This window comes from Methylobacterium sp. TK26 (genome assembly GCF_055361565.1).
In genome coordinates, this window is sequence record NZ_CM143965.1 from 723,864 (window position 1) to 1,127,500 (window position 403,637).

General features: G+C 70.5%; 379 protein-coding genes, 4 tRNA genes and 2 pseudogenes (2 of these 385 cut by a window edge). 210 read left to right on the plus strand and 175 right to left on the minus strand.

Going from position 1 to position 403,637, the window contains the following annotated elements:
• From ACXJ1Y_RS03645 to ACXJ1Y_RS03720, 16 genes are all read left to right on the plus strand, one after another.
• On the plus strand, positions 1 to 1,135 hold the 3' portion of the coding sequence (locus ACXJ1Y_RS03645) for a branched-chain amino acid ABC transporter ATP-binding protein/permease (RefSeq protein WP_463848801.1). It extends 674 nt beyond the left edge of the window; only the last 1,135 of its 1,809 coding nucleotides appear in the window; its start codon lies off the left edge, out of view; its stop codon occupies positions 1,133 to 1,135.
• The gene (locus tag ACXJ1Y_RS03650; protein ID WP_463848802.1) at positions 1,128 to 1,859 is read left to right on the plus strand and encodes an ABC transporter ATP-binding protein; all 732 of its coding nucleotides are present in this window, start codon (positions 1,128 to 1,130) and stop codon (positions 1,857 to 1,859) included. The genes ACXJ1Y_RS03645 and ACXJ1Y_RS03650 overlap by 8 nt, the downstream gene beginning before the upstream one ends.
• Positions 1,860 to 2,376: 517 nt before the next feature.
• The gene (locus ACXJ1Y_RS03655; protein WP_463850025.1) at positions 2,377 to 4,068 is read left to right on the plus strand and encodes a methyl-accepting chemotaxis protein; all 1,692 of its coding nucleotides are present in this window, start codon (positions 2,377 to 2,379) and stop codon (positions 4,066 to 4,068) included.
• A 79-nt stretch (positions 4,069 to 4,147) separates the two neighbouring features.
• The gene (locus tag ACXJ1Y_RS03660; RefSeq protein ID WP_463848803.1) at positions 4,148 to 6,265 is read left to right on the plus strand and encodes a helicase-related protein; all 2,118 of its coding nucleotides are present in this window, start codon (positions 4,148 to 4,150) and stop codon (positions 6,263 to 6,265) included.
• Positions 6,266 to 6,321: 56 nt separating this feature from the next.
• Positions 6,322 to 7,404: a molybdopterin-dependent oxidoreductase gene (locus ACXJ1Y_RS03665; RefSeq protein ID WP_463848804.1), complete on the plus strand. Its 1,083-nt coding sequence runs from the start codon at positions 6,322 to 6,324 to the stop codon at positions 7,402 to 7,404.
• Between the two features lie 108 nt (positions 7,405 to 7,512).
• Positions 7,513 to 8,499 (plus strand): SPFH domain-containing protein, encoded by a 987-nt coding sequence (locus tag ACXJ1Y_RS03670; RefSeq protein ID WP_463848805.1) that lies wholly within the window; start codon positions 7,513 to 7,515, stop codon positions 8,497 to 8,499.
• An 11-nt stretch (positions 8,500 to 8,510) separates the two neighbouring features.
• Positions 8,511 to 9,404 carry an NAD(+)/NADH kinase gene (locus ACXJ1Y_RS03675; RefSeq protein WP_463848806.1) on the plus strand — a complete coding sequence of 298 codons (894 nt, stop codon included), beginning with the start codon at positions 8,511 to 8,513 and terminating at the stop codon, positions 9,402 to 9,404.
• Between the two features lie 415 nt (positions 9,405 to 9,819).
• Positions 9,820 to 10,902 (plus strand): efflux RND transporter periplasmic adaptor subunit, encoded by a 1,083-nt coding sequence (locus ACXJ1Y_RS03680; protein ID WP_463848807.1) that lies wholly within the window; start codon positions 9,820 to 9,822, stop codon positions 10,900 to 10,902.
• Positions 10,899 to 14,006, plus strand: a complete 3,108-nt coding sequence (locus ACXJ1Y_RS03685) for an efflux RND transporter permease subunit (RefSeq protein ID WP_463848808.1) — start codon at positions 10,899 to 10,901, stop codon at positions 14,004 to 14,006. The genes ACXJ1Y_RS03680 and ACXJ1Y_RS03685 overlap by 4 nt, the downstream gene beginning before the upstream one ends.
• Positions 14,007 to 14,055: 49 nt before the next feature.
• Positions 14,056 to 14,598, plus strand: coding sequence for a TetR family transcriptional regulator (locus ACXJ1Y_RS03690; protein WP_463848809.1), 543 nt, complete (start codon positions 14,056 to 14,058; stop codon positions 14,596 to 14,598).
• Positions 14,599 to 14,725: 127 nt separating this feature from the next.
• The gene (locus ACXJ1Y_RS03695) at positions 14,726 to 15,883 is read left to right on the plus strand and encodes a DUF3095 domain-containing protein (RefSeq protein WP_463848810.1); all 1,158 of its coding nucleotides are present in this window, start codon (positions 14,726 to 14,728) and stop codon (positions 15,881 to 15,883) included.
• Positions 15,880 to 17,607 (plus strand): patatin-like phospholipase family protein, encoded by a 1,728-nt coding sequence (locus ACXJ1Y_RS03700; RefSeq protein ID WP_463848811.1) that lies wholly within the window; start codon positions 15,880 to 15,882, stop codon positions 17,605 to 17,607. Before ACXJ1Y_RS03695 ends, ACXJ1Y_RS03700 begins: the two co-directional genes overlap by 4 nt.
• A gap of 106 nt (positions 17,608 to 17,713) precedes the next feature.
• Positions 17,714 to 17,899, plus strand: a complete 186-nt coding sequence (locus ACXJ1Y_RS03705) for a hypothetical protein (protein WP_463848812.1) — start codon at positions 17,714 to 17,716, stop codon at positions 17,897 to 17,899.
• Between the two features lie 33 nt (positions 17,900 to 17,932).
• Positions 17,933 to 18,148, plus strand: a complete 216-nt coding sequence (locus tag ACXJ1Y_RS03710) for a ferredoxin (RefSeq protein ID WP_342166855.1) — start codon at positions 17,933 to 17,935, stop codon at positions 18,146 to 18,148.
• Complete coding sequence (locus ACXJ1Y_RS03715) at positions 18,145 to 19,461, plus strand: NAD(P)/FAD-dependent oxidoreductase (protein ID WP_463848813.1); 1,317 nt, start codon at positions 18,145 to 18,147, stop codon at positions 19,459 to 19,461. Before ACXJ1Y_RS03710 ends, ACXJ1Y_RS03715 begins: the two co-directional genes overlap by 4 nt.
• Complete coding sequence (locus ACXJ1Y_RS03720; protein WP_463848814.1) at positions 19,454 to 20,695, plus strand: cytochrome P450; 1,242 nt, start codon at positions 19,454 to 19,456, stop codon at positions 20,693 to 20,695. Before ACXJ1Y_RS03715 ends, ACXJ1Y_RS03720 begins: the two co-directional genes overlap by 8 nt.
• On the opposite strand, the gene ACXJ1Y_RS03725 is transcribed toward ACXJ1Y_RS03720, so the two are convergent.
• From ACXJ1Y_RS03725 to ACXJ1Y_RS03740, 4 genes are all read right to left on the minus strand, one after another.
• Entirely contained in the window at positions 20,629 to 23,817 is a 3,189-nt protein-coding gene (locus ACXJ1Y_RS03725; protein WP_463848815.1) for an efflux RND transporter permease subunit, read from the minus strand. The genes ACXJ1Y_RS03720 and ACXJ1Y_RS03725 overlap by 67 nt on opposite strands.
• Positions 23,814 to 25,202, minus strand: coding sequence for an efflux RND transporter periplasmic adaptor subunit (locus tag ACXJ1Y_RS03730; protein WP_463848816.1), 1,389 nt, complete (start codon positions 25,200 to 25,202; stop codon positions 23,814 to 23,816). The genes ACXJ1Y_RS03725 and ACXJ1Y_RS03730 overlap by 4 nt, the downstream gene beginning before the upstream one ends.
• Positions 25,199 to 25,597 (minus strand): FixH family protein, encoded by a 399-nt coding sequence (locus ACXJ1Y_RS03735; protein WP_463848817.1) that lies wholly within the window; start codon positions 25,595 to 25,597, stop codon positions 25,199 to 25,201. Before ACXJ1Y_RS03735 ends, ACXJ1Y_RS03730 begins: the two co-directional genes overlap by 4 nt.
• A gap of 81 nt (positions 25,598 to 25,678) precedes the next feature.
• Positions 25,679 to 26,059 carry a hypothetical protein gene (locus tag ACXJ1Y_RS03740; protein WP_463848818.1) on the minus strand — a complete coding sequence of 127 codons (381 nt, stop codon included), beginning with the start codon at positions 26,057 to 26,059 and terminating at the stop codon, positions 25,679 to 25,681.
• A gap of 178 nt (positions 26,060 to 26,237) precedes the next feature.
• Here ACXJ1Y_RS03740 and ACXJ1Y_RS03745 point away from each other — a divergent pair, with 178 nt between their 5' ends.
• Complete coding sequence (locus tag ACXJ1Y_RS03745) at positions 26,238 to 27,401, plus strand: MFS transporter (RefSeq protein ID WP_463850026.1); 1,164 nt, start codon at positions 26,238 to 26,240, stop codon at positions 27,399 to 27,401.
• Positions 27,402 to 27,414: 13 nt separating this feature from the next.
• On the opposite strand, the gene ACXJ1Y_RS03750 is transcribed toward ACXJ1Y_RS03745, so the two are convergent.
• Positions 27,415 to 27,690 (minus strand): YiaA/YiaB family inner membrane protein, encoded by a 276-nt coding sequence (locus ACXJ1Y_RS03750; RefSeq protein ID WP_463848819.1) that lies wholly within the window; start codon positions 27,688 to 27,690, stop codon positions 27,415 to 27,417.
• Between the two features lie 40 nt (positions 27,691 to 27,730).
• Positions 27,731 to 28,408: a PspA/IM30 family protein gene (locus ACXJ1Y_RS03755; RefSeq protein WP_463848820.1), complete on the minus strand. Its 678-nt coding sequence runs from the start codon at positions 28,406 to 28,408 to the stop codon at positions 27,731 to 27,733.
• A gap of 104 nt (positions 28,409 to 28,512) precedes the next feature.
• Here ACXJ1Y_RS03755 and ACXJ1Y_RS03760 point away from each other — a divergent pair, with 104 nt between their 5' ends.
• Together ACXJ1Y_RS03760 and ACXJ1Y_RS03765 are read left to right on the plus strand one after the other, a co-directional pair.
• Positions 28,513 to 29,145 (plus strand): TetR/AcrR family transcriptional regulator, encoded by a 633-nt coding sequence (locus tag ACXJ1Y_RS03760; RefSeq protein ID WP_463848821.1) that lies wholly within the window; start codon positions 28,513 to 28,515, stop codon positions 29,143 to 29,145.
• Positions 29,146 to 29,287: 142 nt separating this feature from the next.
• Complete coding sequence (locus tag ACXJ1Y_RS03765; RefSeq protein ID WP_463848822.1) at positions 29,288 to 30,127, plus strand: bifunctional allantoicase/(S)-ureidoglycine aminohydrolase; 840 nt, start codon at positions 29,288 to 29,290, stop codon at positions 30,125 to 30,127.
• Positions 30,128 to 30,139: 12 nt separating this feature from the next.
• Here the strand turns inward: ACXJ1Y_RS03765 and ACXJ1Y_RS03770 are convergent, their stop codons facing one another.
• Entirely contained in the window at positions 30,140 to 31,558 is a 1,419-nt protein-coding gene (locus ACXJ1Y_RS03770; RefSeq protein ID WP_463848823.1) for a M20 family metallopeptidase, read from the minus strand.
• Between the two features lie 138 nt (positions 31,559 to 31,696).
• On the opposite strand from ACXJ1Y_RS03770, the gene ACXJ1Y_RS03775 reads away from it, so the two are divergent.
• From ACXJ1Y_RS03775 to ACXJ1Y_RS03800, 6 genes are all read left to right on the plus strand, one after another.
• Positions 31,697 to 33,487, plus strand: coding sequence for a peptide ABC transporter substrate-binding protein (locus ACXJ1Y_RS03775; RefSeq protein ID WP_463848824.1), 1,791 nt, complete (start codon positions 31,697 to 31,699; stop codon positions 33,485 to 33,487).
• A gap of 15 nt (positions 33,488 to 33,502) precedes the next feature.
• Positions 33,503 to 34,462: an ABC transporter permease gene (locus ACXJ1Y_RS03780; RefSeq protein ID WP_463848825.1), complete on the plus strand. Its 960-nt coding sequence runs from the start codon at positions 33,503 to 33,505 to the stop codon at positions 34,460 to 34,462.
• Positions 34,428 to 35,354 carry an ABC transporter permease gene (locus ACXJ1Y_RS03785; RefSeq protein WP_463848826.1) on the plus strand — a complete coding sequence of 309 codons (927 nt, stop codon included), beginning with the start codon at positions 34,428 to 34,430 and terminating at the stop codon, positions 35,352 to 35,354. Before ACXJ1Y_RS03780 ends, ACXJ1Y_RS03785 begins: the two co-directional genes overlap by 35 nt.
• Positions 35,326 to 37,215, plus strand: coding sequence for an ABC transporter ATP-binding protein (locus tag ACXJ1Y_RS03790; protein ID WP_463848827.1), 1,890 nt, complete (start codon positions 35,326 to 35,328; stop codon positions 37,213 to 37,215). Before ACXJ1Y_RS03785 ends, ACXJ1Y_RS03790 begins: the two co-directional genes overlap by 29 nt.
• A gap of 172 nt (positions 37,216 to 37,387) precedes the next feature.
• Positions 37,388 to 38,512 carry an NHL repeat-containing protein gene (locus tag ACXJ1Y_RS03795; protein ID WP_463848828.1) on the plus strand — a complete coding sequence of 375 codons (1,125 nt, stop codon included), beginning with the start codon at positions 37,388 to 37,390 and terminating at the stop codon, positions 38,510 to 38,512.
• Positions 38,512 to 39,690, plus strand: coding sequence for an amidohydrolase family protein (locus ACXJ1Y_RS03800; RefSeq protein WP_463850027.1), 1,179 nt, complete (start codon positions 38,512 to 38,514; stop codon positions 39,688 to 39,690). The genes ACXJ1Y_RS03795 and ACXJ1Y_RS03800 overlap by 1 nt, the downstream gene beginning before the upstream one ends.
• A 17-nt stretch (positions 39,691 to 39,707) precedes the next feature.
• Here the strand turns inward: ACXJ1Y_RS03800 and ACXJ1Y_RS03805 are convergent, their stop codons facing one another.
• The 5 genes from ACXJ1Y_RS03805 to guaD form a co-directional block, all read right to left on the minus strand.
• The gene (locus tag ACXJ1Y_RS03805; protein ID WP_463848829.1) at positions 39,708 to 41,453 is read right to left on the minus strand and encodes an ABC transporter ATP-binding protein; all 1,746 of its coding nucleotides are present in this window, start codon (positions 41,451 to 41,453) and stop codon (positions 39,708 to 39,710) included.
• Positions 41,447 to 42,151: a siderophore-iron reductase FhuF gene (gene fhuF, locus ACXJ1Y_RS03810; protein WP_463848830.1), complete on the minus strand. Its 705-nt coding sequence runs from the start codon at positions 42,149 to 42,151 to the stop codon at positions 41,447 to 41,449. The genes ACXJ1Y_RS03805 and fhuF overlap by 7 nt, the downstream gene beginning before the upstream one ends.
• Positions 42,148 to 43,395, minus strand: coding sequence for an MFS transporter (locus ACXJ1Y_RS03815; protein WP_463848831.1), 1,248 nt, complete (start codon positions 43,393 to 43,395; stop codon positions 42,148 to 42,150). Before ACXJ1Y_RS03815 ends, fhuF begins: the two co-directional genes overlap by 4 nt.
• A 137-nt stretch (positions 43,396 to 43,532) precedes the next feature.
• Positions 43,533 to 43,775 (minus strand): hypothetical protein, encoded by a 243-nt coding sequence (locus tag ACXJ1Y_RS03820; protein WP_463848832.1) that lies wholly within the window; start codon positions 43,773 to 43,775, stop codon positions 43,533 to 43,535.
• A 48-nt stretch (positions 43,776 to 43,823) separates the two neighbouring features.
• Positions 43,824 to 45,194 (minus strand): guanine deaminase, encoded by a 1,371-nt coding sequence (guaD, locus tag ACXJ1Y_RS03825; RefSeq protein ID WP_463848833.1) that lies wholly within the window; start codon positions 45,192 to 45,194, stop codon positions 43,824 to 43,826.
• Positions 45,195 to 45,488: 294 nt separating this feature from the next.
• Between guaD and ACXJ1Y_RS03830 the strand changes: the two genes are divergently transcribed.
• Genes ACXJ1Y_RS03830 through ACXJ1Y_RS03850 form a run of 5 tightly spaced genes read left to right on the plus strand, consistent with a single transcriptional unit; the run spans position 45,489 to position 51,119 of the window.
• Entirely contained in the window at positions 45,489 to 46,493 is a 1,005-nt protein-coding gene (locus ACXJ1Y_RS03830) for a hypothetical protein (RefSeq protein WP_463848834.1), read from the plus strand.
• Positions 46,420 to 48,039, plus strand: coding sequence for an ABC transporter ATP-binding protein (locus tag ACXJ1Y_RS03835; protein WP_463848835.1), 1,620 nt, complete (start codon positions 46,420 to 46,422; stop codon positions 48,037 to 48,039). Before ACXJ1Y_RS03830 ends, ACXJ1Y_RS03835 begins: the two co-directional genes overlap by 74 nt.
• Positions 48,029 to 49,105 (plus strand): ABC transporter permease, encoded by a 1,077-nt coding sequence (locus ACXJ1Y_RS03840; protein ID WP_463848836.1) that lies wholly within the window; start codon positions 48,029 to 48,031, stop codon positions 49,103 to 49,105. Before ACXJ1Y_RS03835 ends, ACXJ1Y_RS03840 begins: the two co-directional genes overlap by 11 nt.
• Entirely contained in the window at positions 49,102 to 50,028 is a 927-nt protein-coding gene (locus tag ACXJ1Y_RS03845) for an ABC transporter permease (RefSeq protein WP_463848837.1), read from the plus strand. Before ACXJ1Y_RS03840 ends, ACXJ1Y_RS03845 begins: the two co-directional genes overlap by 4 nt.
• Positions 50,029 to 50,054: 26 nt before the next feature.
• The gene (locus ACXJ1Y_RS03850; protein WP_463848838.1) at positions 50,055 to 51,119 is read left to right on the plus strand and encodes a BMP family ABC transporter substrate-binding protein; all 1,065 of its coding nucleotides are present in this window, start codon (positions 50,055 to 50,057) and stop codon (positions 51,117 to 51,119) included.
• Positions 51,120 to 51,126: 7 nt separating this feature from the next.
• Here ACXJ1Y_RS03850 and ACXJ1Y_RS03855 read toward each other — a convergent pair whose 3' ends face one another.
• Positions 51,127 to 51,381 (minus strand): hypothetical protein, encoded by a 255-nt coding sequence (locus ACXJ1Y_RS03855; RefSeq protein ID WP_463848839.1) that lies wholly within the window; start codon positions 51,379 to 51,381, stop codon positions 51,127 to 51,129.
• A 275-nt stretch (positions 51,382 to 51,656) separates the two neighbouring features.
• Here ACXJ1Y_RS03855 and ACXJ1Y_RS03860 point away from each other — a divergent pair, with 275 nt between their 5' ends.
• From ACXJ1Y_RS03860 to ACXJ1Y_RS03885, 6 genes are all read left to right on the plus strand, one after another.
• On the plus strand, positions 51,657 to 52,763 hold the full coding sequence (locus tag ACXJ1Y_RS03860; protein WP_463848840.1) for a BMP family ABC transporter substrate-binding protein: 1,107 nt from the start codon (positions 51,657 to 51,659) through the stop codon (positions 52,761 to 52,763).
• 244 nt (positions 52,764 to 53,007) lie between these two features.
• The gene (locus tag ACXJ1Y_RS03865; RefSeq protein WP_463848841.1) at positions 53,008 to 54,150 is read left to right on the plus strand and encodes an ABC transporter permease; all 1,143 of its coding nucleotides are present in this window, start codon (positions 53,008 to 53,010) and stop codon (positions 54,148 to 54,150) included.
• On the plus strand, positions 54,147 to 55,070 hold the full coding sequence (locus ACXJ1Y_RS03870; protein ID WP_463848842.1) for an ABC transporter permease: 924 nt from the start codon (positions 54,147 to 54,149) through the stop codon (positions 55,068 to 55,070). Before ACXJ1Y_RS03865 ends, ACXJ1Y_RS03870 begins: the two co-directional genes overlap by 4 nt.
• An 11-nt stretch (positions 55,071 to 55,081) precedes the next feature.
• Positions 55,082 to 56,101 (plus strand): formamidase, encoded by a 1,020-nt coding sequence (locus ACXJ1Y_RS03875; RefSeq protein ID WP_463848843.1) that lies wholly within the window; start codon positions 55,082 to 55,084, stop codon positions 56,099 to 56,101.
• Entirely contained in the window at positions 56,098 to 56,799 is a 702-nt protein-coding gene (gene biuH / locus ACXJ1Y_RS03880) for a biuret amidohydrolase (protein WP_463848844.1), read from the plus strand. Before ACXJ1Y_RS03875 ends, biuH begins: the two co-directional genes overlap by 4 nt.
• Positions 56,796 to 58,349, plus strand: a complete 1,554-nt coding sequence (locus ACXJ1Y_RS03885) for an ABC transporter ATP-binding protein (protein ID WP_463848845.1) — start codon at positions 56,796 to 56,798, stop codon at positions 58,347 to 58,349. Before biuH ends, ACXJ1Y_RS03885 begins: the two co-directional genes overlap by 4 nt.
• Before the next feature lie 6 nt (positions 58,350 to 58,355).
• Here ACXJ1Y_RS03885 and hpxZ read toward each other — a convergent pair whose 3' ends face one another.
• Genes hpxZ through ACXJ1Y_RS03900 form a run of 3 tightly spaced genes read right to left on the minus strand, consistent with a single transcriptional unit; the run spans position 58,356 to position 60,347 of the window.
• Positions 58,356 to 58,736, minus strand: a complete 381-nt coding sequence (gene hpxZ, locus ACXJ1Y_RS03890; RefSeq protein WP_463848846.1) for an oxalurate catabolism protein HpxZ — start codon at positions 58,734 to 58,736, stop codon at positions 58,356 to 58,358.
• Positions 58,736 to 60,139, minus strand: coding sequence for an AtzE family amidohydrolase (locus tag ACXJ1Y_RS03895; protein ID WP_463848847.1), 1,404 nt, complete (start codon positions 60,137 to 60,139; stop codon positions 58,736 to 58,738). The genes hpxZ and ACXJ1Y_RS03895 overlap by 1 nt, the downstream gene beginning before the upstream one ends.
• A 4-nt stretch (positions 60,140 to 60,143) precedes the next feature.
• Positions 60,144 to 60,347, minus strand: coding sequence for a DUF4089 domain-containing protein (locus tag ACXJ1Y_RS03900; RefSeq protein WP_463848848.1), 204 nt, complete (start codon positions 60,345 to 60,347; stop codon positions 60,144 to 60,146).
• A 111-nt stretch (positions 60,348 to 60,458) separates the two neighbouring features.
• Between ACXJ1Y_RS03900 and ACXJ1Y_RS03905 the strand changes: the two genes are divergently transcribed.
• Complete coding sequence (locus ACXJ1Y_RS03905) at positions 60,459 to 61,922, plus strand: acetamidase/formamidase family protein (protein ID WP_463848849.1); 1,464 nt, start codon at positions 60,459 to 60,461, stop codon at positions 61,920 to 61,922.
• On the opposite strand, the gene ACXJ1Y_RS03910 is transcribed toward ACXJ1Y_RS03905, so the two are convergent.
• Positions 61,903 to 62,799 (minus strand): LysR family transcriptional regulator, encoded by an 897-nt coding sequence (locus ACXJ1Y_RS03910; protein WP_463848850.1) that lies wholly within the window; start codon positions 62,797 to 62,799, stop codon positions 61,903 to 61,905. The two genes, ACXJ1Y_RS03905 and ACXJ1Y_RS03910, sit on opposite strands and share 20 nt — an antisense overlap.
• Before the next feature lie 117 nt (positions 62,800 to 62,916).
• On the opposite strand from ACXJ1Y_RS03910, the gene ACXJ1Y_RS03915 reads away from it, so the two are divergent.
• The 13 genes from ACXJ1Y_RS03915 (at position 62,917) to ACXJ1Y_RS03975 (ending at position 77,352) form a co-directional block, all read left to right on the plus strand.
• Complete coding sequence (locus ACXJ1Y_RS03915; protein WP_463848851.1) at positions 62,917 to 63,873, plus strand: ABC transporter substrate-binding protein; 957 nt, start codon at positions 62,917 to 62,919, stop codon at positions 63,871 to 63,873.
• Positions 63,870 to 64,727: an ABC transporter permease gene (locus tag ACXJ1Y_RS03920; protein ID WP_463848852.1), complete on the plus strand. Its 858-nt coding sequence runs from the start codon at positions 63,870 to 63,872 to the stop codon at positions 64,725 to 64,727. Before ACXJ1Y_RS03915 ends, ACXJ1Y_RS03920 begins: the two co-directional genes overlap by 4 nt.
• Positions 64,720 to 65,511, plus strand: coding sequence for an ABC transporter ATP-binding protein (locus ACXJ1Y_RS03925; protein WP_463848853.1), 792 nt, complete (start codon positions 64,720 to 64,722; stop codon positions 65,509 to 65,511). The genes ACXJ1Y_RS03920 and ACXJ1Y_RS03925 overlap by 8 nt, the downstream gene beginning before the upstream one ends.
• Positions 65,511 to 67,322, plus strand: a complete 1,812-nt coding sequence (gene atzF, locus ACXJ1Y_RS03930; RefSeq protein ID WP_463848854.1) for an allophanate hydrolase — start codon at positions 65,511 to 65,513, stop codon at positions 67,320 to 67,322. The genes ACXJ1Y_RS03925 and atzF overlap by 1 nt, the downstream gene beginning before the upstream one ends.
• A 14-nt stretch (positions 67,323 to 67,336) precedes the next feature.
• Positions 67,337 to 68,212 carry an alpha/beta hydrolase gene (locus ACXJ1Y_RS03935; protein ID WP_463848855.1) on the plus strand — a complete coding sequence of 292 codons (876 nt, stop codon included), beginning with the start codon at positions 67,337 to 67,339 and terminating at the stop codon, positions 68,210 to 68,212.
• Positions 68,213 to 68,294: 82 nt separating this feature from the next.
• The gene (locus tag ACXJ1Y_RS03940; protein WP_463848856.1) at positions 68,295 to 68,759 is read left to right on the plus strand and encodes a YaiI/YqxD family protein; all 465 of its coding nucleotides are present in this window, start codon (positions 68,295 to 68,297) and stop codon (positions 68,757 to 68,759) included.
• An 83-nt stretch (positions 68,760 to 68,842) separates the two neighbouring features.
• Positions 68,843 to 71,116 (plus strand): catalase/peroxidase HPI, encoded by a 2,274-nt coding sequence (gene katG / locus ACXJ1Y_RS03945; RefSeq protein WP_463848857.1) that lies wholly within the window; start codon positions 68,843 to 68,845, stop codon positions 71,114 to 71,116.
• A 109-nt stretch (positions 71,117 to 71,225) separates the two neighbouring features.
• Positions 71,226 to 72,050, plus strand: coding sequence for an FAD binding domain-containing protein (locus ACXJ1Y_RS03950; RefSeq protein ID WP_463848858.1), 825 nt, complete (start codon positions 71,226 to 71,228; stop codon positions 72,048 to 72,050).
• On the plus strand, positions 72,047 to 74,773 hold the full coding sequence (locus ACXJ1Y_RS03955; protein ID WP_463848859.1) for a molybdopterin-dependent oxidoreductase: 2,727 nt from the start codon (positions 72,047 to 72,049) through the stop codon (positions 74,771 to 74,773). The genes ACXJ1Y_RS03950 and ACXJ1Y_RS03955 overlap by 4 nt, the downstream gene beginning before the upstream one ends.
• A gap of 177 nt (positions 74,774 to 74,950) precedes the next feature.
• Positions 74,951 to 75,175 (plus strand): hypothetical protein, encoded by a 225-nt coding sequence (locus tag ACXJ1Y_RS03960; protein ID WP_463848860.1) that lies wholly within the window; start codon positions 74,951 to 74,953, stop codon positions 75,173 to 75,175.
• A gap of 156 nt (positions 75,176 to 75,331) precedes the next feature.
• Positions 75,332 to 75,514, plus strand: a complete 183-nt coding sequence (locus ACXJ1Y_RS03965) for a hypothetical protein (protein ID WP_463848861.1) — start codon at positions 75,332 to 75,334, stop codon at positions 75,512 to 75,514.
• A gap of 75 nt (positions 75,515 to 75,589) precedes the next feature.
• Complete coding sequence (locus ACXJ1Y_RS03970; RefSeq protein WP_463848862.1) at positions 75,590 to 76,081, plus strand: DUF2721 domain-containing protein; 492 nt, start codon at positions 75,590 to 75,592, stop codon at positions 76,079 to 76,081.
• Positions 76,082 to 76,197: 116 nt separating this feature from the next.
• Positions 76,198 to 77,352, plus strand: a complete 1,155-nt coding sequence (locus ACXJ1Y_RS03975; RefSeq protein WP_463848863.1) for an alpha-hydroxy acid oxidase — start codon at positions 76,198 to 76,200, stop codon at positions 77,350 to 77,352.
• Positions 77,353 to 77,356: 4 nt separating this feature from the next.
• Here ACXJ1Y_RS03975 and ACXJ1Y_RS03980 read toward each other — a convergent pair whose 3' ends face one another.
• Entirely contained in the window at positions 77,357 to 78,031 is a 675-nt protein-coding gene (locus ACXJ1Y_RS03980; RefSeq protein ID WP_463848864.1) for a DUF2490 domain-containing protein, read from the minus strand.
• A 155-nt stretch (positions 78,032 to 78,186) separates the two neighbouring features.
• On the opposite strand from ACXJ1Y_RS03980, the gene ACXJ1Y_RS03985 reads away from it, so the two are divergent.
• The 7 genes from ACXJ1Y_RS03985 (at position 78,187) to ACXJ1Y_RS04015 (ending at position 85,104) form a co-directional block, all read left to right on the plus strand.
• Complete coding sequence (locus tag ACXJ1Y_RS03985; protein WP_463848865.1) at positions 78,187 to 79,107, plus strand: LysR family transcriptional regulator; 921 nt, start codon at positions 78,187 to 78,189, stop codon at positions 79,105 to 79,107.
• A gap of 121 nt (positions 79,108 to 79,228) precedes the next feature.
• Entirely contained in the window at positions 79,229 to 80,446 is a 1,218-nt protein-coding gene (locus ACXJ1Y_RS03990; RefSeq protein WP_463848866.1) for a CaiB/BaiF CoA transferase family protein, read from the plus strand.
• Positions 80,443 to 81,366 carry a hydroxymethylglutaryl-CoA lyase gene (locus tag ACXJ1Y_RS03995; RefSeq protein ID WP_463848867.1) on the plus strand — a complete coding sequence of 308 codons (924 nt, stop codon included), beginning with the start codon at positions 80,443 to 80,445 and terminating at the stop codon, positions 81,364 to 81,366. The genes ACXJ1Y_RS03990 and ACXJ1Y_RS03995 overlap by 4 nt, the downstream gene beginning before the upstream one ends.
• Positions 81,367 to 81,479: 113 nt before the next feature.
• Complete coding sequence (locus ACXJ1Y_RS04000) at positions 81,480 to 82,802, plus strand: MFS transporter (protein WP_463848868.1); 1,323 nt, start codon at positions 81,480 to 81,482, stop codon at positions 82,800 to 82,802.
• Between the two features lie 74 nt (positions 82,803 to 82,876).
• Positions 82,877 to 83,377: a DUF427 domain-containing protein gene (locus tag ACXJ1Y_RS04005; RefSeq protein WP_463848869.1), complete on the plus strand. Its 501-nt coding sequence runs from the start codon at positions 82,877 to 82,879 to the stop codon at positions 83,375 to 83,377.
• Positions 83,378 to 83,533: 156 nt separating this feature from the next.
• Positions 83,534 to 84,835, plus strand: coding sequence for an alpha/beta fold hydrolase (locus tag ACXJ1Y_RS04010; RefSeq protein ID WP_463848870.1), 1,302 nt, complete (start codon positions 83,534 to 83,536; stop codon positions 84,833 to 84,835).
• 110 nt (positions 84,836 to 84,945) lie between these two features.
• On the plus strand, positions 84,946 to 85,104 hold the full coding sequence (locus tag ACXJ1Y_RS04015; RefSeq protein ID WP_463848871.1) for a CsbD family protein: 159 nt from the start codon (positions 84,946 to 84,948) through the stop codon (positions 85,102 to 85,104).
• On the opposite strand, the gene ACXJ1Y_RS04020 is transcribed toward ACXJ1Y_RS04015, so the two are convergent.
• Entirely contained in the window at positions 85,101 to 88,355 is a 3,255-nt protein-coding gene (locus ACXJ1Y_RS04020; protein ID WP_463848872.1) for a rhamnosyltransferase WsaF family glycosyltransferase, read from the minus strand. The genes ACXJ1Y_RS04015 and ACXJ1Y_RS04020 overlap by 4 nt on opposite strands.
• A gap of 621 nt (positions 88,356 to 88,976) precedes the next feature.
• On the opposite strand from ACXJ1Y_RS04020, the gene ACXJ1Y_RS04025 reads away from it, so the two are divergent.
• Positions 88,977 to 89,549 (plus strand): cell wall hydrolase, encoded by a 573-nt coding sequence (locus ACXJ1Y_RS04025; RefSeq protein ID WP_463848873.1) that lies wholly within the window; start codon positions 88,977 to 88,979, stop codon positions 89,547 to 89,549.
• Between the two features lie 28 nt (positions 89,550 to 89,577).
• On the opposite strand, the gene ACXJ1Y_RS04030 is transcribed toward ACXJ1Y_RS04025, so the two are convergent.
• Positions 89,578 to 89,958 carry a VOC family protein gene (locus tag ACXJ1Y_RS04030; protein WP_463848874.1) on the minus strand — a complete coding sequence of 127 codons (381 nt, stop codon included), beginning with the start codon at positions 89,956 to 89,958 and terminating at the stop codon, positions 89,578 to 89,580.
• A gap of 260 nt (positions 89,959 to 90,218) precedes the next feature.
• Between ACXJ1Y_RS04030 and ACXJ1Y_RS04035 the strand changes: the two genes are divergently transcribed.
• A complete protein-coding gene (locus tag ACXJ1Y_RS04035) occupies positions 90,219 to 93,203 on the plus strand; it encodes a PAS domain-containing protein (protein WP_463848875.1) in 2,985 nt (994 codons plus the stop codon).
• Between the two features lie 24 nt (positions 93,204 to 93,227).
• Here the strand turns inward: ACXJ1Y_RS04035 and ACXJ1Y_RS04040 are convergent, their stop codons facing one another.
• The gene (locus tag ACXJ1Y_RS04040) at positions 93,228 to 95,018 is read right to left on the minus strand and encodes a thiamine pyrophosphate-requiring protein (protein WP_463848876.1); all 1,791 of its coding nucleotides are present in this window, start codon (positions 95,016 to 95,018) and stop codon (positions 93,228 to 93,230) included.
• A 154-nt stretch (positions 95,019 to 95,172) separates the two neighbouring features.
• Between ACXJ1Y_RS04040 and ACXJ1Y_RS04045 the strand changes: the two genes are divergently transcribed.
• Complete coding sequence (locus ACXJ1Y_RS04045; RefSeq protein WP_463848877.1) at positions 95,173 to 96,159, plus strand: DUF808 domain-containing protein; 987 nt, start codon at positions 95,173 to 95,175, stop codon at positions 96,157 to 96,159.
• A 533-nt stretch (positions 96,160 to 96,692) separates the two neighbouring features.
• Positions 96,693 to 97,394, plus strand: coding sequence for a sugar transferase (locus ACXJ1Y_RS04050; RefSeq protein WP_463848878.1), 702 nt, complete (start codon positions 96,693 to 96,695; stop codon positions 97,392 to 97,394).
• 23 nt (positions 97,395 to 97,417) lie between these two features.
• Here ACXJ1Y_RS04050 and ACXJ1Y_RS04055 read toward each other — a convergent pair whose 3' ends face one another.
• Positions 97,418 to 98,359, minus strand: a complete 942-nt coding sequence (locus ACXJ1Y_RS04055; RefSeq protein WP_463848879.1) for a helix-turn-helix domain-containing protein — start codon at positions 98,357 to 98,359, stop codon at positions 97,418 to 97,420.
• Positions 98,360 to 98,612: 253 nt separating this feature from the next.
• Here ACXJ1Y_RS04055 and ACXJ1Y_RS04060 point away from each other — a divergent pair, with 253 nt between their 5' ends.
• Positions 98,613 to 98,966, plus strand: a complete 354-nt coding sequence (locus ACXJ1Y_RS04060) for a transposase (RefSeq protein ID WP_463848880.1) — start codon at positions 98,613 to 98,615, stop codon at positions 98,964 to 98,966.
• 19 nt (positions 98,967 to 98,985) lie between these two features.
• Here the strand turns inward: ACXJ1Y_RS04060 and ACXJ1Y_RS04065 are convergent, their stop codons facing one another.
• From ACXJ1Y_RS04065 to urtA, 14 genes are all read right to left on the minus strand, one after another.
• The gene (locus ACXJ1Y_RS04065) at positions 98,986 to 99,933 is read right to left on the minus strand and encodes an acetamidase/formamidase family protein (protein ID WP_463848881.1); all 948 of its coding nucleotides are present in this window, start codon (positions 99,931 to 99,933) and stop codon (positions 98,986 to 98,988) included.
• Positions 99,934 to 99,951: 18 nt separating this feature from the next.
• Positions 99,952 to 100,665 carry an urea ABC transporter ATP-binding subunit UrtE gene (urtE, locus tag ACXJ1Y_RS04070; protein ID WP_463848882.1) on the minus strand — a complete coding sequence of 238 codons (714 nt, stop codon included), beginning with the start codon at positions 100,663 to 100,665 and terminating at the stop codon, positions 99,952 to 99,954.
• The gene (locus tag ACXJ1Y_RS04075) at positions 100,662 to 101,372 is read right to left on the minus strand and encodes an ATP-binding cassette domain-containing protein (RefSeq protein WP_463848883.1); all 711 of its coding nucleotides are present in this window, start codon (positions 101,370 to 101,372) and stop codon (positions 100,662 to 100,664) included. The genes urtE (ACXJ1Y_RS04070) and ACXJ1Y_RS04075 overlap by 4 nt, the downstream gene beginning before the upstream one ends.
• On the minus strand, positions 101,369 to 102,469 hold the full coding sequence (gene urtC / locus ACXJ1Y_RS04080; protein WP_463848884.1) for an urea ABC transporter permease subunit UrtC: 1,101 nt from the start codon (positions 102,467 to 102,469) through the stop codon (positions 101,369 to 101,371). Before urtC (ACXJ1Y_RS04080) ends, ACXJ1Y_RS04075 begins: the two co-directional genes overlap by 4 nt.
• Positions 102,466 to 104,076: an urea ABC transporter permease subunit UrtB gene (gene urtB / locus ACXJ1Y_RS04085; RefSeq protein WP_463848885.1), complete on the minus strand. Its 1,611-nt coding sequence runs from the start codon at positions 104,074 to 104,076 to the stop codon at positions 102,466 to 102,468. Before urtB (ACXJ1Y_RS04085) ends, urtC (ACXJ1Y_RS04080) begins: the two co-directional genes overlap by 4 nt.
• 13 nt (positions 104,077 to 104,089) lie before the next feature.
• The gene (locus tag ACXJ1Y_RS04090) at positions 104,090 to 105,316 is read right to left on the minus strand and encodes a transporter substrate-binding protein (RefSeq protein WP_463848886.1); all 1,227 of its coding nucleotides are present in this window, start codon (positions 105,314 to 105,316) and stop codon (positions 104,090 to 104,092) included.
• A 197-nt stretch (positions 105,317 to 105,513) separates the two neighbouring features.
• The gene (locus ACXJ1Y_RS04095) at positions 105,514 to 106,563 is read right to left on the minus strand and encodes an aliphatic amidase (RefSeq protein ID WP_463848887.1); all 1,050 of its coding nucleotides are present in this window, start codon (positions 106,561 to 106,563) and stop codon (positions 105,514 to 105,516) included.
• Between the two features lie 35 nt (positions 106,564 to 106,598).
• A complete protein-coding gene (locus ACXJ1Y_RS04100; protein ID WP_463848888.1) occupies positions 106,599 to 106,916 on the minus strand; it encodes an FmdB family zinc ribbon protein in 318 nt (105 codons plus the stop codon).
• 1 nt (position 106,917) lies between these two features.
• Entirely contained in the window at positions 106,918 to 108,147 is a 1,230-nt protein-coding gene (fmdA, locus tag ACXJ1Y_RS04105; RefSeq protein ID WP_463848889.1) for a formamidase, read from the minus strand.
• A gap of 265 nt (positions 108,148 to 108,412) precedes the next feature.
• Entirely contained in the window at positions 108,413 to 109,120 is a 708-nt protein-coding gene (gene urtE / locus ACXJ1Y_RS04110) for an urea ABC transporter ATP-binding subunit UrtE (protein ID WP_463850028.1), read from the minus strand.
• Positions 109,121 to 109,176: 56 nt separating this feature from the next.
• Positions 109,177 to 109,962, minus strand: coding sequence for an urea ABC transporter ATP-binding protein UrtD (urtD, locus tag ACXJ1Y_RS04115; RefSeq protein ID WP_342164411.1), 786 nt, complete (start codon positions 109,960 to 109,962; stop codon positions 109,177 to 109,179).
• A gap of 7 nt (positions 109,963 to 109,969) precedes the next feature.
• Positions 109,970 to 111,154, minus strand: coding sequence for an urea ABC transporter permease subunit UrtC (gene urtC, locus ACXJ1Y_RS04120; RefSeq protein ID WP_463848890.1), 1,185 nt, complete (start codon positions 111,152 to 111,154; stop codon positions 109,970 to 109,972).
• Positions 111,155 to 111,167: 13 nt separating this feature from the next.
• Positions 111,168 to 112,094 (minus strand): urea ABC transporter permease subunit UrtB, encoded by a 927-nt coding sequence (gene urtB, locus ACXJ1Y_RS04125; RefSeq protein ID WP_463848891.1) that lies wholly within the window; start codon positions 112,092 to 112,094, stop codon positions 111,168 to 111,170.
• A 71-nt stretch (positions 112,095 to 112,165) separates the two neighbouring features.
• Complete coding sequence (gene urtA / locus ACXJ1Y_RS04130) at positions 112,166 to 113,434, minus strand: urea ABC transporter substrate-binding protein (RefSeq protein ID WP_463848892.1); 1,269 nt, start codon at positions 113,432 to 113,434, stop codon at positions 112,166 to 112,168.
• A 252-nt stretch (positions 113,435 to 113,686) separates the two neighbouring features.
• Between urtA and ACXJ1Y_RS04135 the strand changes: the two genes are divergently transcribed.
• Together ACXJ1Y_RS04135 and ACXJ1Y_RS04140 are read left to right on the plus strand one after the other, a co-directional pair.
• Positions 113,687 to 117,076, plus strand: a complete 3,390-nt coding sequence (locus tag ACXJ1Y_RS04135) for a hybrid sensor histidine kinase/response regulator (protein WP_463848893.1) — start codon at positions 113,687 to 113,689, stop codon at positions 117,074 to 117,076.
• Positions 117,069 to 117,980 carry a response regulator gene (locus ACXJ1Y_RS04140; RefSeq protein ID WP_463848894.1) on the plus strand — a complete coding sequence of 304 codons (912 nt, stop codon included), beginning with the start codon at positions 117,069 to 117,071 and terminating at the stop codon, positions 117,978 to 117,980. The genes ACXJ1Y_RS04135 and ACXJ1Y_RS04140 overlap by 8 nt, the downstream gene beginning before the upstream one ends.
• An 89-nt stretch (positions 117,981 to 118,069) precedes the next feature.
• On the opposite strand, the gene ACXJ1Y_RS04145 is transcribed toward ACXJ1Y_RS04140, so the two are convergent.
• The 8 genes from ACXJ1Y_RS04145 to ACXJ1Y_RS04180 form a co-directional block, all read right to left on the minus strand.
• Positions 118,070 to 118,144: transfer RNA gene (locus ACXJ1Y_RS04145), tRNA-Thr, on the minus strand.
• Positions 118,145 to 118,246: 102 nt separating this feature from the next.
• A complete protein-coding gene (locus ACXJ1Y_RS04150) occupies positions 118,247 to 118,708 on the minus strand; it encodes an NUDIX hydrolase (RefSeq protein ID WP_463850029.1) in 462 nt (153 codons plus the stop codon).
• 102 nt (positions 118,709 to 118,810) lie between these two features.
• Positions 118,811 to 120,367 carry a heme biosynthesis protein HemY gene (locus tag ACXJ1Y_RS04155; RefSeq protein ID WP_463848895.1) on the minus strand — a complete coding sequence of 519 codons (1,557 nt, stop codon included), beginning with the start codon at positions 120,365 to 120,367 and terminating at the stop codon, positions 118,811 to 118,813.
• A gap of 111 nt (positions 120,368 to 120,478) precedes the next feature.
• Complete coding sequence (locus tag ACXJ1Y_RS04160) at positions 120,479 to 122,440, minus strand: COG4223 family protein (protein ID WP_463848896.1); 1,962 nt, start codon at positions 122,438 to 122,440, stop codon at positions 120,479 to 120,481.
• Between the two features lie 116 nt (positions 122,441 to 122,556).
• Positions 122,557 to 123,249, minus strand: coding sequence for a uroporphyrinogen-III synthase (locus ACXJ1Y_RS04165; RefSeq protein ID WP_463848897.1), 693 nt, complete (start codon positions 123,247 to 123,249; stop codon positions 122,557 to 122,559).
• A gap of 5 nt (positions 123,250 to 123,254) precedes the next feature.
• Positions 123,255 to 124,133 carry an aldose 1-epimerase family protein gene (locus tag ACXJ1Y_RS04170; protein WP_463848898.1) on the minus strand — a complete coding sequence of 293 codons (879 nt, stop codon included), beginning with the start codon at positions 124,131 to 124,133 and terminating at the stop codon, positions 123,255 to 123,257.
• A 60-nt stretch (positions 124,134 to 124,193) separates the two neighbouring features.
• Complete coding sequence (locus ACXJ1Y_RS04175) at positions 124,194 to 124,502, minus strand: hypothetical protein (RefSeq protein WP_243952827.1); 309 nt, start codon at positions 124,500 to 124,502, stop codon at positions 124,194 to 124,196.
• A gap of 74 nt (positions 124,503 to 124,576) precedes the next feature.
• The gene (locus tag ACXJ1Y_RS04180) at positions 124,577 to 125,242 is read right to left on the minus strand and encodes a DNA-binding protein (RefSeq protein ID WP_463848899.1); all 666 of its coding nucleotides are present in this window, start codon (positions 125,240 to 125,242) and stop codon (positions 124,577 to 124,579) included.
• Positions 125,243 to 125,377: 135 nt separating this feature from the next.
• Here ACXJ1Y_RS04180 and ACXJ1Y_RS04185 point away from each other — a divergent pair, with 135 nt between their 5' ends.
• A complete protein-coding gene (locus ACXJ1Y_RS04185) occupies positions 125,378 to 126,043 on the plus strand; it encodes a response regulator (RefSeq protein ID WP_463848900.1) in 666 nt (221 codons plus the stop codon).
• Positions 126,043 to 127,299, plus strand: coding sequence for a sensor histidine kinase (locus ACXJ1Y_RS04190; protein ID WP_463848901.1), 1,257 nt, complete (start codon positions 126,043 to 126,045; stop codon positions 127,297 to 127,299). Before ACXJ1Y_RS04185 ends, ACXJ1Y_RS04190 begins: the two co-directional genes overlap by 1 nt.
• A 51-nt stretch (positions 127,300 to 127,350) precedes the next feature.
• On the opposite strand, the gene ACXJ1Y_RS04195 is transcribed toward ACXJ1Y_RS04190, so the two are convergent.
• Positions 127,351 to 128,088, minus strand: coding sequence for a sigma-70 family RNA polymerase sigma factor (locus tag ACXJ1Y_RS04195; RefSeq protein WP_463848902.1), 738 nt, complete (start codon positions 128,086 to 128,088; stop codon positions 127,351 to 127,353).
• Between the two features lie 185 nt (positions 128,089 to 128,273).
• Positions 128,274 to 128,350, minus strand: a tRNA-Asp gene (locus tag ACXJ1Y_RS04200).
• Between the two features lie 364 nt (positions 128,351 to 128,714).
• Between ACXJ1Y_RS04200 and ACXJ1Y_RS04205 the strand changes: the two genes are divergently transcribed.
• The 19 genes from ACXJ1Y_RS04205 to ACXJ1Y_RS04295 all read left to right on the plus strand — a co-directional run bounded on the left by ACXJ1Y_RS04205 (position 128,715) and on the right by ACXJ1Y_RS04295 (position 148,823).
• Positions 128,715 to 129,080 carry an NADH-quinone oxidoreductase subunit A gene (locus tag ACXJ1Y_RS04205; protein WP_243952832.1) on the plus strand — a complete coding sequence of 122 codons (366 nt, stop codon included), beginning with the start codon at positions 128,715 to 128,717 and terminating at the stop codon, positions 129,078 to 129,080.
• Between the two features lie 42 nt (positions 129,081 to 129,122).
• Positions 129,123 to 129,713: a NuoB/complex I 20 kDa subunit family protein gene (locus ACXJ1Y_RS04210; protein WP_243952833.1), complete on the plus strand. Its 591-nt coding sequence runs from the start codon at positions 129,123 to 129,125 to the stop codon at positions 129,711 to 129,713.
• Position 129,714: 1 nt separating this feature from the next.
• Positions 129,715 to 130,362, plus strand: coding sequence for an NADH-quinone oxidoreductase subunit C (locus ACXJ1Y_RS04215; RefSeq protein ID WP_463848903.1), 648 nt, complete (start codon positions 129,715 to 129,717; stop codon positions 130,360 to 130,362).
• 15 nt (positions 130,363 to 130,377) lie between these two features.
• Entirely contained in the window at positions 130,378 to 131,568 is a 1,191-nt protein-coding gene (locus ACXJ1Y_RS04220) for an NADH-quinone oxidoreductase subunit D (RefSeq protein WP_463848904.1), read from the plus strand.
• A 10-nt stretch (positions 131,569 to 131,578) separates the two neighbouring features.
• Positions 131,579 to 132,655 (plus strand): NADH-quinone oxidoreductase subunit NuoE, encoded by a 1,077-nt coding sequence (gene nuoE / locus ACXJ1Y_RS04225; RefSeq protein ID WP_463848905.1) that lies wholly within the window; start codon positions 131,579 to 131,581, stop codon positions 132,653 to 132,655.
• A gap of 9 nt (positions 132,656 to 132,664) precedes the next feature.
• Positions 132,665 to 133,966, plus strand: coding sequence for an NADH-quinone oxidoreductase subunit NuoF (nuoF, locus tag ACXJ1Y_RS04230; RefSeq protein ID WP_463848906.1), 1,302 nt, complete (start codon positions 132,665 to 132,667; stop codon positions 133,964 to 133,966).
• A 190-nt stretch (positions 133,967 to 134,156) separates the two neighbouring features.
• Complete coding sequence (nuoG, locus tag ACXJ1Y_RS04235; protein WP_463848907.1) at positions 134,157 to 136,238, plus strand: NADH-quinone oxidoreductase subunit NuoG; 2,082 nt, start codon at positions 134,157 to 134,159, stop codon at positions 136,236 to 136,238.
• Between the two features lie 9 nt (positions 136,239 to 136,247).
• Positions 136,248 to 137,270, plus strand: a complete 1,023-nt coding sequence (nuoH, locus tag ACXJ1Y_RS04240; RefSeq protein WP_463848908.1) for an NADH-quinone oxidoreductase subunit NuoH — start codon at positions 136,248 to 136,250, stop codon at positions 137,268 to 137,270.
• A 25-nt stretch (positions 137,271 to 137,295) separates the two neighbouring features.
• Positions 137,296 to 137,784 (plus strand): NADH-quinone oxidoreductase subunit NuoI, encoded by a 489-nt coding sequence (gene nuoI / locus ACXJ1Y_RS04245; protein WP_243952840.1) that lies wholly within the window; start codon positions 137,296 to 137,298, stop codon positions 137,782 to 137,784.
• Positions 137,785 to 137,924: 140 nt separating this feature from the next.
• Complete coding sequence (locus tag ACXJ1Y_RS04250) at positions 137,925 to 138,545, plus strand: NADH-quinone oxidoreductase subunit J (RefSeq protein WP_342164434.1); 621 nt, start codon at positions 137,925 to 137,927, stop codon at positions 138,543 to 138,545.
• A gap of 22 nt (positions 138,546 to 138,567) precedes the next feature.
• The gene (nuoK, locus tag ACXJ1Y_RS04255; RefSeq protein WP_243952842.1) at positions 138,568 to 138,873 is read left to right on the plus strand and encodes an NADH-quinone oxidoreductase subunit NuoK; all 306 of its coding nucleotides are present in this window, start codon (positions 138,568 to 138,570) and stop codon (positions 138,871 to 138,873) included.
• Positions 138,874 to 138,935: 62 nt separating this feature from the next.
• Positions 138,936 to 141,044: an NADH-quinone oxidoreductase subunit L gene (nuoL, locus tag ACXJ1Y_RS04260; protein WP_463848909.1), complete on the plus strand. Its 2,109-nt coding sequence runs from the start codon at positions 138,936 to 138,938 to the stop codon at positions 141,042 to 141,044.
• A gap of 44 nt (positions 141,045 to 141,088) precedes the next feature.
• A complete protein-coding gene (locus ACXJ1Y_RS04265; RefSeq protein WP_463848910.1) occupies positions 141,089 to 142,609 on the plus strand; it encodes an NADH-quinone oxidoreductase subunit M in 1,521 nt (506 codons plus the stop codon).
• 10 nt (positions 142,610 to 142,619) lie between these two features.
• Positions 142,620 to 144,065 (plus strand): NADH-quinone oxidoreductase subunit NuoN, encoded by a 1,446-nt coding sequence (gene nuoN, locus ACXJ1Y_RS04270; protein WP_463848911.1) that lies wholly within the window; start codon positions 142,620 to 142,622, stop codon positions 144,063 to 144,065.
• Between the two features lie 2 nt (positions 144,066 to 144,067).
• Positions 144,068 to 144,871 carry a biotin--[acetyl-CoA-carboxylase] ligase gene (locus tag ACXJ1Y_RS04275; protein ID WP_463848912.1) on the plus strand — a complete coding sequence of 268 codons (804 nt, stop codon included), beginning with the start codon at positions 144,068 to 144,070 and terminating at the stop codon, positions 144,869 to 144,871.
• A gap of 16 nt (positions 144,872 to 144,887) precedes the next feature.
• Entirely contained in the window at positions 144,888 to 146,561 is a 1,674-nt protein-coding gene (locus ACXJ1Y_RS04280; RefSeq protein ID WP_463848913.1) for a ribonuclease J, read from the plus strand.
• A gap of 204 nt (positions 146,562 to 146,765) precedes the next feature.
• A complete protein-coding gene (gene mce, locus ACXJ1Y_RS04285) occupies positions 146,766 to 147,170 on the plus strand; it encodes a methylmalonyl-CoA epimerase (RefSeq protein WP_463848914.1) in 405 nt (134 codons plus the stop codon).
• A complete protein-coding gene (locus ACXJ1Y_RS04290) occupies positions 147,167 to 147,502 on the plus strand; it encodes a DUF1467 family protein (RefSeq protein ID WP_463848915.1) in 336 nt (111 codons plus the stop codon). Before mce ends, ACXJ1Y_RS04290 begins: the two co-directional genes overlap by 4 nt.
• Position 147,503: 1 nt before the next feature.
• The gene (locus ACXJ1Y_RS04295; protein ID WP_463848916.1) at positions 147,504 to 148,823 is read left to right on the plus strand and encodes a sugar MFS transporter; all 1,320 of its coding nucleotides are present in this window, start codon (positions 147,504 to 147,506) and stop codon (positions 148,821 to 148,823) included.
• A 6-nt stretch (positions 148,824 to 148,829) separates the two neighbouring features.
• On the opposite strand, the gene nudC is transcribed toward ACXJ1Y_RS04295, so the two are convergent.
• From nudC to ACXJ1Y_RS04320, 5 genes are all read right to left on the minus strand, one after another.
• Complete coding sequence (gene nudC / locus ACXJ1Y_RS04300; RefSeq protein WP_463848917.1) at positions 148,830 to 149,732, minus strand: NAD(+) diphosphatase; 903 nt, start codon at positions 149,730 to 149,732, stop codon at positions 148,830 to 148,832.
• Positions 149,733 to 149,737: 5 nt separating this feature from the next.
• Positions 149,738 to 150,157, minus strand: coding sequence for an HIT domain-containing protein (locus ACXJ1Y_RS04305; protein ID WP_463848918.1), 420 nt, complete (start codon positions 150,155 to 150,157; stop codon positions 149,738 to 149,740).
• Between the two features lie 63 nt (positions 150,158 to 150,220).
• Entirely contained in the window at positions 150,221 to 150,820 is a 600-nt protein-coding gene (locus ACXJ1Y_RS04310; protein WP_463848919.1) for a hypothetical protein, read from the minus strand.
• A gap of 64 nt (positions 150,821 to 150,884) precedes the next feature.
• Positions 150,885 to 151,748, minus strand: coding sequence for a universal stress protein (locus ACXJ1Y_RS04315; RefSeq protein ID WP_463850030.1), 864 nt, complete (start codon positions 151,746 to 151,748; stop codon positions 150,885 to 150,887).
• 40 nt (positions 151,749 to 151,788) lie between these two features.
• The gene (locus ACXJ1Y_RS04320; RefSeq protein ID WP_463848920.1) at positions 151,789 to 152,919 is read right to left on the minus strand and encodes an acyltransferase family protein; all 1,131 of its coding nucleotides are present in this window, start codon (positions 152,917 to 152,919) and stop codon (positions 151,789 to 151,791) included.
• 204 nt (positions 152,920 to 153,123) lie between these two features.
• On the opposite strand from ACXJ1Y_RS04320, the gene ACXJ1Y_RS04325 reads away from it, so the two are divergent.
• The gene (locus ACXJ1Y_RS04325; RefSeq protein ID WP_463848921.1) at positions 153,124 to 153,834 is read left to right on the plus strand and encodes a DUF4142 domain-containing protein; all 711 of its coding nucleotides are present in this window, start codon (positions 153,124 to 153,126) and stop codon (positions 153,832 to 153,834) included.
• Between the two features lie 114 nt (positions 153,835 to 153,948).
• Here ACXJ1Y_RS04325 and ACXJ1Y_RS04330 read toward each other — a convergent pair whose 3' ends face one another.
• Genes ACXJ1Y_RS04330 through ACXJ1Y_RS04340 form a run of 3 tightly spaced genes read right to left on the minus strand, consistent with a single transcriptional unit; the run spans position 153,949 to position 155,925 of the window.
• A complete protein-coding gene (locus ACXJ1Y_RS04330) occupies positions 153,949 to 154,614 on the minus strand; it encodes a carbonic anhydrase (RefSeq protein WP_463848922.1) in 666 nt (221 codons plus the stop codon).
• A 43-nt stretch (positions 154,615 to 154,657) separates the two neighbouring features.
• Positions 154,658 to 155,161, minus strand: coding sequence for an NUDIX hydrolase (locus ACXJ1Y_RS04335; RefSeq protein WP_463848923.1), 504 nt, complete (start codon positions 155,159 to 155,161; stop codon positions 154,658 to 154,660).
• Complete coding sequence (locus ACXJ1Y_RS04340; RefSeq protein WP_463848924.1) at positions 155,158 to 155,925, minus strand: DUF429 domain-containing protein; 768 nt, start codon at positions 155,923 to 155,925, stop codon at positions 155,158 to 155,160. Before ACXJ1Y_RS04340 ends, ACXJ1Y_RS04335 begins: the two co-directional genes overlap by 4 nt.
• Positions 155,926 to 156,007: 82 nt before the next feature.
• On the opposite strand from ACXJ1Y_RS04340, the gene ACXJ1Y_RS04345 reads away from it, so the two are divergent.
• From ACXJ1Y_RS04345 to ACXJ1Y_RS04360, 4 genes are all read left to right on the plus strand, one after another.
• The gene (locus ACXJ1Y_RS04345; RefSeq protein ID WP_463848925.1) at positions 156,008 to 156,889 is read left to right on the plus strand and encodes an HpcH/HpaI aldolase/citrate lyase family protein; all 882 of its coding nucleotides are present in this window, start codon (positions 156,008 to 156,010) and stop codon (positions 156,887 to 156,889) included.
• A 4-nt stretch (positions 156,890 to 156,893) separates the two neighbouring features.
• Positions 156,894 to 157,361 (plus strand): dUTP diphosphatase, encoded by a 468-nt coding sequence (gene dut, locus ACXJ1Y_RS04350; RefSeq protein WP_463848926.1) that lies wholly within the window; start codon positions 156,894 to 156,896, stop codon positions 157,359 to 157,361.
• Positions 157,362 to 157,365: 4 nt separating this feature from the next.
• Positions 157,366 to 157,821 (plus strand): hypothetical protein, encoded by a 456-nt coding sequence (locus ACXJ1Y_RS04355; RefSeq protein ID WP_463848927.1) that lies wholly within the window; start codon positions 157,366 to 157,368, stop codon positions 157,819 to 157,821.
• 609 nt (positions 157,822 to 158,430) lie between these two features.
• A complete protein-coding gene (locus ACXJ1Y_RS04360; protein WP_463848928.1) occupies positions 158,431 to 160,578 on the plus strand; it encodes a TonB-dependent receptor in 2,148 nt (715 codons plus the stop codon).
• A 40-nt stretch (positions 160,579 to 160,618) separates the two neighbouring features.
• On the opposite strand, the gene ACXJ1Y_RS04365 is transcribed toward ACXJ1Y_RS04360, so the two are convergent.
• On the minus strand, positions 160,619 to 161,494 hold the full coding sequence (locus ACXJ1Y_RS04365) for an ATP-binding protein (RefSeq protein ID WP_463848929.1): 876 nt from the start codon (positions 161,492 to 161,494) through the stop codon (positions 160,619 to 160,621).
• A 143-nt stretch (positions 161,495 to 161,637) separates the two neighbouring features.
• On the opposite strand from ACXJ1Y_RS04365, the gene serS reads away from it, so the two are divergent.
• Genes serS through ACXJ1Y_RS04380 form a run of 3 tightly spaced genes read left to right on the plus strand, consistent with a single transcriptional unit; the run spans position 161,638 to position 164,362 of the window.
• Positions 161,638 to 162,957 (plus strand): serine--tRNA ligase, encoded by a 1,320-nt coding sequence (gene serS, locus ACXJ1Y_RS04370; RefSeq protein ID WP_463848930.1) that lies wholly within the window; start codon positions 161,638 to 161,640, stop codon positions 162,955 to 162,957.
• Positions 162,957 to 163,721 (plus strand): 5'/3'-nucleotidase SurE, encoded by a 765-nt coding sequence (gene surE, locus ACXJ1Y_RS04375; protein WP_463848931.1) that lies wholly within the window; start codon positions 162,957 to 162,959, stop codon positions 163,719 to 163,721. The genes serS and surE overlap by 1 nt, the downstream gene beginning before the upstream one ends.
• Positions 163,718 to 164,362, plus strand: coding sequence for a protein-L-isoaspartate O-methyltransferase family protein (locus ACXJ1Y_RS04380; RefSeq protein WP_463848932.1), 645 nt, complete (start codon positions 163,718 to 163,720; stop codon positions 164,360 to 164,362). The genes surE and ACXJ1Y_RS04380 overlap by 4 nt, the downstream gene beginning before the upstream one ends.
• 62 nt (positions 164,363 to 164,424) lie before the next feature.
• Here ACXJ1Y_RS04380 and ACXJ1Y_RS04385 read toward each other — a convergent pair whose 3' ends face one another.
• From ACXJ1Y_RS04385 to mfd, 12 genes are all read right to left on the minus strand, one after another.
• Complete coding sequence (locus ACXJ1Y_RS04385; protein ID WP_463848933.1) at positions 164,425 to 165,312, minus strand: phytoene/squalene synthase family protein; 888 nt, start codon at positions 165,310 to 165,312, stop codon at positions 164,425 to 164,427.
• Entirely contained in the window at positions 165,312 to 165,710 is a 399-nt protein-coding gene (locus ACXJ1Y_RS04390; protein ID WP_463848934.1) for an Mth938-like domain-containing protein, read from the minus strand. Before ACXJ1Y_RS04390 ends, ACXJ1Y_RS04385 begins: the two co-directional genes overlap by 1 nt.
• A 12-nt stretch (positions 165,711 to 165,722) precedes the next feature.
• Positions 165,723 to 166,664 carry a protein translocase subunit SecF gene (secF, locus tag ACXJ1Y_RS04395; protein ID WP_463848935.1) on the minus strand — a complete coding sequence of 314 codons (942 nt, stop codon included), beginning with the start codon at positions 166,662 to 166,664 and terminating at the stop codon, positions 165,723 to 165,725.
• A 79-nt stretch (positions 166,665 to 166,743) separates the two neighbouring features.
• Complete coding sequence (gene secD, locus ACXJ1Y_RS04400) at positions 166,744 to 168,348, minus strand: protein translocase subunit SecD (protein WP_342164469.1); 1,605 nt, start codon at positions 168,346 to 168,348, stop codon at positions 166,744 to 166,746.
• A gap of 89 nt (positions 168,349 to 168,437) precedes the next feature.
• Positions 168,438 to 168,776, minus strand: a complete 339-nt coding sequence (gene yajC / locus ACXJ1Y_RS04405) for a preprotein translocase subunit YajC (RefSeq protein WP_463848936.1) — start codon at positions 168,774 to 168,776, stop codon at positions 168,438 to 168,440.
• A gap of 213 nt (positions 168,777 to 168,989) precedes the next feature.
• Positions 168,990 to 169,490 carry a cupin domain-containing protein gene (locus ACXJ1Y_RS04410; protein WP_463848937.1) on the minus strand — a complete coding sequence of 167 codons (501 nt, stop codon included), beginning with the start codon at positions 169,488 to 169,490 and terminating at the stop codon, positions 168,990 to 168,992.
• A gap of 172 nt (positions 169,491 to 169,662) precedes the next feature.
• Positions 169,663 to 170,790, minus strand: a complete 1,128-nt coding sequence (locus ACXJ1Y_RS04415; RefSeq protein WP_463848938.1) for a DUF2778 domain-containing protein — start codon at positions 170,788 to 170,790, stop codon at positions 169,663 to 169,665.
• A gap of 168 nt (positions 170,791 to 170,958) precedes the next feature.
• Positions 170,959 to 172,260: an AmpG family muropeptide MFS transporter gene (locus tag ACXJ1Y_RS04420; protein WP_463848939.1), complete on the minus strand. Its 1,302-nt coding sequence runs from the start codon at positions 172,258 to 172,260 to the stop codon at positions 170,959 to 170,961.
• Between the two features lie 59 nt (positions 172,261 to 172,319).
• The gene (locus ACXJ1Y_RS04425; protein ID WP_463848940.1) at positions 172,320 to 172,685 is read right to left on the minus strand and encodes a metal-sensitive transcriptional regulator; all 366 of its coding nucleotides are present in this window, start codon (positions 172,683 to 172,685) and stop codon (positions 172,320 to 172,322) included.
• Positions 172,686 to 172,780: 95 nt separating this feature from the next.
• Positions 172,781 to 173,632, minus strand: a complete 852-nt coding sequence (locus tag ACXJ1Y_RS04430; RefSeq protein WP_463848941.1) for a manganese catalase family protein — start codon at positions 173,630 to 173,632, stop codon at positions 172,781 to 172,783.
• 147 nt (positions 173,633 to 173,779) lie between these two features.
• Positions 173,780 to 174,100 (minus strand): GIY-YIG nuclease family protein, encoded by a 321-nt coding sequence (locus ACXJ1Y_RS04435; RefSeq protein WP_463848942.1) that lies wholly within the window; start codon positions 174,098 to 174,100, stop codon positions 173,780 to 173,782.
• A 213-nt stretch (positions 174,101 to 174,313) separates the two neighbouring features.
• Complete coding sequence (mfd, locus tag ACXJ1Y_RS04440; RefSeq protein WP_463848943.1) at positions 174,314 to 177,910, minus strand: transcription-repair coupling factor; 3,597 nt, start codon at positions 177,908 to 177,910, stop codon at positions 174,314 to 174,316.
• Positions 177,911 to 178,071: 161 nt separating this feature from the next.
• Here mfd and ACXJ1Y_RS04445 point away from each other — a divergent pair, with 161 nt between their 5' ends.
• Entirely contained in the window at positions 178,072 to 178,350 is a 279-nt protein-coding gene (locus tag ACXJ1Y_RS04445; protein ID WP_243952877.1) for a BrnT family toxin, read from the plus strand.
• Positions 178,334 to 178,681 (plus strand): BrnA antitoxin family protein, encoded by a 348-nt coding sequence (locus tag ACXJ1Y_RS04450; RefSeq protein WP_463848944.1) that lies wholly within the window; start codon positions 178,334 to 178,336, stop codon positions 178,679 to 178,681. Before ACXJ1Y_RS04445 ends, ACXJ1Y_RS04450 begins: the two co-directional genes overlap by 17 nt.
• 6 nt (positions 178,682 to 178,687) lie before the next feature.
• On the opposite strand, the gene ACXJ1Y_RS04455 is transcribed toward ACXJ1Y_RS04450, so the two are convergent.
• The 4 genes and pseudogenes from ACXJ1Y_RS04455 to ACXJ1Y_RS04470 all read right to left on the minus strand — a co-directional run bounded on the left by ACXJ1Y_RS04455 (position 178,688) and on the right by ACXJ1Y_RS04470 (position 182,810).
• Positions 178,688 to 178,927 (minus strand): hypothetical protein, encoded by a 240-nt coding sequence (locus ACXJ1Y_RS04455; protein WP_463848945.1) that lies wholly within the window; start codon positions 178,925 to 178,927, stop codon positions 178,688 to 178,690.
• Positions 178,928 to 178,938: 11 nt separating this feature from the next.
• A complete protein-coding gene (locus tag ACXJ1Y_RS04460) occupies positions 178,939 to 179,235 on the minus strand; it encodes an FAD assembly factor SdhE (protein ID WP_243952880.1) in 297 nt (98 codons plus the stop codon).
• A 72-nt stretch (positions 179,236 to 179,307) separates the two neighbouring features.
• On the minus strand, positions 179,308 to 181,242 hold the full coding sequence (gene selB, locus ACXJ1Y_RS04465) for a selenocysteine-specific translation elongation factor (RefSeq protein ID WP_463848946.1): 1,935 nt from the start codon (positions 181,240 to 181,242) through the stop codon (positions 179,308 to 179,310).
• A gap of 62 nt (positions 181,243 to 181,304) precedes the next feature.
• Positions 181,305 to 182,810: pseudogene (locus tag ACXJ1Y_RS04470) on the minus strand (ABC transporter substrate-binding protein).
• Positions 182,811 to 183,027: 217 nt separating this feature from the next.
• On the opposite strand from ACXJ1Y_RS04470, the gene thiE reads away from it, so the two are divergent.
• The 3 genes from thiE to ACXJ1Y_RS04485 all read left to right on the plus strand — a co-directional run bounded on the left by thiE (position 183,028) and on the right by ACXJ1Y_RS04485 (position 185,302).
• Positions 183,028 to 183,744, plus strand: a complete 717-nt coding sequence (gene thiE / locus ACXJ1Y_RS04475; RefSeq protein ID WP_463848947.1) for a thiamine phosphate synthase — start codon at positions 183,028 to 183,030, stop codon at positions 183,742 to 183,744.
• Entirely contained in the window at positions 183,741 to 184,547 is an 807-nt protein-coding gene (thiD, locus tag ACXJ1Y_RS04480; protein WP_463848948.1) for a bifunctional hydroxymethylpyrimidine kinase/phosphomethylpyrimidine kinase, read from the plus strand. Before thiE ends, thiD begins: the two co-directional genes overlap by 4 nt.
• 101 nt (positions 184,548 to 184,648) lie before the next feature.
• Positions 184,649 to 185,302 carry a helix-turn-helix domain-containing protein gene (locus tag ACXJ1Y_RS04485; protein ID WP_463848949.1) on the plus strand — a complete coding sequence of 218 codons (654 nt, stop codon included), beginning with the start codon at positions 184,649 to 184,651 and terminating at the stop codon, positions 185,300 to 185,302.
• A gap of 55 nt (positions 185,303 to 185,357) precedes the next feature.
• On the opposite strand, the gene ACXJ1Y_RS04490 is transcribed toward ACXJ1Y_RS04485, so the two are convergent.
• The 5 genes from ACXJ1Y_RS04490 to ACXJ1Y_RS04510 form a co-directional block, all read right to left on the minus strand.
• On the minus strand, positions 185,358 to 185,939 hold the full coding sequence (locus ACXJ1Y_RS04490) for an ABC-type transport auxiliary lipoprotein family protein (RefSeq protein ID WP_463848950.1): 582 nt from the start codon (positions 185,937 to 185,939) through the stop codon (positions 185,358 to 185,360).
• A 123-nt stretch (positions 185,940 to 186,062) separates the two neighbouring features.
• The gene (locus ACXJ1Y_RS04495; protein ID WP_463848951.1) at positions 186,063 to 187,145 is read right to left on the minus strand and encodes an MlaD family protein; all 1,083 of its coding nucleotides are present in this window, start codon (positions 187,143 to 187,145) and stop codon (positions 186,063 to 186,065) included.
• Between the two features lie 4 nt (positions 187,146 to 187,149).
• A complete protein-coding gene (locus ACXJ1Y_RS04500) occupies positions 187,150 to 187,944 on the minus strand; it encodes an ABC transporter ATP-binding protein (protein WP_463850031.1) in 795 nt (264 codons plus the stop codon).
• Positions 187,945 to 187,978: 34 nt separating this feature from the next.
• On the minus strand, positions 187,979 to 189,118 hold the full coding sequence (locus ACXJ1Y_RS04505) for an ABC transporter permease (protein WP_463850032.1): 1,140 nt from the start codon (positions 189,116 to 189,118) through the stop codon (positions 187,979 to 187,981).
• A gap of 144 nt (positions 189,119 to 189,262) precedes the next feature.
• On the minus strand, positions 189,263 to 190,420 hold the full coding sequence (locus tag ACXJ1Y_RS04510) for an MFS transporter (protein ID WP_463848952.1): 1,158 nt from the start codon (positions 190,418 to 190,420) through the stop codon (positions 189,263 to 189,265).
• Between the two features lie 132 nt (positions 190,421 to 190,552).
• Here ACXJ1Y_RS04510 and ACXJ1Y_RS04515 point away from each other — a divergent pair, with 132 nt between their 5' ends.
• Positions 190,553 to 191,506 carry a hypothetical protein gene (locus ACXJ1Y_RS04515; RefSeq protein ID WP_463848953.1) on the plus strand — a complete coding sequence of 318 codons (954 nt, stop codon included), beginning with the start codon at positions 190,553 to 190,555 and terminating at the stop codon, positions 191,504 to 191,506.
• 68 nt (positions 191,507 to 191,574) lie between these two features.
• A complete protein-coding gene (locus tag ACXJ1Y_RS04520; RefSeq protein WP_463848954.1) occupies positions 191,575 to 191,988 on the plus strand; it encodes a DUF1489 family protein in 414 nt (137 codons plus the stop codon).
• A 38-nt stretch (positions 191,989 to 192,026) separates the two neighbouring features.
• Here ACXJ1Y_RS04520 and ACXJ1Y_RS04525 read toward each other — a convergent pair whose 3' ends face one another.
• Entirely contained in the window at positions 192,027 to 199,061 is a 7,035-nt protein-coding gene (locus ACXJ1Y_RS04525; RefSeq protein ID WP_463848955.1) for an apolipoprotein A-IV repeat region-like domain-containing protein, read from the minus strand.
• A 245-nt stretch (positions 199,062 to 199,306) separates the two neighbouring features.
• Between ACXJ1Y_RS04525 and ACXJ1Y_RS04530 the strand changes: the two genes are divergently transcribed.
• Together ACXJ1Y_RS04530 and ACXJ1Y_RS04535 are read left to right on the plus strand one after the other, a co-directional pair.
• Positions 199,307 to 199,627, plus strand: coding sequence for an Hpt domain-containing protein (locus tag ACXJ1Y_RS04530; protein ID WP_463848956.1), 321 nt, complete (start codon positions 199,307 to 199,309; stop codon positions 199,625 to 199,627).
• A 138-nt stretch (positions 199,628 to 199,765) separates the two neighbouring features.
• A complete protein-coding gene (locus ACXJ1Y_RS04535; protein ID WP_463848957.1) occupies positions 199,766 to 200,086 on the plus strand; it encodes a 2Fe-2S iron-sulfur cluster-binding protein in 321 nt (106 codons plus the stop codon).
• 9 nt (positions 200,087 to 200,095) lie between these two features.
• Here ACXJ1Y_RS04535 and ACXJ1Y_RS04540 read toward each other — a convergent pair whose 3' ends face one another.
• Complete coding sequence (locus tag ACXJ1Y_RS04540; protein ID WP_463848958.1) at positions 200,096 to 201,271, minus strand: vWA domain-containing protein; 1,176 nt, start codon at positions 201,269 to 201,271, stop codon at positions 200,096 to 200,098.
• Positions 201,272 to 201,619: 348 nt separating this feature from the next.
• On the opposite strand from ACXJ1Y_RS04540, the gene ACXJ1Y_RS04545 reads away from it, so the two are divergent.
• On the plus strand, positions 201,620 to 202,030 hold the full coding sequence (locus ACXJ1Y_RS04545; RefSeq protein ID WP_463848959.1) for a hypothetical protein: 411 nt from the start codon (positions 201,620 to 201,622) through the stop codon (positions 202,028 to 202,030).
• 10 nt (positions 202,031 to 202,040) lie between these two features.
• Here the strand turns inward: ACXJ1Y_RS04545 and ACXJ1Y_RS04550 are convergent, their stop codons facing one another.
• Positions 202,041 to 203,888, minus strand: a complete 1,848-nt coding sequence (locus ACXJ1Y_RS04550) for a cation:proton antiporter domain-containing protein (RefSeq protein WP_463848960.1) — start codon at positions 203,886 to 203,888, stop codon at positions 202,041 to 202,043.
• A 266-nt stretch (positions 203,889 to 204,154) separates the two neighbouring features.
• On the opposite strand from ACXJ1Y_RS04550, the gene ACXJ1Y_RS04555 reads away from it, so the two are divergent.
• The 4 genes from ACXJ1Y_RS04555 (at position 204,155) to ACXJ1Y_RS04570 (ending at position 207,519) form a co-directional block, all read left to right on the plus strand.
• On the plus strand, positions 204,155 to 205,426 hold the full coding sequence (locus tag ACXJ1Y_RS04555; protein ID WP_463848961.1) for an ATPase: 1,272 nt from the start codon (positions 204,155 to 204,157) through the stop codon (positions 205,424 to 205,426).
• The gene (locus ACXJ1Y_RS04560; protein ID WP_463848962.1) at positions 205,423 to 206,067 is read left to right on the plus strand and encodes a hypothetical protein; all 645 of its coding nucleotides are present in this window, start codon (positions 205,423 to 205,425) and stop codon (positions 206,065 to 206,067) included. Before ACXJ1Y_RS04555 ends, ACXJ1Y_RS04560 begins: the two co-directional genes overlap by 4 nt.
• A 61-nt stretch (positions 206,068 to 206,128) precedes the next feature.
• Positions 206,129 to 206,980 carry an AAA family ATPase gene (locus ACXJ1Y_RS04565; RefSeq protein WP_463848963.1) on the plus strand — a complete coding sequence of 284 codons (852 nt, stop codon included), beginning with the start codon at positions 206,129 to 206,131 and terminating at the stop codon, positions 206,978 to 206,980.
• A gap of 14 nt (positions 206,981 to 206,994) precedes the next feature.
• The gene (locus ACXJ1Y_RS04570; RefSeq protein WP_463850033.1) at positions 206,995 to 207,519 is read left to right on the plus strand and encodes a SixA phosphatase family protein; all 525 of its coding nucleotides are present in this window, start codon (positions 206,995 to 206,997) and stop codon (positions 207,517 to 207,519) included.
• 235 nt (positions 207,520 to 207,754) lie between these two features.
• On the opposite strand, the gene ACXJ1Y_RS04575 is transcribed toward ACXJ1Y_RS04570, so the two are convergent.
• Positions 207,755 to 208,744, minus strand: coding sequence for an alpha/beta fold hydrolase (locus tag ACXJ1Y_RS04575; RefSeq protein WP_463850034.1), 990 nt, complete (start codon positions 208,742 to 208,744; stop codon positions 207,755 to 207,757).
• A 241-nt stretch (positions 208,745 to 208,985) separates the two neighbouring features.
• On the opposite strand from ACXJ1Y_RS04575, the gene ACXJ1Y_RS04580 reads away from it, so the two are divergent.
• The 3 genes from ACXJ1Y_RS04580 to ACXJ1Y_RS04590 all read left to right on the plus strand — a co-directional run bounded on the left by ACXJ1Y_RS04580 (position 208,986) and on the right by ACXJ1Y_RS04590 (position 212,658).
• Positions 208,986 to 209,471, plus strand: coding sequence for an Hsp20 family protein (locus tag ACXJ1Y_RS04580; RefSeq protein ID WP_243952901.1), 486 nt, complete (start codon positions 208,986 to 208,988; stop codon positions 209,469 to 209,471).
• Positions 209,472 to 209,616: 145 nt separating this feature from the next.
• A complete protein-coding gene (gene olsB / locus ACXJ1Y_RS04585) occupies positions 209,617 to 210,609 on the plus strand; it encodes a l-ornithine N(alpha)-acyltransferase (RefSeq protein WP_463848964.1) in 993 nt (330 codons plus the stop codon).
• A 66-nt stretch (positions 210,610 to 210,675) separates the two neighbouring features.
• Positions 210,676 to 212,658 carry an SDR family NAD(P)-dependent oxidoreductase gene (locus tag ACXJ1Y_RS04590; RefSeq protein ID WP_463848965.1) on the plus strand — a complete coding sequence of 661 codons (1,983 nt, stop codon included), beginning with the start codon at positions 210,676 to 210,678 and terminating at the stop codon, positions 212,656 to 212,658.
• On the opposite strand, the gene ACXJ1Y_RS04595 is transcribed toward ACXJ1Y_RS04590, so the two are convergent.
• Positions 212,650 to 213,567 carry an NAD-dependent epimerase/dehydratase family protein gene (locus tag ACXJ1Y_RS04595; protein WP_463848966.1) on the minus strand — a complete coding sequence of 306 codons (918 nt, stop codon included), beginning with the start codon at positions 213,565 to 213,567 and terminating at the stop codon, positions 212,650 to 212,652. The two genes, ACXJ1Y_RS04590 and ACXJ1Y_RS04595, sit on opposite strands and share 9 nt — an antisense overlap.
• Positions 213,564 to 214,565, minus strand: coding sequence for an MraY family glycosyltransferase (locus ACXJ1Y_RS04600; protein WP_463848967.1), 1,002 nt, complete (start codon positions 214,563 to 214,565; stop codon positions 213,564 to 213,566). Before ACXJ1Y_RS04600 ends, ACXJ1Y_RS04595 begins: the two co-directional genes overlap by 4 nt.
• Positions 214,566 to 214,708: 143 nt before the next feature.
• Between ACXJ1Y_RS04600 and ACXJ1Y_RS04605 the strand changes: the two genes are divergently transcribed.
• The 3 genes from ACXJ1Y_RS04605 to ACXJ1Y_RS04615 all read left to right on the plus strand — a co-directional run bounded on the left by ACXJ1Y_RS04605 (position 214,709) and on the right by ACXJ1Y_RS04615 (position 217,065).
• Complete coding sequence (locus tag ACXJ1Y_RS04605; RefSeq protein WP_463848968.1) at positions 214,709 to 215,152, plus strand: RNA polymerase subunit sigma-70; 444 nt, start codon at positions 214,709 to 214,711, stop codon at positions 215,150 to 215,152.
• Between the two features lie 67 nt (positions 215,153 to 215,219).
• Positions 215,220 to 216,152 (plus strand): ring-cleaving dioxygenase, encoded by a 933-nt coding sequence (locus ACXJ1Y_RS04610; protein ID WP_463848969.1) that lies wholly within the window; start codon positions 215,220 to 215,222, stop codon positions 216,150 to 216,152.
• 139 nt (positions 216,153 to 216,291) lie between these two features.
• On the plus strand, positions 216,292 to 217,065 hold the full coding sequence (locus ACXJ1Y_RS04615; protein WP_342164517.1) for a ferredoxin--NADP reductase: 774 nt from the start codon (positions 216,292 to 216,294) through the stop codon (positions 217,063 to 217,065).
• Between the two features lie 58 nt (positions 217,066 to 217,123).
• Here the strand turns inward: ACXJ1Y_RS04615 and ACXJ1Y_RS04620 are convergent, their stop codons facing one another.
• Positions 217,124 to 220,510 carry a hypothetical protein gene (locus ACXJ1Y_RS04620; protein WP_463848970.1) on the minus strand — a complete coding sequence of 1,129 codons (3,387 nt, stop codon included), beginning with the start codon at positions 220,508 to 220,510 and terminating at the stop codon, positions 217,124 to 217,126.
• Between the two features lie 253 nt (positions 220,511 to 220,763).
• Here ACXJ1Y_RS04620 and ACXJ1Y_RS04625 point away from each other — a divergent pair, with 253 nt between their 5' ends.
• The 6 genes from ACXJ1Y_RS04625 to ACXJ1Y_RS04650 all read left to right on the plus strand — a co-directional run bounded on the left by ACXJ1Y_RS04625 (position 220,764) and on the right by ACXJ1Y_RS04650 (position 224,600).
• Positions 220,764 to 221,231, plus strand: coding sequence for a peroxiredoxin (locus ACXJ1Y_RS04625; protein ID WP_463848971.1), 468 nt, complete (start codon positions 220,764 to 220,766; stop codon positions 221,229 to 221,231).
• Between the two features lie 71 nt (positions 221,232 to 221,302).
• Positions 221,303 to 222,532, plus strand: a complete 1,230-nt coding sequence (locus tag ACXJ1Y_RS04630) for a peptidoglycan DD-metalloendopeptidase family protein (RefSeq protein ID WP_463848972.1) — start codon at positions 221,303 to 221,305, stop codon at positions 222,530 to 222,532.
• A 93-nt stretch (positions 222,533 to 222,625) separates the two neighbouring features.
• The gene (locus tag ACXJ1Y_RS04635) at positions 222,626 to 222,967 is read left to right on the plus strand and encodes a hypothetical protein (RefSeq protein WP_243952912.1); all 342 of its coding nucleotides are present in this window, start codon (positions 222,626 to 222,628) and stop codon (positions 222,965 to 222,967) included.
• Between the two features lie 50 nt (positions 222,968 to 223,017).
• Positions 223,018 to 223,884 (plus strand): DUF1206 domain-containing protein, encoded by an 867-nt coding sequence (locus ACXJ1Y_RS04640; RefSeq protein ID WP_463848973.1) that lies wholly within the window; start codon positions 223,018 to 223,020, stop codon positions 223,882 to 223,884.
• A 76-nt stretch (positions 223,885 to 223,960) separates the two neighbouring features.
• Positions 223,961 to 224,245 carry a type II toxin-antitoxin system RelE/ParE family toxin gene (locus ACXJ1Y_RS04645; RefSeq protein ID WP_463848974.1) on the plus strand — a complete coding sequence of 95 codons (285 nt, stop codon included), beginning with the start codon at positions 223,961 to 223,963 and terminating at the stop codon, positions 224,243 to 224,245.
• Positions 224,246 to 224,279: 34 nt separating this feature from the next.
• Positions 224,280 to 224,600, plus strand: a complete 321-nt coding sequence (locus tag ACXJ1Y_RS04650) for a HigA family addiction module antitoxin (protein WP_463848975.1) — start codon at positions 224,280 to 224,282, stop codon at positions 224,598 to 224,600.
• Positions 224,601 to 224,607: 7 nt separating this feature from the next.
• On the opposite strand, the gene ACXJ1Y_RS04655 is transcribed toward ACXJ1Y_RS04650, so the two are convergent.
• The 5 genes from ACXJ1Y_RS04655 to ileS all read right to left on the minus strand — a co-directional run bounded on the left by ACXJ1Y_RS04655 (position 224,608) and on the right by ileS (position 231,839).
• A complete protein-coding gene (locus ACXJ1Y_RS04655) occupies positions 224,608 to 225,891 on the minus strand; it encodes a M16 family metallopeptidase (RefSeq protein WP_463848976.1) in 1,284 nt (427 codons plus the stop codon).
• A 54-nt stretch (positions 225,892 to 225,945) separates the two neighbouring features.
• Complete coding sequence (locus tag ACXJ1Y_RS04660; RefSeq protein WP_463848977.1) at positions 225,946 to 227,355, minus strand: M16 family metallopeptidase; 1,410 nt, start codon at positions 227,353 to 227,355, stop codon at positions 225,946 to 225,948.
• 173 nt (positions 227,356 to 227,528) lie between these two features.
• The gene (locus ACXJ1Y_RS04665; protein ID WP_463848978.1) at positions 227,529 to 228,188 is read right to left on the minus strand and encodes a hypothetical protein; all 660 of its coding nucleotides are present in this window, start codon (positions 228,186 to 228,188) and stop codon (positions 227,529 to 227,531) included.
• 160 nt (positions 228,189 to 228,348) lie between these two features.
• On the minus strand, positions 228,349 to 228,891 hold the full coding sequence (gene lspA, locus ACXJ1Y_RS04670) for a signal peptidase II (protein WP_463848979.1): 543 nt from the start codon (positions 228,889 to 228,891) through the stop codon (positions 228,349 to 228,351).
• Positions 228,855 to 231,839: an isoleucine--tRNA ligase gene (gene ileS, locus ACXJ1Y_RS04675; RefSeq protein WP_463848980.1), complete on the minus strand. Its 2,985-nt coding sequence runs from the start codon at positions 231,837 to 231,839 to the stop codon at positions 228,855 to 228,857. Before ileS ends, lspA begins: the two co-directional genes overlap by 37 nt.
• Positions 231,840 to 232,133: 294 nt before the next feature.
• On the opposite strand from ileS, the gene ACXJ1Y_RS04680 reads away from it, so the two are divergent.
• Entirely contained in the window at positions 232,134 to 232,430 is a 297-nt protein-coding gene (locus tag ACXJ1Y_RS04680) for a hypothetical protein (protein ID WP_409564624.1), read from the plus strand.
• Between the two features lie 37 nt (positions 232,431 to 232,467).
• Here the strand turns inward: ACXJ1Y_RS04680 and ACXJ1Y_RS04685 are convergent, their stop codons facing one another.
• The 3 genes from ACXJ1Y_RS04685 to ACXJ1Y_RS04695 form a co-directional block, all read right to left on the minus strand.
• Entirely contained in the window at positions 232,468 to 233,403 is a 936-nt protein-coding gene (locus tag ACXJ1Y_RS04685; protein WP_463848981.1) for a DMT family transporter, read from the minus strand.
• A gap of 154 nt (positions 233,404 to 233,557) precedes the next feature.
• Complete coding sequence (locus ACXJ1Y_RS04690) at positions 233,558 to 233,905, minus strand: hypothetical protein (protein ID WP_463848982.1); 348 nt, start codon at positions 233,903 to 233,905, stop codon at positions 233,558 to 233,560.
• A 433-nt stretch (positions 233,906 to 234,338) separates the two neighbouring features.
• Complete coding sequence (locus ACXJ1Y_RS04695; RefSeq protein ID WP_463848983.1) at positions 234,339 to 235,541, minus strand: pyridoxal phosphate-dependent aminotransferase; 1,203 nt, start codon at positions 235,539 to 235,541, stop codon at positions 234,339 to 234,341.
• 117 nt (positions 235,542 to 235,658) lie between these two features.
• Between ACXJ1Y_RS04695 and ACXJ1Y_RS04700 the strand changes: the two genes are divergently transcribed.
• The 3 genes from ACXJ1Y_RS04700 to ACXJ1Y_RS04710 are packed head-to-tail and all read left to right on the plus strand — an operon-like array spanning position 235,659 to position 237,309.
• Positions 235,659 to 235,943, plus strand: a complete 285-nt coding sequence (locus tag ACXJ1Y_RS04700; protein WP_463848984.1) for a ribbon-helix-helix domain-containing protein — start codon at positions 235,659 to 235,661, stop codon at positions 235,941 to 235,943.
• Between the two features lies 1 nt (position 235,944).
• Positions 235,945 to 236,271, plus strand: coding sequence for a type II toxin-antitoxin system RelE/ParE family toxin (locus ACXJ1Y_RS04705; RefSeq protein WP_463848985.1), 327 nt, complete (start codon positions 235,945 to 235,947; stop codon positions 236,269 to 236,271).
• Between the two features lie 45 nt (positions 236,272 to 236,316).
• Complete coding sequence (locus ACXJ1Y_RS04710) at positions 236,317 to 237,309, plus strand: LLM class flavin-dependent oxidoreductase (RefSeq protein WP_463848986.1); 993 nt, start codon at positions 236,317 to 236,319, stop codon at positions 237,307 to 237,309.
• Between the two features lie 97 nt (positions 237,310 to 237,406).
• Here the strand turns inward: ACXJ1Y_RS04710 and cysN are convergent, their stop codons facing one another.
• From cysN to ACXJ1Y_RS04725, 3 genes are read right to left on the minus strand one after another with little or no spacing between them, the layout of a single operon-like run.
• Complete coding sequence (gene cysN / locus ACXJ1Y_RS04715; protein ID WP_463848987.1) at positions 237,407 to 238,819, minus strand: sulfate adenylyltransferase subunit CysN; 1,413 nt, start codon at positions 238,817 to 238,819, stop codon at positions 237,407 to 237,409.
• A complete protein-coding gene (cysD, locus tag ACXJ1Y_RS04720) occupies positions 238,819 to 239,772 on the minus strand; it encodes a sulfate adenylyltransferase subunit CysD (protein ID WP_463848988.1) in 954 nt (317 codons plus the stop codon). Before cysD ends, cysN begins: the two co-directional genes overlap by 1 nt.
• Positions 239,769 to 240,602 carry a phosphoadenylyl-sulfate reductase gene (locus ACXJ1Y_RS04725; RefSeq protein WP_463848989.1) on the minus strand — a complete coding sequence of 278 codons (834 nt, stop codon included), beginning with the start codon at positions 240,600 to 240,602 and terminating at the stop codon, positions 239,769 to 239,771. The genes cysD and ACXJ1Y_RS04725 overlap by 4 nt, the downstream gene beginning before the upstream one ends.
• A gap of 266 nt (positions 240,603 to 240,868) precedes the next feature.
• Here ACXJ1Y_RS04725 and ACXJ1Y_RS04730 point away from each other — a divergent pair, with 266 nt between their 5' ends.
• The 3 genes from ACXJ1Y_RS04730 to ACXJ1Y_RS04740 all read left to right on the plus strand — a co-directional run bounded on the left by ACXJ1Y_RS04730 (position 240,869) and on the right by ACXJ1Y_RS04740 (position 245,274).
• On the plus strand, positions 240,869 to 241,384 hold the full coding sequence (locus ACXJ1Y_RS04730) for an Lrp/AsnC family transcriptional regulator (protein WP_463848990.1): 516 nt from the start codon (positions 240,869 to 240,871) through the stop codon (positions 241,382 to 241,384).
• Positions 241,385 to 241,494: 110 nt separating this feature from the next.
• The gene (locus tag ACXJ1Y_RS04735) at positions 241,495 to 243,258 is read left to right on the plus strand and encodes a diflavin oxidoreductase (protein ID WP_463848991.1); all 1,764 of its coding nucleotides are present in this window, start codon (positions 241,495 to 241,497) and stop codon (positions 243,256 to 243,258) included.
• A 201-nt stretch (positions 243,259 to 243,459) separates the two neighbouring features.
• The gene (locus ACXJ1Y_RS04740; protein WP_463848992.1) at positions 243,460 to 245,274 is read left to right on the plus strand and encodes an NADPH-dependent assimilatory sulfite reductase hemoprotein subunit; all 1,815 of its coding nucleotides are present in this window, start codon (positions 243,460 to 243,462) and stop codon (positions 245,272 to 245,274) included.
• Positions 245,275 to 245,283: 9 nt separating this feature from the next.
• On the opposite strand, the gene ACXJ1Y_RS04745 is transcribed toward ACXJ1Y_RS04740, so the two are convergent.
• From ACXJ1Y_RS04745 to ACXJ1Y_RS04755, 3 genes are all read right to left on the minus strand, one after another.
• Positions 245,284 to 245,505 (minus strand): hypothetical protein, encoded by a 222-nt coding sequence (locus ACXJ1Y_RS04745; RefSeq protein WP_463848993.1) that lies wholly within the window; start codon positions 245,503 to 245,505, stop codon positions 245,284 to 245,286.
• A gap of 117 nt (positions 245,506 to 245,622) precedes the next feature.
• Positions 245,623 to 245,955, minus strand: a complete 333-nt coding sequence (locus tag ACXJ1Y_RS04750) for a DUF6883 domain-containing protein (RefSeq protein ID WP_463848994.1) — start codon at positions 245,953 to 245,955, stop codon at positions 245,623 to 245,625.
• The gene (locus tag ACXJ1Y_RS04755) at positions 245,952 to 246,203 is read right to left on the minus strand and encodes a DUF4926 domain-containing protein (RefSeq protein ID WP_463848995.1); all 252 of its coding nucleotides are present in this window, start codon (positions 246,201 to 246,203) and stop codon (positions 245,952 to 245,954) included. The genes ACXJ1Y_RS04750 and ACXJ1Y_RS04755 overlap by 4 nt, the downstream gene beginning before the upstream one ends.
• Positions 246,204 to 246,227: 24 nt before the next feature.
• On the opposite strand from ACXJ1Y_RS04755, the gene ACXJ1Y_RS04760 reads away from it, so the two are divergent.
• The 3 genes from ACXJ1Y_RS04760 to ACXJ1Y_RS04770 all read left to right on the plus strand — a co-directional run bounded on the left by ACXJ1Y_RS04760 (position 246,228) and on the right by ACXJ1Y_RS04770 (position 248,503).
• Positions 246,228 to 247,412, plus strand: coding sequence for a Gfo/Idh/MocA family protein (locus ACXJ1Y_RS04760; RefSeq protein WP_463848996.1), 1,185 nt, complete (start codon positions 246,228 to 246,230; stop codon positions 247,410 to 247,412).
• 135 nt (positions 247,413 to 247,547) lie between these two features.
• Positions 247,548 to 247,745, plus strand: coding sequence for a hypothetical protein (locus ACXJ1Y_RS04765; RefSeq protein ID WP_463848997.1), 198 nt, complete (start codon positions 247,548 to 247,550; stop codon positions 247,743 to 247,745).
• Positions 247,746 to 247,819: 74 nt separating this feature from the next.
• Positions 247,820 to 248,503, plus strand: coding sequence for a TetR/AcrR family transcriptional regulator (locus tag ACXJ1Y_RS04770; protein ID WP_463848998.1), 684 nt, complete (start codon positions 247,820 to 247,822; stop codon positions 248,501 to 248,503).
• Here ACXJ1Y_RS04770 and ACXJ1Y_RS04775 read toward each other — a convergent pair.
• From ACXJ1Y_RS04775 to ACXJ1Y_RS04800, 6 genes are all read right to left on the minus strand, one after another.
• Complete coding sequence (locus tag ACXJ1Y_RS04775; protein WP_463848999.1) at positions 248,440 to 248,784, minus strand: DUF1330 domain-containing protein; 345 nt, start codon at positions 248,782 to 248,784, stop codon at positions 248,440 to 248,442. The genes ACXJ1Y_RS04770 and ACXJ1Y_RS04775 overlap by 64 nt on opposite strands.
• Before the next feature lie 11 nt (positions 248,785 to 248,795).
• On the minus strand, positions 248,796 to 249,485 hold the full coding sequence (gene pyrF, locus ACXJ1Y_RS04780) for an orotidine-5'-phosphate decarboxylase (RefSeq protein WP_463850035.1): 690 nt from the start codon (positions 249,483 to 249,485) through the stop codon (positions 248,796 to 248,798).
• A gap of 48 nt (positions 249,486 to 249,533) precedes the next feature.
• On the minus strand, positions 249,534 to 250,322 hold the full coding sequence (locus ACXJ1Y_RS04785) for a glutathione S-transferase family protein (protein WP_463849000.1): 789 nt from the start codon (positions 250,320 to 250,322) through the stop codon (positions 249,534 to 249,536).
• Positions 250,323 to 250,363: 41 nt separating this feature from the next.
• On the minus strand, positions 250,364 to 250,981 hold the full coding sequence (locus ACXJ1Y_RS04790; RefSeq protein ID WP_463849001.1) for a uracil-DNA glycosylase family protein: 618 nt from the start codon (positions 250,979 to 250,981) through the stop codon (positions 250,364 to 250,366).
• Between the two features lie 138 nt (positions 250,982 to 251,119).
• Positions 251,120 to 253,315, minus strand: a complete 2,196-nt coding sequence (locus tag ACXJ1Y_RS04795) for a xanthine dehydrogenase family protein molybdopterin-binding subunit (protein ID WP_463849002.1) — start codon at positions 253,313 to 253,315, stop codon at positions 251,120 to 251,122.
• 59 nt (positions 253,316 to 253,374) lie between these two features.
• Positions 253,375 to 253,833 (minus strand): (2Fe-2S)-binding protein, encoded by a 459-nt coding sequence (locus tag ACXJ1Y_RS04800; protein WP_463849003.1) that lies wholly within the window; start codon positions 253,831 to 253,833, stop codon positions 253,375 to 253,377.
• Between the two features lie 226 nt (positions 253,834 to 254,059).
• Between ACXJ1Y_RS04800 and ACXJ1Y_RS04805 the strand changes: the two genes are divergently transcribed.
• The 3 genes from ACXJ1Y_RS04805 to ACXJ1Y_RS04815 all read left to right on the plus strand — a co-directional run bounded on the left by ACXJ1Y_RS04805 (position 254,060) and on the right by ACXJ1Y_RS04815 (position 256,527).
• Positions 254,060 to 255,616 carry a sensor histidine kinase gene (locus ACXJ1Y_RS04805; protein WP_463849004.1) on the plus strand — a complete coding sequence of 519 codons (1,557 nt, stop codon included), beginning with the start codon at positions 254,060 to 254,062 and terminating at the stop codon, positions 255,614 to 255,616.
• Between the two features lie 230 nt (positions 255,617 to 255,846).
• Positions 255,847 to 256,056 (plus strand): cold-shock protein, encoded by a 210-nt coding sequence (locus ACXJ1Y_RS04810; protein ID WP_243952937.1) that lies wholly within the window; start codon positions 255,847 to 255,849, stop codon positions 256,054 to 256,056.
• A gap of 102 nt (positions 256,057 to 256,158) precedes the next feature.
• Positions 256,159 to 256,527, plus strand: coding sequence for a DUF6481 family protein (locus ACXJ1Y_RS04815; protein WP_463849005.1), 369 nt, complete (start codon positions 256,159 to 256,161; stop codon positions 256,525 to 256,527).
• Between the two features lie 18 nt (positions 256,528 to 256,545).
• Here ACXJ1Y_RS04815 and ACXJ1Y_RS04820 read toward each other — a convergent pair whose 3' ends face one another.
• From ACXJ1Y_RS04820 to ACXJ1Y_RS04855, 8 genes and pseudogenes are all read right to left on the minus strand, one after another.
• Entirely contained in the window at positions 256,546 to 256,836 is a 291-nt protein-coding gene (locus tag ACXJ1Y_RS04820; protein ID WP_463849006.1) for a type II toxin-antitoxin system RelE family toxin, read from the minus strand.
• The gene (locus ACXJ1Y_RS04825; protein ID WP_463849007.1) at positions 256,826 to 257,074 is read right to left on the minus strand and encodes a type II toxin-antitoxin system Phd/YefM family antitoxin; all 249 of its coding nucleotides are present in this window, start codon (positions 257,072 to 257,074) and stop codon (positions 256,826 to 256,828) included. The genes ACXJ1Y_RS04820 and ACXJ1Y_RS04825 overlap by 11 nt, the downstream gene beginning before the upstream one ends.
• A 50-nt stretch (positions 257,075 to 257,124) precedes the next feature.
• Positions 257,125 to 257,541 (minus strand): EVE domain-containing protein, encoded by a 417-nt coding sequence (locus tag ACXJ1Y_RS04830; RefSeq protein ID WP_463849008.1) that lies wholly within the window; start codon positions 257,539 to 257,541, stop codon positions 257,125 to 257,127.
• A gap of 27 nt (positions 257,542 to 257,568) precedes the next feature.
• Positions 257,569 to 258,561, minus strand: coding sequence for an NAD(P)H-dependent glycerol-3-phosphate dehydrogenase (locus ACXJ1Y_RS04835; RefSeq protein WP_463849009.1), 993 nt, complete (start codon positions 258,559 to 258,561; stop codon positions 257,569 to 257,571).
• Positions 258,562 to 258,572: 11 nt separating this feature from the next.
• Positions 258,573 to 258,863: pseudogene (locus ACXJ1Y_RS04840) on the minus strand (GNAT family N-acetyltransferase); the annotation flags it as partial.
• Complete coding sequence (gene tsaD, locus ACXJ1Y_RS04845; protein ID WP_463849010.1) at positions 258,860 to 259,915, minus strand: tRNA (adenosine(37)-N6)-threonylcarbamoyltransferase complex transferase subunit TsaD; 1,056 nt, start codon at positions 259,913 to 259,915, stop codon at positions 258,860 to 258,862. The pseudogene ACXJ1Y_RS04840 and the gene tsaD, both read right to left, overlap by 4 nt.
• Before the next feature lie 82 nt (positions 259,916 to 259,997).
• Entirely contained in the window at positions 259,998 to 260,207 is a 210-nt protein-coding gene (locus ACXJ1Y_RS04850) for a TOBE domain-containing protein (RefSeq protein WP_243952944.1), read from the minus strand.
• 76 nt (positions 260,208 to 260,283) lie between these two features.
• Positions 260,284 to 260,637 (minus strand): DUF2293 domain-containing protein, encoded by a 354-nt coding sequence (locus tag ACXJ1Y_RS04855; RefSeq protein WP_463849011.1) that lies wholly within the window; start codon positions 260,635 to 260,637, stop codon positions 260,284 to 260,286.
• Positions 260,638 to 260,717: 80 nt separating this feature from the next.
• Between ACXJ1Y_RS04855 and ACXJ1Y_RS04860 the strand changes: the two genes are divergently transcribed.
• A complete protein-coding gene (locus ACXJ1Y_RS04860; protein ID WP_463849012.1) occupies positions 260,718 to 261,017 on the plus strand; it encodes a hypothetical protein in 300 nt (99 codons plus the stop codon).
• An 84-nt stretch (positions 261,018 to 261,101) separates the two neighbouring features.
• Here ACXJ1Y_RS04860 and rpsD read toward each other — a convergent pair whose 3' ends face one another.
• The 3 genes from rpsD to ACXJ1Y_RS04875 all read right to left on the minus strand — a co-directional run bounded on the left by rpsD (position 261,102) and on the right by ACXJ1Y_RS04875 (position 264,889).
• Positions 261,102 to 261,719: a 30S ribosomal protein S4 gene (gene rpsD, locus ACXJ1Y_RS04865; RefSeq protein WP_238249136.1), complete on the minus strand. Its 618-nt coding sequence runs from the start codon at positions 261,717 to 261,719 to the stop codon at positions 261,102 to 261,104.
• Between the two features lie 201 nt (positions 261,720 to 261,920).
• On the minus strand, positions 261,921 to 263,129 hold the full coding sequence (locus ACXJ1Y_RS04870; protein ID WP_463849013.1) for a DUF2252 family protein: 1,209 nt from the start codon (positions 263,127 to 263,129) through the stop codon (positions 261,921 to 261,923).
• Between the two features lie 128 nt (positions 263,130 to 263,257).
• Positions 263,258 to 264,889: an alpha-D-glucose phosphate-specific phosphoglucomutase gene (locus tag ACXJ1Y_RS04875; protein WP_463849014.1), complete on the minus strand. Its 1,632-nt coding sequence runs from the start codon at positions 264,887 to 264,889 to the stop codon at positions 263,258 to 263,260.
• A 195-nt stretch (positions 264,890 to 265,084) separates the two neighbouring features.
• On the opposite strand from ACXJ1Y_RS04875, the gene ACXJ1Y_RS04880 reads away from it, so the two are divergent.
• Positions 265,085 to 266,185 carry an alpha/beta hydrolase gene (locus ACXJ1Y_RS04880; protein ID WP_463849015.1) on the plus strand — a complete coding sequence of 367 codons (1,101 nt, stop codon included), beginning with the start codon at positions 265,085 to 265,087 and terminating at the stop codon, positions 266,183 to 266,185.
• Between the two features lie 42 nt (positions 266,186 to 266,227).
• Here ACXJ1Y_RS04880 and scpA read toward each other — a convergent pair whose 3' ends face one another.
• The 7 genes from scpA to ACXJ1Y_RS04915 form a co-directional block, all read right to left on the minus strand.
• Positions 266,228 to 268,405 carry a methylmalonyl-CoA mutase gene (scpA, locus tag ACXJ1Y_RS04885; protein WP_463849016.1) on the minus strand — a complete coding sequence of 726 codons (2,178 nt, stop codon included), beginning with the start codon at positions 268,403 to 268,405 and terminating at the stop codon, positions 266,228 to 266,230.
• A 55-nt stretch (positions 268,406 to 268,460) separates the two neighbouring features.
• On the minus strand, positions 268,461 to 269,225 hold the full coding sequence (locus ACXJ1Y_RS04890) for an SURF1 family protein (protein ID WP_463849017.1): 765 nt from the start codon (positions 269,223 to 269,225) through the stop codon (positions 268,461 to 268,463).
• Positions 269,226 to 269,233: 8 nt separating this feature from the next.
• On the minus strand, positions 269,234 to 269,629 hold the full coding sequence (gene cyoD, locus ACXJ1Y_RS04895) for a cytochrome o ubiquinol oxidase subunit IV (RefSeq protein ID WP_463849018.1): 396 nt from the start codon (positions 269,627 to 269,629) through the stop codon (positions 269,234 to 269,236).
• Entirely contained in the window at positions 269,626 to 270,258 is a 633-nt protein-coding gene (gene cyoC / locus ACXJ1Y_RS04900) for a cytochrome o ubiquinol oxidase subunit III (RefSeq protein WP_463849019.1), read from the minus strand. Before cyoC ends, cyoD begins: the two co-directional genes overlap by 4 nt.
• A gap of 4 nt (positions 270,259 to 270,262) precedes the next feature.
• The gene (cyoB, locus tag ACXJ1Y_RS04905; protein ID WP_463849020.1) at positions 270,263 to 272,263 is read right to left on the minus strand and encodes a cytochrome o ubiquinol oxidase subunit I; all 2,001 of its coding nucleotides are present in this window, start codon (positions 272,261 to 272,263) and stop codon (positions 270,263 to 270,265) included.
• A gap of 106 nt (positions 272,264 to 272,369) precedes the next feature.
• Positions 272,370 to 273,500: a ubiquinol oxidase subunit II gene (cyoA, locus tag ACXJ1Y_RS04910; RefSeq protein ID WP_463850036.1), complete on the minus strand. Its 1,131-nt coding sequence runs from the start codon at positions 273,498 to 273,500 to the stop codon at positions 272,370 to 272,372.
• A gap of 210 nt (positions 273,501 to 273,710) precedes the next feature.
• Positions 273,711 to 275,048 carry an MFS transporter gene (locus tag ACXJ1Y_RS04915; RefSeq protein WP_463849021.1) on the minus strand — a complete coding sequence of 446 codons (1,338 nt, stop codon included), beginning with the start codon at positions 275,046 to 275,048 and terminating at the stop codon, positions 273,711 to 273,713.
• Between the two features lie 376 nt (positions 275,049 to 275,424).
• Between ACXJ1Y_RS04915 and ACXJ1Y_RS04920 the strand changes: the two genes are divergently transcribed.
• Complete coding sequence (locus tag ACXJ1Y_RS04920) at positions 275,425 to 277,644, plus strand: glycosyltransferase family 2 protein (RefSeq protein WP_463849022.1); 2,220 nt, start codon at positions 275,425 to 275,427, stop codon at positions 277,642 to 277,644.
• A 128-nt stretch (positions 277,645 to 277,772) separates the two neighbouring features.
• On the plus strand, positions 277,773 to 279,605 hold the full coding sequence (locus ACXJ1Y_RS04925) for an HAD family hydrolase (RefSeq protein ID WP_463849023.1): 1,833 nt from the start codon (positions 277,773 to 277,775) through the stop codon (positions 279,603 to 279,605).
• Here the strand turns inward: ACXJ1Y_RS04925 and ACXJ1Y_RS04930 are convergent.
• Positions 279,568 to 281,667, minus strand: coding sequence for a glycosyltransferase family 2 protein (locus ACXJ1Y_RS04930; protein WP_463850037.1), 2,100 nt, complete (start codon positions 281,665 to 281,667; stop codon positions 279,568 to 279,570). The two genes, ACXJ1Y_RS04925 and ACXJ1Y_RS04930, sit on opposite strands and share 38 nt — an antisense overlap.
• A 2-nt stretch (positions 281,668 to 281,669) precedes the next feature.
• Entirely contained in the window at positions 281,670 to 282,716 is a 1,047-nt protein-coding gene (locus ACXJ1Y_RS04935) for a hypothetical protein (protein ID WP_463849024.1), read from the minus strand.
• Between the two features lie 305 nt (positions 282,717 to 283,021).
• Between ACXJ1Y_RS04935 and ACXJ1Y_RS04940 the strand changes: the two genes are divergently transcribed.
• Positions 283,022 to 283,096: transfer RNA gene (locus ACXJ1Y_RS04940), tRNA-Val, on the plus strand.
• An 11-nt stretch (positions 283,097 to 283,107) separates the two neighbouring features.
• On the opposite strand, the gene ACXJ1Y_RS04945 is transcribed toward ACXJ1Y_RS04940, so the two are convergent.
• The 10 genes from ACXJ1Y_RS04945 to ACXJ1Y_RS04990 form a co-directional block, all read right to left on the minus strand.
• Positions 283,108 to 283,650 (minus strand): hypothetical protein, encoded by a 543-nt coding sequence (locus tag ACXJ1Y_RS04945; RefSeq protein ID WP_463849025.1) that lies wholly within the window; start codon positions 283,648 to 283,650, stop codon positions 283,108 to 283,110.
• Positions 283,626 to 284,453: a hypothetical protein gene (locus tag ACXJ1Y_RS04950; protein ID WP_463849026.1), complete on the minus strand. Its 828-nt coding sequence runs from the start codon at positions 284,451 to 284,453 to the stop codon at positions 283,626 to 283,628. Before ACXJ1Y_RS04950 ends, ACXJ1Y_RS04945 begins: the two co-directional genes overlap by 25 nt.
• Positions 284,450 to 284,641 carry a hypothetical protein gene (locus tag ACXJ1Y_RS04955; RefSeq protein WP_463849027.1) on the minus strand — a complete coding sequence of 64 codons (192 nt, stop codon included), beginning with the start codon at positions 284,639 to 284,641 and terminating at the stop codon, positions 284,450 to 284,452. The genes ACXJ1Y_RS04950 and ACXJ1Y_RS04955 overlap by 4 nt, the downstream gene beginning before the upstream one ends.
• Positions 284,642 to 285,149: 508 nt before the next feature.
• Entirely contained in the window at positions 285,150 to 285,284 is a 135-nt protein-coding gene (locus ACXJ1Y_RS04960) for a hypothetical protein (RefSeq protein WP_279597657.1), read from the minus strand.
• A gap of 63 nt (positions 285,285 to 285,347) precedes the next feature.
• Entirely contained in the window at positions 285,348 to 288,452 is a 3,105-nt protein-coding gene (locus tag ACXJ1Y_RS04965) for an efflux RND transporter permease subunit (protein ID WP_463850038.1), read from the minus strand.
• 56 nt (positions 288,453 to 288,508) lie between these two features.
• Positions 288,509 to 289,777 (minus strand): efflux RND transporter periplasmic adaptor subunit, encoded by a 1,269-nt coding sequence (locus ACXJ1Y_RS04970; protein ID WP_463849028.1) that lies wholly within the window; start codon positions 289,775 to 289,777, stop codon positions 288,509 to 288,511.
• A gap of 112 nt (positions 289,778 to 289,889) precedes the next feature.
• The gene (locus ACXJ1Y_RS04975) at positions 289,890 to 290,111 is read right to left on the minus strand and encodes a hypothetical protein (protein WP_463849029.1); all 222 of its coding nucleotides are present in this window, start codon (positions 290,109 to 290,111) and stop codon (positions 289,890 to 289,892) included.
• A 100-nt stretch (positions 290,112 to 290,211) separates the two neighbouring features.
• Positions 290,212 to 290,910, minus strand: a complete 699-nt coding sequence (locus ACXJ1Y_RS04980; RefSeq protein ID WP_463849030.1) for a L,D-transpeptidase — start codon at positions 290,908 to 290,910, stop codon at positions 290,212 to 290,214.
• A 32-nt stretch (positions 290,911 to 290,942) separates the two neighbouring features.
• Positions 290,943 to 292,307 carry an adenylate/guanylate cyclase domain-containing protein gene (locus ACXJ1Y_RS04985; RefSeq protein ID WP_463849031.1) on the minus strand — a complete coding sequence of 455 codons (1,365 nt, stop codon included), beginning with the start codon at positions 292,305 to 292,307 and terminating at the stop codon, positions 290,943 to 290,945.
• Positions 292,308 to 292,372: 65 nt separating this feature from the next.
• Positions 292,373 to 292,738 carry a hypothetical protein gene (locus ACXJ1Y_RS04990; protein ID WP_463849032.1) on the minus strand — a complete coding sequence of 122 codons (366 nt, stop codon included), beginning with the start codon at positions 292,736 to 292,738 and terminating at the stop codon, positions 292,373 to 292,375.
• A gap of 203 nt (positions 292,739 to 292,941) precedes the next feature.
• Between ACXJ1Y_RS04990 and ACXJ1Y_RS04995 the strand changes: the two genes are divergently transcribed.
• Positions 292,942 to 294,561 (plus strand): methyl-accepting chemotaxis protein, encoded by a 1,620-nt coding sequence (locus ACXJ1Y_RS04995; protein ID WP_463849033.1) that lies wholly within the window; start codon positions 292,942 to 292,944, stop codon positions 294,559 to 294,561.
• A 16-nt stretch (positions 294,562 to 294,577) separates the two neighbouring features.
• On the opposite strand, the gene ACXJ1Y_RS05000 is transcribed toward ACXJ1Y_RS04995, so the two are convergent.
• Genes ACXJ1Y_RS05000 through ACXJ1Y_RS05010 form a run of 3 tightly spaced genes read right to left on the minus strand, consistent with a single transcriptional unit; the run spans position 294,578 to position 297,040 of the window.
• The gene (locus tag ACXJ1Y_RS05000; protein ID WP_463849034.1) at positions 294,578 to 295,414 is read right to left on the minus strand and encodes an alpha/beta fold hydrolase; all 837 of its coding nucleotides are present in this window, start codon (positions 295,412 to 295,414) and stop codon (positions 294,578 to 294,580) included.
• Positions 295,415 to 295,451: 37 nt separating this feature from the next.
• On the minus strand, positions 295,452 to 296,084 hold the full coding sequence (locus tag ACXJ1Y_RS05005) for an alpha/beta hydrolase (protein WP_463849035.1): 633 nt from the start codon (positions 296,082 to 296,084) through the stop codon (positions 295,452 to 295,454).
• 26 nt (positions 296,085 to 296,110) lie between these two features.
• The gene (locus ACXJ1Y_RS05010; protein WP_463849036.1) at positions 296,111 to 297,040 is read right to left on the minus strand and encodes a VOC family protein; all 930 of its coding nucleotides are present in this window, start codon (positions 297,038 to 297,040) and stop codon (positions 296,111 to 296,113) included.
• 113 nt (positions 297,041 to 297,153) lie between these two features.
• Between ACXJ1Y_RS05010 and ACXJ1Y_RS05015 the strand changes: the two genes are divergently transcribed.
• Positions 297,154 to 298,071 carry a LysR family transcriptional regulator gene (locus ACXJ1Y_RS05015; RefSeq protein ID WP_463849037.1) on the plus strand — a complete coding sequence of 306 codons (918 nt, stop codon included), beginning with the start codon at positions 297,154 to 297,156 and terminating at the stop codon, positions 298,069 to 298,071.
• A gap of 3 nt (positions 298,072 to 298,074) precedes the next feature.
• On the opposite strand, the gene ACXJ1Y_RS05020 is transcribed toward ACXJ1Y_RS05015, so the two are convergent.
• Positions 298,075 to 298,440 carry a PAS domain-containing protein gene (locus ACXJ1Y_RS05020; protein ID WP_463849038.1) on the minus strand — a complete coding sequence of 122 codons (366 nt, stop codon included), beginning with the start codon at positions 298,438 to 298,440 and terminating at the stop codon, positions 298,075 to 298,077.
• A gap of 710 nt (positions 298,441 to 299,150) precedes the next feature.
• Here ACXJ1Y_RS05020 and ACXJ1Y_RS05025 point away from each other — a divergent pair.
• The 5 genes from ACXJ1Y_RS05025 (at position 299,151) to rpsI (ending at position 302,558) form a co-directional block, all read left to right on the plus strand.
• Positions 299,151 to 300,245 carry a PAS domain-containing protein gene (locus ACXJ1Y_RS05025; RefSeq protein WP_463849039.1) on the plus strand — a complete coding sequence of 365 codons (1,095 nt, stop codon included), beginning with the start codon at positions 299,151 to 299,153 and terminating at the stop codon, positions 300,243 to 300,245.
• An 85-nt stretch (positions 300,246 to 300,330) separates the two neighbouring features.
• Positions 300,331 to 300,843 carry a cupin domain-containing protein gene (locus ACXJ1Y_RS05030; RefSeq protein WP_463849040.1) on the plus strand — a complete coding sequence of 171 codons (513 nt, stop codon included), beginning with the start codon at positions 300,331 to 300,333 and terminating at the stop codon, positions 300,841 to 300,843.
• A 33-nt stretch (positions 300,844 to 300,876) separates the two neighbouring features.
• On the plus strand, positions 300,877 to 301,434 hold the full coding sequence (locus tag ACXJ1Y_RS05035) for a CoA-binding protein (RefSeq protein ID WP_463849041.1): 558 nt from the start codon (positions 300,877 to 300,879) through the stop codon (positions 301,432 to 301,434).
• A 174-nt stretch (positions 301,435 to 301,608) separates the two neighbouring features.
• Positions 301,609 to 302,070 carry a 50S ribosomal protein L13 gene (gene rplM / locus ACXJ1Y_RS05040; protein WP_463849042.1) on the plus strand — a complete coding sequence of 154 codons (462 nt, stop codon included), beginning with the start codon at positions 301,609 to 301,611 and terminating at the stop codon, positions 302,068 to 302,070.
• Positions 302,071 to 302,072: 2 nt separating this feature from the next.
• On the plus strand, positions 302,073 to 302,558 hold the full coding sequence (rpsI, locus tag ACXJ1Y_RS05045) for a 30S ribosomal protein S9 (RefSeq protein WP_463849043.1): 486 nt from the start codon (positions 302,073 to 302,075) through the stop codon (positions 302,556 to 302,558).
• A 68-nt stretch (positions 302,559 to 302,626) separates the two neighbouring features.
• Here rpsI and ACXJ1Y_RS05050 read toward each other — a convergent pair whose 3' ends face one another.
• From ACXJ1Y_RS05050 to ACXJ1Y_RS05060, 3 genes are all read right to left on the minus strand, one after another.
• Positions 302,627 to 303,061, minus strand: coding sequence for a hypothetical protein (locus ACXJ1Y_RS05050; RefSeq protein ID WP_463849044.1), 435 nt, complete (start codon positions 303,059 to 303,061; stop codon positions 302,627 to 302,629).
• 9 nt (positions 303,062 to 303,070) lie between these two features.
• Positions 303,071 to 303,325 (minus strand): type II toxin-antitoxin system prevent-host-death family antitoxin, encoded by a 255-nt coding sequence (locus ACXJ1Y_RS05055; protein WP_463849045.1) that lies wholly within the window; start codon positions 303,323 to 303,325, stop codon positions 303,071 to 303,073.
• Between the two features lie 80 nt (positions 303,326 to 303,405).
• Positions 303,406 to 303,924, minus strand: a complete 519-nt coding sequence (locus ACXJ1Y_RS05060; protein WP_463850039.1) for a hypothetical protein — start codon at positions 303,922 to 303,924, stop codon at positions 303,406 to 303,408.
• Positions 303,925 to 304,087: 163 nt separating this feature from the next.
• Here ACXJ1Y_RS05060 and argC point away from each other — a divergent pair, with 163 nt between their 5' ends.
• The 4 genes from argC to ACXJ1Y_RS05080 all read left to right on the plus strand — a co-directional run bounded on the left by argC (position 304,088) and on the right by ACXJ1Y_RS05080 (position 307,008).
• Positions 304,088 to 305,023 carry an N-acetyl-gamma-glutamyl-phosphate reductase gene (gene argC, locus ACXJ1Y_RS05065; protein ID WP_463849046.1) on the plus strand — a complete coding sequence of 312 codons (936 nt, stop codon included), beginning with the start codon at positions 304,088 to 304,090 and terminating at the stop codon, positions 305,021 to 305,023.
• A gap of 100 nt (positions 305,024 to 305,123) precedes the next feature.
• Positions 305,124 to 306,101 carry a quinone oxidoreductase family protein gene (locus ACXJ1Y_RS05070; RefSeq protein WP_463849047.1) on the plus strand — a complete coding sequence of 326 codons (978 nt, stop codon included), beginning with the start codon at positions 305,124 to 305,126 and terminating at the stop codon, positions 306,099 to 306,101.
• Entirely contained in the window at positions 306,098 to 306,736 is a 639-nt protein-coding gene (locus ACXJ1Y_RS05075; protein WP_463849048.1) for a nicotinamidase, read from the plus strand. Before ACXJ1Y_RS05070 ends, ACXJ1Y_RS05075 begins: the two co-directional genes overlap by 4 nt.
• Positions 306,737 to 306,807: 71 nt before the next feature.
• Complete coding sequence (locus ACXJ1Y_RS05080; RefSeq protein ID WP_243953175.1) at positions 306,808 to 307,008, plus strand: hypothetical protein; 201 nt, start codon at positions 306,808 to 306,810, stop codon at positions 307,006 to 307,008.
• A gap of 11 nt (positions 307,009 to 307,019) precedes the next feature.
• Here ACXJ1Y_RS05080 and dinB read toward each other — a convergent pair whose 3' ends face one another.
• The 5 genes from dinB to pabB all read right to left on the minus strand — a co-directional run bounded on the left by dinB (position 307,020) and on the right by pabB (position 311,638).
• Positions 307,020 to 308,102, minus strand: a complete 1,083-nt coding sequence (gene dinB / locus ACXJ1Y_RS05085) for a DNA polymerase IV (protein WP_463849049.1) — start codon at positions 308,100 to 308,102, stop codon at positions 307,020 to 307,022.
• A 321-nt stretch (positions 308,103 to 308,423) separates the two neighbouring features.
• On the minus strand, positions 308,424 to 308,801 hold the full coding sequence (locus ACXJ1Y_RS05090; protein WP_463850040.1) for a DoxX family protein: 378 nt from the start codon (positions 308,799 to 308,801) through the stop codon (positions 308,424 to 308,426).
• Positions 308,802 to 308,824: 23 nt separating this feature from the next.
• On the minus strand, positions 308,825 to 309,679 hold the full coding sequence (locus ACXJ1Y_RS05095; RefSeq protein ID WP_463849050.1) for an aminotransferase class IV: 855 nt from the start codon (positions 309,677 to 309,679) through the stop codon (positions 308,825 to 308,827).
• Entirely contained in the window at positions 309,666 to 310,271 is a 606-nt protein-coding gene (locus ACXJ1Y_RS05100; protein WP_463849051.1) for an anthranilate synthase component II, read from the minus strand. The genes ACXJ1Y_RS05095 and ACXJ1Y_RS05100 overlap by 14 nt, the downstream gene beginning before the upstream one ends.
• Positions 310,268 to 311,638: an aminodeoxychorismate synthase component I gene (gene pabB / locus ACXJ1Y_RS05105; protein ID WP_463849052.1), complete on the minus strand. Its 1,371-nt coding sequence runs from the start codon at positions 311,636 to 311,638 to the stop codon at positions 310,268 to 310,270. Before pabB ends, ACXJ1Y_RS05100 begins: the two co-directional genes overlap by 4 nt.
• Positions 311,639 to 311,823: 185 nt before the next feature.
• Here pabB and rimO point away from each other — a divergent pair, with 185 nt between their 5' ends.
• From rimO to ACXJ1Y_RS05125, 4 genes are all read left to right on the plus strand, one after another.
• Positions 311,824 to 313,173, plus strand: coding sequence for a 30S ribosomal protein S12 methylthiotransferase RimO (gene rimO, locus ACXJ1Y_RS05110; RefSeq protein ID WP_463849053.1), 1,350 nt, complete (start codon positions 311,824 to 311,826; stop codon positions 313,171 to 313,173).
• Between the two features lie 205 nt (positions 313,174 to 313,378).
• Positions 313,379 to 313,570, plus strand: coding sequence for a hypothetical protein (locus ACXJ1Y_RS05115; protein ID WP_463849054.1), 192 nt, complete (start codon positions 313,379 to 313,381; stop codon positions 313,568 to 313,570).
• On the plus strand, positions 313,551 to 314,222 hold the full coding sequence (locus tag ACXJ1Y_RS05120) for a Fic family protein (protein ID WP_463849055.1): 672 nt from the start codon (positions 313,551 to 313,553) through the stop codon (positions 314,220 to 314,222). Before ACXJ1Y_RS05115 ends, ACXJ1Y_RS05120 begins: the two co-directional genes overlap by 20 nt.
• A gap of 107 nt (positions 314,223 to 314,329) precedes the next feature.
• Positions 314,330 to 315,259, plus strand: coding sequence for an AEC family transporter (locus ACXJ1Y_RS05125; protein WP_463849056.1), 930 nt, complete (start codon positions 314,330 to 314,332; stop codon positions 315,257 to 315,259).
• 7 nt (positions 315,260 to 315,266) lie between these two features.
• Here the strand turns inward: ACXJ1Y_RS05125 and ACXJ1Y_RS05130 are convergent, their stop codons facing one another.
• From ACXJ1Y_RS05130 to ACXJ1Y_RS05150, 5 genes are all read right to left on the minus strand, one after another.
• Positions 315,267 to 315,401 (minus strand): hypothetical protein, encoded by a 135-nt coding sequence (locus tag ACXJ1Y_RS05130; protein WP_463849057.1) that lies wholly within the window; start codon positions 315,399 to 315,401, stop codon positions 315,267 to 315,269.
• Positions 315,398 to 315,667, minus strand: a complete 270-nt coding sequence (locus tag ACXJ1Y_RS05135; RefSeq protein ID WP_463849058.1) for a hypothetical protein — start codon at positions 315,665 to 315,667, stop codon at positions 315,398 to 315,400. Before ACXJ1Y_RS05135 ends, ACXJ1Y_RS05130 begins: the two co-directional genes overlap by 4 nt.
• 139 nt (positions 315,668 to 315,806) lie before the next feature.
• Complete coding sequence (gene mazG / locus ACXJ1Y_RS05140; RefSeq protein ID WP_463849059.1) at positions 315,807 to 316,634, minus strand: nucleoside triphosphate pyrophosphohydrolase; 828 nt, start codon at positions 316,632 to 316,634, stop codon at positions 315,807 to 315,809.
• 58 nt (positions 316,635 to 316,692) lie between these two features.
• Positions 316,693 to 316,950 (minus strand): hypothetical protein, encoded by a 258-nt coding sequence (locus ACXJ1Y_RS05145; protein WP_463849060.1) that lies wholly within the window; start codon positions 316,948 to 316,950, stop codon positions 316,693 to 316,695.
• On the minus strand, positions 316,947 to 317,696 hold the full coding sequence (locus ACXJ1Y_RS05150; protein ID WP_463849061.1) for a glycosyltransferase family 2 protein: 750 nt from the start codon (positions 317,694 to 317,696) through the stop codon (positions 316,947 to 316,949). The genes ACXJ1Y_RS05145 and ACXJ1Y_RS05150 overlap by 4 nt, the downstream gene beginning before the upstream one ends.
• Before the next feature lie 78 nt (positions 317,697 to 317,774).
• Between ACXJ1Y_RS05150 and ACXJ1Y_RS05155 the strand changes: the two genes are divergently transcribed.
• The 14 genes from ACXJ1Y_RS05155 (at position 317,775) to ACXJ1Y_RS05220 (ending at position 329,674) form a co-directional block, all read left to right on the plus strand.
• The gene (locus tag ACXJ1Y_RS05155; RefSeq protein WP_463849062.1) at positions 317,775 to 319,106 is read left to right on the plus strand and encodes a tyrosine-type recombinase/integrase; all 1,332 of its coding nucleotides are present in this window, start codon (positions 317,775 to 317,777) and stop codon (positions 319,104 to 319,106) included.
• Positions 319,103 to 319,822, plus strand: a complete 720-nt coding sequence (locus tag ACXJ1Y_RS05160) for a hypothetical protein (protein WP_463849063.1) — start codon at positions 319,103 to 319,105, stop codon at positions 319,820 to 319,822. The genes ACXJ1Y_RS05155 and ACXJ1Y_RS05160 overlap by 4 nt, the downstream gene beginning before the upstream one ends.
• A 610-nt stretch (positions 319,823 to 320,432) precedes the next feature.
• Positions 320,433 to 321,131, plus strand: coding sequence for a hypothetical protein (locus ACXJ1Y_RS05165; protein ID WP_463849064.1), 699 nt, complete (start codon positions 320,433 to 320,435; stop codon positions 321,129 to 321,131).
• Entirely contained in the window at positions 321,128 to 321,622 is a 495-nt protein-coding gene (locus ACXJ1Y_RS05170; protein WP_463849065.1) for a RuvC family protein, read from the plus strand. Before ACXJ1Y_RS05165 ends, ACXJ1Y_RS05170 begins: the two co-directional genes overlap by 4 nt.
• Complete coding sequence (locus ACXJ1Y_RS05175; RefSeq protein ID WP_243951784.1) at positions 321,619 to 321,855, plus strand: hypothetical protein; 237 nt, start codon at positions 321,619 to 321,621, stop codon at positions 321,853 to 321,855. Before ACXJ1Y_RS05170 ends, ACXJ1Y_RS05175 begins: the two co-directional genes overlap by 4 nt.
• Complete coding sequence (locus ACXJ1Y_RS05180) at positions 321,855 to 323,129, plus strand: ATP-binding protein (protein WP_463849066.1); 1,275 nt, start codon at positions 321,855 to 321,857, stop codon at positions 323,127 to 323,129. The genes ACXJ1Y_RS05175 and ACXJ1Y_RS05180 overlap by 1 nt, the downstream gene beginning before the upstream one ends.
• A 428-nt stretch (positions 323,130 to 323,557) precedes the next feature.
• Positions 323,558 to 323,842, plus strand: coding sequence for a hypothetical protein (locus ACXJ1Y_RS05185; protein ID WP_463849067.1), 285 nt, complete (start codon positions 323,558 to 323,560; stop codon positions 323,840 to 323,842).
• Complete coding sequence (locus tag ACXJ1Y_RS05190; protein ID WP_463849068.1) at positions 323,839 to 325,302, plus strand: terminase large subunit domain-containing protein; 1,464 nt, start codon at positions 323,839 to 323,841, stop codon at positions 325,300 to 325,302. Before ACXJ1Y_RS05185 ends, ACXJ1Y_RS05190 begins: the two co-directional genes overlap by 4 nt.
• 2 nt (positions 325,303 to 325,304) lie before the next feature.
• Entirely contained in the window at positions 325,305 to 325,574 is a 270-nt protein-coding gene (locus ACXJ1Y_RS05195; protein WP_463849069.1) for a hypothetical protein, read from the plus strand.
• A 25-nt stretch (positions 325,575 to 325,599) separates the two neighbouring features.
• A complete protein-coding gene (locus tag ACXJ1Y_RS05200; RefSeq protein ID WP_463849070.1) occupies positions 325,600 to 325,992 on the plus strand; it encodes a hypothetical protein in 393 nt (130 codons plus the stop codon).
• 4 nt (positions 325,993 to 325,996) lie between these two features.
• Complete coding sequence (locus ACXJ1Y_RS05205; RefSeq protein WP_463849071.1) at positions 325,997 to 326,689, plus strand: hypothetical protein; 693 nt, start codon at positions 325,997 to 325,999, stop codon at positions 326,687 to 326,689.
• 218 nt (positions 326,690 to 326,907) lie between these two features.
• Positions 326,908 to 327,246 carry a hypothetical protein gene (locus tag ACXJ1Y_RS05210; protein ID WP_463849072.1) on the plus strand — a complete coding sequence of 113 codons (339 nt, stop codon included), beginning with the start codon at positions 326,908 to 326,910 and terminating at the stop codon, positions 327,244 to 327,246.
• Positions 327,246 to 327,761 carry a phage virion morphogenesis protein gene (locus ACXJ1Y_RS05215; protein WP_463849073.1) on the plus strand — a complete coding sequence of 172 codons (516 nt, stop codon included), beginning with the start codon at positions 327,246 to 327,248 and terminating at the stop codon, positions 327,759 to 327,761. The genes ACXJ1Y_RS05210 and ACXJ1Y_RS05215 overlap by 1 nt, the downstream gene beginning before the upstream one ends.
• A gap of 17 nt (positions 327,762 to 327,778) precedes the next feature.
• On the plus strand, positions 327,779 to 329,674 hold the full coding sequence (locus tag ACXJ1Y_RS05220) for a hypothetical protein (protein WP_463849074.1): 1,896 nt from the start codon (positions 327,779 to 327,781) through the stop codon (positions 329,672 to 329,674).
• Positions 329,675 to 329,719: 45 nt separating this feature from the next.
• Here ACXJ1Y_RS05220 and ACXJ1Y_RS05225 read toward each other — a convergent pair whose 3' ends face one another.
• The 4 genes from ACXJ1Y_RS05225 to ACXJ1Y_RS05240 all read right to left on the minus strand — a co-directional run bounded on the left by ACXJ1Y_RS05225 (position 329,720) and on the right by ACXJ1Y_RS05240 (position 333,394).
• Positions 329,720 to 331,921 carry an autotransporter outer membrane beta-barrel domain-containing protein gene (locus ACXJ1Y_RS05225; protein WP_463849075.1) on the minus strand — a complete coding sequence of 734 codons (2,202 nt, stop codon included), beginning with the start codon at positions 331,919 to 331,921 and terminating at the stop codon, positions 329,720 to 329,722.
• 406 nt (positions 331,922 to 332,327) lie between these two features.
• A complete protein-coding gene (locus ACXJ1Y_RS05230; protein WP_463849076.1) occupies positions 332,328 to 332,561 on the minus strand; it encodes a hypothetical protein in 234 nt (77 codons plus the stop codon).
• A 68-nt stretch (positions 332,562 to 332,629) separates the two neighbouring features.
• Positions 332,630 to 332,914 carry a hypothetical protein gene (locus tag ACXJ1Y_RS05235; RefSeq protein ID WP_463849077.1) on the minus strand — a complete coding sequence of 95 codons (285 nt, stop codon included), beginning with the start codon at positions 332,912 to 332,914 and terminating at the stop codon, positions 332,630 to 332,632.
• Positions 332,915 to 333,223: 309 nt separating this feature from the next.
• Complete coding sequence (locus ACXJ1Y_RS05240; RefSeq protein WP_463849078.1) at positions 333,224 to 333,394, minus strand: hypothetical protein; 171 nt, start codon at positions 333,392 to 333,394, stop codon at positions 333,224 to 333,226.
• A gap of 119 nt (positions 333,395 to 333,513) precedes the next feature.
• Here ACXJ1Y_RS05240 and ACXJ1Y_RS05245 point away from each other — a divergent pair, with 119 nt between their 5' ends.
• The 4 genes from ACXJ1Y_RS05245 to ACXJ1Y_RS05260 are packed head-to-tail and all read left to right on the plus strand — an operon-like array spanning position 333,514 to position 334,494.
• Entirely contained in the window at positions 333,514 to 333,750 is a 237-nt protein-coding gene (locus ACXJ1Y_RS05245; protein WP_463847193.1) for a hypothetical protein, read from the plus strand.
• Positions 333,747 to 333,962: a hypothetical protein gene (locus ACXJ1Y_RS05250; RefSeq protein WP_463847192.1), complete on the plus strand. Its 216-nt coding sequence runs from the start codon at positions 333,747 to 333,749 to the stop codon at positions 333,960 to 333,962. Before ACXJ1Y_RS05245 ends, ACXJ1Y_RS05250 begins: the two co-directional genes overlap by 4 nt.
• Positions 333,959 to 334,333: a hypothetical protein gene (locus tag ACXJ1Y_RS05255; protein WP_463849079.1), complete on the plus strand. Its 375-nt coding sequence runs from the start codon at positions 333,959 to 333,961 to the stop codon at positions 334,331 to 334,333. The genes ACXJ1Y_RS05250 and ACXJ1Y_RS05255 overlap by 4 nt, the downstream gene beginning before the upstream one ends.
• Positions 334,324 to 334,494 carry a hypothetical protein gene (locus ACXJ1Y_RS05260; RefSeq protein ID WP_463849080.1) on the plus strand — a complete coding sequence of 57 codons (171 nt, stop codon included), beginning with the start codon at positions 334,324 to 334,326 and terminating at the stop codon, positions 334,492 to 334,494. The genes ACXJ1Y_RS05255 and ACXJ1Y_RS05260 overlap by 10 nt, the downstream gene beginning before the upstream one ends.
• A gap of 117 nt (positions 334,495 to 334,611) precedes the next feature.
• Here the strand turns inward: ACXJ1Y_RS05260 and ACXJ1Y_RS05265 are convergent, their stop codons facing one another.
• Positions 334,612 to 335,946: a glycosyltransferase gene (locus tag ACXJ1Y_RS05265; protein WP_463849081.1), complete on the minus strand. Its 1,335-nt coding sequence runs from the start codon at positions 335,944 to 335,946 to the stop codon at positions 334,612 to 334,614.
• Positions 335,947 to 336,111: 165 nt separating this feature from the next.
• On the opposite strand from ACXJ1Y_RS05265, the gene ACXJ1Y_RS05270 reads away from it, so the two are divergent.
• The 5 genes from ACXJ1Y_RS05270 to ACXJ1Y_RS05290 all read left to right on the plus strand — a co-directional run bounded on the left by ACXJ1Y_RS05270 (position 336,112) and on the right by ACXJ1Y_RS05290 (position 343,827).
• The gene (locus ACXJ1Y_RS05270) at positions 336,112 to 336,915 is read left to right on the plus strand and encodes a transporter substrate-binding domain-containing protein (RefSeq protein WP_463850041.1); all 804 of its coding nucleotides are present in this window, start codon (positions 336,112 to 336,114) and stop codon (positions 336,913 to 336,915) included.
• Between the two features lie 164 nt (positions 336,916 to 337,079).
• Complete coding sequence (locus tag ACXJ1Y_RS05275) at positions 337,080 to 338,768, plus strand: methyl-accepting chemotaxis protein (protein WP_463849082.1); 1,689 nt, start codon at positions 337,080 to 337,082, stop codon at positions 338,766 to 338,768.
• A gap of 85 nt (positions 338,769 to 338,853) precedes the next feature.
• On the plus strand, positions 338,854 to 339,738 hold the full coding sequence (locus tag ACXJ1Y_RS05280) for a LysR substrate-binding domain-containing protein (RefSeq protein WP_463849083.1): 885 nt from the start codon (positions 338,854 to 338,856) through the stop codon (positions 339,736 to 339,738).
• A gap of 145 nt (positions 339,739 to 339,883) precedes the next feature.
• Positions 339,884 to 341,572 carry a thiamine pyrophosphate-binding protein gene (locus ACXJ1Y_RS05285; RefSeq protein ID WP_463849084.1) on the plus strand — a complete coding sequence of 563 codons (1,689 nt, stop codon included), beginning with the start codon at positions 339,884 to 339,886 and terminating at the stop codon, positions 341,570 to 341,572.
• A gap of 272 nt (positions 341,573 to 341,844) precedes the next feature.
• Positions 341,845 to 343,827 carry an acyl CoA:acetate/3-ketoacid CoA transferase gene (locus ACXJ1Y_RS05290; protein ID WP_463849085.1) on the plus strand — a complete coding sequence of 661 codons (1,983 nt, stop codon included), beginning with the start codon at positions 341,845 to 341,847 and terminating at the stop codon, positions 343,825 to 343,827.
• On the opposite strand, the gene ACXJ1Y_RS05295 is transcribed toward ACXJ1Y_RS05290, so the two are convergent.
• Entirely contained in the window at positions 343,824 to 345,152 is a 1,329-nt protein-coding gene (locus ACXJ1Y_RS05295) for an Nramp family divalent metal transporter (protein ID WP_463849086.1), read from the minus strand. The two genes, ACXJ1Y_RS05290 and ACXJ1Y_RS05295, sit on opposite strands and share 4 nt — an antisense overlap.
• 140 nt (positions 345,153 to 345,292) lie before the next feature.
• On the opposite strand from ACXJ1Y_RS05295, the gene mntR reads away from it, so the two are divergent.
• From mntR to ACXJ1Y_RS05310, 3 genes are read left to right on the plus strand one after another with little or no spacing between them, the layout of a single operon-like run.
• Complete coding sequence (gene mntR / locus ACXJ1Y_RS05300; RefSeq protein ID WP_463849087.1) at positions 345,293 to 345,751, plus strand: manganese-binding transcriptional regulator MntR; 459 nt, start codon at positions 345,293 to 345,295, stop codon at positions 345,749 to 345,751.
• Positions 345,752 to 345,790: 39 nt separating this feature from the next.
• Positions 345,791 to 346,054 (plus strand): DUF4926 domain-containing protein, encoded by a 264-nt coding sequence (locus ACXJ1Y_RS05305; protein WP_463849088.1) that lies wholly within the window; start codon positions 345,791 to 345,793, stop codon positions 346,052 to 346,054.
• Complete coding sequence (locus ACXJ1Y_RS05310; RefSeq protein ID WP_463849089.1) at positions 346,051 to 346,410, plus strand: DUF6883 domain-containing protein; 360 nt, start codon at positions 346,051 to 346,053, stop codon at positions 346,408 to 346,410. Before ACXJ1Y_RS05305 ends, ACXJ1Y_RS05310 begins: the two co-directional genes overlap by 4 nt.
• A gap of 6 nt (positions 346,411 to 346,416) precedes the next feature.
• Here the strand turns inward: ACXJ1Y_RS05310 and ACXJ1Y_RS05315 are convergent, their stop codons facing one another.
• Positions 346,417 to 347,601, minus strand: a complete 1,185-nt coding sequence (locus ACXJ1Y_RS05315; protein WP_463849090.1) for a zinc-binding metallopeptidase family protein — start codon at positions 347,599 to 347,601, stop codon at positions 346,417 to 346,419.
• Positions 347,602 to 347,807: 206 nt separating this feature from the next.
• Here ACXJ1Y_RS05315 and ACXJ1Y_RS05320 point away from each other — a divergent pair, with 206 nt between their 5' ends.
• The 3 genes from ACXJ1Y_RS05320 to ACXJ1Y_RS05330 are packed head-to-tail and all read left to right on the plus strand — an operon-like array spanning position 347,808 to position 354,533.
• The gene (locus tag ACXJ1Y_RS05320) at positions 347,808 to 351,074 is read left to right on the plus strand and encodes a transglutaminase family protein (protein WP_463849091.1); all 3,267 of its coding nucleotides are present in this window, start codon (positions 347,808 to 347,810) and stop codon (positions 351,072 to 351,074) included.
• Positions 351,071 to 353,599, plus strand: coding sequence for a circularly permuted type 2 ATP-grasp protein (locus ACXJ1Y_RS05325; protein WP_463849092.1), 2,529 nt, complete (start codon positions 351,071 to 351,073; stop codon positions 353,597 to 353,599). The genes ACXJ1Y_RS05320 and ACXJ1Y_RS05325 overlap by 4 nt, the downstream gene beginning before the upstream one ends.
• 34 nt (positions 353,600 to 353,633) lie before the next feature.
• Positions 353,634 to 354,533, plus strand: a complete 900-nt coding sequence (locus tag ACXJ1Y_RS05330) for a transglutaminase family protein (RefSeq protein WP_463849093.1) — start codon at positions 353,634 to 353,636, stop codon at positions 354,531 to 354,533.
• Between the two features lie 155 nt (positions 354,534 to 354,688).
• On the opposite strand, the gene ACXJ1Y_RS05335 is transcribed toward ACXJ1Y_RS05330, so the two are convergent.
• Together ACXJ1Y_RS05335 and ACXJ1Y_RS05340 are read right to left on the minus strand one after the other, a co-directional pair.
• Positions 354,689 to 355,237, minus strand: a complete 549-nt coding sequence (locus ACXJ1Y_RS05335) for a c-type cytochrome, methanol metabolism-related (RefSeq protein ID WP_243951967.1) — start codon at positions 355,235 to 355,237, stop codon at positions 354,689 to 354,691.
• Between the two features lie 84 nt (positions 355,238 to 355,321).
• On the minus strand, positions 355,322 to 357,025 hold the full coding sequence (locus tag ACXJ1Y_RS05340; protein ID WP_463849094.1) for a lysine--tRNA ligase: 1,704 nt from the start codon (positions 357,023 to 357,025) through the stop codon (positions 355,322 to 355,324).
• Positions 357,026 to 357,214: 189 nt separating this feature from the next.
• Here ACXJ1Y_RS05340 and ACXJ1Y_RS05345 point away from each other — a divergent pair, with 189 nt between their 5' ends.
• Both ACXJ1Y_RS05345 and ACXJ1Y_RS05350 read left to right on the plus strand, forming a co-directional pair.
• A complete protein-coding gene (locus tag ACXJ1Y_RS05345; RefSeq protein WP_463849095.1) occupies positions 357,215 to 357,697 on the plus strand; it encodes an SRPBCC family protein in 483 nt (160 codons plus the stop codon).
• Between the two features lie 98 nt (positions 357,698 to 357,795).
• Positions 357,796 to 358,122, plus strand: coding sequence for a hypothetical protein (locus tag ACXJ1Y_RS05350; protein ID WP_463849096.1), 327 nt, complete (start codon positions 357,796 to 357,798; stop codon positions 358,120 to 358,122).
• A gap of 7 nt (positions 358,123 to 358,129) precedes the next feature.
• On the opposite strand, the gene fdhE is transcribed toward ACXJ1Y_RS05350, so the two are convergent.
• The 5 genes from fdhE to ACXJ1Y_RS05375 form a co-directional block, all read right to left on the minus strand.
• Complete coding sequence (gene fdhE, locus ACXJ1Y_RS05355) at positions 358,130 to 359,116, minus strand: formate dehydrogenase accessory protein FdhE (RefSeq protein WP_463849097.1); 987 nt, start codon at positions 359,114 to 359,116, stop codon at positions 358,130 to 358,132.
• A 193-nt stretch (positions 359,117 to 359,309) separates the two neighbouring features.
• Positions 359,310 to 360,032, minus strand: a complete 723-nt coding sequence (locus ACXJ1Y_RS05360; RefSeq protein ID WP_463849098.1) for a formate dehydrogenase subunit gamma — start codon at positions 360,030 to 360,032, stop codon at positions 359,310 to 359,312.
• 131 nt (positions 360,033 to 360,163) lie between these two features.
• Positions 360,164 to 361,096 carry a formate dehydrogenase subunit beta gene (fdxH, locus tag ACXJ1Y_RS05365; protein WP_463849099.1) on the minus strand — a complete coding sequence of 311 codons (933 nt, stop codon included), beginning with the start codon at positions 361,094 to 361,096 and terminating at the stop codon, positions 360,164 to 360,166.
• A gap of 15 nt (positions 361,097 to 361,111) precedes the next feature.
• Entirely contained in the window at positions 361,112 to 364,192 is a 3,081-nt protein-coding gene (gene fdnG / locus ACXJ1Y_RS05370; protein WP_463849100.1) for a formate dehydrogenase-N subunit alpha, read from the minus strand.
• A 151-nt stretch (positions 364,193 to 364,343) separates the two neighbouring features.
• Entirely contained in the window at positions 364,344 to 364,676 is a 333-nt protein-coding gene (locus tag ACXJ1Y_RS05375; RefSeq protein ID WP_463849101.1) for a hypothetical protein, read from the minus strand.
• Positions 364,677 to 364,875: 199 nt separating this feature from the next.
• Between ACXJ1Y_RS05375 and ACXJ1Y_RS05380 the strand changes: the two genes are divergently transcribed.
• The 7 genes from ACXJ1Y_RS05380 (at position 364,876) to ACXJ1Y_RS05410 (ending at position 370,641) form a co-directional block, all read left to right on the plus strand.
• Entirely contained in the window at positions 364,876 to 365,079 is a 204-nt protein-coding gene (locus ACXJ1Y_RS05380) for a NepR family anti-sigma factor (RefSeq protein ID WP_463849102.1), read from the plus strand.
• A 284-nt stretch (positions 365,080 to 365,363) separates the two neighbouring features.
• Positions 365,364 to 366,377 (plus strand): sulfate ABC transporter substrate-binding protein, encoded by a 1,014-nt coding sequence (locus ACXJ1Y_RS05385; protein ID WP_463850042.1) that lies wholly within the window; start codon positions 365,364 to 365,366, stop codon positions 366,375 to 366,377.
• 119 nt (positions 366,378 to 366,496) lie between these two features.
• A complete protein-coding gene (gene cysT / locus ACXJ1Y_RS05390) occupies positions 366,497 to 367,378 on the plus strand; it encodes a sulfate ABC transporter permease subunit CysT (protein WP_463849103.1) in 882 nt (293 codons plus the stop codon).
• Entirely contained in the window at positions 367,371 to 368,252 is an 882-nt protein-coding gene (gene cysW / locus ACXJ1Y_RS05395; protein WP_463849104.1) for a sulfate ABC transporter permease subunit CysW, read from the plus strand. Before cysT ends, cysW begins: the two co-directional genes overlap by 8 nt.
• A 16-nt stretch (positions 368,253 to 368,268) precedes the next feature.
• Entirely contained in the window at positions 368,269 to 369,294 is a 1,026-nt protein-coding gene (locus ACXJ1Y_RS05400; RefSeq protein WP_463850043.1) for a sulfate/molybdate ABC transporter ATP-binding protein, read from the plus strand.
• Positions 369,281 to 370,363 (plus strand): cysteine synthase A, encoded by a 1,083-nt coding sequence (locus ACXJ1Y_RS05405; protein WP_463849105.1) that lies wholly within the window; start codon positions 369,281 to 369,283, stop codon positions 370,361 to 370,363. Before ACXJ1Y_RS05400 ends, ACXJ1Y_RS05405 begins: the two co-directional genes overlap by 14 nt.
• Before the next feature lie 122 nt (positions 370,364 to 370,485).
• A complete protein-coding gene (locus tag ACXJ1Y_RS05410) occupies positions 370,486 to 370,641 on the plus strand; it encodes a hypothetical protein (protein ID WP_007563230.1) in 156 nt (51 codons plus the stop codon).
• An 11-nt stretch (positions 370,642 to 370,652) separates the two neighbouring features.
• Here ACXJ1Y_RS05410 and ACXJ1Y_RS05415 read toward each other — a convergent pair whose 3' ends face one another.
• Positions 370,653 to 371,921: a serine protease gene (locus ACXJ1Y_RS05415; RefSeq protein WP_463849106.1), complete on the minus strand. Its 1,269-nt coding sequence runs from the start codon at positions 371,919 to 371,921 to the stop codon at positions 370,653 to 370,655.
• Between the two features lie 249 nt (positions 371,922 to 372,170).
• Here ACXJ1Y_RS05415 and ACXJ1Y_RS05420 point away from each other — a divergent pair, with 249 nt between their 5' ends.
• On the plus strand, positions 372,171 to 374,144 hold the full coding sequence (locus ACXJ1Y_RS05420) for an aconitate hydratase (protein WP_463849107.1): 1,974 nt from the start codon (positions 372,171 to 372,173) through the stop codon (positions 374,142 to 374,144).
• Between the two features lie 33 nt (positions 374,145 to 374,177).
• Complete coding sequence (locus tag ACXJ1Y_RS05425; RefSeq protein WP_463849108.1) at positions 374,178 to 375,527, plus strand: MFS transporter; 1,350 nt, start codon at positions 374,178 to 374,180, stop codon at positions 375,525 to 375,527.
• 148 nt (positions 375,528 to 375,675) lie between these two features.
• Here the strand turns inward: ACXJ1Y_RS05425 and ACXJ1Y_RS05430 are convergent, their stop codons facing one another.
• From ACXJ1Y_RS05430 to ACXJ1Y_RS05445, 4 genes are all read right to left on the minus strand, one after another.
• The gene (locus ACXJ1Y_RS05430) at positions 375,676 to 376,383 is read right to left on the minus strand and encodes a DUF1013 domain-containing protein (protein WP_463849109.1); all 708 of its coding nucleotides are present in this window, start codon (positions 376,381 to 376,383) and stop codon (positions 375,676 to 375,678) included.
• Positions 376,384 to 376,575: 192 nt separating this feature from the next.
• Positions 376,576 to 377,223, minus strand: coding sequence for an esterase/lipase family protein (locus ACXJ1Y_RS05435; protein WP_463849110.1), 648 nt, complete (start codon positions 377,221 to 377,223; stop codon positions 376,576 to 376,578).
• Between the two features lie 285 nt (positions 377,224 to 377,508).
• Positions 377,509 to 378,453 carry a ribose-phosphate pyrophosphokinase gene (locus ACXJ1Y_RS05440; RefSeq protein WP_243951948.1) on the minus strand — a complete coding sequence of 315 codons (945 nt, stop codon included), beginning with the start codon at positions 378,451 to 378,453 and terminating at the stop codon, positions 377,509 to 377,511.
• 110 nt (positions 378,454 to 378,563) lie between these two features.
• Entirely contained in the window at positions 378,564 to 378,824 is a 261-nt protein-coding gene (locus ACXJ1Y_RS05445; protein WP_463849111.1) for a DUF4170 domain-containing protein, read from the minus strand.
• A gap of 133 nt (positions 378,825 to 378,957) precedes the next feature.
• Between ACXJ1Y_RS05445 and ACXJ1Y_RS05450 the strand changes: the two genes are divergently transcribed.
• On the plus strand, positions 378,958 to 379,368 hold the full coding sequence (locus tag ACXJ1Y_RS05450) for a hypothetical protein (RefSeq protein WP_463849112.1): 411 nt from the start codon (positions 378,958 to 378,960) through the stop codon (positions 379,366 to 379,368).
• A gap of 20 nt (positions 379,369 to 379,388) precedes the next feature.
• Here ACXJ1Y_RS05450 and ACXJ1Y_RS05455 read toward each other — a convergent pair.
• A tRNA-Sec gene (locus ACXJ1Y_RS05455) sits at positions 379,389 to 379,481 on the minus strand.
• Positions 379,482 to 379,643: 162 nt separating this feature from the next.
• Between ACXJ1Y_RS05455 and ACXJ1Y_RS05460 the strand changes: the two genes are divergently transcribed.
• The 5 genes from ACXJ1Y_RS05460 (at position 379,644) to ACXJ1Y_RS05480 (ending at position 386,584) form a co-directional block, all read left to right on the plus strand.
• The gene (locus ACXJ1Y_RS05460) at positions 379,644 to 382,013 is read left to right on the plus strand and encodes a sensor histidine kinase NtrY-like (RefSeq protein WP_463849113.1); all 2,370 of its coding nucleotides are present in this window, start codon (positions 379,644 to 379,646) and stop codon (positions 382,011 to 382,013) included.
• Positions 382,010 to 383,374 (plus strand): nitrogen assimilation response regulator NtrX, encoded by a 1,365-nt coding sequence (gene ntrX, locus ACXJ1Y_RS05465; protein ID WP_463849114.1) that lies wholly within the window; start codon positions 382,010 to 382,012, stop codon positions 383,372 to 383,374. Before ACXJ1Y_RS05460 ends, ntrX begins: the two co-directional genes overlap by 4 nt.
• Positions 383,375 to 383,561: 187 nt before the next feature.
• On the plus strand, positions 383,562 to 383,813 hold the full coding sequence (gene hfq, locus ACXJ1Y_RS05470; RefSeq protein WP_238249876.1) for an RNA chaperone Hfq: 252 nt from the start codon (positions 383,562 to 383,564) through the stop codon (positions 383,811 to 383,813).
• Between the two features lie 114 nt (positions 383,814 to 383,927).
• The gene (gene hflX / locus ACXJ1Y_RS05475; protein WP_463849115.1) at positions 383,928 to 385,337 is read left to right on the plus strand and encodes a GTPase HflX; all 1,410 of its coding nucleotides are present in this window, start codon (positions 383,928 to 383,930) and stop codon (positions 385,335 to 385,337) included.
• Complete coding sequence (locus tag ACXJ1Y_RS05480) at positions 385,334 to 386,584, plus strand: adenylate/guanylate cyclase domain-containing protein (protein WP_463849116.1); 1,251 nt, start codon at positions 385,334 to 385,336, stop codon at positions 386,582 to 386,584. The genes hflX and ACXJ1Y_RS05480 overlap by 4 nt, the downstream gene beginning before the upstream one ends.
• A 100-nt stretch (positions 386,585 to 386,684) precedes the next feature.
• Here ACXJ1Y_RS05480 and ACXJ1Y_RS05485 read toward each other — a convergent pair whose 3' ends face one another.
• On the minus strand, positions 386,685 to 386,936 hold the full coding sequence (locus ACXJ1Y_RS05485) for an AbrB/MazE/SpoVT family DNA-binding domain-containing protein (RefSeq protein ID WP_463849117.1): 252 nt from the start codon (positions 386,934 to 386,936) through the stop codon (positions 386,685 to 386,687).
• A gap of 169 nt (positions 386,937 to 387,105) precedes the next feature.
• Between ACXJ1Y_RS05485 and ACXJ1Y_RS05490 the strand changes: the two genes are divergently transcribed.
• The 4 genes from ACXJ1Y_RS05490 (at position 387,106) to ACXJ1Y_RS05505 (ending at position 390,500) form a co-directional block, all read left to right on the plus strand.
• Entirely contained in the window at positions 387,106 to 387,336 is a 231-nt protein-coding gene (locus ACXJ1Y_RS05490) for a hypothetical protein (RefSeq protein ID WP_463849118.1), read from the plus strand.
• Between the two features lie 97 nt (positions 387,337 to 387,433).
• Positions 387,434 to 388,321, plus strand: coding sequence for a putative selenate ABC transporter substrate-binding protein (locus ACXJ1Y_RS05495; protein ID WP_463849119.1), 888 nt, complete (start codon positions 387,434 to 387,436; stop codon positions 388,319 to 388,321).
• A 14-nt stretch (positions 388,322 to 388,335) separates the two neighbouring features.
• On the plus strand, positions 388,336 to 389,001 hold the full coding sequence (locus ACXJ1Y_RS05500; protein WP_463849120.1) for an ATP-binding cassette domain-containing protein: 666 nt from the start codon (positions 388,336 to 388,338) through the stop codon (positions 388,999 to 389,001).
• Positions 389,001 to 390,500: a PhnE/PtxC family ABC transporter permease gene (locus tag ACXJ1Y_RS05505; RefSeq protein ID WP_463849121.1), complete on the plus strand. Its 1,500-nt coding sequence runs from the start codon at positions 389,001 to 389,003 to the stop codon at positions 390,498 to 390,500. The genes ACXJ1Y_RS05500 and ACXJ1Y_RS05505 overlap by 1 nt, the downstream gene beginning before the upstream one ends.
• On the opposite strand, the gene ACXJ1Y_RS05510 is transcribed toward ACXJ1Y_RS05505, so the two are convergent.
• Together ACXJ1Y_RS05510 and ACXJ1Y_RS05515 are read right to left on the minus strand one after the other, a co-directional pair.
• Positions 390,501 to 392,765, minus strand: a complete 2,265-nt coding sequence (locus tag ACXJ1Y_RS05510; protein WP_463849122.1) for a TonB-dependent siderophore receptor — start codon at positions 392,763 to 392,765, stop codon at positions 390,501 to 390,503.
• A gap of 174 nt (positions 392,766 to 392,939) precedes the next feature.
• Positions 392,940 to 394,172, minus strand: coding sequence for an alpha/beta hydrolase (locus ACXJ1Y_RS05515; protein WP_463849123.1), 1,233 nt, complete (start codon positions 394,170 to 394,172; stop codon positions 392,940 to 392,942).
• A gap of 239 nt (positions 394,173 to 394,411) precedes the next feature.
• On the opposite strand from ACXJ1Y_RS05515, the gene ACXJ1Y_RS05520 reads away from it, so the two are divergent.
• Positions 394,412 to 394,552: a hypothetical protein gene (locus ACXJ1Y_RS05520; RefSeq protein WP_243951935.1), complete on the plus strand. Its 141-nt coding sequence runs from the start codon at positions 394,412 to 394,414 to the stop codon at positions 394,550 to 394,552.
• Between the two features lie 4 nt (positions 394,553 to 394,556).
• Here the strand turns inward: ACXJ1Y_RS05520 and ACXJ1Y_RS05525 are convergent, their stop codons facing one another.
• Positions 394,557 to 396,197 (minus strand): acyl-CoA synthetase, encoded by a 1,641-nt coding sequence (locus ACXJ1Y_RS05525; protein ID WP_463849124.1) that lies wholly within the window; start codon positions 396,195 to 396,197, stop codon positions 394,557 to 394,559.
• A gap of 69 nt (positions 396,198 to 396,266) precedes the next feature.
• On the minus strand, positions 396,267 to 396,824 hold the full coding sequence (locus ACXJ1Y_RS05530) for a PAS domain-containing protein (RefSeq protein ID WP_463849125.1): 558 nt from the start codon (positions 396,822 to 396,824) through the stop codon (positions 396,267 to 396,269).
• 339 nt (positions 396,825 to 397,163) lie between these two features.
• Here ACXJ1Y_RS05530 and ACXJ1Y_RS05535 point away from each other — a divergent pair, with 339 nt between their 5' ends.
• From ACXJ1Y_RS05535 to metG, 7 genes are all read left to right on the plus strand, one after another.
• Complete coding sequence (locus ACXJ1Y_RS05535) at positions 397,164 to 397,811, plus strand: division plane positioning ATPase MipZ (protein WP_243951932.1); 648 nt, start codon at positions 397,164 to 397,166, stop codon at positions 397,809 to 397,811.
• Complete coding sequence (locus ACXJ1Y_RS05540) at positions 397,795 to 398,136, plus strand: ribbon-helix-helix domain-containing protein (RefSeq protein WP_463849126.1); 342 nt, start codon at positions 397,795 to 397,797, stop codon at positions 398,134 to 398,136. The genes ACXJ1Y_RS05535 and ACXJ1Y_RS05540 overlap by 17 nt, the downstream gene beginning before the upstream one ends.
• 273 nt (positions 398,137 to 398,409) lie before the next feature.
• Entirely contained in the window at positions 398,410 to 399,621 is a 1,212-nt protein-coding gene (locus ACXJ1Y_RS05545) for a septal ring lytic transglycosylase RlpA family protein (RefSeq protein ID WP_463849127.1), read from the plus strand.
• A gap of 135 nt (positions 399,622 to 399,756) precedes the next feature.
• Positions 399,757 to 400,977 carry a D-alanyl-D-alanine carboxypeptidase family protein gene (locus ACXJ1Y_RS05550; protein ID WP_463849128.1) on the plus strand — a complete coding sequence of 407 codons (1,221 nt, stop codon included), beginning with the start codon at positions 399,757 to 399,759 and terminating at the stop codon, positions 400,975 to 400,977.
• 16 nt (positions 400,978 to 400,993) lie between these two features.
• Positions 400,994 to 401,683 carry a dTMP kinase gene (gene tmk, locus ACXJ1Y_RS05555; protein WP_463850044.1) on the plus strand — a complete coding sequence of 230 codons (690 nt, stop codon included), beginning with the start codon at positions 400,994 to 400,996 and terminating at the stop codon, positions 401,681 to 401,683.
• Complete coding sequence (locus tag ACXJ1Y_RS05560) at positions 401,676 to 402,716, plus strand: DNA polymerase III subunit delta' (protein ID WP_463849129.1); 1,041 nt, start codon at positions 401,676 to 401,678, stop codon at positions 402,714 to 402,716. The genes tmk and ACXJ1Y_RS05560 overlap by 8 nt, the downstream gene beginning before the upstream one ends.
• Positions 402,716 to 403,637: the 5' portion of a methionine--tRNA ligase gene (gene metG, locus ACXJ1Y_RS05565; RefSeq protein WP_463849130.1), read on the plus strand. 692 nt of this gene lie beyond the right edge of the window; only the first 922 of its 1,614 coding nucleotides appear in the window; its start codon is at positions 402,716 to 402,718; the stop codon falls past the right edge of the window. Before ACXJ1Y_RS05560 ends, metG begins: the two co-directional genes overlap by 1 nt.

Genomic DNA, 403,637 nt, shown 5'->3' on the forward strand with positions numbered 1-403,637 from the left:
GATCCTGCTCACCGCCGCGCTCGCCGCCGTCGCCGGCATCGCGGGCTTCCTGTTCGCCAACGCGTCGGGGGTCGTGGCGCCGGAGAATGCCGGCTTCCTGTTCGGCACCGAACTGGTGATCTGGGTGGCGCTCGGCGGGCGCGGCACGCTGCTCGGCCCCGTCCTCGGGACGGTGGCCATCGACTACCTCGCGGCGAACCTCTCCGGCGACCTGCCGTTCCTCTGGCAGCTCCTGCTCGGCACCGCCTTCGTGGCGATCATCATCCTGCTGCCCGGCGGCCTCGCCGACCCGGTCGGCCGGCTGTGGCGGGCTCTGCCCTTCGGCCGCGCGGGGCGCACCGCCCCCGCCCTGGCGGTGCGGGAGGCCGGAGCGGACACAGCGGCCGCGCAGGAACCGATCCTCAAGGTCCAGGGCCTCGCCAAGAGCTACGGCAGCCTCACCGTGCTGGAAGGGATCGACCTGGAGATCCGGGCGGGGGAACTCGTGAGCCTCGTCGGGCCCAACGGCGCCGGCAAGACCACACTGATGCGCTGCCTCAGCGACGGCACCGAACCCTATCGCGGCACCATCGCCATCGGCGGCACGGCCACCGACGGCCTCACGCCGAACCGGATCGTCGGCCTCGGGGTCGGGCGCAAGTTCCAAATCGCGAGCGTCTTCGAGAGCCTGTCGGTGGCCGATTGCCTGCGGCTCGCCCGGGCCTCGCACGATGGCCTGAGCCCCCTCGGCCAGGCGACGACGCTCTTCCTGCCCCAGGCCGCCCTCGACGTGCTGCGGATGACGGGCCTCGACCGCCTGCTGAGCCAGCCGACGCGGCTCCTCTCCCACGGGCAGAAGCAGGCGCTGGAACTCGCCATGGTGGTCGCGCTGGAGCCCCGGCTGATCCTCCTCGACGAGCCGACCGCCGGCCTGACCAAGGGGGAGCGCACCACCATCGGCAGCGTCCTGAAGGCGCTGACGGCCGGGGGGCGGATCGCCGCCGTGCTGGTGGAGCACGACCTCGACTTCGTGCGGGAGATCTCCTCGCGGATCGTCGTGCTGCATCAGGGCCGTCTCGTCCTCGACGGCACGGTGGAGGAGGTCGTCGGCTCCGAACTGGTCCGGACCATCTATTCGGGAGGCGCCCATGGCTGAGGCAGCGCGGCGGGAAGAGCCGGCCGGGGCGGCTCTGGCCCTCAAAGATGTGTCGAGCGGCTACAGCGCGGTCTCCATCGTGAAGGGCGTGTCCCTCACGGTGGGGCAGGGGGAGATCGTCGCCCTCCTCGGCAAGAACGGGATGGGCAAGACCACCCTGCTCAAGACGATCCTCGGCATGGTGGCCCTGCGCGGGGGCGGGATCACCATCGGCGGGCAGGCCCTCGCCGGCCTGTCCCCCGCCAAGCTCGTGGCGCTCGGCGTCGGCTACGCCCCGCAGGAGCAGCCCCTGTTCCAGGATCTGTCGATCCGGGACAACCTGCGCCTCGCGCTCCCCTCCGACCGGCACCTGCCCCAGGCCCTGGAGCGGCTGTTCGGCCATTTCGCCTTCCTGAAGGACCGCCTCGCCCAGCGGGCCGGGACGCTCTCGGGGGGCGAGCAGAAGATGCTGATCCTCGGGCGCGCCCTGATGCTGCGCCCGCGCCTCCTCCTGATCGACGAGATCTCCGAAGGGATCCAGCCCTCGATGGTCGAACGGCTGCGCCAAGTGCTCCTCGCAGAGCGGGAGGAGGGCCTGTCCATGCTGGTGGTCGAGCAGCACGTCGCCTTCGCCCTCGGGCTCGCCGACCGCTACGCCGTGTTGAAGCTCGGTGAGATCGTGGACAGCGGCTCGGCCAAGGCGCCCGACGCCGCCGCGCGCGTCATCGACCATCTGGCGGTGTGAGACAGGCTCGGCGGATCGGCCCGGCCGGCCTCGAAGCCACGCCTCACATCAGCACGAACGCGATCGACGCGCTCAGGCAGCCGATGCTGAGGGCCATGAAGATCGTGGAGGCGCTGAGAGGGGATCGGTCGACGGGACGGAATATCCGGAGCATGGGTCCGCAAACGCGAAGCTTGGCGTTTGGTTCCCGATGCCGATGGGTCCGCCGGAAGCCGCGCTCGAAGCGGCACGGAAGCCGCCACGGTGCGCGACACGACGCCGACGCGGAATTGCGCCGAATAGGGCTCCCCGCCCCGATTTCGAATCACCTTTATTTGACGGGAAGCACCTCTGCTTCATTTAGAAACAATAGATTTATTAATATACAGGCACGACGATGGCGTTGCTTGGACGAGCGGCGGCTGTTTCCTGCGTCGCGCGATCCATGTCCCCCCATTCTGCCCGTGCGGCCGCGTCGACGCCTGCCCACCGGCAGGGGGCGCGCGTCCATCCGGGCTCGAACTCCCGGGATGGAATGATGCGCCTCGCCCTCACCGTGAAATCCTCGCTCTTCGCCGCCTTCGGCCTCCTCACGCTGTTCTGCGTCGGGCAGGGCGTCCTCTCGATCACACGCCTCGCCGACATCCGGGCCAACGTCACCGATGTCGCCACGAATTGGCTTCCCTCGGTGGTCGCCGTCACCAATGTCCGCGCGGCCGCCGCCGAAGTGCGCATCAAGGAGTTGCGCCTGCTGGGCCTCACGGACGGCGCGCAGGGGCGCACCACCATCGTGCGACAGATGGACGAGGTGAACGCCGCGCTGGACCGGGCTCGCCGGACCTATGAACCGCTGATCTCCTCCGCCGAGGAACGCACCCTGTACGAGGCGTTCTCGTCCGCGTGGAGCCGCTACGACGTGATCGGCCACGAAGCCATGACGTTGGCGGAAGCCGGGCGGGTGGCAGAGGGCGCCCGGTTGATGGCGGATCCGGCCAACATCGATCTCTACAACGCGGCCCGCGTCACCCTCGGCAAGGACATCGAGCTGAATGAGCGCAGGGCCCATGAGGATGCCGACCGCGCCATCGGCGCCACCGACGCGGCGAGCACGACGGCCTACATCGCCGTCGCCCTCAGCCTGCTCACCGCGCTGGGTGCCGCCATCTTCGTTCTGGTCCGTGTGTCCCGCCCGATCCAGGCGATGACGGCGTCCATGACCGTTCTGGCCGGCGGCGACACGCAGGCCGAGGTGCCCCACCGCGCGCGCCGGGACGAGGTGGGCGCGATGGCGTCGGCCGTCCAGGTGTTCAAGGACAACCTGATCCGCACCCGGCAGCTCGAAGCCGACACCGCGCAGGCCCGGCTCGCGGCCGAGGAGCAGCGCAAGGCCGGCATGCGGCAGATGGCCGACGGCTTCGAGGCGGCGGTGGGCGGGATCATCGGGATGGTCTCGTCCTCGGCCACCGAGTTGCAGGCCACGGCCGGCGCCATGAGCGGCACCGCCGCCGAGACCGCCGCCCAGTCCACCGCCGTCGCGGCGGCCGCCGAGGAAGCCGGCAGCAACGTCGCCACGGTCGCGGCGGCGGCCGAGGAGCTGGGCTCGTCGGTCCAGGAGATCGGGCGGCAGGTGGACGGGTCCGCCAGCATCGCGCGGGAGGCGGTGATCGCGGCCGATCAGACGGGGGCGCTGGTGCAGGACCTCAGCGGCGCGGTGGAACGCATCGGCGACGTGGTCGGGCTGATCTCCTCCATCGCCGGCCAGACGAACCTGCTGGCGCTCAACGCCACGATCGAGGCGGCGCGGGCCGGCGAGGCCGGCAAGGGCTTCGCCGTGGTGGCCGCCGAGGTGAAGGAGCTGGCCAGCCAGACGGCGCGGGCGACGCAGGAGATCGCCGGGCAGATCGGCCGGATCCAGGGCTCGACGGGCCAGGCGGTGGCGGCCATCGGCGGCATCACCCAGCGGATCCGCGACATCAGCGCCACGGCGACCTCGATTGCGGCGGCGGTGGAGCAGCAGGGCGCGGCGACGCAGGAGATCGTCCGGAACGTGTCTCAGGCGGCCGCCGGGACGGGGGAGGTCACGGGCAACATCACCGGCGTCGCGCAGGCCGCCGAGGAGACGGGGGCCGCCGCCACGCAGGTGCTCGGCGCGGCCTCGGAACTCTCGCGGCAATCCGAGCACCTGACGGCCGAAGTCGCCCGCTTCCTGGCGACCGTGCGCGCGGCCTAGCCGTTCGCGAGGGCCGTCACCGACGCCCTCCGCGTGAGCCGCCGCTTGATCTGCGGCCACGCGACCGGAAAGGTGGGGCATGGCTCGCAAGCGCACCCACCTGACGACCGACATCCTGGCCGATGTCCTGCATCGGCTCGGCATCGGAGCCGCCGCCATCGACCGCGAGGCGTTGCGCCTTCGCATGGACCTCCCCGAGTATGACGGCTTCGTCGAGGACGATGCGGTCGCCGCCGCCCTGCGCCACGGGGAGGCCCGACGGGCCTTCGCCGAGACGGGCGTGGCACTCCTCCGGTCCGCGCTCCCGGCGCTGCGGGCCGAACCCGGCCGCGACGGCGACCTCGTCTGGACGCTTCGGGTGAATCTCCCGCTGCTGGACGACGGCCGGCTCGATCTCCGCATCGACGTTCCGCCGGGCGAGGCAGCGGCGGAGATCCTGGAGGAGATGGCGCTGGGCGACGACCCGGCCCGCCACCTCGACGGCCTGCGCGCGGCGCTCGCCGGGACGGCCGCGGACATCACGGCCGCGTTGGGCTCGACAATCGCCCGGCTGCGCGTCCAGATCAGCGAGGACCTGCACGAGACCGGGGCGGACGCGCCGACCTACATCGCCCATCTCGACCGCTCGCTCCGCTCCCGCATCTTCACGCCGGCGCCGAACCTGCCCCGCACCATCGGCGACACGCTCAAGACCGTCCGCACCCGGGCGAAGGTGGTGGCGCGGGAGGAATCCGGCCGGCGGCGCCTGCGCGACCGGATCGGCTTCGGCGGCTACATCGACAAGTTCGTGCCCGCCCGCCGGCTGAACCGGCGGATCATCTTCCACATGGGGCCGACCAATTCCGGCAAGACCTACGCGGCGCTCGAGGCGCTGACGCAGGCGCAGACCGGCACCTATCTCGCCCCGCTGCGGCTGCTCGCGCTGGAGAATTACGAAGCGCTGCTGGAGCGCGGGCTGCGCGCCGGCATGGTCACGGGCGAGGAGATCCTGGGCGAGCCCGATCCCAGCCACACCGCGCGGACCATCGAGACGGCGGATCTGCGCCGCCCGGTCGATGTCGCGGTGATCGATGAGATCCAGATGCTGTCCGATCCCGATCGCGGCTGGGCCTGGACCAACGCGCTGTTCGGAATCCCGGCGAAGACCGTCATCGTCTGCGGCTCGGACGACGCCTTGTCGCATGTCCGCCGCGCGGCGGAGGCGGCCGGGGAATCCCTCGACGTGGTGACATTCGCACGCAAGACGCCGCTGGTCGCGCTGGACACGCCCGTCCCCCTCGAAGCCGTGCAACCGGGCGATGCCGTGGTCGCCTTCTCGCGCCGGGCCGTCCACGAGATCCGCGAGACCCTGGTGGCGGAAGGGCGAAGCGTCTCCACGATCTACGGCGCCCTGTCGCCGGAGGTGCGCCGCGCCGAGGCGCGACGGTTCCGCGACGGCGAGGCCGAGGTGCTGGTCACGACCGACGCGATCGGCATGGGCCTCAACCTCGGGCCGCTCAAGCGCGTGATCTTCTCGGCGGTCACGAAATGGGACGGGACGGCGACGCGCACCCTCACCAACCCGGAGATCCGGCAGATCGCCGGCCGGGCCGGCCGCTTCGGCCATCAGGACGAGGGCCACGTCTCGGCGACGGACGCGGCGAGCCTCGGGCCGATCCGCGACGCGCTCGCCGGCGCCCCGACGGCCCCCGCCGCCGACACCCGGTTCTATGTCCGGCCGGACCTGATCGCGATCGAGGCGGCGGCCCTGGAACTCGGCACCGCCTCCCTCGCCGAGGTGCTGACCCACTTCGCCCGCGCGACCTTCTACGACGGCTCGCCGTTCCAGCCCTCCGCGATGGAGGAGGCCCTGGAGGCCGCCCGCGCGGTGGACAGGGCCGGGCTCCCGATCCGAGAGGCCTTCGCCTTCGCGGTCGCCCCGATCGACCGCCGCGACGCGGTGTCCACGGGCGTGCTCGACCGCTGGGTCCAGGCCCGCGCGGCCGGCTCGTTCGTCCCCGCCTTGCGGGCCAGCCTCGACGGCGACCTCGGCGAGCTGGAACGCACGGTCAAACTCGCCGCCGCCTATCTGTGGCTGGCGCGCCGCTTCCCCGACACGTTCGACGAGGGCGAGGCGACGAAGGCCCTGCGCAGCCGTGCCAACGCCGCCATCGAGGCGCAATTGCGGGAAACCGCATCGGGCAAAGTCGCCGCATAGGCCATGGGTCGGTCTCGCGCGTTCACCGCCGTGTCCTCACCCGAACGGAAGCCGCGATGCCGAGCCTTGCCGAGCGAAAGGCCCGCCTGATCGTCCACGGCGACCGGCCCTACAACGCCGAACCGCCCCTCGGCCGGCTGCGGGTCGCCTACCGCACCCCGGCGGCGGACTTCTATGTCCGCTCGCACGGCGATCTCCCGGATCTCGACGCGGAAAGCTGGCGCCTTGCCGTCGCGGGGGGAGCCGGGACCGCGCGGGATTTCTCCCTGCACGACCTGCGGACGGGCTTCCCGGAAGCCACGGTGACGGCGACGATGCAATGCGCCGGCAATCGCCGCGCCGACATGCGCGCGGTGGCCCCGGTCTCCGGCGATCCGTGGGATGCCGGCGCCATCGGGACGGCCGCGTGGACAGGGGTGCGCCTCGGCGACGTCCTGCGCGCCCTGGGCGTCGCGGAGGGCGCGGATCGCCATGTGGCCTTCGAGAGCCACGACAGGGTGGAGGGACACCCGTACGGGGTCTCGATCCCCCTCGCCAAGGCGATGGCCCCCGAGACCCTGCTCGCCTACGCGATGAACGGGGAACCCCTTCTGCCCGAGCACGGCTTTCCCGTCCGCGCGGTCGTGCCGGGCTATGCCGGCGTGCGCAGCCCGAAATGGCTCCGGCGCCTCGCCGTGCAGGACCACCCGTCCGACAACCCGATCCAGGCCGGCGATTACAAGCTCTACCCGCCCGACGTGACCGCCGAGACGGCCGACCCGGCCCTGGGGCACACCATCGAGACGATGCCCCTGAACGCCGCGATCTGCGAGCCGCCGCGCGGCGCCGTCCTCGATGCCGGGACGAACCGGATCCGCGGCTACGCGGTGAGCGGGGACCGGGCCATCGTCCGGGTCGATGTCTCCGGGAACGGCGGCCGGTCCTGGGCGCAGGCCGCTTTGGAGCACGAATCCGGCGCGCCCTTCGCCTGGACGTTCTGGGCGGTGGATCTCGATCTGCCGCCGGGCGAGCACGACCTCGCCGTCCGTGCCTGGGATGCCGCCGGACAGACGCAGCCGGCGCTGCCGGACGACACCTGGAACCACAAGGGCTACCTCTGCGCCTGCTGGCACCGGGTACGGGTGAGCGTCGCCGCGTAACCCCTCGACCGGCGGATCGCGGCCCGGCCGCGATCCCGGCTTCCATTATGCTCATTATGAGTATAAGTTGGCGCATGTCCGGTTCCGGTCGGTTCTGAGGAGACCATCATGGCCACGGTGCGCAATGTCGGTGTGATCGCCCAGCTCCGCAGCGAGGCGAGCAGCCACGTCATCCGCTTCCGCAACGGCCGCATCCGGCAGAGCGGGCGGGGGCTGGTCTTCTGGTTCAGGCCGGAGACCGCCAGCATCAGCGAAGTGCCGGTGGACGACCGCGAGATGACCTTGTTCGTCCGCGGCCGCAGCCGGGATTTCCAGACGGTGGTGATCCAGGGGACGATCGGCTGGCACGTCGTCGATCCGGAACTGCTGGCGAGCCGGGTCGACTTCTCCATCGACCTGCGCACCGGGCGCCTGCAGGGCGAGCCGATCGAGCGGATCGAGGCTCGTCTCGGCGGCATCGCCGGTCAGGCGGCGCTGCACTATCTCGGCGCGAGCCCGATCGGCGCCCTCCTCGATGCGGGGCCGGAGCCCCTGCGCGCCGTGCTGGAACGGGCCCTCTTCGCAGCTCCGGCGCTGGCCGAGATCGGCATCGCCGCCGTGTCGGTGCGGCTCACCAACCTCGCGCCGAGCAGCGAGTTGGAGCGCGCCCTGCAGACGCCGACCTTCGAGGCCCTGCAGCAGAAGGCCGACGAGGCGACCTTCGCGCGGCGTGCGCTCGCGGTGGAGAAGGAACGCGCCATCGCGGAGAACGAGCTCGCGACGAAGACCGAACTGGCCCGGCGGGAGACGGTGCTGATCGCCCAGGAGGCCGAAAACGCCCGCGACCGCGCCGCCGGCGTCGCGCAGGCACGGGGCCTGGAGGCGGCGGCGGAGGCCGAGCGCATCCGGCTCGTCGAGGGCGCCCGCGTCGAGACGGAGCAGCGCCGCGCCGCTGTCTACCGAGACATGCCGCCCGCCATCCTGCTCGGGCTGGCGGCGCAGGAACTCGCCGGCAAGCTGGAGACGATCGAGCACGTCAACGTCACGCCCGACCTGCTGGCGGCGGTTCTCGGCGAGGTCCGGGGCGCTCTCCCGTCGCGGATCGCACCGCGCTGAGGAGGCGGACCATGCCGAGCATCACCCCACGGGTGGTCTTCGTGATCCGCGACACGGATTACGAACAACTCATCGCCCGGCACGCGACCCGAGGCCAGGTCCGGTTCTTCCTGGAGAGCCGGGGCCAGACGCTCGCCGACGTCGAGGCGCGCCACGCCGGGTTCCAATCGGTCCTCGCCGAGGCGCGGGCCTGCGTGCCGCCGGATTGGCGGCAGGCCCTGGTACGGCGCCCCGATCTCGACCGCTTCCTCTTCGCCCCGGAGGACGTGGTCGTGGCGGTGGGGCAGGACGGGCTGGTGGCCAACGTCGCCAAATATCTTGACGGACAGCCGGTCGTCGGCGTCAACCCGGCACCCGATCTCTACGACGGCGTGCTGGCCCGGCTCCGGGTGGAGGCCCTGCGCGAACTCCTGCCCGCCGGTGCGGCCGGCGCCGCTCCGGTGGAACGGCGGACCATGGTGCAGGCGACGTTCGACGGCGGCGAGCGGCTACTCGCGTTGAACGAGATCTTCGTCGGCCACCGCAGCCACCAATCCGCCCGCTACCGGATCGATGACGGGGTTCGGGCGGAGGACCAGTCATCGAGCGGGCTGATCGTCGCCTCGGGCACCGGCCTGACCGGCTGGGCGCGCTCGATCAGCGAGGCGACGCACCTGACCGTGGAGGTCGGCATCGGAGAGGCGGCCTTCGGCTACTGGGTGCGCGAGCCGTTCCCGAGCGTCGCCACCGGCACCGACCTGCGCGGAGGCAAGTTCGCCGGATCGCCCCTCACCGTGGTGTCGCGGATGAACGAGGGCGGCGTCGTCTTCTCCGATGGGATCGAGCAGGATTTCGTCGCCTTCGACTGGGGGCGGCAGGTGGTGATCACGCCGGCCTCCCGATCACTGAACCTCGTGATCGCCTAGCGCCGCAGGACGCCGGGGGAGGGGGGCGCCGTCGCTACCGCGCGGTGGTGGCCGCGCCCCCGATGAGCGGCGCGCCGATCGCGAGCGCCTTGCCCGTCACAGGCGAATTCGCCATCTGGCCGGTCATCATCACCGCGAGCACTGCCAGCATCAGGCCGACGCTCCCAATGGATGCGAAATAGACCGGCAGTCGTCCCGAGTCGTGGTGCCCATTCTGGGTGGAATGTCTCTCAGCCAATTCAGTGCCTCGTCGGTCCGGTCGATGGATATACGAGAGCAACAGGTCGCAGAGACCAAAGGTCCATCCCTGTGGCGCTATCGACGCGATCCCTCGGCAGGGCCATTGACCCCACCGCCGCGCCACAATAGATTATGTTCATAATCTTTACGGGCCGGGCGGCGGCGGGAGTGGGCGATGGACGCGAGATGGGTGATCGGGCTCGCCGGCTTGGCCCTGGCGTCATGCTCCCCGGCCGAGACCGCCGTGACGCCCGAGCCGCCCCTGGTGCAGACCGTCGCGGTCGCCCCCGCCACGGGGGCGCTCGCGCGCTACACCGGGGTGATCCGGGCCCGCACCGAGAGCAATCTCGGCTTCCGGGTCGGCGGCAAGATCGCCGAGCGCCTCGTCGATCCGGGCGATCACGTCCGCCTCGGGCAGCCGCTGATGCGCCTCGACCCGACGGATTTCAGCCTCGCCCTCAACGCCGCCCGCGCCTCCGTCGAGGCGGCCCGCGCGCAGATGGTCAAGGCGAGGGCCGACGAGGAGCGCAGCCGCAAGCTCGTGGGCGACGGCTGGACCTCCAAGCAGACCTACGACCAGAACAAGGCCGCCGCCGACGCGGCCATCGCCCAGTTCGCCAATGCCGAGGCGCAAGCGAGCCAGATCGCCAACCAAGCGGGCTATTCCGAGCTGCAGGCCGATGCCGACGGCGTCGTGATGGAGGTGCCGAGCGAGCCGGGCCAGGTCGTCGCCGCCGGGCAGACCGTGGTGAAGCTCGCCCGCGACGGCGCCCGCGAGGCGGAGGTGTTCCTGCCCGAGGCGAGCCGGCACCTCGCGAAGGGCACGGCCTCGGCGGCCCTCTACGCCGAGGGTGAGGCCACCTATCCCGCGAGGCTGCGCGAATTGTCCGCCACCGCCGACCCGGCGACCCGCACCTACCGCGCCCGCTACATCCTTTCCGGCGGGGGCGAGGCCGCGCCGCTGGGGGCGACCGTCACCCTCCGGCTGAAGCCGGCGCAGGGACAGGCGGCGGCGGTCTCGGTGCCGCTGGGCGCCCTGTTCGACCAGGGCGGCGGCTCGGCCGTCTGGCGCTACGACGCCGACACCCAGACCGTCGCGGCGCAGCCCGTCACCGTGGCCCGCCTGTCGGAGGAGAGCGCGGAGGTCGCCGCCGGCCTGAACCCCGGCGACCGGATCGTGTCGCTCGGCGCCCATCTGCTTAAGGCCGGGCAGCCGGTCCGGCAGGCCGCCACGGGCATGACGGGGGCCGTCCGATGAACGCCTCGGCCTTCAACCTCTCGGCCCTGGCGGTGCGCGAGCGCGCCGTCACGCTGTTCCTCCTGCTCGCCGTCACGGCGGCGGGGATCTTCGCCTTCGAGCGGCTCGGGCGGGCGGAGGATCCGACCTTCACGGTGAAGACCATGGCGGTCTCGGCGGCGTGGCCCGGCGCGACCACCGACGAGATGCAGCGGCAGGTCGCCGACCCGCTGGAGAAGCGCCTGCAGGAACTGGTCTATTACGACCGGGTCGAGACGACGCTCCGCCCCGGCCTGATGCTGATGAAGGTGTTCTTCCGGGATTCGATGCCCCCGGCAAAGCTCGCATCGGAGTTCTATCAGGCGCGCAAGAAGCTTTCGGATCAGGCCTCCACCCTGCCGCGCGGGGTGCTCGGGCCGCTGTTCAACGACGAGTTCTCGGACGTCTACTTCGCCCTCTACGCGCTCCAGGCGCGGGGCCTGCCGCACCGGGCCCTCGTGCTCCGCGCCGAGGACCTGCGCCAGCGTCTCCTGCGCGTGCCCGGCGTCGAGAAGATCAACATCCTCGGCGAGCAGGCGCAGAAGATCTTCGTGGAGGTCTCCTACCAGCGCCTCGCGACCCTCGGCATCACCGGGCAGCAGCTGCTGGCGGCGCTCGCCAACCAGAACGACGTGACGCCGGCCGGCTTCGTGGAGGCCGAGGGCCCGCGCGTGTATCTGCGCCTCGACGGCGCCCTCGACGGGCTCGACGCGATCCGCAACCTGCCGGTGGCGGCGGGCGAGCGCAGCCTCAAGCTCGGCGACATCGCGCAGGTGACGCGCGGCTACGAGGACCCGAAGACCTTCGCGATCCGCAATGACGGCGAGCCGGCCCTGATGCTCGGCCTCGTGATGAAGCCCGGCTTCAACGGCCTCAGCCTCGGCGAGGCTTTGAACGAGGAGGAGGTCGCGATCCATCAAGACCTGCCGGTCGGCGTGACCTTCACCAAGATCACCGATCAGGCGAAGGTCATCGACGAAGCGATCCACGAGTTCATGGTGAAGTTCTTCACCGCCCTCTCGGTGGTCATCTTCGTGAGCCTCGTGGCCCTGGGCTTCCGCGTCGGCCTCGTGGTGGCGCTCGCCGTGCCGCTCACCCTCTCGGCGGTGTTCGTGGTGATGATGATCACCGGCCGGGACTTCGACCGCATCACGCTGGGCGCGCTCATCATCTCGCTCGGCCTCCTCGTGGACGACGCGATCATCGCCATCGAGATGATGGTGGTGCGCATGGAGGAGGGCGCCGACCGGATCTCGGCGGCGACCTACGCCTGGAGCGCCACCGCCGCGCCGATGCTCACCGGCACCCTCGTCACCATCGCGGGCTTCCTGCCCGTGGGCTTCGCCGCCTCCACGGCGGGCGAGTATGCCGGCAACATCTTCTGGGTGGTGGCCTTCTCGCTGATCGTCTCGTGGATCGTGGCCGTGACCTTCACGCCCTATCTCGGCGTGAAGCTCCTGCCCGCCATCAAGCGAGTCGAGGGCGGGCACGAGGCGATCTACGCCACGCGGAACTACCAGCGCCTGCGCCGGGTCGTGCGGCTGTCCGTCGATCACAAGTGGATGGCGGCCGGCATCACCGTGGCGCTGTTCGCGGCGGCCATCGTCGGCATGGGCCGGGTCGAGAAGCAGTTCTTCCCGAACTCGGAGCGCTCCGAACTCATCGTGGAGGTGACGCTGCCGACCGGCTCCGCCTTCGCCACCACCGAGGCCAGCGTGAAGCGGGTCGAGGCGGCCGTGCGCGAACTGCCGGAGGCGCGCGAGATCACGAGCTACATCGGCCAGGGGATGCCGCGCTTCGTGCTCTCCTTCGATCCCGAACTGCCGGATCCCGCCTTCGCGCAGATCGTCGTGCAGACCGCCGATTCCCACGCCCGCGACGTGCTGCGCGGCAAGGTGCGCCACCTCGTGGACGAGGGGCGCTTCCCCGAGGCGCGGGTGCGCGTCCTGCAGATCGTGTTCGGGCCGCCGGTGCGCTTTCCCGTGGCCTTCCGGGTGGTCGGCCCCGACCTCGACGTCATCCGCGGCATCGCGACGGAGGTGCGCGACGTCATGATGGCCAACCCCAACATGCGACTCGTCCACCTCGACTGGGGGAACCGGACGCCGACCCTGCACCTCGCCCTCGACCAGGAGCGCCTGCGCCTGATCGGCCTGACGCCGAAGGAGGCGGGCCAGCAATTGCAGAGCTACCTCAACGGCACCCCCGCCACCCAGGTCCGGGAGAACCTGCGCGCGGTGGACGTGCTCCTGCGCAGCCCCGGCCCGGAGCGCCGCTCGCTCGGCGACATCGGCGACTTGACGCTCGCCACGAAGGACGGGCGGCAGGTCCCGCTCTCGCAGGTGGCGCATCTGGAGAGCCGCAACGAGGACGCGGTGCTCAAGCGCTACAACCGCGAGACCTACATCCGCGTGCAAGGCGACGTGCTCGACGGCAAGCAGCCGCCGGACATCCACGCGGAGGTCGTCCCCGCCCTCGCGGCGATCAAGGCGAAGCTGCCGCCGGGCTACCGCATCGACACGGCCGGCTCGGTCGAGGAGAGCGAGAAGGCGATGAAGGCCCTGGTGACGGTCTTCCCGCTGATGCTGATCGTGACGCTGACGGTCATCATGCTGCAGGTGCGCTCGTTCACCACGATGGTCATGGTGTTCGCCACCGCGCCGCTCGGCCTCGTCGGCGCCGTCCCGACGATGCTGATCTTCCACCAGCCCTTCGGCTTCAACGCGATCCTCGGGCTGATCGCGCTGTCGGGCATCCTGATGCGCAACACGCTGATCCTCGTGGACCAGATCCACCACGACCGGGCATCGGGGCTGTCGGACTACGAGGCGATCGTCGAATCGACGGTGCGCCGGGCCCGTCCGGTGATCCTGACGGCGGCGGCGGCGATGCTCGCCTTCATCCCGCTCACCCACTCGGTGTTCTGGGGGGCGCTGGCCTACGTGCTGATCGGCGGCGTCGGCGTCGGGACGCTGCTCACCCTCCTGTTCCTGCCGGCGCTCTACGCCCTGTGGTTCCGGGTGGGGCGGGAGCCGCGCGGGGCGGACGCCTCCGCGCGCGGCGTCGCGGTGCCCGACCTTCTATAGATGACATGACGCATCTATATGAGCGGGAGGAACGCCCAGGGATCAGGCCATGCCGAGAGTGTCGCAGGAGCAGGCGAGGATCAACCGGCAGCGCGTGGTCGAGGTGGCCGCCGCCCTGTTCCGCGAGCGCGGCCTGCACGGCGTCGGGGTGGTCGACATCATGGCCGCCGCCGGCCTGACCCATGGCGGCTTCTACGGCCAGTTCGCCAACAAGGACGCCCTGGCGGCGGAGGCCTTCGACGCGGCCCTCGCGGAGGAGCACCGGGGCACCACGGACAAAGTGGTCGCGAACTACCTGTCGCTCGGTCACGTGAAGACGCCCGGAAAGGGCTGCCCCCTGGCGGCGCTGGCGAACGACGTCTCCCGCGAAGGGGCGGGCAGCCTCGTCCGGGCGCGGTTCACGAAGGGCGTGGAGGGGCTGGCCGCCCTCTTCGCCGGCCTGACGCCCAAGGCCTCGAAGGAGCGCCGTCGCCAGCGCGCCCTGGCGACGATGGCCACCCTCGTCGGCGCCGTCGTCCTGGCCCGCGCCGTCGATGACGAGGACCTGGCCAAGGAACTGCTCCAGGCGGCGCAGGATTCCGTCGCGCCCTGACCGCTCCGCGTGGACGGTGTGTCGCGGTACCTTCGACGGGAGCTTCTGCAAAAGGATGCATCTCCCCCGGATCGCGTAACCTGGGATGGGGCCGCCGCGAATCGCGGTGGCGTGGAAGCCTGATGCCGTGAAAGCCGAGACACCTCCCTTCAGCTACGGGCTGCTGCCTCCCCTCGAACGCTTCCGGGACATCTTCGACGATGCCCGGTACGCACCCGTGCCCGATGCGTGGTGGATCGCGTCGAGCGACGTCACGATGTCCACCGCGGCCATCGCGGACGGGCGCTACCGGGCGGTGAACCTCGCGGGCGCCGCCGCCATCGCGTCCATCCGCAACGCCTTGCCGGGCCGCGAGGTCCCCTTCGTCTTCGGCGGCGACGGGGCCAGCGTCCTGATCCCGCCCGACGCGCGGGCCATGGTGGAGACGGCGCTGGCGGCGACGGTGACATGGGCGCGCGAGGAACTCGGCCTGACCCTGCGGGCGGGCCTGATCCCCGTTGCGGCGGTGCGCGAAGCGGGGTTCGACCTGCGCGTCGCCCGCTACCAAGCCTCCGCCGACATCGCCTACGCGATGTTCACCGGGGGCGGGCTGGCCTGGGCGGAGGCGGCCATGAAGACCGGCCGCTTCGCCGTGGCGCCCGCCGCCGGGGGGACGCGCCCCGACCTCACCGGCCTGTCGTGCCGCTTCAAGCCGGTCGGCCGGCGGGGCGATCCCATCCTCTCGCTGATCGTGGTCCCCCGCGACGGGGCGGATCGGGCGGCGGTGCGCGCCGTGCTGGAGGGGGTGATCGCCGCCATCGACGAGGGGCCGGACATGGGCTGCCCCCTCCCGGAGGGGGGACCGCCGATGGGGGCCCCCTGGACCGGGCTGCGGGACGAGGTGCACGTCGCCGGCCCGATGCGGGGAGCGTTCGCCCTGCGCTGCGCCGTGGCCTTCGCCCGGCGCTGCTTTTCGTTCGCGATCTTCCGCTTCAACCTCACGGTCGGCCGGTTCTCGCCACAGACCTACGTGCGCCAGCTCGTCGCCAACGCCGACTTCCGCAAATACGACGACGGCCTGCGCGTGACGGTCGCCTGCCCGCTGCGCACCGTCGACCGGATCGAAGCCATGCTGGAGGCGGCCCGCGCCGAGGGCGTGGTGCGGTATGGCCTGCACCGGCAGGAGGCGGCGGTGGTGACGTGCATCACGCCCTCGCCCCTGCGCGCCGATCATCTGCACTTCGTGGATGGCGCCGGAGGCGGCTACGCCCGCGCGGCGCAGAACCTCAAGCGGGCGGTGGAGTGAACACGGCGGCGATCCCCTTCCTGGCCGGGCTCGACCCCGCCGTCGCTTCGGCCGTCGGGCGGCGGTTCGCCTCCGTCGCGGTCGCGGGCGGCGTGCCGGTGTTCGAGCAGGGGGAGGAGGGCGACGCCCTCTACATCCTCGTCTCCGGCGCGGTGGGCATCTCCGCCCGCGATCCCCGGGACGGGCAGACCCGGCGCCTCGCCCGCCTGACGCCGCCGGAGGCGTTCGGCGAGATGGCGCTCCTCTCCCACGAGTCGCGCTCGGCGACGGCCACGGCCCTGCGCGACACGCATCTGCTGCGCCTCGGGCGCTCCGCCTTCGAGGAGATCGTCGCCGAGCATCCCTCGACGCTCCTGTACGTCGCCCGCCTCCTGGCCGAACGCCTGCGCGTCGCCTCCGGGGGCCATGCCTTCGACCACCCGCCCCGCAGCTTCGCGGTGCTCGCCGTGACGGACGGCCCCGACGCGGTGGCCTTCGGCCACGGCCTCGCCCGCGCCTTCGACGAGGCCCTGCCGGGGACGACCGGCTGCCTGACGGACTGGCCGGAGGGCGCCGACGAGACGTGGTTCCACGAGTACGAGACGCGGCACGCCCGCACGATCTTCGTGGCCCATCGCGTCACCGATTGCCCCTGGTGCAAGCTCTGCCTCCGGCATGCCGACCACATCCTGCTCCTCGCCGAGCCGGAGACGCCGCCGCGTCCCGGGGCGGCGGCCTGCATCGAGCCCCTCCGCTCGGCCTGGATCCAGATCGACCTCGCCATCCGCCAGCCTGCGGGCGCATCCCTCCCGCGACCGCTCCATCCGGCCGTCGCCGCCCTGCCGTCCTCCATGCGGATCCAGGTCCGCGACGGCAGCGTCCGGGACCGGGCGCGGCTGGCGCGGCTCGCCATCGGCAAGGCCCGCGGCCTCGTCCTCGGCGGCGGCGGCGCGCGGGGCCTCGCCCATCTCGGCGTCCTCGAAGCCCTGGCGGAGGCGGACTTCCCCGTGGATTTCGTAGGCGGCACCAGCATGGGGGCCATCGTCGCGGCGAGCGTCGCGATGGATCTCGGCCCAGCCGAGATCCGGGACAGGATGGAGGCGACCTTCGTCGGCCGGAACCCGCTGAACGACTACACGCTGCCGTTCCACGCCCTGACGCGGGGAGTGAAGGTGGACGCGGCGCTCCGCGAGAGCTTCGGCACGGCGCGGATCGAGGAATTGTGGCTGCCCTACCTCTGCGTGTCCTCGAACCTCACGACGGGCGCGGCCATGGTCCATCGCAAAGGCGACCTCGCCACCGCGCTGCGCGCCAGCATCGCCATCCCCGGCCTGTTGCCGCCCGTCGTCTCGGAGGAGGGCATCCTCGTGGACGGCGGCATGATGAACAACCTGCCGGCGGACGTGATGGCGGGGCTGGGGCGAGGGCCGGTCCTGGCCATCGATGTCGGCAGCGACCGCGCCTTCACCGGCATGCCGGAGCGGTCGTGGACGGGCCATCTCGTCCGCCGCCTGCTCGGCCTGCCGGATGCGATGCCGGGGATCGCCCCGCTGCTCCTCCGGGCGGCGACCGTGTCGAGCGACGCCCAGACCATGATGTCGGTCAGCCGCGCGACGGTGGTGCTCAAGCCGCCCCTCGAAGGGGTCGACCTGCGGGACTGGTCGAGCTTCGCGACGACCGCCGCCCTCGGCTACCGCTGCACCCGCGAGGCGATCGACGCGAAGGGACTCGAAGGCTGGGCGTGAGGGCGCGCAGGTGCGCCCGCGCACCGGGTCTCCGCCCGGGCCGGTAACGGGCCCCGCCCACGGGCGAATGACGTCCTGAGACATCCGCCCCGCGAAGGACGCCGCCATGCCCGTTCCGAACCCCGTTCCCCCGGCCCACGCCTTCCACCCGGCCTCGCCGCCGGCCGCGCCGGGCCTCCTGCATCGCGTGGCGGGCGAGGTCGCGGAGGCCCTGGCCGCCTCCTTCCTGGCGGTTGCGGCCGGGGTGCCTCTGCGCTCAGCATACAAGCTGATTCCCGACGGAGAGGAGTGACCCCCTCGGACCCCGCTGCCCGGAGATCCACCGATGCGCGTCGTCGTCGACCTCAACCGCTGCCAGGGTTACGCGCAGTGCTGCTACGCGGCCCCCGAATCCTTCGAGCTGCGGGGGCACGAGATCCTGTTCTACGATCCCGCGCCGCCCGATGAGGCCCGGCCCCGGATCGAGCGCGCGCAGCAGGCCTGCCCCGTCCGGGCGATCAGCATCGAGCCCGCCGGCCTCGACCGGGACGACGCGCCATGACCGGCGATCCGGGCATCGTGGTCGTCGGCGCCTCGCTGGCGGGGCTGCGCGGCGCCGAGGCCCTGCGCGAGGCCGGCTACGACGGGCCGCTCACCATCGTCGGCGACGAGCCCTACCGGCCCTACGACCGGCCGCCGCTGTCGAAGCACGTCCTGGCGGGGGAGCTGGCGCCCGAAGCCACCGCCCTGCCGCAGCAGCGCCCCCTGAAGGCGCATTGGCGCCTCGGCCAGCCCGCCACCGCCCTCGACCGGCAACGCAAGGCGATCCGCCTCGGCGACGGCAGCGAGGTGCCCTACACCAAGCTCCTGATCGCGACGGGGGCGCGGGCCCGCCCCTGGCCGGGGGAGGGCGCCCACCTCGCCGGAGTGTTCACCATTCGCGGCCGGGACGATGCCGCCGCCCTGCGGCTGGCCCTCGCCCGGCCGCCCAGGCACGTCCTCGTCATCGGCGCGGGGCTGATCGGCTGCGAGGCCGCCTCCTGCTGCCGCGACCTCGGCGTGCCGGTGACGCTGGTCGATCCCAATCCGACGCCCCTGGCCCGCGTGCTCGGGACCGTCGTCGGCGGGACGATCGCCGAGTGCCTGCGCCGGGCGGGCGTCGCGTATCGCGCCGGCACGCAGGTCCACGCCCTCACGGGGGAGGGGGGCCATGTCGCCGGGGCGCGGCTGCGCGACGGCGGGCTCATCGAGACGGATTGCGTCATCGTCGCCCTCGGGGCCATCCGCGACACGGAGTGGCTGGCGCATGGGGGCCTGCGCGCCGACGCGGGCGGGCTGACCTGCGACGCGGCCTGCCGGGCGCTCACCCGCGCGGGCGATCCCGATCCCGACATCGGCGCGGCGGGCGACGTCGCGCGCTGGCCGAACCCCCTCTATGGCGGGCGGGAGATGACGGTCGAGCATTGGGGCAACGCCGTGGAGCAGGCGGCGCACGCGGCGCGCACCCTGCTGCACCCCGAGGATCCGCGCCCCTACCGGCACCTGCCGGCCTTCTGGTCGAGCCAGTTCGAGATCAACATCAAGGCGGTCGGCCTCGCCGAGGGGGCGGATGCCGTCGCCATCGTGCAGGGCGACCGTGCCGCGCGGCGCTACCTCGCGGTCTACGGCCGGAGCGGGCGCAGCATCGCGGCGGTGTCCTTCGATCAGGCGCGCTGGCTGCCCTCCTACGCGGACCGGATCGCCGAGGGGGCGGCGTTCCCGCCGATCCTCGACGCCACCGACCAGGGCCGGGTCGAGATCCTGGCGCCGGGCTTCCCGCCGGCCCGCCGCGGCCCGGCCGCCGAGGGACGGATGCGGGAGATGGCCCATGTCTGAGGACGCGCTGTTCGCGGAGGTGCTCGATCCGGCCAACCGCGCCGACCCGTACCCGATCTACGCCCGGCTGCGGCGGATTCCCGTCTCGCGCCAGCGCGACGGGGCCTATGTCGTCAGCACGCATGCGGCGATCCGCAGCCTGCTCTTCGACCCGCGCCTCAGTTCGGAGGACCTGCCGCCCTCGCGGCGGCCGCGCACCGGCAACCCGCTGACGGACTGGATCCTCAATCCCATCAAGAACCGGGTGGCCAACGCCCACCGTCCGCTGATCTTCCGCGACCCGCCGGCCCACGACACCCTGCGCGGCTTCGTGATGGACGAGTTCACCATCGCGCGGGTCAACGGCCTGCACGGGCGGGTCGGGGCGCTGGTGGACATGCTCATCGAGCAATGCCGGGGGCGCGACACGGTGTGCCTCGTCGATGACCTGTCCTATCCGCTGCCCGTGGCGGTGATCTGCGAATTGCTCGGCGTGCCGGAGGCGGACGAGCCGCGATTCCACGCCTGGGCGACGCAACTGGCCACGGCTTTGGAGCCGGATGCCCGCCGGGACGACGAGGCCCGCCGGGTGACGGTGACGACCTTCGACGCCATCGCCGCCTACATGCGCCGCCTGATCCGGGAGAAGCGGCGCCACCCCGCCGACGACATGCTGAGCGGCCTGGCCCGGCCGTCCCGCGCCGGGGCGCCGGCCATGGGCGACGTGGACCTCATCGCGACGGCGGTCCTGCTCCTCGTCGCGGGGCACGAGACCACGGTGAACCTCATCACCAACGGCATGCTGACCCTGCTCAGGCACCCGCACGAACTCGACCGGCTGAAGGCCGATCCCGAGCGGGCGCCGCGCCTGATCGAGGAGGTCCTGCGCTACGAGCCGCCCGTCCACTTCCGGACGCGCAAGGCCCTCGGCGCCATCGACATCGCCGGCACGACGATCCCGAAGGGCGCGCCGGTCATCCTCCTCTTCGCCTCCGGCAACCGCGACCCCGAACGCTTCGCGGACCCGGATCGCTTCGATCCCGACCGGGCGGACAACCAGCATTTCGGCTTCGGGGGCGGCCTCCATTATTGCGTCGGCGCGCCGCTCGCCCGCATCGAGGCGGAGATCGCCCTCGTCACGCTCTGCCGCCGCCTCGTCCGGCCGACGCTGCTCGACGACCCGCCGCCCTACCGCGCCGGGGCGTCCCTGCGCGGCCCCAGCAACCTCGGCATCCGCATCGCCGGCATCGCCTGAACGCCGGGGCGCGCGGGCAATGCCCAGCCCTTCACGAGGGCGTAGACGGCGGGGATCACGAGGAGCGTCAGCACCGACGAGGAGACCATGCCGCCGATCATCGGCACGGCGATGCGCTGCATCACCTCGGACCCGGCGCCCGCGCTCCAGAGGATGGGCAGGAGCCCCGCCATGATGGCGACGACGGTCATCATCTTCGGGCGCACCCGCTCCACCGCGCCGACCATGATGGCGCGGCGCAGATCCGCCTCCGTCGGGGGGCGCCCCTCGCGCCCGCATCCGGCCTGCGCCTCGTCCCAGGCCTGATCGAGATAGACCAGCATGATCACCCCGGTCTCGGCGGCGACGCCGGCCAGCGCGATGAAGCCCACCGCCACGGCCACCGACAGGTTGAAGCCCATCCACCACAGCAGCCACACCCCGCCCACCAGGGCGAAGGGCAGGGACAGCATCACGATGAACGTCTCCGTCAGCCGCCGGAAGTTGAGGTAGAGGAGCAGGAAGACGACGAGCAGCGTCAGCGGCACCACGATCCTCAACCGCGCCTCGGCCCGTTCGAGATATTCGTATTGCCCGCTCCATTGCAGCGTGGTGCCCGACGGGAGCCTCACCCCCTCGGCCACGGCCCGACGCGCGGCGGCGACGTAGCCGCCGAGGTCCCGCCCCGCGATGTCGATGAAGAGATAGACCGCAAGCTGGCCGTTCTCGGTGCGGATCGCGGTCGGCCCCCGCGTCAGCGCCACCGTGGCGACCTCGCGCAGGGGCACCGTCCCGCCCGCCGGCAGGGGCACCTGCACGTCGTCCGCGATGGCCCTCGGGTCCGAGCGGAGGGCGCGGGGGTAGCGCACGTTCACGGTGTAGCGCTCGCGGCCCTCGACCGTGTTCGTCACGGTCTGCCCGCCGAGTGCCGTCGCGATGACGTCCTGCACGTCGCCGACCGTCAGGCCGTAGCGGCCCAGCGCCTCGCGGTCGGGGGTGATGTCGAGGAAGTAGCCCCCGATCACCCGCTCGGCATAGGCGCTCGCCGTGCCCGGCACGGCCCGCACGAGAGCCTCGACCTGCCGGGCGACGCCCTCCATCCGGGTCAGGTCGGTGCCGAGCACCTTCACGCCAACCGGGGTGCGGATGCCCGTGGAGAGCATGTCGATCCGGGCGCGGATCGGCTGCGTCCAGGCGTTCGAGACGCCGGGGAACTGCAGCGCCGCGTCCATCTCGGCCTTCAGGCTCGCCAGCGTCACGCCCGGCCGCCATTCCGTCTTCGGCTTCAGGGCGATGATCGTCTCGAACATCTCCATCGGCGCCGGGTCGGTGGCGGTGTTGGCGCGCCCGGCCTTGCCGTAGACCGAGGCCACCTCGGGAAAGCCCTTGATGATGCGGTCCTGGGTTGCCAAAAGCTCGCCCGCCTTGGTTACGGAGAGGCCGGGCAAGGTCGTCGGCATGTAGAGCAGGCTGCCCTCATCGAGGTCGGGCATGAACTCGGAGCCGAGTTGCCGCGCGGGCCAGACCGTCGCCGCCAGGATGCCGAGGGCGACGAGGAGGGTGAGGATGCGCGCCCGCAGCACGCCCGCGATGAGCGGGCGGTACAGCCGGATCAGCAGGCGGTTCAGCGGGTTGCGGTGCTCCGGGACGATCCGCCCGCGCACGCACAGCACCATCAGCGCCGGGACGAGCGTCACCGACAGGAGCGCCGCCGCCGCCATGGCGAAGGTCTTGGTGGTGGCGAGCGGCCCGAACAGCCGGCCCTCCTGGCTCTCCAGGGTGAAGATCGGCAGGAAGCTCACGGTGATGACGAGGAGGGAGAAGAACAGCGAAGGCCCGACCTCGGAGGCCGCCTCGATCAGGATCGCGACGCGCGGCCTGCCCGGCGGCGCCCGCTCCAGGTGCTTGTGGGCGTTCTCGATCATCACGATGGCGGCGTCGATCATGGCGCCGACCGCGATGGCGATGCCCCCCAGCGACATGATGTTGGCGCCGAACCCCAGGGCCTTCATGCCCGCGAGCGCCATCAGGATTCCCACCGGCAGCATCAGGATGGCCACCAGCGCGCTGCGCACATGCAGCAGGAACACGACGCAGACGAGGGAGACGATCAGGCTCTCCTCCACGAGCGTGCGGCGCAGGGTGTCGATGGCCGCCTCGATCAGGTGCGAGCGGTCGTAGACGGGCAGGATCTCCGTGCCGGCCGGCAGGCTGCCGGCGATCTCCGCGAGCTTCGCCTTCACGCCCTCGATGACGGTGAGGGCGTTCGCGCCGAAGCGTTGCAGCACGATGCCGCCCGCGACCTCGCCCTCGCCGTTCATCTCGGTGAGGCCGCGCCGCTCGTCCGGCCCGAGTTCGACCCGCGCGACGTCCCGCACCCGCAGGGGCGTGCCGGCGGCGGTCTTGAGCACGATGTCCTCGATGTCGGCGACGCTCCTCAGGTAGCCGCGCCCGCGCACCATGAACTCGAACTCGGAGAGTTCCACCGTGCGCCCGCCGACATCGGCGTTGCTGGTGCGGATCGCCTCCCGCAGCCTGGCGAGCGACACGCCCTGCGCCCGCAGGCGGTTCGGATCGACCACGACGGTGTATTGCTTCACGAAGCCGCCGACGCCCGCGACCTCGGCCACGCCCTCCGCCCGCGACGCCCCGAAGCGGATCACCCAATCCTGCAGGGAGCGGAGTTCGGCGAGCGTCCGCTCCTTGGCGACCACGACGTATTGATAGACCCAGCCCACCCCCGTCGCGTCGGGGCCGAGGGTCGGCGTCACCCCGGCGGGCAGGCGGCTCGCCACGCCGTTGAGGTATTCGAGCACCCGCGAGCGGCCCCAATACGGATCGGTGCCGTCCTCGAAGATCACGTAGACGAAGGACACGCCGAAGAACGAGAAGCCCCGCACCACCTTGGCCTTCGGCACCGTCAGCATGGCGGTGGTGAGCGGATAGGTGACTTGGTCCTCGACCACCTGCGGGGCCTGCCCCGGATACTCGGTGTAGACGATGGCCTGCACGTCCGAGAGGTCGGGGATGGCGTCGAGGGGCAGGCTCCGCAGGGCCAGCACGCCGGCCGCGACGGCGAAGATCGTCCCGGTCAGCACGAGGACGAGGTTGCGGGCCGACCAGCCGATGAGGCGGGCGATCATGGCCGCGCCCCGGCATTCGCGGCCTGCCGGCCGTCCTTCAGCGCGGCGAGGGAGCGCAGCGCCGCCTTCAGGTTGCTCTCGGCATCGATCAGGAAGTTCGCCCCCGTCACGACCCTGTCGCCGACCGAGAGGCCGTCGCGGATCTCCGTGTAGCCCCCGCCGCGCAGGCCGACCGTCACGTCCGTCGGCGCGAAGCGGCCCTCGCCGCGATCGAGGAGCACGATGGGCCGCTCCCCCGTATCGAGGATGGCGTCGTCGGGGACGGCCACCACCGGCGTCGCGTCCCCGGTGGCGATCTCGACGTCGGCGTACATGTCGGGCAGCAGCGTCCCGTCCGGGTTGGGCAGCTCGATCCGCACCCGCGTGGCCCGCGTCTCCGGGTTCACCTGCGGGTAGATCACCCCCACCCGGCCCGCGACGGCCCGGCCCGGAGCCGAGCGCAGCCGCACGGCGGCGGGCTGTCCGACGCGCACGGCGGCGAGGTCGCGCTCGGGCACGTCGGCCAGCACCCACATCGTCGCGATGTCGCCGATGCGGAACAGGGTGTCGCCGGCCCCCGCCTTCATCCCCTCGATGGCGTTCCGCTGCAGGATGACGCCGTCGCGCGGGGAGGACCACGTGATCGCCATCGGCACCGCGCGGGTGCGCTCGATCTCCGCGATGACCCCCGCCGAGACGTTCAGGTTCTGCAGGCGGCGCCGGGCGCCGTCGAAGCCGGGATTGGCGATCAGCTGGGCGGCGGCGGCGTTGATCTCCGGGGAGTAGACGTGGACGAGGGGCTGGCCCTTCCGCACCCTTTCGCCGGTCGTGACGGGTTCGACGCGGTCGACATAGGCGTCCGAGCGGGTCGCCACGACGGTGACGCGGCGCTCGTCGAGGGCGATGGTGCCGGGCACGCGCACCGGCCGGGCGACCACGCGCCGCGCGACGGCTTCGGTGCGCACCCCCGTGCGCTGGATCTTGCCCGGCGAGAGGGTGACGGTGGACCCGTCCTCGTCCTCGCCGGCATGGACGGGGATGTACTCCATCCCCATCGCATCCTTCTTCGGCACCGGAGACGTGTCCGGCAGGCCCATCGGGTTGCGGTAATAGAGGACCGGCCGGGCTACGGCGGCGGGCGTCGCCGCCTCGTCCCCGTCGGCCAAGTCGAAGCTCACGTCCTCACTCGCCTGCACCGGCCGGAACGCCCGCCCGTCCGCCGTCGCCCTCGGCGAGGCCGAGTAGGCCGGTGTCCCGTCCGGGTCCCGGTAATAGATCACCGGTCCGGTCGCCTGCGCATGCGCGGCCGGCGCGGGAGCGGGACCGTTCCCATGCCCCGCGACGTAGCCGGCTCCCCCCGCCGCCAGCGCGGCGAGGGTTCCGGCGAACCATGCCGCCCGGCTCATTTGACGGCCTGGAAGACGAGCCTGTCCTCGACCGTGCCGACCTCGCCCTGGACCTTGGCGCCGAGGGAGAGCCGCCAGTTCCCGGCCATCGTCAGCTTGGTCTTGAAGCGGTAGAGGCCCGGCTCCGTCGAGGGCAGCGGCTCGATCTTCGTCGTCATGGTCTCCATGTCGTCGGGGGCCATGTCGAGGCGCTTGGCGAAGATCACGGCGTCGGGCACCGGCTTGCCGCTGCGCTTGTCCACGAGCCGGACGGCGACGATGGCCTCACCCTGCTTCATCTCCTTCTGCGTGAGCTCGAAGGCGTAGTCCTTGATGTCGGCGAGGGCGGGCAGGGCCGACAGCGCGGCGCCGAGCAGCGCGGCCGGCAGGGCACGCGCGAAGGGATTCCTGGTCACGGGACTGATCTCCTGAACACGATGGGTTTGGGCGCGCGGACGCGCGTCACCGTGCCGGCGCAAGCGCCGGCGGCATCGGGTTCAGGCTCGGGGGGGCTCGGGTAACGGTGGCCCGTGCAGGCTGACGAAGGAGTCCGGCTCCGGCCAGAGCACGCTCGTCCGCGTCGCCGCCGGCACCGGGACGCGCAGGGCGGCCGGCAGCAGGGAGGCCATGCTGGCGAGACACAGGGCCATCAGCGGGCAGCCCTTGGCGCAGTCCGGCTCGGGGGCCTCGGCCTTCGGGCAACAGGGCATGTCGCCCATGTCCATGTCGGACATGTCGGACGCCATGGCCCCGTCGTGGCTCGACGCCATCGGCGCGTGCATCCCCGCGGTGGCCGCAGGGGCGGCCACCGGTGTCAGGGCGAGGCTGAGGACCGCGAGGAGCGGCAACAGTCGCCGGAGGGCGAGCCGGAGGGTCACGGAACGAGGATGCCAAATTCCGGGGCCGCGCGGAAGTCCTCCCGCGCGATCGTGTCGTCCGCCTTCCCCGCGTGGTACAGGCACGACGTCACGCTCACGGTCCCCCCGATGCCACGGCCCCCGCTTCGCGCCCGCCCGCGCCGTCCCGCCACGCCGCGTGGCACCCGGTAGCCCGCCCCTGCCCGAGGCCCGGCGCTGGCCGGTGATCTCCGCCCTCGGCATCGTGGAGATCCTCGCCTGGGGCTCGTCGTTCTACCTGCCGGCGGTGCTCGCCGGCCCGATCGCCGGGGACACCGGATGGCCCCTGGCCTGGGTGGTCGGCGGCCTCGCCCTCGGCCTGCTCGCCGCCGCTTTCGCCTCGCCCCATGTCGGGGTGGCGATCCACCGCCACGGGGGCCGCCCGGTGCTGGCCGCGGCGGCGCTGCTCCTGGCAGCCGGACTCACCACCCTGGCCCTGGCCCCGGCCCTGCCGGTCTACCTCGCCGGCTGGCTGCTCCTCGGCCTCGGCATGGGGTGCGGCCTGTACGATCCCGCCTTCGCAACCCTGGGACGCCTCTTCGGCGCGCAGGCGCGGCCGGCGATCACCACCCTGACCCTGTGGGGCGGATTCGCGAGCACCGTGTGCTGGCCGCTCTCGGCGTTCCTCGTCGCCCAGGTCGGCTGGCGGGGCACCTGCCTCGCCTATGCCGGGCTGCATCTCGGGATCACCCTGCCGCTGGTGCTCTGGCTCATCCCGAAAGCCCCCGCGCTGCCGGCGGCGGCGGAGCACCGGACAGGGGGCGCCGGCCCGCTCTCGGCCTCGGAATGGCGGGCCTTCCTGCTCTTCGCCGGGGTGCTGATCCTCGGCGGCGCGATCATGTCGCTGGTGTCGGTGCATCTGCTGACGCTGCTCCAGGCGCGGGGCGTCGCCCTGGCCTCGGCCGTCTCCTACGGGGCGCTGATCGGCCCGGCGCAGGTGGCCGCCCGCATCGTGGAGATGTCCTTCAAGGGGCGGCATCACCCGCTCTGGACCCTGACGGCGGCCCTCACCCTCGTGGCCCTCGGCCTCGTGCTACTCGCCCTCGGCCTGCCCGGCGTCGGGGTCTGGCTGGTGCTCTACGGCGGCGGCAACGGGATCTATTCGATCGCGCGGGGGACGGTGCCCCTCGCGCTGTTCGGCCCCGCGCGCTACCCGCTCGTGGTCGGCCGCCTCGCCCGGCCGGGGCTGGTCGCGCAGGCGCTCGCCCCGCCGGCCGGGGCCTTCGTGCTGACCCAGGCCGGACCCGACGCGCTGTGGTGGCTCCTGCTCGCCCTGAGCCTCGCCAACCTCGCCTGCGTCGGCGCGCTCTGGCGGGTCCGGTAGCCCGGCCTGCGCCTCACACGCGGCCGGGGATCGCCTCGCGCAGGGTGCGTTCGGTTTCGGCGTTCTCGATGCGGTTGATCAGCCGGTTGGTCTCGTGCTCGTCGCGCAGGGTCTTGGCCAGGGTGAAGGCCGAACTCAGCGACAGCAGCGCGGCCATGGCGAGATAGCCCTTCGTCCAGGTGTCGATGTCGGCGAAGAACACGCCGATGCCGAGCATGGCGACGGCGAGGCCGAAGCTGACGAAGGTGAAGGCCTTCCAGGCGGGGGTGTGGGGCATCTGAGGGGTCATGGGCGTGGTCCTTTTGGGGCGTTACGGGGAGGGGGCGGGGTCAGGCGGCCTTGGCGCGGATGCGCCCGAGGATCGCGGCGGGATCGGTGCGGATCTTCCCGTAGCCGGCCGCGTCGAGGCGTTCCTCGATGGCGTGCGGTGTCCCGTCGAGGGCCGCGAGCGCGGTGTCGATGTCGGCCTCGGCGGCTTGGCGTCCGCGCAGCTGCACCAGGGTCGCCTCCGCGTCCTGCAGGGCGCCCGAGGCGTGGGCGATGCCGCGCCGGCCGTTGGCCCCCGCCCGGCGGACGGCCTCCGTGGCGCGGGCCGCCTGCAGCCCGCGATCCAGGTCGCGCAGGCGGCGCTCTCCGTCCTCCACGAGGCGGCGCAGGCGGGCCACGTCCGCCGCGAACCCGTCCAGCGCCGCGCGCCGGTCGGCGACCTCGTCCTCCAGGGCCGCGATGCGGATCGCGGCCTGCGTCGCGAGGTCCTCGCGCCCATCGGCCAGCGCCTTGGCGGCGGATTCCTCCAGCGCGACGGCGCGCTCGGTCAGGGCCTCCACGGCGCGGGTCTCGCCCGCTTGGTGGGCCATGGCGATCGCCAGCTCGCGCCGCGCCACCGCCAGCGCCCCGGCGGCGTCCCGGATCTGCTGCCGCAGCAGGACGACGGCATTGGCGTCGTGGATGGCCTGGGCTTGGTCGGCGACCGTGCCGCGCAGCAGGTCGCTCAGGGTCTTCAACATGTGACACCCCTTTCGAGGGAACGGCCGGCCCGCCTCGCGAGCTAACTTGAACGCCGTTCACGAAATGAGATATACCCGCCTCGAACTCCGATGCAAGGCCTTTCGTGAACAACGTTCCAAAAAAATTGGGCCGCCCGTCCAAATCCGACCTGACGCGGGCCGAGGAGCGGTTCGCCCTCGCGCGGATCGCCCTCGAACTGATTGAGCAGGGCGGGCTGGAGGCCCTGACCGCACGGGCCGTCGCCGAGCGCGCGGGCATGTCGGTCGGGGCCGTCTACAAGGCGTTCGGCGATCTGGAGGCGCTGCGGCTCGAAGCCAACGCGATCACCATGCGCGACTTGCGGCGGGTGCTCGAAGCCTCCCTGGACCGCAGCGCCGGCGCCCCGGCGACGGAGCGGCTGCTCGCCCTGGCGGACGCCTATGCCGGGTTCGCGCGGCTGCGCCGCAACGCCTGGACCGCCATGCTCGCCCCCCGCGTCTCGGACACGCCGCCGGAGATGGCGGACGAGATCGCGGCCCTGTTCGGGCTGATCGGCGGCGTGCTCAAGGAGACCGGCCGCATCCCGGAGGCCGAAATTCCCATCGCGGTGAAGGCGCTCTGGGCGAGCGTCCACGGCATGGTGCATCTCGGGGAGACGAACGGGCTCGGCCCGATCTCCCCCGACGACGTGCCGCGCATGACGCGAATGCTCGTGACGGCGGCGTTGCGCGGCCTCGTGGGCGAGCCACCCCCCTGATCCATACCGCGCTCGTCTGGACGGCAATGTAAAAGATATTTGACGTCTCATTGGCGCGGCATGACTGTCCGGGGCCTCAGGGCCCTGATCGGCCATGGCGTGGCGACGGTGGCGACCGCCGCCCCCGAACCGGGAGACATTCATGACCGCGCCGTCCTACAACCCCGCCTGCGGGGGCCTGCCGCCGCAAACGGCTCTGATGACCGGCCGGGCCGTCTTCACCGAAGCCTATGCCGTCCTGCCCCACGGGGTGATGAGCGACATCGTCACGAGCCTCCTGCCGGGCTGGGAGCGGAGCCGGGCCTGGATCCTCGCGCGGCCCCTGTCGGGCTTCGCGGAGACCTTCGCGCAATACCTGATGGAGGTCGCCCCCGGCGGCGGCAGCGAGCGGCCCGAGCCCGATCCCCAGGCGGAGGGCGTGCTGTTCGTGGTCGAGGGCACACCGCGCCTCGTGCTCGACGGGCGGGCGCACGCCCTGCGGCCGGGCAGCTACGCCTATTGCCCGCCGGGCGCCGCCTGGAGCCTGCGCAACGACGGGGAGGGCCCGGCCCGCTTCCACTGGATCCGCAAGGCCTACGAGCGCGCCGCCGGCCTCGACGCGCCAGACGCCTTCGTGACGCACGAATCCGCCGTGGAGCCCGCGAGCATGCCCGGCACCGACGGCGCCTGGGCGACGACGCGGTTCGTCTCCCCCGACGACCTGCGCCACGACATGCACGTGAACATCGTGACCCTTCGGCCGGGCGCCTCGATCCCCTTCGAGGAGACCCATGTGATGGAGCACGGCCTGTTCGTGCTGGAAGGCAAGGCGGTCTACCGGCTCAACCGCGACTGGGTCGAGGTCGAGGCCGGCGACTTCCTATGGCTGCGCGCCTTCTGCCCGCAAGCCTGCTACGCGGGCGGGCCCGGCCCCTTCCGCTACCTCCTGTACAAGGACGTGAACCGGCACGCCGCCCTCAGCCCGCGCCGGTCGGCCCTCTGAGCCGGCGCCGGGTCAGGCCAGCGACATCCGCAGCGGCGGCTCGACCTCCGGGGGCAGGGGGCTGACATAGCCCTCCGCGCCCCGGCGGCGGACGAGGTCCTGCCGGGCGGCCTCGCGCAGGCCCGCATCGGTGAGGGCGAGGGTGCCGGTGGCGGCCATCGCCTTGGCCACCTGCACCATCGCCTTGTGGGCCGCCGGGCTCTTCCCCTGGGCCACCACCTGCCAGGTGTGGAACGGCGTGCCCACCGCCACGGTCGGGGCATGGGCCTGGACCGTGGGCACGACCCAGCTCACGTCGCCCACGTCCGTGGAGCCGACCGCCGGCTTCCTCAGCGCGTCGAGGGGCACGAGGAAATCGGCCAGCGGTGCCTCGGTGCGCGGCATCCCGATGGCGCGGAACACGGCATCGATGTCGCCCTCGCCGAGCGTCCCCCGGATCGCCTCGGCGAAGGCGCGGTCGGCCTCGTCGAAATGTGGCGGGCCGAGCTCCTCCATCACCCCGTGGAGCGCCTGTTCCAGGGGCGTGTTGCCGAGGAGGTTCGAGACCGCGCTGACGATCCGCACCTCGACGCTGGTCTCGGTCATCAGCGCGGCGCCCTGCGCGATCTTCTTCACCCGCTCCACCAGGGCGAGCATGCCGGGCAGGTCGCCGGCGCGGATCGAGTAGCGCACCCGCGCGCTCGCCTGGACGACGTTCGGGGCGATGCCGCCCGCGTCGAGATAGGCGTAATGCACCCGCGCGTCGGAGGGCATGTGCTCGCGCATGTAGTTCACGCCGACGCTCATCAGCTCGACGGCATCCAGCGCCGAGCGGCCGAGATGCGGGGCCGCCGCCGCGTGGGCGGTGCGCCCGGTGAAGACGAAGTCGGCGCGGGTGTTGGCGAGCGCCACCGGGGGCGCCACCTCCCAGAAGCTCGCCGGATGCCAGGAGATCGCGATGTCGGCGTCGGCGAAGGCACCCGCGCGCACCATGAACGCCTTCGCGGCGCCGCCCTCTTCCGCCGGGCAGCCGTAATAGCGCACGCGGCCCGGCGTGCCGGTCTCGGCCAGCCAGTCCTTCACCGCCGTGGCGGCCAGCAGCGCCGCCGACCCCAGGAGGTTGTGGCCGCAGCCATGCCCGTGGCCCCCGGCCTCGACGGGGCGATGCTCCGCGAGGCCCGCCTCCTGCGAGAGGCCCGGCAGGGCGTCGTACTCGCCCAGGAAGGCGATGACCGGTCCGCCTTCGCCCGCCTCGCCCATCACGGCGGTGGGGATGCCCGCCACCTGCTCGGTGATCCGGAAGCCCTGGTGCCGCAGCTCCGCGACATGCTCGGCGCAGGAGCGCGCCTCCGTGTAGCAGACCTCCGGCATGGCCCAGACGCGGTCGGACAGGGCGATCAGCCGGTCCTTCCGGGCGTCGACGTGGCGCCACACGGCGTTGCGGTTATCCATTCCATCCTCTCGGAGCCAAGCAAAGCACGGGAAAAATACATGCTCAGGTTGAAGCGTCACTGGCGCAACCCTTGCCAAGGACGCCATGGGAATGATGCTGTGCGCGCGGCGCCGACATTTGGGAACAGGCTGAGCTTCATGGACGAGCGGGATCTGCACGACCTCATCGGACGGGTCCGGTCCGGTGGCCTCTCGCGGCGCGCCTTCGTGCGCCGCATGGTGGCCGTGGGCCTCACCGCGCCGATGGCCGGGCTGATGCTGGCCGGGAACGGCGTCGCGATGGCGAGCGACCTCCGGGCCGGCTACAAGCCGACCAAGGCGGGCGGCGGCGGCGCCCTGCGGCTGCTGTGGTGGCAGGCCCCGACGCTCATCAACCCGCATTTCGCCATCGGCACCAAGGACCAGGAGGCCTGCCGTATCTTCTACGAGCCCCTGGCGGCCTGGGATGCGGACGGCAACCTCGCGACGGTGCTCGCCGCCGAGATCCCCTCGAAGGAGAATGGCGGCCTCGCGGCGGACGGGCGCTCCGTGGTGTGGACGATCAAGCCGGGCGTGACGTGGCACGACGGCAAGCCGCTCACCGCCGACGACCTCGTCTTCACCTGGGAATACGCCCGCGACCCCGCCACGGCGGCGGTGACGATCGGCTCCTACAAGGATTGCAAGGTCGAGAAGATCGACGACCTGCGCGTCCGCGTCCTGTTCGACAAGCCGACGCCCTATTGGAGCGACGCCTTCGTGGGCAATGTCGGCGCGATCCTGCCCAAGCACATCTTCGCCGCCTATACCGGCGCCAAATCCCGCGAGGCGCCGCAGAACCTCGCCCCCGTGGGCACCGGCCCGTACACGTTCGTGGAGTTCCGCCCCGGCGACATCGTGCGCGGCGCGCGCAACCCGAACTACCACCTGCCGAACCGGCCGTATTTCGACACGATCGAGATGAAGGGCGGCGGCGACGCCGTCTCGGCGGCCCGCGCCGTGATCCAGACCGGCGAATACGATTACGCCTGGAACCTGCTGGTCGAGGACGAGGTGCTCAAGCGCCTGGAGACGGGGGGCAAGGGCCGGGTGGACGTCGTCTACGGCGGCAAGCTCGAATTCGTGCTCCTCAACGCCACCGATCCGACCGTCGAGGTCGATGGCGAGCGCTCTTCCCTCAAGACCACGCACCCCGCCTTCTCCGATCCGAAGGTCGTCCAGGCCCTCAACCTGCTCCTCGATCGCAAGTCGATCCAGGATTACATCTACGGCCGCACCGGCCGGGCCACCGCCAACTCGGTGAACGGGCCGGAGCGCTTCGTCTCGAAGAGCACGCGCTACGCCTTCGATCCGGCCAAGGCCAACGCCCTCCTCGACGAAGCCGGCTGGACGAAGGGCTCGGACGGCATCCGCGCCAAGGACGGCAAGCGGCTGAAGCTGCTGTTCCAGACCTCGATCAACGCCCCCCGCCAGAAGACCCAGGCGATCATCAAGCAGGCCGCAGCCAAGGCGGGCATCGAGATCGAGCTGAAGTCGATCACCGGCTCGGTGTTCTTCTCCTCCGACCCCGCCAACCCGGACACGTTCCCGCATTTCTACGCGGACATGGAGATGTACGCGTTCAGCATGTCCCAGGCGGACCCGGCGACGTGGCTCCTGCAATACGTCTCGTGGGAGGCCGCCACGAAGGAGAACAAGTGGCAGGGCCGGAACATCTCCCGATGGCGCAACGCGGATTACGACGCCGCCTACAACGCGGCCCAGTCGGAGCTCGACCCGGTCAAGCGCGCCGCCCTGCTCATCAAGGCCAACGACCTCGCGGTGTCCGGCAACGTCCTGCCGCTCATCCACCGGGCGGAGGTCTCGGGGGTCAGCAACACCCTCGTGGCGCCCCGCAGCGGCTGGGACAACGACCTGTCCTTCCTGCCCGAATGGAGCCGGCAGACCTGAGCGGGTCCGCGCGCCATGGGCGCCTACATCCTGCGAAGGCTGCTGATCGCGATCCCGAGCCTCCTCGGGATCAGCCTCATCCTGTTCGTCGTGCTGGCGCTCGCGCCGGGCGACCCGTTCGGCGAACTCGCCTCGAACCCCAACGTGCCGCCCGAGGTGAGGGCGGCGCTACGGCTGAAATTCGGCCTCGATGACCCGATCCTGACCCGCTACCTGCGCTGGCTGGTGGCGATGCTGCACGGCGATTGGGGCTTCTCCTTCGCGAGCCGGGTCAACGTCGACCAGTTGATCCTGCAGCGGCTGCCCACGACCCTGTTCGTGGTCGGCTCCTCGCAGGTCCTGGCGCTGCTCGTCGCGGTGCCGGTGGGGCTCTACGCGGCACGGCGGCCCTATTCGCTCGCCGACCAGATCGCCAACACGCTGGCCTTCGTCGGCTTCTCCCTGCCGACCTTCTTCACCGGCCTGCTGTTCATCCTGCTCTTCTCGATCAAGCTCGGCTGGCTGCCCTTCGTCTACCAGGCGGACCTGCCGGGATCCGGGCTCGCCTGGGTCTGGGCGAATGTCCGGCAGGCGATCATGCCGGTGGCGGTGCTGGGCTTCTTCCAGGCGGCCTCCTACACCCGCTACGTCCGCGCCTCGGCGCTGGACGTGGCCCGACTCGATTACGTGACCACCGCCAGGGCCAAGGGCCTGACGGAGGCCACGGTGACGCGCCGCCACGTCGCCCGCAACGCGCTGATCCCCGTGGTGACGCTGGTGGCCCTCCAGATCCCGGCGGTGTTCGGCGGCGCCATCGTCACCGAGCAGATCTTCCGCATCCCCGGCATCGGCTCGCTGCTGATCGACGCGATGCTCGCCAACGACACGCCGGTGGTGATGGCTGTGACCTTCGTGTTCGCCGGCCTCGTCATCCTGTTCAACCTCGTCGCGGACCTGCTCTATGGCTGGCTCGACCCTCGCATCGCCCTCCATTGAGGCGGTGGCCTCGGCCCCGGCCTCGCCGGGGCGGGAGACGTGGCGCCGCTTCCGGCGGCACCGGCTGGCGCTCGCCAGCGTCGGCGTGCTGGCGGTGCTGGTGGCGGGCGTCCTCGTCGGCGGCCTGCTCTGGCCGGTCGCCATCGACGACATCGACTTCTCGGCGCAGCTCCAGGGCCCGTCCTGGGCGCACCCGTTCGGCACCGACGACCTCGGCCAGGACCTGCTGGCCCGGATGATCCACGGCGGGCGGATCTCGCTCGCGGTGGGCTTCGCCGCCATGGCGGTGGCGAGCGTGATCGGCGTCCTCGTCGGCTCGCTGGCGGGCATGTCGCGCCGCCTCCTCGATCCGGTGCTGATGTGGCTGACCGACCTGTTCCTGTCGCTGCCGCAACTGCCGCTGCTGCTCCTGGTGATCTACCTGTTCCGCGACAGCCTGAAGGCCGTGTTCGGGGCGCAGGGCGGCGTGTTCCTGATGATCGTGGCGGTGATCGGCGGCCTGCGCTGGATGCCCGTCGCCCGGCTGGTGCGGGCGCAGTTCCTGACGCTCCGCGAGAAGGAGTTCGTGGAGGCCGCCCGCTCGCAGGGGGCGACGACGTGGCGCCTCGTGCGCCGCCACATCCTGCCCAACGCGCTGGGGCCGGTGATCGTGGCGGCCTCCATCGAGGTCTCCTCGGCGATCATCGCGGAATCGACCCTCTCGTTCCTCGGCCTCGGCTTCCCGCCGGACATCCCCACCTGGGGCCGGCTGCTGTTCGACGCCAAGGACCATCTCGACGTCGCCCCGCACTGGGCGCTGTTCCCCGGCGGGGCGATCTTCCTCACCGTGCTCTCGATCAACTTCATCGGCGACGGCCTGCGCGATGCGCTCGACCCGCGCCGGGTGCTGTAGGAGCCGCCCCGTGACGGATCCGATCCTCTCGGTCGCCGACCTCACCGTGTCGTTCCGTTCGGACGGGCGGTGGCGCGAGGTGGTGCACGGCGTCTCCTTCGACATCGGCCCCCGGGAGACCGTGGCGCTGGTGGGCGAATCCGGCTCCGGCAAGAGCGTCAGCGCCCTGTCGGTCCTGCGCCTGCTGCCCCGCGACGCCAGCCGCATCGGCGGCAGCGTGCGCTTCCAGGGGCGCGAGCTCCTGACCGCCTCCGAGGGCGAGATGCGGACGGTGCGCGGCGATGCCATCGCCATGATCTTCCAGGAGCCGATGACCTCCCTGAACCCGGTCCTGACGGTCGGCTTCCAGATCGCGGAGGCGCTGATCCGGCACCGGGGCCTGTCGCGGGCCGCCGCCGAGGCAGAGGTGCTGCGCCTCCTCGACAAGGTGCGCATCCCGGCGGCGCGCTCGCGCCTGCACGATTACCCGCACCGGTTCTCCGGCGGGATGCGCCAGCGGGTGATGATCGCCATGGCCCTGGCCTGCCGGCCGAAGCTCCTCATCGCCGACGAGCCGACCACGGCCCTCGACGTGACGATCCAGGCCCAGATCCTCGACCTCATCAAGAGCCTGCAGGACGACGAGGGCATGTCGGTCCTGTTCATCACCCACGACATGGGCGTGGTGGCCGAGATCGCCGACCGCACGGTGGTGATGTATCGCGGCAGGGGAGTCGAGACCGGGCCGACCGCGCGGATCTTCGCCGACCCCGCCGAGCCCTATACCCGCGCCCTGCTCGCCTCCGTCCCCCGCCTCGGCGCCATGGCGGGGCGGACGCGGCCGATGCGCTTCCCCGTCATCGACCGGACGACCGGCGTGGCCGAGCCGACGCCGGAGACCCCCGACACCGTGAAGGCGGCGGAGCGCCCGGTCCTGGAGGTGCGCGACCTGACCACCCGGTTCGACATCCGCTCCGGCCTGCTTGGGCGGGTGACGGGCCGGGTCCACGCGGTGGAGCGCGTCTCGTTCAGCCTCGCGGCGGGGGAGACCCTGGCGCTCGTGGGCGAATCCGGCTGCGGCAAGTCCACCACCGGCCGCTCGATCCTGCGGCTGGTCGAGCCCCTGTCCGGCTCCGTCCTCCTCGACGGGGAGGACATCGCCGCCCTCGACGCCAAGACCCTGCGCAACCGCCGCCAGCGGATGCAGATGATCTTCCAGGATCCGTTCGCGAGCCTCGATCCGCGCCTCAGCGTCGGCGCGGCGGTGGCGGAGCCGCTGCTCATCAACCGCCTCGCCACCCCCCGGGAGGCGAAGGCGCGGGCCGAGGATCTCTTGAGCCGGGTCGGGCTCGCCCCGGAGACGGCCGGGCGCTTCCCGCACGAGTTCTCCGGCGGCCAGCGCCAGCGCATCTGCATCGCGCGGGCGCTCGCCCTGCGCCCCCGGCTGATCGTCGCCGACGAGGCGGTCTCGGCCCTCGACGTCTCGGTGAAGGCGCAGGTGGTGAACCTGATGCTCGACCTCCAGGCCGAGATGGGGCTCGCCTACCTGTTCATCTCGCACGACATGGCCGTGGTGGAGCGGGTGAGCCACCGCGTCGCCGTGATGTATCTCGGCGAGATCGTGGAGATCGGCCCGCGCGAGGCGGTGTTCGGCAACCCGCAGCACCCCTACACGAAGAAGCTCCTCGACGCCGTCCCGGTCCCCGATCCGGCCCGCCGCCGGGCGCGGCACGCCCTGCCGGACAGCGAGATCCGCAGCCCGATCCGCCCCCCGGATTACGAGCCCCCCGCGCGGGTCTACCGGGAGGTCTCCCCCGGCCACAGCGTGCAGGACTGGGGCGCGGAGTGGATCGAGCCCGCGCCGACGGCCGCCGTCGCCTGAGCGGCACTGCCGCAAGTTCAGACCAGGAACGATCCAACTTTAACTAGAGAGACATTTCGCGGAAAACGTAGCGCAATGGTTCCGCGGCGCCCCGTGCTTCGGTGGACGCCGCGCGCGCCAAGTCGTCTCCTCCGATGACTACGACAAGAATAAACACATCGGGAGGGTTTGCATGCTGAAGCGTGTGGCGGTCGCCGTTCTATTGGGCCTCATGGCTCCCGCGATGGCGGAAGAACCCCTGCGCTTCGAGGTCGATCCGGGCTGGCCGAAACGCCTGCCCCACGATTGGATCATGGGGCAGGCGGCGGGCGTCGCGGTCGATGCCCAGGACAATGTCTGGGTGATCCAGCGCCCGCGCACCCTCACCGACGACGAGAAGGCCGCGAGCCTCGATCCGCAGCGCACCCGCTGCTGCAAGCCCGCCCCGCCGGTCCTCGTGTTCGATCAGGCCGGCACGCTCATCAAGTCCTGGGGCGGGCCCGGCGAGGGCTACCAATGGCCCCAGAACGAGCACGGCATCCATATCGACCCGAAGGGCTTCGTCTGGCTCGCGGGCAACGGCGACACGGACGGCCAGATCCTGAAGTTCACGCAGGACGGCCAATTCGTCCTCCAGATCGGCAAGCAGGGCCCGCAGACCGACAGCCAGGACACGACCCGCCTCGGCAAGCCGGCGGCGATGACGGTCGATCCCGAGACGAACGAACTCTACGTCGCCGACGGCTACTACAACCACCGCATCATCGTGTTCGACGCCGAGACCGGCGCGTTCAAGCGGATGTGGGGCGCCTACGGCAAGCCGCCGACCGACGACAAGCTCGGCGCCTACGATCCGGCGGCCGAGCCCGCCGCGCAGTTCCGCAACCCGGTCCATTGCGTGCAGATCGCCCGCGACGGGCTGGTCTATGTCTGCGACCGCACGAACAACCGCATCCAGGTGTTCCACAAGGACGGCAGCTTCGTGAAGGAGATGTTCGTCGAGAGGAACACCCGCGCCAACGGGTCGGTCTGGGAACTCGCCCTGTGGCCGGACGAGCGCCAGAGCTATCTGCTCAACGCGGACGGGGCCAACAACGAGGTCCGCACCCTCAGCCGCGAGAACGGCGAAATCCTCGGCCGGTTCGGGCGCAACGGCCGGATGGCGGGGGACTTCCACTGGGTCCACAACCTCGCCATCGACTCGAAGGGCAACGTCTTCACGACGGAGGTCGACACCGGCAAGCGCGCCCAGAAGTTCCTGTTCCGGGGCGACATGGTCCTGCGCAAGCGCGCCGCCCTGCAGGAGGGCCCGCGATGATGGCGGGATCGGACGATCCCGTCACGGGCGCCGCCTGCCCCTGCTGCCTACCCCGGCGGGGCTTCATGCGGGGCCTCGCGGGCCTCGGCGCGGCGGCCCTGACCGCCGCCCCCGCCGCCGCGCGGGCCGAGCCCTCCCGCTACGGCGGGCTCGTGATCGATTGCCACGGGCATTACACCACCGAGCCGCCGGCGATGCTGGCGTGGCGCAAGCGCCAGATCGACGCCCTCAACGATCCCGCGCAAACGCCCTCACCCTCCGATCTCAAGGTCGGCGACGACGAGGTGCGGGAGAGCGTGCGCGGGCGCCAGCTCAAGCTGCAAGCGGAGCGGGGTATCTCGCTCGCCCTGTTCTCGCCCCGGGCGGGCGGGATGGGCCACCATATCGGCAACGCCCGCACCAGCCTCGACTGGTCGATCGTGTCGAACGACATGATCCACCGGGTCGTGACCCTGAACCCGAAGAATTTCGTGGGCGTCTGCCAGTTGCCGCAGACGCCGGGTGTCTCGCCGCGGAACTGCACGGCCGAGCTGGAGCGGTGCGTCAAGGAACTCGGCTTCGTCGGGTGCAACGTGAACCCGGACCCGTCCGGCGGCTTCTGGACCGATCCGCCCCTCTCGGACCGGTTCTGGTACCCGCTCTGGGAGAAGATGGTCGAGCTCGACGTGCCCGGCATGGTCCATGTCAGCGCCTCGGCCAACCGCAACTTCCACGCGACGGGGGCGCATTACATCAACGGCGACACCTCCGCCTTCATGCAGTTCGTCACCTCCGACCTGTTCAAGGACTTCCCGACCCTGCGGCTCGTCATCCCCCATGGCGGCGGGGCGGTGCCCTACCATTGGGGCCGCTACCGGGGCCTCGCGCAGGACCTGAAGCGCCCGCCGCTGTCGGAGCTGATGCGCAACGTCTTCTTCGACACCTGCGTCTACCACCAGCCCGGCATCGACCTGCTGATGAAGGTCGTGCCCCACGAGAACATCCTGTTCGCCTCCGAGATGGTCGGGGCGGTGAACGGGATCGATCCCGAGACGGGGCACGCCTACGACGACACCAAGCGCTACGTCGACGCCGCCGCCCTCACGGACGAGGACCGCGCGCGGATCTTCGCGGGCAACACGCTCAAGGTCTACCCGCGCCTCGCCGGTCGCTTGGCGGCGGCGGGGCTGACGCCGTAGGCGCGGCGGGCGGCGGCCTATTCCGCCGCCGCCCGCTCCGCCTCGCCCGCGCTGCCGAACTGGGCGGCGTGCAGGCCGCGATAGGGGCCGTCGCCGGCCAGCAAGTCCGCGTGCCGGCCCTGCTCCGCCACGCCGCCCTCGCCGAGCACGACGATCCGGTCGGCGTCGCGGATGGTGGCGAGGCGGTGGGCGATCACCAGTGTCGTGCGGCCCTGCGCGAGGTCGGCCAGCGCCCGCTGGATCTCCCGCTCGGTCTGCGTGTCGAGCGCCGAGGTCGCCTCGTCGAGGATCAGGATCGGCGGGTTCTTGAGGAACACCCGCGCGATGGCGATCCGCTGCTTCTGGCCGCCCGAGAGCCGCACGCCGCGCTCGCCGACCACCGTGTCGAGCCCCTCCGGCAGGCTGTCGATGAGGGCGCCGAGCCGCGCCCGCCTCGCGGCCTGCACGATCTCCTCCTCGCTGGCGTCGAGCCGGCCATAGGCGATGTTCTCGCGGATCGTGCCGGCGAACAGGAACACGTCCTGCTGCACGATGCCGATCTGTTGCCGCAGGGAGGCGAGGGTGATGTCGCGGATGTCGGTGCCGTCCACGGTGATCCGCCCGGCTTCGACCTCGTAGAAGCGCGGGAGCAGGGCGCAGAGGGTCGTCTTGCCGACGCCGGACGGCCCCACGAAGGCCACCGTCTCGCCGGCCGCGATCCGCAGGTCGAGGCCGGTGAAGACCGGGCGGCCCCGGCCGTAGCCGAAGCCCACCCCCTCGAAGGCGATCTCGCCCCGCAGGCCGGCGGCCGCGACGGCGCCGGGGCGGTCGGTGATGTCGGGCTCGGTGGAGAGCAATTCCTGGTAGCGGCGGAAGCCCGCCACGCCCTTCGGGTAGGTCTCGACCACGGCGCCGATCTTTTCGAGCGGCCGGTAGAACACGCCGACGAGCAGGAGGAAGCCGACGAAGCCGCCGGGGCTCAGGTCGCCGCGCACCACGAAGGCCGCGCCGCCGAGCAGCACCGCGATCTGGACGAGGCGCAGGCCGAGATAGTTGATCGACAGGCCCGCCGCCATGAGGCGGTAGGCTTCGAGCTTGGTGTCGCGGTAGCGGGCGTTGTCGAGGGCGAACAGGGCGCGCTCGTGCGGCTCGTTGGCGAAGGCCTGCACGACGCGCATCCCGCCGACATTCTCCTCGATCCGGGCGTTGAACGCCCCGACCCGCCCGTATTGCGTCTGCCAGTTGCGGGTCATGCGACCACCGTAGCGGAGCGAGACGAAGGCGATGACCGGCAGGATCGCCCCGGTGATGAAGGCCAGGGGCGGGTGGACCCAGAGCATCAGCAGGAAGGCGCCGACGAGGGTCATCAGCGCGATGAACAGGTCCTCCGGCCCGTGATGGGCGACCTCGCCGATCTCCTCCAGGTCCTTCGTCACGCGGGCCACGAGATGGCCGGTCTTCTGCGTGTCGTAGAAGCGGAAGGAGAGCTTCTGGAGATGATCGAACGCGCGGGCGCGCATCGTCGTCTCGATGTTGATGCCCAGCACATGGCCCCAATAGGTCACGACCACCATCAGCCCGGCATTGGCCACGTAGATCAGCGCCAGCGCGGCGGCGGCGAGGACGATCAGCCCCCAATCCTGGCGCGGCAGCAGGGTGTCGATGAAGCCCTTCACCGCCACGGGGAAGCCGAGTTCGAGCAGGCCGGAGAGCACGGCGCAGCCGAAATCGACGAGGAACAGCGCCTTGTGCGGCCTGTAATAGGCGAGGAAGGCCTTCAGCATGGGGCGGGACAGCGTTCGAGGGGGCAGCGCGGCCCGCAGGAGGCCACGCCGGGAAGACGGTGGCGCAGGCAGCACGCGCGCCGCCGGCAGCCCGCCGCATCCGGGCACAGGGCCTGCGCGAGGGGAGTCCTAGCGCAGCCCGGTCCCCGGCGCCATCCGAGGCAGGTCGCGACCTCGTCACAGGCGTAGGGCGCGTCCTCCCCGATCTCCCGCGCCACGTAATCGAGGATCGTCGCGGCGTTGCCCCACAGGACGCGCGGCGCCAGCCCGCAGCGGGCGTGACACAGCTCGACGAAGGGCCGGAGATGCCCCTCGATCAGCCCGGACAGGCCGGCGGCGGGGCAGGCGGCGCCATCCCCCGCTTGCACATCGATGAGGAGCCGGGCGGGGCGGCCCTCGGCGTCGAGTTCGAGGCGGGTCGCCTCGAAGGCCAAGGGCAGGGCGCGGCCGCAGCACATCAGCGCAGTGAGGGCGGGGGTGGCGAGGAGGGCGAAGTAATACTGGCTCCAGAACGAGACGACGGCGCGCCGGTCGGCCTCGCCGAAGCCGGCGGCGAAGGGCGCGAGGGCGGCGTCGAACACCGCCTCGTCGCGCAGGGCCGGCAGCGGCAGGGACGCCGCGCCGCCGGGGCCGGCGGCGACGCTGTCCCGGTAGGCCGCGAGCGAGGCGGGCACGCGGGCGAGGACGTCCTCGATCATGGCGACACCGCCTCATCGTTGCGCAGGGTCCGTCCGACCATCCTTGCGAGCCCGGCGACCGCCACCGCGTAGAGCGGCAGCGCCGCCGCGAAATAGACCGGCCAGCCGAGCCAGTCCGCCAGCGCCGCCGAGGCCACCCGCACGGGCATCGCCGCGAAGAAGGCCGCGCCGAACAGCAGGGCGTAATCCGTCGCCGGGCGTTTCCCCTGCGCCCAGCGGTAGATCATGTTGAACACCGGCACCCCGAGAAGCCCGCCGAACAGGAAGTTCAGGATCGTCGCCGTGATCGCGACGGGGGCCGAGCCGGCGGCGCAGGCGAGCGCCATCAGGAGCCCCGACGCCAGGACGCCGGCCGCGCCCACGACGATCAGCCGGACGGTGCCGACCCGCGCGCTCAGGCCTCCGGCGACCAACGCCATCACGAGGTTTACAGCCGGCAGGACGGTGCCGGTGAGGAGCCCGACCTGGGCGAGGGGCACCTGCAGGTCGAGGAGGGCGAGGGTGTTCGGCCCGGAGAGCAGGTAGGCGGCGGCGAAATAGGTGCCGAGCACGAGGATGCGCGGCGCCAGCACGCGCAGCCGCCCGAGGGAGCCCGTCCGCTCCTCCCGCGCAGGCTGGCCCCGGCGCAGGGGCCGTTCCGGGTAGGACAGGATCGGAAGGAGCAGGGCGAGGTTCAGGGCGGCGCAGGCCAGCACCGCGACCCGCCACCCGAGGCTGTCGTAGGATCCGACCAGCACGCCGACGCCGATGACGCCGCCGAGGGAGGCCCCGCAGAGCTTGGCCGAGGCGACGAAGGCGCGGCGCTCGGCGCCCACGGTCTCGACCACGAGGGCCTCCAGGGCGATGTCCATGGTGGCGACGCAGGTGCAGGCGGCGATCGCCAGGGCGAGGAGGGCCGGAAGGGGCCAGGTCTCGCCGAGGCTGAGGAGGCCAAGGAGCAGGATCGCAACGCCCTGTGCGGCGAGGATCCAGCCGGTGCGGTGCGCCAGGACGGGCAGGCGCAGCCGGTCGAGGAGGGGGGCCCACAGGAAGGTCAACCCCACCGGCAGGTTGATGACCTGCAGCAGCCCGACCTCCGTGAGGTCGACGCCCCGGGCACGCAGGATGAGCGGCGCCCCGCCCGAGAGGAAACCGAGGGTCGCCCCGAAGCTGACATACAGGCAGAAGAACGGCGCCAGAGGCCGCAGCCTCGCGAGATGTCCGTCCCTCCGCGCAGCGATCGCAGTCCCGGCGGGTCCCGTCACCGCGCCGGCGATCCCGTCATACGCGCCGCTGCGGGCCCGTAGTTTATAATCACGCTAATGTATTGGTTCGCCTCAGGTTTTACTGTCTAAGCGTGCCTGAAACGAAGATCAAGGCGGGGGCCTCGCACCGCCTCCGGTCAGGGGTTGACCCGCTTCGGGATCGGCCGTCCGCGACAGGCGGCGCGGTATTGCTGGCGGCGCAGGCCGCGCATGTTGCGCCGGTCGGCCTCCTGCGTGCAGGCGGTCTTCCGGTCGGCCTTGCTCAATTCCCGTGTGGCGGTCGCCGGCACGTCGGTAGGCGTCGGCGCCGTATAGCTCTGCGCGAGCGCCGCCGCCGGCAGCCCGAGGATCAGGCACAGTCCCAGACTCAACCGGCGCATCGTCACCCCTCCAATAACGGTCAAGCTCAAGCAAGCGCCGAGCCAAAGTCAGTCGATCGGCGTGGAACGCGGGTAGCGCAGCGGATCGCCCGCGCGGCGGGTGTCGTAGACGCAGTCTCCGGCCACCCAGGTGGCGCGCACCGTGCGGTGATCGCCGAGGGTCATCAGCACGAACAGCAGATCCTCGATGCTGCGGCAGGTTTGCGTGCGGAAGCCGAGGAGCGGGGTCGCCGCGAGGTCGAGGACGCAGAGATCCGCCTCGTAGCCGGGGGCGATGCGGCCGATCCGGTCATCGAGGCGCAGGGCCTCCGCGCCGCCGAGCGTCGCGAGCCAGAAGGCGCGCGGCGCGTCGAGCTTGGTGCCGCGCAGCGCGGCGACCTTGTAGGCATCGCCCAGCGTCTTCAGGAGCGACAGCGTGGTGCCGGCCCCGACATCGGAGCCGAGCCCCACCCGCACCGGGCGCTTGGGGTCGAGGGCATCGTAGAGGCGGAACAGGCCGCTGCCGAGGAAGCCGTTCGAGGTCGGGCAATGGGCGACCGCCGCGCCGGCCGCATGGCAGGTGCAGAAATCTTCCTCCGTCACGTGGATCGCGTGGCCGAAGACCGAGCGCGGCCCGACGAGGCCCGCCTGGGCGTAGACGTCGAGGTAGCTCGCCCGGTCGGGGAACAGGTCCATCACCCAGGCGATCTCGTCGGTGGTCTCGCAGAGATGCGTCTGGAGGAAGAGGCCGTCATGCTCCTTCAGGAGCGCTCCGGCCGCGTCGAGCTGGGGCGGGGTGCAGGAGGCGGCGAAGCGCGGCGTCACCGCGTAGAGCTGCCGCCCCCGCCCGTGCCAGCGGGCGATGAGCGCCTTGCTCTCGTCGTAGCCGCGCTGGGCGGTGTCGAGGAGGCCGGCGGGGGCGTTGCGGTCCATCAGGACCTTGCCGGCGATCATGCGGGTGTTGAACCGCTCGGATTCGGCGAAGAACGCCTCCACCGAGCCGGGATGCACCGTGCAATAGACCAAAGCCGTGGTCGTCCCGGCGCCGAGGATCTCGCGGAAGAACAGCTTCGCGACCCGCTCGGCATGGGCTTGGTCGGCGAATTCGAGCTCGGCGGGGAAGGTGTACTTGGTGAGCCAGGTCAGCAATTGCTCGCCGTAGGAGGCGATCATCTGCAGTTGCGGGTAGTGGACGTGGGTGTCGATCAGCCCCGGCAGGATCAGCGCGTTCTCGTAATGCTCCACCGCGACGCCCGCCGGGACTTGGCCCAGCGTCTCGGCATAGGGGCCGACTGCCGCGATGCGCCCGTCCTCGATCAGGATCAGGGCGTCCTCGACATGGTCGAGGCAGCCTTCCGCGAGGAACGGGTTGCCGGACAGGCTCGCCATGCGCCCGCGCAGGGCCCGGCGCCGGATTGGCGGCTCCACGGGGGCGCTCATGCCGTGACGAGGCGGGCGGTCTTCAAGGCGGGAAGCGTCGGGGAATCCATCGTCGTCACCTGCGCGCATGACGGGCACGTCGCCCTCCCTCGCCGGCCCCCTCACGCAAGATCCATGCAGGCGATCCCGCGCCATGACGGGGCCTGTGTCTGGATGGGAAACAGGCAGACAGCTCAATGGGATGCCAGATTGTCGCAGTTTTGCAACACGTCCCGCGCCGGTCGGCATACAACCAAGGCATGGCATAGCGGTTGCTGAAGTCTCCCCGACCGAGAAGGCCCGGGGGATCGTAGGATGTTCAAGCGTTTCATGCTCGCGGCGGCGTTGCCGCTCTCGATGATGGGGGCCGCCGACGCCGCCGATCTCGGTTCGGTGAAGAAGGACGTGGCCCCGGCGGCGGCGCCGGTGGACGCGCCGTTCTTCCTCTTCGCGGACACGCAGATCAGCTATCGCTACCAGTTCCCGACGGTCTCACCCGGCGTGCAGATCCAGCGCGGCGACGGCAGCTTCGTCTCCCGCGAAGCGCCCAAGCAGATCCTCAACATCTCCCACGCCGACGCTTGGGCCTACGGCACCAACTTCTTCTCCCTCGACATCCTGAAATCCGGCTCGCAATTTCCCGCAGGCACCACCAACCCGCCCGGCACCATCGCCAACCCGTTCTTCGCCGATTACGGCAACACCGAAGCCTACGGCCTCTATCGCGGCACGCTCAGCCTCAACGCGCTCACCAACACGAAGGCCTTCGCCATCCCCGGCCTCGTCAAGGACGTGTCATTGGCCTTCGGCTTCGACGCCAACTCGCAGAACGACGCCTTCGGCTCGAAGAAGCGCGACGTGGTCGGCGGCCTGAACTTCGCGTTCGACGTGCCGGCCGGGTTCCTGAACCTGTCGGTCCACGCCTACAAGGAATGGAACCGCAACGGCTTCAACGTGCAGCCGGATCGCGACCAGAGCTTCGACGTCGTCCCCGAGTTCGAGCTCGTCTATAACTTCCCGCTGACGTTTACCGGGTTGCCCCTGAGCGTGACGGGGTTCAACAACATCGTCCTGCCCAAGGGCCGGGGTGTGCAGAACGTGGCCGACTTCGCGTTCAACCCGAAGCGGGGCCTGGAATTCCTGTCGCGCACGAACCTCGTTCTCGACCTCGGCAAGCTGGTCTATGACCAGCCGAACAAGGTCGATGTGTTCATCGGCTTCCAGTACTGGCTGAACAAGTTCGGCAATGTCGAGACGGCGACCTTCAAGGGCACGGAGGAAAAGAGCTTCCTGGCCGGCTTCGCCTTCCACGTCTTCTGACGGGCGCGCCGTGGCAAGCGAGGCGGGGCCGCTCTTCGGCGCCTACGGCATCGTGAAGCGCTTCGGCGCCTTCACGGCCAACGACCACATCGACCTCGAAATCCGCGCCGGCGAGATCCACGCCCTGCTGGGGGAGAACGGCGCGGGCAAGTCGACGCTGATGAAGATCCTCTACGGCCTCTTGGAGCCGACGGAGGGGGTCGTCACCCATCGCGGCGAGACGGTGCGGCTCGGCAGCCCCGAGGCCGCGCGCCGGCTCGGCATCGGCATGGTGTTCCAGCACTTCTCCCTTTGCGAGAACCTGACGGTCGCCGAGAACATCGCCCTGGTGATGGAGCGCGGCCTTTCCCGCGCTGACCTCGCCCGGCGCATCGCGGCGCTGGGGCAGACCTACGGGCTGCATCTCGAACCGGATCGCCCGGTCTGGTCGCTCTCGGCCGGCGAGCGCCAGCGCATCGAGATCGTGCGCTGCCTGCTGCAGGATCCGAAGCTGGTGATCCTCGATGAGCCGACCTCGGTCCTCACCCCCGGCGAGGCCGAGTTGCTGTTCACGGTGCTGGAGCGCCTGCGCGACGAGGGGAGGGCGCTCCTCTACATCTCGCACCGCCTCGACGAAGTGCGCCGCCTCTGCGCCCGCGCCACGATCCTGCGGGCGGGCAAGGTGGTGGGCGCCTGCGACCCGCGCGCGGAGAGCGCCGCCTCGCTCGCCGCGATGATGGTGGGGGAGGAGGTCCGCGGGATCGCGGCGGCGCCCGGCGCCCCGGCAGGCCCCGAGCGCCTGCGCCTCGACCGGCTCTCACTGCCCGCACCCCGCCTGCACGCCACCGCCCTGCGGGACATCACGCTGGCGATCCGGGGCGGCGAGATCCTGGGCATCGCCGGCATCGCCGGGAACGGGCAGGCGGAACTCTTCGCCGCCCTCTCCGGCGAGACGACGGTCCCGGCCGAGGCCGTGCGCATCGACGGCGCGCCCGCCGGGCATCTCGGCATCAATGCCCGCCGCCGGCTGGGCGCGGCCTTCGTGCCGGAGGAGCGCAACGGCCACGCCGCCGCCCCCGGCCTGAGCCTGTCCGACAACATCGTGCTGTCGCGCCACGCCACGGCTCCGCTCACCCGCTTCGGCCTCGTGCGCCGCACGGCGGCCAGGGCCATGGCGGCGAGCGTGAGCACGGCCTTCGACGTGCGCAAGGCGGGGCCGGACCCGGCCGCCGGGACGCTGTCGGGCGGTAACCTCCAGAAGTTCGTGGTCGGGCGGGAGATCCTGGCCGAGCCCGGCCTCCTCGTGGTCGATCAGCCGACCTGGGGCGTCGACGCGGCGGCGGCGGCGCGGATCCGGCAGGCGCTGATCGACCTCGCGGCGCGGGGCAGCGCCGTCCTCGTGATCAGCCAGGACCTCGATGAGCTGTTCGAGATCGCGGGGCGCATCGCCGTGCTCCATGGCGGCAGCCTGTCGCCGCCCGTGGCGCGGGCCGAGACCTCCCGCGAGGCGGTCGGCCTGCTGATGGGCGGCGCCGGCAGGCCGCCGGAGGCCGCCCATGCGGCTTGACCTCGTTCCGCGCGGGCGCCGCTCGGCGCTCTCCGCCGCCCTGTCGCCCGCGCTCGCCTTCCTCGCCGCCGTGCTGGTCGGCGGCATCGCCGTCGCGCTGATGGGCGTCTCGCCCGCCGCCGCCTTCACCGTCTACTTCGTGGCGCCGCTCTCCGACCTGTGGTCGCTGCAGGAGATCGCCCTGAAGGCGGCGCCGCTGGCCCTCATCGCGACCGGCCTCGCCTTCTGCTACCGGGCGAACCTGTGGAACATCGGCGCCGAGGGCCAGTTCGTGGTCGGCGGCTTGGCGGGCGGCATGGTCGCCATCGCCACCCATGGCAGTGCGGGCGCCACATTCTGGGTGCTGCCGGCGATGCTCCTCACGGGCACGCTCGCCGGCCTCGCCTACGCGATGATCCCGGCGCTGCTCCGGGTGAAGCTCGGCGTCTCGGAGATCCTGACGAGCCTCATGCTCGTCTACGTGGCCGAACTCCTCCTCGACTACATGGCGCGCGGTCCCTTACGCGATCCGGCCGGGTACAATTTCCCGCAGAGCGTGACGTTCGATGACGCCGCGCGGCTCCCCTACCTGATGGAGGGCGATACGCTGCACGCAGGCGTGCTGGTGGCGCTCGCCGCCGTTTTGCTGGCGGCCGTCGTCCTCGGGCGCAGCCTGTTCGGGTTCGAGATGCGCCTCGTCGGCGCGAGCCCCCGCGCCGCCCGGTTCGCGGGCTTCGGGGAGGCGCGGCTGACGCTGATGGCCTTCGCCATCTCCGGCGGCGCGGCGGGGCTCGCGGGCATCGTGGAGGTGGCGGGCAAGATCGGCCAGCTCCAGCCGACCATCTCGCCGGGCTACGGCTTCACCGCGATCATCGTCGCCTTCCTCGGGCGGCTCTCGCCGGTCGGAATCCTCCTCGCGGCGCTGGTCATCGCCGTCACCACCATCGGCGGGGAGGCGGCGCAGATCGACCTGCGGCTCCCGCTCGACCTAACCCGGGCCTTCCAGGGGCTGCTGCTCGGCCTCGTGCTGGCGGCGGACGTGTTCACGCGGTTCAAGGTCCGCCTCGTGCCGGGGGCGGCGCGATGAGCCTCGACCTCGTCCAGATGGTGCTGGTCACGGTGCTGACCGCCGCGACGCCGCTCATCATCGCGGCCCTCGGCGAACTCGTCACCGAGCGGGCGGGCGTGCTGAACCTCGGCGTCGAGGGCATGATGGTCTGCGGCGCGGCCATCGGCTTCGCGGCGGCGGTGGAATCCGGCTCGACCCTCGTCGGGGCGCTGGCCGGGATCGGCGCGGGGATGGCGCTGTCCGCCCTGTTCGGCCTGCTGACGGTGGGGCTCGCGGCGAACCAGGTCGCTTCGGGTCTGGCGCTGACGATCCTCGGCCTCGGGCTCTCGGGGCTCGTCGGCGCGGGCTATGTCGGGCTGAAGCGCGAGCCCGCGCCCCATCTCCACCTGCCGGTCCTGAGCGACCTGCCGGGCGTCGGCCGCCTCCTCTTCGGGCAGGACGGCTTCGTCTATGCCGGCATCGCCCTCGCCTTCGGCGTCTCGTGGTTCCTGTGGCGGACGCGGGGCGGGCTGATCCTGCGCGCCATCGGCGACGACCACACCGCCACCCATTCGCTGGGCCTGTCGGTGCGCGGGGTGCGCTTCCTCGCGGTACTGTTCGGGGGCGCCTGCGCCGGGCTGGCGGGGGCCTACCTGTCGCTGGCCTACACGCCGTTCTGGGCGCCGGCCATGACCGCCGGGCGCGGCTGGATCGCGCTGGCCCTCGTCGTCTTCGCCTCGTGGCGGCCGGCGCGGGTGGTGGGCGGGGCGATCCTGTTCGGCGGTGCCACCGTGCTGCAACTCCACGCCCAGGCCTCCGGCATCGGCCTGCCGGGGCAGTTGCTCTCGGCGCTTCCCTACCTCGCGACGATCCTGGCCCTGGTCCTGCTCTCCCTCGGGCGGCGGCGGGGCGGCTCGCAGGCCCCGGCGGCGCTGGGCCGGGATTTCACCCCGCACCGATAGACACCACGACACAAGGACACATGCGGATGTTGCGGACGACCCTCTCAGCCTGCCTCGGCGCGCTCCTCCTGGTCTCCGGCGCGGCGAGCGCGGAGGACAAGCTCAAGGTCGGCTTCGTCTATGTCGGGCCGGTGGCCGATTACGGCTATTCGTTCCAGCACGACCTCAGCCGCAAGGCGCTGGCCGAGGCGATGGGCGACAAGGTCGAGACCACCTATCTCGAGAACGTGCCGGAGGCCGACAGCGAGCGCGCCATCGAGAAGCTCGCCCGCTCCGGCATGGGGCTGATCTTCACCACCTCCTTTGGCTTCATGGAGCCGACCCTGAAGGTCGCCAAGAAATACCCCAAGGTGAAGTTCGAGCATGCCACCGGCTACAAGCGCGCCGCCAACGTCTCGACCTACTCGGCCCGGTTCTACGAGGGCCGCTACGTCTGCGGAAAGATCGCCGCCAAGCTCTCGAAGACGGGCACGGTCGGCTACATCGCCTCCTTCCCGATCCCCGAGGTGGTGAGCGGCATCAACGCCTTCATGCTCGGCGCGCAATCGGTGAACCCGGCCATCAAGCTCAAGATCGTCTGGGTGAACACGTGGTTCGACCCCGGCAAGGAGGCCGAGGCCGCCAAGGCGCTGCTGGCGCAGGGCGCCGACATCCTCACCCAGCACACCGATTCCGCCGCGCCGCTGCAGGAGGCCGAGAAGCAGGGCAAGCTCGCCTTCGGCCAATCCTCCGACCAGTACCGCTTCGCCCCGAAGGCGCAGCTCACCTCCATCGTGGACGATTGGAACGGCTACGTGATCGGCGAGGCGAAGGCGGTGCTCGACGGCTCGTGGAAGAGCCACGATACCTGGGGCGGCATCAAGGACGGCATGGTCGTCCTCGCGCCCTTCACCAACATGCCCGACGACGTGAAGGCCCTGGCCGAGACGACCGTGAAGGACATCGCCTCCGGCAAGACGCACTCCTTCGCCGGCCCTGTGACGAAGCAGGACGGCACCATCGCGGTCAAGGACGGCGAGACCGCCCCCGACCCGATGATCCTCGGCATGAACTGGTACGTGAAGGGGATCGAGGACAAGCTCCCCCAGTAGGGGCGGCTCAGCGCCCGGCGGGCATCCGCGCCGCCGGCGTCGTGCCCGTGGCGGCCGGGCCGCGCGGGTTCACCGCGATGGCGTCGCCGGAGCGGACCGCCTCGGCGGCGTTGCGCGGGCCGGCGAGGCCCTTGGTGCCGCCCGGCGCGGTCGCGGGCTCGCGCCCGGCGGGGGCACCGGTCGATTGCGCGGAGGCCGCGCCCGCCGTCGCCACGAGGGCGCCGAGCCCGATCAGTGCCGCCGTCCTGAAACCCATCGCCATGGTGCGATCCTCTCCAATAATGGGGACGAATGGCGCAGGCGCGCGCGAGTTCCCGCAAACGACGAACCGCGACCGGTCGCGCCGCGCCGTGCGAATCGCCGGATTGGCGCGCGATTGAACAAGTCACGGTCAACGCATAGGCGGTCGATGCTTGGCTCCCAGCGAAAACGACTTGTCGCGCTGCCGTAAATATCGGCTTCGCCCCCTCAAGGGACCTGCTTAAGCTTTCGACCCGTCCGCCGCCTCCGGGCGGCTCGTCTGGCGTGAGTTCGTCCGTGGCCCATTGTCCGTTCACCCGCAGGACCCTGCTCGGCGCGGGGGCGCTCCTTGGCCTTGATGCGGCGACGGGCGGGCGGGCCCGCGCCGCCGCGCCGCTCACGGTCGGCTTCATCTATGTCGGGCCGAAGGACGATTACGGCTACAACCAAGCCCACGCCCAGGCGGCCAAGGCCCTCAAGGGCATGAGCGGGATCGAGATCACCGAGGAGGAGCGCGTCCCCGAGACCAACGCCGTCGAGAAGACCATGGAGAGCATGATCAACCTCGACGGGGCCAGCCTGCTCTTCCCGACCTCCTTCGGCTATTACAGCCCCTATCTCCTCAACGAGGCGCGCAAGAACCCCAAGATCCAGTTCCGCCATTGCGGCGGCCTCTGGACCGAGAAGGACCCGCCGAACGCCGGCTCCTATTTCGGCTACATCGCGCAGGGGCAGTATCTGAACGGCATCGTCGCCGCCCATGCCAGCAAGTCGAAGAAGATCGGCTTCGTCGCGGCCAAGCCGATCCCGCAGGTGCTCAACAACGTCAACGCCTTCCTTCTGGGCGCGCGCAGCGTCGATCCGGCGATCACCTGCCAGGTGATCTTCACCGGGGAATGGTCGCTGGCGGTGAAGGAGGCCGAGGCCACCAACGCCCTGGTCGATGGCGGCGCCGACGTCATCACCTGCCACGTCGACAGCCCGAAGGTCGTGGTCGAGACCGCCGCCCGCCGGGGCGCCTTCGTCTGCGGCTACCATGTCGACCAGTCGCCGCTGGCGCCGCAGAAATACCTGACCGGCGCCGAGTGGAACTGGCTGCCGATCTACAAGGACGCGATCGGGGCGATGCAGGCGGGCAAGGTGCCCGCGCATTTCGTGCGCGGCGGGCTGGCGGACGGCTACGTGAAGATGAGCCCCTACGGCCCGGCCGTGTCGGACGGCGCCCGCCGGAACGCGGATGCGGTGAAGGCCGAGATGCTGAAGGGCGGCTACGAGATCATCAAGGGGCCGCTGAAGGACAACACCGGCAAGGAGGTGATACCCGCCGGCAAGGCCTATCCCGAGAAGGCCGTCGAGTTGGAGGGCACGAACTACCTCGTGGAGGGCGTGAAGGGCTCGGTCTGAAGGTGTGACCGGGAACCCTGTGAGTCCCATCGCCCTCCTCATCCTGAGGTGCGGCGTAGCCGCCTCGAAGGAGGGCTCCAGGAATCGCGGAGCCTTCTGGAACCCTCCTTCGAGGCCCGCTGCCGCGGGCACCTCAGGATGAGGGGGAGGATGGGGAAAAGCCGACGTCTCGGTGCGGCGCTGATTGCCTCTGGCACGGTTTCTGCGCCGCCGGCCCGCACGAAGCGCGGAGGAGCCTGAACACGTGGTCGCGGACGCCGCCCCCTCGAAGCTCGCCGCCGACGGGCCGCGCGGCTGGACCTCGCTGCCCCTGCGCGCGTGGCTCGCCCGCCGGCTCGAAGCCATCGCCATCCCGGTCGGCGCCGCCCTCGTCGGGTTCCTGCTGTTCGGGCTGTTCCTGGCCGCGCTCGGCAAGTCGCCCCTGCAACTCGTGGACATCGTCTGGCGGGGCGGCTTCGGCTCGCCCTTCGCGCTCGGCAACAGCCTGCAGCGGGCCGCGCCCCTCCTCTTCGCCGCCCTATGCGTGGCGCTGCCCGCCCGCCTCGGCCTCGTGGTGATCGGGGGCGAGGGCGCCATCGTGCTCGGCGGCCTCGCGGCGGCGGCCGCCGCCCAGCCGCTCGCCGGTCTGCCGGCCCTCCTCGCCGTGCCGCTGATGGCCGGCGCGGCCATGCTTGCCGGCGCCGTCTGGATCGGCGCCGTCGGCTGGCTCCAGGCCTATCGCAACGTCAACGCCACCATCTCCAGCCTGCTCCTGTCCTACATCGCCATCGCGCTCGCGAACCACATGATCGAGGGGCCGCTGCGCGATCCCGCGAGCCTCAACAAGCCCTCGACCCTGCCCGTGGGCGACGCCTTCATGCTCGGGCCGATGCCGGTGATCGGCGTCCATTGGGGCCTCGGCTGCGGAATCCTCGCCTGCGTGATCGCCTCCATCCTCATGGACCGCACGACGCTGGGCTTCGCGGCGCGGATCGCGGGCGGGAACGTCCGCGCGGCGCAGATCCAGGGCTTGCCGGTCGGGCGGCTCATCGTCGGCTTCACGGCGCTCGGCGGGGCCTTCGCGGCGCTCGCCGGCTATTTCGAGGTCGCGGCGGTGCAGGGCAACGCCAACGGCACCCTGGCGGCGGGCTACGGCTACACCGGCATCCTCGTCGCCTTCCTCGCCCGGCAGAATCCCCTCGCGATCATGCCGGTGGCCTTCCTCCTCGGTGGCATCGAGGCGTCGAGCGGTCTGATCCAGCGCCGGATGCAACTGCCCGACGCGACGGTGCTGGTGCTGGAAGGGCTGCTCTTCCTGGTCGTGCTCCTGAGCGAGACGCTCTACGGCCGGTTCAAGCCGTTCAACCCGCATCTCTGGGCGCAGAAGCGCGAGGCGGTCCCCGCATGAGCGACGATCTCGGCCTCTGGAGCGTGCCGCTGGCGATCCTCGGCGGCGCGATCCGCGTCTCGACCCCGTTCCTGTTCGTGAGCCTCGGCGAGACGATCACCGAGCGCTCGGGGCGGATCAATCTCGGCCTCGAAGGCACCCTCGTGTTCGGGGCGATGTCGGCCTACGCCACCGCCGTGCTCACGAATTCGCCCTGGGCGGGGGTGGCGGTGGCGGGGCTCGCGGGCGGGCTGTTCGGCCTGCTCCACGGCACCCTCTGCAAGTTCCCGAAGGTGAACGACGTCGCCATCGGCATCGCCCTGATGCTGTTCGGCACGGGCCTCGCGTTCTTCTTCGGCAAGCCGTTCATCCAACCCCCCGCTCCGCCGCTGCCGGCCATCCCCTTCGGGGCGTGGTCGGACCTGCCCCAGGTGCAGGCGGCGTTGCGGGTGAACGTGCTGTTCCTCGCGGGCGCCGCCCTCTCCGTCGCCCTGTGGTGGGGCTTCCGCAACACCAAGGCCGGGCTGATCCTGCGCGTCGTCGGCGACAGCGCCGACGCCGCCCGGGCGCTCGGCTACGACGTCGACCGGGTGCGCCTCGTCGCCACCGGGCTCGGCGGCGTGCTCGCCGGGATCGGCGGCTCCTATCTCTCGCTCTATTATCCGGGCTCGTGGAACGAGGGCATCTCCTCCGGCCAGGGGCTGATGGCGGTGGCGCTCGTCATCTTCGCCCGCTGGAACCCGCTCGCCTGCTTCGGGGCGGCGCTTCTGTTCGGCGGCGCGGGGGCGCTCGGCCCGGCGCTCCAATCGGTGGGCGTCTCGCAGGGCTATTACCTGTTCTACGCCGCCCCTTACGTCCTCACCCTCGCCCTCCTGATCGCCACCTCCTCGCCCGACCGGGCGCTGGCCGGGGCGCCGGGCGAGCTGTCCCTGTCGAAGTGAGAGTGGTGCCGATGAACGGCCTCGGTGGATTGAACAAGTCGCCAAACGGCGTGGTGATCGGCCTCGTGCAACTGCAATTGCCGAAGATCGAGACCCGCGCCGACATCGCGGCGCAGACCGACCGGATCGTGGCGATGGTCGCCAAGGCGCGGGCCAACCTCGGCACGATGGACCTCGTGGTCTTCCCGGAATACGCCCTCCATGGCCTGTCCATGGATATCCGCCCGGAGATCCTGTGCACCCTCGACGGGCCGGAGGTGGCGGCCTTCAAGCGCGCCTGCGCCGAGCACCGGATTTGGGGCTGCTTCTCCATCATGGAGGCGAACCCCGGCGGGATGCCCTACAATTCCGGCCTGATCATCGACGACCGGGGCGAGTTGAAGCTCTACTACCGGAAGATGCACCCCTGGGTCCCTGTGGAACCCTGGGAGCCGGGCGACCTCGGCATCCCGGTGATCGAGGGGCCGAAGGGCGCCAAGCTCGGCCTCATCATCTGCCACGACGGCATGTTCCCGGAGATGGCGCGGGAGGCCGCCTACAAGGGCGCCGAGATCATGATCCGCACGGCCGGCTACACGGCCCCGATCCGCGAATCCTGGCGCTTCACCAACCAGTCGAACGCCTTCTGCAACCTGATGGTCACGGCCAACGTCTGCCTGTGCGGCTCGGACGGCACGTTCGACTCGATGGGCGAGGGGATGATCTGCAACTTCGACGGAATGGTCCTCGCCCACGGCACCACCGGCCGGGTCGATGAGATCATCACCGCCGAGGTGCGGCCCGATCTGGTGCGCGAGGCACGCCGGCACTGGGGCGTCGAGAACAACATCTACCAGTTCGGCCACCGGGGCTACACGGCGGTGAAGGGCGGGGCGCAGGATTGCCCCTACACCTACATGACCGACCTCGCCGCCGGCCGCTATCGCCTGCCCTGGGAGGATCAGGTGGTGGTCACGGACGGCACCTCCTGCGGCTTCCCGGCGCCGACGCGCCCCTACGGCACGCCCGGCCGGCGCGAGGCCGCCGAATGAGCGGGACGGAAGGCACCTACGCCGCCGCCGAGCCCTATCCCTGGCCCTTCGACGGCGATCTGCGGCCCGGCAACACCGCCCTCGTCGTCATCGACATGCAGACGGATTTCTGCGGCAAGGGCGGCTACGTCGACGCGATGGGCTACGACCTCGCCCTGACCCGCGCGCCGATCGGGCCGATCGGCCGCCTGCTCGACGCGGCCCGCGCCGCCGGCTTCCACGTGATCCACACCCGCGAGGGCCACCGGCCGGACCTCGCCGACCTGCCCGCCAACAAGCGCTGGCGCTCCCGCCGGATCGGCGCGGGGATCGGCGATCCCGGCCCCTGCGGCCGGGTGCTGGTGCGGGGCGAGCCGGGTTGGGAGATCATCCCAGAACTCGCGCCGCTGCCCGGCGAGCCGGTCATCGACAAGCCGGGCAAGGGCTCGTTCTGCGCCACCGACCTGGAATTGATCCTCACGCAGCGGGGCATCCGCAACCTGATCCTCACCGGCATCACCACCGACGTCTGCGTCCACACGACGATGCGCGAGGCCAACGACCGGGGCTTCGAATGCGTGATCGTCTCGGACGGCACCGCCGCGACCGATCCCGGCAACCACGAGGCGGCCCTGAAGATGGTGACGATGCAGGGCGGTGTGTTCGGCGCCGTCGCCTCCTCGGCCGCGCTCATCGAGGCCATGGGGCGCCGCGCATGAGCGAGGCGCCGCCCCCGGGAACGCGTCCCGGTGCGCTGGGCGTCGAGACCATCGGCATGACGAAGCGCTTCGGCGCCTTCGCGGCGCTCGACGACGTGTCGATGAAGATCGAGGCCGGCGGCTTCCATGCGCTGCTCGGGGAGAACGGCGCCGGCAAGTCGACCTTCGTGAAATGCGTGATGGGCTTCTACGCCCCGAGCGCCGGCAGCGTGCTGGTGGACGGCCGCGAGGTCGAGATCACCAACCCGAAGGGCGCGCAGGGGCGCGGCCTCGGCATGGTCTACCAGCACTTCACCCTGGTGCCGTCCCTGACCGGGGCGGAAAACCTCGTGATCGCCCGCGCCGACGCCCCCGCCATCCTCGACTGGAAGGCCGAGCGGGCGGCGCTCGCCGCGTTCATGGCCGGGATGCCGTTCCGGCTGAACCTCGACCGGCCAGTGGCCGAACTGGCGGCGGGGGAAAAGCAGAAGCTCGAAATCGTCAAGCAACTCTACCTCAAGGCCCGCTTCCTGATCCTCGACGAGCCGACCTCGGTGCTCACCCCGGACGAGGCCGAGGAGGTGCTGGGGCTCCTGCGCGGCATGGCCGACCGGGGCGACCTGACGGTGCTGATGATCAGCCACAAGTTCCGGGAGGTCGAGACCTTCGCCCGCTCGTTCAGCGTCCTGCGCCGGGGCAAGCTGGTCGGGGGCGGGGAGGTCGGCGCCGTGTCGCGCACCGAGATGGCGGCGATGATGATTGGCGAACGGACGGTGCGGCCCATCGCCAGCCGCGTCGGCGAACCGGACACGGCCCGCGAGATCCTGCGCGTCGAGAACCTTCAGGCGACCGACAGTTCCGGCCTGCGCCGGATCGCGATCCCCGACCTGCGTGTGCGGGCGCGGGAGATCGTCGGGATCGCGGGCGTCTCGGGCAACGGCCAGAAGGAATTGGCCGACGTGCTCGGCGGGCGCATCCGCGCGGCCGGCGGCCGGGTGGTCGTGGCGGGCGAGCCCTATACGGGGATCCGCGCGCAGAGCCGGGCGCGTAAGGTGCGCTTCATCCCGGAGGAGCCCCTGCGGGAAGCCTGCGCCCCGCGCATGTCGGTGGCCGAGAACCTCGCCTTCCGCGCCTTCGACCGCCGGGGCGAGGACGCCGCCGGCCCGCCGACCTTCTGGCTCGACCGGCGCGCCATGGCCCGGCGCGCCAAGGAGCTGATCGAACGCTTCCAGGTGAAGACCGCTTCGTCGGAGGCGCCCATCGCCACGCTGTCCGGGGGCAACGTCCAGCGGGCGGTGCTCGCCCGCGAACTGACCGACCCGGTCGATCTGCTGATCGTGGTGAACCCGTGCTTCGGCCTCGACTTCGCGGCGGTCTCCGAGATCCGCACGCGGATCGTCACCGCCCGCAACGCCGGGGCGGCGGTGCTGCTCATCAGCGAGGATCTGGACGAGATCCTGGCCCTGTCCGACCGCATCGTCGTGATGTCGGAGGGCCGCCTCGTCTACGAGACGCCGGGCGCCACCGCCGAGGCCGGCACGATCGGCCGGCACATGGCGGGGCACCACTGAGGAGGCTCAGGCGTCGATCACGCTCACATGCGCGGCGACGACCTTCCAGCCCTCGGGGAACCGCACCCAGGTCTGGCTCTGCCGGCCGACCTTGCCCGGCGCGTTCTCGCGGGTGAACAGGGTCATCGCCGTGGCGAAGTCCCGTCCGTAGGTGGAGATCACCGTGCCCTTCAGGGCGCGGGCGAGGCCCTGGGGCGAGCGCCCCCGGCGGAATGCGCGGATCGCCTCCATGCCGTAGAGGTTTTCCCCGCCGCCGTAGCGGATGGTGCGGGGATCGTCGTGGAACAGGGCTTCGAGGGTCGGCACGTCGTTGGTGACGAGGGCCGTCTCGTAGGTGGCGAAGGCCGCCTCGACCTCGGCCTTCACCGCAGGATCGTCGATCACCATCAGAGCCTCGCGATGGGCGCGCGCACGACGCCCTCCCGTTCGAGATGCCGCGCCACCCGCAGGGCGACGCCCTCCCGCCAGGGCGCGGCGATGACCTGCACGCCGAGCGGCAGCCCGTCATCGGGCCAGACCGGCACGGCGACGACGGGCAGGCCGATGAAGGAGATCGGCTGCGTGTAGAGGCCGATGTTCGGCCGTAGCGGAAACTCCACCCCGTCGAGGAGGAAGGTGGTCTGTCCGCCCCTCGGCGCCCGGCAGGGCGTGGTGGGGGCGAGGATCACGTCCACCTCCTCGAACAGGTCGAGCATGGCCGCCCGGTACCAGCGGCGGAAACGCTGCGCCCGCTCGATGAAGGTCGCCGGCAGCATCGCCCCGGCGAGCAGCCGGTCGCGCACCGCCGGATCGAACTCGGCCGCGCGGTGGCGCAGGCGGTCGAGATGCAGGGAGGCGCCCTCGGCGGCGCTGATGAGGTAGGCGGCGGCCCGCGCGCGGGCGGCCTCGGGCAGTTCCACGACGCGGGACACGTCTAGCGCCCCCGCCACCTGCGCCACGGCGGCGAAGGCCTCCGGTTCGCCGGAGCGGGTGAAATAGCCCCCGGCGGCGGCGATGCGCAGGCCCCCGATGCCGTCCTCCAAGCCGGGGAGGGCGGGCTCGGCCGGGCGCTTGGCGCAGGCGGGATCGTCGGAATCCGGCCCCTGCATCGCGTCGAAGGCGAGGGCGAGGTCGGTGATGCTCCGCGCCATCGGCCCGAGATGGTCGAGGCTTCCGACGAAGGGGAAGCTGCCGGCCCGGCTGGTGCGCCCGTAGGTGGGCTTCAGCCCGAAGCAGCCGCAGAAGGCGGCGGGCACGCGGATCGAGCCGTTGGTGTCGGAGGCGAGCGCCAGGGGCACGAGCCCCGCCGCCACCGCCCCGCCGGAGCCCCCCGACGAGCCCCCCGCCATCCGCGACAGGTCGTGCGGGTTGTGGGTGTCGCCGTCGTGGATGTTCTCGCCGGTGAAGTCGTAGGCGTATTCGCCCATGTTGAGGGCGCCGACCAGCACGGCGCCCGCGCCTTCGAGGCAGCGGATCAGCGCCGCGTCGCGGGCGGCCGGCGCTTGCTCGCGGTTGATGCGCGATCCGGCGCGGGTGGTCAGCCCCGCGACGTCGAACAGGTTCTTCACCGCGAAGGGCACGCCGCAGAGCGGGCCCGGCGCCTCGCCCCGGGCGAGCGCGGCATCGACGGCCTCCGCGCGGGCGAGGGCCCGCCCGGCCAGCACGTCGGTGAAGCTGTTCACGGCGGGGTCGATCCGCCCGATCCGCTCCAGGGACGCCGCGACGACGGCGCGGGCGCTGACCGCCCCGGAGGCCACGCCCCCGGCGATGGCGGCGGCGGGGGCCGTGGCCCAATCCTGCGACACGGGCATCACCTCACGCCTCGAAGACCGGGGCCGGCTCGGCCTCGTCGGGGAGGGGGAAGCCCTCCACCAGCGCGGCGGCCTCCCGCAGCACCCGCAGGTTGGCGAGGACCGGCGCCCGCCACGCGGGCTCGATCGTCAGGCCGAGGAGCGCGGCGGCGGCGTCGCAATAGGCGTCGAGATCCGGCGGGGCGGCCGGGTGCGGGTTGGGGCTCATCGATCCTCCGAGGCCGGGTTCCGGCCCCGTGCAGGCAAGGATCGTTCCGCAGCTTGGCCGCGCCCTTGCATGGATCGCTGCCGGGAATCCGGTCAGTCGGAGTTTTTGGGAATGTGCCTCGGTGACGATCCGACCTGCGCGGCCTTCGCGGAGCATCGCCTTCGCTACCGGCGCGACATGGCGCCCGAGCGTCGGGCCTTCCTGAAGAGCACCTTCGCCGCGACCGGCGGCGCCGCCGCGATGATGGCGGCGGGCACCACCCTCGTGAGCCCGGCGCTGGCCCAGGCGAGCGCGGCCAAGGCCGCCGCCGGGCGGACGGCGCATTACCACCTGCCGGCCAATGCCGAGACGATCCACTGGGGCTACTTCTCCAAGAACCTGAAGCCGCAGGTCGAGATCGAATCCGGCGACTTCGTCACCATCGAGACCCTGACCCACCACGCCAACGACGACGCGGAGCGGATGGTCCAGGGCGATCCCGGCGCGGAGAGCGTCTTCCTCTGGACCAAGGAGAAGAAGGGCGTCGCCCGGCGCGGCGCCGGCCCGGACGACGCCAAGCTCGGGCCGGGCGGCGGGCTCGGCGTGCATATCTGCACCGGACCGGTGGCGATCCGCGGCGCCGAGCCCGGCGACGTGCTGGAGGTGCGCATCCTCGACGTGGCGCCGCGCCCCTGCGCCAACCCGAAGTTCAAGGGCCTCGCCTTCGGCAGCAACGCGGCGGCGTGGTGGGGCTACCATTACAAGGACCTGCTAACCGGGGAGAAGCCCCGCGAGGTCGTGACGATCTACGAGATCGACGCCACCGGCCGCCGCGACTGGGCGCGGGCCGCCTACAACTTCCGCTGGCCGGGCGTGACCGACCCGAACGGCGTCCACCACCCGACCATCGACTATCCCGGCCTGCCGGTGGACCATTCGCGCACCACGCGGGACTTCGACGTGCTGAAGGGCGTGCGCCTGCCGATCCGCCCGCATTTCGGCACGATGGGGCTGGCGCCGGCCGAGGCCGACATGGTGAACTCGATCCCGCCGAGCTACACCGGCGGCAACATCGACAACTGGCGCATCGGCAAGGGCGCCACGCTATACTACCCCGTGGCCGTGCCGGGCGCGCTGTTCTCCGTGGGCGATCCCCATGCGAGCCAGGGCGATTCCGAACTCTGCGGCACGGCCATCGAGTGCTCGCTCACCGGCACGTTCCAGTTCATCCTGCACAAGAAGGCCGACCTCGCCGGCACCTCCCTCGCCAGCCTCGACTTCCCGATGATCGAGACGGGGGAGGATTGGGTCCTCTCGGGCTTCAGCTACCCGAACTACCTGCGCGACCTCGGGCCCGACGCCCAATCGGAGATCTTCGCAAAATCCTCCCTCGACCTCGCCATGCGGGACGCCTTCCGCAAGATGCGCCAGTTCCTGATGCAGGCGCAGGGCCTCACCGAGGACGAGGCGATCTCGCTCATGTCCATCGCGGTCGATTTCGGCATCACGCAGGTGGTGGACGGCAACTGGGGCGTCCACGCCATCGTGAAGAAGGCGATCTTCGCCGAACGCCCCCTCAACTCCCCTCCCGGTTGAGGCGGGCGACGAGCTGGTCCGCGAACTTCGCCGCCGCCACCGACAGGGAGCGGCCGCGCAGCTGCGCCAGGACCAGCGCCATGGGCGTGAGGTCGCGCCCGTCGATCGGCCGGCTATGCAGGCGCGGATCCTGCGGGATGCCGCTCGGCACCTGAAGGCTGATCACGCCCTCGCGCAGGGTCAGGTTGCGCAGGAATTCGAGGGAGCCCGATTCCACGGTGGGCTGCAGCGCGACGCCCCGCCGGGCCAGCGCCTGCTCGATATGGTGGCGGATGGCGAGCGACCGGTCGGGCAGGGCGAGGGCGTGGCCGAGGCAGTCGCGCAGGCGCACCGGCCCCGCCTCCGCCGCCAGGGGATGGTCGGCGCGCATCAGGACGCGCAGGGTCTGGTGCCCGGAATAGAGCGGGTGCAGATCCGCCGAGGGCGGAGGCTGGAGGATGAGGGCGAGATCCGCCTCGAAGGTGGAGAGCGCCGTCACCGCCTGGGCGTGGTCGCGCACCTGCACCGTGAACCCGACGAGCGGAAAGCGCGCGCGATAGGTCTCGACCTCCTCCGGCACCACCTGCGTCACGAAGGCTTGGCTGCAGGCCAGAGCCACATGACCCCGGCGCACGCCGGAGAGGTCGGCGATCTGCGAGCGGACCCGGTCGAGGTCCGCCATCTGGTCGCGGATGTGCCGGGCGAACAGCTCGCCTGCCGCGTTGAGGCGCATCCCCTGCGCCAGCCGCTCGAAGATCGGCGTGCCGAGCTCGTATTCGAGATCCTGGATCTGCCGGGTGAGGGCCGAGGGGGTGATGCTCAGCCGCTCGGCGGCACGGCGGATCGACCCGGCGCGGGCGATCTCCGTGACGTAGGCGAGGGTGCGCAGGTGCTTCACGGCTCCACCCTGCCGCCCTGTTGCCCATCTTGCAACGGGTCACTCGAAAAATAGCACTTCCTCGCAACAGGCGGCGAACCTAGCCTCTCGTCATCGAGAATCTCACGGAGCCGTTCGATGATCCGCCGCCGCTCTCTCCTGGCCGGGCTCGGGGCCGGCCTCGCCCTCGCCCCCCTGTCCCGCCGCGCCGCGCGGGCCGAGGGCGCCCCCGTCACGATCCGGATGGGCTCCCTCAAGCTCATCCATTCCATCGCGCCGAGCTTCTACGAGCGCTTCACCCCGCAGAACGTGCGGGTGGAGGTCGTGCCCTTCGAGAGCCCGACCGAGTGCAAGAACGCCGTCGTCACCAAGTCGGTCGATTTCGGCACGTTCGGCCTCGCGGCGGCGACGCTCGGGGCGGCGGCGGGCGAGCCGCTGGTGGTCATCGCCTCCACCTGCAACCGCGGGATGGCGGTGATCGCCAAGAAGGATTCGGACATCCACGCGATCAAGGACCTGCGCGGCAAGCGGGTCGCGATCTGGCCCGGCAGCACGCAGGAGGTGTTCGCCCTGGAGCGGATGCGCATGGAGGGCCTGTCCGTGAAGGACATCACCCCCGTGCGGATCTCCTTCTCCGAGATGCACATCGCCCTCGCGCGCGGCGACGTCGACGCCTATGTCGGCGCCGAGCCCGCCCCCGGCGTCAGCCTCGCCTCCGGCGTGGGGCAATTGGTGGAATATCCCTACGGCACCGAGATGGGCGCGCTGAACATGGTGTTCGGCGCCCATCGCGACACCCTGGTCGAGCGCCCCGACGTGGTGCGCACCATGCTCGACATCCACCGCAAGGCGACGGAGTTCGCGGCCGGCAACCGCGAGGCGATGATCGCCATGGCGGTGGCCAAGCTCGGCCAGAAGCGCGAGGCGCTGGAACTCTCCGCCCCGAACGTCGAGCTGACGTGGCGCCTCGGCCCGGACGAGGTGCGGCAGGCCGGCGCCTATGCCCAGCACATGCTGGCGCTCAAGCAGATCAAGCGCCTGCCGGAGCCCGGCTTCATCGACACCCGCTTCGTCGATGCGATGAGCCGGGCATGAGCACCGGCATCGACGCCCCCGCCCTGCCGGCTCCGGCCTCCATGCCGGCGCGGGCGCCCGCGCGGATCGCCCTCGGCGGCGGGCTGGCGCGGGCCGGCCTCGCCCTGGTGGTGCCGGCGATCCTCCTCGCGATCTGGCAGGTGACGACGGCGGGCCGGCCCTACAGCCTGATCCCGCCGCCCGCCGAGGTCTGGGCCGAGATGCGCGACCTCGCCATCGGCGGCGTGAACGACGACGCCTTCAGCGGCACCCTCTGGACGCATCTCGCGGCCTCGCTGACGCGCGTCTACGGCGGCTTCGCGCTGGCCGCCGCGGCGGCCCTGCCGCTCGGCCTGCTGATCGGCCGGGTGCCCGTGGTCCGGGCGCTGCTCGACCCCGTGTTGCAGATCCTGCGGCCGGTGCCGGTGACGGCGTGGCTGCCGCTGGCGATGATCCTGTTCGGCCTCGGGCCGCGCTCGGCCTTCTTCCTCGTGTTCCTGGGGGCGTTCTACCCGATCCTCGTCAACACCGTGTTCGGGGTGCGCTCGGTGGAGCCGCGCCTGTTCGAGGCGGCGGCGATGCTCGGCTGCACCGGGCCGGCGCAATTCGCCCGGGTGGTGCTGCCGGCGGCCCTGCCGTCGATCTTCACCGGCCTGCGGCTCGGCCTCGGCTTCGCCTGGGTGGTGATCGTGGTCGGCGAGATGACTGGCGTCCAGACCGGCCTCGGCGCGATCATCATGGAGGCGCGCCAACTCTCCCGCACCGAGATCGTGATCTGCGGCATGGCGGTGATCGGCGTCGCGGGCTTCGTCTCGGACTGGCTGGTCATGCGCCTCGGCCGCCTCCTCCTCGCCTGGAGCCCGTCCCATGGCTGATCCCACCGTCCCGATCCTCGACATGCGCGCGGTCGGCAAGACCTACCGGGCCAACGGGCGCACCACCGAGGCCCTGCGCGAGGCGAACCTCACCGTGTCGCGGGGCGAGTTCGTCTGCCTGCTCGGCGCCTCCGGCTGCGGGAAGTCGACCCTGCTGCGCGTCGCCGCCGGCTTCGAGGCGCCCACCTCCGGGCAGGCGCTGATGTGGGGCAAGCCCATCCCCGGACCGGGGCCGAGCCGGGGAATGGTGTTCCAGGATTACGGCCTGTTCCCCTGGCTCACCGTGCGCGACAACATCGGGTTCGGCCCGAAATCCCGCAAGCGACCCGCCGCCGAGGTGCGGGAGACCGCCGAGCGCTACATCTCCCTCGTCGGCCTCCAGGCCTTCGCGGACGCCTATCCGCACCAGCTCTCCGGCGGCATGAAGCAGCGCGTCGCCATCGCCCGCGTGCTCGCCAACGAGGCCGAGGTGGTGCTGATGGACGAGCCCTTCGGGGCGCTGGACGCCATGACCCGCGAGCGGCTTCAGGACGAATTGCTCGAACTCTGGTCGCGGACGGGGCTGACGATCCTGTTCGTCACCCACGCCATCGAGGAGGCGATCTTCCTCGCCGACCGCATCGTGATGATGTCGCCCGGCCCCGGCCGGATCGAGGCCGTGCACGAGGTCGACCTGCCGCGCCGCCGGGACGTGTCGAGCCCGGCCTTCAACGACCTGCGCCGGATGCTCGCCGCGCAGTTGCACAGCCACCACGCACCGCGCACCGCGACGGTCGCCGCCTGATGGAACCTGCCGTGCCCCCCTTCCCGACGATCCCCGCCCTGCACGCGGCCTATGAAGGCGGGCTCGACCCCCGCGCCGTGGTGGCCGGCGCCTACCGCCGGATCGCGGAGATCGACGATCCCGGCATCTTCCTCGCGCTGGTGCCGGAGGCGGAGGCGCTGGCCGCCGCCGACGCGCTGGGCGCCTTCGACCCGCAGGCCAAGCCCCTCTGGGGTGTGCCCTTCGCGGTGAAGGACAACATCGACGTGGCGGGCCTGCCGACCACCGCCGCCTGCCCGGACTTCGCCTTCACCCCCACCGAGACCGCCGCCGCCGTGGCGCGGCTCCTCGCGGCGGGGGCGATCCTGATCGGCAAGACCAACCTCGACCAGTTCGCCACCGGCCTCGTCGGGGTGCGCACGCCCTATCCCGTGCCGCGCAACGCCATCGACCCGGCCTACGTGCCGGGGGGATCGAGCAGCGGCTCGGCCGTGGCGGTGTCGCACGGGATCATCGCCTTCGCGCTCGGCACCGACACGGCGGGCTCCGGCCGGGTGCCGGCGGGGCTCAACAACGTGGTCGGGCTGAAGCCCTCCCTCGGGGCGGTGTCGAGCCGGGGGATGCTGCCCGCCTGCCGCACCCTCGACACGATCTCGGTCTTCGCCGGAACCGTCGCCGATGCCGACGCTGCCTTCCGCGTCATGGCCGGGTTCGACCCCGCCGACCCGTGGTCGCGGCCCCTGCCGGTGGCGCCCGTCCCCGCCGGCCTGCCGCCGGGCCTGCGCCTCGGCGTGCCGGATGGGCCGAGCCTGCGCTTCGGGGGCGATGCGCTCTCGCGGGACGCCTTCGCCGCCACGATGGCGGACCTCCGGGACATCGCCGGGCAGGCCGCCGAGATCGACCTCGCGCCGATGTTCGCCGTGGCCGACCTCCTCTACGACGGCCCCTGGGTCGCCGAGCGCTACGAAGCGATCCGCGCCGTGATGGAGACGCGGCCGGACATCCTCCACGAGACGACGCGGGCGGTGATCGGCACGGCCACCCGCCACGCGGCGGCGGATGCGTTCGCCGGCCTCTACCGCCTCACCGCATTGCGCCGGGCCGCCGACGCGGTCTGGTCCGGGGTCGATGTCCTGTGCGTGCCGACCTATCCGCGCCCGCAGACCCGCGCCGCCCTGGCGGCGGACCCGATCGGCCCGAACAGCGAACTCGGCACCTATACGAACTTCGTGAACCTGCTCGATTGGTGCGCGCTCGCCGTGCCGGGCCGCGCCCGCGCGGACGGGTTTCCCGCCGGCATCACCCTCATCGGCCCCCGTGGGGCGGACGGGTTGCTGGCCGCCCTCGGCGCGCGGCTGCACGCGGCCTCGGCCGAGCGGATCGGCGCGAGCCGCGCGCCGGTGCCGCCCGCTCAGGACGGGCCGGCGCGGGCCCTGCCCGGCGAGATCGAGCTCGTCGTGGTGGGCGCGCATCTCTCCGGGCTACCCCTCAACCACGAGCTGACCGGGCGCGGCGCCCGCTTCCTCCGCGCGGCGGAGACCGCACCGGATTACCGCCTCCATGCCCTGCCCGGGGGCCCGCCGAAGCGGCCGGGCCTCGTGCGGGTGGGGGAGGGCGGCGGCGCCATCGCGACGGAGGTCTGGGCGCTGTCGCCCGCCGCCTTCGGGGAGTTCGTCGCCGGCATCCCGGCCCCCCTGGGAATCGGCACCGTGCGCCTGGCCGACGGCACCGCGCCGAAGGGCTTCCTGTGCGAGGCGACGGGGCTCGTCGGCGCCACCGACATCACTGGGTTCGGCGGCTGGCGCCGCTACATGGAAAAGGCCGCCGCTTGAGCCCGCGAGACCCGATGACCGCCTTCGTCCTCGACGACCCGACGCCCCGCGATCCCCGCCTCGACTGGCCGCGCCTCGACCAGGGGGCGCGGGACGCGAGCTACGACAACACCAACGCTGTCGCCGACAGCGCGGAACGGATCGCCACCCGCAACGCGGCCGCCGCGCGCTACCGGGCCGCGCACCCGGCCGGTCTCGACATCCCCTACGCGGAGGGAGAGCGCACCGGCTTCGACCTCTTCCCGGTGGCGGATGCGCAGGCGCCCTGCTTCGTCTTCGTCCATGGCGGCTACTGGCAGCGCAACGCCCGCGCCGATTTCGCCGGCCTCGCGGAGGGGCTGAACGCCGCCGGCTGGGCGGTGGCGATGCCGGGCTACACCCTGGCCCCGGAGGCGAGCCTCGCCGGCATCGCCGCCGAGATCGGCACCGCCCTCGACTGGCTCGCGGGGGAGGGGAAGGCCCACGGGATCGGCGGCCCGATCATCCTCTCCGGCTGGTCGGCGGGGGGCCATCTCGCCGCCCTGCATCTCGGGCACCGGGCCGTGGCGGGCGCGCTCGCCATCTCCGGCGTCTACGATCTCGCCCCGATCCGCGACACCTACCTGAACGAGAAGCTGTCCCTGACGGACGGGGAGATCGCGACGCTCTCGCCCCTGCGCCTGCCGGTGCCGGACAAGCCGATGACGCTCGCCTATGGCAGCCGCGAATTGCCGGCCCTCGTCCACGACGCCCGCCGCCTCCATGCCCTGCGGGCCGCCGCCCACGCGCCGGGGGCGCTGCTGCCGGTGCCGGGCGCCGACCATTTCTCGATCCTCGACGGGTTCACGGGGCCCGACGGCCTGTTCGTCCGCGCCGCGCGGGAGCTTCTCGACACGGCCTCTCACCCGTAGGCCGAGATCCGTCATCGGCGGGGGCCTGGACCGTGCGGCGCCGAAGGGGCATCCCTTCGGCCGACCGAATTAGGACGAGCCCGTGCCGCAGCCGATCACGATCTTCATCGACGCCGATGCCTGCCCGGTGAAGGCCGAGACCTACCGCGTGGCCGAGCGCTACGGGCTGCACGTCTACGTGGTGGCCAACAGCTTCCTCAACGTGCCGCGCGAGCCGTGGATCGAGCGGGTCATCGTGTCGGACGGGTTCGACGCCGCCGACGACTGGATCGCCGAGCGCGCGGGCCCACACTCGATCGTGATCACCGCCGACGTGCCCCTGGCGAGCCGCTGCGTGAAGGCGGGGGCGAGCGCCCTCTCGCCCACCGGCAAGGCTTTCACGGATTCCTCCGTCGGGATGGCGCTCGCCACCCGTAACCTCATGCAGGAACTGCGGGAAGCCGGCGCGGTGACGGGCGGCCCGCCCCCGTTCTCGGCCAGGGACCGCTCCGCCTTCCTCGGCGCCCTCGACCGGGCGGTGATGCGGCTGCGCCGGGCGCATCCTTAAATATGATGCGACGTATGGCTCCGCTTCCGTGACGGACCCGCATCTCGCCCTAAAACTGAGGGCGAGTGAACGGGGAACGAAGCATGGAAACCTATAAGGACGTTCTCGCGGGCCAATGCCCCTTCGGCGGCGACCGTATCGGGGGGGCCCAGACGTCGCCGCCGACCCTGGAGGACTGGTATCCCGACCGCCTGCGCGTCGAGATGCTCCACCAGAACGGTCCGCAGGCGAACCCGCTGGCCGATTTCGATTACCAGGCCGCCTTCGAGGCGCTGGACTATGACCAGCTGAAGGCCGACATCCGCGCGTTCCTGACGAGCTCGGTGGCGTGGTGGCCGTCCGATTACGGCAATTACGGCCCGCAGATGATCCGCATGGCCTGGCACTCGGCCGGCACGTACCGCATCGCCGACGGGCGCGGCGGCGCGGGCGAGGGCCTGCAGCGCTTCGCCCCGATCAGTTCGTGGTGGGACAACGGCAACACCGACAAGTCCCGCCGCCTGATCTGGCCGATCAAGCAGAAATACGGCAACGCCCTGTCCTGGGCCGACCTGATGGTGCTGACCGGCACCATCTCCTTGGAGATCATGGGCCTGCCCACCTACGGCTTCGCCGGCGGCCGCCGCGACGCCTGGGAGGCGGACAACGCCACCTATTGGGGCCCGGAACTGTGGGACCCGCACAACATCGAATCCCCCGACAGCATGGTCACGCGCGACAAGCGCTGGCGCGGCCAGAACGGCGATCCCGATTACGACCTGGAGAACCCGCTCGCGGCCTCCCACCAGGCGCTGATCTACGTGAACCCGGAAGGGCCCTACGCCAACGGCGACCCGATGGGCTCGGCGCGGGACATCCGCGTCACCTTCACCCGCATGGCGATGAACGACGAGGAGACCGTCGCGCTGATCGCGGGCGGCCACGCCTTCGGCAAGAGCCACGGCATGGTGAAGGCGGACAGGATCGGCCCGCCGCCGGAGATCGCGCCCATCGAGGCGATGGGGCTGGGCTGGCACAACCCGCAGGGCACGGGCGCCGCCGAGAACACGATGACGAACGGCATCGAGGGCTCGTGGATCCCGAACCCGACCCAATGGGACAACGACTACCTGACGAACCTCTTCAAGTTCGAATGGAAGCAGACGAAGAGCCCGGCCGGCGCCCTGCAATGGGAGCCCGAGGACCCGGACGCCCCCCGCACGCCGGACGCCCACATCCCCGGCAAGACCCACCCGCTCATGATGATGACGAGCGACATCGCGCTGAAGACCGACCCGGTCTATCGCGAGATCTGCCTGAAGTTCCTCAACGACTTCGACTACTTCACGCTGCAGTTCTCCAAGGCGTGGTACAAGCTCACCCATCGCGACATGGGCCCGAAGGAGCGCTACCTCGGGCCGGAGAAGACCCTCGAGCCGGACCTGCTGTGGCAGGACCCGATCCCGGCCGTCGATCACCCGCTGATCGACGAGGGCGACATCGCCGCCCTCAAGGCGGAGATCCTCGGCCTCGGGCATTCCGTGTCGGACCTCGCCTACGCGGCCTTCGCCTCGGCCTCCACCCACCGCAACACCGACAAGCGCGGCGGGGCGAACGGGGCGCGCATCGCGCTGGCGCCGCAGAAGGACTGGGCGATCAACCGCCGGGCCATGCCGGTGATCGAGGCCCTGAAGGGCGTCATGGCCGGGTTCAACGGCCGGGCCGGCGGCGGCAAGAAGGTGTCGCTAGCCGACCTCATCGTGCTCGGCGGCTGCGCGGCGGTGGAGAAGGCCGCCCGCGACGCCGGGGCCTCGGTCACGGTGCCCTTCGCGCCGGGGCGGATGGACACGACCGACGCGATGACCGACGCCGACAGCTTCGAGTGGCTGAAGCCGGTGGTGGACGGGTTCCGCAACTACGTGGACGACCGCTTCGACCGGATCACCCAGGGCCGGGTCTCGCCGGAGCAGGTCTTCCTCGACCGGGCGCACCTGCTGGCGCTGACCGCCCCGGAATGGGTGGCGCTGACGGGCGGCCTGCGGGCGCTGAACCTGAACCACGACGGGTCCCAGCACGGCATCTTCACCGACCGGGTCGGGGTGCTGACGAACGACTTCTTCACCGTGCTGACCAGCATGGACTACGAGTGGAAGAAGGCGGACGGCGTGGGCAAGGCGTTCACCCTCGATGACCGCGGGAGCGGCCAGACGAAGTACACGGCGACCCGCTGCGACCTCGTCTTCGGCGCGAACGCCCAGCTTCGCGCGGTGGCCGAGGTCTATGCCGGCACGGACGGGCAGGAGCGCTTCCTGCGCGACTTCGTGAAGGTCTGGGACAAGGTGATGAACCTCGACCGTTACGACCTGAAGCCGAACTGACGCACAGGCGGCGGCCGGGTCCTCCCGGCCGCCGCCCGGCCAGCGCCCCACGCAGGGCTGGCGGCAAGCAACTTGCCAAGGGGTCCCAAACACCATCCCCTGGGACACCATGGACCTGCACACGATCGAGACCACGATCCGGCTCCGCAGCCGGTCGGAGATGCCGGATTGGCGCGAGGGCGATGCGTGGCTCGCGGGCGGCACGTGGCTCTATTCCGAGCCGCAGCCGGCGCTCCGCCGCCTCATCGACCTGACCGGTCTCGGCTGGCCGGCGCACGAGACGGGGCCGGAGGGGCTGACGCTCGCCGCCACCTGCACCGTCGCCGCCCTCGAACGGCTGGACCTGCCCGCCGCCTGGATCGCCGCGCCGCTGGTCCGGCAATGCTGCCGGTCGCTGCTCGGCTCGTTCAAGGTGTGGAACGGGGCGACGGTGGGCGGCAACCTCTGCCTCGCCCTGCCGGCCGGGCCGATCATCGCCCTGACGACCGCCCTCGAAGGTACCTGTCTCCTCTGGGCGCCGGACGGGAGCGAGCGCCGCCTGACCGTGCCGGAGGTGGTGATCGGGCCGCAGCGCAACGCCCTCGCCCCCGGCGAGATCCTGCGCAGCGTCACCCTGCCGGCCTCGGCATTGTCCCGGCGCACCGCCTTCCGGCGGATCAGCCTCAGCCCGCACGGGCGCTCGGGGGCGCTGCTCATCGGGACGCTCGGTGCGGACGGCGCCTTCGCCCTCACGGTCACGGCCTCGGTGCCGCGCCCCCTGCGCCTCGCCTTCCCGCGCCCCCCTGAGCCCGACGACCTGTTGCACGCGGTCGAGGCGGCGATCCCCGAGGGCCTGTATTACGACGACGTCCACGGCCGCCCCGACTGGCGGCGCCACATGACCCTGCATTTCGCGGGCGAGATCCTGGCCGAACTGACGGAGGCACGGGCGTGAGGCTGACGGTCAACGGGCATGCGCACGACGCCGACCCGCGCCCCGGCCAATGCCTGCGTACCGTCCTGCGCGAGGCCGGCTGGTTCGGGGTGAAGAAGGGCTGCGACGCGGGCGATTGCGGCGCCTGCACCGTCCATCTCGACGGCGAGCCGGTCCATTCCTGCCTCGTCCCGGCCTTCCGCGCCGAGGGCGCCGAGGTCACGACCATCGAGGGCCTGTCCGGCCCGTGCCGGCCGGGCGAGTCCCCGGCGCCGACCCATCCGGTCCAGGCCGCCTTCCTCGCCGCCCAGGGCTTCCAGTGCGGGTTCTGCACCCCAGGCATGGTGATGACCGCCGCCGCCCTGGACCAGGGCCGGCGCCAGGATCTCGGCGATGCCCTCAAGGGCAACCTCTGCCGCTGCACCGGCTACGGGGCGATCCGTGACGCCATCGCGGGCATCGCGCGCGTCGAGGCGCCGGAGGGCGCGTGCGTCGGCCGCTCCGTGCCGGCCCCGGCCGCGCCGCGGGTGGTGACGGGCACCGCCCGCTTCACCTTCGACATCCCCGAGGCGGGGATGCTGCACCTGAAGGTGCTGCGCTCGCCCCACGCCCATGCGCGGATCGTCGCCATCGACATCGGCCCCGCCCGCGCCGTGCCCGGCGTCGTCACTGTCCTGACCCACGAGGACGCGCCCCCGCGCCGCTTCTCCACCGGGCGCCACGAGGACCCCCGCGACGACGCCGCCGACACGATGGTGCTCGATCCCGTCATGCGCTTCGCCGGCCAGCGCGTCGCGGCGGTGATCGCCGAGACCGAGGCCGCCGCCGAGGCAGGCTGCCGGGCCCTTCGCGTCACCTACGAGGTTCTGCCCGCCCTGCTCGATCCCGCCCGCGCCCTCGACCCGGACGCGCCCCGCGTCCACGGCGGGTCGAACCTCGCGGCGGAGGTGCGCGGCGAGGTCGGCGAGGTGGCCGCCGGCCTGGCCGAGGCCGACCTCGTCTACGAGGAGACCTTCGCCTCGCAGCGGGTGCAGCACGCCCATCTCGAAACCCATGGCTGCGCCGGCTGGCGCGATGCCGACGGCCGCCTCACCCTGCGCACCAGCACGCAGGTGCCGTTCCTGACCCGCGACGCCCTCTGCGCCTTGTTCGGTCTGCCCCGAGAGGAGGTCCGCGTGGTGTGCGGGCGGGTCGGCGGCGGCTTCGGCGGCAAGCAGGAGATGCTGACCGAGGATCTGGTGGCGCTGGCCGTCCTCAGGACCGGCCGCCCGGTGAAATGGGAGCTGACCCGGCAGGAGCAGTTCGCGGCCACCACCACCCGCCACCCGATGAGCGTGCGGGTGACGGTGGGCGCCAAGCGGGACGGGCGGCTCACGGCGATCGGTCTCGGCGTGCTCTCCGACACCGGCGCCTACGGCAACCATGCCGGCGGCGTACTCCACCACGGCTGCAACGAGGTGCTGGCGGCCTATTCCTGCCCGAACAAGCGGGTGGAGGGGCGGGCGGTCCACACCCACACCCCGCCGGCCGGCGCCTTCCGGGGCTACGGCCTCAGCCAGACGATCTTCGCCCTCGAATCCGCCCTCGACGAGGTGGCGCGGCGGCTCGGCATCGATCCCTTTGCCCTGCGCCGGATCAACGCCGTGCGGCCGGGCGAGCCGCTGATCGCCCACAGCCTGCATCCGCACGACGTAGTGTTCGGCAGCTACGGCCTCGACCAATGCCTCGACCTCGCGCAGGCGGCGCTCGCCGAGGATCCCGGCCCGGCGCCCGAGCCGGGCTGGCGCGTCGGCACCGGCATGGCGATGGCGATGCTCGACACGATTCCCCCGCGCGGCCACCACGCGGAGGCCGTCGCCGCCCTCCTGCCCGACGGCACCTATCGCGTCCGCACCGGCACCGCCGAGTTCGGCAACGGCAGCCAGACGGTCCACCGCCAGTTCGCCGCGCAGGCGCTCCAGGCCGACCCGGCGCGGGTGCGGATCGAGGCCGCCGACACCGACGCGGTCGGGCACGATACCGGCGCCTACGGCTCGACCGGCACCGTCGTCGCGGGCCAAGCGGTCCACCGGGCGGCGCTGGCGCTCGCCGAGGCGATCCGCGCGCGGGCGGCCGAGCGGACCGGCGTGGCACCGGAGGCATGCCGCCTCGCGGACGGCGCGGTCGAGACGCCCACGGGGCGCATCGCGCTGGCCGACCTCGCGCCGCTGGAGGCGTCGGGCCGCTCGAACGGGAGCCCGCGCTCGGTCGCCTTCAACGTCCAGGCCTTCCGGGTGGCGGTCCACCCGGTGAGCGGGTCCGTGCGCATCCTCACGAGCGTCCACGCCGCCGATGCGGGGGTGGTGATCAACCCGATGCAGTGCCGGGGGCAGGTGGAGGGCGGCGTGGCCCAGGCACTCGGCGCCGCGCTCTACGAGGAGGTCGCCCTGGACGGGGAGGGGGCAGTTGCGACGCGCACCTTCCGCAACTACCACATCCCCGCCTGCGGCGACGTCCCGGACACGCGGGTGCTGTTCGCCCGGACGGACGACACGGTCGGGCCGCTCGGGGCCAAGTCGATGAGCGAATCGCCCTTCAACCCGGTCGCGGCGGCGCTGGGCAACGCGATCCGCGACGCCACCGGCGCCCGCCTCACCGCCACGCCCTTCGCCCCGGACCGGATCTTCCGTGCCGTCGCGGCGGCGTGCGACGAGGGTGAGCGCCGCCCCGTTCTCGATCAGGTTCGATCAAACCGGCGGCAATAGTCATGTCGCCCGTGCCGCAATCCGATCTCCCGGATTGCGTCGATTGCAGCGCGATATGCGTTCTTCGCAAGTGCGGGATGACGGAATACAACATCCATCACGGCTCTCGCCGAAAGATCGATTGACTCCATTGCGTGAAGCGAGGTGAACTGTCCCGACGAATATAAGGGAGGAACCATGGCCAAGTTCACGCTGGGTATCATGGCCGACGGCGACGACGAGCCCGTTCGCCGGATCGCGATCTCGGCCGGCGACGAATCGTCGGCGCAGTTCGCAGCCAACGCAGCCTACGAGAAGGTCCGCCGGGAATATCCCGACGCCACGGAACTCCACCTGATGGACGGCTCCGGCCATGCCTGGAACCGCTCCATCGCCTCGACCGGCTGGACCAGCCTGAACTGACCGGAACCGTCCGAAACGCCGTGCGCGCCGGATGGAATCGCCCATCCGGCCGCTTTGTTCTGTGTATCCTCGTACAGTCCAGGGTTGACGCGCTGCGGTAGCGCCCAAGATCCCCCTTCGCACAAGCGTGGCCATACTGGCGCAACGAGGTGGGGAATGGGGCAAGTGAAGGGGCCGCGGCCGAAGACCGATCTGCACGCCGTGCAGAAGAGGGCGGGGACCGAGCTCATCGACCGCATGGGCATCCGCACGGAGGCCGAGCGGGCGGAGATCATGATCCGGGAGGCCCGCAAGGCGCGCCTCGCCGCGCAGGCCAAGGCGCTGGCCAAGACCGAGTGACGACCCGGACGCCATGATGCGTTAAAGCCCCTGCCGCCCGCATTCCGCGCGGGCGCATCCGGGGGTTTTCAGCGCATGGACCTGTTCGGCGGCGCGCTCAGCGTCAACTCGCCCGACGACATCGCCCACATCATCCAGGTCTCGCTCGCGCCCGCCTTCCTGCTGACGGCGCTGGCGACGCTGCTCAACACCTTCTCGACCCGGCTCGCCCGGATCTCCGACAAGGTGAACGCGGCCGACCGGGAGTTGATGGGGGCGGACGAGGACGCGGCGCGGGCGATTTCCGTGCGCCTCGCCTTCCTGCACCGCCGGTCGGTCCTCCTCGACGCGGCGGTGGTGCTCGCCTGCGTCGGGGCGGGGCTGGTGCTCAGTTCGATCCTCACCCTCTATGTCGGCGCCCTGCGCGAGGGCGCGGCGGCCTCGGTGCTGTTCGCCCTGTTCGGCCTCGCCCTGGTGTTCACCTTCATCGCCATCTGCGCCTTCCTGGCGGAGATCCTGCTCGCGGGGCGGGGTATCCGCGTCGAGGTGGAGCGCCAGCGCGACGCCGCCTCGAAGCGCGGGGGCTGAGGCGCCGCGCCGCGCCTGGCCGCACGGCCGCCTGCCGGTATAGGGTGAGGAAAACACACCTCGCGCGATGCGGATGCCCCGGCCCGGCATCGCGGCGAGACGGAGGAACGCCCCCGATGGACCCCACCATCACCACGGTCGAAGATCTGCGCCGGATCGCCAAGCGGCGGGTGCCGCGGATGTTCTACGATTACGCCGATTCCGGCTCGTGGACGGAAGGCACCTACCGGGCGAACGAGGACGACTTCGCCGCGATCCAATTCCGCCAGCGGGTGGCGGTGGACATGACGAACCGCACGCTTGCCACCACCATGGCCGGGCAGGCGGTGGCGATGCCCGTCGCCCTGGCGCCCACCGGCATGACGGGGATGCAGCATGCGGACGGGGAGATCCTGGCCGCGCGGGCGGCGCAGGCCGCCGGGGTGCCGTTCACCCTCTCGACCATGAGCATCTGCAGCATCGAGGACGTGGCCGAGGCGGTCTCGGCGCCGTTCTGGTTCCAGCTGTATTTCATGCGCGACCGGGCGTTCAACGACCGGCTGATCGACCGGGCGGCGGCAGCGGGCTGCTCGGCGCTGGTCCTGACCCTCGACCTGCAGATCCTCGGGCAGCGCCACAAGGACATCCGCAACGGCCTCTCGGCGCCGCCGCGCCTGACGCCTTCCACGGTCCTCGACCTCCTCACCAAGCCGCGCTGGTGCCTTCAGATGCTCGGCACCAAGCGGCGGACGTTCCGCAACATCGTCGGCCATGTGGAGGGCGTCGGCGACACACGCTCGATCTCCGCCTGGACTTCGCAGCAATTCGATCCGCGTCTCGACTGGGACGACGTGGCCCGCATCCGCGACCGCTGGAAGGGGCCGCTGATCCTCAAGGGCATCCTCGACGCGGAGGATGCCGAGCGGGCCGTCGCCACGGGGGCCGAGTCGCTGGTCGTCTCGAACCATGGCGGGCGGCAGCTCGACGGCGCGCCGTCCTCCATCGCGATCCTGCCGGAGATCGTGGAGGCGGTGGGCTCGCGCATCGAGGTGCTGATGGATGGCGGCATCCGCTCGGGGCAGGACGTGCTGAAGGCCGTGGCGCTCGGCGCCAAGGGCGTCTTCATCGGCCGCTCGTTCCTCTACGGGCTCGGCGCGGGCGGGGAGGCGGGCGTCGCCCGCTGCCTGGAGATCATCCGCAAGGAGCTCGACATGACGATGGCGCTGTGCGGCCACCGCGACATCCGCGCCATCGACCGCGCGATCCTGCGCCCGCCCCACGGGCCGGGCTGAGGCGTCAGGGCCGCAGGAACAGGTTGACCGAGAGGATGTGGTCGGTGGCGAGCCCGTTGCCCGGCATCTGGATCAGCCGGTTCAGGTAGCCGAGCTCGACGGTGGACTGGCCGCCGATCGGCACCTCGATCCCGGCGAAGGTGCGCAGCTGGTCGAACCCCGCCCTCGGCCCCCAATCGGCATCGTTGAGGGCGACGAACACCTCCGCCGAGCCCAACGCCGACACGGCGCCCGCCTTGTCGGTGAGCGGGGCGGCGACGCGCATCTGCTCGCGCACCCGGAAGGCGACGTCCTTCCCGTCCGACCGCCAGCGCTGCTCGAAGCGGGTGCGGGAGGAGGTCTTCAGGCCGTTGATCTCCCCGAGCTTCCAGTTAACCTCCTGGAAGGAGCGGTCCTCCACCTGCACCGGGCCCATGCCGCGATCCTGGACGTAGGCGTAGCCCTGGTAGAGCGTGAGGTCCTTCGTGACCTTCCAGCCCACGGCCGGGCGCAGGATCAATTGATCGAGCTGCGAGATGCCGTTGCCGAAGCGCGGCTGCATCTCGGCGAAGAAGGCGACATCGTCGATGGAGCCGAAGACGGTGGTGTTGAACCACAGCTGCGCGTCGTGTGCGGCGGCCGGCGCGGCCGCGCCGAGGAGGGCCGCCACCACCGGCAACACAGGCCTGACCAGACGCATCCCCATCGCCGACATCGCTCCCCACCCGTGCGCGTTGGTGTCCCTCCCCGGCAACGAACCGTCAAGGTTGTGCGCGACGGACACCTCCGCCGAGCCTTGACGCCAGCGAACCCCGCCCGCGATAAACCGGGCTCCGGGAGGCGACGGGGCGGGCCATGGTGACGGGGCTTGCGACGCCATCCATCCTCAACCGCCTCGATCTCAAGACCCTGCGCCTCTTCGTGGCGATCTGCGAGGACGGCACGCTGAACGGCGCCGCCCGGCGGGCGGCCATCGCGCCCTCGGCGGTCAGCAAGCGCCTCGCCGAACTGGAACGCGCGCTGGGCTGCGACCTGCTGATCCGCGAGCCCAAGGGGATGCGACCCACTCCGGCCGGGGAGACCCTGCTCCACCACACCCGCCGGATGCTCGCGAGCGCCGAGCAGATCAGCCTCGAACTCGCCGAGCATGCGCGCGGCGTGCGCGGCTTCGTCCGGGTGCTGGCGAACCTCTCGGCCATCGTCGAGTTCCTGCCGGAGGACCTTCAGGCCTTCCTCGCCGCGCAGGGGGAGATCCGCGTCGACCTGGAGGAGCGCCCGAGCAGCGGCGTCGTCGCCGGGGTGGAGGAGGGCGCCGCCGACCTCGGCATCTGCGCGGGCGGCACCGACACCCGCTCGCTCGACGCCTACCCCTACCGGAGCGACCGCCTCGTTCTCGTGGTCCCGGATGGCCATCCGCTCGCCGGGCGGGACTCCGTGGCGCTCGCCGACACCCTCGACCACGACCATGTCGGGATGCACCGGGAAAGCTCGATCTACGCCGCCCTGCGCGACGAGGCCCGCCGCCTCGGACGCCCCCTGAAGCTGCGCATCCATGTGCCGAGCTTCGACGCGATCTGCCGGATGGCGCAGGCCGGGATGGGACTCGGCGTCGTGCCGGAGGGGGTCTACGCCCTGCTCGGGCCGCAGATGCGCGTCGCCGCCGTGCCGCTGACCGATCCGTGGGCGCAGCGCACGCTTCTCCTCGTCGTCCGGCCGGGCGCCTTGACGCCGGCCCCTGCGCTGCTGTTCGAACACCTGCGCAGGGCGGCCGGCTGACGCCTTAGCGTTCTCCCGCGGAGAACGCAGGCTCGCGCATGGCGTTTAGACCCACCGGGAGCGATGAACTATTCTTCCATCAACCAATGATGGAGGAGCGCTCATGGCAAGCTCAGCAACCATGGCAAGCTCGGCAACCGCCCAGTCCCAGGGCCCGCTCGCTGGAATCCGCGTTCTCGAACTCGGCCAGCTGATCGCGGCACCGTTCGCCACCAAGATCCTCGCCGAATTCGGCGCAGAGGTCATCAAGGTCGAGCCGCCGAACGACGGCGATCCCTTGCGCAAGTGGCGCAAGATGCACGAGGGCACCTCGCTCTGGTGGTATCTGCAGTCGCGCAACAAGAAGTCGATCGCGATCAACCTGAAATCGCCGGACGGCCTCGCGGTCGTGAAGGATCTCGTCCGCAGCGCCGACGTCGTGGTGGAGAATTTCCGCCCCGGCGGCCTGGAAAAGCTCGGCCTCGGCTGGGATGTGCTCTCGGCGCTGAACCCGAAGCTGGTGATGGTCCGCATCTCCGGCTACGGCCAGACCGGCCCCTATCGCGACCGGCCGGGCTTCGGCGCCATCGGCGAGTCGATGGGCGGCATCCGCTTCACCACCGGCAGCCCGGATTCCCCGCCCGCCCGCGTCGGCGTGAGCATCGGCGACACCCTCGCCTCGCTGCACGGGGTGATCGGCGCCCTGATGGCGCTGCTCCACGTCAAGACCGGCGGCGGCGCCGGCCAGGTGATCGACGTCTCGCTCGTGGAGAGCGTGTTCAACGTCATGGAAAGCCTCGTCCCGGAATACGACCTGCTGGGCGAGGTCCGCACCCGCACCGGCGGCGCGCTGCCGGGCATCACGCCCTCGAACACCTATCCCACCCAGGATGGCGGCTACGTCGTCATCGCCGGCAATTCGGACCCGATCTTCCGCCGCCTGATGACCGCCATCGGCCGCCCGGACCTCGCCGAGGACCCGTCCCTGCGGGGCAATGACGGCCGCAGCGCCGTGGCGGCAATGCTCGACGGGGTGATCGCCGACTGGACCCGGGCGCGCAGCGTCGAGGAGGCCCTGGAGGTCCTCGACGCCGCCGACGTGCCGGCGGGCCGCATCTACTCGGTCGCCGACATCGTGGCCGACCCGCATTACGCCGCCCGCGACATGATCCTGGAGGCGGAACTGCCCGGCGGGACCACCGTGAAGATGCCGGGCATCGTTCCCAAGCTCTCCGGCACGCCGGGTTCGGTGCGCTGGCAGGGCCCGGCGCTGGGCGCCCACACGGACGACGTCCTGGCCGATCTCGGCCGCGACCCCGAGACCATCGCGCGCCTGCGCCGCGAGGGAGCCGTCCAATGACCGGGGATGCCATGCTGATCCAGGAGGTCGCCACCCGCGACGGGTTCCAGATCGAACCCGTCTTCGTGGAGACCGCCGACAAGATCGCCCTGATCGACGCCCTCTCGGCCACCGGCTTCTCGCGGATCGAGGTCTCGTCCTTCGTCTCGCCGAAGGCCGTGCCCGCGCTCCGCGACGCCGCCGAGGTCTTCGCCGGCATCGGGCGGCGCCCCGGTACGGTCTACGTCGCGCTGGTGCCGAACCCCAAGGGCGCCGAGCGGGCGCTCGCCGCCAAGGTGGACGAGATCAACCTCGTCGCTTCCGTGAGCGAGACCCACAACCGCGCCAACATGGGCATGACGCCCGCCGCCTCGATCGAAGGCTTCGGCAAGATCATGGAGGCGGTGAAGGGCTCCGGCGTCTCCACCAACGCCACCGTCGCCACGGCCTTCGGCTGCCCCTTCGAGGGCGACCAGCCGGCGGACAAGGTGATGGCGCAGGTGGAGCGCTACCTCGCTCTCGGCGTCGAGAACGTCACCCTCGCCGACACGACCGGCATGGCCAACCCCCGGCAGGTCGAGGCGCTGGTCGCGCGGGCGCTCACCCTCGTGCCGGCCTCGAAGCTGACGCTCCACTTCCACAACACGCGCGGCCTTGGCCTCGCCAACGTGCTGGCGGCCTACAATGTCGGGGCGCGCCGGTTCGATGCGGCGCTCGGCGGCCTCGGGGGCTGCCCCTTCGCGCCGGGGGCCACGGGCAACATCTGCACCGAGGATCTCGCCAACATGGCCCAGGAGATGGGCATCGCGACGGGCCTCGACCTCGAAGCCCTGATCGGCCTCTCCCGCGACCTGCCCCGCCTCGTCGGGCACGACGTGCCGGGGCAGGTCGCCAAGGCCGGGCGCCCTTGCGAGCTTCACTCGATCCCGCAGGCCGCCTGAGCCCTTCGCCCCCCGCAAACCCCGTCCCGACCGGACGCCGCCACAGAAGCGGCGCCGGCCGGCGTGAGGTCGCACGCCAGCCGCGACCCGCCCGAAGTCCTGGAGGAAACGAAATGAGTGCCGTCAGCACCAGCCCGCTCGCGGGCGTGGCCGAAGTCACGGAAAGCAGCGTGGTCCGCAAGGCCGCGTGGCGGCTGATGCCGCTGATCATGATCTGCTACATGTTCGCGTTCTTCGACCGCATCAACATCAGCTTCGCGAAGTTCCAGCTCCAGAGCGACCTCGGCTTCAGCAACGTCGCCTACGGGCTCGGGGCGAGCATGTTCGTGGTCGGCTACGTGATCTTCGAGGTGCCCTCGAACCTGTTCCTCTACCGGGTCGGGGCGCGGCGCTGGATCGCCCGCATCATGATCTCCTGGGGCATCGCCACGGCGCTCATGGTGTTCATCAGCACCGAGTGGCAGTTCTACGCCCTGCGCTTCCTCATCGGCGCCATGGAAGCGGGCTTCGCGCCGGGCATCCTCTATTACCTCACCCTGTGGTTCCCGGCCTCGTTCCGCGGCCGCGTCACCTCCTTCATGTTCGTGGCCTCGGCCTTCTCCGGCATCTTCGGCGCCCCCGTGGCGGGGCTGATCCTCGGCGGGCTCAACGGCGTGATGGGTCTTGCCGGCTGGCAATGGCTGTTCCTGGCCGGCGGCCTGCCCTGCCTCCTCCTCGGCGTGCTGGTGTTCCTGCGCCTCGACGACCGGATCTCCGACGCGCGCTGGCTGTCGCAGGAGGAGAAGGACCTCCTCTCCTCGAAGATCGCCCACCACAACCGGGATATCGGCGACCATTCCCTCTGGGGCGCGGTCAAGCTGCCGGGCTTCCTGCTCATCGCGCTCGTCTACTTCCTGCTGCAGATCGGCTCCTACGGCCTGAACTTCTGGGGGCCGGACCTCATCAAGACCGCCACGGGCGGGTCGGCGGCCTCGGTCGGCTTCCTCACCGCCATCCCCTACATCTGCGGTGCCATCAGCATGGTCGTGGTCGGGCGCCTGTCCGACGCCTCGGGCGAGCGGCCGAAATTCGTCGCGGGCCTCGCCATCGCGGCGGCCCTCGGCTTCTTCGCCGCCGGCCTGTTCGACAAGCAGATCGTGCCCCTGATGATCGCCCTGGCGCTGGTCGGCTCCGGCATCGTCGCCTCGATCCCGACCTTCTGGACCCTGCCGGCCAAGCTCGTGACCGGCGTCGGTGCGGCCGGGGGCATCGCCCTCATCAACACGCTCGGCCAGTTCGGCGGCATCGTCAGCCCCGTGGCGGTCGGCTGGGTGAAGGACCTCACCGGCTCCACCACCCCGGCCCTCTACGGGATCGGCGTCCTTTGCCTCGTCGCGGCGGCGCTGCTCCTGTTCGCCACCCCGGCGAGCCTGCGCCGGAACGATCGCGGCCTCTGACCCCGCGCCGCATCCTCCCCGGGGTGCGGCGCCCTACATGGCCCTGCGGCGTTCCCCTCAGGACCCGCATGCCCATGGCCCCGCATCCGAACCCCCTTCCCGTCGGCCCCGGCCAGGAGAGCGTGTGGGATTACCCGCGCCCGCCCCGGCTGGAATCCGTGCCGGAGCGCCTGCGCATCGTCTTCGACGGCATGACCATCGCCGACACGACGCGGGGCTGGCGGGTGCTGGAGACGAGCCATCCGCCGACCTACTATATCCCGCCGGAGGACATCGCCTCCGGCAGCCTCGCCCGGATCGCCAGCGGCAGCTTCTGCGAATGGAAGGGCAGGGCGATCCATTTCGACGTGGTCGGGCCGACCCGCCGGGCGCCGCAGGCGGCCTGGGCCTACCCGACCCCGACCCCGGACTTCGCGCCAATCGCCAACCACGTCGCCTTCTACGCGGCGCCGATGGAATCCTGCCATGTCGGCGACGACCTCGTGACGCCCCAGCCCGGCGGCTTCTACGGCGGCTGGATCACCCCGCGCATCGTCGGCCCGTTCAAGGGCGGACCCGGTAGCCAGGGCTGGTGACGGACTGTATCTGTCCTGCCGCACCCGGGCGTCTTGAGGCGACCGGTCCTGATCGTTCATTGACGGTCTAGGCTTCAATTGCCGATAACGTCTGACTTGTGACGAGGGTTTACGACGTGTTTTCGGGTCGTCACACACGAAGTCAGAGCTGAAACCATGCAAACCGACGCGATGAGCGCCGGGCCGGAACGGGTCTGCGAGCCCGTCCGGACGAGAACCATCGCGTTCACACCGCCCCTTACCTCCCGGGAGCCCGATGGGCCCGTCGCGCGGCGCCTGCTGTTCTACGTACCGGGCTACGATCCCGATTCCGAGCGCCGCTACCACACCCTGTTCCTGCGGGAAATCAGCCGCTACGCCAAGGTCTTCGGCGTCCCGATGCCGAAGGTCGGCTGCCCGACGGCGAGCGAGGACGGCAACCGCCAGAGCTGGGTCGTCGAGACCGGGGGCGGCCGCACCCGCACGGAGTACGACCTCCTCCTCTGGAGCGACCTCGTCCGCCGGGACATGGGCAAGCCGCGCGTCGTCGGCATCGGCCTCAATGCCTGGGCGACCCTGAACTTCGCCGTCAACGGCACGCTGGCCGGCCTCTACCGCACCAGCTGGAAATGCGCGAACGTGATGCTGTACCCGTTCGTCGGGTCGATCCTGCTGCTGGTGGCGCTCCTCGTGTCGAGCTTCGCCGGGCATGGGGTGCTGCACCACGGGTTCGGCCTGCCGGGCTGGTTCGCCCTGCTGGCGGGGATCGTCGCCAGCTTGGTCGGCCTGAGGTTTCTGGCGCCGCGCCTCGACCGCGCCTTCCTCTGGCAATTGATGCACGATTGCGTCTTCCACTGGCAGCACGCGTGCGGGAAACGGCCGGATTACGACGCGCGGGTGGAGGCCTTCACCGCGCACATGCGCGCCCGCATCCGCGAGAGCCAAGCCGACGAGGTGATGATCGTCGGCCATTCGACCGGCGGGCTGACCGCCGTCGAACTCGCGGTCCGCCTCCTCGGCGAAGACCCGACCCTCGGGGAGGCCGGCGGCCCGGTCCTCTCGCTCCTGACCCTCGGCTCCTGCCTGCCGATCGTGGCCCTGCAGCCCGACGCCCGCGCCACGCGGGCGGCGGTGGCGCAGCTCGTGACCTCGCGGCGGCTGAGCTGGGTCGATTTTCAGGCGCCGCAGGATTGGATGAACTTCCCCGGCTTCAACCCGGCCCGCGACCTGCCCCTCGGCCTGTCCGAGGGCGAGATGGCGAACCCGATCATCCGCTCGGCCAAGTTCGCCGAGATCATCAACCGGCAGACCTACGAGCGCATCCGCCTGCGCCCCTTCCGGATGCATTTCCAGTTCCTGATGGCGAACGACCATGCCGGCGTGTTCGACATCTTCGCCCTGACCCTCGGCCCCCGCAGCCTGCGCGACCGGGTCCTCTCCGAGGATGCCTCGCTCCTCGGCTTGCCCGCGACCGCCTGACCGGCCCCGCATTCGGCACGCCGTCACCGGTACAAACTCACCATTGAAGGCGCGATGTGCCGGCACATCTCCCTGTCGAGCAGGATTGCCCCGTACAGGACGCGTCGCCCATGGCCGAAGACAAGGACAAGCCGTCCGCGAACCATCTCAAAGGTTCGGTGAAGGAGGCCATCGGCAAGCTCACCGGCGATACTCGGATCGCGGAAGAGGGCCAGCGCGAGAAGCAGGGCTCCAAGGCCGCCCCGGACAAGGCGGGCCGGGGGGCCTAATGCAGGCGCAGGGACTCCGCGTAGCCGGCCGCGCGCCCCTCGACGGTGGCGCGGTTGTGCCGCTTGCGCGCCGCGAGGTCCTGCGCGGCGAGGCCGTGGCGGAAGGCGAAATCCTCGTCGCGGGCATCCATCGCGGCGATGGCGGCCTGCGGCTCGGGATGGAGATCCATGCCGAAATGCCGCCCCCAGAACGCGCCCTCGGTCCGCGCGGTGGCGGCGTGCCGGGTCCACGCGATCGGGTGTGAGTGGAAGACGACGGCCTCGTTCACGTAGGCCTTCTGGAAGCCCGCCCGTAGCATCTCGTCGGCCCAGACCTGATCCTCGCCCCACGGGATCTCGGGATAGGGTAGGACCGCCCAGGCGGCCCGCGCCATGGCGGAGTTGTTGTCGGAATAGAATTGCCGCACCCGGCGCCACAGGCCGCCGCCGGGATGGAAGAAGCTCGGCAGGCCGGTCTCGCGGTCGATGACCGGCGGCAGCAGGGCGAGGGCGTCGAACATCTCGGTCAGGTCGCGGCGGATGAAGGCGTCGTGTTCGGGATAGGCCTCGTGCCGGCCGATCACGCCGGCCACCCGCGCCCCGCGATCGAAGCCCGAGATCAGGTAGGCGAGCCAGAGGTCGTTCCGGGGCAGGGCGTCCTGCGTGAGGATCGCGACGAAGGTCCCGTCCGTCAGTTCGATGCCGCGATTGCGCGTCCGGCCATGCTGGAACTCCGCGTTCGGGATCGTCTCCAGCCGCAGGCGGGGGTCCCGGCGGCGGCGGACGAGATCGGGCGTGCCGTCCGTCGAGCCGCTGTCGATGACGAGCAGGTCGTAGGGGAAGGCGCAGCGCTGGCCGAGGACGGCGTCGAGGACGCGCGCGAACTCGGGCCCCGCATTGAAGGTCGGGATGAACACCGACACCCGCCGCCCGCGATGGACGTTCGGCGCGAGGCACCGCTCCGGATCGACGGGGCTGAAGCCGCGCTCCCCCAGCCGCTCGAACAGGGCGGCCTCGACCATCCGCGCGCTCCGCGCCCAGGACGTGGTCGCCACGAAGTCGCGGCCCTTCCGCCGCTGCCGCTCCCGGCGCTGCGGATCGGCCATCAGCGCCTCGATCGCGTCGGCGATGGCGTGGGGCAGGGGCTTGGCGAGGCTCACCTCGCCGTCGCGGAAGATCGCGCGGGTGCTCGGCGCGTCGATCTCCACCACCGGCAGGTCGCAGGCCATCATCTCCAGCGGGATCAGCGAATAGTTGGTCGCCGAGAAGACGAGCCCGATATCGCTGTCCCGGTAGAGGTCTCCCAGGGCCTCCGGGCTCAGGATGCCGTGCTGCGTGTGGGGGAAGTCGTACGGGACCGCGAGGTTGGCCTCGCCGAACAGGTCGGCGTGGAAGGCGACGCCCCGCCGATGCAGGTCTTCCAGAGCCGCAAACCCGAGGCCGACCGCGCGGCGCGGCGTGTAGCCCCTGGCGTAGAAGGCGATGCGCAGGACCTTCGGGGGCACGTTCCGCGCCGGCCCCGGATAATAGACCTCGTGGTCGGCGCAGAGGTCCCAGTTGCGGGCCCAGAGGCCGCGCGCGCTCATCAGGTCGGTCAGCCACCGGCCGGCGCAGAGGGTGGGGAAGCCGAAATCGTAGGTCGATTCCGCGAGAAGCTGCAGCTCTCCCATCGGATGGAAGCTCGGCTCGTAATCCTGCACGAAATAGAACCGCTCCTTGAAGTTCCGCGCCTGCGCGGCGGGGAAGGCGGTCCAGCAATCGGTGACGATCAGGCAATCGCCGGCCAGTTCCCGCACGTCCTCCGGGAGGAAGCGGACATGGACCCTCTCGCCGATGGGCCTGTACCAGTCCCTGATCGCCGTCCTGGCGGCGGCCTGATCGCGGAAGGTGACGGCATTCTGGATCCAGACGGTCTGATGGTGCCCGAACTCCTCCAGGCGCTCGACCATGCGGAAGATCGTCATGTGCCCGCCCGCGCCTCGGCCGAAGGAGGGGATGATCCAGTGGATGTCGAGGGCCCGCGCGTCGTGGACCCGGGCGAGGGGGGCGAGGGGCTGGAGCGGGTGGCGGGCGATGCGCGGTGTGTCGCGCTGCCATCGCGCCGGCACGGTGGCAGCGGAATCCTCCCGCATCGGGAGACCGGCCAGGGGCGCCGGCTGCGCCCGGCGGGGCGTGATGTAGCTGACGACCCGGCTTCCCGACGCGCGGACCACGATCGGCAATAGTCGTTCGAGGACGTGGGCGAAGGTCGCGTCGAGCTGGCCGCGCTCGTCCTCGAAGCGTTCGAGGGTGCCGTAGGCGTCGATGAGGGGCCGCAGCGGCGCCGTGCGGTACCACGCCATCGCGCCGGCCGGGTAATCGCTGCCCCGCCAGGGGAAGCCGTCGTGGCCGAGCCGGCGCAACGCCGCATCGATCCTGCCGGCATTGGCCTCCTCCGCCGTGTAGCGACGGATCATGTGGAAGTTTCGCGGGAACAGGCATCCGAGATCGGGCGCGTCCGCGAAGGTCCGCAGGATCGTGGCGACGAGGGCAGGCGATCCCATCGTCTGGTCGAACAGGTAGCGGCGCCAATCGTCGCCCCAAGCGACATGCGGACTGCGCTTCGTGTGGACGTGGAGCAGGATGTCGTAATCGAACCATAGGTCCCGGCACCCGACGAGGAGCGGGCCGAGGTCGCGCCCCCGGTTCGGCACCACGCGGAGCTCATACCGCCCGTCCCGCCAGTCCCGCCGGCAGACGTTCTCGACGAACACCCTGTCGGCTTCGGAGACGACCGTGATGACGGCCACCGCCATGGGCGGCAGCGAGCGCAAGCGCGGCAGCAACTCCGCGATGAGTTCGGGATAGTAGCAATGCGCGTGGACGCCGAGCGTGAGGCCCCCCGGCGGATCGGCGGATACGGGATCCAGCACGATCCCGTTCGCCCCGTAGCCCGGCGCGCCCACCCGGTCGGCGATCCGGACGCGATGCACGAGGGGATTGGTGTAGGGCGGCCGGCTCCTCAAGATTTCGCGCTTGTATTCGTAGATTTCGAAACCGGGCGCCGGATCGCGATCCTCGTGTTGCCCGTGGGCGATGAAGTGCTCGTACGGCCTCATCCCCGATCTTTCGACATCGGGGTTCATGGAACGGTAGAACGCTTCATCGAAATGCTTGCGGAAGAGTGCCGCCACCTCGGGGCCGACGTCCGTGGACGATCCCAGCCGCTCCGCCCACTCGTAGCTGCCATACCACGCGATGCAGAGTTCGGCGGGATTGGCATCGGGTGCCATCCTGTCCCGATGCGCCTCGCAGAAGGCATCGATATCGAAGAACGGGCTTGGGACCCTCCGCTCCCGCGCGCCGAATCTCAGGTAATGGACCAAGGGATTCAGCCCCGATCTTTGGACGTCGGGGTATTTTTCAAGATAGAACACGGTGTCAAAAAATAGCGATGGATCGTAACCGTGTTTCCATCCTCGCCTACAGAAATGCCTGACCCCGTCAATTCCCGCGCGAAGCCCATATCGGCCGATATAGAATTCTTCGTCAAAGAGCATGCTGGCCCGCATCAGGGCCAAGTCAAAATCACGGTGGCCGAATACAAATAGCGCTTCGAACAGTCCCATGTCTTTCGCCCGGCCGCACCCATACGCATTCGCTATTCGTCGTGATCTTACACGGACAGGAGGCGCGAATGTTTTGCGGCTCGCGTGAGCGATTTGCAAGCAGGGAAACTGGGGATAAGGCGCCGTAATAGCGGATTTCGATTCCCGCGTCACGGCCCAGCGCCTCGAACCTTTGCCACATCATCGCCCAGAAGTGGCGGTTAAGCTCGACCGTAGACGAGACGTTGAGGCTACCATCGAGCAACCCGGGAGCGGAGCCTCCCTGGCAGAGGACAGCGAAGCCGCATGCAACGTGCCGAGGCGATCTCTTCGACAGCGCGGATCGGAATCCTGCTCCTGAGCGCCGGGTTGAGCGCCTGCAACTCCGTGAATCCCACCGCCACGGGCGGGCTCGCCATCCAGAGGACCGCCCTTCAGGTCACGGACGAGGAGCGCGATTGCCTCGGGCGGGCGATGTATTTCGAATCGAAGCGGAACGACGCCGAGGGCCTGCTGGCCGTGGGCACGGTCGTGATGAACCGGATGGAAGCCGCGATGTTTCCGGGCGGCATCTGCGCGGTGGTGGGTCAGCCCGGCCAGTTCGCCAGCGGCGTGCTCACGAAGCCGATGCAGGAGAAGGACCTCGACAGGATCGCCGAGGTGGCCGATGCGGTCCTGGCCGGCGAGCGGCACCCCAAGGTCGGGAAGGCGATGTTCTTCCACACCGCCGGCTATCACTTCCCCTACAAGAACATGCATTACGTGGCGGCGGCCGGGGGCAACGTCTTCTACGAGAAGACGCCCCGGACGCAGGTCTCCACCCCCTTCGCGGCGACGCCGATCCCGGTCGCCGCCGCCGAGCCGCCCGCCGCCCGATAGGGCCGGCGCGCGGCCTTCCCCTTTCCGCTCAGCCGAGGCGGTGGAGGGCGCAGAGCTTGTTGCCGTCGGGATCGCGGAGATAGGCGAGGTAGAGCCGGCCGGCGGAGCCGTTGCGCTCGCCCGGCGGATCCTCGACGGCGGTCCCGCCGTTCTCGGTCCCGGCCCGGTGCCACGCATCGGCCTCCTCCGGCGATTCCACGCCGAAGCCGATCGTGCCGCCGTTGCTCACGGTGGCGGGCTGCCCGTCGATGGGCTTGCTGATCATGAACAGCGCCCCGCGATGGAAGTAGAGCACGCGGCCCAGCGGATCCTCCTGGCCCGGCTTGCCGCCCATGGCAGCGAACAGGGCGTCGTAGAAGGCCTTCGACCGGGCCATGTCGTTGGTACCGACCATCACGTGACTGAACACGGGCACTCTCCTCCTGTGGATTCCCGCCTCAGCTAGCTGCGCGGCGCGCGAGATCAACCGTCGATGGTACAGGTACGTCCGGGCGGACGGCGCCGACGGAGCGGCGGCTTTGACAAGCTCGATCACTCGTGAGACCGCTCGTTGAGGTAGCCTGCCGGATGGCGGGGCTCCCGGGTCTGCCTCGAAGGGGCCTTCCTTTACTGCGATCGTGCCACGCTTCGAATCGGCGGCTGCGATCCCGGGCGGCCCGGCGCGACCCGATGCACGAGAGACCGAACGCGACGATGTGCATCCCGGTCTGCCTGATGGACGGTGGCGCGACGGGGCTGGCCCTGCGCGAGCACGATTGGGCCAAGTCCCCCCTCGGCGATCCCGCGACATGGCCGGCGAACCTCGCGACGCTCGTGGGCGTCATGCTCGGCACGAACCAGCCGACCTTCATCCTCTGGGGGCCGGAGCGACGGCTCCTCTACAACGACGCCTATGCCCGGCTCCTCGGGGGGGCGCATCCGGCCGCCCTCGGCCGCGATTATCGCGAGGTCCGGCACCCGGTCGCGGCGGATCTGGAACCCCTCCTGGCCGAGGCCTGGGCCGGCCGCGCCGTCCACGCGGACGGCACGGGCGGCCCCTGGGTCTCTCTGTCCTGCGTGCCCGTCCGCAATTCGGCCGGCGGCGTGGACGGCCTGTACGGCACCTGCACCGAAGGCGCGGGCCACGCGCTCGGCGAAAGCCGCCGCCGCGAGACCGAGGAGCGGCAATCCTTCCTCCTCGCTCTCAGCGATGCGCTCCGGCCCCTGAGCACGCCGGCCGAGATCGCCGAGGTGGCCTCCCATCGCCTCGGGGCGCGGGTCGGCGCGAGCCGCGTCTTCTACGCCGAGATCGCCGGCAGCCTGATGACGGTCGAGCGCGAGTACATCGACGGCGTCGGCACCATCGTCGGCCGGCATTCGCTGGCGGCCTTCGGGCCCGACCTCCTGACCGCCTATCGCGACGGCGGGGTCGTCGCCGTCGAGGACGTCCCCTCGGACCCCCGGTTCAACCCCGAAGCGCGGGCCGGCCTGGGCGCGCGCGAGGTCGGGGCCTTCGTCGACGTCGTGCTGTTCCGGGGGGAGGAATGGGTCGGCCTGCTGGCGGTGCAGAGCGCGGTCCCGCGCGCCTGGACCCCGGAGGAGGGGTCGCTGATCCGGGAGGTGGGCGAGCGCGTCAAGACCGCGATCGAGCGTGCCCGCGCCGAGGTCGCCCTGCGCGAGAGCGAGGAGCATCTGGCGGCGATCTTCGCGGGCGCCTCCGTCGGCCTGTCCGAGGTGGATGCCGAGGGCCGCTTCCTGCGGGTCAACACCGAACTGTGCCGCATCCTCGGGCGCCCGGCGGAGGAGTTGCTGCAACGGGGCGTCGCCGACGTGACCGATCCCCTCTCGGTCGCGCAGAGCGCGGCGACGCTGGCGCAGGCCGTCGAGACCGGGTACGGCGCCGGCCTCGACAAGATCTACCGCCGCCCCGACGGCACACCGGTCTGGGTGAGCAGCAGCATCCGGCGCCTGGACGACGCGCAAGGGCGCTTCAGGAACCTGCTGATCGTCACCGTGGATCTCAGCGAGCGCCGGGAGGCCGAGCAGCGGCTGGCCGAGAGCGAGCGCCGGCTCCAGCACCTCAACGAGACCCTGGAACAGCAGGTCTCCGAGCGCACCGCCGAGCGCAACCTGTTCGCCACGATCGTCGAGCGCACCGATATCATGGTGATGGCGGCCGATCTCGATTACACCATCCTGGCCATCAACCAGGCGAATGCCGACGAGTTCGCCCGCATCTACGGCGTGCGGCCCAAGGTCGGCGACAACATGCTCGACCTCCTGGCCGACCAACCGGAGCATCAGGCCCAGGTGAAGGCCGGGTGGGGGCGGGGGCTCGCGGGCGAGGAGATGACCTTCGTCCAGGAATTCGGCGATTCCGACCGGGCGCGCCCGGCCTACGAGATCAGCTTCCGCACCCTGCGCAACGAACGGGGCGAGCGCACCGGCTGCTACCAGTTCGTCATGGACGTCTCGGAGCGGCTGCGCGGCCAGGACGCGCTGCTGCAAGCCCAGGAGGCCCTGCGCCAATCGCAGAAGCTGGAGGCGGTCGGCCAGCTCACGGGCGGCGTGGCGCACGACTTCAACAACCTTCTGACGATCATCCGCTCGTCGGTGGATTTCCTGCGCCGGCCCGACCTGCCGGAGGCCCGCAAGCGCCGCTACCTTGACGCCGTGTCGGACACGGTCGACCGGGCGGCCAAGCTCACCGGGCAGCTCCTGGCCTTCGCCCGGCGGCAGGCGCTCAAGCCCGAGGTGTTCAGCGCCGGCCAGCGGGTGCGCGCCATCGCCGACATGCTCGACACCCTGACGGGCGCGCGGGTGCAGGTGCTGATCGAGGCGCCGGATTCGAACTGCCACATCCGCGCGGACGTGAGCCAGTTCGAGACCGCGCTGGTCAACATGGCGGTCAATGCCCGGGACGCCATGGACGGGGAGGGCACCCTCATCCTGCGCGTCACCTGCGGCGCGGCGCTGCCGGCGGTCCGGGGCCATGCCGGCTCCGGGACGCCCTTCGTGGCGATCGCCCTGACCGACACGGGCATCGGCATCCCCCAGGACCGGATCGGGCGGATCTTCGAGCCCTTCTTCACCACCAAGGAGGTGGGCAAGGGCACGGGCCTCGGGCTCAGCCAGGTCTTCGGCTTCGCCAAGCAATCGGGCGGCGACGTGGATGTCCGCAGCGTCGTCGGCGAGGGCACCACCTTCACTCTCTACCTGCCCGAGGTGGCGGTGTCGGAGATGCCCACGGGCGAGCGCGAGCGGGAGGAGGGGCTGGCCCCCCTCGGCTGCGGACAGAGCGTCCTCGTCGTGGAGGACAATGTCGGGGTCGGCCAGTTCGCGACGCAGATCCTGGAGGATCTGGGCTACCGGCCGACCTGGGCCGGCAACGCCGAGGAGGCCTTGGAAAGGCTCGGCGACGACGGGAACGGGTTCGATCTGGTGTTCTCGGACGTCGTGATGCCGGGCATGGGCGGGGTCGCCCTCGCCCGGGAATTGCAGCAGCGCCTGCCTCACCTGCCGGTGATCCTGACCTCGGGCTACAGCCACGTCCTCGCGCAGGAGAGCGACCACGGCTTCGCCCTGCTGCACAAGCCCTATTCGGCCGAGCAGCTCGGCCGCATCCTGCATCGGGTGCTCGGCACCCGGCTCGCACTGGCGGCCCCGGCGGCCTGATTCCGGGCCGGCTCCGGCGCGAACCTATTTCCGGTCGCCGGGCAGGACCGAGCTCAGCATCTGCCGGGCGGTGTCCACGAGCAGGTGGCGCTCCTTCGGGTCGCCCTTGCCGAGCATCGACATGAAGCTCTTCACCTGATCCAGGGTGAAGAAGGGCGGCAGGGGCGGCACCTCGGGGTCGGTCTTCACCTCCAGCACCACCGGGACGGGGCTCGCCAGCGCCTCGTCCCAGGCGGCACCGACCTCAGCCGGGTCATCGACGTAGATCCCCCTCAGGCCGATCAGCTCCGCGAACTTGTGGTAGGGCACGTTCGGGATGGTCTGACTCGCCTCGAATTTCGGGTTGCCCTCCATCACGCGCTGCTCCCACGTGACCTGATTCAGGTCCTCGTTGTTGAACACGCAGCAGACGAAGGTCTGGTTCGACCAGCGGTGGCGGTACTTCGCCACCGTGATCAGTTCGGCCATGTTGTTCATCTGCATGGCGCCGTCGCCGACCAGCGCGATCACCGGCCGGTCGGGATGGGCCACCTTCGCCGCGATGGCGTAGGGCACCGCCGCGCCCATGGAGGCGAGCCCCCCGGAGAGCGAGCACATCTGGCCCCGGCGCATCTTCAGGTCGCGGGCATACCAGTTGACGCAGGAGCCGGAATCCGAGGTCACGATGACCCGATCGGGCATGCGCGGGGAGAGTTCCCAGGTCACGCGCTGCGGGTTCACCGGGTTGGCCTTGGCCATGGCCCGGTCTTCCGCCTCCTTCCACCACGCGGCGACGCCCTTCTCGATGCCCTTGCGCCAGGAGCCGCCCTCCTTCTTCTGCTCCAGCAGGGGGAGCAGGGCGTTCAGCGTCTCGACCGAGTCGCCGCAGAGCGGCACCTCCATCGGGTAGCGGAGCGACAGCATCGCCGGGGCGATGTCGATCTGCACACCCCGCGCCTGCCCCTCCTCGGGCAGGAACTCGGCCCAGGGGAAACCGGAGCCGATCATCAGCAGGGTGTCGCACCCGGCCATCATGTCGGAGGAGGGCTTGGAGCCGAGGAGCCCGATCGTGCCGGTCACGAAGGGCAGGTCGTCGGGCAGGGCCGCCTTGCCGAGCAGGGCCTTCGCCACGCCGGCCTGGAGCCTGTTGGCCACCGCGATCACCTCGTCGGTGGCGTGGAGCGCCCCCGCGCCCACGAGGATCGCGACCTTCCTGCCGGCGTTCAGCACGTCGGCGGCCCGGCGCAGGTCGGCCTCGAAGGGCACGACCTTCGGCGCGGTGTAGCCGACGCCCGAGAAGGTGTTGCCGTGCTTGCGCACGGGCGGCTCGTAGGGGACGTCCTGCAGGTCGTTCGGCAGGATGATCGCCGTCACCTTCCGCTCGCCCTTGGCGATGCGCATGGCGCGGTCGACGATGTGCCGGACCTGCGCGGGGGAGGACGCCTGCTGCACGTAGGCCGTCACGTCCTTGAACACGCTCGTGAGGTCGAGTTCCTGCTGGTAATGCGCGCCGTGGACGTTGCGCGCCTGCTGGCCGGCGATGGCTAGCATCGGCACATGGTCGGAATAGGCGTCGTACATGCCCGTCAGCAGATGGGTCGCGCCGGGGCCGGAGGTGGCGAGGCACACGCCGACCTCCCCCGTGAACTTCGAATAGGCCGAGGCCATGAAGGCCGCCATCTCCTCGTGGCGGACCTGGATGAACTCGAAGGGCAGATCATTGCGCTGGAGAGAGCCGAGAAGCCCGTTGATGCCATCGCCGGGATACCCGAAGATCTTGGTCACGCCCCATTCGGCGAGGCGCTTCCAGAAGAAGTCGGCGACGGCCTCTGCCATGGGGGGTCCTTGCATGCGGGCCGCGGCGGCGACCTTTTCGTCCCCGCTAACAACCCGTGGGAAACCCAGTTCCTGGCGGCCTCGTCGTTCGGCGGATCAAACCGCGCCGAGGTTCGTCTGTAGGGGGGATCTCACCCCGACGAGGAGACATCGTGTGAGCGTCGGATTGATTGCGCTGCTGGACGACGTGGCGTTCATGGTGAGGACGGCGGCGGCGTCCCTGGATGACGTCGCGGGGCAGGCCGCCAGCGCCGGAACGAAGGCGGCGGGCGTGGTCATCGACGATGCCGCCGTCACGCCGCGCTACGTCGTCGGGTTCGCGGCCGAGCGTGAGTTGCCGATCGTCGGCAAGATCGCCCTGGGATCGATGCGCAACAAGCTTCTGATCCTCCTGCCGGGCGCCCTGGCGCTCAGCGCCTTCGCCCCCTGGTCGATCACGCCGCTGCTGATGCTGGGTGGCGCCTACCTCTGCTACGAGGGGGCCGAGAAGGTTTTCGAGGCCGTCTTCCCCCATCACGGCCCGGCCGGCGAGGAGGAGGACCAGGGCGGTGCCGGGGGCGATCAGGCGCGGGAGGACCGCCGCGTGGCGAGCGCGATCAAGACCGATTTCATCCTCTCGGCCGAGATCATGGCGATCACCCTGGCCGCCCTGCCGGAGGGCAGTTTCTGGATGCGGGCGGCGGTGCTGGCCCTCGTCGCCATCGGGATCACCGTGGGCGTCTACGGCGTGGTGGCGCTGATCGTGAAGGCCGACGATGCGGGCCTCGCCCTCGCCCGCAGCACGGCGAGGCCGCCGCTGGGGAGCCTGATCCGGGGGCTGGGGCGCGGCGTGGTCCGGGGGATGCCGGTCCTGCTCCAAATCCTCTCGGTCATCGGGACGGCGGCGATGATCTGGGTCGGCGGCGGGATCCTGATGCACGGGCTGGAGGGCTACGGCGTCGCCGCGCCCGCCCATGTCGCCCATGTGGCCGCCGACGGCGCGGCCTCGTTCGTCCCCGTCGCTAAGGGCTTCGTCGAGTGGCTGGTCACGGCGGCGGTGTCGGGGGTGATCGGGATGGTCGTGGGCCTGCTGCTGATCCCGCTGACGAGCTTCGTTCTCGCGCCGGCCTGGAACGCCCTGAAGGGCCTTCGGCACCGTTAGGAGTTTCCTTTGTCGGACTGACCGCGTGAGACCGGGGCGGTGTCGGCACGCTATACTAGTATAGCGTCTGCCGCCCTCCGCCCCCGAGACGCCCAGCCAAGTTTTTAGGACACGCAGTCAAATGACGGAGCGCGTTCATCTGCTATTAGGCATGCCAAAGAGGGCGCCCAGCTCCGGCGACCGATAAGAGCTGACCGCGCCTTGCTCAGCTCATGCGAACAGGGCCTAACGCGATGTCGGCGGGGAGACGGACGGACAGGAATTGCGCTCGGCCGAAAGCTGTCCGGCAAGCCCGGTGGTCGCAGCGCTTCCGGGACACGGACTTGATCCGCAGCTGGGTCGGCCAGGCAAGGCGCAAGCGTCGGAGCGACGCCCAAGTTCTCCCCGAAAACAAGTCGGGCAACGTCATCTCCCTGCGCTGGGATCAGACGTTCGGCCGTGCCTCGCAGCGAGGCGATACGCCAAACTAAGCGATCGCGTCTCGATCATCGCGAAACCAAGACCCGATACGGGCCAACCCGGAGGACTGGACCATGCCGCCTGCTGCGCCGATCGCCCCTGACGCTGCGGCCTTGGCCTATGTCCCAGCGGAGGCGGTGTCCGTTTCGCAGGGGCGCGGATGGCTGCAGCGCCCCGCCAAGCGCGCCATTGATGTGATCGTGGCGGGCGTCACCCTCGTCCTGCTCATGCCGCTGCTGGCCCTCGTCGCCGGCGCGGTCTGGGCGGGGGACCGCAAGTCGCCGATCTTCCGGCACCGGCGCGTGGGTCGCCAGGGCCGGCCCTTCGGCTGCCTGAAGTTCCGCACCATGGTGGTGGAGGCCGAGGCGGCCCTGGCGGCCCATCTTGCTGCCAACCCGGCGGCGCGGGCCGAATGGGAGGCCACGCACAAGCTCACCGACGATCCGCGCGTGACGGCCATCGGCCGCGTGCTGCGCAAGACATCCCTCGATGAGCTGCCGCAATTGATCAACGTCCTGCGCGGGGACATGAGCCTCGTGGGCCCCCGGCCGATCGTGCAGGCCGAAATGGCGCGGTACGGTTCGGCCTTCCCCGCCTGCTTCTCCGTACCGCCCGGCGTCACCGGCCTGTGGCAGGTCTCCGGCCGCTCGGACACCACCTACGAGGAGCGCGTCGCGCTCGATCTCGCCTACGCCGCCGGCTGGAGCCTCAAGCGGGATCTCGTGATCCTGATCCGCACCGTTCCCGCCGTCTTCGCCCAGCGTGGCAGCCGGTGAGCCGGGAGGCGCCGGCCCCTCGGTCAGCGGGGCCTGACATCGCGCGGCGCCATCCCGAACCGCCGCCGGAACGAGCGGCTGAACAGCGAAGGATCGGTGAAGCCGCACCGGATCATGATCGTGGCCACGCTTTCGCGCGCCTGCGCCGGGTGGGACAGGTAGGTGCGCGCACGGTCGAGCCGCGCGTCACGGATCGTCGCCACGACGCCTTCGCCGTCCGCGAACGCGGCGTAGAGCCGGGTGCGGGACACCTGCAGGCTCCTGCACATCGTGTCCGGCCCGAATTGCGGGTCATGGAGGCCGCGCTCGATATGGACGAGTGCGAGGGACCGCAGCGCCTCGGATGAGACGGGCCCTTCGGATGCGGCCGTGAAGGTGCGGACGAGGTGCAGCGCGCCCTCGATGGCGACTTTCGCCTCGGCATCGGACATCCGCCCGACCAAACCCGCATAGGTCTGCAGATAGCTCGCGAAGAGGGCGCTGTGCGGGCCGCTCGGGATCATGCGTCCCGCATAGACGTCCGGCTCGCCGACATGGGTGCGGAACAGGGAGCGTGACACCCGCAGCCGCAACTCGGCGTAGGCTTCGTACGCCCCGGCCTGATAGGGGCGGTTGGTATCGACGAGACTGATATCGCCCGGGGCCTTCCGCGCGCCGCGATTGCCCTGCTCGAAGTATCCGCGACCGGACAGGGGCATCGCGATGGCCACCGCATCGTCGTCGTCCCGCCGGATGTGATGCGCCAGACGCGTCACCCCGACCTGATCGCTTTTCGTGTGGAGCAGGACGCTGTGGGTCGCCCGGGCGATGAAGCGACCGGCCGAGAACGACGACGTCGGCTTCGTCGTATGGATGTCGACGCCGCTCAATGCGGAAAGCGAGTCCCGCCAGTATTCGAACGCGCGGCCCGGTTCGACGTCCGCTGTGCTCTGGACGAACGTTTTGACGAAGGGTGGATCGGCCAAAACGCTCGCTCCGATGGGAATCCGGCCCCCGTCAATGGCTGGAAGCGATATTGGATGCTTCGCAGAAATTTTATTTTATTGGGAAAATATAGCAATTAATTTGACTGCATAACCGTCGCCGTCCGCCGGCCTATACAGTCACGTCCGAATGGATACGATCCCACGCGGATGCACGGCTCCCGTCCGCGGCGTCCCCGGTGCAATTCTTGCTTGCCCGATGCGCGTTCGAGGTCGAAGAACCGGGAGGTTCCGCATGCGTCGGTCCCTGCACACGGACGAGGAGATCGCCTTCCTGCTGGGCGAGGCCGAGCGGGGCATCCCGATCGCGGCGATCTGCGCGAGCGCGCATGTCTCGCCGGGCACCTTCTATCGCTGGCGGCGGCGGCTCGGCGGGCTGAAACCGGCCGGCGTGGCCCGCCTCGATCAGGTCGAGCGGGAGAATGCCGACCTCCGGGCGGAGGTGCAGCGGCTCCGGGCGGCGCTGCTCGTGCAACCGTCGCGACCGGAGCCGGCCCGCACCGCCCCCGTAGGGGCGCGGCCGGTGCCGCGCCATCGCGGCGCCGAGGCCTGCGTCGGCCGGTTCGCCTTCGTCCGAAGCGCGAACTGAGACGCAGGCCCGTCCCGCCTCATGCCGAGGCGAGGGCCGACTTGGGCATCAGCATGTGCACGCCCTTGTTGCCGTCCACCGTCTGGGTGATCCGCAGGTTCCCGGCGAGCGAGCAGAGCATGTAGGCTTGGTTGCGGGTGAGGCTCGTGCGCGCGCAGACGAGGCGCACCATCTCGCGCACGGCCTGGCGCATCGCCTCGTCGAGGCTCTCGTGCAGGCCGATCGACATCAGGTCGGTGGGCGTCTCGGCGAAGGGCCACGCGCCCGGCAGGTCCTTGCGCACGGTCAGGCGGAACGTGCCGGTCAGCCCGGTCTCCAGGGCGGTGATGCACACCTCGCCGTCGCCCTGCACGCCGTGGCCGTCGCCCGCGTAGAAGCCGCCGCCGGGGTTGAACACCGGCAGGTAGAGACTCGTGCCGACCCGCATCTCCTTGTTGTCCATGTTGCCGCCGAAGGCCCGGGGCACCGGCGTGCCGACCCGCCCCCAGGCCGCCGGCGGCGCGGTGCCGAGGATGCCGAAGAACGGATCGAGGGGCAGTTCCGCGCCCCAGGGCAGGCGGCAGACACCGCGCGCGGTGTCGATGTCGGCGTGGATCGTCTCGTACTCGGTGAACTCGTCCGGCAGGGTTCCGAGCAGCGGCAGGATCGCCACGAAGCCCCAGTCGAGGCGGAACTTCAGGTCGAGGATGTCGACCTGCAGCATGTCGCCGGGCTCGGCGCCTTCCACGTGGATCGGGCCGGTGACGAAGTGGGGGCCGGGGCCGGAGGGGAGCGTGTCGAGGGACTGGAGCAGGTCGGCCGGCACCCGCGCCGGGTCCGGGTGGAGGCATTCGCGCCCGCCCGCCGGGTGCGAATGCAGGGTGACGGTGTCGCCGGATTGGACCGTCAGGACCGGCGGCAGCGCGGCGTCGAAATAGCCGAGCACCATCGTGTCGGGGGTGGCGGGGATCTCGTGATGGGTGGGCACGGCGGCTCCTTCCAACTGTCAGACGGCGATGTGCCGCGTGAGGGTTTCGTGGCTTAAGGCTCCGGGATCGCCGCGCGCGACGACCTGGCCGCGCGACAGCACCACCACGGTGTCGGCGACCCGGAGCGCGAAATCGAGGTACTGCTCCACCAGCAGCACGGTGATCCGGCCTTTCAGCCCGGCGATCACCCCCTCGATGGCGGCGACGATGGAAGGCTGGATGCCCTCCGTCGGCTCGTCGAGGAGGAGGGCGCGGGGCCGGGTGGCGAGCGCGCGGGCGATGGCGAGCTGCTGCTGCTGGCCGCCCGAGAGGTTTCCCCCCGGCCGGTGCCAGAGCCCGCGCAGGGCGGGGAACAGGGCGACCGCCTCGTCCACCGCCCCGGTGCGCTCCAGCCCGTGGGCGCGGGCGGCGACCCGCAGGTTCTCGGCGACGCTCAGATCCGGGAAGATCTCGCGCCCCTGCGGAACGTAGGCGAGGCCCGCGCGGGCGCGCCGGTCGGGGGACAGGCGCGTCAGGTCGGTCCCGTCCAGCGCGATCCGGCCGCGGCTCTCGGGGATCGAGCCGGTGAGGCAGCGCAGCAGCGTGGTCTTGCCCGCACCGTTGCGGCCGAGCACGGTGAGGCAGGCCCCCGGCTCGACCGCGAGCGCGATCCCGCGCAGCACCTGCGCGCTGCCGTAATGCTGATCGAGCCCCTCGACGGTGAGGCGGGCGGGCGTGGCTGAGTGCGTCATCGGCCGAGGAAGACCTCGATGACGCGGGCATCGCTCCGGGCGCCGCGCAGGCTGCCCTCGTAGAGCGTGCGGCCCTCGTGCAGCACCGTCACCCGGTCGGCGACGGCCTCGACGAAGTTCATGTCGTGCTCGATCACCAGGATCGCCCGGTCCGGCCGCCGCAGGGCGCGGATCAGCGCGGCGGTCTGCGTGGTTTCGGCATCGGACAACCCGGCCACGGGCTCGTCGAGGAGCAGCAGGGCCGGCTCGGCGGCGAGCACCATGCCGATCTCCAGCCACTGCTTCTCCCCGTGGGACAGGCGGCCGGCCATGATGTCGGCCCGGGGGCCGAGGCCGATCTCGCCGAGGACGGAGGCGATGCGGCCGGCCCGCGCCCCCACCGGGACGGCGGGTCCGCAGCCGATCTCCAGGTTCTCCCGCACGGTGAGCGCCGGGAAGACGCTGGGCTTCTGGAACTTGCGCCGCACGCCGGCCCGGGCGATCTCGGCCTCAGACCGCGTGGTGAGGTCGATCCGGTCGCCGAGCATCACCCGGCCGGAGACCGGCTTGGTGATGCCGGAGATCACGTCGAGCAGGGTGGTCTTGCCGGCGCCGTTCGGCCCGATCACGGCCCGCACCTCGCCGGGATCGACCGCCAGCGAGACGCCGTCCAGCGCCGTGAAGCGGCCGAACGCGACCGTCAGGGCCTCGATGACGAGGCCGGTCATCGGGAACTCCGCAGCCAGGTCGGGCGGGGGCGCAGGGCCACGAGGTCGAGCAGACCGTTCGGCAGGACCAGCACCACGACGAGGACCAGCCCCGACAGGATGAAGGGCCACGCCTCCGGCATCGCGGCGCTGAGCCAGAACTTCAGGCCGTTGACGAGCACCGCGCCGATCACCGCCCCGCCGAGCCGCCCCAGGCCGCCGATGGCCACCCAGACGGCGATCTCGATGGAGAGGTCGGGCGCCAGCACCCGCGGGTTGATGATGCCGACCTGCGGCACGTAGAGGATGCCGGCGAGGGCCGCGATCATGGCCGAGAGGCACCAGATGCCGAGCTTCAGCCGGGTGGTGCTGTAGCCCAGGGTGCGCAGGCGGGTCTCGTCGTCGCGGCAGGCGAGCATCCGCCGGCCCACGGCGCTGCCGACGAGGAGCCGCGTGCCGGCCAGCACGGCGGCCAGCGCCACCAGGGCGGCGACGGCCAGCCCGGTGGCCACGCCGGGGGAGCCCATCGGCCAGCCGAACAGCAGCGGGAACCCGGTCATGCCGTTGTTGCCGCCGAGGCCGGTGTCGTTGCGGTACATCAGCAGCATCGCGACATAGACGAGGGCTTGGCTGATGATCGAGAAATAGACGCCGTTGACCCGCGAGCGGAACGAGGCGAGCCCGAACAGGAAGGCGACGAGGCCGGCGAGCGCCAGCGCCAGGACGAGGGCGTAGGCCGGGTGGTCGAGCCCCGCCCAATAGGCCGGCAGGCTCTTCCACCCCATGAACTGCACGAAGTCCGGCAGCACGCCCGTCACGGCCACGCCGTGGGACAGGAGGTGCATGGCGCAGACGTAGCCGCCGATGGCGAAGAACAGCCCGTGCCCCAGGCTGAGGATGCCGAGATAGCCCCAGACCAGATCGAGGGACACGGCCAGGATCGCGAAGGCCGCGAGCTGGCCCAGCGCGTTGACGAGATACGGCGCGGGCCGCGCCACGAGGAGCCCCACCGCGACGGCGAGGCAGAGCCCGACGAGGCCGGCGACCAGGGGATCGCGCACCGCGCGCCGGGCCGGGCCGGCCGGCGGAGCGAGGACGGTCTGCATGGCCCCGCTCATCGCCGCCTCCGCACCGCGAACAGCCCCTCGGGCCGCCGCTGCAGGAACAGGATGATGCCCACGAGCACGATGACCTTGGCGGCGACCGCGCCGGAGACCGGCTCGATCAGCACGTTGGCGCCCCCGATCCCCAGGGCCGCCACCAGCGTCCCGAGGAGGCTGCCGACGCCGCCCAGCACCACGACCATGAAGCTGTCGACGATGAAGCCCGACCCCATGCCGGGATTGACGCTGTAGATCGGGCAGAGGGCCACCCCGGCGAGCCCCGCGATGCCCGAGCCCAGCCCGAAGGCGAGGCGGTCGACCCGGCGGGTCGGCAGGCCGAGGCAGGCGGCCATGTCGCGGTTCTGGGTCACGGCGCGGATGTCGAGCCCCAGCGGCGTGCGGCGCAGGATCAGGAGCGTCAGGACGAGGGTCGCCGCCGCGAAGCCGATGGCGAAGAGCCGGTTCCAGGTCACGACGAAGTCGGCGTAGAGGGGCACGCCGCCGCTGACATAGGCGGGCATGACGAATTGCAGGTTCTGGGTGCCCACCGTCACGCGCACGAGGTTCACGAGGAACAGGCTCACCGCCCAGGTGGCCAGCAGGCTCATGAGCGGCCGCCGGTAGAGATGGCGCAGGATCAGCGCCTCCACCACGATCCCCACCAGGGCGACGGCGCAGAAGGCCACGGGGATGGCCGCGACGAGGTAGAGGTCGAGGAGGCCGGGGGCGAGGCGGCGGAAGGCCTCCTGCACGCCGTAGGTGGCGTAGGCGCCGAGCATGATGAACTCGCCCTGGGCGAGATTGATCACGCCCATCAGCCCGAAGATGATCGCGAGCCCGGCCGCCGCCATGAACAGGATGCTGGCGAAGCTCAGCCCGTTATAGACCACCGCGAGGCCGTCCCCGACCGCCACCGCGCGGGAGACCGTGGCGAGGCCGGCGTCGAGGGCCGCCCGGAAGGCCGGGTCGGCGGCGTAGGCCGGGTCGCCCTTCAGCGCCGCGAGGCGCGCCTTCGCGGCCCCCGACGGATGGGCCGCCACGGCGGCGATGGCCGCTCGGCGCCGAACCGGATCGGGCGACGACAGGGCCGCCGCCTGGGCGAGGCCGGTGATCCTCTCCTTCAATCCGGCATCGCTCTCCGCATCCCGCGCCCGGTCGAGCACAGCCGCCGGGACGGTGGCGATGCGCCGCTCGGCGGCGGCGAGGCCGGCGGCCCGCGCGGCCGGATCGGGGCCGGTGAGCAGGGCGGTGACGCCGCGCGCCGTCTCCACGGCGGCGCGCTGGCGCAGCCCGAGGACCGGCACCCGCGCGTCCGGGGTCGCCCGCGCGAGGCCGGTGAGCGCATCGCGCCCCTCGGACGCGCCGGGCCGGTCGAGCAGGAGGGCGCCGTCCGCCGGGCAGGCGAGGCGTCGCTCGGCGAGGGCGCCGAGGAGGCCGGCGGCGAAGGCGAGATCGTCCGCCGGCAGTTCTCCGGCGGACTGGATCAGACCCTCGGCGGCGCGAACCTGCGCGGCGGCGTCATCGCACAGGCCCGCCACGAACCCCGCCCGGTCGAGGGACGCGGCGGCGGCGGGAGCCGGCACGAGCGCGAGACAGACGAGGACGAGGACGGCGCGGAGCACGGGCATCCCCGGTTCAGCCATAGGGGCTGAACGGGACCGGCTTGGGCGCGTTCGGGGATTGCCACAGCACGTCGAAGCCGCGCTTCTCGTTGACCGAGCCGATGAACACGCCGCGGGAGACGTAATTGTTCTCCCCCGTCATGGTCAGCGTGTAGCCGGACGGGTCCTCGAAGCTGAGGCCGGCGAAGGCCTTGCGCACCTCGGGCACCGCGAAGGACCCGGCCTTGGCGGCCGCGAGCGCCCAGAGCTGGACGCTGTCATAGGCCGACACCATCGGGTCGATGACCGTGTCCGCGCTGAACGGGACGTTCCTGGCCTTCACGTAGGAGGCCCAGTCGCCGAGGAACTTGGTGTTCCGCTCGCTCTTGGCGGCCTGCAGATAGGCCCAGCAATTCAGGTGGCCGGCGAGCTTGGCCGTGTCGAGCCCTTCGAGATCGGCCTCCACCATGTCGAGGCCGAGGATCGGCACGTCGGTGGCGGTGATGCCCTGGTTGGCGAATTCGCGCAGGAAGTCGGGAATCGAGGATCCGACGACGGTGAGCACCACGATCGCCTGCCCGCCGGGCTGGCTGGCGAAGCTGCGGACCTGGTTCACCAGAGTCTGGAAGTTCGAGAAGCCGAAGGGCACGTATTCCTCGCGCCACGCGCTCTCGGGGATGCCCTTGCTCTTCCAATAGCCCCTGAGCTGCTTGTTGATCGTCCGGGGCCAGACGTAGTCCGAGCCGATCATGAAGAACCGCTTCGCCCCGACCCCGTCCTGGCCCATCAGGTAATCGACCGCCGGCAGCACGGAGCTCGCGGGCGGCGAGTTCACGTAGACGACGTTCTTCGAATTCTCGTCGCCCTCGAAGTGCAGCGGGTAGAACAGCAGCCCGTCGTTCTGCTCGACGACCGGCAGGACGGATTTGCGCGACACCGAGGTCCAGCAGCCGAACAGGGCCGCGACCTTCTCCTGCTGCAGCATCTGCCGGCCGACCTGGGCGTAGAGCGGCCAGTCCGAGGCGGGATCGGAGGTCAGCACCTCGATCTGGCGACCGTTGACGCCGCCCCGGCCGTTGATCTCGTCGGCGGCCATGCGGACGACGTGGTTCAGCCGGCCTTCGAGGTTGGCCATCGTGCCGGAGGAGGAGAACAGGCAGCCGAGCTTGACGGTGTCGGCCGCGAAGGCCGGCCGGATCAGGGCGGGGGAGGCGAGCAACGACGCCGCCCCGACGAAGCTTCGCCGCGTGAGATGTGCCATCGATCCCGAAGCCCCCTTGGACAAGCGCAGGTATCATTGCCGGCCTTCCGGGCAACCGGAAGATCAAAGAGGGCGCAGGACGGCGCAAAGCTTGCGCAGATGGGCGCCCCCTGTGCGAAGGACAGGCGGACGCCGGCCGATAACGTCAAAATTCTCGTCATTGGCCGATGGTCTCCTTCGGCGCGGGGCCGCGCCGGTCAGGGATCGGGCGGCGCGTCGCCCCGGCCGATGAAGGGGATGCCCTCGATGGGGCATTCCTCCGTGCCGACGCTCTGGCGGGTGATGGCCCTAACCGCGTCGCGGGTCCCGTCGGGATCCTCGATCCAGCGCCGGTAGAAGTCGTAGGGACATTCCGACATCCCGTGCCGGTTCTCCTTCGAGTTGATCATGCCCGTGTAGCCACGGTGCAGGAGCTTGAAGAGGTGGTTCTCCGACTGGCCGTGGGCGCGGAAGTCCCGGATGAGGAACTTCGACAGGGCGGCGTACTGGATCCCCATCTCCTCCTCGCCGCACTCGCCAAGGGTGCGGCCGTCGAAGCCGATGATCGCCGAGTGGCCGAAATAGGTGTAGACCCCGTCGAACCCGGCCGCGTTCGACACCGCCACGTAGGTGTTGTTGGCGAACGCCATCGCCTTCGAGATGACGATCTGCTGTTCCTTGGCCGGATACATGTAGCCCTGGCAGCGGATGATCAGCTCGGCGCCGCGCATGGCGCAGTCGCGCCAGATCTCCGGGTAGTTGCCGTCGTCGCAGATGATCAGGCTGATCTTGAGGCCCTTCGGCCCGTCCGACACGTACGTGCGGTCCCCCGGATACCAGCCCTCGATCGGCGTCCAGGGCATGATCTTGCGGTACTTCTGGACGATCTCGCCCTGGTCGTTCATCAGGATCAGGGTGTTGTAGGGCGCCTTGTGCGGATGCTCCTCGTGGCGCTCGCCGGTGAGCGAGAACACGCCCCAGACCTTCGCCTCCCGGCAGGCGGCGGCGAACACCTCGGTCTCGGCGCCGGGGATTGTCGCGGCGGTCTCGTACATCTCGGCGGCGTCGTACATGATGCCGTGGGTCGAGTATTCGGGGAAGATCACGAGGTCGAGGCCCGGCAGGCCGGACTTCATGCCGACGATCATCCGACCGATCGCCTTGGCGTTCTCAAGGACTTCCGCGCGGGTGTGCAGGCGCGGCATCTTGTAGTTCACGACGGCGACGCCGACGCTGTCCTGGCTGGACGAGATGTCTCCGTGCATCATGGCGTCTTATCCTCCGGGAAGTCTTCGCGGTCGGCTCAGTGGCTGATCATCCAGGGCCGCGCGCCGGGAAAGCTCTTGGCGGCGGCCGGGGCCGCCGCCGCCTTCTTCGGCGCGCAGCAGCCGCAGCCGGCTCCATGGCCCCCCGAGCGGCGGGGCGCGTGGCGGCTGCGCTCGTTGGTGGCGTGGGCCGCCCGCAGCCCCGCCTCCATCCCGGCGATGCGGGGGGCGGTGAGGAAGGCCCGTGGGCTCGTCCCCCCGCAATCCGGGCAGTCATGCGGCTCGCGGAACTCCGCCATCGGGCGCATGACGGTGAAGGGCCCGCAGGCCTCGCATTCGTAGTCGTAGACGGGCATCTCAGAGATCCGGCGAGAGCGGCATCTGGATCGAGCCGTCGAGGAACTTGGTCGGCCCGTCCGCGCCGGGATTGATGTCGAACTCGAAGATCTTGGTCGGAATCCAGAGGGTCGCGCAGGCGTTGGGGATGTCGACCACCCCCGAGATGTGCCCCTGGACCGGCGCCGTGCCGAGGATCGAGTAGGCCTGCGCGCCGGAATAGCCGAACTTCTTCAGGTATTCGATCGCGTTGAGGCAGGCCTGCCGGTAGGCGATATGCACGTCGAGGTAATGCTGGCCGCCGTGCTCGTCGACGGAGATGCCCTCGAAGATCAAATGATCGTCGAATTTCGGCGTGATCGGCGACGGCTTGAAGATCGGGTTCTTGATCCCGTACTTGGCCATGCCGCCCTTGATCAGATCGACCTTGAGATGCACCCAGCCGGCCATCTCGATGGCGCCGCAGAAGGTGATCTCGCCGTCGCCCTGGCTGAAATGCAGGTCGCCCATGGAGAGGCCGGCGCCCGGCACGTAGACCGGGAAGTAGATCTTCGAGCCGCGCGACAGATCCTTGATGTCGCAATTGCCGCCATGCTCGCGGGGCGGGACCGTCCGGGCGCCGGTGGCGGCGGCCGCGTCCTTCGCCTCGCCCTTCAAGCGGCCCATATGGGCGGTCGGGCCGAAGGGCAGGGTGGCCAGCGCCGGAACGCGGTCCGGGTTGGTGTCGTAGAGGGCCTTCTCGCGGGTGTTCCAGGTCTCCAGCATCGTGGGATCGGGCAGGCAGCCGATCAGGCCGGGATGGATCAGGCCGGGGAAGCGCACGCCAGGGACGTGGCGCGACTTGGTGAACATACCCTCGAAATCCCAGATCGACTTCTGGGCCTGCGGAAAGTGCTCGTCGAGGAAGCCGCCGCCGTTCTTCTTGGAGAAGAAGCCGTTGAAGCCCCACTGGCTCTCCGGCTTGGCGCCGATGTCGAGGAGATCGACCACCAGCAGGTCGCCGGGCTCGGCGCCCTCGACGCCGATGGGGCCCGAGAGGAAGTGGACGATCGACAGGTCGATGTCGCGCACGTCGTCGGCGGAATCGTTGTTCTTGATGAAGCCGCCGGTCCAGTCGTAGGTCTCGACGATGAAGTCCGCGCCCGGCTTCACGGTGGCGACCATCGGAATGTCCGGGTGCCAGCGGTTGTGCACCATGTCGTTGTCGTAGGCCGACTGCGTGAGATCGACCTTGATCAATGTCTCGGGCATTTTTTACGACTCCCTGCTGCGGTTGTGGTTGACTGGCCTTGAGGGGATGGGCGCGGACGGCTCATCCCACCCTTGCCCTCATCCTGAGGTGCCGGCGCGAAGCGACGGCCTCGAAGGAGGGCTCCAGAAGGCTCCGCGATCCCTGGAGCTCTCCTTCGAGGCCCGCTCACGCGGGCACCTCAGGATGAGGATGAGGGCGGGAGGGAATGGCGGGGTGCCTGCCCTCCGCCGTCACCCCCATTGACGAGCGGTGAGCGGCCATCGGTCAGACCGACAGGAACCGGGCGACGGCCGCCTCGTCGATGCCGTCCCGCGGGGCCTCGTGGACGATGGCGCCGTTCTCCAGGACGACGACCCGGTCGGCGACGTCGAGGGCGAAGCTCAGCACCTGCTCCGAGACCACGATGGACAGGCCACGCTCGTCACGAATCCTCTTCAGGGTCCGGCCCATCTCGCGGATGATCGAGGGCTGGATGCCTTCCGTGGGCTCATCGAGGAGCAGCACCTTCGGGCGGCTGGCCAGCGCGCGGGCGATGGCGAGCTGCTGCTGCTGCCCGCCGGACAGGTTGCCGCCCCGGCGCCCCTTCATCTCCAGCAGGAACGGGAACATCTCGTAGAGGTCCTGCGGCACCGCGCGGGCGCCCGTGACCGTCAGGCCGGTCTCGATGTTCTCCTGTACCGTCATGGTCGAGAAGATCATCCGGCCCTGCGGCACGTAGGCGAGGCCCTTGGCGACCCGGGCGTGGCTCTTGAGCCCGGCCACATCCGCGCCCTCGACCCGGATCGACCCGGCCTTGACGGGCAGGAGGCCCATCAGGGTCTTCATCAGCGTGGTCTTGCCCATGCCGTTGCGGCCCATCACGGCGACGATCTCGCCGGGGGCCACCGCGAAGGTGAGCCCGTGCAGGACCTCGCTCTGGCCGTAGGCCGCGTGCAAATCCTCGACGGCGAGCGCCGGCATGGCGGAGGGCATCGCCGCCAGCGGCGGCGGGACGGAGGCTGTAGGCGCGGTCTGGAGCGAGGCCATCGTCAATGTCCCAGATACACTTCGATGACCTTCGGGTCGGTCTTGACCCGCTCCATCGAGCCTTCGGAGAGCACCTTGCCCTGGTGCAGGACCGTCACCCGGTGGGCGATGTCCTCGACGAACTTCATGTCGTGCTCGATCACCAGCACCGAGCGGCCCTTGATGATCTGGTTGAGCAGTTCGGCGGTCTTGATCCGCTCGCCGACGCTCATCCCGGCCACCGGCTCGTCGAGCATCAACAGTTCCGGGTCCTGGATCAGCAGCATGCCGATCTCCAGCCACTGCTTCTGGCCGTGGCTCAGGAACTCCGCCCGTTCCTTGAGCTGGTCCTTCAGGAAGATCGTCTCGGCGATGGCGTGGATGCGGTCGCGGACCTCGGCGTCGCGCTTGAAGGTCAGGGCGCCGAACACCGAGCGGCCCCGGGGGAACGAGATTTCGAGGTTCTCGAACACCGTCAGGTCGTCGTAGATCGACGGCGTCTGGAACTTGCGGCCGACGCCGGCCTGGACGATGGCGCTCTCGGAGAGCTTCGTCAGTTCCTGGCCCTTGTACTTGATCGAGCCGGCGCTCGCGCGGGTGCGCCCGCAGATCAGGTCGAGCACCGTGGTCTTGCCGGCGCCGTTCGGGCCGATGATCACCCGGATCTCGTCGGGCTCGACGTAGAACGACACGTCGTTCACCGCCTTGAACCCGTCGAAGGAGACCGTCAGCGCCTCGACGGCGAGGAGATGGTCGGGCGGGGCGGACTCGGCCCCGACCACGGGGGAGGAGAGGATCGCGGCGTTCATGGCATCCTCACTCGGCGGGGGCGCCAGCGGGCGCATTCTGAGGCGGGACGATGGCGGGCGGAGGCGCGCGCAGGGCCTTCACCCGGCGGGTGAGGCGGGGCTCGATGTGCTCCCGCCAGATGCCGGCGAGACCGTTCGGGAAGGCCAGCACCACGGCGATGAACAGGGCGCCGAGGCCGAACAGCCAGAGGTCCGGGAAGCTCTCGGAGAAGGTGGTCTTGGCCCAGTTCACGAGGAGCGTGCCCCAGACCGCGCCGAACAGGGACAGGCGCCCGCCGACCGCGGCATAGATCACCATCTCGATCGAGGGCACGATGCCGACGAAGGAGGGCGACATGAACCCGACCTGCAGGCTGAACATCGCCCCGCCGATCGCCGCGAAGGCGGCGGCCAGGCTGAAGGCGAAGACCTTGAACCCCGCCACCGAGTAGCCGGAGAACCGCACCCGGTCCTCCTTGTCGCGCATGGCCACGAGGATGCGGCCGAGCTTCGACTTCTTCACGTACTGCGCCGCCAGGATGCAGGCGAGGAGCAGGCCGCCGTTGACGAAGTACAGGATGACCTTGGCGTGGTCGGTGCGGATGTCCCAGCCGTGGAGGGTGCGCAGGTCGGTGATGCCGTTGATGCCGCCGGTATAGCCCTGCTGGCCGACGATCAGGATCGTCAGGATGGCGGCGATGGCCTGGGTGATGATGGCGAAGTAGGTGCCGCCGACCCGGCGCTTGAACATCGCGAAGGAGATCAGCATCGCGAACAGGACCGGGACCGCCACCACCAGCAGGACGGTGAGCGGGAAGCTCTTGAACGGCTGCCAGAACCAGGGGAGGGCGGTGATCTGGTTCCAGTCCATGAAGTCCGGGATGCCCGGCGTCGACTGGATCTTCGTATTCTCGACGCTCGAAGCCTCCAGCTTCAGGTACATCGCCATGCAATACCCGCCGAGACCGAAGAACACGCCCTGGCCGAGCGACAGGATGCCGGCGTAGCCCCAGCAGATCACGAGGCCGAGCGCCACGAAGGCGTAGGTGAGGTACTTGCCGACGAGGTTGAGGCGGAAGCCGTCGAGCATCAGCGGCAGAACGACGAGGATCACCCCGGCCAGGAGCGCCAAGCTCAGCCATTCCACCGGCTTCATGAACGGGTTGTCGTTGACGGTGACGGATTTGGTGAGGGTCTGGACCGGGTTCGTCATGGCCGAAAACTCCTCAGCGCCGGACCTTGAGGGTGAAGAGACCCTGCGGCCGCAGCATCAGGATGCCGACCACCGCAAGCAGGGTGATCACCTTGGCCATCGAGCCGGAGAGGAAGAATTCCAGGGTCGATTGCGTCTGCGAGATCGAGAAGGCCGAGGCGATGGTGCCGACGAGGCTCGCCGCGCCGCCGAACACGACGATCAGGAAGGTATCGACGATGTAGAGCTGGCCGGAGGTCGGCCCGGTGGAGCCGATCATCGTGAAGGCCGAGCCGGCGATGCCGGCGATGCCGCAGCCGAGGCCGAACGTGTAGCGGTCGACCTTCTCGGTATCGATGCCGACCGCCCCCGCCATGGCGCGGTTCGACATCACCGCCCGGACCTGCTGGCCGAAGCGCGAGCGGAAGATCAGGAGCGCGACGCTCACGGTGATGAGGATGGTCACGGCCATGACGAACAGGCCGTTGATCGGGATCTCGATCGTGTCGGTGACTTGCACCGAGCCGATCAGCCAGGAGGGCAGCTCGACCCCGACCTCGCGGGCGCCGAAGATCGAGCGGTAGGCCTGCTGCAGGATCAGCGAGAGGCCCCAGGTGGCCAGCAGGGTGTCGAGCGGGCGCTTGTAGAGGAACCGGATCAGGCCCCATTCCACCAGCATCCCGAGCGCCCCAGAGGCGAGGAAGGCCAGCCCCATGGCGATGAAGAAGTAGGCCGGGAACAGCACCGGCAGGTAGGACTGGAAGAACGCCGAGCAGAGATAGGTGACGTAGGCGCCGAGGATCATGAACTCCCCGTGGGCCATGTTGATCACGCCCATCTGGCCGAAGATGATCGCCAGCCCCAGCGCCATCAGCAGGTAAACCGAGAACAGGATCAGGCCGGCGAAGCCCTGCATCGCGAAGATCGCGCCGAGATCGCCGAGGGAATAATCGCCGAACATCTGTGGAATCTCCCGCGATGGGGACGACGTTTCATGTCCCGCCCCCTCTTCCGGGGGCGGGATCGGCGTGCCTACTGGTATCCCTTCGGGAACGGGTCCGGCTTGATCAGCTCGGGACTGGTGTAGACGATCTCGAACTGGCCATCGGTCTTGGCCCGGCCGACCCGGGTCTTCGACCAGAGGTGATGGTTCGGATCGATCCTGACATAGCCTTCGGGCGCGCCCTTGAACTCGATGCCTGGCGACGCGGCGACCACCTTGTCCACGTCGAAGGAGCCGGCCTTCTCGCAGGCCATCTTCCACAGGAAGGGCCCGAGATAGGCCGCCTGGGTCACGTCGCCGATGACCGTCTTCTCGCCCCACATCTTCTTGAAGGCCGCGACGAACGCCTTGTTGTTCTCGTTCTCGATCGACTGGAAGTACTTCATGCAGGCATAGGCCCCGGCGATGTTCTCGCCGCCGATGCCGTCGATCTCGTCTTCCGTCACCGAGATCGTCATCAGCACCTGCTTCGACAGGTCGATGCCGGCCGCCTTCAGCTGCTTGTAGAACGCCACGTTCGACCCGCCGACCACGTCGGCGAAGATCACCTTCGGCTTCGTCAGCTTGATCTTGTTGATGACCGAGTTGAACTGCGTGTGGCCGAGCGGGAAGTATTCCTCGCCGACCACCTTGCCCTTCAACACGTTCTCGACGTGCTTGCGGGCGATCTTGTTCGAGGTGCGCGGCCAGATGTAATCGGAGCCGATGAAGTAGAAGGTGTCGCCGCCCTTCTCCTTGTGCACCCAGTCGAGTCCGGCGAGGATCTGCTGCGTCGCCTCCTGGCCGGTGTAGAAGACGTTCTTGGACTGCTCCAGACCCTCGTAGAAGGTCGGGTAGTACAGGAGCCCGTTATACTGCTCGAAGACCGGCAGCACCGCCTTGCGCGACGCGGAGGTCCAGCAGCCCATCACCGCCGCGCAATGGTCGTTGACGAGGAGCTTCTTGGCCTTCTCGGCGAAGGTCGGCCAGTCGGAGCCGCCGTCCTCCTGGATGATCTTGATCTTGCGGCCGAGCACGCCGCCCGCGTCGTTGATCTGCTGGATCGCGAGCTTTTCCGCTTCCTGCGCGCCCGTCTCGGAGATCGCCATCGTGCCGGTGATCGAGTGCAGGATGCCGACCGTCACCTCGGTGTCGGTCACGGCGAGGCCGGTGGTGTTGACGGCGGCGGTCGGGGCCGCCGCGAAGGCGCGCCCCGGCATCATCGCCAGGGCCGGCGCGCCGGCCAGCCCCATGAGAAGCCTGCGCCGCAACGGCGACCGCAAGCCGTGATCCGCGCCGGAATCGGTGTCGTCTGCCATCTGCCTGCCCCGGTTGCGTCCGGGGCCTAGAGAGGCGGCCCCAAATCGACCGGTGCAGGCTAGGGCGTTCGCCGCAGCGCAGCATATACGCTGTTTTGCGTATGGCCGGGCTCTTGCCTCTGGGGCACCGTCGACCCGGCTAGTCCAGGGACCGATGGCGTTCAGGATCGGGAATACACGTTGCGCGGGAGCGCCTTGTGCCGTGCGGCCTCCATCGCGCGCGGTCGCACCCGCATGCCCGGTCGGCGACCGATGAGCGGCCCGCAGCGCATCATCCCGATCCGGCGCGACTACAACCGCTTCGTCGCGGACGAGACCCTGGAGGATTACGCCCTCCGCTTCACGGCGAAGAAGGCGCGGCGCTGGTCGGGCTTCGCGGTCGCGCAGACGGCGCTGGGCTCGGTGTCGTTCCTGGCGCTGGAGGCGATCGGCGGCACGCTCGTCCTCACGGCGGGCTTCGTGAACGCCCTGGCGGCGATCCTCACCGTCGGCCTGATCATCTTCGCCACCGCCGCGCCGATCACCACCTACGCCGCCCGCTACGGCGTGGACATGGATCTGCTCACCCGCGGGGCGGGCTTCGGCTATCTCGGCTCGACGGTGACGTCGCTGATCTACGCGAGCTTCACCTTCCTGTTCTTCGCCATCGAGGCGGCGATCATGGCGCTGGCGCTGCAGCTCTGCCTCGGGCTGCCGCTCTGGATCGGCTATCTCGTCTGCGCGAGCGCGGTGATCCCCCTCGTGGCCTACGGCATCCGCTTGATCAGCCGGATCCAGATCTGGACGCAGCCCCTCTGGCTCGCCCTCGGCCTGCTGCCCGTCGTCTTCATCGCCGTGCGGGATCCCGCCGCGCTGCCGGCGCTCGCCGCCTTCCCCGGCCTCGACGGACGGGGCGACGGATTCGACCTCGCGCGGTTCGGCACCGCCACCGGGGTGTTGCTGGCCCTGCTGGCCCAGGTGGGCGAGCAGGTGGATTTCCTGCGCTTCGTGCCCGAGCCGACATCGGCGCGCGACCGGACGTGGTGGCTGGCGGTGCTGGCGGGCGGCGCCGGGTGGATCCTGCCCGGCATGGCCAAGATCCTGCTCGGCGCCGGCCTCGCGGTCCTCGCCCTGTCCCACGGCGTCCCGCCCGATCAGGCCGCCGAACCGACCCAGATGTACCGCATCGCCTTCGGCTACGTGACCGGCGGGAACGGGCAGGCGGCGCTGCTGCTGATGGGGGCCTTCGTCCTCGTCTCGCAGCTCAAGATCAACCTGACCAACGCCTATGCCGGCTCGATCGCGTGGTCGAACTTCTTCTCGCGCCTCACGCACAGCCATCCCGGCCGGGTGGTCTGGCTCGTCTTCAACGTCGCCATCGCGGTGCTGCTGATGATGCTCGGCATCGACAAGACGATCGAGAGCACCCTGCCGCTCTATGCCTGCGTGGTCTCGGCCTGGGTCGGGGCGCTGGCCGCCGACCTCGTCGTGAACAAGCCGCTCGGCCTGTCGCCGCCCGGCATCGAGTTCAAGCGGGCGCATCTCTACGCGGTCAACCCGGTCGGCACCGGGGCGATGCTGCTGGCCCTGGCGGCGGGCTGCCTGCTCTATTTCGGCCTCCTGGGCCCGACGCCCCAGGCCTTCGCCCCGATGCTGACGCTGGCCATCGCGTTCGGCGCGGCGCCCGCGCTGGCCTGGGCGACGGAAGGGCGCTGGTATCTCGCCCGGGCGCCGCGCCGGGACTGGGGCGCGGGCGAGATCACCTGCCGGGTCTGCGAATTGCCCTTCGAGGGCGAGGACATGGCCCATTGCCCGGCCTACAACGCACCGATCTGCTCCCTCTGCTGCTCCCTCGACGCCCGCTGCGGCGACCTCTGCAAGCCCCACGGCCGACTCGAAGTTCAGGCGCAGGACGCCCTCGCGCGCATCCTGCCGCGCCGCACGGCCGCCTGGATCGGCGCGCCGCTCGGCCGCTATCTGGCGGTGATGCTGACGCTCTGCGCGGTGATCGGCCTGATCCTCGGCGTCGTCCATGCGGGCGCGAGCATCGCCCACCCGGACCACCGCGAGGTCCTGCGCGCGGCGCTGACCAGCGTGTTCTTCATCCTCGTGGTCATCCTCGGGGTCGTCGCGTGGCTGTTCGTGCTCGCGCAGGAAAGCCGGCGGGTCGCCCAGGCCGAGACGCGGCGCCAGACCCTCCTCTACGAGGCCGAGATCGCCGCGCACAAGGTGACGGACGCGAAGCTGCAGGAGGCCAAGGAGCGGGCCGAGGCCGCCAACCAGGCCAAGAGCCGCTACGTCGTCGGCCTCAGCCACGAGTTGCGGACCCCCCTCTCCAGCGTGCTCGGCTACGCCCAGCTCCTCGAGACCGACCCGACGATCCCCCCGGCCCGCCTCAACGGCATCCGGGTCATCCGGCGCAGCGCCCAGCACCTCTCGGGCCTGATCGACGGGCTTCTCGACATCTCGCGGATGGAGGCGGGCCGCCTGCAGATCAACCGCGACGAGATCCGGCTCTCGGATTTCCTCGATCAGCTCGCCGACATGGTCCGGCTCCAGGCCCGCGAGGCCGGGCTCGATTTCCGCTTCACCCGCCCCGAGACCCTGCCCCAGGTCGTCGCCACCGACGAGAAGCGCCTGCGCCAAGTGCTGCTCAACCTGCTGTCGAACGCCATCAAGTTCACGCCGCGCGGGACGGTCTCACTCAGCCTGAGCTACCGCAGCCAGGTCGCGGTCTTCACGATCCGCGACACCGGCCCCGGCATCCCGGAGGCCGACCGCGACCGGATCTTCGAGCCGTTCGAGCGCGGCTCGACGCCCGCCGCCCGCAGCACGCCCGGAACCGGCCTGGGGCTCACCATCGCCAACCTGCTGGCGCAGCTCCTCGGGGGGGAGATCTCGCTGATGCCGGCGCCGGGGGGCGGGACGCAGGCCCGGCTGCGCCTGATGCTCGCCGCCGTCACGCAGCCCTCGCTCGCCCCCGCCCCCGCGCCGCCGGCCCGCGCGGAGCCCTGTTACGCCGGCCCGCGCCGGACCGTCCTCGTGGTCGATGACGACACCGCGCACCGGACCCTGATGCGGGCCATTCTGGAGCCGCGCGGGCTCACGGTGCGCGAGGCCGAGACCGGACCCGCCTGCCTCGCGGCGGTCGCGGAGGCGACGGAATCGAACGCGATCGACCTGATCCTCCTCGACATCGCGATGCCGGGCATGAGCGGCTGGGACGTGGCGGCGGCGCTGCGGGCGCGGGGCCATGGCGGGCCGATCGTGATGATGTCCGCCAACGTCCACGAACTCGGCCCCCTGCGGGGCGACAGCCCGCCCCACGACGCGATCCTCACCAAGCCCTTCGACCTGCGCGACGTGCTGGATCGGACCGGCGCCCTCTTGCGCCTCGACTGGACGGAGACGGATGCGGCGCCGCGCCCGGCGGCAGAGACGGACGGCCCGCCCATGGCGAACCGCCCCGCCGCCGCCCATGTGGGCGACCTGCTGCGCCTCGGTCGGATCGGGCATATCCGGGGCATCGAGGCGAAGCTCGCGGCGATGGAACAGGACGACACCGTTCCGCCGGACTTCGTGGCGCAGATGCGCGGGCTGATCGCGGACTTCGACCTGCGCCGCTACCTGACGGTGCTGAAGGAGCTCGCCGGCGATGAGTGAGCCCGGCCGCGACGTGATCCTCGTCGTCGACGATTCCCCCGAGACCCTGAGCTTCCTGACCGAGGCGATCGAACGCTCCGGCGCGACGGTGCTGATCGCGGTGGCGGGCGATCTCGCCCTCGCCCTGGTCGATGAGGTCACGCCCGACGTGATCCTGCTCGACGCGGTGATGCCGGGCCTCGACGGGTTCGAGACCTGCCGCCGCCTCAAGGCGAAACCGCACCTCGCCAGCGTCCCGGTGATCTTCATGACCGGGCTCAGCGAGACCGAGCACATCGTGCGGGGCCTCGACGCGGGCGGCGTCGACTACGTGACGAAGCCCATCGTCCCGGACGAGTTGCTGGCCCGCATCCGCACCCATCTCGCCGGGGCGCGATCCGCCCGCAGCGCCCGCACCGCCCTCGACGCGATGGGGCGGACCCTGTTGGCGGTGTCCGCCAACGGCCGGGTCCTGTGGTGCACGCCCCAGGCCGGACAGCTCATCGCCTCCCTGGCCGCGACGCCGGACGGCGTCCTGTCCCTGCCGCCCGAGGCGGTGGCGTGGCTGCGGGCCTGCCTCGCGGGGACGACCACCGGTTCCGTGACGCTGAAGGGATCGGACGGCCCGCCGCACAGCCTCAGCTTCGTCGGCGGGACGGCCGAGGAGATCCTGTTGCGGCTGTCGCAGGACGATCCGGCGCTGAGCCTCGCCCGCCTGCGCGCGAGCCTGCCCATCACCGCCCGCGAGGCGGACGTCCTGTTCTGGCTGTCCCAGGGCAAGGCGAGCCGCGACATCGGCGAGATCCTGGGCCTCAGTCACCGGACGGTGACCAAGCATCTCGAAGCCATCTACGCCAAGCTCGGCGTCGAGAACCGCACCGCGGCCTCGATGATCGCCAATCGGTACATCCAGGGCGGAGGTTGAGACACCGCATCGAGCCGAGGTGAATTCCCTCGCTCCCGCATTCCGGTGCTGCAAACGAATGAGGCGTTAGTGCTGGACTGAGCGAACTATGGTGCTGCGAGACAGGATTGAACTGTCGACCTCTTCATTACCAATGAAGTGCTCTACCACTGAGCTACCGCAGCATCTGGCATCCCCTCGGGGATACGGGGCGGGTCGGGGCCGTTGGGCCGTGACGTCCGCGCGAGAGGGGCCATACCGGATCGAAACGGGCTTGGCAACGCCAGTTATGCGTCCGGCAGCATCTCCGGCAGAACCGGGCGTTGCAGGACGGCCCGGATGATCGCCGCCAGACCGGGCTCCGTCACCGCCTCCGCCGCCTCGGCGGGCGTGAACCAGCGCAGCTCCCGCTGGTGCTCCTCCGGGAAATGCTTCAGCTGCTTGCGCACGCGCAGGGGGAACACCTTCACCTGGCAGGTGACGGCCTCCAGGTTCTTCAGGCGCTTCTCGTAGAGGTAATAGCCCAGCGGGCGCTTGCCGACCGAGCCGCGCAGGCCCGCCTCCTCGTAGGCCTCCTGCGCCGCCGCCTCGAAAGGCTTGCGGCCCTTCATCGGCCAGCCCTTCGGAATCACCCAGCGGCGGCTCTCCCGCGACGTCACCAGCAGCACCTTCATCCCGCCGTCCCGCCCCCGGCGGATCGGCAGGACGCCGACTTGGCGCCGGGGCTCGTCCGCATCGTCGAGGGACAGGTCCGATGGCTTCAGCCGGCGTGCGGACGGCTTGGCAAACTGCGCGGTGATCGGACTCTCTCCTCGACGGTGGCCCCGCACGGCCCCCGAATGAGCCGTTGTCTAGATATTGCTACGTTCTGATTGCGAAACAAGTTCACCGCCGCGCGCAGGAATGTCGCGCACGACAGTTTTGACACCCGGCCCCGCCCCGGCCTGCACCGGCAAGGCCGCCGCCGCCATGCCCGCCGACACGGGATCCGCCGCCGTCTGCGCCGGAGGCTTCGGCTCCACCGGGCCGGGCTTGGGCGCCGCGAGGGCGGGCTCTGCATGCGGCTTCAGCTGCGGCTGCGGCTCGTCCTCCTCCGGATCCATCGGCTCGGCCGGGGCGCCGAGGGCGTTCGGCGGGGCCTGCCACGTGAAGGCGTCGAGCTGGCCGGTGACCGGCGAGACCGGCTCCCAGGTCCGCGAGGCGGTGCCGTCGGCGATCCAGAGCGGGTCGCGCGGGGCACGGGCGGCGCGGGAGAGCCATTCCCGGGCCCGGCCGGACTGGGCGCCGTGCTCGGCCTCCTCGATCGAGGCCATCATCAGGCAGGTGCGCGCGGTCGGCCCTTCGAGGGTGAGGGGCTGAAGCGCCTCGCGGGCGCGGCCGAACTCGCGGGCATCCAGGGCCGCCTGGGCCACGGCGAGGCGCGCCTCGGGATCCCAGGACGAGAGCTTGGCCAGCGTCTCGGCGCGGGCGAGACGGTCGCGCACGGAATCGCCCGTGCGCAGGCCGAGGTAGACCTGGGCGAGGTCGGGATGCGGGTTGATCTTCCACGCGCCCTCGATCACGCGGGCGGCCTTCTTGAGGTCGCCGCGGCGGGCCAGCAGCCGGCCCGCGATGCAGGCGGCAGGCACGAGGCTGGGGCTCAGCTTCACCGCCTGGAGCGCCCGCTCGGCGGCGGATTCGGGCTCGCCGGCCTCCCGGTCGCGGGCGATGGCCGTGAGCAGCACGGCCCGCTGGCGCTTGGCCGCCTGCTTGTCGATCAGGCCGAGGGAGGCGCGGCGTTCCACCGTCTCCAGGGCGCCGGTCCAGTCGGTGTCGGCGCAATGCGCCTCCAGCATCGCGTCGTTGGCCCAGGTGACGCTCGGCGCGAGGCGCGACGCCTCGGCGGCGTAGGCGCGGGCGGCGATCTCGTCGTCCCGGCGGCGCGCCTCCACGAACAGGCCGCGCAGGCCGAGCACCCGTGTCTCGGGGTCGTCGGCCATGGCCTGGAAGGCGCGCTCGGCGCCCTCGCGATCACCGGAGATCTGCGCGGCCTGGGCCTTCAGCAGCAGGGTCAGCGGCTCGGTGCCGAGCAGCCGCTCCGCGTCGCCCGCGTAGCGCTTGGCCGCCAGGGGATCACCCGAGCCCACGGCGATCATCCCCCGCGAGAGGGCCGAGAGCCCCTTGCTCCGGCGCCGCTCGGAGGAGCCGCGCACCAGCGCCTCGGGCAGGCCGATGAAGCCGCGGATGATCGCCCAGACGAAGCCGAGGACCACCGCCGCCGCGATCACGCCGACGATGGCGAGGGCGAGGCTGGTGCCGATCTGGTAGCCGTTCCACACCACCGTGACGGTGCCGGGCCTGTCGGCGATCCAGACCGCCCCGAAGGCGGCCACGGCCAGCAGGACGAGGTAGGCGAGGGCGCGCCACATGGGGTCAGTCTCTCCAGGCGCCGGCCGTGGGGCGGCCGGCGCGAATGCGGGATGGCGCGGGGTGTCTGGCACCCTGCGCCGATGGCTGGCGGTGGCGGGCGGCCGCCGCCGTCATTTCTGCGCGGCGGGGGCGGGCAGGGCCTGGAACGCGGCGGCGGTGAGCGCCTGCGACGCGCCGGCCGCCTTGGCCCGCGCGGCGAGGGTCGTGCCGAACTCCCCGGCTTGCGCCTTGGCCTCCTGCGGCAGGGCGTCGAACACCTTGGCCGCGCCCGCGAGGTCGCCCCGGTCGAGGGCGGCCTGCACCGCCTCCTCGGGGGCCGCCGTCGCGCCGTTGGTCTCCGCCGGGCCGGACTCGACCTTGCGCACCTGCACGAGGCCGTCGGCCATGCTGAGGAGCTTCGTGCGGAAATCGCCGCTCTCGGAGGCCGCCTTCACCTTGGCCGCCTGCCGCGCCTGGGCGATCCTGTCCGCGATGCCCCGGAACGTGCCGGCGAGCTGCGCCGTGGTCGGCGCGCCCTTCTCCGCGAAGGGGGCGAGGGCTTCCGCCTGATCCTGCGCGGACGGATCGAGCTTACGCAGGGTGGCGAGCGGCTCGGCATAGGGCGCGCCGCTGGCGAGCGCCGAGGCGACCCGGTCGGCCACCACGACCCGCAGGGCCGCCTGGACGGTGGCGGTGGGGGCGCGGTCGGCGAGGCCCTTGTCGAGGGTGGCGATCCGGTCGCCCTGCTCGGAGAGCTTGCGGTCGACGGCCTTGGCGGCTTCGGCCGCCTGGCTCTGCCCGGCCTCGGCCGCCTTGCGGCTCGCCTCGGTCGCCGCCTGCACCGACTCGGTGGCGGCCTGCACCCTGGCGTCGAGGCTCTGCTGCAGGGACGCGAGCTTCTGGCCGAGGGCCGCGTCGGCATCGGCGTTCTGCTTGGTGCGGGCTTCCATCTCGCTCTTCAGGGCGGCGATGGCGTCGCTCGTCTCCTTGGCCTGGGCCGTGGCCGCGCCCGAAGCCGGCGCGGCGCCTTCGAGGGCCTTCACGCGGGCATCGAGGTCGGCGAGCTGCTTGGTGCCCTCGGCCTGGGCGACGCCCAAGCCGGTATTGGCCCCCCCGTCGCGGCCGGGCTCCTCCGTCAGCGCCGAGAGGCGCTGGTCGAGGTTGTCGAGGCGGGCGGTGACATCCTGCGGGACGGCGGCCTCACCCGACGAGGCCTGCGGCTGGGCGGAAGCCTTGTCGAGGGCCTGCTTGGCGCTCGCCTCGGCGGTGGCGACGCGCTTGTCGAGGGGCGCGAGGGCGTCCTTCGGCACGAAGGAGCCGAGGCGCTGGTCGATGCCGGCGATCTTCTGGTCGAGGGCGGCGACGCGGCCGGCCTCGCCGCCGACACCCGCCTTCTCGGCGGCGAAGAGCAGGCCGGCACCGATGACGCCGCCGAGAAGGCCGGCGGCGGCCAGGGAGCCGAACCCGCCCCGCGCCTTCGCGGCCGGGGGCACGGCGGAGGCGGACGACAGGGAGGGGGCCGGCGAGACGCCCGGCTTCGGCGCGGCGGGAGCCGGCGAGGCGGTGGGCGTGGGGCCGGGCTTCGCCGAGGCGGATGCCGGCGACGGCTTCACCGGATCGGCGGGCTTGGCCGGCTCGCCGGGCTTCGGCGTCACCTTCGAAGCGTCCTTCGAGGCATCCTTGGGCGCATCCTTGGCGGCCTCGGGGACGCGGGTCGCCTTCAGGTCGAGGATCGGGCCCGCCGTCACCGCCGCGCCGCCGACCGGCCCGGCCGGACCGCCGGGGCGGGCGCTCGGACCGGCCGTGTTCACGGGATCGGGCTTCTTCGGCTCGCCGGGCTTCCCGTCGCCGGGCTTGGTCTCGCCGGGCTTCGGGGGTTCGGTCCTGGTCGCCTCGGGCTTCACCGGCTCCGCGGCCTTCGCGGGCTCGGCGGGCTTCGGCGGGGTGCCGGCCGGGGAGGGGGTGACGGGCTTCGTCGCGGAGAGCGGCACCGCGCCGGGCTTCACCTCCGGCTTGACGTCGGGCTTCGTCTCCGGCTTCGCGCCGGACGGCCCGGAAGCGGGCTTGTCTGCGTCGCTGGGCGCTGACGTCACGGGCAGGTCCTCCACTCTCGGCGTGCCGGCCGCTGCGGTGTCGCGGCGGCCCGTTCCCCTATCACCGCGCCGCCGGTTCCGGCGAGGGCGGCCTGTTGGCTTTGTCGGGCCGCCCGTCACCGGGCCAACCCGTCGAGCAGCGCCGTCTCGCGCGGCTGCGCCGCGACGAAATGGACCCGAATGCCCGCCTGTTCCAGCGTCCGCGCAACATCGGCGGACAGGCAGTAATGATTCAGAGCGCGGAAGGCTCCACCATGCCCCGCCGCCTCGCAGAGCGACACGGCGGTTTCGGCGCTTCGGCTGGAATAGTGCAACGCGGCCTCCAGCGTTCCCGCCGACAGGGCGTCCCCGACGGGGGCGGGCAGATCGGCGATGGCCTGCGCCCGGTAGGCAATGTGGATCACGAGGCGAAAACCCGCCTTCGCCAGGGCGGCGGCGGGCTCCGGCTTGCGGTCTTCCCCGGCGACGTGGAGCAGGCGCGCGCCGGCCGGAAGATGGCCCGCCACCAGGGCGGCGAGTCCCGCCCCGTCGCCCGGCCCCTCGGTCACGGGCCCGAACCCGGCCTCCCGCGCGCGCTCGGCGGTGCGGGCGCCGACAGCGAAGACCGGCACGTCGCGGGCATGGGCTTTGAGCGCCGCGACGGCGTTGGCGCTGGTCAGGATGATCCCGTCGAACGGCCCCGCCGGCAGGGGCGCCCCCACGGCGCGGACGGCGAGGACCGGCGCGACCACCGGGGCATGGCCGAGCCCGGCCAACGCCGCGCCCGTGCGCGAAGCCCCCGGTTCCGGCCGCGCCACCCAGACGCGCATGATCCTCAGCCCTCCAGGCTCAGGCGCACCCCGTGGCGCGCCTGCGCCCCGGGAGCGAGGAGGCGCTGCGAATCGCGCTCCGTCAGGTCGCCGTCGAAGCCCGCCCAGTCGGCATGGCCGGTCCAGCATTCGAGCGAGAGGAACGGCGCGGTGGGCTTGGTCCACACGGCGAGATGCGGGAAGTCCTCCGCCTCCATGCGGATCGCCGCCCCGTCCGGCCCGGTGAAGCGCATCACCCGGCTCGCGGCGTTCCGGAACACGAAGGCCTCGGTGAAGATCGCGGGATCGAGGGGCAGGACGCGTCCGTCGAGGGGCACCGGCTGCTCGTCGCGCAGGAGAAGCCCCCCGTCGCCGACCTTGGGGGCGAAAGGCCGTTCCGCCGTCTCGAACTCCACCGCGTAGCCGCCGTCCTTCGCGCGCTCGCCCCCGGCGAAGGGCCAGGGGAAGGCAGGGTGGAAGCCCAGCGCGTAGGGCAGGGGCCCGTCGCCCGGGTTGGCGACGACGACATCGAAGTCGAGCCCGGCCGGGCGCAGGCGCACGGTCACGTCCAGGCGGAAGGCATAAGGATAATGAGCGCGCGTCTCGTCGCTGTCGGTCAGGCGCAGCAGCACCGCGTCGTCGCCGCGCTCGATCACGGCGAAGGTCAGGTCGCGGGCGAAACCGTGCTGGCCCATCGGGTAGGCGCGCCCCTCGACCCGCACCGCCGCGCCGGCCGAGGCGCCGACCACCGGGAAGAGCCAGGGGGCGTGCCGGTTCCAGTGGGCGGGGTCGCCGCTCCACAGGTACTCGCGGCCGCCGATTCGCCACGAGACCGGCTCGGCCCCGTGGGTCGAGACGGTCGCCGTGCTGCCGTCCGGCGCGATGAGGTCGATCCGCTCGCCCAAGGCCCGCTCCCTCTCAACTCCGTTCACGAGTTAACGGACCGGCGGGAGGGCGCAAGGGCCTCAGTCGAGCTTCTTCAGCGAACCGAGGTCCACCTCGCCGTTCTGGCTCGTGAAGGTGAGCGAGCGCGATCCGCCATCGGCCTGCGAGACGCCGCCGATCCGGTGGTCGCCGCTGTCGTAGGTCGAGACCGTCCCGTCGGACTCGATCAGGAGCCGCTTCTTGTCGGGGAAGAAGGCGTATTTCATCCCGTTCTGGGCGCCGCTCGTCGCGGGCGAACCGAGATCCTCCGGCCACCAGGGCTTGGTGCCTTCCATGGGCTTCATCGGCTCCATGGGCTTCATGGGTTCCATCGGCTTCATCGGTTCCATGGTGCGTCCTCCGCTTCGCAGTGAGAGTGCGGAGGACGCGCCGGAAGGCGATCGGTTGCACGCCGGCCGCAGGATCACGGCCTCGGCCGCTCACGGACCTGCCCGTCGAAGCCGACATGCAGCTCGCGCTCGCGTCCGTCCGCATCCTTGGCGGCGACTTCGAGATGGCGCGGCCCGCGCCCGGTGACGCGCACGTCGGTGTAGCCGGCCGACTGCACCGCCGCCGTCAGGGCCGGGACATCGGGGGCGGGGGTGAGGCCGACCCGGTCCTTCGCCCAATCGAGGGTGCCGAAGGGCGGCCCGCCCGCCGGGCCGAGCACCACCTGCTTGCCGTCGCCATGGGTCAGCAGCCGGGCGTGGAGGAAGCCGTTCTCGAACCGTCCCTGCACGGTGACGCTCTCGCCCCTGGCGACGAGGGTCCCGCCTTCGCTCGCCCGGCCGGTCTCCACCAGCGCCCGGCCGGTCGGGTCCTGCACCACGAACTTGTTGCCGTAGATCTCGGCGACGTCGCCCTTGATCGCCGTCGCGCCGGAGGGCACCAGGGCCTGGATCGCTACCGGCGCGACCGGCGTTTGCGCCACGGCCCGGTTCTTGGACAGCGACAGGCCCATCGCTCCGAAGGCGAGGGGCAGGGCCAGCGCCCCCACCACCCAGGTCCGCTTCGGGATGCGCTTGCCCGTCTCCGGCCGCGCGGCCGGGATTTCGGTGGCGGTGCCGTCGATCACTGTGTTCTCGCTCATCGTGTCTGCCTTTCCTGATCGGACCCGTTCGATCCGTGGCGGCAGGTCTAGGGGGGAGGGCGCGACGGGAACTGAACCGGGCGGTTCAGCCTCGGTTAAACGGCCTGACCTACCCGGAGCCGAGGAGGGACGGGCGTGAAGATCCTGCTGGTTGAGGACGATGCGGCGCTGGCGGCGGAGATCGACCGCGCCTTGCGCGCGGAGAACTTCGTCCTCGACCGGGCGGCGACGGGCGATGATGCCCGCCATCTCGGGGAGACGGAGGGCTACGACGCCTGCATCCTCGATCTCGGCCTGCCGCGCGGCGACGGCGTCTCAGTCCTCAATGCGTGGCGCGCGGCGGGGCGGACGCTCCCCGTGCTGGTGCTCACGGCCCGCGACGGGTGGAGCGACAAGGTCGCCGCGTTCAAGGCCGGCGCCGACGACTACCTCGTGAAGCCCGTGCGGGTGGAGGAGCTGGTGATCCGCCTGCGCGCCCTGGTGCGGCGGAGCCAGGGGCATGGCGCGAGCCGCCTCAGCTGCGGACCCTTGAGCTTCGATCCGGGCCTCGGCGCCTTCGAGCGGGACGGGCTGCCCCTGCGCCTCACCGGTCTCGAATGGCGGGTCCTGTCCTGCCTGATGCTCAACCGGGATTCGGTGGTGCCGCGCACCTACCTGATCGAGCGCGTCTACGACGGCGACGCCGAGGTCGATTCGAACTCGGTGGAGGTGATCGTCGCGCGGCTGCGCAAGAAGATCGCCCCCGCCCGGATCGAGGCGATCCGCGGCCACGGCTACCGCCTCACGGCCGAGGCGGCCTGATGCACCTGCGCTTCGGCTCCCTGCGCACGCGCCTCGTCGCCGCCGCCCTCGCCGCCGTGACCGTGGCGCTGGTCGTCGCCGGCCTCGCCATCGGCGTGATCCTCACCCGCTTCCTGCGCGCGCAGATCGACGGGCGGCTCGACGCGCAGATCACGGCGCTGCGCGCCGGCATGGACGCGGGAACCCTGACCGCCCACCCGGAACGGTTCGACGGCCCGCCCTTCGACCGGCCGGGCGGCTGGATCTGGGAGGTGCGGAGGGGCGACGAACTCGTCCGCTCGGACTCCTTCGATGAGCGCCGCCCGCCCGCGAACCTGATGCTGCGCGAACTCGACCTGCCGGGGGAGCCGCCCGCGCGGATCCTCGTCGGCGCGCCGCAGATCGCCCTCTACGGCCCCCTGCGCGACGTGCTCGTGAGCCTCGCCGTGGCGCTCGGCGGCCTCGGCCTCGTCCTCGCCTTCGGGGCGGTGGCGCAGGTGCGCCTCGGCCTCGCCCCCCTCCGGCGCCTGCGGGACCATCTCGCCGCCGTGCGCACCGGCAGGCAGGCGCGGATCCCCTCCCGCCAGCCGGAGGAGGTCCGCCCCCTCGTCGCCGAGTTGAACGCCCTGCTCGATGAGAACGAGCGCAACCTCGACCGCGCCCGGGGCCATGTCGCCAACCTCGCCCACGCCCTCAAGACGCCCCTCGCGACCCTCGCCCTGGCCCTGCGCGACCCCGCCCGCGATCCCGAGGGCACGCTCGCCGCGCAGGTCGACGATATGGACCGGCGGGTGCGCCACCACCTGCGCCGCGCCCGGGCCGCCGCCCTGGCGGGGCCGGGCCGGGCGCGCACGCCCCTGCTGCCGCGCCTGACGGACCTGCGGTCGGTGCTGGTGCGCATCCATGCGGACAAGGCGCCGGAGATCGCGCTCGCCGTGCCGGACGGCCTCGCCCTGGCCTGCGAGGAACAGGATTGCGACGAGATGCTGGGCAACCTCCTCGACAATGCCTGCCGGTGGTGCGCCGGAAGCGTCTCCGTGACCGCGCAGCGAGTCGGGGCGCAGATCGAGATCCGCATCGAGGATGACGGCCCCGGCCTGACGCCGGAGGCCGCGACAGCGGTGATGGCGCGCGGCCGGCGCCTGGACGAGGCCGTCCCCGGCGACGGGTTCGGCCTACCGATCACCCTCGAACTGGCGGAATTGTACGGCGGCGCCCTGAGCCTCGGGCGCGCGGCGGGCGGGGGCCTGCGCGCGACCCTCACCCTGCCGGGCTAGCGCATCGATCCAGACGAAGGCGTCAGCCGTGTCTGGAAAAACTGCACTAGGTCAGGCGGAGGCGTCGCTCGTCGTGCCGAGCGCCGAGAGGGTGACGCCGTCGCTGCCGATGTCGGCGCCGCCGTAGCCGAGCATCCGCGCGAGCTGCGCCCGCGCCCGCCAGACCCGGCTCTTGGCCGTGCCGATCTGGCATTCCATGACGGCGGCGGCCTCCTCGTAGCTCAGGTTCTCGATGCCCACGAGGACGAGGGCCTCGCGCATCACCGGGGCGAGGCGGTCGAGGGCCGCGCGCACGTCCTGCAGGTCGAGATGGCCGCCCTGCTCGGGGGCGGCGGCGAGGCGGCCGGCGTAATCGCCGTCGCTGTCGGGCACCTCGCGGGTCTGGCGGCGGTGGCGGCTGTAGAAGACGTTGCGCAGGATCGTGAACAGCCACGCTTCGAGGTTCGTGCCCGGCGCAAAGCCGCCGCGCCCGCGCCACGCGCGCAGGAGCGCGTCCTGCACGAGGTCGTCGGCGGCCGCCGGCTCGCGGGCCAGCGACAGGGCGAACCGGCGCAGCGCCGGCACGCTCGCGAGCAGCCCCGTGCGGAACGTGTCCTCGTCCGCCGCGCCCAGGCGCCCGGTCTGTCCCAGCACCTGGTCCAGGCGCGCGAGCAGGTCCGCGAACCGGTCGGGTTCGCTCGGCGCGTCCGCGTAGGCGCTCTGCAGGAGCACGCCCAGATGCCGGCGCACGGAATCGGGGAGAGCGGGGGCGGCGTCGCCGTCCAGGAGAGAGACGTCGGATTCGGTCATCAGGTCCGCTGGAAGACGGCGCGAGACGGGACCTCGCGTCAGGACCTGAAGTGTTACCCGTCACCGGAGCGGTCGCCGCAACATGCGTTAACCGGTAAGCACATACCAGTCGCGCCGCAGGGCGGAAGACCGTGCGCACAACGCCGCATGGGCGAACTGGCGATCGGGAGGGGGAAGCTTGAAAGTGGCGCGGGCGACGGGGCTCGAACCCGCGACCTCCGGCGTGACAGGCCGGCACTCTAACCAACTGAGCTACGCCCGCGCGGGCGGCCGCTGCTGAGCACCTCAGTGCTGCGCGACGACGGGGGGTGTATGGGTGGGAGCCCCCCCTGTCAAGCGCGAGTCGCGCCCGAATTCTCACGTCCCGCGAGAAAGCTTGGCGGGGCGGGAATCGGGGTCGTCGCGGGCGTCGCTCTGCCACGTGTGCGGATCTGCCGTCTGCGCAGGCCCGCCCCGTTCCCCATCTTGGGGGAGGAGACGCGGTTTGTGCGACGCGGAACGCCCATTGTCATGCGACGGCGCCTCGACTAAGCCACCCGCGAACGCATCCTGGCATAAGAACAATTCCACCGGGGGAGCCGGTCCGGCCTCGCGCCGCTCCGTCCCTCGATTCGTGAGGCTCGGGCATGACCGGATTGCTGGCGGACTACCTTCCGCTCATCGTGTTCATCGGGGTGGCGCTCTTCATCGCCTCCGCCCTGTTGGTGGTGCCCTTCCTGGTGGCCTTCAAGGCGCCGGATCCCGAGAAGCTGTCGGCCTACGAGTGCGGCTTCAACGCCTTCGACGACGCGCGCATGAAGTTCGACGTGCGCTTCTATCTCGTCGCCATCCTGTTCATCATCTTCGACCTCGAGGTCGCCTTCCTGTTCCCCTGGGCGATCACCTTCGGGGAGCTCGGGTGGTACGGCTTCTGGTCGATGATGATCTTCCTCGGCGTGCTGACCGTCGGGTTCGTCTACGAGTGGCGCAAGGGCGCCCTCGAGTGGGACTAACCCCCGCGATCCGCCGAGACCGTTGAGATTCCGAGGCGCTGAATGGCCCTGATCACCGAGACCTCACCCCGGACCCCGGCCATCGCGCCGCAGCCGAAGGGGATCATCGATCCGAACACCGGCCGCCCGATCGGCGCCGACGACCCGACCTTCCTGTCGATCAGCGACGAGCTGGCCGACCGGGGCTTCCTGCTCACCAGCGCCGACGAGCTCATCAACTGGGCCCGCACCGGCTCGCTGATGTGGATGACCTTCGGCCTCGCCTGCTGCGCCGTCGAGATGATGCAGATGTCGATGCCGCGCTACGATTGCGAGCGCTTCGGCTTCGCCCCGCGCGCCTCGCCGCGCCAGTCGGACGTGATGATCGTGGCCGGCACGCTCACCAACAAGATGGCCCCGGCGCTCCGCAAGGTCTACGATCAGATGCCGGAGCCGCGCTACGTCATCTCGATGGGCTCCTGCGCCAACGGCGGCGGCTACTACCACTACTCCTACTCGGTGGTGCGTGGCTGCGACCGGGTGGTGCCGGTGGACATCTACGTGCCCGGCTGCCCGCCCACGGCGGAGGCGCTGCTCTACGGGGTGCTGCTCCTGCAGAAGAAGATCCGCCGCATCGGGACGATCGAGCGCTGACATGACGAACGGCATCTCGATCCTGAGCCACACCCAGGCCGAGGGCGGCGCCGACGCCGTCGCCACCCTGGCCGAGCGCGTCGCCGGGGCGCTGGGTCCGGCCGTCGTGTCGAAGGCCATCGCCTTCGGCGAGCTGACGCTGGTCGTGCAGGCCTCCGACATCGTCTACGCGCTGACCTACCTGCGCGACGACCCGGCCTGCGGCTTCCGCTGCTTCATCGACCTCTGCGGGGCCGACTACCCGCAGCGGGAGAAGCGGTTCGAGGTGGTCTACCACCTGCTGTCGTTGCGCCATAACGCCCGCATCCGGGTGAAGGTGCAGACCGACGAGGTGACGCCGGTCCCCTCGATCATCGAGGTCTTTCCGGCGGCCAACTGGTACGAGCGCGAGACCTACGACCTCTACGGGATCCTGTTCTCGGGCCACCCGGACCTGCGCCGGCTGCTGACCGATTACGGATTCGAGGGGCATCCCCTGCGCAAGGACTTCCCGCTCACCGGCTTCGTCGAGGTCCGCTACGACCAGGACGAGGGCCGCGTGGTCTACGAGCCGGTCCAGCTGACGCAGGAATTCCGGAACTTCGACTTCCTCTCGCCGTGGGAGGGCACCGACTACGTGCTCCCGGGCGATGAGAAGAAGTCGGCCTGACGCGCGGAGGTCTTCGTGACGGAACACAACATCCGCAACTTCGCCATCAACTTCGGCCCGCAACATCCTGCGGCGCACGGGGTTCTCCGGCTGGTCCTCGAACTCGACGGCGAGGTCGTGGAGCGCGTCGATCCGCATATCGGCCTGCTGCATCGCGGCACCGAGAAGCTGATCGAGCACAAGACCTACGTCCAGGCGACGCCCTATTTCGACCGGCTCGACTACGTGTCGCCGATGAATCAGGAGCACGCCTTCTGCCTCGCGATCGAGAAGCTCGCCGGCATCGAGGTGCCGCGCCGGGCGCAGCTGATCCGCGTGCTGTTCTGCGAGATCGGCCGGCTGCTGTCGCATCTCCTCAACGTCACCACGCAGGCGATGGATGTCGGCGCCCTCACGCCCCCGCTCTGGGGCTTCGAGGAGCGCGAGAAGCTGATGATCTTCTACGAGCGGGCCTCCGGCGCCCGGCTCCACGCCAACTACTTCCGGCCGGGCGGCGTCCACCAGGACCTGCCGCCGAAGCTGATCGAGGACATCGACGCCTTCTGCGACCCGTTCCTGCAGGTGGTGGACGACCTCGACGCGCTCGTGATGGAGAGCCGCATCTTCAAGCAGCGCAACGTCGACATCGGCATCGTGTCCGTCGACGAGTGCATGGCCTGGGGCTTCTCGGGCGTGATGGTGCGCGGCTCCGGCATCCCGTGGGACCTGCGCAAGAGCCAGCCCTACGAGTGCTACGAGGAGATGGATTTCGACATCCCCGTAGGCAAGAACGGCGACACCTACGACCGGCAGGTCATCCGCATGGAAGAGATGCGGGAATCGGCGCGTATCATGAAGCAGTGCTGCGCCAAGCTGCGCGAGCCCGCCGGACAGGGGCCGATCGCCTCCGTGGACGGCAAGTTCGCCCCGCCGCCGCGCCGGGACATGAAGCGCTCGATGGAAGCGCTCATCCACCACTTCAAGCTGTACACCGAGGGCTTCCACGTCCCCGAGGGCGAGGTCTACGCCGCGGTCGAGGCGCCCAAGGGCGAGTTCGGCGTGTATCTCGTGTCGGACGGCACCAACAAGCCGTACCGCTGCAAGATCCGCGCTCCGGGATTCGCGCATTTGCAGGCGATGGACTGGATGTGCCGTGGGCACCTTCTGGCCGACGTGTCCTGTGTGCTCGGGACGCTCGACATCGTGTTCGGCGAAGTGGATCGGTAAGACAGCAGCGATGGCCAACCGCAGACTCGCCCCCGCCTCCGAGCAACCCCAGACCTTCGCCTTCACGCCCGAGAACGCGGAGTGGGCGAAGCACCAGATCGCCAAATACCCGGAGGGCCGGCAGGCCTCCGCCGTGATCCCGCTCCTGTGGAAGGCGCAGGAGCAGAATGGCGGCTGGCTGCCGCAGAAGGCGATCGAGACGGTGGCGGCCGAACTCGGCATGCCGAAGATCCGCGTGCTCGAAGTGGCGACCTTCTACACGATGTTCGCCCTGGAGCCGGTGGGCCGGTTCTGGATCCAGCTCTGCGGCACGGTGCCGTGCGATTCCTGCGGCGCCCGCGAGCTGAAGGGCATGCTGGAGAAGCGCCTCGGCCCGCCCGGCCACGTCTCGGCGGACGGCAACTTCTCGTGGCTGGAAGTCGAGTGCCTGGGCGCCTGCTGCAACGCGCCAATGGTCCAGATCAACCAGGACTATTACGAGGACCTGACCCCCGAATCGCTGTCGCAGCTGATGGACGACCTCGCCGCCGGACGGCCGGTGAAGGTCGGCTCGCAGAAAGGGCGCACCTCCTCCGAGCCGCAGGGCGGCGCCAACACGCTCACCGACGAGACCCTGTTCGACGGGTCGCGGGTCGGCGCGTGGCGCAAGCGCTTCGAGCAGGCGAAGGACGCCGACGGCGTCGAGGCGACGACGCCCCCGGCCAAGACCGGCGAGGCCGAATCGGCGACGCAGCAGGCGGCCACCGCGCCCCGGCCCGCCAAGCCCGATGCCGGCCGCCCGGTGGAGCGGACGGCCTCCGACGCCCCGGCCCAGCGCGCCGCCAATGGCGAGGAGCCGGTGAAGCCCGAGGACCGGGCCGACGCCGCCGAACGCGGCCGATCCGTCGCCAAGCATGGCGGCGCCCGCCAGGGCGACGCGGACGCCCTCGATTCGCCGGCCAAGCGCGTCGCCGAGGGCGAGCCCGCCGCCGGCGAGGAGAGCCGCCAGGAATCGCCGGGTCGCGACATCCCCCCGCCGCCGCCGGAAGCCACGGGCGCCAGCGAGGCGGTGGAGGAGAAGCTCGCCTCCGCGCCAGAGAAGAAGTGAGGGCCTGACATGCTCGCCGATCAGGATCGCATCTTCACCAACCTTTACGGCCTGCACTCGCCGGGGCTCGACGCCGCCAAGAAGCGTGGCGCCTGGGACGGGACCCAATTCCTCCTGGAGCAGGGCCGCGACTGGATCATCGAGGAGATGAAGGCCTCGGGCCTGCGCGGCCGTGGCGGCGCCGGCTTCCCCACCGGCCTCAAGTGGTCGTTCATGCCCAAGAAGTCGGACGGGCGGCCGCATTACCTCGTGGTCAACGCCGACGAGTCGGAGCCCGGCACCTGCAAGGACCGGGAGATTATGCGGCACGATCCGCATCTCCTGATCGAAGGCTGCATGCTGGCCTGCTTCGCCATGGGCGCGCATGCCTGCTACGTCTACATCCGCGGCGAGTACGTCGCCGAGAAGCACGCCCTGCAGAAGGCGGTGGACGAGGCCTACGAGGCGCGCCTCGTCGGTCAGAACAACGTCCACGACTACCCGTTCGACATCTACGTCCACCACGGCGCAGGCGCGTATATCTGCGGCGAGGAGACGGCCCTCATCGAGAGTCTTGAGGGCAAGAAGGGGATGCCGCGGCTGAAGCCGCCTTTCCCGGCCAATATGGGCCTCTACGGCTGCCCCACGACGGTGAACAACGTCGAGTCGATCGCGGTGGCGGGCACGATCCTGCGGCGCGGCGCGGCGTGGTTCGCCGGGCTCGGCGGCAAGAACAACACCGGCACGAAGCTCTTCTGCATCTCGGGGCACGTCAACAAGCCGTGCAACGTCGAGGAGGAGCTGGGCATCACCTTCCGCGAGCTGATCGACAAGCATTGCGGCGGCATGCGCGGCGGCTGGGACAACCTCCTCTGCTCCATCCCCGGCGGATCGTCGGTTCCGCTGGTTCCGGCGGAGCAGATCATCGACGCCAAGATGGACTTCGACACCCTGCGCAACCTCGGCTCTGGCCTCGGCACGGCGGCGGTGATCGTCCTCGACAAGTCCACCGACATCGTCGGCGCGATCGCCCGCATCTCGTACTTCTACAAGCACGAATCCTGCGGCCAGTGCACGCCCTGCCGTGAGGGCACGGGCTGGATGTGGCGGGTGCTGACGCGCATGGCCGAAGGCCGGGCGCAGAAGCGCGAGATCGACATGCTGTTCGAGGTGACGAAGCAGATCGAGGGCCACACGATCTGCGCATTGGGCGACGCGGCGGCCTGGCCGATCCAGGGCCTCATCCGCCACTTCCGCCCCGAGATCGAGAAGCGGATCGACCGCTACTCGGCCAACCCCCATTCCGATCCGGTGCCGATGGCAGCGGAGTGATGTTGATGCGTGTCTCCAGCCCACAGCCTCATCCTGAGGTGCCCGCGTCAGCGGGCCTCGAAGGAGACCTCAAGGGGTCGCGCGGCCGGCTGGAGGCCTCCTTCGAGGCTCGGCGCTGCCTCGCACCTCAGGATGAGGTCGCGGGTGGGACCGAGGCTCGCGCGTTCGTGCCAGATTTCGAGACGTTCCGATGACCAAAATCCTCGTCGACGGCACCGAGGTCGATGTCCCGGCCGACTACACGCTGCTCCAGGCGTGCGAGATCGCGGGGGCCGAGATCCCGCGCTTCTGCTTCCACGAGCGCCTGTCCATCGCCGGCAATTGCCGCATGTGCCTCGTGGAGCTGAAGGGCGCCCCGAAGCCGGTGGCCTCCTGCGCCTACGCGGTGAAGGATTGCCGGCCCGGCCCGAACGGCGAGCCGCCGGAGGTGCTGACGCGCTCCGGCCTCACCAAGAAGGCCCGCGAGGGGGTGATGGAGTTCCTCCTCATCAACCATCCGCTCGATTGCCCGATCTGCGACCAGGGCGGCCATTGCGACCTGCAGGATCAGGCGATGGCCTACGGCGTCGATTCGACCCGCTATCAGGAGAACAAGCGGGCGGTCGAGGAGAAGCATATCGGCCCGCTGGTGCGGACGGCGATGAACCGCTGCATCCACTGCACCCGCTGCGTGCGCTTCCTGGCGGAGGTGGCCGGCGTGCCGGACCTCGGCGCCATCGGGCGCGGCGAGGACATGGAGATCACGAGCTACCTCGAACAGTCGATGGCCTCGGAGCTCCAGGGCAACGTCGCCGACCTGTGCCCGGTGGGTGCGCTGGTCCACAAGCCGCAGAGCTACAACGTCCGCCCGTGGGAGCTGTCCAAGACCGAATCGGTCGACGTGATGGACGCGGTCGGCTCGGCGATCCGCGTCGACACCCGTGGCCGCGAGGTCATGCAGATCGAGCCGCGGGTGAACGAGGACATCAACGAGGAGTGGATCTCCGACAAGACCCGCCACGTCGTGGACGGGCTGCGGATGCAGCGCCTCGACCGGCCGTACCTCCGCGAGAACGGCCGCCTGCGCCCGGCCTCCTGGGGCGAGGCGTTCCAGGCCATCGCCGCCAAGGTGAAGGGCACCGACGGGAAGCGCATCGGCGCCATCGTCGGCGACCTCGCCGCCGTGGAGGAGACCTTCGCGCTGCGTGAGCTGGTCCGCAGCCTCGGCTCGGTCAACCTCGATTGCCGCCAGACCGGCGCGGGGCTCGACCCGTCGCTCGGCCGGGCGAGCTACCTGTTCAACCCGACGATCCCGGGCATCGAGGCAGCGGACGCGATCCTGATCGTCGGCGCCAACCCGCGCACCGAAGCGTCCATGCTGAACGTGCGCATCCGCAAGCGCTGGCGCATGGCGCCGCTGGCGGTGGGCGTGATCGGCGAACAGATCGACCTGACCTACCCGAGCCACTATCTCGGCGCCGGCTCCGAGTCGCTGGCCGCCCTGGCGCGGGGCGAGCACAGCTTCCTCGACGTGCTCAAGGAGGCGAAGGCCCCGCTCATCGTCGTCGGCGCGAACGTCGCCCCCGGCGTGATGGCCGCCGCCGCCACGCTGGCGCAGGAGATCGGCGCGGTCGCGGAAGGCCGTCCGGGCTTCGGCGTGCTGCACCACGCCGCCGCGCGGGTCGGCGCGCTCGATCTCGGCTTCGTGCCGGGGGAGGGCGGCCTGACCTTCGCGCAGATGATTGCCGCCGGCGGGGTGGACGTGCTGTTCAACCTCGGCGCGGACGAGTGCGAGGTCGCGCCGGGCGCCTTCGTGATCTACCAGGGCACACACGGCGACAAAGGCGCCTCCCGCGCCGACGTGATCCTGCCGGGCGCCGCCTATACCGAGAAGAACGCGACCTACGTGAACCTCGAAGGCCGGGTGCAGGTCGCCAACCGCGCCGGCTTCCCGCCGGGCGACGCCCGCGAGGATTGGGCGATCCTGCGCGCCCTGTCGGACGTGCTGGGCCATCGCCTGCCGTTCGATTCGCTGATCGCCCTCCGCAAGGCGCTCTACGCGGCCCACCCGCATTTCGCCGCCGTCGATGCCATGGAGGTTGGCGACGTGGCGGGCGCGGTCGCGGCCCTGGCGCAGCGCGGCGGCGAGACCGGAACCGGGGCCTTCGTGTCGCCGGTCGGTGATTTCTACCTGACGAACCCGATTGCCCGCGCCTCGCGGGTGCTGGCCGAATGCTCGCGGCTCGCCCGCGAGCGGGCGGCCGAGCCTCAGCCCCTCGCGGCGGCCGAGTAGGAGAGCCCGATGACGCCCCTGGAACTCATCGGGACCGTGCTCCTGATCGCGCTGAAGAGCTTCGTGCTCCTCGCCGCGCTCCTCGTCTTCATCGCCTACGCGCTGCTCGCCGACCGGAAGATCTGGGCGGCGGTGCAGCTGCGCCGGGGGCCGAACGTGGTCGGCCCCTACGGGCTGTTCCAGTCCTTTGCGGATCTGCTCAAGTTCGTCCTGAAGGAGCCCGTCATCCCGGCGGGCGCCAACAAGGCGATCTACCTGCTGGCACCCTTGGTGTTCGCCATGCTCGCCCTGTCGAGTTGGGCGGTGATGCCGATCGCCGACGGCTGGGCCATCGCCGACATCAATGTCGGCATCACCTACATCTTCGCGATCTCGTCGCTCGGCGTGTACGGCGTCATCATGGGCGGCTGGGCGTCGAACTCGAAATACGCCTTCCTCGGCGCGCTGCGCTCGGCGGCCCAGATGATCTCCTACGAGGTGTCCCTCGGCTTCGTGATCATCTGCGTGCTGATGTGCGCGGGCTCGCTCAACCTCACGCGGATCGTGACGGCGCAGGACACCAGCCTCGGCCTGTTCGGCTGGTACTGGCTGTGGCTGTTCCCGATGTTCGTGGTGTTCTTCATCTCAGCGCTCGCCGAGACGAACCGCCCGCCCTTCGACCTGCCGGAGGCCGAATCGGAGCTCGTGGCCGGCTACATGGTCGAGTATTCCTCGACCCCGTACCTGCTGTTCATGCTCGGCGAGTACGTCGCGATCATGAGCATGTGCGCGCTCGGCACCGTGCTGTTCCTCGGCGGCTGGCTCTCGCCGATTCCGTTCGCGCCCTTCACCTGGGTGCCCGGCGTGATCTGGTTCGTGCTGAAGGCGAGCTTCCTGTTCTTCGGCTTCGCGATGGTGAAGTCCATCGTGCCGCGCTACCGCTACGACCAGCTGATGCGGCTCGGCTGGAAGGTGTTCCTCCCTCTCTCGCTCGTCTCGGTCGTGGTCGTGGCCTTCGTCCTGAAGATCACCGGCCTGGCGCCCGGCGCGTGACCCCCAGACACCCGGAGATCACGGCATGAAGCTGGATCAGGTTGCCAAGAGCCTCCTCTTGAAGGAGTTCGTGTCGGGAATGGTCCTCGGCATGCGATATTTCTTCAAGCCGAAGGCGACGATCAACTACCCGTTCGAAATGGGCCATCGCGGCCCGCGCTTCCGGGGCGAGCATGCGCTCCGCCGCTACCCGAACGGCGAGGAGCGGTGCATCGCCTGCAAGCTCTGCGAGGCGATCTGCCCGGCCCAGGCCATCACCATCGAGGCGGGACCGCGCCGGAACGACGGCACGCGCCGCACCACCCGCTACGACATCGACATGGTGAAGTGCATCTATTGCGGCATGTGCCAGGAGGCCTGCCCGGTGGACGCCATCGTGGAGGGGCCGAACTTCGAGTTCTCGACGGAGACCCGCGAGGAGCTGCTCTACGACAAGCAGAAGCTGCTCCTGAACGGCGACCGTTGGGAGCGCGAGATCGCGCGCAACATCGCGATGGACGCGCCCTATCGCTGACAGGCATGCGCCTGTCGGCCGCCGCATTGCGGCAAGACCGTTGTGCCGGCCCTGGCCGGGTTCTATAGACGGGCCGCCTGCGGTGGCCTGACGCCACCGAGGCAGAAGGGGCCGCGCGAGCGGCCGGACGCACGAAGCGCATGACCGCAGCAGCCGCCTTCTTCTACCTGTTCGCGAGCCTCGCCGTCGCGTCGGGCTTCATGGTGATCGCCTCCCGCAATCCCGTCGCGTCGGTGTTGTTCCTGATTCTCGCCTTCGTGAACGCGGCGGGTTTGTTCGTGCTGATGGGCGCGGAATTCCTCGCGATGATCCTCGTGGTCGTCTACGTGGGCGCGGTCGCCGTGCTGTTCCTATTCGTGGTGATGATGCTCGACGTGGATTTCGCCGAGCTGCGCCAGGGCTTCCAGCAATACCTTCCGGTCGGCGCGCTGATCGGCGCGATCTTCCTGATCGAGATCCTGCTGGTGGTCGGCTCGTGGAGCATCGATCCGGGCCTCGTGCAGGCGCCGCTGGGCAACGTCGCGAGCGCGGAGAACATGACCAACGCCCAGGCGCTGGGCCGCGTGATCTACACGGACTACGCGTATTTCTTCCAGATCGCCGGCCTCATCCTCCTCGTGGCGATGATCGGCGCGATCGTGCTGACGCTGCGGGACCGGCCGGGCGTGAAGCGCCAGAACATCGCGGTGCAGAACGCCCGCACCCAGGCCACCGCCGTGGAGACCCGCAAGGTGCCTTCGCGCCAGGGCGTGGAAGTCTGATGCCCGCCGGAGGGATTGCACGATGATCGGCCTCAGCCACTATCTCACCGTCGCGGCGATCCTGTTCACGCTCGGCGTGCTCGGCATCTTCATCAACCGCAAGAACATCATCGTCATCCTGATGTCGGTCGAGTTGATCCTGCTCGCGGTCAACATCAACCTCGTCGCCTTCTCGACCCAGCTGAACGACATCACCGGGCAGGTCTTCGCCCTGTTCGTGCTGACGGTCGCGGCGGCCGAGTCGGCCATCGGCCTCGCCATCCTGGTGGTGTTCTTCCGCAACCGCGGATCGATCGCGGTCGAGGACGTGAGCATGATGAAGGGCTGACTTAGCCCCTCGTCGTCTCCCAACCCGCCCCGCCCGACGCGAAGACGGACAGCCTTCCCCCGATGTACCACGCGATCGTCTTCTTCCCGCTCATCGGCGCCCTCACTGCCGGCCTGTTCGGGCGCTATCTCGGCGCGCGGGCCTGCGAGCTGATCACCACGTCGTGCCTCGCCTTCGCGGCGCTGATCGCCTGGGGCGTCTTCATCGACGGCGGGCCGGAGGTGCGGGTGCAGGTGGCCTCGTGGTTCACCGCCGGGGACCTGACGGTCGATTGGGCCTTCCGCATCGACACGCTGACGCGGGTGATGCTCGTGGTCGTGACCTCGGTCTCGACCCTTGTGCACCTCTACTCCATCGGCTACATGCACGAGGACCCGCACCGGCCGCGCTTCTTCGCGTACCTGTCGCTGTTCACCTTCGCCATGCTGATGCTGGTGACGGCGGACAACCTCGTGCAGATGTTCTTCGGCTGGGAGGGCGTCGGCCTCGCCTCCTACCTGCTGATCGGCTTCTGGTACGAGAAGCCCTCGGCCAACGCCGCCGCCATGAAGGCGTTCATCGTCAACCGCGTCGGCGATTTCGGCTTCTCGCTCGGCATCTTCCTCGTCTTCGTGCTGTTCGGCTCGGTGGCCTTCGACGGGATCTTCCCGAAGATCGACGCCGTGAAGGAGATGAGCTTCCACTTCCTCGGCTATGACTGGAACGCCCTGACGCTCGCCTGCCTGCTGCTGTTCATGGGCGCCATGGGCAAGTCCGCGCAGTTCCTGCTCCACACGTGGCTGCCGGACGCGATGGAGGGCCCGACCCCGGTCTCGGCGCTGATCCACGCGGCGACGATGGTGACGGCGGGCGTGTTCATGGTCGCCCGGCTCTCGCCCCTGTTCGAGGTGGCGCCGAACGCGCTGATCGTGGTGACGGTGATCGGCGGCATCACCGCCTTCTTCGCGGCGACCGTCGGACTCGTGCAGAACGACATCAAGCGCGTGATCGCGTACTCGACCTGCTCGCAGCTCGGCTACATGTTCGTGGCGCTCGGCGTCGGCGCCTACTCGGCCGGCGTGTTCCACCTGTTCACCCACGCCTTCTTCAAGGCGCTGCTGTTCCTCGGGGCCGGCTCGGTCATCCACGCGATGCACCACGAGCAGGATATGCGGAACATGGGCGACCTGCGACGCTACATCCCCTTTACCTGCGCGATGATGGCGATCGGCACCCTCGCGCTGATCGGCTTCCCCTTCACCGCCGGCTACTACTCGAAGGACGCGATCATCGAGGCGGCCTATGCCTCGACCCGGCCGGGCCACACCCTGGCCTTCCTGTGCACGGTGATCGCCGCCTTCTTCACCTCGTTCTATTCCTGGCGCCTGTTCTTCATGACCTTCGAGGGTCCGGCGCGCTGGGGCGTCCACGCGGCGCACGATCACCAGGCCGCGCCGGCCGTCGCCCATTCCGCCATGGCCCACGAGGCCGATGGCGCGCCGGGGCACACCGAGGGCGCGGCCCACGACGACAAGGGCCACGACATCGAGCCGGCCCACCACAGCGACGTGGTGAAGGACGACCATCACGGCCACGGGCACCACGGCGATCACACGCCGCACGAGAGCCCGCTGGTGATGACGATCCCGCTGGCGATCCTGGCCTTCGGCGCGCTGTTCGCCGGCCTGATCTTCAAGAACAAGTTCATCGGCGAGGGCATGGACGCCTTCTGGGGCCACGCCCTGGCGCACGGCCCCGACAACCACATCATGCACGACATCCACCACGTGCCGGCGCTGGTCTCCTACTCGCCGTTCATCATGCTGGTGGGGGGCTTCGTCCTGGCCTTCTGGATGTACATCCGCCAGCCGAAGCTGCCGGGCGAACTCGCCGCGCAGCAGCCGACCCTGTACCGCTTCCTACTCAACAAGTGGTACGTGGACGAGATTTACGACGCGATCTTCGTGCGCCCCGCGAAGAAGTTCGGCCTGTTCCTCTGGAAGGAGGGCGACGGCCGGATCATCGACGGGTTCGGCCCGAACGGCATCGCCGCCCGGGTGGTGGACGTCACCCGCGGGGTGGTCCGCCTCCAGACCGGCTACCTCTACCACTACGCGTTCGTCATGCTCATCGGCGTCGCCGGCTTCATCAGCTGGTACCTGATGTCCGGCCTGCCCAAGGGCACCCACTGATGCGACGGTCTTCGTTGCGGCAGGCAGAGGGGAATACGAAGTAAATGCTCGGCCTCGGCATCCTCTCCGGTCTGCTGATCGTGCCCCTGTGCGGGGCGGCCTTCATCCTCACGCTGAACGGCGATGAGGCGGCGGTCGCGCGTAACAGCCGCTGGGCCGCCCTGGCGACCACGATCGTCACCTTCGCCCTCTCCCTGGTGGCGTGGTCGCGCTACGATGCCACCTCGTCGAGCTTCCAGCTCGTGGAGAGCCATGCGTGGCTGGCCCAGGGCATCCGCTTCAAGCTCGGCGTCGACGGCTTCTCCATGCCGCTCGTGCTGCTGACGACGTTCCTGATGCCGTTCTGCGTCGGCGCCTCGTGGAACTCGATCTCGACCCGCGTGAAGGAATACTACGTCGCGCTCCTGGTCCTCGAGACGACGATGATCGGCGTGTTCCAGGCGCTCGACCTCGTGCTGTTCTACCTGTTCTTCGAAGCCGGCCTGATCCCGATGTTCCTCATCATCGGCATCTGGGGCGGGAAGCGCCGGATCTACGCGAGCTTCAAGTTCTTCCTCTATACCCTGCTCGGCTCGGTGCTGATGCTGCTCGCCGTGATGGCGATGTACTGGGAGGCCGGCACCACCGACATCCCGACCCTGCTGCAGTACCGCTTCCCGGCGGAGATGCAATGGTGGCTGTGGCTGGCCTTCTTCGCCTCGTTCGCGGTGAAGATGCCGATGTGGCCGGTCCATACCTGGCTCCCCGACGCGCACGTCGAGGCGCCGACGGCGGGCTCGGTGATCCTGGCCGGCATCCTGCTCAAGATGGGCGGCTACGGCTTCATCCGGATCTCCCTGCCGATGCTGCCGGTGGCGAGCCAGGACTTCGCGCCGCTGGTCTTCGCCCTCTCGGTGATCGCGATCATCTTCACGTCGCTCACCGCGATGATGCAGACCGACATCAAGAAGCTCATCGCCTACTCGTCGGTGGCGCATATGGGCTTCGTGACGCTCGGCCTGTTCACCCTGAACGAGCAGGGCATCCAGGGCGCCCTGTTCCTGATGATCTCCCACGGCATCGTGTCCGGCGCGCTCTTCCTCTGCGTCGGCGTGGTCTACGACCGGATGCACACCCGCGAGATCGCGGCCTATGGCGGCCTCGTGAAGCGGATGCCCCTCTACGCGGCGGCGATGATGGTGTTCACCATGGCCAATGTCGGCCTGCCGGGCACCTCGGGCTTCGTGGGCGAGTTCCTGTCGATGATGGGCGCCTTCAAGGCGAACCCGATGGTCGCCTTCTTCTCGACCTTCGGCATCATCCTCTCGGCGGGCTACGCCCTGTGGCTCTACGCCCGGGTGATCTACGGGAAGCTGGAGAAGCCGAACCTGCAGGGCATCCTCGACCTCGACCTGCGCGAGAAGCTGATCATCGCCCCCCTCGTCGTCCTGACCATCTATTACGGCGTGCATCCCGCGCCCGTGCTCGACGTGTTCGCGCCCTCCACCGAGGCGCTGATGACGGGCATGAAGGCCGCGCTCGCCAACACCCAGACCGCGGCGGCTGCGCTGCCGGTCCCGCGCTGAGGCCGTCCCGATGCCGCCCGTCCACGCCGCCCTCCCGTCGCTCGCACCGCTCCTGCCCGAGCTGATCCTCGGCATCGGGGTCCTGGTGCTGATCCTCTACGGCGCGTGGCGGGGTGAGCGCTCCGCCGAGACCGTGAGCGTCGGCGCCCTCGTGCTGCTGCTCTTCGCCCTCTTCGTCGTGATCTCGCAGCCGGCCCACGGCCGGGTGACGACCCTCTCCGGCGCCTTCGTGTCGGACGCCTTCTCGAAGGTGATGAAGTCCCTGGTGCTGCTCGGCTCGGCGGCGGCGATCGTCCTGTCGCACGACTTCTTCAAGCGCGAGAAGATCGACCGGTTCGAGTTCCCGGTGCTGATCGTGCTCTGCACCATCGGCATGATGGTGATGGTCTCGGCCAACGACCTGATCGCCCTCTATCTCGGCCTGGAGCTTCAGTCGCTCGCCGCCTACGTCATCGCCGCCTTCCACCGGGACGACGTGCGCTCCACGGAAGCCGGCCTGAAGTACTTCGTGCTCGGCGCGCTCTCCTCCGGCATGCTGCTCTACGGCGCCTCGCTGATCTACGGCTTCACCGGCACGGTCTCGTTCCCCGGCATCGTCTCGGCCCTGAACGATCAGGCGGGTGCGGGCATCGTGCTCGGCATCGTGTTCGTGGCGGCGGGCGTCTGCTTCAAGATGTCGGCGGTGCCGTTCCACATGTGGACGCCCGACGTATACGAGGGCTCGCCGACGCCCGTGACGGCCTTCTTCGCCGCCGCGCCGAAGATGGCGGCGGTGTCGATGACGGTGCGGGTGTTCATCGGCGCCCTGCCGGACGTCACGGCGGTCTGGCAGCAGATCTTCGTGTTCGTCTCCATCGTCTCGATGGCGCTGGGCTCCTTCGCCGCCATCGGCCAGCGCTCGATCAAGCGCCTGATGGCCTACTCGTCCATCGCCAATATCGGCTACGCGCTGATCGGCCTCGCCTCGGGCTCGCAGGAGGGGATCGAGGGCCTCGTCCTCTACATGATCATCTATCTCGCGATGACGCTCGGCACCTTCGCGATCGTCCTCAGCCTGCGCCGCCGGGACGTGATGTTCGAGTCCATCGAGGACCTGTCGGGCCTGTCGCGGACCCACCCGTGGATCGCCTTCTGCCTCGCGGCGATGATGTTCTCGCTCGCCGGCATCCCGCCGCTCGCCGGCTTCTTCGCGAAGTTCTACGTGTTCGCGGCGGCCATCAAGGCGGGCCTCGTGACGCTGGCGGTGATCGGCGTCGTGACCAGCGTGGTCGGCGCCTATTACTACCTGCGCATCGTGAAGATCATGTACTTCGACGAGCCGAAGGAGCGCTACGAGCCCATGGCGCCGGGCCTGCGGGTGGTGCTCGCCCTGTCGAGCGTCGTGGTGATCCTGTTCGTCGTGATGCCGGATCCCCTCCGGGCCGCTGCGGCGAACGCGGCCAAGTCGCTCTTCTAGGATTGGCCTACCGACTCGGTCAGGCGGCACGGGCGGCGGGGCACAGGCTCCATGTCCATGACCGCCTCGGTTCCACCAACACGGAAGCCCTGGAGCGGGCCCGGGCCGGCGAGCCCGGGCCCCTCTGGGTCGTCGCGCACCGGCAGGAGGCGGGGCGCGGCCGGCGGGGCAACGCGTGGTCCTCGCTGCCGGGCAACCTCACGGCGAGCGTGCTCTGGCCGGTCTCCGGCGTGGCGCCGGACCATCTCGCCGAACTCGGCTTCGTGGCCGGGGTGGCGCTGGCCGACGCCGTCGAGGCCACCTGCGGCACCCTGCCGGGCTGGGATCGGCGCGATCCGACCCGATCTGTTCGCCTGAAATGGCCGAACGATCTGCTGCTCGGGTCCGGCAAGCTCGCGGGGCTCCTGCTGGAAGCGGAGGTGCTGCCCGGCGGCCGGCGGGCGGTGGTGATCGGTTTCGGCGTCAACGTCGCCGCCGCGCCGGCGAACCTGCCCGCGACAAGCCTTGCGGCGGCGGGTTACGTCGGCGGGCCGGAAGCGTTACTGGAACATCTCTCCGACGAGATGGCCGCGCACGCGCGCGCCTGGGCCGGAGGCAAGGCATTCACCCGCATCCGCGAGCGCTGGCTCGCGCGGGCCGCCGGTCTCGGAAGCGAGATCGCGGTGGCCAGCGGGGAACGGGTCCTGCGGGGCCGGTTCGACACGATCGACGAGGGGGGGCGGCTCGTGATCCTCGGCCCCGACGATGCCCGGCATGTCGTGACTGCCGGGGAGGTGCACTTTGGAACGGCCGCGACGGCGGCCTGAGTTTGGACGACGACAGATGGCAATGGGACAGGAGGAGCTCGTCTTCCTGCCGCTCGGCGGCGTGGGCGAGATCGGGATGAATGCGGCTCTCTACGGCTTCGGGCCGCCGAAGAGCCGCAAATGGATCATGATCGATTGCGGAATGGGTTTCGCGGGCGAGGAGGCGATGCCCGGCATCGACCTCATGTTCCCGGACCTCACCTATATCGAGGAGCGCCGGAAGGACCTTCTCGGCATCTTCATCACGCACGCGCACGAGGACCATATCGGCGCGATCTCGGAATTGTGGACGAAGCTGCGCGTGCCGGTCTACGCGACGCGCTTCGCCAAGAACCTGCTCGAGACGCGCCGCCTCTCGGAGCCGGGCGCGCCGAAGGTCGAGCTGCGTGAGGTCAAGCCGGGCAAGCGGCTGAACGTCGGCCCGTTCGAGCTCGAATTCGTGCCGGTGGCGCACTCGATCCCCGAATCGAACGCGGTGGCGATCCGCACGGCGGCGGGCCTCGTGGTCCATACCGGCGACTGGAAGCTCGACCCGACCCCGGTGGCGGGCAACGTCACCTCGCCGGAGGCCTTCACGGCGCTCGGCGACGAGGGCATCCTCGCCCTGATCTGCGATTCGACCAACGTGGTCCGCGAGGGCTTCTCGCCGAGCGAGACCGAGGTCGCCGCGACCCTGAAGACGATCATCGCCGACGCGCCCCACCGGGTGGCGGTGACGACCTTCGCCTCGAACGTCGCCCGCATCCGCGCGGTGGCCGAGGCGGCCCAGGCCTGCGGGCGCGAGGTGATCGCGGTCGGCCGGGCCATGGACCGGGTGATCGATGTCGCCCGCGAATGCGGCTACCTCGACGGCCTGCCGGAGTTCCGCCGGGCGGATTCGTGGAAGAGCATCCCCCGCGACAAGGTCGTGGCGCTGCTCACCGGCTCGCAGGGCGAGCCCCGCGCGGCCATGTCCCGCGTCTCCCGCCGCGACCACCCGGACATCAGCTTGGCCGAGGGCGACCGGGTGATCTTCTCCTCGCGCGCCATCCCCGGCAACGAGCGGGATGTCGGCGCCATCATCAACGACCTGATCGAGCAGGGCGTCGAGGTCATCACCGACCGCACCGCCCTGGTCCACGTCTCCGGCCACCCGCGCCGGGACGAGATGGTCGAGATGTACAAGTGGACCCGTCCGCAGACGGCGATCCCCGTCCACGGCGAGGCGCTGCACCTCGACGAGCATGCCCGCTTCGCCCGCGCCCAGGGCGTCGGCCATGTGGTGAAGGCCCGCAACGGCGCGATGGTCCGCCTCGCCCCCGGCAAGCCGGAGGTGGTGGAGCACGTGCGCGCCGGGCGCCTCTACAAGGACGGCCACGTCCTGATCGACGACAAGGACCGGGCGATCCCCGAGCGGCGCAAGCTAATGCAGGCGGGCCTCGTCTCGGTGGCCATCGCCATCGACGACGACGGCGTGGTGCTGGGCGAGCCAGCGGTGGACATCATCGGCCTGCCGAACCGGGGCCGGGGCGGCGAGGCGCTGATCGACACGGTGGTCGATGCCGTCTCGCAGACCCTCGGCAGCCTGTCGCGGGGCAAGCTCAAGGATTCCGAGGGCGTCGAGAAGAGCGTCGACCGCGCCGTGCGGCAGGCGGTCAACGAGGTGTGGGGCAAGAAGCCGGCCTGCCACGTGCAGGTGGTGGAGGTGTAAGCTACGGTTCGCGAAAGGCGGGCAAGGCTTCCCCATCCGCCTCCCTCATCCTGAGGTGCCCGCCCCGGCGGGCCGCGAAGGAGGGCTCCAGGGTCCGCGTGGCCGGCTGGAGGTCTCCTTCGAGGCTGCTCCGCAGCACCTCGGGACGAGGGCAAAAGGTGGGAGACAGGGCCCGCTGAAGGTCCGAGAGAGGGAGAGAAGAGAATGATCGGCCGGCTCAACCATGTGGCCATCGCGGTGCGCGACCTCGACGCCGCCACCGCGACCTACCGCGACACGCTGGGCGCCACGGTGTCCGAGGCGCTGCCGCAGCCGGAGCACGGCGTCACCGTCGTCTTCGTGGAGTTGCCGAACAGCAAGGTCGAGCTCATGGCGCCGCTCGGCGAGGGCTCGCCCATCGAGGCCTTCGTGGAGCGCAACCCGAACGGCGGCGTCCACCACGTCTGCTACGAGGTCGACGACATCATCGCCGCCCGCGACAAGCTGAAGGCGCAGGGCGCGCGGGTGCTCGGCACCGGCGAGCCGAAGATCGGCGCCCACGGCAAGCCGGTCCTGTTCCTGCACCCCAAGGACTTCCTCGGCACCCTCGTGGAGCTGGAGCAGGTATGAGCGGGCTGATGCGGGTGTTCGGGCGGTCCACGCCCGCGACCCTCGCGGCGGTCGCCCTCCTCGTCGCGTGTTTCGTCGCGGTCGGGGTGGGGCTGTTCAAGCTGACGGTGGGGGGCGGGATCGCCCTCTACTTCGTCATCTGGTGGACCCTGCTCTTCGCCATCCTGCCGATCCGCAACCATGCGGAGACACGGCCGGAGCACATCGTGCCGGGCCAGGATCTCGGCGCGCCCGCCGCGCCGCGCCTGCGGGAGAAGGCGATCTGGACGACGCTTCTCACGGGATTCGTCTTCCTCGGCGCCCTGGCGATCTTCCCCCTCGCCGGGCTGTAAGATGGTCGCTCTCGGGGGCAATCCGGCCGACGGCGCCGCGCGGGCCGGGGACGGGCCGGCGGGGGCGAAGGCCGGGTGGCTGTTCCCCTTCATGCTGGCCCTGTTCTTCACCTGGGGGCTGGTGACGGTCTTCGTCGACATCATCACCCCCAAGCTCAAGGCGCTGTTCGCCCTCAGCTACGCCGAGGCGACGCTCACCCAGTTCTGCTTCTTCCTGGCCTACGCGGTCATCTCCCTGCCCGCCGGGGCTTTGGTGGCGCGGATCGGCTACATCCGGGGCCTCGTGCTGGGGCTTCTGGTGATGGCGGCGGGGGGCCTGCTGTTCACGCCGGCCGCGAGGATCGGCGTCTATCCCCTTTTCCTGGCGGCGCTCTTCGTGATGGCCTCCGGCATCGCCGTGCTGCAGGTCGCCGCCAACCCGCTGGTGACGGGCCTCGGGGCGCCGGAGAGCGCGCCGAGCCGCCTGACCCTGGCGCAGACCTTCAATTCCCTCGGCACCACGGTCGGCCCGGCCATCGGCGCCTGGGCGATCCTGTCGCGCGGGCCGGCGCCGGCCGATCCCGCCACCCTGTCGCCCGCGGCGATGGCGGCCGCGCGGCAGGCCGAAGCCGCCGTGCTGCAGATGCCGTTCCTCGTCATCGCGGGCGGGCTCGCCCTACTGGCCGGCGTGTTCTGGACCCTGCGGCGCTGGCTGCCGGAGGAGGGGGGGTCGGCCGGGGGCAGGGGGGTCGGGCTCGATCTCCTGGCCCGGCCGCGCCTCGCCTTCGGGGCGCTGGCGATCTTCCTCTATGTCGGCGCGGAGGTCGCCATCGGCACGCTGATGGTGAGCTACCTCGAACAGAAGCAGGTCCTGGCCGCGAGCCCCGAGACCGCCGGCCATCTCCTCAGCTTCTACTGGGGCGGGGCGCTGGCGGGGCGGATCGTCGGCAGCCTCGTGCTGCGGCGGGTGAAGGGCGGGGCGGCGCTGGCCGTCTGCGCCCTGGCGGCGGGGGGCCTCGCGACCCTCTCCGCGCTGACCGGCGGGACGGTCTCCGGCTGGAGCCTGCTGGCGGTGGGGCTCGCCAACTCGATCATGTTCCCGACGATCTTCGCCATGGCGATCGAGGGGCTCGGCCCCCGCACGGCGCAGGGGGCGGGCATCGTCTGCGTCGCCATCGTCGGCGGGGCGGTGGTGCCGGTCATCACCGGGGCGCTCGCCGACCGCTTCGGCCTGCAGGTGGCCCTGGCGGCGCCCATCCTCTGCTACGCCTGCGTCGCCGCCTACGGGCTCGCCGCCCTGCGGTCGCTGGCGGACCCGGAGCCGGCCGATGCGGCGGTGTGAGAGGGCTCAGCCCTCCACGAACTGCCGCATCAGGAAGTGTGCGATGGCCATGGGCGGCGGCGAGAGGATGCCGTCGGGATGGGTGCCCGCGAGCATCGCGGACACCGCCTCCCGGTCGAACCAGCGGGCATCCTCGATCTCGGCCGGATCGGTGACGATCTCCCCGTCCAGCGCCTCGGCGACGCAGCCGAGCATCAGCGAGGAGGGGAAGGGCCAGGGCTGCGAGGTCCGGTAGGAGACCGCCCCGACGCGGATCCTGGTCTCCTCGTAGACCTCTCGGCGCACGGCATCCTCGATGGTCTCGCCGGGTTCGAGGAAGCCCGCGAGGCAGGAGAACATGTGCGGCCGGAAATGCGGGCCCCGCCCGAGGAGGCAGGTCTCGCCCCGGCGCACCAGCATGATCACCACCGGATCGACCCGGGGGAAATGGTGGGCGTTGCAGGCCCGGCACTCCCGCCGGAAGCCCCCCGCCGCCGTGAAGGTCGGCGCGCCGCAATTGGCGCAGAAGCGGTGTCGCCCGTGCCAGTCGAGCATCGACTTCGCCACCGCGAGGAGGCCGAGTTCCTCCGGCGCGACGACGCCGTCCGTGGCGATGCTGCGCAAATCGAGGCTGCGGTTCTCGCTGCCTTCCAGGGTCGGCAGTTCGTCGGTCGGGATCGAGGCGGCGAAGACCGGGAACCCGTCCCAGCGGCCGAGGAACACCGTCTCGATGCGCTCCACCGCGTGCAGCAGGGCGGTGGTGGCGACATGGATCGCCGTGCCCTCGCGCAGGAGGAAGCGGTCGCCGCCGAGGATGAGCAGGCGGGTGTCCGGCGCGTCGAGGGGCGGCACCGCCTCCTCCGGCTGCTCGGCGGAGTGCCGGTCCAGGCGGTTGTGGACGAAGCCCAGGGTCGAGATCGGATCGTGCATCGGGGTCAGGCCGCCGCGAACAGGGCGCCGGCCCGCTCGGCGAGCTGGGCGCGGGCATGGAGCGGGTAGGGGGTGCGGGTGCCGAAGCCCCAGACGGGGCCGGGCCAGGCCGGATCGGAGCGGAAGCGCCCGACCACATGCACATGGAGCTGCGCGACGACGTTGCCGAGCGCCGCGACGTTGATCTTGTCCGGCTTGGCGAGGTCGCGCATCACCCCGGTGGCGAGGCGGATCTCCTGCCAGAGCGCCTGCGCGTCGGCCTCGTCGAGGTCGGTGATCTCGCTCACCCCCTCGCGCCTCGGCACGAGGATCAACCAGGGGAAGCGGGCATCGTCCATCAGCAGCACCCGCGACAGGGCGAGGTCGCCGAGATGCACGGTGTCGGCCGAAAGACGCGGATCGGGGACGAAATCGGGCGCGGTCATCCCGTCTCTATAGCGCGGCCGTCGGGGCCGAACAGGCGCGTGCGTCCCCGCGCCGTCGCCGGTTCACAGGGTGGGCACGGCCCCGGCGCGTCCGACGATGACCGTGCCGGCATCGTGCGCCCCGTCCGGGCCCGCCTGGGTGAGCACCGTGACGGCGGCGCCGGGCACGAGCAGGGCCTTCTCCCCCGGGGCGACCTGCGTCACCCGCGTGTCGGGGGGAATCGTGAAGTCGCTGCGCCCGTCGCCGTGGGTGAGGGTGACTTGCCGCGTGCCCGTGCCGCTCAGGTCGGCGATCCACCCTCCGGTGAGGGTGGCGCCGGGCTGCGAATCCCAGGGGCGGCTGCCGGCGGCGAAGCCACGCTCGGAGGGGGAATAGATCGTCACCCCCGTCGCCTTCGCCGAATCGGGCGCTGCGGTGACGGTGATGTAGCTCTCCGGCTTGATGTCGCGCAGGCGGGCATCGGTCGCGGTGTAGACCTGGGTCTTGGCGTCCATCCGCACCGTCACGGTGCTGCCGCCCGACCGCACGAGCGTCAGGTCGTCGCCGTGGCGGGCCTCGACCGTGCCGCGGAAGCTGTGGGTCGAGGGGTCGGGCTTGCCCGGCTGCGCGAGGGCGGGCGCGGCGGCGAGCAGCACCGCAAGGGCGGTCAGGGTGCGGACCAAGGCATACCTCCGGCCGAAACAGACAAGGCCCAGGCCGAACGTGGCCGTGGGTCGGGGGTTCCCGTCAATGGGCCATCAACACTGGCATATCGGCCTGGGCGAGGACGTGACTCGTGACACCTCCGAAGATCATCTGGCGCAGGCGGCTCTGGGTGTAGGCGCCCTTGATGAGCAGGTCGCAGCCGAACTCCTTGGCCTCGGCCAGGAAGGTCTCGCCGGGGGTGCGCCGGCCGGTGGGCAGGGCGCGGTGGGTGGCCTCGACGCCCTCGCAGGCCAGCGCCTGGGCGAGGTCCTGCGCGCTCGGGCCCGGCACCATGCCGCCCTCGACGCTCAGCACCAGCACCCGCGCCGCCCGGCGCAGGAAGGGCATGGCGAAGGCCACCGCGCGGGCGGTCTCGGTGGAGCCGTTCCAGGCGATCAGCACCGCCTCGCCGAGGCTCGCGGGCGGGGCGGGGGGCGCCAGCAGGATCGGACGGCCGCTCTCGAACAGGGCGGTCTCGAAGGTGGTCATGCGCGGGGCGTTGTCGCCGGTCCCCGGCCGCCCGACCACGGTGGCCGAGAACAGGCGGGCATATTGCCCGAGGAAGGCGTCGCCGGTCGGCACGTCCTGGCGCCACCGGTAGCGCGGCCCGGCCTCCATCACCTTGGCGGGGTTGCACTGGCCGTCGCGCGGGTGGCGGGGGATGCCGGCCGCATCCATCGCGGCGACGAAGCGCGAGCCCGCCTCCTCCGCCTCCGCGATGTCGGCCTCCTCGTCGCGCAGCCACGTCATGCCGCCGACCATGTCGACGGGAACGTATTCGGCCAGCGCGGGGCGCAGGGAGACGCCCTCGATCAGGCTGCCGAAGCGCGCGGCGGCGAGCCGCGTCGTCTCGAACACGGAGGGCAGGGCGTCGTGCATCGCCACAGGTACGAGCAGGGTCTTCATCATGCCGTCCTCGGGGCTGACGTCTCGGATCGGGCGGAGGCTAGCGATCCTCTCGGCCTAAGAAAACCGGGCGGCGCGACGGCCCCACACGGTTTTCGAGGAACCCGCGCAAGCTCCGGGTCAAGGGACGCTCCACGAGGCGGTGCACCGCCAGGGCCGCGAGGAGGGCGAGGCCGGTCATCGCGGCCATGGCGACCCAGGGATGCAGGGCGGGGGCGAGGCCGAGCCGCAGCAGCGCCTCCCGCCCTGCGCGCAGGGCGAAGGGGTGGGTGAGGTAGAGCGCGTAGGAGGCGTCCCCGAGGACGGCGAGGGCGCGCAAGGGGGCCGGCAGGGCGGCGATCCCGCCCCGGCCGAGGCCGGGCCCGAAGGCGGCCGCCGCCACGAGGAGCCCCGCCGGCAGCCCGACGAGGAGGGGCCGCGCGAAGCCCGGCACCTCGCCCTCGCCGCCGAGATGCCACGCCGCGCCGAGCATCCCGGCGAGCCCGAGGAGCGCCAGCGCGATCCTCGCGCCGGAGGGCAGGCGCAGGCCCGCGAGGCGGGCGAGGCCGAGCCCCGCCCCGAGGGCGAATTCGAGGACGATCGGGTCCGCCCAGAACGCCAGCGGCGGGGGCGGCGAGACGAGGGTGCCCAGGGCCACCAGGGCGACGAGAACCCCGCCGAGCCACGCCACCGCCCCCCGCAGGCCGAAGCCGAGCCCGAGGGCGAAGAGGGCGTAGAAGGCCATCTCGTAATTGAGCGTCCAGCCGAGCCCGTAGAGGGGCTGGAGGCTCCCGTCCGGCCGGGCCATCGGCCAGAACAGGAAGGAGGCGGCGACGAAGGCCGGATCGCGCCCGAGCGCCCCCGCCTCACCGAGCAGCCCCGGCGCCGCGAGTGCCAGGGCGAGGTAGAGCGCGGTGGTGAGCCAGTAGAGCGGCACCACCCGCGCGATCCGGTGGGCGAGGAAGCGCCCCCGCCCCCCCGGTGCCCCGGCGAGGGACCGGCTCGCCAGCACGATGACGAGGCCGGAGATCACGAAGAACAGGTCGACGCCGGCCCACCAGGGCAGCAGCGTCCCCGGCGCCAGGGCCGCCCCGGCGCCCCGCGCGGCCAAGAGCCCGGCCTCGTGCCGGGCATGATGCCAGACCACCATCGTCGCCGCGACAGCGCGCAGGATTTGGATGAAGACCAGCATCAGAGCAGTCTTTCCCACGGAAAGCCCGCGCGGCGCGTGTTCACTGCCCCGATTCCAGGCAACGACATCTGGAACAATCCCCGAAAGTCTCGGTTGACCCATTGAATCGGCGCACGATGGGCCGCCAAGTGCCGTTGGATCCGTGAGGATCCGGCGCGGGTGGCGTCGCCGTGCGTCAGTCTTCTCTTGCTACGAGGTTCTCCTATGCTGAAGAATACCGTTGTCGCCTCCGCGATGGTCCTGGCCCTGGCCACCCCCGCCTTCGCCCAGATGAACGACTTCCGCATGGACGCGATGCAGTCGAACGCCTTCGAGGTGCAGTCGGCGCAGATCGCCCTGCAGAAGACCCGCAACGCGCGGATCCGTACCTACGCCAAGGATGCGCTCCGTGACCACCGGGCCGCCAACGTGGCCCTGTCGGGCGGCGCGACCGGCTCCATGGGCGCGATGGCCGATGGCGGCCCGATCGGTGGCCTGATCGGCGCTCCGCTCGCCGTGGCCGGTGGTGCGGTCGGCGCGGGCCTCGGCGCCGCGACGGGCGCCGTGGGCGGCACCCTCTCGGGCGGCCCGGTCGGCGGCCTCCAGGGCGTGGGCAACGGCGCGGCGCAGGGCGCGGCGGCCGGCAGCCGCCTCGGCGGCGGCGCGATGGTGGAGAACACCGGCGCCGGCACCATGGTCCCTCCGAACCAGCAGCAGCAGGCGATGCTCGCCGAGCTTTCGGCCACCCCGGCCGGCCCGCGCTTCGACCGTCTCTACGTCAGCCAGCAGGTCCAGTCGCACCAGATGGCGATCGGCATGACCCAGGCCTACGCGCAGAACGGCCCGAACCCGGCGCTGCGCACCTACGCCCAGCAGGTCCTGCCGTCGCTGCAGGAGCATTACGGTATGCTGCAGCGGATGCCGGGCGCCATGTAATCCAGCCCCAGGGCTGAACGAGAGAGGGCGGTGGGTCGAAAGACCCACCGCCCTTTTTTGCATCACGACACAAAAACGGGGGAGCGGCCGAAGCCGCCGCCCTTTCTCGTACTCTCAGTTGCAGGCGATCGTGTCGGAGGGGCGCAGCGCCCGGCCCGTCCCGTCGGTCGCCGGGCCGAAATCGCCGGTCTCCGGGTCGCGCACCAGCAGCACGCCGTTGGCGATGCCGAAATGCGCCCCGTGGAGGGTCAGCTCGCCGGCATCCACCTGCTCCTTCACGAAGGGGAAGGTCAGCAGGTTCTCGATGCTCTGGCTCACCATCGCGTGCTCCAGGCGGGTGAGGTAGTCGGGCGCGCTCGAATCGCCGGCCTTGGCCTCGGCCGGGGCGACGAGGGAGGTCCACTTGCCGATGAAGTTGCCCTTCGACAGCGGCTCCGCCTTCGTGGCGTAGGCCTTGATGCCACCGCAGGTGGCGTGGCCCAGCACCACGATGTGCTTCACCTTCAGCCCCACCACCGCGAACTCGATGGCCGCCGAGGTGCCGTGGTAATCGCCGCCGGTCTCGTAGACCGGCACGATGTTGGCCACGTTGCGGATGACGAACAATTCGCCCGGCCCGGCGTCGAACACCGCCTCCGGCGCGACGCGGCTGTCGCAGCAGCTGATCACCAGAACCTCGGGGGCCTGGCTCGTGGCCAGCTCCTTGAAACGGCGGCGCTCCTCCGGGAAGCGACCCGACAGGAACGAGCGGTAGCCTTCGGTGAGGGCGTGGGGAAACATGGGCTCTCCTTTTCTCATGGGTTAATTTGCTGCGGCTGCGAAATCAGCGGTTGTGCCAGTTCAGAACGCGCGAAACCGACGGAGTCATCCCGGACACCAGGTGCGCGACGACACCCGCAAGGCCCGCCGGCTCGATCCGCTGATCGGTGGCCTCGAGTTCGGCGAGTGTCCACCAGCGGGTGCCGACCAGGGGATTGTCCTCGGTCTCGGCCAGCCGGCTCGTGTCGACCCGGTCATCGGGCAGGCGGACGACGAAGTAGCGCTCCCGGGCGTCGCGGGACTGCTTGAACAGGTGGAACGGCCCGTCGCAGGAGGCGACCTGCGGCCCGATCGTGGCGTCGGCCCGGCCGATCTCCTCGCCGAGTTCGCGGGCGCAGGCGGTGACGTGGTCCTCCCCCGGCTCCAGCCCGCCGCCGGGCATGAACCAGAAATGCAGCGGCCCCCCGTCCGGCCCCTTGGCATGGACGGAGACGTACTCGATCAGCAGCACCCGATCGGCGGGATCGAGGACGATGGCGCGGGCGATGTGGCGGATGGGCAGGCTCATGCGGGACGATCTAGGGCGACGCTTGCCCCCGTCACCGGAGCCGGCGCCCAGATGACCACCGGCAGGCCGAACGCATCGCGCTCCGGCGGATCGGGGAGGGGCTGCGCCCGGCCGAGGAGGATGTCGCGGGCGGTAACGAGGCCGGCGAGGGCATCGAGATGGTCGTCGGCGGGCACCCCCGGCGGACGCGCCGCGATCAGCGCCTCCGGCAGGCCGGCCTCCGCGAGGAGCCTGCGGCGGAGCGCGAGGCCCTCGTGCCGGCGCGGCCCCTTCTTCGGCAGGCCGAGGGGGCGCAGGCCGTTGAGGGCGTGGAAGGCCACCTCCGGGTGGACCTCGTGCAGCCGCTCCCGCAGGTCCGGTCGTTCGCGCAGGAGCGTATCCACCTCGCGGACATAGCGAACGATGTTCCAGCCCTGGATCGAGGGGGCGAAGGGCGGCTCGCTTCCCGCCCGCGACAGGGCCTTGGCGGTCTCGTAATCCGGCGCATAGACCGCCGCGCGCGGCGGCATCGGGAAGACCGAGGCGCGGGCCGGCCCGAGGCGGGCGCGGGCCGCGCGGTCGGCGCCCCGCCCGCCGCCGAGGACGCGCTCCGGTAGGCCGATGGGCACGTCGATCCCGGCGATGCGGGGCGCCTCCGGCCCATCGAGGAGCGCCGCGACCGATTCGAACAGCCCGCAGCGGAAGCGCTCCGGATCGTCGCAATCCATCAGCGCCCCCGCCCAGGCCCCCCGGCATCCGTCGAGACCCGCGATCCACCGCGCCATTCCGGTACCCCCTCCTTGCCCGAAGCGGACGCGCCCGCTATGCGCCCGACTGGACGGGGCCGTCCGTCGGGGGAGATCCATCATGAGCGAGATCCGTCCGCGCCGCAGCGTCCTCGCCATGCCCGGCGCCAACGCACGGGCCCTGGAGAAGGCCCGTTCCCTCCCCGCCGACGTCGTCCTGATCGACCTGGAGGACGGCACCGCCCCCGCCGCGAAGGCGGCGGCGCGCGAATCGGTGGCGGCGGCGGTCGCCGCCCGGGGCTTCGGCGCCCGCGAGGTGGTGGTGCGGATCAACCCGCCCGAGACGGAGGACGGCGAGGCCGACCTCGCCGCGCTCGCCGCCGCCGCGCCCGACGCGGTGCTGGTGCCCAAGGTGAAGACCTCCGACGCGTTGATCGCGGTCGGCTCGCGCCTGCGCCGGCTCGGGGCGCCGGCCTCGACCCGCGTCTGGGCGATGATCGAGACGCCGATGGCGGTGGTGAACGCCGCCGAGATCGCCAGCGCCGCCCGCGACGTGGATGCGCGGCTCTCGGCGCTGGTGGTGGGCCCGAACGACCTCCTGAAGGCCGGGCGCATCCCGCCGCCGGGCCGCGCCGCCCTGGTGCCGTGGCTGATGCAGGTGCTCGCCGCCGCCCGCGCCTACGAGATCGAGGCGATCGACGGCGTCTACACGCACTTCAAGGACGAGGCCGGCTTCGCGGCCGAGTGCCGCCAGGGCCGGGAACTGGGCTTCGACGGCAAGATGCTGATCCACCCGAACCAGATCGGCCCGGCCAACGCCGCCTTCGCCCCCGATCCGGAGGAATTGGCCCTGGCCCGCCGCATCGCCACCGTGTTCGACGCGCCGGAGAACCACGGGCTCGGCGTCGTCGCCATCGAGGGCCGGATGGTCGAGCGGCTGCATGTCGAGGCGGCGCGGCGGCTCATCGCCATGGCCGAGGCCATCGACCGGCTCGGCGCCTGAGCCGATGGGGGATCTGCCCTCCGTCGGGATCCGCCTCCTCGACGACAGGCTCTCCGGCTGGGGCTTTCCGCGATGGGGTTCGGCCAGCGCCGCCGGCCTCGACCTGCACGCCTGCCTCGACGCGCCGCTCACCCTCGACCCCGGCGCCCCCGCCGCGCTGATCCCGGCGGGCTTTACCGTGCTGATCCGCGACCCCGCGTGGTGCGGCCTCGTGCTCCCCCGCTCCGGCCGGGGCCACCGCGACGGGCTGATCCTCGGCAACGGCACGGGGGTGATCGACGCCGACTACGAGGGGCCGCTGATGATCTCCGCCTGGAACCGCGCCGGCGAGGCGGTGCGGATCGAGCCGGGCGAGCGCATCGCCCAGCTCGTCTTCACCCGCATCGCCCGGCCGGACCTGACCCTCATCGACGGGGAGGACGGGCCGGGCTCCGGCCGTGGCGTGGGCGGCTTCGGATCGAGCGGGCGCTAGGGCAGTGACCCCCGAGGCGTGGTTCACGACGTATTCGCCCCGCGGCGTGAACGACGTGTCGAGCACGATGGACTGCGTGCCCGAGGCGCTGGTGAGCACCACCTTGAGATGGTCGAGATTGGCGGTGGCGACGTTGAGGGTCAGGTCGGCGTTCTCGACGATCTCCGACCCGGTCACGGCGAAGGAGAAGCGCGTCCCGGCGGCATTGGCCGGCACGGCCTGTCCGGCGGCCGTCGCCGAGAGGTGGACCTCGTTGTGGAAGGTCTGCGCCACGGGTTTCATGGAGGTCCAGGCGACCACCGCCGTCACCTCGGGCGCGGCCGACGAGGTGCTGGTGAAAGACGGGTTGATGTCGCCGTTGACGTATCCCGCCCGGCCGGGGCGATCGGTGGCGGTGATGCCGCCGACTTGGTTCCCGCCCGGCGCGGAGGTCGGGAGCGAGGCGCCGCGCTGGGAGTAACTGGTCACGTCGTGGTCACTGCCCGCCGCGCCCACCTGCGCCCCATACGAGGCGGAGGCCCCCTCGGCGAAGCGGCCATGCCAAGCCCCGAGGAGGGGCCACGGGCTCAGCCAATCGGTGTCCGACTCGTCGCCGGGGGGCGCCTTTCACCCTCCCGCACGAAACCCCGGCGCATGAGCGAGCCCCGACATCCGATCCCCACGGCATGGACGGCCGTTCACGCGCCCAGGAACAAAAACATATTCCTATCGGTGGACCGAAAGCCAACCTGATGCAGGCATTTTGTCCTGATCAAGGCGCCGCGACAGGATTCCTGGGCCAACGCGTTGTCTGGAGGCTCGGCTCGACCGCCCGATGATCCTAGGACAATGAGCCGGCTTGCCAAGCCGGTCCCCTATTTAGAAGTATTCGTATATTAATTCTGAAACATTCTGGTTTCAGCATCGTATCTCCCATGCTAACCGGCGGCTTTCCAGGGACATAACGTCGCAGGTTGAGCCGATGAAGACCGACAATAACTCGAGTGGCGAAGACTCAATAGATCACTTCGAGATTGATCATCGGCGCCTCACGCGAACAACAACACGCAAATCTGCCATTGCCTTGTTCATGACGGTGCCGCTCGTCACTGTCGTCCCCGTCGAGGCTGCGCCGCAGCGGGCGCCGGACGAGAACGCCGTCACCCTCGACACGCTGTCGGTAGAGGCGCGGGGCGCCAGGACGGGAGAGGCGGGGGGCCTTCCGCCGGCCTTCGCGGGCGGGCAGGTCGCGCGGGGCAGCCGGCTCGGCCTCCTCGGCAACCGGGACATCATGGAGACGCCGTTCAGCGCGACGGGCTACACCGACAAGGCGATCCGCGACACGCAGGCGGTGAGCGTCGGCGAGTTCCTGACACGGACAGACCCCTCGGTGCGGGCCGCCATCGGCAGCGGCAACCGCTACGACGCGCTGACGATCCGGGGTTTCCGGGTGGACAACCGTGAGTTCGCGCTGAACGGCCTCTACGGCCTCGTGCCGGATTACCGGATCAACCCGGTGCCCCTCGAACGGATCGAGGTGCTGAAGGGCCCGGCCGCCTTCCTGTTCGGCGCGTCGATCAACGGCAGCGTCGCGGGCACGGTGAACGTCGTCACCAAGCGGGCAGGGGACACGCCCTTGAACCGGGTGACGGTCGATTACGCCTCGCCCGGCGCCGGCGGGGGGCAGGTCGACGTAGCCCGGCGCTACGGCGACGGGAAGCAGGTGGGCGTGCGCATCAACGGCGGCGGGTTCGGCGGCGACACGCCCATCGACCGGACCGGCCAACGCAACGGCGTCGGGTCCCTCGGCCTCGACTACGACGGCGACCGGCTGCGCCTCTTCGCCGACGTGATCTATCAGCACGACGCCTACGACAGCCAGACTCGCGGTGGGAACCCGGTGCCGGGCCTGCGCATCCCCCGCGCCCCCGATCCGCGCCGGAACATGTCGCAGGCCTTCGACTTCTCCCGCGCCGACAGCCTCACGGTCCTCGGCCGGGCCGAGTACGACCTCACCCCGGACATCACCGTGTTCGGGGCGCTGGGCGCCAACCGCTTCGCCTACGACAAGCAGGAGAACCCCGCCTTCACCCTCCTCGACACACGAGGCACCACGCGGGTGAACTCCGTGTTCCAGACCGGCACGACCTCGACGCTCTCAGGCGAGGCGGGGGTGCGGGGGCGCTTCGCCATGGGCGGGATCCGGCACGAGGTCTCCTTCACGGCCACGCACCTCGACCAGGACCTGACCCTCGGCCAAGCCACCTATGCGAACTACCTCTCGAACCTCTACGCGCCGGTCCGCCTCGCCTCGCCGGGACTGCCCCTGCGCGCCGGCACCTACCCGCGCGGACGGTCCAGCTACAACCAGATGACGAGCTACGGCGTCGCCGACACGATGACATTCGCCGATGGGCTGGTGGAGGTGCTGGTCGGGCTGCGGCGGCAGGAGATCGACACCGGCAACTACGCGCCGATCACCGGCCTCGTGAGCAGCGCCTACGACAGGTCCGCGACGACCCCCGCCCTCGGCCTCGTCCTGCGGCCGGCCGAGACCCTCTCGCTCTACGCCAACACCGTCCAGGGCCTCACCGCCCTGCGGGCGCCGGGCTCGGCGGTGAATGCCGGGCAGACCTTCGCCCCGGCCCGGTCACGGCAATACGAGGTCGGCTCGAAGCTCGACTTCAGGACCTTCGGCGCGACGCTGGCGGCCTTCCAGATCTCGAACCCGGCGGGCAACGTCGATCCGGTCGGCAACATCTACGGCGTGGGCGGCGTCCAGCGGAACCGGGGCTTCGAGGCGACGGTCTTCGGCGAGGTGGTGCCGGAGTTGCGGGTCATCGCGGGGGCGACGCTCCTCGACGCCCGCTGGGAGCGGACGCGGGGCGGCCGCTACGACGGCAACCCCGCGACCGGGGCGCCCCGGTTCCAGGCCACCACCGGCTTCGAATGGGACACGCCGTTCCTGCGCGGCCTCACCGCCCTCGCCACCGTCGTCTACACGGGCTCATCCTATGCCGGCACGTCCTTCACGAAGCTGGCCTTCTCGAAGATCCCCGACTGGACGAGTGTGGATCTCGGACTGCGCTACACGACGCGGGTGCAGGACAAGCCGGTCACGCTCCGGGCGACGGTGACGAACGCCACCGCCAGCCGCCACTGGATCGCCAACCCGAACGGCGCCCTGATCCTCGGTGCGCCGCGCACGCTCTGGCTCTCGGCGTCGCTGGATTATTGAGACGTCGAGGCCCCCGAGGGGTCCGCTGCGCGAACCCCCGTCACTCCAGCGCCCGGCCGAGGCGCCCCGCCAGATCCTGGATGTACTGGAAGGCCGTGCGGCCGGAGCGGTGGCCCCGGGTGGTGGCCCATTCCAGCGCCTCGGCGCGCAGGCGCTCGGGGGCGACCTCCAGGCCGTAGCGGGCGACGTAGGCGTCGATCATCGCGAGGTACTCGTCCTGGCTGCACTTGTGGAAGCCGAGCCAGAGACCGAACCGGTCGGAGAGGGAGACCTTCTCCTCCACCGCCTCGCCGGGGTTGATCGCCGTCGAGCGCTCGTTCTCCACCATGTCCCGCGCCAGCAGGTGGCGGCGGTTCGACGTGGCGTAGAACAGCACGTTGGCCGGGCGGCCCTCGATGCCGCCATCGAGGGCCGTCTTCAGGGACTTGTACGACGTGTCGTCGGCATCGAACGACAGGTCGTCGCAATAGACCAGCCAGCGGTGCGGGTCGGGCCGGAGCAGGGCCATCAGGTCCGGCAGGGCCTCGATGTCCTCGCGGTGGATCTCCACGAGCTTCATCGGCCGGGCGCCGGCCGGGCGGCGGGCGTTGATGTCGGCATGGGCCGCCTTCACCAGGGAGGACTTGCCCATGCCCCGCGCGCCCCAGAGGAGGGCGTTGTTGGCCGGCAGGCCACGGGCGAAGCGCTCGGTGTTCTCGACCAGAATCTCCCGCGCCCGGTCGATGCCGGTGAGCAGCGCCATGTCGACATGCGCCACCTGCGGCACCGGCACCAGCCGCCGCTCCGGCCCCCACAGGAAGGCATCCGCCGCATCGGGATCGAAGGCCGGCGGGGCAGGGGGCGCCGCGCGCTCCAGGGCGGTGGCGATGCGCTCCAAAAGGGGCATCAGGGCGTCGAGGGGGGTGGGGCTTGTCATGGCGTCGGTCGGGATCGTGCGGAGGTCCCGCCTCCATAAGGCGGCGGCCACCGAAAGGCACGCCCGCTTGTCCCATCCGGCGCGATGCGGCAAAGCGGGGCCAGCGCGGGCCACATTCCAGTGACCCCACCCGAGCCGATCCGATGCACGACATCCGCGCCATCCGGGAGAACCCGGACGCCTTCGACCGCGACCTCGCCCGCCGGGGCCTCGCCCCGCTCTCGGCCGAGCTGATCGCCCTCGACGAGGCGCGCAAGGGCGCCGTCTCGGCCGCCCAGGCGAACCAGGAGCGCCGCAACGCGCTCGCCAAGGAGATCGGCGGCGCCAAGAAGGCCAAGGACGAGGCGCGCGCCGCCGCCCTCATGGCAGAGGTCGCCGCCCTCAAGGAGGCCGGGCCGGGCCTGGAGCAGGCGCAAGGCAAGGCCGCCGAATCTCTCGACGCGCGCCTTGCCGCCATCCCCAACCGCCCCAAGGCGGACGTGCCGGAGGGCGCCGACGAGCACGGCAACGTCGAGTACCGCAGCCACGCCTCGACCCGCGAGCGGCTCAGCGAGGGCAAGGAGCATTTCGAACTCGGCGAGGCCATGGGCCTCATGGATTTCGAGACCGCCGCCAAGCTTTCCGGCTCCCGCTTCGTGGTGCTGAAGGGCCAGCTCGCCCGGCTGGAGCGGGCGCTCGGCCAGTTCATGCTCGACCTGCACACGCAGGAGCACGGCTACACCGAGGTCGCCCCGCCGATCATGGTCCGCGACGAGGCGATGTTCGGCACGGCGCAACTGCCGAAATTCGAGGACGACCAGTTCGCGGTGCTCGATGGGGAGGCCCTGCGCGGGGCCGCAGCCGGCGAGCAGCCCCGCCGCTGGCTCGTCCCCACGGCGGAAGTGCCGCTGACGAACCTCGTCCGCGAGTCGATCCTGCGCGAGGAGGAGCTGCCGCTCCGCTTCACCGCGCTCACCCCGTGCTTCCGGGCCGAGGCCGGGGCGGCGGGGCGGGACACGCGCGGGATGCTGCGCCAGCACCAGTTCAACAAGGTCGAGCTGGTCTCGATCACGACGCCGGAGGCCTCCGCCGACGAGCACGAGCGGATGCTCACCTCCGCCGAGGCGGTGCTGAAGAAGCTCGACCTGCCCTACCGGGTGATGACCCTCTGCACAGGCGACATGGGTTTTGCGTCGCAGAAGACCTACGACATCGAGGTCTGGGTGCCGGGTCAGCGGACCTACCGGGAGATCTCCTCCTGCTCGGTCTGCGGCGATTTCCAGGCGCGGCGCATGCAGGCCCGCTACCGGGGCAAGGACGGCAAGCCGGCCTTCGTACACACCCTCAACGGCTCGGGCGTGGCGGTCGGCCGCGCGCTCATCGCCGTCCTCGAGAACTACCAGAACCCCGACGGGAGCGTCACGGTCCCGTCCGTGCTCGTGCCCTACATGGGCGGCCTCCACCGGATCGAAGGACCCCGCTGATGCGCATCCTCGTCACCAACGACGACGGCATCCACGCCCCGGGACTCGCCACCCTGGAAGAGATCGCCCGCGAACTCTCGGACGACGTCTGGGTGGTGGCGCCGGAGAGCGACCAATCCGGCGTCTCGCACTCGCTCTCGCTGAACGACCCGCTCCGGCTGCGGCAGGCGGGGGAGAAGCGCTTCGCGGTGAAGGGCACGCCCTCCGATTGCGTGATCCTCGGCATCCGCCACATCCTGGCCGAGCAGGGTCCGGACCTCGTGCTCTCGGGGGTGAACCGGGGCCAGAACGTCGCCGAGGACGTGACCTATTCCGGCACCATCGCGGCGGCCATGGAGGGCACCATCCTCGGCGTGCGCTCCATCGCCCTCAGCCAGGCCTACGGCGCGGGCGGGCGGCAGGCCCTGAAATGGGATTGCGCCCGTACCCACGGGGCGAAGGTGGTGCGCAAGATCCTCGACACGGGGATCGAGCCGGGCATCCTCGTGAACGTGAACTTCCCCGATTGCGAGCCGGGGGAGGTGCAGGGCGTCGCCGTGGCCGCGCAGGGCTTCCGCAATCAGGCGCTGCTCTCCATCGACGCCCGCGTCGACGGGCGCGGCAACCCGTATTTCTGGCTCGCCTTCGCCAAGGCGCGGTTCGAGCCGGGCCACGGCTCGGATTTGAAAGCCATCGCGGAGAAGCGCATCTCGGTGACGCCGCTGCGCCTCGACCTCACCGACGAGCCGACGCTCACCCGCTTCGCCCAGGCCTTCGCGGAATGACCACCGCGCGGGACGAGGCGGGCTCCATCGGCGACGCCGCCTTCGTCCTCGCGCTGCGCGAGAAGGGCCTCCGGGACATCGCCGTGCTGCGGGCGATGGAGCGGGTGCCGCGCGAGACCTTCGCCCCGGAGGCGCACCGGGAGCAGGCGCGGTGGGACATCGCCCTGCCGCTGCCCTGCGGCGCCACCATGACGGCCCCCTCGTCGGTGGCGGCGATGCTGACGCGGCTCAAGCTCGAACCCGGCCAGCGGGTGATGGAGATCGGCGCTGGCTCCGGCTACGTCACGGCCCTCCTCGACCGCCTCGGGGCGGGCGCGGTGCTGAGCCTCGAGCGCTACCGCACCCTCGCGGAGGACGCCGCCGCGCGCCTCGCGGACCTGCCCGGGGTCCATGTCGTCCAGGCCGACGCCCTGGCGCCGTCCCTGCCGGACGGCGGGTTCGACCGCATCCTCGTGAACGGCTGCGTGGAGGCGGTGCCGGAGCACTGGCTCGCGGCCCTGGAACCGGGCGGACGCCTCGTCACCGGCCTTACCGTGGACGGCCAATGCCGCCTCGCCTCCGTGGCGGCGGACGGCACCCCGGACATTGGCCCGCCGATCCGCCTCGCCACCCTGATGCCGGGGCTGGCGCGGGTGCTCTGAAAGTCCGGGGTTCCTAAAGGGCCGTGCCCTTCGGCGGGTGCAGGGCAGCGCCCTGCGGCCCCTTACCGGATCGCCCGCGAGGCCCGCCACAGGCGCCACACACGGCGCCAGCGCGGGAGGTCCACGGCCGTGTTGAGCGGGTCGTAGGAGGTCCGGTCCATCGCCGTGAGGTAGGGCTCCACCAGCGCCATGGGCAGGAAGGCCGTGTGGGCGGCGGGGGCGATGGTCGGGCGACCGGCCTCGTAGGCCGCGAGGTGGCGGCGGGCGAGGTCGCGCAGGTCCGCGCAGGCGCCGCGCAGGCCGGGGCCGCCGCGTCCGGTCACGATGTCCTCGCGGGTCACGCCGTGGCGGCCGAGGATGTCGGTGGGGAGGTAGACCTGCCCCGCGCGGGAATGCCAGGGCAGGGCGCGCAGCAGGCCGGTGATGCCGTAGGCGACGCCGGCATGCCCGGCCGCCGCCGCGCCGCCGGGCTCGGCGCCCCCGCCGATGATCAGGCTCGCGATGCGGAACAGGGCCGAAGCGGTCTCGCCGCAATAGCCCTCCAAGTCGTTCACCCGGGGCATCGGGTCCTCGTAGAGGTCGAAGACGCGGGCGTCGATCAGATCGACGAAGGGCTGGCGGCTCAGGCGGTTGGCCTTGATCGCCTCCTCCAGCGCCGCCGCGACGGGGTTGGCCTTCACGTCGCCGCGCGCCTCGCCCTGCAGGGCGTCGCGCCACCATTGCAGGCGGATCTCCCCCGCCATCGGGTTCGTGGCGGCCTCGCGCACCCGCGCGACGGTGAGGCTGAAGGCGTAGAGGGCGAAGAGATGCGGCCGGGCGGCGGCCGGGGCGAAGAGGGTGGCGAGGTAGCGGTCGGGATCGCCCTCGCGCACCAGCGCCTCGCAATGGCTCTGCGCGAAGGGCAGCCCGGTCTCGGCCGCTGCCGTCTGATCCCGCGCCGCCTCCGCCATCAGGCAACCGCGATCAGGGCGGCGGCGACCTTGCGGTTCTCGGCCACCAGGATGTTGTAGGTCCGCGCGGCGGCCCCCGTCTGCATCACGTCGAGGCCGACGCCCGCATCCTTCAGCCAGCCGCGCAGGGCGGGGTCGATCGCCGCGATGTCGAGCCCCGTGCCGACGAGCAGCAACTCGATGTCCCCGGCCTCGGCCTGCACCGGACGGAGCGAAGTCCGGTCGATCTCGCGGGGCGCCTCGACGGGCCACGCGCGCACGCCGGAGGGCAGGAGCAGGATCGAGCCGCGATGCGACATCCCGGCGAAGCGGAAGCCGCCATTGCCGTAGGTGTCGATGATGTGCCGCCCCGGCACGAAGCCGGAATCGAAGTTTGCCGGAAGCTCCCGCTCTGCCATGTCCCGAAACAGCTACTCCGCCGGTTGCGGGAGGCCGGACCGCTCGGAAGCCGCCCGGGCGCCCGACAGCATCAACCCGAGATAGATCAACACCGGAGTCGAGACGAAGATCGCCGAGTAGGTGCAGATCAGAACGCCGCAGAGCATCACCACGGCGAAGCCGTTGATCGCCTCGCCGCCGAACAGCACCAGCGCCAGCAGCGACAGGGCCGAGGAGATCGAGGTCATCACCGTGCGCGACATGGTCGAGTTGATCGACAGGTTGAGTAGTTCGACGGTGGGGATGGTCTTGTAGCGCCGCATGAGTTCGCGGGTCCGGTCGAACACCACCACCGTCTCGTTCAGGGAGTAGCCGACGATGGTGAGGATCGCCGCGATCGAGGTCATGTTGAACTCGATCCGGGTGATGATGAACACGCCGACCGTCAGCACGATGTCGTGCAGGGTGCCGACGATGGCGCCGAGCGCCAACTCCCGCTCGAACCGGAACCACAGGTAGAGCAGCACCGCGATGACCGAGAGCACGACGCCGATCGTGCCCGACTGGACGAGCTCGCCCGAAACGCGGGGGCCGACCGTCTCGGTGCGGCGGAAATCGTAATCCTGGTCGAAGGCGGCATGCGCCTTGTTCATCACCGCCGTCTGGCCCTGCTCGCCGCTCTGCAGCGGCAGGCGCACCAGCACGGTGCCCTGGTTGCCCAGTTCCTGCACCTCGGGCTCGCCGTAGCCGAAGGCGGCCGCCGTGTGGCGGATGGCGGCGACATCCGCCTTGCCCGATTTCGCCTGCAGCTCGACCAGGGTGCCGCCCTTGAAGTCGATGCCGAAGTTCAGCCCGACGGTGAGGAACAGCACCACCGTCGCCAGCGAGAGCAGCGCCGAGAGCGGGAAGGTGAAGCGCCGGAATCGCATGAAGTCGAAATGCGATTCATCGGGCCAGAGGCGAAGCAGGCGCATGGTGTCGGACCTAACGTGCGGAGGATGTCAGCGGCACCGGCTCATCGAGCCGGCACGGGGCGCGACCTCTTCCCGAGAATCAGAACGGCAGGGCCTTCGGCCTGAACGTCTTGTACCATAGGGCGATCATCATCCGCGTGAGGGTCACGGCGGTGATGACGGTGGTGAGGATGCCGAGGATGAACACCACGGCGAAGCCCTTCACCGGGCCGGAGCCCATGAAGAACAGGATCAGGGCCGCGATGGCCATGGTCGAGTTCGAGTCGATGATCGTCGCGAAGGCGCGGTCGAAGCCGGCCTGGAGGGCCGAGATCAGCGAGCGGCCGGCGCGGGATTCCTCGCGCATGCGCTCGTAGATCAGCACGTTCGAATCGACCGCCGTGCCGATGGTGAGCACGATGCCCGCGATGCCCGGCAGGGTCATCGTGGCCTCCAGCACCGACATCAGGCCGAGGATCAGCCCGACGTGGACCATCAGGGCGATGTTGGCGATGAAGCCGAAGGTCCCGTAGGTCGCGAACATGAAGCAGACGACGAGGCCGGCGGCGACCAGCGTCGCGAGCTTGCCCGCCTCGATCGAATCGCGGCCCAGCCCCGGCCCGACGACGCGGCGCTCCACCACGGTGAACTTGGCGGGGAGGGCGCCGGCCCGGAGCAGGACCGCAAGATCGTTGGCCTGCTGCACGGTGAAGTTGCCGGTGATCTGGCCCGAGCCGCCGGTGATCGCCGAGCGGATGACGGGGGCCGAGACCACCTCGTTGTCGAGGACGATGGCCATCGGGCGGCCGATGTTCTCGCTCGTGGCCTGCCCGAAGCGCTGGGCGCCGCGCAGGTTGAACTTGAAGCTCACCATCGGCTCGTGGCTCTGCTGGTCGAAGGCGGGCTGCGCGTCGGTCAGCTCGCTGCCGTCGGCCATCACCCGGCGCTCCACCGGCACCTTGGCGCCCTTGCCGTCCTTGGAGGGCAGCATGTCGACGTCGCCCGAGGGGCTGTCGGCAAGCATGCGGAATTCGAGCTTGGCGGTGGAGCCGAGGAGCTTCTCCAGCCGCTCCGGGTTCTGCTCGCCCGGCACCTGGATCAGGATGCGCTCGGCGCCCTGCTGCTGGATCGAGGGCTCGGTCGTGCCCGTCGAATCGAGGCGGCGGCGGATGACCTCGATGCCCTGGCTCACCGCCCGGCGGGTGCGGTCGACGATGCCGGCATCGGTGAGGGTCAGGCGCACCACGCCGCCCGGCTGCTCGGTGACGTCGAGGGTGCGGGCCCCGGTCTGGCCGATGGCGGTGGCGATGGGCGCGGCGAGGTCGCGCAGCTTCGGCAGGACCTTGGCCCGGGCCGCGTCGTCCGTCACCTTCACCTGCACGCCGCGCTGGAGCAGCTGGATGCCGCCGTCGGCGCGGACGCTTTCCTGCTGGAGGACGCGGCGCACGTCGTCGCGCAGGGACTTGGCCTGCGAGGCGACCAGGTCGTTCTGATCGACTTCGAGGAGCAGCTGCGAACCGCCCTGGAGGTCGAGGCCGAGCACGATGGCCCGGGTCGGCACGATCCAGTGCGGGAACCACGGCGGCAGGCTCGCGAGGAAGCCCTTCCGCTGCTCCGGCGAGAAGAAGCTCGGCACGGCGAGCGCCAGCCCCACCAGGATGATCGCGAGGGTCGCGGCGATCTTCGCACGGGAGAAGCGCAACATCGGCGGATCGTTTCTCTTGATTGGCCGGCGGCTTGCGCCAGCCTCCTCACGTGATGCCCGAACGGAACGGCCGCCTCAGGCGGCCATCCTCACACAGCCTTGGCGGGGCCGCCCTTGGCGCGGACCTCGGAGATCATCGTGCGCACGACCCGGACGCGGACGTTCGGGGCGATCTCGACCTCAATCTCGGGCTGGTCGTCCTGGGCCTTCACCACCCGGCCGACGAGGCCGCCATTGGTGACGACGGTGTCGTCCCGGCGGACGGCGCGGATCAGCGCCTGGTGATCCTTGACCCGCTTCTGCTGCGGCCGGAGGATCAGGAAGTACATGATCACGAAGATCAGGACGAAGGGGATCACCTGGAAGGCGATCTCCGCTCCACCGGCGGCGGTCGCGCCGGCCCCTTGCGCGAAAGCGGGGGTGATCAACGTGCATCTCCTGCGTCTGGAAGGCCGGCCCGCCCCCGAACGTGGGGTCGTCTGAGCAGGGGAGAGGCCCGGCGAAAAGCGCGCGGACTATAGCCAGCGACCTCCCGAAAGCAACGGCATGAACCGCGCCGGCCACGCGGAAACGGCTCCGAATCTCCCTGCGGAGGTGCGAAGCCGTTACAAATGGTCACGTTCGAAAGGGGTCCCGGCGGCTCAGCCGAGGACCAGGGCGCGGACCTGCCGCATCCAGCGCATGGGCGCCTCGACCGTCGAGGGCGCGCGGTGCTTGAGGATCGCCGACTTCAGCAACTCCTTCGGCACCTCCCAGGTCTGCACCGCCCCTTGCGGGAAATGCGCCACGTCGCCCACGGTCAGGTGGTGGCGGGTGCCGTCCGCGTCGGTCACGAAGACCTCGCCCTTCAGGATCGTGACGATCTCGTCGGACCTGTGCGTCCAGTTGAAGGTGCCGGCGCTCACCCGCCACAGGAAGACCTGCGCGCCGTCATCCTCGGTGCGCGACACCTCCGCCGCCTCGGCGACCGGGTTGCCGGCCACGACCCACTGCGCCGGGATCGGCGAGGGCTGGAACGTGGCCGCCTTCGGCCGGATGGCCGTGCTCGTGAGGGTGCGCCCGTCCTCGTGGATCCGCGCCTCGGCATAGGCCCCGGCGGCGGCAAGCGAGAAGAGGGTGGTGGCGAGGATGATCTTCTTCACGGCACGTTTCCGCGTTCGTCGGAAACATTCCTGCAACGCGCCGGCAACATTGGCCAGCACTTTTTCGCTCAGATCGCCCCGCGAAGTCAGAAATCACCCCTATCCACAGCGCGCCGCGAGTTTTTATCTATCGTTTCCGCAAATTGTTAAGCATTCGCGCTGTGCAGAAGGCTTAACGACCGCGATCGGCGAGATCGATTCGGGGCGAGCGGTTGCCGGCCACCACGACGAGGCGGCGCACCTCGCCGCGCAGGTAGGCGCGCAGGAAGCGGTCGTAATCGCGGAACACGACGCAGCCGTTCGAGGCGCCGGGCTGGGCGCGCAGCATGTAGGTGTGGGCGAGGATGCCGTCGCGGCCGTGGATCGCGCCGCTTCCGCCCACGGGGGTTAGCCGGATCGCCCGGACGCCGTGGAACGGCGCCTCGCGCTCCCGCATGTCGTAGGTGCCGGGCGGGGTGGCGCCGCGCATCCGCACATGCACGTAGCGCGGGTCGTCCATCAGGTTGCCGTAGCCGGAATGGGCCTCCAGCACCTCGCCGCTGGGCAGCGTCACGGTGCTGGCGCTGATGTCGTAGACCGCCGTGCCTTCCGAAGTGCTGGCCGAGGGGCCGGGGATGAGGCGGCCGCGCGACGGGGCGACCGCGTCGGGGTTGGCATAGGCGAGGGCCTGCGGCGCGCCCTGGCCGGAGGAAGTCGCGTTGCCGCCGCCGAACAGGCGTTCGAGGAACGAGGGCTCCTCGGCGATGGCGGCGCGGAACACGTCGCGGGTGCGGGGCAGGGCGCGGCGGGCGGCGATCCGCACCGGCGCCTGGGGGACCGCCTGCACCGGAGCCTGGGCCTGCACCGGGCCGGGCAGGTCGGCCGGGCGGCGGACGGGCAGCGGCACCAGGGCCGGATCGGCCGAGGCGACCCGGCGGACCGGCGTCACGGCGGCAGGCGTCGGGACGCGGGCGGGCGCGGCCTCCGCGACCAGGGACGGCCGCAGGCTCGCCGGGGCGCTCGTGTTCAGGGCCAGGACCGGGAGGTCGCGGACGAAGCCGGCGGCAGCCTCGGCCCCGAGGATCGGCGCCGGGGCGAAGACCCAGGCGAGGTCCGGCCGGAGCCGCAGCGCCGGGGCGGGCGTCGGAGCTTGAGCCTGGGTTTGGGCTTGGGCCTCCTGCGCCGGAACGGTGAGGCGGGTCTCGCCCTCCGAGCGGTTCAGGACCGTCCAGCCCGCCGCCGCGACGGCGGCGAGGCAGGCGAGCGCCGGCAGCTTCGAGCGCCGATGACGCGGGCGGCGGGCATACGCGATGCTGGACATGACGTGACTGGGCCCTGCTCGCCCCGTTGGGCAGCCGCCGTCCGTCGCCGCGGAACGCATCCGCGCGCGTCGGCCGGGCAGGCCGGAACACCCGTTCGGGAAAACTCAACCGGGGCGATTAAGCGGGGATCAGGGTTAATCTCCGGCTAAGACCGGAACGGAATCCGCTCAGGCCTCCATCGGCCCGTGCTGGCGCGCCACGTACACGCAGAGGGCGGCCACCGGCAGGCCGATGAGCGAAGTGCCCGCGAAGAACAGCGGGAAGCCGGTCTCCTCGATGACGAAGCCCGAGAAGCCGGCGAGCACGCTGCCGGGCAGGGCGCAGAGCGAGGTGAGCAGGGCGTATTGGCTCGCCGCGTGCTGCGAATCCGACAGGCGCGACATGTAGGTGATGAGCACGATGGAGGCGAAGGCGTAGGCGAACCCGTCGATGCCGACGCTGGCGGCGAAGGTCCAGAAGGCCGCGCCGCCATGGCCGCCGTGCCACGCGAGATAGGCCAGCGCGAGATGCGAGGCCGAGGCCGCCACCGTCCCGATCAGCAGGCTCGCCATCATGCCGACCCGCTGGATGATCGCGCTGGCGAGGAAGGTGCCGGCCAGCGCGATCCAGAAGCCGAACAGCTTCGTCACGGTGGCGATGTCGGTGTTCGAGTAGCCGAGCTGCTTGAACAGCGGGATCGCCATGGCGTTCGAGACGTAGCCGGGCATCCGGAACCCGGCCACCAGCAGCAGGACCGGCACGGCGAGCGGCCCGAGGCGGGCGAGGAGGTCGCGGATCGGCGCCCAGATGGTCTCCACGAGGCCCGCGCGGGTGGGTTGCCCCTCCGTCGAGGGCTCGGGGGCCAGGAGCGCGGCGACGGTGCCGGGCGCCATGAGCGCGGCCATGCAGAGATAGGCGACGCGCCAGCCATAGGCGTCGGCGAGGTAGAGCGCCCCGGCGCCCGCCGCGAGGTTGCCGCAGCGGAAGCCGATCTCGGCCCAGGACGACATCAGCGCCTGCCGCTCCAGCGGGGCCACGGCGATGCGCCAGCCATCGACCACGATGTCCTGCGTCGCCCCCGCGACGCCGAGCGCCAGGGAGAAGGCCACCGTCCAGGCGAGCCAGTGGGCGGGATCCCCGAAGGCGACGCCCGCGAGCGCCGCCGCCACGGCGATCTGCGCGGCGACGATCCAGCCCCGCCGCCGCCCGAGGAGGCGCCCGAGGAGGGGCGGATCGTAGCGGTCGAGGAAGGGGGCCCAGAGGAACTTGAACTTGTAGGCGATGGTCAGTTCGCTCATCAGCCCGATGGTCGCCAGGGGCACCTTCGCCTCGCTGAGCCACGCCGATTGCGTCGCGTAGACGAGGAGGAACGGCATCCCCTGCGCGAAGCCGAGGCCGAGCACCGCCGCCACGCGGATATCGGTGAAGAGCGGCGCGAATAGGCCCGGCCTGTCGGCCGGCGCCGTCCCGGCCCGCATCGTATCCGCCATCGCACCATCCCCCGCCGGGCGGAGAGAGCCAGACTCGGCCCCCGGTTGCAACGGTCCGGCTAGGTGTCGAGGCGCATCGCCGCCCGCAGGACACGGGTGACGTCGGCGAGCGCCACGTCCTCGGAGGTCTCGGGGTCGGCCGCGAGCTTCACGCCGGCCGTGACATGCTGGGCGATGATCGCCATGGCGACCTCGCGCAGCGCCGCCGTCATGGCGTTGATCTGCTGCACCTCATCGAGGCAGTAGCGGTCCTCCTCGATCATCTTGCGCAGGCCCCGGACCTGGCCTTCGATCCGGTTCAACCGCTGGATGAGGGGACGCTTGGCCGCCGCGCCCCGCTTCAGCAGGATCCGGTCGCCGACCACATCACCGCGAATGTCGTCCCCGGTCTCGTTCACGGTCTCTTCTACGGTCTCGCTCGACATCCCCGCCCCGTTCGGAAAACTCGAGCCTCCGTATCATAGGTTGAAACGAGACGGGGGTGCCGCCGCCCGGCACGCACCGGGCGGCGGGGTCGGGCTTACATCTGCTCGGTCTGGGCACCGCTGTCGGGCCGGGCCGGGCCGAGGACGGGTTCCTCGCCAAGCGGCTTGTTCTTGAACACGGTGTAGGTGCCCTTGCCGTCGAGCGACGGGCCTTTCGTCCAGCGCCCCTCCGGCGTCGTGCCGTCGACGGAACTGACGTAGAAATTGTAGGCGTTCTCGCTGTCCTCCTTCTCCTGCGGGAAGGAGTTCGGGATCGGCAGGGCGCCCTGGTGGCCGCCGAGTTCCTCGATCACCGCGAGCCATTGCTGCTGGTGCATCGTGTCCCGGGCGATCATGTAATGCAGCATGTCCTTCATGCCGGCATCGTGGGCGGCGTTGTAGAGGCGCACGGCGAGGACGCGGCCGGTGCTCTCGGCGGCGACGTTGCAGTACATGTCCGCCGCGAGGTTCCCGCTGGCGTAGATGTGGCTCATGTCGAAGGGCACGCCCTCGCAATTGGCGGGGAAGGCGGCCATGCCGGTCGAGAGGACGTGCCGGTGCAGCATGCCTTCGATGGTGTGGCGGGCGTTGCCCCCGCCCATGACGGCGCCGACCACGCCGTCTGCCGCGCCCTCTTCCTGCAGAGCAGTCGGGGCGTTCTCGAGGTTCAGGGCGACGGCGGTCGCCAGCATCTCGATATGGCCCATCTCCTCGGTGGCGGTGTTGAGGAGCATGTCGCGGTACTTGGTCGTCGGCCCCCGGGCGCCCCAGCCCTGGAAGAAGTACTGCATGCAGACCCGGATCTCACCCTCGACCCCGCCGATCGCCTGCTGGAGCATGCGCGCGTAGATCGGATCGGGGTTCTCGACCTTCACGGGATACTGAAGGCGCTTGTCGAAATAGAACATGGAGGTTCCTCCCTGCGAATGCGCAGCGGACCGGGATGGTACTCAGGGGGAGTATCGTCCGGTCTCAAGGGTTGAACCTCGCGGATCCGGGAAGGTTCGGTGCGCCGGGGGAGAAAAGGGGAAAGAGTGCGTTTTCCCTCACCCGCCTCATCCTGAGGGGGGTGAGGGGAAATGGCGTCGTGCGGTTGGGCGTTTGGCCAGCGCTTGGAGAGAGCCCCAATCGCCTGCGATCAGGGCCTCCTTCTTGGCCCGGCTCCATCCCTTGAGCCGTCGCTCCGCGGCGATGGCATCGGTGATGCGGTCGAAGTGCTCGGCGTAGACGAGGGTCACGGGCCGGCGCTTGCTGGTGTAACCCTCGTACATCCCAACCTGATGTTCGCTCAGACGCCGATCGAGGCTCTCGCCACGGGCCGAACCGACATAATAGCTGCCGTCCGAACAGCGCAGGATATACACGAAGGCGCTCATAGCCCGATTCGTCCGATCACAGGACGAAAAGCTTAGCACCCGCTGCTGCTACGCCTACTCCCATTCCCCCCCCTCATCCTGAGGTGCCGACGCAAAGCGGCGGCCTCGAAGGAGGGCTCCAGGGATCGCACTGCTATCTGGAGCCCTCCTTCGAGGCCCGCTGCCGCGGGCACCTCAGGATGAGGCGAGTTGGTGGGGAGAATGTTACGGCCCCTACGCCGCCTTCTTCCCCCGCCCGGCGATCTTCACGAGGTTGCGCAGCACGTCGGTGGCGATCTTCAGCCGGGACTGGACCGACGGCAGGTCGCGGACGAACACCACGCTCATGTCCGGCCGCACCTTCGCGAAGGAGGCCTGCTCGGCGACGAAGGCCACGAGACCCTGCGGGTTGGCGTAGGACCGGTCGCGGAAGTGGACGACCACGCCCTTCGGCCCGGCCTCGACCTTCTCCACGTTGGCCTTGAGGCACAGGATCTTGATCGTGCCGATCTTGAGCAGTTGCTCCACCTCCGGCGGCAGCGGCCCGAACCGGTCGATCATCTCGGCGCCGAAAGCCTCCATCTCGGCATCGTCCTGCATGGTGGCGAGGCGACGGTAGAGGCCGAGGCGCACCGACAGGTCCTCGACATACTCCTCCGGGATCGTGACCGGGGCGCCCAGCGCGATGGTCGGGGACCACGCCTCCTCCGGCACGTCCTCGATGCCCGCCTTGAGGGCCGTGACCGCATCCTCCAGCATCTGCTGGTAGAGCTCGTAGCCGACCTCCTTGATGTGGCCGGACTGCGCGTCGCCGAGCAGGTTGCCGGCGCCGCGGATGTCGAGATCGTGGCTCGCCAGCTGGAAGCCCGCGCCCAAAGTGTCGAGGCCCTGGAGCACCTTCAGCCGCTGCTCGGCCTGCGGGGTCAGTTGCCGCCCGGCCGGGGTCGTGAACAGGGCGTAGGCCCGCGCCTTCGAGCGCCCGACGCGCCCGCGCAGCTGGTAGAGCTGGGCGAGGCCGAACATGTCCGCCCGGTGGACGATGAGCGTGTTGGCGGTGGGAATGTCGAGGCCCGATTCCACGATCGTGGTCGAGAGCAGCACGTCGAACTTGCCCTCGTAGAAGGCGGTCATCACGTCTTCCAATTGCCCCGCCGCCATCTGGCCGTGGGCGACCGCGACCTTGATCTCCGGCATCTCCGCGTCGAGGAACTTCTTGACCTCCGCAAGGTCCTCGATCCTCGGCACCACGTAGAACGACTGCCCGCCGCGATAGCGCTCGCGCAGCAGCGCCTCGCGGATCGAGAGCGGGTCGAAGGGCGTGATGAAGGTGCGCACCACCAGCCGGTCCACCGGCGGGGTCGCGATGATCGACAGTTCCCGCACGCCGGTCATGGCGAGCTGCAGGGTGCGTGGGATCGGCGTCGCCGAGAGGGTCAGGACGTGAACGTCCGCCTGCAGCGCCTTCAGCCGCTCCTTGTGGGAGACGCCGAAATGCTGCTCCTCGTCCACGATCAGCAGGCCGAGATCCTTGAAGGCGATGTTCTTCGCGAGCAGCGCGTGCGTGCCGACCACGATGTCGACGGTGCCCGCCGCGAGGCCGGCGCGGGTCTGCTTCATCTCGGCCGCCGAGACGAAGCGCGAGAGCTGCGCCACCTGCACCGGCAGCCCCTTGAAGCGCTCGGCGAAGGTGCGGAAATGCTGGCGGGCCAGCAGCGTCGTCGGCACGATCACCGCCACCTGCTTGCCGGCGATGGCGCAGGCGAAGGCGGCCCGCAAGGCCACCTCGGTCTTGCCGAAGCCGACATCGCCGCAGACCAGCCGGTCCATCGGGCGGCCGGCATTGAGGTCGTCCAACACCGCTTCGATGGCGCCCGCCTGATCCTCCGTCTCCTCGAAGGGGAAGCGGGCGGCGAACTCGCCGTAGAGCCCCTCCGGCGCGTGGAGGACCGGGGCCTTCTTCACGAAGCGCTGCGCCGCGACCTTGATGAGCTCGCCCGCCATCTCGAGGATGCGGCGCTTCATCTTGGCCTTGCGGGCCTGCCACGCGCCGCCGCCGAGCCGGTCGAGGGCGACTTCCGAATCCTCCGAGCCGTAGCGGGTCAGGAGCTCGATGTTCTCCACCGGCAGGAGCAACTGGCCGCCGTTGTATTGCAACTCCAGACAGTCGTGCGGGGCGCCGGCCGCGTGGATCGTCTTGAGGCCGATGAACCGGCCGATGCCGTGGTCGGCATGGACCACGAGGTCGCCGGTTTGCAGCGCCTGGACCTCCAGGATCACGTCCTGGGGCCGCTTGGCCTTGCGCTTCTGGCGGACCAGACGGTCGCCGAGGATGTCGCCCTCGGACACCACGGCGAGTTCGCCGACGGTGAAGCCGGCTTCCAGCCCCCACACCGCCACCGCCGTGTCGGTGCCGCGCTTGAGGGCGTAGACGTCCGCGAGCCGCGTGATCGCCACCGGCTTCCTGAGCCCGTGGTCGGCGAGCACGCCGCAGAGCCGGTCGCGGGAGCCGTCGGACCAGGATCCAAGGATCACGTGATGACCGGATCCCTGCAGGTCGCGGATATGGGCGACCGCCGCGTCGAAGACGCCGGCATGCTCGTCCGCCCGCTCGGGGGCGAAGCTCCGGCCGGGCTTGGCGCCGCAATCGATGACCGTGCGCGCCTCCGAATCCGGCTGGTCGAAGGGCGTCATCCGCGCCACCGTGGCGGTGGTGAGGCGCTCCTTCAGTTCGTTCTGCATCAGGTAGAGGGCGCGCGGCGGCAGCGGCTTGTAGGGCGCCACGCCCGCCTGCGGCTGCTTGAGGGCGGTCTCGCGGGCCTGGAAGTAATCCTGCACCAGGGCGATGCGCTCGGCCGCCGCCTCCTCCACCTGCGGGTCGAGGAGGAGGGGCACCCCGGCGAGGTAGTCGAACAGGGTGTCGAGCCGGTCGTAGAACAGCGGCATCCAGTGTTCGAGGCCGGCATAGCGGCGCCCTTCGCTCACCGTCTCGTAGAGCCGGTCGTCGCGGGTCGCGGCGCCGAAGCTCTGGATGTAGTTCTGCCGGAAGCGCCGGATCGTCTCGGTGGTGAGCTGCACCTCGCTCATCGGCACGAGGTCGAGGGAGCGCAGCTGCCCGGTGGTGCGCTGCGTCTCGGGATCGAAGGCGCGGATCGATTCCAGCGTGTCGCCGAAGAAGTCGAGGCGGATCGGGGCGGCAAGGCCCGGCGGCGACAGGTCGAGGATGCCGCCGCGCACGGCGTATTCGCCGGTATCGCGGACGGTGCCGGTGCGCAGGAAGCCGTTCGCCTCCACCCAGGCGACGATGTCGTCCATCTTCACGACGTTGCCGATGGCCGCCGAGAAGGTCTCGCGGGCGATGTGCGCCTGGGGCGGCACCCGCTGCACCAGGGCGTTGATCGTGGTGCAGAGGATGCGCGGGCGCTCCTCGGAGGAGCGCGTCCGCGCGAGGCGGGCCAGCGCCGTCACCCGCTGGGCGGCGACGCCGGTCGTCGGCGAGACCCGGTCGTAGGGCTGGCAGTCCCAGGCGGGCAGGGACATGATGTCGAGTTCGGGGGCGGCGAAGCCGAGCGCCGCCTGGAACGAGGCCGAGCGCCCCGAATCACGCGCCACATGGACCAGCACCGCCGGCCCCTTGGCCTCGGGGGCGAGGGCGCGGGCGAGGTCGGCGGCGACAACGGCGTCGAACCCTTCCGGCACGCCGGCCAGCGTCGGGCTGTCGCCGCGCTTGAGCGCGTCCATGGCCTTGGCCAGGGCGGAGGATTTCGGCAGGGCGAAGCGGGCGGTCTGCTGTTTGGGGGCAGCCGGCTGCGGCTTCGGTTGAGGCTTGGCCATCGGGGCTCGTTCGCGGGATGTTCGTCCGCCGGGGCGGCGTCCACGGATCAGGCGGGCGTTAGCCCATCGCGCCGCGCCGATCCAGGGTTCCGGATGCGCCTGCGGGCCGCAGCGGCCACATCGCTGGCACGGGTATAGATTCGGGTATAGATTACGCGGTCATGGAACGGCTGTTCGGCTGCGATCCCGGCAAACGCCACCTTCTGCTGAGCGAGCGGCATCTCGACCTGCTCGACATGGCCGAAGTGTTTTCCGATCCAGACCGGCTCGACGTGGTCGATGCCCGGCGGGATTACGGCGAGGTCCGAAGGGTCACGGTCGGCGCGGCGTTGGGCGGCGTCTATACGGTCGTCTACACGATGCGCGGGCCGGTGACGTGGCTCGTCACCGCCTGGCCGGCCAACCGGAAGGAGCGGGCACGCTATGGCGAACGCCTCTGAGATCCTCTTCACCCGCCTGTCGGACGGAACGCTGCTGCGTCGCCAACCGGACGGGTCCTATCGGCCCACGGAGGGGCGGAGCGATCACGCCAAGCTCGCCGCCCTGACCGAGGCGGAGATCGAATCCATGGCGGCCTCGGATCCCGACCACCCCGCCCTGGACGACGATTTCTGGGATGGGGCGCTGGCGCCGATGCCGGCGAAGGAGGCGATCTCGATCAAGCTCGACAGCGACGTGCTGCGCTTCTTCCGCCAGGACGGGCGCGGCTACCAGACCCGCATCAACGCCGTCCTCCGGCATTACATGCGGGCCAACGAGAAGGCCGGCTGAGCGACCTCACTCCTTCGCCATGATCTCCTGAAGCGCCATCTCCACCCGGCCGCGGAAGAACTCCGCGTTGGGCATGCCCGCCGTCATGGCGGCGGCGCGGGTGCCGGCCTGGCGCAGGATCTCGGCGCGCAGCGTCGGGTCGGAGCGCTCCAGCATCTCCAGCATCACGCGCACCACCAGCTCGGTGGCGATGGAGCGGGCCGGGTGGTCGTAGGGGGCCTTCGGCACTTTGCTCTCCTCGCTCATCGCGGGCTCCCTCACGAATGGATCGGCGCGTCGTGGCGGTGGAAGTCGCGCAGGCGCCGCCACACCGCCGTGTCGTAGTTCGAGGGCGTCTCGGCCTCGCCGGTCAGCCACTTGAACAGGTCGCGGTCGGGCACCTCGATCAGCGCCTCGAACTCGTCGAGTTCGCTCTCGGACAGGTCGCCGATCTCCGCGTCGGCGAAGCGGCCCATGATCAGGTCCATCTCGCGGATGCCCCGGTGCCACGCCCGGAACAGGGTGCGGCGGCGGCGGGGGTCGAGGTCGGCGCTCGTACGGGTGGTGCCGGACATGAGTCCCAAACCTTTCCGTTCACAAGGATGCCCCGTGAGATACGCCTGCGGGCCGGCGGTATCCAGTGCGCGTCAGGGCGCATCCGCGCCGAACAGGTCGCGCCAGCCCGCCCGCAGGCGCCGCCCGTCCGCGATCCGCGCGGTGAAGCCGACCGCGTCGAAATGTTCGAGCACCGGCATCGTCATGTTGCGGCCGATCCCGGCCGCCTCGCGAAACCGCCCCACGGTGAGCAACCCCTCCGGATGCTCGCCCGCCACCGCCTCGGCGATCCGGGCGAGGTCGGCCAGCAGCGGCGGCGGGAGGTAATAGGCCTTCGAGACCCGCCGCAGCCAGCCGATGCGCCCCACCTTGTCGAGGAGGGCGCGCACGGCCTCCGGCTCCCGCCCGAGGCGTTCGGCTAGGAGATGCAGGCGCGGCTGGTCGCGCCCGGCCGCCTCCACCACCGCGCGGATCTCCGCGTAGAGCGCCGCGTCGGCGGGGGCGAGGCGCGCCTCGTGGCCGGGCCGGTGGTGCAGGGCGCCCCGCCGGGCGAGCGCCCCGGCCCGGGTGAGCCCGTCGAGGACGAGGCGGGCGAGGGGCCGGTCGGCGGCGGACAGGTCGGCCGCGACCTCGTCCGCCGAGAGGCCGGGATTGTCGGGCTCGGCGGTGTGGCGGGCCTCGAACAGGGCGACGAGCCGCGCCTCCAGATCCACGACCCGCGCGGCGGGGAAGGCGAGGCGCCCCGCCGCCGTGTCCACGACCCGCGCGGCGCACCCGGCGAGCAGGGGGTCCAGGGCCGGCGGCGGGATGTTGCGCAGGCGGGCGAAGCGCCCGACATCGAGCCCCGCCGGCTCCGCGTCGAGCAGCGCGGCGAGGGCGGTTCCATCGTCGGGCTCGGCCAGGGCGGCGAGGACGGCCCGGCGGGCGGGGAGCCACGCCCCCCGGCGCGGCCCGTCGGCGTCGATGACGCGGCCGCCGCCGATCGTGCGCGCGGCGGCGGCGTCGCGCAGGACGAGGCGGTCGCCGATGAGGGCATGAAGAGGAGCGTCGAGGGCGATCCGCGCGAAGGCCTCGCCCCCCGGTGGGATGGCGGGCGCCTCGGGGGCGAGGAGCACCCGTCCGGTCACGCCGGCCGCGCCGCAATGGACCTGCACCGCCGCCCGGTGGCGCAGGGGCCGCGCCTCCCCCGGCAGCAGGCGGATCCGCGCGTCGAGGCGCGTCGCCCAGCCGGACAGGGCGGGGGCGAGCACCCACTCGCCCCGGTGGATGTCGTCGCGCGACAGGCGCGGCCCGGTGAGATTGAGGGCGCAGCGCTCGCCAGCCCGGCCCTCCTCCGCGACCTCGCCCTGGGCATGGATGCCGCGCACCCGCGCCTCGATACCCTTTGCCGACACCAGCACCCGGTCGCCGATCCGCACCGTGCCGGCATGGACGGCCCCCGTCACCACGAGGCCTACGCCTGGCAGGCTGAAGCAGCGGTCGATGGCGAGGCGGAAGCCCCGCTCGGATTCGGCCCCGCGCGGGGCCGCCCCGTCGCCGGCCTCCTCCAGCCGGGCCAGCACCTCCGGGATGCCGGCGCCGGTGAGGGCGGAGCAGGGCAGGATCGGCGCCCCCGCGAGGCCGGTGCCGGCGAGGAGGGCGCGCACCGCCTCGGTGACGGCGGCGATCCGCTCCGGCCCGGCCCTGTCGGCCTTGGTGAGGGCGACGATCCCGCGCGAGAGGCCCAAGAGGTCGAGGATGGCGGCGTGTTCGCGGGTCTGGGGCATCACGCCGTCGTCGGCGGCCACCACGAGGAGGGCGCAATCGACTCCCGTCGCCCCGGCCACCATGGTGCGCACCAGCCGCTCGTGGCCCGGCACGTCCACGAAGCCCAGGGAGAGGGCGCCCCGCCGGGCATAGGCGAAGCCGAGATCGAGGGTGATGCCCCGGGCCTTCTCCTCGGGCAGCCGGTCGGCATCGATTCCGGTCAGCGCCTTCACCAGCGCCGTCTTGCCGTGGTCGATATGCCCCGCCGTCGCGACGATCATTCTTTTGGACTTCGCGTCGTGGATGGGAGGGGCGGCGCGGATCCACTCCGCGCCGCCTTGTGTCAGCCCTTGATCCGGGTCTCGGCCAGTTCCGACATGCAGGTGTCGTAGGGCGTGAAGGCCACCCTTTCCGACACCGCGAACAGGGTGAAGGGCGAGTACAGGAACAGGGCCTTGGCCTCGTCCTGCAGGTAGCGCTCCACCTCCCGCACCACGCCCTCCTGCGCCGCCGGCTCTGCGGTGTGCAGGAGTGTGTCGTAGAGGGCGTCGAAGGCGGGATCCTCCGGGCCCTGGCGCAGGGTCGCGTCCTTGCCGAAGAACTCCCGGTGGACGCAGGCGACCGGGTATTGCGGCGTCCAGTCGAAGTACCATTCGAGCTTGACGTCGAAATCCTCCGGCAGGTCGCCCCGGTCGCTCACGAAGCGGGCCGAGAGGCCGATCTCCGCGAGGTTCCGGCCGATCGCCTCGACCACGCCTGTCCAGGCGGGGGACGCGACGAACACGAGCGCCCGGCCCCCGAGCCCCGCCTTCTCCAGCACCGCCTTCGCGGCCTGGGGATCGTGCGGGAACGGCGTCATGCCGGGATCCGCGCCGTAGCGGCCGGGCTGGATGAAGGCCGGGATCACCGTGCCGTAGCCATGCGCCCCCTGGTCGAGCACCGCCTGCCGGTCGATGGCGAGGTTGAGCGCCCTGCGCACCGCCGGGTCGCGCCAGGGCGAATCCGGCCGGTTCTCGTTGAAGACGCCCGTCAGGATCGTCTTGGCCTTCTTGGTCTGGATCTTCCCCTTGTCGCTCGGCGGAAAGGCCTTCGCCTCGTCCGGCGTCAGGTCGAACACCACGTCGACGCGGCCGTCACCGGAAGCCACCGAGCGGATGCCCTCCGCCTTGCCGATGACGTTGTCGTAGACGATGCGGACGCTCGGCCTGCGGGCCGGGTTCCAGTAGGTCGGGTTGGGCTCCATCACGACCCTGTCGGAGCGGGAATCGATCAGCGAGACACCCTCGGTGAGCACGAACGGGCCAGTCCCCCACGGACCGGGCGCGTCGATCACTCACCAATGGCCTTCGGCCGATCCCGTCTTCGGGTCGATGAAGCCCCACTCGTTCCAGAACCGCGTCGAGGGCAGGTGCATGCCCCGCAGCTTCATCAGCGCGGCGGAATCGCCGCCGGGGAAGCGCATGCGGACCGTGCGGTCGTCCACCGCCTCGCAGGTCACGTCGCGGGCGAAGTTCAGGAAGGCCCCCGGCGGATGCGGGTTGGTCCATTCCTGCACCTTGTCGAAGCCGAGCTTGAACATGCCGGCATCGAAGCGCTCGCCATCCTGGTAGACGGCCTCGCGCATCGTGAGTTCGAGGGTCTCCCCATCGAGCCAGCGCCAGGATTCGGCGAGGCTCGGCTGGCCGATTCCCTCGTGATCGACCCGGTTGGCCTCCTCCATCGTGTTCCACGTGATGGAGAGCCAGTTCACCGGCGACGGATCGACGACCGTCACCGTGTTGTGGGGGCCAAAGGCGCCGCCGCCTCCGGGATCCCCGGTCGCATGCGCGTCCATGCTTCCTCCTGTCATCGCCCGCGTGGCGCGCGGGACGGCCGCCGGATTGGCGGTGCGCAATCTATGATAGGGCGCAATCGGTCGCGCGCAATCGACCTTCCGGGCCGGCTCGCCGGGGCAACTTGCTAAGGTCGATTGCCAAGGTCGCTTGCCAAGCCGGCTTCGGGCACCCAAACACCATCGGACCGCAGGGCACCCGCGTGGGGCGGGGGCCGGGCTGGCGGAGGCGGTGATGGAACCGGGCGGGATGACGGGCAGGGCGCAGGCCGGGGCGCGGGCGGTGGACCTGCGGCTCTACGGGCTCCTCGATACCGGCGCGAGCGGCGGCGACGGCGCGGTCCTGGGCCGCCTCGGCGCCGAGGCGGTGGCGGGCGGCTGCACCCTGCTCCAGTACCGCGAGAAGGACATCGCGGATGCCCGCGCGGCGGTGGAGCGCCTGCGGGCGATCCGCGCCGCGATCGGCGGGCAGGTGCCGCTCCTCGTGAACGACCGCGTCGACCTCGCCCTGGCGGCGGGGGCGGACGGGGTGCATCTCGGCCAATCGGACCTGCACCCGGCCGACGCGCGGCGGCTGCTGGGGCCGCAGGCGATCATCGGCCTCACCGTGAAGACCGCCGCCCAGGCGGACGAACTCTACCGGCTCCCGGTGGATTACGCCTGCATCGGCGGGGTCTTCGCCACGACGAGCAAGGACAACCCGGACCCGCCGGTCGGCCTCGACGGGCTGTCGCGCATCCTGTTCCGGGCGCGGCTGGCGCGGGGGCCGGGCCTGCCGGTCGGGGCCATCGCCGGCATCGACGCCGGCAACGCGGCGCAGGTGATCGCGGCGGGGGCGGACGGGGTCGCCGTCATTTCGTCCCTGTTCGGCGCCGAGCCGGTGCGCCAGAATGCCCGCCACCTGCGGGGGCTGATCGACGCCGCCCTCGCCGAGCGCGGAGCGCACCGATGACGGCCATCGCGGTCACTCTGGCGGGCTCGGATTCCGGCGGCGGCGCCGGCATCCAGGCCGACCTCAAGACCTTCTCGGCGCTCGGCGTCTACGGCGCCAGCGTCGTCACCGCCCTGACGGCGCAGAACACCCGGGGCGTCCAGGCCATCCACGAGGTGCCGGCGGAGTTCGTCACCCGGCAGATCGAGAGCGTGTTCTCCGACCTGACGGTCGGCGCGGTGAAGATCGGGATGCTGTCCCGGCCGGAGGTCATCCTCGCCGTCGCCGACGGCCTCGCCCGCCACGCGACCGGGATTCCGGTGGTGCTCGATCCGGTGATGATCGCCACCAGCGGCGACCGGCTGATCGCCGACGAGGCAGTGGCCGTGCTGCGCGAGCGCCTGCTGCCGCAGGTCGATCTCGTGACACCGAACCTCCCCGAGGCCGCCGTCCTCCTCGGCGACGATAGTGAGGAGGACGGCGCCGTCCTGGCGCAGCGGCTCCTCGCCCTCGGGGCGCGGGCGGTGCTGGTGAAGGGCGGGCACGGGACCGGGCCGGAAAGCGTCGATTACCTCGCCACCGCCGAGGGTATCGAGCGCCGCCTCGCCGCCCCGCGCGTCGAGACCCGCAACACCCACGGCACCGGCTGCACCCTCTCGGCGGCCATCGCCGCGCTCCTCGCCCGGGGCCTGCCCCTGCCGGAGGCCGTCGCCGCCGCCAAGGATTACCTCACCGCCGCGATCCTGGCCGCCGACGAACTCGCCATCGGCGGCGGCCACGGGCCGGTCCACCATTTCCACGCCTGGTGGGGTGAGCGCGGCTGATGTGCATCGCCCCCGCCGAAACCTTGCGCCCGTCATCCGTTTGCGTTTGAAGAAGCGTACGATCGTTCGATGAACGGAACGGCCGGGCGGATCGAAGGACCATGCGGGATCAGGTGGAACGGCAAGGGGATCGGCAAGGAGACCGGCCGGAGAAGGTCGGCAGGACGCGCGACCTGCTGACGGGGGCGCAGGTCCTGTCGGGGCAGCTCGGCAAGACGATCCAGCGCCTGCGCAAGGCCTACAACCTGTCCCTGTCGGACCTCGCCGAGCAATCCGGCGTCGCCAAGTCGATCATCAGCCAGATCGAGCGCAACGAGACCAACCCGACGCTCGCCACCATCTGGCGCCTGTCCCAGGCGCTCGACGTATCCATCGAGCGGGTCCTGGCGGCGGGCGACGAGGAGCCCTTCATCGAGAAGACCTCCCGCGCCGACACGCCGATCCTCCTCTCCGAGGACGGCAAGGTGCGGCTCGCCATCGTCGGCTGGATTAAGACCGTCGAGTGGCTGCAATGGTACGAGGTCAGCGCCGATCCCGGCGGCGTGCTCGATTCCGACCCGCACCAGCGCGGCTCGGTGGAATCGCTGTCGGTGACGGAGGGCGTGTTCGAGGTCGAGGTCGGCGGCGCCCTCCAGCGGGCGCGGCCCGGCGAGACCCTGCGCTACCGCTGCGACCGGCCGCATCTCGTGCGCTGCGCCGAGGGACCGGGCCGGGCCACCATGGTGGTCATCATGAAGGCCGCCGTGATGGAATAGCCGGGGCGCCGCCCCGGCACCCCGCCAAAGGGCGCAGCCCTTTGAGATCCGTGACTTACCGCCCGGTGTTCACCCAGCGCACGATGTCGGCCAGCACCATGACCAGCGCCTGATCGAGGGCGCGGGCGCCAGAGCCCGCATCGAGCGAGCCCACCGGCACGCGCGCCGTGAAGATCCGCGCCGCCGCGACGCGGCCCGTGCCGTCCGCCACCAGCTTGAGCGACAGGTCTACCACCGCCTCGCCCGTGGCGGTCTGGATGTCGAAGGCGCGGATCTCGCTGATGAGCTGGTAATCCGCGTTCACCTTGTCGCCGGGCCGGCTCACCGAGCGCAGCCGGCCGGCATTCTCCAGGCTCTGGATGATCCGCGTCTGGATCAGGCGCGGCAGTCGGTCGGCCCACTGGCCGCCGCCGAGGAAGGACAGGGAGCCGGCGCCCTCGCGCACGATGATCCGGTCCGCCTCGAAGGGCTGGATGCCGACCGGTTCGGACACCACGATCGCCCGCCCCGACGCCACGGGCCGCCCGCCCGCCGGGAGGGCGGCGAGGTCGAAGGTGAGGGGCGCCGCACCGCCGGCGCAGCCGCCCAGCAGGGCGGCGGCCAGCAGGGTCGCGGTCGGGAGGACCGAACGGATCATACACACAACCTAATTGCGCCTGCCGACGCGAGGCGGCAGGTCACCAAATCCATGCAGCCAAAACTATGCCGTAAGCGAAAGGCTGCAGTGCGGCTCAGCACAAACGTGGCCCCGACGCACGAGTCAGCGGCCACCGTTGTATTCGGGCAACGTCGGCTTGCCGCCGAACAGGACCTGCGAGGGGTCTTTCTCCAGGCTGCGCACGGTGCGGTTCAGGGTACCGAGGGTGCGCTGCCCGTCGCCGGACAGGGCCTCGACCTCCCGGCGGCTGCTCCCCGAGAGGCGACCGAAGCTCGTGGAGATGCTGGCGGTGCGCTTGTCGAGGTTCTCCGACATGGTGCGGAAGGCCCGGCCCGCGTCGCGCACGGAGATCGCCGCCTCGCGGATCTCCACGAAGGTGCTCGTCCCCTCCTTGCCGGAGGCCGAGCCGAGGAAGCCCTCCGCGCCCTTCAGCACGGCGTCGATCCGGTCGGCCGAGGCGTCGAGCTTGGCCGCCAGCGAGCGGGCGTCGTGGAGGCCGGCCTGGATGTCGGGGGCGGAATTGGCCAGCGCCGCGGAGAACCTGTCGGCGTTGTCGATCACCCGGACGACGCGGTTGCCGTCCACCGCCTTCACCAGCGACGACATGGCCGGCGCCGCGTCGGCCAGGGTCTTCGAGAAGGTCTCGACGTTGGCGAGGGTGCGGGAGATCGCGCCCTCGTTGCCCGCGACCAGCCGGTCGAGGTGGGAGAGCATGTCGTCCGCCCGCTGCGCCACCTGCCGCGCCAGGGCCATCATGTCCTGTATGTCGGAGGTCTGGGCGAAGATCGTCGCCGGCTCTCCGTTGGCGCCGGGCTTCAGGGGCGGCGCGTCGGCGTCGCCGCCGGTCAGCGCGATCACCGAGACGCCGGTCAGCATCGCCGAATCGAGCCGGGCGCGGGTGTCGGACTTGAGCGGCGTCGAGGGCTCGACCTTGACCATGGCGAGCACCCGGCGCGGGTCCTGCGGGGCGAGGTGGATGTCCGTCACCTCGCCGACCTTGATGCCGTTGAAGGTCACGCTCGATCCGCGCGACAGGCCGCCGACCGAGCCGGAGAAGACGATGCGGACCTGCTCGCTCACCTGCCGGGACGAGCCGCCCGCGATCCACAGGGTGAAGCCGAAGCCGGCCAGGATGACGGCGAGGGTGAAGGCCCCGATCAGGGCGTAGTTCGCGCGGGTTTCCATGAGGTCAGCCTCCGGTCGCTGCGGCGAGGGAATCCTGGGGCGGCGCGCGCACGGCCGAGGGCCCGCCCGCGACGGCGCGGGCGCGCTTGCCGTGGAAATACGAGCGCAACCAGGGATGGGGGTTTTCCAGCATCTCCTCCACCGTACCGGCGGCGATGATCTGGCCGTCGCCCAGCGCCGCGATGCGGTCGCAGGCGGTGTAGAGGCTGTCGAGGTCGTGCGTGACCATGAACACGGTCAGGCCCAGCGTCTCCTTGAGGGTGGAGACGAGGTCGTCGAACTCGCCCGCGCCGATCGGGTCGAGGCCCGAGGTCGGCTCGTCGAGGAACAGGATCTCCGGGTCCAGCGCCAGGGAGCGCGCCAGCGCGGCGCGCTTGATCATGCCGCCCGAGAGTTCGGAGGGGAGCTTGTCGGCGGCGTCGGGCTTGAGGCCGACCATCTCGATCTTCAGCCGGGCGAACTCGTCGAGGAGCCGGCCGGAGAGCTTCAGGTGCTCGCGCATCGGCACCTGGATGTTCTGCTTCACGGTGAGGGCGGAGAACAGGGCGCCCTGCTGGAACAGCACCCCCCAGCGGGTCTCCATCCGCCGCCGCTCGGCATAGGTGAGGCCGTCCACGTCCTGGCCGAACACCTCGATCGTGCCCGAGCGCTTCGGCACGAGGCCGAGGATCGTGCGGGTGAGCACGGACTTGCCCTGCCCGGACGGGCCGACGAAGCCCAGGATCTCCCCCCGGCGGATGTCGAGGTTGAGACCCTTCAGGATGGTCTTGTCGCGGAAGCCGACCACGAGGTCGCGCACGCGGATGATGGGGCTGTCGCTCACCGGGCGGAACTCAAAAGTCGATGGCGGCGAAGAACACCGCGAACAGGCCATCGAGGACGATGACCATGAAGATGGACTTCACCACCGAGGCGGTGACGCGGCGCCCGAGGGACTCGGCCGAGCCCTCGACGGCGAAGCCCTCGATGGTGGCGATGAGCCCGATGGTCAGGGCCATGAACGGCGCCTTGATGAGGCCGACGATGACGTGGTGCACGCCCACCGCCGCCTGCAGCCGGGCGAGGAACTGGTCGAGGGTCAGCCCGCCGTAGAGCATCGCCGTGAGGCCGCCCCCGGCGAGAGCCGCGAGGTCGCCGAGCAGGGTCAGCATCGGCAGGCTGATCATCAGCGCCAGGACGCGCGGGACGATGAGGATCTCGGTGGCGTCGAGGCCCATGACGCGCAGGGCATCGACCTCCTCGCGCATCCGCATGGAGCCGATCTCGGCGGTGATGGCCGAGCCGGAGCGGCCCGCCACCATGATCGCCGTGAGCAGCACCCCGAGTTCGCGCAGGATCAGCAGGCCGATCAGGTTCACGACGAAGGTCTGCGCCCCGAACCGCTGGAGCTGGAAGATGCCCTGCTGCGCGACGATGCCGCCGACGAGGAACGAGATCAGCACGATGATCGGCGCGCCGTTCATCGCCATCTGCTGGACTTGGTTGACCAGGGCGGTGCCCCGGAAGGTGCGCGGGCGCAGGGCGACGCGGGCGCAGGCCGCCACGACCTCGCCGAGGAAGGCGATGCCGGTGCCGAATTCCTTGCCCCCCCGCACGACCTGGCGGCCGGTCCCGTCGAGGAGCGACAGGGGGAAGCGCAGGCGCGGGGCGGGGGCCGGCGGCTCGCCCCGGATCACCACCTCGCCGAGGAGCGTCCGGTGCTCGGGCCGCGTGCCGAGATAGGCGAGGGTGCCCCCCGACGCCTCGACCTCCGCGCGGGTCCGTTCGAGAACCCAGGCGCCGAGGGTGTCGAGCCGTTCGATCTCCCCGAGGTCGACCACGAGTCGCGCGGGTCCGCCCGCCGCGATCCGGGCGGCCGCGGCCTCCACGGCCGGCGCTTGGTCGGCGGTCCAGCGACCGCCGAGCCGCAACCGCCCGTCAGCCGCCTCCGTCAGCGATGCGGTGCCGGGCGCGAGCCCTTCGGTCAGCAACAGGGGGTACTCCTTCACCGGCGGTGTCGCACGATCGAGCCCGCTCCCGCGCCGGGAGCGGATCGTAAGGCCAGGCTTGCCCTGCCCCGTCCGTGCGGCAGGACACGCCATCGCGAGATGTCATGCTGCGCCACGGTTATGACGAGATTACGGTTGACGGTTTCTCTCTTGTGCAGCGGCCAGCGCCAGAATGACGCCGCAGGCCGAGAGCGGCGCCATGGCGAGGAAGGCGAGCGCCCCCGCCTCGCGGTAGACGAGCCCGCTCGCCAGCGTCGCCGTGACGGCGATTCCCGCGTTCACCGCCGAGAGGGTGCCCTGCGCCCGGCCCCGCGCGCCCTCCGGCGACAGGGACGAGACCGCCTCCATCGCCCCGAGCTGCGTCGCGCCGAAGGTGAGGCCGTGCAGGACCTGCAGCGGCACCAGCGTCTCCATCCGGTCGCCCACCAGATAGAGCCCCGCCGCCCGCAGGATGCCCGCCGCCCCGCCGAGGACGAGGAGCGGCACCGGCCCGCGCCAGGAGGCGGGCAGGCGAGGGGCCGCCGCGAACAGGACGATCTCGGCGAGCACCCCCGTCGCCCACAGGGCGCCGACCTGCGTCGCGGAGAGGCCGTGCGCGGTCCAGTGGATGCTGCCGAAGCCGTAAACCGCCGCGTGCCCCGCCTGGATCGCGGCGGCGGCGCCGATGCACAGCCACAGCCGCCGGGGCAGGGGCGGGCCCTTGCCCCCCGCCGCGCGGCGGGGCGCCTCGGCCGGGGTGCGGTCGAGGAGCGCGGTGAATCCGGCGATCAGGGCGAGGCCGGTGAGCAGGATCGGCACGGCGAGTTGCCCGCCGAGCGCCGCGAGCAGGACCCCGCCCGCGAGGTTGGCAAGGAGGAACGCGATCGAGCCCGCCATGCGGATGCGCGAATAGGCGAGGCGGGGATCCCGCCGGGCGGCGGCGAGGGTCAGATAATCGATGGAGGGCACCAGGGGCGCGGCGGCGACCGCGTTCAGCACGGTCAGCACCGCGAGCGCGGGCCAGCCGAACCCGGAGGCCGGGGCCATGGCGGCATAGGTCGCCGCGACGCCGAAGCTGCCCGCCACGATCAGCCGCCGCGCCCCGAGCCCCCGGTCGATCAGCCCCATCAGCGGCGCCGTGGCGACGATCCGCGTGGCGATGGGCAGCGCCAGCAGCAGGCCGATCACCCCGGCATCGAGCTTGAGCGTGGCGAGCCAGACCGGCAGGAACGGCATGGCGATGCCGATCTCGGTGAAGACGACGGCGTAGAGCAGCGACAGGCGCAGCGCGCCGGGGGTAGCGGGCACGGGGAAAAGGGGCTGTGGGACGGAGGCCGTCGTAAGCGCCCGTTAAACCGCTTCTGTCAATGTTGAGGGGTTCGGGACGCGCCGGGCGCGGGGTCTTCGCCCCGCCGGGCGCCCCTGTCGGAAGCGCCGTTGATGTCCGGTCTGCCCAGCGCCCACGCGATCGATGCTGCGGAATACGCGGCGATCGAGGCGACGATCGGCGCCAGCGAGCGCGGCCAGCACTTCCTCGCCGAGCATGCCCGCCGGGCCCGCGCCGAGGAGATGGCGACGGTGCTGAACGCCATCGAGCGGCTGGAGCGCAGCGTCACCGCCGAGCGTCCCGTCGATGCGGTGGGCAGCCTGCGCGGCGGCCTCGCGGAGATGGCCGAGGCGATCAGCCGGACCAAGGCCGAGATCTCGGCGATCAGCGTGCCCGACGGCGACCAGACCCGCCTCACCTCCGCCTCGCAGGCCCTCGACGCCATCGTGCGGGCCACCGAGCAGGCGACCTCCGACATCCTCGGCGCCGCCGAGGCGGTGCAGGAGGCGGCCTGGACCCTGCGCGAGCGCAACGTCGAGCCGGAGACCTGCGAGGCCCTCGACCGCCACGCGACCGCGATCTACACGGCCTGCTCCTTCCAGGACCTCACCGCGCAGCGCACCGCGCGGATCATCTACACCCTCCGCTACCTGGAGGACCGGATTGCCTCCATGATCGCGATCTGGGGCGACGAGATCGCGCGGGTCCCGCCCCCTCCGGGCGCGAGCGAGGGCGCCCTCGCCATCGACGAGGATCTCTGCCAGATCGACGTGGACCGCTACATCGCCATGTCGGTGCCGGCCATGACGGCGGCGGCCATCGCCGCCCAGCCGGGCAGCCCGGCCCTGCACGAGGACATCGTGTTCGTCCCGGTCTCGACCCCGCCGGAGCCGGCCGCGCCGCCCGCCCCCGTGCCGGAGCCCAAATCGGAGCTTTCGCCGCCGCACTGGACGGAAGAGGAGCCCGCCGACGCCCTGTTCGAGTTCTCCCTCGCCGAGCCGGAGGCCATGAGCCTGGACGGGCTCGATGCCGAGCCGGCCGAGAAGCGCCTCGCCCTCTTCGCCTGAGGCAATCCGAGCCGATATAGGGGGCGCCCACCCGCGTCAGCCCCCTCGATCCCATTCCCCACGATCCCTTGGCCCTGCACCTCATCAAGCTCAGCGTCGGCCCGGCCTCCATGGCCGATCTCGCCGCGCGACAGGCGGGCCAGGCGGCCCAGCCGGTCCATGTCACGCGCACCCTGCCCAAGCGGCACCGGGAGATCGCGGGCAAGGGCTCGATCTACTGGGTGATCCGGGGAAGCCTGTGCTGCCGCCAGGCCATCGTCGCCCTGGAACCGCTGACCGGCGAGGACGGGATTCCCCGCTGCCGCATCGTGCTCGCCCCGCCCCTGGTGCCGGTGGTCCCCCGGCCCTGCCGCCCGTTCCAGGGCTGGCGCTACCTCGCGGCCGGCGACGCCCCGGCCGATCTCGGCGCGGGGCTCGGCGGCGACGTCGCCGAGATGCCGGAAAAGCTCCGCCGGGAACTCGCCGCCCTCGGCCTGCTCTAGGACCGCGCGCCCCGTGAAGGCGCGCGACCCCGTCTCGCTCAGGCCCCTTCGAAGCGCCCGCTGGCATGGGCCAGCATCGTGTAGACCTTGCCCGTCTCGGAGGTGAGGTAGGCGTCGGTCCGCTTGGCGTCGGGGTCGTTCTTCACCACGTCGCCGAGCAGGCGCTCGAACTCGCTCACGTAGCGGTCCACGCTGCGCCGGAACTCCTGATCCGAGCGGTAGCGCCGCTGGATCTCGGTGAAGGTCGTCTGCCCCTGCGCCGTGTAGATGCGCGGCGTGAACAGGTTCGGCTCACCCCGGCGGTACCGCTCCCACAGGTCGACGGCGGTGCGGTGCTCGATCATCCGCGCGATGTCGGTGGAGATCGTGTCGAGGGCGATCCGGCCGGTCTCGGCGGCGAGCTTCCCGTTGCGCGGGGCAGGGGAGGCGGCCGGCGCCGGGGTCGGAGCCGGTGCAGTGCGGGCCGGGGCGGTCGCGGCCGGGTTCTCCTCGTCGTCATCCAGCGAGGCGCGGGTGAGGAGGTCGGAGAGCCAGCCCTTCTTGTTGTTGCCCGCCCCCGTGGCGGGGGCCGGGTTGACCGGGCGCGGCGTCACCGGGCGGGTCTCGCTGCGCGCCGGGGCCGGGCGGGGCGCCGGGCTCGGCGCGGGCGCCTGCACCGGGGCCTGCACCGGAGCCGGGCTCGGCGCCGAAGCGGTGGGAGCCGGCGCGGCCGGGGTCGGCGGCAGCGAGGCGGGCGCCGCGAGGGAGCGGCTTCCCCCCTCCGCGACGCGCCGCTGCGTCTGGGCGATGGGCTGCGCGACGTCCACCGTGCGGCCGGTGCGGGCGACCAGGGCCGACAGCTCGTTGAGGGCCTTGATCTGGTCGGCCACGACCCGGCGCATCTCGCCGGCCGCGTCCTGGGTCTCGCGGGGCAGTTCGAGGACGCCGCGGGCGAGGTCGGCGCGGGTGGATTCGAGCTCGCTGCGGATGGACGAAGCCATCTCGCGCAGGTTCGTCACCGATTCCCCGAACCGGCTCTGCGCCTCCTCCAGGCCCTCCCGCATCTCGCGGGAGGCCGCATCGAGGGCTTCGCGCACCCCGGCGGCGGCCTTCTCGGCCTCCGCCCCGGCATCGTCCTTCAGGCCGGCGAAGGCCCCCGTCACCTGCTCGCCCGCGCTCTCGGCGGAGCGGGCGAGGGCGTCGGTGAGCGCGCGCGCCCGGTTCTCGGCCTCGCGCAGCACCTTGTCGATCTGGCCGGCGAAGGCCGAACCGCGCGATTCCAGGGTCTCGGCCCGGGCCTCGAACTCGGACATGGCGGTGGCGAGCGCCCGCTCCCGCTCGGTGAGGGCGGTGGAGAGACGGGTCTCGACGGCGTCGAGGGAGGTCGCCGCCCCGTCGAGGTTGCGGGCGAGGTCGTTCGCCTCGCGCAGGGCCCCTTCCGAGGCCTCGCGCAGGGCCGCGACCTGGGTCGAGACGTCGGCCCCGGCCCGGTCGGTCTCGGCGGCGACGCGCTCCAGTTCGGTGCGGATCTGCGAGAGCCGGCCGGAGAGGTTGCGCTCGATGGCGCCGAGGTTCGAATCCGCCCCCGCCACGAGGCCGGTCAGGGCCGCGTTGGCGCTCTCCACGCGGACGATCACGCCGCCCAGCTCACGGGTGAGCCGGTCGTTGGTCTCCGCGAGGTCGGCCAGGGTCCGGCCAGCGCCCTCGTCCACCGCCGCGCGGAGGATGTCGGCCGAGGCGCGGGTCTGGATCGCGAGGCGTTCGGTGCTGGTGCGCAGGGTCTCGGCCAGCGGCAGGCCGGTCTCCTCCAGCACCCGCTCGATGGTCCCGGCCCGGTCGGACAGGGCGTCGGCGAGGTCGCGCATCGGGCCGTCCACCGCCGCGCGGAACCGCGAGACGTGGCCCTCCAGCTCGGAGCCGACGCTGTCGCCGCTGGCGTTGAGGCTGTCGAGCAGGGCGCCGCCCCGCTCCTCGATGGCCCGGACCAGGGTCTCGGCGCTCTCGGCGAGGCGGCGGGCGAGGGCTTCGCCACGGGCGTCCACCAGGGAGCCGAGGGCGTTGGCCCGGCGCTCGAAGCCCATGCCCATCGCTTCGGCGCGCTGGTCGATGAGGGCGGCCAGGGCCGCCTCGCGGGCGGCGAGCGTCGCGGCCAGGGTCGCCGTGTGGGCCTCGACCTGTTCCGCATGGGCCTGCGCCCGTGCGTCCAGGGCGGCGCCCAGGCCGGCGGTGCGCTCGTCCATGAGGCCGGCGAAGGCGTCGTGACGCTCGTCGAAGGCCGTGGCGAGGGCGTCGGCGCGCTGGCCGACGAGATGCGCGAAGCGCTGGATGCGGCTGTCGATCCGCTGGGTGAAGGCGTCCGCGCGGGCATCGACCTCGCGGGTGAGGTCCTGCGTACGGCCTTCCACGACCCCGTCGAGGTCGCGCAGACGGGTCTCGAACACCTCGGTCAGGGCGCCGACCCGGTCGTCGGCCGCCTCGATCAGGCCGCGGCTGCGGCTGTCGAGGAGCCCGTCGATGGCCGTGCGGGCCTCGTCGAAGGTGGTGCGCAGGGCCGCGAGGCGGGCGTCGAACAGGTCGGCCATGCCGGCGGGCGCCGTGTTGAGGACGCTGCGGATCTCGTCGGTCTGGGTGGCGATCGCCTGGGCGATGTCGCCGCCACGGGTCTCCACGAGATCGCGCAGACCGTCCTGGGCCTCCTCGAACAGGGTCCGCAGGCGCTGGGTGCGGCTGTCGAGGGTCGCGGCGAGCTGACGCTCGCGGGTCTCGACCAGGGCCGCCACGGCGGCGGGGGCCTCCTCGAGCAGGCTGCGCAGGGTCTGCAGGCGCTCGTCCACGGAGGCGGCGAAGCGGCCGCTGCCGCCTTCGACCGCCGCGTCGAGGGTGGCCTGGGCCTCCTCGAACAGGCTGCGAAGGCCCTCGGCGCGGGCGTCCAGGGTCTCGGCGAGGCGGTTGCCCCGGCCCTCGACCAGATCCTCCAGGCGGCCGAGGCGGGCGTCGAACAGGTTGCCCAGGGCCTCGGTGCGGCTCTCCAGCGCCCCGGCGGCTCCCGTCAGCGCGCCTTCCAGCGCCGTGACGAGTTCGCGGCCACGGCCGTCCAGGGCCTCGCTGAGGGGGCCCGTGCGCCCGTCGAGCGTCTCGACCAGGGTGTGGGCGTGCCCGTCCAGCATGATGCGGATCTGGTTGGTGCGGTCGTCGAGCAGGCCGTGCACGGTGCGCACGCCCTCGTCCAGCAGGCCGCTGATGTCGCCCGTGCGGCTCGCCAGCGTATGGCCGAGGCGGCCCTCGCCCTCCTCGAGCATCCGCTCGGCGTCGGCGATGGTCTGCTGCAGCTTGGCGAGGACGCCCTCGCCCCGGTTGTCGATGAGTTCGGCGAGCGAGGTGCTGCCGGTGTCGAACAGGCGGGCGAGCTCGGTGATGCGGTTGCCGATGACGCCGAACACCGCCCGGCCCTTCTCGTCCAGCTCCTTCGACATCGCCTCGGTGCGCTCGTCGATGAGGCGCCCGAGCAGGTCGGAGCGTTCGGCGAAGGCGGCGCGCACCTCGTCGGTGCGGGCCGACAGGGCGGTGTCGGCGGCGGTGGCGCGCTCGTCCACGAGGGACGCGATCTCTTCCGCGCGGGCCGCGAGGGAGACGTCGAGGGCGCGGGTGCGCTCCTCGACGGCGCCGGTCAGGGCGGCGATGCGTTCGGCCATGGCCGCGTCGAGGCCGCCGGTGCGGGTCTCGATCGCCTCCACGAGGTCGCGGGTGCGCTGGGTCAGCTCCGCGTCGACGGCGCGGGTGCGCGCCTCGATCAGGCGGATCGCCTCGAAGGCCTGCGAGCCGAAGCTCTCGTCCACGAGGCGGGCGCGCTCTTCCAGCGTCGCGCCGATCTCCTCCAGGCGGCGCAGGACCGTGCCGTCGAACCGCTCCGCGCCGGTATCGAGGGCGCGGGCGATCTCGCCGGTGCGGCGCTCGACCTCGGCGCCGAAATCGACGGAGCGGACCTGGAAGTCGCGGGCGGCGGCGGCGAAATGGGAATCCACGGACTCCACGAGGCCGCGACCGCCTTCCTCGACGATGCGGGCCATCTCGCCCGTGCGGGCGGACAGGGCCTCGTCCAGGGCGGCGGTGCGGGCGTTGAGGGACTCGTCCAGGGTCGAGGCGCGGGTGGCGAAGGTCTCGTCCAGGGCGGCGGCGCGGGTGGCGAAGGTCTCGTCCAGGGTGGCGGCGCGGGTGGCCAGCGCCTCGGTGAGGGCGGCGGTGCGCGCGGCCAGGGTCTCGGTGAGGGCGGCGGCGCTGGTGCCGATCTGCCCGTCGAGCTGGCCGACCAGGGTGGCCATGGTCTCGGCCACCTCGGCGGTGCGCTTGGCGACCTCGGCGGTGTGCCGGGCGGAGCGCTCCTCCAGGGAGCCGAGATGGGTCTCGATCAGGCTGCCGGCCTCGCGGGCCTGGCCCGCGATGGTCTCGGCCACGGCTTGGCCCCGGTCGGAGAGGAGGCGCGTGACCTCGTCCAGCTGGTGGCCCACGGTCTCGCCGAGGGCGGCGGTGTCGCGGCCGATCCGGTCGGCGAGGATGTCGCCCCGGGCGATGGTCTCCTGCAGGGCGGCGAGGCGGCTGCCCAGCACCTCCTCGATGACCTTGACCCGCCCGTCGGCGGTCTCGGCGAAGGTGTCGCCGCTGCGGCCGAGGCTGTCTGCGATGCGCGCCCCCTGGCTCGCCACGGCGAGCACGATGTCGCGGCCGGTGCCGGCGATGCGGGCGTGGGTCTCCTCCGCGTGGGTGGAGAGCAGGTCGGCCACGTCGCGCCCATGGGCGCCGAAGGTGGCCTCGATCTCGCCGAGGCGGCTCGACAGGTCGGACGCGACCTGCGCGGCGGCGCGCTCCAGGGCGCCGGTCGTGGCGCTGGTGCGGGCGGCGAGTTCCCGGTCGAGCCCTTCGAGGGCGACGCGCAGTTCCGTGACGGCGGCGCCGCCCCGCGCGCCCAGTTCCTCGGTCGCCCGCTCGGCGGCCTCGCGGAAGCGGGTGAGCAGGATGGCGGATTCCGCCTCGATGGCCCCCGTGACCTCGGCCGAGGCGGTGCGCAGCAGGCCCAGGCTCTCGGTGAGGCGCGTCGCGGCCTCGGCGACGCGGGTCTGCGCCGCCTCGCCCGCATTGGCGGCGGCCGCACGGATGATCTCGGCAGCCTCGCTGGCGCGGCCGTCGATCTCGCCCGACAGGTGCTCGACGCTGGTGCGCAGGCTGCGCACGGCATCCCCGGCGCCGGTCTCGAAGCCCCGGCCGAGGGTCGTGAAGGCCGCCTCCAGGCCCTCGGCGGCTTCCCGCGCCCGCCCGGCGACGAGGCCGCTGGCCCGCTCGGCCGCCGCGTCGAGGCGGTTTTCCAGGCCCGCCCCCTCGACGGCGATGGTCTCGTGCAGGCGGGAGACGATGCCCTCCATCCGCTCGGCGAGTTCACCGCCGCGTCCGCTGACGGCATCCCCGATCCGGTCGGCGGCGGCGACGATGTCGTCGCGCACCGCGTCGGCGCGGGCGGCCAGCGTCGCCGCCGCGCCGTCCGCCGCCTGGGCGAGGGTGTCCTGCGCCGTCCGGCCGCTCTGGGCGATGGCGCCGACGATGTCGCGGCCCGCCGTCTCGATCTCGGTGCGCAGGGCCGTGCCCCGGCCCGACAGGTCCTGCGTGAAGGCCGCGCCGACCTCGGAGAAGCGGCCGGTGATCTCGGCGCCCGTGGCGGCGAAGCGCTCGGTGAGTTCGGTGCCCCGGTTCAGGAAGGCGCTCTCCAGGCTCGACGCGGAGCGCTCGAAGCTCTCCCGCACCGCCTCGCCCTGCCGCGCGATGGCCGCGCCGACGCCGGCCCCGGTCTCGGCCAGGGATTCCGCGACCTTGTCCGCGCTCGAAGCGAGCCGCCCGGTGAGGGCCTGTCCCGTCGCCTCGAACGCGCCGGTGAGGACGGAGGTGCGCTCCTCGAAGGTGCGCACGAAGTCCGCGCCGACGCCTTCCAGGCTCTCGCGCACGCCCGAGCCGGTCTGCGACAGGCGCTCGATCAGCGTGTCGCCGCGCTCGCTCATCAGCCCGGTGACGCGCTCGCCCACCTCGCCGAGCGAGGCGGTGAGGGCGAGGCCCCGCGCGTCGAGGGCGCCGGTCACGCGCTCGCCGGCCCCGTCGAGGGCCGAGACGATCCGCTGGGCCGCCCCGTCGAGTTCCTGGGTGAGGTTGGTGTGCGAGCCGGCGATGGCGCCGCGCACCCGCTCGGCATTGGTGACGATGGCCTCGCGCTGCGCGACCAGCTCATCGACCAGCGAGCGGATGCGGATCTCGTTGTCGGAATAGGCGCGCTCCAGGGTGGCGATCTCGCCGCGCACCAGGGTTTCGAGCTCGCCCGCCCGGGCCAGGGCGCGCTCGACGCCATCGCCCACCGCCGCGACCTCGCGGCGGACGGTCTGCGACATGGTCAGCACGGCGTCCGTCGAGAAGCCCTCCGGCTCCGCGAGGCGCACCGCGACCTCGCCCACGGCGCGGGCGACGAGGCGCATCTCCTGGGCGCGCATGGCGAGCATCGCCACGACGACGAACAGGATCACCGGCCCGAGCAGCGCCGAGACGGCGCCCATGGCCTGGAGCGGGGGCAGGCCGGCGACGAAGCCGGCGAGGTCGCCGCCCGATTGCGACCAGACGATGCCGCCGAGCGCCCCGATCCAGGCGAGGCCGGCGAGCGAGGCGACGATGTAGGGCTTGCGCGAGGGACGCACCCGCAGGGTCTGCTGCAGGATGCCGATGTTGCGCCGGTCGTCGTTGGCCACCAGGGAGCGGTCGGGCGGCAGCAGGCCGCCTTCCCGGCGGGGCCGGTCGAGATCGGGGGAGGGCAGGTCCGAGGCGAGGGGCGGATCCTGCGTCAGCGGCATCGGGCCGCCCGGCGGGCGCTCGATGTCGAGACGGGGCGGGGGCAGGCGGCCCGAGGCGTCGCGCCCGCCCTCGAGCAGCGGATCGGTGTCGCCGACATCCGGGAGCCGGGGCTCCGAACGGGCGCCGCCGTCGCGCATCAGGGCGTCCAGGCTCAGTGCCTGTTCGATGGCTGAGAGAGCGGCCTCGGCCGGGTCCTTCAGCTTTTTGTCCGTCGCCATGAAACGCCTCACACGCACGGGTCCGGCACTTGCATGCCGAAGACGCAACTTCCCGTTTACCACCCGAGCCTAAGGTCCGGCACCCTGCTTCGATAGGAGCGCGGGAGACCGCCCCCAGGTAACATTAACCGAATGGTTACCGCGACCGGCCCGAGGGGCGACGCCATCGTGCCAGGGACGGAGCGGAATCGCGAGGCGATGGGTGGGGGCACCCGGCCGATACCATGTGGATTGCGGGGTCTCCGATGGCAGAAATCGACCGCGCGGCCCTGGATGCCCAGACCGGGGGGGATGCCGACCTCGCCCGCGAGGTGCTGGCCCTGTTCGCGGGCGAGTGCCGCCGCCTGCTTCCCGCGCTGACCGACCCGACCCGTCCGACGATCCAGCGGGCCGATATCGCGCACACCCTGCGGGGCGCGGCGGCCGGGCTCGGCGCGGCCCGCGTGCAGCGCCTCGCCGGGGAGGCGGAGCAGGCGCTCCGCACGGACGCGGCCGGGGCCGGGGACAGCGTGGCCGTTCTGGACGCGGCGATCCGGGACGCCGTGGCCGAAATCGAGGGAGCCTGAAGCTTCGAAAGGTCGCCCCTCGGCGTCGCCGTCCGGGGCCTCGATCCGCTTGCTTTCCGTTCGGCGAGCCGCCAAGCAGACACCGCCGTCCGCCGAGCCGCCCCCACGCGGCCCGGCGCGCACGAGGAGCCCGTGAGCATGCCCAAGATCACCTACGTCGATCACGCCGGGACGGAACGCACCGTCGAGGGCAGCGTCGGCGCCACCGTGATGGAGACGGCTCTGCGCAACAACGTGCCCGGCATCGACGCGGAATGCGGCGGCGCCTGCGCCTGCGCCACCTGCCACGTCTATGTGGACGACGCCTGGATCGCCGTCGTGGGCAAGGCCCAGGACATGGAGCAGGACATGCTCGATTTCGCCACCGACGTGCGCGAGAATTCCCGGCTGTCCTGCCAGATCAAGATCACGCCGGACCTCGACGGCATGAAGGTCGCGACCCCCGCCCAGCAGGGCTGAGGGCGCCCCTCAGCGCACCAGGGCGCGGGCGGCGGCGTCGAGCCCGTCGAGGGTCATCGGGAACATCCGCCCCGCCATCAGGCGCTGCACCATCCCGATGGACTGCGTGTAGGCCCAATGGGTCTCCGGCACGGGGTTGAGCCACGCCGCCTTGTGGAAATGGTCGAGGAGCCGCCCGAGCCACACGGCGCCGGCCTCCTCGTTCCAATGCTCCACCGAGCCCCCCGGCGCGGCGATCTCGTAGGGGCTCATGGAGGCGTCGCCCACGAAGACGACGCGGTAGTCGCTGCCGTAGGTGCGGATCACGTCGGTGAGCGGCGTGCGCCCGTCGTGGCGCCTCGCGTTCTCGGTCCAGACGCCCTCGTAGACGCAATTGTGGAAGTAGAAGTGGACGAGGTGCTTGAACTCCGACCGGGCGGCGGAGAACAGCGCCTGCGCCTGCTCCACGTGCCAGTCCATCGAGCCGCCGACATCGAGGAAGAGCAGCACCTTCACCGCGTTGCGCCGCTCCGGCCGCATCCGCACGTCGATATAGCCCTGGCGGGCGCTCTCGCGGATCGTGCCGTCGAGGTCGAGTTCGTCCGCCGCGCCGGTGCGGGCGAAGCGGCGCAGGCGCCGCAGGGCGAGGCGCATGGTGCGGGCGCCGATCTCGGCATCGTCGTCGAAGTCGCGGAACTCGCGGCGGTCCCAGACCTTCACCGCCCGGAAGTTGCGGTTGCCGTCCTGCCCGATGCGGATCCCCTCCGGGTTGTAGCCGTAGGCGCCGAACGGGGAGGTGCCCCCGGTGCCGATCCATTTCGAGCCGCCCTGGTGGCGGCCCTTCTGCTCGGCGAGGCGCTGCTTCAGGGTCTCGAACAGCTTGTCCCAGCCCAGCGCCTGAAGCTGCGCCTTCTCCTCGTCGGTGAGGTACTTCTCCGCGAGCTTGCGCAGCCATTCCTCGGGGATCGGCACCGCCTCCACCGCCTCGCCGATGGTCTCCAGCCCCTTGAACACGGTGCCGAACACCCGGTCGAACCGGTCGAGATGGGCCTCGTCCTTCACGAGGGCGGTGCGCGAGAGGAAGTAGAACGCCTCGACGCTCTTATCCGGCAGGTCGCGTTCGAGCGCGCCCAGGAGGACGAGGTACTCCTTGAGGGTGACGGGCACCTTCGCGTCGCGCAGGGCCGTGAAGAACTGGAGCAGCATGGCGCGACAACGCGCGAGCCCCGCGCCGGGGTCAAGTGCGTCCGGCGATCCCGCGATGCCGCACGACGCGCCGCGCCGCAATCGCCGAATCGGAGCGAATCGCGCCAGAGTCTTGACGGCTTGCCGTTAAGTGGAATGCGGCGCTGCGGAAGACTTCGGCGGGGGCTTCGCGGCGCTGGACTCGGCTCATAAGGCCTGAATCTGGGTATAAGTCCCGAATCCTGTTGATATCCTACCTCGCGAGACTCGCGCAGTCACTTAAACCGTCACGGGAATCACCCCAACTCATCCCGAACGGTGGCGCGTCCGCGATCCTGCGGGCGAGAGCCGGTGTCGAGGAGACCTGCCGTGGCGGTCATCCTGCGTAGTTTACCCGAGTTCAAGCGGTTTCTCGCGAAGCCGGGCGCGACGATTCAAGTGGTGCGCAACACCTTCATGGACCGGCAGCCCGAGCCGACGCGGGCGGCCTACCGGGACCGGGGGATGTACGCGCCACGGGCGGTGCAGGCGCTGTCGAAGAAGGCGGCGGTGTTCAGCCTGCGCGGCTTTCCGGGCACCGTCTGGCTCTACTGGGACAAGGGCGCGCGCGGCTGGCGCTTCCAGGGGGACACCGTCACGGTGCCCCTGGTGACGGGGCTCGGCGCCCCGGACGAGATCACCTACCGCTGCAGCTTCGCGGAGGGCTACGAGCCCGTCGCCCGGGCGCGGGCGCCGCGCCGGAGCGCCGCCCACGAGGAGGCGGCCCCTCCGCCGCCCTGACCGGGGCGCCTCAGGCGCTCCCGGCCCTCGCCTGCGGCTGACCCGGCGCGGGGGCCTTGTCCGCCTCGGGGCGCGGGGCCTTCCCCACGGTCCGCCGCGCGCGGAAGACCGGCTTCGCGTCGTTCTCGCGCTTCTTGAGCAGCGTCCGGTACTCGTCCCGCCGCTCGTGGATCGAGGCGATCACGAGGCCCATCGGCACGCCGACATCCACCAGCACGGCCTCCGACAATTGCAGCGAGGCCTCGATCGTCTCCGGCACGGCGTCGTCCACGCCGAGTTCGTAGAGCGCGGTGGCGTGCCGCGCGTCGCGGGCGCGGGCGACGATGGTCAGGTCTGGCCGCTCGCTGCGCGCCGCCATCACCGCCTCCTCGACGGAGCGCGGCGTGTCGAGGGTCACGACCAGGGCGCGGGCGGTGTCGATGCCGCTGCGGCGCAGGATCTCGACATTGCCGGAATCCCCGAAATACACCGGCGCCCCCGTCCGGCGCTGCTCGGCGACGCGGGCCGCGTCGGAATCGAGGGCGAGATAGGGGATGCGGTGGCGGGCGAGCATCTCGCCCACCTGCCGCCCGACCCGTCCGTAGCCCGCGATGATGACCCGGTTCTCGACCTTCTCCGGCAGGGGCTCGGCCGTGACCATCCCCCGGGCGGTGGTGGCCGCGTGCCGGCCGATCCGGCGGCCGAGGGAGGCCAGCGCCGGGATGAGGATCATCGTCACCGTGGTGACGATCAGCGCGGCGGCCCCGACCTCCTCCGGCACGAGGCCGGTCGCCATGGCGCCGCCGATGAGCACGAAGGCGAACTCGCCCCCCGGCCCGAGGAGGAGCGCCGCCTCCAGGGCCACCGCCCGCGACAGGCCGAGCACCGGCCCGGCCATCACCACCACCCCCGCCTTGATGAGGACGAGGGCCAGCGACAGGCCGAGGATCGCGCCGGGCGAGGCCATGAGCTGCGCCGGATCGAGGTTCATCCCCACCGAGACGAAGAACACCCCGAGCAGGAGGCCCTTGAACGGGTCGATCGTCGCCTCGATCGCCCGCCGATACTCGGTCTCGGCCAGCAGCAGCCCGGCGACGAAGGCGCCGAGGGTCATCGAAAGGCCGCTCGCCGCCGCCGTCAGCGCCGTGCCGACGATCACGAGGAGGCAGGCCGCCATGAAGAGTTCGGTGGAGCGGGTGCGCGCCACGAGCTGGAACAGCGGGCGCAGGGCGAGGCGCCCCGCCACCACGATCAGCACCAGCGCCACCGCCGCCTGCCCGAGGGCGAGGGCCAGGGCGAGGCCCTTGTCGCCCCCCGTGTCCTGGCCGAGCACGGCGATGGCGAACAGGGCCGGGGCCACCGCGAGGTCCTGGAACAGCAGCACGGCGAAGCTCGCGCGCCCGGTCGGCGTGTTGAGCCGCCGCTGCTCGGCGAGCACCGGCAGCACCACCGCCGTGGAGGAGAGGGCGAGGCCGATCCCGACGATCACCGCGCCGGTCAACGGCACGTCGAGCCCGTAGAGGATGACGCCGAGGATCAGGGTCGAGCAGCCGACCTGCAGGGAGCCGAGGCCGAAGACGAGGCGCCGCAGGGTGCGCAGCCGCTCCCACGACAGCTCGATGCCGATCATGAACATCAGGAAGATCACGCCGAACTCGGCGAGGTGCGAGATCTCCGTGCGGTTGCCGATGGTGAAGAGGTGGACGGTCGGCCACTGGTTGGCGAGGCGCCCCAGTCCGAACGGGCCGAGCAGGGCCCCCGCCCCGATGAAGCCGAGCACCGGGGAGATTCGCAGCCGGTGGAAGAGCGGGACCACGATCCCCGCCGTCACGAGGAACAGGATCGCTTCCTTGTAGGAGCCGGCATGGACATCTGGCATCGGCGGCGGCTCTAACCTCGCGCTATCGTGGAATCGGGTGAGCCGCGATCATGAGGGCACGGACTCGATACGGCAACCGTCATACTGGTTGAATCGTACCCGGACCGGGGACCGATGCGTTATCGCCTGAGACATTTGCGCCCGCTCGCCCGAGGTTCCTGTGGCGAGCCGCGCGGAGGCGTAAAATAGGCACAATGCCGGGATACGGAAACATTTAAGAGAGCCTTACGCTCGACCGGGACCGAGCCCTGATAGTGACGAGGCCGATGAATTCTCTGAAGTCGATCTTCTCACGGGCCGGGCGGTCCCCGAACGGGCCGCCGAGCCGCGAGATTGCCCGCGAGCGCCGGGAATGGCGGCTCGAATCCGACCGGTGGACGCACCAGCGGCACGTCGAGAAGGGCTACCGCATCAAGTGGGGCTACGTCGCCATCGCCTATCTGGTGGAGTTCATGGTGATCGGCGCCTCGCTGGCCGGCGCATGGCTCTTCGCGGGGGTCTACAGCGACGGGGACTGGCACGCCTTCTACTTCATGCTGCTGGCGCCCCTGGTCTACGCGGCGGTGGAGCTGTGCCGGGTGCCTCTGGGCATCCTGGCGCGCACCCAGCGCTCGTATTTCATCCGGGGTCTCGCGATCCTCGGCATCATCTTCGCGGCGGGCGTCACCACGAAGTCGGTCTCGCAGCTCGGCGAGATGATGTTCCACCCCCGCCTGATGGAGGCGGCCCGCACCAAGACCGCCCTGAAGGACGCCCAGGCCGACCGCGCCACGATCGAGGACCGCATCAAGGCGGCCGACGACCGGGTGGCCTCGTACACCGCCGAACTCGACCAGATCGAGAAGCGCGCCGCCGACAACGCCCAGCAGCTCGCGGGCCTGCCGGCCCAGCGCTGCGAGCGGGTGTTCGGCACCAACTCGAAGGGCATGCGCTACCAGAACCTGAAATGCGTGACCGATCCGCGCGTCGCCGCCCTCTCGGCGGGCGTCACGAAGGCCAGCGCCGACCGCACCGCGCTGGTGAAGGACCTCGAGGTGGCCCGCAAGGACCGCGCCGCCCTCGACCGGGGCGCCGCCGACCGCAAGGTCGCCGACACCGAGCAGGCCTACCGGAACGCGGTGAACCGCTCGCAACTGCACTCCTTCACGGCCATGGTCTACGGCGTCGATCCCATCGACGTGACCGAGCAGCAGGTCCACGCCTTCCTGCGGATCTTCGTGTTCCTGCCGGCGCTCTGCGCCGCCTTCGCCTCGACCATCCTGGCGCTGTGCGCGGTCTCGACACGCCGGACCTTCATGGATGAGGACGACCTCGGCGCGGCGGTGAACCCGGAAGCGGCGCCGTACATGCTCGACGCCATCGCCGACGCCCTGCGCTCCAACCCCTCGGTGACGCGGGCGCCCGCGCAGCAGGCGTCGGTCATCCCGATGAACCGTCCGGCGGCGCAGTCGCTGCCGGGCCAGGCCCTTCCCGGCCAGGCTGCGGCGAACCAAGGTCTGCCCGGCCCGACCCTTCCTGCCGCTGGAGCCGGCGCATGAACTACGTCGCCTCCGGCACGCCTGAGAACATCGCCCTCGCGCAGCAGGTGAACACCCGGCTGCGCGCGGATGCGAGCTACGTCGCCGCCCGCGCCTTCCTGTTCCGGGCGCTGGGCCTCGGCGCCTTCCTGTGCCTGACGGGCGCGGGCATCGGCGCGGCGGCCTATGGCTGGGCGACGATGAACCAGTTCGACACGGCCGCCGAGAAGATCGCCGCCGCGATGCAGGCCGCCCTCGCCGACGTGACCCTGAAGACCAAGGGCGAGGTGACGCTCACCGACAACACCCTGAAGCTGGAGGGCCTGCCCAAGCTCGTTGGCGGCCCGCCGACGCCGACCAAGGCGCAGCTCGGCGAGCAGGCGAGCCCGGCCTCGAAGGCGCAGGTGAACACCACCTTCACGGTGTTCAAGCAGGTGCCCTACCTCGACGGCCAGATCGTCACCGGCTGGAACTTCAAGGACGGCGCCGAGCAGCCCTACCAGCAATATTGCTACTTCTCCCGCCGCTCCAACGAGAGCAAGGGACAGGTCGAGCTGAAGATCGACCTCGCCATGGACGGCAAGACCCTGGCGCAGCCGCAGAAATCCGACGTGAATCTCGAGATCCTGGCCCGCAACTGCGTGTGGCACGAGAAGGGCTGAGCGCTTGCGGGGGCGGCGGGCGCCGCGTAACTCCGGAACGAGGCCAGCCTTCGAGACCGCGATGCGATTTTCCGGCACCGACACCTACGTCGCCACCCCCGACCTGACGGCGGCGGTGAACGCGGCCGTCACCCTGGAGCGCCCGCTCCTCGTGAAGGGCGAGCCCGGCACCGGCAAGACCGTGCTCGCCGAGGAGATCGCCAAGGGGCTGAACGCGCCGCTCATCGTGTGGAACGTGAAGTCCACGACGAAGGCGCAGCAGGGGCTGTACGAGTACGACGCGGTGTCGCGCCTGCGCGACTCGCAGCTCGGCGACCCGAAGGTCTCGGACATCGCCAACTACATCCGCCGGGGCAAGCTGTGGGAGGCCTTCACCGCCCCCGAGCGGCCGGTCCTGCTGATCGACGAGGTCGACAAGGCCGACATCGAGTTCCCGAACGACCTCCTGACCGAACTCGACCGGATGGAGTTCCACGTCTACGAGACCGGGCAGACGGTGAAGGCCGTCCGCCGACCGGTGGTGATCATCACCTCGAACAACGAGAAGGAGTTGCCGGACGCGTTCCTGCGCCGCTGCTTCTTCCACTACATCCGCTTCCCCGACGCGGACACGCTGCGGGCCATCGTCGAGGTGCATTACCCGGGCATCAAGCACCGCCTCGTGGAGGAGGCGCTGCGGGTGTTCCTGGAGACCCGCGAGGTGCCGGGCCTCAAGAAGAAGCCCTCGACTTCGGAACTGCTCGACTGGCTGAAGCTCCTCGTCTCCGAGGACATCACCCCCGAGACCCTGCGCGAGCAGGACGGCCGCAAGCTCATCCCGCCGCTGCACGGGGCGCTCCTCAAGAACGAGCAGGACGTCAGCCTGTTCGAGAAGCTCGCCTTCATGACCCGGCGCGAGGGGCGGAAGGGATGACGGATCCCATCGCCATGCGCCGCCTCATCCTCCTCCGCCATGCCAAGTCCGACCGGCCGGCGGGCGTGCGGGACCTCGAACGGCCCCTGAACAAGCGCGGGAGGCGGGCGGCGCCCGTCGTCGGCGAGCGGATCGCGGCGGAGGGTCTGCGCCCGGACCTCGCCCTCGTCTCGCCGTCGCAGCGCACGCGCGAGACCTGGGCCGCCGTGAAGGGCGCCCTCGGCGACCCGCGCGACGAGACCGTGCCGGAGATCTACGAGGCTGCCGCCGAGGACATCCTCGCCGCGATCCGCGCCGCGCCGGACGAGGCGGGCACGCTCATCGTCGTCGGGCACAATCCGGGCCTCGGCGACCTCGCGGTGATGCTGGCGGGACAGGGCCCCCGGGGCCTGCGCGCCCTGCTGGCGAGCGAGTTCCCCACCGCCGCCTTCGCGGTGATCGACTTCGAGGCCGGGACATGGGCCGGCGTCGCGCCGAGCCGGGGCCGGCTGGAGCATTTCATCCGCCCCCGCGACATCGACCCCGCCCTCGCGGGCTAGAGCAGCGGCCGATCATGGTGAGGTGGCCCCACCCTCTCACCTCATCCTGAGGTGCCCGCGTCAGCGGGCCTCGAAGGAGGGCTCCAGCCTGCCGCGCGATCCCTGGAGCCCTCCTTCGAGGCTGCTTCGCAGCACCTCAGGATGAGGCCTTCGAGGCCGCCGCTTTGCGACGGCGCCTCAGGATGAGGGGAAGATCTGGAAAAGTCTGGCCAAATCAACTCGTTCGAGTGCGACTTTAAACTGGTACGGGCGCCGCGTGCTGCGCGACCTCCGCATGGGTGGGGAGGTCGGTGCCCGGCATGAAGGCGTCGAAGGCCGCCCAGAAATCCTGCCGGATCGCCTCGCGCTCGCTCAGGATCTCGTGGCGGGCATCCGGCAGCACGAGGATGTGCCCCGCCTTCAGCCGCGCGGCGAAGCGCTCGGTGGCGGGCGTGCCGCAGACCGGATCGGCGCCCGCCGCGACGATCAGCGTCGGCAGGGTGATGCGCGGTGCGGCGCGGGGATGGCGCAGGCGGGCCATGGCCCGGAACGCCCCCGCGAGCCACGCGATGGTCGGGTCGCCCACCGCCCCGGCGCCCACCTGCCGCGCGGCCTCGGCGTTGCGGGCGTAGCGCTCGGGATCGCGGCACAGGCGGTTGCCGGCGAAGGGCTTGGTGGCGATCGAGACCGGCTTGCCGAAGGGGATGTAGCGGCGGCCGAAGCCGAGGCGGTGCAGCCCCCGCGCCAGGATCGCGGCCGCGAGCGGCATGCGGATCATGCGGATCGACAGCATCGGCGCCACGGTCACGAGGCGCTTGAACGGCAGCCAGCCGTCGAGGGCGCCGGTCAGGGCGACGCAGCCGCCCATGGAATGGGCGAGGCAGAGATGCGGCCCGGGCATCGTCGTCAGCACCGAATCCGCGATGGCCGCGAGATCGAGGCGGTAATCGTCGAACCGGTCGACATGGCCCTTGTGCGGGTCGTCCACCCGCCGGTCGGAATCGCCCTGGCCGCGCCAGTCGAAGGCCACCACCGCGAAGCCGCGCCCGCGCAGGTCGCGGATCGTCTCGTAATACTTCTCGATGAACTCGGCCCGCCCCTGGAGCAGCGTGACCGTGCCCCGGCAGCTGCGCGTGGTGGGCCGCCACGTCGCCGCGCGCAGGGTGCAATCGTCCCCCGTCCCCACCGCCACGATGGTCCCGCCCGGCGGGACCGGGTTGCCCGGCGTGTCGCGCAGGCTGAGCATCGCGGGCTTGGGCCCGTCCTTGCCGTCGAACCGTGTCACCCGTGCAGACTCCCCGCCACTGCCCCTGGGGCGGCCTGATCCACGCCCCGGAAAAAATCCGTTTTCCCGGCCCGCCGGAGGGTCTTGCGACCCCGATCCGCCGCCCCGATATCCAATCTGTGCCGGCCCTTAGGCGGCACGAGAGACCGGTCCGGCCCATTGGGCGGACCACCGAACATGTTGCTCTTCAAGAGGATATGTCATGCGTCAGTTCGATCTTGCTCCCCTTTATCGCTCCACCGTCGGCTTCGACCGCCTGTTCTCCGCCCTCGATCAGTTCGCGAGCACCGAAACCGCTCCGAGCTATCCGCCCTACAATATCGAGCGCACGGGCGAGAACGCCTACCGCATCACCGTCGCGGTGGCCGGCTTCACCGATGAGGACCTGTCGATCGAGGTTCGGGAGAATGCCCTGACCCTGCGCGGCGAGCGCAAGGGCGAGGCCGAGAAGCGCGCCGAGTTCCTGCACCAGGGCATCGCCGCCCGGGCCTTCGAACGCCGCTTCCAGCTCGCGGACCATGTGCAGGTGACGGGCGCCGTCCTCGAGAACGGCCTGCTCCACGTCGACCTCGTCCGTGAGGTGCCGGAGGCCAAGAAGCCCCGTCGCATCGAGATCGCCTCGGGCCGTCGCCCCACCGCGCCGGTGATCGAGGGTCAGGTCTCCGAGGGCGACCGTCAGGCCGCGTAAGCGCGCCTGCAACCTCCGCGTGAGGGAGCGCCCCGGCCACAGGCCGGGGCGTTTTCATGCGGCCCGGACTGTCATAATGCCGTGCTCACCTCATGGTGATGTCGAAACCCGCAGCGCCCGGTCGGGCGCGCGGGGCGAGGGGGCGATGGCCGCGAATCTGTTCCACCGCGAGGCGGTTGCCGCGCTGGGTGCCGGGCTGCACCGGGGCGTGCAATGGGGCGTCACGGCGCCGCTCGCCAAGCTGACGCGCCGGCCGACGCCCTCCGAGATCGCCGACGTCCTGGCCGAGGCGGATGCGATCCGCCTGCCGGACCCCGGCGCGGACGGCCTCAAGGGCCGCAGCCTCGGGCGCATCGGCAATTTGGAGGTCCGCCTCGCCACCCGCCGCTCGGAGATCCGCCGGGCGCAGCGCCTGCGCTTCAAAGTGTTCTACGAGGAGATGTCGGCGGTGCCGACCGGCCTCGCCTCCCTGTCCCGGCGGGATGCGGATGCCTACGATTCCCTGTGCGATCACCTCCTGGTGCTCGACCACGACATCCTGAAGCCGGCCAAGACGCCGTTCCGCGCCCCCCGGCCCAAGGTGGTGGGCACCTACCGGCTGCTGCGCGGCGAGGTCGCCGAACGCCATCACGGCTTCTACTCCGAGGGCGAGTACGACCTCTCCCCCGTGCTGGCGGCGCAGGGCGGGCGCCGCCTCCTCGAACTCGGGCGCTCCTGCGTGCTGAAGCCCTACCGGGGCAAGCGCACCGTCGAACTGCTGTGGCAGGGCATCTACGCCTACGTCCTGCACCACCGGATCGACGCGCTGATCGGCTGCGCCTCCCTGGAGGGGACGGACCCGGACCGCCTCGCCCTGCCGCTCTCCTTCCTGCACCACCATGCCCGCGCCCCCGAGGCGTGGCGCGCCTGCGCCCTGCCGGAGCGGGCGGTGCGGATGGACCGGCTCTCGAAGGAGGCGGTGGACCCGAAGGCCGCGCTGCAGGCCCTGCCGCCGCTCATCAAGGGCTACCTGCGGCTCGGCGCCACCTTCGGCGACGGCGCCGTGGTGGACCGCCAGTTCGGCACCACGGACGTGTTCGTGGCGCTGCCGGTGGAGCGCATCGGCGCCCGCTACCGGGGGCACTTCGCCCCGGCCTGAGCCCGGCTGCGGCGCTCGCCTCCGTTGACAGGCCCGGCCCCGAGGCGGATACCCCCGGCCGATCCGATGCAGCAGCGCCTCGCCAAGACCGCGGTGATGGTGGCCCACGATCTCGCGGCGACCGCCGCGGCCGTGGTGCTGACCTTCCTGTTCCGCTTCCAGGGGGCGATGCTCGCCGAGCGGCTGCACGCCCTGCCACTGCTGCTGCCGCCCTTCCTCGTCATCGCGGGGATCGTCTACGCCCGGTTCCGGCTCTACCGGACCAAGTGGCGCTTCGCCTCCCTGCCGGACCTCGCGGGCATCGTCCGCGCGGCGAGCGTGCTGGCCCTGGTGCTCCTCGTCGTCGACTGGGTGCTGGTCTCGGCCGATCTCTACGGCTTCTACTTCTTCGGCAAGATCGCCATTCCCCTCTACTGGGTGCTGCAGATCTTCCTGCTGGGCGGGACGCGGGCGGCGTTCCGCTACCTGAAATACACGCGCTCGCGGCAATCGAACGCCAAGGCCGCCACGGTGCCGACCCTGCTCCTCGGGCGCGGCTCCGACATCGACGTGCTCCTGCGGGCCATCGAATCCGGCGCGGTGAAGAAGCTCGCGCCGAAGGGCATCCTGTCCCCCCGCCGGGACGAGGCCGGGCAATACATGCGCGGCGTGCCCGTCCTCGGCGATTTCACCGAGCTGGAGCGGGTGGTGATGGATTGCGGCGCGCGGGGCGAGCCGATCCGCCGGCTGGTGGCGGCGCCGAGCGCGCTGGCTCCCGAATCCGCCCCCGACGACCTCATCGCCCGCGCGCGGCGCCTCGGCCTGCCGCTCGCCCGCGTGGTCGGGCTGGGGGAGGGCGCGCAGGGGCCCGAACTGGCGCCGCTGGAGATCGAGGACCTGCTGCTGCGCCCGACCGTTGCGATCGACCGGCCCCGGCTGGAGGGCTTCCTCACCGGCCGCCGGGTGGTGGTGACGGGGGGCGGGGGCTCCATCGGCTCGGAGATCTGCCTGCGGGCGGTGGCCTTCGGCGCCGCCGCCGTGCTGGTGCTCGAATCCTCCGAGCCGGCGCTGCACGGCATCCTCAGCCACCCGGCGATCCTCGACGCGCAGGCCGAGGTGACGGGCGTCATCGCCGACATCCGCGACCGGGAGCGGACCTTCGCGGTGATCGCGGCCTTCCGGCCGGATTACGTGATGCACGCCGCCGCCCTGAAGCAGGTGCCGTTCCTCGAACGGGACTGGCAGGAGGGCATCAAGACCAACGTCTTCGGCTCCCTCAACGTGGCCGAGGCCGCCGTGGCCGCCCGCGCCCGCGCCCTGGTGATGATCTCCACCGACAAGGCCATCGAGCCGGTCTCGCAACTCGGCGTCACCAAGCGCTTCGCGGAGATGATCGCCCAATCCCTCGACGCGGCGCAGGCCCGCCTGCCCGGCCACCCGACGCGGCTGATCGCGGTGCGCTTCGGCAACGTGCTCGGCTCGGCGGGCTCGGTGGTGCCGGTGTTCAAGGCGCAGATCGCCCGGGGCGGCCCGTTGACCGTGACCCACCCGGACATGGTCCGCTACTTCATGACCGTGCGCGAGGCCTGCGACCTCGTGCTCACCGCCGCCTCCCATGCCGACGGCGAGGCGCGGGCGGACGGGGGCGAGCAGGCCGCCGTCTACGTGCTGAAGATGGGCCAGCCGGTGCGCATCGCCGAACTCGCCGAGCGGATGATCCGGCTCGCGGGCTTCGAGCCCGGCACCGAGATCGAGATCGCCTATACCGGCGCCCGGCCCGGCGAGCGGCTGAACGAGATCCTGTTCGCCCGCGAGGAGCCGCGCATCGGCCTGCCCGGCATCGAGGGCGTGATGGCGGCCCAGCCGATCTTCGCAGACCGGCCGCGCCTCGACGCCTGGATCGCCCGCCTGCGCGCCGCCGTGGAGAGCGGCGACCGGGCGGCGGCGGATGCGGTGTTCGAGGAGGCGGTGCCGCATTTCCGCGAGCGCGGGGCGGCGAAGGCGGAGGCCGCTGCGCTGCCGGCCGCGCCGATGATCCCCGCCGCCGCCGAGCCGGTCGCCCTAGGCTGAGCGCGAGAGCCGCGCCAAGCCGTCCCGCGTCGGCATGGCCGGCTGCCAGCCGAGGCGCGCGAGGCCGTCGCCCCGGGCGACGAGGCCCCCCGCCACCCGCTCGAACAGTTCCCCGCGCCCCGTGAGGCGGCAGGCGAGGCCGAGGAGCGGCTCCGGCACCGGCAGCAGCCCCGGCCGCCGGCCGAGCCCGTCGCGCAGGGCGGCGATCATCTCCGGCAGGGTCAGCGGGTCCGGGTCGGCGGCGATGAACGGCGCCCGCAGGGGCTCCGGCGCCCGCAGCAGCGTGTCCACCGCCGCCGAGAGGCTTTCCACCGAGATCAGCGAGCGCCTGGCCCCCAAGCCTCCGAGGGGCAGGGGATAGGGCGAGCGGGCGAGCCGCAGCAGGGTCTCCAGGTTGCCCTTCGCGCCGGGGCCGTAGACGAGGACGGGGCGCAGGGCCGCCCAGTCGAGCCCGGTGGCGGCGAGCGCCAGCTCCGCCTCGCGCTTCGAACGGCCATAGGGGTCGGTGGGGCGGGGCTCGTCCGCCTCCGTGACGGTTCCGGGGGCGGTCGCCCCCGTCTGGGCGCGGATCGAGGACAGGAACACGAAGCGGCGCACCTTCGCCCGCTCGGCGGCCTGGGCGAGGCGGGCCGTCGCCTCGGTGTTGAGGGTGCGGTAATCGTCCTCCGGCGCCCCGGACATGGCGTGGGCGAGGCCGGCGGAATGGACCACGGCGTCCACGTCCGACAGGGCGGCGGCCATGTTGATCGGCCGGGTGAGGTCGCCCACCACCGCGCTCGCCGCCCCCGGCGGCACCTCGACCGGCCGGCGCAGGAGCACCCGCACCCGGTAGCCCCGCGCCGTCAGCGCCGCGAGGAGGTGGCGGCCGATGAAGCCCGTCGCCCCGGTGAGCGCCACGAGACCGGTCATGAGGCAATCCCCGCGAAGCGCCGCAGCAGGAGGGCGACGATCCCGCCCCCCGCCGCGAGGGCGGCGAGCGAGATTGGCCAGGACGGCCATACCACGCTCGCGGCGGCGAGGCCCGCCAGCGCGAGGTTCGCCAGGAACACCCGCCCGACCACGCCCCGGACGGTGAGGCCGTTCACCGTCGCCCGCTGGTAGAAATGGGAGCGGTGCGCCTCCCAGACGCGCTCCCGCCGCCTCGCGCGGGCGGCGAGGGTGAGGCTCGCATCCGCGAGGTAGACGAGCGGCAGCAGGAGCGCGGCCGCGAAGCCGCCGGTCGCCGCGAGGTGCCAGAGCAGCCACGCCGTCACGAGGCCCACGGGCAGGGAGCCGACATCCCCGAGGAAGAGGCCCGCCACCGGCCGGTTGAACGGGGCGAAGCCGAGCATCGCCCCGAGCAGGGAGGCCGCCACCAGGGTCGGCAGCAGGGGCAGGGTTCCGGCGAGGCCGAACAGGACGAGGGCCGCCGAGACGGGGACGATCTCGGCCACCGTCATCCAGTCGAGCCCGTCCATGAAGTTCGTGAGGTTCACGAACCACAGGCCGGCGAGCGTCGCGAGGGCACGTTCCAGCCAGAGGGGGATCTCCGGCACGAGCCGCCCGTCGAGATGGGAGACCAGCAGCCCGACGACGAGGATCTGCACCGCCAGCCGGGGCAGGGCGGGGAGCGGGCGCAGGTCGTCCACCGCCCCGAGGACGGCGAGCGCCAGGGTGCAGCCCGCGAGCCAGGTCCAGGCCTCGCGCGGGCCGACCTCCGGCGCCCCGGCCAGGAGCCCCGAGACGGTGACGAGGGCCGTCACCACCGCGATGCCCCCGCCCTGCGGCGTCGGCACGACGTGGCTCGACCGGGCGTTCGGCCGGGCGAGGGCGTAGCGGCGCAGCAGCGGCATCAGCCGCAGGATCAGCCCCGCCGAGAGGGCGGCGGCGAGCGGCGCGGCGATGAGGGGAATCCAGGCGAAGGTCATGCTGCGGCGGGGCTGTAGCCCGGCCGGCGGCGCCGGGCCAGGGCCGTTTCCGGTGGATGAATGACCGGCGTCCTTGCGCAACTTCGCCGTTCCCGGCACGTTCTCCTCCTGAGACGAGGCTGGGCCGACGGAGGACGGCGCCCATGGCGACGCTCAAGGAATTCGAGGAAGCCCTGCGCGAGCACGGCATGAACATGGCGCTGGCGCTGCTGGAGCGCCTGCGGGAGCGCGACCGCGCGACCCGCACGGTGAAGCCCGCCCGGCGCCTCACGGGGCAGAAGATGACCCCGGAACTCGCCCGCTCGATCCTGGAGCTTCACGCCAGCACGGGGATGACCCAGCAGGAGATCGCCTTCAAGGTCGGGGTGAACCAGGGCCGGGTGAACGAGGTCATCAAGCGCGGCAAGTGGCTCACCGACGACCCGCACGCCCCCGAGGCCGTGGCCCGCGACAGAGCCGTCGCCCGGCTGCGCGGCGATCCGAAGCCGCGCAAGCCCGCCTCGACCAGGGCGCCGGTCAAGGCCAAGGAGAAATCCGCCCCGCCGGGACGCCGCAACCAGGGGCAGCTCGTCTTCGGGGACCTGTAGGGCGGACTCGCAATGACGGCGGCGGGGCGCCATGTGAATCGCCATCACGAGGCGACCCCGAGAGACCATGAACCTCACCGGCATCCACCATCTGACGGCCGTCACCGCCCGCGCGGCGGACAACCTCGCCTTCTACACGGAGGTGCTCGGCCTGCGGCTCGTGAAGCAGACGGTGAACCAGGACGACGTCTCCGCCTACCACCTGTTCTATGCGGACGGGCTCGCGAGCCCCGGCAGCGACATCACCTTCTTCGACTGGCCGGCGCCCCCGGAGCGGCGGGGCACGAACAGCATCGTCCGCACGCATCTGCGGGTGGCCGGACGCCTCGACGGCTGGTGCGAACGCCTCGACCGGGCCGGCGTGACGCGCGGCACGCCCGAGACCCGTGACGGGCGCTTCACCCTCGACTTCGAGGATCCGGAGGGCCAGCGCCTCGCCCTCGTGGACGACGGCGGCGCGGGCGAGGCCCACCCTTGGGACCGCTCGCCGGTCCCGGCCCCCGAACAGATTCGCGGCCTCGGGCCGATCCGCCTCGCGGTGGCAGAGCCGGAGCGCACGGGCGCCGTGCTGACCGAGATTCTGGGCATGCGCCGGGAGCGGGGCTTCGATGCGCCTGAGGGGCGTGTCGAGGTCTTCGCCATGGGTCCCGGCGGCCCGGCGGCGGAGATCCAGCTCCTGCGCGACACCTCCGCCCCGGCGCGGGCGGGGGCCGGCGGCGTCCACCACGTCGCCTTCCGCATCCCCGATGCGGAGTACGATGCCTGGGCCGACCGGCTGCGGGCGAACCGCGTCCCGTCGAGCGGGCCGGTGGACCGTTACTACTTCCGCAGCCTGTATTTTCGCGAGCCGAACGGCATCCTGTTCGAGATCGCCACCGACGGGCCGGGCTTCGCCGCCGACGAGCCCCTGGAGACGCTCGGCGAACGCCTCGCCCTGCCGCCGTTCCTCGAACCGCGCCGGGCGGCCATCGAGGCGGGTCTCAAGCCCCTGCGTCGTTAAGAATTTCGAACGATTCCAGGGGTTTCACTTCTTCGCGCGGTGTGGCGTCACGTGCCTTGACGCGCGTGCCGCAGCGCGGGACAAGCCGGCCAAATCCGAAATCGCCAGACCATGCCAGCCTGTGGGGACTGATGCCGCGATGAGCAAGTATTACGAGGAGCGGGTGCTGTCGGTGCACCACTGGACCGACACACTGTTCTCGTTCCGCACCACGCGGGATCCCGCTTTCCGTTTCCGCAACGGCGAGTTCACGATGATCGGCATGGAGGTCGAGGGGCGGCCGCTCCTGCGCGCCTACTCGGTCGTCTCGGCCAATTACGAGGACGAGTTGGAGTTCTTCTCCATCAAGGTGGCGAACGGCCCGCTCACCTCGAAGCTCCAGCATCTCAAGGTCGGCGATCCGATCATCGTCGGCAAGAAGCCCACCGGCACCCTGGTGCTCGACAACCTACTGCCCGGCCGGCACCTCTACCTCCTCGGCACCGGCACCGGCCTCGCGCCCTTCCTGTCGATCATCAAGGACCCCGAGACCTACGACCGGTTCGAGAAGGTCGTGCTGGTCCATGGCTGCCGGCAGGTGCAGGAACTCGCCTATGGCGAGACGATCACGCAGGACCTGCCGCAGCACGAGTTCCTGGGCGAGATGATCGCCCAGCAGTTGATCTACTACCCCACCGTGACCCGCGAGCCGTTCCGCAACCGCGGCCGGATCACCGACCTGATGGTGTCGGGCAAGCTGTTCGAGGATATCGGCCTGCCGCCGATGTCCAAGGACGCCGACCGGTTCATGCTCTGCGGCTCGCCGGACATGATCCGCGACACGCGCCAGCTCCTGGCCGATGGCGGCTACGAGGAAGGCAACCACGGCGAGGCCGGTCACTTCGTGATCGAGAAGGCCTTCGTCGAGAAGTAGGCGGGCCCCGCGCCGACGGAATGGAGCCCGGTGCGAGGGATCGCGCCGGGCTTTTTCGTCAGCGGTCGCCGGCCGGTGCGCCGGGCATGCCCTCGGCGAAGGGGCCGCCGCCCGCGCTGAACAGCTTGCGCAGGAAGCCCGGCGCGATGGCCGAGAGGGGGTTCACGGTCACGTCCGGGCTCGACAGCCGGCCGGACACGCGGAAATTCACGGCGAACAGTCCCTCGTTGTTCCCGCCCCCGAGGAGGGGCCCGACGATCGGCAGTTGCGCGGCGACGTTGTTCAGCCCGTAGAGCGGCACGAAGGTGCCGTTGATGTCCGTGCGCTCCCGGCCCGTGTCGAGCCAGCCCGACAGGGTGAAGCCCAGCGCCGGGTTCGAGATCGCCGCGTCGGTGAAGTCCACCCGCGTCCCCGAACGCACGAAGTTCGCCCGCATCCGGTCGAAGGTGACGGAGCCGGTGGAGGGCGCGGGCGCCGGGGCCGCCTTGCGCCCGCGCGGGGTCGGCGGCGGCGGCTCGGCCTCGGCCGGGTCCGGCCCCTGGGCCATGATGCTCGACAGGGCCGGCTCGTTGCGCAGGGAGAAGTCGCGGATCTGCACCACGCCCGTCTGCGGCCCGTCGTTCAGCCCGATCCCGGCGGCGAGGCGCCCGCCATACATCTTCTTGTAGATGTCGAGGAAGCGCAGCGTCGCCCCCGCATCGGCCGATTCCACGGCGAGCGTCGGCACGCCGCGCTCCCCGCGCGTCACGTTCGCCACCAGGGGCGACGAGCGGAAGCGGCCGGAGATCGTCCCCGAGCGCAGGTCGTGGCCGCGCAGGGAGAGCTTGAAGTTGGCGTTGGTGATCGCCTCGTCGTTGAAGCCGGTGACGATCGGCACCTGGATGTCGGCCTCGATATCCTTCGGCGCTGCCTCCTTGCCGCCCTTGCCGTCCGGCCCGGAGAGGGATTTCAGGAAGGGCCGCGCATCCAGCACCGCGCCGCGCACCACCACCTTGTAGGCGCTGCCGCTGCGGTCCACCACGACGCGCAAATCGTCCCCCGGCGAGAGCTTCACGCTGGTGAGTTCGGCCCGCTCCAGGCCGCCCTCGGCGGAGAGCGTGGCGCTGCCCCGCACCGAGGCCTGCCCGGCATCGACGGCGATGTCGCGCAGGTCGTAGCCGCCCTCGCGCTCGGTGAGGGTCATGGCCATCTTGCCCGCCCGGCCCGACGGCTTGGTGAAGCCCGGCAGGATCCCGTCGATCCCCGCCTTGGTGAGGTCGGCCTCGATCCGCACGGGTGTCTTGGTCGCGCCCGGCTTGCCGAAGGCGATCACCGCCTTCACCGGCACGGTGCCGGTGAGCTGCGGCGCGGCCGGCAGGCCCTTCTTCACGCGCAGGGCGTCGTCGAGGGCGAGGCTCACCACCGCCTCGCCCGGCGCGCCGATCTTGGCCTGATGCATCTCGACGGTGATCGGCGCGCCGCCGACCCGGCCCTCGCCCTTCACGGCGACGGCGCCCTTGTCGTAGCTCACCGCGAAGCGGCCCGCCTCCAGCCGGTCCTTGCCGACGACCTTGTCCACGGACAGGTCGGTGAGCGAGCCCGACAGGGTGATCGGCATGTCCGCGAGGTCGGGGATGTGCTTGAGGTCGAGGGGGAAGTCGACGCGCAGGTCGACATTGCCCTTCACGGTCGCCGGCTCGACCTCGGCGCTGAGCACGCTCTTGAACAGCTTCGATTCGAGGACACTGGCGAGGCCGTCCGCGCCGCCGGAGAGCCGCAGGCCGATCTGCGCCACCACGTGGTCGGGGTTGGCATCGGCGATGACGAAGCTGCCGTCCGAGAGGGAGACGGAGCGCCCGTCGGGGCCGCGCACCTCGGCGGTCACGTTGCGGATCGCGGTGGAGCGGCCGGTGATCAGGCCGGTGACGGTGCCCTTCACGATGGGCGGCGCGTCCGCCGAGACGTCGATGGCCGCGTCCGACACCCGGAAGGCGATGTTCAGCCCCTTGTCGGGCAGGGGCGCGCCCTTGGTCGCCTCCGCGATCTCCTGGCCGGTCATCACGACCTTCATGTCGGCCGTGTCGACGCGGCCACCGCGCAGCTGGTCCGCAAGGTAGTAGCGCACGGCCGGGGCGATGTGCTCCGGCCAGAGGCGCAGGAAGGTCCGCACCTCGCCTTCGCTCGCGAGGATGCGCAGGTTGATGCCGCCGTCGTCGGCCTCGGTGCCGACCGTGCCGGTGATGTGCCCCTTCACGCCGGGGCCGGAGAGGGCGAAATCGTCGATGACGATGCCGCCGTTGCGGCCCGTGAGGCGGGTGTCGAGGCTGTCGATCCGCACCGGCACGTCCTTGGACGTGGCCCCGCGCAGGGTGCCGTCGCGGCCGGAGAGCGAGGCCGTCCAGGCGGAGTCGGCGCCGGGCGGGCTCTGCGCCCAGTTGCCGGTGAGATGCAGCTTGTTGCCGCCGCCCACGTAATCGAGGGCGCTGAGGGCCATGGTCCGGGCGGCCTCGTCCCAATCGAGGGTGGCGCTCAGGTCTTCGATCGTGACCGGGTTGAAGTCCTTCTCCTCGATGAGGAACGTGCCCTCGCCGGTATGGACCTGGGCGCTCATCGTGGTGATGGCGCCGTTCTTCAGGGCCACGTCGGCGCGGGCCGAGATCTTCAGGTCCGTGGTGAGCGGCAGGCCGGACTGGCCCGCGAGCAGCAGGAAATCCGTGACGGGCAGGTCGTCCAGGGTGATGCGACCGGAGCGGGCGCCGTCGCCGTTCTCGTGCAGGCTGCCGCCGAAGCGCCACTCGCCGTGCGGGCCGTCGAGGCGCAGCTCGAAGCTGCGGGTGCCGCTCACCGGATCGCGCCCGAACAGGCCGTTGACGCGGGCGAAGACCGCCCGCTCCCGGCCGTCGTCGTCGATGAGGCGCATCCGCGCGTCGGTGATCCGCGCCCGGTCGAGGGCGCCGACCACGCCGCCGGGATCGAGCACCACGCCGAAGATCGAGGCCAGCGCCGCCGAGAGGGGCGAGACGTTGCCCCGGGCCGCATCGACGCTCGGGGGCGTGTGCGGCTCGATGTCGACGGGCTGGGCCGCCTCGGAGGCGGCGAAGGCGATGGAGCCGTCCTTGTGGACGAGGGCCGTGGTCTGGGTGTCGCGGAACTCGATGGAGCGCGGCTTCAGGCTCAGGGTCAGCAGGCCCCAGGGGTCGAGGCTGACCAGGGCCAGCGGCGCGCGCACCACCAGCGCCCCCTGCGGGTTGCGGATGTCGAGCCCGGTGAAGCGCAGGGCGAGCGCGTTCTCGCGGTCGAGTTCGAGGCTGCTGCCGCGCAGCGCGATCGACCAGCCGGGGCCGATCCGCTCGGCCACCGCCTTGGCCACGGCGGCCGACAGGCCGTCGATCCGCATCGGGCCGTTGGACAGGCGGATCGCCGCGACCCCGATCACGAGGCCGAGCAGCGTCACGGTGCCGACCATGCCCAGAAGGCAACGCCAGCCCCAATGCCGTTGTCCCTGCCTCGGCGGGCGACTCGTGATCTTCAGATCCGCCATCGAGCCCCTTGGTCCGGGTGTTCTCGTTCGGTGATCGCAGGGCGGGACGGGATTCCCGCTTGCGGTGAATCGGTGCGCATGCGGCCTTTACAGCGGCGGCGCGCCGGGCTTGGCTGTCCGGGCGGGGCGCCGGAACTGGCGTTCACCCACACCATCAATCGGCCGAAAGGAAGGCACGATGGCCTTGAGCGAGGGGGCTTCCGCCCCGGATTTCGACCTGCCCGCCTCGGGGGGAGGGCGCATCGCACTGGCTGCGCTCAAGGGACACAAGATCGTGTTGTACTTCTATCCTAAGGACGACACGAGCGGTTGTACTCTGGAAGCCCAGGGATTCAACGCCCTCCTGCCGGCCTTCGAGGCGGCTGGAGCGCGAATCATTGGAATGTCACCCGATCCGGTGAAGAGCCACGACAAGTTCTGCGGCAAGTACGGGCTCGCCTTCCCCCTCGCCTCGGACGAGGACAAGGCGGTGCTGGGCGCCTACGGCGTCTGGGTCGAGAAGAGCATGTACGGGCGCAAGTACATGGGCGTCGAGCGGACCACCGTCCTGATCGACCGGGAGGGGACGGTCGCGCGGATCTGGCCGAAGGTGAAGGTGCCGGGCCATGCCGAGGAGGTGCTCGAGGCCGCCCGCGCCCTGCCGTAGAGGAATAGGATCCGCACGGATCCTTAACCGTGATCGGGTCTGAATACGGGGAACGCCTTCGAGCCTCCCGAATGATTCGAACGATTTCCGCCCACTTACAGGATGGGGCGCCCCGGCGCTTCAGGCCGTGGCTCGGCGCGGGACTCGCGGTGAGCCTGCTCTGGTCGGGCACCGCGACCTACCTCGTCCTGTTCCGGGACGAGGCGCTCGGCCGGATCGTGGCCGGGCAGGTGGCGATGCGCAACGCCTACGAGGCGCGGATCGCCGGGCTGCAGGAGCGCGTCGACGGCGCCCGGCAGGAGGGCGCCGAGGCGCGGGCGAGCCTCGCCGCACGGGTCCAGGGCGCCCTGGACCGGCAGGCCGAGCTGGAGCGCCGGCAGGCCGCCCTCTCGGGCCTCATCGACACCGCCGCCACCGGATCCCTTCCCGGCTCTTTGCCCGGCTCTCTGCCCGCCTCGGCGCGGGCCTACGCCGCGCCCCTGACCGGGTTCGAGCTGCGGCAGGATTCGCCCGCCGAGGCCGCCCCCGCCCCCTGGCCCGCCCCCCGGTCCGACCGCCGCAGCACCCTGGAGACCGAAGATGGGCTGATCCGCCTCGAAGCCCGCCTCGGCGGGCTGGAGGAAGCGCAGGGCGCCCATCTCGGGCGCCTCGCGCGGGGCGCCGAGACCGGCATCGCGCGCCTGCGCGCCGTCGTCGCCCGCGCCGGGATCGATCCCTCGCGCCTGCTGCCGCCCGCGCCGGGCGAGCGGGTCGGCGGCCCCCTCGTGCCCCTCGACGCGACGGCCATCCAGCAGCAGGGCTTCGACGGCGGCCTGAGCCTCGTCGGCCGGCTGATCGGTAACGGGCAGCGCCTGCGGCAGGCCGTCGGGGACCTGCCCCTGCGCAGGCCCCTCTCCGGCGAATCCAGCCTGTCGAGCCCGTTCGGGCCCCGGCTCGATCCGTTCACGCGGGGCCTCGCCCTGCATACCGGCCTCGACTTCAAGGCCGAGTACGGCGAGCCGGCACGGGCCACGGCGCCGGGCGTCGTCACCGAGGCCGAATGGGCCGGCGGCTACGGCAACATGGTCGAGCTCACCCATGGCCACGGGCTCGCCACGCGCTTCGGCCACTTGGCCCGCATCGTGGTGCGGCCGGGCCAGCGCATCGCGGCAGGCGACGTGATCGGCTATGTCGGCTCCACCGGCCGCTCCACCGGCGCGCACCTGCATTACGAGACCCGGATCGACGGCGAGCCGGTGGACCCGCAGCGCTTCCTGGAAGCCGGCCGCTCCCTCGACGGCCTGCGCCCAAGCGGCGGCTGATCGCCCCTCCGGTCACGGAGAACTCGACGGCGGCACGCCTTTGCGCGACATCTGGCGGGATAGCGGATTCTCCAACGCGCGAGCGCAGTGCCCTTGCCCCACTTCGATGACTTCTACGCCGCCAAGCTGCGCGGCTCGCTGGGCGTCACGGACGCCGAATCGGTGCTCGACCTGCGCGGGGCCAACAAGGCGACGGCCGAAGCCTCCCTGCGGGAGATGATCGAGCGCAGCCGCTTCGCGAAGGGCAAGACCGTCGCCGTGCGGCTCGATCCCCCGCCGGAGGGCGGCGGCGAGACCCTGTTCCAGCCCGCCGGACGGCTTCTCCTCGACGCCAAGCGCCGGGGCCTCGTGGAGCGCCTGCAGACCCTGCCGGCCCAGGACGGGCTCGGCTTCTACGTCGCCCTCACCGGCCGGGCCGAGAAGGCGGGGGCCTGAACGGATGGCCCCGCTCGCGCGTTGAGCGGGGTCCACACAGCCCTGGTCCCATGCCCAGCGTCCCGTCTGCGAAGACCATCCCCGGCGGGCGCAACGCCATCGAACGCCTCGCCCGCTACGGCTACGGCGCGCGGGGCACCGTCTACGTCCTCGTGGGCGGCCTCGCCCTGCTGGCGGCCTTCGGCGGCGGAAGGCCGGGGGACAGCCACGACGCCCTGCGCACCGTCCTCGTCGGGCCGTTCGGCATCGTCCTCGTCGGGCTGATCGCGCTGGGGCTCCTGGCCTTCGCCCTGTGGCGCGCGGTGGAGGCGGTGACGGATGCCGACCGGCGCGGCACCTCCCTGAAGGGCCTCACGACGCGCGGCGCCCACCTCGTGAGCGCGCTGCTCTATCTCGGGCTGGCCGGCACGGCGGCCTCGCTCTGCCTCGGGCTCGGCTTCGGCGGGGGCGACGGCGTGCATGACGGCACGGCGTGGCTGCTGGCCAAGCCCATGGGCCGGTGGCTGGTGGCCCTGGTCGGCCTCGCCGTGGCGGGCACGGCCGTCGGCTACCTCGCCCGCGCCTGGAAGGGCGACACGACGGCCCGCCTCGCCCTCGACGGTGAGGCGCGGCGGCGCTGGGCCGAGCCGACCGGCCGGTTCGGCTACGCGGCGCGGGGCGTGGCGTTCCTGATCATCGGCGGCTTCCTCGCCGCCGCCGCATGGCACCAGAGCTCGGCCGAGGCGAAGGGCCTGGGCGACGCCTTCGTGCTGCTGCGGAGCCAGCCCTACGGCATGGTGCTCCTCGCCCTGGTCGCCGCCGGCCATATGGCCTTCGGCGCCTTCGGCCTCATCCAGGCCCGCTACCGCCACATCGACGCCCCCGACGTCGACCGGGTCGACGACGAGGCGATGGCGGCGGTGCGCCGGCTGGCCTGAACGGGAAAAAAACCTCGATCACCCTTGACCGATTTGTATCACTGAGTGATACAAATCGTGACGGGTGGGACGTACGGTGGCGATCCTCAGCTTTGCGAACGAGTCGACGCAGGCCGTCTTCGATGGCCGGCATCCCAAAGGCCTACCGGCTTCGATTCTCGTGACGGCGCGGCGCAAGCTCCGTCAGATCCACGCCGCCGCCTCGCTCAACGATCTAAGGGCGCCCCCTGGCAACAGGTTGCACACGCTCACCAGGGATCGGGCGGGCCAGCATGCGATCCGGATCAACGATCAGTTTCGGATCTGCTTTCGTTGGACTGAGATGGGTCCGGCCGACGTTGAGATCGTCGATTACCACTGACTGGGGCATCGCCCCCCTCCGCGAGGAGACACCGATGGCCATTGCATACGAGACCGACACGGTCCTTCCGCCGCTCCACCCCGGTGAGGTGCTGCGCGAGGACTTTCTGATTCCATTCGGCCTGTCGGCGGGGACGGTGGCGCGCGCCTGCCATGTGCCGCGAACCCGCATCGAGCGGATCGCCGCCGAGCAGATCGGCATCTCGACGGACACGGCCCTCCGGCTCGGCCGGTACTTCGGCACGAGCCCGGATTTCTGGCTCAATCTGCAACGTCAGTATGAGGTCGAGACGCTGACCCGCAGCGTCGGCTCAGAGATCGCGCAGATCGCCCCCCTGAGCCGCGAAGCGGCCTGACCCGCCCTCAGAGCCCCACGGGGCGTCCGGCGGCGACGACGAGCATCTTGCCGTCGGCGAAGGTGCGGGCGGCGGCGCGGCGGATGTCCGCCTGGGTCACGGCCTCCACCATCGCGTTGCGGCGGGCGATGTAGTCCATGCCGAGATCCTCGAAGGCGATCTGCACCAGCTGGTGCGCGATCTTGGTCGAGGTGTCGAAGCCCAGGGCGTAGGACCCGGTGAGGTAGTCCTTGGCCTTCTGCAGCTCCTCGTCGGAGGGACCTTCCGTGATGAGCCGGCCGATCTCGTCGCCGATCACCGACAGGGCCTCGCCGACGCGCTCGTTCTTGGTGGCGGTGTAGCCCCAGATCATCGCCGCCGAGCGGTGGCTGACCAGCGACGTGCCCACCGAATAGGCGAGGCCGCGCTTCTCCCGCACCTCTTGGAACAGGCGCGAGGTGAAGGCGCCGCCGCCGAGCACATGGTTCAGCACGTAGGCGGGGATGAAGTCCGGGTCGCGCCACGGGATGCCGGCCATGCCGAAGCGGATGACCGATTGCGGCACGTCGAGATCGACCACGATCTTGCGGTCGAGCTCCTTGATCTGCGTGCGCGGCACGGCGGTCAGGGCGCCGGCCTCGGGCAGGGCGCCGAAGGCGCGGGTGAGGGCCTCCGCCAGGGCCTCGGCCCCGATGGCGCCCACCGCCGCGACCTTGATCCGCCCGCGCCCGATCAGGCGCGCATGCATGGCGAGGATGTCCTCGCGGGTGATCGCCGCCACGCTCTCGATCGTGCCCGACGAGGGCCGGGCATAGGGATGCCCGTCGAAGGCTTCCTTGAAGAACCGGCGGGAGGCCATCACGCCCGGATCGTTCTGCTGGTAGCGCAGACCCGCCATCACCTGCGCCCGCACGCGCTCGATGGCGTCCGGGTCGAGGCGGGGCTTGGCCAGCGCCAGGGCCAGGAGGTCGATGGCCTCGTCCGCGTGCTTGAGCAGCATCTTCAGCGAGCCGCCCAGCGCGTCGGGGCCGGCATGGAAGGAGAGCTCGATGGCCCGCGCAGCCAGCCGCTCCTGGAAGGCGTCGGAGGTCAGGTCGCCCGCGCCCTCGTCGAGGAGACGGGCCAGCATCTGCGCGCAGCCGGCCTTGCCCTCGGGGTCCTGGGCAGCGCCGCCCTCGAAGGTGAAGGACAGGGCGATCATCGGCACGACGTTGGACTCGACGTGCCACGCCTCGACGCCCGGAACGGCCACGACCGGCAAGGCCGTCGTGGGGCTCGTGGCGTTCTGCGTGTCTGTGTCGGCCAGGTTCATGGCAGCCTCGTGTGTTCTCGTTGCGGTCGCGGGCGGGAGACGGTTCAGGCGAACCTACTCGGCGGCCAGCGCGACCGGGGCGTCGGGGTCCCGGGCCTTGGTGAGGTAGCCGGTCACGGAACGGGCGGGGGAGAGCCAGCGCTCGCAGGCCGCCTGGAGGCGCTCCCGCGACACCGCCTCGATGTCCGTCGGCCAGCGGCGGACGTCCTCGATGGATTCGCCGATGGCCAGCGCCGAGCCGTAGATGCGGGCGAGGGAGGACTGGCTGTCCGACGAGTAGACGGTCTCCGCCACGAGGCGGGTCTTGGCCCGCTCGATCGCGTCGGGGGCGAGCGCGTCCGCCGGGGCGCGGGCCAGCACCCGGTCGAGGGCGGCTTCCAGCTGCTCCAGGCTCACGCCCTCGGCGGGCACGGCGTAGACGGAGAAGCGGGTGTCGTCGATGGCCGAGCCCATGTACCAGGCGCCGGCATTCACCGCGATGCCCTGCTCCAGCACCAGCTTGCGGTAGAGGTAGGAGGTCGAGCCGCCGCCCAGCACCTCGGCCAGCAATTCGAGGTCGTGGCAGCCGCCATCCGTGGCGGTGATGCAGGATGGGGCCAGATAGAGCCGCTGCAGCGTCGGCTGCTCGACCTTCGGGTCCGCCACCGAGACCCGGCGCAGGGCGCGGGGCTCCGGCTCGCGGGGGCGGCGGCGCTCCGGCCGGGCGCCGCGCGGGGCGACGCGGCCGTAGGTGTCGTCGGCCAGACGGCGCACCTCGTCCGGGGTCACGTCGCCGGCCACGATCAGGATCGCGTTCTCGGGCGTGTAGAAGCGGTTGTAATAGTCGAGGGCGTGCTCGCGGTTCAGCCCCTCGATCTCGTGCATCCAGCCGATGATCGGGATGCCGTAGGGGTGGTGCACGAAGAGCGAGGCCGCCATCGCCTCGGAGAGCTGGGCGGAGGGGTCGGTCTCGACCCGCATCCGGCGCTCCTCCAGCACCACGTCGCGCTCGGGCGCCACCACCGCGTCGTCGAGGACGAGGCCGTGCATCCGGTCCGCCTCGAAGGCCATCATCGTGCCGAGATGGTCGCGGGCGACCCGCTGGAAATAGGCGGTGTAATCGTAGCTGGTGAAGGCGTTCTCCTGGCCGCCGAGGCCGGAGACGGCCTTCGAGAAGGCGCCCACGGGGTGCTTCTCGGTGCCCTTGAACATCAGGTGCTCGAGGAAGTGGGCGATGCCGGACTGGCCGAGCGGATCGTCCGCCGACCCGTTGCGGTACCAGATCATGTGGGTCGCCACGGGCGCCCGGTGGTCGGGCACCACCACCACGTCGAGGTTGTTGTCGAGGGTGAAGGACGAGACCTCCGGCCCACCGGCTTCGGAGCCCCCGAAGGCGGCGGCCTCCCCCCGCCCGGCGGTGGCCGCGAAGCGGGTGCCCCGCATCGGGGGGAAGAGGGTCGGCGTGCCCGTCCTGAAGAGGTGCATCAAGCTTGTCCTTACCCGGCTCCGCCCTCGGCGACCCCTCCCTGACGGGCGGGCCGGAACGCGGAGCCTTTGCGATTCCCGGCGGCAAGAGCCGTACCGGGAAAGTCCCTATGTTGCCGTCGTCGGCCCGTGTCGCAACTGCGCCACGGTATCCCGCACGGACGCGCCCGGCCTCAGCGCCGCTGCTGCGACCGGAGGTAGGCGCCCGGATCGGCCTCCTCGCGCTCGGCGCTGGCGTTCTTCACCGGCTCGCCATCGGTGCGCACGAGCTTCTTCGGCGCCTGCCGGTAGCCCTTCGGCGGCTCGACCAGCGTCTCGCGGGTCGGCTCGACATCCGCGGCCTGCTTGTCCTCGCTCTTGCCCTTGAACAGTTCGAGCGGGTCCAGCCACGACGCGCGGCGGGCGTTGTCGCCGGGCTTGTCCTCGGCCTCGGTGGTGAGGTTCGCCCCGGCGCGGCGGCCGGCGCGCATCTCATCGACCGACATGGTCGCGTTGTTGTCGTTGTAGCGGCCGGCGGTCTGGTTGCCCTTGGGCACCCGGCGCTCCTCGACCTCGCGCTCGCGGGCGACGATCTCGGGGTCCTTCGGCCAGGCCGCGTTCTTGGCGCGGGCGCGGGGCGCGGGCAGGGCGTTGCCGTCGAGCTTCGGCGGCATCACCAGCGGCGCGCGCTCATGATAGTCGATCGGCGCCTGCTGCTTTTCGAGGAGGCCGATGCCGGAGAGGGCGTCGCGCATCAGCTCGCCGCTCTGCTGCGCCTGGGCCGAGCCCGCCGCGACGACCGGGAAGAGGGCCGCCACGGAGAGGAGGAGTCGAAGCCTGCGTTGCGCGCTCATGCTACCTCACGGGTGCCGGCCGAGGATTCGGCGCGGGGACGGCCGCCACGCGGCCTAATCCGACGGAGACCGGGGTGAAACCGGTTTCCGGCGATCGTATGGCGCCTTGACCACGCTCGACCAGTCCAGATGTACTGGGAGGCCCTGTGTGTTCTGCGCATCACGGCCCTGGCGCGGCGTTGTCGCGCGCCCGCCCGGCGGTCGCGGGGATGAGGCTATCGAGGATCAGCCCGATCACGCCCGCCACGATGGCCGCGTCCGCGACGTTGAACACGTACCACGACCACCCGCCCGCATGGAGGTGGACGAAATCGAACACCGCCCCGTAGACGGCCCGGTCGACGGCGTTGCCCAGCGCCCCGCCGACGATGAGGCCGAGCGCCACGGCCAGCAGCCGGGAGCCGGCCCGCATCATCCAGAGGCCGAGCCCGAGGGCGGCGGCGAGGGAGAGCGCCACCAGCAGCCAGCGGCCGAAGGCGCCGTCCTGCTGGAACATCCCGTAGGAGACGCCCCTGTTCCACACCACCACGAGGTCCGTATAGGGCCCGTAGCGCCAGGGCTGGGTGAGCACGAGGTCCGTGCCGAAATACAGCCCGAGCTTCGTCGCTTGATCGGCGACGAAGGTGAGGGCGAGGGCGAGAAGGCCCGCGCGGGGAGGGGTGAGCCTCACGCCGCGCTGGCCTCCGGATGCGCCGCATCCCATTCCCGCAGGGCCTGCGCGTCGCGCGGGGTCACCTCGGGGAAGTCCGCGTCGGTGCCGACCTCGGGGCTGACCCGCCAGGAGCGGGCGCATTTGCGGCCCTGCGCCGGGGCCGGGACCACGGCGACACCCTTCACCTCGTCGAGGCGGAAGGCCTCGGCCGGGCCCTCGCCCGCCTCCACCGCGATGGCGGAGGTGATGCAGGTGTCCGCGAAGGCGGTCAGGCCCAGGGACTCCACCGCCGCGCGCAGGTCGGCATCCGCGATGTGGACCTTGGGCGCGGCCTCCAGGCTCGCGCCGATGCGCTTGGCGGCGCGCTCGATCTCCAGCGCCCCCGTCACCACCCGGCGGACCCGGCGGATCTTCTGCCACTTCGCCGCCAGCGCGTCGTCGCGCCAGGAGGCGGGCGTCTCCGGCAGGGTCTGCAGGTGGACCGAACCGTCCTCGGACGGAGTGCGGTCGAGCCACGCCTCCTCCGCGGTGAAGGCCAGGACGGGTGCGAGCCACACCACGACCCGCTTGAAGGTCTCGTCGATGACCTGCAAAGCCGCCCGCCGCGTCACCGAGGAGATCGGGTCGCAGTAGAGCGCGTCCTTGCGCACGTCGAAGTAGAAGGACGACAGGTCGCCCGTCATGAACCCGTTGAGCAGGGCCACGACCCGCTTGGTGTCGTAGGTGGCGTAGGCCTCGCGGATCTCGCCATCGAGTTCGACGAGCCGGTGCAGGATCAGCCGCTCCAACTCCGGCATGTCCTGGAACGCGACGTCATCGCCGGGGACGCGGTGCGCCAGCGAGCCCAGCATCCAGCGCAGGCTGTTGCGCAGCTTCCGGTAGGTTTCCGCGAAGGTCTTGATGATCTCCGGGCCGATGCGCAGGTCGTCGGTGTAGTCGGAGGCCGCCACCCAGAGGCGCAGGATGTCGGCGCCGGAATCCTTGATGACGCTCTGCGGGGCGACGACGTTGCCCTTCGACTTCGACATCTTCAGGCCCTTGCCGTCGAGGACGAAGCCGTGGGTCAGCACCACGTCGTAGGGCGCCCGGCCGCGGGTGCCGGAGGATTCGAGCAGCGAGGACTGGAACCAGCCGCGATGCTGGTCCGACCCTTCGAGGTACATCACCTTGTCCTGCCCGCCGTCACGGATCCGCGTGACGCCCGAGAGGCCGGGGAAGGCTTCAGGATCGTCCAGCACGAAGGCGTGGGTCGAGCCGGAATCGAACCACACGTCGAGCACGTCCATCACCTGCTCGTAGGAGGCCGGATCGTGCTCGGGGGCGAGGAAGCGGGACGCCGCGCCGGGGGCGAACCACGCGTCGGCGCCCTCGGAGGCGAAGGCCGCATGGATACGGGCGTTGACGGCCTCGTCCTTCAGGACCTCGCCGGTCTCCTTGTGGACGAACACGGTGATCGGCACGCCCCAGGCGCGCTGGCGCGAGACCACCCAATCCGGCCGGTTGCCGACCATGCCGTCGATGCGGTTCTTGCCCTGCGGCGGCACCCATTGCGTGTCGTTGATCGCCTGCACGGCGACCTCGCGGAGCGTCCGGTTGCCGAGGGCATCCACCGGCCGGTCCATGGCGATGAACCATTGCGGCGTGTTGCGGAAGATGACCGGCTTCTTCGAGCGCCAGGAATGCGGGTATTGGTGGCGCAGCACCCCGCGCGCGACCAGCGCCCCGGCTTCCGTCAGGGCGGCGATGACCGCCTTGTTGGCGTCGCCCTTCTCGCCCTTCTCCGTGTAGACGCGGCGCCCCTCGAAGCCCGGCGCCGCCTTGGTGAGGGTGCCGTCGGCATCGACCGTGTAGGGGATCGTGGTGTCGATGCCCCGCTCGGCGAGGCGCCGGCCGGAGGCCATCCAGAGCTCGAAATCCTCGCGGCCGTGGCTCGGCGCGGTGTGGACGAAGCCCGTGCCGGATTCGTCGGTGACGTGGTCGCCGTCGAGCAGCGGCACGTCGAAGCCGTAGCCGAGGCCCGCCAGGGGATGGGCGAGGGTGAGGCCCGCAAGCGCGTCGGCGGCGACGTCCGAGACCCGCTCGAACGCCTCGACGCGGGCGGCCTTGAACACCGTCGCGGCGAGCGAATCGGCGAGGACGTAGGTCTCGCCGGGCTTGGCCCAGTTGTCCTCCGGCGCCGCCGTCACCCTGTAGAGCCCGTAGGCGATCTTCCTGGAATAGGCGACGGCACGGTTGCCCGGCATCGTCCAGGGGGTGGTCGTCCAGATCACGACCCGCGCATCGGGGAAGGCTTCGCCGCCCTGGGTGATGGGGAAGGCGGCAAAGATCGTGTCGGAGACGTGCTCCTCGTACTCGACCTCGGCCTCGGCGAGCGCGGTCTTCTCCACCACCGACCACATGACCGGCTTCGAGCCGCGATAGAGCTGGCCGGTGACGGCGAACTTCATCAGTTCGTCGGCGATGGCTGCTTCCGCCGGGAAGGCCATGGTCGCGTAGGGATGGTCCCAGTCGCCGGTGACGCCCAGCCGCTTGAACTCCTCGCGCTGCACGTCGAGCCAATGCGCGGCGAAGGTCCGGCATTCCTGCCGGAACTCGATCACCGGCACGTCGTCCTTGTTGCGGCCCTTGGCGCGGTACTGCTCCTCGATCTTCCACTCGATCGGCAGGCCGTGGCAGTCCCAGCCGGGGACGTAGTTGGCGTCCTTGCCGAGCGCCCCCTGGCTGCGGACGATCACGTCCTTCAGGATCTTGTTCAGCGCCGTGCCGATGTGGATGTTGCCGTTGGCGTAGGGGGGGCCGTCGTGCAGCACGAATTTCGGCCGCCCCGCCGCCGCCTGCCGGATCGTCTCGTACAGGCCGATCCGCGCCCAGCGCTCCAGCAGCAGCGGCTCGCGGGTCGGCAGCCCGGCGCGCATCGGGAACTCGGTGCTCGGCAGGAATAGGGTCTTGGAATAGTCGCGGGCCGGCGCGGCGGGCGCGTTCGTGTCGGGGGTGGTCATCGGGTCTCGCAAGGTCGGGCCGATCGGGCGGCCAAAAGGGGGCGCTGGGGACAGGCGGCGGATCCCGGCCGTCCGCGAAAGCCCTGCCGCACCACGCGCGCGGGCCCTCAGGCGGCGGCCGGGCTCGTAATTCGCCGTCCGCCGGGAGCGGGGCGCGATGCGCGGGGAGGGACCATCCCGCCTCTCTAGCAGCCGGCCCCGGCGGATGCCAGCGGGAGGGCGGAGGGGCCCTGCAACGATTCGCGGCTCCGGCCGTTCGCTGAGGAGCCGATGTCCGGCTACGCTTCAGGAGGAATGCCCGTGAGACTCTCCCTCAGAACCGCCCTCGTCGCGGCCGCGCTCGCCGCCGGTTCCCTCACCGCCGCGATGCCGGCGCAGGCCCAGGGTCTGGTCGGCGGCGTGCAGCGCGGCGCGGCCGAGGGTGATCGCGTCGGCGGCCCCATCGGCGGCGTGGTCGGTGGCGCGGTGGGCGGCGCGGTCGGCACCGTGAACGGGGCGCTCGGCATCGATCCGGGCCGGCGGGCCTACCGCACCGACATGCGCTCGCGCCGGGCCTACCGCCGCGCCCATCACCGCCGGCATCACCGCTGAGAGCGGGGAGGGCCGGGGCTCTGGGCGCCCCGGCCGCTCACGCCGTCCGGCGAAGGGTGTCCTGCGCGAGGAGATACAGCCCCGAGCCGATGACGATCATCGCGCCGACGATGGTCCAGCGGCCCGGCAGGTCGCCGAACAGCAGGAAGCCGAGTGTCACCGACCAGAGCAGCTGCGTGTAGATGAACGGCGCGAGGACGTTGGCCGGCGCCCGCGCATGGGCCAGCACGAGGAGCCAGTGGCCGATCGTGCCGAACAGGGCCACCGCCAGCAGCAGCGCCCAATGGCTCCATTGCGTGGGGTTCGACCAAATCCAGGGCAGCAGCGGCGCCATCAGGGCGACGCCCGCGAGCCCGGTGTAGAACATGGTCGTGGCGGTGGAATCGTAGGAGGCGAGCTTGCGCGTCACGATGGCGTAGAAGGCGTAGACCAGCACGTTCGCCACGCTGAGCAGGGCGGCCGGATGCATGGTGCCGACGCCGGGGCGCACGATCACCAGCACGCCGAGGAAGCCGATACCGATGGCGGTGAGCCGGGCGCGGGACGACCATTCCCCGAGCAGCGGCCCGGCGAGCAGGGCGACGGTGAGCGGCGCGGCGAACTGGATCGAGATGGTCTCGGCCATCTGCAGGTAGCGCAGGGCCATGAAGTTCAGGGCCGTGGAGGCGAAGAGCAGCAGGGAGCGCACCATCTGCAGGCCGAGCCGGCGGCTGCGCACCACGCTCGGTGTCCGCACCGGGTTCACGAAGACCGAGATCATCGCGACGCTGGCGGCGTAGCGCATGAAGGTCGTGACCAGGGGATCGACCCCCGCCCGCGCCAGGGTCTTGCCGCAGGCATCGAGGCTCGCGAAGAAGGCGACCGCGCCGCACATGAGCGCGATGCCCACCATCCGGCGGCGCCGTGCGGCCTCGGCCTCACTGGCGGTGGCGATCCCGGCCGGTGCCGGGACGGTGGAGGCGGAACTGGCCATCGATGCGAATCGTGAGGGGCGCGGAGGACCGCGACGCTAAGGGCTCAATGCCATGCGCGGCACGGCACAGGTAGGCGCGGCGGCGCAACCGAACCATGCGGCGAGGGCGCGGGACGCGCGGGCGCCGCTCACCCCTCGTTAACGCTTCGGCGCGTCAGCGCTTCGCGGTCTTCTTGGGGGCGGTGGCGGTCGCGATGAGGGCGGCCAGATGCGACTGATCGAGGGCCAGCGGCTGCGGCGCGCGGGCCTGGGCCGGGCGCGAGGCCAAGGGAGCCGGCGCTTCGGGGGCCGGCGCCACGGCCTGCCGCGTCTCGGCGGCCGGCGGCGGCGCGCTGGCGCGGGGCGAGATCGAGCCCGTCATCTCGGGATCGGCGATGCTGGCGATGGCGGGGGTGGTCAGCCCGTCCGAATCCCGCTGCAGGCGCAGGGCCCAGTGGATCCCGGTGGAGAGGGCGGCGACGGCCAGGATGGCCTTGATCCCGCTTGTGAGCAGGGAACGCATGCAATCGAAACCCGAGTGAACGCCCGAACGATGGACCGGATCCCGGCCCATCGCGACCTTCGCACCGGAGCGTGAAGAAAGCGGGAAGACGAAGGGGTGCCCCCTGCTCCGCTTCGGGACAAAGGCGTTTCAACCGGGGAGGGAAATTGAGTGGGCCTTGCGCCTGATCCGCGGTTCCTGTTCCCCGCGCCTCCGACACCCCTGCAGCCGCTCGGCCCACTAAGCCTCACAGGCGCGGGCCAGAGAACTGGTCCGGACCGCCCCGTCACTGCCGACCCCGCTACCATGCAGGCCCGAGAGGGCTCGCGAAACCGTCAGGCGCATCGGCCACGGGGAAGGCCCGTGTAAGGGGTCGCACGCGAGCCGGCAACCGAAGCCGGGCGGTGACCCGGCGCCGCATGGTGCGCCCAATGGGGGCGCTGGGACTTCGACCTCAGCGGAGCGAGCCGCAGAAGCGCTGGATGCGGCGGCAAGCCTCTTCCAGCACCGCGTCCGAGGTGGCGTAGGAGATACGCAGGTTCGGGCCGAGCCCGAAGGCCGAGCCGTGCACCGCCGCCACGCCCTCGGCCATCAGCAATTCGGTGACGAAGTCCTCGTCGGTCTCGATCACCTTGCCGCCCTCGGTGCGCTTGCCGATCGTCTCCGCGCAGGACGGGTAGACGTAGAAGGCGCCCTCCGGCGTCGGGCAGGTCAGGCCCTTGGTCTGGTTCAGCATGGAGACCACGAGGTCCCGGCGCTTCTGGAAGGCGGCCCGGAAGACGGCGAGGTGGTCCTGCGGACCCTCCAGGGCGGCCACCGCCGCCCATTGGGCGATGGTGGTGGCGCCGGAGGTCTGCTGGCCCTGCACGAAGTCCATGGCCTTGATGAGCTTTTCGGGCCCGGCGGCGTAGCCGATGCGCCAGCCGGTCATGGCGTAGCCCTTCGAGACGCCGTTCATGGTCAGCGTCCGCTCGTAGAGGGCGGGCTCGACCTGGGCCGGTGTCACGAACTCGAAGTCGCCGTAGGTCAGGTGCTCGTAGATGTCGTCGGTCAGGACGTGCACGTCCGGATAGCGGAGCAGCACGTCGGTGAGCGCCTTCATCTCGGTGCGCGAATAGGCAGCGCCGGAGGGGTTCGAGGGCGAGTTGAGGATGATCCACTTGGTCTTGGGGGTGAGCACGCGCTCCAACTCGGCCGCCTGGAGCTTGAACCCGTCCTCCATCCGCGTCTCGGCGAAGACCGCCGTGCCGCCGCACAGGCCCACCATCTCCGGGTAGGAGACCCAGTAGGGGCGGGGGATCACCACCTCGTCGCCGGGGTTCAGCGTGGCGAGCAGCGCGTTGTAGAGGATGTGCTTGCCGCCCGTGGCGACGATGGTCTGCGACGGCTTGTAGTCGAGCCCGTTCTCGCGCTTGAACTTCTTCGCGATGGCCTCGCGGAGCGGCACGATGCCGGAGACCGGCGGATAGCGGGTCTCGTTGCGGTGGATCGCGTCGATGCCGGCCTGCTTGATGTGGTCGGGGGTGTCGAAATCGGGCTCGCCGACCGAGAGGGAGATGACGTCAACGCCCGACGCCTTCAGCTCGCGGGCCTTCTGCGTCATCAGGATGGTCGCGGAGGGCTTCACCCGCGAGAGGACGTCGGCGAGGAAGGCCATGGGGTCGCGTGCTCCGGTGGAAAACGGCGCGGACCCTAGTCCCGCGGCCGTGAGCCGGCAAGCATCGCGCGACTCACGGAATTCTTGATAAGATGGCCCTGTGATCGGGAGACGGACATGCCCAGGGGCGAGACGATCAGCGTGACCATGGCGCCGGAGACCCTGCAGGCCGTGCGCGAGCGCGTCGCGGCGGGGGAATACGCGTCGCTCGATGCCGCGCTCGACGACGCCGTGCGCGCCCTCCAACGGCAGCGCCGGGAGCAGGCCGAGCACCTGGACTCGATCCGCGCGCGGATCAGGCGCTCGCTGGACGATCCTCGGCCGGATCTGACCAGCGAGGAGGTTCAGGACGACCTCGACAGACTGTTCGCCGAAGCGGAGCGCGACTTCCGCCGTGCGTAGGATGCGCGTGACGTTCCGCCCCCAAGCGCGAAGCGATTTCAGAACCATCTTTCGAATGGTCCTTGATCGGAGCCAGGATGTCGCCACCGCCCGGAGATTTACGCAGCGGATCAAGGATCGATGCGAGCGGATCGGGGACGCACCCTATGCCGGTCGCCCCCGCGACGATCTGGAGGTGGGGCTGCGGACCATCGCGTTCGAGCGTTCCGCGGTGATCGCTTACACGATCGACCAAGACCGGGTGCGGATCGACAACATCTTCTACGGCGGACGAGACATCGCAGGTTTCTACGACGCAGAGGGAGAGACCGGCGAGTCGGTGCCGTAGAGCCGAACCCTCCCGCACCGCCCCCTGCGCCCCCATGTCAGGGGCATGATCCCGCTTTCCGTCCTCGACCTCTCCTTCGTCTCGTCCGACTCGACGCCGGCGCAGGCGCTGCACGACACGCTGGCGCTCGCCCGGCATGTCGATACCCTCGGTTACCGGCGCTACTGGCTCGCCGAGCATCACGCCCTGCCGAACGTGGCGAGCCCGGCGCCGGAGATCATGATCGGCCAGATCGCCGCCGCGACGACCCACCTTCGGGTCGGATCGGGCGGGATCATGCTGCCGAACCACGCGCCGCTGATGGTCGCCGAACGCTTCCGGGTTCTGGAGGCGCTGTTCCCCGGCCGGATCGACCTCGGGATCGGCCGGGCGCCGGGCACCGACGGCGTCACCGCCCGCGCCCTGCGGCGGCGGGAGGCGCCCTCGGGCAACGGCGGCGACGACTTCCTCGACCGGCTGCAGGAATTGCTGTTCTGGGACGGCGGCTTTCCCGAAGGACACCCGTTCGGCGAGATCCAGGCGACCCCGGCGGGCGTGGCGCTGCCGCCGCTCTTCCTGCTCGGTTCGTCCGATTACAGCGCGCAGCTCGCCGCGCAGATCGGCGCCGGCTTCGCTTTCGCGCAGCATTTTTCCGGTATTCCCGCCGAGGGGCCGATGCGCGCCTACCGGGAGGCGTTCCGGCCCTCGCGCCTGGGATCGGAGCCCCACGCGATCCTGGCCGTGGCGGGGATCTGCGCGGAGACGGACGCGGAGGCCGAGCGCCTTGCCTCGAGCACCCGCCTCTCGACCCTGCGGCGGGAGCGGGGCGAGTACCGCCCCCTGCCGAGCCTCGTGGAGGCCCTTGAGTATCCCTACTCCCCCTCGGAGCAGGCGAGGATCGAGCGGGGCCGCGACCGGCTGCATGTCGGCTCGCCGGCCACCCTGCGCCCGCACCTCACGGCGCTGGCCGAGTCGGTCCAGGCCGACGAGCTGATGATCGTCACGGCCATCCCCGACCAGGCGGCGAGGCGCGATTCGTATCGCCTGCTGGCGGCCTGATCCGGGGATTCCGAAGGGCGTGGCGCCCTTCGGCGGGGTGTCGGGGCAGGACCCCGGTACGCTGAGCGGGCAGGACCGTCGCAGGGACGATCACGCGTCAGCGACCGAACAGGCGCTTCAGGCTGCCGAGGAATCCGCCCGAAGAGGCTTCAACTTCCTGCCGCTGGGGCGCGGAGACCGCCTCCTTGCGCGGGGCCAGGATAAGGCCGAGGGCGGCCGTGTCCGTGGTCTCGCGGTCGATCAGGATGAAGCTCCCGGTCTCGCGGTTGTCGGCATAGGCGTCCACCGCCACCGGCCGGTCGAGGGTGAGGCGCACGTCGGCGATGTCGTTGGCGGACAGGCGCTCGGCCGGGCCGGGCTTGCCGGTCTCGGGATCGATGCGCGAGACGATGGCCTGCACCGTCGCCGTCACCGTGGCGGTGCCGACCTTGGCGAGGAGGCTCGCCCCCGGCGCGAGGTCGGTCTCGGCGGCCCAGAACAGGCGGGCGTCGAGGGTGTCGAGGGCCTGGAGCGGCGCGCCCTCGGCGGCGATCACCTGACCGCGCGAGGCGTCGATCTGCTCGGCGAGCACCAGGGTGACGGAGAGGTCGGCCCCCGCCTCGGGCAGGTCGCCGTCGGCGGTGTAGATGCGCTCCACCGTGGCGGTGCGGCCGCCCGGCTGCACGCTCACCCGGTCGCCCGGCCGCACGGTGCCGCTGGCGATGCGTCCGCTATAGCCCCGGAACTCCGAATTCGGCCGGTTCACCCACTGGACGGCCATGCGGAACGGGGCGTTCAGCGCCTCCTCGCGCACGGGCACGGTCTCCAGGAAGGTGAGCAGGGTGCCGCCCGTGTACCAGGGGGCGTTCACGCCCGGATCCACGACGTTGTCGCCGTTCTTGGCCGAGAGGGGGATCGCCCGGATCTCGGCGAAGTTCAGGCCCGCGGCGAACTCCGAAAACCCCTTCACGATCTCGGCGAAGCGGTCCTGCGACCAGCCGATCATGTCCATCTTGTTGACGGCCAGGACCACGCGGCGGATGCCGAGGTTCGACACCAGCAGGGCATGGCGGCGGGTCTGGCGGGTGAGGCCCTGGCGGGCATCGACGAGGATCACCGCCACGTCGGCGGTGGAGGCGCCGGTCGCCATGTTGCGGGTGTACTGCTCGTGGCCGGGGGTGTCGGCCACGATGAACGAGCGCTTGTCCGTGGAGAAGAAGCGGTAGGCGACGTCGATGGTGATGCCCTGCTCGCGCTCGGCCTGAAGGCCGTCGACGAGGAGCGCGAGGTCCATCTCCTGGCCTTGCGTGCCGTGCTTGCGGGAATCCCGGCGCAAAGCGGTGATCTGGTCGTCGAAGATCTGCTTGGTGTCGTGCAGCAGCCGGCCGATCAGGGTCGACTTGCCGTCGTCCACCGAGCCGCAGGCGATGAAGCGCAGCACTTCCTTGTCGCGGTGCGTCTCGAGGAAGGCGGCGTAATCCTGCGCGACGGAGGACGCCTGGAACGCAGTTTTGGGCGGGTGGATGGTCATCAGAAGTAGCCCTCCTGCTTCTTGCGTTCCATGGCGCCGGCGCCGTCCTTGTCGATCACGCGGCCCTGCCGCTCCGAGGTGCGGGCGGCCAGCGTCTCGGCGATGATCTCCGGCAGGCTCGCGGCCTCGCTCTCGACCGCCCCGGTCAGCGGGTAGCAGCCGAGCGTGCGGAAGCGGACGACCCGCTCCTGCGGGGTCTCGCCGGGGTTGAGCGGCAGGCGCTCGTCATCGACCATGATGAGCTGGCCCTCGCGCTCCACGACGGGGCGCGGCGCCGCGAAGTAGAGCGGCACGATCGGGATGTTCTCCTGCTCGATGTAGAGCCAGATATCGAGCTCGGTCCAATTGGACAGCGGGAAGACCCGCAGCGACTCGCCGCGCTTCTTGCGGAGATTGTACAGGTGCCACGGCTCGGCCCGCTGCCGCTTCGGGTCCCAGCGGTGCTGGGCCGTGCGCAGGGAGACGATGCGCTCCTTGGCGCGGCTCGCCTCCTCGTCGCGGCGGGCGCCGCCGAAGGCCGCATCGAACTTGTGCTGGTCGAGGGCCTGACGCAGGGCCTGCGTCTTCATCACGTCGGTATGGACCTCGGAGCCGTGGCTCACCGGCCCGACGCCGCGCGCCAGCCCGTCCTGGTTGGTGTGGACCAAGAGGTCGAGGCCGAGTTCCTTCGCCCGGGAATCGCGGAAGGCGATCATCTCCCTGAACTTCCACGTCGTGTCGACATGGAGCAGGGGGAAGGGCAGCTTGCCCGGCGCGAAGGCCTTCAGCGCCAGATGCAGCAGGACGGAGGAATCCTTGCCGATGGAATAGAGCATCACCGGGTTCTCGGTCTCGGCGACCGTCTCCCGGAAGATGTGGATGGCCTCGGCCTCCAGGCGCTTGAGGTGGCTCAGGCGGGCGGGGGAGGGGGAGGTGGCAGTTTCAGGCCGCAGGGCGGCCGTTGCGGCGCTCATCGGGCGAACTCCGGCTCACGGGTTTCGGGGGTGGGCTCGAATGCGGCGGCCTCGATCGAGGCAGGCTCCTGGCCCGGCTGCACCGAGGCGCCGGGGCGGCCGACATGCAGCCCGCATTCCTTCTTGTCTTCCTGCTCCCACCACCAGCGGCCGGCACGCTCCGGCTCGCCGACCTTCACCGCGCGGGTGCAGGGGGCGCAGCCGATCGAGGGGAAGCCCCGGTCGTGCAGGGTGTTGTAGGGAACGAAGTTCTCGCGCACGAACAGGTCGATCCGCTCCCGCGTCCAGTCGGCCAGCGGGTTCAGCTTCACGAGGTCGCGCTCGGCATCGTAGGCCGCCAGCGGTGTCGCGGCGCGGTTGGCCGATTGCCCGGCGCGCAGGCCGGTGAGCCAGCCGGCGGCGCCGTCCAGCGCCCGGCCCAGCGGCTCGACCTTGCGGAAGCCGCAGCAGGCCTGCCGCGCGGCGACCGAGCGGCGGAAGCCGTTGATGCCCGCGTCCCGCACGAAGGCCTCTTCGGCCGCCCGCTCGGGGACGTAGGCGAGGATGCGGATGCCGTAGGCGGCCTCGGTCTCGACCCAGGTCTCGTACGTCTCGGGAAAGAGCCGGCCGGTGTCGAGGGTCGCGATCTCGATCCGCGTGCCCGCCAGCTTGGCCATGGCGATGGCGTGGGTGAGCACCTGATCCTCGATGCCGAGGCTTGTGGTGAAGACCAGCCGGCCGGGCACCTCGCGGGCGATCAGGGCGAGGCGGGCGGGAAGATCGAGGGCGGCGAGGCGGGTGGCGAGTGCGCCGACCCGCGCCTCGGCCTCCCTGGGATCCGTAAGGGACATGATGGTCTGCTCCTGCGCCGGCCCTGTGGACGTGGGGGGCCGCGCCGGTTGTCGAGGGGTCGAAATGTTCGCTATACCGAACGAAGTCAAGGCGACGGGGGCGATTCGCACCCCGGATAAGGCTGCCCTCGCGTGTGTCAACGCACATGGAACGAGGGGAGCGGCCCGCCGTTTGTAAAAAATTATTCTCAAAAAGCCGATAGAACCCCTATAGGACGGGAAGTTCCTTCTTCCCGCGAAGGGCGCCGAAACGGCGGAGGTCCCTGTTGGACGCCATCGACCTGAAGATCCTGGCCCTGCTGCAGCGGGACGCGACCCTCTCCATCGCCGCCATCGGCGAGAAGGTCGGCCTGTCGCAGACGCCGTGCTGGAAGCGCATCCAGCGCCTGGAGGCGGACGGGGTGATCGACCGCCGCGTGGCGGTGCTCGATCCCGTGAAGCTCGGCCTCGGGCTGACGGTCTTCGTCTCCATCGAGACCGCCGACCACTCGCAGGATTGGCTGCAGCGCTTCGCCGACACCGTCTCCGCGATGCCGGAAGTGCTGGAATTCTACCGGATGGCCGGCGACGTGGACTACATGCTGCGCGTCGTGGTCGCAGACATGCAGGCCTACGATGCATTCTATAAGCGCCTGATCTCGGTGCTTCCGCTGAAGAACGTCACGTCGCGTTTCGCCATGGAGAAGGTGAAGTCCACCACCGCCCTGCCGCTGCCGGCGCCCCCGAAGGCGAGCCGGCATCTGCCGGAGCTGTCGCCGGCCCTCGCGGCGGTCGGAGAATGATCTTCTCCTTCTGACGCGCACGACGACGGCGATCTCCTCCTTTCGTGCCGTTCTGCAAAAAGAACGTTTCTGGTTGACACGGGCCCCGCGCCCTACGACATGGTCCGGTAATGTCTCGCTCTGCTCTCCTCCCGCGCACCGCTCCCTTCGGGGACGGCGAGCGCGCCAGCCTCGATGCCGTCCTCGTCAACGCGAGCCCGGTCCAACGCGCATGGCTGGCGGGCTTCCTCGCCGGGCTCGACGCCGCCGGGGGTCAGGCCCAGGCGGCGCCCGCCCAGGCCCCCAAGGCCAGCGAGCCGCTGACCGTGATCTACGCGAGCGAATCGGGGAACAGCGAAAAGCTCGCGGGCGACGTCGCCAAGCTCGCCCGGAAGCAGGGCTTCAGGCCGAAGGTGGTGGATTTCGCCGACCTCGACCTCGCGACCCTGCCGAAGGCCGGCAAGCTCATCGCCATCGCCGCCACCTGGGGCGAGGGCGAGCCCCCGGCCCGCGCCGTGCGGGCCTATGGCGAGCTGATGGGCGAGGGCGCCCCGCGCCTGGAGGGCGTCGAGTTCGCGGTGCTCTCCCTGGGCGACACGTCCTACGCGGAGTTCTGCGCCATCGGGAAGGCGCTCGACGCGCGGTTCGAGGCCCTGGGCGGCAAGCGCGCCGCCGAGCGGGCCGATCTCGACCTCGATTTCGAGACGCCGGCCGCCGACTGGATCAAGGGCACCCTCAAGGCGCTGGCCCCGGCCGCCGCCCCCGACAACGTCGTGGCCGTGGATTTCGCCCGCGCGGGCGGGGACGAGGACGCCGAGCCGAGCCGCGATCCGGTCGTGGTCGAGGTGGTCGAGCACGTGAACCTCAATTCCTCGCGCTCCGACAAGGAGACGATCCACCTCGCGCTCGCCTTCGAGGACGGGGCGCCGGCCTATGAGCCGGGCGATTCCCTGGAGATCTACCCCGAGAACGACCCGCAGCTGGTGGACGAGATCCTGTCCGCCACGGGCCTCTCGGGGGACGAGGCCCTGCGCAAGGCGCTGCTCGCCGAGCGCGACATCACCACGCTTTCTGCCGCGACGATCGAGCGCTTCGCCAAGGCGACGGGCTCGGAGGACGCCAAGGCCTTCGTGGAGAGCGGCGAGGTCCGCGCCTGGCTTGAGGGCCGCAACCTCATCGACCTGATCGAGCGCTTCCCGGCCAAGCTCACCGCCGAGCATCTCGGCAGCATCACCCGGCCGCTGCCGCCGCGGGCCTATTCCATCGCCTCCTCCCGCAAGGAGGTCGGCGACGAGGTCCACCTCGCCATCGCCGCCGTGCGCTACCAGACCTTCGGCCGCACGCGCTCCGGCGTGGCCTCGGTCCATGTCGCCGACCGGATCCGCGACGGCGCCAAGCTGCGGGTGCGGCTGAAGCCGAACAAGCATTTCCGCCTGCCCGCCGACCCGGCCACCGACATCATCATGGTCGGCCCCGGCACCGGCGTCGCCCCGTTCCGCGCCTTCGTGCAGGAGCGCCGCGCCATGGAGGCCCCCGGCCGCTCCTGGCTGTTCTTCGGGGATCGCCACTTCACCCACGACTTCCTCTACCAGCTCGAATGGCAGGAGGCCCTGGAGGACAAGTCGCTCACCAAGATCGACGTGGCCTTCTCGCGGGACCAGCCGGAGAAGATCTACGTCCAGAACCGGATCGACCAGCACGCCGCCGAACTGGTGGAATGGCTGGACGGGGGCGCCCACTTCTACGTCTGCGGCGATGCCAAGCAGATGGCCAAGGATGTCCGCGCCGCGGTGGTGCGGGCCTTCGAGACCGTGAAGGGCCTCTCGGCCGCGGACGCCGAGGCGCATGTGGCCGGGCTGGAGCGGGCCAGGAAGTACCAGCAGGACGTTTACTGAGCAGGACCGACCGTCCCCCCGCGACCGTCGTCCGACCCGCGCCCTCATCCTGAGGTGCCCGCGCCAGCGGGCCTCGAAGGAAACCTCCAGGGGTCGCGCGAAAGCTGGAGTCCTCCTTCGAGGCCTCCGCTTCGCTGCGGCACCTCAGGATGAGGGGGGTGGATCGGACAGAGGCTGCCGCCAGACCAGACCGAGACCGCCATGACCGACACCAAGTCGCCCGACGCCCCGTCCCCCGCCGCCAAGCGCGTCTACGAGACCCCGCCGACCTCGCGCCCGATCACCGAGGCCGAGGCCGCGCGGGAGGCGAAGCTCGCCGCCAACGAGCACATCAAGATCGCCAGCGGCTACCTGCGCGGCACCCTCGCGGACGGGCTCCTGGCCCATGCCACGGGGGCCATCTCCGAGGATGACGGGCAGCTCGTGAAGTTCCACGGGATGTACCTGCAGGACGACCGCGACCTGCGCCCCGAGCGGACCAAGAAGAAGCTCGAGAAGGCCTACGGCTTCATGATCCGCCTGCGCATCTCGGGCGGCGTGGTGACGCCCCAGCAATGGCTGGTGCTCGACGACATCGCCCGCACCTATGGCGGCGACGCGATGCGCGCGACGACGCGGCAGACCTTCCAGTTCCACGGCATCATCAAGTCGAACCTGAAGCGGACCATGGCCGCCATCGACGCGGCCCTGCTCGACACCATCGCCGCCTGCGGCGACGTGAACCGCAACGTCATGGCCTCGACCAACCCGGCCCAGGCGAAGGCGCATGCCGCCGCCTACCAGCTCGCCAAGGACATCTCCAACTCCCTGCTGCCGCGCACCCGGGCGTGGCGGGAGATCTGGCTCGACGGCGAGCGCGTGGTCGGCGGCGAGGACGAGGTGCAGGAGGTCGAGCCGATCTACGGCAAGACCTACCTGCCCCGGAAGTTCAAGACCGTGATCGCCGTGCCGCCCTCGAACGAGGTCGACGTCTTCGCCCACGATCTCGGCTTCATCGCCATCCTCGACAAGAAGAACGCCGTCACCGGCTGGAACATCACGGTGGGCGGCGGCATGGGCATGACCCACGGCGAGCCGGACACCTTCCCCCGCACCGCCGACGTGATGGGCTTCTGCAAGGCGCAGGACGCCCTGCGCTACGCCGAGGCGGTGATGACCGTCCAGCGGGACTGGGGCAACCGCAAGAACCGGAAGAACGCCCGCCTCAAGTACACGATCGAGCGCTATGGCCTCGACGCCTTCCGGGCCGAGGTCGAGGCGCGGGCGGGCCAGAAGCTCGAGGCCCCGAAGCCGTTCACATTCACCAGCAACGGCGACCGCTTCGGCTGGACCGAGGGCGACGACGGGCGCCACCACCTGACGCTCTACGTCCCCTCCGGCCGGATCAAGGACATCGAGAACGGGGCGCAGTTCCTCTCCGGCCTGCGCCGGATCGCCGAGGTGCACAAGGGCGACTTCCGCCTGACCGCCAACCAGAACGTCATCATCGCCAACGTGCCGGAGGCCCAGCGCGCGGCCATCGAGGCGCTGGTCGACGAGTACGGGCTGACGAAGGGGGCGGGCGCGCTCCGGCGCAACTCCATCGCCTGCGTCGCCATGCCGACCTGCGGGCTGGCGCTGGCCGAGAGCGAGCGCTTCCTGCCGGGCCTGATGGACGACCTGGAGGCGAGCCTCGCCAAGCACGGGCTGCAGGACGAGGAGATCACCATCCGCTCGACCGGCTGCCCCAACGGCTGCGCCCGGCCCTTCATCGCCGAGATCGGCCTCGTGGGCCGGGGCCCCGAGCGCTACCACCTCTATCTCGGCGCGGCCTTCGACGGCTCGCGGCTGAGCAAGCTCTACCGCGAGGACGCTTCTCCCTCCGAGGTGGTCTCGACGCTGGATCCGCTCTTCGCCGAATTCGCGACGGCCAAGCAGGCCGGGGAGCATTTCGGCGATTACCTGATCCGCGCCGGCCACGTGGCCAAGACGACCAACGGGCCGGACTTCCACGAGCGGATCGGCGCACTCAAGTAGGCGCGCCGCTCACTCGGCGGGGGCGGCCACCTGTGCCTTGGCCGCCCTGCGCTGGCGCGACTGCGCCGCGAGGTCGGAGAAGCCCGCGTCGAACCGCTCGTACAGGCGGCTGACGAGGCCGAGGGCGAAGTCGAGGGTGGCCCCGAACAGGGTCACGACCCCGATGAACGCCGCCATGGCGAGACGCCACGCGCCGGCGATGACGCGACCGATCCAGTGAAACAGGGCCATGACGTGCTTTCGTGTGAGGGGCTGTCGGACGGTTCGTCCGTTGCGCCGCACACATAGGCCCGCGCCAGCGGCCGGGGACGCGACCGAAAGCGGCGGTGGGCGCCGGGAACTTCGCGCTCAGAGCGGATAGGCCGTGATCAGGCGCCAGCCATCCGCTTCGCCCTGCCAGACGATCCGAATCCGTGGCCGGCGTCCGTCGGGCGCCTCGATCGGCCCCTCGACCACGAGCCGGCGCCGGTCGCCGATCTCGAGCTCGCGGGTACGGCTCTCATCGGCCTGCTGCACCGCGACGATGGCCCGCGCAAAGACGGTGGGCTCGCCGGGATCGAAGCCGAAGGACAGGAAGAATCGCGCCTTCGAACTGCCCTTGGGGTGATCCACGTTGAGCAGGTCATCGACGATCTTGGCGCTTGGAATCTCGAAGGTCGGATTCCCGGCTTCGTCGCTCAAGGCACCGCGCGACCGGTCCTGACGAGGTCGGCCGCCTCGACCGTCGCCAAGGCGCCCATCGGCTCGGGGAACTCGATCTCGTAGGCCTCGCCGCCGTTCCAGACCGCGACGACCGTCCCCTCCGCACCGGCCCGAATCGTGGCACCGTCCAGGGTGATGACGTCCACGAGAACGCGCACGTCATCCAGCTCCCGAAGGGCGGCGGCGGGCTCTTCCTTCCGAACGTGATAGACGAGTTCGATCGGCATCGGCACAGGATCGCCGGAAACCCCATGGTCCGCAAGGGAGCGGTGCGGATCAACCGCCACCGTTCCGCGTTCCGCCTTCGCAGTGCAGCGGAGACGGGTATGCGGGCGAAGCGGGTGGTCGGGCGCAAGGTGCGCTACGCGGTGGTGGGCGGCGGCTGGATCTCGCAGGCCGCCTTCATGCCGGGGGTGGCGCAGACCGGCAATTCCGAGATGACGGCCATCGTCACGGGCGATCCGCAGAAGGCGGACGCCCTGGCCAAGACCTACGGCCTCACCGCCTTCACCTACGATCGCTACAAGGAGGCGCTGGCCTCCGACCTGTTCGACGCCGTCTACCTCGCCCTGCCCAACGGCATGCACCGGGACTACGCCGTGCCGGCGCTGGAGGCCGGGTGCCACGTGCTCCTCGAAAAGCCGATGGCGGTGAGCGTCGCGGAATGCGAGGCGATCAACGCGGCGGCGAAGGCCTCGGGCGCCAAGCTGATGCTCGCCTACCGCCTGCATTTCGAGCCGGGGACGCTCGATGCCATCGCCCGCGTCCGGGCCGGGGCTATCGGCGAGCCGCGCATGTTCACCGCGACCTTCGGCCAGACGGTCAGCGCCGGCAATCACCGGGCGAAGCAGGGCTTCTGGGCCGGGCCGGTGCCCGACATGGGCACCTACCCGATCAACGCCGCGCGCAACCTGTTCGGGGAGGAGCCGGTGGAGGTCTCGGCCCTCGGCAGCCGCCGGCCGGACAGCCCCTACGCCTTCGACGGCACCGTCGCCGTCACCCTGCGCTTCCCCAGCGGGCGGCTCGCGCAGTTCACAATCTCCTACGAGACCGAGGGCGTCGATGCCTACCGGATCACCGGCACGGAGGGCGACCTGCACATGCAGCCGGGCTTCCTGTTCGGCACCGGCCTCGAAGCCGCCCTCACGCGGGGCGGGGAGACGGAACGCCTGACCTACCCGAGCGTCGACCAGTTCGGCGGGCAGACCCGCTACTTCTCGGAGTGCATCCTGAACGACCGGGCCCCCGAGCCGGACGGCGAGGAGGGCCTGTGCGACCTGCGGGTGCTCGAAGCCGTCGAGCGGGCGCTGGCCACCGGCCGGACCCAGAGCCTCGCCCCGATGAGCCGCAGCCGGCGGCCCGAGCCGTCGCAGGCGACGGACCTGCCGGCGGTCGAGCCGCCGGAGATGGTGAACGCCGCCCGGCCCGACGCCTGACCCCGACAAACATCCGCAACAATGCGTCGCATGTGGAGAACCAATTAAAAGCGAGACAGTTGTATTTGCGAGACAACGAAATCGTCACCTTCGCCGCGCCACGCGCGCGCCCCGAAGGGTCGAGGGGAGGGAATCATGGCCAAGCACGATATCCTGGGTTTCTTCGAGCATCGCCGCGACGGCGCCTGGGTGTGCGTGAGGCCGTTCACCCTCACCACGCCGAATGCCAGCGTCGACATCCGCCAGGGTATGCGCTTCGATTACGGCAAGCGCATCGGCGGCCTGGACCTCGCCGAGTACCTCGAGCGGCTGGGCTCGCAATTCGGCTCCTGAGGCAAACCGAGGGCGCGGCGCGGGGATGCGATGACCGGCTTTGACGGTCTCCCCGGCCCGCCCTACTAGGGGTCATGCAACCCGACGAGCCCCTGCAGAATGTGGCGGAGGACAGCGCGCCGACCACGCGCTGCCGCATCATGGCGACCGCCAACACGTTCTTCCACGAGATTGGCTACCAGAAGACCACCGTCGCGGACATCGCGCGGGCCCTGAAGATGAGCCCGGCGAACGTGTATCGCTTCTTCGATTCGAAGAAGGCGATCAACGAGGCGGTGCTGGAGCGCCTGATCGGCGAAGTCGAGGCCCTGCTCGCGGGCATCGCGAACCGCCCCGGCCTCTCGCCCACGGCGCGGCTCGTCAGCGCCATCGAGGCCCTGCACCGCTACAGCATGGATCGCTACGAACGCTATCCCCGCATCCACGAGATGGTGGAGGCGGCGATGGGCGAGAGCTGGGAGGTCTGCCGGCACCATCTGGCGGGCGTCACCGGCGTGCTGGAGCGCATCATCCGCGAGGGGGTGCGGACCGGGGAGTTCGAGACCCCCGACCCTGCCGTCGCGGCCGGGTGCATCCACGTCGCCATCGCGCGCTACACCCACCCCCTCCTCGTCTGCCAGCCGATCCTGCCGCCGGTACCGCCCCTCGACGCGATGATCGGCTTCCTCCTGCGCGGATTGGCGCCGGCCCGCGCCTATTCCGAGGCGGGCGTCGAGGGCGGAGCCGGCTCCGAGGCCGAGGGCTGCGCGCCCTCGTAGCCCTCGATCACGAGGATCTCGGCCTCGACGCCGCCGCGCTGCTTGGCCTTGGCCTCCTGGTAGAGGTCCGAGTTCCAGCAGGCGAGGGCGTCCTCGTAGGTCGGGAACTCGATGACGACGTTGCGGCTGCGGGCCTGCCCCATCACCGCCTCGTAGCGGCCACCCCGGATCAGGAAGCGCCCGCCGAATTTCGCGAAGGCCGCGCCGTTGGCCGACACGTACTCCTTGTACGCCTCGGCATCGCGGACATCGATCCGCGCGATCCAATAGCCCTTGGTCATCCCTGGTCCTCTCATGCCATCTCGGCGACGATGGCCTGGGCCACCGCCCTGGGGTCGGCGGCGCCGGTGATCGGCCGTCCGACGACCACATGGTCGATTCCCGCCTGGCGCGCGTCGCCCGGCGTCATCACCCGCTTCTGGTCCCCCGCGTCGGCGCCCGCCGGGCGGATACCGGGGGTGACGATCAGGCGGTCGGGCCCAACGATGGCGCGCACGCCGGCCGCCTCCGCCGCCGAGCAGACGAGCCCGTCGATGCCGATCTCGGCGGCCTGGGCGGCGCGCTTGGCGACGAGTTCCGCCACGGGCAGGGCATAGCCCGCCTCGGCCGCGTCCGCGTCGTCGTAGGAGGTGAGCACCGTGACGGCGAGGATCTTCAGGCCCTCGCCCCGGCCCTTCACCGCCGCCCGCATGGTCTGCGGGTAGGCGTGGACCGTCAGGAAGGTCGCGCCGATGCCTGAGACCGCGCGCACCCCCTCCTCGATGGTGTTGCCGATGTCGTGCAGCTTGAGGTCGAGGAAGACCTTGCTGCCTCGCGCGACGAGGCGCTCGGCCAGCGCCAGCCCGCCCGCATAGGCCAGCCGGTAGCCGATCTTGTAGAAGGTCGCCGCGTCGCCCAGGCGGTCGATCAGCGCCTCGGCTTCCGGCACGCCCGGCACGTCCAGGGCGACGATGAGGCGGTCTCGCGGGTCGGTCACGGTCATCGGGGTTACGGTCATGGGAGGGCACCGATCACGGGGGCGGGCGGGCTGTCAATGCGCGCCGCCGGGCCAGGGGAAACGGATGTTCCCGTCCCGCAATCCCGCCAGCACCACCTCGACCCCGCCGGACTTGACCATCCATTCGAGGCGGTGGTCGCGGTATTCCCGGCGCCGCCCGCCGGTCGTGTAGAGGTCGGAGGCGGCGGCCATCTTCGCGGCGGCCGCGTCGAACTCCGCGAAGGTTTTCGCGACCGAGGGGCGCTCCCGCACCCGTGCGTGCCACAGGGCGAGCGGGCTGCCGGCCTCCGGGCCGAGGCCGTAATAGACCGAGCGGTTGACCATCGGCGCCACGGCCGCGTCCGCCCAGCCGAAACGCGCCCCGCCGAACCATTCGGCCGTCCCGAGGCGCCCGGCCAGCCATGCCTGCAGCACCCGCGTCTGCGCGGCGGCCTGGGCGCGCAGATGCGCGGCGAGGTCGCCGTCCGCCCTGCGGAACCACAGGATCTCGCCGAAGCCCCAGTTCACGGCCTCGTATTGCGTGTCACAGACCTCCTCGGTGATCCGGGCGAAGGCGCGCCCGGCCGGCTCGCGGGGCAGGAGGGGCGGATCGGGAAAGCGTTCCTCGACGTATTCGAGGATCACGGTCGATTCGAAGAGCGTCACGTCGCCGTCGATCAGCACCGGCACCTCGGTGCGCGGGTTGGCGGCGGCGAAGGGGCCGTCCTGGCTGCCGGTGCCGAAGCTCTCCGGCAGTTCGGCGGTGAAGGCCACGCCCTTCTCGCGCAGCGCGATCTTGACCTTCTGCGCATAGGACGAGAGCGGGTGCTCGTAGAGCAGCATGGGCGTCTCCGGGTTCGCGCGGGATAGATGACGCGCGACGCTCACGCGGCCAGCACCCGCGCCACCTCGTCCCGCAGGACCGGCAGCAATTCGGCCTCGAACCACGGCTCGCGCTTGAGCCAGCCGTTGTTGCGCCAGGACGGGTGGGGCAGGGGGAGGACGCGCGGGCGGCGGGGCTCGTCGAGGATCGCGCGCCAGCGGCGGACGGTGCCGGTGAGGCCGCCCTCCAGCTTCCCGAGATGCCACGCCTGCGCGTAGGAGCCGATCACGAGGATCAGGTCGAGGTTCGGCAGGCCGGCGAACAGCTCCTCCCGCCAGCGCTCGGCGCATTCCCGGCGGGGCGGCTTGTCGCCGCCCTTGGCGTCGAGGCCGGGAAAGCACGAGCCCATCGGCACGATGGCGATGTTGTCCGGGTTGTAGAATTGCGCCTCGTCCAGGCCGAGCCAGGAGCGCAGGCGCACGCCCGAGGGGTCCATGAACGGCATGCCGGTGCGGTGGGCGCGGGTGCCCGGCGCTTGGCTTGCCACGCAGAGCCGCGCGCCGGTCGAGCCCTGGATGATCGGCCGGGGCTCCTGCGGCAGGGGCGGCCCATAGACCGGGCTCTCGCGGCAGAGGCGGCAGGCGCGCAACCGCGCGGCGGTGTCTTCGAAGGGCGGCATCCGGCGGATATAGGGCCCCCGGCGACAGCCCATAAAGAAACGGCGCGGGTCGCGCCGCGCCGTTTGAGTGGGGTCTCGTGCCTTGGGGGAAGGCGAGTTCGGTCTACGCCCACCCACGCTGAAATATTGTGCGTTTCCTCACGCGCCCTTCGTGCCCGACAGGTCGAGGGGCAGGGACCGCAGCCGCTGCCCCGTCGCCGCGAACACCGCGTTGGCGATGGCCGGCGCGAGGACCGGCACGCCGGGCTCGCCGATGCCGGTCGGCGCGGTTGTGCTCGACACGATGTGGACCTCGACCTTGGGCATCTCGCTGATCCGGGTCGGCTCGTAGGCGTCGAAATTCGCCTCCTGCACCTGTCCATCCTTCAGGGTGATGCGGTTGCGCAGCACGGAGGACAGGGCGAAACCCACCGCGCCCTCGACCTGGGCGCGGATCACGTCTGGGTTGACGGCGACGCCGACATCGACGGCGGCGACGATGCGCTCGACCTTCACGCGGCCCTCGGCGGCGCTCACCTGCGCCACCATGGCGACGTAGGAGCCGAAGGATTCGTGCACGGCGACGCCGAGCCCGCTGCCCTTCTCTTGCGCGGCGCCCCAGCCGGCCTTGTCTGCGGCGAGCCGCAGGACGCCGGCGAGGCGCGGAGCGTTGGCGAGCAGCCCGAGCCGGTAGGCGACGGGATCGGCGCCCGCCGCATGGGCGAGGTCGTCGATCATCACCTCCATGACATGGGCGGTGTGGCTGTGGCCGACGGAGCGCCACCACAGGACCGGCACGCCCTCGCGGCCGTTATGGACGCCGAAGCGGTAGGCAGCGAGCGCGTAGGGCGTGTCCGAGGCGCCCTCGACGGTGGTGGCGTCGATGCCGTCCTTGACGATCATCGCCTCGAAGGGCGAGCCGATCATGATCGACTTGCCGACCATCACATGGTCCCAGCCGACGATGGCGCCCTTGGCGTCGATGCCAGCGCGGACCTTGTGGAACACGCTCGGGCGGTAATAGCCGCCGGTCATGTCGTCCTCGCGGGTCCAGACGAGGTGGACCGGCGCCGCCTCGCCGCTCGCCTTGAACACGGCGGCGGTCTCGGCGGCGTAATCGGCCGTGGGGGTCGCCCGGCGGCCGAAGGAGCCACCGGCCCAGGTCGTGTGCAGGCGGACCTTGTCCGGCGTCACGCCGAGCAGGGCGGCCATGGTCGCCTGTTCGACGGTCTGGAACTGGAAGCCGGCATAGACGTCGTAGCTGCCGTCCTTCGCCTTCTCGATCGTGGCGTTCAGTGGCTCCATCGCCGCGTGGGCGAGGTAGGGGAAGGTGAACTCGGCCTCGATCACCTTGGCCGCACCCTTCAGGGCCGCCTCCGGCTCGCCGCGCTTCGAGGCGGTGAGGCCGGGCGCCTTGGCCTTCTCCCGGTACTCGGCGAGGATCGCGTCCGACGAGCGCGTCTCGGCGGCGGACTCGTCCCACGTCACCTTCAGCGCCTTGCGGCCCTGCATGGCGGACCACGTGTCCTTCGCGATCACCGCCACGCCGGAGGGCACCTGCACCACGTCGAGGACGCCCGGCACCTTGCGGGTCTCGGCCGCGTCGAAGCCCTTCACGGTGCCGCCGAAGCAGGGGGCGCGGGCGATCACCGCCGTCACCTGGCCCGGCCGGCGGATGTCGAGGGCGTAGACGGCCGAGCCGTCGGTCTTGGCCATGGAATCGAGGCGGGACACCGGCTTCCCGATGAGTGTCCACTCGCTCGGGTCCTTGAGCCGGGGCTCGGCCGGGACGGGGAGGGTGGCGGCGGAGGCCGCCAGCTCGCCGAACCGCGCCTGCCGGTTCGAGGCGGCGTGGCGCACGATGCCGTCCGCCACGGTGATCTCGGCCACCGGCACCCGCCACTGGAAGGAGGCGGCGGCCACCAGCATCTCGCGGGCGGCGGCGCCGGCCTTGCGCAGCTGCATCCAGGAATTGGCCACCGCCGTCGAGCCGCCGGTGCCCTGGATCGGGCCCATCAGCAGGTTGGCGTAGCGGGCGGCGTCGGCCGGGGCGAACTCGGTGCGCACCCGCGACCAGTCGGCGCCGAGCTCGTCCGCGAGGATGGTGGCGAGCCCGGTCGTGTTCCCCTGGCCCATGTCGAGGTGCTTGATCACCACGGTCACGGTGTCGTCGGCGCCGATGCGCACGAAGGCGTTCGGGTCGGCCTTGATGCCGGCGGGGTCGAGCCCGGCGGCGCGGGCCGGGCCGGCATCGAGCCGGAAGGCCACGACGATGGCCCCCGCCCCGGCGAGGAAGCCCCGCCGGCTCGGACGGGGGGAGGGCAGGGTCTGAATCGGCCGACGGACGTTCAGCATGGCGGCGATGCTCCGGTCAGGACCGTGAAGGGAGGCGGCTTCGCAGGGCGGCGGAGCGGTCAGGCGAGGGAGTGCGCGGCCTCGTGGATCGCCGCGCGGATGCGCTGGTAGGTGCCGCAGCGGCAGATGTTGCCGTCCATGGCGCCGTCGATGTCGGCATCGGTCGGGCGGGCGTTGCTCGACAGGAGGCCGATGGCGGACATGATCTGCCCGGACTGGCAATAGCCGCACTGGACCACGTCGAGCTTGCGCCACGCGGCCTGCACGGCCTGCGCGACGCGGCCCGAGACACCCTCGATCGTGGCGACCTGCTGCCCCGCGCCGACATCGCCGAGGCGGGTCTGGCAGGCGCGGACGGGCTGCCCGTCGAGATGCACCGTGCAGGCGCCGCACTGGCCGATGCCGCAGCCATACTTGGTGCCGGTCATCGTCAGATGGTCGCGCAGCACCCAGAGGAGCGGCGTGTCCGGATCGGCATCGACCGCATGCGGCACGCCGTTGATCGTGATCTGGGGCATGACGGACTTCGGAATGCGGGGGGACCGAATCCGGCCCGTGGCGCCAGCATTGCGCGCGGGAGTGCCCCTCGGGCTGTGCGCCAGCGCACACAAACCTGCGGTAAATGGGACAGCCCCGCGATTGCATTCGATTGGACGGATTCCGGCAGCCGCTTCTTAAGAGTTTGGCGACATCCTGGCTGTCTCTCGTCAATAGATCCCGAATAGCCCGGTTAACCTGCAGCGCATGTCCGATCTCACCGTCGAGATGGTCCAGCGCGGGCGTGGTCCCTCGACGGAGGAGGCCGCCCGGCGCCTCGGGGTCGCCCGCGACATCCGCTCGGCACGGGAGCGGCTGACCTCGCGCACCGGGCTGGAGCGCGCCTTCGACCAGGAATTGCTGCGCCACTACGCCCAGTACCGGGCCGGCTCCGGCATCGCCCTGGGGTTGTTCGCCGTCGCCCTGGCGGGGGCGGCGACCTTCTGGGTGCCCCTGGTGATCGCCGCCGCCTGGGCGCTGTGCGTGTTCCTGATGATCACGCTCAACTCGATGATGAGCCGCGCCTTCCTCGCGACGGAGCCGGAGCATATCGACCTCGGCCGCTGGCGCCGCCGCTTCGTGATCGGCGAGGTGCTGCAGAGCCTGTGCTGGTCGGGGATGGTGGCGCTGGGCGGCACGGGGGGCTGGACCTTCGCCCTGTTCGCCCTCGTCATCGCCTCGGCGGTCACGACCATGCTCGCGGCGACCGTGCCGGTGGCGGCGGTGGCGGCCCTGCTGCCGCTCTCGATCGCCACCGTCTCGCTCACGGCCTTCTCCAGCGGCATGGACGCCCTGGCGCTGGTGGCCATGGCCGGGGGCACGCAGATCTTCTTCCTCGGCCTGTCGCGGCGCCTCTACGCCTCGACGGTGGGCGCCTTGCTTTCCCGCGCCGAGAAGGACGCGGTGTTCGGCGAACTGGAGCAGGCCAAGGCCAATTCCGACGAGGCCCGCCGCCGGGCCGAGGAGGCGAACCTCGCCAAGTCGCGCTTCCTCGCCACGATGAGCCACGAGCTGCGCACGCCGCTCAACGCCATCCTCGGCTTCTCGGAGGTGATGAAGAACGAGGTGTTCGGCCAGCACGTGGCGCCGGCCTACCGCGAATATTCGAACGACATCCACGACAGCGGGATGCACCTGCTCAACCTCATCAACGAGATCCTCGACCTCTCGCGCATCGAGGCCGGGCGCTACGAATTGAACGAGGAGCCGGTGCTGCTCGCGAGCGTCGTGGAGGAGTGCCGCCACATGATGGCGCTCCGGGCCAAGGCGAAGGGCCAGACCGTGCACGACATGGTCGACATGACCCTGCCGCGCCTCTGGGCCGACGAGCGGGCGCTGCGCCAGATCGTGCTGAACCTCCTGTCCAACGCGGTGAAGTTCACGCCGCCGGGCGGCGAGATCTGGCTCAAGGTCGGCTGGACGGCGCGGGGCGGCCAGTACCTCTCCGTGCGCGACAGCGGCCCCGGCATCCCCGAGGACGAGCTCGGCACGGTCATGTCCTCGTTCGGCCGGGGCGCCCTGGCGATCAAGACCGCCGAGCAGGGCTCCGGCCTCGGCCTGCCCATCGTGAAGGGCCTCGTGGAACTGCATGGCGGCCAGTTCCAGCTGGAGTCGCGCCCCCGGCAGGGCACCGAGGTGATCGTGACGCTTCCCGCCGCGCGGGTGATGGACACCCTGCCCGCCGAATCGTTCGACGAGCCGGAATTCGAGCCGGAGCCGAAGCCCAAGGCGAAATCGTCGCGGCCGGTGAGCCGCGCGGCCTGAGACAGGTCGAAGCGACTGAATTTTCAGAGTAATTATTCAGAATTTCTTTGGCCTTGCAAAATTTAGCGCACGGGCATAGGCTCGATTTGTCGGTACGTTCTTGGATGTTTTGGGCCGTATTTCCTTCGCAGGGCGGTTCTCTCACTCCTATCGTTATCGTTCGACCCGATGTTCCGTGTCCCGACGCGGGCGTTGTTTATTCCTGACCCTGCGAAGATCGAGACGTATCCATGTCTACCGGTACCGTGAAGTGGTTCAACGCGACCAAGGGCTTCGGCTTCATCCAGCCTGAGGACGGGGGCCAGGACGTGTTCGTGCACATCTCCGCCGTCGAGCGCGCCGGCCTCGGCACGCTGAACGAAGGTCAGCGCGTCTCCTACGAGCTCGAGACCGACCGTCGCAGCGGCAAGAAGGCCGCCGGCCAGCTCCGCGCCGCCTGATCCTATCCAGGATTCACGACCGAGCCGCCCCCACCGGGGCGGCTTCCTTATGTCGACCCCTACGAGGCCGCACGCGCGCGTGCCGCCCGATCCGGAGATTGCGTGAGCTTCCAGAACAGCCAAGCCCTGACCGACCGTCTCGCTGCATCCTCGAAGGCGCGTTCGGAGACCCTGGCCCGCTTCCGTGCGCGGCCGCCGGCCGACGATCCGGCCGTGCTGGCGCGCCATTCGGCCCGCCGCGCCATCATCGATGCCCGCGAGACCCGCGCCGCCGCCCGTGAGGCCGAACGTCTCGTCGAGGTCGCCCGCGCCGCCGCCGCGGCGGAAGCCGCCCGCCTGGCGGAAGCCGAGCGCGTCGAAGCCGAGCGCGTCGCCGCCGAGGAGCGTGCCATCGCCCGGCAGGCCGAGATGAAGGCCCAGCGCGACGCCCGCTACCTCGCCCGCAAGGCCAAGGCCCAGCGTCGCGGGTGAAGGACGCGCAGGACGGGCTCAATCGCCCGTCCGCCGTGCCGCGTTCCTGTAGACCTCGTCGCGCTCGCGCTTGCCGACCGCGACGACCAGCACCACCAGTTCCCGGTCCCGCACTTCGTAGACCAGCCGGTAGCCAGCACTCCGCAGCTTGATCTTGTAGCGCTCCCTGGCGCCATGCAGCTGCGCGGACGCGACCTTCGGCGCCTGAAGCCGCTCCGCGAGCTTGGCCTTGAAGTGATCCCGCACGCTCGCATCGAGCTTGCGCCACTCCTTCAGCGCCGCGTCGAGGAAGGCGAGTTCATAGCTCATCGAGGGAGACGCGGTGGATCTCCTGCCCCTCCCGCGCGTCAGCGAGGGCGTTCAGTTCGAGATCCTCGAGACGCTCCAGAAGCTCCTCGTAGGCCCTGGCGGGGATGCAGTAGAACGCCGGCTCGTTGCGGTTGAGGATCGCGACGGGAAACCCCTCACCGGCGGCGACGGTGCCCATCGGGTTCTTCTTCAGATCGGAGATGCTGGCGACGGTGGTGGCGTGGACGGCGTGGGGCATGACAGAGGCTCCCGTTCGTGCCCTCCATAGCACCCGGAACCGGTCGCGCCCTAGGCCAATCCGCCCATCGCCCGCACCAGCGCCCATTCCGCGTCGCTGACCGGCTGCACCGACAGCCGGGAATTGTTGACGAGGACCATGTCCTTCAGGGCCGCCTCGGCCTTGATCGCGTCGAGGGTGACGGGCACGCGCATCGGCTCGACGGCGCGGACGTCAACCATGCCGAAGCGGCCGGTCTCGTCGGTGTGGTCGGGATAGTAGGGGCGGATCACCTCCACCACGCCGACCACGGCCTTGCCCTCGTTCGAGTGGTAGAAGAACCCCCGCTCGCCCACCTGCATCGCCATCAGCTGCTTCTTGGCGAGGTGGTTGCGCACGCCGTTCCAGAACGTGCCCTCCGCGCCGGCCGCGACCTGTTGCGCCCACGACCAGGTCGCGGGCTCGGACTTGAACAACCAATACGCCATCGTCGTCTCGTCGGGGTTCCTGACGCCTCAATCCATCTCGCCCCGCAGGGGCCGGGAGAGAAGCTTGGCGACGACCGTATCCACATCGGTCTCACCCGCCACCAGCGCGGCGACCGCCTCGGCCACCGGCATCTCGACGCCCCGCGCCCGGGCGAGGCCGGTGAGCGCCGCGGCGGTGAAGGCGCCCTCCGCGAGCTTGCCGCCCGCCGCCGCCTCCGGGCTCGCCCCCGCGCCGAGGCGCTGGCCGAAGGCGAAGTTGCGCGATTGCGGCGAGCCCGCCGTGAGCACGAGGTCGCCGAGGCCCGATAGCCCCATCAGCGTCTCGGGCCGCCCGCCGAAGGCACGGGCGAAGCGCATCAGCTCGGCGAAGGCGCGGGCGATGAGGGCGGCCCGCGCGCTCTCGCCGAGCCCCCGTCCCGCGACGATCCCGCAGGCGATGGCCAGCACGTTCTTGCCCGCCCCGCCGATCTCGACGCCGCGCACGTCGTCGGTGTGGTAGAGCCGGAAGGTCGGCCCCGAGATCAGCGCCGAAAGCGAGGCCGCGAGGCCGGCATCGGCGCTGGCCAGCGTCACGGCGGTCGGCAGGCCGCGGGCCACGTCCGCCGCGAAGCTCGGGCCGGACAGCACGGCGACGGGCGTCCCGGCGGGAAGCACTTCGGCGGCGACCGCGCTCATGAAGCTGTCGCTGCCCCGCTCGATGCCCTTCGCGCAGAGGATCACCGGCCCCGCCGCCGCCAGCGGCGCGGCGAGGTGCCCGAGCACCCCGCGTACCGTCTGCGCCGGCACGACGAGGAGGGTCGCCCGCGCTCCGGCAAGGTCGTCTGCCGCCGCGGTGGCGCGGACGCCCGGATGCAGCGGCACGCCGGGCAGGTAGCGCGGGTTCTCGCGCTCGGCCTGCATCCGCGCGGCGGCCTGCGGATCGCGCAGCCAGAGGGTCACAGGATGGCCGGCGGCGGCGGCCGCGTTGGCGAGCGCCGTGCCCCAGGCCCCGCCGCCGACGACGTTGACGGATGTGCTCATGCGGTCTGCCTCAGCTTGCCCCGCCAAGCCAGCGAGCGCCGGTTGAGGGCGTGGAGGTCGGCCTCGCCCGCGAGCAAAGCCTCGCCCAGCGCGATCGCGGCCTCCAGCCGGTCGGCGGGCAGGTTCGCGTGGGCCGGCGGCGCGACGTGATCGCGCCAGGGGCCGCCGCAGGCATGGTCGAGGAGGATGCGGGCGAAGCAATGATCGAGGCGGACCGGCCAGTCCCGGTGGGTCCGCGCCGCCTCCGGCAGGCGGCGCTCCACGAGGTCGCGCCACGCGGCGCGCCGGTCGGGGGCGTTCATGCCGCCGTGACCGGCGCGGGCTCGGCCGCCAGCGGCCAGCGCGGGCGGGCCGGGGCGGTGATGTCGTCCACGAGGCCGAGCCGCAGGCGCTCCAGACCGGCCCAGGCGATCATCGCGCCGTTGTCGCCGCACAGGTGCAGCGGCGGCGCGACGAAGGCGAGCCCGGCCTCCCCCGCGAGGGCGGCCAGCGCCCGCCGGATCGCGCCGTTGGCGGCGACGCCCCCCGCCGCGACCAGGGCGGTCGGCCGTCCGGCCCGGTCGGAGAAGCCGCGCAGGGCCACGCGGGTGCGGTCGATCACCACGTCGACCACCGCCGCCTGGAAGCCGGCGCAGAGGTCGGCCACGTCGCGCTCGGCCAGCGGGGCGGTGCGCTCGGCCTCGATCCGCAGGGCGGTCTTGAGGCCGGAGAGGGAGAAGTCGGCCTCCCGCCGCCCGAGCATCGGCCGGGGGAGGGCGAAGCGCTCGGGATCGCCGGCCTCGGCCATGCGCTCCACCTCGGGGCCGCCGGGATAGCCGAGGCCGAGGAGCTTGGCGGCCTTGTCGAAGGCCTCGCCGATGGCGTCGTCGATGGTGCCGCCGAGGCGCACGTAATCGCCGACGCCGCGCACGGCGACGAGCTGCGTGTGCCCGCCGGAGGCGAGCAGCAGCAGGTAGGGGAAGTCGAGCCCGTCCGTCAGCCGGGCGGTGAGGGCGTGGGCCTCGAGATGGTTGACCGCCAGCAGCGGCTTGTTCGCCACGAGCGCCAGGGTCTTGGCGGTGACGAGGCCGACCAGCACGCCGCCGATCAGCCCCGGCCCCGCCGCGACGGCGATGCCGTCGAGGTCGGAAAGCCGCGTCCCGGCCCGCTCGAGGGCGCGGGCGATCAGCCGGTCCAGCACCTCCACATGGGCGCGGGCGGCGATCTCCGGCACGACGCCGCCATAGGCCGCGTGCTCGGCGATCTGGCTCAGCACCTCGTTGGCGCGGATCACCGGCGCCCCATCGGGATCGAGCGAGACCACGGCGGCGGCGGTCTCGTCGCAGGTGGTCTCGATGCCGAGTACGGTCTTCACGTAGCGGACTCCCTGCGATCCCGAACCCCTTCGGCGCGAACCGCCCCCACCGGGCGCGGAAGCGGCCACGCCATCCTGTGTCTCAGTCGACGGCGACCATGACGTCGGACGCCTTGACGACGGCATAAGCCGGGCCGCCGGTCACGAGCTTCAGGCTCTCGACGGATTCGTTGGTGATCGAGGCCGTGACGACCTGACCGGGGCTGATCTCGATCTTCACATGCGCGGTGGTGGCACCCTTGTCGATCGAGACGACGGTGCCCTTGAGGACGTTGCGTGCGCTGATCTTCATGAGGTCGAACTCTCCTGCAGGCGCGCCGCGAGGCGCTGCGGGCTCCTACCCCATCGCGGGCCGGGTGGCGACCGGCTCACGCGTCGCCCTCGGCTGCGTCCTCCGCATCCTCCGGCACGGGCGCCGCGCCCCAGCCGGCCAGCGACGCATTGAGGTCGTCGAGCACGAAGTGCCGGGCGCTGTCGCGGTCGTAGCCCTCGGCGAGGAGGTCGTCGTACTCGGTGAAGACGTGGCGGGCATAGGCGATCAGGGCGAGGCGGGCGGCCGTCTCCGGCGCGGCACCGCGCAGGCCGGGGCTCGCCAGCGCCCGGTCGATCACGACGCCGGATTCGAAGGGCGGCAGGCGCGGGGCGAGGCGGAGGAGGGCGCCCGCCACGGCCGAGCGCCGGTCCGGGGCCGGCTCCGCCGGGGGCGGGTTTGTCCACGTCATGCCATGGCCTTCGCAGCGGGATAGGATAACATCGGGCGCAGGCTCGGTCACAGGCGGTGATCCGCCAAGGGTACGGTCTCATGCGCACGTTCGTCTCGTCCAGCCTCGCCCTCGCGGCACTCCTCGCCGCCGGCCCTGTCCTGGCGCATGCCCAAGCCGCCAAGCCGGACGCGGGCGCCCCCGTCCCGGCGCCCGGCCGCTCCGTCTCCGCGACGGGCCGGACCATGCCGAAGCCGCGCAACGCCCCGGCGGAGGCCACCGCCAAGCCGACCGCGAGCGAGGCGCAGATGCTGAAGGCCCAGAAGGCCTCCGAGGACCGCTCCAAGGCCTGGGATACCAAGATGCACCGGACGATGAGTTCCATCTGCCACGGGTGCTGAGGGACGGGTGCTGAAGGGGCCGGCCCCAACGAAAAAGGGGCCGCCCGAAGGCAGCCCCCTTGTTCCGTCCGATCCGGGTGGACCTCAGCGCGAGTAGAACTCGATCACGAGGTTCGGCTCCATCTGCACCGGGTAGGGCACCTCGGAGAGGCCCGGCACGCGGGTGACGCGGGCGGTCATCTTGGCGTGGTCCACCTCGATGTAGTCCGGCACGTCGCGCTCGGCGAGCTGGCTCGCCACGATGACGATCTCGAGCTGGCGGGAGGATTCCTTGACCTCGATCAGGTCGCCGGCCTTCACCTGGTAGCTCGGGATGTTCACGCGCACGCCGTTCACCTTGATGTGCCCGTGGTTCACGAACTGGCGGGCGGCGAAGGGGGTGGCGACGAACTTCGAGCGGTACACCACCGCGTCCAGGCGACGCTCCAGCAGGCCGATCAGGTTCTCGCCGGAATCGCCGCGCTGGCGGATCGCCTCGGCGTAGTAACGGCGGAACTGCTTCTCGGTGATGTTGCCGTAATAACCCTTGAGCTTCTGCTTGGCGCGCAGCTGCGTGCCGAAGTCGCTCATCTTGCCCTTACGGCGCTGGCCGTGCTGGCCGGGGCCGTATTCGCGGCGGTTCACGGGGCTCTTCGGGCGGCCCCAGATGTTCTGGCCCATGCGGCGGTCGAGCTTGTGCTTCGCCTGAATCCGCTTCGACATGACTTCGCGTCCTCTCGGGATGAGAATTGAGGAACGCGCCCTCCTCTTCCCGACACCGAAGGTCCGGGACGACAGGGCGGCCGGAGCCGGCCCACGGGTGCGCGTAAAACGCCGCGGGGCCCCGTTGAGGAGCCCCGTCGACGGTCGGTTCCATACGGGACACGGCGGGCGCGGTCAACCGCCCGCCGCCGCGCGGGGCGCTCAGAGGTAGGCGGCGAGACTCTTGTCGCGGGCGACGTCCCGGCAATGGGCGAGGTAGCCGCTCTGGTGCAGCCCCATCAACTCGGTCACGGAACTCCAGAGCCAGTGCGGCGCACGCTCGTGCCAGCCATCGGCCTCGACGCGGGCGCGCCACGCCCGCCGCGCCTCGGGGGACAATTGCCGCCCATGCGCGCGCCCGACCACCGCCGCGAGGCTGCGGGCCACGCGCACACCCTCGTCCTTGGAGAATTGCTCGGCGACGATCTTGAGATCCTGCGGCAGCAACTCCCGCACGATCACCGGGGTCTCGCCGATGCGGGCGGCGATCATCCGCTCGCCCAGAGCCGGCGACAGGGCGCGCGCCCCCTCGACGACGCGGCGGGCGTGGTCCTCGGGGATCGTCACGCCGGGAGCGGCCGGGGCGAGGAAGGGCACGCCCTCCTTCACGTCGATCAGCGCCACCTTGGAGCGGCCCTTGGCCCCGGCGATCCGCACGAGGCCCGCGAGCCGCATCTTGCCGAGCGACGAGCAGCCCTTGATCCAGTAGGCGGCGTCGATGAGCGACACCGCCTCGTCGCCGCCGCGCTCCAGGCCGAGGACCCGCGTGCGGAAGCCGGGCTCGCCCAGGAGGGCCTCGAAGGCCGCCTCCTCGTCAGGCGAGAGGTCGAGGAACCGCTTGCCCCGGGGCAGCCGCGCGGACTTGCCCTGCAGGCGCTCATCCGCGAGGTGGCGCCAGCGCCGGCCGAGGGCCCGGTTCCGGGTCGTCTCGACGATGACGGAATCCTGGTCGTCCTCCCCCTCGGGATCCTCAAGGCCCGCGCTGTAGCCCGTGGCGATGGCCTCGATCATGCGCGCCACGGCGAGGCCGGAGAGCGGCGCGGTGAGGCCGGCCGTCACCAGCGAGAGGGTGAGCCGCACGAGGTCGTAGGCGGGGTTGCTGACGACGGTCTGGTCGAGGTCGCGGATCTGCATCCGCACCTTGCCCTCTGTGTCGGCCAGGGCGCCGATGTTGCCGAGGTGGCAATCGCCGCAGATCCAGACAGGCGGCCCCTCGGGGAGGGCGTCGGGCGGGAAATCCGCGAGCCATTCGTAGAAGCGGGCGGTCGATCCCCTCACGTAGGAGAGGGGCGACGCGGCGATCTTGCACAGGCGCCGTGTCCTCAGGAGCTCGGCCTCGCGCCCCTCGACCGGCCGGACATGGACGTTCATCGCTCGCCTGCACCCCGTGCCCGACACCCGCATCGGGCGCGGGTGTCATGGTTTCGTCATGTAGGACTCAACCTAGGGGGCGACATTAAATTTCCTGTCAGCGGCGGGATTAAAAGGACGCAGACGCCTCAGGTCACGACGCTGGGCTCGGCCCGGCCGGTGCGCGGTTCGATCTCGGCGAGGGCCCGCGCGGCGGCAACGACCGGGGCCAGCACCTCCGCGACGGGGCGGTCGAGGCGGGCGGGGTCGTTCTCGTAGCGCTCCAGATAGACCCGCAGCGTCGCCCCGGCGGTGCCGGTGCCGGAGAGGCGGAACACCACCCGCGCATCCTCCGCGAAGGCGATGCGGAGGCCCTGGCGCTCGGTCAGCGAGCCGTCGACCGGATCGCGGTAGGCGAACTCGTCCGCCGTGGAGACCGTTAGGTCGCCGATCCGCGTGCCGGGCAGGCTCGCGAGTTTTTCGCGCAGCGCCTGCATCAGGCCGTTGGCGGCGTCGGCATCGACCTCCTCGTAATCGTGGCGGGCATAGTAGTCGCGGCCGAAACGCTGCCAGTGGGCGCGCACCAGGGCGTCGGCCCGCTCTCCCGTGGCGGCGAGGATGTTGAGCCAGAGCAGCACGGCCCAGAGCCCGTCCTTCTCGCGGACATGGTTCGAGCCGGTGCCCGCGCTCTCCTCGCCGCACAGGGTGATGAGCCCGGCATCGAGGAGGTTGCCGAAGAACTTCCAGCCGGTGGGCGTCTCGTAGGCGGGGATGCCGAGCGAGGCCGCCACCCGGTCGGCGGCGCGGCTCGTGGGCATCGAGCGGGCGACGCCCTTCAGGCCCTGCGCGTAGCCCGGCGCCCGGTGGGCATGGGCGGTGAGCAGGGCGAGGCTGTCGCTCGGCGTCACGAACAGGCTAGGGGCCACGATCATGTTGCGGTCGCCGTCGCCATCCGAGGCGGCGCCGAAATCCGGGGCGTCCGGCCCCTGCATCAGGTCGTAGAGGTCGTGGCAATGGACCGGGTTCGGGTCGGGGTGGTGCCCGCCGAAATCCTCCTTCGGCTCCGCGTTAACCACCGTGCCCTTCGGCGCGCCGAGCATCCCTTCGAGGATCGCCGTCGCGTAGGGGCCGGTGACGGCGCTCATCGCATCGAAGCGCATGCGGAAGCCCGAGGCGAACATCCGGGAGACCGCCTCGAAGTCGATGAGGTCTCGCATCAATTCGGCATAGTCGGCGACCGGGTCGATCACCTCCACCGCCATGGCGCCGAGGCTCGTCTCGCCGAGCCGATCGAGGTCGAGGTCGGGGGCCTCGACCAGGGTGAAGCGGGTGATCGCCTTGGCCCGGGCGAAGATGGCATCGGTCAGGGATTCCGGGGCGGGGCCGCCGTTCGCGGCGTTGAACTTGATGCCGAAATCGCCCTCCGGCCCGCCGGGATTGTGGCTCGCCGAAAGGATGATGCCGCCGATCGCCTTGTGCTTGCGGATGACGCAGGAGGCGGCGGGCGTCGAGAGCAGGCCGCCGCGCCCGACCAGCACCCGCCCGAACCCGTTGCCGGCGGCGAGCTTCAGGATGGTCTGCACCACCTCGCGGTTGAGGAAGCGCCCGTCGCCGCCGAGGACCAGGGTCTTGCCGTCCTTGTCGGGGATCGAATCGAAGATCGCCTGGACGAAGTTCTCGACGTAATGCCGTTGCCGGAACACCGGCACCTTCTTGCGGAGGCCTGAGGTGCCGGGCTTCTGGTCCGCGTACGGCGTCGTCTCAATCGTCGTCGGCGTCATCGGTGCGGGCCTCCGGGTCACTCTACCTGCTCAGGCAGGGCGCTTGTGCCAGCCCGGAGGGGCGCCTGTCACCCGCTTCCTGTGGTGACAGGCGGTCATTCCTGCCGAAGTATCGCCCCGGCTTCTCCTTGCGTTACCGGCGCCGACGGGCTTCGATCCCGCCCATCCGCCCACAGAGGCGGATGGGAGGATTCGATGGATCGATCACATGACGGCCAGGGGCCGGCGATGCCGCGCCGCCGCCTGTTCGGAACCCTGGCGGCCGCCGGCCTCGCCGCGACGATCGCCCCGGCCGCGGGCGCGGCGCCGGCCGGGCGCCTCGACCGGGAGGAGTTCCGCCTGCCGTGGGCGGGCGAGGCGGGCATCGACATCTACGTGCGCAACAAGCACCCGGCGGGGCAGAGCACCTTCCCCGGCGAGCGCATCCTGCTCTACGTCCACGGCTCGACCTATCCCGCCTCCACGGCCTTCGACCTGCCGCTGGCGGGGATGTCGGCCATGGATTACCTCGCCGCCCAGGGCTTCGACGTCTATCTCGTCGACCTTCCCGGCTACGGCCAATCCGGGCGCCCCGCGCAGATGAGCGCCCCGGCCGCCGACAACCCGGCCTTCATGCGCACGCCGGACGCGGCCGCCGTGGTGGGTCAGGTGGTGGATTTCATCCGCAAGCGGCGCGGCGTCGACAAGATCGACCTGATGGGCTGGTCCTGGGGCACCTCGACCATGGGCCTCTACACGAGCACCCACAACGACGCGGTGAACCGCCTCGTGCTCTACGCCCCGCAATGGCTGGCGCGCACGCCCGCGCTGATGGCGGCGGGCGGCAGCGGCCCGATCCCCGCCTATCGCAGCGTCAGCCGCGACAGCGCCAGGACGCGCTGGCTGACCGGCGTGCCCGAGGACAAGAAGGCCGACCTGATCCCGCCGGGCTGGTTCGAGCAATGGGCCGACGCCACCTTCGCCACCGACGCGGTGGGGGCCAAGCAATCGCCGCCGGTGCTGCGCGCGCCGAACGGCACGGTGGCCGACAAGGACGAGTACTGGGCGGCGGGCAAGGCCCTGTACGATCCGGGCGCGATCACGGTGCCGGTGCTCATCATCCACGCCGAGTGGGACGCGGACCTGCCGAGCTATCAGGCACAGGAATACTTCGCGAAGCTGACCCACGCCCCCTACAAAAGGTTCGTGGAACTCGGCGAGGGCACGCACACGGTGATGATGGAGAAGAACCGCATGCAGTTCCTCCGCGAGATCGCCGCCTTCCTCACCGAGAGCGACCCGCAGGCGCTGAACTGAGCCGGCCACGCCGCGCCCGCTTCGGCGGGCGGGGCGTGTACCTTACTCCGCCGCTTCCCGCGCCTCGTAGCCGAGGCGTGCGTTCAGCTCGCGGATCAGGTGCACCGCCGCCTCGGCGATGACCGTGCCTGGCGGGAAGATCGCCGAGGCGCCGGCCGCGCGCAGCGCATCGTAATCCCCCGGCGGGATCACGCCGCCGACCGCGATCATCACGTCGTCCCGGCCCTGCTCGGCCAGCGCCGCCTTCAACTCCGGCACCAGCGTGAGGTGGCCCGCCGCCAGGGAGGAGACGCCGACGATGTGCACGTCGTTCTCCACCGCCTGCCGCGCGGCCTCGGCCGGGGTGGCGAAGAGCGGCCCGATATCCACGTCGAAGCCGAGGTCGGCGAAGGCCGAGGCGATCACCTTCTGGCCGCGGTCATGCCCGTCCTGACCCATCTTGGCGACGAGGATGCGCGGGCGGCGCCCATCCGATTCCTCGAAGGCCTCGACCAGGGTGCGCACTTCCTCGACCACCGGCGACATGTGTCCCACCTCGCGCTTGTAGACCCCGGAGATCGAGCGGATCTCCGCCCGGTGGCGGCCCCAGGCCTTCTCCAGCGCCTCGGAAATCTCGCCCACCGTCGCCTTGGCGCGGGCCGCGTCCACGGCGAGTTCGAGCAGGTTGCCGCTGCCCTCGGCGGCCTTCGTCAGGGCGTCGAGCCGGCTCGCGACATCGGCCTCGTCGCGCTCGGAGCGCAGGCGCTTCAGCTTGTCGATCTGCAGGCGGCGGACATTGCCGTTGTCGACCCGCAGCAGCTCGATCGCCATCTCGTCGTCGGCCCGGAACTTGTTCACGCCGACGATGGTCTGGCGGCCGGAATCGATCCGCGCCTGGGCGCGGGCGGCGGCCTCCTCGATGCGCAGCTTCGGGATGCCGGCCTCGATCGCCTTGGCCATGCCGCCGAGCCCGTCGACCTCGCGGATATGCTCCCAGGCGCGGGCCACCATGTCGGCGGTGAGCTTCTCGACATAGTAGGAGCCGCCCCACGGATCGACGATCCGGGTGGTGCCGCTCTCCTGCTGCAGGAACAGCTGGGTGTTGCGGGCGATGCGGGCCGAGAAGTCGGTCGGCAGGGCCAGCGCCTCATCGAGCGCGTTGGTGTGGAGGGACTGAGTGCCGCCTTGCGTCGCCGCCATCGCCTCAATGTTGGTGCGGGTGACGTTGGTGAACACGTCCTGCGCGGTGAGCGACCAGCCCGAGGTCTGCGAATGGGTGCGCAGCGCCAGGGACTTGTCGGATTTCGGATCGAACTCCTTCACGAGCTTGGCCCAGATCAGGCGTGCCGCCCGCATCTTGGCGACTTCCATGAAGAAGTTGGTCGAGATCGCCCAGAAAAACGACAGGCGCGGGGCGAACTGGTCGATGGTCAGCCCGGCCGCGAGGCCCGCCTTGATGTACTCGACGCCGTCGGCCAGCGTGTAGGCCAGTTCGAGGTCGTTCGTCGCCCCGGCTTCCTGCATGTGATAGCCGGAAATCGAGATCGAATTGAACTTCGGCATGTTCTTCGACGTGTAGGCGAAGATGTCCGAAATGATCCGCATCGATCCCTTGGGGGGATAGATGTAGGTGTTGCGGACCATGAACTCCTTGAGGATGTCGTTCTGGATCGTGCCCGCGAGCTTGCTCGGCGGCACGCCCTGCTCCTCGGCGGCGACGATGTAGAGGGCGAGGATCGGCAGCACCGCACCGTTCATCGTCATCGACACGGTCATCTCATCGAGCGGGATGCCCGAGAAGAGCGTGCGCATGTCGTAGATCGAATCGATCGCCACGCCCGCCATGCCGACATCGCCGGAGACGCGGGGATGGTCGGAATCGTAGCCCCGGTGAGTCGCGAGGTCGAAGGCCACCGACAGGCCCTTCTGCCCGGCCGCGAGGTTGCGCCGGTAGAAGGCGTTCGAATCCTCGGCCGTGGAGAAGCCGGCATATTGCCGGATCGTCCAGGGCTGGGTGACGTACATGGCCGGGTAGGGGCCGCGCAGGAACGGCGCGAGGCCCGGCCAGGTGTTCAGGAACTCGATGCCCTCCCGGTCCTGTGGCCCGTAATGGCCCTTCACCGGGATGCCCTCGGGGGTCATCCACGGCTCGCCCACGGGGGGAGCCGCGACGGCCAGCGGATCGCCGGCAAGAGCCCCGGACAGGGGCAACGTGGCGAAATCCGGGATGCGGGAGGTCATGGCGTGACTCGTGTCCGTTCTTGTCAGGCCATTATAGCCGGGCGTTCGGCGCGGGCTACTCCCCGAAAGTCAGGCTCTCGCGCCGCGTGACGCGCCGATAGACGAAGAAGCCGCCGAGCATCAGCGCCAACCCGTACCACGTGACCGCATAGACGAGGTGGCTGTTCGGGAAGGACACCACGGTCAGGCCGCCGAGGGGAAGCCCGCCGGGATTCGGCGCGGCGTCCGCATCCACGAAATAGGGGGCGACGTCGGAGAGCCCCCGGGCGGCGGCGATGGCGGCCACGTCCCGCGAGTACCAGCGATTCGCCGCCGGATCGTTGGCGCGCAGGAAGGCGCCGCCGGGTTCGGTGAGGCGCAGGAGGCCCGTGACCGTCACCGCCCCCGCGACCTGCCCCTCGGGCCGGCTCGCCGGATCCTTCCGGTCCCCCGGCACGAAGCCGCGGTTGACGAGGACGAGGCTCCCGTCCTCCCGCCGCAGGGGCGTGAGCACCCAGAAGCCGGCGCCGTACTCGGTCACCGCCTGGACCCACGTCTCCCGGTCGTGGAGGAACCGGCCGGAGAGGGTGACGTGCCGGTAGGCGTCGTCGGGGCCGACCTGTGCCCATGCGGCGGGGGAGGGCGCCGACACGGCGGGCGCGTGGACCCGCGCCTCCGTCCGGGCGATCAGGTCGAGCTTCCAGGCGCGGCGCTGGACCTGCCACGTCCCGAGGCCGATGAGGGTCAGGAACACGAACGCCGCCCCGAGGCCGAAGACGACCCGGCGGAGCGGCGTGGGAGCATGGGCGGGGGCGACACGGCCGCCCCCGGGACGTGGCACGGGGCCCGTCACCGCATCTTTTGCAGCAGCTCGTGGTGGGCCGCCGGCATCATGTTCCGGTTCATATGGTACATGACCCACACCGAGCCGGAGAGCAGGATGGCGACCAGCGTGACGGTGAAGATCATCGCCATGAAGGTCCAGCCGCCCTCGGACTTCGTGTTCATGTGCAGGAAGTAGACGAGGTGCACGACCATCTGCACGCCGCCGAGGACCAGCACCACCAGCGTCGTGACGAGGCTGTTGTCGAGGGTGTTGCCCATCACCAGCCAGAACGGGATCACCGTCAGGATCACCGACAGGACGAAGCCCGTGACGTAGGCCTTCACGCTGCCGTGGCCGCCCTCGGTATGGGCAGGGCCGTGGTCGGGCGCGCCGTGAGCGTGGGTGGCATCCGCGCTCATTCGAGCACTCCTATCAGGTAGACGACGGTGAACACCCCGATCCAGATCAGGTCGAGGAAGTGCCAGAACATGGACAGGCACATCAGGCGGCGCTTGTTGGCCGCCACGAGCCCGTACTTCTGGACCTGGATCATCAGGGTCACGAGCCAGAGGATGCCGAACGAGACGTGCAGCCCGTGGGTCGAGACCAGGGTGTAGAACGAGGAGAGGAAGGCACTGCGCCACGGGGGCGCGCCCTCATGGAACAGGTGGACGAACTCACGGATTTCCAGCGCCACGAAGGCGACGCCGAACAGGCCGGTGACGGCCAGCCAGAGCTGCGTCCGGCGCTGGTTGTCCTTGTCCATCTCCAGCATGGCGAAGCCATAGGTGATGGAGGAGAACAGCAGCATCGCGGTGTTCACCGCGATGCCCGTGAGGTCGAACAGGTCCTTCTGCGAAGGCCCCGCCGCGTAGTTGCGCCCGAGCACGCCGTACGTCGCGAACAGGGTCGCGAAGATCAGGCAGTCGCTCATCAGGTACAGCCAGAACCCGAGCATCGTCGAGCCTTCGCTGTGGTGGCCTTCCTCGTCCATGGCGAAGAAGACCGGCGCAGCCGTACCGGGCGGTGCGGTGTCGGTGTGCATCATCGGATTACGCCAGCTCCAGTTCGCGCATCCGCTTGGCCTCTTCCCGCGAGACCGTCTCGGCGGGGATGTAGTACTCGCGGTCGTAGTTGAAGGTGTGGACGATGGCCGTGACGATCAGGGCCACGAAGGACAGGGCGGCGAGCCACCAGATGTACCAGACCATGGCGAAGCCGCAGATGAAGCTCAGCGCCGCCAGGATCGCCCCCGCCGCCGTGTTCTTGGGCATGTGGATCGGCCGGTAGCCGCCGGTCGGCCGGCTGAAGCCGCGGGCCTTCATGTCCCACCACGCGTCGGAATCGTGCACCACCGGCGTGAAGGCGAAGTTGTAGTCCGGCGGCGGCGACGAGGTCGACCATTCGAGGGTCCGGCCGCCCCACGGGTCGCCGGTCAGGTCGCGCAGCTCCTCGCGGCGGCGGATCGAGACCACGAACATCATGATCTGGCTGCCGATGCCGCAGGCGATGAGCACCGCGCCGAAGGCCGCGACCATGAACCAGGGCTGCAGCGACGGATCGTCGAAATGCTGCATCCTGCGGGTCACGCCCATCAGGCCGAGCACGTAGAGCGGCATGAAGGCGACGTAGAAGCCCGTGACCCAGAAGCCCAGGGACATCTTCCCCCAGAACTCGTCCAGCTTGAAGCCGAACGCCTTCGGGAACCAGAAGGTGACGCCCGCGAACATGCCGAACAGCACGCCGCCGATGATCACGTTGTGGAAGTGGGCGATCAGGAACAGCGAGTTGTGGAGCACGAAGTCGGCCGGGGGCACGGCGAGCAGCACGCCCGTCATGCCGCCGATGACGAAGGTGACGATGAACGCCACCACCCACATCATCGGCACCTCGAACCGGATGCGGCCACGGTACATCGTGAACATCCAGTTGAAGATCTTCGCCCCCGTCGGGATCGAGATGATCATCGTCGTGATCCCGAAGAACGAGTTCACGTCGGCGCCCGAGCCCATGGTGAAGAAGTGGTGCAGCCACACGAGGTAGGCGAGGATGGTGATGACCACCAGCGCGTAGACCATCGAGGTGTAGCCGAACAGGCGCTTGCCGCAGAAGGTCGAGGTGATCTCCGAGAACACGCCGAAGGCCGGCAGGATCAGGATGTAGACTTCCGGGTGCCCCCAAATCCAGATGAGGTTGAAGTACAACATCGAGTTGCCGCCGAGGTCGTTCGTGAAGAAGTGCATCCCGAGGTAGCGGTCGAGGGACAGGAGCACGAGAACGGCGGTGAGGATCGGGAAGGCGGCCACGATCAGGATATTCGTGCAGAGCGACGACCACACGAAGATCGGCAGCTTCATCATGGTCAGGCCCGGCGCGCGCATCTTCACGATGGTCGCGATCAGGTTGATGCCCGAGAGCGTCGTGCCCACACCGGCGATCTGCAATGCCCAGATGTAGTAGTCGACGCCGACACCGGGGCTCATCGCCGCCCCCGACAGGGGCGGGTAGGCGAGCCAGGTGGCGCGGGAGAACTCGCCGACGAAGAGCGAGACCATCACCAGCATGCCGCCGGACACGGTCATCCAGAAGCTGAAATTGTTCAGGAACGGGAAGGCCACGTCGCGGGCGCCGATCTGCAGCGGCACGGCGAAGTTCATGAGCCCCGTGACGAACGGCATCGCCACGAAGAAGATCATGATCATCCCGTGAGCGGTGAAGATCTGATCGTAGTGGTGGGGCGGCAGGAAGCCCTGCTGATCGCCGAAGGCGACGGATTGCTGCGCGCGCATCATGAGCGCGTCGGCGAAGCCGCGCAGCAGCATGATCAGCGCGAAGATGCAGTACATGATGCCGATCTTCTTGTGGTCGATCGACGTCACCCAATCCCGCCACAGGGGTCCCCAGAAGCGGAAATAGGTGATCGTGGCGAGCACGGCCAAGCCCACCACCGCCACGCCGGCGAAGGTGCCGATGAGGATCGGCTCGTGATACGGAATCTGGTCGAGCGTGAACCGCCCGAAGATCAGCTGCTGGAGATTGACGTTATCGAACATTGAATCCGACCGTTCAGAAGGTTCGAAGGCGACCGTCGCGTTGGATCTAAGATATCCTTCGCGCCGGCCCGCCTCACTGGTTCACTTCGTCACTGGTTGAGTGGCGTCACTGACTGATCTGCTTGGGAGCGACCTGCCCGCCATCGGGCGAACCGCTTCCGGTCTCAGGCTTTGCTTTTTCCGGCGCCTCGCCCCGCGAGTCGGGGTTGCCCATGTCGGGGCGCGGCTTCATGCCCTCCGGCTGCGTCTGCCCATGCGCCCCGGTCCCGGAGGCCGGCCCCGTCGCGCCCGGCGCCTCGTGGCCTTCCCGGGCGAAATGGTTGTCGTATTGCAGCCGCTTGTAGTTCTCCTCGCCCTCCGGGCCGGACTGGCCGCCCCGGGCGTCGATGGCCATCATCTCCGACATGCACATCTGGCCGGGCCGCGTGCACAGGCCGACGATCTTGCCGTAGAGGCCCTCGGCATAGGACTTGTAGTAGCGGGCCGGCTCGGACTCCGTCGGCTCGGAGAGCTTCAGGTACGCGTCCTGGTTGAGGTCGGAGCCCTCGGCCTTGGCCTTGGCGACCCAGGCGTCGAAGTCCTTGTCCGCGACGCCGCGGAACTTGAAGAACATGTTGGAGAAGCCGGCGCCGCTGTAATGCGCCGAGCGGCCTTCCGAATCGACGGCCTTGTTGACCACCGCATGGAGCTTCGTCTCCATGCCCGGCATGGCGTAGATCATGCCGGCCAGCGTCGGCACGTAGAACGTGTTCATCACGTCCGTCGCGGTGATCTTGAACGTCACCGGCCGGTCGACCGGGATGGCGAGCTCGTTGACCGTGGCGATCCCGTATTGCGGATAGAGGAACAGCCACTTCCAATCCATGGCGATCGCCTCGACCTGCAGCGGCTCGACATTGGCCGGCAGCTCGCGCTTGGCGTCCAGGCGGGTCAGGGGCCGGAACGGATCAAGGGTGTGGGTGCCGATCCAGGTCAGGGCGCCCAGCGCGATGATGATGAGGAGCGGCGCCGTCCAGATCAGCACCTCGAGCTGGGTCGAGTGGTGCCAGTCGGGATCGTAGACCGCGTCCTCGTTCGTCGCCCGGAAGTGCCACGCGAAGAACAGAGTGCAGGCGATCACCGGCACGATGATCAGCAGCATCAGGCCGGTGGAGGCCAGGACGAGGTTGCGCTGCTGCTCGGCGATGAAGCCCGCCGGCTGCATCACCACGAGGTTGCAGCCGCCGAGCAGGGTCATCAGCGGCGGCAGCGCGATCAGGGGCGCGCAGCGGCGCAGGAGGCTGCGCCGCCGGGTGTCGGCCAGGGTCGTCCGGTCCGGTCGAAGGGTCGAAGAACTCACTGCTCTCGTCTCGTCATCCCGTGCCGCAGGCGCGGCATCGCCGACCGGCGGAACCGGCCCCTCACACAACTTGGCGGCGCGGCCGCACCCGGAAGGCGCGGCCGGGCCTCACATCTGGCGCAACTCGGACCGGTCGATGAACAGCGCGCCCAGGGAGCAGACCGCGCCCGAGAGCAGGTACACGCCCACGACAGCGAGGCCGAACTGCTCCGACAGGTAGAGGGCGACCAGCGGGGCGAAGCCCGCGCCGAACAGCCACGCGAAATCCGAGGTCAGCGCCGCGCCGGTGTAGCGGTAGCGCTTGCCGAGGCGGGCGGTGACCGCGCCGGAGGATTGCCCGTAGGCGAGGCCCAGCAGCATGAAGCCGGTGGTCACGTAGATGGTCTGGCCGATGGCGCTCTCGCCGAACAGCAGGGGCGCCAGGATCGAGCCGAAGGCGAACAGGCCGATCAGGCTGGCGCTCATGATCAGGGCGGAGCGGCGGCCGATCTGGTCGGCGATCAGCCCGGAGGCGGCGACGGCGCCCGCGCAGATGATCGCCCCGGAGAACTGCACCATCAGGAACTCGCCCGGCGACCGGTCGGTGTTGTTGAGGGTGAGCCACGCGATCGGGAAGATCGTCACGAGGTGGAACAGGGCGAAGGCGGCCAGCGGCACGAAGGCGCCAAGCAGCACGTCCTTCAGGTGGTGGCGGAACAGGTCCAGCACCGGCACCGGCTGCAGCCGGTCGCTGTCCATCATGCGGGCGAACTCGTCCGTCGCCACGAGGCGCAGGCGGGCGAAGAGCGCCACGACGTTGATGGTGAAGGCGCAGTAGAACGGGAAGCGCCAGCCCCAGTCGATGAAGTCCTCCGCCGAGAGGTTCACCAGGAAGAAGGAGAACAGGGCGCTCGCCACCATGAAGCCGACGGGCGCGCCGAGCTGCGGGATCATGGCGTACCAGCCGCGCCGATCCTTGGGTGCGTTGAGCGCGAGCAGGGAGGCGAGGCCGTCCCAGGCGCCGCCGAGCGCCAAACCCTGCATCACCCGCAGGGCCGCCAGCAGGTAGACCGACGCAATGCCGATCGAGTCGTAGCGGGGCAGGAAGCTGATCGCGGCGGTGGAGCCGCCGAGCAGGAAGAGGGCGGTGGTGAGCTTCACCCCGCGCCCGTGCCGCCGGTCGATCGCCATGAACAGGGCGGTGCCGAAGGGGCGGGCGATGAAGGCCAGGGCGAAGATGCCGAAGGCGTAGAGCGTGCCGGTATGGGCGTCGACGAAGGGGAAGAACACCTTCGGGAACACCAGCACGCAGGCGATGCCGAACACGAAGAAGTCGAAATACTCGGAGGCGCGCCCGATGACGACGCCCATGGCGATTTCGCTGGGCGCGACCCGGTGGTCGCCCATGGCGCGCTGTGCGTCGCGCTCGAGACCGCTGCTCGAAGAGATGGATGTGTTCGCGCTCATTCGCCGGCTGTCCGCCCCCGTCGCCCGTTGCGATTCCGACCGGGATTGCCTCTTGCTGCATGTCCGCCCGCACTGCAACCTTCATTGCAAGCATAGCGGCTCCGCTCGGACCTCACCCCCTTGGGGAGGCCGCCTCGCGCGCGACAATGTGCTCGTGCCAAGCTGGTGAGGCTGACAAAGGTGATCTGTCCGCCGCATTTTGACTTTGCAGGGGTTACACACTAGCAGACCCGGCGAGAAGGCATGGCCCCGCGCTCTGGGCGACGGTTTGGGGTCAGTTGGTCTGCGTGAGCCGAAACAGTGAGGGCGGGCCTCGCCTCGGCCTTTATCGGCTGCTGCCTCCCTCGGTGAGACGCACTGAGGTCGAGGGGGGCATTTGGTTCGCATCATCGGCAAATTGCTTGGGAAGGCGGCAAGCCGCAGGCGGCGCGACGCTTCCGTGATCCTACAATCACGCCTTTTCGACGAAACGTTCTACCGGGGCCAAGCGACCCAGGTTGGCCGGCGCTCCGCCCTCAAGCATTTCGTCCGAGCCGGCAACAAGGAACCCTACTGGCCGAACCCGTTCTTCGATCCGCAATGGTATCTGGAGGCCTATCCGGATGTGCGCTCTACCAAGCGCAATGCCCTCGCGCATTATGCGGAGCACGGTGAGGCCGAGGGCCGGCAGCCGAACGCTCTGTTCAGCCCGGCCTGGTATGCCACGCGCTACGGCTTGCCCACTCGTGCAGGAGCGCTGAAGCATTACCTGCATGTAGGCCGGTTCGCGGGCGTAAAGCCAACCGCCTCCTTCAATCCCACTGCCTATCTCGCCGCGAATCCCGGCCTCGATTCGGCCGACGCCTTCGCCCACCGTCTCTCAAAGATGGAGGACGGCCATGCCGGCGCAAGCCGGAGAGGCGACGGCTCCCAAAGGTTCGGCGCCATGACCCACGTGGCTGTCGAACCCTATTGCTACGTCGCCCCCCTCGAACCCGTGGATCTCACCCAGCGGATCGACAGGCTTGCCTGCCGGCCGTCGTTCTCCGTCGTCACGCCCGTCTACAACGTCGCCCCCCGCTACCTCGAAGCCGCGATCGCCTCAGTCGTCGAGCAATGGTACCCGAATTGGGAACTCGTCCTCGTGGACGACGCGAGCACCGACCCCGAGACCCGCGCCTGCCTCGACCGGATCAACGATCCCCGGATCACCGTTCGACGCCAGGAGCGCAACGGCGGCATCGCAGCGACGACTAACGCCGCTCTCGACCTAGCCCGGAACGATTACGTTGTTTTCCTCGACAACGACGACACACTGACCCCGGATTGCCTCTACGAGTTGGCGCGGGCAATCGCGGAGACGGGCGCGGATTACCTCTACAGCGATGAGGACAAGATCGACGCCGCGGGCGCCTCGTCCTCCCCGTTTTTCAAGCCGTCATGGTCGCCAGACGCCATGATGAGCATCATGTATACCTGCCACGTGTCCTGCGCACGCCGCGCACTCGTCACGGAATGTGGCGGCCTGCGTTCGGCCTACGACGGGGCTCAGGATTACGACTTTGTGCTTCGCCTGACGGAGAGGGCCAAGTGCATCGCACACGTGCCGAAGGTGCTCTATCATTGGCGGATCCTGCCCTCTTCTCTGGCGGGGAGCACAGCGGCCAAGCCCTACGCGCATGATGCGGTGCGGCGCCTGAAGGAGGACGCGCTACAGCGGCGCGGCCTGACCGGCACGGTCGAGCCGGTGGACACGATGCCGGGGCAGTACCGGGTCAACTACCATCCCCGGCGCGGGACGCGGGTTTCGTTGATCGTGCCGACGCGCAACAATGGCAGGTTAGTCGAGGCCCTGGTCGCTTCCGTCCGTGCGAAGTCGACCTACCCTGACGTCGAGATGCTCGTCATCGATAACGGGAGCACCGAAGCGGAGACCTTAGAGATACTCGCGCGCCTCGCCGCCGAGGGCGTGGTAATGCGCACCGACTCGCGGCCCTTCAATTATTCGGCCCTGAACAACGGCGGCGCGGCGACGGCCCGGGGGGATGTCCTCGTGTTCCTCAACGACGACATGGAAGTTGTCACGCCGGACTGGATCGAGCGCCTAGCTGGCTACGCCCAGGTGCCACATGTTGGCGCCGTAGGGGCCCGCCTGCATTACCCTAGCGGCCAGATCCAGCATTGCGGCCTCGTGAACCTCGGCCACGGGCCGGGGCACGCCTTCTACGGCTGCGAACCCGGGCATCCACGATACTACGGCCGCGATACGCTGGAATACGACTGGATCGCCGTCACCGGCGCCTGCCTCGCCATCGAGCGCAGAAAGTTCGAGGCGGCCGGAGGCTTCGACGCCACCCTGCCGATCGCCTACAACGACGTCGACCTCTGCTTCCGCCTCGTCGAGATGGGCCTCTACAACGTCGTCTGCCAGTCGGTGCAGCTGATCCACTATGAATCGGCGTCCCGCGGTGCGGATGAGAGCCCGGCCCGCCGGGCGCGATTGCGGACCGAGGCGCGGCGGCTCTATGCCCGTCACCCGCATTTCCTCGGTCACGATCCGTTCTTCAGCCCGAACCTGCATCCGAACGACGTCAACTTCGTACCAAACCCCAATTGAGGTCTCCGGCCACCGCGAGACTAGAAACGATGTCCGGAGACAGCATGAGGGTTGTGTCAGGTCAGGAAGGGCCCGGCGGAAACGCATTGGGCTCATCCATCGCGGCAGCCTGCGCTGGGGCGCGTGTCGTGTCCTTCGACGTGTTCGACACCCTGTTCTACCGGCTCGCCCCAGAGCCGGAGACCGTGTTTGACCTCGTCGGCGAAAAATTTGGCATCTTCGGCTTCCGGGATCTGAGGATGACGGCGCAGGTCGCGGCCTTCGCGGCCATGCACACGCGCCATGAGCGTGAGGTGACGCTCGACGGGATCTACGATTGCCTGCCCGACCTCGGCACACCGTCGGAGACGCTGAAACGCGCGGAATGGGACTTCGAGCTCTTGGTCCTATGCCCCAATCCCGAAGTGGTCGCCGCTCTCACGCTCTGCCGGGAACGGGGGCAGATCTGCGTCGCCACGTCGGACATGTACCTCCCGCGTAACTTCTTCAATAAACTTTTCGCCAAGCACGGGATCGTCCTCGATGGCGTGTTCGTGTCGGCGGAGGAACAGTTGACGAAACGCGACGACGGCGCCCTGTTTCGGCACGTCTGCACCCAAACAGGCGCATCGCCGGGTGAGGTCTGCCATGTCGGCGACAACCCGTTCTCGGACGTGCAGCGGGGCGGAGAGCAGGGCCTACGCACTTACCTCTATCGCCCAGCTATCCCCGTGCCCGCCGCCTTCGATCCGGGGAGCATCGGCCGCAATGTTCAGGCCGCCGCCGTGGCGGGAATGGGCAGGGCCCATGTCTTCGAGCCCGGCCGCTCGACATGGTGGCGTTACGGCTATTCCTTCGGCGGCCCGGCGATGCTCGCCTTCGTCCGTTGGCTGCGGGCCCGGGCCGAGCGGGACCGCCTCGACCGCCTGCTGTTCCTGTCGCGGGACGGCTTCACCTTGGAGGCGTTATGGCAGCCGGCGCCCGTTCCGGCTTCCTACTTCCGGTGTTCCCGGGTCGCCCTGACCCTCGCCTCGATCGATGAGACAAATTTCGACGATTACATGCCCTTCCTGATCTCGGGATCGGACGGCCTGTCGGTGCGTGACATCTTCGATCGGATCGACGTGCCGCCACCCGGGCTCGCTCTCCTCGCCCGGCTCGACCTGACGCCGGAGACCCTGTGCGGGCCAGAGACGAATGTCGCGTTCATGCAGGCGATCAGTGCTTGGCGCTGGCAGATTCTCAAGGTCTGCCGCGAGAATCGCCGCGGCCTGCACGCCCTCTGTCATCAGGCGGGCTTGCGCCACGGAGAGCGGGTCGGCATCGTGGATGTCGGCTGGGGTGGCAGTACGCAGGATTGCTTCGCGACAAGCGTCTGCGCGCTGTTCGATATTTATCTTCGCGGCTACTACTTCTGCATGAGGCCGGGGGCTCATGCCGTCCGGCCCCACCTCGTCATGGACGACTTCGTCGGCGAGCTTTTCAGCGAGGCGGTCAACGGGCGAATCTTCGACCAGCGCGTCGCCGTAGAATTGTTTTTCTCAGCCCCGCACGATTCCGTGATCGGCTACCGCCTTCGCCCCGACGGCACAGTTGCTTTTGTCGAAGACCCGGGTCGGGGATGCGATCCACGGGCCAATGAGATCGCGGCCGAAATTGATCGGGGCGCCCGCGCCTTCGTCGCGCGGGCGGAGCCGTTCTTCAGGTCGCTACCGGTAGAGCCGGGGGAGGCGGCCCTGCTCAATCCCTTGATCGGCCTTGCGACCGAGCCGGAGCCGGAGGACGCCGAGGCTCTCGGGGGAATCCGCAACTTTGACACCTGGGGAAGCAGCGTTGGGTTACAGAGTTACATGGCCGCGATCGGCGATGGCTCTGGATTCTTGCGCGGCGACGGCTGGCCGGCCGGGGTGGCGGCCCTTCTCAGGGGCCAGATGATGGCCGGCATCACACCCGGTAATGGGCCGAATTCCGGGACAGGTTGACGTTGTAATAGGGGTCGGCGCGCAGCTGCGCGCCCCAGCGGCCGAGCATCACCCGTGTCTCGGCCTCGAACCGCGCCTTCTTCTCGGGGGTATCCTCGGGGCCGCGGCTCTTCGATTCGTGGTGGATCAGCTTGGCGAAGGGCGTCCACACGATCCGGTAGCCGGCCTCGCGGATCCGCAGGCAGAGATCGACGTCGTTGAAGGCGACCTTGAGCGCCTGCGCGTCGAACCCCCCGACCTCCGCGAACACGGCGGCGCGCATCGCGAGGCAGGCGCCCGTCACCGCCGAGACCTCGTGGGCCAGCACCATGCGGGCGAAGTAGCCGGGGTCGGCATCCGGCATGCCGAGATGGCTGTGGCCGGCGACGCCGTCGATGCCGAGCACGATGCCCCCGTGCTGGATCGTCCGGTCGGGGTAGAGCAGCTTGGCGCCCACCGCCCCGATCCCCGGCCGCGCCGCCTGCCGCACCATCTCCGTGAGCCAGCCCGGCTCGATCACCTCGATGTCGTTGTTGAGGAACAGCAGGACCGGGCCGGCCGCCGCCGCCGCGCCCCGGTTCGACAGGTCGGAGAAGTTGAACGGGCCGGGGACGGGCACCACCCGCACCCGGGGCTCGGCCGCGAGGCCGGCGAACAGGGCCGCCGTGTCGGGCTCGCGGCTGTCGTTGTCGACGATCACCACCTCGATGTCCGGGTAGTCGGTGGCGCCGAGCAGCCCGTCGAGCGTCACCGCCAGCAGGTCCGCCCGGTCGCGGGTCGGGATGATCACCGAGACCTTCGGCGGGGGCGAGGGCAGGGGGTGGACGAGGCGGTTGAACCCCTCCGGCCCGCGCTCGGCGCGGGCGCCGAGGGGCGCGGCCGCCTCCTCCAGGGCGCGCAGCCGCGCCGCCTCGCTCCTGGCCAGCGCCCGGTCGGAGAAGGTGCCGGAGCCCCCCGCCGCGCGCCAATGGTAGAGCACCCGCGGCACGTGGCGGATGCGCGCCGGATCAAGCCCCGCCGTCAGGCGCAGGAGCAGGTCGTGGTCCTGGCTGCCCTCGAAGCCGGGACGCAGCCCCCCCGTCGCCCGCAGGGCGTCGGTGCGCATGGCCGTGAGGTGGTTGATGTAGTTCTGGCCGTAGAGCAGCTCCCGGTCGAAATCCGCCTTGAAATGCGGCTCGAACCGGCGCCCCCGCCCGTCGATCTTGTCCTCGTCGCTGTAGACGAGGACGAGGCCGGGATCCTCGCGGGCGGCGCGGACGACTTCGTAGAGGGCGTCGGGCGCGAGGACGTCGTCGTGGTCCATGAAGGCGCACCACGCGCCGCCGGCCATGGCCAGCGCGTCGTTGGTGGCCCGCGCGATATGGCCGTTCTCCGCCCGCCGATGGACGCGGATGCGCGGATCGGCGGCGGCGGCGCGGGCGAGAAGGCGCGCGACCGCCGGATCGGTCGAGGCGTCGTCGACGGCGCAGAGCTCCCAATGGGGGTAGATCTGCGCCCGCAGGGAGGCGAGGGCGGCCCGCAGCACCGTCGGGGCAGGGTTGTGGACCGGCATCAGCACCGACACGAGGGGTGGCTCGCGCCACGTGGCGATCTCGGCGGCGAGGGCGGCCCATTCCGGTCCGCGCCTGCGATGGGCGGCGATCCAGCGGGGATAGCCGGTCTCCCGGCGGCCGTTCAGGGCACGCTCCATCAGGCCCCGGGCACGGACCTTCTTGCCGAGGAGGCGCCATTTCAGCGCCGTGAGGGCGAGGCCGGGGGCCCGCCGGAGGGCGCGCAGCATCAGGAACGGCCGGGCGAGGCGGCGCAGGCGCGTCTCACGCAGGGTCGAGGGCATCCGGCCGAGGCGGGTGCTGATCCTCAGCTCCACCGCCTCCGGCGGCACGCGCCCGGTCCAGAGGTAGGCGCCGCCGCCGAGGGATTCCTCGTGCAGCAGCGTGCCGGGGCGCCCGTCCGGGCCGATGAAGGCCAATGCGAAGCCCGCCGCCTCGGCGGCCGGATCGTCCGCGAGGCGCAGGTCGACCCAGCGGCCGCGCAGGGACGCGACCGGCAGGCGCAGGCCGTCCGGCCCCTCGGCGAGGGCCATCCTCACGCCTTCCAGATCTTGTCGACCGTGTCCTTCACCGCATCGGTGAGGGCGATGTCGTAGACCAGCATCTCGTGCACCGCCTTCACCGAGCGGAGCCGTTCCGCGAGGGCGAGGGTCTCGGCCGGCAGGGGGGTGGCGGCGGGGACGGGGATGTCGAGGCCCAGCCGGTCGATGAGGGTCGAGGCGAAGGCCTCGAACCGCTCCCGGTGGCCGACGATGCCCACGCGGGCGATCACCTCGATGGCGGCGATCGAGTGGCCGGGGAACAGCCGGTCCTCCGGCATGCGGGTGGCGAGCTGGCGGATCAGCGGGTTGTAGAGCAGCCGGTAGGCCGGCTCGGGCAGCATGCGGAAGTAGCGCTTCAGGCTGCGCAGGTCGGTCAGGTCGTAATCCGCCGAGAACAGCGCGGCCTCCGCGAGGGGGCCGAGGCGCCAGCGCCGGGACGGGTCCGCCCCCTCGGCCGCCCGGCTGCGCAGCCACAGCATCCGCATCGCCATCTCGACATAGGGATCCTGGACCAGGATGCTGGTGAGCATCATGTCCGGCATCATGAAATGCTCGTAGCGGGGCACGATCAGCGCCCCGGACAGGAACAGCGAGGGCATGATCTGGCTGCCGAGAATGCTGGTGAGCACCTCGTCGGTCAGCCGGTGCAGGCCGAAATGGCTGTGCCGGAAGAACGGGAACAGGGCCGTCTGGAACGTGGTCTCGGGCTCGATCCCGGTGTTGATGAGCAGGAAGCGCTGCTGCACCATCCCTTCGTCGGGAAGGCGGCGGTAGACCCGGACGTTGGTGTCGGAATCGTAGAGTTCGAGGTCGGCCATCCCCGTGATGCCGGGCACCTCCTCCTCGGTGAGGCGGAAGGTGCACTGGCCGGTGGAGTGCCAGCCGAACTGCTTGAAGTTCTCGTCCACCAGGGCAGCGGGCACGTCCGCGATGCGCCGCCCCCCGGCCGAGACGGCGACCCGGCTGACGGCGAGGGGATTGTCCGGCACGATCCAGCCCTGGATCAGGTTGCCCGTATCGCAATCGATGTGGAAGCGCATGCTCCGAAACTTCAGCCCACCGGAACCGGGTCCGGGCCTCGGCCGGTGCTCGGCGACGGATTACAGGAGCGGGCGGGTCTCCACAATACGAGACGCCCCCGCCGGGCAATCGGGAAAACCGGCTTGCGCCCCCCGCCGCCAGCGGCTATAGCCCCCGCCCACCGGCACCCAACGGTTGCCGGCCCGGACTCGTCGCTCGGTGGAAGGGCAGACCCTTGACAGGGTCGGGCAATTCTCCGAGACGCACCCGATCCGGCTGGACTGTTTCGAAGCGTTCGGGTTCATCGTATCCGAGCGGTCGAGATGGAGACGTAGCACAGCGGTAGTGCATTCCCTTGACATGGGAAAGGTCACAGGTTCGATCCCTGTCGTCTCCACCATCCGTCCACGCTCATGGTATCAGCGAGCCCGGCGGCGCCGACGCCCTCAGGACTGCCATCACCGCCTCCGGTGAGACGGGGCAGCCGGCCGGCACGATGACCTTCACGGCCAGTTCGTCGATGGCCGGCATCCGCTCCCCCATCAGCCGCGCCGAGGCCAGCCGCGCGAGATAGATCGCGTTGAGGCGGATCGTGATGAACCGGCTGTCGAGGAGCCGGCCCCGATAGACGTAGGCGACGCGGTCCGTCGGCCCGGGACGGCCGACGAGGGACGGATCCGGCTGGTAGGGACTGGCCTGGACGAAATCGACCGCGATCGGCGCGGCGCACTCCGCGACGCGCATCGTGAGGGGCCCGGCGGCGGCGCGGGGCCACAGCCCTCCCATGCCGAGATCGACGGGGCCGTCGGAGGCCTCCCGTCCGTCCCGATGGCCGGGAGGCGGCTGGCGCCGGGAGACCTCGACCCGGACCACCAAAGACGCGACGACGAGGGCGCAGAGCAGCGCGAGGCCGCCCCGCGTCCAGGGTGTCAGCGGCGCGGCGCGAGCCGGCATGGGCCTCTCTCGACGCGGAGCAGGATGGGGACGATGGCGGCCGCGACCGAGCCCAGCGCCACCACGGTCGCGCCCGCTCCGTCGTGCCAGAACAGGTAGGCCTCCCGCGAGGGCAGCATCGCCAGGATGCGCGTGACGTTGACGGCGACCACGAGGCAGGCGCTCACGCCGAGGGCGCGGATGGCCGCCGCATCCGCAGGGTGCCGGGCGATCTTCAGGATGGAGAGCCAGATCAGCACCGTCAGCGACAGGTTGTGGAACGAGGAGCACCCTTCCAGGAGGACGACCGACCAATCGCCGCGCACGGAGATCCGGGCGCCATCGACGGCGATGCCGTCGAAGAGCAGGCGTCCGAACCGGTGGATGACGGCGACCTCGAACACCTCGATCAGCTGGTAGGCGAGCTTGAAGAGCAATTTGCCCCACAGTTCGTAGACCGACAGCGCGAGCCACATGTGGCTGAGGTCGCGCAGGAGCCGGTCGGACCGCCTCGCGAGGAGGAACCACATCCCGGCGAGGGTCGTGGCCAGGTAGACGCCGTGATGTTCCGGCACGAACCACGCCAGCGCGGACACCGACAGGACCACGAGGTCGGTGCGGCCGAGGACGGCGCGGGGGCCGGAGAGGACCAGCGACACGCAGGCCGCCAGCCCGAACGCTTCACCGATGTTGAATTCGACGAGATGCTGGGCGGTCTGCGCGGTTTCGAGGAGGTGCCGTTGCGCGACGGCGGACAGGACGGTGCCGCAGGCGAAGACCAGCAGGGCGCTCCCGGCCGCCCCGAGCCGCGCGGCGGCGCTCAAGCCGGGCGATCACGCCGCCGCCGCAGGAGCGCGACGGTCGCCCCGACGAGGAGCAGGGCGAGGCCGGCATTCACCTCCGGCGAGGGCGCCCCGCCGAAGCCGCCTCCGCTGAAGCTCGACCCTCCGCCGCCGCCGGAACTCGCCTCGAACAGGGCCGCCCCGAAGGGACGGCTCGGCGTGCGGTTCACCGCAGCTCCGTCCAGAAAACCGCCAGGTGCCGGGGCGGCGGACACGCGCGTTACGGCGAGGGGCGAACCGGACGAGAACAGACGCGGGTCGGCGCCGACGGTCTGGCTGACCGATTGGCTCGATGAAGGATGACCGCTTCCGGCAGTCACGGGACTGCACAGGCACAGCCCGACTTCATTGAAAAAGCACGTACCTACGTAGTTCATGACAAAAACTCAGAAAAAATGTCATGATGACACTAATCATCCGAACCGAAATCAGTCGCAACCCTTAAGCGACGTTAACGATGACGAGTCACAGGTAAGTTCAACGGACGATCGCGACGCAACACACGAACGGCCGAGCTTTGGCGAGACCTGAGACGGAATCGCGGCGCCAATACTGGGGCGCGGGCCACCGGGCTTTCGCCGGGCCCCGGAAACGGCAAAGCCCGCCGCGGCGGAAGCCGGGCGGGCTGCGGGGGCAGGGCGGGCTGCGGGGGCAGGGCCTGGGGTCAGGCCGCGCGGGTCAGATCAGATAGACGGTGCCGGCGGCCTTGAAGGCCTTGGGGCAGTTGCTGCCGTCCACGAGCCTCTGGGCTTCGGCGAGCGTGAGCTGCCGTGACATCGCCACTTCCGCCAGGGTCATCCACTTGCTGGTCATGCCGGGTCCTCCCGTTCCGCGTTTGCAGCTTAACGAGGATGGACGGGTTTTGTTCAGGGCCGGTCACTCCGCGGCGCGCAGGGCGGGGGGAGCCTGCGGGTTCGCCGGCTTCGGATCGTCGAGGGCCGCGTCCACATTCTCCGGCTTGTCCCGGAAGGACAGGCGGTGCGCCAGCCGGTCGAGGTAGATGTAGATCACCGGGGTCGTGAAGAGCGTCAGGATCTGGCTGACCGCGAGGCCGCCCACCATGGCGTAGCCCAGCGGCTGCCGGATCTCCGAGCCGGTGCCGGTGGCGAACATCAGCGGGATGCCGCCGAGCAGGGCCGCCATCGTGGTCATCAGGATGGGGCGGAAGCGCATCAAAGCCGCCTGCCGGATGGCGACTTCGGGGGTCAGGCCCTCCTCGCGCTCGACCACGATGGCGAAATCGACCAGCATGATGCCGTTCTTCTTCACGATGCCGATGAGGAGGATGATGCCGATCAGCGCGATCAGGCTGAAGTCGAACCCCGCCGCCATCAGCACCGCGAGCGCGCCGACGCCGGCGGAGGGCAGGGTCGAGAGGATCGTGAGCGGGTGGATGAAGCTCTCGTAGAGGATGCCGAGGATCAGGTAGACCACGAACAGGGCCGCCAGGATCAGCAGCGGCACCGTCGAGAGGGATTGCTGGAACGCCTGCGCGGTGCCCTGGAAGCCGCTCGTCACGGTGGCCGGCACCTGCAGGTCCCGCATCGCCCGGCCGATCGCGTCCGTGGCCTGCCCCAGCGCCACGTCGGGGGCGAGGTTGAAGCTGATCGTCACCGCCGGGAACTGGCCCTGGTGGTTCACGGCGAGCGGCGCCACCGGATCGGTCGTCCAGCGGGCGAAGGCCGCCAGCGGCACCTGCCCGCCGCCGACCGGCGCCTTGATGTAGATCCTGTCGAGGCTCTCGACGCTGCCCTGCAGGGCCGGCAGCACCTCCAGCACCACGTGGTAGCTGTTCAGCTGGGTGAAGTACTGCGCGATCTGGCGCTGGCCGAACGCGTCGTAGAGCGTGTCGTCGATGAGCTGGGGCGTGATGCCGTAGCGCGAGGCGGCGTCGCGGTCGATCGACAGCGTGAGCGTCGTGCCGCGCGTCTGCTGGTCGGTGGCGACGTCGCGCAGTTCGGGCAGGGTCTTCATCGCGTCGAGGATGCGCGGCGCCCAGGTGTTCAGCTCGGCGAGGTCCGGGTCCTGCAGCGTGTATTCGAACTGCGTCCGCGAGGTGCGGCCGCCGGTGCGCACGTCCTGCGTCGCCTGGATGAAGGTGCGGATCCCCTCCACCCGCTCCAATTGCGGCCGCAGCCGGCTGATCACCTGGAACGCGTTGGCGTCGCGCTCGTCGCGGGGCTTGAGGGCGATGTACATGCGCCCGGAATTGAGCGCCTGCCCGTTGCCGCCGAGCGACATGCCGAGCCCGGCCACCGCCGGATCGGCCTGGACGATGGCGCCGACCTTCTCCTGAAGCGCCTTCATGGCTGAGAAGGAGATGTCCTGCCCCGCCTCGGTGACGCCGATCATGAAGCCGGTGTCCTGCTGCGGGAAGAAGCCCTTCGGGATGGCCACGAACAGGTAGCCGGTCAGCCCCAGCGTGGCGAAGAAGACGAGGAGCGTGACCCGGCGGAAGCGCAGGGCGACGTCCAGCGCGTCGGCATAGGCCGCCAGCAGCCCGTCGAACGCGGCCTCGCTCATCCGGTACAGCCGGCCGTGGCGCTCGGCCGAATGCGGCTTGAGGAGCCGCGAGGCCATCATCGGCGTGAGCGTCAGCGACACGAAGGCCGAGACCGCGATGGTCATCGACAGGACGACGGCGAATTCGCGGAACAGGCGGCCGATGATCCCGCCCATCAGGAGGAGCGGAATCAGCACCGCGATCAGCGAGACCGAGATCGAGACGATGGTGAAGCCGATCTCGCCCGCGCCCTTGAACGCGGCCTCCATGGGCCGCATCCCCTCCTCGATGTAGCGGCTGATGTTCTCCAGGACGACGATGGCGTCGTCCACCACGAAGCCGACCGAGATGGTCAGGGCCATCAGGGAGAGGTTGTCGAGGGTGTAGCCCGCCATCCACATCAGCGCGCAGGCGCCGAGCAGGGCCAGCGGCACGGTCACGCTCGGGATCACCGTCGCCCAGAAGCTGCGCAGGAACACGAAGATCACGCCGACGACGAGGGCGATCGTCAGGATCAGGGTGAACTGCACGTCCTCGACCGAGGCGCGGATCGTCTGGGTCCGGTCGCTGAGGATGCCGATCGTGATGGCGGCCGGCAGGGTGGCGGTCAGGCGCGGCAGTTGCGCCCGGATGCTGTCCACCGTGTCGATGACGTTGGCGCCGGGCTGCTTGAACACCACGAGGAAGATGCCGCGCTTGCCGTTGGTCCAGCCGGCCTGCTTGGTGTCCTCCGGGCCGGCGACCGCCTGGCCGACGTCGCGCACGCGCAAGGGGGCGCCGTCGCGATAGGCGATGATGACGTCGTTCCAGTTCTGCGCGGCGGTGAGCTGGTCGTTGGCGTAGATCGTGTAGCTGTGGCTGCCGCCGTCGATGCTGCCCTTCGGGTTGTTGACGGTGGTGAGCGTCAACTGGGCCCGCACGTCCTCCAGGGACAGGCCCTTGGCGACGAGCTTGGCGGGGTCGATCTGGACGCGCACGGCCGGCTTCTGCTGGCCGCCGATGAACACCTGCGCGACGCCGGAGATCTGGCTGATGCGCTGGGCGAGCTGCACGTCCACCGCGTCGTCCACGTCGATCAGCGGCATGGTGTCGGAGGTGGCCGACAGCAGCAGGATCGGTGAATCGGCCGGGTTGACCTTGCGGTAGGTCGGCGGGGTCGGCAGGTTCTTGGGGAGCTGGCCGCTGGCGGCGTTGATCGCCGCCTGGATGTCGCTCGCCGCGCCGTCGATGTTGCGGTTGAGGTCGAACTGCACCGTGACCGTCGAGATGCCGAGCGAACTCGTCGAGGTCATCTGCGAGACGCCGGGGATCTGCGAGAACTGGCGCTCCAGGGGCTGCGCGACGGAGGAGGCCATGGTCTCCGGGCTGGCGCCGGGGAGCTGGGCCGTCACCTGGATGGTCGGGAAATCCACCTGCGGCAGCGGCGCGACGCCGAGCAGCGGATAGGCCACCACCCCGAGGAACAGGATGCCGACCATGATGAGCGTGGTCGCGACCGGGAACCGGATGAACGGCGCCGAGATCCCGCCCTTCGTCACCGGATCGTCTCCGTCGGCGTCAGCGCCTGCGCGGTGTGGGCGGCACCGTGCGGATCGGCCACGAGGCTACCCTCCTGCACCTTGTACTGGCCGGCGACGATCACCCGCTCGCCGGGCTGGAGATCCCCGCCGAGGATCCGGGTCCGGCCCGAATCCGAGCGCCCCGCCTTCAGCGGGCGCGGGTGCGCCCGGTTCGCCTCGTCCACGACGAAGGCGAACAGGCCGTCCGGCCCGTGCTGGATCGCGTTGTCGGGAACGGTCGTGGCCTGGGCCACCGTGCCGACGCGCATCCTGGTCGAGACCGACAGGCCCGGCCACAGGGCGTGGGTCTTGTTCTCGTACACGGCCTTGAGGCGGATTGTGCCGGTCGCGGTATCGACCTGGTTGTTGAACAGGGCGAGCTTCCCGTCGGCGAGCTTGGTGAGCCCGTCCGAGGTCCAGGCCTCCACGGGCACGTCGCCGGCCTTCAGGGCCGCCGTGATCGCAGGCAACTGGTCCTCCGGCGCCGTGAAGACGACGAAGATCGGCTCCACCTGCGTGATCGTCACGATCGGGGTCTGCCCCGCCGCCGTGACGATGTTGCCGATATCGACCTGCCGGAAGCCCGTGACGCCGTCGATGGGCGCGCGGATCGAGGCGTAGCCGACCTGCGTCGTGGCGTTGTCGATGGCGGCCTGATCGGAGGCCACCTGCGCGGTCAATTGGGCGACCAGCGCGGTCTGCGTCTCCAATTGCTGCCGGGAGGCGTAGGCGCCGAGGCCGGCATAGCGCGTCTGGTCGGCCTTGGCGTTGCCGAGATTGGCCGTGTCCTGGTCCTTCTTGGCCTTCGCCTGATCCAGCGCCGCCTGATAGGGGCGCGGATCGACCTGCACCAGGAGATCGCCCTTGTGGACGGTCTGGCCCTCGCGGAAGGCGACCTGCTGGATCTCGCCGTCGACGCGGGTGCGCACCTGAACCGTGTTGTAGGCCTGCACGGTGCCGAGGCCGTTCGTGACGAGGGCGAAGGGCCCTTGCTCGACCATCCCGAGGGTGACGGGCACGGGCAGCGCGGCATTCGTCTTGGGCTTCGCCGGGGGCTGGGACCAGCGGGTGTAGCCGTAGGCGCCACCGCCGGCCCCGACGAGCAGGAGCAGGATCAGCCAGCCCGCGCGGGCGCGTTTCGGGGCGGGTCCGGTCGCCGGACGGCGCGCGTCGCCGTCGCCCCGGTGCGCCGTCGCCGCGTCCGGACGAGGGGCGTCGCGCTCATGCCCGTCTTCACTCAGCATCCGCCGGTTTCCGCCCGTTGACCCGTCCGCCCCGCGAACCGCAAGTATTCTGCATGCAATCGCAGACTTGTCACAGTTCGGTGTCCGGGATGTTTCTGGGGCGTCGGCGGCCTCAGGACGGGCCGGTCTCCAGGCGGTAGACCTCGAAGACCGTATCCCTCCACCGGAACCAGCGCTGGCCCGTCATCCGGTCGAATCCGTTGATGCGGCCGGACTTGGCGATGGACCGGACCAGGCGATTGGCCAGGGCCACGCTGTCGATGTCGTAGGCGATCAATTCCGGAGGGCGCCGGATGTCGCCTTTACGCTCCATGATGAAGATCGAGTGCGGCATGTCTGTCACCGGCAAACGACGTGGTGCCGATCAACATACAACTTCTGAGCGAGTTCAGACGCGCACCCGACAGGGTTAAGGGAGTCTCACCCGCCCGCCTTCAGGCCGGCAGGACTACCACCTTCGTCTTCACCGGGGTGCGGGCATAGAGGTGGATCATGTCCTGGCTGAGCAGGCCGACGCAGCCGCTGGTGATGCCGCTGCCGATCGTCTCCGGGTCGCTCGTGGCGTAGATCGTGTAGAGCGTGTAGGCGCCGTTCTGGTAGAGGTGCAGGGTGCGGGCGCCCAGCGGGTTGTCGAGGCCGCCCGGCATGCCGCGGGCGTATTTCGCGGCCTCCGGCTGGCGCTTGATCATCTCCTTGGGCGGCGTCCAGACCGCCCATTCGGACTTGCGGCCGACATAGGCGTCGCCGCTCCACAGGAAGCCGTCGCGCCCGACATTGGCGCCGTAGCGGGTCGCCGCGCCGCCATCCTCGACCCGGTAGACGTAGTAGTTCTTCGGATCCACGATGATCGTGCCGGGCGCCTCCTTCGTCTCGTAGGCGACCGTCTTGCGGTAGTATTTCGGATCGACCTTGGCGATGTCGACCGCCGGGATCGGGAACTTCTCCTGCGGCAGCGGCCCGTAGAGGCTCGCCGCCTCGGCGCGGCTCGTCGAGTCGGAGGTCTTGCAGCCGCCGAGCGCCAGGGTGCCGAGGCCCATGGCCGAGCCGGCCAGGAACGACCGGCGGTCGAGCCGCCCGTGCGATGCGGCGGCGCCGCGTGCGGGGGCGCTGCCCCTCCGCCAATCCAGGATCATGGTCGTCGTCGTCCCGTGTGCGGCCTGCCGGCCTACGTCCCCACGGGGTAAAGCCTGCCGCCGGCCGGTTCAATTGACAAGCTTGTCGCTCGCGCCGGCTCCAGGGCCTCGGCCGGGGTGAGATAGGCCATGGCCTCCGTCCGTCCCCGCAGGGGCGCCCGGCTCACCTCCCGCCAAGGGCCTAAACCTTCGCCGACGCCATCGCCGGCGGCCGCCAGGACGGCCTCCGAGACGAGGATCGGGACGCCATGCGCCTTCGTCGCCTGCTCCAGGCGGGCGGCGACGTTCACCGTGTCGCCGAGCACCGTGAATTCCAGGCGCATGTCCTCGCCGATGATGCCGCAGAACAGGTCGCCGTAATGGATGCCGACGCCGATGCGGATCGGCGCCCGGTCCTCGCTCCGGGCGTTCCAGCGCTCGATCACCGCGACGAGGTCCCGGGCGAAGGTCAGCGCCCGGGCCGCATCGTCCGGACGCGGCTCGGGCAGGCCGAACACGATCAGGGCGCCGTCGCCGATGAACTTGTCGACCACCCCGCCGCGCAGGCGGGCGACGCGCATCACCCGGCGCCGGAACGCCGTCAGGAACTGCGAGAGGGCGTGCGGGTCGAGGGTCTCGGCGAGGGCGGTGGAGCCGCGCATGTCCACGAAGGCCACGGCGGCGTTCTGCCGTCGCCCGGCGCGCAGGCTGTCGTCCTCGTCGGCGAGGCGGTCGGAGAGTTCCTCCGGCAGGAAGCGGGCGAGGTTGGCCCGGCGCCCTGCCTCGCGGATCGCGGAGGCCGCCAGCACCACGAGGAGCACGACGAGGGCCGCCATGGTGATCCAGATGGCGAGGGCGATCCGGGAGACCAGCGCCTGCCGGGTATCGAGGAGGACGGCCTCGTGGGCCTCCATCGCGCGGATCAGGGCGCGGATCGCATCCATGCTGCGCTTGCCCTGGCCCTCCCGCACGAGACGGGCGCTGCCCGCCGCGTCGCCGCTCCGGCGCAGGGCGACGCTGGCGTCGAGCTCCCCGTCGAACCGGGCCGCGAGGTCGCGCAGGCGGTCGAGCTGGGCGAGCTGCTCGGGATTGTCGCGGACGAGGTCGCGCAGGCGGTCGAGGTCGCGGTTGAAGGCGGCGCGGCCCGCCAGGAACGGCGCGAGGAACGCCTCGTCCCCGCTGATCACGTAGCCGCGCTGCCCGGTCTCGGCGTCCTGGAGCGCCGACAGGGCGCGGGCGAGGCGCCCGTCCACCTCGATCGTGTGGCGCACGGCGTCGCTGCCGTGCTGCTGGTACAGGAAGCCGGCGACGGCGAAGGCGGTCATCAGGATCAGGGCGGCGAAACCCGCGCTCATCCATGTGACGGTCCCCGACCGCACGATGGTGAAGCGCAGCATCGCGTTCCAGAAACGACTCACGGCAGAAGCCCCCCGGCATCCGGGCAGCCAAGCCCGGCCGGACCCTTCGGTTCCTCAGGCGGCGCTCACCGTCTCGCGAGGAGGCGCGCCTCGGCGCCGTCGCCGCCGTAGCGGTCCCACAGGCGCGCGCAGGTCTCCGCCGGCCGGTCGCGGAACGCCCGCGTCTCGGCGTCGAGGATCCGCTGCAGGCCGACCGAGCGCTTCAGGGTGAAGAAGTCGGCGTGGTTCAGGTGGTTGGCATGGGAGAAGGCGCGGAAGCCCTCCGTGTCGATCCGCAGGTCGGGGCAATGGCGCACGGCCATGTCGGCCTCGATCCCGGCGCGCAGGGCCGGCGGGTCGCTCTGCAGGGCGGCGCGATGCGCCTCCGCCCAGGAGCCGAAGGCGGCCCAGGCACCGAGGCAGAGCAGGAGGGGGGCGAGGGTTCTCTTCATGTGCGGTGCCGCCACGACGTTCACACCACAAAGCGCCGCCTCGCGGTGGGTTCGACCTGAACCGGATGAGGAAGGCGTCCTCTGTGTGGGCGCGCACCTCGGCGGAACGCGAAGCAAGACGAGGACCGATCTCGCAACCGCAGAGGTTGCGGGCTATCACGTTCCCGTCGGGCTCCGCCCGGGATCGGGCAGGGCAAACCGTGATGCGGACGTCGTTGGGTCTCAATGGCCTGCTGGGAGGCGCGATCGGCGTCATCGCGCTGGTGTCGATCCTGAGCAGCAGCGCGGTCCTGATCACGCGCAGCCGGCTGCAGGCGGCGACGGACGCCCGCGAGCATTCGGATCAGGTGATCCGGGGGCTCGATGCCTTCCGCGCGGCGATGCTCAACCAGGAGACCGGGCTGCGCGGCTACCTGATCACCGGGCGCCCGAGCAGCCTGGAGCCGTATCAGGCCGGCCGCCGGAGCCTGGACGAGGCGGTCGGCCGCCTGCGGAGCCTCGTCGGCGGCGACGGCGACCGCACCCGGATGCTCGCGGATGCGGTGACGGCGGCGCACGGCTGGCAGGCCGACATCGCCGAGGCGGCCCTCCGCAAGGGCGCGGACCCGGCCCAGCGGGCGGAGGCGATCGGCCTGGAGGCGGACGGGCGCGGCAAGCAGCTCTTCGACCGCCTGCGCGCGGAACTCGCCGCCATCGAGGGTCTGGAGGGGGCGGCCCGCGCCGACCTCTCCCGGCGGGTGGCGCAAACCCAGCGCGACGAGGACATCGCGGTCTGGGGGGGCACGCTGCTCACCCTGCTGATCTGCATCGGCCTCGGCATCGCCATCAACCGCCTCGTGGTGCGTCCGCTGCTGCGGGTGATGGCCTATGTCGAGCGGGTCGGGGAGGGCGACCTGACCGGGCGGATCGAGGGTCAGGCGGACGGGGAGGTCGGCCGCCTCGCCGCCACGCTGCACGCGACGGTGACGGGCCTGTCGGATTTCGCCCGCACGAACCGGGCGGCGACGGCCGACCTGAACGCAGCGGCGGCCGAGATCCGCGCCTCGGCACAGGAACAGGCGGCCTCCGTCGAGGAGCAGTTCGCCGCCGTGCAGGAGACCGCCGCCACGGTGGACGAGATCACCCATTCCGGGGCGCAGATCTCGAAGCGCGCCAGCGAGGTCATCGCCACCGCCCAGGCCACCGCCCGGACCTCACGCCAGGGCCTGCGTGCGGTCTCGGACACCGCCCAGGCCATGGACGCGATCCGCGAGCAGGCTGAGGCGGTGGCCGGCAACATCGTCGGCGTCTCGGAGAAGACGCAGGCGATCGGCGAGATCATCGAGAGCGTCAACGACATCTCGGAGCGCACGCATCTGCTCGCGCTGAACGCGGCCATCGAGGCGGCGGCGGCGGGCGAGAGCGGGCGCAGCTTCGCGGTGGTGGCCTCGGAGATGAAGCTCCTCGCCGATCAGGCGAAGGCGGCCACGGGCCAGGTGCGGGCGATCCTCGGGGAGATCCAGCGGGGCATCAACACGTCGGTGATGCTGACGGAGGAGGCGGTGAAGCGCTCGGCGGTGGGCAAGACGCGCTCGGACACGACGCAGCGGACCATCGAGGAGATCACCGCGCGGTTCGAGGAGAACGTGCAGACGTTCCAGCAGATCGTGGCCTCGACGAACCAGCAGCAGCTCGGGATCGAGCAGGTGATGGGGGCGCTGCAGAACATCCGTCAGGCGAGCCAGCAGACGGCGGCGGGGACGCGGCAGGTCGAGACCGCCTCGGCCAACATGACCGAGCTCGCGCAGGCGCTGACGGCGCTTGCGGAGCGGTACCGCACCTGAGACGGCGGCCGGCGCCTCACCCGCGCACGAAGGCGAGGAGGTCGGTGTTCAGCACGTCGGCGTTCACGGTGAGCATGCCGTGGCCGTAGCCGGGATAGGTCTTCAGCGTGCCGTGGCGCAGGTGCGTGATCGCCTTCAGGGCGGCGTCCGCGATGGGGACGATCTGGTCGTCCTCGCCGTGCAGCACCAGCACCGGCACGCCGATGGCCTTCAGGTCCTCGGTCTGGTCGGTCTCCGAGAAGGCCTTGATCCCCTCGTGATGGGCGAGCGCGCTGCCCATCATGCCCTGCCGCCACCAGTTCTGGATCACGCCCGGCTGGGGCGTCGCCCCGTCGCGGTTGAAGCCGTAGAACGGGCCGGTCGGGACATCGAGGAAGAACTGGGCGCGGTTGCCGGCGAGGGCCGCGCGGAACCCGTCGAACACCTCACGGGGCAGCCCGTCCGGGTTTGCGGCGGTCTTGAGCATCAGCGGCGTGATCGCGCTCACCAGCACCGCCTTTGCGACGCGGCCCTGCGGCTCGCCATGGCGGGCGACATAGCGCGCCACCTCGCCGCCGCCGGTCGAATGGCCGATATGGACGGCGTTGCGCAGGTCGAGATGTTCGACGACCGCCGCCGCGTCGGCGGCGTAATGGTCCATGTCGTGGCCCCATCCGACCTGGGCCGAGCGGCCGTGTCCGCGCCGGTCATGGGCTACCACGCGGAAGCCGTGCTGGACGAAGAACAGCATCTGCGCGTCCCAATCGTCCGACGAGAGCGGCCAGCCGTGGTGGAACACGATGGGCTGCGCGTCCTTCGGACCCCAATCCTTGAAGAAGATCTCGGTCCCGTCCCGTGTGGTGATGGTCGGCATGGTCGCCTCCTGTGAGGGATGGTGGGGTGGGCAAGGATCAGGCCGCCGCCGGGCGGGCGGTGGCGCGGAGCCAGTCCGCGACGAGGCCGATCTCGGCCTGGGACAGGCCGTGGCCGGCGGGCAGGATCCGGTGCGTGACGGCGGCGCCGGCCGCCGTGAGCTGTTCGGCGAGCCGCCGGGCGTTCTCTACCGGCACGATCGGGTCCATCGCCCCCGAGAGCATCAGGACCGGCTTGCCCGCGAGGTCGGCGGCCGGCGGCGCGGCGAAGGGCACCATCGGCCGGATCAGCACCGCCCCCGCCAGGACCTCCGGCCGCTGGAGCAGCGTCGCGGCGGCGATGTTGGCGCCGTTCGAGAAGCCGAGCGCCAGGGGCGCGGCGAGGCCGTAGCGCTCCCGCGCCTCCGCCACGAACGCCGCGAGCCCGTCCGTGCGGCGGCGCAGGTCGTCCTCGTCGAACACGCCCTCGGCGAGGCGGCGGAAGAAGCGCGGCGCGCCGTTCTCGCTGACCTGCCCCCTGGGGGAGAGCAGGGCCGCGCCGGGGGCGACGGCCCGGCCCAGCGGCAGGAGGTCGTCCTCGTCGCCGCCCGTCCCGTGCAGCAGGAGCAGAGGGGGGAGGCCAGCCTCGCCCGGCGCGAAGCGATGGTGGAAGGACAGGGTCTCGGTGGTCATGGCACCCTCCACGGGGGAGACGGGGTTCAGGCGACGGCCGGGAGCACGGCCTCGATCTCGGCGCGGTGGCGCTCCAGGCCCGGCGGCAGCTTCAGCGCCTGGCCGAGGCTCGCCTCCGGCTCGTCCACGGCGAAGCCGGGGGCGTCGGTGGCGATCTCGAACAGCACCCCGCCCGGCTCCCGGAAGTAGACCGAGCGGAAATACTGCCGGTCGCGCTGCTCGGTGACGCCGAGCCCGTGCCGGTCGCGCAGGGCCTCGGCCATCGCCGCCTGGGCCGCGTCGTCGGCGGCACGGAAGGCGATGTGGTGCACCGAGCCCGCCCCCTGGCGGCCGGGCAGGAACGCGCCCACCGCCCGCAGGGTGACGTGCCGTCCGGAGGCGGCCGTGCCGGAATAGCGGGTGGCGGAGCCCTCCCTTCCGGTCTGCGCGAAGCCGAACACCTCCGTCAGGATCGCCGCCGTGCCCTCGCCCTCCGCGAGGAGCAGCGTCACCCCGTGCAGGCCGAGGATCGCGTGCTCGGCCGGCACGGAGCCGCCGGTCCAGGCGGAGGGCGCCGCCGCCTCGTCCACGCCGACGAGGGCGAGCATCATCCCGTCGGGATCGCGGAAGCGCAGGGTCGGCTCGCCGAAGACCTGCACCAGCGCCTCGTGGCGCACGCCCTTCTCCACGAGCCGGTGGGTCCACCAGCCGATCGAGGCGCGGGGCACGCGGAAGGCGGTCTCCTGCGTCTCGCCGAGGCCCGCCCGGCCGGGGGCGGCGTGGGGGATCGGGAAGAAGGTCAGGATCGAGCCGGGACGGCCCGCCGCGTCGCCGTAATAGAGGTGGTAGGTGCCCGGATCGTCGAAGTTCACCGTCTTCTTGACGAGGCGCAGGCCGAGCACGGCCGTGTAGAAGTCGAGGTTGCGCGCCACGGGCCCGGAAAAGGCGGTGACGTGGTGGAGGCCGGTCTCGGACATGGCGTCGTCTCCTGGAGCGCGCCCGGTGGGCGTCGTCGATGGAGACAAGGTGCGCCTTGCCATGGCGCCTGAAAATAGAAACGATGGAAACTCATCGTTTCCGGAAACGACCCATGCGCCTGCCCGATTTCGAAGCCTGGGCCATCTTCGCCAAGGTGGTGGAGGCCGGCTCCTTCGGCGGCGCCGCCGGGGACCTCGGCCTGTCGAAGGGCACGGTCTCGAAGGCGGTGGGGCGGTTGGAGGCGCGGGTCGGCGCGCGGCTGTTCCACCGCACCTCCCGGCGGCTGGCGCTGACGGAGGCGGGGCTCGCCGCGCGGGACGACGCGGCGCGGCTGCTCGCGGAGGGGGAGGCCGCCGAGGCGCGGGCCACCGCCGCCACGGCGCTGCCGCGCGGCCTCGTGCGGCTCGCGGCGCCGATGAGCTTCGGGGTGCTGCATGTGGCGCCGCTCCTGCCGGAGTTCCTGGCGCGGCACCCGGCGGTCTCGGTGGACCTGCATCTCGCCGATTCGGTGGTGGACCTCGTGGGCGGCGGGTTCGACATCGGCCTGCGCATCGCGGCCCTGCCGGATTCCTCGCTGAAGGCGCGCCGGCTCTGCCCGGTGCAGCGCTCCCTCGTGGCGACGCCGGGCTATCTCGACCGCCACGGGCGGCCGGACCACCCGGACGACCTCGCCCGGCATGCCTGCCTCGGCTACGCCTACCTGCCGACGCCCGACCGCTGGCGCTTCCGCCATGCGGACGGGCGGGAGGCGAGCGTGACGCCGGGCGGGCCGATGCGGGCGAACAACGCCGACGCCCTGGCGCCGGCCCTGCGGGCGGGGCTCGGCCTCGCCCTCCAGCCCGATTTCATGATCCACGAAGATCTGGCCGCCGGCCGATTGGAGCGGGTGCTGCCGGACTGGTCGGCCCCGCCGATCTCGCTCCATCTCGTGACGCCGCCGGGCGAGCCCCGCCCGGCGCGCGTCGTCGCGCTGATCGATTATCTGGCCAGGGCCCTCGTCGCCGCCCCCTGGGCCAGGGCGGCGGCCTGAGGGTCAGCGCGCCATCTTGCGGGGGGCCTCGCGGACCGGCCGGGTCGACGGGTCGAGCTCGCGGCTCGAATGGGCGATCAGGCCGACGTTGCGGCGGATCTCCTCCACGGCCGTGGTCATGGCCTGCATGTCGGACGACATCTCGCGGGCGCCGTCGATGCTCCGGCGCAGGGCGTGCCCGACCTTACGATACGCGGCCCCGTCCCGCGCGGACGGCTTCACGAGGCATGAACGGTTTCGACCGATCAGGTCCTCGGTGCGATACGCAAGCAAGCCCAGGAACCTCGCATTGGCCGCCGTCACCGTGCCGTCGAGGGTGCATTCGATCACCGCCGTGCATGCGTGCGAGGCCCGCAATCCGGGGGCCATGCCATCGCTCCAGAACACACTATTTAACTCCGGATCGAGGGATCTCCACCATTATCCGGCTAACAGATTAGGACTCTCATGTTGCACAAGCGCCGAAACGGGGGCGACGATGCGCCGCGTTCAGTGTCATCGCCGCTATCTGCCCCGGCGGTTTCCGGTCAATCCGGGCCGATCCCCATCTCGACCGGTTTTGAATCGGCCAGGATGCGCCACCCGGCAAACTTGTCTCCATCTCTTCTCGGGGATGTTCGTTAAAATCGCCGCCATGTTTCTTAAGTTCGGCCGGCATGCGCTCTATAGCGCGAATTGAGTAACCTTGGAGCCATTACGACGGGTCGCCCTTTCAGCGACGAGAGCCCGCGCGCCCGCAGAAGAACGGTCATGAAGACTGCGTGGACATGGCCGATTTCTGGCAGTTATTTCTGATTTAATCGTCCATTCTGGATTGTTTACGCGGCCCCAAAACTTCAAATCACTCATTTGTGCGATCCGAATTGGTCGGAAAGTGCATTCTCCCATCTTGCGCATTTTGCGCGATCCTCCATCAAGAAGGAGCCAGCTCCCGGCTCTGGGAGATCCGATATGAACCGTTCGATGGCTCGAGGAGCGACGCCTTGAGACGGGATCTGTCTTTGGCGCGAATCGCGACCGCCCGTGCGGCGGCTGACCCACCCCGATCCATCCGGTTCGCCGGACCAGAGCGCAGCCCCATGCCCACCCGTTCCCTCATGCGCGTTCAGGCGGATCCCGCTCCCCCGAGGGGAGGGGCCTCGCGCTTCTTCTCGTCCCGCAACTTCCTGAAGATCATCGAGGATACCGGGGAGGTCGGGTTCTGGTCCGCGGACCTGCGCTCCGGCACCCTCGACGCGACGCCGGGCCTGTACCGCATCCTCGGCCTCGAACCGTCGGCGGAGCTGCCGATCGGCCTGCTGATCGACATGATCCACCCGGATGACCGGGCGATGCACGGCGACCAGTTCGCGATGCTGATGGCCGGCCAGCCGATCAACCGGGAGTTCCGCGTCGTCCGCCCCGACCGGACGCAGCGCTGGCTCCAGCACCGGGGCGAGGCCGCGCTCGGCGCCGACGAGCGCCCGAGCTACGGCATGGGCGTGATCTTCGACGTCACCGCCCGCCACGACTCGATGCAGGCGGTGATGCAGCGCCACGACCGGCTCAACGCCCTCGTGACCGTGACCGCCGCCGCCTTCTGGACCACCACACCCCAGGGCGAGCTGAGCGAGTGCTCGCAATGGATGAACCTGACCGGGCAAAACTACGCCCAGACGCGGGGCTACGACTGGCTCGACGCCGTCCATCCCGAGGACCGCACCCGCACCCAGGCGGCCTGGACCACCGCCGTGCAGCACGCCTCGGCCTACAACACCGAGTACCGGATCCTCTGCGCGGACGGCATCTACCGCTGGTTCAACTCCCGCGCCGCCCCCGTGCTGAACAAGGACGGCAGCGTGCGCGAATGGGTCGGCATCTGCCTCAACGTGCCGGGCCAGAGCCGCTACGGCTACCAGGGCCTCACCGTGCCCGACACCTCGGAGCCCGACACCTCCGACCGGCCCCTCACCGCCGCGCAGGTCCGAGCCGCCCGCGGCATGGTCGGCCTGTCGAAGGAGGAGCTCGCCAAGATGGCGGGGGTGTCGATCTCGACCATCGTGCGCCTGGAGGACGCGAACTCCCCCGTCCGCCCGCGCCACGACACGGTGATGGCCGTGCGCCGCGCCCTGGAACAGGCCGGCGTGACCTTCACCTTCGACGTCGGCGCCAAGCCCGGCGTGCGCGAGACCTGAGCCCAGGCGCCCCTCTCCGGCGCGTTGACGGCGCGCCGGGGGAGGGCGTAGCCACGTCCGGACGACAGGCGTTCGGGAGGGCGGTATGGGGCAGGATCACGACCATACCCACGACCACACCCATGACGACACCCATGACGGGGCGCGCTGGAAGCACGACGGCGTGCGGGTGATCCCCGGCGACAGGCTCGACGACAACACCGCCCAGACGCCGGGCATGTACCGGCAGGCGGCGATCAACGCCGCCCGCGTCGGCGCGCAGAGGATCTGGGCCGGCACGGTGGCGATCCAGCCCGACGCCAAGACCGGCGTGCACCACCACGGCGCCCTGGAGAGCGTGATCTACGTCGTCTCCGGCCGGGCCCGGATGCGCTGGGGCGACAGGCTCGAATACGTCGCCGAGGCGGGGCCGGGCGACTTCATCTTCGTGCCGCCCTACGTGCCGCACCAGGAGATCAACGCCTCCACCGACGAGCCCCTGCACTGCGTGCTGGTGCGGTCCGACAACGAGGCGGTGGTGGTCAACATCCCCGACGTAGAGCCGGTCGAGCGGCCGGAGACCGTCCACTGGGTCGATCCGATCCACAAGCATCCGTGACCCTGCACCCCTGACACAGCCGGCGACCCGACCATGACAGACGACATCGCCGCGCGGCACGCGCGCTATGCCGATTCGGCGATCCGCGCGATCCTCGACGGCACGAAGAGCGTCGCGCTGGTGGGCGCCTCGGCGAACCCCGCCCGGCCGAGCTTCATCGTGCTCAAGTACCTCCTCGACCGGGGCTACGCGGTGACGCCGGTCAATCCGGGGCTCGCCGGGCAGGATCTCCTCGGCCGCCGGGTGGCGGGCTCGCTCTCCGAGGTCGAGGGCTCCCTCGACATGGTCGAGATCTTCCGTAACTCGGCGGCGGCGGGGAGCATCGTGGACGAGGCGCTGGCCCTCTCCCCCCTGCCGAAGGTGATCTGGATGCAGCTCGGCGTGCGCGACGCCGCCGCCGCCGCCCGCGCCGAGGCGCAGGGTGTCACCGTCATCATGAACCGCTGCCCCAAGATCGAGTACGGGCGCCTCTCCGGCGAGATCGGCTGGACGGGGGTGAATTCCCGCATCCTCAGCGCGCGCAAGCCCGTCCTCGCCAAGGGCGGCGTGCAGAAGCTCACCATCGCGGACCGCCGGACGCCCCGCTCCTAAGGGCGCGGTATCATGATACCTCAAGGCTGAACCCGCTCTCGGAACACGTCTTTTCGGCGTCGGCGCGCGCGATTTGCGGTTGACCCGCCCGCCCGGCGCGGCTATTGAGCCGCCATCGCCGCCGCGTGTCCCCACGCGGCGGCTTCCTTTTCCGGCACCTTTCGGGATTTGGCCATGAAGACCACCTCGCTGAAGCCCGCCGAGGTCGACAAGAAGTGGATCGTGATCGACGCGGAAGGCCTTGTGGTCGGCCGCCTCGCCTCGATCGTGGCAATGCGCCTGCGCGGCAAGCACAAGGCCGCCTACACGCCTCATGTCGATTGCGGCGACAACGTCATCGTCATCAATGCGGAGAAGGTGAAGTTCACCGGCCGCAAGTACAACCAGAAGAGCTACTTCTACCACACCGGCTATCCGGGTGGCATCAAGGAGCGCACGGCCAAGTTCATCCTCGAAGGGCGTTTCCCGGAGCGCGTCGTGGAGAAGGCCGTGGAGCGCATGCTGCCGCGCGGGCCGCTGTTCCGCCAGATCCTCGGCAACCTTCGTGTCTACAAGGGCACCGAGCATCCGCACGTTGCCCAGCAGCCGCAGACGCTCGACGTCGGCGCCCTCAACCGCAAGAACGTGAGCGCGTGATCATGGCGACCCTTCAGTCCCTCGCCGACCTGAACCGGGCCAACACCGGCGCGGTCGATCCGGCCAACGAAGCCCCTGTCCACGTCCAGAAGCTGGATGCGCAGGGCCGGGCCTACGCCACCGGCAAGCGCAAGGACGCGGTCGCCCGCGTCTGGATCAAGCCGGGCACCGGCAAGGTCGTCGTGAACAAGCGTCCGGTGGAGACCTACTTCGCCCGTCCGGTGCTGCGCATGATCCTGCGCCAGCCGCTGGAGATCGCCGGCCGCGTCGATCAGTACGACATCACCGTCACGGTGGCGGGCGGCGGCCTCTCCGGTCAGGCGGGCGCCGTGCGCCACGGCCTGTCCAAGGCCCTGACCTACTACGAGCCGGAGCTGCGCGCGCCCCTGAAGCGCGAAGGCTTCCTGACCCGCGACTCCCGCGTGGTCGAGCGCAAGAAGTACGGCCGCGCCAAGGCCCGCCGCAGCTTCCAGTTCTCGAAGCGCTAAGTCGCCGCTTTATGCAGGCAGGGGGAGGGCGGTGCCGCGAGGCGCCGCCCTTTCTCGTTTGGGGCGCGTCACGCGGTATCCCGGCGCACGGCGCCGCTCTTCCGGCTGCGGGCGAGAGCAACGAACTCGGCCTTGATCCGGGCGAACAGCCCCGGCGGAATGAAGCCATAGGCGAAGTCGCCGCCGCGCCCTTGCACGGGCAACAGGCCGGCATTCGGCCACGCATCGACATTGTGCTCGGAAACGATCACCCAGCTTCGCGCGTCGTCGAGGCCCAGGAAAGCCTTCACCTTGGCGGGAATCTCCACGCCCACGGTGTCGCCTCGGGGCGGAGTGTGGGTGATCGGGAGCAGCACGACGTAACGGGGACGCACGGCATCGTCCGTCGCCGCCACGAGGCAGACGGGCCTGTCCTTCCCCTGCTGGCGGCCGGCGGCGGCCTCATGCGTCCAGAGGTAATCGTAGCGGAGGACGAGACCGGGTTTCGGCTCGGGGAACGTCACCCGCCGCCCTCACGCGAGCAGGTCGTCGAGTCCGACGTGCGCGGGATCCATCTCGGCGCCCTCGACGGCGGCGAGGATCGCCTCGGGCGTATCGATCGTCCGGTGGGTCCGTCGGGCGGCGGCCCTCAGCCAGTCGTAGTGCTCGGCCGACAAGAGCACCGATTCCCGGCGCCCGTGACGGGTGATCTCCACGGGCTCGCGGCGCGCCTCGTCCTGGTACTCGCCGAACCTGCGCTGGAACTCAATTGCGCCGACCGTGGGCATGGGCGGGGATCCCGTCGAGACGAAACCCCCGTATCATACGAAAAGATCGCAAGCGCCGTAAGGGCGCTCGCGATGCCGCCTCAGGCGTGGACCGCCCGCTCCAGCTCGGCCTTCGACATCTTCGAGCGGCCCGAAATATCCTGGGCCTTGGCCTTCTTCATCAGCTCGGCCTTGGTCGGCTCCTTCTTGTCCGACTTCGGGCTCTCCTTGCGGGCCTTGGCCGACTTCTCGGCCGCCGCCTTCGGCTGCTTCGAGAACTGCTTGCCCTTCTTCGAATCGGCCCGCTTCTTGGCGGTCGAGTCGGCGTATTCCTTGTCGGACAGCTCTTCGCGGGCCTTCTTCGGCAGGTAGCGCTCGCCGGTCTTGCCGCTTTCCTTGCCGGACTTGGTGCCCCACTCCTCCTCGGTCCATTGCTTGAGGTGGTTGTCGTCGGACTTCTTTCCCTCGTAGCCGCCGCCTTCCTTCTTGTATTCGCTGCTCGCCATCTGCGCCTTGCGCGCCGACCACTGGCCGGGCTTGCCACCCTTGTCAGATTTCGTGACCTCTTTCTTGACCTTCTCCCACAGCTTGGGGTCGGTCTTCTTCGCGGTTCCAGCCATCGCTGCCATCTCCTGAGAGGATTTGGCGATCAAAGCCTTCACCGCGCCCATGTTCCCGCGGCGGTTCGGCAAGCTGGGGATGGTTCGCCCGTTGACAGCGGCCCCCGACACCCTCCACCTGCCCCGGCGAGACGCCGGGCCGATTCCGGCGTGCGAGGCGAACATGGCGAACAGGGACGAGACGGCACAGCCGAGCGTGTTCATCGATGGCGAGGCGGGCACCACCGGCCTCGGCATCCGCGAGCGCCTGGAGCGCGACGGCCGCGTGCGCCTCGTCAGCATCGCCCCGGAGCACCGCAAAGACCCGGCGGCCAAGCGAGACCTGCTGGCGCAGGTCGATCTCGTCGTGCTCTGCCTGCCGGACGCCGCCGCCGTGGAGACGGTGGCCCTCGCGGACGGCCTGCCGAACGGCGGCCCGAAGATCCTCGATGCCAGCACCGCCCACCGGACGGCCTCGGGCTGGACCTACGGTTTCCCGGAGATGGCGCCGGGCCAGGCCGAGGCCGTGGCCTCCGCCCGGCGGGTCGCCAACCCCGGCTGCTACCCGACCGGCGGCATCGCCTTGCTGCGCCCCCTGGTCGAGGGCGGGCTGATCCCGGCCGACTTCCCCCTCAGCCTCAACGCGGTCAGCGGCTACAGCGGCGGCGGCAAGGGGATGATCGAGGATTACGAGGCGGGCCGCGCCCCGCCCTTTATCCTCTATGGCCTCGGCTTCGCCCACAAGCACCTGCCCGAGATCCAGATCTACAGCGGGCTCACCCACCGGCCGATCTTCGTGCCCTCCGTCGGCAATTTCCGCCAGGGGATGCTGGTGAGCGTGCCCCTCCACCTCGACGCCCTGCCGGGCCGGCCAAAGCCGGCCGACCTGGAGGCGGCGCTCACCGGCTGGTACCGGGGCCAGACCCTGGTGCAGGTGGTGGAGGCCGTCGGCAAGGAGCCCCTCGCCCCCGAGGCCCTGAACGACACCGACCGGCTGGAACTGCGCGTCTTCGGCTCGGCCGAGCACGGGCAGGCGGTGCTGGTCGCCCGCCTCGACAACCTCGGGAAGGGTGCCTCCGGCGCGGCGGTGCAGAACCTGTCGCTGATGCTGGGGCTGTGACGGGGCGCCCCGTCCGGGGCGGCCCAACAAAAGAAATTGCCTCCCGCCCCCGTGGGTCTATCTCGCTGCGGGGCGGGGTGTGACATCACGGGAGAGAACGATGCCGAAGGCGATCCGGGTCTACGAGTACGGCGGCCCCGAGGTGATGAAGCTGGAGGACGTGCCGCTCGCCGAGCCGGGCGCCGGCCAGATCCGCGTCCGCCAGGAGGCGATCGGCGTCAACTTCATCGACATCTATTTCCGCACGGGCGCCTACAAGTCCCCGCACATGCCCTTCACCCCCGGCAAGGAGGGCGCGGGCACCGTGACCGCCGTGGGCGAGGGCGTGGCGCAGTTCAAGGTCGGCGACCGGGTCGCCTACGGCTCCGTGGCCGACGGCTGCTACGCGGAGGAGCCGGTGATCGCCGCCTCCGCCGCCGTGCCGATGCCCGAGGGCATCGACGCCCAGACCGCCGCCGCGATGATGCTCAAGGGCCTCACCGCCGAATACCTCCTGAACCGCACCTACAAGGTGAAGCCCGGTGACACGATCCTGTGGCACGCGGCGGCGGGCGGCGTCGGCCTCATCGCCTGCCAATGGGCCAAGCATCTCGGCGCCACGGTGATCGGCACCGCCGGCAGCGAGGAGAAGGCGGAACTCGCCCGGCAGAACGGCTGCGATCACGTCATCCTCTACCGCAGCGAGGACGTGGCCAAGCGCGTGCGCGAGTTGACCGGCGGCAAGGGCGTGCCGGTCGTCTATGACGGCGTCGGCCAGGCCACCCTGATGGGCTCCCTGGACAGCCTCGCCCCCACCGGCCTGCTGGCGAGCTTCGGCTCGGCCTCCGGCCCGATCACCGGGCTCGACCTCGGCCTGCTCGCCGCCAAGGGCTCGCTCTACGTCACGCGGCCGACGCTCGCCACCTTCGCCAGCCAGCGCCCGGTGCTGGAAGAGGCCGCTGCCAACCTGTTCAACGCCGTGCGCTCCGGCGCGGTGAAGATCGCCGTGAACGCCGTGCGCCCCCTGGCCGAGGCCCAAGAGGTTCATCGCGATCTCGCCGGTCGCGAGACCACCGGCTCCACGGTCATGGTGCCTTGACCCCAGGGGACACCGACCTGCTCCTCGTCGTCGATGTGCAGGTCGACTTCCTCCCCGAAGGCGCGCTCCCCGTGCCGGACGGCGATGCCGTCGTCCGGCCGATCAACGGGCTCCAGGCGCGGTTCCGGCACATCGCCCTGACCCAGGATTGGCACCCGCCGGGGCACGTCTCCTTCGCGTCGAGCCATCCCGGCCGGGCGCCGTTCGAGACGGTGCGCCTCGTCGGCGGAGAGCAGGCCCTCTGGCCGGACCATTGCGTGCAGGGAAGTGCGGGCGCGGCCTTCGCGCCGGGGCTCGACACCGCCCGCGCTGCCCTCGTGGTGCGAAAGGGCCTCCAGGCCGGCGTCGACAGCTACTCCGCCTTCCTCGAAGCCGACCGGACGACCCGCACCGGCCTCGCCGGGGCCCTGCGGGAGCGCGGCATCCGCCGGGTCTTCCTGTGCGGCCTCGCCACGGATTTCTGCGTCCTGTGGAGCGCCCTCGACGCGCGGGAGGCCGGGTTCGAGGCGTGGGTGGTGGAGGATGCGGTGGCCGGCATCGACGTGCCCTCGTCGGCGGGCGGCTCCGTCGCCGCCGCCTGGGCGCGGATGGAGGCCGCCGGCATCGGCCGGATCGGGACGGCCGACCTCGGCTGAGAGGGCGAAGCGCCGCAGGGCCGGGACCCGGGGCGGGAACCGGCGTTGCCCTTGGCTCATCAGGAGGCAGCATGTCCAACAAGCAACCCAAGACGACCACGCCCACCGATGCGGACCTCAAGGGCAATCCGGGGATCGGTACCTCGAAGGGCATGGCCGGGGCGGACCCGGAAGAGCTGGAACTGGATTCCACCTTCGAGGGCGATGTCGAGAACGAGACGACCCCCGAGGGCGGCGTGGATCCGAACCACCGGCCGCGCAAGAACAAGTAGGCAATCCGGCCTCACAGCCCGAGGCCGAGCTGCTGCGGCGCCTCGGCCTCCTCCTGCGTGAAGCCCGACAGCGAGACCCCGATCAGCCGGGCGGTGCGGCGCAGGGGAAAGAGCCCGCGCAGCAGGTCCAGGCCGATCCGCTCCAGACTGTCCCGGTCGGGCACCGGCGCGGGCAGGGAGCGGGCGCGGGTGACGAGGGAGAAGTCCGAGAACTTGAGCTTCAGGGTGACGGTGCGCCCGCGCATGGCCTTCGCCTCGGCGCCGCGCCAGACCTTGTCGACCATCGGGGCCAAGCGCTCGGCCAGCACCTCGTAGGCGGCGGTGTCGTCGGTGAAGGTGGTCTCGGCGCCGATGGACTTGCGGATGCGGTGCGCCCGCACCGGCCGCTCGTCGATGCCCCGGGCGACGGCGTGATAATAGTGCCCGGCCGAACCGAAGGTCTCCTTGAGCCGGTCGAGGTCCCAGGCGCGCAGGTCGGCGCCGGTCTCGATGCCCAGGCGCTTCATCTTGGCCTCCGTGACCGGCCCAACTCCGTGGAAGCGCCCGATGGGCAGCTCCGCCACGAAATCCGCCCCCATCGCCGGGGTGATGACGAAGAGGGCGTTCGGCTTGCGGTGGTCCGAGGCGACCTTGGCCAGGAACTTGTTGTAGGACACCCCCGCCGAGGCCACGAGGCCGGTGCGCTCCAGGATCTCGGCCCGGATCGCCTTGGCCACCGCCGTGGCGGTGGGGAGCCCCAGCAGGTTCTCGGTGACGTCGAGATAGGCCTCGTCCAGGGCGACCGGCTCGATCACCTCGGTGTGGAGGGCGAAGACGGCGCGGATTTCCTCCGAGACCTGCCGGTAGACCTCGAAGCGCGGCTTCACGAAGACGAGGTCCGGGCAGAGCCGCCGGGCGGTCGATGCCGGCATGGCCGAGCGCACGCCGAAGGGCCGCGCCTCGTAGCTCGCGGCCATCACCACGCCCCGCTCCCGCGAGCCGCCCACCGCCAGCGGCTTGCCGCGCAGGCTCGGGTCGTCGCGCTGCTCCACGGAGGCGTAGAACGCATCCATGTCGATATGGATGATCTTCCGGAGGGCGACCTCCGTCTGCATCGCTGACGCCCCAGACGTTCCCGGTTCGTTCAATGCCAAGGGGAGGGGAGCCGGGTCAAGGCGGGAGGCGCCGGGGGCCACAGGCGATTGGAATGAGATCCGGCCGACGGGCGATCGTCCCCTCGCCCCGCGTGCGGGGAGAGGGCTGAGCCCCCCCTTGTCGGGGGCGAAGCAAGGCGGCAGCCGGAGGTGAGGGGGTCGGCCGAAGGAGGCTCATCCTGCGAGCCCCCTCACCGCCGCTTCGGCTTCGTCTCTCGCTTCCCGTTAGCACGACGAGGTGCAAACGGGCCTCTCCCCGCAGGCGGGGAGAGGAGGGCACCGTCAGCGCCCCCGCCGGAACGGCCAGTCGATCAGCCCGCCAGCCCAGAGGGCGGCCCAGACGAAGACCGGCTGAAAGGCGAGCCGGGGGCCGTGATACCACCAGGAATCCGGGATGCCCTCGATGTGGATGTGCTCGAAGGCGTGCTTGAGGTTCGCCGGGTAGACGCAGACCGCATAGAGGGCGAGGCCGATGGCGGCGGCCTTCCGCGTCGCGGGGATCTGCAGGCCCAGCGCCCCGGCGAGTTCGCACAGGCCCGTCGCCTGGATGACGAGGCGGGGTTCCGGCACCCAGTCGGGCATCAGCGGCAGCATCGCGTCGGTGGCGAGGAGATGCACCACGCCGATGAAGGCGTAGACCCCCGACAGCCCCCAGCGCAGGATCGTCCGGCCTCTGCCTTCGCTCACGCGACCTCTTCCGGGGCGACCCCGCAGGATTCCGCCACCGCCGCGCGCAACGCCTCCCGCAGGAGGGCGAAGGCCGGGTGGCCGGCGCTATCGTAGGCGGTCTCGCCCAGGGCCGTCACCGGGGCGAGGAGGCGCAGGGAGTTCGTGACGAACACGGCCTTCGCCCGCCGCACATCGTCCGGCGTCAGGGAGCGCTCCGCTACGGCGAGGCCGTGAGCCGGCGCAAGGGCCAGCACCCGCGCGCGGACGATCCCGGCGAGCACGCCGTCCGTGAGGGGCGGAGTGAGGAGGGTGCCCTCGTCCGCCACGCAGAACACGTTGCCCGTCCCGGCGCAGGCCACCAGCCCCTTCGTGTTGCGGAACAGCGCCTCGTCGAACCCGTCCCGCGCCGCCTCGCCGGCCGCGATCACGGCGTCGAGGTAGCCCAGCGTCTTCAGCCGCGCGGCGGGGGAGGTGTCGTTGCGGGCGATGGCGGTCGGCCGCAGCCGCAGGGGCGCGAAGGCGATGGCACGGCCGCTCGGGGCGGCGGTGGCGAAGAGGGTCGGGCGGGGGGCCTCCGGCGGCTTCAGGCCCCGCGGGCCGGCGCCCCGCGTCAGCGTGGTGCGGAGGGCGAGCCGCTCGCCCCGGCCGGCGAGGGCCCGCATCGCCGACCGGATCGCCGCCGCGTCGGCGGGGATGCGCAGCACCTCGGCGGAGGCGACGAGCCGCGCGACATGCTCGGCCTCGAAGGCTACCCGGCCGTTCAGGGCGAGCGCGGTGTCGAACAGCCCGTCGCCCAGCGTCAGGCCCCGGTCGGCATGGTCGAGGGGCGCCTCCGTGCCCGCGAGGATCTGCCCGTCACGCCACAGCATCGCGCCGGCCCTCCCGCCACGCGCGGGCGAGATCGAGGAAGTTGCCGAAGATGGCGTGGCCGTTCTCGGTGAGCACCGATTCCGGGTGGAACTGAACCCCATAGGTCGGGTGGCGCCGATGGGAGAGGGCCATCACCTCGCCCTCGTCGGAGAGCGCATCGACGGCGAGGTTTGCCTCCATGCCGGGCTGGGGCGTCACCACCAGGGAATGGTAGCGCCCCACCGGCATCGGCGCGGGCAGGCCGGCGAAGAGCCGCGCTCCGTCATGGGCGACCGGCGTCGCCTGCCCGTGCAGGGGCCGCCGCGCCCGCTCGACCCTGCCGCCGAAGGCCGCGCCGATGGCCTGATGGCCCAGGCAGACGCCGAGGATCGGCAGGTGTCCCGACAGGTCGCGGATCGCCGGGAGCGAGACCCCCGCCTCGGCCGGGGTGCAGGGGCCGGGGGAGATGACCAGGGCCTCCGGCGCCAGCGCGCGGATGCCGGCGACGTCGAGGGCGTCGTTGCGCACGACGCGGACCTCCTGGCCCAGCTCCTCGAAGTAGCGGACGACGTTGAAGACGAACGAGTCGTAATTGTCGAGGACGAGGATCATGCGAAGGCCCGGAACACGCGCTCGGCCTTGGCGAGCGTCTCGTCGTATTCCGGCCCCGGCTCGGAGAGCAGGGTGACGCCGCCGCCGGCCTGAAGCACGGCCTCGCGGTCGTCCATGAACACGGTGCGGATGGCGATGGAGGTGTCGAGGTCGCCGTCGAAGCCGATCCGGCCGATGGCGCCGCAATAGATCTCGCGGGCGTCGCCCTCGATCTCGGCAATGATATCCATGGCGCGGATCTTCGGCGCCCCGGTGATCGAGCCGCCCGGAAACGTCTTCTCCAACAGGTCGAGCCCGTCGAGCCCGTCCCGCAACGTGCCCGTGACCACCGAGACGAGGTGGTGGACGCCGGCATAGGTCTCCAGCCCGCACAGCACCGGCACGGCGACGCTGCCCGGCTCGCAGACCCGCGACAGGTCGTTGCGCAGGAGATCGACGATCATCACGTTCTCGGCCCGGTCCTTGGCAGAGGCGGCGAGCCCCTCGGCGGCGGCGCGGTCCTCGGCCGGGTCGGGCAGGCGCTTGGCGGTGCCCTTGATCGGGCGCGTCTCGACATGGCGCCCGTCGAGCCGCACGAACCGCTCCGGCGAGGAGGAGGCGACGGTCAGCCCCTCGAATTCCTGATAGGCGCCGAAGGTGGCCGGGTTGGTCTCGCGCAGGCGCCTGTAGAGGGCGAAGGGATCGAACCCGGCCGGCAGGTCCGCCGTGAAGCGCTGGGCGATGTTCGCCTGATAGATGTCGCCCGCGCGGATGTAATCGCGCACGGTTTCGACAGCCCTCTCATAGGCTTGGCGGGTGAAGTTCGAGCGCCACGCGAGGGTGCCGCAATCGGGCGCGGGCTCCGGCGCGGGGGCATCGCGCAGGAGGTCGGCGAAGGCGGCGAGGCGGGCCTCGGCCCGCGCCGCGCGGGGGCCCGGTTCGGTCTCGGGGAAGCCGGTCGAGAGCAGGGTCGCGGTGCCGGCCGCGTGGTCGAGGGCGAGCACCGTGTCGTAGAAGTCGAGGGCGATGTCGTCGGTCAGCCCGGCCCGGCGGGCGGGGGGCGTCACCCGCTCCAGGCAGGCGCCGCAATCGTAGGCGATGTAGCCGATGGCCCCGCCGGGGAAGGGCCGGGCGGGATCGGCCGGCAGGCGGTAGGGCGCGAGGCAGGCGCGCAGGGCCTCGAACGGGCCGCCGGGGACGGGGCGCCCGTCGAGGCTCGCCTGCCCGTCGCGGAACCGGAAGCGGGCGAAGGGATCGGCGGCCACCACCGAGAGCCGGCCCAGGGCATCGTGCCGCATGGCGCTGTCGAGCACGGCGAGCCCCGGCAGGGCGCGCAGCCGTGCGGCGGCGGCGATGGCGTCGATCGTGGGGAGGTCTCGGGTCCACATGAACCGGGGTCGGGCCTTCGGATCGCGGCGGTGTTGGGACGCCCTCGCACAGGCGATGCCGTGGGGGAAGAGCGGGCAGGCTCGCACTCGCGGCCTGTATCCGCTATATCGGCGTCCATCCCGAAGACTGCCAGCGTCCTCGACGTGCCGTGAGCGGCGCGGGCGCCGCCGCATCCGATGGCCCCATGACCAGCACCGCCTCGCCCGACAGCAAGTCTGCCTCCCCGGGTGCACCCAAGATCTCGTTCGTCTCCCTCGGCTGCCCGAAGGCGCTGGTGGATTCCGAGCGCATCCTGACGCACCTGCGCGCGGAGGGCTACGAACTTGCCCGCAAGCACGACGGGGCGGACCTCGTCATCGTGAACACCTGCGGCTTCCTCGATTCCGCCAAGGCCGAATCGCTCGCCGCCATCGGCGAGGCCATGGCCGAGAACGGGCGGGTCATCGTCACCGGCTGCATGGGCGCGCAGCCGGAGGAGATCCGCGAGAAATATCCGGACCTCCTCGCCGTCACCGGCCCGCAGGCCTACGAATCGGTCCTGGCGGCGGTGCACGAGGCGGCGCCCCCGGCCCACGACCCGTTCGTGGACCTCGTGCCGCCGCAGGGCATCAAGCTGACGCCGCGCCACTACGCGTATTTGAAGATTTCCGAGGGCTGCAACAACCGCTGCAGTTTCTGCATCATCCCGAGCTTGCGCGGCGATCTCGTGAGCCGCCCGGCGGCGGACGTGCTCCGGGAAGCCGAGAAACTGGTCACGGCCGGGGTGAAGGAGCTTCTGGTCGTCTCGCAGGACACGAGCGCCTACGGCCTCGACATCCGCTACGCCGAGAGCCCCTGGCGCGACCGGCAGGTCCGCGCCCGGTTCTACGACCTCGCCAAGGAACTCGGGGAACTCGGGGCCTGGGTGCGCCTGCACTACGTCTACCCGTACCCGCACGTGGACGAGGTGATCCCGCTCATGGCCGAGGGGAAGGTGCTTCCCTACCTCGACATGCCGCTGCAGCATGCGAGCCCGTCCGTCCTCAAGCGGATGCGCCGGCCGGGCAACCAGGAGAAGCAGCTCGACCGGATCCGGTCGTGGCGCGCCGGGTGCCCCGACCTCGCGATCCGCTCGACCTTCATCGTCGGCTTCCCCGGCGAGACCGAGGCCGAGTTCGAGGAACTGCTGGAGTGGCTGAAGGAGGCGAAGCTCGACCGGGTCGGCTGCTTCGAGTTCGAGCCCGTGGCGGGCGCCACCGCCAACGCCATCGCGGATCCAGTGCCGCCGGAGGTGAAGGCCGAGCGCAAGCGCCGCTTCATGGAGACCCAGAACGCCGTCGCCCTGCGCCTGCAGCGGGCCAAGGTCGGCCGCCGGATGCCGATGATCGTGGACGCGGTGGAGGGCGGGATCGCCAGGGGCCGCTCCAAGGCCGACGCGCCGGAGATCGACGGCACCGTCCACGCCGCCTTCCGCCGCCCGGTGCGGGTGGGCGACATCGTGTCGGTGAAGATCGACCGGGCCGAGGCCTACGACCTCTACGGCAGCGTGACCTGAGGCCTACAAGCGGGTAAGCGGTATGTCGGTGATGAGCCAATGATACACAGGCGGCATCATCAGGCCTCCCTCCAAATTGCCTGTCCATAAATGCGGAAGGTGCGCTACCAAACGGCAACTCCAGAGTTGTAGCGTCTCTATCCCATTAGCGCTTTCGCCCCTCGGGCTGACGACGCAGGGGTATGAGGCTTATCGAGAGCAGGCCATGGCGGACGCACTGAAGCAGCTTTTGAAAGCAGCCCAACAAGCCCAGCCCTCGCCCGAACATCGCGAGGAGCAACGCCGAAGCTTCGCCTACGGCAACACACATTTTGAGAATAAGCTCATCACCCGTGAGATGGTGGACAAGCAAGCGGATAAGCTTGCGAAGGAGCGCGATGAGCACGGGCGAAGCTGAGAAGCGCGACAGCCACGCGCTCGAACCCGACCTCATCAAGGATCCTCAGGAGAGGGCTGAGGCCGAGGCTAGAAATGGCCTGCGTCAGTACGATGCCGGCATCGCTGCGGTTCAAGAGGCACTTGAGCGCGAAGGTCGCTTCAAGCTGCGGCCCTCACTTCTTCTGGGACTGCATCGGGAGGCCTTGCGTGGCATCAGCATGTACGCAGGTAATTTCAGGCCCGGTGGGGTCGAAATTAGAGGAAGCAGACACGCTCCACCAGGAGCACATCTCGTCCCCGAACTCATTGAGGATATGTGTGAATACATAAACAACCATTGGGATGAAAAATCTCCTCTTCATTTAGCCGCCTATGTCATGTGGCGACTCAATTGGATACATCCCTTTGCAGATGGAAATGGAAGAACATCACGGATCGCATCGTATGTTGCTCTATCGATTCGAGCAAAAACGATCCTTCCGGGCACGCCGACTATCCCTGATCAAATTGTCGATAATAGAAGCCCATATTTTGAAGCGCTCGATGCGGCAGATACTGCATACGCTGAAGGGGAAATAGACCTTTCGAAAATGGAACAGCTACTAGGTCGGCTGTTAGCACACCAATTGGCCAGCTTCTGGCAACAGGCAGGCGGCAAGGAGAACGACTGACACGACCGACGAAGCGCAACGCGGTCTGCATTTGCAGCCGCGCCAGCCCGGCCTATGAGGGGGCCGCTCCCGGCCCTCGGCCACTCCCCAGACCCGGACCCCGCCCCGTGACCGGCGCCATCCTCCTCGCCCTTCTGCCGATCGCGCTGCTGATCGGGCTCGGGGCCGTGCTGCGCCGGATCGGGTTCATCGGCGAGGCGTTCTGGCCGCAGGCGGAACGGCTCGGCTATTACGTGCTGCTGCCCGCCCTGTTCGTGCACGGGCTCGCCACGGCGCGGCTCGACGGGGTGCCGGTCCTGTCGCTGGCCCTCGTCCTCGTCGGCTCGACCGTCGCCGTCGCCGTGGTGCTCCTGATGCTGCGCCCGCATCTGGCCCTCGACGGCGCGGCCTTCACCTCGGTGTTCCAGGGCGGCATCCGCTTCAACAACTATGTGGGGGTCTCGGCGGCGGTGGGCCTGTTCGGGGCGCAGGGCCTCGCGCTGGCCGCCGTGGCGAACGCCGCCATCGTGCCCACCGTCAACATCCTCTGCGTCCTCGTCTTCGCCCGGTTCGGGTCCGGCGGGCGGCTCGCCCCGGCGGCCATCGCCAAGCAGCTCGCCCTCAACCCCCTCGTCGTCGCGAGCCTCCTCGGCATCGCCCTCCAGGCGCTGCACCTGCCCCTGCCGGTGGGGGTCGACGGGATGCTGAAGGGGCTGGGGCAGGCCTCCCTGCCCCTCGGCCTGCTCTGCGTCGGGGCGGCGCTGGATTTCGGGGCGGCACGGACCTGGATCCGGCCCCTCGCCGTCACCTCGGCGGTGAAGTTCGGGCTGATGCCCCTGGCGACGGTGCTCGCCTGCCTCGCGCTGGGCCTGCGCGGCCCGGCCGCGGCCACGGCCCTGCTGTTCCAGGCGCTGCCGACCGCCTCCTCCTCCTACATCATGGCCCGCCAGCTCGGCGGCGACGCCCCGCTCATGGCGGGCATCATCGCCCTCCAGACCGTGCTCGCCGGGGCGGCCCTGCCGCTGGTGTTGCTGGTGCTGGAAGGGGTCGCGGCGTGAGGGCGGATCAGTTCGCGATCCGCCGACGCTCGATGTCGCGGACCCGTTCCGCGCTCCGTCTCGTCGTCACAACAGCGAGCGCGCCGAGGCTCAGCGCGACGGCCGGAACGACGAAGAGCAGGTAGACGATACCGCTCGTCATGGAAGCAACCCTCCGAGGACGGTCTGAGCCATGGAATGTAGGACCAACCCGACGAAGAACCAAACGAGGACCATGACGGCCTGAAGCAGGGTGAAACCCGTCACGCCGATGCCGATCAGCGGCCCGACACCCCCGCCTATGAAGAAGGCGATGGCCGCAGCATTGACGGTGTTGGCCTTGAGCTTCGTGATCTCGTTGTGGATCGTCCTCTCCGGGGTGCCGGGCGATCCTCCGCCGGAACCTCCGCCCACGTCGCCGGCCGGCACGCCGGCAAAGGCAGGAGCCGCGCGCCGTGGGTCATCGGACGACGATCCGAGCGGCTGCGGTTTGGGCGAGGCGACCGTGCCGCCTCGATACGGCTGAACCGACCGATTCTATAGCCCTTTCTTTTCCTACGACCGGCCTTTACGCCTTCTCCGCCCGCTTCACCCGCCCCCAGGCCTCCTCCATGGCGGGGAGGTCCGAGCGGCCGAGTTCGCCGCCCTCCGCGCGCAGCTCCTCGGCCATGGCGCGGAAGCGGCGCTCGAACTTCAGGGTGCCGTCGCGCAGGGCCGCCTCCGGGTCGATGCCGGCGTGGCGGGCGAGGTTGGCCACCGCGAACAGCAGGTCGCCGATCTCCTCGGCGAGGGGTCCCGTCTCGCCCCGCTCCAGCGCCTCGGCCACCTCGTCCGTCTCCTCGCGGACCTTGTCGATCACCTGGGCCGCGTCGTCCCAGTCGAACCCGTAGGCGGCGGCCCGGCGCGAGACCTTCTCCGCGCGCATCAGGGCCGGGAGGGCTTGGGCGACGCCGCCCAGGGGATCGGGCGCCGCGACCGGCTTGGCGGCGCGCTCCTGCGCCTTGATCGCCGCCCATTGCGCCTCGACCTCCGCCGGGTCGCGCCGGGGCGAGCCCTCCGGCAGCAGGGTGCCGTCCGGCGCGAAGACGTGCGGATGCCGGCGGATCAGCTTGGCGGTGATGGCGCGGGCCACGTCGTCGAAGGCGAAGGCGCCGTCCTCCTCGGCCATGCGGGCCTGGAACACCACCTGCAGCAGCAGGTCGCCCAACTCGTCGCGCAGGTCCTCGCGGTCGCCCCGCGCCACGGCGTCGGCGACCTCGTAGGCCTCCTCGATCGTGTAAGGCGCGATGGTCGCGGGCGTCTGCTCCACGTCCCAGGCGCAGCCGCGCACGGGATCGCGCAGGTCGGCCATCAGGCGCAGGAGGACCTGGATCGGGCTGTCGGAAGAGGTCGTCACGGATCGGCCGCTCCGCTGGGATGGGGCGGGCCGCTGTAGCACCTTTCGCGCCGGGGGATCAGAAGCCCGGCGCCGTCATCCCGTCGCGCTCGCGCACCCGCTCGGCCTGGAAATCGGCGAGGTAGGCGGTGAGGCGGTCGCCCGCGACCCGGTCCCCGCACTGGACCCAGAGCGGGGCGGGCAGCGCCCGGGCGGGCAGGCGCAGCAGGAACAATTCGGCGGCCCGTGCCGCGTCCCGCTCGGTGCCGGAGGCGAGGAGCCGGGCGCCGGCGGGGGTGCCGATCAGGATCGCGATGGTGGCCGATTGATCGCTCATGCGAAATCAACGGCGGACCCGCCGTTCCGTTGCCGCCGTGCGACGCCGCGCCTGCCGCTGCGCGAGGACCGGGCGAAGCCGTGCTCGGTCTTGTTCCAGCGGTGGGGCGCGCGGACCAGTTCGAGGACGGCCGCCCAGGCCGCCACGCTCACGCCGATGAAATAGACCGGTAGCAGGGGCATGACCCACCACAGGTCGCCCCAGCCGCGCCTGCGGCACCCGAGGGCGGCGGGCGCCACCATCGCGGCGAGCCCCGCGACGAACAGCGTCAGGGCAAGGCCGGTGGCGAGGTTGTCGAGGACGACGGGCGCGGGCGCGAGCCGCCCGGCGGCGAGATTCCACGCGAACAGGACGAGGCAGGCGGGATAGGCCAGGGCCGAGGCGACGGTGCCGGGCAGGAGGGCGAGGGCGCCCAGGGCGCCGAGGGGGCCGAGCGCGGACCACAACGCGCGGGGGTGGCGCCCGTGGGCGAGGCTCACCTGCAGGAAGCCCTTGAGCCAGCGCGTCCGCTGCGCCAGCCAGCGCCGGCCGCCCCTGGCCGTCTCCTCGTAGGTCGCGCTCGGCAGGTCGGCGGTGCGGTAGCCGGCCAGCGCCAGTCGGAGGCCGAGATCGGCATCCTCCGTCACGCAGCCGGGATTCCAGCCGCCCAGGTCGCGCAGCACCTGCGTGCGCAGGTGCATCGTGGTGCCGCCGAGGGGCAATAGTAGCATCCACCAGTGCCCACCGAAGCTCTCGACGTTGAGCACTGGGCCTTACTCAGCATCACACTTGTTCACTGCTGCTCACACAGCTACATTGGACAGATATTGGACAGGATAATCACGATGGCCAAGCGCGTGCGGGATGCCGTCCTGGACTCTCCGACTGCACGGTCGAAGCTGAAGGTGCAGGCAAAACCTTATTTTCGTGCCATCGACCGCGGCCTTCACCTTGGATACCGCAAGGGCAAGACTGGGGGCACATGGGTTGCTCGTCGCTATCTCGGCGATGAACGATATGCCGTCGAGGCGCTCGGCAGAGCCGATGATCGTCAGGATGCCAATGGCAGCACTGTTCTAACCTTTCAGCAGGCGCAGGACCGCGCTCGCGGCAGGCTCAGGGAGCTAGAGGAGGCCGAACGCATTGCGGCGCTCGGGCCGACGATCACGGTGCGGAACGCGATCACTGCTTATATCGAGGTACGCGAAGCCCGAGAGGCGAAGAACAAAGACGGCGTGGCGCTGAGGCGGCACACCCGCTGTCGACTGACAAAGCATGTGCTGTCCGATGGAGCCCTAGCCGGCAAGGCGTTGCGCTCGCTCACAGTCGATGATCTGCAAAACTGGCGTGCTCACATTGCTACCGCAGTTACCGATGGCAGCGTCCGCCGGATCACCAACGATTTCCGAGCGGCGCTTAATGCTGCGGTCCGGCGGCAAGCCGACCAGCTTCCAGCGACGATCACCACGACGATCCGCAACGGCCTGACCCCTCCAACGGCTTCCGCTCCCGTTGCGCGCAACGCTCAGATCCTTCCGGATGCCGATGTCCGCCGGATCGTCGCGGCTGCGACAGAGGTGGACGCCAGCAGCGGCTGGGACGGCGATCTACAGCGCCTAGTTCTCGTGCTGGCCGCCACCGGGCTTAGGTTCTCCCAGGTCATTCGCATGACAGTCGCGGACGTTCAGACTGAGCAGAACCGGCTCATGGTGCCGGTGAGCCGGAAAGGCACCGGTCGTCGCCCAATTTCACACATTGGGGTTCGCGTAGCGCCTGATGTGATTTCCGCCCTCCAGCCAGCATTGGTCGGGCGTCGCGGAACAGATCCGCTGCTCCTTCGCCCGAAGTGGCAGATGTTGACGGTACGGAAGTGGCGAAAGGTCGACCATATCCCGTGGCAGGAGGCCACTGAGATGCGCCACGTCTGGCGCGCGATTTTGGACAAAGCCGGATTGCCGAGGGATGTTGTTCCCTACGCTCTGCGCCACAGCAGCATCGTTCGGGGGCTGCGGGCCAACCTACCCGTCCGCCTCGTAGCCGCGCTCCACGACACATCGACCGCGATGATTGAGGCACACTACTCCGCGTACATCGTCACGGCTTTGGACGAGTTGGCCGCGCTGGCGGCCGTGTCGCTCGTCACGCCTGCCCCGGCGCAACTGCGGAGCGTCGGATGAGCGGATCAGCCGCCGTCCCACCTTGGGTGCCGTATGGGGCGAAGGCCATGCAGGAAGTAGCGGGCCTCACTAATGAAGTTGCCATGCGACTTCTCTGCGACAAGCGGATGGAGCAGGCGTGGAAAGATCTTGGACGATTGCCTGAAGGATCAAATCTGAACGAGCGTGTCGCACGTATTCCCGCATGCTTTTCGCCAGATGCTTATGGGGCGCAGGTAGACAATCTGAGCACTTTTGATCGCTTAGCGGCTGCGCTGTTCTATCAGGTCATGGTCGAAATTTATCAGCCTCAGCGAACATACTGGACCAAGGGTGAGGCCAAGAAAATGGCTAGGCCATTCTTGGATGCAGCAAAGCTCTGTCAGGAGGCACCAAGCACCGATCTCACGCTGCGGGCTCGTGTCGATCTGCTTGCGGCGCTCGAATTAGTCGAGGGCTATTTCCGAAGCCAAGGCGAGATGCGGATGATGAAAAACAATCCGCGTGTCCTCGGCCGCCGGCTCCCGAAAGTCGCCGATGAAAAGAGGGGTCATGCTCGCATGATTGCGACGATGATCCGCGACCTGTTTAGCCCTCCTGCTAATCACTTCCCCCACTCGGCAGTGACGCGCTTCCTCGTAGTCAGTCTTGGAAGAGACGACGACATCGATGAGTTGAAGGAAAGCGTGCGTGACTGGTGCGATGACCTTCCGCCGGAACGAAGCAGCACTGCCTAATCGAGGGTGGGAATAAGAAATTTCCTTGCTTCCGTTCCGCCGGAAAGCATGAACGGGCCTACTCTACTCCACCAAGCCCCTTGTGGATTTGCGGAGTTAGCCAATGCCTCGCAGGAGTTTTCAGCTTCCGACGGAAACCGCCGTCGGAGCCGGCCCAAGACCTGTTCGAGATTTCCGAGCAGAAGACTCGGGCGCTTACAGCATCTCTGAGTTTTGCTTTCGCAACAAGATTGGCGAAAGCTCGTACTTTTACCTGAGGGCCATCGGGCGCGCGCCCAAGACTACGCGCGTCGGACGGCGAGTTATCATCTTTTCGCAGGATGAGACGGCGTGGCGCCAGAGCATCCAAGACACCCCGCTTCCGGCTTCGCTTCGTCGCGCTGCTGAAGCTGCCGCCGAGAAGGAGGCCGCTTGATATGAGAAAACCCGCATCGCGGGGCGACACGGGTCTCTCGAATGCTTTCCGGCAAGTCAGCGTTGAGAGATATGCGCCAGATCACGCCCCTCTTCAAGCCCGTATTCTGAGCCATCGGTTTGGCCTTCCGCCCGCAACGGCGGCGATGCTGGCCGAGCTTGCTTATCCCGTCCTCGACACATGGAGGGCGCAGCGATGAGCGCTCGCAATCCCTACGGCATGTTCTCGACCGCTTATGGCGTATCAGTCCCGGTCTTTAAGCCGTCGTCGGATGCATCATCCGACCCCGATCACTTCCTGTTCGATATGGAGGGGACCGCAGTGATGGCAGGCATCCATGACGCCGCCGAGCGCCGCCGTTTCGTGGCGGATGCAAAGCGTCTGAGTGGTTGTCCTCGCTTTGAGAACTACGGCGGTCACAGCGTGCCGCACTCGCCACTGCCGAGGCCGAAGGAGCCTGCCTACCCGAAGGTAGCTGGGATGGAGGCCGACATACCGGTCGAAGCATGGACGACCGGCATTCTCGACTGTTCGCGGTGGATCGACCGCACCGACTTCCTCTTGGACATCATCGGCGACAACCAAGTGCTGGCCACCGCGTGGGTCAATGACACCCTCATGGCAGAGGTGAGTGCGCTAGGCTTGTCCATCGTAATGACGGCCGCTCTCGAACATCTCTGCGAGACGCAGATCGACTGTCTTGAAGCGGCGGCGATGTACGCGCTGACCGAGCACGACGAATGGCGCCAAGCTGGTATCGCTTGGCTTGAGCCGTTCCGGGAGACGTGGTTTCGCGACTGGCGAGTCGCGCACCCGCACTATGCCAAGTTTGCGAAGGGCCTCACGCCATCCTTCGATCTCCCGGGCTGGATCGCCGAGGGAGGCCGGGCATGAGCACCCCTTCCGAACTCTGCATAGTCGCGATTGACCCTGGCCTGACGGGCGCGGTCGCCTTCTACTTCCCCAGCCTCTCAGAGCGGGTGTCCGTCGAGGACATGCCGGTGGTGAACGGCGAGGTGGACCCGCACGCCTTGGAGCGTCGGATTAAGCAGCTCGGCCCGACACTGGCGGCTGTCGAGCGGCAAGGCCCTCAGCCCCGCGACGGTTGCCGACAGGCGTTCGGTATCGGCTCGGCCTACGCCACGGCCAAGACGGTGGCCGCACTCTGTCACCTCCCGACCCACTTGGTGACCCCGTCCGTCTGGAAGCGGCATCACGGCATCCTCGCCGCTGCCGATCCGAAGGAGGCCAGTCGGGCGCTCGCACTCAGGCTGTTCCCCGCCTCGGCCGAAAGTTTCAGCCGGAAGAAGGATCACGGTCGCAGCGACGCCGCTCTGCTCGCGCGCTTCGCAGCGGACACCTTCGCGAAGGGAGGCGCCGCATGAAGGCGACCGTACCCAGCCCCGACCGGATCGCGATGGACGGTCTCAGCTTCGATGCCATCGGTGAAGCTGCAGGTCTCGCGGCAGCCTACGCCGACATGGCTGCTCGGTTCGCGTCTGTGAATGACGCGCGCGGTGTGAGCTACGCCCTGCGGTGCGCAAGCGCCGCGATGCTGACCGCTACCCAGGCCGCCGAGATGCTTCAGCGTCCTGCTCCGCGACGAGGAGGTGCGTAATGTCCGAGCGCGCCTTCGGCCAGCCCACGAACGACGAGGCCGACCCCTTCTGTGGTTGGCCGAGTCCCGATCCTCAATCCGTGCCGAAGGCCCGACCGCGCGTTGAGCGCTTGCCGGCCGCTAACCTACGGACTGCAACGACACTTGCGCTTCGTTGGCATGGCGATGCCGATCCAAATGCGGATCGGGCGTGGCTCGTCCGCGATCTGCTCCCGGAGACTGGCAAAGGCCTCGCGTCCGGCCAATGGGGGGCCGGCAAGACCTTCGCCGTTCTGGATCTCGGCGCCTCCGTGATGACCGGAGAGCCATTCGCCGGCCGAAAGGTTCTGCGACAAGGCGGCGTCCTTTTCATCGCGGCGGAGGGCGCCCACGAGATCCCGATCCGCTTACGGGGCCTCGTTCATGGCAAGCTTGGGCCCGATGCACCGGAGCGGCTGCCGTTCGCTTGGATCGAGGAATGCCCGCGCCTGCTGGACGCCGATGCGGTGCCGCAGCTGGTGGCCGTGGCCAAGCTCGCCGCCGAGCACATGGCCGAAACCTTCGGCCTGCCGCTGGCTCTGATCGTAGTGGACACCGTGGCAGCAGGCGCTGGGTTCATGGACGAGAACTCCGCCGCCGAGGCGCAGCGGGTGATGAACGCCTTGGAAGCCATCAGCCACAAGACCGGCGCGTTCGTCCTCGGCGTCGATCACTTCGGCAAAGCAGTGGAGACCGGCACACGCGGCTCGTCAGCCAAGGAAGCCGCCGCCGACGTCGTGCTGGCCATGCTCGCCACCCGCGACGAGGCCGGCAGCATCAGCAATACCCGCATGGCGATCCGCAAGGTTCGCGGCGGGCGCTGTGGCTACGAGATACCCTACTCTTTGGACGTCGTGACCGTTGGCGAGACCTACGACCGCGAGCCGATCACGACCTGCATCGTCAACTGGCAGACAGATCGCACCTCGGCAGCGGCAGTTGCGGCAGCCAAAGAGCGGTGGCCGACCTCGCTAAAGGTTTTCAGGGAGGCGCTGCTTTCCAGCCTCGCCGACCACGGCATCCGCGCTTGGCCTCACGGAGCCGATCAGGGCGAGGTTCGCGCCGTCCCCCTGCAAACCGTTCGCGCCTGCTTCAGCGACATCTACCCGGCAGACGGCGACGACGATGCCAAACGCGCTGAAGCCAAACGAAAGGCATTCAAGCGGGCTGTCGATACCTGCCTTGGCCGCAGCCTGATCGGCTCGGTCGCGCTCGGTGGCATCGACCACCTCTGGCTCAAACCGGACACGGACTGACCGGACATCCGAGACCGGACAGACAGGACACTCCCTAGTGTCCTTGTCCTGTCCGTCCGGAAACGGACACGCGGACATCCGGGACATTTGTCCGTTTTGTCCGGTTTGTCCGGCCCCGAGAAGCAGCGATTGGGGCTTGTGATCGGAAGCCGGGAAGCCAAACAGTTTGCCGGATTTTTGCTGGTAAATCTCACAGCATTGCCGTCTCACGGCGAATAAATAACTAGGTGGAGCGCAGTGAAACGTTACGCGCCAATGACTTAGCGTCGCCGCTTCATTATATTACCCAACGAATGTCCAATAAGGCGCGTGGGTCGGTGGCAGATAGCCCGAGCATTGTTGCGCAGAAACCGTCGCATCGGAGCCGCGTCACGAATGGCTCGGCGCTTCTCGCGAATGTGGACGGCCGTTCGACGTGGGCGCGTCGCATGCGCGATCTCATGGAACTGCACATTTCCGACCTCGGCGGCGACGCTGCGGTGTCCGCTGCCGAGCGCTCCATCGTCCGCCGGGTCGCCACCCTCACCGTCGAGTTGGAGCGGATGGAGGAGCGCTTCGCCAACGATGGCGAGGCCGACGCCGAGGCTCTGGACCTCTACTCACGGACGAGCGGAAATCTGCGTCGGTTGCTTGAGGCTGTCGGCCTTCGCCGTCGCCCCCGTGACGTGACCCCCGACCTGCGCGACTACATCGACGCGAGGCCGGCGGCATGAACCTCCTTCAGGCCACCACCGACCTGAAGCTGTTTGCCCCCTGGTTCAAGGACGAGGGCACGTGGACAGCATGGCGTGCCTTCCTGGGGGCCTTGTTCGGCCTGCCGCTGTCCGAAGCCGAGGCTAACGTCTATCGGGCCTGTACGGGCCGCCAATCGAACCCTGAGGCCCCCTACAGCGAAGCGTGGCTCGTCTGTGGCCGTCGCGGAGGCAAGTCCTTCATCATGGCGCTGACGGCGGTCTATCTCGCCGCCTTCCGCGACTACCGCCAGTTCCTCTCGCCGGGCGAGCGAGCGACCATCCTGATCCTCGCCGCCGACCGCCGGCAGGCGCGCGTGATCTTCCGCTACATGCAGGCGCTTCTCACTGAGGTGCCGATGCTGGCCCGCATGGTGTCGCGGGAAACGGCCGACGAGTTCGACCTTACCAACCGCGTCACCATCGAGGTCGGGACGTCCTCATATCGCGCCGTCCGTGGTCGCACCCTCGCAGCGGCTCTGTGTGACGAGATCGCGTTCTGGCCGACCGACGACGCGGCCGAGCCGGACTATGCCATCCTCGACGCGCTGCGGCCTGCCATGGCGACGATCCCTGGTGCGGTGATGCTGTGCGCCTCGTCGCCGTATGCTCGGCGCGGCGCCCTCTACGACGCGCACCGTAGGCACTTCGGCAAGGACGGGGCCCCTGCTCTCGTCTGGCAGGCCGGCACGCGGGTGATGAACCCGACCGTTCCTCAGTCGGTGGTGGACGAGGCTCTTGAGCGGGATCTGCCGAGCGCTTCGGCGGAATACCTCGCGCAGTTCCGCTCGGACGTGGAGAGCTTCATCTCCCGTGAGGTAGTGGAGGCGGCCATCACGCGCGGCGTGGTTGAGCGGGCCCCGCTGTCGAAGGTTCATTACTTCGCCTTTGCGGACCCGAGCGGCGGCGCGTCGGACTCAATGACGATGGCGGTCGCCCACCGCGAGGATGATCGCGTCATCCTCGACGCTTTGCGCGAGCGGAAGGCGCCCTTCAGCCCCGAGGCGGTGGTCTCGGAGTTTTCCGACCTGCTGAAGCGCTACCACCTCAAGAGCGTGGTCGGCGACCGGTACGCGGGTGAATGGCCCCGAGAGGCGTTCCGGCGGCACGGCATCACCTACGAGCCGGCCGAGAAGACTAAGAGCGCACTGTACCTCGATCTGCTGCCGAAGCTGAACAGCGGCGAGGTCGATCTTCTCGATGTGCCGACGCTGGCGACGCAGCTGATCACCTTGGAGCGCCGCACGGCGCGCGGCGGCCGCGACAGCATCGATCACGCCCCTGGCGCCCACGACGACGTGGCGAATGCAGTGGCGGGCGCTGTCGTCGGCGTTGTCAACGCCCGCAAGCCCATCGTCGTCACCGCACAGATGGCTGCTTCCTTCAAAGGGCCCGGCCCTGGTCGAAACCGTGACCGCCACCGCTACGGGAGCACGATCTGACCATGGGCTACCGAGTCTGCCTCTACACCAACGCCTCCATCACCTTGGACGGTCGCCGCTGCCGCCGCTTTCCGGCCGCTGGCTACACCGGCATCACGAATGATCCTCGGTTCTTCGCGATCTTCTCCCCGGTGGACTCAATGGCTCCGGCCTTCGTCCCTGCCGCGCAGGTGACGGGCGACCCTGCCGATGGCGGTGTGATCGAACTCTACCCCGTCACCGAGAAGCCGAGCGACGTGCCGGCTGCGAACTTCGTCCCTTGGACGAACTGAACCCCCACCCGCAGGAGCAGAACCGATGACCCCGCAGACCATGGAACGCATCCTTGAATTTTGCCTGGGCAAGATCCCCGATGACGATCTGCTGACCTTGGAAGACATGCTGGCGAAGGGCGTGCCCGATAAGGACATGGCCGCCGACGCTGCCATCAAGCGCCGCGAGCTGCTGGCGATGGATTGTCAGGCGCGGGGCTACGCTGTCACGCGCAAGCGCGTCATGCATGACATCGTGCAGGATCGCGCGGCCATCGAGGCGCTGCACCCGGACATGTTCCGGCTCGGTGACGGCAATCGCATCGGCGCCGTGCCGCCCGGCAAGGTGATCCTCAATCGGGCTCCCTCCCGCCCGATGACGAAGGCCGAGCAGGCTGAGAGTGCCAGGATGTTCCCCCACATGTTTAAGGGGAACTGACGTCGTGGCGAAGGCTTCCCTGTCCCTTATCTCGCCGGCCCGCACGCCTGAACGGCAGCGGCTCGCCGACGCCATTCTTGAGCGCGACCGCCGCGCCGCGCTGGTCCAGGCCAGGAGTGCCGAGAAGGCAGCTCACATGGACAAATATCAGCCGCTCTGGTCGCGGCGGTTCGCGCTTGAGGATGATCTGAAGTACCGCCGCGCCCCGCCGAGCGATACGGCGCGGTTGGATGCGCTTTTGAGCGGCGAGACGCCCCCGGACACCAGCCCGCTTGAGGCGATGCGGGCCGAGCTTGAGAAGGTGAACGCCGAGGTCGAGCGCCTGCGCGAGCAGGAAGCCATCATCGACAGTGACCTTCGGCTGCTGGAAAGCGCACACAGCATGGCGGCGGACACGGTGCGGGAGGCGGCCGGGGCTGTCATCGTCGCCGAGCCGGCCACGGCGGCAGCGGTCGCCGAGTACGCCAAGCTGACGACCCATGTGCGGATGCTGGATCGCGCCATTGAAGGTGCCTTGAACGTCTGGCTGCCCGGCGGGGGCACTTCGATGGCCGAGCATCATGTTGTTCGAGGGCTTCCGACCCTGCCGCCGTGCCCGTGGCAGGCTGCACGGGATCGGCTGGCCTTCGACCCGGATGCCCTGCTCCCAATGCCGGAAGATGTCTTCGCCGAAGCGCCGACGCTCTCGGCCGCCTGATGCCGCGTGATCACCGGATCGCCTGACAGGGCGGGGTCCGGCCACGCAGCAAGTGCGGGGACTTTCGCGAGTTTCCCCCCGCGCGGCGCCAAGCTACCGAGTGGCGCCCTCCAAATAACCGGCAGCAGACGACTGGACTTGCATCCTTCAAGTCATCGTCTTTCGATACGGTCCCCGGCGCAGTTCGTGCCGGGGACATCCTTGGGGCGGAAGTCAACATGGGCGAGATCATCACCCTCAAGCAGGCTGTCGCGACGACGGCCATGCTTCAAAACGTCGTTGAGTTCGCAGCAACTGGCGCACTCATGGTCGTGTTTGGCCAAGTTCAGAAGCCCGAGCCCCCCCACGAGTGGAACATCGTCATCCGCGCACCGGACGCACCGGACATGTTAATCGCTTGGGGCGAGTGGCCAGACGGTGAGCCCGATGAAGAATGGCAGCGCCAAATCGGCGTGCACATCGAGATGGCGAAGGCGGTGCTCGCCATCGCTCACAAGCGCCTCCCGGCTCTGACAGCGAACGATGGGCCGACGACCCCGAAGCTGGGAGCGTCTTGATGGCCAAGCCTCGCAGCCTCGCCGAAGCCCTTCTCAACATCGACCGCGTGCTGAAGTTCGCCGGTCGCCAAAGGGTGTTGATCGGCATTCCGGCCGAGAAGGCAGGACGAAGCGGCGGCGCCATCGATAACGCCACGCTGGGCTACATCCACGAGTACGGTGCTCCCGAAGCCAACATCCCGGCGCGGCCCTTCCTGGGCGCCGGCATGGAGAAGTCTGAGGCGATGATCGTCGCCGAGCTTCGGCGTGCCGCAGAGAAGGCCCTCGGCCTCGCCGCCGAGGGTGACGTGTCTGCTGGCAAGGCCGCTGTGACCGATGGCATGCACCGCATCGGCCTGAAGGCCGCGACCACCGTGCAATCTCAGATCACTGCCGGTCTCGCGCCACCGCTTGCCGAGCGCACCGTCTACGCCCGGCTGCACCGCAAGAAGAACCGGCGGAGCGGGCCGGACATGAAGCCCCTGATCGATACGGCGCAACTTCTCCGCTCAATCACCTACGTCATCCGCAACTGATCCGAACGGCCGCAATCATGTCACACGAGGTATTGAAAGAGCTGCTGGTTGCAGTCGGTTTTAAGACCGACGAGAGCAGCTATAAGCGCGCTACGACGTTGATGGCCGGCGTCGAAAAGCAGCTTGTCGCCAACGACAAGGCTTCGCGTGAGCGCGATGCCGGTGAGAAGGCCCGCGTTGCCGCCCAAACCCTCCGCGCCGCTGAAGTCGCCTCCTCGCTCCGCATGGTCGGCGTCGCCGTCGCGGGGTTCGCTACCGTAGCCGGCGCCGCGATGGGCGCGCTCGCCGTCGCGATCAAGAACAGCATCGGGGAGTTCGACCGGCTCTATTACATCTCCGGCCGCTCTGGCGCTTCGGTCAACAACCTCAAGGCGCTGGGCTACGCCTTTGCCCAGACCGGCAGTTCCGCCGAGGCCGCGCTTCAAGCCGTAGACAATTTCGCTCGTGCGCGTCGCGCTAACCCCGGCATTGATGGGATTATCCGCAGCCTCGGTGTCAGCACCGAAGGCGACGGTAGTGAGGTTTTATCGAACGCTCTGGACGCGGCTGTTAAGCGCCATCCACAGCACACATCCCAACAGATCGCAGCTCAATTCGGCATCTCTCCCGACGAGGTGGATCACTGGATCCGCTACCGGAAGGAGATCGCGGAGTTCAACAAGCAGTACAAGGATCTGCAACGCACCTTCGGCGTGAACGGCGGGGAGATGGCCCGCGCTTCCACGTCGATCAGCCGCGCGATGGGCGAGTTCAGCGCCGTCATAGAGGTGCTGCGGGACAAGCTCGTGTCGTTCTTCCTGCCCGCCATCGAAGCGGTCGCGAAGGGAATGACCGACCTGCTGAAGATCCTCACGAACGAGGAGAATGTCGCCGCCTTCGCGTCTTACTTCGACAAGCCCATCGCCGCGATCAAGGAGATGGTGCGGTGGGTGAAGGCCCTCTACGACCAGTTCGTGATCCTGTTCGAGTACGTCCGAAACAGCCCCATCGGGAAGCTGCTGGGTGCGATCAACCCAGGATACTTCCGGGAGAAGTTTCTGGACTTCATCACGCCATCGTCGGCGCAGGCAGCGACAAACGACGAGGGTGATACCACCGCCTCGCAGAGCAAGCCCGGCATCGTCCAGCGCGGTGTGAACGCGGTTAAGCGCGCCCTCGGCCTCGGCGGCGGTCCCACGGATGGCATGCAGGCCCGCGCGCCAGAAGCGGCAGGCAAGTACCGGCCTGTCTACGCGCTCTCGGACGCCGACCTCAGCCAACGCACGGCGGACATCATTGCAGGCGAGGCTATCCGCAAGAACCCCGAGAGCATCGATGCCGTCATCAACAACATGATGAACCGGGTCGGCTCGAAGGGCTGGGGGCCGAGCAAAAACCTTCTGCAGGTTGCGACGGCACCGGGTCAGTATGAGGCGGCGTGGAGGGGCTCGAAGGCCAACGCATCCGAGACAGAGTTCATCCGGTCCCGCATCCGCGCCATCGCTTCGGGCGGGGTGCCTGACAACACCAGTGGCTCGAACGCTTATCGTGCCGGCACCTATCGTGGGCCGTGGTATCAGAAGCATCGGGACGCGCCTGTCATCGGCGGCAACCGCTTCGCCTACGAGCCCGGCGCGGCCAACGGCCCCTACTCGCCCTACCGCGATCCCAGGCCGGATGCGCCGAAGTCGCCTCCCGTGCCGCGCTTCAGCACGATGCCAAACACGTTCAACCCTGACGACTACATGCGGTCACAGCCGATGGGCTCAATGTCCACGAGCAACGACAACAGCCGCTCTGTCTCGCAGAACAACCCAGTTACGGTGAACATTAACGGGGCCAGCGATCCGCAGGCCACGGCCTCGGCCGTGACGCGCGGTGTCGGTCAGGCGCACGACATGAGCTTGCGGAACGTGCAGACCGCGATCCGCTGAACCCGTTTGCAGCTGGCACGGACACGCCGTGCCAGCCGCCGTTCCTCAGGCGAGGTGGCGTCCCTCGTTCGCTCCGAACTGAAGGTAGTGCTGCAGCGGGTCGAGATGGGCCGCCGCGACGTCTGGATTAGCGGCGAGGTAGGCGCTGGTGTCAAACGCTGCGGAGGGATCGCGGCCTTCCTTCCACCCGTACTGGTCGTAATGGGTCAGCGGGTTGAGATGCGCGGCCGCCACGTCCGGGTTGTGGGCGAGGTAGTAGGCCGAGTCGAAGTAGGCGTCAGCTGCACGCCCCTCCTGAGCACCGTAGGACTGATAATGCTGGTAGGCGAAGTTGAAGGTGTCTCCACCGGAGGCGAGCGCGGCCTTAGCGATGTCGGGGTTGGCAAGCAGATAGTACTCAGCGTCGAAGGAGCCGTGGGTGAAGTCGGCGGCTTTGCCAATGGCGGCGTAGGCTTGGCGTCCCTCGGCCTGCCCGAATTGCAGGAAGTGGGCGAGCGGGTCGATGCCGAGTTGGGCTACATCGGGATTGTTCTTGAAATACAACTCATTGTCGAAATTGGCGGAAGGGTCGCGGCCCTCTTTCCAGCCGTACTGGTCGTAGTGGGTCAACGGATTGATCCCCGCCGCTGCGACATCCGGATTAGCTGCAAGATAGCCAACCGTGGAGAAGTACGCGTTGGGATTACGGCCGTCGTGCCAACCATACTGGTTATAATGTCCCGTCGGATCTACCCCAGCAGCGAAGACATCTTTGTTTGCTATGTCGTAGTAAAGATCATCAACTAGATTGGAATGGATAAACCGAGTGATAGTACCGTCGTTAAACTCATAGTGCTCGAAGTTACTCAGAATGTTGTGCGCATTGGGTCCGTCTAGCACGACATGCCCCGCACTATCGAAGCTCAGGCTGGCAGCTGACAAGTTGAAGCCAAGCATCACCTTGTCGTCGCCAGAGCCACCATCGAGGACGTTCGTACCGAAACTCGCGCCGATGCGGTCGTTGCCAGCACCACCGCTTATCGTGTCGTTGAATGGCGTGCCCGCAAGCAACTCGCTGGAATTAGTGCCAGATATTGAGACGCCTGTCGTTCGAGTATCATAGACGGCAAAATGAACTTCATTCACCGCCCCAGTGCCGGTGCGATACTCGATTTCGACGCGACCGTCACCAAAAGTCCGAACTCGGTCTGCGCTCGAATTCGTACTGTCGACAATAAGATTTTGAAGTATATTCGTGCTTTCATCGACCTGAACCAGATGTAGCTGATTATCGTTCGGATCAGTATAAGCGAATACTGCGCCAGCGTTATTCGGCAATGCTGTGCCGACGACGCGGACCGCTGCAGTAGTTCCAGCAAGAGTGATAGAATGCGAAGCGGTGATGGCGCCTGAGTTATTGATTGTATCAAACTCGATCTTCGCGTTCCCGGCCGTATCTTTGCCTGCAAATGCGTACACGTTCCCCGCTAAATTATATGCCGTAAGGTCTGCCAAACCAGTTGTTATCGTAAATGCATTGGTCAGGGCGCCCGTCGAGGGCGTGAATGCTTGTGCCACGAACGTTGCGTTCTGCCCTGCGCTTGCTTCGTGATAATAGAGATCCGTGGTCGTCGATGCTTCCTTGACGTCCCAGATCGCTCCAAGTCCAAGCGTTCCAACCTGCGTCAGGGCTCCACGCGCTGCACCAGTAGGTGTGAAACCTTGAAGATAGATATCTCGGGCCGTTGATCCTTGGGGCGTCGTCTCAAAACCAAAAATGAATGTCGACGATGTCCAATCCCAGTTGAAGGACGTTACATTTGAGACGTTGCTCTCTAGCGTGACAACATTGCTCGACAAAGAGATCGCTGGACCGTCGGCTGCAACAAGAGGTGCTGAGAAGTTGAAATTTTGATAGTTGACATTGTAAGTATTAGACCCAGCAGCAGTCTCATTGAACCAAAATGCACCGCCCGTAACGGTCGGCGTGTTCGCAGTTGCGTTATTGAAAAGCAATAGACCTGCAGCGCTACCGCCAACCTTGCTCGGATTAGCAACATAAGGACCAATCAGAGTAGGTGTGTCATCAATAGTTCCCAGAAAATCCTGTCCTGAGAGAGATAGATAAAGATTGTTGTCGCCAGTCCCTGAGTAATTAGCTGTCACGCCATAGCCAAAAACTGGATTGATGTTTCCGGCGGCACTCGGTCTGAAGAAGTGTGTGATTTGATCCCCGAGATCGGTTTTCGACCACAACGTCAGCGTCATATCTGATCCTCCTCTCCTCGCTGCACATTTCTGTGCATGCAACGAATTGGGTATCTCAAATTTTTGACCGGTGGCAAGTAGTGGGCGTCTATGCCTCAAAACTGTATCAAAAATACCATACTGATTTCAGTGTTGTAAGATATCTTGGCAACAACGTGGATAACTCGTCATGTGCTTGTGCTACCAACTAATGCAGCCAGATCTAAAATATTCTGATATACCAATGTAGTTTTTATAGATATCGATTGTCTCAGGTAGCCCTTCAAATCAAAGTACTTGGCCAAAACTACCTCGACCGCACCCGCTGCCCCTCGCCGTTCTCCGCGAGGAAGATCGCGCCGGCTACTTCACACCCAGTGAGATATTGTGCCCTACAAACTCACAGTCTGAGTGCGCTCGGTCCCAATCAGAGGTCAGGCACTTCGGCGTCAAGCCAATCCGCTGCGGCCTTCAGCGTCCCGAACTTGTGCGTCTCGGCAGTGAACGGGGCTGGGTAGGGTGGGCTCTCGGTCAGCGTCTCGACCACCCAGTCGCCCTCGTAGCCATCCTTGGACACTTCACGAACGAGGCTGCCGACTACTTCGCCGTCGAGGAGGAGATCGAAGCTGCCCGGGGCAAGCCGTTGAAGGGTGTATGTCATCGGGTTTCCAGCATAGATGCTACGCCGAGCGGCATCAGCTAAGCCAGTCCGTAAAATCGTGAAGGCAGCTAGCCAACGGTCACGGCGCCATCGATTTGATTGATGGAAACGACTCGCGGACCACGAACTTCCGGATCTCGCTGCTCCCATTCGGAAAGAGCAATATTCGCAGCTTCAATCAGCTCACCCGGTGAACCCTTGCCAACCTGCGGTCGGATCGCCTCTACGAGACGTGTCAGGGCAATCTGTTCTTCGCGGTATGGGATAGGCATCGTCGCGGTCCGGCAGAACGCCGCATAGACATTCTCGGCAACTACCCGAGCAAGCCGGTCTGCATCTGGCGTTTCGTTCATTTCAGGAAGGCCTCCGTCCTCAGGTGCTTCATGAGGAACATCGGTTTGCGCCTTCAGGATCCTCGCGGTGCCGCACGTAGCCCTAGCCGTTACGTCAGTCGCGGGGTGAGACGCACACCTACCACACCTCCCAAAGATGCCCGCCGGCCAACACGAGGACTATGAGGGTTACGACGGAGAGACCGATCTGCTTAGCTGATGCGGACATGCCGTAGGCACGGCGCTGACTGGCCCGAGACTTGAAGGCTACGATCTTCGGATCCGATAGGTGCCGAGTTAGGCTGTCGGGTAGCCTGCGCTTCGTGCGCCTCATTTTAGGTAGCCCTTCGCCTTCAGATGCTCGGTGAGGAGCTTCTCCAAGAAGCTGGACACCGACCGCGTGTCATCCTTCGCAGCCTTCTCAACCGCCGCCTTCACAACAGGCGGCAGCCGGAACGATACCGGCAGCGTCTTAAGGGTATCGACAGGCGGGCGGCCCATGGCGTCCATTAAATGTAGTTGACAGATAATCCAACTACATTTAATCACAAAGGCAGGCCGAGCGGAAGCGGGAACTTCCACAGCGGCCCTAACCACCAACCGCACCGGGAGTGCTGTTCATGGCTATTCACCACCTTACACCGCCCATTCGCGGCGGTGAACGCCTGCGCTTGCCTTCCGCACAGACTGGACCGGTCACGCAGGCCATCCGCGCGATGCGGACGCCAAGTTGGCATCTGCATGCTGACTACATCGGCGAGTTGCGCCGCCGGATCGCCGAGCGGATCAAAGCCGACATCGCCCTGCTCGACGCGCTCGATGCGCAGCGCCTCTCCGACAACGGGAGGTGCGCATGAAGCCGCATCCCGCGCATTCGATCCTGAGTGGCATGGAGAACGACTTGCTCGCCATCCGCCGCTGGGCAGCCGTGCTAGATCACCTTGGTTGCAGTCCGCACGCCGTTCAGCCGGAGGAACTCTATGTTCTGGCCGGTGCGATCCGGAACCTCGGGCTCAGCCTCGAAGGCGATTGGAAGGACGCGACGGACGCGCTGAGGCGCGAGCAATGAACGCCTTTGATCGTCGCGGCTTTCTCCGCAGCCTCGTCTCGCTCCCGCTGATCGGCGGTGGCGTGACACTCATTGGCGCCCCGTCTGCCGTGGCGGAGCCGGTCACGCCTCGCCTACTGCGCGAGTATCACGACTGGCTCATGTTCGAACGCAGTAGCCTTATCCGGGAGATGGAGGCGGGCAACCCGACGCGCTTTGGGCCGGACTGCGCTCTCGGCAGTGCCTACCGCTGGCATCGCGCACACGGCGAGCTTCGCCCAGACAGTGAGGGGCGGATGATGGGCGACGGCGTGTCGTTTCCATCAACACGCGCCGCGCTCGTACTGAGCACGGTCGGCTGCGATTGGCGGGAGGGCACGCTATGCGTGTGATCTATTCCATGCTGGCGCTTTGGCAGGTCCGCCTCGCGCGCTGGGATCTGCACCGCTCCGACATGCTGCTCTACCACTCAGAGATGGCCTTCGCCCGATCCCGATGGCGGGTGGATCTCGCCAATGATCTCGCCCGGCGGGCAGGGTTCGCGCACCGGTAGCGCTATAATCGAGAACAGCATCCACGCCCGCCCAGCAATCGACCAAGAAGGTTAGGCAGGCGTGGAGGTCAACCGAAGTCGACTGCCTGACCATACGCTCCGATGCGCCGGCAATCGCTAACCTATGCAACTGCGCCGCACGAACGTCGCTCGCGCATCCAGTGCGAGCGGTAGACTCCACGAGCTTTCACGGAAGCTTATTGGACAGGCGTTGCACCTAGCTTGCGCAGCAAAGGACATCGCCTTTGAAATAATTGAGTTTTTTGAAGACGCCTGCTTGCCTTTGGTGCCGCCGAGGGGCACGGGCAGGTCGAGGGCGCAGAGCGACGGGTTCAGCACGTCGAACAGGCCGGCATATTCGGCGGCGAAGAACTTGGGCAGGATCCCGTCGTCGTGGTCGTCGATGACGAGCCGGCCCTGGAGGCAGGCGGTCGACGGGGGCTCGGCCGCGAGGATCGCCGCCGCCTTGCGCAGCTGGTCGGGCTCCGGCACGTCCTCGGCATCGTAGACGACGAGGAGGCTTCCCCGGGCCAGCGGCAGGGCGACGTTCAGGGCGCGCGGCTTGGTGCGCGGCCAGCCCGGCGGCACGGTGAGCACCTCGAACCGGGCGGGGAAGGGGATTCTGGCCAGGGCACGGGCAGTCTCGTCGTCGTCGGCCTCGATCAGCAGTTTGATGTCGAGCTTGGCCACCGGATAATCGAGGGCGGCGAGCGCCTTCACGAGCCGGCCCACCACCCGGCCTTCCCGGTAGAGGGGCACGAGGACTGTATAGACCGGCAGCCTCGCGTCGGGCAGCGGCGCCGCCGCGACCCCCGGCGGATCGAGGAGCGGCGCGGCGAGGCGGAAGGCCGTCAGCGCCAGGACCAGCCCCTGCACGCCGAGCGTCAGGACGAGCGCCAGCAGGGGCGGGGCAGCGGCGTAGAGGCAGGCCAAGGCCGCGAGGCACAGGGCGATCGCGAGGAGCGCTGGCCCGGCGGCCGGGCCGAGCGGGCGGTGCCCCAGGGCCTCGGCGGCGACCACCCCCGGCATCGCCGCGAACACCGCCTCGCGCAGGTGCCCCGGCGCGGTGAGGGCGAGGCCGCTCTTGGGGATGCGCCCGGCGAGCAGATCCGCGATGGCGGATCCGCGCGGGGCGATCACGGCCTCGGCGCAGGCGCCCGGCGCCAGGGGCGCGCGGCCGGCGACGAGGCAATCGGGATGGCGCAACCCCGCCCCGAACGGGATCGGCCCGTCGAGGAACGGGACGCCGAGGGCGCGGGCGAGCGCCCGGTAATAGGAGGCCTCGTCGATCAGGCCGGCATGGAGCAGGGCGGTGGCCGCGTCGGTCCCGGCCCGCCGCGCCGCCTCGGCCGCGCGGGCGAGCAGGCGCCCCTCCACGCCCTGGATCAGGAGGAAGGCGATCTCCGGCGGGAGGCCGGTGGTCGCAGCGATCGGTTGCCCCTGGACCGTCACCGCAGGTTCCGCTCCCGCAGCGGGCTCGAGCCGTGCTAGGGGAGGGCGGTGAGCCCTCCGCCCCGTCCCCGCTCCATGAGGAGCATTCCGCCTCTCCCACGGTCAAGCTCGGGCCGGCGATGGGCTGTGGGCGCCGCCCTGTGGCTCGCCCTCGCGGCCCCGGCGATGGCGGCCGCCCCCGCAGGGCAGGGCACCGTGCCCGCCGTGGCGGTGCCGGATTTCTGGAATCCGCGCAGCCGGGGCGAGCGCGTCGAGGCGCCCCAGACCGGCCGGGCCGTGCGCTTCCTGACCGACGACGAGTTCCCGCCGCTCCATTTCGCGGGGCCGGACGGCACCCCGACCGGCTTCGTCGTGGAACTCGCCCGGGCGGTCTGCGAGAAGCTCGCCGTCCCCTGCACGGTACAGGCCCGCCGGTTCGATACGCTGCTCGATTCCCTCGAATCCAAGCAGGGCGACGTGGTCGCCGCCGCGATCCCCCTCACCGCCGGCCTGCGGCGCAAGTTCCTGGCGACGCGGCCGTATTTCCGCTGGCCGGCGCGCTTCGCCGCGCGGACCGACCGGGGCCTGCCGGAGCCCTCGCCGGCCCATCTCGACGGCCGCAGCGTCGGGGTGATCGGCGGCAGCGCCCACGCGGCCTATCTCGCCACCTTCTTCCCCAAGGCGAAGCCCCGCGACTTCACCGATCTCGCCGCCGCCGAGGGCGCGCTGAAGCGCGGCGAGGTCGATTACCTGTTCGCGGACGGGCTCAACCTCGCGCTCTATGTCGGCGGGCAGGAGGCCGAGACCTGCTGCGCCCTGATCGGCGGCGATTACCTGGAGAACCGGTTCTTCGGGGAGGGGATCGGCCTCGTCACCCGGCAGGAGGACGCCGCCCTCGCCCGGGCCCTCGACGACGCCCTGCAACGGGTCTGGGACGACGGCAAATATACGGAATTGTACCTGCGGTTCTTTCCGATCAGCCCATTTTGAGCCGATTTCAGTGGAGGTGCTCCAAAATGGATGGTTTGCATCCTCGACTTCCCTGACGCCAACCGCATCGGCACTTTGGAAATCAGCATAACTTATTGAATCGCGGACAAGATGGCGACCGGTGACAACATTCATCGTCTCGGCTTAACGAAAGCTTGTCCGCAATGCGCGCCCTGTCCGACATCAAGATCACCACAAAATTGGCTGTTGCCTTCGTCTCGCTGTCGGCGGTCACGGTCGGTGTCGGCGCCCTCGGCTACACCCGCATGTCGGCCATCGAGACGAACATCCACTGGACGGACCACACCTATCAGGTGCTCGCGGGCCTCGAGGGGATCTCCGCCGCGATGGTCAACCAGGAGACCGGCCTGCGCGGCTACCTCATCGGCGGCGATCCGAAGTTCCTGGAGCCGTACCGGGCGGGGCAGATGGCGTTCCAGCAGAGCTTCGACAAGGTGAGGGACCTGACCTCGGACAACCCGGCGCAGCAGGAGCGCCTCGGGCAGGTCAGGCGCGCCGCCCAGACCTGGGTGAGCGAGATCGCGAACAAGGAGATCACGCTGGTCGAGAGCGGCGCCCTGGACAAGGCCCGCGCCGTCGAGGCAAGCGGGGCGGGCAAGGTCTCCATGGATGCCCTGCGCGCCCAGACGAACGAGATGGCGAGCGTCGAGCGCGACCTCCTCGTCCGCCGCGCCGCGGACCAGCAGCGCGCCTTCGAGGCGGGCTATTTCACGTCGGTCGCGGGCGGCCTCGCGAGCATCGTCATCGCCGTCCTCCTCTCGGTCTTCGTCTTCCTGCAGCTGGCGCGTCCGCTGGGGCGGCTCGTCGCGGTGCTGCAGCGCATGGCCAAGGGCGAAATCGACGCGCAGATCGCCGAGGCCAAGCGCGGCGACGAGATCGGCGCCGTCGGTAAGGCGGTCGAGGGCATCAAGGCGATGGTCGCCCGCAAGGCGTTGGAAGAGGCCGAAATGAAGCGCCTCGCCGACGAGGCCGCCGCCCGCGAGCGCAAGCGCACCATGGTCGAGCTGGCGGACGGGTTCGAAGCCGCTGTTGGCGGCATCGTCGGCATGGTCTCCTCCTCGGCCACCGAGTTGCAGGCCACCGCCCAGCAGATGAGCTCGGCCGCCGCCGAGACCGCCGCGCAATCCACCACCGTCGCCGCCGCCGCCGAGGAAGCGGCGTCGAACGTCGGCACCGTCGCGGCGGCGGCGGAGGAGCTCGGCACCTCCGTACAGGAGATCGGCCGGCAGGTGCACGGCTCGGCGACGCTGGCCCAGGCCGCCGTGGGCGAGGCCGACCAGACCGCCGCCCTGGTCCAGGCCCTGCGCCAGACCTCGGCGCGGATTGGCGACATGGTCGGGCTGATCTCGAACATCGCTTCGCAGACCAACCTGCTAGCGCTCAACGCCACCATCGAGGCCGCCCGCGCGGGCGAGGCGGGGCGCGGCTTCGCCGTGGTCGCGGCGGAGGTGAAGGAACTGGCCAACCAGACCGCCAAGGCCACCGACGAGATCGGCAGCCAGATCGGCGAGATCCAGGGTGTGACGGATCAGGCGGTGTCGGCGATCAGCGCGATCACGGGGCGGATCCGCGAGATCGACAGCGTGGCGACGTCCATCGCGGCGGCGGTGGAACAGCAGGGGGCGGCGACGCAGGAGATCGTGCGCAACGTGGCCCAGGCCTCGACGGGCACCTCGGAGGTGACGAGCAACATCGTGGGCGTGGCCCGCGCGTCCGAGGATACCGGCGCGGCGGCGCAGCAGGTCCTGTCGGCGTCCGGCGAATTGTCCCGCCAGTCCGAGCACCTGACGGCCGAGGTGGCGCGCTTCCTCAACACCGTCCGCGCGGCTTGATTTCATCCGCGTCCCTGCCCGACAAGCGTCCCCGCCCACGGGCGGGGACGGCACTCGCGACGTCGGGGGGAAGGACAGCCCTGCGATGTTCCGTTTCGACCTCGTGGATCTCGGCCTGTTCCGGCACGTGGTGGAGGCCGGCTCGATCACCCATGGGGCGCAGCGCGCCCATCTCGCCCTCGCCGCCGCCTCGGCGCGGATCCGGGCGATGGAGGACAGCCTGGGCACCACCCTCCTCACCCGGGGCCGGCAGGGGGTGAGCCCCACGGCGGCGGGGCGGGCGCTGCTCGGCCACGCCCGCGCGATCCTCGCCGGCACCGAGCGGTTGCGGGAGGAGATGGCGGCCTATTCCGGCGGCGCCGCCGGGCAGATCCGGGTGGTGGCCAACACCCACGCGCTGATCGAATTCCTGCCGGCCCCCCTCGCGGATTTCCTCGCCTCGCATCCGGGCATCGCCGTCGAGATCGAGGAGCGCACCTCGGACGAGATCGTCGGGCTGGTGGCCGAGGGCGCGGCGGATTTCGGGCTCCTCTCCGGCACGGTCGACACGGGAGGGCTCGCGACCTTCCCGTTCCGGGAGGACCGCTTCGTCCTCGTGGCGGCGCGGGGCGACCCGCTGGCCGCCCGCGCGGAGGTCGCCCTGGCCGACGTACTGGAGCGCGACCTCGTGGGCCTCGACCGGCGCAGCGCGATCAGCCGCTTCCTGGTGGAGAAGGCGGCCCGGGCCGGGCGGCCGATGCGCCTGCGGGCGCAATTGCGCGGCTTCGATGCCGTGTGCCGCCTCGTGGAGGCGCGGGTCGGCCTCGCGATCCTGCCCGAGAGCACGGCGCTGCGGGCGGCGCGGAGCCTCGCCCTGGCGGTGGTGCCCCTCTCCGACCCCTGGGCGCGCCGAGACCTGACCCTGTGCCTGCGCGACCGCGACGCCCTGCCGCCCTTCGTGCGCGACCTCATCGACACGCTGCGCGCGTGAGACGGGGTGTCCAGAGGGCCAAGCCCTCTGGCGGGTGCAGGGCAGGGCCCTGCGCTCCCCAGGGGCGCCGCCCCTGGACCCCGCCAAAGGGCTTGGCCCTTTGGGAACCACGGACTAGCCTCGGGCCGGCTTTGGGGAACCCACGATGACCGTCACCACCGTCGAGGCCGCCGGGCGGCGCAGGGGCGCGGAACTGCTGGTGGAGGTGCTGCGCTCGGAGGGGGTGCGCTACATCTTCGGCAATCCCGGCACGACCGAATTGCCGCTCATCGACGCCCTCACCGAGGCGCCGGACGTCGCCTACGTGCTCGCCCTGCAGGAGGCCACCGCCGTCGCCATGGCGGACGGCTACGCGCAGGGGGCGCGGCGCCCGGCCTTCCTCAACCTCCACACGGCGGGCGGCCTCGGCCACGGCATGGGCAGCCTCGTGAACTCGCAGGTCTCGGGCACGCCGCTCGTCGTCACCGCCGGCCAGCAGGACCTGCGCCACGCGCTCACCGACCCGCTCCTCATGGGCGACCTCGTCGCCATCGCCGACCCGGTGATGAAATGGGCCCGCGAGGTCACGAGCCCGGACCAGATCCCGATCCTCCTGCGCCGGGCCTTCCACGATTGCGCCGCCGCGCCCTCGGGGCCCGTCTTCCTCTCCCTGCCCATGGACGTGATGGACGCGCTCACCGACGTCCCGGCCGGCGAGACCTCCACCATCGACCAGCGCGCCGTGGCGGGCTCCCTCGACCGGCTGGCGGAGAAGCTCGCCGCCGTGGCGCCGGGGCGCCTCGCGCTCATCGCGGGCGACGAGATCGATTCCTCCGACGCCGCCGCGCAGACCGTGGCGCTCGCCGACCTGCTCGCCGCGCCGGTCTACGGCTCGTCCTGGCCCGCCCACATCCCGTTCCCCACGAGCCACCCCCTCTGGGCCGGCAACCTGCCGACCCGGGCGGATTCCATCGCGGCGATCCTCGGGCGCTACGATGCCGTCTTCGCGCTGGGCGGCAAGTCGCTCATCACCGTGCTCTACTCGGAGGGTTCGGCGGTGCCGCCGGGCACCGCCGTGTTCCAGCTTTCGGCCGACGTGCGCGACCTCGGCCGCACCTACGCCACCGCCCTCTCCACGGTGGGCGACATCCGCGCCTCGCTGGACGCGCTGCTGCCCCTCCTCGCCCCCCGCCTCGCCGACCGGGCGGAGGCGTTCGCCACGCTGCGCGAGCAGGCGGTGGCCGCGCAGGCCGAGCGCCGCCGGAGGCTCCACGCGGCCGCCGACGCCGCCTTCGAGGATCCGGTGATCGATCCCCTGGCGGCGGCCCGCGAGGTCGCCCGCGCGGTCGGCGCGCAGACCCCGATCATCGACGAGGCGCCCGCGACGCTCACCCACCTGCGCACCTTCCTCGACAGCCCCTCCGTGCACCAATACGCGGCGATGCGCGGGGGCGTGCTGGGCTGGGGGATGCCGGCGGCGGTGGGCTTCTCCCTCGGGATCGACCGGGCGCCGGTGGTCTGCGTGGTGGGCGACGGGGCGGCGATGTATTCGCCCCAGGCCCTCTGGACCGCCGCGCACGAGAAGCTGCCCGTCACCTTCGTCGTGATCAACAACGCCGAGTACAACATCCTCAAGAACTTCATGAAGGGCCAGTCGCACTACGCCTCGGCGCGGGCGAACCGCTTCATCGCCATGGACCTCACCGACCCGCGCATCGACTTCCCGGCGCTCGCCGCCTCCATGGGCGTGCCGGCGCGGCGCGTCACCCGCGCCGCCGACATCGCGCCCGCCATCGAGGCCGGCATCGCCTCGGGCCGAGCGAACCTCGTGGAGGTCGTGGTGCGGGCGGGGTGACGGTTCGCGCCCCGGCTCCGCAATTTTTATGATGGCGCGTCGAAGAGTTTTTCAGCGGCGCATCGGGGCGGAATAGGTGTATTGTCGGGGCAATAGGCCCCGGTTTCGTGCAACGCGAAAAACAACGGTGCGCTGCAACGACGATTGCATTCGGAATGCAGTCATTCGCGCGGCGGATTCTTACAAGGCGCCGCGCGGCCTCACGACGACACGTCCGGCGGACGGGGACCACCCCGCCGACCGACCGGATGTCAGGGAGGATCGGCAGGCCCATGAGGAAGAACAAGGTCATCTCCGCGGACGAGGCCATCGCCCTGGTCCGCGTGAACGATGTCGTGACCACCACGGGCTTCGTGCAGAGCTGCATCCCGGAGGCGCTGCATGCCGCCCTGGAGAAGCGCTTCGTCGAGACCGGCTCGCCCCGGGGCCTGACCCTGATCATGACGGCCGGCGCGGGCGACAGCAAAGGCCTGGGCACCGGGCGGCTGCACCATCCGGGGCTGCTCTCGCGGGTGATCGCCGCCAATTTCGGGCGGATGCCGAAGGTGGCCAAGGCCGCGCAGGACAACCTGATCCGCGGCTACAACCTGCCCCAGGGGGTGATCTCGCAGCTCTACCGGGCCTGCGCCGCCGGCCAGCCGGGCCTGTTCTCGAAGGTGGGCCTGCAGACCTACGTCGATCCCCGCCACGGCGGCGCGAAGGTCAACGACCTGACGACCGAGGACATCGTCAAGCTCGTGGAGGTCGATGGCGAGGAATGGCTGTTCTACACGGCCACCAAGATCGACGTGGCCTTCATCCGCGCCACCTCGGCGGACCCGTCGGGCAACCTCTCCTACGAGAAGGAGGCGCTGACGCTGGATTGCCTCGCCCAGGCGATGGCGGCGCGCAACAACGGCGGCATCGTCATCGCGCAGGTCGAGCGCATCGTCGATGACGGCTACCTGCTGCCGAAGGACGTGCGGGTGCCGGGCATCCTCGTGGATTGCGTCGTGGTCGCCGAGCCCGAGATGCACCGGATGAACTACGGCGTCATGCACGACGCCGCGCTGGCCGGGGAGATCCGCGTGCCGGTCACGGGCATCAAGCGCATGCCGCTGAACGAGCGCAAGATCATCGCCCGCCGGGCCGCCTTCGAACTGCCGCCGAACGGCGTCGTGAACCTCGGCGTCGGCGCGCCGGAGGGCATCTCGTCGGTGGCGAACGAGGAGAAGGTCACCCCCTACATCACCCTCACCACCGAGGCGGGGGCGGTGGGCGGCGTCCTCGCCTCGGGGTCGAGCTTCGGCGCGGCCACGAACGCCGACTGCATCATCGACCAGAACCAGATGTTCGACTTCTACGACGGCGGCGGCCTCGACATGACCTGCCTCGGCATGGCCGAGTGCGATGAAGCCGGCAACGTCAACACGTCGAAGTTCGGCGGCAAGCTGAACGGCTGCGGCGGCTTCATCAACATCTCGCAGAACGCCCGCACCGTGGTCTTCGCGGGCACCTTCACCGCCGGCGGGCTGGAGATCGCCGTCGAGGACGGGCACTTGCGCATCGTCACCGAGGGCCGGGCGCGCAAGTTCGTGACGGCGGTGCAGCAGAACACCTTCTCCGGCCCCTACGCCGTGCAGCGCTCGCAACCGGTGCTCTACGTGACGGAACGCTGCGTCTTCCAACTGACGGCGGAGGGCCTGGAACTGATCGAGGTGGCGCCGGGCATCGACATCGCGCGTGACATCCTCGCCCACATGGATTTCGCCCCCGTGGTGCGCAGCCCCGTGCCGATGGACCCGCGCATCTTCCGCGAGGAGCCGATGGAGCTGATCTCCGACCTGCTCAACCTCGATCTCAAGTCGCGGGTGAGCTACGACGGCGAGCGCAACATCCTCTTCGTCAACCTGGAAGGCTGGTACTGCCGGGTGAAGGGCGACATGGACGAGTTGCGCCTCACCATCGTGGAGGCGTGCCGGAAGGCGGGCCAGCGGGTGAACGCGGTGATCAACCACGACGGGTTCCGCCTGAACGACAACCTCGTCGACGATTACGCCGGGATGATCCAGTATCTCCAGGCGAACTACTACGCGACCACCACCCGCTACGCGACGAGCGCCTTCCTGCGCCTGAAGATGGAGGAGGCCCTGACGAAGCGCGGGGTGGCGCCGCACGTCTTCGAGCGGAAGGAGGAGGCGCAGGCCTTCGTCAGCAGCACGGAGGACCGGAAGGCCCGCAAGCGGATCTCCCCCGCCATCGCCTCGGCGGCTTAATCCCCCAACCCCGGCACCGGCACCCCGAACGCCTGGGCCAGCAGCACCACGTTCAGCGCCAGCACCACCGCCGCCCCGGCGGTGGCGGCGGCCCTGGTCCAGGGTCCGTTGGCGAAGGTGCCCATCACGCTGGTCCGGCTCGTGAACACCACGAGGGCGATCATCGGCACCGGCAGGGCCAGCGACAGCACCACCTGGCTCAGCACCAGCGCCCGCGTCGGATCGACCCCCGCCGCGACCACGGCGAAGGCCGGGGCCATGGTGACGAGGCGGCGGACGAGGAGGGGAATCCGCCAGCCGGTGAAGCCCTGCATCACCATCTGCCCGGCCATCGTGCCCACCACCGAGGACGACACGCCCGAGGCGATGAGCGAGACGAGGAAGGCCCCCGCCGCCGCCGGGCCGAGCAGCGGCGTCAGCGTCTTGTACGCCTCCTGGATCTCGGCCACCTCGCTGTGGCCGGCATGGAAGGCCGAGGCCGCCATGATCACCATCGCCATGTTGACGAGGCCCGCCAGCGCCAGGGCGATCAGCACCTCCCGGTCGGAGAAGCGCACGAGGAGACGGCGGTCGGCCTCGTTGCGCGGGGCGCCGCGCCCCTGGGTCAGGCCGGAATGCAGGAACAGGGCATGGGGCATCACCGTGGCGCCGATGATCCCGACCGCGATGGTCAGGGCCTCGGCGTCGGGGATCCTCGGCGTGACGAGCCCCTTGGCCGCCTCGCCCCAGGCGACGGGGGCGATCAGCAATTCCGCCGCGTAGCAGAGGCCGATCGTGCCGACCATCACGCCGATGACGATCTCCAGCGGCCGGAACCCCCGGTTCTCCAGCATCAGGATCGCGTAGGTGACGACCGCCGTGATCGCCATTCCCGCCATCAGCGGGATGCCGGCGAGGAGCGACAGGCCGATGGCCCCGCCCAGGAACTCCGCGAGGTCGGTCGCCATCGCCGCGATCTCGCTGACGCCCCAGGCGGCCAGCCGCCAGGGGCGGGGCATGGCCTCGCGGCAATGCTCGGCCAGATGCTTGCCGGTGACGATCCCGAGCCGGGCCGAGAGGGCCTGGAACAGCATCGCGGTCAGGTTCGCCGCCAGCACCACCCAGAGCAGGCTGTAGCCGTAGCGGGCGCCGGCCTGGATGTTCGTCGCGAAGTTGCCGGGGTCCATGTAGGCGATGGAGGCCGTCACCGCCGGCCCCGCGAAGAGCAGGAACCGGGCGCGCCCGCCCGGCCGCCCGTCGAGCACGGCGCGGATGCCGTCCTCCGTCGCACGGCTGAGGTGTCCCTCCGCCCGCCGCTCCGCCACGGCGAGATCGCCTGCCGCCATGCCCGTTCGATCCTCTTCGTATAGCATCGGCTATATAGAAAAGCCGAGGCTCGCGGCAAGGGCTTTCACCGGTCCGGCGGATTGCAACGGGCTTGGCGCTCGCTCTAAGGACGGGGTGGGGCTCGGAAGGAGGCGATCGGATGCAGGAATCGGACTCCTCCGGCCGGAGCGAGACCGCGCTCGTCGATCCCGAGCGCCACGTCGAGAGCTTCCGGCAGGCGCGCGAGGCGCGGCGGCTGGAACTGGTCGAGGATTACGTCGAGCTGATCGACGACCTGATCGGCGACGGCGGCGAGGCCCGGCAGGTGGACATCGCGGCGCGCCTCGGGGTGGCGCAGCCGACCGTGGCCAAGATGCTGAAGCGCCTGTGCGACGAGGGTCTGGTGCAGCAGCGGCCCTATCGCGGGGTGTTCCTGACCGAGGCGGGCAAGCGGCTCGCGGGCGCGGCGCGGGAGCGCCACCGCATCGTGGAGCGCTTCCTCTGCGCGCTCGGCGTCAGCCCCGAGACCGCCCGCCGGGACGCCGAGGGCATCGAGCACCATGTCAGCGCCGAGACGCTGGAGGCGTTCCGGGCGTTTGCCGAGGCGCGGCGGGGGTGACGCGTTGCATTCGGCCGGGGAAGGATTATTCTCCGCGGCATGGGTGTACGGCTGACGACATCGACGCCGCCGGCTCACGGCGACCGCGGACTCGACGAGCCCGTGCGCGAACTCGACCGCGTGCGTGTGCTCCGGCCCGTGGCAGGGGATGACGACCTGATGGTGCCGGAAGGCGCCACCGGAACCGTCGTGGCGATCTACGCCGATGGCGAGGCCTTCGAAGTCGAGTTCACCGATCCGGTCGATACCCTGGCGACGGTCGATGCCGCTGCCCTGCGCCTCGTGGAGCGCGCGGCGAGGTGACGGATCGGGACGGGTGGCCGCGGAGGTTTCACATCGCCCCGGCCAAGGTCACGGAGTACCTGCTCAATCCCCATCACAGGGATGGAGCCGCCAAGTGCCGTTTCCTCGCGGCGTTCGGCTTCGAACCCGGCAAGCCGGACGACCTGATCCGGGCCCTGTTCGACCACAGCCGGCAGAGCAACTTTCGCGGCCTGAGGCAGGCGCACCGGGCCGTGAAACTCTACTTCGAAGGGCCGCTCACCACCATGAGTGGCCCCGCCCCTCAGGTGAGGACCGTCTGGCAGGTCGATGAGGCCGACGAGTCGAGGACGGCCCGCTTCATCACCCTGAAGCCGCTTCCGCGCCCGCGTCACTGATGCCCCTCACACGGTCGGCGCGGCGACCTTCTGCCGGAGGCCGGTGATGACCGCGCGGAGGATGTCCGCCTCGGCCTCGTCGGGGGTGGGCATCACGCCGACCCGGGCGGAATAGATGCGCTCGTGGACGAAGGCGAGCTTGGCGATCACCGCCGGCGTCAGCTTGAACGGGTAGAGCGCCGGCTGGCCCATGCTGCTCGACAGGGAATTCACCGCGTAGGTCAGCGGCAGCCACGCCTCGATCAGCCGGTCGAGGTCGGCCGTGTCGTAGGGGTCGAAATCGATCACCGTCGGCGCCTGGGGGCCGTGGCGCAGGCGCGGCCGCACATGCAGCTCGAAGGTCGAGGCGGTCTCGATCGTGTCGACGATGTGCAGGTAATGGGCGAAGGTCTCGGCGAAATCCTCCCACGGGTGGGCGGTGGCGTAGGCCGAGACGTAGCTGCCCTCCCAGTCGGGCGGGGCGCCCCCGGCGTAATGATCGTGCAGGGCCTGGACGTAGTTACGCCGCTCGTCCCCGAACAGCGACCGGAAAGCCCCCTCGACAGAGCTGTTCATCACCAGCAGATACCAGAAATAATGCCCTATTTCGTGGCGGAAATGCCCGAGTAGAGTGCGGTAATGCTCGCCGAACAGGATCCGGCGCCGCTCGCGCTCGACGTCGTCGGCCTCCGCGATGTTCATGGTGATGAGGCCGTTGATGTGCCCCGTCAGCACGGGCGCCCCGGCGGCGTTCACCTCGGAGGGGTCGGCCAGGAAGTCGAAGGCGAGCCCGTCCGTGTATTGCTCGCGGGTGGCCAGCGGCAGTTCGAGGCGCAGCAGCGAGTAGAACAGCCGGTGCTTGGCCGCCTCGATCTGGCGCCAGCGGACGAGGTTCCACGGCAGGGTGAGGTCGGGCACCACGCGGTTGTGGCGGCAGCAGGTGCAGAAGATGTCCGGGCTGTCCTCCGGCACCAGCCAGTTGCAGGCGTTCCCGACGGCGTTCTGGCAATAGCGGTAGCGCGGCCCGGAATCGGCATAGGCGTGGAAGATCTGCGCGCCGCCCATCCGCGGATGCGTCGAGAAGCCGGCGGGCTCGAGGGCCGAGACCTCGTGCCGGGCGCAGACATAGCCGAGGCGCCGCTCGCAGCTCTCGCAGCCGGTCGCCTCGAAGGTGACCGGCTGGTCGCAGGCCTGACACTGGAAGATCTTCATGGTCCGGGGTCCCAGGGGCCGGCACGCCGGCCCCGCGCGATCAAGCGGAGGAGCAAGGCAAAGTTCCTGCCGGAGAACGGGCCCACCATCCCCGCACGGAAATTGCTTTGCAACGTGGGCTTGCCCCATAACCGGAGGCGTGCCGGGTCCGGTCCGCGCCGCCCGTCCGAGATCCTGTGTGCGACATCCTGTGTGACGGAGCCCCCGTGTCGATCAAAGTCGCCCTGCACCATGTCACGCATTACCGCTACGACCGGCCGATCGGGCTCGGCCCCCAGGTGATCCGCCTGCGACCGGCGCCGCATGCGCGCACACAGGTGCCCGCCTACGCCCTGAAGGTCACGCCGCAGAACCACTTCATCAACTGGCAGCAGGATCCGAGCGGCAACTGGCTCGCCCGCCTCGTCTTCCCCGAGAAGACCGACGAGCTGCGGATCGAGGTCGATCTCACCGCCGAGATGGCGGTGATCAACCCGTTCGACTTCTTCGTCGAGGATTACGCCCAGACGCGCGGCTTCGCCTACGACCCGGACCTGCGCGAGGAACTCGCCCCCTATCTCGTCCCCGTCGATGCGGACGGGCCGGAGATCGAGGCGCTGCTCGCCCGCCTGCCGGCGGAGACCAACACCGTCCTGTTCCTCGTGGCCCTCAACGCGCTCATCGCGGGCGAGATCGCCTACGGCGTGCGGATGGAGCCGGGGGTGCAGACCCCCGCCGAGACCCTGACCCTGAAGAGCGGCTCCTGCCGCGATTCGGCGTGGCTGCTGGTGCAGGTGCTGCGCCGGATCGGCCTCGCGGCCCGGTTCGTCTCCGGCTACCTGATCCAGCTCGTGCCCGACACCACCGCCGTCGACGGCCCGACCGGCGCCTCCAAGGACTTCACCGACCTCCATGCCTGGGCGGAGGTCTACATCCCCGGCGCCGGCTGGGTCGGCATGGACGCCACCTCCGGCCTGCTCACGGGGGAGGGGCACATCCCGCTGGCCGCCACGCCGCATTACCGCTCGGCCGCGCCGATCTCCGGCCTCGCGGAGCCCGCCGAGACGACCTTCGACTTCGCGATGAGCCTCAGCCGCGTGGCCGAGGCGCCGCGGGTGACGAAGCCCTATTCCGAGGATGTCTGGACGGCGATGGACCGGCTCGGCGAAGCGGTCGATGCCGACCTCGCCAAGCAGGACGTCCGCCTGACCATGGGCGGCGAGCCCACCTTCGTCTCGATCGACGATTTCGAGGCGCCCGAGTGGAACATCTCCGCCGTCGGCCCGACCAAGCGCGGCTTGGCCGACCAGCTGATCCGGCGGCTTCGCGACCGCTTCGGGCCGGGGGGCCTGCTCCATTACGGCCAGGGCAAGTGGTACCCCGGCGAGAGCCTGCCGCGCTGGGCCTTCGCCCTCTACTGGCGCAAGGACGGCAAGCCGGTCTGGCGCGACGCCGCCCTGATCGCCCCCGAGGGCGGGACCGGCACGGCGACGATCACCCAGGCCAAGGCCTTCGCGGAGGCGCTCGCCGCCCGGCTCGGCCTCGAACGCTTCGTCTTCCCCGCCTTCGAGGACGGGGAGATCTGGGAGAAGAAGCGCGCCGAACTGGCCGTGAACGTCACGGTCGCGGCGGCGACCTCGGGATCCGTCGAGTTCGACGCCCGGATCAAGCGGGTCTACGAGCGCGGCCTCGGGGAGGCGGCGGGCTACGTGCTGCCGCTGGCGAGCCTGCCCACCGGCAAGGACGGCGATGCCGACCGCGTCTGGATCTCGGAGGCCTGGGAGTTCGGGCGCGGCCACGCCCATCTCGTGCCGGGCGATTCCCCCGTGGGCTACCGGCTGCCGCTCTCCTCGCTGCCCTACGTGCCGCCGGAGCACTACCCCTATTACCAGCCGCAGGACCCGCTGGAGGACCGCGGCGCCCTGCCGGAGGGCAAGCCCGCGACGCATGCCAACGGCGGGGGCATCAGCGGCGTCGCCGTGCGCACGGCGCTCGCCGTCGAGCCCCGCGACGGGGTGATCCGGGTGTTCATGCCCCCGACCCAGCGGGCGGACGAGTACCTCGAACTCGTGGCGCATCTCGAAGCCGTGGCGGCCGACCTGAAGCAGCCGATCCATGTGGAGGGCTACGAGCCGCCCTTCGATCCGCGCCTGTCGCTCATCAAGGTCACGCCCGATCCCGGCGTCATCGAGATCAACGTCCACCCCGCCGCCTCCTGGCGGGAGGCGGTGGACATCACCACCCACCTCTACGAGGAAGCCCGCCAGACCCGGCTGGGCGCCGAGAAGTTCATGACGGACGGCCGCCACACCGGCACGGGCGGCGGCAACCACGTGGTCCTCGGGGGCGTCACGCCGGACGATTCGCCGTTCCTGCGGCGGCCGGACCTGCTCAAGAGCATCGTGCTCTACTGGCAGCGCCATCCGGCTTTGTCCTACCTGTTCTCCGGCCTCTACATCGGCCCGACGAGCCAGGCGCCGCGCATCGACGAGGGCCGCCACGACGGCCTCTACGAGTTGGAGATCGCCCTGGCGCAGGTGCCGGCGCCCGACACCCCCAACATCCCCCGCTGGCTGGTCGACCGGCTGTTCCGCAACATCCTGATCGACGTCACCGGCAACACCCACCGCGCCGAGATCTGCATCGACAAGCTCTACTCGCCGGACGGCCCCACCGGCCGCCTCGGCCTCCTGGAGTTCCGCGCCTTCGAGATGCCGCCGGATGCGCGCATGTCCCTCGCGCAGCAATTGTTGTTACGCGCGCTGGTCGCGTGGCTGTGGCGGGAGCCGCAGCAGGGGGGCTGTGTCCGCTGGGGCACGAGCCTGCACGATCGCTTCATGCTCCCCCATTTCCTCTGGGCGGACTTCCTCGACGTGCTGGCAGACCTGCGCGGGGCGGGCTACGATTTCGATCCCACGGCGTTCGAGGCGCAGGCCCTGTTCCGCTTCCCGGTCTTCGGCGCCGTGGAGCAGGGCGGGGTGCGCCTCGAACTGCGCCAGGCCCTGGAGCCGTGGCACGTGATGGGCGAGGAAGGGACGAGCGGGGGCACCGTGCGCTTCGTCGACAGTTCGGTCGAGCGGCTGCAGGTCAAGGTCGAGGGCTTCGTCCCCGGCCGGCACGTCGTCGCGTGCAACGGCCGCCGCCTGCCCATGACGAGCACCGGCCGGGCCGGGGAGGCGGTGGCGGGCCTGCGCTTCAAGGCGTGGCAGCCGGCCTCGTCGCTGCACCCCGCGATCCCCGCCCACTCGCCGCTCACCTTCGACATCCTGGACACCTGGAGCGGGCGCTCGCTGGGCGGCTGCCGCTACCATGTCGCCCATCCGGGCGGGCGCAACTACGAGACCCATCCCGTCAACGCCTACGAGGCCGAGGGGCGCCGCCTCGCCCGGTTCCAGCCGAACGGCCACACGCCGGGCCGCGTCGCCATGCCGGCCGAGGAGGGGAACGCCGAGTTCCCCCTGACCCTCGACCTGCGGACACCCGCGCCCCGATGAGCGCGGCGCTCGCGATCGGCATCGAGCCGGGCGAGAGTCCGGCGCAGCGGGTCGCGCGCTGGACCGCCTCCTATCGCCCGCAGCCCGGCCTGCCCGACGAGTTCATCGGGCCGGACGGGCAGCACCGGGCGGTCTGGAGGCGGCTGCTCGAACGCCTCGGGGGCCTGCCCGAGGCCGAGATCATGGCCCGCTTCGTCTCGGCGGAGCGCCATATCCGCGACGCGGGCATCTCCTTCCGCATCGCGGGGGACCAGCGGGAGCATCCCTGGCCGCTCGGCTCCATGCCCCTGGTGATCGAGGCGGGCGAGTGGCGCGACCTGCGCGCCGGCCTCATCCAGCGCGCCGAGCTGATGGAAGCGATCCTCACCGACGTCTACGGGCCGGGGGACCTCGTCGCCACCGGGCACCTGCCCGCCGCCATCGTGGCCGGCAGCCCGGACTTCCTGCATCCGCTCCACGGCGTGTCGCCGCCCGGCGGCCACCACCTGCGGCTCTACGCGGCCGATCTCGGGCGGGGCCCGGACGGGCGCTGGCAGGTGCTGGCCGACCGGACGCAGGCCCCCTCGGGCCTCGGCTGGGCGCTGGAGAACCGCATGGTCCTCGCCCGGACCTTCCCGGATTTCTTCCAGGACCTGCATGTCGAGCGCCTGCCCGGCTTCTTCCAGGCGTTCCGGGAGGGGCTGGCGCTCGGCGCCGAGCGGGCCGACCCGCGCATCTGCCTGCTGACCTCGGGCCCCTACAGCTCGACCTATGTCGAGCAGGCGGCGCTCGCCCGCTATCTCGGCCTGATGCTGGTGGAGGGCGACGACCTCGTGATGCAGGACGGGCGGCTGCATGTCCGCACCGTCTCCGGCCTCAAGCGCGCCGACGCCCTGTGGCGCCGGATCGACGCGGACTATCTCGATCCGCTGGAACTCAGCGCCACCTCGCGCCTCGGGGTGCCGGGGGTGCTCGACGCCCTGCGCAACGGCTCCCTGGTGATGGCCAACATGCCGGGCTCGGGCCTCGTGGAGTCGGCGGCGCTGACGCCCTATCTCGAGGGCCTGTGCCAGCGGCTGCTCGGCGAGCCCCTGCGCCTGTCCCATCCCAGGGCGTGGTGGTGCGGCGACCTCGAAGGGCTCGCCCATGTCCAGGCCAACCTCGACAACCTGATCCTGCGCCCCGCCGCGACGCCCCAGCGCGGGGCCGGGCGCGACGCGCTGCTGGCCCCCTCGGCGCTGGCCGCCGGCCGGGCGGCGGTGGTGGACGCCCTGCGCGACCGCCCCTTCGACACCGTCGCCCAGGAGCCCGCGCCGTTCTCGACCATGCCGGGCTGGGAGCGGGGCCCGGACGGGCTCTACCTCGTACCGCGCCCCTTCGTGATGCGCGTCTTCGCGGCGCGCACCGCCGCCGGCTGGACGGTGATGCCCGGCGGGTTCTGCCGGATGGCCGAGCGGGACAACATCGACCCCCTTGAACTGCGCCTCGGCATCCGCTCGGCGGATGTGTGGGTCCTGTCCGACGAGCCCATCGCCACGCCGGTCATCGGCTCGCACGCGGCGCCCCGGGTGCGGCGCATCGGGGGCCATCTCCCGGCGCGGGCGGCGGACGAGCTGTTCTGGTTCGGGCGCTACGCCGAGCGCGCGGAGGCCATCACCCGCCTGACCCTGGCGCATCTGCGCAGCTTCGGCGACGCGGTGGGGGCCGACATCTCCGGCTCGCCGGACGCCCCCGCCGCCCTGGCGATCCGCGCCCTCCTCGTCGAATGGGCCTGCGTCGGCGCCGCCGACCTGCCCACCGCCGCCCTGGCGCAGGAGGCCCTGTGCGGGCGCGACCAGCCGGGCTCGGCGCGGGCGCACGTCACCTCCGCCCGCCGCAACGCCGCCGCCCTGCGGGCGCGCCTGTCCGGCGAGCTCTGGCGGGTGCTGGCCGACCTGTCGGAGCTGCTCTCCCTCGACATGGAGCGCGCCTTCACGGAATCGCAGCTCGCCACGCGGGCCGAGCGGACGCTCAGCCACCTCGCGGCGCTGGCGGGGCTCGCCCACGAGAACACCAGCCGGGCCGAGGGCTGGCACTTCGCCGAACTCGGCCGGCGGATCGAGCGGGCGATCAACACCTGCACCTTCGCGCTGGCCTTCGCCAACGACGAGGCGACGCCGGGCTGCCTCGGGACGATGCTGGCGCTGGCGGATTCGCAGATCAGCTACGGCCGCCGCTACATGCAGGGCGCCGCCCTGGACCCCGTGCGGGACATGGTGCTCCTCGACCCCTACAACCCGCGCTCGATCGCCTTCCAGATGGAGGCCATCGTCCGCCACCTCTCGGAACTGCCCGCCCTCTCGGCGGACGGCATCCCCGAGCCCCATTGCCGGCTGGCGGGGCGGATCCTCGGCGACCTGCGGGCGGGGGAGGCGGCGGATTTCGACGCGGTGCGCCTCGCCGCCCTCGGCACCGACCTGGAACGCCTCGCCGACGGCATCGCCACCCGCTATTTCCCGACCTGGCCGCACGCGCCCCGTCAGGAGAAGCTGACGGGCCTCGCCTGATGGCCGCCCCTCTCACCGGATTCGCGGGCGCGGCATGATCTACACCCTGCGCCACCGCACCACCTACCGCTACGGCCGGGCCGTGAGCTTCGCCCGCTGCTCGCTGCGCCTCAAGCCGGCGGACGGGGAGGGGCAGAGCGTGCTGGCGAGCGCCGTCACCATCGACCCGAGCCCGACCCGTGCCGTGACCCGGCGGGACTATTTCGGCATCGAATCGGTGGCGATCACCCTGGAGGCGCCGCATACGAGCTTCAGCGTCGAGGCCCTGTCCACGGTGCGGGTGGAGCGCCTGCCGCCGCCCGCGCCGGAGGAGGGCCTGGGCTGGGAGAGCGTCCGCGACGGGGCGGTGGCCGCCCGCGACATCGGGGGACGGGCGCCGATCCACTTCCTGTACCCGAGCGACCGGGCGCCGATCCTCGCGGCGATCACGGACTACGCCCGGCCGAGCTTCACCCCCGGCCGCAGCGCCTACGGCGCGGCCCACGACTTGATGCTGCGCATCCGCGCCGACTTCCGCTTCGACGCGAAGGCGACCAACGTCCACACGCCGATCGCCGAGGCCTTCGCCGGCCGGGCCGGCGTCTGCCAGGACTTCGCCCACGTGATGATCGCGGCCCTGCGCGGCATGGGCCTGCCGGCGGCCTATGTCAGCGGCTATCTCCGCACGGTGCCCCCGCCCGGCCGCCCGCGCCTGCGCGGCGCCGACGCGAGCCATGCCTGGGTGGCGGTGTGGTGCGGGCAGATGTGGCACGGCCTCGATCCGACCAATGCCTGCGCCGTGCAGGACGACCACATCGTGGTGGCGCGGGGCCGCGACTACAACGACGTCGCCCCCATCGACGGTATCGTCAGCAGCTCCGGCCGCCAGCGCCTCAAGGTCGAGGTGGACGTCATCCCCGAGACCGAGATGCAGGATCTGGCCCTGGTGGGGTGACGTCGTTCGTCACCCCCTTACGCGGATTTCGGATCTCGGTCCCGAGCCCACCCTCCACCTCATCCTGAGGTGCTGCGAAGCAGCCTCGAAGGAGACTTCCAGGGATCGCTCAGGAGGAGTCCTCCGAAGGCCCCGTAACGGCTCAATCGCCGACGTCACTTCATGCACTCGTCCTCCGCCTTGGTGAAGGCGGCGGGCTTGGGCTCGTGCTCGGGGGGCCGGTTGCGGCCGACCGCGCCCTCGGCCCTGGCGCGAAGGTAGGTGTAGATGCCGGGCATGTAGCACATGACGTTCCGGTTATCGCCGAAGGCCGGCATGACCAGCTCCTGGGAGGCGTTCACGTCCTTCTTGCCGCCAACGATGATGCCGGCGAAATGCGCGTAGTCCATGCCCTTCAGGGCATCGACCAGGGAGGGCGCGTAGGTCGAGCCCATGCCGTCCGGGCCGTGGCAGACGATGCAGTTGGCGTTGTACCGGAGGTAGCCCGACATCGTGTACCAATCGACCTTCTTGCCGCCGTCGGTGACGTGGTAGGTCGGGTCGCCGTTCTTGTCGGTGTATTGCCCGTCCTGGACCTTGGCCGGCTGGGTCGAGCCGAGGCTCTTGAGATCCGCCCCGCCGGACGGGTCCGCCGGGGTCGCCGCGAGGGCGGGCAGGGCGCCCGCCAGCAGGCACACGAGGCCGATGCAGCCGATGCCGCGCATTCCGTTCCTCCCGTCGTGATACTGGCCTTTAGGCGCAGCGTCGTGACAACAGGCGAGTACGGCGGGAAGTCCGCGGCTGGTTGATCAAGTTGTCGTGCGTGAACCACCCAGGAAGACTTGGTGCTCCGCGATCAACTCCCCCGACAAGGCCTTGGCGATCAGGGCGCGGGTCTCCTCGACGCCGTAGAGGGCGACGAAGGAGCCAAAGCGCGGGCCGCGCGCCTCGCCGAACAGCACGTTGTACAGGGTCGTGAACCACGCCTGCGACACGCCGGGGCGTCCGTCCGGACTCTTGGCCTTGCCCGACAGGTCGGGGAAGTGCCGCCGCCCGACCTCGTAGACCGCCGCCTGCAGCGCCTCCGGATCGGTGGAGCCGGCGTGCTCGGCGAGCACGGCGTGCAGGTCCTCCAAGGCCGCGCGCTCCTCCGGCGTCGGCTCGCGGTAGGTCTTGGCCGGGCGGACGAAATCCGAAAAGTACTTGAGGGCGTGGCCGACCAGCCGGTCGAGGCCCGGATGGGTCTGCGGCCCGACACCCGGCGCGTAGCGGCGGATGAAGCCCCACAGCACCGCCGGATCCTCGGTGTTGGCCACCGCCGCGAGGTTGAGGAGCATCGCGAAGGTCAGGCTCGCGCCCTCGACCTTCTCCGGCTCCGGCGGATCGCCGGCATGGAGGTGCCAGACCGGGTTGCCGAGGCGGTTCTTCGGGTCCTGCCCCGCATAGCGGTCGAGGAAGCCGATATACTCGTCCACGTGGCGGGGGATCACGTCGAAGAACAGGCGCTTGGCCTCGCGCGGCTTGGCGTACATGAACAGCGCCAGGGAATCCGGCGTGCCGTACTTCAGCCACTCGTCGATGGTCAGGCCGTTGCCCTTCGACTTCGAGATCTTCTGGCCTTTTTCATCCAGGAAGAGTTCGTAATTGAAGCCGTCCGGCGGCTCGCCGCCGAGCGCCTTCGCGATCTTGGCCGAGAGCTTGACCGAGTCGATCAGGTCCTTGCCGGCCATCTCGTAATCGACGCCGAGCGCCACCCAGCGCATCGCCCAGTCGGGCTTCCATTGCAGCTTGGCATGGCCCCCGGTGACGGGCGTCTCGTAGGCCTCAGCCGTCGCCGGGTCGCGCCAGACGATGGTGCCCTTGTCGGCCCGCACCTCATCGATCGGCACCTGCATCACATGGCCGGTGACGGGGTGGAGCGGCAGGAACGGCGAGTAGCTCGCCGAGCGCTCGGCCCGCAGCGAGGGGAGCATGATCTCCATCACCGCGTCGTAGCGCTCCAGCACCCGCAGGAGCGTCTGGTCGAACAGGCCGGCGCGGTAGCACTCGGTGGCCGAGCGGAACTCGTAGGCGAACCCGAAGGCGTCGAGGAAGCGGCGGAGTTCCGCGTTGTTGTGGGCGCCGAAGCTGTCATGGGTGCCGAACGGGTCGGGCACCTTGGTCAGCGGCTGGTTGAGGTGGGCGGCGAGCAATTCGCGGTTCGGCACGTTGTCCGGCACCTTGCGCAGGCCGTCCATGTCGTCCGAGAAGGCGATCAGCCGGGTCGGCACGCTGTCGCGGGTCAGCACGCGGAAGGCGTGGCGCACCATGGAGGTGCGGGCCACCTCGCCGAAGGTGCCGATATGCGGCAGGCCCGAGGGGCCGTAGCCGGTCTCGAACAGCACCTCGTTCCTGCCCAGTTTCTCCAGCCGGGCGACGAGCTTGCGCGCCTCCTCGAAGGGCCACGCGGCGGCGGTGGCGGCGGCCTCGATCAGGCCGGGGTCGAGGGTGAGGGCGGGCGGGGCGGCGGCCATGATGTCCGGGGTTCGGAAGCGTTCGGAAACCGATCCCATACCGGGAATCGGGCCGCGGCGGAACGCCCAACGGCGCGGATCGCCCGTGCCCCCATTGCCGGAGCGGAGAATACGCCTACGTCACGCCCGGCCAGAGAAAGCCCCCGCGGCCTGAGCCGCGCTGACACAAACGGACGGAGACTGCCCGCTATGTCCATCCTCAACCGTCGCACCCTCGCGATCGCGGCCCTCGCCTTCACCGCCGCCGCCCCGGCCCACGCGATCGACCTGGAGCGGTCGACCACCATCGCGGCGCCCCCGGCCAAGGTCTGGCAGACGATCGGCGACTTCTGCGGCATCGGCAACTGGCACCCGGCCGTCGAGAAGTGCACGCCCTCCGAGATGGACGGCAAGAAGGTCCGCCTGCTGAACCTCAAGGGTGGCGGCACGATCAAGGAGGAGCAGGTCTCCCGCGACGACAAGGTGATGAGCTACACCTACACGATCCTGGAGAGCCCGCTGCCGGTCTCCGACTACAAGTCGACGCTCTCGGTCGCCCCAGACGGGTCGGGCTCCAAGGTGACGTGGAGCGGCACCTTCAACGCCAAGGGCGCCCCGGACACCGTGGCCAAGGATGCGGTCCAGGGGATCTACGATTCCGGCCTGAAGGCCCTGGACGAGAAGTCCAAGTAGTCGCCAAACAAGAGCGTGACCTTGGATTGACCCACGGCCACGCTCGGCCCAAAACCCTCCGGCTCGCCGGAGGGTCCCGGCGCGAAGGAAGCCCCGCCGTGGCCGCGTCCCGTCTCTGCCTCGTCCTCGTCTCCGTCGCCGCCCTCGGGGCCTGCCAGTCGCAGCCGAAGGTGCGCGAGCCCATCGTGCCCGTGGGTGGCCCGCCCGCCCCGCCGGTCCTGCCGGCCGGCACGGGCTGCGGCCCGGAGATCGCCCGCACCCGCGCGATCGTCGCCAGCGACGTGGCCACGGAGAACCTGAACAAGGCGGTGGGCGACCGTTTCGACGCCGACCTCGCGCGGGCCGCCGACGCCTGCAGCGCCGGCCGCGAGGGCGAGGCGCGCGGCCTGCTCGCCGCCGCCAAGTCGCGCTACGGCTACCGGTAGGCCCGGCTCACACCACGAACAGCAGGTTCAGGCCCGCGCGCCGGAAGCCCTCCTCGGTGATCTTCAGATCGAGCCCGTAGGAGGCGATGTCGTCGGCGACCGGATCGAGGTCCGGCGTCCGGTGCTGGTGCAGGTGCTTCAGGTAGCTGTGGCAGGTGGTGCAGGTCTCGACCTGCACGTCCTTGGCCACCTCGTCGAGCCCGTAATAGCTCACGCCCTCGCCGTCGCCGCAGGCGGTGCAGCGGATGCGGACGTGGTTCCACAGGGTGCCGCAGAGGGAGCAGCTGAGGTAGCGGGCCTTGTCGGCCGGCGTCCAGGACACGACGACGCTCGCCGTCGGTGCGCCGCCGCAGCAGGGGCAGACGCCGTCCGCCACCGGCTTCAACGCCTTGGCGTCGAGCCGGGCCGCCCGGCGGGCGAGGCAGACCTGCAGCGCCGCCGAGACGAACAGGCATTCCGCCACCCGCTCGACGGGAATCGCGCCCTCGAAGACCTGCACCGCGAGATCGAGCCGGTCCTCTTTCGAGGCCGCGCGCAGGCCGTCGCGCGCCGCGCGGACCTGGTCCGGCGCGGCGGAGAGGTCCAGGGCGTCGAGCAGGCCGTCCAGGCCGGCGTGAAAGCTCGGGTCGGCCTCGATGACGTGGCGGGAGAGGGGCGGCATGCCGTGCTCGACGCGCAGGGCCCGCCCGGCCTCGTCGGGATCGGCGACGTCCCAGCCGGCGGCCGCGCGCTCGGCCTCGACCACGGCTTGCGCGCGGGCGATCTCGGCCACGAGGCGCAGATAAGCCTCCAGCGTGTGGCCGGGGGCCAGGGCCAGCAGGCGTTCCGAACGGGCCTTGAACAGCGATCCCGGCTCCGGCAGGCGCACGAAGGGCACGGAGCCGGAAATGCCGATCTTGTCGGGATCGGGCTTGATCTCGTCGAACGACTTCTTTGCGACGGGGGCAGGCTCGGCGTCATTCTTCGCCGAGCCGCGTTTGAAGAACCGAACCACGGGACGAACTGCCTTTCAGAGCCTGTTTGATCCCCCCACCCTCCACCTCATCCTGAGGTGCCGCGCCAGCGGCCTCGACGAAGGGCTCCAGGGATCGCGGTGCCGTCTGGTGCCCTCCTTCGAGGCCTTCGCTTCGCTCCGGCCCCTCAGGATGAGGGGCAGGGCTGGAACGAAGGCCCCGAACGGGCGGCCCTTACGACCCCCGCTTGTCGACCGGGCCCTTGCGGACGTTGCCGCCCGCGAGCTGGCGGAACCACTTGCGGTGGTGCCTGTAGGCCCAGCCGCCGGTGACGGTGCCGCGCACCATCGCCCGGCCGGTGCCGCGCACCCAGATGCCGGCATAGATATGCACGACGATGATGGCGATGGCGATGACCGCCGCCAGCGAGTGGGCGAGCAGCGCCCAGCGCTGGGTCTCGATGGTGGTCAGCCCGCCGAAATAGGTGTTCCAGATCACGAGGCCCGAGACGAGCATCACGGCGATCAGGCCGGTCTGGCCCCAGAACACCATCTTCTGCCCGGCATTGTACTTGCCGAGTTCGGGCAGGCGATCCTCGCGGTTGGTCACGACGTCGCCGATCTTCTTGGTCCACTCGACATCGTCCTTGTTGGGGATGTTGAGCCGCCAGAAGCGGATGAACAGGAACACGAAGCTCACCGCCAGGGCCACACCGAACCACGGATGGATCGAGCGCGTCGCCTGCCCGCCGCCGAACAGGCCGGTCAGCGAGAACAGGTAGGGCGAGAACATCGCCAGCCCGGACAGGGTCAGCAGGGTGAACAGGATCGCGGTGATCCAGTGGTTCACCCGCTGCAGGCCGGTGTAGCGCGGCACGTAGATGATCTCCGGCGCGCCCCCCTTGTCCTGGTGGAGCGGACGGGTCTCGCCGTCGCGGATGTCGGTGTGGATCGTCATCGGCTTCACCCGGAAATCATGGGTTTCAAAAGGGATCATCCCTTTTGCGGGTGCAGGGTGGAACCCTGCGAGGTGCCGGGGCTTCGCCCCGACACCCCACCAAAGGGCTAGCCCTTTGGAAACCCGTCACTTCAGTGCGGCCGTGCCTCGCCGCCGTCCTGACGGCGTTGGGACCCGGCCATCTCGACCGCCTCTTCCTCTTCCTCCGGCGCCACTTCGTTCGGGCCGGCGGTCACGTAGTGGAAGAAGCCGGCGACGGCCGCGAAGCCCATCGCCGCCAGACCGAACACCTTGGCGCCACCCTTCCAGAAGGCGACGAGGGGCGAGATCTTCGGATCGTTCGGCAGGCCCGCATAGAGGCTCGGCTGGTCGTTGTGGTGCAGCACGTACATGACGTGCGTGCCCCCGACGCCCGCCGGGTCGTAGAGGCCGGCATGCTCGAACCCGCGCGACTTCAAGTCGTCGATGCGGGAGTTCGCCTGCTCGATCATCGCCTGCTTGGTGCCGAACATGATCGAGCCGGTCGGGCAGGCCTTGGCGCAGGCCGGAGCCTGACCCACCGCCACCCGGTCCGAACACAGGGTGCACTTGTACGCCTTGTGGTCGGTCTGGCTGATGCGCGGGATGTTGAAGGGGCAACCCTTCACGCAATAGCCGCAGCCGATGCAGTTCTCCTCGATGAAGTCCACGATGCCGTTGGAGTACTGCACGATGGCGCCCGGGGACGGGCACGCCTTGAGGCAGCCCGGCTCCGTGCAATGCATGCAGCCGTCCTTGCGGATCAGCCATTCGAGGTTGTTGGTCTGAGGATTCTCGTATTCCTCGAACCGCATCAGGGTCCAGGTCTTGGCCGTGAGGTCGTGCGGGTTCTGGTAGGTCCCCGTGTTCACGCCCACGTCGTCGCGGAGGTCGTTCCACTCCTCGCAGGCCGATTGGCAGGCCTTGCAGCCGATGCACTTCGACACGTCGATGAGCTTGGCGACCTCCACCTGGCGGCGGATCTCCGGCGGCGTCTCCGTGGAGGCGGAGCGCTGGCGGATGTCGAGGGAGCTGTAGTCAGCCATGATGCATGCTCCCCCTTACGCGACCGCATCCGAGGGCGGAGTGGTCGGCTCGATGTTCACGAGCCAGGCCTTGAACTCCGGCGTCTCGGTGTTGGCATCGCCGACGACGGGCGTCAGCGAGTTCGGGTGCCATCCCTTCTTGGTGTGGCCCATGAAGCCCCAGTGCTGCGGGATGCCGACGACATGGACGGGCTTGCCGTCGCAGATCAGCGGCTTGATCCGCTTCGTCACCACGGCCTTGGCCTTCAGCGAGCCGCGCTTCGACCAGACGCGGACCCAGCCGCCCTTGGTGATGCCCTTCTCCTTGGCCAGCTCTTCCGAGATCTCCACGAAGGCCTCCGGCTGGAGGATCGCGTTGATCCGGGCGTGCTTGGTCCAGCCGTGGAAGTGCTCGGTCAGGCGGTAGCTCGTCGCCGCGTAGGGGAACTCCTTCGCGTCGCCGAGGTCGGCCAGGTCGTCCTTGAAGATGCGGGCCGCCGGGGCGCCCTTGATCTTCGGGAAGGCGACGTTCTGCACCGGGGACTCGAAGGGCTCGTAATGCGTCGGGAACGGCCCGTCGCGCATGAGACCCCGGGTCCACAGGCGGGCGACACCCTCCTGGTTCAGGATGAACGGACCGACGCCCTTATCGGGTGCCACGGTCACGCCGTAGTCCGGCACGTCGAAGCCGACCCACTGCTTGCCGTTCCACTCGATGAGCTTCTTCTTCTCCGACCACGGCTTGCCGTCGGGATCGCAGGAGGCGCGGTTGTAGAGCACCCGCCGGTTGGCAGGCCACGCGAAGGCCCAGTTCGGGGCGATGCCCTTGTCGCCGGGATCGGTGTTGTCCCGGCGGGCCATCATGTTGCCCTTCTCGGTGTAGCAGCCGGAATAGATCCAGCAGCCGCAGGCCGTCGAGCCGTCGTCCTTGAGCTGGGCGAAGCCGTCCACCTGACGCCCGGCCGGGAGCGGAGCCCCGTTCAGGTCGGTGGTCGGGGCGACCGTGTAGCCGTTGAGCTCGCGGGCGAGCTCGGTCGGCGTCGGCGCGTCCGCGACGGCGTAGTTCCAGGTCAGGTTGACGATCGGGTCGGGGAAGGCGCCCCCGTCCTTCTCGTACAGCGCCTTCATGCGGAGATGGATCTCCGCCATGATGTCGATGTCCGAGCGGCACTCACCGGGGGCTTCCTGCGCCTGCCAGTGCCATTGCAGCCAGCGCGACGAGTTGGAGAGGGAGCCCTCCTCCTCGACGAACAGGGTGGTCGGCAGTTCGAACACCTCGGTCTGGATCTGGGTCGGATCCACGGGATTGTACTCGCCGTGGTTCTCCCAGAACCGGGCCGTCTCGGTCTTGAGCGGATCCATCACCACGATGAACTTCATCTTGGAGAAGGCTTCCGTCATCTTGGCGCGATTCGGGAACGACAGCAGGGGGTTGAAGCCCTGGATGACGTAGCCGGTCATCTTGCCCTGCTTGGCGAGCTCGAACCCACGCAGCACGTCGTAGGTCGGCACGTCGAGCTTGGGCAGGTAGTCATAGGCCCAGTCGTTCTCCTTGGCCGCCTTGTCGCCCCACATCGCCTTCTGGAACGAGACGAAGAACTTGTTGTAGTTCTGCCAGTAGCTCGTCTGTCCCGGACGCAGCGGCTTGAACTGCCGCTTGGCGATGTAGCTCGCGTAGTCGGGCTCCTTCTCCACGGGGATGTTGAGATAGCCGGGGATGAGGTTGCTCATCAGCCCGATATCGGTCAGCCCCTGGATGTTGGAGTGGCCGCGCAGGGCGTTCATGCCGCCGCCGAGCATGCCGATGTTCCCGAGCAGCGTCTGCACGATGCACATCGAGCGGATGTTCTGCGAGCCCTTCGAGTGGTGCGTCCAGCCAAGCGCGTAGAGCGAGGTCATGACCCGCTCCGGCGACGACGTGGTCGCGATCATCTCGCAGACCTTCAGGAAGGTCTCCTTGGGCGAGCCGCAGATCGTCTCGACCATCTCCGGGGTGTAGAGCGCGACGTGCTTCTTCAGGAGCTGCATGACGCAGCGCGGGTTCTGCATCGTCTCGTCGACCACGGCGTAGCCGTCGGGGCCGATCTCGTAGTCCCAGGTGGTCTTGTCGTAATCCCGCTTGTCGGCGTCGTAGCCGGCGAACAGGCCCTCGCTGAAGTCGTAGCCCTCACGCACGACGTAGCCGGCGTTGGTGAACGCCGAGACGTAGCGGTGCTGGATCTTGTCGTTGTCGAGCAGGTACTTGGCCACGCCCGACAGGAACGCGATGTCCGTCCCCTGCCGGATCGGGCAGTAGAGATCGGCCACCGACGCCGTGCGGGTGAAGCGCGGGTCCACGACGATGAGCTTGGCGTTGTTATGCGCCTTCGCCTCGACGACCCACTTGAAGCCGCAGGGGTGAGCTTCGGCGGCATTGCCGCCCATCACGGTGATGACGTCCGCGTGCTTGATGTCCATCCAAAGGTTGGTCATCGCACCGCGTCCGAAGGAGGGCGCCAAACTGGCGACCGACGGACCGTGTCAAACTCTGGCCTGGTTGTCGAAGACCAGGGCCCCCATGCTTCGGACGACCTTGTAGGTCATCCAAGCGGTCTCGTTGGTGGTGGCCGAGGCCCCGAGGAAGCCCGTCGTGGTCCAGCGGTTGACCGTGAGGTCGCCGTTCTTGGCCACGAAATTCCGGTCCCGGTCCTCCTTCAGGAGGGTGGCGATCCGGTCGAGGGCGTGGTCCCAGGAGACGCGCTTGAACTCGGAGGTGCCCGGCGCCCGGTAGAGCGGGTACTTGGTGCGGGTCTCGGCGTGGACGAAGTCCAGCAGCGCCGAGCCCTTCGGGCACAGGGTGCCGCGGTTGACCGGATGGTCCGGATCGCCCTCGATGTGCATCACCGAGGAGCGGGCGTTCTTCGACCGGTCGCCCAGGCTGTACAGGATGACGCCGCAGGCCACCGAGCAATAGGGGCAGGTATTCCGCGTCTCGCGCATCTGCGCGAGCTTGAAGGGCCGCACGGCGGCGGCCATGGCGGGTTCCAACCCGCCGAAGCCGAGGGCCCCGAGGGACCCTCCTGCAAGACCGGCGCCGACACCCTTTAACAGGCCGCGCCGGGAGACCTGGACCGTCATGTCCACCCCCAAGTGTAAACTGGTATAATTCGAACCTGTCCCAGAGAACGGCGTGCAAGGCAAGTGCGGTCCGCTGACACGGAACGCGATTTTGTCGTCGCGCCCCGCCACGATTTTCGTCGGACCTTAATCCTTTGCACTGACGACGGTTTTATTGCTTTGCCGGATTGGCGGGATTGTTACCGGACGGCGATGGGACGCGGTTCGGGAGCGGCGCCTGCGGGTCGGTGGCGGAGGTGCCGGTCGGGCTCGCGGCGGGCACCGGGCGGTCCTTGTTCTCCGAGATGCTCTTGCCGCCGGGGTTCGGCGCATCCTTCGCGGCGGATTCCTCACGCGGGACGGGCGCTTGGCTCCAGCCGTCCTGCGCGCTGCGGGATTTGTCGCCCATGGCATCCACGCCCTTGATCTCGCCGGGCTGGGTCTGGGCGAGGGCGGGGGAGGCGGCGAGCAGAAGGACGGCGAGGGCGGCGGACAGACGCGGCACGGGTTTCTCCGGGGGTTCGGGTGGTTGCGGGGAACGTCACCCCGCCGGCCCAGTTCCGGCGCCGGTCGTCGCAAGGACCTCGCGACAAGCGCCGCCGGCGCAGTGAGACCTCGTTAACCAAGGGGTGCCATCGTCAGGCTGCCTGCCCCCGTCTGCCCCGAGTTCTCCCTTCGAGTTCTCCCGCGCGAGATCCGCCGCCATGTCCAAGACGCAAGCCGAGCGGCCGCCCCACGGCGTCGATCCCGTCCCGGCGATGGATCCCGCAGACGCGCCGCCCCTGAGCCCGACCGTGCGGCGGCACCTCGGCCAGACCCTGCGCGGCCACTACGCCGATTCCCTCTCCGCCCCCGTCGGCGAACGCCTCGAAGCCCTGCTCGCCCAGCTCGACAAGACGGCCGGCTGAGGCGCCTCGCCCCCCGTTTTCCTGTGCGCCATCGCACATGAGATCGTTCTTTCTATCAAACCGGCTGCGGCGAGACTTTTCATCTGGGTTCGGCGGCGGCCGGAGAAGATGCTCTTTCCCGCCCCTGCGCACCGGGCCGGTTTCCTCCTCCCGCACCGATCGGCCGTCCGCCCGCGCCCCCGCAGACCCGGCGGCCTCCCTTGACTTCGTTCGTTAGAAAGAACGAACTCTCCGCCGTTTCCCGGATTGTGGTCCGGGCTCGGCCGGAGGATCGGATGCGGAAGATGTGGCTCTCGACGACGCGGGCCGGTTGCCTCGCCCTGCTCGGCGCCGTGTCCCTCGGCCTTGCCGCCCCCGCCGCGCGGGCGCAGACCGCCCTCCTCAACGTCTCCTACGATCCGACCCGCGAACTCTACCGCGAGATCAACGAGGCCTTCGCCAAGAGCTGGAAGGCCAAGACCGGCGAGGACGTGACGGTGCGCGCCTCCCATGGCGGCTCGGGCGCCCAGGCGCGGACGGTGATCGACGGGGTCGATGCCGACGTGGTGACGCTCGGCATCCCCTCCGACATCGACGCCATCGCCAAGCTGACGAAGAAGATCCCGGCCGACTGGCGCGGCAAGCTGCCGAACGAGTCGCTGCCCTACACCTCGACGGTGGTGTTCCTCGTCCGCAAGGGCAACCCGAAGGGCGTGAAGGACTGGCCGGACCTCGCCAAGCCGGACGTGAAGGTCATCACCCCGAACCCGAAGACCTCGGCGGGCGGGCGCTGGAACTTCCTCGCCGCCTGGGGCTACGCCTACGGCCAGGACAAGGACGCGGCCAAGGCCGAGGCCTTCGTCGGGCAACTCTACAAGAACGTGCCCGTCCTCGACACCGGGGCGCGGGGCTCCACCGTGACCTTCGCCCAGCGCAAGCTCGGCGACGTGCTGCCCACCTGGGAAAACGAGGCCTACCTCGTCCTGCAGGAATTCGGCGCCGACAATTTCGACATCGTGGTCCCGCCGACCTCCATCTACGCGGAGCCGCCGGTGGCGCTGGTGCCCGGCAACGCCGACCGCAAGGGCACGACCAAGACCGCTCAAGCCTATCTCGACTACCTCTACACGGACGAGGCGCAGGCGATCTTCGCTAAGCACCATTACCGCCCGTTCAAGGCGCAGGCCGCCGCCTCCGCCGGCCTGCCGGACGTGAAGCTCTTCAAAATCGAGGATTACCAGGGCTCCTGGGACGATATCCAGGCGAAGAACTTCGATTCCGGCGGCCTGTTCGACCGCCTGAGCCGCGCCGGCCGCTAGGGCAGTGACGCACTCACTCCGTTCATGCGTCTCTGCCCTAGCTTCTTGTTCTTGCATCAATTTTTCCAGGCGCGGCTGACGCCTTCGTCTGGATCGATGCACTAGAAGGTTCTGTCGCGATGGCTTCGACCCTCGCCCCCGCCGATGCGGGGGCTTCCCCCCGTCCGGCGTGGCGCTTCCGCCGCCCGAGCGTGCTGCCGGGCTTCGGCCTGAGCTTCGGCTACACCCTGGCCTGCCTCGGCCTCGTGGTGCTGCTGCCGCTGGCCGCCCTGGTGGCCCGCGCCTCGGGGCTCGGCTTCGCCGGCATCTGGGACGTGGCGACCGACCCCCGCGTGGCGAGCGCCCTGAAGCTCAGCTTCGGCGTGTCCCTGCTCGCGGCCCTCGTGGCCTCGGTCTTCGGCTTCATCGTCGCCTGGGTGCTGACCCGCTACACGTTCCCCGGCCGCAAGATCGTGGACGCCGCCGTCGATCTGCCCTTCGCCCTGCCGACCGCCGTGGCGGGCATCGCGCTGGCCTCCCTCTACGCGCCTGACGGGCTGATCGGCGCGCCCCTGGAGCGCCTCGGCATCCAGGTCGCCTACACGCCGCTCGGCGTGTTCGTGGCCATGACCTTCGTCGGCCTGCCTTTCGCCGTGCGCACGGTGCAGCCGCTCATCGCCGAGATCGACAAGGAGATCGAGGAGGCCTCCGCGACGCTGGGCGCCACCCGCCGGGCGACGCTCCTCAAGGTGGTGCTGCCGCCCCTGATCCCGGCGGTGCTCACCGGCTTCGCCCTGGCCTTCGCCCGGGGGGTCGGGGAATACGGCTCGGTGATCTTCATCGCCGGCAACCTGCCCTATGTGTCGGAGATCGCCCCGCTCCTCATCGTCATCAAGCTGTCCGAGTTCGATTACGGCGGCGCGGCGGCCATCGCGACGATCATGCTCGGGATCTCGTTCCTGACCCTGCTCGCGATCAACCTGATCCAGTCCTGGTCCCGGAAGCGGTTCGGCTATGTCTGAGATCTTCTCGCCCGTCCGCCTCGCCGAGGCCCGGCCCGCCCCCGTGGCGGGGGAGGGGGCGGGGGTGCGCGCGCTCCTCATCGGGGTCGCGATCACCTTCCTCGCCCTGTTCCTCGTCCTGCCGCTGGCGGCGGTGTTCGTGCAGGCGCTCAGCCACGGGGTCGGCGCCTATCTCAACGCCTTCCGCGAGCCCGACGCGCTCTCGGCCATCCGCCTGACCCTGACGGTGGCGGCCATCGCCGTGCCGTTCAACCTCGTCTTCGGGGTGGCCGCCTCCTGGGCGATCGCCAAGTTCGAGTTCCCCGGCAAGACGTTCCTGATCACGCTGATCGACCTGCCGTTCTCGGTCTCGCCGGTCGTGTCGGGGCTGATCTACGTGCTGCTCTTCGGCAGCCAGGGCCTGTTCGGCGGCTGGCTGCAGGCGCACAACATCCAGATCCTGTTCGCCCTGCCGGGCATCGTGCTGGCGACGATCTTCGTCACCTTCCCCTTCGTCGCGCGGGAACTGATCCCGCTGATGCAGGAGCAGGGCTCGTCGGAGGAGGAGGCGGCCCTGACGCTCGGCGCCTCCGGCTTCCACGCCTTCCTCACCGTCACCCTGCCCAACATCCGCTGGGGCCTGCTCTACAGCGTCCTGCTCTGCAATGCCCGCGCGATGGGCGAGTTCGGCGCGGTCTCCGTCGTCTCCGGCCACATCCGGGGGCTGACGAACACGATGCCGCTCCACGTGGAGATCCTCTACAATGAGTACAACTTCGTCGCCGCTTTCGCCGTCGCTTCGCTCCTTGCAGCCCTCGCCCTTGTCACACTCGTCGTCAAATCCGTCCTCGAATGGCGCTTCAGCGACGAGCTCGCCGCGGGCCGGAAGCACTGAGCGTCCGTCGACGGCGATCCGCGTCGAGGCGGTCACGAAGACCTTCGACACGGCCGCGGTCCTGCACGACCTCTCCCTCGACGTGAGGGCGGGGGAGTTGCTCGGCCTGCTCGGCCCCTCGGGCTCGGGCAAGACGACGCTGCTGCGCATCATCGCCGGGCTCGACGCGCCGGATCGCGGGCGCATCCTGTTCGGGGGCGACGACGCCACCGGCCTGCCCGTGCAGCAGCGGGCGGTGGGCTTCGTGTTCCAGCACTACGCCCTGTTCAAGCACATGAGCGTGGCGGACAACATCGCCTACGGCCTCAACGCGCGGCGGCGGGCCGACCGCCCGGCCAAGGCCGAGATCAAGCGCCGGGTGGGGGACCTCCTCGACCTGATCCGCCTCTCGGGCTTCGGCGACCGCTACCCGTCGCAGCTCTCCGGCGGCCAGCGCCAGCGCGTGGCCTTGGCCCGCGCGCTCGCGGTCGAGCCGCGCGTGCTGCTGCTCGACGAGCCCTTCGGCGCCCTCGACGCGCAGGTGCGGAAGGATCTGCGCCGCTGGCTGCGGGAGATCCACGACCGCACCGGCCAGACCACGATCTTCGTGACCCACGACCAGGACGAGGCGCTGGAACTCTCCGACCGGGTGGCGGTGCTCGACCGGGGCCGCCTGGAGCAGGTCGGCACGCCGGACGAGGTTCAGGAGAACCCGGTCTCGGCCACCGTGCTGAAGTTCCTAGGGGATTCCGTCGAGGTCGAGGCCATCGCCGAGGGCGGCCGGGTGAGCGTGCGCGGCCGGGAGACCCCGGTGAGCGCGCCCCCCGGCGTCATCGGCCCGGTGAAGCTCTACGTGCGCCCCTGGCAACTCCAGCTGGTGGAGCTGGAGGCGGCGCATCTCTCGGGCACGGTGCGCTCCTCCTACCGCAGCCAGGGCCGCCAGCGGATCGAGGTGGAGGAAGCCGGCGGCCAGATCCTCGCCGTCGAGGATTTCGACGGCGTCCGCTACGCCGCCGGGCATCCGGTGGGGCTGCGGATCAACGGGGGGTATGTGTTCGGGTGAGGCCGCGAACGTCCAACCGGAGGCTCCACCCGTGTCCCACGCCCATCCCGACATCCTGGCCGCCATCGGCAACACGCCGCTGATCCGCCTGCGCCGGGCCTCGGAGGAGACCGGGTGCGAGATCCTCGGCAAGGCCGAGTTCCTCAATCCCGGCCTGTCGGTGAAGGACCGGGCGGCGCTCTCCATCGTGCGGGACGCGGAGGCGCGGGGCCTCATCCGCCCGGGCGGGACCATCGTGGAGGGCACCGCCGGCAACACCGGCATCGGGCTCGCCCTCGTCGCCGCGGTGCGGGGCTACCGGACGCTCATCGTCATCCCCGTCACCCAGTCGGAGGAGAAGAAGCAGACCCTGCGGCTCGCGGGCGCCCGCCTCGTCGAGGTGCCGGCCGTGCCCTTCGCCAACCCGAACAACTACGTCCACGTCGCCCGCCGCCTCGCGGAGGCCCTGGCCGCGCGGGACGAGGCGGGCGCCTTCTTCGCCGACCAGTTCGACAACGTCGCCAACCGCAAGGCCCATATCGACGGCACCGGGCCGGAGATCTGGGACCAGACCGGCGGCCGGGTCGACGGCTTCGTCTGCGCCGCCGGCACGGGCGGGACGCTCGCCGGAGTCGCGCAGGCCCTGCGCGCCCGCCATCCGGGGGTGACGATCGCCCTGTCGGACCCGGAGGGCTCGGCGCTGTATTCCGGCTACACCACCGGCACGTTCAAGGCCGAGGGCTCGTCCATCACCGAGGGGATCGGCCAGGGCCGGATCACCGGCAATCTCGACGGCTTCACCCCCGACCTGTCCTTCCGCATCCCGGACGGGGAAGCGCTCGGCCTCGTCTTCGGGCTGATGCGGGAGGAGGGGCTGTCGCTCGGCGGCTCGTCGGGGATCAACGTGGCGGGGGCGATCCGCCTCGCCAGGGAACTCGGGCCGGGCCACACCATCGTGACGATCCTGTGCGACGGCGCGGCGCGCTACGCTTCGAAACTGTTCAACCCGGCCTTCCTCGTCGAGCGCGGCCTGCCCGTGCCGGACTGGCTCGAGGCCCCCGTGGAGCCCCTGCCCGCATGGCACGTGTGAGCCCGCGCGCCGCATCCGGGAGCCAACTCACAAAAAACTGCGGATCCCCCTGAACAGAACGAATTGTCGCGGCGTTTGAACGGTCACGCTCGCTCCACGCGACCGGTCGGAGATCCGCTTCTATGTCCCTCGTTACCATTCTCCTCATCATCCTGATCATCCTCGCGTTCGGCGGCGGCGGTTTCCTCGGCGGCGGCGCCTATCGCGGCCCGGGCTTCGGCCTCGGCGGCATCCTGCTGATCGTCCTGATCGTCCTGCTGGTCACCGGCCGGCTCTGAGGCCCCCGGCCTCACCGGCAGGTGAGGCCGATCACGGCGGGCGCCGCTGCGGCGGGGCCCGCCTCCGTCGCCCCGGACGGGGCGATGCCCTTTCCCGCCAGGAACGCCGCGACCGCCGCCGCCGGCACGACCGGCAGGCTCATCGGCGGCGCCACCCCGGCGACGAGGCGCGGCGCGGCCGGATAGGCCGCCACAAGCCCCGCCAGACGCCCTTCGGGTCCGAAGAGCGGCGCCCCCGCCGAGCCCGGCTGCAGCGGCGCCGTCACCCGTCCCTCCGTCACCGTGCCCGGCACCGCCGACACGCCCTCCGCCCCCGCCGCGAGGGCGACGACCGGCCCGTCCGCGAGGCGCTCCGCCAGGGCCAGCGCCGCCGGCTTCGCGCCCGCGACCTCCACCAGGGCGAGGCCGGACGGATCGCGGGCGAGCGTTCCGGCGCATCCCTCCGGCACCACCGCCAGTACCCGGCCCGGCGCCACGGCGAGGCCGGTCGCCACGATTCTCGCAGGCGCGACGGCGGGCGGCGGGGAGGGCGCGGGCGTCGCGGCGACCGGCACCACCGCCGCCGGGAACGGCTCGAAGGCGTTCGCCATGGCGATCACGAAGCGGCCGACTTCCCCGGCGAGCGCCCGGTCGTAGCCGATCAGGAAGCCCCGGATTCCCTGCGGCCCGGAGGCGTAGCGGGTGTAGGACAGGCCGGTCGCCGTCTCGGCGGTGACGACGACGAAATCCGGCTTCTGCAGGCGGTACGTTACCTTGCGGCCGTTCAGCGGGGCGTTCGCCCGCTCGAACAGGCCCTCCAGGGTCTCGGCCTCCGGCGGATAGGCGCGGGTCTCCAGCGTCACCTTCCCGTCCGCGCTCTGCCAGCGGGTGCCGGAGGGGAGGGCGGTGCGCTTGGCGAGCAACGCCTCGGGCACGCCGACGACGGCGCCGCTGACGGGATCGGCCTGGACGCGGAACCGCGCGGCCCGGCGCGCCGCCTCGCCCGCCGCGCGCAACGCCGTCCTGCCCTCGCCGGTCAGGGGATCGGCGAGGCGGGCGCGGGCGGCGAAGGCCTGCAGCGCCTCGAAGGTGCGTCTCCCGAAGCCGCCGGAGACCACGCCGTTGAAGTCGCCGGTCCAGACCAGGGCGTCCTGCAGCGCCTTCCGCTCGGGCTCGGGCAGGGCCTCGAAGGCGGCGCGGGTGGCGTCCATCGCCGGATCGGCGGGTTTCGCGGCGGGCGGCGGCGGGGGCCGGGTCTGCGCAGAGGCGAGCCCGGCCGGCACCAGCAGGGCCAACGCCAAAATCCAAACAATCCGCCCGCATCCGATGGCGCTCAAATCGGCCTCCCGAATCCGACGCAAGGGTGGCAGAGCGCCCGCCCCCGCGCCAGGGGTTCGCGGCCGGACCCGACAGGACCGGCCTTCTGTCACCCCGCCAGACTTCCGCTCCGTCGTCGGGCGGCTAGTTGCGCTGGCCAAGAACGGCGCCGCGCGCCGGGCGCCGGTCGGCGCGCCGAGACTCAAGGCGCGGCCGACATGGGAGGCAGCCCGGTGGCGTTGAACCTGACGCAGAAGCTCGTCCAATCGCATCTCGCCGAGGGCGACCTCACCCCCGGCGGCGAGATCGCCCTCCGGATCGATCAGGCGCTGCTGCAGGACGTGCTCGGCGGCCTCGTGATGCTGGAATTGGAGGCGATGGGCGTGGAGCGCGTCGCGATCCCGCTCGCCGCCCAGTACATCGACCACAACCTCGTCCAGAACGATCATCTCAACGCCGACGAACACCTGTTCCTGCGCTCGGCGTGCCGGAAGTTCGGCGTCTGGTACTCGCGGCCGGGCAACGGGATCAGCCACCCGGTCCACATGCAGAGCTTCGGCAAGCCGGGCCAGACGATGGTCGGCTCGGACAGCCACACCCCGGCGGCCGGGTCGCTGGGGATGCTCGCCTTCGGCGCGGGCGGCGTCGAGGTGGCGCTGGCCATGGCCGGCGAACCCCTGCGGCTCCGGATGCCCCAGGTCTGGGGTGTGAGGCTCACGGGCGCGCTCCCCGATTGGGTGAGCGCCAAGGACGTGATCCTCACCCTGCTCGGCCGCCACGGGGTCGAGGGCGGGTTCAGCACGATCATCGAGTATCACGGGCCGGGGCTCGCTTGCCTCACGGCGATGGACCGGCACGTCATCGCCAACATGGGCGCCGAGATGGGCGCCACGACGAGCGTGTTTCCGGCCGACGAGGCCGTGAGGATTTTCCTCGACTGCGTCGGCCGGGGCGGGGATTTCGAAGCCCTCGCGGCGGACGAGGGTTGCACCTACGACAGGTCCGAGGAGATCGACCTCTCCACCCTCGTGCCGATGATCGCCAAGCCGTCGAGCCCCGGCAACGTCGTGCCGGTCTCGGAGGTGGCGGGCACCGAAATCTACCAGAGCTACATCGGCTCCTCGGCCAATCCGGGTTTTCGCGATTTCGCCGTCGCGGCGGCGATCGTGAAGGGCAAGCAGACCCACGACCGGGTCTCCTTCGACATCAACCCCTCGACGCGGGTGGTGCTGGAGACCCTGATCCGCGACGGGCAGCTCTCGGACCTGATCCATGCCGGGGCGCGGGTGCATCAGGCGGGCTGCAACGGCTGCATCGGCATGGGGCAGGCCCCCGCCTCGGGGCGCAATTCGCTCCGCACCGTGCCGCGCAACTTCCCCGGCCGCTCCGGCACGCGGGAGGACAGCGTGTTCCTGTGCAGCCCCGAGACCGCCGCCGCCTCGGCGCTGACCGGCGTCATCACCGATCCGCGCACCCTGGACATGCCCACTCCGCGCATCGTCCCGCCCGCGATGGTGCCCGGCAACACGACGATGCTGCTCGGCCCGCTGCCGGAAGCCGAGGCCCGCACCGTCCGGCTGGAAAAGTCCGAAAACATCACCACCCTGCCGGAACTGGGCAAGCTCGGCGCCGACATCCGCGTGCCGGTGATGCTCAAGACCGGCGACGACATCTCCACCGACGACATCATGCCGGCGGGCGCGCGGGTGATGCCCTACTGGTCGAACATCCCGAAGACCTCCGAGTTCACCTTCGAGCCCATCGACGACAGCTACCCGAAGCGGGCGAAGCAGGGCGGGGCGGAGCGCGCCGGCCACGCCATCGTCGGCGGCCTGAATTACGGCCAGGGGTCGAGCCGCGAGAACGCCGCGCTCGCCCCGCGCTACCTCGGGCTGGAGGTGGTACTGGCCAAGAGCTTCGCCCGCATCCACTGGCAGAACCTCGTGAATTTCGGGGTCCTGCCGCTCACCTTCGCCGACCCGGCCGATTACGACGGGCTGGAGATCGGCGACAGCGTCGAGATCACGGGCGTGGCCGAGGCCCTGGCGGCGGGCCGGGACATCACCGCCACGCTGCGCGGCAAGGACACGATCCGGCTCACCCACGGCCTGTCGCCGCGACAGGTCGAGGTGCTGCTGGCGGGCGGGGTCATCAATTGGCTGCGCGCCCGCCTCGGCAAGGACGAGCCGGCCCGCACGGTCGCCTGAAGCGCCTGACAAAAAGATCACCGGGAGAGTGCGATGAGTGCGGGCGACGCCCTGGCGCGCGAGGACGCGAAGGCCCCCTGGCATGCGGGCCTGACCCCGCGCCACTGGCGCATCCTCTGGGGCAGCTATCTCGGCTGGATCTTTGACGGCTACGAGGCGGTGGCCTTGGTCTATGCCCTGCGCCCGGCGCTCGGCACGATCCTGACGCCCGAACAGGCGCAGGCGCCGGCGTATTACGTCGGGCTCGCCATCGGCATCACCCTGCTCGGCTGGGGGCTGGGCGGCCTGATCGGCGGGATCGCGGCCGACTATATCGGCCGCAAGCGGATGATGATGATCTCCATCCTCGGCTACGCGGTGTTCACGGGGCTCACCGCCTTCGCCGAGAGCTTCGTCCAACTCGCGGCCCTGCGCTTCATCACGGGGCTCGCCATCGGCTCGGAATGGTCCACCGGCATCGCGCTGGTGGCCGAGACCTGGCCGAACCGGGCGCGGCCCAAGGGCTGCGGCTTCCTGCAATCGGGCTTCGGCGGCGGCGCGGTGCTCGCGGCCATCGTCTGGGCGGTGCTGGCGGCGACGAACCCGCTCGGCGACGAATCCTGGCGGATCATGTTCGCCCTCGGGGCGCTGCCGGCCCTCGTCTGCCTGTACCTGCGCCGGGCGCTCGACGAATCCGAGCAATGGATGCAGGCCCTGAAGGAGCAGCGCTGGGCGGCCACGTCCGACGGCGCCGGCCATGGGGCGAAGCCGGCGCAGCGGCCCTTCACCCTGGCCGAGATTTTTCGCGAACCGGAGAGCCGCCGCCGGGTGCTGCTCGCCACCGCGATGTCCTTCGCGACGACGGTGGGCTGGTGGGCGGTCTCGTCCTGGCTGCCGGCCTATACGGAGGGGCTCGCCAAGGCGGCGGGGGAGCCGGCCAACGTGTGGGGGCCGCGCATGGGCATCGTCTACAATGTCGGCGCCATCACCGCCTACGTCGTCTCGGGCTTCGTCGCCGACGCGATCGGCCGGCGGCCCTTCCTGATCGTCACCTATGTCGGCTGCATCGCCACGTCGCTCGCCTGCTACCTGTGGCACGGCGGGCTGATGCCGTTCCTGGCGCTGGCCTTCCTGAACGGCTTCTTCACCCTGGGCTTCGCCTTCTCGTGGATGGCGATCTACCTCGTGGAGTTGTTCACCCCGGCGGTGCGGGCGACGGCGGCGAGCGTCGTGTTCAACGGGGCGCGGCTCGTCGCCTGGATCTTCCCGATCATCGCCGGGCAGATCGTCACCTCCTTCGGCGGCGTCGCGGCGGCGGCGCTCACGATGTCGAGCGTCTACGTCCTGGGGCTGATCGTACCGTGGTTCATGCCCGAGACCACGGACCAGCCCCTGCCGGAGTGAAGAGATCCCCTCTCCCCGCTTGCGGGGAGAGGGCGCGGGCGGCCTAGTGCATCGATCCAGACGAAGGCGTCAGCCGTGTCTGGAAAAATTGATGCACAAACAAGAAGCTAGGGCAGAGACGCATGAACGGAGTGAGTGCGTCTCTGCACTAGTCCTCGTCGTCCTCGTCCTGGTGCCGGCCCTTGAGCTTGGCGAAGACCGAATCCGCGTCGAGCCGCTCGTCCCGGCCGCCGCGGCGGTCGTCCTCGTCCGGCTCCGGCTCGCGCTGGGTCGAGACCTCGGTCGGCAGGAGCGAGGCGCCGCCCTCGGCCGCCAGCGCCGCCGGACGGTCGGCCGCCGCCTTCTGCACCTCGAAGTCGAGGTTGATCTGGGTGGTGAGGCCCAGCGTCACCGGATCGAGGGGCTGCAGCGAGCCCGAGTTCCAGTGGGTGCGCTCGCGGATCTGCTGGATCGTCGACTTCGTCGTGCCGACGAGGCGGATGATCTGCGCGTCCTTCAATTCGGGGTGGTTGCGCAGCAGCCAGAGGATGGCGTTCGGCCGGTCCTGGCGGCGGGAGAGGGGCGTGTAGCGCGGCCCCTTGGTGGTGCGCTTGACCTCGGGCAGCTTCACCTTCGAGACGGCGGGCTTGAGCTTGTAGTGCGGCGCCTTCTGCGCCTTCTCGATCTCGTCGCGGGTGAGCTGGCCGGTGGTGATCGGGTCGAGACCCTTGATCCCCGCCGCGACCTCGCCGTCCGCGATGCCCTTCACCTCGAGGGGGTGGAGCTTGCAGAAATCGGCGATCTGCTCGAACGCGAGCGACGTGTTCTCGACCAGCCAGACGGCGGTCGCCTTGGGCATCAGCGGACCCTGGGACATCTCTTCACGCGGCTCCGACATGGCGGAACGGGCCGAACCGGGCATCGGTTCGCGGGCTCCGGGAACATCCCGGAGACCACCCGTCTCACGCTAAAAAAGGGGGATGCCGCCAGTATAGGCGCCCCCTCGAAGGGGCGCAATCGCCCGCGCACCGGATCGGGGCTTTGCCGCCGGTCTTCGCCAAGGGACCCTCTACTCCATGAACCCCGCCACGATGCGGGAGAATTCCGGGGTGCGCAGGTAGCCGTAGGACTTGTGGGTGTTCTCGCGCCCGTTCGGGGCGCGGTAGGCGTTGATCACCGGCACGTCGCGGATGCGCCCCCCCGCCTCGTTCGGCGGGAAGGCGTCCGCCAGATCCTCGCCCACGGTGGCGATGTCGTTGCGGTCCATCAGGTTCATCCAGGCCGTCACCGAACGGGGGACGGCGAGGTCGCCATGCTCCGCCGCGAGCTTGAGGCGCACCTCCGCAAGGCCGAAGGGCGAGCCGAGGGTGACGAGAGTCACCGGCCCCGCCACCGAGCCGTCGCGCTCGGCCAGCCGCAGCACGTCGTAGGCGATGAGCCCGCCCATGGAATGGGCGGCGAGCAGCAGCGGCCCTGCCCCGTGCCGGCCGAGGGCTTCGCGCAGCCGGGCGCGGGCGGCGTCCCGGAAGGCGTCGTCGTCATGGTAGCCCCAGAGGTCGTCGAGGCGGTATTCGAGGATCATGTCGTCCACCGGCGTGAGGCCGACCGCCTCCTGCAGGCTCGCCAGCCCCCGGTAGATCCGGTCCGTGACGGTCGCCTCGCGGCGGGCCGGCTCCCCGGCGGGGGAGGGGAACGGCCCGAGGCCGAGATCCGGCACGTAGGGCTCGCGGTTGTCCCCCTCGTTCAGGGGCGCGGGGTAGCGCAGGTCCGCCCAGTAGACGAAATCGAGGGAGACCGGGTCGTCGCGGCCGCAATTGCGCCGCAGGCCCTCGCGGATCGCCTCGGCCCACCAGCCCGCCTTCTCCTCGCGGGGCGGCTTGTTGGCGAGGCCGTGGATTCCGACGATGTGCTTCGTGATGGCCGCCTCCCACGGCTTGGCCGCAGGAGGGACACTCTAAATCAGAATGTCGCAGGCGCGACTGCGACAAAAATCCCAGACGCTTCAGTCGAACAGGCTGGAGACGCTCGACTCGGTGGCCGTCCGCCCGATCGCCTCGCCGAGCAGCGGCGCGATCGACATCACCCGGATGTTGCGGGCGAGCTTCACGGCCTGGGTCGGCTGGATCGAATCGGTGATGACCAGCTCCTTCATCCGCGAGGCGGCGATGCGCGAGACCGCGCCCCCCGAGAGCACCCCGTGGGTGATGTAGGCCGACACGTCCTTGGCGCCCGCGTTGAGCAGGGCCTCGGCGGCGTTCACCAGGGTGCCGCCGGAATCCACGATGTCGTCCACGAGGATGCAGGAGCGGCCGCGCACGTCGCCGATGATGTTCATCACCTCGGATTCGCCGGGGCGCTCGCGGCGCTTGTCCACGATGGCCAGCGGCGCATCGATGCGCTTGGCGACCACGCGGGCGCGGACCACGCCGCCCACGTCCGGCGAGACCACCATCCGGTCCTCGGGGGGCATCCGCTCCTTGATGTCGCGCACCATCACGGGCGCGGCGAACAGGTTGTCGGTGGGGATGTCGAAGAAGCCCTGGATCTGGCCGGCATGGAGATCGAGGGTGAGCACGCGGTCGGCGCCCGCCTCGGTGATGAGGTTGGCGACGAGCTTGGCCGAGATCGGGGTGCGGCCGGAGGTGCGCCGGTCCTGCCGGGCGTAGCCGAAATAGGGGATCACCGCCGTGATGCGCCGCGCCGACGACCGGCGCGCGGCGTCGATCATGATCAGCAGCTCCATCAGGTGGTCGTTCGCCGGGAAGGAGGTCGACTGGACGATGAACACGTCCTCGCCGCGGACGTTCTCCTGCAGCTCGACGAAGATCTCCATGTCGGCGAAGCGCCGGACCATGCACTTGGCCAGGGGCAATTCGAGGTAGGCGGCAATGGCCTCGGCCAAGGGCCGGCTCGCGTTGCCGGCGACGATCTTGATCGAGGATTTCATGCTGTCCCGCCCGTACGCGTCCCGTGCACCATGCAGGGAAGCGGCTTCCGCCCCGCGGGTACCGGGGCAGATCCATGACGGATGAGGCTCATATCAGCGGGGACCAAGTGTCACAATGGGTTCGTCGGCCGCTTCAGAACCGGCTGCGGCTCGAGCAGGCGGTGCAGGTGGACCACGAAGTAGCGGGTCTGGGCGCTGTCCACCGTGGCCTGCGCCTTGGCCCGCCACGCCGCCTGGGCGGAGGCGTAGTCAGGGTAGATGCCGACGATGTCGAGGCCCTTCACGTCGCGGAAGCGGATCCCGTCGAGGTTCTCGAGCTCGCCGCCGAATACGAGGTGGAGCCGCTGGTCGCTCTCGATCGTCGTGGCCATGATCTCTCCTCTCGCGGGCCCCGGCCTCGGGCCGATTCGGGGCTTCGCCGCGCGCCGGGGTCTTGCACTGCGGTCGCAGACGGCACCGGGAGCGTCAAGCCTCGCCGGAGCGGGCTGTGCTAGGATGGCGGGCATGAGCCGTTCGCACCCGCTCCCGATCCTCCTCCTCGCCGCGCTGCTGGCCCCCTGGCCGGCCCCCTGGCCGGCCTCGGCCCAGCAGGGCCTTCGCCTGAAGCCGGGGGAGAAGGCGCAGGCCGAGAAGGCGGCGCGGACGCCTGCCGCGCCGGTCATAGCCTGCCCCTCCGTCGCCAATTACCGGATGCTGATGCAGGCCGGGCCCGCCGCCGCCGCCGCGACGCTGGCCGACCCGAAGGCCGACCATCTCGGCTGCGCCGCCCTGCCGCGAAACCGGATCGGCGCCGTGGTCGACAAGGTGACGCTCGCCGGGCGCAGCTACGATTGCGCGGCGGTGAAGGACACCACCACCTGCCATTGGGTCGAGACGGGCCGGCTGCCGGCCGCCGGGGCCGAGGGCTGGCGCTGAGGGGGGGAGTGGAGTTGGAGTGGCGGAAGCGGATGGGAATCGAACCCACCGTACGCTGTTGGCGTACCGCTGGTTTTGAAGACCAGGAGGGCCACCAAACCCCGTTCGCCTCCACCGACCGGCCTATGCGCCGGAGTTCCGCCGGTCAAGGATCGGCGGCCTGCGGCGTCAGTCGGACGCAGGCGCGGGCGAGCCCTTGAGAGCCGGCAACGGGCCTATCGCGCGGCGCCGGATTCGTATTAATTCCGCCACACTGTTGTGGCCCTGCACCAGTCATGCCTCTCCTCTCCCGCTCCGGGAGCGCCGCCACCGGCCCCGATGCGGGCGGGTCCGGCCCCGCTCCAGACCCGACCGGCCCGGCCCCGCAGGCGGATTCGCCGCTCGCCGAGTCCCTGCGTCCGGGGCCACGGGGTCCGGGCTGGATCGGCGCGGCGGTGGTCGTCACGGCGCTGGTCTGCGCGCTGACCACCTTCCTGATCCTGGCCGGCGTCATCCGCGTCACGCCGACGCCGACCTACGGGATCACCCTTCTGGCCATCAACGTCGCCCTGGTGCTCGGGCTCGTGGTGATCATCGCCTGGGAGGCGCGGGTCTTCCTGCATGCCCGCCGGGCGAACGCCGCCGTGGCGCGGCTGCATTCGCGCATCGTCGGCCTGTTCTCGCTGATCGCGATCCTGCCGACGATCCTGCTCGCGGTGGTCGCCTCGGTGACGATCGACCGGGGCCTGTCGCTCGGCTTCACCGACCGGGTGCGGGACGTGGTGCTGAAATCCGTGGAGGTGGCCGACGCCTACCAGGAGAACCAGTGCCAGTCGCTCGCCCGCGAGATCCGCATCCTCAACGACGACCTGACGCGGGCGCGGCCGAACTTCGACGTGAACCGCACGTGGTTCGAGACCTTCCTGACCACGCGGGCGACCAATCTCGGCCTGCCGGTGGCGCAGATCATGCGCGGGCCCACCGACGTGGTGGCGCGGGCCAACATCGACGTGCTCAAGCAGGTGCGCCTGCCCTCGGCCGCCGCCTTCGAGGATGCGGGCAAGTCGACCGATCCGATCTGCCTGCTGCCCTCCGAGGGGCGCGTCTTCGCCGCCCTCCTGCGGATGCCCGCCTACGACGACGCGGTGCTGATGGTGCAGCGGGAGGTGAACCCGCTGGCCATCGAGTTCCCCGGCGTCTCCCGCGCGGCGGCCGCTGAGTACCTGACCTACGATTCCCTGCGCCGCTCCATCCAGATCACCTTCGCCCTGGTCTTCGTGCTGATCGCGCTGATCGCGCTGCTCTCGGCAGTGTGGTTCGGCCTGAACTTCGCCAACCGCTTCGTGGCGCCGATCCGGCGGCTCATCAACGCGGCCGACCAGGTCGCCTCGGGCAACTTCTACGCCCAGGTGCCCACGAAGAAGACCAGCGGCGACCTCGCGAGCCTCGGCGAGAGCTTCAACAAGATGACCCAGGAGCTGCGCCGCCAGCATGCCGGGCTGATGGCCGCCAACGACCTGATCGACGCCCGCCGCCGCTTCACCGAAGCGGTGCTGTCGGGCGTCTCCCCCGGCGTGATCGGCCTCGACGCGGCGGGCTTCGTCACCATCGCCAACCCCGCCGCCGAGCGGATGCTCGACCTCGGCAGCGACCGGCTGGTGGGCCAGCCGCTGGGGGTCGCGGTGCCCGAACTCGCCCCGGTGCTGGCCGAGGGCGAGGCCCGCCAGCGGGCGGTGCAGCAGCAGATCCAGCTCACCCGCACCCGGGGCGAGCGCAAGGAGGAGCGCACCGTCACGGTGCGCGTCACCGGCGAGCAGGCGCCGGGCGGGGCGCGGGGCGCGGTGGTGACGCTCGACGACATCACCGACCTCGTCCAGGCACAGCGCACCTCCGCCTGGGGCGACGTGGCCCGGCGCATCGCCCACGAGATCAAGAACCCGCTCACCCCGATCCAGCTCTCGGCGGAGCGGATCCGGCGCAAATACGGCAAGGTCATCCTCACCGACCGGGAGGTGTTCGACCAGTGCACGGCAACGATCGTGCGCCAGGTGGACGAGATCAAGCGCATGGTGGACGAGTTCTCGGCCTTCGCGCGGATGCCCAAGCCCGCCATCGCCCCCAACGACCTCACCGAGATCGCCAAGCAGAACCTGTTCATGATGCGCGTCGCGCACCCGGACATCGACTTCGCCTTCTCCGCCGAGGGCGGTGCGGGCGCATCGGAAAAGATCGTGGCGGCCTTCGACATCCGGCTGCTCAGCCAGGTGATCACCAACATCCTCAAGAACGCCGTCGAGGCGGTCTCCGAGGTGCCCCCCGACGTGCTCGGCAAGGGCAAGATCGCCCTGGGGCTCGCCGTCGAGGACGGGTTCGCGGTGATCACGGTGACGGATAACGGCAAGGGTTTCCCCGCCGAGGGGCGCCAGCGGCTGTTGGAGCCCTACATGACCACCCGCGAGGGCGGCACGGGGCTCGGGCTTGCCATCGTCAGCAAGGTGCTCGAGGAGCACGGCGGCGGTATCGCCCTCAACGACAACCCCGCCGGTCGCGGCGGGCAGGTACGGATGCGGGTGCCGCGTGAAGCCGGTCCCGAGCGGCCACCGACCACGCCAGAGGAGAAGGGCGCCGCACCGACGGCCCCCCGGATCGCGGAGATGCAGGCATGAGCGCCGATATTCTGATCGTCGACGACGAGGCCGACATCCGCGACCTCGTCGCCGGCATCCTGGACGACGAGGGCCATCGCTGCCGCACGGCGGGCGGCTCGGACGAGGCGCTGAGCGCCATCGAATCCCGGCGTCCGCACCTCGTCTTCCTCGACATCTGGCTGCAGGGCTCGCGCCTCGACGGGTTGCAGGTGCTCGACCTGATCAAGGCCGCCCATCCCGACCTGCCGGTGGTGATGATCTCCGGCCACGGCAACATCGAGACCGCCGTCTCGGCCATCAAGGCGGGCGCCTACGACTTCATCGAGAAGCCGTTCAAGGCCGACCGGCTGATCCTCGTGGCCGAGCGGGCGCTGGAAGCCTCCCGCCTGCGCCGCGAGGTGCGCGACCTCAAGGCCCGCTCCGGCTCGGCCGACCAGATCGTCGGCGGGTCGCTGGCCATCAACCAATTGCGCCAGACCCTGGAGCGCGTCGCCCCCACCAACGCGCGGGTGATGATCACCGGGGCGCTGGGCTCGGGCAAGGAACTCGCCGCGCGGACCCTGCACCGGGCCTCGACGCGGGCGAACGGCCCCTTCGTGCTGCTCAACGCCGCCACCATCCTCCCCGAGACGATGGAGGCCGAGCTGTTCGGCGTCGAGGGCGAGAACGGCCGCCGGGTCGGCGCCCTGGAGGAGGCCCATGGCGGCACCCTCTACCTCGACGAGGTGGCGGACATGCCCCGCGAGACGCAAGGGCGGATCCTGCGCGTCCTCGTGGACCAGAACTTCCAGCGGGTCGGCGGGACGACGCGGGTCCACGTCGATGTCCGCATCATCTCCTCCTCCTCCCGCGACCTGCAGGAGGAGATCGCGGCGGGCCGCTTCCGCGAGGACCTGTTCCACCGCCTCTCGGTGGTGCCGATCCGCGTGCCGGCCCTGTCCGAGCGGCGCGAGGACGTGCCGGAGCTGATCCGCTTCTTCATGGACAACATCTCGGGCCAGACCGGCCTGCCCAAGCGCGTGATCGCCGAGGACGCGATGGCGGTGCTCCAGTCGCACAACTGGCCGGGCAACGTCCGCCAGCTGAAGAACAACGTCGAACGGCTGATGATCCTGACCCAGGCCGACCCGGACCAGGAAGTCACCTCCGAGATGCTGCCCTCGGAGATCGGCGCCCTGGTGCCCACCACCCCGGCCGGGGCGGGGGGCGAGAAGCTGATGAGCCTCGCGCTGCGCGAGGCCCGCGAGATCTTCGAGCGCGAGTACCTCGTGGCGCAGATCGCCCGGTTCTCGGGCAACATCTCGCGCACCGCCGAATTCATCGGCATGGAGCGTTCGGCCCTGCACCGGAAGCTCAAGTCCCTGGGAATCGGGCCGTAGGGCCGGCCCGAGGCGATAAAGCCGCTGCCGTTCCGTCACGCCCCGCGCGGAACGGCCCTTGCTTCGGCTCACGCTTTGGAATGCAAATGCTTTATACGGAGCCGTCGGCGGGACATCGGACAATTCCGCAGGCGGCGGACCATCCCGAACCGGGCACTCCCATCGGGACAACAAACAGGCGAAGAAAATGGCCGGCGAGCGCGCACAGAACCTTCAGGACACCTTCCTCAATCATGTCCGCAAGAACAAGATCCCGCTGACGATCTTCCTCGTCAACGGCGTTAAACTGCAAGGCGTCGTAACTTGGTTTGACAACTTCTGCGTGCTGCTGCGCCGGGACGGTCATTCCCAGCTCGTCTACAAGCACGCCATCTCGACCATCATGCCGGGCCATCCGGTTCAGCTCTTCGAGCCGGACGAGACGCCCGAGAAGGCGTAAGACCTCGCCCTCTCCCCGATCCAAAGGGAGAGGAGCCAGCCGGTTGGCATCCGCCCCGCCCGCGCCCATATGAGCGTGAGCGAACAAGAGCGAACCGGCGAGCGCCATTTCTGCATGAGCGAGACTTTGACCTCGGGTGAGGCCCGCCTCCGGGCCCACGCGGCGCCCGAGGGCGAGATCGCCGCCTCGACCCGAACCCTGGTGATCGGCCCCTACCTCGCCCGCAACGCGGGTCCGGCGAGCCGGGTCGCCGCGCCCTCCCGCTCGGTGGAGGCGCGGCTCGACGAGGCGACCGGCCTCGCCGCCGCCATCGAGCTCGACGTCACCCAGAGCCTGCCCATCACCCTGCCGCGCATCCGGCCCTCGACCTATCTCGGCAAGGGCCGGGTCGATGAGATCGCCGGGCTGGTCAAGGCCGAGGAGATCGGCCTCGTGGTGATGGATTGCGCCCTCTCGCCCGTGCAGCAGCGCAACCTCGAGAAGGCCTGGGGCGCCAAGGTCATCGACCGCACCGGCCTGATCCTGGAGATCTTCGGCCGCCGCGCCTCCACCCGCGAGGGCACGCTGCAGGTCGAACACGCGCACCTCGCCTATCAGAAGTCGCGCCTCGTCCGGTCCTGGACCCACCTGGAGCGCCAGCGCGGCGGCTTCGGCTTCCTCGGCGGCCCCGGCGAGACCCAGATCGAGGCCGACCGGCGGATGATCCAGGAGCGCATGACCCGGATCGAGCGCGATCTCGACGCCGTCGTGCGCACACGCGGCCTGCACCGGCAGAGCCGGGCGCGGGTGCCGTACCCGATCGTGGCGCTGGTGGGCTACACCAATGCCGGAAAGTCGAGCCTGTTCAACGCCCTGACCCGCGCCGAGGTCACGGCCAAGGACATGCTGTTCGCGACCCTCGACCCCACCGCGCGGGCGACCAAGCTGCCCCATGGCGAGACGGTGATCCTCTCCGACACGGTGGGCTTCATCTCCGACCTGCCGACCCCGCTCATCGCGGCCTTCCGCGCCACGCTGGAGGACGCCATCGAGGCCGACGTGCTGCTGCATGTGCGCGACGTCAGCCACGAGGACAACGCGGCCCAGGCCGAGGATGTGGGGCAGGTGCTGCACGAACTCGGCATCGACACGGCGGATGGCCGGCTCATCGAGGTCTGGAACAAGGCCGACCTGCTGGACGAGGACGAGCGCAAGCGGCTCTTCAACCTCTCCGGCCAGGGCCGGGTGCGCAACGACCGCGACAGCGACGCGCCGGTCCTCGTCTCGGCGCTGACGGGGGAGGGGCTGTCCGCCCTCATCAGCCGGATCGAGGCGCGGATCGCGAAGTCGCGCACGAGCTTCGCGGTGTCCCTGCCGCCGGAGGACGGGGCCGCCCTGCACTGGCTCTACGAGAACGCCGAGATCCTCGACCGGCGCGCGGAGCCGGACGGGACGCTGCACCTCGCCGTGCGCGTCGCCCCCGAGAAGGAGCCGCGCTTCCTCAACCGCTTCGGCGGCGCCCGCCGCCTCGGGCGCGCCGGATGACACCGCCTGCGACGGCGGTCCCCGAGACCGCCCACGACGCCGCCCTGCGGGTGATGCAGGAGGGTGGGCAGCCGCGTCTCACCGCGCTGCGGATCGTCATCCTCCTCGTGCTGCTCATGGCCGCCCAGGCCTATGACGGCTCCCTGCACGCCCTGAGCCATTGGTTCATCCTGGGCCTCTACGGCCTCGGCACGGTGTGGTTCGGGCTCGGCGAGCGGGGGCGGAGCCGGTCCGCGACGGCCTATTCCTGGGCGGGGACCGGCCTCAACGCCGTGCTCGCGGTCTACGTCATCGTGGAGCACATGCTGGCCGGGGGCGGCACGGGGGAGGGCGCCGACGCGGTGAGCCGCCTGCCCGCCTACCTGCTCCTGCTGCAGACCGGCCTGAGCATGCAGGTGTCCCACACCCTGCTGTTCTGCGCCATCGTCACCGCGAGCTGGGTGGCCGCCTTCCTCGTGGGGCTCGCCTACCCGGGGCTGTTTCCCGGCCTGAACGGCGACGCGCCGATGCAGGTGATCGGGCTCGCGACCTTCGTCGCCACGGGCCTCCTCGTCATCGACGGCGTCACCCGCCTGCGCCGGGCCGTGGACCGGACGCTGGAGGTGGAGGGCGAGCGCGGGCGGCTCGCCCGCTTCGTGCCGAACGCCGTCGCCCGGGACCTCGCCCTGGACGCGATGGGCCTCCACCGCCGCCATGCCTGCCTGCTGATCCTCGACATCCGGGGCTTCTCGGCCCTCAGCCAGCGGCATCCGCCGGAGGAGATGGTGGCCGCCCTGATGGCCGTGCGGGCGCAGACGCAGGCCGCGGTGGCCGCGCAGGGGGGCATGGTCGACAAGTATATCGGCGATGCGGTGCTGGCGCAGTTCATCACCGGCACGGCGGAGGAGCAGGCCCGCGCGGCGGCGGCCTGCGCCCTCGACGTCCAGGCCCGCCTCGCGGCGGTGAACGCCCGGCGCCGGGCGGAGGATCGCTTCGAGATCCGCACCGCCACGGCGATCCATGCCGGCACCCTCCTCGTCGGCGTGTTCGATGACGGGGTGAGGGCCGAGTACACGGTGCTCGGGCCGGCGATGAACATGCTGGCCCGCATCGAGGTCCGCGCCAAGGCCGCCGACCTCGCCATCGCCGCCTCGGAGGAGATCGTGCGCCTGCTGGGCGGCCCCTTCGCGACGCCGTTCCGGCCGCACCCGGTCCCCGGCACCGAGACGGAGCACGGCGCCCTCTACACGATCGACGCGGAATCCTAGCGGATCACCTCGACCGCGCCGATATGACCGGCGACCAGGGCCGCACCGGGTTCGTCACGCAGCAGAGCGATCACGGCGGAGGTGTCGAAGACGACGGAACTCACGGTTTGGCGTTCTCGTCGGCACGGCGCTCCTGCAGGAAAGCATCGGTATCCGCATCGTGCTTGGCGTGCTGGCGGTAGAGAGCCTGAAGCTTGGCGACCACGTCACTGATGGGCGACAGGCGCACGTCTTCCCCATCGACCGTGACGATGATCCGTGTCTCGCCCGTCACCCCCATCGCTTCGCGCACCGCCCGTGGCAGAACCATTCGACCGTTGGCTGCCAGTTTCACATCGGTGACAAACGCCATTCGAGCCTCGCAGCCTCATGAATGCCACTCTGCCCTATAGCATTTTCAGGGCGCGATGGCATTCGAGACCTTGAAACAGCCCTCCCGATCACGTTCCCGTGCGCCAGGAACTCCCTTGTGCGCGACCGGTTCGCCTGCGGCAGCGCGTGGCTGCGGAGAGTTCATTCCCATGAAGAAGACCGTCCTCGGCGCGCTGCTCGTCCTCGGGCTCGCCGCCGGCACCGCCGCCCCGTCCTTCGCCTCGCCCGGCGACGGCCTCGACCGCGACGCCGCCGCCCAGGGCAACGGCCGTTTCGGCAACATGCACAGCGAGGCCCGGATGGGCTCGCGGGCCGCGATGATGCGCGGCCACGGCATGCGCCCTCACCGTCATGCCCATCACCGCCGCCACCATCACTGATCGCCGAACCGGCGCGCCGGGTGCATTCCCCTCCGCCGCCGCGTGCTCTACGTGGCAGCGGCGGGGGCATCGCCCCACGCGCCGGGATGGGGGGATCATGGTCGGGATCGGACGAATCGCGCGGCTCGCCTGCGGGCTGCTGGCGGCGGGGCTCGCCCTCGCGGGGCCGGCCTCGGCCCAGACCAAGCCGCCCCTGGTCTTTACCGGCATCCCCGATCAGGACGAGAGCCGCCTCGTGGAGCGGTTCGGCAAGGTCGCGCAGTATCTCGAAGGCAAGCTCGGCGTGCCGGTGCGCTACGTGCCGGTGAAGAGTTACCCGGCGGCGGTCACGGCCTTCACCAACGGGCAGGTGCAGCTCGCGTGGTTCGGCGGCTTCACCGGGGTCCAGGCTCGCAAGGCGGTGCCGGGCTCGCAGGCCATCGCGCAGGGCGCCGAGGATGCGGCCTTCCGCTTCTATCTCATCGCCAACGCCGCCACCGGCCTCGCCCGCGCGGCGGAGTTTCCGAAATCCATCGCCGGCAAGACCTTCACCTTCGGCGCCCGCGCCTCGACCTCCGGCCGGCTGATGCCGGAATACCGGATCCGCGAGGCCTTCCCCGGCAAGAGCCCCGAGCAGGTCTTCTCCCGCGTCGGCTTCTCCGGCGACCATTCGCGCACGATCCAGCTCGTGCAATCCGGCGCGTTCGAGGTCGGCGCCGTCGACTTCTCCGTGTGGGACCTCGACTCCAAGGCCGGCAAGGTCGATCCGAAGGCCGTCTCGGTGATCTGGGAGAGCCCGCCCTTCCCCGATTACCAGTGGACGGTGCGCGGCGACGTGGATGCGACCTACGGCGCCGGCTTCACCGAGAAGCTCCGGGCGGCGCTCGTGGGCGTCACCGATCCGGCGATCCTCGAACCGTTCGGGCGCTCGAAGTTCATCCCCGTCACCAACGCCGCCTACGAACCGTTGATCGAGGTCGGCAAGGCGACGGGCCTGCTCGACTGATCCGGGACAGGCCGGTGTCCGAACCCCTCCTCGTCCTCAAGGGCGCGCGGGCCGCCTATGGCGGGCGCGAGGTGCTCTCGGGCATCGACCTGACGATCCGCGCGGGCGAGCGCGTCGCCCTGATGGGCCGCTCCGGCGCCGGCAAGTCTACCCTGCTCGGGCTGATCCGCGAGCGGATCCCCGAGCAGGTCGCCCTGGTGCCGCAGGCCGCCGCCCTGGTGCGGACCCTGACCGTGTTCCACAACGTCTACATGGGCCGCCTCGACCGCCGCCCGACCCTGCACAACCTGCGCACCCTCGTCCGCCCGGCCAAGGCCGACATCGCCGCGGTGGAGGCGGTGCTCGCCCGCGTCGCCATGGCGGACAAGCTCTGGGCGCGGGCGGGGGAGTTGTCCGGCGGGCAGCAGCAGCGGGTCTCGGTGGCCCGCGCCCTCTACAACGGCCGCCCGGTCCTCGTCGGCGACGAGCCGGTCTCGGCGCTGGACCCACGCCAGGGCGCCGCCGTCCTCGCGACCCTGGCCGCGACCCACGAGACCCTGATCCTCGCCCTGCACGACATCGCCCTGGCGCAGGCGCAGGCCGACCGCATCGTGGTGCTGGAGGCCGGGCGCATCGTCCTCGACGCCCCGGCATCCGAGGTCGATCCCGCCCGGCTCAGGCCGTTCTACGAGGCCGCCTGATGCGCCTCGCCCCGCGCCTGCCGGGCTATCGCGTGGTGAGCGGCGGGTTCGCCCTCGCCGCGCTGCTCTGCCTCGCCGTGGCGGACCTGCACGTCACCACCCTGCACCCGTTCGCGGAACTCTCGCGACTCCTCGCCGGGCTGATCCGGCCGGATGTCGGGTCCGTCGAGGGCTGGAGCGTCGTCTACACGGTCGCCTTCGCGGTGCTGGGCGTCGGGTGTGGGGCCGGGGTGGGGTTCCTGCTCGCCATCCCCTTCGCCCATTCGCGGACCGTGCGCGTGACCTGCGCGGGCCTGCGCTCGGTGCACGAACTGTTCTGGGCGCTGCTGCTGATGCAGGTCTTCGGCCTCTCGGCGACGACCGGCGTGCTCGCCATCGCGCTGCCCTATGCCGGGATCTGCGCCAAGGTCTATTCGGAGATCATCGAGGAGGCGGACCTCTCGGCCCTGCGCGTCCTGCCGCCTCGGACGGGGGCGGTCTCGGCCTTCGCCTATGCCCGCCTGCCCGACCTCGCCGGGCGCTTCGCGGACTACACCCTCTACCGCCTCGAATGCGGGATGCGCTCCAGCCTCGTGCTCGGCTTCATCGGCCTGCCGACCATGGGCTTCACCCTCGAATCCGCCTTCCGGCAGGGGCGCTACGCCGAGGCCGGGGCGCTGCTCCTCGTGTTCTACGCGCTGATCGGGACGCGGCGGCTCTGGGTGCGGCGCTGGACCGTGCCGTTCCTCCTCGTGGGCGCCCTCCTGGCCCTGCCGCCCGCCATCGGCCATGCCGCGATCGGCCCGAGCCTCGTCCGCTTCCTCACCCACGACATCGTGCCCGCGCCGCTGCGGGGCGGGGAGGGGTCTTGGATGTCCCTTTGGGCGTGGTTCCGGCCGATCCTCACCGATCAGATCCTGCCCGGCGCCGCGCAGACCCTGGTGCTGGCGCAGATCGCCCTGGTGGCGACGGCGATCGGGGCGCTGCTCCTGTTCCCCCTCACCGCCCGGCGCTTCACCGGGCCCCTGGGGCGGCCCTTCGGGCGGGTGCTCCTCGTCGTGGTGCGCTCCACGCCGGAATACATGCTGGCCTATCTCTGCCTGCAGCTGCTCGGCCCCTCGATGCTGCCGGCGATCATCGCCCTGTCGCTGCACAATGCGGGGATCATCGGCTACCTGATGGGCCGGCACGCCGACGCCATCCCCTACCGGCCCGACGCGCCGCGGGGGCTGAACCTCTACGCCTACGAGACCCTGCCCCGGCTCTATGGGCAGTTCCTGGCCCTCCTCCTCTACCGCTGGGAGTTGATCCTGCGGGAGAGCGCCATCTTCGGCATCCTCGGGGTGACGACCCTCGGCTTCTACGTCGATGCCGCGATCTCGGAGCTGCGCCTCGACGTGGCCGTGGTGCTGATCGCGGCCACCGCCCTCATGACGATGGCCGTCGATGCGCTCTCCCGCGCCCTGCGCCGGGGCTTGCGGATCACCGACCTGCCGACGCGGCTCTCGGATCAGGCCTGATCACCACTTGTAGCTCAGGCTCGCCAGCACCCGGCGGGCGTCGCCGTAGAAGCACGAGTTGAAGGCCTGGCAGGAGGAGACGTAGCGGCGGTCGCCGATGTTCGTGGCGGTGACGGCGAGCCGCCAGCGGTCCCAGTTGTAATGGACCTGCGCGTCGAACAGCACGTAATCCGGCACCCGGTAGAGGTTGGCCGTGTCCGCGAAGGAGCGGCCGAAGTAGCGCACGCCGCCGCCGAAGCCGAAGCCGCGCAGGGCGCCCACGGGGATCGTGTAGTCGAAGAAGGCGTTGGCGAAGTTCTCCGGCACGTTCACCGGCACCTTGCCGAGGATGTCGGCGCCGCCGCGCTCGTTGGTGAGCCCGTAGATCGTGTAGGAGGCGGCGACGTCGAGGCCCTCGAACACGTTCGCCACCAGCTGCGCCTCGAAGCCTGTGGAGCGGACCTCGCCGAGCTGCACCTGGAACAGGGTGTTCACCGGGTCCGGCGTCAGGGTGTTCTTGCGGTGGATGTCGAAGCCGGCCAGCGTCAGGAAGTAGCCCTGGCCCGGCGGCTCGAACTTCACGCCGCCCTCGATCTGCGTGCCCGTCTCCGGCTTGAACGTGTCGCTGAGGCGGCCGGTGCCGATCAGCGGCTGGAACGAGGTCGAGTAGCTGACATAGGGGGCGAGCCCGTTGTCGAAATTGTAGATCAGCGCCGTGCGGTAGGTCGTGCCGTTGTCGCTGCGGCCGGTGTTGCCGAGGCCGTTGTTGAGCTTGTCGACCACCCGGTTGTCGGCGAAGTCCTGGCGCCCGCCGAGCAGCAGGGTCAGCCGGTCGGTGATCTTGATCTGGTCCTGCACGTAGAGGCCGAGCTGCGTGAAGGTGTTGGAATTGATCAGGTACGGGCTCGGGATTCCGTCCGCGCCCGCATAGACCGGCGCCACGATGTTGAGGTTCGAGGCCGGGAACAGCGACGCCTGATTGTCGGTCAGGCGGTAATCCTTGTAGTCGAGCCCCATCAGCACGTCGTGGCGGAAGAACCCGTCCGAGAAGCGCGCCTCGGCCTGGTTGTCGACCTGGAAGATGTTCACGCGGGCATGGTCGCGGAACTGGTAGCGGGCGAGCTGGGTCTGGGTCGCGTCGCCGAAGGCGTAGCCGAGCTGGCCGATGTCGGAATTCTGGAAGCTCTCGCCGAACGAGTAGCGCAGGTTCTGGCGGAAGGCCCAGGTCTCGTTGAAGACGTGCTCGAACTCGTAGCCGAGGAAGGCCTGATCGCGCTGGTAGGTGTTGAGCCGCGCGTCGCCGACGTTGAGCGAGCGGGGGATGCGCAGGCCCAGCGCCTGCGGCCGCACCGTGCCGATATACGGCAGGAAGTTCGCCGTGACGGCGGTGTTGTCGTGCTGGAACGAGGTGAGCACCGTCAGGCTCGTCGACCCGTCGGGGCGGTAGGTGACGCTCGGGGCGATGGAGTAGCTGTCGTCGGGGGCGCCATCGACCTGCGTGCCGCCGTTCCGGCCGTAGCCGGTGACGCGGTAGAACCAATGGCCCTCCTTGTCGGCCGGACCGCCGAAATCGTAGGCCGCGTATTTCTGGCCGAAGGAGCCGCCGCCGACCTCGACATATCCGAAGGGCTCGGTGGTCGGCCGCTTGCTCACCTGGTTGACGATGCCGCCGGGGGAGCCCGCGCCGAACAGCACCGCCGCCGGGCCGCGCAGGATCTCGATCCGCTCCAGGCCGAACGTGTTCACGTTGAAGTAGCCGAAGCCGTAGTTCAGCGTCTGCAGGCCGTCGCGGTAGATGCCGTAATCGCTGACGTTGAAGCCGCGCAGGTAGATGAAGGTGTTGCGCGTGTCGAAGCCGAAGGAGCCGGAGAAGGCGCCGGCCACGTACTGCGTCGCCTGGGTCAGGGTCTGGGCGTTCTGAGAGTCGATCTGCTTCCGGCCGACCACGGTGATGGATTGCGGCGTCTCCACGAGCCGCGTGTTGGTCTTGGTGGCGGTGGCCGAGCGCGTCGCCACGTAGCCGGCGACAGGCCCGCGCGGATCCTCAACGCCGGCGGGCGAGCCGATGGAGGCGCCCCCCGCCACGGGCCCCGTCACCCCGCCCGCGCCCCGGCTCTCGACGCTGATCTCGTCGAGCTGGACGCTCGCGCCGCCGCGCGGCGTGGCCTCCTGCGCGCGGGCGGCCGTCAGGGCGGCGAGGGAGGTGCCGGCGAGGATGAGGGCCCGCAGGGCCCCCTTGCATGTACGACCGACTCTCACTGCCCCACTCCCCGAACGGCCAGCCATCCCCGTTCACCGGGAGGTCCCGGCGCGGCTGCCATGTTGTTTAGAACTATGATAAACTATTGCGCCGACTGCGCTTTTCAGAATGGGTACGTGGCAAAGGACACGCTCGCAAGGGCGTCGCGAACGCTTACGCAACCCTGTGGCGAATCGATCACGCCCGCGCGAGGCGGCCCCTCACGGGCGCACGCGCCCGGACAGCCAGCCCATCAGGGTGTCGGCGACGAGGTCGCTGTTCTTCTCGACCATGACCATGTGGCCGTTGCCCCGCACCTTCTGGTCGGCGAGGTGGATCACCTCGGGCTTGGCGCCGGCCTGGGCGAGGAAGGCGGCGGTGCAATCGTCGTAGGTGGCGTGGAAGGAGGCCTCCGCCGTCACGATCACGGCGGGCACCTTGGCGATGTTGGGCAGGGCGCGGACGGGCTCGCCCTGCAGCCAGCAGCGGACCTGCCCGTCACCGGGGGCCTTGGCCTGCTGCACCACGGCGAGGTCCTCCGGCGTCTTCACCGGGGGCGCGAAGGTCAGGGGCATGCGGGTGATGCCGTAGGCGCGGGCGCGGCCCTCGCCGGTCTTCTCCCAGAAGTCCTTGCCGCCCCGGAACTTCACGTCGAAGAAGGGCGGACCGCCCGGCTCGACGGCGATATGCGCCTTCACGAGGTCGGGGCGGGAATCCGACAGGGCCCAGCCGAACAGCGATCCCTGGCCGTGGGTGACGAGGATGACCGGGCCCGTCCGGTCGAGGAGGGCGCCGAGCGCCGCATCGACCAGATCCTCCGTCTGCTGGGAATTGGCGAGGTAGGGGACCTGGCTCGCGTAATACTGGTCGAAGCTCGGGTTGCCCTGGACGCCCGGCCCGCCGGCCCATTGGGTGTGCAGCTTGGCCTGCGGATAGAGGTCGTAGACCTCCGGCGCGGTGAAGGTGCGCTCCAGATCGCGGGTGCCGAGGCGGTCGTAGGGGCCGTAGACCTCCGGGTTGGTGCCGGAGCGCCCGCGCCCGACCTGATCCACCACGTAGACCTGGTAGCCCCATTCCACGAAGCGCTGCGCCCAGCCGGAGCGGCCGTCCGGCGTGGTCATGAAGTTGAGGCCGCTCTGGGCGAGGCCGTGGACCATCACCACGGGATAGGGCTGCGTGACCTTCGCGGAAGTGCGGACCTCCACGAACATCTGCCCGACCATCAGGGTCTTCTCGCCGACCTTCTGGTAGCGGCCGCCGACGAAGAAGTAGCTCGCCCGCGTCACCGGATCGCCGGGCGCCGGGGCGGCGGGTTCGTTGGCGGGCCGGGCCACCGTGCCCTGCGCCAGGGCGGCGGAGGCACCGGGACCTCCCGCGAAAAGGCCTCCCACGACGATGAGGCCTGCGATCCGCGCCGCCGTCACCGCGCCGAAACCCCGCCCGTACCGACCCATCCGATCCCCCGCGTCATGCCGCGACCGTCGCGGGCACCTGTGAACGCCCGCGCCCGCGCCACATATCCAATGGCCGGCGGCGGCGCATCGGGTCTCGCTACGCGATCCGCATGACGATTCGTGTGGCGGGGGGCCTGCGTCACCGCATCCCCCGGCTGCATGCCAGCCTCACCGCCGGGGAATCTGGCGGAAGCGGTCGGGGATCGCCACCTTGGGTCGGCGTACAGGAGGAACCTCACGTGGATCCCACACTCGCCCAGGCCGTCCTCGCCGCCGGACTCGCCGCGATCGGCCTTGCCGCGCTCCAGGCCTCCCTGGCCCCCCGCCGGATGCCGGTACGGGTGAAGGCGAGCGCGTCCCGCCGCCCGCGCCGGGACTGAGCCGTCAGGCGCCGTCCGTACCCTCGCGGGCGCGGGCGCGCAGGATGTATTTCTGCACCTTGCCGGTGGAGGTCTTGGGCAATTCGCCGAAGATCACGTGGCGCGGCAGCTTGTACGAGGCGAGCCGCCCCCGGCACCATTGGATGAGGTCGTCGGCGGAGGCCGAGGCCCCCGGCTTCAATTCGACGAAGGCGCAGGGGGTCTCCCCCCATTTCGGGTCGGGCCGGGCCACGACGGCGGCGGCCGTCACCGCCGGATGCTTGAACAGGGCGTCCTCGACCTCGATCGAGGAGATGTTCTCGCCGCCGGAGATGATGATGTCCTTCGAGCGGTCCTTCAGCTGCACGTAGCCGTCCGGGTGCTTCACCCCGAGGTCGCCCGTGCGGAACCAGCCGCCCTTGAACGCCGCCTCCGTCGCCGCCGGGTTCTTGAGGTAGCCGCGCATCACGACGTTGCCGCGCATCATCACCTCGCCCATCGTCTTGCCGTCGGCGGGCACGGAGTCCATCGTCTCGGGGTCGCGGACGTCGAGGGCTTCGAGCACCGGATAGCGCACGCCCTGCCGCGCCTTCTTGGCGGCCCGCTGGTCGGCGGAGAGGGCGTCCCAATCCGCGTGCCACGCGTTGACTACCGCCGGGCCGTAGCTCTCCGTCAACCCGTAGAGATGCGTGACGTCGAACCCGGCCTCGGACATGCCGGCGAGCACCGCCTCCGGCGGCGGGGCGGCGGCGGTGAAGAACGACACCCGGCGGGGGAGGGGGCGCCGCTCCGCGTCCGAGGCGTTGATGAGGAGCTGCATCACCACCGGCGCGCCGCAGAGATGCGTGACGCCGTGCTCGGCCATCAGCCGGTACATGGCCTCGGCCCGCACCTGCCGCAGGCAGACATGGGTGCCCGCCACCACCGAGAGGGTCCAGGGGAAGCACCAGCCGTTGCAGTGGAACATCGGCAGGGTCCACAGATAGACCGGGTGCTGGCCGAGCCCGCCCGTCACCACGTTGCCGAGCGCCAGCAGGGCCGCGCCGCGATGGTGGTAGACCACGCCCTTCGGGTCGCCCGTGGTCCCGGACGTGTAGTTCAGGGAGATCGCGTCCCACTCGTCCGCGGGGAGGGGCCATTCCGCCTCCGGGTCCCCGGCGGCGAGGAGCGCCTCGTAGCCGAGTTCGCCCAGGGCCTCGCCGGGGCCGTCGTATTCGGGATCGTCCACGTCGATGACGAGGGGGGCTGCGGCCATGCCCTCCAGGGCCGGACCGGCGATGCGGGAGAATTCCCGGTCGGTGATCAGGATCTTCGCCTCGCCATGCTCCAGGCAGAAGCGGATCGCGGCGGCGTCGAGGCGGGTGTTGAGGGTGTTGAGCACCGCGCCCGTCATGGGCACGCCGTAATGGCACTCGACCATCTCGGGGGTGTTGGCGAGGAGCACGGCCACCGTGTCGCCCCGGCCGATGCCCCTCGCCGCCAGCGCGGAGGCGAGGCGGCGAGCGCGGCCATAGAGGTCGGCATAGGTCCGGCGCAGCCCGCCATGGATCACCGCCACGTGGTCGGGGAAGACCCGCGCCGCCCGGTCGAGATAGAGGAGGGGGGTCAGCGGCTGGTAATTGGCCGCGACCCGGTCGAGATCCCGGTCGTAGATCGTGTCGCCCATCGTCCCCTCCGTCGTTGGCGGGGACGGTAGCGTGCCGGTGCCCGGCAGTTCAATCGCCTCGGGGCCGGCTCAGTGACGGGATTCGTCCTCGGGCTCCGGCAGGAAGCGGGCGAGTTCGAACCCGACCTCGATCATCAGGCGCTCGACGCGCTCGATCAGCACCGGGCGCTGCAGCGTCTGGGCGAGGCCGCGCAGGGCGATGACGTGCTCGGCCATGCGGTTCATCAGCTGCTCGGTCTGGTGCAGGCCGGCGGATTGCTCCTCGGTGCGGTCGATGGCGATGCCGCAGCCCTGGGCGACGGAGCCGCTGGCGTCGCGCTCGATCCGGCCGCGCATCACCAGGGTGCGGATGCCCGCCCGGGCGTCGCAGGTGCGGAACTCGGCCTCCACGGGGCCGCCCATCGCGCTCACGGCGTAGAGGTAGTTCTCGATCCGCGCCCGGTCGTCGGGATGGGTGCGGTCGAGGAAGGTGGCCAGCGGCACGCCCTGCGCCGCCGCCACCGGATCGAGCCCGAGCAGACCGGGGAAGGCGCCCGAGAGGGAGAGGCAGCCGGCCCAGTGGTCGTGCACCCAGGTGCCCACAACGCCGGACGCCTTGAGCACGGATTGGGGGATCTGTGAGTCCATCGTCATCGTCCTGGCCGCTGTTTACCTGAGGTTAGACTGCTCAAGGTTTCCGGCACCTGTTGGAAGGACGCTACGTCATTCACTTCACACTGGAAAGCCCGCCCCGGCGATTCACGGCCATTTCTAAACCTGAAGTATGATTTCCACCGAAATTTCCGCGCAGCCGGGCGGATGCCGGGGCAGGGGCCCTTAACGAAGCATTAACCATGCTGGGACCAATTCGGGATCCTGACATCCTTGGATCTCAGGATCGCACAGGATGCAAAACGACGACTTCAGGTTGCACGGGGGACCGTGCCGTCCTGGCGTCGTGCCCGCACGTGCAGGAGGACGTCCCGGATGAAAGCGCTGACCTTCGTCACCCAGAAGGGCGGGAGCGGAAAGAGCACGCTCTGCATCTCCCTGGCCGTCGCCGCCCGCGAGGCGGGGCATTCCGTCTGCATCCTCGAGATGGACCGTCAGGCCACCGTCTCGGACTGGCTCGACCACCGCACGGTGGAGGGGCCGGAGGTCGCGCAGATCGACGCCGCCCAGCTGGAGCCGGTGATGGAGCGCCTGCGCGACTCGGCCTACGATTACGTCTTCATCGACACGCCCGGCGTCGATTCCCCCGGCACCCTGTCCGCGATCCGTGCCGCCGACCTGTGCATCATCCCCTGCCGGCCGACCCCCGCCGACCTGCGCGCCTTCAAGCCGACGCTCGCCGCGATCTACCGGCTGGAGAAGAAGTTCGCCTTCGTCCTGAACCAGACCCCGCCCCGCTCCTACCGGGTGCGCGACGCCGCCGACGGCCTCGCCGTCCTCGGCATCCTGCCGGACGTGAACATCGTCGCCCGCACGGACCACCAGGACGCGATCGGCCTCGGCCTCGGCGTCACCGAGCTGAACCCGAAGGGGCAGGCCGCCGCCGAGGTGCGCAAGCTCTGGTCCTGGATCGAGCGCCGCAGCCAGAACGCCCGGACGGACAAGCATGTCCAAGCCGCCTAAGCTCAGCCTCGCCGCCATCGTGGCGGCGGCGACGCCGCCGGAGCGCTCCGCCCCGGCCCGCGCCGTGACCTCCCTCCGCAGCGCCGAGATCGTCTCCCTCGCCTCCGCCGCCCGTCCGGAGCCCGTCCCCGAGACCCGGACGCTCAAGCAGCGCGCCCGCCAGATGTCCGTCTATCTGGAGCCGCCGGTCTACGATCAGCTGCGCGACCTCGCCCATGCCGAGCGCACCAAGATGCACGGCCTGATGCTGGAAGCCCTCGACCTGCTGTTCAAGCAGCGCGGTTCGCGCTCCATCGCCCAGCTGACGGAGCATCCCCCGCGCTGATTCCCTTGCCCCGAGAATTTCCCTGCCCCGAGAGCGGGATGGGCCTCGATCCTCGCGCACCGCGCGAGGATGTCTTTTCCGAAGGCCGGGGTAGCCGCGCCCGCGCAGCCCCTTGGAAGCACAACCTTACGTAGAGGTTGAAGCGGGGCAGTGAATCGTGACGTGTCTGAGCGATCCGTTCAGCCTTCCTTTACGTCACACCGACAATTCTCCGCGGACCCGGTGCTGCCGGGCGACGTCCGGTTTTCACGCGTAGAGTTGGTGTCCCCGCGCATGACGCACCTTCGACCCGGGCGTTTGGCCCTGCGGTTCCTGGCCGTCTCCGGCGTGGCGCTCGCCACCGCCAACTGCGCCTCGAACACCGCGACGAAGTTCGCCGCCACCGGCAACGGCGTCGATCCGAAATACGGGGTGAAGGCGAGCCCGCGTCTCTATAACGAGGGCGACACGATCCCGAAGGGCGGCGGACGCCGCTACACCGGCAAGCCCTACGTGGTCGCCGGCCAGACCTACGCCCCCCGCGAGAACCCGGCGGGCTACGTCCGCGAGGGCCTTGCCTCGTGGTACGGCTCCGCCTTCCACGGCCGGATGACGGCCAACGGCGAGGTGTTCGACCGCCATTCCATCGCCGCCGCCCACCCGACCCTGCCGCTCCCGAGCTACGTCCGGGTGACGAACCTCGAGAACCATTCCTCGATGATCGTGCGGGTGAACGATCGCGGCCCCTATCACGCCGGGCGCGTCATGGACGTCTCGGAGGAGACGGCCGAGGCCCTGGGCTTCCACCGCAGGGGCACCGCCCGGGTGCGGGTGGAATATGTCGGCAAGGCGTCGCTCGCCGGCTCCGACGACCGCAAGCTCCTCGCCACCCTGCGCACGGATGGCCAGCCGGCCGGCTCGCGCTCGGCGGTGATGGTGGCCGATCTCGGCCCGGTGGAGGAGACGGAGAAGTTCAGCCGGGGGGCGACGCCGCTGGCCTACAAGCCGGCCCCCGAGCGGGACGAGGCCCCCGAGGAGGCCCCGCGCCGCCCCGTCCGCGCGCCGATCGTGCTGGCGAGCGCCGCCGTCTCCGTGCCGGCCGCCCTGCAGCCCACCGCGAGCCGCACCAAGGAGTTCAAGCCGGCGCCGGTCCGGACGGCGGCGGTCAAGCTCGCCCCGGTCAAGGTGGCGGCGGTCTCCGTCTCCGGCGGCAACCCGGCGGCGGCGCATGCGTCCGCCAGGGTCGCGGGCGCGCCGGCGACCCGCCTCGCCTCGGCGGCGCCCGAGCCCCACAGGCCGGCCGGGCGCGGCGCGCCCGCCGCGATGCCGGCCTCGGCCAAGCTCGCCATGGCCCAGCTCAGCGCCAAGGCGGCGCCGGCCGTCAGGGAGAGTGGCAAGGAGAGCGGCAAGGGGTCCGCGAAGCCGGTGGTGAAGCAGGCCGCGAAGGCCCCCGAGCCGCCCGCGCGGTCCGGCGGGCACGGCACGCGCTACGCGGGCATCTACTAGGCGCCGCATTGCGGCAATTCGCGTTCGATCCCGGTGGGGAAACGCGATATGGTCACGCTCGTTGCCGCCTGAGTTGTTTCGCGCCGCAGGTTTCTGCCCCACAAGCGCGCGACGCAGACCCGCCGGAGATCCGCGATGCGCAGGACCGTTCTGTCTCTCCTGGCCGCCGGCGTCGCCACGGCGCTGGCCCTGGCCACGCCCGCGTGGGCGCAATCCTTCCAGACGGCGGCGCCGCACGCGATCCTCATCGACGCCGATTCCGGCTCGGTCCTGTTCGAGAAGGCCGCCGACGAGCGCTTCTCCCCGGCCAGCATGGCCAAGCTGATGACCACGGACATCGTGTTCGAGGCGCTGAAATCCGGCCGCGTGTCCATGGACACCGAGTTCACGGTGACGGAGGACGCCTGGAAGCGCGGCGGCGCGGGGGGCGGGGGCTCCTCGATGTTCGCGCAGGTGAACAGCCGCATCAAGATGTCGGACCTGCTGCGCGGGCTGATCGTCCAGTCGGGCAACGACGCGGCGATCACCATCGCCGAGAACATGGCCGGCACCGAGGATTCCTTCGCCGGGCTGATGAACCAGCGGGCCAAGGCGATCGGCCTGACGAACTCCACCTTCCGCAACGCCACCGGCTACTCGGCGCCCGACCAGAAGGTGACGGCCCGGGACATGGCGAGGCTCGCCATCCACCTGATCGACACCTACCCGGACCTCTACAAGATCTTCTCCGAGCGCGAGTTCACCTGGAACAAGATCCGCCAGCAGAACCGCAACCCGCTCCTCACCCTCGACATCGGCGCGGACGGGCTCAAGACCGGCTTCCTGGAGGAATCGGGCTACGCGCTGACCGGCTCGGCGGTGCAGAACGGGCAGCGCCTCGTCCTCGTCGTCTCCGGCCTCAAGACCGCGCGGGACCGCGCCTCGGAATCGCGCAAGCTGATGGAATGGGGGTTCCGCGCGTTCGAGCCCCGGCAGGTCTTCGCCCCCGGCGAGACCGTGGCCGAGGCCTCGGTCTATGGCGGCGATGCCGGCTCGGTCCCCCTCGTGGCGAAGAAGCCGGTGCGGGTGCTCCTGCCGCGCGGCACCAGCGACAAGGTCAGCGCCAGGGTCGTCTACCAGGGCCCCCTCGTCGCCCCCATCACCGAGGGGCAGCAGGTCGGCGTGCTGCGGGTCCAGCGCGGCGACACCGTCGCCCTCGACCTGCCCCTCTATGCCGGCGCCTCGGTGGGGCAGGGCACCCTCAGCCAGCGGGCCATGGACGCGGCGCTGGAATTCGGCACCGGGCTGATGCGCAAGGCCTTCGACAAGGCCTCGGGCGCCAAGCCCGAGGACCGGGCCGCCGCCAACCCGTCGTGACCGCGCGCCCGTGACGATGCAGGATCCGACGCCCCCGAAGGGGGGCCTCTTCATCACGTTCGAGGGCGGGGAGGGGGCGGGCAAGTCGACCCAGGTCGCCCGCCTCGCGGCCACCCTGCGCGCCCGCACCGGCCGCCCGGTGGTGGTGACGCGCGAGCCCGGCGGCTCAGCCTATGCCGAGGAGATCCGCGCGGCCCTGCTCGCCGGGGCGGCCAAGCCCTACGGCCCCTTCGCGGAGGCCCTGCTGTTCAGCGCGGCCCGGCTCGACCATCTCGACCGGCTGATCCGCCCGGCTTTGGCCCGGGGCGAGATCGTGATCTGCGACCGCTTCAGCGATTCCACCCGCGCCTACCAGGGCGCGGCCGGCGGGCTCGACCCGTCCGTGCTCACCGCCCTGGAGCGGGTCGTGGTCGGCCCCACCCGGCCCGACCTGACCCTGATCCTCGACCTGTCGCCGGAAACCGGCCTCGCCCGCGCCGCCGCGCGGGGCGGGGAGGGGCGAGGGGAAGGAAAAGACCGGTTCGAATCCGAGGCGCTGAGCTTCCATGCCCGCCTGCGCGCCGCCTTCCTCACCATCGCCGCGTACGAGCCGGGGCGCTGCGCGGTGATCGACGCCACCGCCGACCCCGATTCCGTGGAGGCCGCCATCGCCACCACCGTCGCCGCGCGCCTGCCGGCCCTGGCCGGGGAGGGCGCCCATGGCTGAGGCGGCGGACGAGGAGATCGGCGACCGGGCAGGCATCCCCCGCCCCCGCGAGACCGCGACGCTGATCGGCCACGGCGCGGCCGAGGCCGCCTTCGCGGAGGGCATCGCCGCCGGGCGGCTGCACCATGCGTGGCTGATCGGCGGCCCCCAAGGCATCGGCAAGGCGACGCTGGCCTACCGGGTGGCCCGGCGGCTCCTGGCCTATCCGCAGGGCACCGGGCCGGCGGGCCTGGCGATCCCCGACAACCACCCGATCCACGGGCAGGTGGCGGGCCTGTCGCATCCCAACCTCGTGGCGTTGCGCCGTCACAAGGCTCACGGGGCCAAGACCCTGCCGACGAAGATCTCCGTCGACATGGTGCGCAAGGCGCTCGACCTCTTCGCCTCCACCGCCGCCGATTCCGGCTGGCGGATCTGCGTGCTCGACAGCGCCGAGGACCTGAACGCCAACGCCGCCAACGCCCTGCTCAAGGTGCTGGAGGAGCCGCCGCCGCGCGCCCTGTTCCTGATCCTCGCCCACCAGCCCGGCCGGCTCCTGCCGACGATCCGCTCCCGCTGCCGGGCGATGATCCTGCGCCCCCTGGCGGACGGGGAGGTGGGGCAGGCGATCCGCGCCCTGCCCCCGCCCTTCGCCCAGCCGGAGGATTCCACCCTGGCGCGGGCCATCGGCCTCGCGGAGGGCTCGGTCGGCCGGGCCCTCGGCCTCGTGGATCCCGTCACCGCCGGCTTGGTGGCGGAGGTCGAGACCCTGCTGTCGCGCGCCGCCAACCCCGATTGGGGCCGGGTGCTCAAGCTCGCCGAGACGCTCGCCGGCCGCGACGGCGAGGAGCGCTTCGCCGCCGCCGGCGACGCGGTGCTGCGCTTCGTCTCCGCCGAACTCGACCGGCGGCAGGGAGAGCCGGTGCAGCGCCTTGCGGCGCTCGTGGAGGTGTGTGAGAAGTTCGCCCGCAGCGCCCGGGAGGCCGCGGCCTACAACCTCGACCGCCGGCCCGTCGTCCTGTCGCTCTTCGCCGACCTGAGCCGGGCGGGGTGATGCACGGGGCGTCCCGGGTCCCTCGATCAGCGGACGCGAGCGTGACGGACGGCCCTTCCCCCCGCAAGACCTTCAGCCTCTCGACGGCGATCTCCTATCCGAACGGCGCGCCGCATATCGGCCACGCCTACGAGGTGATCGCCACCGACGCCATCGCCCGCTTCCACCGGCTGGACGGCTACGACGTGCTGTTCTCCACCGGCACGGACGAGCACGGCCTCAAGATCCAGCAGGCGGCGACCAAGGCGGGGATCACCCCGCGCGACTACGTGGACGGCACCTCCGCGAAGTTCCGCGAGATGGCCGACCGGATGGGCTGCTCCTACGACCGGTTCATCCGCACCACCGAGCCCGCCCATTACGAGGCCGCCCAGGCGATCTGGCGCCGGATGGAGGCCAACGGCGACATCTACCTCGACAAGTACGCCGGCTGGTACTCGGTGCGCGACGAGGCCTATTACGACGAGGCCGAGACGCGGCTGCTGGAGGACGGCTCCCGCCGCTCGATCGCCACCGACACCCCCGTCGTCTGGATGGAGGAGGAGAACTTTCTTTTCAGGCTCTCCGCCTACCAGGACAGGCTGCTGGCGCTCTACGAGGACCAGCCGGGCTTCATCGGGCCGGACACCCGCCGCAACGAGGTGGCGAGCTTCGTCCGCGCGGGGCTGAAGGACCTCTCGGTCAGCCGCACCAACTTCGACTGGGGCGTGCCGGTGCCGGAGCATCCCGGCCACGTCATGTACGTCTGGGTCGATGCCCTGACGAACTACCTCACCGTCACCGGCTTCCCCGACGAGGCTGACCCGAACAGCCGCTTCTGGCCGATGGACCTGCACGTCATCGGCAAGGACATCGTGCGCTTCCACGCGGTCTACTGGCCCGCCTTCCTGATGGCGGCCGGGCTGCCCCTGCCCAAGCGCG

Coding starts and splice junctions, on each gene's coding strand:
- ACXJ1Y_RS04930 (WP_463850037.1), bottom strand. CDS start 281,667: ATGGCCCTCGCCGAGGGGCCGGACGGCCTGCGCCTGCCGGTCGCGTCC.
- ACXJ1Y_RS04800 (WP_463849003.1), bottom strand. CDS start 253,833: ATGCCCCAGATCACGATCAACGGCGTGCCGCATGCGGTCGATGCCGAT.
- cysN (WP_463848987.1), bottom strand. CDS start 238,819: ATGACCATCCACCCGCCCAAAACTGCGTTCCAGGCGTCCTCCGTCGCG.
- ACXJ1Y_RS05095 (WP_463849050.1), bottom strand. CDS start 309,679: ATGCTGTGGCGTGACGGGCAGATCCTCGCGGGCACGGAGGCGCCCCTC.
- ACXJ1Y_RS04575 (WP_463850034.1), bottom strand. CDS start 208,744: ATGCTCAGCCTGCGCGACACGCCGGGCAACCCGGTCCCGCCGGGCGGG.
- ACXJ1Y_RS04915 (WP_463849021.1), bottom strand. CDS start 275,048: ATGAGCGCGAACACATCCATCTCTTCGAGCAGCGGTCTCGAGCGCGAC.
- ACXJ1Y_RS05550 (WP_463849128.1), top strand. CDS start 399,757: ATGCGCAGGACCGTTCTGTCTCTCCTGGCCGCCGGCGTCGCCACGGCG.
- ACXJ1Y_RS04015 (WP_463848871.1), top strand. CDS start 84,946: ATGGCCGAAGACAAGGACAAGCCGTCCGCGAACCATCTCAAAGGTTCG.
- ACXJ1Y_RS04195 (WP_463848902.1), bottom strand. CDS start 128,088: ATGACCGAATCCGACGTCTCTCTCCTGGACGGCGACGCCGCCCCCGCT.
- ACXJ1Y_RS04365 (WP_463848929.1), bottom strand. CDS start 161,494: ATGACAAGCCCCACCCCCCTCGACGCCCTGATGCCCCTTTTGGAGCGC.
- ACXJ1Y_RS04810 (WP_243952937.1), top strand. CDS start 255,847: ATGTCTACCGGTACCGTGAAGTGGTTCAACGCGACCAAGGGCTTCGGC.
- ACXJ1Y_RS03710 (WP_342166855.1), top strand. CDS start 17,933: ATGCGCGTCGTCGTCGACCTCAACCGCTGCCAGGGTTACGCGCAGTGC.
- ACXJ1Y_RS04265 (WP_463848910.1), top strand. CDS start 141,089: ATGCTCGGCCTCGGCATCCTCTCCGGTCTGCTGATCGTGCCCCTGTGC.
- ACXJ1Y_RS04280 (WP_463848913.1), top strand. CDS start 144,888: ATGGCAATGGGACAGGAGGAGCTCGTCTTCCTGCCGCTCGGCGGCGTG.
- urtE (WP_463848882.1), bottom strand. CDS start 100,665: ATGACGCACTCAGCCACGCCCGCCCGCCTCACCGTCGAGGGGCTCGAT.
- ACXJ1Y_RS05240 (WP_463849078.1), bottom strand. CDS start 333,394: ATGGGCCGCCCGCCTGTCGATACCCTTAAGACGCTGCCGGTATCGTTC.
- nuoI (WP_243952840.1), top strand. CDS start 137,296: ATGAAGCTGGATCAGGTTGCCAAGAGCCTCCTCTTGAAGGAGTTCGTG.
- ACXJ1Y_RS04535 (WP_463848957.1), top strand. CDS start 199,766: ATGCCCAAGATCACCTACGTCGATCACGCCGGGACGGAACGCACCGTC.
- ACXJ1Y_RS04625 (WP_463848971.1), top strand. CDS start 220,764: ATGGCCTTGAGCGAGGGGGCTTCCGCCCCGGATTTCGACCTGCCCGCC.
- ACXJ1Y_RS04690 (WP_463848982.1), bottom strand. CDS start 233,905: ATGCGTTCCCTGCTCACAAGCGGGATCAAGGCCATCCTGGCCGTCGCC.
- ACXJ1Y_RS05510 (WP_463849122.1), bottom strand. CDS start 392,765: ATGGCTGGCCGTTCGGGGAGTGGGGCAGTGAGAGTCGGTCGTACATGC.
- ACXJ1Y_RS05305 (WP_463849088.1), top strand. CDS start 345,791: ATGGGTGTACGGCTGACGACATCGACGCCGCCGGCTCACGGCGACCGC.
- selB (WP_463848946.1), bottom strand. CDS start 181,242: ATGATCGTCGCGACGGCGGGGCATATCGACCACGGCAAGACGGCGCTG.
- ACXJ1Y_RS03895 (WP_463848847.1), bottom strand. CDS start 60,139: ATGCCCGTGTCGCAGGATTGGGCCACGGCCCCCGCCGCCGCCATCGCC.
- ACXJ1Y_RS04025 (WP_463848873.1), top strand. CDS start 88,977: ATGCAACGTGCCGAGGCGATCTCTTCGACAGCGCGGATCGGAATCCTG.
- ACXJ1Y_RS05440 (WP_243951948.1), bottom strand. CDS start 378,453: ATGAAATCCTCGATCAAGATCGTCGCCGGCAACGCGAGCCGGCCCTTG.
- ACXJ1Y_RS05235 (WP_463849077.1), bottom strand. CDS start 332,914: ATGAACGAAACGCCAGATGCAGACCGGCTTGCTCGGGTAGTTGCCGAG.
- ACXJ1Y_RS04705 (WP_463848985.1), top strand. CDS start 235,945: ATGCGCGTGACGTTCCGCCCCCAAGCGCGAAGCGATTTCAGAACCATC.
- ACXJ1Y_RS04855 (WP_463849011.1), bottom strand. CDS start 260,637: ATGACGTGGACAAACCCGCCCCCGGCGGAGCCGGCCCCGGACCGGCGC.
- ACXJ1Y_RS04775 (WP_463848999.1), bottom strand. CDS start 248,784: ATGACCAAGGGCTATTGGATCGCGCGGATCGATGTCCGCGATGCCGAG.
- ACXJ1Y_RS05540 (WP_463849126.1), top strand. CDS start 397,795: ATGTCCAAGCCGCCTAAGCTCAGCCTCGCCGCCATCGTGGCGGCGGCG.
- ACXJ1Y_RS05460 (WP_463849113.1), top strand. CDS start 379,644: ATGCCTCTCCTCTCCCGCTCCGGGAGCGCCGCCACCGGCCCCGATGCG.
- ACXJ1Y_RS04435 (WP_463848942.1), bottom strand. CDS start 174,100: ATGAGCGCCTTCGTGTATATCCTGCGCTGTTCGGACGGCAGCTATTAT.
- ACXJ1Y_RS04335 (WP_463848923.1), bottom strand. CDS start 155,161: ATGAGCCTGCCCATCCGCCACATCGCCCGCGCCATCGTCCTCGATCCC.
- ACXJ1Y_RS05340 (WP_463849094.1), bottom strand. CDS start 357,025: ATGGCCGCCGCCCCGCCCGCCCTCACCCTCGACCCCGGCCTGATCGAG.
- ACXJ1Y_RS03970 (WP_463848862.1), top strand. CDS start 75,590: ATGGACCTGTTCGGCGGCGCGCTCAGCGTCAACTCGCCCGACGACATC.
- guaD (WP_463848833.1), bottom strand. CDS start 45,194: ATGAGCGCCCCCGTGGAGCCGCCAATCCGGCGCCGGGCCCTGCGCGGG.
- ACXJ1Y_RS05165 (WP_463849064.1), top strand. CDS start 320,433: ATGAGCGCTCGCAATCCCTACGGCATGTTCTCGACCGCTTATGGCGTA.
- ACXJ1Y_RS03835 (WP_463848835.1), top strand. CDS start 46,420: ATGTCGAGACGGCGACCTTCAAGGGCACGGAGGAAAAGAGCTTCCTGG.
- cysD (WP_463848988.1), bottom strand. CDS start 239,772: ATGAGCGCCGCAACGGCCGCCCTGCGGCCTGAAACTGCCACCTCCCCC.
- ACXJ1Y_RS05115 (WP_463849054.1), top strand. CDS start 313,379: ATGGCGGACGCACTGAAGCAGCTTTTGAAAGCAGCCCAACAAGCCCAG.
- urtD (WP_342164411.1), bottom strand. CDS start 109,962: ATGAACGCCGCGATCCTCTCCTCCCCCGTGGTCGGGGCCGAGTCCGCC.
- urtC (WP_463848884.1), bottom strand. CDS start 102,469: ATGAGCGGGGCCATGCAGACCGTCCTCGCTCCGCCGGCCGGCCCGGCC.
- ACXJ1Y_RS04850 (WP_243952944.1), bottom strand. CDS start 260,207: ATGAAGATCAGCGCACGCAACGTCCTCAAGGGCACCGTCGTCTCGATC.
- dut (WP_463848926.1), top strand. CDS start 156,894: ATGGGGGATCTGCCCTCCGTCGGGATCCGCCTCCTCGACGACAGGCTC.
- ACXJ1Y_RS03935 (WP_463848855.1), top strand. CDS start 67,337: ATGACCGCCTTCGTCCTCGACGACCCGACGCCCCGCGATCCCCGCCTC.
- ACXJ1Y_RS04385 (WP_463848933.1), bottom strand. CDS start 165,312: ATGGCGGAGGCGGCGCGGGATCAGACGGCAGCGGCCGAGACCGGGCTG.
- hpxZ (WP_463848846.1), bottom strand. CDS start 58,736: ATGGTGATCGACGATCCTGCGGTGAAGGCCGAGGTCGAGGCGGCCTTC.
- rpsD (WP_238249136.1), bottom strand. CDS start 261,719: ATGTCGAAGCGGATTCAGGCGAAGCACAAGCTCGACCGCCGCATGGGC.
- ACXJ1Y_RS03855 (WP_463848839.1), bottom strand. CDS start 51,381: ATGGCGATGGGTTTCAGGACGGCGGCACTGATCGGGCTCGGCGCCCTC.
- ACXJ1Y_RS05295 (WP_463849086.1), bottom strand. CDS start 345,152: ATGGCGGCAGGCGATCTCGCCGTGGCGGAGCGGCGGGCGGAGGGACAC.
- ACXJ1Y_RS04795 (WP_463849002.1), bottom strand. CDS start 253,315: ATGCTGAACGTCCGTCGGCCGATTCAGACCCTGCCCTCCCCCCGTCCG.
- ACXJ1Y_RS05325 (WP_463849092.1), top strand. CDS start 351,071: ATGAGCGCGGCGCTCGCGATCGGCATCGAGCCGGGCGAGAGTCCGGCG.
- ACXJ1Y_RS04820 (WP_463849006.1), bottom strand. CDS start 256,836: ATGAGCTATGAACTCGCCTTCCTCGACGCGGCGCTGAAGGAGTGGCGC.
- ACXJ1Y_RS05490 (WP_463849118.1), top strand. CDS start 387,106: ATGAAGAAGACCGTCCTCGGCGCGCTGCTCGTCCTCGGGCTCGCCGCC.
- nuoK (WP_243952842.1), top strand. CDS start 138,568: ATGATCGGCCTCAGCCACTATCTCACCGTCGCGGCGATCCTGTTCACG.
- ACXJ1Y_RS04290 (WP_463848915.1), top strand. CDS start 147,167: ATGAGCGGGCTGATGCGGGTGTTCGGGCGGTCCACGCCCGCGACCCTC.
- cysT (WP_463849103.1), top strand. CDS start 366,497: ATGGCTTCGACCCTCGCCCCCGCCGATGCGGGGGCTTCCCCCCGTCCG.
- ACXJ1Y_RS03985 (WP_463848865.1), top strand. CDS start 78,187: ATGGTGACGGGGCTTGCGACGCCATCCATCCTCAACCGCCTCGATCTC.
- fhuF (WP_463848830.1), bottom strand. CDS start 42,151: ATGATCGAGGACGTCCTCGCCCGCGTGCCCGCCTCGCTCGCGGCCTAC.
- ACXJ1Y_RS04740 (WP_463848992.1), top strand. CDS start 243,460: ATGACCGACACCAAGTCGCCCGACGCCCCGTCCCCCGCCGCCAAGCGC.
- ACXJ1Y_RS05015 (WP_463849037.1), top strand. CDS start 297,154: ATGCGCCTGCCCGATTTCGAAGCCTGGGCCATCTTCGCCAAGGTGGTG.
- ACXJ1Y_RS05055 (WP_463849045.1), bottom strand. CDS start 303,325: ATGCCCACGGTCGGCGCAATTGAGTTCCAGCGCAGGTTCGGCGAGTAC.
- ACXJ1Y_RS03675 (WP_463848806.1), top strand. CDS start 8,511: ATGCCGAGCATCACCCCACGGGTGGTCTTCGTGATCCGCGACACGGAT.
- ACXJ1Y_RS05200 (WP_463849070.1), top strand. CDS start 325,600: ATGACCCCGCAGACCATGGAACGCATCCTTGAATTTTGCCTGGGCAAG.
- nudC (WP_463848917.1), bottom strand. CDS start 149,732: ATGCACGATCCGATCTCGACCCTGGGCTTCGTCCACAACCGCCTGGAC.
- ACXJ1Y_RS04565 (WP_463848963.1), top strand. CDS start 206,129: ATGCGATTTTCCGGCACCGACACCTACGTCGCCACCCCCGACCTGACG.
- ACXJ1Y_RS04490 (WP_463848950.1), bottom strand. CDS start 185,939: ATGATCCGTTCGGTCCTCCCGACCGCGACCCTGCTGGCCGCCGCCCTG.
- nuoF (WP_463848906.1), top strand. CDS start 132,665: ATGCTCGCCGATCAGGATCGCATCTTCACCAACCTTTACGGCCTGCAC.
- ACXJ1Y_RS03960 (WP_463848860.1), top strand. CDS start 74,951: ATGGCCAAGTTCACGCTGGGTATCATGGCCGACGGCGACGACGAGCCC.
- ACXJ1Y_RS04605 (WP_463848968.1), top strand. CDS start 214,709: ATGGCGACGCTCAAGGAATTCGAGGAAGCCCTGCGCGAGCACGGCATG.
- ACXJ1Y_RS03830 (WP_463848834.1), top strand. CDS start 45,489: ATGTTCAAGCGTTTCATGCTCGCGGCGGCGTTGCCGCTCTCGATGATG.
- ACXJ1Y_RS05285 (WP_463849084.1), top strand. CDS start 339,884: ATGACCGTCACCACCGTCGAGGCCGCCGGGCGGCGCAGGGGCGCGGAA.
- ACXJ1Y_RS04250 (WP_342164434.1), top strand. CDS start 137,925: ATGACCGCAGCAGCCGCCTTCTTCTACCTGTTCGCGAGCCTCGCCGTC.
- ACXJ1Y_RS03765 (WP_463848822.1), top strand. CDS start 29,288: ATGACCGCGCCGTCCTACAACCCCGCCTGCGGGGGCCTGCCGCCGCAA.
- ACXJ1Y_RS05255 (WP_463849079.1), top strand. CDS start 333,959: ATGAACGCCTTTGATCGTCGCGGCTTTCTCCGCAGCCTCGTCTCGCTC.
- ACXJ1Y_RS04530 (WP_463848956.1), top strand. CDS start 199,307: ATGGCAGAAATCGACCGCGCGGCCCTGGATGCCCAGACCGGGGGGGAT.
- ACXJ1Y_RS05335 (WP_243951967.1), bottom strand. CDS start 355,237: ATGCGCGGCATCGGCTGCATCGGCCTCGTGTGCCTGCTGGCGGGCGCC.
- ACXJ1Y_RS05425 (WP_463849108.1), top strand. CDS start 374,178: ATGAGTGCGGGCGACGCCCTGGCGCGCGAGGACGCGAAGGCCCCCTGG.
- ACXJ1Y_RS04760 (WP_463848996.1), top strand. CDS start 246,228: ATGGTCCGCAAGGGAGCGGTGCGGATCAACCGCCACCGTTCCGCGTTC.
- ACXJ1Y_RS04450 (WP_463848944.1), top strand. CDS start 178,334: ATGGCGAACGCCTCTGAGATCCTCTTCACCCGCCTGTCGGACGGAACG.
- ACXJ1Y_RS05160 (WP_463849063.1), top strand. CDS start 319,103: ATGAGCGGATCAGCCGCCGTCCCACCTTGGGTGCCGTATGGGGCGAAG.
- ACXJ1Y_RS04010 (WP_463848870.1), top strand. CDS start 83,534: ATGCAAACCGACGCGATGAGCGCCGGGCCGGAACGGGTCTGCGAGCCC.
- nuoE (WP_463848905.1), top strand. CDS start 131,579: ATGGCCAACCGCAGACTCGCCCCCGCCTCCGAGCAACCCCAGACCTTC.
- ACXJ1Y_RS05155 (WP_463849062.1), top strand. CDS start 317,775: ATGGCCAAGCGCGTGCGGGATGCCGTCCTGGACTCTCCGACTGCACGG.
- ACXJ1Y_RS04415 (WP_463848938.1), bottom strand. CDS start 170,790: ATGTCCAGCATCGCGTATGCCCGCCGCCCGCGTCATCGGCGCTCGAAG.
- rpsI (WP_463849043.1), top strand. CDS start 302,073: ATGGCGACCCTTCAGTCCCTCGCCGACCTGAACCGGGCCAACACCGGC.
- ACXJ1Y_RS03790 (WP_463848827.1), top strand. CDS start 35,326: ATGCGCTCGACCCGCGCCGGGTGCTGTAGGAGCCGCCCCGTGACGGAT.
- ACXJ1Y_RS04345 (WP_463848925.1), top strand. CDS start 156,008: ATGAGCGAGATCCGTCCGCGCCGCAGCGTCCTCGCCATGCCCGGCGCC.
- ACXJ1Y_RS04580 (WP_243952901.1), top strand. CDS start 208,986: ATGCGTCAGTTCGATCTTGCTCCCCTTTATCGCTCCACCGTCGGCTTC.
- ACXJ1Y_RS05430 (WP_463849109.1), bottom strand. CDS start 376,383: ATGTCCCAGGGTCCGCTGATGCCCAAGGCGACCGCCGTCTGGCTGGTC.
- ACXJ1Y_RS05485 (WP_463849117.1), bottom strand. CDS start 386,936: ATGGCGTTTGTCACCGATGTGAAACTGGCAGCCAACGGTCGAATGGTT.
- ACXJ1Y_RS04755 (WP_463848995.1), bottom strand. CDS start 246,203: ATGCCGATCGAACTCGTCTATCACGTTCGGAAGGAAGAGCCCGCCGCC.
- thiE (WP_463848947.1), top strand. CDS start 183,028: ATGGAACCGGGCGGGATGACGGGCAGGGCGCAGGCCGGGGCGCGGGCG.
- ACXJ1Y_RS05330 (WP_463849093.1), top strand. CDS start 353,634: ATGATCTACACCCTGCGCCACCGCACCACCTACCGCTACGGCCGGGCC.
- ACXJ1Y_RS03690 (WP_463848809.1), top strand. CDS start 14,056: ATGCCGAGAGTGTCGCAGGAGCAGGCGAGGATCAACCGGCAGCGCGTG.
- ACXJ1Y_RS05025 (WP_463849039.1), top strand. CDS start 299,151: ATGCCCACCCGTTCCCTCATGCGCGTTCAGGCGGATCCCGCTCCCCCG.
- ACXJ1Y_RS05005 (WP_463849035.1), bottom strand. CDS start 296,084: ATGACCACCGAGACCCTGTCCTTCCACCATCGCTTCGCGCCGGGCGAG.
- urtB (WP_463848891.1), bottom strand. CDS start 112,094: ATGTTCGGCGATTATTCCCTCGGCGATCTCGGCGCGATCTTCGCGATG.
- ACXJ1Y_RS05345 (WP_463849095.1), top strand. CDS start 357,215: ATGTCCATCCTCAACCGTCGCACCCTCGCGATCGCGGCCCTCGCCTTC.
- cyoD (WP_463849018.1), bottom strand. CDS start 269,629: ATGAGCGCGGATGCCACCCACGCTCACGGCGCGCCCGACCACGGCCCT.
- ACXJ1Y_RS05130 (WP_463849057.1), bottom strand. CDS start 315,401: ATGACGAGCGGTATCGTCTACCTGCTCTTCGTCGTTCCGGCCGTCGCG.
- ACXJ1Y_RS05275 (WP_463849082.1), top strand. CDS start 337,080: ATGCGCGCCCTGTCCGACATCAAGATCACCACAAAATTGGCTGTTGCC.
- ACXJ1Y_RS04075 (WP_463848883.1), bottom strand. CDS start 101,372: ATGACCGGCCTCGTCATCGAGGCCCTGACGGTCGCGTTCGGCCGCTTC.
- ACXJ1Y_RS03820 (WP_463848832.1), bottom strand. CDS start 43,775: ATGCGCCGGTTGAGTCTGGGACTGTGCCTGATCCTCGGGCTGCCGGCG.
- ACXJ1Y_RS04975 (WP_463849029.1), bottom strand. CDS start 290,111: ATGCCGCACTCGATCTTCATCATGGAGCGTAAAGGCGACATCCGGCGC.
- ACXJ1Y_RS04140 (WP_463848894.1), top strand. CDS start 117,069: ATGAGTGAGCCCGGCCGCGACGTGATCCTCGTCGTCGACGATTCCCCC.
- biuH (WP_463848844.1), top strand. CDS start 56,098: ATGAGCGGGACGGAAGGCACCTACGCCGCCGCCGAGCCCTATCCCTGG.
- ACXJ1Y_RS05410 (WP_007563230.1), top strand. CDS start 370,486: ATGTCCCTCGTTACCATTCTCCTCATCATCCTGATCATCCTCGCGTTC.
- ACXJ1Y_RS03900 (WP_463848848.1), bottom strand. CDS start 60,347: ATGAGCCCCAACCCGCACCCGGCCGCCCCGCCGGATCTCGACGCCTAT.
- ACXJ1Y_RS05060 (WP_463850039.1), bottom strand. CDS start 303,924: ATGGCTGGAACCGCGAAGAAGACCGACCCCAAGCTGTGGGAGAAGGTC.
- ACXJ1Y_RS05020 (WP_463849038.1), bottom strand. CDS start 298,440: ATGGCCCCCGGATTGCGGGCCTCGCACGCATGCACGGCGGTGATCGAA.
- ACXJ1Y_RS04680 (WP_409564624.1), top strand. CDS start 232,134: ATGCCCGTGAGACTCTCCCTCAGAACCGCCCTCGTCGCGGCCGCGCTC.
- ACXJ1Y_RS05560 (WP_463849129.1), top strand. CDS start 401,676: ATGGCTGAGGCGGCGGACGAGGAGATCGGCGACCGGGCAGGCATCCCC.
- ACXJ1Y_RS04515 (WP_463848953.1), top strand. CDS start 190,553: ATGTCCGGTCTGCCCAGCGCCCACGCGATCGATGCTGCGGAATACGCG.
- ACXJ1Y_RS03800 (WP_463850027.1), top strand. CDS start 38,512: ATGGCGGGATCGGACGATCCCGTCACGGGCGCCGCCTGCCCCTGCTGC.
- ACXJ1Y_RS05405 (WP_463849105.1), top strand. CDS start 369,281: ATGTGTTCGGGTGAGGCCGCGAACGTCCAACCGGAGGCTCCACCCGTG.
- dinB (WP_463849049.1), bottom strand. CDS start 308,102: ATGCAGACGGAGGTCGCCCTCCGGAAGATCATCCATATCGACATGGAT.
- ACXJ1Y_RS04785 (WP_463849000.1), bottom strand. CDS start 250,322: ATGCTGCTCTACGAGCACCCGCTCTCGTCCTATGCGCAGAAGGTCAAG.
- ACXJ1Y_RS03650 (WP_463848802.1), top strand. CDS start 1,128: ATGGCTGAGGCAGCGCGGCGGGAAGAGCCGGCCGGGGCGGCTCTGGCC.
- ACXJ1Y_RS04095 (WP_463848887.1), bottom strand. CDS start 106,563: ATGATGCACGGAGACATCTCGTCCAGCCAGGACAGCGTCGGCGTCGCC.
- ileS (WP_463848980.1), bottom strand. CDS start 231,839: ATGACCACCCCCGACACGAACGCGCCCGCCGCGCCGGCCCGCGACTAT.
- ACXJ1Y_RS04540 (WP_463848958.1), bottom strand. CDS start 201,271: ATGCTGCTCCAGTTCTTCACGGCCCTGCGCGACGCGAAGGTGCCCGTC.
- ACXJ1Y_RS04825 (WP_463849007.1), bottom strand. CDS start 257,074: ATGCCCCACGCCGTCCACGCCACCACCGTCGCCAGCATCTCCGATCTG.
- ACXJ1Y_RS03720 (WP_463848814.1), top strand. CDS start 19,454: ATGTCTGAGGACGCGCTGTTCGCGGAGGTGCTCGATCCGGCCAACCGC.
- ACXJ1Y_RS04980 (WP_463849030.1), bottom strand. CDS start 290,910: ATGATCCTGGATTGGCGGAGGGGCAGCGCCCCCGCACGCGGCGCCGCC.
- nuoL (WP_463848909.1), top strand. CDS start 138,936: ATGTACCACGCGATCGTCTTCTTCCCGCTCATCGGCGCCCTCACTGCC.
- ACXJ1Y_RS05480 (WP_463849116.1), top strand. CDS start 385,334: ATGACACCGCCTGCGACGGCGGTCCCCGAGACCGCCCACGACGCCGCC.
- ACXJ1Y_RS05360 (WP_463849098.1), bottom strand. CDS start 360,032: ATGACGATCCACACCGACATCCGCGACGGCGAGACCCGTCCGCTCCAC.
- ACXJ1Y_RS05450 (WP_463849112.1), top strand. CDS start 378,958: ATGAGCCGTTCGCACCCGCTCCCGATCCTCCTCCTCGCCGCGCTGCTG.
- ACXJ1Y_RS04035 (WP_463848875.1), top strand. CDS start 90,219: ATGCACGAGAGACCGAACGCGACGATGTGCATCCCGGTCTGCCTGATG.
- ACXJ1Y_RS05175 (WP_243951784.1), top strand. CDS start 321,619: ATGAAGGCGACCGTACCCAGCCCCGACCGGATCGCGATGGACGGTCTC.
- ACXJ1Y_RS04360 (WP_463848928.1), top strand. CDS start 158,431: ATGACGGTGCCGCTCGTCACTGTCGTCCCCGTCGAGGCTGCGCCGCAG.
- ACXJ1Y_RS04765 (WP_463848997.1), top strand. CDS start 247,548: ATGGCCAAGCACGATATCCTGGGTTTCTTCGAGCATCGCCGCGACGGC.
- fmdA (WP_463848889.1), bottom strand. CDS start 108,147: ATGCCCGAGACATTGATCAAGGTCGATCTCACGCAGTCGGCCTACGAC.
- ACXJ1Y_RS04660 (WP_463848977.1), bottom strand. CDS start 227,355: ATGCACCTCTTCAGGACGGGCACGCCGACCCTCTTCCCCCCGATGCGG.
- ACXJ1Y_RS05000 (WP_463849034.1), bottom strand. CDS start 295,414: ATGCCGACCATCACCACACGGGACGGGACCGAGATCTTCTTCAAGGAT.
- ACXJ1Y_RS05030 (WP_463849040.1), top strand. CDS start 300,331: ATGGGGCAGGATCACGACCATACCCACGACCACACCCATGACGACACC.
- ACXJ1Y_RS03995 (WP_463848867.1), top strand. CDS start 80,443: ATGACCGGGGATGCCATGCTGATCCAGGAGGTCGCCACCCGCGACGGG.
- ACXJ1Y_RS04210 (WP_243952833.1), top strand. CDS start 129,123: ATGGCCCTGATCACCGAGACCTCACCCCGGACCCCGGCCATCGCGCCG.
- ACXJ1Y_RS04550 (WP_463848960.1), bottom strand. CDS start 203,888: ATGCCAGATGTCCATGCCGGCTCCTACAAGGAAGCGATCCTGTTCCTC.
- ACXJ1Y_RS04665 (WP_463848978.1), bottom strand. CDS start 228,188: ATGAGCGCGCAACGCAGGCTTCGACTCCTCCTCTCCGTGGCGGCCCTC.
- ACXJ1Y_RS04600 (WP_463848967.1), bottom strand. CDS start 214,565: ATGACCTTCGCCTGGATTCCCCTCATCGCCGCGCCGCTCGCCGCCGCC.
- ACXJ1Y_RS04430 (WP_463848941.1), bottom strand. CDS start 173,632: ATGTTCTATTTCGACAAGCGCCTTCAGTATCCCGTGAAGGTCGAGAAC.
- secD (WP_342164469.1), bottom strand. CDS start 168,348: ATGTTGCGCTTCTCCCGTGCGAAGATCGCCGCGACCCTCGCGATCATC.
- ACXJ1Y_RS04685 (WP_463848981.1), bottom strand. CDS start 233,403: ATGGCCAGTTCCGCCTCCACCGTCCCGGCACCGGCCGGGATCGCCACC.
- ACXJ1Y_RS03660 (WP_463848803.1), top strand. CDS start 4,148: ATGGCTCGCAAGCGCACCCACCTGACGACCGACATCCTGGCCGATGTC.
- ACXJ1Y_RS04700 (WP_463848984.1), top strand. CDS start 235,659: ATGCCCAGGGGCGAGACGATCAGCGTGACCATGGCGCCGGAGACCCTG.
- ACXJ1Y_RS05190 (WP_463849068.1), top strand. CDS start 323,839: ATGAACCTCCTTCAGGCCACCACCGACCTGAAGCTGTTTGCCCCCTGG.
- ACXJ1Y_RS04655 (WP_463848976.1), bottom strand. CDS start 225,891: ATGAACCTGGCCGACACAGACACGCAGAACGCCACGAGCCCCACGACG.
- ACXJ1Y_RS04180 (WP_463848899.1), bottom strand. CDS start 125,242: ATGAGCGAGAACACAGTGATCGACGGCACCGCCACCGAAATCCCGGCC.
- ACXJ1Y_RS03915 (WP_463848851.1), top strand. CDS start 62,917: ATGATCCGCCGCCGCTCTCTCCTGGCCGGGCTCGGGGCCGGCCTCGCC.
- ACXJ1Y_RS03990 (WP_463848866.1), top strand. CDS start 79,229: ATGGCAAGCTCGGCAACCGCCCAGTCCCAGGGCCCGCTCGCTGGAATC.
- ACXJ1Y_RS05170 (WP_463849065.1), top strand. CDS start 321,128: ATGAGCACCCCTTCCGAACTCTGCATAGTCGCGATTGACCCTGGCCTG.
- ACXJ1Y_RS04320 (WP_463848920.1), bottom strand. CDS start 152,919: ATGCTGGTCTTCATCCAAATCCTGCGCGCTGTCGCGGCGACGATGGTG.
- ACXJ1Y_RS04790 (WP_463849001.1), bottom strand. CDS start 250,981: ATGCCGCCCTTCGAAGACACCGCCGCGCGGTTGCGCGCCTGCCGCCTC.
- cyoC (WP_463849019.1), bottom strand. CDS start 270,258: ATGATGCACACCGACACCGCACCGCCCGGTACGGCTGCGCCGGTCTTC.
- ACXJ1Y_RS04380 (WP_463848932.1), top strand. CDS start 163,718: ATGACCACCGCGCGGGACGAGGCGGGCTCCATCGGCGACGCCGCCTTC.
- ACXJ1Y_RS05195 (WP_463849069.1), top strand. CDS start 325,305: ATGGGCTACCGAGTCTGCCTCTACACCAACGCCTCCATCACCTTGGAC.
- ACXJ1Y_RS04960 (WP_279597657.1), bottom strand. CDS start 285,284: ATGACCAGCAAGTGGATGACCCTGGCGGAAGTGGCGATGTCACGGCAG.
- ACXJ1Y_RS04340 (WP_463848924.1), bottom strand. CDS start 155,925: ATGGCGCGGTGGATCGCGGGTCTCGACGGATGCCGGGGGGCCTGGGCG.
- ACXJ1Y_RS05210 (WP_463849072.1), top strand. CDS start 326,908: ATGGGCGAGATCATCACCCTCAAGCAGGCTGTCGCGACGACGGCCATG.
- ACXJ1Y_RS04000 (WP_463848868.1), top strand. CDS start 81,480: ATGAGTGCCGTCAGCACCAGCCCGCTCGCGGGCGTGGCCGAAGTCACG.
- ACXJ1Y_RS05230 (WP_463849076.1), bottom strand. CDS start 332,561: ATGACATACACCCTTCAACGGCTTGCCCCGGGCAGCTTCGATCTCCTC.
- ACXJ1Y_RS05180 (WP_463849066.1), top strand. CDS start 321,855: ATGTCCGAGCGCGCCTTCGGCCAGCCCACGAACGACGAGGCCGACCCC.
- ACXJ1Y_RS04695 (WP_463848983.1), bottom strand. CDS start 235,541: ATGGCCTTCCTCGCCGACGTCCTCTCGCGGGTGAAGCCCTCCGCGACC.
- ACXJ1Y_RS05220 (WP_463849074.1), top strand. CDS start 327,779: ATGTCACACGAGGTATTGAAAGAGCTGCTGGTTGCAGTCGGTTTTAAG.
- ACXJ1Y_RS04295 (WP_463848916.1), top strand. CDS start 147,504: ATGGTCGCTCTCGGGGGCAATCCGGCCGACGGCGCCGCGCGGGCCGGG.
- ACXJ1Y_RS03780 (WP_463848825.1), top strand. CDS start 33,503: ATGGGCGCCTACATCCTGCGAAGGCTGCTGATCGCGATCCCGAGCCTC.
- ACXJ1Y_RS05225 (WP_463849075.1), bottom strand. CDS start 331,921: ATGACGCTGACGTTGTGGTCGAAAACCGATCTCGGGGATCAAATCACA.
- ACXJ1Y_RS05535 (WP_243951932.1), top strand. CDS start 397,164: ATGAAAGCGCTGACCTTCGTCACCCAGAAGGGCGGGAGCGGAAAGAGC.
- ACXJ1Y_RS03965 (WP_463848861.1), top strand. CDS start 75,332: ATGGGGCAAGTGAAGGGGCCGCGGCCGAAGACCGATCTGCACGCCGTG.
- ACXJ1Y_RS04020 (WP_463848872.1), bottom strand. CDS start 88,355: ATGGCACCCGATGCCAATCCCGCCGAACTCTGCATCGCGTGGTATGGC.
- ACXJ1Y_RS05445 (WP_463849111.1), bottom strand. CDS start 378,824: ATGGCCACGACGATCGAGAGCGACCAGCGGCTCCACCTCGTATTCGGC.
- ACXJ1Y_RS04965 (WP_463850038.1), bottom strand. CDS start 288,452: ATGGTCGGCATCCTGTTCCTCGGGGTGGTGGCCTATCCGCTGCTCGGC.
- ACXJ1Y_RS04420 (WP_463848939.1), bottom strand. CDS start 172,260: ATGGCGGATACGATGCGGGCCGGGACGGCGCCGGCCGACAGGCCGGGC.
- ntrX (WP_463849114.1), top strand. CDS start 382,010: ATGAGCGCCGATATTCTGATCGTCGACGACGAGGCCGACATCCGCGAC.
- ACXJ1Y_RS04525 (WP_463848955.1), bottom strand. CDS start 199,061: ATGGCGACGGACAAAAAGCTGAAGGACCCGGCCGAGGCCGCTCTCTCA.
- ACXJ1Y_RS03975 (WP_463848863.1), top strand. CDS start 76,198: ATGGACCCCACCATCACCACGGTCGAAGATCTGCGCCGGATCGCCAAG.
- ACXJ1Y_RS04135 (WP_463848893.1), top strand. CDS start 113,687: ATGAGCGGCCCGCAGCGCATCATCCCGATCCGGCGCGACTACAACCGC.
- ACXJ1Y_RS04830 (WP_463849008.1), bottom strand. CDS start 257,541: ATGGCGTATTGGTTGTTCAAGTCCGAGCCCGCGACCTGGTCGTGGGCG.
- ACXJ1Y_RS04050 (WP_463848878.1), top strand. CDS start 96,693: ATGCCGCCTGCTGCGCCGATCGCCCCTGACGCTGCGGCCTTGGCCTAT.
- ACXJ1Y_RS05120 (WP_463849055.1), top strand. CDS start 313,551: ATGAGCACGGGCGAAGCTGAGAAGCGCGACAGCCACGCGCTCGAACCC.
- ACXJ1Y_RS04595 (WP_463848966.1), bottom strand. CDS start 213,567: ATGACCGGTCTCGTGGCGCTCACCGGGGCGACGGGCTTCATCGGCCGC.
- ACXJ1Y_RS03840 (WP_463848836.1), top strand. CDS start 48,029: ATGCGGCTTGACCTCGTTCCGCGCGGGCGCCGCTCGGCGCTCTCCGCC.
- ACXJ1Y_RS04325 (WP_463848921.1), top strand. CDS start 153,124: ATGCTGAAGAATACCGTTGTCGCCTCCGCGATGGTCCTGGCCCTGGCC.
- ACXJ1Y_RS04870 (WP_463849013.1), bottom strand. CDS start 263,129: ATGAACGTCCATGTCCGGCCGGTCGAGGGGCGCGAGGCCGAGCTCCTG.
- ACXJ1Y_RS04425 (WP_463848940.1), bottom strand. CDS start 172,685: ATGTCGAGCGAGACCGTAGAAGAGACCGTGAACGAGACCGGGGACGAC.
- ACXJ1Y_RS05245 (WP_463847193.1), top strand. CDS start 333,514: ATGGCTATTCACCACCTTACACCGCCCATTCGCGGCGGTGAACGCCTG.
- ACXJ1Y_RS03755 (WP_463848820.1), bottom strand. CDS start 28,408: ATGTTGAAGACCCTGAGCGACCTGCTGCGCGGCACGGTCGCCGACCAA.
- ACXJ1Y_RS04485 (WP_463848949.1), top strand. CDS start 184,649: ATGCGGGATCAGGTGGAACGGCAAGGGGATCGGCAAGGAGACCGGCCG.
- ACXJ1Y_RS04330 (WP_463848922.1), bottom strand. CDS start 154,614: ATGTTTCCCCACGCCCTCACCGAAGGCTACCGCTCGTTCCTGTCGGGT.
- ACXJ1Y_RS04165 (WP_463848897.1), bottom strand. CDS start 123,249: ATGCGCGTCTGGGTGGCGCGGCCGGAACCGGGGGCTTCGCGCACGGGC.
- ACXJ1Y_RS03850 (WP_463848838.1), top strand. CDS start 50,055: ATGTTGCGGACGACCCTCTCAGCCTGCCTCGGCGCGCTCCTCCTGGTC.
- ACXJ1Y_RS04735 (WP_463848991.1), top strand. CDS start 241,495: ATGTCTCGCTCTGCTCTCCTCCCGCGCACCGCTCCCTTCGGGGACGGC.
- ACXJ1Y_RS05280 (WP_463849083.1), top strand. CDS start 338,854: ATGTTCCGTTTCGACCTCGTGGATCTCGGCCTGTTCCGGCACGTGGTG.
- ACXJ1Y_RS05080 (WP_243953175.1), top strand. CDS start 306,808: ATGTCCAACAAGCAACCCAAGACGACCACGCCCACCGATGCGGACCTC.
- ACXJ1Y_RS04570 (WP_463850033.1), top strand. CDS start 206,995: ATGCGCCGCCTCATCCTCCTCCGCCATGCCAAGTCCGACCGGCCGGCG.
- surE (WP_463848931.1), top strand. CDS start 162,957: ATGCGCATCCTCGTCACCAACGACGACGGCATCCACGCCCCGGGACTC.
- urtE (WP_463850028.1), bottom strand. CDS start 109,120: ATGCCCTCCGCCATGCCGGCGCTCGCCGTCGAGGATTTGCACGCGGCC.
- ACXJ1Y_RS03750 (WP_463848819.1), bottom strand. CDS start 27,690: ATGACCCCTCAGATGCCCCACACCCCCGCCTGGAAGGCCTTCACCTTC.
- ACXJ1Y_RS03905 (WP_463848849.1), top strand. CDS start 60,459: ATGTGCCTCGGTGACGATCCGACCTGCGCGGCCTTCGCGGAGCATCGC.
- ACXJ1Y_RS04710 (WP_463848986.1), top strand. CDS start 236,317: ATGATCCCGCTTTCCGTCCTCGACCTCTCCTTCGTCTCGTCCGACTCG.
- ACXJ1Y_RS03875 (WP_463848843.1), top strand. CDS start 55,082: ATGAACGGCCTCGGTGGATTGAACAAGTCGCCAAACGGCGTGGTGATC.
- urtC (WP_463848890.1), bottom strand. CDS start 111,154: ATGACGAACCCGGTCCAGACCCTCACCAAATCCGTCACCGTCAACGAC.
- ACXJ1Y_RS04805 (WP_463849004.1), top strand. CDS start 254,060: ATGTCCGATCTCACCGTCGAGATGGTCCAGCGCGGGCGTGGTCCCTCG.
- tmk (WP_463850044.1), top strand. CDS start 400,994: ATGCAGGATCCGACGCCCCCGAAGGGGGGCCTCTTCATCACGTTCGAG.
- ACXJ1Y_RS04990 (WP_463849032.1), bottom strand. CDS start 292,738: ATGAAGAGAACCCTCGCCCCCCTCCTGCTCTGCCTCGGTGCCTGGGCC.
- ACXJ1Y_RS03845 (WP_463848837.1), top strand. CDS start 49,102: ATGAGCCTCGACCTCGTCCAGATGGTGCTGGTCACGGTGCTGACCGCC.
- ACXJ1Y_RS05515 (WP_463849123.1), bottom strand. CDS start 394,172: ATGGGTCGGTACGGGCGGGGTTTCGGCGCGGTGACGGCGGCGCGGATC.
- ACXJ1Y_RS03805 (WP_463848829.1), bottom strand. CDS start 41,453: ATGCTGAAGGCCTTCCTCGCCTATTACAGGCCGCACAAGGCGCTGTTC.
- ACXJ1Y_RS04445 (WP_243952877.1), top strand. CDS start 178,072: ATGGAACGGCTGTTCGGCTGCGATCCCGGCAAACGCCACCTTCTGCTG.
- nuoG (WP_463848907.1), top strand. CDS start 134,157: ATGACCAAAATCCTCGTCGACGGCACCGAGGTCGATGTCCCGGCCGAC.
- ACXJ1Y_RS05525 (WP_463849124.1), bottom strand. CDS start 396,197: ATGGGCGACACGATCTACGACCGGGATCTCGACCGGGTCGCGGCCAAT.
- ACXJ1Y_RS05495 (WP_463849119.1), top strand. CDS start 387,434: ATGGTCGGGATCGGACGAATCGCGCGGCTCGCCTGCGGGCTGCTGGCG.
- ACXJ1Y_RS04770 (WP_463848998.1), top strand. CDS start 247,820: ATGCAACCCGACGAGCCCCTGCAGAATGTGGCGGAGGACAGCGCGCCG.
- ACXJ1Y_RS04495 (WP_463848951.1), bottom strand. CDS start 187,145: ATGGAAACCCGCGCGAACTACGCCCTGATCGGGGCCTTCACCCTCGCC.
- ACXJ1Y_RS04040 (WP_463848876.1), bottom strand. CDS start 95,018: ATGGCAGAGGCCGTCGCCGACTTCTTCTGGAAGCGCCTCGCCGAATGG.
- cyoB (WP_463849020.1), bottom strand. CDS start 272,263: ATGTTCGATAACGTCAATCTCCAGCAGCTGATCTTCGGGCGGTTCACG.
- ACXJ1Y_RS03725 (WP_463848815.1), bottom strand. CDS start 23,817: ATGATCGCCCGCCTCATCGGCTGGTCGGCCCGCAACCTCGTCCTCGTG.
- ACXJ1Y_RS05530 (WP_463849125.1), bottom strand. CDS start 396,824: ATGGACTCACAGATCCCCCAATCCGTGCTCAAGGCGTCCGGCGTTGTG.
- secF (WP_463848935.1), bottom strand. CDS start 166,664: ATGCGCCTGCTTCGCCTCTGGCCCGATGAATCGCATTTCGACTTCATG.
- katG (WP_463848857.1), top strand. CDS start 68,843: ATGGAAACCTATAAGGACGTTCTCGCGGGCCAATGCCCCTTCGGCGGC.
- ACXJ1Y_RS04880 (WP_463849015.1), top strand. CDS start 265,085: ATGGATCGATCACATGACGGCCAGGGGCCGGCGATGCCGCGCCGCCGC.
- ACXJ1Y_RS04995 (WP_463849033.1), top strand. CDS start 292,942: ATGCGGACGTCGTTGGGTCTCAATGGCCTGCTGGGAGGCGCGATCGGC.
- ACXJ1Y_RS04155 (WP_463848895.1), bottom strand. CDS start 120,367: ATGTGGCGCGCCCTCGCCTACCTCGTCCTGCTGGCCGTGGCCGCCTTC.
- fdxH (WP_463849099.1), bottom strand. CDS start 361,096: ATGGCTGACTACAGCTCCCTCGACATCCGCCAGCGCTCCGCCTCCACG.
- ACXJ1Y_RS04875 (WP_463849014.1), bottom strand. CDS start 264,889: ATGACGCCGACGACGATTGAGACGACGCCGTACGCGGACCAGAAGCCC.
- pyrF (WP_463850035.1), bottom strand. CDS start 249,485: ATGACCGTGACCGACCCGCGAGACCGCCTCATCGTCGCCCTGGACGTG.
- atzF (WP_463848854.1), top strand. CDS start 65,511: ATGGAACCTGCCGTGCCCCCCTTCCCGACGATCCCCGCCCTGCACGCG.
- ACXJ1Y_RS04215 (WP_463848903.1), top strand. CDS start 129,715: ATGACGAACGGCATCTCGATCCTGAGCCACACCCAGGCCGAGGGCGGC.
- ACXJ1Y_RS05035 (WP_463849041.1), top strand. CDS start 300,877: ATGACAGACGACATCGCCGCGCGGCACGCGCGCTATGCCGATTCGGCG.
- ACXJ1Y_RS04640 (WP_463848973.1), top strand. CDS start 223,018: ATGCCCAGCGTCCCGTCTGCGAAGACCATCCCCGGCGGGCGCAACGCC.
- ACXJ1Y_RS04560 (WP_463848962.1), top strand. CDS start 205,423: ATGAACTACGTCGCCTCCGGCACGCCTGAGAACATCGCCCTCGCGCAG.
- cysW (WP_463849104.1), top strand. CDS start 367,371: ATGTCTGAGATCTTCTCGCCCGTCCGCCTCGCCGAGGCCCGGCCCGCC.
- ACXJ1Y_RS05260 (WP_463849080.1), top strand. CDS start 334,324: ATGCGTGTGATCTATTCCATGCTGGCGCTTTGGCAGGTCCGCCTCGCG.
- ACXJ1Y_RS04390 (WP_463848934.1), bottom strand. CDS start 165,710: ATGGCAGAGCGGGAGCTTCCGGCAAACTTCGATTCCGGCTTCGTGCCG.
- ACXJ1Y_RS05070 (WP_463849047.1), top strand. CDS start 305,124: ATGCCGAAGGCGATCCGGGTCTACGAGTACGGCGGCCCCGAGGTGATG.
- ACXJ1Y_RS03715 (WP_463848813.1), top strand. CDS start 18,145: ATGACCGGCGATCCGGGCATCGTGGTCGTCGGCGCCTCGCTGGCGGGG.
- ACXJ1Y_RS03775 (WP_463848824.1), top strand. CDS start 31,697: ATGGACGAGCGGGATCTGCACGACCTCATCGGACGGGTCCGGTCCGGT.
- ACXJ1Y_RS03670 (WP_463848805.1), top strand. CDS start 7,513: ATGGCCACGGTGCGCAATGTCGGTGTGATCGCCCAGCTCCGCAGCGAG.
- hflX (WP_463849115.1), top strand. CDS start 383,928: ATGAGCGAGACTTTGACCTCGGGTGAGGCCCGCCTCCGGGCCCACGCG.
- lspA (WP_463848979.1), bottom strand. CDS start 228,891: ATGGGATGCGGCGCATCCGGAGGCCAGCGCGGCGTGAGGCTCACCCCT.
- mfd (WP_463848943.1), bottom strand. CDS start 177,910: ATGGCCAAGCCTCAACCGAAGCCGCAGCCGGCTGCCCCCAAACAGCAG.
- ACXJ1Y_RS04860 (WP_463849012.1), top strand. CDS start 260,718: ATGCGCACGTTCGTCTCGTCCAGCCTCGCCCTCGCGGCACTCCTCGCC.
- ACXJ1Y_RS04175 (WP_243952827.1), bottom strand. CDS start 124,502: ATGGAACCGATGAAGCCGATGGAACCCATGAAGCCCATGGAGCCGATG.
- ACXJ1Y_RS04745 (WP_463848993.1), bottom strand. CDS start 245,505: ATGGCCCTGTTTCACTGGATCGGTCGCGTCATCGCCGGCGCGTGGCGT.
- ACXJ1Y_RS04945 (WP_463849025.1), bottom strand. CDS start 283,650: ATGCCGGCTCGCGCCGCGCCGCTGACACCCTGGACGCGGGGCGGCCTC.
- ACXJ1Y_RS05250 (WP_463847192.1), top strand. CDS start 333,747: ATGAAGCCGCATCCCGCGCATTCGATCCTGAGTGGCATGGAGAACGAC.
- rimO (WP_463849053.1), top strand. CDS start 311,824: ATGACCAGCACCGCCTCGCCCGACAGCAAGTCTGCCTCCCCGGGTGCA.
- ACXJ1Y_RS05315 (WP_463849090.1), bottom strand. CDS start 347,601: ATGAAGATCTTCCAGTGTCAGGCCTGCGACCAGCCGGTCACCTTCGAG.
- ACXJ1Y_RS03795 (WP_463848828.1), top strand. CDS start 37,388: ATGCTGAAGCGTGTGGCGGTCGCCGTTCTATTGGGCCTCATGGCTCCC.
- ACXJ1Y_RS03920 (WP_463848852.1), top strand. CDS start 63,870: ATGAGCACCGGCATCGACGCCCCCGCCCTGCCGGCTCCGGCCTCCATG.
- pabB (WP_463849052.1), bottom strand. CDS start 311,638: ATGTGGACCCGAGACCTCCCCACGATCGACGCCATCGCCGCCGCCGCA.
- ACXJ1Y_RS04190 (WP_463848901.1), top strand. CDS start 126,043: ATGCACCTGCGCTTCGGCTCCCTGCGCACGCGCCTCGTCGCCGCCGCC.
- hfq (WP_238249876.1), top strand. CDS start 383,562: ATGGCCGGCGAGCGCGCACAGAACCTTCAGGACACCTTCCTCAATCAT.
- ACXJ1Y_RS04615 (WP_342164517.1), top strand. CDS start 216,292: ATGAGCAAGTATTACGAGGAGCGGGTGCTGTCGGTGCACCACTGGACC.
- mntR (WP_463849087.1), top strand. CDS start 345,293: ATGCAGGAATCGGACTCCTCCGGCCGGAGCGAGACCGCGCTCGTCGAT.
- rplM (WP_463849042.1), top strand. CDS start 301,609: ATGAAGACCACCTCGCTGAAGCCCGCCGAGGTCGACAAGAAGTGGATC.
- ACXJ1Y_RS03685 (WP_463848808.1), top strand. CDS start 10,899: ATGAACGCCTCGGCCTTCAACCTCTCGGCCCTGGCGGTGCGCGAGCGC.
- ACXJ1Y_RS04460 (WP_243952880.1), bottom strand. CDS start 179,235: ATGTCCGGCACCACCCGTACGAGCGCCGACCTCGACCCCCGCCGCCGC.
- ACXJ1Y_RS04060 (WP_463848880.1), top strand. CDS start 98,613: ATGCGTCGGTCCCTGCACACGGACGAGGAGATCGCCTTCCTGCTGGGC.
- ACXJ1Y_RS05185 (WP_463849067.1), top strand. CDS start 323,558: ATGCGCGATCTCATGGAACTGCACATTTCCGACCTCGGCGGCGACGCT.
- ACXJ1Y_RS04205 (WP_243952832.1), top strand. CDS start 128,715: ATGACCGGATTGCTGGCGGACTACCTTCCGCTCATCGTGTTCATCGGG.
- serS (WP_463848930.1), top strand. CDS start 161,638: ATGCACGACATCCGCGCCATCCGGGAGAACCCGGACGCCTTCGACCGC.
- ACXJ1Y_RS03885 (WP_463848845.1), top strand. CDS start 56,796: ATGAGCGAGGCGCCGCCCCCGGGAACGCGTCCCGGTGCGCTGGGCGTC.
- ACXJ1Y_RS04305 (WP_463848918.1), bottom strand. CDS start 150,157: ATGACCGCGCCCGATTTCGTCCCCGATCCGCGTCTTTCGGCCGACACC.
- ACXJ1Y_RS04835 (WP_463849009.1), bottom strand. CDS start 258,561: ATGAGCACATCCGTCAACGTCGTCGGCGGCGGGGCCTGGGGCACGGCG.
- ACXJ1Y_RS05145 (WP_463849060.1), bottom strand. CDS start 316,950: ATGAGCGATCAATCGGCCACCATCGCGATCCTGATCGGCACCCCCGCC.
- ACXJ1Y_RS03665 (WP_463848804.1), top strand. CDS start 6,322: ATGCCGAGCCTTGCCGAGCGAAAGGCCCGCCTGATCGTCCACGGCGAC.
- ACXJ1Y_RS05385 (WP_463850042.1), top strand. CDS start 365,364: ATGTGGCTCTCGACGACGCGGGCCGGTTGCCTCGCCCTGCTCGGCGCC.
- ACXJ1Y_RS04555 (WP_463848961.1), top strand. CDS start 204,155: ATGAATTCTCTGAAGTCGATCTTCTCACGGGCCGGGCGGTCCCCGAAC.
- ACXJ1Y_RS03705 (WP_463848812.1), top strand. CDS start 17,714: ATGCCCGTTCCGAACCCCGTTCCCCCGGCCCACGCCTTCCACCCGGCC.
- ACXJ1Y_RS03730 (WP_463848816.1), bottom strand. CDS start 25,202: ATGAGCCGGGCGGCATGGTTCGCCGGAACCCTCGCCGCGCTGGCGGCG.
- ACXJ1Y_RS04090 (WP_463848886.1), bottom strand. CDS start 105,316: ATGGCACATCTCACGCGGCGAAGCTTCGTCGGGGCGGCGTCGTTGCTC.
- nuoH (WP_463848908.1), top strand. CDS start 136,248: ATGACGCCCCTGGAACTCATCGGGACCGTGCTCCTGATCGCGCTGAAG.
- ACXJ1Y_RS04455 (WP_463848945.1), bottom strand. CDS start 178,927: ATGAGCGAGGAGAGCAAAGTGCCGAAGGCCCCCTACGACCACCCGGCC.
- ACXJ1Y_RS04970 (WP_463849028.1), bottom strand. CDS start 289,777: ATGCTGAGTGAAGACGGGCATGAGCGCGACGCCCCTCGTCCGGACGCG.
- ACXJ1Y_RS04935 (WP_463849024.1), bottom strand. CDS start 282,716: ATGCGCTTCCACATCGATTGCGATACGGGCAACCTGATCCAGGGCTGG.
- scpA (WP_463849016.1), bottom strand. CDS start 268,405: ATGACCTCCCGCATCCCGGATTTCGCCACGTTGCCCCTGTCCGGGGCT.
- ACXJ1Y_RS04005 (WP_463848869.1), top strand. CDS start 82,877: ATGGCCCCGCATCCGAACCCCCTTCCCGTCGGCCCCGGCCAGGAGAGC.
- ACXJ1Y_RS04100 (WP_463848888.1), bottom strand. CDS start 106,916: ATGCCCGTCTACGACTACGAATGCGAGGCCTGCGGGCCCTTCACCGTC.
- ACXJ1Y_RS05270 (WP_463850041.1), top strand. CDS start 336,112: ATGGCGGCCGCCCCCGCAGGGCAGGGCACCGTGCCCGCCGTGGCGGTG.
- ACXJ1Y_RS04590 (WP_463848965.1), top strand. CDS start 210,676: ATGCAGCAGCGCCTCGCCAAGACCGCGGTGATGGTGGCCCACGATCTC.
- ACXJ1Y_RS03950 (WP_463848858.1), top strand. CDS start 71,226: ATGGACCTGCACACGATCGAGACCACGATCCGGCTCCGCAGCCGGTCG.
- ACXJ1Y_RS03980 (WP_463848864.1), bottom strand. CDS start 78,031: ATGCGTCTGGTCAGGCCTGTGTTGCCGGTGGTGGCGGCCCTCCTCGGC.
- ACXJ1Y_RS04620 (WP_463848970.1), bottom strand. CDS start 220,510: ATGGTCGGCACCGTGACGCTGCTCGGCCTCGTGATCGGGGTCGCGGCG.
- ACXJ1Y_RS04725 (WP_463848989.1), bottom strand. CDS start 240,602: ATGTCCCTTACGGATCCCAGGGAGGCCGAGGCGCGGGTCGGCGCACTC.
- ACXJ1Y_RS04650 (WP_463848975.1), top strand. CDS start 224,280: ATGGCCATTGCATACGAGACCGACACGGTCCTTCCGCCGCTCCACCCC.
- ACXJ1Y_RS03925 (WP_463848853.1), top strand. CDS start 64,720: ATGGCTGATCCCACCGTCCCGATCCTCGACATGCGCGCGGTCGGCAAG.
- ACXJ1Y_RS05545 (WP_463849127.1), top strand. CDS start 398,410: ATGACGCACCTTCGACCCGGGCGTTTGGCCCTGCGGTTCCTGGCCGTC.
- ACXJ1Y_RS05290 (WP_463849085.1), top strand. CDS start 341,845: ATGAGGAAGAACAAGGTCATCTCCGCGGACGAGGCCATCGCCCTGGTC.
- ACXJ1Y_RS04630 (WP_463848972.1), top strand. CDS start 221,303: ATGATTCGAACGATTTCCGCCCACTTACAGGATGGGGCGCCCCGGCGC.
- urtA (WP_463848892.1), bottom strand. CDS start 113,434: ATGGCAGACGACACCGATTCCGGCGCGGATCACGGCTTGCGGTCGCCG.
- ACXJ1Y_RS04610 (WP_463848969.1), top strand. CDS start 215,220: ATGAACCTCACCGGCATCCACCATCTGACGGCCGTCACCGCCCGCGCG.
- mce (WP_463848914.1), top strand. CDS start 146,766: ATGATCGGCCGGCTCAACCATGTGGCCATCGCGGTGCGCGACCTCGAC.
- thiD (WP_463848948.1), top strand. CDS start 183,741: ATGACGGCCATCGCGGTCACTCTGGCGGGCTCGGATTCCGGCGGCGGC.
- ACXJ1Y_RS05215 (WP_463849073.1), top strand. CDS start 327,246: ATGGCCAAGCCTCGCAGCCTCGCCGAAGCCCTTCTCAACATCGACCGC.
- ACXJ1Y_RS03680 (WP_463848807.1), top strand. CDS start 9,820: ATGGACGCGAGATGGGTGATCGGGCTCGCCGGCTTGGCCCTGGCGTCA.
- olsB (WP_463848964.1), top strand. CDS start 209,617: ATGGCCGCGAATCTGTTCCACCGCGAGGCGGTTGCCGCGCTGGGTGCC.
- argC (WP_463849046.1), top strand. CDS start 304,088: ATGGCGAACAGGGACGAGACGGCACAGCCGAGCGTGTTCATCGATGGC.
- ACXJ1Y_RS03655 (WP_463850025.1), top strand. CDS start 2,377: ATGCGCCTCGCCCTCACCGTGAAATCCTCGCTCTTCGCCGCCTTCGGC.
- ACXJ1Y_RS05010 (WP_463849036.1), bottom strand. CDS start 297,040: ATGTCCGAGACCGGCCTCCACCACGTCACCGCCTTTTCCGGGCCCGTG.
- ACXJ1Y_RS05100 (WP_463849051.1), bottom strand. CDS start 310,271: ATGATCCTCGTCCTCGACAATTACGACTCGTTCGTCTTCAACGTCGTC.
- ACXJ1Y_RS05380 (WP_463849102.1), top strand. CDS start 364,876: ATGTCCAAGACGCAAGCCGAGCGGCCGCCCCACGGCGTCGATCCCGTC.
- ACXJ1Y_RS03870 (WP_463848842.1), top strand. CDS start 54,147: ATGAGCGACGATCTCGGCCTCTGGAGCGTGCCGCTGGCGATCCTCGGC.
- cyoA (WP_463850036.1), bottom strand. CDS start 273,500: ATGACCCTGCTCGGCGGCTGCAACCTCGTGGTGATGCAGCCGGCGGGC.
- nuoN (WP_463848911.1), top strand. CDS start 142,620: ATGCCGCCCGTCCACGCCGCCCTCCCGTCGCTCGCACCGCTCCTGCCC.
- ACXJ1Y_RS04315 (WP_463850030.1), bottom strand. CDS start 151,748: ATGAAGACCCTGCTCGTACCTGTGGCGATGCACGACGCCCTGCCCTCC.
- ACXJ1Y_RS03785 (WP_463848826.1), top strand. CDS start 34,428: ATGGCTGGCTCGACCCTCGCATCGCCCTCCATTGAGGCGGTGGCCTCG.
- ACXJ1Y_RS03770 (WP_463848823.1), bottom strand. CDS start 31,558: ATGGATAACCGCAACGCCGTGTGGCGCCACGTCGACGCCCGGAAGGAC.
- ACXJ1Y_RS05505 (WP_463849121.1), top strand. CDS start 389,001: ATGCGCCTCGCCCCGCGCCTGCCGGGCTATCGCGTGGTGAGCGGCGGG.